The sequence below is a fragment of the Pseudomonas sp. KnCO4 genome, from assembly GCF_045344305.1.
GTDB classification, from domain to species: domain Bacteria; phylum Pseudomonadota; class Gammaproteobacteria; order Pseudomonadales; family Pseudomonadaceae; genus Aquipseudomonas; species Aquipseudomonas anuradhapurensis.
Genome location: NZ_CP174199.1, coordinates 3,272,867 through 3,727,112, shown reverse-complemented (window position 1 = coordinate 3,727,112; position 454,246 = coordinate 3,272,867). Strand labels below are relative to the sequence as shown.

General features: G+C 63.8%; 395 protein-coding genes, 7 tRNA genes and 8 pseudogenes (2 of these 410 cut by a window edge). 189 read left to right on the top strand and 221 right to left on the bottom strand.

Going from position 1 to position 454,246, the window contains the following annotated elements; genetic code table 11:
- The 14 genes from hemN to ccoN (ACJA3S_RS17300) all read right to left on the bottom strand — a co-directional run.
- Positions 1-257, bottom strand: partial view of an oxygen-independent coproporphyrinogen III oxidase gene (gene hemN, locus ACJA3S_RS17365; protein WP_406819415.1) — the 5' portion only. Its footprint begins 1,126 nt before the window's first position; only the first 257 of its 1,383 coding nucleotides appear in the window; it begins with the start codon at positions 255-257; the stop codon falls past the left edge of the window.
- Positions 258-376: 119 nt separating this feature from the next.
- Positions 377-1,060, bottom strand: coding sequence for a sulfite exporter TauE/SafE family protein (locus ACJA3S_RS17360; protein WP_406819414.1), 684 nt, complete (start codon positions 1,058-1,060; stop codon positions 377-379).
- On the bottom strand, positions 1,053-1,268 hold the full coding sequence (gene ccoS, locus ACJA3S_RS17355) for a cbb3-type cytochrome oxidase assembly protein CcoS (protein WP_170030954.1): 216 nt from the start codon (positions 1,266-1,268) through the stop codon (positions 1,053-1,055). Before ccoS ends, ACJA3S_RS17360 begins: the two co-directional genes overlap by 8 nt.
- Entirely contained in the window at positions 1,247-3,721 is a 2,475-nt protein-coding gene (locus tag ACJA3S_RS17350; RefSeq protein WP_406819413.1) for a heavy metal translocating P-type ATPase, read from the bottom strand. The genes ccoS and ACJA3S_RS17350 overlap by 22 nt, the downstream gene beginning before the upstream one ends.
- Positions 3,722-3,856: 135 nt before the next feature.
- Entirely contained in the window at positions 3,857-4,384 is a 528-nt protein-coding gene (locus ACJA3S_RS17345; protein ID WP_170030950.1) for a FixH family protein, read from the bottom strand.
- 15 nt (positions 4,385-4,399) lie between these two features.
- On the bottom strand, positions 4,400-5,815 hold the full coding sequence (gene ccoG / locus ACJA3S_RS17340) for a cytochrome c oxidase accessory protein CcoG (RefSeq protein ID WP_186688354.1): 1,416 nt from the start codon (positions 5,813-5,815) through the stop codon (positions 4,400-4,402).
- A 320-nt stretch (positions 5,816-6,135) separates the two neighbouring features.
- Entirely contained in the window at positions 6,136-7,113 is a 978-nt protein-coding gene (ccoP, locus tag ACJA3S_RS17335; RefSeq protein WP_406819412.1) for a cytochrome-c oxidase, cbb3-type subunit III, read from the bottom strand.
- A complete protein-coding gene (locus tag ACJA3S_RS17330; RefSeq protein ID WP_170030944.1) occupies positions 7,110-7,301 on the bottom strand; it encodes a cbb3-type cytochrome c oxidase subunit 3 in 192 nt (63 codons plus the stop codon). Before ACJA3S_RS17330 ends, ccoP (ACJA3S_RS17335) begins: the two co-directional genes overlap by 4 nt.
- 5 nt (positions 7,302-7,306) lie before the next feature.
- Positions 7,307-7,915 carry a cytochrome-c oxidase, cbb3-type subunit II gene (gene ccoO / locus ACJA3S_RS17325; protein WP_406819411.1) on the bottom strand — a complete coding sequence of 203 codons (609 nt, stop codon included), beginning with the start codon at positions 7,913-7,915 and terminating at the stop codon, positions 7,307-7,309.
- Positions 7,915-9,357, bottom strand: a complete 1,443-nt coding sequence (gene ccoN / locus ACJA3S_RS17320) for a cytochrome-c oxidase, cbb3-type subunit I (RefSeq protein WP_170030923.1) — start codon at positions 9,355-9,357, stop codon at positions 7,915-7,917. The genes ccoO (ACJA3S_RS17325) and ccoN (ACJA3S_RS17320) overlap by 1 nt, the downstream gene beginning before the upstream one ends.
- A gap of 554 nt (positions 9,358-9,911) precedes the next feature.
- Complete coding sequence (ccoP, locus tag ACJA3S_RS17315; RefSeq protein ID WP_406819410.1) at positions 9,912-10,853, bottom strand: cytochrome-c oxidase, cbb3-type subunit III; 942 nt, start codon at positions 10,851-10,853, stop codon at positions 9,912-9,914.
- The gene (locus tag ACJA3S_RS17310; RefSeq protein ID WP_170034235.1) at positions 10,850-11,041 is read right to left on the bottom strand and encodes a cbb3-type cytochrome c oxidase subunit 3; all 192 of its coding nucleotides are present in this window, start codon (positions 11,039-11,041) and stop codon (positions 10,850-10,852) included. Before ACJA3S_RS17310 ends, ccoP (ACJA3S_RS17315) begins: the two co-directional genes overlap by 4 nt.
- A 5-nt stretch (positions 11,042-11,046) precedes the next feature.
- A complete protein-coding gene (ccoO, locus tag ACJA3S_RS17305; protein WP_186674828.1) occupies positions 11,047-11,655 on the bottom strand; it encodes a cytochrome-c oxidase, cbb3-type subunit II in 609 nt (202 codons plus the stop codon).
- A gap of 13 nt (positions 11,656-11,668) precedes the next feature.
- On the bottom strand, positions 11,669-13,093 hold the full coding sequence (gene ccoN, locus ACJA3S_RS17300; protein WP_170030917.1) for a cytochrome-c oxidase, cbb3-type subunit I: 1,425 nt from the start codon (positions 13,091-13,093) through the stop codon (positions 11,669-11,671).
- A gap of 50 nt (positions 13,094-13,143) precedes the next feature.
- Between ccoN (ACJA3S_RS17300) and ACJA3S_RS17295 the strand changes: the two genes are divergently transcribed.
- Positions 13,144-13,836, top strand: coding sequence for an alpha/beta family hydrolase (locus tag ACJA3S_RS17295; RefSeq protein ID WP_170030915.1), 693 nt, complete (start codon positions 13,144-13,146; stop codon positions 13,834-13,836).
- Positions 13,837-13,949: 113 nt separating this feature from the next.
- On the opposite strand, the gene ACJA3S_RS17290 is transcribed toward ACJA3S_RS17295, so the two are convergent.
- On the bottom strand, positions 13,950-14,234 hold the full coding sequence (locus ACJA3S_RS17290) for a pyrimidine/purine nucleoside phosphorylase (RefSeq protein WP_054884096.1): 285 nt from the start codon (positions 14,232-14,234) through the stop codon (positions 13,950-13,952).
- A 73-nt stretch (positions 14,235-14,307) separates the two neighbouring features.
- Positions 14,308-14,859 carry an exonuclease domain-containing protein gene (locus ACJA3S_RS17285; RefSeq protein WP_406819409.1) on the bottom strand — a complete coding sequence of 184 codons (552 nt, stop codon included), beginning with the start codon at positions 14,857-14,859 and terminating at the stop codon, positions 14,308-14,310.
- Positions 14,860-15,030: 171 nt separating this feature from the next.
- On the opposite strand from ACJA3S_RS17285, the gene ACJA3S_RS17280 reads away from it, so the two are divergent.
- Together ACJA3S_RS17280 and ACJA3S_RS17275 are read left to right on the top strand one after the other, a co-directional pair.
- Complete coding sequence (locus ACJA3S_RS17280) at positions 15,031-15,831, top strand: substrate-binding periplasmic protein (protein ID WP_406822269.1); 801 nt, start codon at positions 15,031-15,033, stop codon at positions 15,829-15,831.
- A gap of 64 nt (positions 15,832-15,895) precedes the next feature.
- Complete coding sequence (locus tag ACJA3S_RS17275) at positions 15,896-16,909, top strand: GNAT family N-acetyltransferase (protein WP_406819408.1); 1,014 nt, start codon at positions 15,896-15,898, stop codon at positions 16,907-16,909.
- Positions 16,910-17,024: 115 nt separating this feature from the next.
- Here the strand turns inward: ACJA3S_RS17275 and ACJA3S_RS17270 are convergent, their stop codons facing one another.
- On the bottom strand, positions 17,025-17,555 hold the full coding sequence (locus tag ACJA3S_RS17270; protein ID WP_225778588.1) for an RNA polymerase factor sigma-70: 531 nt from the start codon (positions 17,553-17,555) through the stop codon (positions 17,025-17,027).
- Positions 17,556-17,901: 346 nt separating this feature from the next.
- Here ACJA3S_RS17270 and ACJA3S_RS17265 point away from each other — a divergent pair, with 346 nt between their 5' ends.
- Positions 17,902-30,852 (top strand): non-ribosomal peptide synthetase, encoded by a 12,951-nt coding sequence (locus ACJA3S_RS17265; RefSeq protein ID WP_406819407.1) that lies wholly within the window; start codon positions 17,902-17,904, stop codon positions 30,850-30,852.
- A 196-nt stretch (positions 30,853-31,048) separates the two neighbouring features.
- Here ACJA3S_RS17265 and dsbG read toward each other — a convergent pair whose 3' ends face one another.
- Genes dsbG through dsbD form a run of 3 tightly spaced genes read right to left on the bottom strand, consistent with a single transcriptional unit; the run spans position 31,049 to position 34,357 of the window.
- Positions 31,049-31,807 (bottom strand): thiol:disulfide interchange protein DsbG, encoded by a 759-nt coding sequence (gene dsbG, locus ACJA3S_RS17260; protein WP_186688318.1) that lies wholly within the window; start codon positions 31,805-31,807, stop codon positions 31,049-31,051.
- Between the two features lies 1 nt (position 31,808).
- The gene (locus ACJA3S_RS17255; protein WP_186688316.1) at positions 31,809-32,645 is read right to left on the bottom strand and encodes a TlpA disulfide reductase family protein; all 837 of its coding nucleotides are present in this window, start codon (positions 32,643-32,645) and stop codon (positions 31,809-31,811) included.
- The gene (gene dsbD, locus ACJA3S_RS17250; RefSeq protein ID WP_406819406.1) at positions 32,645-34,357 is read right to left on the bottom strand and encodes a protein-disulfide reductase DsbD; all 1,713 of its coding nucleotides are present in this window, start codon (positions 34,355-34,357) and stop codon (positions 32,645-32,647) included. The genes ACJA3S_RS17255 and dsbD overlap by 1 nt, the downstream gene beginning before the upstream one ends.
- A 261-nt stretch (positions 34,358-34,618) precedes the next feature.
- Here dsbD and ACJA3S_RS17245 point away from each other — a divergent pair, with 261 nt between their 5' ends.
- The 4 genes from ACJA3S_RS17245 to ACJA3S_RS17230 all read left to right on the top strand — a co-directional run bounded on the left by ACJA3S_RS17245 (position 34,619) and on the right by ACJA3S_RS17230 (position 38,927).
- Positions 34,619-35,182, top strand: a complete 564-nt coding sequence (locus ACJA3S_RS17245) for an NTP transferase domain-containing protein (RefSeq protein ID WP_406819405.1) — start codon at positions 34,619-34,621, stop codon at positions 35,180-35,182.
- A gap of 136 nt (positions 35,183-35,318) precedes the next feature.
- A complete protein-coding gene (locus tag ACJA3S_RS17240; protein ID WP_406819404.1) occupies positions 35,319-36,002 on the top strand; it encodes a response regulator in 684 nt (227 codons plus the stop codon).
- Positions 35,999-37,321 (top strand): ATP-binding protein, encoded by a 1,323-nt coding sequence (locus ACJA3S_RS17235; protein WP_406819403.1) that lies wholly within the window; start codon positions 35,999-36,001, stop codon positions 37,319-37,321. The genes ACJA3S_RS17240 and ACJA3S_RS17235 overlap by 4 nt, the downstream gene beginning before the upstream one ends.
- A gap of 214 nt (positions 37,322-37,535) precedes the next feature.
- Entirely contained in the window at positions 37,536-38,927 is a 1,392-nt protein-coding gene (locus ACJA3S_RS17230; RefSeq protein WP_406819402.1) for an aspartate aminotransferase family protein, read from the top strand.
- Between the two features lie 38 nt (positions 38,928-38,965).
- Here the strand turns inward: ACJA3S_RS17230 and ACJA3S_RS17225 are convergent, their stop codons facing one another.
- Positions 38,966-40,087: a cupin-like domain-containing protein gene (locus ACJA3S_RS17225; protein ID WP_406819401.1), complete on the bottom strand. Its 1,122-nt coding sequence runs from the start codon at positions 40,085-40,087 to the stop codon at positions 38,966-38,968.
- Between the two features lie 139 nt (positions 40,088-40,226).
- Between ACJA3S_RS17225 and ACJA3S_RS17220 the strand changes: the two genes are divergently transcribed.
- On the top strand, positions 40,227-41,195 hold the full coding sequence (locus tag ACJA3S_RS17220) for an alpha/beta hydrolase (RefSeq protein WP_406819400.1): 969 nt from the start codon (positions 40,227-40,229) through the stop codon (positions 41,193-41,195).
- A 104-nt stretch (positions 41,196-41,299) separates the two neighbouring features.
- Here ACJA3S_RS17220 and ACJA3S_RS17215 read toward each other — a convergent pair whose 3' ends face one another.
- Positions 41,300-42,592 (bottom strand): aminotransferase class V-fold PLP-dependent enzyme, encoded by a 1,293-nt coding sequence (locus ACJA3S_RS17215; protein WP_406819399.1) that lies wholly within the window; start codon positions 42,590-42,592, stop codon positions 41,300-41,302.
- A gap of 16 nt (positions 42,593-42,608) precedes the next feature.
- Positions 42,609-43,955 carry a pyoverdine-tailoring dipeptidase-like protein PvdM gene (pvdM, locus tag ACJA3S_RS17210; RefSeq protein ID WP_406819398.1) on the bottom strand — a complete coding sequence of 449 codons (1,347 nt, stop codon included), beginning with the start codon at positions 43,953-43,955 and terminating at the stop codon, positions 42,609-42,611.
- A gap of 187 nt (positions 43,956-44,142) precedes the next feature.
- Between pvdM and ACJA3S_RS17205 the strand changes: the two genes are divergently transcribed.
- Positions 44,143-45,753, top strand: a complete 1,611-nt coding sequence (locus tag ACJA3S_RS17205; RefSeq protein ID WP_406819397.1) for a PvdJ/PvdD/PvdP-like protein — start codon at positions 44,143-44,145, stop codon at positions 45,751-45,753.
- 18 nt (positions 45,754-45,771) lie between these two features.
- Here the strand turns inward: ACJA3S_RS17205 and ACJA3S_RS17200 are convergent, their stop codons facing one another.
- From ACJA3S_RS17200 to ACJA3S_RS17190, 3 genes are read right to left on the bottom strand one after another with little or no spacing between them, the layout of a single operon-like run.
- Entirely contained in the window at positions 45,772-47,175 is a 1,404-nt protein-coding gene (locus ACJA3S_RS17200; protein WP_406819396.1) for an efflux transporter outer membrane subunit, read from the bottom strand.
- A gap of 3 nt (positions 47,176-47,178) precedes the next feature.
- Positions 47,179-49,143, bottom strand: a complete 1,965-nt coding sequence (locus ACJA3S_RS17195) for a MacB family efflux pump subunit (RefSeq protein ID WP_406819395.1) — start codon at positions 49,141-49,143, stop codon at positions 47,179-47,181.
- Positions 49,144-50,316, bottom strand: a complete 1,173-nt coding sequence (locus ACJA3S_RS17190; RefSeq protein WP_406819394.1) for an efflux RND transporter periplasmic adaptor subunit — start codon at positions 50,314-50,316, stop codon at positions 49,144-49,146.
- Positions 50,317-50,594: 278 nt separating this feature from the next.
- On the opposite strand from ACJA3S_RS17190, the gene ACJA3S_RS17185 reads away from it, so the two are divergent.
- The 3 genes from ACJA3S_RS17185 to ACJA3S_RS17175 all read left to right on the top strand — a co-directional run bounded on the left by ACJA3S_RS17185 (position 50,595) and on the right by ACJA3S_RS17175 (position 53,114).
- On the top strand, positions 50,595-51,071 hold the full coding sequence (locus ACJA3S_RS17185) for a sigma-70 family RNA polymerase sigma factor (protein ID WP_406819393.1): 477 nt from the start codon (positions 50,595-50,597) through the stop codon (positions 51,069-51,071).
- Positions 51,072-51,239: 168 nt separating this feature from the next.
- Entirely contained in the window at positions 51,240-51,719 is a 480-nt protein-coding gene (locus ACJA3S_RS17180; RefSeq protein ID WP_406819392.1) for a histidine kinase, read from the top strand.
- 72 nt (positions 51,720-51,791) lie between these two features.
- Entirely contained in the window at positions 51,792-53,114 is a 1,323-nt protein-coding gene (locus tag ACJA3S_RS17175; protein WP_406819391.1) for an MFS transporter, read from the top strand.
- A 195-nt stretch (positions 53,115-53,309) separates the two neighbouring features.
- On the opposite strand, the gene ACJA3S_RS17170 is transcribed toward ACJA3S_RS17175, so the two are convergent.
- Positions 53,310-54,992 carry an electron transfer flavoprotein-ubiquinone oxidoreductase gene (locus ACJA3S_RS17170; RefSeq protein ID WP_406819390.1) on the bottom strand — a complete coding sequence of 561 codons (1,683 nt, stop codon included), beginning with the start codon at positions 54,990-54,992 and terminating at the stop codon, positions 53,310-53,312.
- Positions 54,993-55,531: 539 nt separating this feature from the next.
- Here ACJA3S_RS17170 and ACJA3S_RS17165 point away from each other — a divergent pair.
- The 9 genes from ACJA3S_RS17165 to ACJA3S_RS17125 all read left to right on the top strand — a co-directional run bounded on the left by ACJA3S_RS17165 (position 55,532) and on the right by ACJA3S_RS17125 (position 62,515).
- On the top strand, positions 55,532-56,281 hold the full coding sequence (locus ACJA3S_RS17165) for an electron transfer flavoprotein subunit beta/FixA family protein (protein WP_406819389.1): 750 nt from the start codon (positions 55,532-55,534) through the stop codon (positions 56,279-56,281).
- The gene (locus ACJA3S_RS17160) at positions 56,282-57,211 is read left to right on the top strand and encodes an electron transfer flavoprotein subunit alpha/FixB family protein (protein ID WP_406819388.1); all 930 of its coding nucleotides are present in this window, start codon (positions 56,282-56,284) and stop codon (positions 57,209-57,211) included. It begins immediately after the preceding gene.
- Between the two features lie 75 nt (positions 57,212-57,286).
- Positions 57,287-58,108 carry a substrate-binding periplasmic protein gene (locus ACJA3S_RS17155; protein WP_406819387.1) on the top strand — a complete coding sequence of 274 codons (822 nt, stop codon included), beginning with the start codon at positions 57,287-57,289 and terminating at the stop codon, positions 58,106-58,108.
- A 9-nt stretch (positions 58,109-58,117) separates the two neighbouring features.
- Positions 58,118-58,471, top strand: a complete 354-nt coding sequence (locus ACJA3S_RS17150) for a DUF4398 domain-containing protein (protein WP_406819386.1) — start codon at positions 58,118-58,120, stop codon at positions 58,469-58,471.
- Positions 58,468-59,280 (top strand): OmpA family protein, encoded by an 813-nt coding sequence (locus ACJA3S_RS17145; RefSeq protein ID WP_406819385.1) that lies wholly within the window; start codon positions 58,468-58,470, stop codon positions 59,278-59,280. Before ACJA3S_RS17150 ends, ACJA3S_RS17145 begins: the two co-directional genes overlap by 4 nt.
- Positions 59,281-59,509: 229 nt before the next feature.
- Positions 59,510-60,952, top strand: coding sequence for a PLP-dependent aminotransferase family protein (locus ACJA3S_RS17140; protein WP_025339975.1), 1,443 nt, complete (start codon positions 59,510-59,512; stop codon positions 60,950-60,952).
- A 63-nt stretch (positions 60,953-61,015) separates the two neighbouring features.
- Positions 61,016-61,492 carry a hypothetical protein gene (locus tag ACJA3S_RS17135; RefSeq protein WP_406819384.1) on the top strand — a complete coding sequence of 159 codons (477 nt, stop codon included), beginning with the start codon at positions 61,016-61,018 and terminating at the stop codon, positions 61,490-61,492.
- Between the two features lie 130 nt (positions 61,493-61,622).
- Positions 61,623-61,877 carry a YkgJ family cysteine cluster protein gene (locus ACJA3S_RS17130; RefSeq protein ID WP_186688250.1) on the top strand — a complete coding sequence of 85 codons (255 nt, stop codon included), beginning with the start codon at positions 61,623-61,625 and terminating at the stop codon, positions 61,875-61,877.
- Between the two features lie 32 nt (positions 61,878-61,909).
- Entirely contained in the window at positions 61,910-62,515 is a 606-nt protein-coding gene (locus ACJA3S_RS17125; protein ID WP_406822268.1) for an START domain-containing protein, read from the top strand.
- 357 nt (positions 62,516-62,872) lie between these two features.
- On the opposite strand, the gene gltA is transcribed toward ACJA3S_RS17125, so the two are convergent.
- Complete coding sequence (gene gltA / locus ACJA3S_RS17120) at positions 62,873-64,162, bottom strand: citrate synthase (protein WP_170030856.1); 1,290 nt, start codon at positions 64,160-64,162, stop codon at positions 62,873-62,875.
- A 352-nt stretch (positions 64,163-64,514) separates the two neighbouring features.
- Here gltA and sdhC point away from each other — a divergent pair, with 352 nt between their 5' ends.
- From sdhC to ACJA3S_RS17065, 11 genes are all read left to right on the top strand, one after another.
- Positions 64,515-64,901, top strand: a complete 387-nt coding sequence (gene sdhC, locus ACJA3S_RS17115; protein ID WP_012315350.1) for a succinate dehydrogenase, cytochrome b556 subunit — start codon at positions 64,515-64,517, stop codon at positions 64,899-64,901.
- Positions 64,895-65,263: a succinate dehydrogenase, hydrophobic membrane anchor protein gene (gene sdhD / locus ACJA3S_RS17110; RefSeq protein WP_003254214.1), complete on the top strand. Its 369-nt coding sequence runs from the start codon at positions 64,895-64,897 to the stop codon at positions 65,261-65,263. Before sdhC ends, sdhD begins: the two co-directional genes overlap by 7 nt.
- A gap of 3 nt (positions 65,264-65,266) precedes the next feature.
- Entirely contained in the window at positions 65,267-67,039 is a 1,773-nt protein-coding gene (gene sdhA / locus ACJA3S_RS17105; RefSeq protein WP_186674795.1) for a succinate dehydrogenase flavoprotein subunit, read from the top strand.
- A gap of 11 nt (positions 67,040-67,050) precedes the next feature.
- Complete coding sequence (locus tag ACJA3S_RS17100) at positions 67,051-67,755, top strand: succinate dehydrogenase iron-sulfur subunit (RefSeq protein ID WP_011534752.1); 705 nt, start codon at positions 67,051-67,053, stop codon at positions 67,753-67,755.
- Positions 67,756-68,001: 246 nt separating this feature from the next.
- Entirely contained in the window at positions 68,002-70,833 is a 2,832-nt protein-coding gene (locus ACJA3S_RS17095; RefSeq protein WP_186688246.1) for a 2-oxoglutarate dehydrogenase E1 component, read from the top strand.
- Positions 70,834-70,875: 42 nt separating this feature from the next.
- Complete coding sequence (gene odhB / locus ACJA3S_RS17090) at positions 70,876-72,096, top strand: 2-oxoglutarate dehydrogenase complex dihydrolipoyllysine-residue succinyltransferase (protein WP_289135916.1); 1,221 nt, start codon at positions 70,876-70,878, stop codon at positions 72,094-72,096.
- A 98-nt stretch (positions 72,097-72,194) separates the two neighbouring features.
- Positions 72,195-73,631, top strand: coding sequence for a dihydrolipoyl dehydrogenase (gene lpdA, locus ACJA3S_RS17085; RefSeq protein ID WP_170030850.1), 1,437 nt, complete (start codon positions 72,195-72,197; stop codon positions 73,629-73,631).
- Positions 73,632-73,803: 172 nt separating this feature from the next.
- On the top strand, positions 73,804-74,970 hold the full coding sequence (gene sucC, locus ACJA3S_RS17080) for an ADP-forming succinate--CoA ligase subunit beta (protein ID WP_003254205.1): 1,167 nt from the start codon (positions 73,804-73,806) through the stop codon (positions 74,968-74,970).
- The gene (sucD, locus tag ACJA3S_RS17075; RefSeq protein ID WP_004376004.1) at positions 74,970-75,854 is read left to right on the top strand and encodes a succinate--CoA ligase subunit alpha; all 885 of its coding nucleotides are present in this window, start codon (positions 74,970-74,972) and stop codon (positions 75,852-75,854) included. Before sucC ends, sucD begins: the two co-directional genes overlap by 1 nt.
- 484 nt (positions 75,855-76,338) lie before the next feature.
- Positions 76,339-77,652 carry a branched-chain amino acid transport system II carrier protein gene (gene brnQ / locus ACJA3S_RS17070; protein WP_200627655.1) on the top strand — a complete coding sequence of 438 codons (1,314 nt, stop codon included), beginning with the start codon at positions 76,339-76,341 and terminating at the stop codon, positions 77,650-77,652.
- Positions 77,653-77,961: 309 nt separating this feature from the next.
- A complete protein-coding gene (locus ACJA3S_RS17065; protein ID WP_406819382.1) occupies positions 77,962-78,717 on the top strand; it encodes a DUF599 domain-containing protein in 756 nt (251 codons plus the stop codon).
- A 67-nt stretch (positions 78,718-78,784) separates the two neighbouring features.
- Here the strand turns inward: ACJA3S_RS17065 and ACJA3S_RS17060 are convergent, their stop codons facing one another.
- Positions 78,785-79,069 (bottom strand): hypothetical protein, encoded by a 285-nt coding sequence (locus ACJA3S_RS17060; protein WP_086978461.1) that lies wholly within the window; start codon positions 79,067-79,069, stop codon positions 78,785-78,787.
- A gap of 154 nt (positions 79,070-79,223) precedes the next feature.
- Between ACJA3S_RS17060 and ACJA3S_RS17055 the strand changes: the two genes are divergently transcribed.
- The 4 genes from ACJA3S_RS17055 (at position 79,224) to ACJA3S_RS17040 (ending at position 82,957) form a co-directional block, all read left to right on the top strand.
- Positions 79,224-79,700, top strand: a complete 477-nt coding sequence (locus ACJA3S_RS17055) for a PaaI family thioesterase (protein WP_170030844.1) — start codon at positions 79,224-79,226, stop codon at positions 79,698-79,700.
- Complete coding sequence (locus ACJA3S_RS17050; protein ID WP_170030842.1) at positions 79,697-80,179, top strand: PaaI family thioesterase; 483 nt, start codon at positions 79,697-79,699, stop codon at positions 80,177-80,179. The genes ACJA3S_RS17055 and ACJA3S_RS17050 overlap by 4 nt, the downstream gene beginning before the upstream one ends.
- 69 nt (positions 80,180-80,248) lie before the next feature.
- Entirely contained in the window at positions 80,249-82,153 is a 1,905-nt protein-coding gene (gene htpG, locus ACJA3S_RS17045) for a molecular chaperone HtpG (RefSeq protein WP_170030840.1), read from the top strand.
- 78 nt (positions 82,154-82,231) lie between these two features.
- Complete coding sequence (locus tag ACJA3S_RS17040; RefSeq protein ID WP_406819381.1) at positions 82,232-82,957, top strand: dienelactone hydrolase family protein; 726 nt, start codon at positions 82,232-82,234, stop codon at positions 82,955-82,957.
- Positions 82,958-83,088: 131 nt separating this feature from the next.
- Here the strand turns inward: ACJA3S_RS17040 and ACJA3S_RS17035 are convergent, their stop codons facing one another.
- On the bottom strand, positions 83,089-83,952 hold the full coding sequence (locus ACJA3S_RS17035; RefSeq protein WP_406819380.1) for a pirin family protein: 864 nt from the start codon (positions 83,950-83,952) through the stop codon (positions 83,089-83,091).
- 116 nt (positions 83,953-84,068) lie between these two features.
- Here ACJA3S_RS17035 and ACJA3S_RS17030 point away from each other — a divergent pair, with 116 nt between their 5' ends.
- On the top strand, positions 84,069-85,076 hold the full coding sequence (locus tag ACJA3S_RS17030) for an amidohydrolase family protein (protein ID WP_170030834.1): 1,008 nt from the start codon (positions 84,069-84,071) through the stop codon (positions 85,074-85,076).
- Between the two features lie 168 nt (positions 85,077-85,244).
- On the opposite strand, the gene fabB is transcribed toward ACJA3S_RS17030, so the two are convergent.
- From fabB to ACJA3S_RS17005, 5 genes are all read right to left on the bottom strand, one after another.
- Positions 85,245-86,465: a beta-ketoacyl-ACP synthase I gene (gene fabB, locus ACJA3S_RS17025; protein WP_406819379.1), complete on the bottom strand. Its 1,221-nt coding sequence runs from the start codon at positions 86,463-86,465 to the stop codon at positions 85,245-85,247.
- An 11-nt stretch (positions 86,466-86,476) separates the two neighbouring features.
- On the bottom strand, positions 86,477-86,992 hold the full coding sequence (fabA, locus tag ACJA3S_RS17020; RefSeq protein ID WP_170030830.1) for a 3-hydroxyacyl-[acyl-carrier-protein] dehydratase FabA: 516 nt from the start codon (positions 86,990-86,992) through the stop codon (positions 86,477-86,479).
- A 207-nt stretch (positions 86,993-87,199) separates the two neighbouring features.
- Positions 87,200-89,131 carry an ATP-binding protein gene (locus tag ACJA3S_RS17015; RefSeq protein WP_406819378.1) on the bottom strand — a complete coding sequence of 644 codons (1,932 nt, stop codon included), beginning with the start codon at positions 89,129-89,131 and terminating at the stop codon, positions 87,200-87,202.
- On the bottom strand, positions 89,128-90,018 hold the full coding sequence (locus ACJA3S_RS17010) for an ABC transporter substrate-binding protein (RefSeq protein ID WP_406819377.1): 891 nt from the start codon (positions 90,016-90,018) through the stop codon (positions 89,128-89,130). The genes ACJA3S_RS17015 and ACJA3S_RS17010 overlap by 4 nt, the downstream gene beginning before the upstream one ends.
- On the bottom strand, positions 90,018-92,165 hold the full coding sequence (locus ACJA3S_RS17005; protein ID WP_406819376.1) for a TonB-dependent receptor plug domain-containing protein: 2,148 nt from the start codon (positions 92,163-92,165) through the stop codon (positions 90,018-90,020). The genes ACJA3S_RS17010 and ACJA3S_RS17005 overlap by 1 nt, the downstream gene beginning before the upstream one ends.
- A gap of 246 nt (positions 92,166-92,411) precedes the next feature.
- Here ACJA3S_RS17005 and ACJA3S_RS17000 point away from each other — a divergent pair, with 246 nt between their 5' ends.
- The 13 genes from ACJA3S_RS17000 (at position 92,412) to ACJA3S_RS16940 (ending at position 106,199) form a co-directional block, all read left to right on the top strand.
- Entirely contained in the window at positions 92,412-93,437 is a 1,026-nt protein-coding gene (locus ACJA3S_RS17000) for an NAD(P)H-dependent glycerol-3-phosphate dehydrogenase (RefSeq protein ID WP_406819375.1), read from the top strand.
- A gap of 24 nt (positions 93,438-93,461) precedes the next feature.
- Entirely contained in the window at positions 93,462-93,809 is a 348-nt protein-coding gene (locus tag ACJA3S_RS16995; RefSeq protein ID WP_170030821.1) for a DUF4389 domain-containing protein, read from the top strand.
- The gene (gene sixA, locus ACJA3S_RS16990; protein ID WP_406819374.1) at positions 93,806-94,264 is read left to right on the top strand and encodes a phosphohistidine phosphatase SixA; all 459 of its coding nucleotides are present in this window, start codon (positions 93,806-93,808) and stop codon (positions 94,262-94,264) included. Before ACJA3S_RS16995 ends, sixA begins: the two co-directional genes overlap by 4 nt.
- Positions 94,265-94,456: 192 nt before the next feature.
- Entirely contained in the window at positions 94,457-95,245 is a 789-nt protein-coding gene (locus ACJA3S_RS16985; protein WP_406819373.1) for an alpha/beta fold hydrolase, read from the top strand.
- Positions 95,242-96,096, top strand: coding sequence for an alpha/beta hydrolase (locus tag ACJA3S_RS16980; RefSeq protein ID WP_170030815.1), 855 nt, complete (start codon positions 95,242-95,244; stop codon positions 96,094-96,096). The genes ACJA3S_RS16985 and ACJA3S_RS16980 overlap by 4 nt, the downstream gene beginning before the upstream one ends.
- Before the next feature lie 109 nt (positions 96,097-96,205).
- Positions 96,206-97,000 carry a DUF4892 domain-containing protein gene (locus ACJA3S_RS16975; RefSeq protein WP_406819372.1) on the top strand — a complete coding sequence of 265 codons (795 nt, stop codon included), beginning with the start codon at positions 96,206-96,208 and terminating at the stop codon, positions 96,998-97,000.
- A gap of 11 nt (positions 97,001-97,011) precedes the next feature.
- A complete protein-coding gene (locus ACJA3S_RS16970) occupies positions 97,012-98,058 on the top strand; it encodes an AI-2E family transporter (RefSeq protein WP_406819371.1) in 1,047 nt (348 codons plus the stop codon).
- A gap of 218 nt (positions 98,059-98,276) precedes the next feature.
- Positions 98,277-98,366, top strand: coding sequence for a K(+)-transporting ATPase subunit F (gene kdpF / locus ACJA3S_RS16965; protein WP_170030809.1), 90 nt, complete (start codon positions 98,277-98,279; stop codon positions 98,364-98,366).
- A gap of 9 nt (positions 98,367-98,375) precedes the next feature.
- Positions 98,376-100,070 (top strand): potassium-transporting ATPase subunit KdpA, encoded by a 1,695-nt coding sequence (gene kdpA, locus ACJA3S_RS16960; protein ID WP_170030807.1) that lies wholly within the window; start codon positions 98,376-98,378, stop codon positions 100,068-100,070.
- 9 nt (positions 100,071-100,079) lie between these two features.
- A complete protein-coding gene (gene kdpB / locus ACJA3S_RS16955) occupies positions 100,080-102,134 on the top strand; it encodes a potassium-transporting ATPase subunit KdpB (protein ID WP_406819370.1) in 2,055 nt (684 codons plus the stop codon).
- A 10-nt stretch (positions 102,135-102,144) separates the two neighbouring features.
- Positions 102,145-102,696, top strand: a complete 552-nt coding sequence (kdpC, locus tag ACJA3S_RS16950) for a potassium-transporting ATPase subunit KdpC (protein ID WP_406819369.1) — start codon at positions 102,145-102,147, stop codon at positions 102,694-102,696.
- Positions 102,697-102,852: 156 nt separating this feature from the next.
- Positions 102,853-105,507 (top strand): DUF4118 domain-containing protein, encoded by a 2,655-nt coding sequence (locus ACJA3S_RS16945; protein ID WP_406819368.1) that lies wholly within the window; start codon positions 102,853-102,855, stop codon positions 105,505-105,507.
- A complete protein-coding gene (locus ACJA3S_RS16940; protein WP_186688170.1) occupies positions 105,504-106,199 on the top strand; it encodes a response regulator in 696 nt (231 codons plus the stop codon). The genes ACJA3S_RS16945 and ACJA3S_RS16940 overlap by 4 nt, the downstream gene beginning before the upstream one ends.
- Positions 106,200-106,270: 71 nt before the next feature.
- On the opposite strand, the gene ACJA3S_RS16935 is transcribed toward ACJA3S_RS16940, so the two are convergent.
- The 6 genes from ACJA3S_RS16935 to ACJA3S_RS16910 all read right to left on the bottom strand — a co-directional run bounded on the left by ACJA3S_RS16935 (position 106,271) and on the right by ACJA3S_RS16910 (position 116,043).
- On the bottom strand, positions 106,271-107,041 hold the full coding sequence (locus ACJA3S_RS16935) for a DUF6708 domain-containing protein (RefSeq protein WP_406819367.1): 771 nt from the start codon (positions 107,039-107,041) through the stop codon (positions 106,271-106,273).
- Between the two features lie 26 nt (positions 107,042-107,067).
- Positions 107,068-107,541, bottom strand: coding sequence for a DUF6708 domain-containing protein (locus ACJA3S_RS16930; RefSeq protein ID WP_406819366.1), 474 nt, complete (start codon positions 107,539-107,541; stop codon positions 107,068-107,070).
- A 293-nt stretch (positions 107,542-107,834) separates the two neighbouring features.
- Entirely contained in the window at positions 107,835-111,017 is a 3,183-nt protein-coding gene (locus ACJA3S_RS16925) for a T6SS effector BTH_I2691 family protein (protein WP_406819365.1), read from the bottom strand.
- On the bottom strand, positions 111,014-111,979 hold the full coding sequence (locus tag ACJA3S_RS16920) for a hypothetical protein (protein WP_406819364.1): 966 nt from the start codon (positions 111,977-111,979) through the stop codon (positions 111,014-111,016). The genes ACJA3S_RS16925 and ACJA3S_RS16920 overlap by 4 nt, the downstream gene beginning before the upstream one ends.
- Positions 111,980-112,143: 164 nt before the next feature.
- Positions 112,144-113,049 carry a LysR family transcriptional regulator gene (locus ACJA3S_RS16915; RefSeq protein ID WP_170030794.1) on the bottom strand — a complete coding sequence of 302 codons (906 nt, stop codon included), beginning with the start codon at positions 113,047-113,049 and terminating at the stop codon, positions 112,144-112,146.
- A gap of 63 nt (positions 113,050-113,112) precedes the next feature.
- Positions 113,113-116,043 (bottom strand): aminotransferase, encoded by a 2,931-nt coding sequence (locus ACJA3S_RS16910; RefSeq protein WP_406819363.1) that lies wholly within the window; start codon positions 116,041-116,043, stop codon positions 113,113-113,115.
- A 227-nt stretch (positions 116,044-116,270) separates the two neighbouring features.
- Between ACJA3S_RS16910 and ACJA3S_RS16905 the strand changes: the two genes are divergently transcribed.
- From ACJA3S_RS16905 to ACJA3S_RS16890, 4 genes and pseudogenes are all read left to right on the top strand, one after another.
- Positions 116,271-118,052: an EAL domain-containing protein gene (locus ACJA3S_RS16905; protein ID WP_406819362.1), complete on the top strand. Its 1,782-nt coding sequence runs from the start codon at positions 116,271-116,273 to the stop codon at positions 118,050-118,052.
- Between the two features lie 29 nt (positions 118,053-118,081).
- Positions 118,082-118,609, top strand: a pseudogene (locus ACJA3S_RS16900) (PAS domain-containing protein); the annotation flags it as partial.
- Positions 118,610-118,744: 135 nt separating this feature from the next.
- Positions 118,745-119,194 carry a methyl-accepting chemotaxis protein gene (locus tag ACJA3S_RS16895; protein WP_406822267.1) on the top strand — a complete coding sequence of 150 codons (450 nt, stop codon included), beginning with the start codon at positions 118,745-118,747 and terminating at the stop codon, positions 119,192-119,194.
- A gap of 88 nt (positions 119,195-119,282) precedes the next feature.
- A complete protein-coding gene (locus ACJA3S_RS16890) occupies positions 119,283-121,472 on the top strand; it encodes a TonB-dependent receptor (protein WP_406819361.1) in 2,190 nt (729 codons plus the stop codon).
- Between the two features lie 100 nt (positions 121,473-121,572).
- Here ACJA3S_RS16890 and ACJA3S_RS16885 read toward each other — a convergent pair whose 3' ends face one another.
- The 7 genes from ACJA3S_RS16885 to gloB form a co-directional block, all read right to left on the bottom strand.
- Positions 121,573-123,180: an ABC transporter ATP-binding protein gene (locus ACJA3S_RS16885; protein WP_406819360.1), complete on the bottom strand. Its 1,608-nt coding sequence runs from the start codon at positions 123,178-123,180 to the stop codon at positions 121,573-121,575.
- A gap of 1 nt (position 123,181) precedes the next feature.
- On the bottom strand, positions 123,182-124,201 hold the full coding sequence (locus tag ACJA3S_RS16880) for an ABC transporter permease (RefSeq protein ID WP_170030782.1): 1,020 nt from the start codon (positions 124,199-124,201) through the stop codon (positions 123,182-123,184).
- A 1-nt stretch (position 124,202) separates the two neighbouring features.
- On the bottom strand, positions 124,203-125,276 hold the full coding sequence (locus ACJA3S_RS16875) for a microcin C ABC transporter permease YejB (protein ID WP_225778509.1): 1,074 nt from the start codon (positions 125,274-125,276) through the stop codon (positions 124,203-124,205).
- Position 125,277: 1 nt separating this feature from the next.
- Complete coding sequence (locus tag ACJA3S_RS16870) at positions 125,278-127,113, bottom strand: extracellular solute-binding protein (RefSeq protein ID WP_406819359.1); 1,836 nt, start codon at positions 127,111-127,113, stop codon at positions 125,278-125,280.
- Positions 127,110-128,939, bottom strand: coding sequence for an extracellular solute-binding protein (locus tag ACJA3S_RS16865; protein ID WP_406819358.1), 1,830 nt, complete (start codon positions 128,937-128,939; stop codon positions 127,110-127,112). Before ACJA3S_RS16865 ends, ACJA3S_RS16870 begins: the two co-directional genes overlap by 4 nt.
- A 373-nt stretch (positions 128,940-129,312) precedes the next feature.
- Entirely contained in the window at positions 129,313-130,743 is a 1,431-nt protein-coding gene (locus ACJA3S_RS16860; protein ID WP_186686768.1) for a lytic transglycosylase domain-containing protein, read from the bottom strand.
- 100 nt (positions 130,744-130,843) lie between these two features.
- On the bottom strand, positions 130,844-131,623 hold the full coding sequence (gloB, locus tag ACJA3S_RS16855) for a hydroxyacylglutathione hydrolase (RefSeq protein WP_406819357.1): 780 nt from the start codon (positions 131,621-131,623) through the stop codon (positions 130,844-130,846).
- An 85-nt stretch (positions 131,624-131,708) separates the two neighbouring features.
- On the opposite strand from gloB, the gene ACJA3S_RS16850 reads away from it, so the two are divergent.
- The 4 genes from ACJA3S_RS16850 (at position 131,709) to ACJA3S_RS16835 (ending at position 136,188) form a co-directional block, all read left to right on the top strand.
- Positions 131,709-132,482 carry a class I SAM-dependent methyltransferase gene (locus ACJA3S_RS16850; protein WP_406819356.1) on the top strand — a complete coding sequence of 258 codons (774 nt, stop codon included), beginning with the start codon at positions 131,709-131,711 and terminating at the stop codon, positions 132,480-132,482.
- 13 nt (positions 132,483-132,495) lie between these two features.
- Positions 132,496-132,942, top strand: coding sequence for a ribonuclease HI (rnhA, locus tag ACJA3S_RS16845; RefSeq protein ID WP_289133353.1), 447 nt, complete (start codon positions 132,496-132,498; stop codon positions 132,940-132,942).
- Between the two features lie 51 nt (positions 132,943-132,993).
- On the top strand, positions 132,994-133,752 hold the full coding sequence (dnaQ, locus tag ACJA3S_RS16840) for a DNA polymerase III subunit epsilon (protein ID WP_406819355.1): 759 nt from the start codon (positions 132,994-132,996) through the stop codon (positions 133,750-133,752).
- A gap of 186 nt (positions 133,753-133,938) precedes the next feature.
- Positions 133,939-136,188 carry an Orn/Lys/Arg decarboxylase N-terminal domain-containing protein gene (locus ACJA3S_RS16835; protein WP_406822266.1) on the top strand — a complete coding sequence of 750 codons (2,250 nt, stop codon included), beginning with the start codon at positions 133,939-133,941 and terminating at the stop codon, positions 136,186-136,188.
- Here ACJA3S_RS16835 and ACJA3S_RS16830 read toward each other — a convergent pair.
- The gene (locus tag ACJA3S_RS16830; protein WP_186674756.1) at positions 136,172-136,390 is read right to left on the bottom strand and encodes a hypothetical protein; all 219 of its coding nucleotides are present in this window, start codon (positions 136,388-136,390) and stop codon (positions 136,172-136,174) included. The genes ACJA3S_RS16835 and ACJA3S_RS16830 overlap by 17 nt on opposite strands.
- Positions 136,391-136,547: 157 nt before the next feature.
- On the opposite strand from ACJA3S_RS16830, the gene ACJA3S_RS16825 reads away from it, so the two are divergent.
- Positions 136,548-137,108, top strand: a complete 561-nt coding sequence (locus tag ACJA3S_RS16825; protein WP_406819354.1) for an NADPH-dependent FMN reductase — start codon at positions 136,548-136,550, stop codon at positions 137,106-137,108.
- 161 nt (positions 137,109-137,269) lie between these two features.
- On the opposite strand, the gene ACJA3S_RS16820 is transcribed toward ACJA3S_RS16825, so the two are convergent.
- Complete coding sequence (locus ACJA3S_RS16820; RefSeq protein ID WP_406819353.1) at positions 137,270-139,333, bottom strand: TonB-dependent receptor family protein; 2,064 nt, start codon at positions 139,331-139,333, stop codon at positions 137,270-137,272.
- Positions 139,334-139,552: 219 nt separating this feature from the next.
- Between ACJA3S_RS16820 and ACJA3S_RS16815 the strand changes: the two genes are divergently transcribed.
- Genes ACJA3S_RS16815 through ACJA3S_RS16805 form a run of 3 tightly spaced genes read left to right on the top strand, consistent with a single transcriptional unit; the run spans position 139,553 to position 140,513 of the window.
- On the top strand, positions 139,553-139,801 hold the full coding sequence (locus ACJA3S_RS16815) for a helix-turn-helix transcriptional regulator (RefSeq protein WP_170030758.1): 249 nt from the start codon (positions 139,553-139,555) through the stop codon (positions 139,799-139,801).
- Positions 139,802-139,810: 9 nt separating this feature from the next.
- Complete coding sequence (locus tag ACJA3S_RS16810; RefSeq protein ID WP_406819352.1) at positions 139,811-140,158, top strand: head completion/stabilization protein; 348 nt, start codon at positions 139,811-139,813, stop codon at positions 140,156-140,158.
- Positions 140,151-140,513 (top strand): hypothetical protein, encoded by a 363-nt coding sequence (locus ACJA3S_RS16805; protein WP_170030754.1) that lies wholly within the window; start codon positions 140,151-140,153, stop codon positions 140,511-140,513. The genes ACJA3S_RS16810 and ACJA3S_RS16805 overlap by 8 nt, the downstream gene beginning before the upstream one ends.
- On the opposite strand, the gene ACJA3S_RS16800 is transcribed toward ACJA3S_RS16805, so the two are convergent.
- Positions 140,510-140,890 carry a helix-turn-helix domain-containing protein gene (locus tag ACJA3S_RS16800; protein ID WP_406819351.1) on the bottom strand — a complete coding sequence of 127 codons (381 nt, stop codon included), beginning with the start codon at positions 140,888-140,890 and terminating at the stop codon, positions 140,510-140,512. The two genes, ACJA3S_RS16805 and ACJA3S_RS16800, sit on opposite strands and share 4 nt — an antisense overlap.
- A 200-nt stretch (positions 140,891-141,090) precedes the next feature.
- Here ACJA3S_RS16800 and ACJA3S_RS16795 point away from each other — a divergent pair, with 200 nt between their 5' ends.
- Positions 141,091-141,354, top strand: coding sequence for an ogr/Delta-like zinc finger family protein (locus tag ACJA3S_RS16795; protein ID WP_406819350.1), 264 nt, complete (start codon positions 141,091-141,093; stop codon positions 141,352-141,354).
- Positions 141,355-141,448: 94 nt separating this feature from the next.
- Here ACJA3S_RS16795 and nuoN read toward each other — a convergent pair whose 3' ends face one another.
- The 14 genes from nuoN to ACJA3S_RS16725 all read right to left on the bottom strand — a co-directional run bounded on the left by nuoN (position 141,449) and on the right by ACJA3S_RS16725 (position 157,452).
- On the bottom strand, positions 141,449-142,918 hold the full coding sequence (gene nuoN / locus ACJA3S_RS16790; protein WP_170030748.1) for an NADH-quinone oxidoreductase subunit NuoN: 1,470 nt from the start codon (positions 142,916-142,918) through the stop codon (positions 141,449-141,451).
- 7 nt (positions 142,919-142,925) lie between these two features.
- Positions 142,926-144,458 carry an NADH-quinone oxidoreductase subunit M gene (gene nuoM / locus ACJA3S_RS16785; RefSeq protein WP_170030746.1) on the bottom strand — a complete coding sequence of 511 codons (1,533 nt, stop codon included), beginning with the start codon at positions 144,456-144,458 and terminating at the stop codon, positions 142,926-142,928.
- A 40-nt stretch (positions 144,459-144,498) separates the two neighbouring features.
- The gene (gene nuoL, locus ACJA3S_RS16780; protein ID WP_289133343.1) at positions 144,499-146,352 is read right to left on the bottom strand and encodes an NADH-quinone oxidoreductase subunit L; all 1,854 of its coding nucleotides are present in this window, start codon (positions 146,350-146,352) and stop codon (positions 144,499-144,501) included.
- Positions 146,349-146,657 carry an NADH-quinone oxidoreductase subunit NuoK gene (gene nuoK / locus ACJA3S_RS16775; protein ID WP_008096201.1) on the bottom strand — a complete coding sequence of 103 codons (309 nt, stop codon included), beginning with the start codon at positions 146,655-146,657 and terminating at the stop codon, positions 146,349-146,351. Before nuoK ends, nuoL begins: the two co-directional genes overlap by 4 nt.
- 3 nt (positions 146,658-146,660) lie before the next feature.
- On the bottom strand, positions 146,661-147,161 hold the full coding sequence (gene nuoJ, locus ACJA3S_RS16770) for an NADH-quinone oxidoreductase subunit J (RefSeq protein ID WP_170030742.1): 501 nt from the start codon (positions 147,159-147,161) through the stop codon (positions 146,661-146,663).
- 10 nt (positions 147,162-147,171) lie between these two features.
- Positions 147,172-147,720, bottom strand: a complete 549-nt coding sequence (gene nuoI, locus ACJA3S_RS16765) for an NADH-quinone oxidoreductase subunit NuoI (protein WP_016488223.1) — start codon at positions 147,718-147,720, stop codon at positions 147,172-147,174.
- A gap of 11 nt (positions 147,721-147,731) precedes the next feature.
- A complete protein-coding gene (gene nuoH, locus ACJA3S_RS16760) occupies positions 147,732-148,739 on the bottom strand; it encodes an NADH-quinone oxidoreductase subunit NuoH (protein WP_186674746.1) in 1,008 nt (335 codons plus the stop codon).
- A complete protein-coding gene (nuoG, locus tag ACJA3S_RS16755; protein WP_406819349.1) occupies positions 148,736-151,450 on the bottom strand; it encodes an NADH-quinone oxidoreductase subunit NuoG in 2,715 nt (904 codons plus the stop codon). Before nuoG ends, nuoH begins: the two co-directional genes overlap by 4 nt.
- A 134-nt stretch (positions 151,451-151,584) precedes the next feature.
- Positions 151,585-152,949, bottom strand: coding sequence for an NADH-quinone oxidoreductase subunit NuoF (gene nuoF, locus ACJA3S_RS16750; RefSeq protein WP_406819348.1), 1,365 nt, complete (start codon positions 152,947-152,949; stop codon positions 151,585-151,587).
- Positions 152,946-153,443, bottom strand: a complete 498-nt coding sequence (gene nuoE / locus ACJA3S_RS16745) for an NADH-quinone oxidoreductase subunit NuoE (protein WP_003251433.1) — start codon at positions 153,441-153,443, stop codon at positions 152,946-152,948. The genes nuoF and nuoE overlap by 4 nt, the downstream gene beginning before the upstream one ends.
- Positions 153,444-153,445: 2 nt before the next feature.
- Positions 153,446-155,227 carry an NADH-quinone oxidoreductase subunit C/D gene (gene nuoC / locus ACJA3S_RS16740; protein ID WP_406819347.1) on the bottom strand — a complete coding sequence of 594 codons (1,782 nt, stop codon included), beginning with the start codon at positions 155,225-155,227 and terminating at the stop codon, positions 153,446-153,448.
- A 78-nt stretch (positions 155,228-155,305) separates the two neighbouring features.
- Positions 155,306-155,983, bottom strand: coding sequence for an NADH-quinone oxidoreductase subunit B family protein (locus ACJA3S_RS16735; protein ID WP_003251429.1), 678 nt, complete (start codon positions 155,981-155,983; stop codon positions 155,306-155,308).
- A gap of 9 nt (positions 155,984-155,992) precedes the next feature.
- Positions 155,993-156,406: an NADH-quinone oxidoreductase subunit A gene (locus tag ACJA3S_RS16730; protein WP_003251427.1), complete on the bottom strand. Its 414-nt coding sequence runs from the start codon at positions 156,404-156,406 to the stop codon at positions 155,993-155,995.
- Between the two features lie 383 nt (positions 156,407-156,789).
- Positions 156,790-157,452, bottom strand: a complete 663-nt coding sequence (locus tag ACJA3S_RS16725) for a lysoplasmalogenase (RefSeq protein WP_406819346.1) — start codon at positions 157,450-157,452, stop codon at positions 156,790-156,792.
- Positions 157,453-157,937: 485 nt separating this feature from the next.
- Between ACJA3S_RS16725 and ACJA3S_RS16720 the strand changes: the two genes are divergently transcribed.
- Positions 157,938-158,180, top strand: coding sequence for a hypothetical protein (locus tag ACJA3S_RS16720; protein WP_406819345.1), 243 nt, complete (start codon positions 157,938-157,940; stop codon positions 158,178-158,180).
- A 156-nt stretch (positions 158,181-158,336) separates the two neighbouring features.
- A complete protein-coding gene (locus ACJA3S_RS16715; protein ID WP_406819344.1) occupies positions 158,337-158,600 on the top strand; it encodes a DUF3077 domain-containing protein in 264 nt (87 codons plus the stop codon).
- Positions 158,601-158,819: 219 nt separating this feature from the next.
- On the opposite strand, the gene aceA is transcribed toward ACJA3S_RS16715, so the two are convergent.
- Together aceA and ACJA3S_RS16705 are read right to left on the bottom strand one after the other, a co-directional pair.
- On the bottom strand, positions 158,820-160,145 hold the full coding sequence (gene aceA / locus ACJA3S_RS16710; RefSeq protein ID WP_170030726.1) for an isocitrate lyase: 1,326 nt from the start codon (positions 160,143-160,145) through the stop codon (positions 158,820-158,822).
- 490 nt (positions 160,146-160,635) lie between these two features.
- Positions 160,636-161,370: a secretin N-terminal domain-containing protein gene (locus ACJA3S_RS16705; protein WP_406819343.1), complete on the bottom strand. Its 735-nt coding sequence runs from the start codon at positions 161,368-161,370 to the stop codon at positions 160,636-160,638.
- Between the two features lie 145 nt (positions 161,371-161,515).
- On the opposite strand from ACJA3S_RS16705, the gene ACJA3S_RS16700 reads away from it, so the two are divergent.
- Together ACJA3S_RS16700 and ACJA3S_RS16695 are read left to right on the top strand one after the other, a co-directional pair.
- Positions 161,516-163,225, top strand: coding sequence for a S8/S53 family peptidase (locus tag ACJA3S_RS16700; RefSeq protein WP_406819342.1), 1,710 nt, complete (start codon positions 161,516-161,518; stop codon positions 163,223-163,225).
- 83 nt (positions 163,226-163,308) lie between these two features.
- Positions 163,309-164,751 (top strand): SulP family inorganic anion transporter, encoded by a 1,443-nt coding sequence (locus tag ACJA3S_RS16695; protein ID WP_406819341.1) that lies wholly within the window; start codon positions 163,309-163,311, stop codon positions 164,749-164,751.
- Between the two features lie 169 nt (positions 164,752-164,920).
- Here ACJA3S_RS16695 and fusA read toward each other — a convergent pair whose 3' ends face one another.
- Together fusA and ACJA3S_RS16685 are read right to left on the bottom strand one after the other, a co-directional pair.
- Entirely contained in the window at positions 164,921-167,032 is a 2,112-nt protein-coding gene (gene fusA / locus ACJA3S_RS16690) for an elongation factor G (protein ID WP_406819340.1), read from the bottom strand.
- 73 nt (positions 167,033-167,105) lie between these two features.
- Entirely contained in the window at positions 167,106-167,531 is a 426-nt protein-coding gene (locus tag ACJA3S_RS16685; protein WP_406819339.1) for a hypothetical protein, read from the bottom strand.
- A 229-nt stretch (positions 167,532-167,760) separates the two neighbouring features.
- Between ACJA3S_RS16685 and ACJA3S_RS16680 the strand changes: the two genes are divergently transcribed.
- On the top strand, positions 167,761-168,063 hold the full coding sequence (locus tag ACJA3S_RS16680; RefSeq protein ID WP_406819338.1) for a hypothetical protein: 303 nt from the start codon (positions 167,761-167,763) through the stop codon (positions 168,061-168,063).
- A gap of 3 nt (positions 168,064-168,066) precedes the next feature.
- Here ACJA3S_RS16680 and ACJA3S_RS16675 read toward each other — a convergent pair whose 3' ends face one another.
- Complete coding sequence (locus ACJA3S_RS16675) at positions 168,067-169,317, bottom strand: aspartate aminotransferase family protein (RefSeq protein WP_406819337.1); 1,251 nt, start codon at positions 169,315-169,317, stop codon at positions 168,067-168,069.
- A 235-nt stretch (positions 169,318-169,552) separates the two neighbouring features.
- On the bottom strand, positions 169,553-170,449 hold the full coding sequence (gcvA, locus tag ACJA3S_RS16670; protein WP_406819336.1) for a transcriptional regulator GcvA: 897 nt from the start codon (positions 170,447-170,449) through the stop codon (positions 169,553-169,555).
- A 254-nt stretch (positions 170,450-170,703) separates the two neighbouring features.
- On the opposite strand from gcvA, the gene ACJA3S_RS16665 reads away from it, so the two are divergent.
- From ACJA3S_RS16665 to ACJA3S_RS16645, 5 genes are all read left to right on the top strand, one after another.
- Positions 170,704-172,086 (top strand): amino acid permease, encoded by a 1,383-nt coding sequence (locus ACJA3S_RS16665; protein ID WP_406819335.1) that lies wholly within the window; start codon positions 170,704-170,706, stop codon positions 172,084-172,086.
- 57 nt (positions 172,087-172,143) lie between these two features.
- Positions 172,144-172,641, top strand: coding sequence for a PaaI family thioesterase (locus tag ACJA3S_RS16660; RefSeq protein ID WP_406819334.1), 498 nt, complete (start codon positions 172,144-172,146; stop codon positions 172,639-172,641).
- Positions 172,642-172,920: 279 nt separating this feature from the next.
- The gene (locus tag ACJA3S_RS16655) at positions 172,921-173,301 is read left to right on the top strand and encodes a DUF4398 domain-containing protein (protein ID WP_406819333.1); all 381 of its coding nucleotides are present in this window, start codon (positions 172,921-172,923) and stop codon (positions 173,299-173,301) included.
- Between the two features lie 11 nt (positions 173,302-173,312).
- Entirely contained in the window at positions 173,313-174,086 is a 774-nt protein-coding gene (locus ACJA3S_RS16650; RefSeq protein ID WP_406819332.1) for an OmpA family protein, read from the top strand.
- A gap of 109 nt (positions 174,087-174,195) precedes the next feature.
- Entirely contained in the window at positions 174,196-174,891 is a 696-nt protein-coding gene (locus ACJA3S_RS16645) for a glutathione S-transferase N-terminal domain-containing protein (protein WP_406819331.1), read from the top strand.
- 45 nt (positions 174,892-174,936) lie between these two features.
- Here the strand turns inward: ACJA3S_RS16645 and ACJA3S_RS16640 are convergent, their stop codons facing one another.
- A complete protein-coding gene (locus tag ACJA3S_RS16640; RefSeq protein WP_406819330.1) occupies positions 174,937-176,553 on the bottom strand; it encodes an inorganic phosphate transporter in 1,617 nt (538 codons plus the stop codon).
- Positions 176,554-176,680: 127 nt separating this feature from the next.
- Between ACJA3S_RS16640 and ACJA3S_RS16635 the strand changes: the two genes are divergently transcribed.
- Positions 176,681-177,067 (top strand): DUF488 domain-containing protein, encoded by a 387-nt coding sequence (locus ACJA3S_RS16635; RefSeq protein ID WP_406819329.1) that lies wholly within the window; start codon positions 176,681-176,683, stop codon positions 177,065-177,067.
- Positions 177,068-177,189: 122 nt separating this feature from the next.
- Here the strand turns inward: ACJA3S_RS16635 and ACJA3S_RS16630 are convergent, their stop codons facing one another.
- The gene (locus ACJA3S_RS16630; RefSeq protein WP_406819328.1) at positions 177,190-177,645 is read right to left on the bottom strand and encodes a hypothetical protein; all 456 of its coding nucleotides are present in this window, start codon (positions 177,643-177,645) and stop codon (positions 177,190-177,192) included.
- 131 nt (positions 177,646-177,776) lie between these two features.
- Between ACJA3S_RS16630 and ACJA3S_RS16625 the strand changes: the two genes are divergently transcribed.
- From ACJA3S_RS16625 to ACJA3S_RS16600, 6 genes are all read left to right on the top strand, one after another.
- Complete coding sequence (locus tag ACJA3S_RS16625; protein WP_406819327.1) at positions 177,777-178,208, top strand: GNAT family N-acetyltransferase; 432 nt, start codon at positions 177,777-177,779, stop codon at positions 178,206-178,208.
- A 69-nt stretch (positions 178,209-178,277) separates the two neighbouring features.
- On the top strand, positions 178,278-178,667 hold the full coding sequence (locus tag ACJA3S_RS16620; RefSeq protein WP_406819326.1) for a helix-turn-helix domain-containing protein: 390 nt from the start codon (positions 178,278-178,280) through the stop codon (positions 178,665-178,667).
- Positions 178,668-178,730: 63 nt separating this feature from the next.
- Positions 178,731-179,369 carry a UvrY/SirA/GacA family response regulator transcription factor gene (uvrY, locus tag ACJA3S_RS16615; RefSeq protein WP_003251380.1) on the top strand — a complete coding sequence of 213 codons (639 nt, stop codon included), beginning with the start codon at positions 178,731-178,733 and terminating at the stop codon, positions 179,367-179,369.
- Between the two features lie 6 nt (positions 179,370-179,375).
- The gene (uvrC, locus tag ACJA3S_RS16610) at positions 179,376-181,199 is read left to right on the top strand and encodes an excinuclease ABC subunit UvrC (RefSeq protein ID WP_406819325.1); all 1,824 of its coding nucleotides are present in this window, start codon (positions 179,376-179,378) and stop codon (positions 181,197-181,199) included.
- A 33-nt stretch (positions 181,200-181,232) separates the two neighbouring features.
- Positions 181,233-181,793 carry a CDP-diacylglycerol--glycerol-3-phosphate 3-phosphatidyltransferase gene (gene pgsA / locus ACJA3S_RS16605; protein WP_406819324.1) on the top strand — a complete coding sequence of 187 codons (561 nt, stop codon included), beginning with the start codon at positions 181,233-181,235 and terminating at the stop codon, positions 181,791-181,793.
- Between the two features lie 64 nt (positions 181,794-181,857).
- Positions 181,858-181,933 (top strand) — tRNA-Gly (locus ACJA3S_RS16600).
- Between the two features lie 210 nt (positions 181,934-182,143).
- On the opposite strand, the gene ACJA3S_RS16595 is transcribed toward ACJA3S_RS16600, so the two are convergent.
- The 5 genes from ACJA3S_RS16595 to ACJA3S_RS16575 all read right to left on the bottom strand — a co-directional run bounded on the left by ACJA3S_RS16595 (position 182,144) and on the right by ACJA3S_RS16575 (position 186,067).
- Positions 182,144-182,407 carry a hypothetical protein gene (locus tag ACJA3S_RS16595; protein ID WP_406822314.1) on the bottom strand — a complete coding sequence of 88 codons (264 nt, stop codon included), beginning with the start codon at positions 182,405-182,407 and terminating at the stop codon, positions 182,144-182,146.
- On the bottom strand, positions 182,404-184,650 hold the full coding sequence (locus ACJA3S_RS16590) for a putative bifunctional diguanylate cyclase/phosphodiesterase (protein ID WP_406819323.1): 2,247 nt from the start codon (positions 184,648-184,650) through the stop codon (positions 182,404-182,406). The genes ACJA3S_RS16595 and ACJA3S_RS16590 overlap by 4 nt, the downstream gene beginning before the upstream one ends.
- Positions 184,651-184,820: 170 nt before the next feature.
- Entirely contained in the window at positions 184,821-185,132 is a 312-nt protein-coding gene (locus tag ACJA3S_RS16585; protein ID WP_406819322.1) for a hypothetical protein, read from the bottom strand.
- A gap of 6 nt (positions 185,133-185,138) precedes the next feature.
- Positions 185,139-185,534, bottom strand: coding sequence for a hypothetical protein (locus tag ACJA3S_RS16580; protein ID WP_406819321.1), 396 nt, complete (start codon positions 185,532-185,534; stop codon positions 185,139-185,141).
- Between the two features lie 335 nt (positions 185,535-185,869).
- Positions 185,870-186,067 (bottom strand): hypothetical protein, encoded by a 198-nt coding sequence (locus tag ACJA3S_RS16575; RefSeq protein WP_406819320.1) that lies wholly within the window; start codon positions 186,065-186,067, stop codon positions 185,870-185,872.
- Between the two features lie 548 nt (positions 186,068-186,615).
- Between ACJA3S_RS16575 and ACJA3S_RS16570 the strand changes: the two genes are divergently transcribed.
- The 6 genes from ACJA3S_RS16570 to ACJA3S_RS16545 all read left to right on the top strand — a co-directional run bounded on the left by ACJA3S_RS16570 (position 186,616) and on the right by ACJA3S_RS16545 (position 196,096).
- Complete coding sequence (locus tag ACJA3S_RS16570; RefSeq protein WP_406819319.1) at positions 186,616-189,900, top strand: amino acid adenylation domain-containing protein; 3,285 nt, start codon at positions 186,616-186,618, stop codon at positions 189,898-189,900.
- Between the two features lie 40 nt (positions 189,901-189,940).
- Positions 189,941-191,605: a cyclic peptide export ABC transporter gene (locus ACJA3S_RS16565; protein WP_406819318.1), complete on the top strand. Its 1,665-nt coding sequence runs from the start codon at positions 189,941-189,943 to the stop codon at positions 191,603-191,605.
- 68 nt (positions 191,606-191,673) lie between these two features.
- Entirely contained in the window at positions 191,674-193,893 is a 2,220-nt protein-coding gene (locus ACJA3S_RS16560; RefSeq protein WP_406819317.1) for a TonB-dependent siderophore receptor, read from the top strand.
- Positions 193,894-193,969: 76 nt separating this feature from the next.
- Positions 193,970-194,278, top strand: coding sequence for a hypothetical protein (locus ACJA3S_RS16555; protein WP_406819316.1), 309 nt, complete (start codon positions 193,970-193,972; stop codon positions 194,276-194,278).
- A complete protein-coding gene (locus ACJA3S_RS16550; protein ID WP_406819315.1) occupies positions 194,278-195,825 on the top strand; it encodes a PepSY-associated TM helix domain-containing protein in 1,548 nt (515 codons plus the stop codon). The genes ACJA3S_RS16555 and ACJA3S_RS16550 overlap by 1 nt, the downstream gene beginning before the upstream one ends.
- Positions 195,818-196,096, top strand: a complete 279-nt coding sequence (locus tag ACJA3S_RS16545) for a DUF3325 family protein (RefSeq protein ID WP_406819314.1) — start codon at positions 195,818-195,820, stop codon at positions 196,094-196,096. The genes ACJA3S_RS16550 and ACJA3S_RS16545 overlap by 8 nt, the downstream gene beginning before the upstream one ends.
- Before the next feature lie 323 nt (positions 196,097-196,419).
- Here ACJA3S_RS16545 and ACJA3S_RS16540 read toward each other — a convergent pair whose 3' ends face one another.
- From ACJA3S_RS16540 to ACJA3S_RS16515, 6 genes are read right to left on the bottom strand one after another with little or no spacing between them, the layout of a single operon-like run.
- Positions 196,420-201,039, bottom strand: a complete 4,620-nt coding sequence (locus ACJA3S_RS16540; RefSeq protein ID WP_406819313.1) for an amino acid adenylation domain-containing protein — start codon at positions 201,037-201,039, stop codon at positions 196,420-196,422.
- Positions 201,040-201,090: 51 nt separating this feature from the next.
- Positions 201,091-202,143 (bottom strand): TauD/TfdA family dioxygenase, encoded by a 1,053-nt coding sequence (locus tag ACJA3S_RS16535; protein ID WP_406819312.1) that lies wholly within the window; start codon positions 202,141-202,143, stop codon positions 201,091-201,093.
- Positions 202,144-202,146: 3 nt separating this feature from the next.
- Entirely contained in the window at positions 202,147-206,910 is a 4,764-nt protein-coding gene (locus ACJA3S_RS16530) for an amino acid adenylation domain-containing protein (RefSeq protein WP_406819311.1), read from the bottom strand.
- A 4-nt stretch (positions 206,911-206,914) separates the two neighbouring features.
- Positions 206,915-210,019 carry an amino acid adenylation domain-containing protein gene (locus ACJA3S_RS16525; RefSeq protein ID WP_406819310.1) on the bottom strand — a complete coding sequence of 1,035 codons (3,105 nt, stop codon included), beginning with the start codon at positions 210,017-210,019 and terminating at the stop codon, positions 206,915-206,917.
- An 8-nt stretch (positions 210,020-210,027) separates the two neighbouring features.
- Entirely contained in the window at positions 210,028-218,952 is an 8,925-nt protein-coding gene (locus tag ACJA3S_RS16520) for an amino acid adenylation domain-containing protein (protein ID WP_406819309.1), read from the bottom strand.
- The gene (locus ACJA3S_RS16515; protein WP_406819308.1) at positions 218,949-219,935 is read right to left on the bottom strand and encodes a TauD/TfdA family dioxygenase; all 987 of its coding nucleotides are present in this window, start codon (positions 219,933-219,935) and stop codon (positions 218,949-218,951) included. The genes ACJA3S_RS16520 and ACJA3S_RS16515 overlap by 4 nt, the downstream gene beginning before the upstream one ends.
- Positions 219,936-220,133: 198 nt before the next feature.
- On the opposite strand from ACJA3S_RS16515, the gene ACJA3S_RS16510 reads away from it, so the two are divergent.
- The 3 genes from ACJA3S_RS16510 to ACJA3S_RS16500 all read left to right on the top strand — a co-directional run bounded on the left by ACJA3S_RS16510 (position 220,134) and on the right by ACJA3S_RS16500 (position 223,159).
- Positions 220,134-220,349: an MbtH family protein gene (locus tag ACJA3S_RS16510; protein WP_406819307.1), complete on the top strand. Its 216-nt coding sequence runs from the start codon at positions 220,134-220,136 to the stop codon at positions 220,347-220,349.
- Between the two features lie 25 nt (positions 220,350-220,374).
- The gene (locus ACJA3S_RS16505; protein ID WP_406819306.1) at positions 220,375-221,763 is read left to right on the top strand and encodes a diaminobutyrate--2-oxoglutarate transaminase; all 1,389 of its coding nucleotides are present in this window, start codon (positions 220,375-220,377) and stop codon (positions 221,761-221,763) included.
- 205 nt (positions 221,764-221,968) lie between these two features.
- Entirely contained in the window at positions 221,969-223,159 is a 1,191-nt protein-coding gene (locus ACJA3S_RS16500) for an MFS transporter (RefSeq protein ID WP_406819305.1), read from the top strand.
- A 52-nt stretch (positions 223,160-223,211) separates the two neighbouring features.
- On the opposite strand, the gene ACJA3S_RS16495 is transcribed toward ACJA3S_RS16500, so the two are convergent.
- Together ACJA3S_RS16495 and ACJA3S_RS16490 are read right to left on the bottom strand one after the other, a co-directional pair.
- Positions 223,212-223,727 carry a DUF4880 domain-containing protein gene (locus tag ACJA3S_RS16495; RefSeq protein WP_406819304.1) on the bottom strand — a complete coding sequence of 172 codons (516 nt, stop codon included), beginning with the start codon at positions 223,725-223,727 and terminating at the stop codon, positions 223,212-223,214.
- Between the two features lie 431 nt (positions 223,728-224,158).
- The gene (locus tag ACJA3S_RS16490; protein ID WP_406819303.1) at positions 224,159-224,470 is read right to left on the bottom strand and encodes a DUF6124 family protein; all 312 of its coding nucleotides are present in this window, start codon (positions 224,468-224,470) and stop codon (positions 224,159-224,161) included.
- Between the two features lie 130 nt (positions 224,471-224,600).
- Here ACJA3S_RS16490 and ACJA3S_RS16485 point away from each other — a divergent pair, with 130 nt between their 5' ends.
- Positions 224,601-225,254: a LexA family protein gene (locus tag ACJA3S_RS16485; RefSeq protein ID WP_406819302.1), complete on the top strand. Its 654-nt coding sequence runs from the start codon at positions 224,601-224,603 to the stop codon at positions 225,252-225,254.
- Between the two features lie 125 nt (positions 225,255-225,379).
- Here ACJA3S_RS16485 and ACJA3S_RS16480 read toward each other — a convergent pair whose 3' ends face one another.
- From ACJA3S_RS16480 to ACJA3S_RS16465, 4 genes are read right to left on the bottom strand one after another with little or no spacing between them, the layout of a single operon-like run.
- The gene (locus tag ACJA3S_RS16480; RefSeq protein WP_406819301.1) at positions 225,380-227,332 is read right to left on the bottom strand and encodes an acetyl/propionyl/methylcrotonyl-CoA carboxylase subunit alpha; all 1,953 of its coding nucleotides are present in this window, start codon (positions 227,330-227,332) and stop codon (positions 225,380-225,382) included.
- A complete protein-coding gene (locus ACJA3S_RS16475) occupies positions 227,329-228,144 on the bottom strand; it encodes a gamma-carboxygeranoyl-CoA hydratase (RefSeq protein ID WP_406819300.1) in 816 nt (271 codons plus the stop codon). The genes ACJA3S_RS16480 and ACJA3S_RS16475 overlap by 4 nt, the downstream gene beginning before the upstream one ends.
- A 3-nt stretch (positions 228,145-228,147) precedes the next feature.
- Positions 228,148-229,755, bottom strand: a complete 1,608-nt coding sequence (locus ACJA3S_RS16470) for a carboxyl transferase domain-containing protein (RefSeq protein WP_406819299.1) — start codon at positions 229,753-229,755, stop codon at positions 228,148-228,150.
- A 19-nt stretch (positions 229,756-229,774) separates the two neighbouring features.
- The gene (locus ACJA3S_RS16465) at positions 229,775-230,938 is read right to left on the bottom strand and encodes an isovaleryl-CoA dehydrogenase (protein ID WP_406819298.1); all 1,164 of its coding nucleotides are present in this window, start codon (positions 230,936-230,938) and stop codon (positions 229,775-229,777) included.
- 322 nt (positions 230,939-231,260) lie between these two features.
- On the opposite strand from ACJA3S_RS16465, the gene ACJA3S_RS16460 reads away from it, so the two are divergent.
- Positions 231,261-232,943 (top strand): AMP-binding protein, encoded by a 1,683-nt coding sequence (locus tag ACJA3S_RS16460; protein WP_406819297.1) that lies wholly within the window; start codon positions 231,261-231,263, stop codon positions 232,941-232,943.
- Positions 232,944-233,083: 140 nt separating this feature from the next.
- On the opposite strand, the gene ACJA3S_RS16455 is transcribed toward ACJA3S_RS16460, so the two are convergent.
- Positions 233,084-233,245 (bottom strand): hypothetical protein, encoded by a 162-nt coding sequence (locus ACJA3S_RS16455; RefSeq protein WP_003251307.1) that lies wholly within the window; start codon positions 233,243-233,245, stop codon positions 233,084-233,086.
- 141 nt (positions 233,246-233,386) lie between these two features.
- Here ACJA3S_RS16455 and ACJA3S_RS16450 point away from each other — a divergent pair, with 141 nt between their 5' ends.
- The 3 genes from ACJA3S_RS16450 (at position 233,387) to glgB (ending at position 241,087) form a co-directional block, all read left to right on the top strand.
- Complete coding sequence (locus ACJA3S_RS16450; RefSeq protein ID WP_406819296.1) at positions 233,387-235,405, top strand: alpha-1,4-glucan--maltose-1-phosphate maltosyltransferase; 2,019 nt, start codon at positions 233,387-233,389, stop codon at positions 235,403-235,405.
- A 154-nt stretch (positions 235,406-235,559) separates the two neighbouring features.
- The gene (treS, locus tag ACJA3S_RS16445; protein WP_406819295.1) at positions 235,560-238,880 is read left to right on the top strand and encodes a maltose alpha-D-glucosyltransferase; all 3,321 of its coding nucleotides are present in this window, start codon (positions 235,560-235,562) and stop codon (positions 238,878-238,880) included.
- Positions 238,877-241,087, top strand: coding sequence for a 1,4-alpha-glucan branching protein GlgB (gene glgB / locus ACJA3S_RS16440; RefSeq protein WP_406819294.1), 2,211 nt, complete (start codon positions 238,877-238,879; stop codon positions 241,085-241,087). Before treS ends, glgB begins: the two co-directional genes overlap by 4 nt.
- A 108-nt stretch (positions 241,088-241,195) precedes the next feature.
- Here glgB and ACJA3S_RS16435 read toward each other — a convergent pair whose 3' ends face one another.
- Entirely contained in the window at positions 241,196-242,272 is a 1,077-nt protein-coding gene (locus tag ACJA3S_RS16435) for an autotransporter domain-containing protein (RefSeq protein WP_406819293.1), read from the bottom strand.
- A 444-nt stretch (positions 242,273-242,716) separates the two neighbouring features.
- Here ACJA3S_RS16435 and ACJA3S_RS16430 point away from each other — a divergent pair, with 444 nt between their 5' ends.
- Complete coding sequence (locus ACJA3S_RS16430) at positions 242,717-243,709, top strand: endonuclease/exonuclease/phosphatase family protein (protein WP_406819292.1); 993 nt, start codon at positions 242,717-242,719, stop codon at positions 243,707-243,709.
- Positions 243,710-243,721: 12 nt separating this feature from the next.
- Here the strand turns inward: ACJA3S_RS16430 and ACJA3S_RS16425 are convergent, their stop codons facing one another.
- The 7 genes from ACJA3S_RS16425 to glgA all read right to left on the bottom strand — a co-directional run bounded on the left by ACJA3S_RS16425 (position 243,722) and on the right by glgA (position 255,465).
- A complete protein-coding gene (locus ACJA3S_RS16425; protein WP_406819291.1) occupies positions 243,722-244,516 on the bottom strand; it encodes an endonuclease/exonuclease/phosphatase family protein in 795 nt (264 codons plus the stop codon).
- Between the two features lie 177 nt (positions 244,517-244,693).
- Positions 244,694-246,847: a glycogen debranching protein GlgX gene (glgX, locus tag ACJA3S_RS16420; protein ID WP_406819290.1), complete on the bottom strand. Its 2,154-nt coding sequence runs from the start codon at positions 246,845-246,847 to the stop codon at positions 244,694-244,696.
- Between the two features lie 150 nt (positions 246,848-246,997).
- A complete protein-coding gene (locus ACJA3S_RS16415) occupies positions 246,998-247,294 on the bottom strand; it encodes a DUF2934 domain-containing protein (protein ID WP_170030637.1) in 297 nt (98 codons plus the stop codon).
- A gap of 14 nt (positions 247,295-247,308) precedes the next feature.
- Complete coding sequence (locus tag ACJA3S_RS16410) at positions 247,309-250,083, bottom strand: malto-oligosyltrehalose synthase (RefSeq protein WP_406819289.1); 2,775 nt, start codon at positions 250,081-250,083, stop codon at positions 247,309-247,311.
- Complete coding sequence (gene malQ / locus ACJA3S_RS16405; RefSeq protein ID WP_406819288.1) at positions 250,080-252,149, bottom strand: 4-alpha-glucanotransferase; 2,070 nt, start codon at positions 252,147-252,149, stop codon at positions 250,080-250,082. Before malQ ends, ACJA3S_RS16410 begins: the two co-directional genes overlap by 4 nt.
- Entirely contained in the window at positions 252,146-253,888 is a 1,743-nt protein-coding gene (gene treZ, locus ACJA3S_RS16400; RefSeq protein WP_406819287.1) for a malto-oligosyltrehalose trehalohydrolase, read from the bottom strand. The genes malQ and treZ overlap by 4 nt, the downstream gene beginning before the upstream one ends.
- Positions 253,889-253,902: 14 nt before the next feature.
- A complete protein-coding gene (glgA, locus tag ACJA3S_RS16395) occupies positions 253,903-255,465 on the bottom strand; it encodes a glycogen synthase GlgA (protein WP_170030629.1) in 1,563 nt (520 codons plus the stop codon).
- Positions 255,466-256,337: 872 nt separating this feature from the next.
- Here glgA and ACJA3S_RS16390 point away from each other — a divergent pair.
- From ACJA3S_RS16390 to ACJA3S_RS16365, 6 genes and pseudogenes are all read left to right on the top strand, one after another.
- Positions 256,338-258,281 (top strand): annotated as a pseudogene (locus ACJA3S_RS16390) (type VI secretion system Vgr family protein); the annotation flags it as partial.
- Between the two features lie 368 nt (positions 258,282-258,649).
- A complete protein-coding gene (locus tag ACJA3S_RS16385) occupies positions 258,650-260,053 on the top strand; it encodes a hypothetical protein (protein ID WP_406819286.1) in 1,404 nt (467 codons plus the stop codon).
- Positions 260,054-260,062: 9 nt separating this feature from the next.
- Positions 260,063-261,019 carry a PoNe immunity protein domain-containing protein gene (locus ACJA3S_RS16380; RefSeq protein WP_406819285.1) on the top strand — a complete coding sequence of 319 codons (957 nt, stop codon included), beginning with the start codon at positions 260,063-260,065 and terminating at the stop codon, positions 261,017-261,019.
- A gap of 101 nt (positions 261,020-261,120) precedes the next feature.
- On the top strand, positions 261,121-261,861 hold the full coding sequence (locus ACJA3S_RS16375) for a PoNe immunity protein domain-containing protein (RefSeq protein ID WP_406819284.1): 741 nt from the start codon (positions 261,121-261,123) through the stop codon (positions 261,859-261,861).
- Positions 261,862-261,876: 15 nt separating this feature from the next.
- Positions 261,877-262,839, top strand: coding sequence for a PoNi-like cognate immunity protein (locus ACJA3S_RS16370; protein WP_406819283.1), 963 nt, complete (start codon positions 261,877-261,879; stop codon positions 262,837-262,839).
- Between the two features lie 54 nt (positions 262,840-262,893).
- On the top strand, positions 262,894-263,151 hold the full coding sequence (locus ACJA3S_RS16365; RefSeq protein WP_406819282.1) for a PAAR domain-containing protein: 258 nt from the start codon (positions 262,894-262,896) through the stop codon (positions 263,149-263,151).
- A gap of 42 nt (positions 263,152-263,193) precedes the next feature.
- Here ACJA3S_RS16365 and ACJA3S_RS16360 read toward each other — a convergent pair whose 3' ends face one another.
- A complete protein-coding gene (locus ACJA3S_RS16360; protein WP_186674681.1) occupies positions 263,194-263,361 on the bottom strand; it encodes a DUF6026 family protein in 168 nt (55 codons plus the stop codon).
- A 203-nt stretch (positions 263,362-263,564) separates the two neighbouring features.
- On the opposite strand from ACJA3S_RS16360, the gene gnd reads away from it, so the two are divergent.
- The 3 genes from gnd to ACJA3S_RS16345 all read left to right on the top strand — a co-directional run bounded on the left by gnd (position 263,565) and on the right by ACJA3S_RS16345 (position 267,991).
- Positions 263,565-264,548 carry a phosphogluconate dehydrogenase (NAD(+)-dependent, decarboxylating) gene (gnd, locus tag ACJA3S_RS16355; protein WP_406819281.1) on the top strand — a complete coding sequence of 328 codons (984 nt, stop codon included), beginning with the start codon at positions 263,565-263,567 and terminating at the stop codon, positions 264,546-264,548.
- Positions 264,545-266,050: a glucose-6-phosphate dehydrogenase gene (gene zwf / locus ACJA3S_RS16350; protein WP_406819280.1), complete on the top strand. Its 1,506-nt coding sequence runs from the start codon at positions 264,545-264,547 to the stop codon at positions 266,048-266,050. Before gnd ends, zwf begins: the two co-directional genes overlap by 4 nt.
- 144 nt (positions 266,051-266,194) lie before the next feature.
- The gene (locus tag ACJA3S_RS16345) at positions 266,195-267,991 is read left to right on the top strand and encodes a glycoside hydrolase family 15 protein (protein WP_406819279.1); all 1,797 of its coding nucleotides are present in this window, start codon (positions 266,195-266,197) and stop codon (positions 267,989-267,991) included.
- 36 nt (positions 267,992-268,027) lie between these two features.
- Here the strand turns inward: ACJA3S_RS16345 and ACJA3S_RS16340 are convergent, their stop codons facing one another.
- The 3 genes from ACJA3S_RS16340 to ACJA3S_RS16330 all read right to left on the bottom strand — a co-directional run bounded on the left by ACJA3S_RS16340 (position 268,028) and on the right by ACJA3S_RS16330 (position 270,195).
- Positions 268,028-268,225 (bottom strand): hypothetical protein, encoded by a 198-nt coding sequence (locus ACJA3S_RS16340; protein WP_406819278.1) that lies wholly within the window; start codon positions 268,223-268,225, stop codon positions 268,028-268,030.
- Positions 268,226-268,291: 66 nt separating this feature from the next.
- A complete protein-coding gene (locus tag ACJA3S_RS16335; protein ID WP_406819277.1) occupies positions 268,292-268,870 on the bottom strand; it encodes a hypothetical protein in 579 nt (192 codons plus the stop codon).
- Positions 268,867-270,195 carry an AAA family ATPase gene (locus ACJA3S_RS16330; protein ID WP_406819276.1) on the bottom strand — a complete coding sequence of 443 codons (1,329 nt, stop codon included), beginning with the start codon at positions 270,193-270,195 and terminating at the stop codon, positions 268,867-268,869. The genes ACJA3S_RS16335 and ACJA3S_RS16330 overlap by 4 nt, the downstream gene beginning before the upstream one ends.
- A 204-nt stretch (positions 270,196-270,399) precedes the next feature.
- Here ACJA3S_RS16330 and ACJA3S_RS16325 point away from each other — a divergent pair, with 204 nt between their 5' ends.
- Together ACJA3S_RS16325 and ACJA3S_RS16320 are read left to right on the top strand one after the other, a co-directional pair.
- Positions 270,400-270,756: a VOC family protein gene (locus ACJA3S_RS16325; protein ID WP_406819275.1), complete on the top strand. Its 357-nt coding sequence runs from the start codon at positions 270,400-270,402 to the stop codon at positions 270,754-270,756.
- Positions 270,756-271,376 carry a TetR/AcrR family transcriptional regulator gene (locus tag ACJA3S_RS16320; RefSeq protein ID WP_406822265.1) on the top strand — a complete coding sequence of 207 codons (621 nt, stop codon included), beginning with the start codon at positions 270,756-270,758 and terminating at the stop codon, positions 271,374-271,376. The genes ACJA3S_RS16325 and ACJA3S_RS16320 overlap by 1 nt, the downstream gene beginning before the upstream one ends.
- Before the next feature lie 141 nt (positions 271,377-271,517).
- On the opposite strand, the gene preA is transcribed toward ACJA3S_RS16320, so the two are convergent.
- From preA to hydA, 3 genes are all read right to left on the bottom strand, one after another.
- Entirely contained in the window at positions 271,518-272,792 is a 1,275-nt protein-coding gene (gene preA / locus ACJA3S_RS16315) for an NAD-dependent dihydropyrimidine dehydrogenase subunit PreA (RefSeq protein WP_406819274.1), read from the bottom strand.
- On the bottom strand, positions 272,793-274,160 hold the full coding sequence (locus tag ACJA3S_RS16310) for an NAD(P)-dependent oxidoreductase (RefSeq protein WP_406819273.1): 1,368 nt from the start codon (positions 274,158-274,160) through the stop codon (positions 272,793-272,795). It abuts the gene before it with no gap.
- A gap of 165 nt (positions 274,161-274,325) precedes the next feature.
- Positions 274,326-275,765 (bottom strand): dihydropyrimidinase, encoded by a 1,440-nt coding sequence (hydA, locus tag ACJA3S_RS16305; RefSeq protein ID WP_406819272.1) that lies wholly within the window; start codon positions 275,763-275,765, stop codon positions 274,326-274,328.
- A gap of 338 nt (positions 275,766-276,103) precedes the next feature.
- On the opposite strand from hydA, the gene ACJA3S_RS16300 reads away from it, so the two are divergent.
- Both ACJA3S_RS16300 and ACJA3S_RS16295 read left to right on the top strand, forming a co-directional pair.
- Positions 276,104-277,594, top strand: a complete 1,491-nt coding sequence (locus ACJA3S_RS16300; RefSeq protein ID WP_406819271.1) for an NCS1 family nucleobase:cation symporter-1 — start codon at positions 276,104-276,106, stop codon at positions 277,592-277,594.
- Positions 277,595-277,669: 75 nt separating this feature from the next.
- A complete protein-coding gene (locus tag ACJA3S_RS16295) occupies positions 277,670-278,953 on the top strand; it encodes a Zn-dependent hydrolase (RefSeq protein ID WP_406819270.1) in 1,284 nt (427 codons plus the stop codon).
- A gap of 191 nt (positions 278,954-279,144) precedes the next feature.
- Here ACJA3S_RS16295 and ACJA3S_RS16290 read toward each other — a convergent pair.
- The 5 genes and pseudogenes from ACJA3S_RS16290 to nhaB form a co-directional block, all read right to left on the bottom strand.
- Positions 279,145-279,253: pseudogene (locus ACJA3S_RS16290) on the bottom strand (AAA family ATPase); the annotation flags it as partial.
- 8 nt (positions 279,254-279,261) lie between these two features.
- On the bottom strand, positions 279,262-280,221 hold the full coding sequence (locus ACJA3S_RS16285) for a ribonuclease Z (RefSeq protein WP_406819269.1): 960 nt from the start codon (positions 280,219-280,221) through the stop codon (positions 279,262-279,264).
- 59 nt (positions 280,222-280,280) lie between these two features.
- On the bottom strand, positions 280,281-280,841 hold the full coding sequence (locus tag ACJA3S_RS16280) for a lipocalin family protein (RefSeq protein WP_406819268.1): 561 nt from the start codon (positions 280,839-280,841) through the stop codon (positions 280,281-280,283).
- A gap of 80 nt (positions 280,842-280,921) precedes the next feature.
- Positions 280,922-281,536, bottom strand: coding sequence for a dihydrofolate reductase family protein (locus ACJA3S_RS16275; protein WP_406819267.1), 615 nt, complete (start codon positions 281,534-281,536; stop codon positions 280,922-280,924).
- 186 nt (positions 281,537-281,722) lie between these two features.
- A complete protein-coding gene (gene nhaB / locus ACJA3S_RS16270) occupies positions 281,723-283,225 on the bottom strand; it encodes a sodium/proton antiporter NhaB (protein WP_406819266.1) in 1,503 nt (500 codons plus the stop codon).
- A gap of 150 nt (positions 283,226-283,375) precedes the next feature.
- Here nhaB and ACJA3S_RS16265 point away from each other — a divergent pair, with 150 nt between their 5' ends.
- Together ACJA3S_RS16265 and nudC are read left to right on the top strand one after the other, a co-directional pair.
- A complete protein-coding gene (locus ACJA3S_RS16265; RefSeq protein WP_406819265.1) occupies positions 283,376-284,188 on the top strand; it encodes a crotonase/enoyl-CoA hydratase family protein in 813 nt (270 codons plus the stop codon).
- Between the two features lie 36 nt (positions 284,189-284,224).
- Complete coding sequence (gene nudC / locus ACJA3S_RS16260; RefSeq protein ID WP_406819264.1) at positions 284,225-285,055, top strand: NAD(+) diphosphatase; 831 nt, start codon at positions 284,225-284,227, stop codon at positions 285,053-285,055.
- 36 nt (positions 285,056-285,091) lie between these two features.
- Here the strand turns inward: nudC and ACJA3S_RS16255 are convergent, their stop codons facing one another.
- The 3 genes from ACJA3S_RS16255 to ACJA3S_RS16245 all read right to left on the bottom strand — a co-directional run bounded on the left by ACJA3S_RS16255 (position 285,092) and on the right by ACJA3S_RS16245 (position 288,301).
- Complete coding sequence (locus tag ACJA3S_RS16255) at positions 285,092-285,871, bottom strand: TSUP family transporter (RefSeq protein ID WP_406819263.1); 780 nt, start codon at positions 285,869-285,871, stop codon at positions 285,092-285,094.
- Between the two features lie 140 nt (positions 285,872-286,011).
- Positions 286,012-286,842, bottom strand: coding sequence for an alpha/beta fold hydrolase (locus ACJA3S_RS16250; protein WP_406819262.1), 831 nt, complete (start codon positions 286,840-286,842; stop codon positions 286,012-286,014).
- A gap of 169 nt (positions 286,843-287,011) precedes the next feature.
- Complete coding sequence (locus ACJA3S_RS16245; RefSeq protein WP_406819261.1) at positions 287,012-288,301, bottom strand: NAD(P)/FAD-dependent oxidoreductase; 1,290 nt, start codon at positions 288,299-288,301, stop codon at positions 287,012-287,014.
- On the opposite strand from ACJA3S_RS16245, the gene ACJA3S_RS16240 reads away from it, so the two are divergent.
- Positions 288,300-289,814 (top strand): lytic polysaccharide monooxygenase, encoded by a 1,515-nt coding sequence (locus tag ACJA3S_RS16240; protein WP_406819260.1) that lies wholly within the window; start codon positions 288,300-288,302, stop codon positions 289,812-289,814. The two genes, ACJA3S_RS16245 and ACJA3S_RS16240, sit on opposite strands and share 2 nt — an antisense overlap.
- A 34-nt stretch (positions 289,815-289,848) precedes the next feature.
- Here the strand turns inward: ACJA3S_RS16240 and ACJA3S_RS16235 are convergent, their stop codons facing one another.
- The 8 genes from ACJA3S_RS16235 to ACJA3S_RS16200 form a co-directional block, all read right to left on the bottom strand.
- Positions 289,849-291,819, bottom strand: a complete 1,971-nt coding sequence (locus ACJA3S_RS16235) for a DNA topoisomerase III (protein WP_406819259.1) — start codon at positions 291,817-291,819, stop codon at positions 289,849-289,851.
- A 229-nt stretch (positions 291,820-292,048) separates the two neighbouring features.
- Complete coding sequence (locus tag ACJA3S_RS16230; protein WP_406819258.1) at positions 292,049-292,477, bottom strand: GNAT family N-acetyltransferase; 429 nt, start codon at positions 292,475-292,477, stop codon at positions 292,049-292,051.
- Positions 292,470-293,636, bottom strand: a complete 1,167-nt coding sequence (locus tag ACJA3S_RS16225) for a cupin domain-containing protein (RefSeq protein WP_186686986.1) — start codon at positions 293,634-293,636, stop codon at positions 292,470-292,472. The genes ACJA3S_RS16230 and ACJA3S_RS16225 overlap by 8 nt, the downstream gene beginning before the upstream one ends.
- An 81-nt stretch (positions 293,637-293,717) precedes the next feature.
- Positions 293,718-295,088 (bottom strand): adenylosuccinate lyase, encoded by a 1,371-nt coding sequence (gene purB, locus ACJA3S_RS16220; RefSeq protein ID WP_170030578.1) that lies wholly within the window; start codon positions 295,086-295,088, stop codon positions 293,718-293,720.
- 203 nt (positions 295,089-295,291) lie between these two features.
- Positions 295,292-295,918 carry a high frequency lysogenization protein HflD gene (gene hflD, locus ACJA3S_RS16215; protein WP_406819257.1) on the bottom strand — a complete coding sequence of 209 codons (627 nt, stop codon included), beginning with the start codon at positions 295,916-295,918 and terminating at the stop codon, positions 295,292-295,294.
- Positions 295,915-297,039, bottom strand: coding sequence for a tRNA 2-thiouridine(34) synthase MnmA (mnmA, locus tag ACJA3S_RS16210; RefSeq protein WP_170030574.1), 1,125 nt, complete (start codon positions 297,037-297,039; stop codon positions 295,915-295,917). The genes hflD and mnmA overlap by 4 nt, the downstream gene beginning before the upstream one ends.
- 59 nt (positions 297,040-297,098) lie before the next feature.
- Positions 297,099-297,539, bottom strand: coding sequence for an NUDIX hydrolase (locus ACJA3S_RS16205; RefSeq protein WP_406819256.1), 441 nt, complete (start codon positions 297,537-297,539; stop codon positions 297,099-297,101).
- Between the two features lie 191 nt (positions 297,540-297,730).
- Positions 297,731-299,956 (bottom strand): NADP-dependent isocitrate dehydrogenase, encoded by a 2,226-nt coding sequence (locus ACJA3S_RS16200; RefSeq protein WP_406819255.1) that lies wholly within the window; start codon positions 299,954-299,956, stop codon positions 297,731-297,733.
- Between the two features lie 417 nt (positions 299,957-300,373).
- Between ACJA3S_RS16200 and icd the strand changes: the two genes are divergently transcribed.
- Positions 300,374-301,630 carry an NADP-dependent isocitrate dehydrogenase gene (gene icd / locus ACJA3S_RS16195; RefSeq protein WP_170030568.1) on the top strand — a complete coding sequence of 419 codons (1,257 nt, stop codon included), beginning with the start codon at positions 300,374-300,376 and terminating at the stop codon, positions 301,628-301,630.
- Between the two features lie 70 nt (positions 301,631-301,700).
- Here the strand turns inward: icd and cspD are convergent, their stop codons facing one another.
- The gene (cspD, locus tag ACJA3S_RS16190) at positions 301,701-301,958 is read right to left on the bottom strand and encodes a cold shock domain-containing protein CspD (RefSeq protein WP_406819254.1); all 258 of its coding nucleotides are present in this window, start codon (positions 301,956-301,958) and stop codon (positions 301,701-301,703) included.
- 230 nt (positions 301,959-302,188) lie between these two features.
- Here cspD and clpS point away from each other — a divergent pair, with 230 nt between their 5' ends.
- Complete coding sequence (clpS, locus tag ACJA3S_RS16185) at positions 302,189-302,551, top strand: ATP-dependent Clp protease adapter ClpS (protein WP_013973290.1); 363 nt, start codon at positions 302,189-302,191, stop codon at positions 302,549-302,551.
- A gap of 30 nt (positions 302,552-302,581) precedes the next feature.
- A complete protein-coding gene (gene clpA, locus ACJA3S_RS16180) occupies positions 302,582-304,852 on the top strand; it encodes an ATP-dependent Clp protease ATP-binding subunit ClpA (RefSeq protein ID WP_406819253.1) in 2,271 nt (756 codons plus the stop codon).
- Positions 304,853-305,009: 157 nt separating this feature from the next.
- Here clpA and infA read toward each other — a convergent pair whose 3' ends face one another.
- The 3 genes from infA to aat form a co-directional block, all read right to left on the bottom strand.
- Entirely contained in the window at positions 305,010-305,228 is a 219-nt protein-coding gene (gene infA, locus ACJA3S_RS16175) for a translation initiation factor IF-1 (RefSeq protein ID WP_002553999.1), read from the bottom strand.
- Positions 305,229-305,330: 102 nt separating this feature from the next.
- Positions 305,331-306,038 (bottom strand): arginyltransferase, encoded by a 708-nt coding sequence (locus ACJA3S_RS16170; protein WP_170030562.1) that lies wholly within the window; start codon positions 306,036-306,038, stop codon positions 305,331-305,333.
- Positions 306,039-306,094: 56 nt separating this feature from the next.
- Positions 306,095-306,775: a leucyl/phenylalanyl-tRNA--protein transferase gene (gene aat, locus ACJA3S_RS16165; RefSeq protein WP_406819252.1), complete on the bottom strand. Its 681-nt coding sequence runs from the start codon at positions 306,773-306,775 to the stop codon at positions 306,095-306,097.
- A 444-nt stretch (positions 306,776-307,219) separates the two neighbouring features.
- Between aat and ACJA3S_RS16160 the strand changes: the two genes are divergently transcribed.
- The 6 genes from ACJA3S_RS16160 to cysG all read left to right on the top strand — a co-directional run bounded on the left by ACJA3S_RS16160 (position 307,220) and on the right by cysG (position 314,832).
- On the top strand, positions 307,220-309,733 hold the full coding sequence (locus tag ACJA3S_RS16160) for a DNA translocase FtsK (RefSeq protein ID WP_406819251.1): 2,514 nt from the start codon (positions 307,220-307,222) through the stop codon (positions 309,731-309,733).
- A gap of 63 nt (positions 309,734-309,796) precedes the next feature.
- Positions 309,797-310,420: an outer membrane lipoprotein chaperone LolA gene (gene lolA, locus ACJA3S_RS16155; RefSeq protein ID WP_170030555.1), complete on the top strand. Its 624-nt coding sequence runs from the start codon at positions 309,797-309,799 to the stop codon at positions 310,418-310,420.
- A gap of 12 nt (positions 310,421-310,432) precedes the next feature.
- Positions 310,433-311,758 (top strand): replication-associated recombination protein A, encoded by a 1,326-nt coding sequence (locus tag ACJA3S_RS16150; protein WP_406819250.1) that lies wholly within the window; start codon positions 310,433-310,435, stop codon positions 311,756-311,758.
- Positions 311,755-312,129 (top strand): fluoride efflux transporter CrcB, encoded by a 375-nt coding sequence (crcB, locus tag ACJA3S_RS16145; RefSeq protein ID WP_406819249.1) that lies wholly within the window; start codon positions 311,755-311,757, stop codon positions 312,127-312,129. The genes ACJA3S_RS16150 and crcB overlap by 4 nt, the downstream gene beginning before the upstream one ends.
- Before the next feature lie 30 nt (positions 312,130-312,159).
- Positions 312,160-313,440 (top strand): serine--tRNA ligase, encoded by a 1,281-nt coding sequence (serS, locus tag ACJA3S_RS16140; RefSeq protein ID WP_406819248.1) that lies wholly within the window; start codon positions 312,160-312,162, stop codon positions 313,438-313,440.
- Positions 313,441-314,832 (top strand): siroheme synthase CysG, encoded by a 1,392-nt coding sequence (cysG, locus tag ACJA3S_RS16135; protein ID WP_406819247.1) that lies wholly within the window; start codon positions 313,441-313,443, stop codon positions 314,830-314,832. It begins immediately after the preceding gene.
- 136 nt (positions 314,833-314,968) lie between these two features.
- Here the strand turns inward: cysG and ACJA3S_RS16130 are convergent, their stop codons facing one another.
- The 9 genes from ACJA3S_RS16130 to ACJA3S_RS16090 form a co-directional block, all read right to left on the bottom strand.
- A complete protein-coding gene (locus ACJA3S_RS16130) occupies positions 314,969-315,928 on the bottom strand; it encodes a glutathione S-transferase family protein (RefSeq protein ID WP_406819246.1) in 960 nt (319 codons plus the stop codon).
- A 94-nt stretch (positions 315,929-316,022) separates the two neighbouring features.
- Positions 316,023-317,024, bottom strand: coding sequence for a glycosyl transferase family protein (locus ACJA3S_RS16125; RefSeq protein WP_170030544.1), 1,002 nt, complete (start codon positions 317,022-317,024; stop codon positions 316,023-316,025).
- Positions 317,021-317,356 (bottom strand): TusE/DsrC/DsvC family sulfur relay protein, encoded by a 336-nt coding sequence (locus tag ACJA3S_RS16120; protein WP_170030543.1) that lies wholly within the window; start codon positions 317,354-317,356, stop codon positions 317,021-317,023. The genes ACJA3S_RS16125 and ACJA3S_RS16120 overlap by 4 nt, the downstream gene beginning before the upstream one ends.
- Positions 317,353-317,649 carry a sulfurtransferase complex subunit TusB gene (gene tusB / locus ACJA3S_RS16115; protein WP_406819245.1) on the bottom strand — a complete coding sequence of 99 codons (297 nt, stop codon included), beginning with the start codon at positions 317,647-317,649 and terminating at the stop codon, positions 317,353-317,355. The genes ACJA3S_RS16120 and tusB overlap by 4 nt, the downstream gene beginning before the upstream one ends.
- A complete protein-coding gene (tusC, locus tag ACJA3S_RS16110) occupies positions 317,649-318,008 on the bottom strand; it encodes a sulfurtransferase complex subunit TusC (RefSeq protein WP_406819244.1) in 360 nt (119 codons plus the stop codon). Before tusC ends, tusB begins: the two co-directional genes overlap by 1 nt.
- 1 nt (position 318,009) lies before the next feature.
- A complete protein-coding gene (tusD, locus tag ACJA3S_RS16105) occupies positions 318,010-318,402 on the bottom strand; it encodes a sulfurtransferase complex subunit TusD (RefSeq protein ID WP_170030540.1) in 393 nt (130 codons plus the stop codon).
- Between the two features lie 252 nt (positions 318,403-318,654).
- Entirely contained in the window at positions 318,655-320,034 is a 1,380-nt protein-coding gene (locus ACJA3S_RS16100) for a nucleobase:cation symporter-2 family protein (RefSeq protein WP_406819243.1), read from the bottom strand.
- Positions 320,035-320,208: 174 nt separating this feature from the next.
- Positions 320,209-321,428, bottom strand: a protein-coding gene (locus ACJA3S_RS16095; protein WP_264311055.1) for an IS3 family transposase whose coding sequence is annotated in 2 segments (ribosomal slippage) — positions 320,209-321,080 and positions 321,080-321,428 — 1,221 coding nt in all. Because the reading frame shifts where the segments join, the coding sequence is not laid out codon by codon here.
- Between the two features lie 102 nt (positions 321,429-321,530).
- Positions 321,531-322,202, bottom strand: coding sequence for a Bax inhibitor-1/YccA family protein (locus ACJA3S_RS16090; protein WP_003251184.1), 672 nt, complete (start codon positions 322,200-322,202; stop codon positions 321,531-321,533).
- Between the two features lie 133 nt (positions 322,203-322,335).
- Between ACJA3S_RS16090 and ACJA3S_RS16085 the strand changes: the two genes are divergently transcribed.
- Positions 322,336-322,423: transfer RNA gene (locus ACJA3S_RS16085), tRNA-Ser, on the top strand.
- A 121-nt stretch (positions 322,424-322,544) separates the two neighbouring features.
- On the opposite strand, the gene ACJA3S_RS16080 is transcribed toward ACJA3S_RS16085, so the two are convergent.
- The 12 genes from ACJA3S_RS16080 to ACJA3S_RS16025 form a co-directional block, all read right to left on the bottom strand.
- Positions 322,545-323,714, bottom strand: a complete 1,170-nt coding sequence (locus ACJA3S_RS16080; protein WP_025339762.1) for a site-specific integrase — start codon at positions 323,712-323,714, stop codon at positions 322,545-322,547.
- 116 nt (positions 323,715-323,830) lie between these two features.
- Positions 323,831-325,636 carry a DNA cytosine methyltransferase gene (locus ACJA3S_RS16075; protein ID WP_406819242.1) on the bottom strand — a complete coding sequence of 602 codons (1,806 nt, stop codon included), beginning with the start codon at positions 325,634-325,636 and terminating at the stop codon, positions 323,831-323,833.
- Positions 325,626-325,829, bottom strand: a complete 204-nt coding sequence (locus ACJA3S_RS16070) for a hypothetical protein (protein ID WP_406819241.1) — start codon at positions 325,827-325,829, stop codon at positions 325,626-325,628. The genes ACJA3S_RS16075 and ACJA3S_RS16070 overlap by 11 nt, the downstream gene beginning before the upstream one ends.
- On the bottom strand, positions 325,826-326,095 hold the full coding sequence (locus ACJA3S_RS16065) for a hypothetical protein (RefSeq protein WP_025339759.1): 270 nt from the start codon (positions 326,093-326,095) through the stop codon (positions 325,826-325,828). Before ACJA3S_RS16065 ends, ACJA3S_RS16070 begins: the two co-directional genes overlap by 4 nt.
- Positions 326,096-326,154: 59 nt before the next feature.
- Entirely contained in the window at positions 326,155-326,370 is a 216-nt protein-coding gene (locus tag ACJA3S_RS16060; RefSeq protein WP_406819240.1) for a hypothetical protein, read from the bottom strand.
- Entirely contained in the window at positions 326,367-326,981 is a 615-nt protein-coding gene (locus tag ACJA3S_RS16055) for a hypothetical protein (RefSeq protein ID WP_406819239.1), read from the bottom strand. The genes ACJA3S_RS16060 and ACJA3S_RS16055 overlap by 4 nt, the downstream gene beginning before the upstream one ends.
- Positions 326,982-327,028: 47 nt before the next feature.
- The gene (locus tag ACJA3S_RS16050) at positions 327,029-329,752 is read right to left on the bottom strand and encodes a toprim domain-containing protein (RefSeq protein ID WP_406822264.1); all 2,724 of its coding nucleotides are present in this window, start codon (positions 329,750-329,752) and stop codon (positions 327,029-327,031) included.
- An 11-nt stretch (positions 329,753-329,763) separates the two neighbouring features.
- On the bottom strand, positions 329,764-330,009 hold the full coding sequence (locus ACJA3S_RS16045) for a hypothetical protein (protein WP_406819238.1): 246 nt from the start codon (positions 330,007-330,009) through the stop codon (positions 329,764-329,766).
- Between the two features lie 69 nt (positions 330,010-330,078).
- On the bottom strand, positions 330,079-330,453 hold the full coding sequence (locus tag ACJA3S_RS16040) for a hypothetical protein (protein WP_232859812.1): 375 nt from the start codon (positions 330,451-330,453) through the stop codon (positions 330,079-330,081).
- Positions 330,450-330,749, bottom strand: a complete 300-nt coding sequence (locus ACJA3S_RS16035) for an ogr/Delta-like zinc finger family protein (RefSeq protein ID WP_015270950.1) — start codon at positions 330,747-330,749, stop codon at positions 330,450-330,452. The genes ACJA3S_RS16040 and ACJA3S_RS16035 overlap by 4 nt, the downstream gene beginning before the upstream one ends.
- Positions 330,746-331,219, bottom strand: a complete 474-nt coding sequence (locus ACJA3S_RS16030; protein ID WP_025339750.1) for a YmfL family putative regulatory protein — start codon at positions 331,217-331,219, stop codon at positions 330,746-330,748. The genes ACJA3S_RS16035 and ACJA3S_RS16030 overlap by 4 nt, the downstream gene beginning before the upstream one ends.
- Before the next feature lie 29 nt (positions 331,220-331,248).
- Positions 331,249-331,458 (bottom strand): DNA-binding protein, encoded by a 210-nt coding sequence (locus tag ACJA3S_RS16025; protein WP_061551190.1) that lies wholly within the window; start codon positions 331,456-331,458, stop codon positions 331,249-331,251.
- A gap of 85 nt (positions 331,459-331,543) precedes the next feature.
- On the opposite strand from ACJA3S_RS16025, the gene ACJA3S_RS16020 reads away from it, so the two are divergent.
- From ACJA3S_RS16020 to ACJA3S_RS16010, 3 genes are read left to right on the top strand one after another with little or no spacing between them, the layout of a single operon-like run.
- On the top strand, positions 331,544-331,876 hold the full coding sequence (locus ACJA3S_RS16020) for a helix-turn-helix domain-containing protein (protein WP_406822263.1): 333 nt from the start codon (positions 331,544-331,546) through the stop codon (positions 331,874-331,876).
- A gap of 34 nt (positions 331,877-331,910) precedes the next feature.
- On the top strand, positions 331,911-333,017 hold the full coding sequence (locus tag ACJA3S_RS16015; RefSeq protein ID WP_406819237.1) for a DUF262 domain-containing protein: 1,107 nt from the start codon (positions 331,911-331,913) through the stop codon (positions 333,015-333,017).
- Between the two features lie 9 nt (positions 333,018-333,026).
- Positions 333,027-333,680, top strand: coding sequence for an MAE_28990/MAE_18760 family HEPN-like nuclease (locus ACJA3S_RS16010; RefSeq protein WP_406819236.1), 654 nt, complete (start codon positions 333,027-333,029; stop codon positions 333,678-333,680).
- A 236-nt stretch (positions 333,681-333,916) separates the two neighbouring features.
- Here the strand turns inward: ACJA3S_RS16010 and ACJA3S_RS16005 are convergent, their stop codons facing one another.
- From ACJA3S_RS16005 to ACJA3S_RS15880, 26 genes and pseudogenes are all read right to left on the bottom strand, one after another.
- Positions 333,917-335,194 (bottom strand): phage late control D family protein, encoded by a 1,278-nt coding sequence (locus tag ACJA3S_RS16005; protein ID WP_406819235.1) that lies wholly within the window; start codon positions 335,192-335,194, stop codon positions 333,917-333,919.
- Complete coding sequence (locus tag ACJA3S_RS16000; protein ID WP_025339745.1) at positions 335,191-335,631, bottom strand: phage tail protein; 441 nt, start codon at positions 335,629-335,631, stop codon at positions 335,191-335,193. Before ACJA3S_RS16000 ends, ACJA3S_RS16005 begins: the two co-directional genes overlap by 4 nt.
- A gap of 6 nt (positions 335,632-335,637) precedes the next feature.
- A complete protein-coding gene (locus ACJA3S_RS15995) occupies positions 335,638-339,036 on the bottom strand; it encodes a phage tail tape measure protein (protein WP_406819234.1) in 3,399 nt (1,132 codons plus the stop codon).
- Complete coding sequence (locus ACJA3S_RS15990; RefSeq protein WP_137109047.1) at positions 339,026-339,145, bottom strand: GpE family phage tail protein; 120 nt, start codon at positions 339,143-339,145, stop codon at positions 339,026-339,028. The genes ACJA3S_RS15995 and ACJA3S_RS15990 overlap by 11 nt, the downstream gene beginning before the upstream one ends.
- An 8-nt stretch (positions 339,146-339,153) precedes the next feature.
- Positions 339,154-339,504 (bottom strand): phage tail assembly protein, encoded by a 351-nt coding sequence (locus ACJA3S_RS15985; RefSeq protein WP_406819233.1) that lies wholly within the window; start codon positions 339,502-339,504, stop codon positions 339,154-339,156.
- 30 nt (positions 339,505-339,534) lie between these two features.
- Positions 339,535-340,050, bottom strand: a complete 516-nt coding sequence (locus ACJA3S_RS15980) for a phage major tail tube protein (RefSeq protein WP_406819232.1) — start codon at positions 340,048-340,050, stop codon at positions 339,535-339,537.
- Positions 340,051-340,064: 14 nt separating this feature from the next.
- Positions 340,065-341,237: a phage tail sheath protein gene (locus tag ACJA3S_RS15975; protein ID WP_406819231.1), complete on the bottom strand. Its 1,173-nt coding sequence runs from the start codon at positions 341,235-341,237 to the stop codon at positions 340,065-340,067.
- 87 nt (positions 341,238-341,324) lie between these two features.
- Positions 341,325-341,723 carry a phage tail assembly chaperone gene (locus ACJA3S_RS15970; protein ID WP_406819230.1) on the bottom strand — a complete coding sequence of 133 codons (399 nt, stop codon included), beginning with the start codon at positions 341,721-341,723 and terminating at the stop codon, positions 341,325-341,327.
- Positions 341,724-341,728: 5 nt separating this feature from the next.
- A complete protein-coding gene (locus ACJA3S_RS15965) occupies positions 341,729-342,349 on the bottom strand; it encodes a glycine-rich domain-containing protein (protein ID WP_406822262.1) in 621 nt (206 codons plus the stop codon).
- 801 nt (positions 342,350-343,150) lie between these two features.
- Positions 343,151-344,218: pseudogene (locus tag ACJA3S_RS15960) on the bottom strand (phage tail protein); the annotation flags it as partial.
- Positions 344,211-344,822, bottom strand: a complete 612-nt coding sequence (locus tag ACJA3S_RS15955; RefSeq protein WP_406819229.1) for a phage tail protein I — start codon at positions 344,820-344,822, stop codon at positions 344,211-344,213. The pseudogene ACJA3S_RS15960 and the gene ACJA3S_RS15955, both read right to left, overlap by 8 nt.
- Positions 344,819-345,733 (bottom strand): baseplate assembly protein, encoded by a 915-nt coding sequence (locus ACJA3S_RS15950; protein ID WP_406819228.1) that lies wholly within the window; start codon positions 345,731-345,733, stop codon positions 344,819-344,821. The genes ACJA3S_RS15955 and ACJA3S_RS15950 overlap by 4 nt, the downstream gene beginning before the upstream one ends.
- A complete protein-coding gene (locus tag ACJA3S_RS15945; protein ID WP_137109039.1) occupies positions 345,730-346,074 on the bottom strand; it encodes a GPW/gp25 family protein in 345 nt (114 codons plus the stop codon). The genes ACJA3S_RS15950 and ACJA3S_RS15945 overlap by 4 nt, the downstream gene beginning before the upstream one ends.
- Entirely contained in the window at positions 346,071-346,628 is a 558-nt protein-coding gene (locus ACJA3S_RS15940) for a phage baseplate assembly protein V (protein WP_406822261.1), read from the bottom strand. Before ACJA3S_RS15940 ends, ACJA3S_RS15945 begins: the two co-directional genes overlap by 4 nt.
- Positions 346,629-346,689: 61 nt before the next feature.
- The gene (locus ACJA3S_RS15935) at positions 346,690-347,145 is read right to left on the bottom strand and encodes a phage virion morphogenesis protein (RefSeq protein ID WP_406819227.1); all 456 of its coding nucleotides are present in this window, start codon (positions 347,143-347,145) and stop codon (positions 346,690-346,692) included.
- Entirely contained in the window at positions 347,138-347,671 is a 534-nt protein-coding gene (locus tag ACJA3S_RS15930) for a phage tail protein (protein ID WP_151883677.1), read from the bottom strand. The genes ACJA3S_RS15935 and ACJA3S_RS15930 overlap by 8 nt, the downstream gene beginning before the upstream one ends.
- Positions 347,655-347,915 carry an Rz1-like lysis system protein LysC gene (gene lysC, locus ACJA3S_RS15925; protein WP_406822260.1) on the bottom strand — a complete coding sequence of 87 codons (261 nt, stop codon included), beginning with the start codon at positions 347,913-347,915 and terminating at the stop codon, positions 347,655-347,657. The genes ACJA3S_RS15930 and lysC overlap by 17 nt, the downstream gene beginning before the upstream one ends.
- Positions 347,842-348,165 (bottom strand): annotated as a pseudogene (locus ACJA3S_RS15920) (LysB family phage lysis regulatory protein); the annotation flags it as partial. The gene lysC and the pseudogene ACJA3S_RS15920, both read right to left, overlap by 74 nt.
- A gap of 44 nt (positions 348,166-348,209) precedes the next feature.
- Complete coding sequence (locus ACJA3S_RS15915; RefSeq protein ID WP_406819226.1) at positions 348,210-349,067, bottom strand: N-acetylmuramidase domain-containing protein; 858 nt, start codon at positions 349,065-349,067, stop codon at positions 348,210-348,212.
- Positions 349,064-349,378, bottom strand: coding sequence for a phage holin, lambda family (locus tag ACJA3S_RS15910; RefSeq protein WP_015270927.1), 315 nt, complete (start codon positions 349,376-349,378; stop codon positions 349,064-349,066). Before ACJA3S_RS15910 ends, ACJA3S_RS15915 begins: the two co-directional genes overlap by 4 nt.
- 42 nt (positions 349,379-349,420) lie before the next feature.
- Complete coding sequence (locus tag ACJA3S_RS15905) at positions 349,421-349,633, bottom strand: tail protein X (protein WP_406819225.1); 213 nt, start codon at positions 349,631-349,633, stop codon at positions 349,421-349,423.
- A complete protein-coding gene (locus ACJA3S_RS15900; RefSeq protein ID WP_406819224.1) occupies positions 349,630-349,851 on the bottom strand; it encodes a hypothetical protein in 222 nt (73 codons plus the stop codon). Before ACJA3S_RS15900 ends, ACJA3S_RS15905 begins: the two co-directional genes overlap by 4 nt.
- Positions 349,851-350,327, bottom strand: a complete 477-nt coding sequence (locus ACJA3S_RS15895) for a head completion/stabilization protein (RefSeq protein ID WP_406819223.1) — start codon at positions 350,325-350,327, stop codon at positions 349,851-349,853. Before ACJA3S_RS15895 ends, ACJA3S_RS15900 begins: the two co-directional genes overlap by 1 nt.
- Before the next feature lie 105 nt (positions 350,328-350,432).
- The gene (locus tag ACJA3S_RS15890; RefSeq protein WP_406819222.1) at positions 350,433-351,131 is read right to left on the bottom strand and encodes a terminase endonuclease subunit; all 699 of its coding nucleotides are present in this window, start codon (positions 351,129-351,131) and stop codon (positions 350,433-350,435) included.
- Between the two features lie 11 nt (positions 351,132-351,142).
- Positions 351,143-352,150, bottom strand: coding sequence for a phage major capsid protein, P2 family (locus ACJA3S_RS15885; RefSeq protein ID WP_406819221.1), 1,008 nt, complete (start codon positions 352,148-352,150; stop codon positions 351,143-351,145).
- Between the two features lie 33 nt (positions 352,151-352,183).
- Positions 352,184-353,038 carry a GPO family capsid scaffolding protein gene (locus ACJA3S_RS15880; protein ID WP_406819220.1) on the bottom strand — a complete coding sequence of 285 codons (855 nt, stop codon included), beginning with the start codon at positions 353,036-353,038 and terminating at the stop codon, positions 352,184-352,186.
- A gap of 152 nt (positions 353,039-353,190) precedes the next feature.
- Here ACJA3S_RS15880 and ACJA3S_RS15875 point away from each other — a divergent pair, with 152 nt between their 5' ends.
- Both ACJA3S_RS15875 and ACJA3S_RS15870 read left to right on the top strand, forming a co-directional pair.
- The gene (locus ACJA3S_RS15875; protein ID WP_406819219.1) at positions 353,191-354,948 is read left to right on the top strand and encodes a terminase ATPase subunit family protein; all 1,758 of its coding nucleotides are present in this window, start codon (positions 353,191-353,193) and stop codon (positions 354,946-354,948) included.
- On the top strand, positions 354,945-355,985 hold the full coding sequence (locus ACJA3S_RS15870) for a phage portal protein (RefSeq protein WP_406819218.1): 1,041 nt from the start codon (positions 354,945-354,947) through the stop codon (positions 355,983-355,985). The genes ACJA3S_RS15875 and ACJA3S_RS15870 overlap by 4 nt, the downstream gene beginning before the upstream one ends.
- Before the next feature lie 34 nt (positions 355,986-356,019).
- On the opposite strand, the gene ACJA3S_RS15865 is transcribed toward ACJA3S_RS15870, so the two are convergent.
- The 6 genes from ACJA3S_RS15865 to ACJA3S_RS15840 all read right to left on the bottom strand — a co-directional run bounded on the left by ACJA3S_RS15865 (position 356,020) and on the right by ACJA3S_RS15840 (position 362,607).
- The gene (locus ACJA3S_RS15865) at positions 356,020-356,928 is read right to left on the bottom strand and encodes a DUF6236 family protein (RefSeq protein WP_406819217.1); all 909 of its coding nucleotides are present in this window, start codon (positions 356,926-356,928) and stop codon (positions 356,020-356,022) included.
- A gap of 98 nt (positions 356,929-357,026) precedes the next feature.
- Entirely contained in the window at positions 357,027-357,692 is a 666-nt protein-coding gene (locus ACJA3S_RS15860; RefSeq protein WP_406819216.1) for an SOS response-associated peptidase, read from the bottom strand.
- Between the two features lie 1,221 nt (positions 357,693-358,913).
- Positions 358,914-359,099 (bottom strand): hypothetical protein, encoded by a 186-nt coding sequence (locus ACJA3S_RS15855; protein WP_406819215.1) that lies wholly within the window; start codon positions 359,097-359,099, stop codon positions 358,914-358,916.
- A gap of 294 nt (positions 359,100-359,393) precedes the next feature.
- On the bottom strand, positions 359,394-360,437 hold the full coding sequence (locus tag ACJA3S_RS15850; protein ID WP_406819214.1) for an alpha/beta fold hydrolase: 1,044 nt from the start codon (positions 360,435-360,437) through the stop codon (positions 359,394-359,396).
- Positions 360,438-360,586: 149 nt separating this feature from the next.
- A complete protein-coding gene (locus ACJA3S_RS15845; protein ID WP_406819213.1) occupies positions 360,587-361,165 on the bottom strand; it encodes a cysteine hydrolase family protein in 579 nt (192 codons plus the stop codon).
- A gap of 536 nt (positions 361,166-361,701) precedes the next feature.
- The gene (locus tag ACJA3S_RS15840; protein ID WP_406819212.1) at positions 361,702-362,607 is read right to left on the bottom strand and encodes a LysR substrate-binding domain-containing protein; all 906 of its coding nucleotides are present in this window, start codon (positions 362,605-362,607) and stop codon (positions 361,702-361,704) included.
- 98 nt (positions 362,608-362,705) lie between these two features.
- Between ACJA3S_RS15840 and ACJA3S_RS15835 the strand changes: the two genes are divergently transcribed.
- On the top strand, positions 362,706-363,467 hold the full coding sequence (locus tag ACJA3S_RS15835) for a TSUP family transporter (RefSeq protein WP_186687043.1): 762 nt from the start codon (positions 362,706-362,708) through the stop codon (positions 363,465-363,467).
- Position 363,468: 1 nt separating this feature from the next.
- Here the strand turns inward: ACJA3S_RS15835 and ACJA3S_RS15830 are convergent, their stop codons facing one another.
- The 5 genes from ACJA3S_RS15830 to ACJA3S_RS15810 all read right to left on the bottom strand — a co-directional run bounded on the left by ACJA3S_RS15830 (position 363,469) and on the right by ACJA3S_RS15810 (position 368,079).
- Positions 363,469-364,893, bottom strand: coding sequence for a GGDEF domain-containing protein (locus ACJA3S_RS15830; protein WP_170034208.1), 1,425 nt, complete (start codon positions 364,891-364,893; stop codon positions 363,469-363,471).
- Between the two features lie 139 nt (positions 364,894-365,032).
- Positions 365,033-366,862 (bottom strand): SLC13 family permease, encoded by a 1,830-nt coding sequence (locus ACJA3S_RS15825; RefSeq protein WP_406819211.1) that lies wholly within the window; start codon positions 366,860-366,862, stop codon positions 365,033-365,035.
- A gap of 138 nt (positions 366,863-367,000) precedes the next feature.
- Positions 367,001-367,387 (bottom strand): glycine zipper domain-containing protein, encoded by a 387-nt coding sequence (locus ACJA3S_RS15820; RefSeq protein ID WP_170030461.1) that lies wholly within the window; start codon positions 367,385-367,387, stop codon positions 367,001-367,003.
- A gap of 71 nt (positions 367,388-367,458) precedes the next feature.
- Positions 367,459-367,656, bottom strand: coding sequence for a hypothetical protein (locus tag ACJA3S_RS15815; protein WP_186674852.1), 198 nt, complete (start codon positions 367,654-367,656; stop codon positions 367,459-367,461).
- Between the two features lie 132 nt (positions 367,657-367,788).
- Entirely contained in the window at positions 367,789-368,079 is a 291-nt protein-coding gene (locus tag ACJA3S_RS15810; RefSeq protein ID WP_186687047.1) for an RcnB family protein, read from the bottom strand.
- Positions 368,080-368,193: 114 nt separating this feature from the next.
- Here ACJA3S_RS15810 and ACJA3S_RS15805 point away from each other — a divergent pair, with 114 nt between their 5' ends.
- Positions 368,194-368,544, top strand: coding sequence for a hypothetical protein (locus ACJA3S_RS15805; RefSeq protein ID WP_406819210.1), 351 nt, complete (start codon positions 368,194-368,196; stop codon positions 368,542-368,544).
- Positions 368,545-368,737: 193 nt separating this feature from the next.
- Complete coding sequence (locus ACJA3S_RS15800; RefSeq protein ID WP_406819209.1) at positions 368,738-369,559, top strand: class I SAM-dependent methyltransferase; 822 nt, start codon at positions 368,738-368,740, stop codon at positions 369,557-369,559.
- On the opposite strand, the gene ACJA3S_RS15795 is transcribed toward ACJA3S_RS15800, so the two are convergent.
- From ACJA3S_RS15795 to ACJA3S_RS15780, 4 genes are all read right to left on the bottom strand, one after another.
- A complete protein-coding gene (locus ACJA3S_RS15795; RefSeq protein ID WP_170030457.1) occupies positions 369,560-370,327 on the bottom strand; it encodes an SDR family oxidoreductase in 768 nt (255 codons plus the stop codon).
- Positions 370,328-370,361: 34 nt separating this feature from the next.
- Entirely contained in the window at positions 370,362-371,429 is a 1,068-nt protein-coding gene (locus tag ACJA3S_RS15790) for a phosphotransferase family protein (protein WP_406819208.1), read from the bottom strand.
- 349 nt (positions 371,430-371,778) lie between these two features.
- The gene (locus ACJA3S_RS15785) at positions 371,779-372,096 is read right to left on the bottom strand and encodes an SCP2 sterol-binding domain-containing protein (RefSeq protein ID WP_406819207.1); all 318 of its coding nucleotides are present in this window, start codon (positions 372,094-372,096) and stop codon (positions 371,779-371,781) included.
- A 56-nt stretch (positions 372,097-372,152) separates the two neighbouring features.
- The gene (locus tag ACJA3S_RS15780; RefSeq protein ID WP_406819206.1) at positions 372,153-372,863 is read right to left on the bottom strand and encodes a histidine phosphatase family protein; all 711 of its coding nucleotides are present in this window, start codon (positions 372,861-372,863) and stop codon (positions 372,153-372,155) included.
- Between the two features lie 197 nt (positions 372,864-373,060).
- On the opposite strand from ACJA3S_RS15780, the gene sohB reads away from it, so the two are divergent.
- From sohB to ACJA3S_RS15755, 5 genes are all read left to right on the top strand, one after another.
- Positions 373,061-374,086 carry a protease SohB gene (gene sohB / locus ACJA3S_RS15775; RefSeq protein WP_170030454.1) on the top strand — a complete coding sequence of 342 codons (1,026 nt, stop codon included), beginning with the start codon at positions 373,061-373,063 and terminating at the stop codon, positions 374,084-374,086.
- 154 nt (positions 374,087-374,240) lie between these two features.
- Positions 374,241-374,314, top strand: a tRNA-Cys gene (locus ACJA3S_RS15770).
- A 303-nt stretch (positions 374,315-374,617) separates the two neighbouring features.
- Positions 374,618-374,857, top strand: a complete 240-nt coding sequence (locus ACJA3S_RS15765) for a hypothetical protein (protein ID WP_406819205.1) — start codon at positions 374,618-374,620, stop codon at positions 374,855-374,857.
- A 135-nt stretch (positions 374,858-374,992) separates the two neighbouring features.
- Positions 374,993-375,292: a hypothetical protein gene (locus ACJA3S_RS15760; protein WP_406819204.1), complete on the top strand. Its 300-nt coding sequence runs from the start codon at positions 374,993-374,995 to the stop codon at positions 375,290-375,292.
- A gap of 290 nt (positions 375,293-375,582) precedes the next feature.
- A complete protein-coding gene (locus ACJA3S_RS15755; RefSeq protein WP_406819203.1) occupies positions 375,583-376,047 on the top strand; it encodes a GNAT family N-acetyltransferase in 465 nt (154 codons plus the stop codon).
- A gap of 52 nt (positions 376,048-376,099) precedes the next feature.
- On the opposite strand, the gene ACJA3S_RS15750 is transcribed toward ACJA3S_RS15755, so the two are convergent.
- The 4 genes from ACJA3S_RS15750 to ACJA3S_RS15735 all read right to left on the bottom strand — a co-directional run bounded on the left by ACJA3S_RS15750 (position 376,100) and on the right by ACJA3S_RS15735 (position 378,675).
- Positions 376,100-376,336 (bottom strand): hypothetical protein, encoded by a 237-nt coding sequence (locus tag ACJA3S_RS15750; RefSeq protein ID WP_406819202.1) that lies wholly within the window; start codon positions 376,334-376,336, stop codon positions 376,100-376,102.
- A gap of 51 nt (positions 376,337-376,387) precedes the next feature.
- Positions 376,388-376,609 carry a hypothetical protein gene (locus tag ACJA3S_RS15745; RefSeq protein WP_406819201.1) on the bottom strand — a complete coding sequence of 74 codons (222 nt, stop codon included), beginning with the start codon at positions 376,607-376,609 and terminating at the stop codon, positions 376,388-376,390.
- A gap of 157 nt (positions 376,610-376,766) precedes the next feature.
- Positions 376,767-377,777 (bottom strand): alcohol dehydrogenase AdhP, encoded by a 1,011-nt coding sequence (gene adhP, locus ACJA3S_RS15740; RefSeq protein ID WP_406819199.1) that lies wholly within the window; start codon positions 377,775-377,777, stop codon positions 376,767-376,769.
- 223 nt (positions 377,778-378,000) lie between these two features.
- Positions 378,001-378,675 carry a polysaccharide lyase family 7 protein gene (locus ACJA3S_RS15735; protein ID WP_406819198.1) on the bottom strand — a complete coding sequence of 225 codons (675 nt, stop codon included), beginning with the start codon at positions 378,673-378,675 and terminating at the stop codon, positions 378,001-378,003.
- Positions 378,676-378,935: 260 nt separating this feature from the next.
- Between ACJA3S_RS15735 and ACJA3S_RS15730 the strand changes: the two genes are divergently transcribed.
- Positions 378,936-379,133: a hypothetical protein gene (locus ACJA3S_RS15730; protein ID WP_406819197.1), complete on the top strand. Its 198-nt coding sequence runs from the start codon at positions 378,936-378,938 to the stop codon at positions 379,131-379,133.
- 1 nt (position 379,134) lies between these two features.
- Here ACJA3S_RS15730 and ACJA3S_RS15725 read toward each other — a convergent pair whose 3' ends face one another.
- Both ACJA3S_RS15725 and ACJA3S_RS15720 read right to left on the bottom strand, forming a co-directional pair.
- Positions 379,135-379,548: a DoxX family protein gene (locus tag ACJA3S_RS15725; RefSeq protein WP_406819196.1), complete on the bottom strand. Its 414-nt coding sequence runs from the start codon at positions 379,546-379,548 to the stop codon at positions 379,135-379,137.
- 104 nt (positions 379,549-379,652) lie between these two features.
- Positions 379,653-379,737 (bottom strand) — tRNA-Leu (locus ACJA3S_RS15720).
- A 201-nt stretch (positions 379,738-379,938) separates the two neighbouring features.
- Here ACJA3S_RS15720 and ACJA3S_RS15715 point away from each other — a divergent pair.
- From ACJA3S_RS15715 to ACJA3S_RS15700, 4 genes are all read left to right on the top strand, one after another.
- Entirely contained in the window at positions 379,939-380,214 is a 276-nt protein-coding gene (locus ACJA3S_RS15715) for a hypothetical protein (RefSeq protein WP_406819195.1), read from the top strand.
- A 98-nt stretch (positions 380,215-380,312) separates the two neighbouring features.
- Positions 380,313-381,470 carry a nitrogen regulation protein NR(II) gene (locus tag ACJA3S_RS15710; RefSeq protein ID WP_406819194.1) on the top strand — a complete coding sequence of 386 codons (1,158 nt, stop codon included), beginning with the start codon at positions 380,313-380,315 and terminating at the stop codon, positions 381,468-381,470.
- Positions 381,471-381,475: 5 nt separating this feature from the next.
- Positions 381,476-382,921, top strand: coding sequence for an ATPase domain-containing protein (locus ACJA3S_RS15705; RefSeq protein ID WP_406819193.1), 1,446 nt, complete (start codon positions 381,476-381,478; stop codon positions 382,919-382,921).
- A 12-nt stretch (positions 382,922-382,933) separates the two neighbouring features.
- Positions 382,934-383,293 (top strand): response regulator, encoded by a 360-nt coding sequence (locus ACJA3S_RS15700; RefSeq protein WP_406819192.1) that lies wholly within the window; start codon positions 382,934-382,936, stop codon positions 383,291-383,293.
- A gap of 45 nt (positions 383,294-383,338) precedes the next feature.
- Here the strand turns inward: ACJA3S_RS15700 and csrA are convergent, their stop codons facing one another.
- The 8 genes from csrA to ACJA3S_RS15660 all read right to left on the bottom strand — a co-directional run bounded on the left by csrA (position 383,339) and on the right by ACJA3S_RS15660 (position 389,200).
- The gene (gene csrA / locus ACJA3S_RS15695; RefSeq protein WP_004375914.1) at positions 383,339-383,536 is read right to left on the bottom strand and encodes a carbon storage regulator CsrA; all 198 of its coding nucleotides are present in this window, start codon (positions 383,534-383,536) and stop codon (positions 383,339-383,341) included.
- A 253-nt stretch (positions 383,537-383,789) separates the two neighbouring features.
- Positions 383,790-384,812, bottom strand: a complete 1,023-nt coding sequence (locus ACJA3S_RS15690) for a DNA topoisomerase IB (protein ID WP_406819191.1) — start codon at positions 384,810-384,812, stop codon at positions 383,790-383,792.
- 58 nt (positions 384,813-384,870) lie between these two features.
- A complete protein-coding gene (gene modC / locus ACJA3S_RS15685; RefSeq protein WP_406819190.1) occupies positions 384,871-385,962 on the bottom strand; it encodes a molybdenum ABC transporter ATP-binding protein in 1,092 nt (363 codons plus the stop codon).
- Between the two features lies 1 nt (position 385,963).
- Positions 385,964-386,644 carry a molybdate ABC transporter permease subunit gene (gene modB / locus ACJA3S_RS15680; protein ID WP_406819189.1) on the bottom strand — a complete coding sequence of 227 codons (681 nt, stop codon included), beginning with the start codon at positions 386,642-386,644 and terminating at the stop codon, positions 385,964-385,966.
- A complete protein-coding gene (modA, locus tag ACJA3S_RS15675) occupies positions 386,644-387,402 on the bottom strand; it encodes a molybdate ABC transporter substrate-binding protein (RefSeq protein WP_406819188.1) in 759 nt (252 codons plus the stop codon). Before modA ends, modB begins: the two co-directional genes overlap by 1 nt.
- 185 nt (positions 387,403-387,587) lie before the next feature.
- Complete coding sequence (locus ACJA3S_RS15670) at positions 387,588-388,676, bottom strand: NAD(P)H-dependent flavin oxidoreductase (RefSeq protein ID WP_406819187.1); 1,089 nt, start codon at positions 388,674-388,676, stop codon at positions 387,588-387,590.
- A gap of 43 nt (positions 388,677-388,719) precedes the next feature.
- A complete protein-coding gene (locus ACJA3S_RS15665) occupies positions 388,720-388,890 on the bottom strand; it encodes a hypothetical protein (RefSeq protein ID WP_196187986.1) in 171 nt (56 codons plus the stop codon).
- 7 nt (positions 388,891-388,897) lie between these two features.
- The gene (locus ACJA3S_RS15660; protein WP_004375922.1) at positions 388,898-389,200 is read right to left on the bottom strand and encodes a DUF1883 domain-containing protein; all 303 of its coding nucleotides are present in this window, start codon (positions 389,198-389,200) and stop codon (positions 388,898-388,900) included.
- A 160-nt stretch (positions 389,201-389,360) separates the two neighbouring features.
- Here ACJA3S_RS15660 and ACJA3S_RS15655 point away from each other — a divergent pair, with 160 nt between their 5' ends.
- The 11 genes from ACJA3S_RS15655 to ACJA3S_RS15605 all read left to right on the top strand — a co-directional run bounded on the left by ACJA3S_RS15655 (position 389,361) and on the right by ACJA3S_RS15605 (position 400,707).
- Complete coding sequence (locus ACJA3S_RS15655; RefSeq protein WP_170030434.1) at positions 389,361-389,720, top strand: hypothetical protein; 360 nt, start codon at positions 389,361-389,363, stop codon at positions 389,718-389,720.
- A 77-nt stretch (positions 389,721-389,797) separates the two neighbouring features.
- Positions 389,798-390,448 (top strand): c-type cytochrome, encoded by a 651-nt coding sequence (locus ACJA3S_RS15650; RefSeq protein ID WP_406819186.1) that lies wholly within the window; start codon positions 389,798-389,800, stop codon positions 390,446-390,448.
- Positions 390,445-391,359, top strand: coding sequence for a c-type cytochrome (locus ACJA3S_RS15645; protein ID WP_406819185.1), 915 nt, complete (start codon positions 390,445-390,447; stop codon positions 391,357-391,359). The genes ACJA3S_RS15650 and ACJA3S_RS15645 overlap by 4 nt, the downstream gene beginning before the upstream one ends.
- A gap of 297 nt (positions 391,360-391,656) precedes the next feature.
- A complete protein-coding gene (gene galU, locus ACJA3S_RS15640; protein ID WP_406819184.1) occupies positions 391,657-392,496 on the top strand; it encodes a UTP--glucose-1-phosphate uridylyltransferase GalU in 840 nt (279 codons plus the stop codon).
- 96 nt (positions 392,497-392,592) lie between these two features.
- Positions 392,593-393,948 carry a glutathione-disulfide reductase gene (gorA, locus tag ACJA3S_RS15635; protein WP_170030431.1) on the top strand — a complete coding sequence of 452 codons (1,356 nt, stop codon included), beginning with the start codon at positions 392,593-392,595 and terminating at the stop codon, positions 393,946-393,948.
- 197 nt (positions 393,949-394,145) lie between these two features.
- Positions 394,146-394,670 carry a fimbrial protein gene (locus ACJA3S_RS15630; protein ID WP_406819183.1) on the top strand — a complete coding sequence of 175 codons (525 nt, stop codon included), beginning with the start codon at positions 394,146-394,148 and terminating at the stop codon, positions 394,668-394,670.
- Positions 394,671-394,730: 60 nt separating this feature from the next.
- Positions 394,731-395,468 carry a molecular chaperone gene (locus ACJA3S_RS15625; protein ID WP_406819182.1) on the top strand — a complete coding sequence of 246 codons (738 nt, stop codon included), beginning with the start codon at positions 394,731-394,733 and terminating at the stop codon, positions 395,466-395,468.
- 12 nt (positions 395,469-395,480) lie between these two features.
- Entirely contained in the window at positions 395,481-397,955 is a 2,475-nt protein-coding gene (locus ACJA3S_RS15620) for a fimbria/pilus outer membrane usher protein (RefSeq protein WP_406819181.1), read from the top strand.
- Positions 397,956-398,095: 140 nt separating this feature from the next.
- Positions 398,096-398,659: an alkyl hydroperoxide reductase subunit C gene (gene ahpC / locus ACJA3S_RS15615; protein WP_054884952.1), complete on the top strand. Its 564-nt coding sequence runs from the start codon at positions 398,096-398,098 to the stop codon at positions 398,657-398,659.
- Positions 398,660-398,785: 126 nt separating this feature from the next.
- Entirely contained in the window at positions 398,786-400,348 is a 1,563-nt protein-coding gene (ahpF, locus tag ACJA3S_RS15610; RefSeq protein ID WP_406819180.1) for an alkyl hydroperoxide reductase subunit F, read from the top strand.
- Between the two features lie 170 nt (positions 400,349-400,518).
- Positions 400,519-400,707 (top strand): hypothetical protein, encoded by a 189-nt coding sequence (locus ACJA3S_RS15605; RefSeq protein ID WP_170030426.1) that lies wholly within the window; start codon positions 400,519-400,521, stop codon positions 400,705-400,707.
- Positions 400,708-400,711: 4 nt separating this feature from the next.
- Here the strand turns inward: ACJA3S_RS15605 and ACJA3S_RS15600 are convergent, their stop codons facing one another.
- From ACJA3S_RS15600 to nhaR, 3 genes are all read right to left on the bottom strand, one after another.
- Positions 400,712-401,359: a YceH family protein gene (locus ACJA3S_RS15600; protein ID WP_406819179.1), complete on the bottom strand. Its 648-nt coding sequence runs from the start codon at positions 401,357-401,359 to the stop codon at positions 400,712-400,714.
- Between the two features lie 136 nt (positions 401,360-401,495).
- Positions 401,496-402,707 (bottom strand): serine/threonine transporter SstT, encoded by a 1,212-nt coding sequence (gene sstT, locus ACJA3S_RS15595; protein WP_406819178.1) that lies wholly within the window; start codon positions 402,705-402,707, stop codon positions 401,496-401,498.
- Positions 402,708-402,813: 106 nt separating this feature from the next.
- Positions 402,814-403,707: a transcriptional activator NhaR gene (gene nhaR, locus ACJA3S_RS15590; protein WP_406819177.1), complete on the bottom strand. Its 894-nt coding sequence runs from the start codon at positions 403,705-403,707 to the stop codon at positions 402,814-402,816.
- Positions 403,708-403,838: 131 nt separating this feature from the next.
- Between nhaR and ACJA3S_RS15585 the strand changes: the two genes are divergently transcribed.
- Together ACJA3S_RS15585 and ACJA3S_RS15580 are read left to right on the top strand one after the other, a co-directional pair.
- A complete protein-coding gene (locus ACJA3S_RS15585) occupies positions 403,839-404,078 on the top strand; it encodes a hypothetical protein (RefSeq protein WP_170030422.1) in 240 nt (79 codons plus the stop codon).
- A 28-nt stretch (positions 404,079-404,106) separates the two neighbouring features.
- Positions 404,107-404,859: a TerC family protein gene (locus tag ACJA3S_RS15580; protein WP_186674503.1), complete on the top strand. Its 753-nt coding sequence runs from the start codon at positions 404,107-404,109 to the stop codon at positions 404,857-404,859.
- A gap of 128 nt (positions 404,860-404,987) precedes the next feature.
- On the opposite strand, the gene ACJA3S_RS15575 is transcribed toward ACJA3S_RS15580, so the two are convergent.
- Positions 404,988-405,164 carry a hypothetical protein gene (locus tag ACJA3S_RS15575; protein ID WP_170030420.1) on the bottom strand — a complete coding sequence of 59 codons (177 nt, stop codon included), beginning with the start codon at positions 405,162-405,164 and terminating at the stop codon, positions 404,988-404,990.
- Positions 405,165-405,386: 222 nt separating this feature from the next.
- Between ACJA3S_RS15575 and ACJA3S_RS15570 the strand changes: the two genes are divergently transcribed.
- Positions 405,387-406,073 (top strand): peptidase C39 family protein, encoded by a 687-nt coding sequence (locus tag ACJA3S_RS15570; protein WP_406819176.1) that lies wholly within the window; start codon positions 405,387-405,389, stop codon positions 406,071-406,073.
- Positions 406,074-406,194: 121 nt separating this feature from the next.
- Here the strand turns inward: ACJA3S_RS15570 and ACJA3S_RS15565 are convergent, their stop codons facing one another.
- Positions 406,195-407,478, bottom strand: coding sequence for an FAD-binding oxidoreductase (locus ACJA3S_RS15565; RefSeq protein ID WP_170030418.1), 1,284 nt, complete (start codon positions 407,476-407,478; stop codon positions 406,195-406,197).
- A 203-nt stretch (positions 407,479-407,681) separates the two neighbouring features.
- Between ACJA3S_RS15565 and ACJA3S_RS15560 the strand changes: the two genes are divergently transcribed.
- From ACJA3S_RS15560 to ACJA3S_RS15545, 4 genes are all read left to right on the top strand, one after another.
- Positions 407,682-407,758, top strand: a tRNA-Val gene (locus ACJA3S_RS15560).
- A gap of 189 nt (positions 407,759-407,947) precedes the next feature.
- Positions 407,948-408,024 (top strand) — tRNA-Val (locus tag ACJA3S_RS15555).
- 131 nt (positions 408,025-408,155) lie between these two features.
- Entirely contained in the window at positions 408,156-408,725 is a 570-nt protein-coding gene (locus tag ACJA3S_RS15550; RefSeq protein WP_406819175.1) for an SPOR domain-containing protein, read from the top strand.
- A gap of 198 nt (positions 408,726-408,923) precedes the next feature.
- Complete coding sequence (locus tag ACJA3S_RS15545; RefSeq protein WP_225778332.1) at positions 408,924-409,349, top strand: GTP pyrophosphokinase; 426 nt, start codon at positions 408,924-408,926, stop codon at positions 409,347-409,349.
- A gap of 21 nt (positions 409,350-409,370) precedes the next feature.
- Here the strand turns inward: ACJA3S_RS15545 and ACJA3S_RS15540 are convergent, their stop codons facing one another.
- The gene (locus tag ACJA3S_RS15540; protein ID WP_406819173.1) at positions 409,371-409,613 is read right to left on the bottom strand and encodes a DUF1654 domain-containing protein; all 243 of its coding nucleotides are present in this window, start codon (positions 409,611-409,613) and stop codon (positions 409,371-409,373) included.
- Positions 409,614-409,745: 132 nt separating this feature from the next.
- The gene (locus ACJA3S_RS15535) at positions 409,746-410,834 is read right to left on the bottom strand and encodes an asparaginase (protein ID WP_406819172.1); all 1,089 of its coding nucleotides are present in this window, start codon (positions 410,832-410,834) and stop codon (positions 409,746-409,748) included.
- A gap of 255 nt (positions 410,835-411,089) precedes the next feature.
- On the opposite strand from ACJA3S_RS15535, the gene ACJA3S_RS15530 reads away from it, so the two are divergent.
- From ACJA3S_RS15530 to ACJA3S_RS15500, 7 genes are all read left to right on the top strand, one after another.
- Entirely contained in the window at positions 411,090-412,046 is a 957-nt protein-coding gene (locus ACJA3S_RS15530; protein ID WP_406819171.1) for a sugar ABC transporter substrate-binding protein, read from the top strand.
- Between the two features lie 21 nt (positions 412,047-412,067).
- Complete coding sequence (locus tag ACJA3S_RS15525; RefSeq protein ID WP_406819170.1) at positions 412,068-413,621, top strand: sugar ABC transporter ATP-binding protein; 1,554 nt, start codon at positions 412,068-412,070, stop codon at positions 413,619-413,621.
- On the top strand, positions 413,618-414,613 hold the full coding sequence (locus ACJA3S_RS15520) for an ABC transporter permease (protein WP_170030412.1): 996 nt from the start codon (positions 413,618-413,620) through the stop codon (positions 414,611-414,613). The genes ACJA3S_RS15525 and ACJA3S_RS15520 overlap by 4 nt, the downstream gene beginning before the upstream one ends.
- 4 nt (positions 414,614-414,617) lie before the next feature.
- Entirely contained in the window at positions 414,618-415,640 is a 1,023-nt protein-coding gene (locus ACJA3S_RS15515) for a LacI family DNA-binding transcriptional regulator (RefSeq protein ID WP_406819169.1), read from the top strand.
- 15 nt (positions 415,641-415,655) lie between these two features.
- Positions 415,656-416,564, top strand: a complete 909-nt coding sequence (gene rbsK, locus ACJA3S_RS15510; protein WP_406819168.1) for a ribokinase — start codon at positions 415,656-415,658, stop codon at positions 416,562-416,564.
- Complete coding sequence (gene rbsD / locus ACJA3S_RS15505) at positions 416,561-416,959, top strand: D-ribose pyranase (protein WP_406819167.1); 399 nt, start codon at positions 416,561-416,563, stop codon at positions 416,957-416,959. Before rbsK ends, rbsD begins: the two co-directional genes overlap by 4 nt.
- 167 nt (positions 416,960-417,126) lie before the next feature.
- Complete coding sequence (locus tag ACJA3S_RS15500) at positions 417,127-418,128, top strand: nucleoside hydrolase (protein ID WP_406819166.1); 1,002 nt, start codon at positions 417,127-417,129, stop codon at positions 418,126-418,128.
- Here ACJA3S_RS15500 and ACJA3S_RS15495 read toward each other — a convergent pair.
- Positions 418,100-418,312 carry a hypothetical protein gene (locus ACJA3S_RS15495; protein WP_406819165.1) on the bottom strand — a complete coding sequence of 71 codons (213 nt, stop codon included), beginning with the start codon at positions 418,310-418,312 and terminating at the stop codon, positions 418,100-418,102. The two genes, ACJA3S_RS15500 and ACJA3S_RS15495, sit on opposite strands and share 29 nt — an antisense overlap.
- Positions 418,313-418,584: 272 nt before the next feature.
- On the opposite strand from ACJA3S_RS15495, the gene ACJA3S_RS15490 reads away from it, so the two are divergent.
- Positions 418,585-418,905, top strand: coding sequence for an I78 family peptidase inhibitor (locus ACJA3S_RS15490; protein ID WP_406819164.1), 321 nt, complete (start codon positions 418,585-418,587; stop codon positions 418,903-418,905).
- Positions 418,906-419,118: 213 nt separating this feature from the next.
- Here ACJA3S_RS15490 and ACJA3S_RS15485 read toward each other — a convergent pair whose 3' ends face one another.
- Complete coding sequence (locus ACJA3S_RS15485; RefSeq protein WP_003250656.1) at positions 419,119-419,331, bottom strand: cold-shock protein; 213 nt, start codon at positions 419,329-419,331, stop codon at positions 419,119-419,121.
- Positions 419,332-419,493: 162 nt separating this feature from the next.
- Positions 419,494-419,802, bottom strand: a complete 309-nt coding sequence (locus ACJA3S_RS15480; protein WP_225778323.1) for a hypothetical protein — start codon at positions 419,800-419,802, stop codon at positions 419,494-419,496.
- Positions 419,803-420,140: 338 nt separating this feature from the next.
- On the opposite strand from ACJA3S_RS15480, the gene thrS reads away from it, so the two are divergent.
- The 10 genes and pseudogenes from thrS (at position 420,141) to ACJA3S_RS15430 (ending at position 428,612) form a co-directional block, all read left to right on the top strand.
- A complete protein-coding gene (gene thrS / locus ACJA3S_RS15475; RefSeq protein ID WP_170030404.1) occupies positions 420,141-422,063 on the top strand; it encodes a threonine--tRNA ligase in 1,923 nt (640 codons plus the stop codon).
- Complete coding sequence (infC, locus tag ACJA3S_RS15470; protein WP_013972005.1) at positions 422,063-422,614, top strand: translation initiation factor IF-3; 552 nt, start codon at positions 422,063-422,065, stop codon at positions 422,612-422,614. Before thrS ends, infC begins: the two co-directional genes overlap by 1 nt.
- Positions 422,615-422,675: 61 nt before the next feature.
- The gene (gene rpmI / locus ACJA3S_RS15465; protein ID WP_003250667.1) at positions 422,676-422,870 is read left to right on the top strand and encodes a 50S ribosomal protein L35; all 195 of its coding nucleotides are present in this window, start codon (positions 422,676-422,678) and stop codon (positions 422,868-422,870) included.
- 27 nt (positions 422,871-422,897) lie between these two features.
- Complete coding sequence (gene rplT / locus ACJA3S_RS15460) at positions 422,898-423,254, top strand: 50S ribosomal protein L20 (RefSeq protein WP_003250671.1); 357 nt, start codon at positions 422,898-422,900, stop codon at positions 423,252-423,254.
- 109 nt (positions 423,255-423,363) lie between these two features.
- Entirely contained in the window at positions 423,364-424,380 is a 1,017-nt protein-coding gene (gene pheS / locus ACJA3S_RS15455) for a phenylalanine--tRNA ligase subunit alpha (RefSeq protein ID WP_170030402.1), read from the top strand.
- 33 nt (positions 424,381-424,413) lie between these two features.
- The gene (gene pheT, locus ACJA3S_RS15450) at positions 424,414-426,795 is read left to right on the top strand and encodes a phenylalanine--tRNA ligase subunit beta (RefSeq protein WP_406819163.1); all 2,382 of its coding nucleotides are present in this window, start codon (positions 424,414-424,416) and stop codon (positions 426,793-426,795) included.
- Positions 426,796-426,799: 4 nt separating this feature from the next.
- Positions 426,800-427,102, top strand: a complete 303-nt coding sequence (ihfA, locus tag ACJA3S_RS15445) for an integration host factor subunit alpha (protein WP_003250679.1) — start codon at positions 426,800-426,802, stop codon at positions 427,100-427,102.
- On the top strand, positions 427,083-427,439 hold the full coding sequence (locus ACJA3S_RS15440) for a MerR family transcriptional regulator (protein WP_170030400.1): 357 nt from the start codon (positions 427,083-427,085) through the stop codon (positions 427,437-427,439). Before ihfA ends, ACJA3S_RS15440 begins: the two co-directional genes overlap by 20 nt.
- A 112-nt stretch (positions 427,440-427,551) precedes the next feature.
- Positions 427,552-427,628: transfer RNA gene (locus ACJA3S_RS15435), tRNA-Pro, on the top strand.
- Between the two features lie 361 nt (positions 427,629-427,989).
- Positions 427,990-428,612: pseudogene (locus tag ACJA3S_RS15430) on the top strand (transposase).
- 98 nt (positions 428,613-428,710) lie between these two features.
- Here the strand turns inward: ACJA3S_RS15430 and ACJA3S_RS15425 are convergent.
- From ACJA3S_RS15425 to ACJA3S_RS15415, 3 genes are read right to left on the bottom strand one after another with little or no spacing between them, the layout of a single operon-like run.
- On the bottom strand, positions 428,711-431,845 hold the full coding sequence (locus tag ACJA3S_RS15425) for a type I restriction endonuclease subunit R (protein ID WP_406819162.1): 3,135 nt from the start codon (positions 431,843-431,845) through the stop codon (positions 428,711-428,713).
- Between the two features lie 11 nt (positions 431,846-431,856).
- Positions 431,857-433,107: a restriction endonuclease subunit S gene (locus tag ACJA3S_RS15420; RefSeq protein ID WP_406819161.1), complete on the bottom strand. Its 1,251-nt coding sequence runs from the start codon at positions 433,105-433,107 to the stop codon at positions 431,857-431,859.
- 1 nt (position 433,108) lies between these two features.
- Complete coding sequence (locus tag ACJA3S_RS15415; RefSeq protein WP_406819160.1) at positions 433,109-435,706, bottom strand: type I restriction-modification system subunit M; 2,598 nt, start codon at positions 435,704-435,706, stop codon at positions 433,109-433,111.
- Between the two features lie 132 nt (positions 435,707-435,838).
- Here ACJA3S_RS15415 and tnpC point away from each other — a divergent pair.
- The 5 genes and pseudogenes from tnpC to glsB all read left to right on the top strand — a co-directional run.
- Positions 435,839-436,488, top strand: a pseudogene (gene tnpC / locus ACJA3S_RS15410) (IS66 family transposase); the annotation flags it as partial.
- Positions 436,489-436,817: 329 nt separating this feature from the next.
- Positions 436,818-437,744, top strand: a complete 927-nt coding sequence (locus ACJA3S_RS15405) for a hypothetical protein (protein ID WP_406819159.1) — start codon at positions 436,818-436,820, stop codon at positions 437,742-437,744.
- Positions 437,745-438,233, top strand: coding sequence for a hypothetical protein (locus ACJA3S_RS15400; RefSeq protein WP_406819158.1), 489 nt, complete (start codon positions 437,745-437,747; stop codon positions 438,231-438,233).
- A 453-nt stretch (positions 438,234-438,686) separates the two neighbouring features.
- The gene (locus ACJA3S_RS15395; protein ID WP_406822259.1) at positions 438,687-439,481 is read left to right on the top strand and encodes an NYN domain-containing protein; all 795 of its coding nucleotides are present in this window, start codon (positions 438,687-438,689) and stop codon (positions 439,479-439,481) included.
- Positions 439,482-439,695: 214 nt separating this feature from the next.
- On the top strand, positions 439,696-440,604 hold the full coding sequence (gene glsB / locus ACJA3S_RS15390) for a glutaminase B (protein ID WP_170030396.1): 909 nt from the start codon (positions 439,696-439,698) through the stop codon (positions 440,602-440,604).
- A 97-nt stretch (positions 440,605-440,701) separates the two neighbouring features.
- Here the strand turns inward: glsB and ACJA3S_RS15385 are convergent, their stop codons facing one another.
- Positions 440,702-440,965, bottom strand: a complete 264-nt coding sequence (locus ACJA3S_RS15385; RefSeq protein WP_406819157.1) for a DUF3077 domain-containing protein — start codon at positions 440,963-440,965, stop codon at positions 440,702-440,704.
- A gap of 85 nt (positions 440,966-441,050) precedes the next feature.
- Positions 441,051-441,293 (bottom strand): hypothetical protein, encoded by a 243-nt coding sequence (locus ACJA3S_RS15380; protein ID WP_406819156.1) that lies wholly within the window; start codon positions 441,291-441,293, stop codon positions 441,051-441,053.
- Between the two features lie 359 nt (positions 441,294-441,652).
- Between ACJA3S_RS15380 and ACJA3S_RS15375 the strand changes: the two genes are divergently transcribed.
- Positions 441,653-442,315, top strand: a complete 663-nt coding sequence (locus ACJA3S_RS15375) for an HD domain-containing protein (RefSeq protein ID WP_406819155.1) — start codon at positions 441,653-441,655, stop codon at positions 442,313-442,315.
- Between the two features lie 48 nt (positions 442,316-442,363).
- On the opposite strand, the gene ACJA3S_RS15370 is transcribed toward ACJA3S_RS15375, so the two are convergent.
- Positions 442,364-443,086: a FadR/GntR family transcriptional regulator gene (locus ACJA3S_RS15370; protein WP_170030392.1), complete on the bottom strand. Its 723-nt coding sequence runs from the start codon at positions 443,084-443,086 to the stop codon at positions 442,364-442,366.
- Between the two features lie 697 nt (positions 443,087-443,783).
- A complete protein-coding gene (locus tag ACJA3S_RS15365; RefSeq protein ID WP_406819154.1) occupies positions 443,784-445,517 on the bottom strand; it encodes an IlvD/Edd family dehydratase in 1,734 nt (577 codons plus the stop codon).
- A 181-nt stretch (positions 445,518-445,698) separates the two neighbouring features.
- Here ACJA3S_RS15365 and ACJA3S_RS15360 point away from each other — a divergent pair, with 181 nt between their 5' ends.
- From ACJA3S_RS15360 to ACJA3S_RS15330, 7 genes are all read left to right on the top strand, one after another.
- A complete protein-coding gene (locus ACJA3S_RS15360; protein WP_406819153.1) occupies positions 445,699-447,006 on the top strand; it encodes an MFS transporter in 1,308 nt (435 codons plus the stop codon).
- A gap of 28 nt (positions 447,007-447,034) precedes the next feature.
- Positions 447,035-448,024: an AraD1 family protein gene (gene araD1, locus ACJA3S_RS15355; protein ID WP_406819152.1), complete on the top strand. Its 990-nt coding sequence runs from the start codon at positions 447,035-447,037 to the stop codon at positions 448,022-448,024.
- 204 nt (positions 448,025-448,228) lie between these two features.
- Positions 448,229-449,803, top strand: coding sequence for an aldehyde dehydrogenase (NADP(+)) (locus ACJA3S_RS15350; protein WP_406819151.1), 1,575 nt, complete (start codon positions 448,229-448,231; stop codon positions 449,801-449,803).
- Between the two features lie 97 nt (positions 449,804-449,900).
- Entirely contained in the window at positions 449,901-451,232 is a 1,332-nt protein-coding gene (locus tag ACJA3S_RS15345; protein ID WP_406819150.1) for an MFS transporter, read from the top strand.
- 9 nt (positions 451,233-451,241) lie between these two features.
- Positions 451,242-452,198 carry a 2-hydroxyacid dehydrogenase gene (locus ACJA3S_RS15340; protein ID WP_406819149.1) on the top strand — a complete coding sequence of 319 codons (957 nt, stop codon included), beginning with the start codon at positions 451,242-451,244 and terminating at the stop codon, positions 452,196-452,198.
- A 315-nt stretch (positions 452,199-452,513) separates the two neighbouring features.
- The gene (locus ACJA3S_RS15335; protein ID WP_406819148.1) at positions 452,514-452,816 is read left to right on the top strand and encodes a hypothetical protein; all 303 of its coding nucleotides are present in this window, start codon (positions 452,514-452,516) and stop codon (positions 452,814-452,816) included.
- Between the two features lie 88 nt (positions 452,817-452,904).
- On the top strand, positions 452,905-453,084 hold the full coding sequence (locus ACJA3S_RS15330) for a hypothetical protein (RefSeq protein WP_406819147.1): 180 nt from the start codon (positions 452,905-452,907) through the stop codon (positions 453,082-453,084).
- A 44-nt stretch (positions 453,085-453,128) separates the two neighbouring features.
- Here ACJA3S_RS15330 and ACJA3S_RS15325 read toward each other — a convergent pair whose 3' ends face one another.
- Both ACJA3S_RS15325 and ACJA3S_RS15320 read right to left on the bottom strand, forming a co-directional pair.
- On the bottom strand, positions 453,129-453,944 hold the full coding sequence (locus ACJA3S_RS15325) for a DUF6708 domain-containing protein (protein WP_406819146.1): 816 nt from the start codon (positions 453,942-453,944) through the stop codon (positions 453,129-453,131).
- Positions 453,945-454,185: 241 nt separating this feature from the next.
- Positions 454,186-454,246, bottom strand: a pseudogene (locus tag ACJA3S_RS15320) (PAAR domain-containing protein) (its annotated part continues 83 nt past the right edge of the window); the annotation flags it as partial.

Here is a 454,246-nt window from a genome sequence, read left to right as displayed (position 1 = left end):
TACGGCGCGGCACGGGCGCGGTCCTTGGTGATGACTTTGTTGCAAGCGCAGTAGTAACAAATGTTTGCACAGAACGGCACGTGTACGTACAGCGACAGCGGGCGCACGGCCCGACGGCTCTCGCGCAGGGCGTGGAGCAGGTCGAACGAGCCCACTTCGCTGTGCAGCTGCACGGCGGTCGGGTAAGAGGTGTAGCGTGGTCCGGCCAGGTCGTAGCGGCGGATCAGGTCGGTATCCCAACGTAGGTCGTCGAGCATGAGGGCGGTCCCCGGAAAGAGCAGCAATGCACCGGAGTCTAGGGTTGTCTGTAGGAAACTGTGTTGATTTGTATCAAGGGGAATCGGGAGCGCTGAGCGGCGCGGCAAGGCAGCCCCGTTCAGTGCCCCATCAGCCAGTGCTGGTGCGGCCCCGGCAGGGTCCAGATGCCAAACAACATCACCAGCACTCCGCCAGCCACGCGCACACTGCGTCGTTTCAACAACGTGTTTACCCGTTCTGCGGCCAACCCGGTCGCCAGCAGCACTGGCCAGGTTCCCACGCCGAAGGCCAGCATCAACGCTGCGCTGTAGCCGGCATTGCCTTGGCTGGCCGCCCACAGCAAGGTGCTGTACACCAGCCCGCACGGCAGCCACCCCCATAGTGCCCCGAGCAGCAATGCGCGCGGCAGGCTGGACACCGGTAGCAAGCGCGATGCCACGGGCTGGATATGCCGCCACAGCCCCCGGCCCAGCGCCTCGATGCGGGTCAGCCCGCTCCACCAGCCGGCCAGGTACAGCCCCATGACGATCAACAACAGCGCCGCCACCACCCGCAGCGCCAGGGCCGCGGGGCTGCTGGCCACGGCCCAGCCGGCCAGGCCCAGCAGCAGGCCGGCACAGCCATAACTGAGCACCCGGCCAAGGTTGTAGGCCAGCAGCAGGCGCACGCGCCGGCCGCGTTGTTCTGGGGGAATGGCCAGGGTCAGCGCGCCCATCAGGCCGCCACACATGCCCAGGCAGTGGCCACCGCCCAGCAGGCCAAGGATCAGTGCCGAGCCCAGCAGGGGAAGCAGTTCAGGCACGGGGTGGCGGTTCCTTGGCGGGGGCGGCCTGGCTGTCGTCAGGCGTCACCGCCGCCTGGTGGCGCGGGTCCTGGTCGTCGAACAGGATGCTATGGGCAGGGCTTTCGAGGTCGTCGTACTGGCCGCTGTCCACCGCCCAGAAGAAGATGTACACGGCCACGCCAACCAGCAGCAGTGCCGCGGGGATCATGACATAGAGGGCGGGCATGGCGACTTACTCCCAGGCAAGGACGCTTGATGGGTGGACACTCCCGCTGCCGGCGGCAGGCGGGTCAGGCGCAGGGCATTGAGCACCACCACCAGCGAGCTGAGCGACATGCCAATGGCCGCCCACACCGGGGTGATCCAGCCGAGCGCGGCGAACGGCAACACCAGGCCATTATACAGGGTCGCCCACAACAGGTTCTGCAGGATGTTGCGGTGGGTGCGGCGGGCCAGCTCGAAGGCTTGCACCAGCGCCGCCAGGCGGTTGGACAGCAACACGGCATCGGCGCTGGTCTTGGCCAGGTCGGTGGCGCTGCCCATGGCAATGCTGATGTCGGCGGCGGCCAGCACCGGCACATCGTTGACCCCGTCGCCCAGCATCAGCACCTTGCGCCCGGCGGCCTGCAGCGCTTTCAGCCGGTCCAGTTTGTCGTCCGGACGCAGGCCACCGATGGCCTGGTCGATGCCCAGCTGGGCGGCCACTTCGGCAACCATCGGCGAGCTGTCACCGGAGAGCAGCAGCGTGCGCCAGCCGTGGGCCTTGCAAGCGGCCAGCAGGGCCGGGGCGTCGTCGCGCAGGCGATCGTCCAGGCCGAACCAGGCCAGCGGCCCCTGGCGGTCGCCCAGCAGCAGCCATTGGCCGCGCGGCTCTGGCACGGCAGGGGGCTCTGCGCCGCTCAGGGCGCAGACGAAGGTGGCCTGGCCAATGCGCAGGCGCTGGCCGGCCACTTCGCCTTCCAGGCCCAGGCCTGGCACGCTTTGCACCTCGTCAGCCGGGCTGGCGCTGCGGCCGAAGGCGCGCGCGATGGGGTGTTCGGAGCGGTTTTCCAGGGCTGCGGCCAGGGCCAGGCAGCGGTCGGCCGGCAGGTTGCCGAGCGGGCGGATGCTGCGCAAGGTCAGGCGGCCCTCGGTCAGCGTGCCGGTCTTGTCGAAAACCACCGTGTCGATCTGGTTCAGGCCTTCCAGCACATGGCCGCGGGTAACCAGCAGGCCAAGCTTGTGCAAGGTGCCGGTGGCGGCGGTCAGGGCCGTCGGCGTGGCCAGCGACAGCGCACAAGGGCAGGTCGCTACCAGCATGGCCAGCACGATCCAGAACGCTCGCGCCGGGTCCAGGTGCCACCACCACAGGCCGATGGCCACGGCGGCCAGCAACGAGCACAGCAGGAACCACTGCGAGGCGCGGTCGGCGATTTCGGCCAGGCGCGGTTTTTCCGTCTGCGCGCGCTCCAGCAGGCGAACGATGGCCGATAACCGCGAATCGGCCCCCAGGGCCTCGACTTGCACGCTCAGGGTGCTTTCGACATTCAGCGTGCCGCCGGTGACACGATCGCCAGCCCGGCGAGGTTGCGGCAGGTATTCGCCGGTGAGCAACGACTCATCGACACTGGAGCGGCCATCGACGATGCAGCCGTCGGCGGGGATCACCGCGCCGGGCAGCACCTGTACCCGGTCGCCGCACTGCAGTTCGCTGAGCAGGATGCGCTCGCTGTGGCCGTGGGCATCCAGGCGCAGGCATGAAGCCGGCAGCAGGTTGACCAGCTGCGCAGTGGCCGCTGCGGTGCGTTCGCGGGCACGGCGCTCGAGGTAGCGGCCGGTGAGCAGGAACAGGGCGAACATGCCCACGGTATCGAAGTACAGCTCGCCGCCACCGGTGATGGCGGTCCAGATGCCGGCGCCAAAGGCCAGGCCAATGGCCAGCGACACCGAAACGTCCATGGTCAGGTGGCGGGTGCGCAGGTCGCGCGCGGCACCCTTGAAGAACGGCGCGCAGCTGTAGAAGACGATGGGGATGGTGAGAAACAGTGCCACCCACCTGAGGATGGTGTGCAGCTCGGGCGACAGGTCGATGTTGAATTCCGGCCAGGTGGCCATGGTCGCCATCATCGCCTGGAACCACAGCAGCCCGGCCACGCCCAGGCGGCGCAGGGCACTGCGGTTCTCGCGCGCCAGTTGCTCGGCGGCCTGGTCGGGCTGGTAGGGGTGAGCGGCGTAGCCGATCTGGCGCAGCTCGGCGAGCAGGCGCGACAGCGGCAACTGCTGGTTGTCCCAGTTCAGCAGCAGCCGGTGGTTGGACAGGTTCAGACGTGCTTCGGCGACACCGGGCAGGTTGCGCAGGTGTTTCTCGATCAGCCAGCCGCAGGCCGCGCAGCTGATGCCTTCGACCAGCAGGGTGGCTTCGGCCAGCCCGCCCTGGTGGCGGACGAAGGCTTGCTGCACGTCGTTGCGATCGTACAGGGCCAGTTCGTCCTGCAGTTGCCTGGGCAAGGCCTCGGGGTTGGCGCTGGTATCGCTGCGGTGCTGGTAATAGTGTTCCAGGCCCCCGGCGACAATCGACTCGGCCACCGCCTGGCAGCCGGGGCAACAGAACTGCCGGGGCTCGCCCAGCACCAAGGCGGTGAAGCGGCTGCCGGCGGGGACGGGCAGGGCGCAGTGGTAGCACGGGGTGGGTTGGGTCATAAGGCAAGCACTGCTCAGGTACATGGGAAACCCAGTGGGAGCGGGCATGCCCGCGAAAGCGTCAGGCCTGAAACACCTTTGCCTGAGCGGTCGCATTCGCGGGCATGCCCGCTCCCACAGGGGGTTGTGGTGTCGCTACTGCTGGTGCTCGGCACCTTGCAGAGCTTCATCACCCAGTTGCAAGGTCACACCATGCTCGACCTTCTCTTCCTCGAACAAACGCCACACCTGGCCACCTTCGCTACCCAGCAATTCAACGAAACGACGCCCGTCAACCTTGTCCTCCAGCTGCCCCACATAGCGCCCGGCCTCGACCCGGCTCAGCAGTACCTTGCGGTCTTTCTCCGGCTGGGTGGGTGAAATCAGGTTCAGTTCCAGGCTCTGCGGGTCGCTGTTGCCGGCCAGGCGCACATCGACTTCGCCGGTCAGCTCGTCCAGGTGCACGCCGGCCTTCAGGCCCAGCGTCTGCGCCAGCAGTTCACGGTCCAGCGAGCGGTTGATGCCCTTGCCGGCCTCGTAGTAGTTGTCGTTGACCAGGTTGTCCGGGTTGCGCACGGCGATGCTGACCATGCTCAGGCTCAGGCACACCGAGGTGGCCAGGATGCCGATGATGATCCAGGGCCAGAGGTGCTTGTACCAGGGGCTGGCGGCGGTGGCAGGCATTGTCGGTTATCTCTCTCAGCGGATCTGTGGGCCGATGAAACGGCTCTTGGCTTCAACCTGGGCGTCGCTGTCATCGGCGCTCTTGAGGATGAAGGTGACTTCGTTGGTGGTCGAGGGCAGTTTCTCGGGGGCAATCGACAGTTGCACCGGCAGGCTGACGATATCACCGGCGGCCACGCGGATCTCGCGCTGGCCTTCGAGCCTGAGGTCCGGCAGGCCGGCGGCGTCCAGCACGTAGACGTGGTCGCGCTGGTCCTTGTTCATCACCTTCAGGCTGTACACGTTCTCGATCCGGCCCTGGGCGTTCTCGCGGTACAGCACGCGGTCCTTGCTGACGTCGAAACCGACCAGCGAGCGGGTGGCGAAGGCGGTTGCCAGGCCGACGATCATCACCACCAGTACCAGCGCGTAGCCGATCAGGCGTGGGCGCAGCAGGTGGGTCTTCTGCCCGGACAGGTTGTGTTCGGTGGTGTAGCTGATCAGCCCGCGCGGGTAGTTCATCTTGTCCATGATGTTGTCGCAGGCATCGATGCAGGCGGCGCAGCCGATGCACTCGATCTGCAGGCCGTCACGGATGTCGATGCCGGTGGGGCAGACCTGCACGCACATGGTGCAGTCGATGCAGTCACCCAGGCCATGGGCCTTGTAGTCGAGGTCCTTCTTGCGCGGGCCACGGGTTTCGCCACGGCGCGGGTCGTAGGACACGATCAGCGTGTCCTTGTCGAACATCACGCTCTGGAAGCGTGCATACGGGCACATGTACACGCACACCTGCTCGCGCAGCCAGCCGGCGTTGCCGTAGGTGGCGAGGGTGAAGAAGCCGACCCAGAAGTAGGCCCAGCCGTCGGCCTGGCCAGTGAAGAACTCGATGGCCAGTTCGCGGATCGGCGAGAAGTAACCGACGAAGGTCATGCCGGTGACGAAACCGATCAGCAGCCACAGGCTGTGCTTGGCGAGCTTGCGCAGGAACTTGTTGCCGCTCATCGGCGCCTTGTCCAGCTTCATGCGCTGGTTGCGGTCGCCCTCGGTGACCTTTTCGCACCACATGAAGATCCACGTCCACACGCTTTGCGGGCAGGTGTAGCCGCACCACACGCGGCCGGCGAACACGGTGATGAAGAACAGGCCGAAGGCGGCGACGATGAGGATGCCCGAAAGCAGGATGAAGTCCTGTGGCCAGATGGTGGCGCCGAAGATGTAGAACTTGCGCTCGGGCAGGTTCCACCACACGGCCTGGTGGCCACCCCAGTTCAGCCAGACGGTACCGAAGTACAGCAGGAACAGCACGGCACCGCCGACCATGCGCAGGCGTCGGAACAGGCCGGTGAAGGCACGGGTGTAGATCTTTTCCCGGGAGGCGTAGAGGTCGACGGAGTCCTTGCCCTTGCTGGCAGGCGGGGTGACATCATGTACCGGAATCTGCTTGCTCATCATCAAGTCCCACGGCAGTGGAGAAACGCCGCGGCCAGTGCGTGCCGGCCGCAGTCTGGCGCAATCTGCTAGCGCTCTGCGGCCCATGATACGCCGCTGATGGCAGTCTGGGGTCGCGCTGCGACCTTTAGTCGCGTTGGGTTCGTGGCGTGAATCGTGTTATGGCGGGTGTCAATTGATCCAGGTCATTTCCCTGCGAGAAATGCTCTGCCTTTGCCTGCCTCTTCGCGGGCTTGCCCGCTCCCACAGGTTCCTCACCAGTCTTGAGGTGGGTGTAGTCCCTGTGGGAGCGGGCAAGCCCGCGAAGAGGCCGGGCCTGCTTACTCGGCCTTGGCCGGCTCCGCCTGCTGCGACAGGCTGTACACATACGCAGCCAGCAAGTGCACCTTGTCATTGCCCTGCAGCTGCTGCTGGGCCGGCATCTGCCCCTGGCGGCCATAGCGGATGGTCTGCTGCAACTGAGCGAAGCTCGAGCCGTAGATGAACGCCTGCGGGTGGGTCAGGTTCGGCGCGCCCATGGCTGGGGTACCTTTGCCTTCCGGCCCGTGGCAGGCCACGCAGTTGGCGGCGAAGATCTTCTGCCCATTCTCGACATCGGCCTTCGCGCCTTCCGGCAGGCTGCGGCCATCCAGCTTGCTCACCACGAACGCCGCCACGTCAGCCACGCCCTGGTCGCCGATCACCTCGGCCCAGGCCGGCATCACGCCGTGACGGCCGCCCATGATGGTGGTCTTGATGGTGTCCGGCTCGCCGCCCCAGCGCCAATCATTGTCGGTCAGGTTGGGGAAACCGAAGGCACCCTTGGCGTCGGAGCCGTGGCACACCGAGCAGTTGGAGGCGAACAGCCGCGCGCCCATTTTCAGCGCCTGTGGGTCCTTGGCCACCTCCTCGATGGGCATCGCCGCGAACTTGGCGAAGATCGGCCCGAAGCGGGCGTCGGCCTTGGCCATTTCCTTTTCCCACTCGTGCACGCCCGTCCAGCCCGCCTGGCCGTTGGAAAACTCGGTCTGCTTGTCGTTGTCCAGGTACGAGTAGCCCGGCAGCACGCCTTTCCAGTTGCCCAGGCCGGGGTACAGCACCAGGTAGCCCAGGGCAAAGACGATGGTGCCGACGAACAGCCAGAACCACCATTTCGGCAGCGGGTTGTCGTATTCCTCGATGCCATCGAAGGCATGCCCGACGGTTTCGTCGGTGACCTCTTCGCGCTGGCCCTTGCGGGTCGACAGCAGCAGCCAGGTCAACGAGAAGATGGTGCCCAGGGTCAGGACGGTAACGTACAGACTCCAGAAGGTTGTCATTGTTGTTTGCTCCCAGAAGCTTTTGCTTGCTCGACGTGCCGGCTGGCCTCGGGGTCATCCGCGAAGGGCAGTTGGGTCGCTTCGTCGAAGTCCTTTTTTCGCCGTGGGCTGAACACCCACAGTGCCAGGCCCACGAACGCCACCATCACCACGACGGTGCCCAGGCCGCGAATCATCCCGATATCCATCAGCCTCACCGTTTGCTCTTGATGATGGTGCCAAGACCTTGCAGGTACGCGACGAGGGCGTCCATTTCGGTCTTGCCCTTGACCGCGTCGCGGGCCCCGGCGATGTCGGCGTCGGTGTACGGCACGCCGAGGGTGCGCAGCACTTCCATCTTCTTCGCGGTGTCCTTGCCATCGAGCTTGTGCTCGACCAGCCACGGGTAGGACGGCATCTTCGACTCCGGTACCACGTTGCGCGGGTTGTACAGGTGCGCGCGGTGCCAGTCATCCGAGTAGCGGCCACCGACCCGTGCCAGGTCCGGCCCGGTACGCTTGGAACCCCACAGGAACGGGTGGTCCCAGACGCTCTCGCCGGCCACCGAGTAGTGGCCGTAGCGCTCGGTTTCGGCGCGGAACGGGCGGATCATCTGCGAGTGGCAGCCCACGCAGCCTTCGCGGATATAGATGTCGCGGCCTTCAAGCTCCAGCGCGGTGCGTGGCTTCATGCCTTCCACGGGTTTGTTGGTGACGTCCTGGAAAAACAGCGGGACGATCTGGGTCAGGCCACCGATACTGACGGCGATGACCATGAAGAAGGCCAGCAGGCCTATGTTCTTCTCGAGGGCTTCATGCTTCATCAGTGCGCTCCCACGACGACGATCTTGGCGGCTTCCTCTGCCTGTGCCGGGTTGGCGGCACGGACGGTACGCAGCACGTTGTAGGCCATCAGCAGCATGCCGCTGGCGAAGAACGCACCGCCCAGGGCGCGGACGATATAGCCAGGGTGGCTGGCCTGCAGGGCTTCGACGAAGGAGTAGGTGAGCGTGCCGTCATCGTTGATGGCGCGCCACATCAGGCCCTGGGTGATGCCGTTGACCCACATCGAGGCGATGTACAGCACGGTACCGATGGTGGCCAGCCAGAAGTGCGCATTGATCAGGCCGACGCTGTGCATCTGCTCGCGGCCATACAGGCGCGGGATCATGTGGTACACGGCACCGATCGAGATCATCGCCACCCAGCCGAGGGCGCCGGCGTGCACGTGGCCGATGGTCCAGTCGGTGTAGTGCGACAGCGAGTTCACGGTCTTGATTGCCATCATCGGGCCTTCGAAGGTGGACATGCCGTAGAACGCCAGCGACACCACCAGGAAGCGCAGGATCGGGTCGGTGCGCAGTTTGTGCCAGGCGCCGGACAGGGTCATCATGCCGTTGATCATGCCGCCCCAGCTCGGAGCCAGCAGGATGATCGACATCACCATGCCCAGCGACTGCGCCCAGTCGGGCAGGGCGGTGTAGTGCAGGTGGTGCGGGCCGGCCCAGATGTACAGGGTGATCAGCGCCCAGAAGTGCACGATCGACAGGCGATACGAGTAGATCGGCCGCTCGGCCTGCTTGGGCACGAAGTAGTACATCATGCCGAGGAAGCCGGTGGTGAGGAAGAAGCCCACCGCGTTGTGGCCGTACCACCACTGGATCATCGCATCGGTGGCCCCGGAGTAGGCCGAGTACGACTTGAACAGGCTCACCGGCAGCGAGATGTGGTTGACGATGTGCAGCATCGCGGTGACCACGATGAAGGCGCCGTAGAACCAGTTGCCGACATAGATATGCTTGGTCTTGCGCTTGACGATGGTGCCGAAGAACACCAGCCCGTAGGTGACCCAGACGATGGCCAGGAGGATCGCCAGCGGCCACTCGAGCTCGGCGTATTCCTTGGTGGTGGTGTAGCCCATCGGCAGGGTGATCAGCGCGCCGACGATCACCGCCTGCCAACCCCAGAAGGTGAAGGCGGCCATGCTGTCGGAGATCAGCCGGGTCTGGCAGGTGCGCTGCACCACGTAGTAGCTGGTGCCGAACAGCGCACAGCCGCCGAAGGCGAAGATCACCAGGTTGGTGTGCAGCGGGCGCAGGCGGCCGAAACTGGTCCAGGGCAGGTCCAGGTTCAGTTGCGGCCACACCAGCTGCGAGGCGATGAAGACGCCGAGGCCCATGCCAAGGATCCCCCAGACCACCGTCATGATGGCGAACTGGCGGACGACCTTGTAGTTATAAGCAGTCGGACTGATTGCTGTGCTCATTGCTAAGGTTCCACGGTTTTAATGTTCTTGTTGGTCGAAAATCGGCGCCAGTATTGATAACCACCGGGGTTACCGCAACGCAACTTTGGTACGCCGACCCGTGCCCGAGCCCGTCAACTGATGTCCCGCAGTAATCGGGCCTGATCGATTGTACACAAATAAATATTTGTAATGTGTACCGTTTTTCATATTTTTCTGATCGATCGGTCAGGCTTTTGTCGGGACGGCGACAGGCCATGCGCCGCGTCTGCTTCGCTGCTTTCGCAGCGAAGCCCACTGAGGCAACAAGCTTAGTTCTGTTCGGAGGGGGTGCAAGGGGGAGGGGTAGGGCGGGCAGGGTGCCGGGGAACGCAGCTGGAGGGTTTGATTTTTGCGGGGAGGCAGATATCGAGCGCCGGCCGCGCGGCGCATCGCGGATGAATCCGCTCCTACAGCCATGGCAGGCGACCATGGCACAACAGGTTCGGCACGTTGCAACTGTAGGGCGGATTTATCCGCGATGCGCCGCGCGGGCGGCGCTCGCTCTCACAGGCGCCGAATTTCTTTCGGCAAATTCACTTGGCAGTCACGGTTTCGCCAGCAGCATCCTGCGACAGGCTATACACATAGGCCGCCAGCAGGTGCACCTTGTCGTTGCCCTGGATCTCCGCCTGCGCCGGCATCTGACCCTGGCGACCATAACGAATGGTCTGCTGCAACTGGGCAAAGCTCGAACCATAGATGAACGCCTGCGGGTGGGTCAGGTTTGGCGCGCCCATGGCCGGGGTGCCCTGGCCTTCAGGCCCGTGGCAAGCCACGCAATTGGCAGCGAAGATGGCCTTGCCCTTGGCGGTGTCGGCCTTGGCCCCTTCCGGCAGGCTGCGCTGACCGAGGTCGGCCAGCACGAACGCCGCCACATCCGCCACGCCCTGCTCGCCGATCACTTCGGCCCAGGCCGGCATCACGCCGTGGCGGCCATTCATGATCGTAGCCTTGATGGTTTCCGCGTCGCCGCCCCAGCGCCAGTCGCTGTCGGTGAGGTTGGGGAAGCCGTAGGCACCCTTGGCGTCGGAGCCGTGGCATACCGAGCAGTTGGAGGCGAACAGGCGGCTGCCCATCTTCAGTGCCTGGGGATCCTTGGCGACTTCTTCCACCGGCATGGCCGCGTACTTGGCGAAGATCGGGCCGAACTTGGCGTCGGCCTTGGCCATTTCCTTCTGCCATTCATTGGCCCCGGTCCAGCCATTTTCATAACCCGGCAGGATGCCTTTCCAGTTGCCCAGGCCCGGGTAGAGGATCAGGTAGCCGACCGAGAACACCAGGGTGCCGACGAACAGCCAGAACCACCACTTCGGCAGCGGGTTGTCGTACTCCTCGATGCCGTCGAAGCTGTGGCCCATGGTCTGGTCGGTGGTGTTGTTGCTCTGCCCCTTGCGGGTGCCGAGCAACAGCCAGGTCAGGCCGATCAGGCTGCCGATGGTCAGCACACTGATGTAGGTACTCCAGAAGGTGGTCATTGCCCATTGCTCCTTACAGCAGGTTCCTGCCCGGCGGCGGGCAGGCGGTCGTCGACGAAGGGCAGCAGCCGCGCTTCGGCGAAATCACGGTCGCGGCGGCGGTTGAATACCCACAGGGTGAGGCCGATGAAGGCGATCATCACCACCAGGGTACCGAGGCCGCGGATCATGCCGATGTCCATTACCATCGCACTCACCTCTTGTTCTTGATCGCGGTGCCGAGCACCTGCAGGTAGGCGACCAGGGCATCCATCTCGGTCTTGCCCTTGACCGCGTCGCGGGCCCCGGCGATGTCGTCGTCGCTGTACGGCACGCCAAGGGTGCGCAGGGTGCGCATCTTGGTGTCGGTGTGGCTGTTGTCCACCGGCTGCGCCACCAGCCACGGGTACGATGGCATCTTCGACTCCGGCACCACGTTGCGCGGGTTGTACAGGTGGGCGCGGTGCCAGTCGTCCGAGTAGCGGCCGCCGACCCGCGCCAGGTCCGGCCCGGTACGCTTGGAGCCCCACAGGAACGGGTGGTCCCAGACGCTCTCGCCGGCCACCGAGTAGTGGCCGTAGCGCTCGGTTTCGGCGCGGAACGGGCGGATCATCTGCGAGTGGCAGCCTACGCAGCCTTCGCGGATGTAGATGTCGCGGCCTTCCAGTTGCAGCGCGGTGTAGGGCTTCATGCCTTCCACCGGCTTGTTGGTGACGTCCTGGAAGAACAGCGGGACGATCTGGGTCAGGCCGCCGATACTGACGGCGAAGACCATCAGCAGGGCCAGCAGGCCGACGTTTTTCTCGATGACTTCATGTTTCATCAGGCAGGTCTCCTCAAGCCAGCTGGGCGTTCGCAGGGGCGACATCGAGCGCCGGCGAACGCACGGTGCGCCAGGTGTTCCAGGCCATCAGGAACATGCCGCTGAGGAAGATCGCACCGCCGACGAAGCGCACGATGAAGCCTGGGTGGCTGGCCACCAGGGTTTCCACGAACGAGTAGGTGAGCGTGCCGTCGCTGTTGACCGCGCGCCACATCAGGCCCTGGGCGATACCGTTGACCCACATCGAGGCGATGTACAGCACGGTGCCGATGGTGGCCAGCCAGAAGTGCGCGTTGATCAGGCCGATGCTGTACATGCGCTCCTTGCCGAACACTTTCGGGATGGTGTGGTACAGGGCACCGATCGAGATCATCGCCACCCAGCCGAGGGCGCCGGCGTGTACGTGGCCGATGGTCCAGTCGGTGTAGTGGGACAGGGCGTTGACCGTCTTGATGGCCATCATCGGGCCTTCGAAGGTGGACATGCCGTAGAACGCCAGCGACACCACCAAAAAGCGCAGGATCGGATCGCTGCGCAGTTTGTGCCAGGCGCCGGAGAGGGTCATCATGCCGTTGATCATGCCGCCCCAGCTCGGTGCCAGCAGGATCAGCGACATCACCATGCCCAGCGACTGTGCCCAGTCGGGCAGGGCGGTGTAGTGCAGGTGGTGCGGGCCAGCCCAGATGTACAGGGTGATCAGTGCCCAGAAGTGCACGATCGACAGGCGATAGGAATACACCGGGCGTTCGGCCTGCTTGGGCACGTAGTAGTACATCATCCCCAGGAAGCCTGCAGTGAGGAAGAAGCCCACCGCGTTGTGGCCATACCACCACTGCACCATGGCGTCGGTGGCGCCGGCATAGAGCGAGTACGACTTGGTCAGGCTGACTGGCAGTTCCAGGTTGTTGACCACGTGCAGCATCGCCACGGTCAGGATGAAGCCGCCGAAGAACCAGTTGCCGACGTAGATGTGCTTGGTGTTGCGCTTCATCAGCGTGCCGAAGAACACGATGGCGTAGCTCACCCAGACGATGGTGATCAGGATGTCGATCGGCCATTCCAGTTCGGCGTATTCCTTGGAGCTGGTGTAGCCCAGCGGCAGGCTGATGGCCGCCAGCAGGATCACCAGTTGCCAGCCCCAGAAGGTGAACGCGGCCAGGCCCGGTGCGAACAGGGTGGTCTGGCAGGTGCGTTGCACCGAATAATAGGAGGTGGCGAACAGCGCACAGCCGCCGAAGGCGAAGATCACCGCATTGGTATGCAGGGGACGCAGGCGGCCGAAGCTGGTCCAGGGGAGGTCGAAGTTGAGGAAAGGCCAGGCGAGCTGGGCGGCGATGAAGACGCCGAGCCCCATCCCGACGATTCCCCACACCACCGTCATGATGGCGAATTGGCGGACCACCTTGTAGTTATAGGCGGTACTGCTGGTTGTGTTCATGTATGGGTTCCCATCCACGGTTATTTGGCAGGCTTTACAGCGAGGCAAGCATGATTAATGGGCAAAGTGCCGGTATTGACGGGGATCAATGGGCGAAGGTCGGAAATGTCCCAGGCTTGCGCTGCGATCCACCACAGGTTCACGGCAACGGTGGCTACAAGGGCTGCCTGATCCTGGCCCACGGCGCAGGTGCGCCGATGGATAGCGGGTTCATGGAGGAAATGGCGCAAAGGCTCGCAGCGCTTGGGGTGGCGGTGGTGCGCTTCGAGTTCCCGTACATGGCCGAGCGCAGGGTAGGGGGTGGCAAGCGGCCGCCGAACCCGCAGAAGGTGTTACTCGAATGCTGGCGCGAGGTGTACCGGCAGGTGCGACCTTTGGTCACGGGCCGGTTGGCTGTGGGCGGCAAGTCCATGGGCGGGCGCATGGCCAGCCTGGTGGCCGACGCGTTGGAGGTGGATGCGCTGGTGTGCCTGGGTTACCCGTTCCATGCGGTGGGCAAGCCGGAAAAGCCACGGGTCGAGCACCTGGCCGAACTGCAGACGCCGACGTTGATCGTGCAGGGCGAGCGGGATGCATTGGGCAACCGCGAGACGGTGGCAGGCTATGTGCTGTCGCCGGCCATCGAGGTGAGCTGGCTGGTGGCGGCGGACCATGACCTGAAGCCGCTGAAGGCTTCGGGGTTCAGCCATGAGCAGCACTTGCAGGCGGCGGCTGAGAAGGTTGCGGCATTCCTGAAGGATTAGTGCTGGATTCTTCGCGGGCTTGCCCGCTCCCACAGGTACTGCACAGGCCCGCAAGCTTGTAGTGAACCTGTGGGAGCGGGCAAGCCCGCGAAGAGGCCGGGTCAGGCTACCGCTTAGTCGCGGTACTCGCACAGGTAGGCGGTATCCACCTTCACCTGCAGCTGGAACTTGCTGTCGGCCGGCACGTTGAACTTGTCGCCGGCGTTGAAGGTTTCCCAGTTGTCGCTACCCGGCAGTTTCACGGTCAGCGCACCCGATACCACATGCATGATCTCGCGCTTGGCGGTACCGAACTCGTATTCGCCCGGGGCCATCACGCCGACAGTGGCCGGGCCTTCTTCGCCAGCGAAGGCGATCGACTTGACGGTGCCGTTGAAGTACTCGTTGACCTTGAACATGGGCGACTCCTGAAAAAGGGGATGAAAAAGTGCTGGCCAGTATGCCCAAGCCCACCAGCCCCGTCATCTGCTTTCAGGCGCCATTGGCAGGCAGGCTCAAGGGCAGCAGCCGTGCGGTATTGCGCGCATCCTCCAGGGCCCGGTGCTGCTGCCCGCAAAAGTGCATGCCGGCCAGTTGCAGGGCGCCGTTCAGGCCGGTTGGCCGTTGCAGGTGGCGGGCCTTGGCGAAGCGTTGCTTGAGGTTGATGTGCGGCAGGGTCCGCAGCAGGCTGTCCAGCCCGTGCTGTTGCCATTCCTGGTGCAACTGCTGGCGGTCGTAGTCGCCCCAGCTGACCCAGGCCTGAAGCTGCCCACGGTGGTGCCCGAGCCAGCGCTCGAAACTTGCCCACACCTCGTGAAAGGGCGCGGCACTGTCCACGCTGGCCTGGCTGATGTGGGTCAGTTCGCGGCAGAACGGGGTGAGCTGTGGCCGCCGACGGGGTTTCACGAAGCGCTGGAAGTGGTCGACTTCGCGGCCTTCGCGGGTAACCAGGCTTGCGCCGATTTCAATGACTTCCATCTCTGTGACCGGCCACCCACCCACATCGGTGGTGGCTTCCAGGTCGATCACCAACCACTGGCCCATACCAGGCTCCCTTGCAGATCCTGCTAGAGCGTAGCCAAACTCTGGGCATCCGGCACCCCCTGGCAATTTGCCCCCGGGTTTGGCGCAACGACAGCGCAACCGGCAGTTGTGTCCAAGCGGGAAAACGCCTAGCTTAGGCGTACCCAGGCATGAACCGTATGAGTGTCCGTCTTGATTCCAACGCCCGGCCTCAAGGCCTTTTCCACACTGATACTGCTGGCTGTGTTCTGGCTGGCGGCGCCTGCCCGGGCGGCCGATGCCATCGAGGTCAAGGTCGGCGCGGCACACTTCCCGCCTTACACGGTGCGCCCCGAGCAGGGCGCCGACACGGGTCTGCTGCCTCAGCTGGTCGATGCACTGAACCGCGCGCAGCAGCAATACCGCTTTGTCCTGGTGCCGACGTCGATCCAGCGGCGTTTTGGTGATTTCCAGCAAGGCCGTACCGACATGGCCATTTTCGAGAACCCGCAATGGGGCTGGCAGCAGATTGCCCACCAGACCGTGGACATGGGCCTGGAAGATGCCGAAGTCTTCGTCGCCCGCCAGGCCAATGGCCGTGATCAGCATTACTTCGACGACCTGCGCGGCAAGCGCCTGGCGCTGTTCAACGGTTATCACTATGCGTTCGCCGGCTTCAACCCGGACCCGGACTACCTGCGCAAGACCTACAACGCGACCCTGACCTATTCGCATGACAGCAACCTGTTGATGGTGCAGGCCGGGCGTGCCGACATTGCCCTGGTCACGCGTTCCTACCTCAGCGATTTCCTCGCGCGCAACCCGGCCAGCCGCGAGCAGCTGGTGTCTTCGCAGCGGATTGACCAGGTCTACCACCACTATGCCTTGCTGCGCCCTGGCGCACCGATCGGCGAGCAGTCGTTCGCGACGCTGCTGCGCGGCCTGCGCGACAGCGGCGAACTGGCGCGGATCTTCGAGCCCTACCGCATCACGCTGGTCCCCACGCGCGACTAAATTCCCGCCGGCTGGCAACGTTTTCAGCAGTGAGCCTTTTTCTTCATTGCCGTGAGCCAAGCCCATGCCGTTCGATGCCGCTTCGCAGCCCCATTTCGCGCCGTGCTGGCGCAGCCTCAGTGCCGAGGAGGGGAACAGCTGGCTGAGCCTGTCCCTAGAAGGCCGCCCGTTGCTCCGCGTGCGCCTGGAGGCAGGCGCAACCTTGCAGCTTTACCCCGAACGCATGTGCCCGCAGCGCCCCGAGCAGGCGTTATGGGCGGCCTGCTATTGGTTGTTGTCCCGCGACAGCGCTTGCCAGCGCCTGGCCTGGCACCTGCCGGAGGTGCCCACGCAGGCATTGCTCAGTGGCCTGCTGCTGGCCACCGAGCAACCTGGCCAGTACCTGTGCGAGCGCGCGCTGTTCTGGCAGTTGCCACAGCCCTGGCTGGGCGAGTCGGGCGGTGTGGCGTACCCGCAGCAGATGCAGCTCAGCAACGGCAAGCGCCACCCGCGCCGCGCGCCCAAGCCCCGTGGCGAGGTGTACCGGCGTTTCGATGCGCGCCTGGGCAGTTGGGTGTCGCTGCGCACCCTGGAAATCGAGGCGGACCTGGAGCGCTTCAACCGTTGGCAGAACAACCCGCGCGTGGAGGCGTTCTGGCAGGAGGGTGGCACGCTGGCGCAGCACCGCGAGTACCTCGGCAAACTCCAGGCCGACCCGCATGCCCTGACCTTGATCGGCTGTTTCGACGATGAGCCGTTTGCCTACTTTGAAGCCTACTGGGCCAAGGAGGACCGTATTGCGCCGTTCTACCCGGTCGATGACTACGATCGCGGCATCCACATGCTGGTGGGAGAGGAGCGCCATCGCGGGCCGCACAAGGTGGCCAGCTGGTTATCGGCATTGGTGCACTACCTGTTCCTCGACGACCCGCGTACCCAGCGGGTGGTGGCCGAGCCGCGTGCCGACAACGGCAAGATGATCGGATACCTGCACGACCAGTGCTTCCACTGCGACAAGGAGTTCGACTTCCCGCACAAACGGGCGGCGCTGATGATTCTGGGGCGGGAGCGGTTTTTCGAGCGCTGTGAATTGGTTTGAGGGCCGGGGAGGTGTAGCTGCGCTTTTCCCGCGAAGCGCGTGGCACGGTGCCTGACACCGGCTGCGCCGGTGCCCGCGGGGCCCACTTCCACATACCCTCGGTAGTCTTGAAGGGTCAGGCCTGGCGACCGGCCATTTTGCGGCAGTGCACCAGTGCATCGCGGATCATGAAGTTGACCAGCGTCGGCGACACCCCCAGTTCCTTGGCAATGTCCTTCTGCGGCACCCCGTGCAGGCGGTACATCTCGAAGGCATAGCGGGTGCGCTGCGGCAGCTGGTTCAACGCCTCGGCAATGTCATCCAGCGCGGCCAGGTTGATGTGGGTGGCCTCGGGCGAGGCATTCTGCACCACCACATTCAGGCCTTCTTCCTCGCTGCCGGAGTACTTCAACTCCATCGCCTGCTTGCGGTAGTGGTCGATGGCCAGGTTGCGCACGATCTGGAACAGGTAGCTCAGCTGCGCCTTGAACGACGAGGTGATCTGCGGGGCCGCGCTGAGCCGGAAAAAGGCATCCTGCACCACATCTTCGGCGCGCGAGCGGCAGCCGGTGATGCGTGCGGCAATCTTGACCAGGATGCTGCGATTGTCGACGAAGGCCTGCAGTAATGGTGAATCGCACTTACTTGTGGATAGTTGTTCCGCCATGGAAGTCACCTTGTCACAGAGGGGAAAGGAGGCTTCCAGCTGTGGGAAGCTTCCTATGACGTGCGACAACCTATTAATAGTGATAATGATTGTCAAATGAGAAATGTAATTATTACGACCGAGTTGTGGTTTCGGGAGGCATGCCTTGGGAGGTGTGGCGCCTGGGAGATCGCGCGCCGCCCGCGCGGCGCGCGATCTCCCAGGCGCCACAGCTGGCAAGCCAGGCCCCGCTAATTTCTCCCCCTGCCCATACGTTCCCCTGTGTACATCCGGCCGCCGTACGCTGCTCGCCCAGGTTTGCGCAGCAGCCGGCCCGCCCCCCACCCGACACTGGCAGGAACACCCCATGACGGACGCCTTCGAACTCCCGCTCTCGCTGGTCCAGGCCCTGGCGCAACGCGCCGCACATACCCCGGAGCGGATCGCCTTGCGCTTTCTCGCCGACGCTCCCGGCGAGCAGGCCGTGCTCAGCTACCGTGAACTCGACCAGCGCGCGCGCACCATCGCCGCTGCGTTGCAGGCGCGGGCCGGTTTCGGCGAGCGTGCGGTGCTGCTGTTCCCCAGCGGGCCGGACTACGTGGCGGCGTTCTTCGGCTGCCTGTATGCCGGCGTGATCGCGGTGCCGGCCTACCCGCCAGAGTCGACGCGCCAGCACCATCAGCAACGCCTGCTGTCGATCATCGACGACGCCGAACCGCGCCTGCTGCTGACCGTGGCGGCGCTGGAAGGCAGCCTGCAAGGCCTGCAGGCGCTGAGCAGGGCCAACGCCCCTGCGCTGCTGGCGGTCGACCGCCTGGACCCGGCGCTGGCTGCGCACTGGCGCGAACCGGCCCTGACGGGGGATGACATCGCCTTCCTGCAGTACACCTCCGGCTCCACCGCGCTGCCCAAGGGCGTGCAGGTCAGCCATGGCAACCTGGTGGCCAACGAGCAGTTGATCCGCCGCGGCTTCGGTATCGACCTCAACCCCGACGACGTCATCGTCAGCTGGCTGCCGCTGTACCACGACATGGGCCTGATCGGTGGCCTGCTGCAGCCGATCTTCAGCGGTGTGCCCTGCGTGCTGATGGCGCCGGGCTACTTCCTGGCCCGCCCGCTGCGCTGGTTGCAGGCCATCAGCGAGTACGGCGGCACCATCAGCGGTGGCCCCGACTTTGCCTACCGCCTGTGCAGCGAACGGGTCAGCACGGCCGCCCTGGCCGGGCTCGACCTGAGCCGCTGGCGCGTGGCCTATTCCGGCTCCGAGCCGATCCGCCAGGACAGCCTGGCCACTTTCGCCGACAAGTTCCGCGCCTGCGGCTTCGACCCGCAGAGCTTCTTCGCCAGCTACGGCCTGGCCGAAGCGACCCTGTTCGTCAGCGGTAGCCGCCGTGGCCAGGGCATCGCCGCGCTGGAACTGGACGCCGAGGCTTTCGCCGCCAACCGCGCCGAGCCGGGCCAGGGCAGCGTGCTGATGAGCTGCGGCTACCCGCAGCCGGGGCATGCGGTGCGTATCGTCGAGCCGCAACGCCTGCAGGTGCTGGGCGACAACCAGGTCGGCGAGATCTGGGCCAGCGGCCCGAGCATCGCCCGGGGCTACTGGCGCAACCCGCAAGCCAGCGCCCGCACGTTCGTCGAAATGGACGGCCAGACCTGGCTGCGTACCGGCGACCTGGGCTTCATGCGCGAAGGCGAAGTGTTCGTCAGCGGGCGCTTGAAAGACCTGCTGATCGTACGCGGGCAGAACCTCTACCCACAGGATTTGGAAAAAACCCTGGAACGCGAAGTCGAGGTGCTGCGCAAAGGCCGGGTGGCAGTATTTGCCGTCGAGCAGCAGGGTGAGGAGGGCATCGGCGTGGCAGTCGAAGTCAGCCGCAACGTGCAGAAGGCGCTCAAGCCCGACGACCTGATCAAGACCCTGCGCCAGGTCGTCGCCGATGCCTGCCGCCAGGCCCCGGCGGTGGTCCTGCTGCTGAACCCCGGCGCATTGCCGAAGACCTCCAGCGGCAAGCTGCAACGCTCGGCCTGCCGCGTGCGCATGGCCGATGGCAGCCTGGATTGCTATGCCCGGTTCCCTGACCAGAACCCAGCCGACGCCCGCCCGGCAACCGCTGATGCGCTACAGGCACGCATCGCCAGCGTATGGTGCGACATCCTCAAGGTGCAGGCGGTGGCGGCAGACGACCACTTCCTGCTGCTGGGCGGCAACTCCATTGCCGCCACCCAGGCCACCGCTCGCCTGGCCGACGAGCTGGGCATCTCGCTCAACCTGGCCACCTTGTTCGAGGCGCCCGTGCTGGCCGACTACAGCCAGGCAGTGGCCGCCCTGCTCGCTGCCGACGGCGCCCGAGCCACTGCCATCGCCCCGCTGGCGCGCGCCCGGGCATTGCCCCAGTCACTGGCGCAAAACCGCTTGTGGCTACTGTGGCAGTTGCAGCCGCAGGCGGCGGCCTACAACATTCCGGCTGGCCTGCACTTGCGTGGCGAGCTGGATGAAGCTGCCCTGGAAGCGGCCTTCCAGGCACTGGTGCAGCGCCATGAGTCACTGCGCACCGTGTTCAGCGAAGAGCACGGCCAAGCCCTGCAACACATCCTCCCGTCAGCGCCATTCCAGCTGCGCCGCCTGGACCTCGCAGGCCAGCCACCCGACCGGGTCATCACCGAGCGCGAGGCAGAAGCCTGCCAGCCCTTCGACCTGACCCAGGGCCCGCTGCTGCGGGTGACCCTGGCGCGCCTGGGTGATGAAGACCATCAGCTGTGGATGACCCTGCACCACATTGTTGCTGACGGCTGGTCACTGAATATCCTGCTGGATGAATTCGCCAGGTTATATGCCGCCCACTGCCAGGGCCAGCAGGCCAACCTGGCGCCGCTGCCCCTCGGCTACGCCGATTACGCCAGCTGGCAACGGCAATGGCTGGCCGCCGGCGAGGCCGAGCGTCAGTTGCACTACTGGCAGGCGCGCCTGGGCGAGGAAACGCCGGTGCTCGACTTGTGCACCGACCAGCCGCGCACCAGCCAACGCGACCAGCGGGCCGCCCGGTTGCAGGTGCAGGTGCCAGCCGGCCTCGCCGAGGCGCTCAGGGGCTTGGCGCGCGAGCAGCAAGCCAGCCTGTTCATGGTCTTGCTGGCCGGCTGGCAGGCGCTGCTGCACCGCTACAGCGGCCAGGCCGACATCCGCGTCGGCGTGCCCAACGCCAACCGCCCGCGCCTGGAAACCCAGGGCCTGGTCGGTTTCTTCATCAATACCCAGGTAATGCGTGCGCAACTCGATGGCCGCCTGCCGTTCAGCCAGTTGCTGGCCCAGGTGCGCCAAGCCACACTGGCAGCCCAGGCCCACCAGGACCTGCCGTTCGAGCAACTGGTCGAAGCCATGCCCGGGGCGCGCGAACAAGGCCTGTTCCAGGTCATGTTCAACCACCAGCAACGTGACCTGTCGGCCCTGCGCCGCCTGCCTGGCCTGCTCGTCGAAGAATTGCCGTGGCACAGCCGCGAGGTCAAATTCGACTTGCAGCTGCACAGCGAAGAAGACCACCAGGGCCGCCTGAGCCTGGCTTTCGACTATGCCGCCGGGCTGTTCGAGGCCACTACCATCGAGCGCTTGGCCGAGCACCTGCTGGCCCTGCTGGAGCAAGTCTGCGCTGCGCCGCAACGGGCCTTGGGCGAGGTGCAGCTGCTCGACGAGCCAGGCCGCAGGCAACTGCTGGGTTGGGGCCAGGCACCGGCCGTAGCGCCGCAGTGCCTGCTGGTCGAGCAGCTCAATGAACAGGCGCGCAACACCCCGCAGCGCATCGCGCTGGTCTGGCAGGGGGGCAGCCTGGACTATGCCGAGCTGCACCAGCAAGCCAACCGCCTGGCCCATTACCTCAGGGACAAGGGGGTCGGCCCCGATACCTGTGTGGCCATTGCCATCGAGCGCTCGCCGCAACTGTTGGTCGGCCTGCTGGCGATCCTCAAGGCCGGTGGCGCCTATGTGCCGTTGGATGTCGATTACCCGGCCGAGCGCCTGGCCTACATGCTCGCCGACTGCGGCGCCGGCCTGCTGCTGAGCCATAGCGGCCTGCTGGGCAAGCTGCCGCAGGTCGATGGGGTCAGCGCCATCGCCCTCGACCAGCTGCACCTGGACAGCTGGCCCAGCCATGCACCCGGGCTGCACTTGCACGGCGACAACCTGGCGTATGTCATCTACACCTCCGGCTCCACTGGCCAACCCAAGGGCGTAGGCAACACCCACGCGGCGTTGGCCGAGCGGCTGCAATGGATGCAGGCCACTTATGCCCTGGACGACAGCGACGTGCTGCTGCAGAAGGCGCCGGTCAGCTTCGATGTTTCGGTGTGGGAATGCTTCTGGCCGCTGGCCACAGGCTGCAAGCTGGTGCTCGCTGGCCCCGGCGAGCACCGCGACCCCCAGCGCATCGCCGCGTTGGTGCAGGCCCATGGCGTGACCACGCTGCATTTCGTGCCGCCTCTGCTGCAGGTCTTCATCCAGGAACCGCTGGCGCAGGCCTGCACCAGTCTGCGCCGGGTGTTTTCCGGGGGCGAGGCGCTGCCCGCGGCGTTGCGTGACCGTGTGCTGCAGGTGCTGCCACAGGCGCAGTTGCACAACCGTTACGGCCCGACCGAAACCGCCATCAACGTCACCCACTGGCACTGCCAGGCGGCGGATGGCGAGCGTTCGCCGATCGGCCGCCCGTTGGCCAATGTGCTGTGCCGGGTGCTGGACGACGAACTTGAACTCACTGCCCCCGGTGTGCCGGGCGAGCTGTACCTCGGCGGCGCCGGCCTGGCCCGTGGCTACCTGGGCCGCCCGAGCCTTACCGCCGAGCGCTTCGTGCCCCGGGCCGATGGCCATGGCGAACGCCTGTACCGCAGTGGCGACCGTGCCCGCTGGCAGGTACAGAGCGAGGCCCTGGAATACCTCGGCCGCCTCGACCAGCAGGTCAAGGTGCGTGGTTTCCGCGTCGAGCCCGAGGAAGTCCAGGCCTGCCTGCTGGCGCAAGCGGGCGTCACACAGGCGCTGGTGCTGGTGCACCAGGATGCCATCGGCGCGCAACTGCTCGGCTATTACTGCGGCAGCGCCCAGCCAGCCGAGTTGCTGGCCGTGCTGGCCGACCGGTTGCCGGCCTATATGGTGCCGGCCCAGCTCATCCCGCTGGCGCAGATGCCGCTGGGCCCCAGCGGCAAGGTCGCGCGCAAGGCGCTGCCGGCCCCGGTGTGGCAGCAGCGTGAGCACGTCGCGCCACACAGCCCATTGCAGCAGCAGGTCGCGGCCATCTGGTGCGAGGTGCTGAACCTGCCGCGCGTCGGCCTGCAGGACGACTTCTTCGCCCTCGGCGGCCACTCGCTGCTGGCCACCCAGATCGTGTCGCGTACGCGCCAGGCCTGTGATGTCGAGCTGCCGCTCAAGGCCCTGTTCGATGCCAGCGAGCTGGGCGCCTTCTGTGCCGAGATCGCGCGTATCCGTGCCGCCGGCGAGCGCAACCTGCAAGGCGAGATCGCCCGCGTCGACCGTCGCCAGGCCGTGCCGCTGTCGTACTCGCAGCAGCGCATGTGGTTCCTCTGGCAGATGGCGCCGGACAGCCCGGCGTACAACGTCGGCGGCATGGCGCGCCTGCGCGGTACCCTGCATGTGGAAGCCTTCGAGCGTGCGCTGCAGGCGCTGGTGGTGCGTCATGAAACCTTGCGTACCACCTTCCCCAGCATTGACGGCGTGCCGTACCAGTGCGTGGCACAAGATGGTCGCCTGCAGCTGGACTGGCAGGACTTCAGCGCATTGCCTGCCGAAGCCCGCCAGCAACGCCTGCAGCAACTGGCCGACGACCAGGCGCACCAGCCCTTCGACCTGGAGCGCGGCCCGCTGCTGCGCGCCTGCCTGGTCAAGGCCGCAGAGCGCGAGCATTTCTTCGTGCTGACCCTGCACCACATCGTCACCGAAGGCTGGGCCATGGACATCTTTGCCCGCGAACTGGGCGAGCTATACGAGGCGTTCGTCGATGACCGCGAATCGCCACTGCCGCCGTTGCCGGTGCAGTACCTGGACTACAGCCTGTGGCAAAGGCAATGGCTGGAAAGTGGCGAGGGTGCGCGCCAGCTGGCCTACTGGCAGGCGCGCCTGGGCGATGAGCACCCGGTGCTCGCGCTGCCCGCCGACCGCCCACGCCCGCCGGTGCAGAGCCACCGTGGCGAGCTGTACCGATTCGAACTGGACCCGGCGCTGGTCGCCCGCGTGCACGCCTTCAACCGCCAGCGCGGGTTGACCCTGTTCATGACCGTGACCGCCACCCTGGCCGCCTTGCTGCATCGCTACAGCGGCCAGCGCGACCTGCGCATCGGCGCGCCGGTGGCCAACCGCATGCGCCCGGAAAGCGAAGGCCTGATCGGTGCGTTCCTCAATACCCAAGTGCTGCGCTGCGAGGTTGACGGGCAGATGACTGCCCATGCCTTGCTGGAGCAGGTGCGCCAGGCTGCCATCGAGGGCCAGTCGCACCAGGACCTGCCATTCGAGCAATTGGTGGAAGCCCTGCAACCACCGCGCAGCAGCGCCTACAACCCGCTGTTCCAGGTGATGTGCAACGTCCAGCGCTGGGCTTTCCAGCAAAGCCGTACGCTGGCCGGCATGCAGGTGGATTACCTGGTCAACGATGCCAGCGCCACCAAGTTCGACCTGTACCTGGAGGTGACCGACCTCGATGGCCGCCTCGACTGCTGCCTGACCTACAGCCGCGACCTGTTCGACGAGCCGCGCATCGCTCGCATGGCCGAGCACTGGCAGCAGCTGCTGGGCGGCCTGCTGGACGACCCGCAACAGCGCCTGTGCGAGCTGCCGATGCTGGTCAGCGCCGAGCAGCAGGTGCTGGCGGGCCCGTTGCCCGGCGAGCATGGGAACCTCGACCAGACCTTGCATGGCCTGTTCGCCGCCCAGGCAGCGCGCACCCCGCACGCCGCTGCGCTGACCTTTGCCGGCCAGCACCTCACCTATGCCGAGCTCGACCAGCAAGCCAACCGCCTGGCCCGCGCCTTGCGCGAGCGCGGGGTCGGCCCGCAGGTGCGCGTGGGCCTGGCGCTGGAGCGCTCGCTGCACATGGTGGTCGGCTTGCTGGCCATCCTCAAGGCCGGTGGCGCCTACGTGCCGCTCGACCCGGAGTACCCGCTGGACCGCCTGCGCTTCATGATCGAAGACAGCCGCATCGGCCTGCTGCTGAGCCAGCGCGCGCTGCTGCAAAGCCTTGGCGAGCTGCCCGCAGGGGTGGTGTGCTGGAGCCTGGAAGACGACTCCGCCAGCCTGTCGGCCTACAGCGCCGCGCCGCTGGACAACCGCAACCTGGCGCAGCACCCGGCCTACCTGATCTACACCTCCGGCTCCACCGGCAAGCCCAAGGGGGTAATCGTCAGCCACGGCGAATTCGCCATGCACTGCCAGGCGGTGATCTCGGCATTTGGCATGCGCAGTGACGACTGCGAGCTGCACTTCTACTCGATCAACTTCGATGCTGCCAGCGAGCGCCTGTGGGCGCCGCTGCTGTGCGGCGCTCGTGTGGTGCTGCGCGCCCAGGGGCAGTGGGGCGCAGAAGACATCTGCCAGCTGGTGCGTGAACAACAGGTCAGTATCCTCGGCTTTACCCCCAGCTACGGCAGCCAGTTGGCGCAGTACCTGGCCGGGCAGGACGAGCAGTTGCCGGTACGCCTGGTGATCACCGGTGGCGAAGCGCTGAGCGGCGAACACCTGCAGCGCATCCGCCAGGCGTTTGCGCCGCAGCAGCTGTTCAATGCCTATGGCCCGACCGAAACGGTGGTCATGCCGTTGGCCTGCCTGGCACCGGACACGCTGCCGGCGGAGCTTGGCAGCGTGCCGATCGGCCGTGTCGTCGGTAGCCGCACGGCCTACATCCTTGACGAAAACCTTGCCCTATTGCCGCAAGGCGGCATCGGTGAACTGTATGTCGGCGGTGCCGGCCTGGCCCAGGGTTACCACGACCGCCCGGGCCTCAGTGCCGAGCGCTTCGTCGCCGACCCGTTCAGTGCCGCGGGCGGGCGCCTGTACCGTACCGGTGACCTGGTGCGCCTGGGCAGCGATGGCCTGGTCGAGTACCTTGGCCGTGCCGACCAGCAGGTGAAGCTTCGCGGCTTCCGCATCGAACTCGGGGAAATCGAAACCTGCCTGCAGGCGCATGCCGAGGTCGACCAGGCCGTGGTGCTGGCGCTCGACCTGCCGGGTGGCAAGCAACTGGTGGGTTACCTGGTATGCCGGCAGGCAACGGCCGACAGCGCGGCCCAGGGCCGGCTGCGTGAAGCGGTGAAGACCCATGCCCGGCGGCACTTGCCGGACTACATGGTGCCTGCCCAGCTGGTCCTGCTCGACCGCCTGCCACTGATGGGCAACGGCAAACTCGACCGCCGCGCGCTGCCGCTGCCAGAGCTGGAGCAGGCTTGCCAGCACTACCAGGCCCCTGGCAATGCGCTTGAAGCGCAACTGGCGCAGATCTGGTGCGCCGTGCTGAACCTTGCCCGGGTCGGCGTGCAGGACAACTTCTTCGAACTGGGTGGCGATTCGATCCTGTCGATCCAGGTGGTCAGCCGGGCCCGCCAGGCCGGCTTGCAGTTCACCCCGCGCGACCTGTTCCAGCACCAGACCATCCAGGCCCTGGCGGCCGTCGTTCGCCACAGCGAAGCCACCAGCAGCATCGACCAGGGCCTGCGCCAGGGACCGGTCGGCATGACCCCGATCCAGCACTGGTTCTTCGCCACCGACCTGGCGCAGCCGCAGCATTGGAACCAGGCGGTGTTGCTGCAAGCCCGCCAAGCGCTGGACGAAGCGGCACTGGAGCAGGCCCTGGCCGCCCTGGTGCGGCACCACGACAGCCTGCGCCTGCGTTTCAGCGAGGCCAACGGCCGCTGGCAGGCCGCCTACGCCCAGCCTGGCGCCGGGCAATTGCTGTGGAGCGCGACGGTTGCCGACTTCGCCGATTGCCAGGCGCTGTACACCGACCTGCAGCGCAGTCTCGACCTGCAGCGAGGCCCATTGCTGCGCGCGCTGCTGGTGCGTGACGGGCAGGGCAGCCAGCGCCTGTTGCTGGCGATCCATCACCTGGTGGTGGATGGCGTGTCCTGGCGGGTGCTGCTGGAAGACCTGCAGGCGTCGTACCGTGGCCAGCCGCTGCCGGCCAAGACGCACACCATGGGTGACTGGGCGGCCCGCCTGGCCAGCTATGCCGGCAGCGACTCGCTGCGCGACGAACTGGGCTGGTGGCAAGGCCAGTTGGCGGGCGTGCGTCGCGAACTGCCGTGCGATCACCCGCAGGGTGGCAACCTGCAGCGCCATGCCCGCACCCTGGCCATCGGCCTGGATGCGCAGCAGACCCGGCAGTTGTTGCAGCAGGCCCCGGCGGCGTACCACACCCAGGTCAACGACCTGCTGTTGACTGCGCTGGCGCGCACCGTATGCCGCTGGAGCGGCGATGAGGCAGTGTTGGTGCAACTCGAGGGCCATGGCCGCGACGGGCTGTTCGAAGACATGGACCTGACCCGCAGCGTCGGCTGGTTCACCAATGCCTACCCACTCAGCCTGCGCCCACTGCCGGGCGAGGACGATGCGGCGCGGGCCGCTTCGATCAAGTGCATCAAGGAGCAACTGCGCCAGGTGCCGCACCAAGGCCTGGGCTACGGCGTGCTGCGCTACCTGGCCGATGCGACGGTGCGCGAGCAGATGGCGGCTTTGCCGCAGGCGCGTATCACCTTCAATTACCTGGGCCAGTTCGACCAGCAGTTTGACGGCGCGGCGCTGTTGCAACCGCTGGACGCCCCGGCCGGCCAGGCCCACGCTGCCGATGCGCCGTTGCCTAACTGGCTGAGTGTTGATGGCCAGGTGTATGGCGGTGCCCTGCAATTGCGCTGGACATTCAGCGCCGAGCGCTATGACGAGCGCACCATCGCCAGCCTGGCCGAGGCCTATCGCCAGGAGTTGCTGGCGCTGGTCGAGCATTGCCTGGCCGATGGCAACGGCAGCTTCACGCCGTCCGACTTCCCGCTGGCGCACCTGACCCAGGCGCAGATCGACGCCTTGCCGGTGCCGGCTGCGCAGATCGAGGACGTCTACCCGCTGACGCCGATGCAGGAAGGCATGCTGTTGCACACCCTGCTGGAACCGGGCACCGGCCTCTACTACATGCAGGACCGCTACCGCATCAACAGTGCCCTCGACCCTGAACGCTTCGCCCAGGCCTGGCAAGCGGTGGTGGCACGGCACGAGGCGTTGCGCGCATCGTTCAGCTGGAACAGCGGCGAGGCGATGCTGCAGATCATCCATAAACCCGGCAACACGCCACTGGATTACCAGGACTGGCGCGACCTCAATGAGGACGCCCAGGAGCAGCGCCTGCAGGCCCTGCACAAGCAGGAACGCGAGGTTGGCTTCGCCTTGCTCAGCGAAGCGCCGTTCCACCTGCGCCTGGTGCGCGTGGCCGACGAGCGCTACTGGTTCATGATGAGCAACCACCACATCCTGATCGATGCCTGGTGCCGCTCGCTGTTGATGAACGACTTCTTCGAAATCTACCAGGCCCTCGGCGAGGGCCGGCAGGCGCAACTGCCGGTGCCGCCGCGCTACCGCGACTACATCGGCTGGCTGCAACACCAGGGCCTGGACGATGCCCGCGCCTGGTGGCAGGCCAGCCTGGCCGGCTTCGAGCGCGCCACCGCCATTCCCAGTGACCGCCCGCTCCGCCACGACCACGCCGGCAGCGGCATGGTCGTCGGTGACTGCCATACCCGCCTGGCGGTAGACGACGGCGTGCGCCTGCGCGAACTGGCCCAGGCTCACCAGCTCACCGTCAACACCTTTGCCCAGGCGGCCTGGGCCCTGGTGCTGGCGCGCTACAGCGGTGACCGTGATGTGGTGTTCGGCGTGACCGTGGCCGGGCGGCCGGTGAGCCAGCCGCAGATGCAGCGTACGGTCGGCCTGTTCATCAACAGCGTCGCCCTGCGCGTGCAGTTGCCGGCGGCCGGCCAGCGTTGCAGCGTGCGCCAGTGGCTGCAAGGCCTGCTGGAGCGCAACATGGAGCTGCGCGAGTACGAATACCTGCCGCTGGTGGCGATCCAGGAGTGCAGCGAACTGCCCAAGGGCCAGCCGCTGTTCGACAGCCTGTTCGTGTTCGAGAACGCGCCGGTCGAAACCGCCGTGCTCGACCATGCCCAACAGCTCAACGCCAGTTCCGACTCGGGCCGCACCCACACCAACTTCCCGTTGACGGCGGTGTGCTACCCGGGCGATGAACTGGGCCTGCACCTGTCGTTTGACCAGCGCTATTTCGACTACCCGACCGTCGAGCGCCTGCTGGCCGAGTTCAAGCGCCTGCTGCTGGCGCTGGTGCAAGGCTTTGCCGGGGAGGTGAGTGCGCTGCCGCTGCTGGGCGCCGAGGAACAGCGCTTCCTGCTCGAGGACTGCAACCGCACCAGCCGCGCCTACCCGCTGGAACAGAGCTACATCGCCCAGTTCGAGGCGCAGGTGGCGGCGCACCCGCAACGTACCGTGGCGCGCTGCCTGGAGGCGAGCTATGACTATGCCGGGTTGAACCTGGCGGCCAACCGCCTGGGCCATGCCTTGATTGCGGCGGGTGTGCGAGTTGACCAACCAGTGGCGCTGCTGGCCGAGCGCGGGTTGCCATTGCTGGGCATGATCGTCGGCAGCTTCAAGGCCGGCGCCGGCTACCTGCCGCTGGACCCGGGCCTGCCGTCGGCGCGCCTGCAAAGTATTCTCCAGCTCAGCCGCGCCCCGGTGCTGGTGTGCAGCGCGGCCTGTGCCGGGCAAGCTCGGCAGTTGCTGGAAGCGCTGGAAGCAGCGGCACGCCCGCAATTACTGGTGTGGGAAGATGTCCAGGCGAGCCCGCTGGCCAGCCACAACCCTGGCATCCATAGCGCGCCGGGCAACCTTGCCTATGTGATCTACACCTCGGGCTCCACCGGCCTGCCGAAAGGGGTGATGGTCGAGCAGCGCGGCATGCTCAACAACCAGCTGAGCAAGGTTCCCTACCTGGCGCTTACCGAGCACGACGTGATCGCCCAGACCGCCTCGCAGAGCTTCGACATCTCGGTATGGCAGTTCCTTGCCGCGCCGCTGTTCGGCGCCAGGGTGGAGATCGTGCCGAACGCAATCGCCCATGACCCGCAGGCGCTGCTGGCGCATGTACGGGCCACCGGCATCAGCGTGCTGGAAAGCGTGCCGTCGCTGATCCAGGGCATGCTGGCCAGCGACCACCAGGCCCTCGACGGCCTGCGCTGGATGCTGCCGACCGGCGAAGCCATGCCGCCGGAGCTGGCCGCGCAATGGTTGCAGCGTTACCCGCAGATCGGCCTGGTCAATGCCTACGGCCCGGCGGAGTGTTCCGACGACGTAGCATTCTTCCGCGTCGATGCTGGCTCCACCCACGGCAGCTACCTGCCGATTGGCCGGCCGACCGACAACAACCGCCTTTACCTGTTCGACCAAGAGCTGGCGTTGGTGCCGTTGGGGGCGGTGGGAGAACTTTGCGTGGCCGGCACCGGCGTTGGCCGCGGTTATGTCGGCGACCCGGCGCGCACCGCGCTGGCGTTCATCCCGCATCCGCATGGCGCAGCAGGCGAGCGCTTGTACCGCACCGGTGACCTGGCGCGGCAGCGCCCGGATGGTGTGCTCGAGTACATCGGTCGCATCGACCATCAGGTGAAGATTCGTGGCTACCGCATCGAACTGGGCGAGATCGAGGCGCGCCTACACGAGCAGGTCGAGATCCGCGATGCTGCGGTTGGCGTGCAGGAGGGCGTCAATGGCAAGTACCTGGTCGGTTACCTGGTGGCGCATCAGGGCATCAGCGCCGATGCTGCGTTGCTGGAGCAACTCAAGCAGCGCCTGCGGGCCGAGCTGCCGGAGTACATGGTACCGCTGCACTGGGGCTGGTTCGACAGCCTGCCGCACAACGCCAACGGCAAGCTCGACCGCAACGCCTTGCCGGCCATCGACATCGGCGGCCAGCACAGCCAGGCGTACCAGGCCCCGCGCAATGAGCTGGAGGCGCTGCTGGCGGAAATCTGGGCCGATGTGCTCAAGGTCGAGCGGGTGGGGATGCACGACAACTTCTTCGAGCTGGGCGGGCATTCGCTGCTGGCTACGCGGATCGCCTCGCAGGTGCAGAAGCAGCTGCAGTTGAACGTGCCGCTGCGGGCAATGTTCGAGTGCAGCACGGTGGCGGAGCTGGCCGAACATGTGCAGGGTCTGCAGGGCAGTGCGCTGGATGAGGACAAGGTCGATCGGCTGAGTGACCTGATGGCCGAGCTTGAGGGGTTGTGACCTGAATAGACAAGACCTGCGCTGTCCCTGTGGGAGCGGGTTTACCCGCGAACACCGGCGCAGCCGGTGCCATGCAGCGCGCTGGATTCTTCGCGGGTGAACCCGCTCCCACAGGTATTGCACCGGCCTTGTGAGCGGCGCTGCACCTGGGGCAGCGGGCGTGCCCGCGAATAGGCCGGAACGGGCGGCCAATCGCTCAGCGCTTGCCGAGAATCTTGCCCAGCAGCTCCGGCCGCGGCGCCCCTTGCTGGCTCTGCAGGTTGCCCTGCTCATCCTGATAGAAGATCGCCGGGGTTGCCTGCAGCCCCATTTCTTCCATCAAAGCCATGTTCGCCGCCAGTTTCTGCTGCACCGCCTCCGGCACCTGCGTCAGCGGCTTCAACGTGCTGGCCTTGCCGGCCTTTTCGTGTTCATGCAGGGCCTTGGCCGGGTCTTTCGCCGCCAGCAGCGCGGCCGACTTGCCTGGGCTGTCCTCGCGGATGATGCCGACCATGATATGGCGCAACTGCACCTTGCCCGACTCCACCCACGGCCGCGCCTGTTCCCAGAACATGTTGCAGTACGGGCAGTTGGGGTCGCTGAACAGGTAGACCTTGCGTGGCGCGTCATCCTTGCCATCGGCGATCCACGCGGTGTTCTCCATCTTCGCCCAGAGGGCCTTGCTCATCGGCGCATACACCAGCTGTTTCAGCGGCTCGGCGCTGAGGTCCTTGCCCTGTTCGTCGAACAGGCTGCCCACCAGTACATGCTTGCCATCCGGGGTGAGGTACAGGGCCAGGGCGTTGTTCTGGTATTGGGCGGCGTACCCGCGCAGGCCGTCGGGCGCAGCGAAGCTGCCCTTGATCACGGCACCCTTGGCTTGCAGTTGCTGAATCGCCTTGGGCAACTCTTCGGCCTGCAGGGCCGGGGCAGCCAGCAGGGCCAGGGACAGGGGCAGCAGTGCAGTCAGTCGCATGTCAGTTTCCTTGTGCGGCAGGGGCGGGCGCGGTGGCCCGGTCGAAAGGTTCCAGGGCGTGACGCAGGCTGGCCCGCGACAGCTCGCCGAGGTGGCTGCCGATCAGCCGCCCGTCGGCGTCGTAGAACAGGGTGGTGGGCAGGGCCATGGAACCGACGCGCTGGGCCAGCAGGCCGGTACCGTCGAACAGCACATGGGTCAGGCTCAGGCCGGTGGTGGCGAGGAAGGTGCTGACGTTTTCCGGGGTTTCGCCCTGGTTGACGAACAGGAAGGTCACATGCGGGTAATCGCCCTGTGCCTGCTGCAGCACCGGCATCTCGCGCCGGCAAGGCGGGCACCAGGTGGCCCATAGGTTGATCACCAGCGGTTTGCCGCGGTAGCCGTGCAGCGCCACGGATTGCCCGCTGGCGTTGCGCAGGCTCAGTTCGGGCAGCTCGGTGCCCTTGCTGTACAGGTGCCCGGCGAGGCTGGCCAGGCCCCAGAACAGTGCGCCGCTGAACAGCGCCCAGCCCAGCGGGCGGCGCAGCCCGGGATGACGCCAGCCTTGCCACAGGGCGCCGAGCACGATCCCGGCAAGGCCTGACCAGAACAGGAAGCCACCATCACGGATGTCGATGATCTGCAGCAGGTCGTCCTGGTACATCGGCCAATAGGCCAGCACGAAGCCGGCGCGTGCACACAACAGGCCGATCAGGAACAGGTTGAACAGCGCCGATTCCGGGCTTTCGCCGCCACGCCGGGCGACCCACCAGCCGACCACGCTGGCGATCACCAGCGCGGTGAGCATCAGCAGGTGGTTGAGGGCCATGGTCAGCGGCCCGAGGGTTACGGTCAGCATCAGCCTTGGCTCCTGGTCTGGGTCCAGTGTTGCAGGAACGCGGCTGCATCCACTTCACCGGTGAGGCGCCGTGTGCGGCGTTCGTCGCCTTCCGGGCCGACCCAGATGATGCTGGGTGGGCCGGGTACCTGATAATGCTGCAGCAAAGCCTGGCTGGCCGGGCTGTCGGCGGTCACGTCCAGGCGCAGCAGGTGCACGCCGGCCAGGGCCGCCTGCACGTCGCTGCGGGCGAATACCTGTTTTTCCATGACCTTGCACGACACGCACCAGTCGGCATAGTAGTCGACCATCACCCACTGGCCGCGCCCCTTGGCTGCCGCCAGTTCGCGTTGCAGGTCTTCGCGGCGGCTGACGGTGACGAAGGCGTCTTCCACCTGCTGCCCGCTGGCCGGTGAGGCGCTGCTGGTGAACGGGCGCAGCGGTTGCCAGAGGTCGTCGCCACCGGCCGCCGCACCCACCAGCAGCAGGCCGCCCCACAGGGCGCCCAGCAGCGGGACAGCGCGCAACGCCGGGAGCCGCTGCAGGGCCGGCCAGGCTGCCCAGGCCAGGGTGATCAGCAGCCCGCCGCTGAGGGCCAGCAGCAACGCGCTGGGCAGCAGGCTGCGCACGGTGTACAGCGCCATGCCCAGGAACACGAAGCCGAATACCCCCTTGACCCGATTCATCCAGGCGCCAGGGCGCGGCAGGTAGCGGTTGCCCAAGGTCACCAGCAGCATCAGCGGCACGCCCATGCCCAGGCCCAGGCTGAACAACACCAGCGCCCCCTGCAGTACATCGCCGCTGTGGGCGATGTACAACAACGCCCCCGCCAGCGGCGCGGTCATGCACGGGCCCATCAGCAGCCCGGACAACCCACCGAGCAGCGCCGCGCCATACAGGTGGCCGCCACGCGTGCCGCGCCCGGCGCGGTCCAGGCGGTCACGCAGGGCGGCAGGCAGTTGCAGTTCGAAGACGCCGAACATCGGCAGGGCCAGGACCACGAACAGCCCCGCCAGGCTGCCCAGCAGCCAGGGTTGCTGCAGCCAGGCCTGCAGGCTGGCGCCCAGCAGCGCGGCGACCACGCCCAGGGCGGCATATACCAGGGCCATGCTCAGTACATAGACCCCGGCCAGCAGCCAGCCGCGCCGGGCGCTGGCGCCATTGCCCAGTACCAGCCCGGCGAGGATCGGCAGCATCGGCAGCGAACAGGGGGTGAAGGCCAGCAACAGGCCCAGGCCGAAGAACGCCAGCAGGCTCCAGGCCAGGTGGCTTTGCTGCAGGCCGCTGGCCAGCGCCTGGTCGCTGGCTTGCTCGGCTACCGGCGCTGTGCTGCCGCCGAGGTCGATCAAGGTGGTCTGCGGTGGGTAGCACAGGCCAGCGTCGGCACAGCCTTGCCAGCCCAGGCGCAGTTGGCCCTGGGCGCTGGCGGGCAGCAGCAGTTGCAACTGGTCGCGGTACACCGCGCTGTCGCCGAAGAATTCGTCGTGGTGGTTGAGCGCAGCTGGCAGCTGCGGGTGTTGCTCGACGGGCAGGCCGTCGAACTTCAGGCGTTTCTGATACAGGTAGTAGCCTGGCTTGATCTGGAAATACAGGCGCATCTGGCCATCGGGCTGGCGGTCGTGGGTCAGCACGAAAGCCTGGTCGACCGGCAGGAAGTCAGGTTTGACATCGAACGGGTTGGCCTGCAACGGGCCGGCCAGGAGCAGTGTCAGGAAGAGCAGGAGGACGCGCATGTCTTCGCCTTGGCAGTACGTTGAAAGGTGTCATGCTGGCCTGGGTCGATTAACCCAAGGTTAACCCTTGTGGGTGCAACCGGCGCTGCCTATCCGGGCGCGGTACCATCAGCCGCGCTTGCCATGCCGACCCGGCAGTGGTTGCATTGCCTGATGATCCGGCCATTGCGAGTTGCCCATGCCTGAAACGATAGGTACCAAAGCGTTCGACCGCCCTGCGATGGCCGCCGCAGCTGCCTCGCACAAACGCAAGGTGCGCTCGTGAGCGTGGTCGCGCTGGTGCTGGCGGCAGGCAGCGCCAGGCGTTTTGGCGCCGACAAGCGCCGGGTGGCCCTGGCGGATGGTCGCAGCCTGCTGGCGCATAGCGTGGAGCGGGCTCGGGCAGCCTTCGCTGACGTTCGCGTGGTGTTACGCGCAGGCGAGCGGGGCGAGGATTTCGGCCTGCCTGGCGATTGCCGCATCGTCGCCAGCCCAGAGGCTGCCGCCGGCATGGGGCACAGCCTGGCTGCCGGTGCCGGCTCGTTGCGCGACAGCCAGGCGCAGGCGGTGGCCATTCTGCTGGGCGATATGCCGTGGATCGAACCGGCCACCTTGTGTCGCCTGGCCGAAGCGGCCAGCCCTTCGACCATCGTGTTGCCGCGCCATGCCGGGCAGCACGGGCACCCGGTGATCTTCGGGCGCGATTTCTGGCCGGCGTTGGGGCGGCTGGGCGGGGATGAAGGGGCGCGGGCGCTGGTGCGCGGGCATCAGGCTTGCCGCGTGGTGGTTGAGGTAGAGGATGCCGGGGTGTTGCTGGATGTGGATACGCCGGAAGGGGTGATGTAGGGCCGAAGCGTTCACCGCTGGTTCAGCGCCCCCAGCACATCCAAGACGAACCCCAACCCCCTGCGGAAAAGGTCCATAATCCCCTCTTAATCCGCCCAAGGTGCAATGTCAGCCACACCACTCCGGGAGCCCCACCATGCACGTTCTGCTCTGCGAGGACGACGACCTGATCGCCGCCGGCATCTGCGCCGGCCTCACCGCCCAGGGCCTGACCGTGGACCGGGTGGGCAATGTCGCCGATGCGCGGGCGATGCTGCAGGCCGCGCAGTTCGACGTGATGATTCTCGACCTCGGCCTGCCCGACGAAGACGGCCTCAAGCTGCTGCGCCGCCTGCGCCAGCAGGGCGAAACGCTGCCGGTGCTGGTGCTCACCGCGCGGGATGCGGTCACCGACCGGGTCGATGGCCTGCAGGCCGGGGCCGACGATTACCTGCTCAAGCCGTTCGACCTGCGTGAGCTGGCCGCACGCCTGCACACCCTGTTGCGGCGGGTGGCCGGGCGCGCGGTGAATGTGATCGAGCACGGCCCGCTGTGCTACGACCCGAGTACCTGCGCGGCCACCCTGGCCGGGCGGCCGGTCGACCTCTCGCGCCGTGAGCAGGCCCTGCTCCAGGCGCTGCTGCAGAACCCTGGGCGAGTGCTGTCCAGCGAACAGCTCAAGGACTGCGTGTACGGCTTCAGCGACGAGGTGGAGAGCAATGCCTTGAACGTGCATATCCACCACCTGCGGCGCAAGTTGGGCAACGGCATCGTCGAGACCGTGCGCGGCCTGGGCTACCGCCTGGGCCCGGCGCAGGCGCCGGAAGAGGCCGCATCATGAGCCTGCGGGTACGCCTGAGCCTGATCCTGGGCAGCGCCTTCGTGGTCATCTGGGTGCTGGCGGCCGCGTGGATGCTGCGCGACCTGCGCCAGCAGATGATGTTCTCCCTCGACCAGCGCCTGGTGGCCTCGGCACGCATGGTCGCCGGGCTCATCGACCAGCTGCCGCAACCGTTGACCGCCAAGGGCGAGGAGGCGCATTTTTCTGCCGACCAGTTCAGCGTGCCGGACGGCATGGCCTGCCAGGTCAGCTCGTTGCGTGGCGAGATCCTCGCCAGCAACCACAAGCACGATGGCGCCATGGACGACGAGCGCAGTGGCTTCCGTGACCAGACCATCGACGATGCACTGTGGCGCACCTTCACCTACAACCACGGCGATGTGCGTATCACCACCGCCGACCGGCACATGGAGCGCGAGGCGCTGAACCAGTCGATCCTGCTGGCCGCCTCGGCGCCGGTGCTGATGGCCTTGCTCGGCAGCCTGGGGCTGTTGTGGATCGGCCTGGGCAAGGGCCTGGAACCGCTCAACCGCATGCGCGATGCCTTGCGCCGCCGGCGCGCGGACAGCGTCGAGCCGCTGCAGGTGGCGGGCCTGCCCAGCGAACTGCAGCCGTTGCTGGAAACCCAGAACCAGCTATTCCTGCGCATTGCCCAGACGATCGAGCGTGAGCGGCGCCTGACCGACGATGCCGCGCATGAGCTACGCAGCCCGCTGACGGCGATCAAGACCCACCTGCAGGTGGCGCGCATGACCGACGGGGCAGTGCGCGAGCAGGCACTGGCACATGCCGAGCAGGGCGCCGACCGCATGCACCGTACGCTGGAGCAGTTGCTGATGCTGGCGCGGGTGGAGGGCAGCCTGTCGTTCGAGGATGGCGTGCAGTGCAGCGCCGAGCAGGTGGCCCGGCAGGCGGTGCAGGACGCCGGTGGTGGTGACAACCGGCGTATCGTCTTGCGTTTGCCGGAAGAAGCCACCCAGGTCTACCTGGGCATGCCGGCACCGCTGGCGGTGGCGGCGTTGCGCAACCTGCTGGACAACGCCTTGCGCCACGGTGGCGATGAGGCGGTGGAGCTGGAGGTGCAGATGAGCGACGGGCAGGTAGGCTTCATGGTGCGTGACCATGGGCCGGGAATTGCCGAGGCCGACCTGGAGCACTTGACCGAGCGTTTCTGGCGTAATGGGCAAAGTGGTGGTTGCGGGTTGGGCCTGGCGATCGTGCAGGCGATCGTGCAGCGTTGTGCCGGCAGCCTGAAGTTCGACAGCCGCAGTGATGGGTTGCGGGTCCTGTTGCAGGTACCGGCGCGCTCGGGGCGTTGATCCTTGCCGACTGTTGTGGGCTCTTCGCGGGTAAACCCGCTGCCACAGGTACAGCACAGGTTTCAGCTACGGTGTGCTCCCGGTGGGAGCGGGTTTACCCGCGAAGAGGCCACAACAGGCTGACGAAAATCCTCCACCAACCGCTAAATCCTCCTCGCATTCAAGCGTTTCCCAAGCGACACCCGCTCATTCGCTTGCTTGCGAGGAACCACCCATGCCCACCGCTTCCAGCCTTGCCCAGGTTCTACCGGCCAGTGCGCCGCGCCCGTTGTACGCGTTCACCGATTCGCCTTTGCTGCAGCGCCAGCAGCAACAGGAGTCCAACGCCCGCAGCTACCCGCGGCGCATCCCGTTGGCGCTCAAGCGCGCCAGTGGCATTCATGTCGAGGATGTCGAAGGCCGCCAGTTCATCGATTGCCTGGCCGGTGCCGGCACCCTGGCGCTGGGCCATAACCACCCGGTGGTGGTCGAGGCGATCCAGCGGGTCCTGGCCGATGAGCTGCCCCTGCATACCCTGGACCTGACCACGCCGGTCAAGGACCGCTTTGTCCAGGACCTGTTCGGCGTCCTGCCCGAGGCACTGCGCCGTGAGGCCAAGGTGCAGTTCTGCGGCCCGACCGGCACCGATGCGGTAGAGGCGGCGCTGAAACTGGTACGGAGTGCCACCGGCCGCAGCACCGTGCTGGCTTTCCAGGGCGCCTACCACGGCATGAGCCAGGGCGCGCTGAGCCTGATGGGCAGCCATGGGCCGAAGCAGCCACTGGGCGCCTTGCTCGGCAACGGCGTGCAGTTCATGCCATACCCCTACGACTACCGCTGCCCGTTCGGCCTGGGCGGTGCAGCCGGGGTCAGGGCCAACCTGCATTACCTGGAAAACCTGTTGCTCGACCCGGAAAGCGGCGTGCCTTTGCCCGCTGCAGTGATCCTCGAGGTGGTACAGGGCGAGGGCGGGGTCATCCCGGCCGATATCGAGTGGCTCAAGGGCGTGCGCCGGATCACCGAGCAAGCCGGCGTGGCGCTGATCGTCGACGAAATCCAGAGCGGCTTTGCCCGCACCGGGCGCATGTTTGCCTTCGAGCACGCCGGCATCGTGCCGGATGTGGTTACCCTGTCCAAAGCCATCGGTGGCAGCCTGCCACTGGCGGTGGTGGTGTACCGCGACTGGCTGGACAGCTGGAAGCCGGGTGCCCATGCCGGTACCTTCCGTGGCAACCAGATGGCCATGGCGGCGGGTTCGGCGGTGATCGCTTACCTGGTCGAACAGCGCCTGGCCGAGCATGCCGAGGCCATGGGCCAGCGCCTGCGCCAGCATCTGCAGCAGTTGCAGCGGGATTATCCGCAGCTGGGCGATATCCGTGGCCGTGGGTTGATGATCGGGGTGGAGTTGGTCGGCGGCCAAGGGCAGCGAGATGCGCTTGGCCAGCCACAGGCCAACCGTGAGCTGGCGGCCACGGTGCAGCGTGAATGCCTCAAGCGCGGGTTGATCCTGGAGCTGGGCGGGCGGCATGGCGCGGTGGTGCGTTTCCTGCCGCCGTTGATCATCACCGGTGAGCAGATCGATGAAGTGGCACAGCGCTTTGCCGAGGCGCTGCTCGCTTCTGTCTGAATCGTGCCGGGGGCGCAGGACGCCCCCGGTAATTCCGGCTACCAGCCGCGCCCGGAATCTACCCAGAAGTTCACCGACAACGAGGTAGACACCGACTCCACCTGATGGAACCAGCCCTCGGGTAGGAACAGCAGGTCACCGGCTTGTAGCACCACACGCAGGAATGGCACCTCGCGTGCCGTCGGGAAGCGTTGGTAGTCCGGGGTGTCGGGGTTGAAATCGCAGCCGTCCAGGCCGCCCTTGGGGCTGGTCGACCAGGTGCCCAGCGCCGGACGATGGTGTGGCGCGGCAAGGATGAACGACTTCTGCCCCCAGACCTGGGCAAACAGGTTGTCGGTATCGTCGCGGTGCAGCGGCGTCAGGGTGCCCTTGGGGCCGATCCAGATGCGCGGCGCGATGAACTTGTCGCGGGCGAAATACGGCGGGTAGCGGATCAGTGACAGCAGCTTTTCCGGCACGATGTTATTGCCCATGTAGGCCGGGGTTTCACCAGGCTTGGCCGGGGTGTCCAGCGAGGCGATGAACTCAGCTATGGATGTGGAGCGGAAGTCGCGGTCGGTGGAGAACGTCTTCTTCACGTAGTCGCCGTGGCGGGTAATGCCCTGCAGTTCGGCGAAATGCACCAGCGAGGCCTCACGGCCCATGGTGAACAGCGGCCAGTCCTGCAGCGCATCGCTGATCACCAGCGGAATGCCATGCACCAGGTAGTCGTCATGAAAGCGCGCCACGGGCAGGTCGGCGCGGGCGATGCGGGCCACTTCGCGCTGCACGGGTTGGCCCGCCGATACCCGTTCGCTGAAGCGTGCCGGCGTCGGGTAGCGCTGGTTCATCGCCACCCTGGTCGTCGTCACCCCGCGGCGGGCGTTGCTGATGATCTGCGGCAGCAGCGTGGCCAGGCCCATGTTGCCGGTGATCTTCAGCCGCGCGCTGGCGAACAGCTCCTCGACGTTGGTCGTGCCGCCCATGATGCCGAGGAAGTCCTGCTCGGCCACTTCAATGGTGACGTCCGGCGCGCTGTGCCGGCCGGCGCTGGTGCGGCTGCTGTCGCGGACCTCCGACCAGAACACCTGGTCCTGGCCGAAGACGAACTGGAACACGCCCTCGATGCCGACAGCATGGGCGTTGGCGAACAGTTTGCTGAGGATGCTCTGAAGGTCCACGGTATGCCTCTGCGGTTTTTCGTTGTGCAAGGATGACGAGCGCCTGGGGCACTGATTTAGCGGTAGGGGCGGGTAATTTTTCGGTGTGCGGCTACGTCCGTAGGGGAGCCCGAGTCACTTTGTCCACCAAGGAACCCACATGGCATTGCACCCTGATCTGGCGGCTTTTCTGGAACTGGTCGAATTTGGCCGGCTGACGGGCAGGAGCCTGCCCATGCACGCGATGGACGTGGCCCAGGCCCGCGCCGAGTTCGCAAGCAGCTCGCAGCTGCTCGACCCGAGCCCGCCGGGCCACGTCATGGTCAGCGAACTGCAGGTCGGCGCGCGCGACGGTTCCCGCCTGGCTGCCCGTTTGTACCGTCAGGGCCAGGCCGCTGCCGCCTTGCAGCCGGTGATCCTGTACCTGCACGGTGGCGGCTACGTGGTTGGCAGCCTCGACTCGCATGATTCGGTGTGCCGCCGCCTGGCTGCCCTGGGCGAGTTCGCGGTACTGGCCGCGGACTACCGATTGGCACCGCAGCAGCAGTTTCCGGTGGCGCTGCACGATGTGCTGGACACTGCCAACTGGCTGGCTGAACAGGCGACGGCGCTGGGGCTGGACAAGCACCGGATAGTGCTGGCGGGGGACAGTGTGGGGGCCAGCCTGGCAGCGGTCATGGCGATCATGGCAGTCGAGCAGCCCGGGGCACTGGCATTCAAGCCGCTGGCGCAGCTGCTGTTCTATCCGGTAACCGATATGGCCTGCCAGCGTGATTCGCATCGCCAGCATGCCGAGGGTTACCTGCTGGAGACGGCCACGCTGGAGTGGTTCTACCGGCACTATGTACCGCAGCCTGAGCAGCGCCTGGACTGGCGGGTGTCGCCGTTGCGCTCGTCCCTGCGGGAAGCGTTGGCGCCGGCGTATCTGTTCGTCGCCGAGTACGACCCGTTGCACGATGAAGGTATCGCTTATCGCGACTGGCTGCTGGCGGGTGGCACGCCAGTGCGCTTCGCGCGGGTGGAGGGGCTGACCCATGACTTTCTGCGCATGTCGGGGATCGTGGGCCAGGTGGCGGACATCTATCGGGATGTCGGGGCGTGGTTGCAGGTGATCAGCGAGCAGGGCTGACTCGAGATTGCCGGGGCGCGTGTTGCATAAGCATCAGGCCAGATTGACGCGATGTTGCAGGAGCGGCCTTGCGTCGCGATGGGCCGCCACGCAGCCCCAAGGCGTCAACCGTGAACGGCTCGCCCCAACACTGTTACCAACCGCTCGATCTCGGCCTCGGTATTCAACAACCCTGGCGCCGTCCGCACCACCGGCCCCACATCCCGCGACACGGCATCGATCACGATGCGCTGGTTATTGAGATGGCGGGCCACCTCGTCGGCGTCCTGGCCGTTGACCCTGAAGAAAGTGAACCCCGCCGAATAGCGTGCGCTGCGCGGTGTCACCAGTTCGACCCCCGGCAATGCCTCAAGCTGCTGCCTGAGCCGCTCGTTGAGCCCATGGATCCGCGCCTGCACTGCCGCCTTGCCCAGTTGCAGGTGCAATTCGAACGCCTTGCCCAGCGCCCAGCGGTGCTCGAACGCGTGGTAGCCACCCGGCGTCATCACGGTGGCAAAGTCTTCGTTCTCGGAAAAGCTGGCAATGGTCGGGGCCAGTTGCTCCAGCCCGGTGGACGCCGCGCAGATGATCCCGGTACCGCGTGGTCCGAACAGCCACTTGTGGGTACCGGCAATGAAATAATCGCAGTTGAGGTCGGCAAAGCGCATGTCTTCGACGCCAAGGCCGTGTACGCCGTCGATCACGTAGATGATCCGGTCGTGCTCGTCTCGCTGGCGGTTGGCCTCGCGGACCAGCGCGCCGATCTCGCCCACCGGCAGTTTCACGCCACTGCCCGAGTGCACCCAGGTCATGCCCAGCACCCGGGTCTGTGGCCCGATGGCGGCAGCGATGGTGGTCAGAACCTGGTCGCTGCTGACCTTGGCAGGGTCGTCGAACAGGCGCAACCGGCGCACTCGGGTGCCGTCGCGGGTGGTGCGAAAACCCATGGTGTGGCGGGCGGCTGAATGCTCATGCACGGTAGTGAGTATTTCCTGCCCCGGCGCGATCTTCAGCCCGCCATAGATCAGCCCGAGGCCTTCGGTGGTGCTGCCGGTCAGGGCGATCTGGCGCGGCGTCACTTCGAGGTAGCGCGCCGCCCACTCGCGCACCGCGGCTTCGTGCTTCCACTCCGACTGGCTGTCCCAGTCGACCAGGCGGGCCGGGTGATGGTCGAAGCGGGCGCGCAGTGCCTCGATGGCTTCGCGTACCGGGCGTGGGTGCGAGGTGATCAAGAAGTTGGCGAAGTGGGCATACCCAGGGTCCAGCTCGAACAGGCCGCGAAATGCCGCCCAGTCGGTGCCATTGGCCGCTGGGTCAGGCGCTGCGTGGGCAGTTGCCAGCAGCGGGCCGGGGCCTGTCAGTGGCAAGGCGGCGGCCAGCAGGCCGGCCTGTTTGAGGAAGGTGCGACGGTCGTTCATCACGTGGCTCGCAAGTTCAGGGGGATAAAGAGGCGACAGGTTGTGCGGCGCGTTGCACCTGCTCCCACACGCGCAGGAAATTGCCGCCCCAGAGCTTGGCAATATCCGCTTCGGAGTAGCCGCGGCTGATCAGTTCGGCAGTGACGTTGCGCGCCTCGCTGGCGTTCTGCCAGCCGTCGATGCCGCCGCCTTCGTTGAAGTCCGAGCTGATGCCGACATGGTCGATGCCGACCTTGCGCACCGTGTAGTCGATGGCATCGCCGTAGTCCTTGAGGGTGGCCGGGGGTTCTTCTTCGAGAATGCCGTACAGCTCGTTGGCATACTGGCCGACCTTCTGCTCGGGCCAGCCGGCGATCACCGGGTCACCCGGCATCAGTGCGTAGTTGAGGTCGGCCAGTGGCGGCAGGGCGTAGCGTGCGCGCAATGCGTTGAGTTTGCCCTGGGTCTTGCTGCTCAGCGGCTTGAGGTAGGTAGAGAAGGCCACCAACTGGACTACACCGCCGCTGTCCTTGATCAGTTGCAATTCCTTGTCGGAAAGGTTGCGCCTGATGTCGACCATGGCCCGTGGCGCCGAATGCGACGCCACCACCGGGGCGCGGCTGAGAGCGACGGCCTGGGCCAGCGCCTTGCTGGACATCTGCGACACATCGATGATCACACCCAGGTCATTCAGCCGTTGTACGGCGCGCTTGCCGAGCGGTGACAGGCCGCCCAGGGCATCGGCAGTGTCATTGAAGAACGGCAGCGGGCGCGAGGAATCGGCCCAGCTGTTGTTGCCCACGTAACTGAAGCCGAACATGCGCACCCCGCGTGCGGCCCAGCGGTCGAGCTGGTCGATGTCGTCGCCCAGGGCGTAGGCGTTGAGCATGCTGAGCAGCACCGCGAACTTGCCCTCGCCGTGCAGGCGCCGAAAGTCTTGCGCGGTGTAGGCGATGCCGACCTGTTGCGGGAAGTCGCGGACCATCGCGCTGATGGCGTTGTAGCGCACCTCCTGGGTATGCCGGGCGGCTTCGACGAAGCCCGGGGTAGGGCGGTGCGGGCCTGTGTTGCCCGTCCACGATTCGGGCCAGGCGAATATCGTCAGGGCGGCGCCGGACAGGCGCCCGCGTGCAGCCTTGGCCAAGTCGAAGCGGCCAGCGCCGTCCTTGTCCGCTTCACTGCCTTCGGTGCCGAAGGTCAGCGGCAGGGTGACATGGCTGTCGAACGAGAGGATGCGTTCCTGCAGGTCGTTGGCCTGGCGCATCACCGCTCTGGAGTAGCCGGCAGGCGTGGCGAAATAGTGCCAGGCAGCAAACCCGGCGCCAGCGGTAAGCGCAGTGGCCAGGCTGATAAACAGGGCTTTGTTCCAGCGTGAAGTCGTCATCTTGGTCTCAGTAGGTTCACCGTCGAGGGATGGGCACAGAGGCCGCCGCTACCTGCAGTGAACGAGCTCGCAGCGCCGAAATTTAGCGGCGGCCTCTGGCCCTGCCCGGTTAAATTTCGCCGCCCATGCAACGTTCTAGCGTTGGACGGGCCGTGCTCCATGGCCGCAATGAATGCACAGGTATGCAATGACGATTTCGCGACGTGGTTTCATCGCCGGTGTGGCATTGACGGGCGTGGTGGTGCCCGCTGCGGTGGGTGCGCTGTATCAGCAGCGACAGGGCGCCGCCGAGGAATTTCCGCAGACGCCTGGCGAGGCCGTCGTCGAGTTGGCCGACACCGGCCTGCAACAGTTGGGCGACACCCTGCGCGGTATCTGGCGCTTGACCCTGCTGGGCGCGGAGGCAGGCCTGCTGGGCTTGCCGGCGGGTGACCTGGAGCTGTTGCTTGACGTTGCAGGCAATGGCCGCGCCCTGCGCGGCTATCTGGATACTCCCGAGCGCCTGCGTGCGGCGGCGGAACCGCGCTACCGCGTGGTCGGCGACTTGCTGGCAGACAAGCCGGGCAGCTTGCGCTGGCGGCTGTTGTCGTCCCAGGCGCGCTATGAATGCCATGTCGTGCTCGACGAGGTGTGGGGGCGTTTCGGCAACGCCGGGCCGGCGACGCTCAATGGGCGCATCGCGCGGCTGGACCGGGCGTTGTCGTTGCCGCTGCAGGACAACCACTTCCTGGCATTGAAACGCAGCTTCCCGGAAGCCCGGGAGCGGACCCCGCTGAACCCGCAATTGCTGGCCTGGCTGACCTCTGCGGAGCATCGCCTGTTCCACCAGCTGTGGCACGCCTCGCGGGACAAATGGCACAAGCTGGCCAAGGACAAGCAGGGCGCCCTGCGTGGCCTGGGCTGGCAACCGGGGCCGCGTGACCGTGAGCGTGATGCGCGTGGCCGGCACAAGGACCGCAATGGCTCGGGCGAGGACTTCCTGTTCATGCACCGGCATATGCTTGGCAGCGCACGTGCGTTGCAAGACCTGCCTTCCTGGCCGCGCTTCCCGCTGCCGCAGCCAGAACTGGAGCGCGACCGCGTCGGGTTCGCCCGTTATTTCGACAACCATGACGGCAATGCCCTGCCGCCGACCTGGCAGGCCAGCGGTGACGCGGAGTACAGCCAGTGGGTGCGCGACATCAAGGCTGCGGATACCTTCCATGGCAACTTCCAGGTCTGGGAGTCGCGCTATACCGACCCCGAGTACCTGAGCTCGCTGACCCTGGCGCAATTTGGCTCGGAACTGGAACTGGGCCTGCACGACTGGTTGCACATGCGCTGGGCATCGGTGCCGCGCGACCCCGCCAATGGCATGCCGGTGCCGACGGCGCGTACGCCGGATGATTTTGCCGGGCGTTGGTTCGCCGCGCAGAACGATTTCCTTGGCGACCCGTTTTCCTCCCATGTGAACCCGGTGTTCTGGCGCTTTCATGGCTGGATCGATGACCGCATCGAGGATTGGTTCGAGGCCCATGAACGCTTGCACCCCGGCGAGGTCAGGCGCCTGCAGGTCAATGGTGTGCCGTGGTTCGCCCCCGGGCGCTGGGTGGCCGTGGCGGACCCGTGGTTGGGGCCGGATACCCATGGCTGCTCGACGGTGCCGGGGTTGCGGCCTGGGCGCAGTGTGGAAATGGACCCGGAAACGATGAAGCTGGCATTGCGCATCATCTACAGTGATGACGGCCTGTTCGACAAGTTGCAGCCCAGGGTGCCGCAGCGACCGTGGTATGCGCGCAACCTGAAGGTGCGGAGCTAGCCGCTGCCTGTGCCAGCCCTACGGGTTGGCTCCCCACCCCCCACCCAAGGCCTTGTACAACGCCACGCTGCCCTGCAACCGCGCCAGGCGCAGTTGCGCCTGCTGGTCCTGCGCCACATACCAGGTGCGCTGGGTTTCCAGCACGCTCAACAAGGTCTCGGCGCCTGCGCCATAGCGCCGTTGCGCCAACTCGAATGCCAGCCGGGCCTGCTGCACCTCCTGATCCTGCCACTGGCGCTGGCGATCGACGCCATCGATCGCATTGAGCGCCTTCTCGACATCGGCAAAAGCGGCCAGGATGCTGCTGCGGTAGGTCTCCAGCAATTCCGCCTGTTCGGCTTCGGCCAGCTCACGTGCGGCGCGCAGCCGGCCATGGTTGAACACCGGCGCGACCAGGCCGCTGCTGAGGGTGTAGTAGGCGCTGTCGAACAGGTGGGCGAAGGTGTCGGCACCCGCCCCCAGGTTGGCGCCGAGGGTGAGCTTGGGCAGCATGGCCGCGCGGGCGACGTGCACATTGGCGCTGGCAGCGGCCAGACGCGCTTCGGCAGCGGCAATGTCCGGTCGGCGAGTGAGCAGTTCGCTGGGCACGCCGCTGCCGATGGCCGGCCACTGCAGGCTGGTGATCGCTTCCTGGCTGCTGGGCAACGACTGCACCGGGTCGCCGAGCAGGGTCGCCAGGGTGACCCGGCTGTCCTGCCACTTCTGTTCCAGCAGCGGCAACTGGCGTTGCTGCGCGGCCACCAGGCTGCGCTGCTGGGCCAGCTCCAGGCGCGTGGCAGAACCGCTGCGCTGGCGCGCTTCGACCAGGCCCAGCAGGTCCTGGGCATTGCGCAGGTTCAGGCGGGCGATGCGCAGCTGTTCTGCCAGCGCCAGCCCCTGCAGGTAACTGTCGGCCACGGCACTGACCAGGGTCAGCTCAACGGTCTGGCGGTCGAAACGGCTGGCATCCAGGCTGCGCAAGGCCTGCGCGCGGGACGCCCGCAGGCCGCCCCAGAAGTCGATCTCGTAGCTGGCGCTGAGCTGCACGTCGAATGAGGTGCTGGTCGGTTCGTTGCGGCTGACATCAAGCTGGTCGTAGCCATCGCCGTGCAGCAGGCGTTGGCGGCTGCCGTCCAGGCCCAGCTTCAGCTCCGGCAGCAACGGCGCACCGGCAATCACCGCGCGGGCCTGGGCCTGGCGCACCCGCGCGGTGGCGGCGGCCAGGTCGTGGGCATTGTGCAGGGCACGCTGCACCAGGCGGTCCAGCTCGCGGCTGGCGAACGCGTGCCACCACTGGGGCGTCGGCAGCGGTGCCGAGGGTGATGCACCTGCGCCTTGCCAGGCTAGCGGGGCGGGCAGGTCGCTGGCAGGTGGGGTTGGCATGCTGCAGGCGGCGAGGCATACGCACAGGGGCAACAGGCTGATGCGGCTAGGCAGAGTCATGGATTATTCGCTGGTAAGGGCTTTGACCGGGTCGAGGCGGGCGGCCTTGCGCGCGGGCATGAAGCCGAACACGATGCCGGTGACCACGGCGCAGGCAAAGGCGCCGAGCATGGCAGGCAGGGCAAAGGCCACCGCCACATCTGCCAGCATCAGGCCAGCGCCGATGGCCAGGGCCAGGACGATGCCGGCCAGGCCGCCGACCATCGACAGCAGCACCGCCTCGCTGAGAAATTGCCGCAGGATGTCGCGCTGGCGTGCGCCGGTAGCCATGCGGATACCGATTTCGCGGGTGCGCTCGCGCACCGTCATCAGCATGATGTTCATCACCCCGATGCCGCCCACCAGCAGCGAGATCGCGGCAATCGCCCCCAGCATCAGCGACAGGCTGTTCTGCGTGCGCGCTTCGGCCTGGATCAGTGCCGCGTCGTTGCTCAGCTCGAAGTCCCGGCGCCCGTTGTGGCGCTGGCGCAGCAGCTGGTCGATGGCCGCTTCGGTTGCGCCGACCTGCGTGGAGTCGAGGGCGGCGACGGCGATGTAGTCCGGATCGCGCTGGCCGAACAGGCGAATGGCGGCTGCCGAGTAGGGCACCACGATGCGCCCGTCGCTGTCCTGGTCGCCAGAGCTGGCCCCCTTGCCAGCCAGGACGCCGACCACCTGGAACGGTACATTGCCGATCAGCAGGTACTGCCCCAGCGGGTCGCGCCCTGGGTCGAGCATCTTTTCCCGCACTTTCTGGCCGATCACCGCCACCGCTGCGGCGTTGGCTTCATCGCTATCGGTGTAGAAGGCGCCGTGCACCGCCGGCCAGTTGAAAATCTCGGGGAAGCGGGTGTTGTTGCCGCCCACATAGAACCGCTGGCTGTGGTTGCCGTGGCGCACCATCATCTTTTCTCCGAGCACCGGCATCACGTGCCGGACCTGCGGCAACTGGCCGATGGCGGCAACATCGTCGAGGGTGATGGTGCCGGCCTGTTCGCCCAGGCTCGCCGGCTTGCCATTGAGGTAGAGGATGTTCGAGCCGAAGGCAGCCATTTGCGCCATGACCTGGCGTTTGCTGCCTTCGCCCACGGCCAGCATCACTACTACCGAGGCAACCCCGATGACGATACCCAGCAGGGTCAGTGCGGTGCGCAAGCGGTTGACCCACATCACCCGCCAGGCGGCCTGCAGGGCTTCGCGCAATTCGCCCCGCCAGGCCCCGCGCAGGGTCGCGCCGTGATCCAGGCGTTGACGCAACTGCGCGGCCTGCAGCCCTCGGCCGTTGTGAGGCGGGGGCAGGGCGCTGGCCGAATCGCTGACGACCAGGCCGTCGCGGATTTCGATCACTCGCTGCGCCCGCGCCGCCACATGGCGGTCGTGGGTGATCAGGATGATCACGTGGCCCTGGCTGGCCAGCTCGTCGAGCAACGCCATCACTTCGCTGCCGCTGTGGCTGTCGAGCGCGCCGGTGGGTTCGTCGGCGAGGATGATATGGCCGCCGTTCATCAATGCCCGGGCGATCGATACCCGCTGCTGCTGGCCGCCAGACAACTGCTGCGGGCGGTTGCCGGTGCGGCTGGCCAGGCCCAGGCGGGCGAGCAGGGCGCTGGCGCGGGCGTGGCGTTGGGGGGCGGCGATGCCAGCATAGATGGCCGGCATTTCGACGTTTTCCCGGGCCGAGCCGGAGGGGATCAGGTGGTAGCCCTGGAAGACGAAGCCGAACGCCTCGCGGCGCAACCAGGCCAGTTCGTCGCTGCCCAGTTCGGCCACGTCCTTGCCGGCGAAGCGATAGCGGCCGGACGTGGGCCGGTCGAGGCAACCGAGGATATTCATCAGCGTCGATTTGCCAGAGCCGGAAGCGCCGACGATGGCGACAAATTCGCCGGGGTGGATGCGCAGGTTGATGCCATGCAGGATATCGACCTTGGGCGTGTCGACGCCGCCGTAGGATTTACGAATGTCGACCAGTTCGATCAGGGGTGTACTCATTCAGCCTCCGCGCACGCCAGGGGCGCCGATCACCAGGCGTTCGCCTTCATTCAGGCCGTCCAGTACCTGCACCCGCAGGCGGTCACTGAGGCCGGTGCGCACCTGGCGCTGTTCCACCTTGCCGTCACGGGTCAGCACATGCGCCAGGCGCAGGCCATCGGCGTCGTCCAGCGCTGCCCATGGCACGGTCAGCACCTGGCTGGCCTTGCCGGCGACGAAGAATACCTGGGCAGTCATTTCGGCCATCAGCGCACCGTCCGGGTTGTCGACATCCAGCAGCACGCTGTACTGCACCACCTGGTTGCCGGCGTTGCCATTGCTGACGCTGGCCGGGCTACCGCCGCCCTGGCTGGCCTGGTCCAGCGGCTTGGGCGGCACCGGCAGCACCTGGCGCACGGTGCTGGTCCAACGGCGCTTGCCGCCGGCCAGGGTGGTGAAGTACGCGATCATGCCCGGCTTGACCTGGCCGATGTCGGCCTCCGATACCTGGGCCCATACCGTCATTGGCGAGAGCCTGGCGATGCGCAGGATCAACGGGGTTTGCTGTTGGGCGTTGAGGGTTTGCCCCTCGCGCGCGTCCACCGCCACCACGGTACCGTCCATGGGCGCGTAGATGCGGGTGTAGCCCAGCTCGGCCTCGTCGCTGCGCAGGCTGGCCTGGGCCTGGCGGATCTGCGCCTGGAACATGTCGATGCGCGCCTGGGTGACTTTGAGCTGGGCAGCGGCGGCCTGCACGTCCTCGTCGCGGGTGGCGTCGGCAGCGGCCAGGTCACGCTGGCGCTTGAGTTGCTGCCGTGCCAGCTGGAACTGCGCGCGTTGTTCGGCCAACTGGGCCTTGAGGTTGTCGATCGAGTAGCGGCCGGCATCCAGCCGCGCCTGCTGGGTCGAAGGGTCGATCTCGACCAGCAGCTGGCCTTTGCGCACCGTATCGCCAACCTCGACGTGCAGGGTGTGGATCTGCCCCGAGGCCTGCGCCCCGACATCCACGTAGCGTCGTGGTTGCAGGGTGCCCAGTGCGGTTACGCTGCTTTCGATGTCGGCACGGGTCACCGCGACCGTGCTGAGTGGCTGTGCAGCGGAGGGCAGTGCCGTCCAGGCCAGCAGGCTGCCCAGGCCAAGCAGGCCCAGGCCCGTGAGCAGGACCCGGCGACGGGTGGTGGTTAAAGGTCTCATACAGACGTCCAGCCGAGGGGGTGCCAGATAGACGAAAGCGGCGGGAGGGGATTTAGCGGATATCGTGCGGGGTGGTACGGCGACAGAGATGTGGCGCCTGTGAGAGCGATGCGCCGCGCGGGCGGCGCTCGATCCAACAGGCGCTGAAACCCTACAGCCAAAACCCGTGTTGCTGAGAATAATTATAATTTGTAAGATCGCAGGTTGATATCACTCGGTCCTGCAGCTGCCTGAAAGGCCTTTTCGACCAAGCTGGCAGAACCATCTCAGGTAACGTCGTGGAACATTACTATCGCGAACTGGTGGGCTTCCTTTCCGCGCGCCTGGGCAGTCGCCAGGCCGCTGAGGACGTGGCGCACGATGCTTACCTGCGCGTGCTGGAACGCACCGACGGCGAGCGCATCGAGCATCCGCGTGCCTTCCTCTACCGCACCGCGCTCAACCTGCTGGTCGACCGCCACCGGCGGCACCTGGTACGCCAGGCCGAGCCGCTGGAGGTGCTGGACAGCGATGAACGCTGGCACACCCCGGCGCCGGCGCATGACCTGCAGCGCGACCAACGCCTGGCGCTGATGCAGCGTGCCCTGGATGAACTGGGCAAGGTCTGCCGTGACTGCTTCTTGCTGCGCAAGCTCGATGGCCTGTCGCACCAGCAGATTGCCGAGCGCCTAGGCATTTCCCGCAGCCTGGTGGAAAAGCACATCGTCAACGCCATGAAGCACTGCCGGGTGCGCATGCGCGAGTGGGAATGCTGATTGCCGGGTGGCCGGCGAATGAAAAAATCCATCGGCCCGTCACTTGATTTCTGCATCTTTCCCGGCTTCTATCAAAGAAGACCCCTGCCAGGCTCGGACCTGGCAGTAGCCGCCACTGGCGCAGTATGGTCATGGAGCCTACCCATTACCCACTGCCCAGGCCCGACCATGGCAAACAAGACCCTGCGCATCCTCATCGCCGACGCAAACCCGTGCCAGCGCCTGCAACTGGAGCGGCTGCTCAATGGCCTGGGCTATTACCGGATCGCTCCCGTGGACAGCTTCGAGGAGCTGCAGCGCCTGGTGCTGTGTGCCCTGCAGCCTTTCCACCTGCTGCTGGGCAATATCGAGCTGGCCAGCCATGCCGGGGTCGACCTGGAGCGCTTCTGCCGCGTCAGCCCGCAGATCCAGCATGCCCTGCTGTATCACGCCAACCAGCTGGCAGTACCATCGGTGCCTGCCAGCGAGCGCCAGGCGGTCAGCCTGAGCCTGCCGCAGGTGCCCGATAACGATGCGCTGGAGGCGTTCATGGCGATCATCGATACGCCGCTGCAGGTGGGCAAGCTGCCGCTGCCGGGCACCCTGTCAGCGACACCGGGGCGATCCCTGGGGCGCGTCAACTTCTCCTACACGGTGTTCAGCCGCTAGCGCTGCCGTGGGCGGGGCAAGCGGACAGCGATTTGCTATCCTCTCGCCCTTTGCCGATGGGCGGACCCTGCCATGACTGCCAACGATACCGCTTACCCGCCCCGGTTCAGCCGCGGCGATCACCGGACCCTGGGCCTGGCGGCGTTGGGCGGCGCGCTGGAAATCTACGATTTCATCATTTTCGTGTTCTTTGCGCTCACCCTCAGCCAGCTGTTCTTCCCGCCTGAAATGCCCGAATGGCTGCGCCTGCTGCAAAGCTTCGGGATTTTCGTCACTGGCTACCTGGCGCGGCCGCTGGGTGGCATCCTGATGGCGCACTTCGCCGACCATCTTGGGCGCAAGCGGGTTTTCAGCCTGAGTATCCTGATGATGGCCCTGCCTTGCCTGCTGATCGGGGTGATGCCGACCTACGCCGACATCGGCTATGCGGCGCCGTTGATCCTGCTGGCCCTGCGTATTCTGCAGGGCGCGGCGGTGGGCGGCGAAGTGCCGAGTGCCTGGACCTTCGTCGCCGAGCACGCGCCCGCCGGGCGGCGTGGCTATGCCCTGGGCTTCCTGCAGGCCGGGCTGACCTTCGGTTACCTGCTGGGGGCGTTGACTGCGACCCTGCTGGCACAGCTGTTCACCGCGCAGGAAATTCTCGATTACGCCTGGCGCTACCCGTTCCTGCTGGGTGGGGTGTTTGGTGTGATCGGCGTGTGGCTGCGCCGCTGGCTCAGCGAAACCCCGGTGTTCCTTGCCTTGCGTGCGCGCCAGCAACAGCCGGTGAGCTTCCCGCTGCGGCGGGTGTTGGGCGAACACCGGCGGGCGTTGATCCCGGCGGCGCTGCTGACCTGTGTGCTGACCTCCGCCGTGGTGGTGCTGGTGGTGATTACACCGACGGTGATGCAGCAACGCTTTGGCATGACGGCCGGGCACACCTTCGCCCTGAGCAGCGTGGGTATCGTCTTCCTCAATATCGGTTGCGTGCTGGCCGGCCTGCTGGTCGATCGCGTCGGCGCCTGGCGCGCGCTGATGCTCTACAGCCTGCTGCTGCCGTTGGGTATCGGCGTGTTGTATGCCAGCCTGGTAGGGCAATGGGGCATGACCTGGCTGGCCTATGCGCTGGCCGGCCTGTGCTGTGGCGTGGTGGGGGTGGTGCCGTCGGTGATGGTCGGGTTGTTCCCGGCCGAGATCCGCGTGTCGGGTATTTCCTTCACCTACAACGTGGCCTATGCGCTATGGGCCAGCAGCACGCCGCTGGCGCTGATTGCCTTGATGCCATGGAGCCCGTGGGTGTGTGCCGGGTTTTGCCTGATCATGGGCGCGGTGGGGTTGCTGACGGCGCTCTATTTCGGGCGTCGTGAGCCGTTGCTGTTGAGTGAGCCCGACTTCCTGCCGACGCGGTGCCTGTAGGAGCGGCCTTGTGTCGCGATGGGGCGCGCAGCGGCCCCGGCAGTCCGTGCCGCTGCGCAGACCTTGGGGCCGCTGCGCGCCCCATCGCGACACAAGGCCGCTCCTACACGGGCCAGCAGCGCCAGGGGACAGGTAGAACAGAAAGCCCCCGGCTCGTGAGAACCGGGGGCTTTTCGTTACCGCAAGGGCAGGGGCTTACATGTTCGGGTAGTTCGGCCCGCCAGCGCCTTCAGGGGTGACCCAGGTGATGTTCTGGGCCGGGTCCTTGATGTCACAGGTCTTGCAGTGTACGCAGTTCTGCGCGTTGATCTGGAAGCGCTTGCTGCCGTCTTCCTGGCTGACCACTTCATACACACCTGCCGGGCAATAGCGCTGCGCCGGCTCGTCGTACAGCGGCAGGTTGCTGGCGATCGGGATGTTCGGGTCGGTCAGCTTCAGGTGGCAAGGTTGTTCCTCTTCGTGGTTGGTGCTGGAGAGGAATACCGAGCTGAGCTTGTCGAAGCTGAGCTTGCCGTCCGGTTTCGGGTAGTCGATCTTCTGCGAGTCGGCCGCCAGCTTCAGGCAGGCGTAGTCCGGCTTGGTGTCGTGCAGGGTGAACGGCAGCTTGCCACCGAACCAGTTCTGCTCGACATAGTTGAACGCACCACCGAGGATCGGACCGAACTTGTGGATGGCTGCGCCAAAGTTGCGGCTGGCGAACAGTTCTTCGTACAACCAGCTGGCCTTGAAGGCGCTGACGTAGCCGTTCAGCTTGTCGCCGCCTTCGCTGCCGGCGGCCAGCGCATCGGCGACCGCTTCGGCCGCCAGCATGCCGGACTTCATCGCGGTATGGCTGCCCTTGATCTTGGAGAAGTTCAAGGTGCCCAGGTCACAACCAATCAGCGCGCCGCCATCGAATACCATCTTCGGCAGCGAGTTCAGGCCACCTTTGGCAATTGCGCGGGCGCCGTAGCTGATCCGCTTGCCGCCTTCGAGGTACTGGCTGATCACCGGGTGGTGCTTCAACCGCTGGAATTCATCGAACGGCGACAGGTACGGGTTGGCGTAGGACAGGTCGACGATCAGGCCGACCACCACCTGGTTGTTTTCCAGGTGATAAAGGAACGAACCACCGGTGTTGTCCTTGGCCATCACATCCAGCGGCCAGCCGGCGGTGTGCACCACCAGCCCCTGTTCGTGCCTGGCCGGGTCGATTTCCCAGATTTCCTTCAAACCGATGCCGTAGTGCTGGACGTCGGCTTCGCTGTCGAGATTGAAGCGCTTGATCAGCTGCTTGCCGATGTGGCCGCGGCAGCCTTCGGCGAACAGGGTGTACTTGGCGCGCAGTTCCATGCCCGGGGTGTACAGGCCATCCTTGGGCTTGCCTTCGCGGTCGACGCCAAGGTCACCGGTGACGATGCCGCGGACTACGCCGTTGTCATCGAACAGCGCTTCCTGGGCGGCGAAGCCCGGGTAGATTTCCACGCCCAGGTTCTCCGCCTGCTGGGCCAGCCAGCGGCACAGGTTGCCCAGGGAGATGATGTAGTTACCCTGGTTGTGCATGGTCTTGGGCACGAACAGGTCAGGCACCTTGGTCGAGCTGCCAGCATCCTTGAGCACGTAGATGTCGTCGCGCTTCACTTCGGTATTCAGTGGCGCGCCGAGGGCTTTCCAGTCGGGGAACAGCTCGTTCAGGGCACGGGGCTCGAACACCGCGCCAGAGAGGATGTGGGCGCCGACTTCAGAGCCTTTTTCCACCACGCAGACGCTGATTTCGCTACCGGCTTCGGCGGCCTTCTGCTTCAGGCGGCAGGCGGCGGACAGGCCTGCCGGGCCGGCGCCGACGATGACCACGTCGAATTCCATGTACTCGCGTTCCACTGGTTCTCTCCTACTCATCAAGGCTCGTGCTGTTGCTGGGTCTTATGGGTGCGTGGGGGCATTCGCAGCGGTTCTACGCAACGGCGGAACTGTAGCTGGGCAAATGACGGACTACACCGTTTTGTCTTGGCCGCGCATTATATCTACACCACTTGGCGGGTCCAATACAAACGTTTGTTTGAATTTGCCGCAGGCCAGTAAAATCGCAGGAACGCGGCTGGAGGATGACCCATTTGCCGTATTGACCGGATTGGGTGTTACGGTCAAGATACGAGCGGTTTTACGTTCGCCGTAGGCTTGCAGCCGGGCGCAGGTACACCTCTAAAGACCAGCTGTGGAGCAGGGTTCTGCGGTCTCCGGCCGGTTTGTAGTGGAGTTTACACGCCACGACAGAAAATGACCCGTGAGTATTTGACGCAAGCGTCCGGACACGACTGTTCGGTCACTCTCAAGTTACTGCCTCCCGGTACGTTTTTAGAGGTGCCCTTGTACCCACGCGCATCGCCGGGCAATGACCCCAGGCGACTATCTATTCACCGGAGAGTAACGAGGAATCCATGAAGGTTCTTGTAGCTGTCAAACGAGTGGTCGACTACAACGTCAAGGTTCGCGTCAAGGCGGACAACTCCGGCGTCGACCTTGCTAACGTCAAGATGTCCATGAACCCCTTCTGCGAAATCGCCGTGGAAGAAGCCGTGCGCCTGAAGGAAAAGGGCGTTGCCAGCGAGATCGTCGTGGTCTCCGTTGGCCCGGCCACCGCCCAGGAGCAGCTGCGTACCGCCCTGGCCCTGGGGGCCGACCGTGCCATCCTGGTCGAAGCCGCCGACGAACTGAACTCCCTGGCCGTGGCCAAGGCACTGAAAGCCGTTGTCGACAAGGAGCAGCCGCAACTGGTCATCCTTGGCAAGCAGGCCATCGACAGTGACAACAACCAGACCGGCCAGATGCTGGCGGCGTTGACCGGCTTTGCCCAGGGCACCTTCGCCTCCAAGGTGGAAGTGGCTGGCGACAAGCTGAACGTCACCCGTGAAATCGACGGCGGCCTGCAGAGCGTGGCCCTGAACCTGCCGGCCATCGTCACGACCGACCTGCGCCTGAACGAGCCACGTTACGCGTCGCTGCCGAACATCATGAAGGCCAAGAAAAAGCCGCTGGAAACCGTTACTCCAGATGCGCTGGGCGTTTCCCTCGCCTCCACCAACAAGACCCTGAAGGTTGAAGCCCCGGCTGCCCGCAGCGCTGGTATCAAGGTCAAATCGGTGGCCGAACTGGTCGAGAAGCTGAAGAACGAAGCGAAGGTAATCTAAATGACTATCCTGGTTGTCGCTGAATACGAGAACGGTGCCGTAGCCCCGGCCACCCTGAACACTGTTGCTGCTGCCGCCAAGATCGGTGGTGATGTGCATGTGCTGGTCGCTGGCCACAACGTCGGTGGCGTTGCCGAGTCTGCTGCGAAGATCGCTGGCGTGGCCAAGGTGCTGGTTGCCGACAATGCAGCCTATGCACACGCCCTGCCGGAAAACGTCGCGCCGCTGATCGTCGAACTGGCCAAAGGCTACAGCCACGTGCTGGCCCCGGCCACCACCAACGGCAAGAACATTCTGCCGCGCGTTGCCGCGCTGCTGGACGTGGACCAGATCTCCGAGATCATCTCGGTCGAGTCCGCCGACACCTTCAAGCGCCCGATCTATGCCGGTAACGCCATTGCCACCGTGCAGTCGAGCGCCGCCATCAAGGTCATCACCGTGCGTACCACCGGCTTCGACGCCGTGGCGGGCGAGGGTGGTTCGGCTGCCGTCGAAGCGGTTGGCGCCGTGCACAACGCCGGCATCTCGGCCTTCGTCGGCGAAGAGCTGGCCAAGTCCGACCGCCCGGAACTGACCGCTGCCAAGATCGTCGTTTCCGGTGGTCGTGGCATGGGCAACGGTGACAACTTCAAGCACCTGTACAGCCTGGCCGACAAGCTCGGCGCTGCCGTCGGTGCTTCGCGCGCCGCGGTCGACGCGGGCTTCGTGCCCAACGACATGCAGGTCGGCCAGACCGGCAAGATCGTTGCGCCGCAGCTGTACATCGCCGTCGGTATCTCCGGCGCGATCCAGCACCTGGCCGGCATGAAAGACTCCAAGGTGATCGTGGCGATCAACAAGGACGAAGAGGCACCGATCTTCCAGGTTGCCGACTACGGCCTGGTCGCCGACCTGTTCGAAGCGGTTCCGGAGCTGGAAAAGCTGGTCTGATCCGCCTGCTTCACTTATAAAGAACCCGGCCCTCGTTTCGAGGGTCGGGTTTTTTTATGGGTTGAGGAGTGAGGGATGACGTTGCGCGGAACGGGCAGGGTGCTGGCATGCATGGCAGCGTTGCTGGCGCCGCTGGCCATGGCGGCCGGCAAGTGTGAACGCCTGGTGGCCACTGGCAGCCCCGATGCGCCGCCCTATTCATGGCAAGACCCGAACGACCCGAAACACCTGGTCGGCGCCAACGTCGACCTGCTGCGCCAGGTGGCCGAGGAGCTGGGGCTGAAGCTGGAGGTGCTCAACGCCGGCCGTCGTGACCAGGCGCTGGAAGAGGTGCGCAGCGGGCGCATGGACCTGTTGCTCGACGCCCCGATGCAGGTGGAGCAATTGACCGCGCTCGACTACCTCCACCCACCCCTGCAGCTCAACGAATACCTGGTGTGGACCCGTCACGATGCCGAACTGGTGTTCGATGGCCCGGCGGACCTGGTCAGGTACCAGGGCAGTGTGTCCGAGCATGCACGGCTGACGCCGGCCTTCAGCGCTTTCGTCAAGGCGCAGCTGAAGCTGGTGCCGGCGCAGAACCTGACCCAGGCATTCCAGAAGCTGGTGCTTGGCCAGGTCGACTATGTGCTCGCGGGCCGCTATGCGGGCATGGCGATGGTGCAGAGCCTGGGCATGAGCAACCAGCTGATTGCCCGCGGCCTGCCGGTGGACCGGCCAGGGCTGTACCTGGCCGTGTCGCATAATTCCGCCTGCAATGACAGCTGGTTGCGTGGGCAATTGGCAAAAAAACTGACAGAATTGCCGATCTCCGGTGCGTCCGAGACCGTGCTGCAGCGTAATGTCGAGCGCTGGAAAGCACAGCTGCAGGTGCCCTCGGACGCCCCCAAACACTAGGAAGATTGCGTGAGAACCCAACCACTAATCCTTGCCCTGGCCGTGCTCGGCCTGGCTGGCTGCGCCAACGATCCGGCTCCTGTCGAGCAGATGCGTATTTCCGAGCAGGCGCTGGAGCAGGCCAAGGCCGTCGGTGCCACCGAGCAGGTCGAAGCGCTCAAGCTGGCCGAAGACAAGCTGGCCCGGGCCAAGATCAACATGCTCACCGAAGACTACCGCGATGCGCGCATGCGCGCCGAGCAGGCCGAGCTGGATGCGCGCCTGGCCGAAGCCCAGGTGCTGAACCAGAAGAGTGAAGAGCAGCTGCAGCTGCTGCAGTCGCGGGTCAAGCGCCTGCGCAAGCAGCTGGAGGTGCAGCCATGATCCGCCGTGCCCCATTGGCCGCGCTGGCAGTGCTGGCGCTGGCGGCAGGTTTGCAAGGTTGCGCCAGCCAGCGCAGCAGTGCCGCACTGGATGATGCCAGCGCTGCCTTCCAGCAGGTCAAGGACAACTCCGATGTGCTGCGCAGCGCCCCGCGTGACGTGATCCGCGCAGGCGAGTCGCTGGCCCGCGCCGAGCGCCTGTCCAGCTACATCGGCACCGGTGCCGATGTGCGCCATTACGCCTACCTCAGCCAGCGCTACAGCGAGATTGCCAGCGAGCATGCCAAGCTGGCGCTGAACCAGGAGCGCCAGGCCAAGCTCGACCTGGAACGCCAGCGCCTGCAGCTGGCCTTGCGCGAGGCCAAGCTGGCCAGTGTGCAGCAGCAGGGCAAGTGGATCGAATCGCAGATTGCCGCGCTGGCCTCGGAGCAGACCGATCGCGGCCTGGTGATGACCTTGGGTGACGTGCTGTTCGACACCGGCCGTGCCGACCTGAAGAACTCGGCCAGCCGCACCGTGCTCAAGCTGGTGCAGTTCCTGCAACTCAACCCGCGCCGGGTGGTACGGATCGAAGGCTATACCGACAGCACCGGCACGGCCGAGGACAACCTGAAGCTGTCGCGTGACCGGGCGCAGGCCGTGGCTGACATGCTGGTCGACCTGGGCATTGACGAGAAGCGCCTGCAGGTCGAGGGCTATGGTGACCAGTACCCGATCGAGGCCAATGCCTCGGAGCGGGGCAGGGCGCAGAACCGCCGGGTGGAGATCGTGTTCTCCGATGACAAAGGCAGGCTCGCACCGGCGCGCTGAGCCCGGTCAACGCGACCGCTTTGCAGCCACGCTGGCTTGCTGGCGATGGCTGCAAGGCAGCCCGGCATTTCGTCGATGCCCCCGGATTTCAATGTTTATCACTGTCACGCAACTGTATTGTTGACTATCTTGCGATCTGTCCCCGTACACTTTGCAACTGTTACGGTATTCTCTACCCTCAGTGAGTGACACAAGAACAACGAGTCCGTCCGCGCGTCGAGAGCCAGCCATGACCAACCTGCTGCTGTACCAGCGTATCGCCCAGCAACTGGCCGATGACATCCGTCGCGGTGTCTACCAGCCAGGCGAGCGCGTACCTTCCGTGCGCAAGATGAGCGCCCAGCTCAACGTCAGCCATGCCACGGTGCTGCAGGCCTATGCCAACCTCGAAGACCAGGGCTTGATCCGTGCGCGGCCGCAGTCCGGTTACTACGTGCACCAGACTCCGGCGCTGACCGCGCAGACGCCGGACATCGCCCGCGTGGAGCGGCCCGGCCTGGTGACCCGCGCCAGCATCATCCAGCAAGTGCTGACCGAGGCGCGCCGCGACGGGGTGTTCCCGTTCGGTGCCGCCGTGCCGCATGTCGATTACCTGCCGGTCCGTGCCTTGCACCAGCAAATTGCCAAGGTGACGCGCTTTCACAGCCCGCGTGCCTTCAGCTACATGTTCAGCCCTGGTTTCGAACCGCTGCGCCGGCAGATCGCCATCCGCATGCGCGATGCCGGCGTGCTGGTCGACCCACGTGAAGTGATCGTGACCCATGGTTGCGTCGATGCGTTGCAGATGTCGTTGCGTGTGCTGACCCGCCCTGGCGACCTGATCGCCGCCGAGTCGCCCACCTATTACGGCCTGCTGCAACTGGCTGACCTGTTGGGCCTGAAGGTGATCGAGATTCCCAGTGACCCGTCCACCGGCATCAGTCTCGAGGCGTTGCAGCTGGCGGCCAACCAGTGGTCGATCAAGGCGCTGGTGCTGACGGCGCGGTTGAGCAACCCACTGGGCGGCACCGTGCCGGAAGAGCGGCAGAAGCAGTTGCTGCGCCTGGCATCGGATTTCGATATCCAGATCGTCGAGGACGACATTTACGGCGAATTGATGTTCGAGCAGGGCAAGACCAAGGCGTTGAAGGCGTTCGACCGGCTGGACCGGGTGATCTACTGTTCGAGCTTTTCCAAGACTCTGTCCCCGGGGGTGCGCGTTGGCTGGATGATAGCCGGGCGCTACCAGGATGAAATCCAGCGCCTGCAAACCTTTACCACCCACTCGGCCTGCAGCGTGACGCAGATGGGGGTGGCGGCCTACCTGGAGAATGGCGGTTACGACCGGCACCTGCGTTACATTCGCCAGGAGTACCGCAAGAACCTCAGTGCCTACCAGCTGGCGGTGCAGCAACATTTCCCCGAGGGCACCCAGATGACTCGGCCGACGGGCGGGTTTATCCTGTGGGTGAGCTTGCCGGGGCGGGTCAACACCCAGGAACTGCATGTGCGCGCGCTGGAGCAGGGTATCAGCATTGCGCCGGGGCTGATCTTCAGTAACACCGAACAGTTCAACCACTGTATCCGCCTTAATTGCGGCATCCCGTGGAACAAGGAAGCCGAGCGCGCGGTGATTACCCTTGGGCTGTTGGCCCAGCAGTTGTGCCGTGAGCCGGCGGCTGCGCTTTTGTAGGCTTGCCAGGCGCCTGCGGAACAGAGAGCATACGCACTTTTCCTGCCAGTCTGTCCATTTGCCATGAATGCTTTGCGCCGTTTTGCCTTGATCTTGTGCCTTGCTCCGCTTTGCTACCTTGGCACAGGCCAGGCTGCCCAGCCGGCAAGCCAGGCGCAGGCGGCCCAAGGCAAACCGGCGCCCAAGGCACAGGCCAGGCCCGTGCACAAAGCAGCGGCAAAGAAGGCTGCCAACAGCAAGGCCAGGCCAGCCCGCAAGCCGGTGAGCCAGGCCGTTGCCAAGCCACTGCCCAAGGCCAGGCTCGACCTCAGCCTGCCGGCCGATATGGTCGACAAGCTGCAGCCGGAAGTTGGTAGCCCTTCACCGATCCAGCGGCGCCAGCCCTTGCTGCCGCCACTGTTCACGGAAAAGCCAGAGGCCGACGACAGCCCGTTCCAGCTCAATGGCCGGCTGATCAACAACGAGATGCAGCTGCAGCTGCGCAATGACAGCCGTCGCGACGTGGAAGGGGCTGCCATTGATTTCGAGTACCGTCAGTAGCGGCCAAACTGACTGCTGGGTCATGACAGATTTCATCATGCCAGCAATTTCAAACGCCTGTTTGAGCGGTTACTATCCAGGGACGTTCGTCCCGTTTTGTTCCAGGGAGTCCTGATTTTGGTGAACAGCCATGAAATGCCGTGAGGGTTGTGGTGCCTGCTGCATTGCCCCGTCCATCAGCTCTGCGATGCCGCGCATGCCGAATGGCAAGGCGGCCGGCGAGCGCTGCCTGCACCTGACCGTCGACAACCTCTGTGACCTGTTCGGCAAGCCCGAGCGGCCCGCAGTGTGTGGCGGTTTCCAGGCGGATGTCGAGGTGTGCGGCAGTGACCGTGACGAGGCGATCAGGATTCTTGGCTGGTGGGAGCAGATGACGGCGGCGTGAAGGCTGGATCTTCGACAACAAGGATAAACATGATGAGATCGTTCAAGCGTATTGCACTGCTGTGTGGCCTGGGTGTTGTGCTGTCCCCTGCGGCCTGGGCCGAGAACTGGCAGGTGGCCAAGGACGAGGAGGGAATCAAGGTATCGCTCAGTGAAGTGGCCGGTTCCAAGTACAAGGCGTACCAGGGCGTTACCCTGATCAAGGCGCCGCTGGCGAAGGTGCAGGCGCTGCAGGAGGATGTGGTCGGCGCCTGCGCGTGGATCCATGAATGCAAGACGCAGAAGGTGCTCAAGCAGGAGGGTGGCCAGGTCTGGACCTATACCCAGTTCAATACGCCATGGCCGGTAACGCCGCGCGATTCGGTGCTGCAGGTGACCACGGTCAAGGAGGCTGACGGCAGCCTGACCCGCAAGCTGGTCGGGGTACCGGACTATGTCAAGGAAGAGAAGGGCTTCGTGCGGGTGGCCAAGGTCGAAGGGTTCTGGAAGCTGGTGCCCAAGGGCGACAGCACGGAAGTGACTTATCAGGTGCACACCGAGCCGGGTGGTAGCGTGCCGGCGATGGTGGCCAACAAGTTCGTGGTCGATGCACCGTTCAATACCCTGAAAGGGTTGCGCGAGCGGGCCGAAAAAAACTGAGGGGCTGCCCTGGGAGGGCTGCTTCTTGTAGGAGCGGCCTTGTGTCGCGAAAGGGGCGCGGAGCGGCCCTGGGATCTTAGGCTCTGTACCAAAAAGCCTTGATACTTGTTCATGCTGCGTTGAAAACAGCCTCGGAATGCTCATGTACTCCAGTACACTCCGCTTCCTCGGCTGTTTTCGCCTTGCCTGACCTGCGTCTCAAGACTTTTCATACAGAGCCTAGGCTTACCGCAATATTGCCGGGGCTGCTTCGCAGCCCTTTCGCGACACAAGGCCGCTTCTACAAAGCCGCGTCGCGTCGAGCGGAAATAAAAAAGGCTGCCCGAGGGCAGCCTTCTTGCGTTCGGCTGGCGAAGCTTACTTGCGGTCCTGCAGCGCAACGATGTCGCGCTTCTGCTCGCCGGTGTACAGCTGGCGCGGGCGGCCGATCTTGTACGGGCTGGAGAGCATTTCTTTCCAGTGCGAGATCCAGCCCACGGTACGTGCCAGGGCGAAGATCACGGTAAACATGCTGGTCGGAATGCCGATCGCCTTGAGGATGATCCCCGAGTAGAAGTCGACGTTCGGGTACAGCGAGCGCTCGATGAAGTACGGATCGGTCAGGGCGATCTCTTCCAGGCGCATGGCCAGTTCCAGCTGCGGGTCGTTGTTGATGCCCAGCTCGCGCAGGACTTCGTCGCAGGTCTGTTTCATCACGGTGGCGCGCGGGTCGCGGTTCTTGTACACGCGGTGACCGAAGCCCATGAGCTTGAACGGGTCGTTCTTGTCCTTGGCCTTGGCGATGAACTTGTCGATGTTCGAGACATCGCCGATTTCATCGAGCATGGTCAGTACCGCTTCGTTGGCACCGCCGTGCGCCGGGCCCCACAGTGCGGCGATGCCGGCGGCGATACAGGCGAACGGGTTGGCACCCGACGAACCGGCCAGGCGCACGGTGGAGGTGGAGGCGTTCTGCTCGTGGTCGGCGTGGAGGATGAAGATCCGGTCCATCGCCTTGGCCAGCACCGGGCTGATCGGTTTGATCTCGCACGGGGTGTTGAACATCATGTGCAGGAAGTTTTCCGCGTACGACAGGTCGTTGCGCGGGTACATCATCGGCTGGCCCATGGAGTACTTGTAAACCATCGCGGCCAGGGTCGGCATCTTGGCGACCAGGCGTACCGCGGAAATCTCGCGGTGCTGCGGGTTATTGATGTCCAGGGAGTCGTGATAGAACGCCGACAGGGCACCGACCACGCCGCACATTACCGCCATCGGGTGGGCGTCGCGGCGGAAGCCGTTGAAGAACGACTTCAACTGCTCGTGAACCATGGTGTGGTTCTTCACGGTGCTGACGAACTGGGCCTTCTGCTCGGCATTCGGCAGTTCGCCGTTGAGCAGCAGGTAGCAGGTTTCGAGGTAGTCGGATTTTTCGGCAAGCTGCTCGATCGGGTAGCCGCGGTGCAGCAGGATGCCTTTGTCGCCGTCAATGTAGGTGATCTTCGACTCGCACGAGGCAGTCGCCATGAAACCAGGGTCGAAGGTGAAGTGACCAGTGGCCCCCAACCCGCGGACGTCGATTACATCAGGACCAACGGTGCCGGTTAAAATGGGCAGCTCGACGGGGGCAGCGCCCTCGATGACCAACTGCGCTTTTTTGTCAGCCATGTGGCCTCCTATTAATGCTTGAAATCATCAGACAGACCCCCCACGCAGGGCCCGCACCACTATAGAGGGATAAATTCATATGTCAATTTGCCTAAAGGCTTGTTGAAACAGGCATTGAGGCCTGGTTTTTCACGAAATTCTCGCCCATTTACGCCTTTTGTCCGTTAAAGGCAATGCGCTATTTGGGCTACCCCGTCACGTTGTCATAAGCAGCCTAACTGTCTATACTCGCAACCCGACCGCCAGGGGCTTGCAAGCCCGAACTGCTGGGGGTCGCCGTTCCCTGGGTGGTGGGTACCTGACCAGTACACTTACCAACAACTTTGCCCTGATTCGCTAGGGGCTCTTCAGTGTGAAAAAAGCCGTGAAAAGCCAACGACCTGTAAACCTAGACCTAAGGACCATCAAGCTCCCCGTCACTGCGTACACGTCCATCCTGCACCGTATCTCCGGCGTCATCCTGTTCCTCGGCCTTGCCATCATGCTTTATGCACTGGGCAAGTCGCTGGGTTCCGAGGAAGGCTTCGGTGAGGTGAAGGCGTGTCTGACCAGCCCGCTGGCCAAGTTCGTGACCTGGGGCCTGCTGTCCGCCCTGCTTTATCACCTCGTGGCAGGTGTACGTCACCTGATCATGGACATGGGTATCGGTGAGACGCTGGAAGGCGGCAAGCTGGGCTCGAAAATCGTGATCGTCATCTCCGTGGTGCTGATCGTTCTGGTGGGAGTTTGGGTATGGTAACCAATGTCACGAACCTGTCGCGTTCGGGTCTCTATGACTGGATGGCGCAGCGCGTCTCTGCGGTCGTTCTCGCGGCTTACTTCCTGTTCCTGATCGGCTACGTGGTTGCCCACCCAGGCATCGACTACACCCAGTGGCATGGTCTGTTCTCCAACAACGCGATGCGGATCTTCAGTCTGCTGGCCCTCGTTGCCCTGGGCGCTCACGCCTGGGTCGGCATGTGGACCATCGCCACCGACTACCTGACGCCAATGTCGTTCGGCAAGTCGGCAACTGCGATTCGTTTCCTGTTCCAGGCGGTATGCGGCGTTGCGATGTTCGCTTACTTCGTCTGGGGTGTGCAGATTCTCTGGGGTATCTGATCCATGGCTAGCATTCCAACCATTTCTTTCGACGCCATCATCATCGGTGGCGGCGGCGCCGGCATGCGCGCTGCGCTGCAGCTGGCTCAAGGCGGCCACAAGACTGCCGTGGTCACCAAGGTCTTCCCGACCCGTTCGCACACTGTATCCGCCCAGGGTGGCATCACCTGCGCCATCGCTTCGGCCGACCCGAACGACGACTGGCGCTGGCACATGTACGATACCGTCAAGGGTTCCGACTACATCGGTGACCAGGACGCTATCGAATACATGTGTCAGGAAGGCCCGGCTGCGGTCTTCGAGCTGGACCACATGGGTCTGCCGTTCTCGCGTACCGAAACCGGCCGTATCTACCAGCGTCCGTTCGGTGGCCAGTCCAAGGACTTCGGTAAAGGTGGCCAGGCCGCCCGTACCTGTGCCGCTTCCGACCGTACCGGTCACGCGCTGCTGCACACCCTGTACCAGGGCAACCTGAAAGCCGGCACCACCTTCCTCAATGAGTACTACGCCGTAGACCTGGTGAAGAACCAGGACGGCGCGTTCGTGGGTGTGATCGCGATCTGCATCGAAACCGGCGAAACCCTGTACATCAAGTCCAAGGCCACCGTACTGGCCACTGGCGGTGCCGGCCGTATCTACGCCTCCACCACCAACGCCCTGATCAACACCGGTGACGGCGTGGGCATGGCCCTGCGTGCTGGTGTGCCGGTGCAGGACATCGAAATGTGGCAGTTCCACCCGACCGGCATCGCCGGCGCCGGTGTACTGGTCACCGAAGGTTGCCGCGGTGAGGGTGGCTACCTGATCAACGCCCACGGCGAGCGCTTCATGGAGCGTTACGCGCCGAACGCCAAAGACCTGGCCGGCCGCGACGTGGTCGCCCGTTCGATGGTCAAGGAAATCATCGCCGGCAATGGCGTGGGCCCGAACAAGGACCACGTGCTGCTGAAGCTGGACCACCTGGGCGAGGAAGTGCTGCACAGCCGCCTGCCAGGCATCTGCGAACTGTCCAAGACCTTCGCCCACGTCGACCCGGTGGTCGCGCCAGTACCGGTCATCCCGACCTGCCACTACATGATGGGCGGCGTTGCCACCAACATCCACGGCCAGGCCATCACCATGGACGCCGAAGGCAACGACCAGATCATCCCTGGCCTGTTCGCCGTAGGTGAAGTGGCGTGCGTATCGGTGCACGGTGCCAACCGCCTGGGCGGCAACTCGCTGCTCGACCTGGTGGTGTTCGGCCGTGCTGCCGGCCTGCACCTGGAGAAGGCGCTGACCGAAGGCGTGGAATACCGCGACGCCAGCGACACCGACGTCGATGTTGCCCTGAACCGCCTGAACAAGCTGAACGAGCGCACCACCGGTGAAGACGTTGCCAGCCTGAAGCGCGAGCTGCAGAGCTGCATGCAGAACTACTTCGGTGTATTCCGTACCGGCGAATACATGCAGAAGGGTATCGAGCAGCTGGCCGGTCTGCGTGACCGTATCGCCAACGTCAAGATCAACGACAAGTCCAAGGCCTTCAACACCGCGCGTATCGAGGCACTGGAACTGCAGAACCTGCTGGAAGTCGCCGAAGCTACCGCCATCGCGGCCGAAGCCCGTAAAGAGTCCCGCGGCGCTCACGCCCGTGAAGACTACGAAGACCGTGACGACGAAAACTGGCTGTGCCACACCCTGTACTACCCGGGTGAGAAGCGCGTCGCCAAGCGTGGCGTCAACTTTGCGCCGAAGACTGTTCCAGCCTTCGAACCAAAAGTCCGGACTTACTAAGGGTGGCCGCTATGTTGCAAGTCGAAGTTTATCGTTACAACCCGGACACCGATTCCGCGCCGAAAATGCAGACCTTCCAGGTCGACACCGGCGGCAAGGACCTGATGGTGCTGGACGTACTGGCACTGATCAAGGAGCAGGACGAAGGGTTCTCCTACCGTCGCTCGTGCCGTGAAGGCGTTTGCGGTTCCGATGGCATGAACATCAACGGCAAGAACGGCCTGGCCTGCATCACCCCGCTGTCGGCGGTAGTGAAGGGCAACAAGCTGATCCTGCGCCCGCTGCCGGGCCTGCCGGTCATTCGTGACCTGGTCGTCGACATGAGCATCTTCTACAAGCAGTACGAGAAGGTGAAGCCGTTCCTGCAGAACGACACGCCGGCGCCGGCTATCGAGCGCCTGCAGTCGCCGGAAGACCGCGACAAGCTGGACGGCCTGTACGAGTGCATCCTGTGCGCGTGCTGCTCGACTTCCTGCCCGTCGTTCTGGTGGAACCCGGACAAGTTCCTGGGCCCCGCTGCACTGCTGCAGGCCTATCGCTTCCTGGCCGACAGCCGCGACACCAAGACCCAGGAGCGCCTGGCGTCCCTGGATGACCCGTTCAGCGTATTCCGCTGCCGCGGGATCATGAACTGCGTCAACGTTTGCCCGAAAGGTCTGAACCCGACCAAGGCAATCGGTCACGTACGTAACATGCTGCTGCAAAGCGGCACCTGATACAAAGCGTTGTACCTGCAGTAAGCCGAGGTGCGGGTGGTGAGCCCGCACCGAGGTAAAACCCGAACAAGGGCCCACAAAGCCTGCGTTCATTACCTATGAAGATATGAGACCAGCAGGGGCTTTCCGGGCTGGTACCCGGAAAATCAGCAGGATCCTAGTGGCGTGGTTCAGTCGCTGTATTCGGACTTTTCCAGGTTTGCTGTGGCTCTCGCCGATCAGTCCCCTAACCGAGGGTGACCAAGCATGCAAGAAAGCGTGATGCAGCGCATGTGGGAAAGCGCCCACCTTTCAGGTGGTAACGCTGCATATGTGGAAGAGCTCTATGAGCTCTACCTGCACGACCCTAACGCTGTGCCAGAAGAGTGGCGCACCTACTTCCAGAAGTTGCCCGCCGACGGCAGCACCGCTACCGATGTATCGCACTCGACAATCCGCGACCATTTCGTACTGCTGGCAAAGAACCAGCGCCGCGCCCAGCCGGTATCTGCCGGGAGCGTGAGCAGTGAACACGAGAAGAAGCAGGTTGAAGTTCTGCGACTGATCCAGGCCTATCGTATGCGCGGCCATCAGGCTGCCAAGCTCGACCCGTTGGGGTTGTGGCAGCGTCCTGCGCCTGTAGACCTGTCGATCAATCACTACGGCTTGACCAATGCCGATCTTGATACGACCTTCCGTGCCGGCGACCTGTTCATCGGCAAAGAGGAGGCGAGCCTACGCGAGATCTTCGAGGCGCTCCAGAAGACATATTGTCGCACCATTGGCGCCGAGTTCACCCACATCGTCGACTCCGAACAGCGCAGCTGGTTCCAGCAGCGCCTGGAAAGCGTGCGCGGCCGTCCGGAGTTTTCCGCCGACGTGCAGGCCCACCTGCTGGAGCGTGTGACCGCTGGTGAAGGCCTTGAGAAATACCTGGGCACCAAGTACCCGGGCACCAAGCGTTTCGGCCTCGAAGGCGGCGAAAGCCTGATCCCGATGCTGGACGAGATGATCCAGCGTTCCGGCTCCTACGGCACCAAGGAAGTCGTGATCGGCATGGCCCACCGTGGCCGCCTGAACGTCCTGGTGAACACCTTCGGCAAGAACCCGCGCGAGCTGTTCGACGAGTTCGAAGGCAAGAAGATGAACGAGCTGGGCTCCGGTGACGTGAAGTATCACCAGGGCTTCTCCTCGAACGTGATGACCCCGGGTGGCGAAGTGCACCTGGCCATGGCGTTCAACCCGTCCCACCTGGAAATCGTCTCGCCCGTGGTCGAGGGTTCGGTGCGCGCCCGTCAGGACCGCCGCAACGACACCGTTGGCGACAAGGTACTGCCGATCTCGATCCACGGCGATGCCGCATTCGCTGGCCAGGGCGTGGTCATGGAAACCTTCCAGATGTCGCAGACCCGCGGTTTCAAGACCGGCGGCACCGTGCACATCGTGATCAACAACCAGGTCGGTTTCACCATCAGCAACCCGCTGGACGCGCGCTCCACCGAGTACGCCACCGACGTGGCCAAGATGATCCAGGCGCCGATCCTGCACGTCAACGGCGACGACCCGGAAGCCGTGCTGTTCGTGACCCAGCTGGCCATCGACTACCGCATGCAGTTCAAGCGTGACGTGGTCATCGACCTGGTCTGCTACCGCCGTCGCGGCCACAACGAGGCCGACGAGCCGAACGGCACCCAGCCGCTGATGTACCAGCAGATCAGCAAGCAGCGCACCACCCGTGAGCTGTACGCCGACGCACTGATTCAGGCTGGCCGCATCGATGCCGAACGTGCCCAGGCCAAGGTCGACGAGTACCGCAGCGCACTGGACAACGGCCTGCACGTGGTCAAGAGCCTGGTCAAGGAGCCGAACCGCGAGCTGTTCGTCGACTGGCGTCCGTACCTGGGCCATGCCTGGACCGCGCGTCACGACACCCGCTTCGACCTCAAGACCCTGCAGGAACTGTCGGCCAAGCTGCTGGAGATCCCGGAAGGCTTCGTCGTTCAGCGCCAGGTTGCCAAGATCTACGAAGACCGCCAGAAGATGCAGGCCGGTGGCTTGCCGATCAACTGGGGTTATGCAGAGACCATGGCTTACGCCACCCTGCAGTTCGAAGGTCACCCGATCCGCATGACCGGCCAGGACATCGGCCGTGGCACCTTCTCGCACCGTCACGCGGTGCTGCACAACCAGAAGGACGCCAGCACCTACGTACCGCTGAAGAACCTGTTCCCGGGCCAGCCGAAGTTCGAGCTGTACGACTCCTTCCTCTCGGAAGAAGCGGTACTGGCCTTCGAATACGGCTACTCGACCACCACGCCGAACGCGCTGGTGATCTGGGAAGCCCAGTTCGGCGACTTCGCCAACGGTGCGCAAGTGGTGATCGACCAGTTCATCACCAGCGGCGAGCACAAGTGGGGCCGTCTGTGCGGTCTGACCATGCTGCTGCCACACGGTTATGAAGGGCAGGGCCCGGAGCACTCCTCCGCGCGCCTGGAGCGTTACCTGCAGCTGTGCGCCGAGCACAACATCCAGGTCTGCGTACCGACCACCCCGGCGCAGATCTACCACCTGCTGCGTCGCCAGGTCATCCGTCCGCTGCGCAAGCCGCTGATCGTCCTGACGCCGAAGTCGCTGCTGCGCCACAAGCTGGCCGTGTCGACCCTCGAGGACCTGGCAGAAGGTTCGTTCCAGACCGTGATCCCGGAAATCGACAGCCTCGATCCGGCCAAGGTCGAACGCCTGATCCTGTGCGGCGGCAAGGTTTACTACGACCTGCTGGAAAAACGCCGTGCCGAAGGCCGCGAAGACATCGCCATCGTGCGTATCGAGCAGCTGTACCCGTTCCCGGAGGACGACCTGGTCGAAATCCTGGCGCCTTACACCAACCTCAAGCATGCGGTCTGGTGTCAGGAAGAGCCGATGAACCAGGGCGCCTGGTACAGCAGCCAGCACCACATGCGCCGTATCCTGGGCCGCCACAACAAGGCACTGGTCCTGGAATACGCCGGCCGCGACGCTTCTGCCGCGCCAGCCTGTGGTTACGCTTCGAAGCACGCCGAACAGCAGGAAAAACTGCTGCAAGACGCCTTCACTGTCTAACGCCTTCGCGCACCTGAAACCGAATTTAAGGAAACACTGATAATGGCTATCGAGATCAAAGCCCCAACCTTCCCGGAATCGGTTGCCGATGGCACCGTTGCCACCTGGCACAAGCAGCCGGGCGATGCCGTCAAGCGTGACGAGCTGATCGTCGACATCGAGACCGACAAGGTCGTCCTGGAAGTACTGGCTACCGCCGACGGCGTACTGGGCGCCATCGTCAAGGGCGAGGGCGACACCGTCCTGTCCGACGAAGTGCTGGGTTCGATCGTTGAGGGCGGTGCTGCCGCCGCTGCTCCAGCTGCCGCCCCGGCCGCTGCTGCTCCGGCTGCCGCTGCTGCCGACGCTGGCGAGGAAGACCCGGTTGCCGCCCCGGCCGCGCGCAAGCTGGCTGAAGAAAACGGCATCGACCTGGCCAGCGTCGCTGGCACTGGCAAAGGTGGTCGCATCACCAAGGAAGACGTCGTCGCTGCCGTCGCCAACAAGAAGTCGGCCCCGGCTCCGGCGGCCAAGCCGGCTGCCGCTGCCGCTGCTGCCCCGGTTGTGGTTGCCGCTGGCGACCGCACCGAGAAGCGCGTGCCGATGACCCGCCTGCGTGCCAAGATCGCCGAGCGTCTGGTCGAAGCCCAGTCGAGCATGGCCATGCTGACCACCTTCAACGAAGTCGACATGACCGAAGTCATGGCCCTGCGTTCGAAGTACAAGGACCTGTTCGAGAAGACCCACAACGGCGTGCGCCTGGGCTTCATGTCGTTCTTCGTCAAGGCCGCCACCGAAGCCCTGAAGCGCTTCCCGGCGGTCAACGCCTCGATCGATGGCAACGACATCGTCTACCATGGCTACGCCGACGTCGGTGTTGCCGTGTCCAGCGACCGTGGCCTGGTGGTACCGGTACTGCGTAACGCCGAGTCGATGAGCCTGGCGGAAATCGAGAACGGCATCGCCACCTTCGGCAAGAAGGCCCGTGACGGCAAGCTGGCCATCGAAGAGATGACCGGCGGCACCTTCACCATCACCAACGGTGGTACCTTCGGTTCGATGATGTCGACCCCGATCGTCAACCCGCCGCAGGCTGCCATCCTCGGCATGCACAACATCATCCAGCGCCCGATGGCCATCAACGGCCAGGTCGTGATTCGCCCGATGATGTACCTGGCGCTGTCGTACGATCACCGCCTGATCGACGGCAAGGAAGCGGTAACCTTCCTGGTCACCATCAAGAACCTGCTGGAAGACCCGTCTCGCCTGCTGCTGGACATCTAATCGCGCAGCTGCAAGCGGCAAGCGGCATGCTTCGCTTCGAAGCCTGCCGGCCTTGCGGCTTGCAGCTTGTCGCTTGAAGCTGAAAAAAGGAATCTTTTATGACCCAGAAATTCGACGTAGTGGTGATTGGTGCAGGTCCTGGCGGCTATGTGGCTGCCATCAAGGCCGCACAACTTGGTCTGAAGACTGCCTGTATCGAAAAATACACCGACGCCGAGGGCAAGCTGGCCTTGGGCGGCACCTGCCTGAACGTGGGTTGCATTCCTTCCAAGGCGCTGCTGGACAGCTCCTGGAAGTACAAGGAAGCCAAAGAGAGCTTCAACGTCCACGGTATCTCCACTGGCGAAGTGAAGATGGACGTCGCCGCGATGGTTGGCCGCAAGGCTGGCATCGTCAAGAACCTGACCGGTGGCGTTGCCACCCTGTTCAAGGCCAACGGCGTGACCTCGATCCAGGGCCACGGCAAGCTGCTGGCTGGCAAGAAGGTCGAAGTCACCAAGGCTGACGGCACCACCGAAATCATCGAAGCCGAGAACGTGATCCTGGCTTCCGGCTCGCGCCCGATCGACATTCCGCCGGCTCCGGTCGACCAGAACGTCATCGTCGACTCCACCGGCGCCCTGGAATTCCAGGCCGTGCCGAAGCGCCTGGGCGTTATCGGTGCTGGCGTGATCGGCCTCGAGCTGGGCTCGGTATGGGCTCGCCTGGGTGCTGAAGTCACCGTGCTGGAAGCGCTGGACACCTTCCTGATGGCTGCCGACACCGCCGTGTCGAAGGAAGCCCAGAAGACCCTGACCAAGCAAGGCCTGGACATCAAGCTGGGCGCGCGCGTCACCGGCTCGAAAGTCAACGGCAACGAAGTCGAAGTGACCTACACCGACGCCAACGGCGAGCAGAAGATCACCTTCGACAAGCTGATCGTCGCGGTCGGCCGTCGCCCGGTGACCACTGACCTGCTGGCTGCCGACAGCGGCGTGACCATCGACGAGCGTGGCTACATCTTCGTCGACGACTACTGCGCCACCAGCGTGCCGGGCGTCTACGCCATCGGCGACGTGGTGCGCGGCATGATGCTGGCCCACAAGGCCTCGGAAGAGGGCATCATGGTGGTCGAGCGCATCAAGGGCCACAAGGCCCAGATGAACTACGACCTGATCCCGTCGGTCATCTACACCCACCCGGAAATCGCGTGGGTCGGCAAGACCGAACAGGCCTTGAAGGCCGAGGGCGTTGAGGTTAACGTGGGCACCTTCCCGTTCGCGGCCAGCGGCCGTGCGATGGCTGCCAACGACACCGGTGGTTTCGTCAAGGTCATCGCCGATGCCAAGACCGACCGCGTCCTGGGTGTACACGTGATTGGCCCATCGGCTGCCGAACTGGTGCAGCAGGGCGCAATCGCAATGGAATTCGGCACCAGTGCCGAGGACCTGGGCATGATGGTCTTCAGCCATCCGACCCTGTCCGAAGCGTTGCATGAAGCAGCGCTGGCTGTGAATGGCGGCGCCATTCACGTGGCCAACCGTAAGAAGCGTTAATTATAAGAAACCACGGCGGGCTGCCCGTCGTGAGTCTTGCGTGCATGACTCACCGCGGAAAGTCCGCCGGACCGGATCACACGGGAAAACCCGGGGTCAACGGTCACAGGTGGTGCGGCGCCAGTAATGGCGCAGCGCCGAAGCGCAGTACCTAACGAAGACGGTAAAAAGCATGAATCTTCACGAGTATCAGGGTAAGCAGCTGTTCGCTGAATACGGCCTGCCAGTTTCCAAGGGTTTCGCTGTCGATACCCCTGAGCAAGCTGCAGAAGCCTGCGACAAGATCGGCGGGAACGAGTGGGTGGTAAAAGCCCAGGTTCACGCAGGTGGTCGCGGCAAGGCGGGCGGCGTCAAGCTGGTTCGCAGCAAAGAAGACGCCAAGGCGTTCGCTGCACAGTGGTTGGGCAAGAATCTGGTTACCTACCAGACCGATGCCAACGGTCAACCCGTCTCCAAGATTCTGGTCGAATCCTGCACTGACATCGCCAAAGAGCTGTACCTGGGCGCTGTAGTCGATCGTTCGAGCCGCCGTATCGTGTTCATGGCTTCCACCGAAGGTGGCGTGGACATCGAGAAAGTCGCTCACGAAACCCCTGAAAAGATCCTCAAGGCCACTATCGATCCGCTGGTCGGCGCACAGCCGTTCCAAGGCCGTGAACTGGCGTTCCAGCTGGGTCTGGAAGGCAAGCAAGTTCAACAGTTCGCCAAGATCTTCGTAGGCCTGGCCAAGCTGTTCAAGGATCACGACCTGGCGCTGCTGGAAGTGAACCCGCTGGTGATCAAGGCCGACGGCGACCTGCACTGCCTCGATGCCAAGATCAACATCGACGCCAACGCCATGTACCGTCAGCCGAAGCTGAAAACCTTCCACGACCCGTCGCAGGACGACGCCCGTGAAGCCCACGCTGCCAAGTTCGAACTGAACTACGTTGCCCTCGAAGGCAACATCGGCTGCATGGTCAACGGTGCCGGCCTGGCCATGGGTACCATGGACATCGTCAACCTGCACGGCGGCAAGCCGGCCAACTTCCTCGACGTTGGCGGTGGTGCTACCAAGGAGCGCGTTACCGAAGCGTTCAAGATCATTCTGTCCGACAGCAATGTCGCGGCCGTTCTGGTCAACATCTTCGGCGGCATCGTTCGCTGCGACATGATTGCCGAAGGCATCATCGGTGCAGTGAAAGAAGTCGGCGTCAAGGTTCCGGTTGTCGTTCGCCTCGAAGGCAACAACGCCGAACTGGGCGCTAAAGTACTGGCAGAAAGCGGTTTGAACATCATTGCGGCAACCAGCCTGACCGACGCTGCTCAACAAGTTGTCAAAGCTGCGGAGGGCAAGTAATGAGCGTCCTGATCAATAAAGACACCAAGGTTATCTGCCAGGGCTTCACCGGCTCGCAGGGTACTTTCCACTCCGAACAGGCCATCGCCTACGGCACCAAGATGGTCGGCGGCGTAACCCCAGGCAAGGGTGGCACCACCCACCTGGGCCTGCCGGTGTTCAACACCGTGAAGGAAGCCGTGGAAGCCACCGGCGCTGACGCTTCGGTCATCTACGTTCCGGCTCCTTTCTGCAAGGACTCGATCCTGGAAGCGGCCTTTGGCGGCATCAAGCTGATCGTCTGCATCACCGAAGGCATTCCTACCCTGGACATGCTGGATGCCAAGGTCAAGTGCGACGAGCTGGGCGTGACCCTGATCGGCCCTAACTGCCCAGGTGTCATCACCCCGGGCGAGTGCAAGATCGGCATCATGCCAGGCCACATCCACCTGCCAGGCAAGGTCGGTATCGTTTCGCGTTCCGGCACCCTGACCTACGAAGCGGTCAAGCAGACCACCGACGCCGGCTTCGGCCAGTCGACCTGCGTCGGTATCGGTGGCGACCCGATCCCGGGCTCCAACTTCATCGACATCCTGAAGCTGTTCCAGGAAGACCCGAAGACCGAAGCGATCGTCATGATCGGCGAGATCGGCGGTTCGGCTGAAGAAGAAGCTGCGGCCTACATCAAGGCCAACGTCACCAAGCCTGTGGTTTCCTACATCGCTGGTGTTACCGCTCCGGCGGGCAAGCGCATGGGCCACGCTGGCGCCATCATCTCCGGTGGCAAGGGCACTGCGGACGAGAAGTTCGCCGCCCTGCAGGACGCTGGTGTGAAGACCGTGCGTTCCCTGGCTGACATCGGCAAGGCCCTGGCCGAGCTGACTGGCTGGGAAGTCAAGAAGTAATACCGCTACACCCCCCACGCGCACAGAGGCCACCTTCGGGTGGCCTTTGTCGTTTCCGGGGGTTGGGTATTCCTGTACCCGCCTCTTCGCGGGCTTGCCCGCTCCCACAGGCGATCACCACAGGCTCGGAATGTGGAGATCGCCTGTGGGAGCGGGCAAGCCCGCGAAGAGGCCGACACAGGCAATATTGATTTTTCGATGGGTTTGATAGGAATTTTCAGGCAGACGAATTTCCCGATATCGGGATAATCCTGACCGTCCGCGGTTGCACAGACGACAAACACATACGCACATCGGACAAGCAGCACTGTGCCAGTGCGTTTAAGTGACAAAACAGTTACCCTACGCGCTCACTCTGTGCCCGTCCCCCAAAAGGGAACGACACGCTAAACGGGTCTGGCTTATCAAGCCGGGCAGCATTTCCCCCAACCCATGGGGAAATCCCTTCTCGAATCCCGATTTCAGCAGTGTGGTACTACCTTAAATGAAAGTTTTAAAAGGCCAGGACATCCTGGCGCTTGGCTTTATGACGTTTGCGCTTTTCGTGGGCGCGGGCAATATCATCTTCCCGCCTATCGTCGGCCTGCAGTCTGGCCCGCACGTGTGGATGGCCGCCCTGGGCTTCCTGGTGACCGCCGTGGGCCTGCCGGTCATCACCGTGGTCGCCCTGGCCAAGGTCGGTGGCGGCATGGATGCCTTGAGCAGCCCGATCGGCAAGTTCTTCGGTGGCCTGCTGGCAGCCGTGTGCTACCTGTCGGTCGGCCCGCTGTTCGCTACCCCGCGCACCGCGACCGTGTCGTTCGAAGTGGGGGTGGCACCGCTGACCGGCGAAAGCCCGCTGGCACTGTTCATCTACAGCCTGGTGTACTTCCTCGTGGTGCTGGCGGTGTCCATGTACCCGGGCAGGTTGCTCGACACCGTCGGCCGCTTCCTCGCGCCGCTGAAGATCATCGCCCTGGCGGTGCTCGGCATCGCCGCCTTCGCGCTGCCTGCGGGCACCATGGGTGAAGCGCAGCCAGCCTATGCCGCCGCGGCCTTCTCCAAGGGCTTCTCCGATGGTTACCTGACCATGGACACCCTGGGTGCCCTGGTATTCGGTATCGTCATCGTCAACGCCATCCGCTCGCGCGGTGTCGAGTCGCCGAAGCTGATCACCCGTTATGCCATCATCGCTGGCCTGATCGCCGGTGTCGGCCTGGCCCTGGTCTATGTCAGCCTGTTCCGCCTGGGTGCCGGCAGCCACGAAATCGCGGCGGGCGCCACCAACGGCGCGGCGGTGCTGCATGCCTATGTGCAGCACACCTTCGGCTCGCTGGGCAGCGGCTTCCTCGCCGTGCTGATCGCGCTGGCCTGCCTGGTGACTGCGGTTGGCCTGACCTGCGCCTGTGCCGAGTACTTCAGCCAGATCCTGCCGCTGTCGTACCGCGCCCTGGTGGTGATCCTGGCGGGCTTCTCGCTGCTGATTTCCAACCTCGGCCTGACCAAGCTGATCATGTTCTCGATCCCGGTGCTCACCGCCATCTACCCGCCGTGCATCGTGGTGGTCGGCTTGAGCTTCGTGAAGGACCTGTGGAACTCGCCAACCCGCATCCTGGCACCGGTGATGCTGGTGTCGCTGCTGTTCGGCATGGTCGATGCGATCAAGGGCAGCAGCATTGCCCACGTACTGCCGGACTTCATGGCCCATCTGCCGCTGAGCGACCAGGGCCTGGCCTGGCTGGTGCCTTCGGTGGTGACGCTGGTTGGCGCCGTAGCCTGCGACCGCATGCTCGGCAAGCCGCGCGAAGCGCTGGCCTGATAGTCGAAGCCTGAGAGCGGCACCGGCCACAAGCCGAAGGGTGCTTGCCAAGGGTGGAAACTCAAGAGCCCCGTATCCGAGAGGATGCGGGGCTTTTGTTTGCCTGTACTGGCCTCTTCGCGGGCGCGCCCGCTCCCACAGGAAAGCGCAAGCCTCAGAATTGGCGGTGTACCTGTGGGAGCGGGCGTGCCCGCGAAGAGGCCGGGATGAGCGGTGCAAATATCAGGATGGATGTGTGCCTTTTGCCGCTTGCCAGCGTCGAAATCCGGTCCCTATCCTTCAGGTATCTGGCCCTCCCGGGAACTCTGCATGAACTTCATCCAAAGCAATCTCAACAACCTGCTGGCCATCGCCTGGTTCGCCCTGTGCTGGGGCGGCTACACCCGCTATGCCATCTGGAAGGGCCGCGACACCGCGTGCCTGGCCAGCGTGTTGCACCTGTACCGTGAAGACTGGATGCGCCGCATGCTGCTGCGTGACAACCGCATCGCCGATGCCAGCGTGATCGGCAATCTTGAGCGCAACGCCTCGTTCTTCGCCTCCAGCACCTTGATCATCCTTGCCGGTATCCTCACCGTGCTCGGCGCTTCCGACCGGGCGCTGTCGCTGCTGGCCGATCTGCCACTGGTGCAGCAGACCTCCCAGGGCATGTCGGAGATCAAGCTGCTGTGCCTGGCCATGGTGTTCGTCTATGCCTTCTTCACCTTCAGCTGGTGCATGCGTCAATACAACTTTGCCGCAGTACTGGTAGGTTCGGCGCCGATGATAGGCGAACGCCTGGTCAATGAACTGGAACGCAAGGCATTTGCCCTGCGGGCGGCGCGAGTGCTGTCATTGGCTGCCAACCAGTTCAACTTCGGCCTGCGTTCCTATTACTTCGGCATGGCCATGTTGAGCTGGTTCATCAGCCCTTGGCTATTCATGGCCATGAGCGTCGGCGTAGTGCTGATTCTGTACCGCCGCGAGTTTCATTCGGATGTACTGGAAGTGATGGTATTCACGCCTACTGAAAGTCTGCCCGCCGAGCCGGCCAAGGAACAACATTCGCTGCCGAGCAGCAACTGAAACGGTTTACCTGCTGATTTCAGGCACAAAAAAACCCGACCAGGTCGGGTTTTTTCGTTCCAGCCGATTACTGCTTGGCAGGTTCGGCCGGGGTGGCTGGCGCGGCTTCCGGAGCCGGAGTAGCCGGAGCGGCTTCTTCGGCGGCCTTCTGCTCGGCTTCGGCCTGATCTTTGGCGGCTTCGGCGTTTTCCTTGGCAGCCTCGTTCATTTTATCCTGAGCTTCGCCCGCTTTTTCCTGGGCTTGCTCGGCGTGTTGCTGTGCGTCCTGGGCTTTGTCTTCGCTCGCTTTATCGCAAGCAGCCAGGCCCATGGCAGCGGCCAGCATCAGAGCAAAAGCAAAAGGTTTACGCATGGGGGTGTTTCTCCTTGGTGGAATAAGTGACTTGTTCCTTCGAGTCCAACTACGCGGAATAAGTTCCGCGAAGATTACACATATATAACGCGCTCTTCTATATAGACTTTTTAATGAATTTATGCCGCTGCGGCAGTGCGCGGGGTAACAGCCAATGAGCGATGCAACCTTGAAGGCCATGGCCGAGCGTTTTCTCTCGGCTTTGAAACATTGTCAGTTATTGCAGATGCGTGTGGCCCAGGCCGATGCCGATGGCATGACCCTGGTCCTGCCCTGGTCGCCGGCCATCGTCGGCAACCCGCAAACCGGCGCCGTGCATGGTGGCGCCTTGACCACACTGATGGACACCACCTGTGGCATGGCCACGCTTTGTGTGCTGCCGCGTTTCGAGGTGTGCCCGACCCTGGACCTGCGCATCGACTACATGCACCCCGCCGAGGCCGGCAAGGCCATCTACGGCCACGCCCAGTGCTACCGGGTGACCCGTGACGTGATCTTCACCCGGGGCACGGCCTACCAGGATGACCCGGCACAACCGATTTGCCAGGTCGTGGGCACGTTCATGCGCCTGGGCCAGCAGATCAAGGGCGGCATTCGCTTTGGCAACAGCCTGAAGGAGGGCGGTGCATGATCCCGCACGCGGTGCGCCAGCAACTCAACGCCGCCCACGCGGTTGGCGACTATCGGCCGTTACTGGCCCTGATTCCCTATGCCAGCCTGATTGGCATCGAATGCACGCGCGACGGCGATGACCTGTTGTTCCGCCTGCCGGCCAGCCCGGACAACATCGGCAACCCGCTGCTGCCTGCCATCCACGGTGGCGTGATCGCAGGCTTCATGGAGTTGTCGGCAGCGCTGTACCTGCTGATCTACAGCGACAGCGCGAGCATCCCCAAGATCATCGATTTTTCCATCGACTACCTGCGGGCGGGGCATTTTCGCGATACCTACGCCCAGTGCCAGCTGTGGCGCCAGGGCCGGCGCGTGACCAATGTGGCCATTACCGCCTGGCAGGGCGACCGGCAGTCGCCGATTGCCACCGCCCGCGCGCATTTCAAGATCGAACCGGAAAAGCCCTTGAAATCATCCGCGCAGCCCCCATCTGCATGACATCCGCCGCTAACGCAGGCCGCACCGGCCGCCGGCGTCAACTGCCATCAGATCGGAGTTTTGAAGACCATGAGTGTGGAGACTCAAAAAGAAACGCTGGGCTTCCAGACCGAGGTGAAGCAGCTGCTGCACCTCATGATCCATTCCCTGTATTCGAACAAGGAGATCTTCCTGCGTGAACTGATCTCCAACGCCTCCGATGCCGCCGACAAGCTGCGTTTCGAGGCCCTGGCCAAGCCAGAGCTGTTCGAAGACGACGCCGACCTGAAGATTCGCCTGAGCTTCGACAAGGACGCCGGTACCGTGACCCTCGAGGACAACGGCATCGGCATGAGCCGTGAAGACGTCATCGCCCACCTGGGTACCATTGCCAAGTCCGGCACTGCCGATTTCATGAAGAACCTCACCGGTGACCAGAAGAAGGATTCGCACCTGATCGGTCAGTTCGGCGTGGGCTTCTACTCCGCATTCATCGTTGCCGACAAGGTCGACGTGTATAGCCGCCGCGCCGGCCTGCCGGCCGCCGAAGGCGTGCACTGGTCGTCGAAGGGCGAGGGCGAGTTCGAAGTCGCCACCGTCGACAAGCCGCAGCGCGGTACCCGTATCGTCCTGCACCTGAAAAAGGGCGAGCAGGAATTTGCCGATGGCTGGCGCCTGCGCAACGTGGTCAAGAAATACTCCGACCACATTGCCCTGCCGATCCAGCTGCCGAAGGAGCAGGTCGCCGCCGAAGGCGAGGAACAGCCGGCCCAGGAATGGGAAACCGTCAACCGTGCCAGCGCCCTGTGGACCCGTCCGCGTACCGAGATCAAGGACGAGGAATACCAGGAGTTCTACAAGCACATCGGCCACGACTTCGAGAACCCGCTGGCCTGGAGCCACAACAAGGTCGAAGGCAAGCTGGAATACAACTCGCTGCTGTACGTGCCGGCGCGCGCGCCGTTCGACCTGTACCAGCGCGAAGCACCACGCGGCCTGAAGCTGTACGTGCAGCGCGTGTTCATCATGGACCAGGCCGAGTCGTTCCTGCCGCTGTACCTGCGCTTCATCAAAGGCGTGGTCGACTCCAACGACCTGTCGCTGAACGTGTCGCGTGAAATCCTGCAGAAAGACCCGATCATCGACTCGATGAAGACCGCGCTGACCAAGCGCGTGCTGGACATGCTGGAGAAGCTGGCGAAGAACGAACCCGAGCAGTACAAGGGCTTCTGGAAAAACTTCGGCCAGGTGCTCAAGGAAGGCCCGGCCGAGGACTTCGCCAACAAGGAGAAGATCGCCGGCCTGCTGCGCTTCGCCTCCACCCAGGACGACAGCGGCGAGCAGAGCGTTGCCCTGGCCGACTACCTGGCCCGTGCCAAGGAAGGCCAGGACAAGATCTACTACCTGACCGGCGAGTCGTACGCGCAGGTGAAGAACAGCCCGCACCTGGAAGTGTTCCGCAAGAAAGGCATCGAAGTACTGCTGCTGACCGACCGTATCGACGAGTGGCTGATGAGCTACCTCAACGAGTTCGACGGCAAGGCCTTCGTCGACGTCGCCCGTGGCGACCTGGACCTGGGCAAGCTGGATTCGGAAGAAGACAAGAAGGCCCAGGAAGAAGTCGCCAAGGAAAAGGAAGGCCTGGTCGAGCGCCTCAAGGGTGCCCTGGGTGACAGCGTGGCCGAAGTGCGCGTGTCGCACCGCCTGACCGATTCGCCGGCGATCCTCGCCATCGGTGAACAGGACCTGGGCCTGCAGATGCGCCAGATCCTCGAGGCCAGCGGGCAGAAGGTGCCGGAGTCGAAGCCGATCTTCGAATTCAACCCGACCCACCCGCTGATCGAGAAGCTGGACCACGAGCAGAGCGAAGACCGCTTCGCCGAGCTGTCGCATATCCTGTTCGACCAGGCGGCGCTGGCGGCCGGTGACAGCCTGAAGGACCCGGCGGCTTACGTTCGTCGCCTGAACAAGCTGCTGGTCGAGCTGTCTGCTTGAGTTGATGGATGAAAAGCCCGCTTCGGCGGGCTTTTTTCATGGCGGGCATCATGATCATGAGTGGCAAAGGAGTGTTTGATGAGCAAAGTAATCGTCGAATCGCTGGTCTATCACCTGTCCGGCAAGACCTATGAAAGCCGCCTGGTGTATGAGCCGGGAGCGTGGGGCCGCCCGGGCTTGGTGATGGCGCCGAACTGGATGGGCATTGGCGAAGGGGCCGAGCGCATTGCCAAGGAAGTGGCCGAGAAGGGCTATGTGGTGCTGATTGCCGACCTGTACGGGCAATCGCTGCGCCCGTCCAATGCCGACGAGGCTGGCGCGGCCATGATGCCGCTGAAGAACGACCGTGGTGAACTGCGCAAGCGCATGCAGGAAGCCCTGGCCCAGTTGCTGGGGCAGTCGAAGGCGTTGCTGGAGCCCGGCAAGGTAGCCACGTTCGGCTTCTGCTTCGGTGGCTGCTGTGCCCTGGAGCTGGCTCGTTCGGGCGCCGACCTGCGTGCGGCGGTGTCGTTCCATGGCACCCTGGACACGCCGAACGCGGCCGATGCCAAGCGTATCAAGGGCTCGGTGCTGGTGCTGCACGGCGCCTCGGACCCGCTGGTGCCGAAAGAGCAGTTGCCGGCATTCGAGGACGAGATGAACGCGGCCAAGGTCGATTGGCAGTTGCTCAGCTATGGCGGCGCGGTGCACTCGTTTACCGACCCGAATGCCAATGTGCCGGGCAAGATGCAGTATGACCGGCGCACCTCGGAGCGGGCGTTCCGCGCGATGCATAACCTGCTGACTGAAGTGTTCCAGCGCTGACCTGGCATGGGGGCCGCTCCGCGGCCCATCGCGACGCAAGGCCGCTCCTACAGGGATAGCGTGGCTCGCAGCATACGCGGTCTCTGTAGGGGCGGCCTTGCGTCGCGATGGGCTGCAGAGCAGCCCCAAAATCAGCGCGGCAGCTCGATCCTCGAAGTTTCCCCAGGCACCACCGGCCAATCCCCCGCAGCCCACCTGGCCCGGGCCTGTTCGATCAATTCCCCATCACTGGCGACAAAATTCCAGTTCATCCGCCGCGGCCCATCCAGTGGCGCACCGCCAATCAGCACCAGCTGGCACTCACCCTGCGCATACAGCGTCAGCTCTTCGCCCTCCGGCAGGACCACCAGGCTGCACGGCTCCACGTCCTCATCGTTGATCATCAGCTCACCATCGAGCAGGTACAACGCCCGCTGCGCATGCTCGGTCGGTACCCGCAAAGTGGTCGCCGGCTGCATTTGCACATGCGCGTAAAGGGTAGGGGAGAGTACCGGCACCGGTGATTGCAGGCAGAAGCCGCTGCCGGCGATCATGCAGATGCGCACTCCCAGGCTGTCGCTGACGGGCAGGCTGGCAGCCGGGTAATGGTTGTAGCTGGCCGGGTCCTGTTCATGCTCGCGTGGTGATGCCAACCATACCTGCAAACCATGCAGGCGCGAGCCATGGGCCCAGGCATCTTCGGGTGTGCGCTCGACATGGGCGACGCCGCTGCCTGCGGTCATCCAGCTGACCTCTCCCGGCAGCACCCGCTGCGCCGAGCCGAGGCTGTCCTTGTGCAGTATTGCCCCTTCGAACAGGTAGGTCAGGGTCGACAGGCCGATGTGCGGGTGCTGGCGGATGTCCATGCCATGCCCCGGGGCATAGTCGGTTTCCAACATATGGTCAAAAAACACGAACGGGCCGACACTGCGGCACTGGGCCGACGGCAGCGGGCGCAGGATCGGCTGGCCCTCGACCGATTCGGCGCGCGGGTGGATGACCAGGGGGCTGCTCATGGGAAGGGCTCCAGGCACGGGGAAATGCCCCAAGCATAGCGGTTTGTCTGCCCGGGCTGAACCGTCTCGCTGGCCGGCCGGTCTACAGGGTCGGTATTCGCAAAAGGACGCTGCCCATGATAGCCCGAGCGCTGGCCTGCGCGCTGTTGTCCACCTGGTTGTGCCAGGCGGTACAGGCGCGTGACTACCGCTACAGTGATGCGCATCTGCACTACGTCGATTTCTTTCAGGAAAGCGAAGGCATGCCGGCATTGATCAAGGCCATGGATGCCGCGGGCATCGAGCAATCGATGATATCCGGCATCCCGGTGGCCAAGAAATGGCATGAAGACGAGCCCAAGCGCCCACGCTACTACGCCGGTGACGATGCCGATGCCTACTGGTACAGCGCCACCGACACCTATGTGGCGGCAGCGCTGCAGCAGTTGCCGGAGGCGCAGCGCCAACGCTTTCACCCGTTCCTGAGTGGCTTCAACCCGGTGGACAAGAATGCCGTCAGCCATATCGAGCGCATGCTCGACCTGTATCCGGGGCTGTGGCAGGGCATTGGCGAGGTATTCACCCGTCATGATGACCTGACGGCGCTGACCAGCGGCGACACCCCGCGCGCCAATAACGAAGCCATGACGCGTATCTATCACCTGGCCGCCGAACGTGACCTGCCGGTGCTGCTGCATTCCAATATCACCTCCAAGCGCGAGCGCAACCCGCTGTACCTGGCGGAGATCGAAGAGCCGCTGCGCAATCACCCGCACACGCGATTCATCTGGGCGCATGCTGGCAGCAGCATGGAGATACACCGACACCAGACGCAAATGGACTTTCTGCTGCCGGTGCTGACGCGGTTGCTGGAGGATTATCCGAACCTCTATGTCGACCTGTCGTGGAGCGTGCTGGAGCCCTATTTGCTGGACAGCAAGGGTGTGCCGCGCAAGGCTTGGCTGGCCTTGGTCGAGAAGTACCCGGAGCGCTTCATGCTGGGCTCGGATGTGGTAGGGCGGTTTGGCAGCCTTGGGGAGCAGATGCACGGGTTCAGGCCGTTTCTGGATGCATTGCCGGAACAGGTGGCCAACAAGGTGGCCCGGGAGAATTTTCTGGCGGTGTTGCCCAAGGTTCGCCAGTGACCTGTGCCGGCCTCTTCGCAGGCATGCCCGCTCCCACAGGATCAGCACAAGCCTGAATGCCATGGGGCCCCCGTGGGAGCGGGCGTGCCCGCGAAGAGGCCGGCACAGGCGATACAAATGAAAACGCCCCGAACCAGTCGGGGCGTCTTCGTTTACCGCAGCAGCGTCTTACTTGCCTTCCCAGCGCTTGAGCACCAGGGTGGCGTTGGTGCCGCCGAAGCCGAAGCTGTTGCTCATGACCGTGTCGATCTTGGCGTTCTCTTCGGTCTTGCGCAGGATCGGCAGGTCGGCGACCTCTGGGTCCAGCTCGTCGATGTTGGCGGAGCCGGCGATGAAGTTGTTTTCCATCATCAGCAGGCAGTAGATCGCCTCGTGTACGCCAGCGGCGCCCAGCGAGTGGCCCGACAGGCTCTTGGTCGAGCTGATCTTCGGTGCCTTGTCGCCGAATACCGAGCGAACACCCTTGATCTCGGCAACGTCACCGACCGGGGTCGAGGTGCCGTGGGTGTTCAGGTAGTCGATCGGGGTGTCGACAGTGGACAGTGCCTGCTGCATGCAGCGGATGGCGCCTTCGCCGCTCGGCGCAACCATGTCGTAGCCGTCGGAGGTCGCGCCGTAGCCAACGATTTCGGCGTAGATCTTGGCGCCGCGGGCCAGGGCGTGTTCCAGCTCCTCGACCACCACCATGCCGCCACCGCCGGCGATGACAAAGCCATCACGGTCGGCGTCGTAAGCGCGCGAGGCCAGCTCTGGGGTCTCGTTGCGCTTGGTCGACAGGGCACCCATGGCGTCGAACAGGAACGACTGGCTCCAGTGCTCTTCTTCACCGCCACCGGCGAAGACGATGTCCTGCTTGCCCCACTGGATCTGCTCCAGCGCGGTGCCGATGCAGTGTGCAGAGGTGGCGCAGGCCGACGAGATCGAGTAGTTGATGCCCTTGATCTTGAACGGGGTGGCCAGGCACGCCGAAACGGTGCTGCCCATGGTGCGGGTGACGCGGTACGGGCCGACACGCTTGACGCCTTTCTCGCGCAGGGTGTCCAGCGCTTCCATCTGGTTCAGGGTCGAGGCGCCGCCGGAGCCAGCCACCAGGCCGGTACGCGGGTTGGACACCTGTTCTTCGGTCAGGCCAGCATCCTTGATCGCGTCCTGCATCGCCAGGTAGGCGTAGGCAGCGGCGTGGCCGACGAAGCGGTAGACCTTGCGGTCCATCAGTTCTTCGAGGTTGAGGTCGATGGACCCGGAAACCTGGCTACGCAGCCCCATTTCCTTGTATTCCGGGTTGTAACGGATACCCGGACGGCTGTTGCGCAGGTTTTCGGTAACGGTAGCTTTGTCATTGCCCAGGCACGATACGATGCCCAGACCAGTGATAACGACGCGGCGCATGCGAATAACCCTTAGAAATTGTCAGTGGAGGTGAACACGCCGACCCGCAGGCCTTCGGCAGTGTAGATCTCGCGGCCGTCGACGCTGACCGAGCCATCGGCGATGGCCATGTTCAGCTTGCCCTTCAGGACGCGCTTGATGTGGATGTTGTAAGTGACCTTCTTGGCCTGCGGCAGTACCTGGCCAAAGAACTTCACCTCGCCCGAACCCAGGGCGCGGCCGCGGCCCGGCAAGCCCTGCCAGCCGAGGAAGAAACCGACCAGCTGCCACATGGCGTCCAGGCCCAGGCAGCCCGGCATTACCGGGTCGCCTTCGAAGTGGCAGGCGAAGAACCACAGGTCCGGGGTGATATCCAGCTCGGCGACCAATTCACCTTTGCCGTACTTGCCGCCTTCTTCGCTGATATGGGTGATGCGATCGACCATCAGCATGTTCGGCGCGGGCAGTTGCGCATTACCTGGGCCGAACAGCTCACCGCGACTGCAGCGCAGCAGGTCTTCCCGAGTAAAGGCGTGTTGTTTGGTCATGCGAGCTCCTCAATAACCCCCTGTGGCAGGGGATGAATCTTCCCGGCCGGCCCGAATACCAAAAGCTTCGGGGCGGCAGCCTACAGGTAGACTATTGCGTTGTGGTGAAAGTCACAGCGCACCTGGCGAAAGAAGTACAGGTGTGCACTGAAACGTCTATTTTCAGGTCCGTTGAAGGTCCTGTCCAGTGTTTAAGACTGCCGCACTTTAGCATTTATCGCCAGTCGCGGTTGTCCGGCCGGGCAGCCAGCGCTGCAGCACCTGCTGCAGGTCGGTGCGGCGCAAGGGTTTGCTCAGGTAATCGTCCATGCCGGCGGCCATGCAACGCTCGCGGTCGCCCTGCAGCGCATTGGCAGTCAGGGCGATGATCGGTAGCCCGGCGCCGTTAGGCAGCTGGCGGATGCGCCGGGTAGCCTCATAGCCGTCCAGGTGTGGCAGGCGGCAATCCATCAGCACGGCGGCAAAGCGCTGCCGGCTGACCCGTTCGACCGCCTCCAGGCCGTCCCCGGCGGTGCAGACCGCCAGCCCCAGGCTGCGCAGCATGGCGGCGATGACGCTCTGGTTGACTTGATTGTCCTCTACCAGCAACACCTGGCCCTCATCGCCCACCGCAGGTTGTGCCTTGCTTGCCTGCGCCAGCGCGGCCGGGGCAGGGCTGGCCAGGGCCAACGGCATTTCCAGAGTAAAGGTCGAACCCAGGCCTTCACGGCTTTCGCCGCGCAGCTTGCCACCCATGCGTTCGGCCAGGGTACGGGCGATCGACAGCCCCAGCCCGGTGCCACCATAGCGGCGGGAAATCGAGCTGTCGGCCTGCTGGAAGGCGACGAACATCATTTCCAGGCGTTCGCTGTCGATGCCGATACCGGTGTCCCGCACGCTGCAGGTCAGCCAGATCAGTTGCCGGTCGAGTACCTGCCAGTGGGCCTCGACCTGCACCTGCCCGCGTTCGGTGAACTTCAAGGCATTGCCCACCAGGTTCAGCAGGATCTGGCGGATACGCGTGGGGTCGCCGTTGACCTGCAGTTGCTCGATGCCGACCGGCAGTTGCAGGTGCAGGCCCAGGCCGCGCTGCTGGGCGCTGTGCTGGAACGACTGGACACTGCTGGTGATCAGCTCGCCGAGGTTGAAGTCGATGTGTTCCAGCTGCAGCGCGGCACGCTCGATGCGCGAGAAGTCGAGAATGTCGTTGATGACCTTGAGCAGGTGCCCGGTGGACTCGCTGGCCACCGCCGTGTACTCCGCCTGTTCGTTGCTCAGCGGCGTGGTTTCCAGCAACTGCAGCATGCCCAGCACGCCATTCATCGGTGTACGCAACTCGTGGCTCATCATGGCCAGGAAGTCCGACTTGGCGCGGTTGGCCTGCTCGGCCTCTTCGCGGGCCTGGATCAGCTCGGCAATGGCCTGTTTCTGCTCATCGCTGGCCTGCTCGAGGGCGTGCGCCAGGTTGTTGATGTGGCGCGCCAGGTGGCCGAGCTCGCTGTCATCGACCACCGGCAGCAGGGTGTCGTATTCGCCCTGCTGGATGGCCTTGACCGCATGGCCCATGTCGCTGATCGGCTTGGCCAGGCTCAGGGCCAGGCGGCGCGCCAGGAGGAAGGTGAACAGCAGGGCGAACAGCGCGAGGATCCCGGCCTTGATCACGATCTCCTGCTGGCGCTGGCTGAAGGCGTCATCGGACATGCCGACGATCACCCGGCCCAGGTAGTCGTCACCGATGGCCGGGGTGGCTGCCTTGCCCTGTTGCAGGAAGTCGTTGTCCAGGCGGATCTGCTGCAGGCGGATGGGCGCCTGGAACACTTCGACGCGTTGCGCGCGCCTGGTGCTTTCATCGGATTGCTCGACGTACACCAGGATATGGTTGCGGCTGTCCTGCACCTCGAGAAAGCGCACGTGGGGGATGCTGAGGGTGGCGCGCATCAGGCCTTCGAGCACCTCGTTGTTGCCCGATATCACCCCATACTCCGAGGCCGGCGCCAGCTGGTTGGCGATCAGTTGCCCGGTGTGGTTAAGTTCCTGGCGCAGGTCCTGGATGCGCACGAAGGTAAAGAAACTGATCAGCAGCAGGGTCAGCAACAGGGCAGGGCCGAGGCTGATGATCTGGGTACGGGTGTGGATGTCCCAGCTCAGGCGTTTGCTCATGGGGTGGGTTCTCCTTCAGCCAGGGCCTGGGCGGCGGCGTTCGGATCGATCGGTTCAAGGCCCAGGGCGCGCGCCACCTGCTGGTTGCCGCTGACGCCGTAGCGTGCCGGATACAAGCTGCGTGGCCAGCGTGCCGGCGGCTGGTCGAGCAACTGGTCGAGTACCGCCAGCCAGTCGTCCTGGTCGCTGAAGGTGCTGGCCAGGGCGCCGGCGCGGACGAACCCGGCGTTCGGGCCGATCAGCGCCATCTGTCGGCCATAACTGCTCAACAGCAGGTTCTTGGCGGTCTTGGAGTTGTACAGGTCGGGGTCGTCCAGGCCCAGCAGCACATCGCTGTTGGCCAGCAGGTGCTGCAGGGGCCGGCTGTCACGCGGGTCGGGCCAGTTCTGGGCAATGATTTCCAGGCCCAGCGGGCGGGCGGCAAGGCGCAGCTCTTCGAGCAGGAAACCGCTGTGCTCGCCGTACAGCACGCCAATGCGCTGGGCCTGTGGCAGCAGGTAGCGCGCCAGGCGCAGTTGCCGGCCCAGCGGCGGGTCGCTCCACAACAATGTGAGGAACGCTGGTAGCGACTTTCCCAGGCGCTGTGCAGCCTGTACCCGGCTGACCCGCATGGCCAGGGCTGGTGGGCCGGTGTTTTCAGCCAGGCGCCACTCCAGCGCGGCGTTGTCCAGCAGGATCAGGCGCAGGTCGCTCTTGAGCAGGCCGGGGCGTGGCAGGTCGGCGGTGGTCTGGAAGTGCACATGATCGTGTGGGCGGCGGCTTTCCAGGGCCGCGACGAAGCTGCGGATGCCGGGCTGGTCCTCTGCGCCGACCAGCACGATTTCGCTGGCGGACAGCGGCCCCAACGGCCACAGGCAGAGCAGCAACAGGCGCAGCAACAGGGCCATCAGAACTCCAGCTCCGCGCTGACGCTCAGGCGATGGCGGCTGTCGTAGCGGTTCTGGATCGCCGTGGTCGGTTCATCGTCCAGGCGTTGTTGCCATAGCGCCGCCAGCTCGAGGTTGCTGCCATGCACCCGGAAGCGTTTGGCCAGGCGCAGGTCGAGGCGCTCGTAACGGTACTGGTTGAGGGCATCGTCGCCATAGTAGAACAGCGCGCTCGACCAGCCGTCGCCCCATTCGCGCATCCACCCGGCCGAACCGCTGTTGCGGGCGCTGAGGCGGCGGTCGTCGGGGTTGCTGGCCCAGGCATCGACATAGGCATAGGTCAGGCGCAGGCGGTCGCGCAGGGTCGGGCGCCAGTCCAGTTGTGCCTCGCTACCGCTGAAGCGGGCCTTGTTGGCGTTGCTGGCGATGAACTGGTTGTTCTTCAGGGGCTCGCTGATCATGCCGGTGATCTCGTCGTAGAACAGCTTCACATCCATGCTCAGGTCGATGTCGCTGAAGTAACCGTTGTAGCCCACCTCGCGCGAGCGCATGCGCTCCTGTTCGAGGTCGCCCGGGCCACGGGTCTTGACGAAGTACTCGCCGTTTTGCAGGCCGAACGCATTGGGGCTGAGGTTCTTGACCGTGTAGCTCCAGTTGACGTTGTTCTCGAACATGTCGGGCGAGCGCACGGCCTCGGAATACACCGCGCGCAAGCCATGGCGCGGGGTGATCAGGTAGTTGACCGCCACGCGCGGGGTCAACGAGCTGCCAGACAGGCGCGAGTCCTCGAACATGGTGCCGCCCTGCAGGATCCAGTGCTCGTCGGCGCGCCACTCCAGCTGGCCGAACAGGCGCCAGGTCTGGTCGTCGATGCTGCCGTTGAAGTAGGTCTGCGAGTCGGCACGATCGTAGCGGTAATTCATGCCGCTGAGCAGGCGCAGGCTGTCGGTGAGGCTCAGGGTGTCCTGGATTTCCAGGTCGTAGCGGGTTTCGCGCGTGCTCTGGTCGACATCGCCGCAGACCTGCTGGTTGCCACCGTTCGCCCATTGCTGCTGAACCTTCTCCAGCAGCCCTTTCATGACCGGGTCATTGGTCGAGAGTGGCGCACCGGTAGCAATGCCGCGCGCCACTTTCTCGGCGAAGTCGGGGTTGATCTGCCAGAGCTTGGTCAATTCCGGGCTGAACGACTGCAAGGCATCGCAGGCACGCCAGACCTGCTGACGGTCGAAATGCTGCGCCGAACCCTGGATATAAAGGCTGTGCTCGGCACTGAAGTCCTTGGTCCAGCGCAGTGAACCTGCGTAGTCCTTGGCATTCACGTCAGCGTCGTGGCCTTCCTCGTATCTCTTGAATACCGGCTTGTAGGTGTAGGGCCGCTGGTTGCTGCCTTCTTTCGCCGCCAGCTGCCATTCCAGGGTCTGGTCGTGGGCCAGGCTGTGGCTGGCATTGAGGTTGAAGCGGGTCAGCCGGCGGCTGTCGCGGTAGTCCTGGCCGAACTGGTTTTCATCGAAACCATCATCCTCCTGGCCTGACAGCGACAGGCGCATGTCGCCGCCGTCCCAGCCAAAGCCGTGGCTGGCGTAGAAGTCGTTGATGCCGTCCTGGCCGCGGGTGGTCTTCAGCCGCGTGCCATGGCTGTCGGCGGGGTTGCGGGTCAGGATGTTGACCACCGCCATCAGTGCGTTGGCGCCGTAGCTGACCGTGTTCGGGCCGCGAAACACCTCGATGCGCTCGATGTCTTCCATGGCCAGCGGGATATCGCTCCAGTCCACCGTGGCCAGGCCGGCACGGTACACCGAGCGGCCATCGATCAGCACCTGCATGCGTCGGGCGTCGTTGACGTTGCTGCCGTGGTAGTTGACGGTTGGCTGGTTGCCGGCGCCATAGCCGATCATCATGCCCGGCACCAGGCGCAGCAACTCGGGGATGTCGCGGGCGCCGCTGGCGCGGATCAGTTCGCTGTCGAGCACGGTCATGCTGCCCGGCACTGCCGCCGGGGATTGTTTCAGGCGAGTGGCGGTCAGAACCTGCGGCAGGTCGGTATTGTCGATGAACAAGTCATCGGCCACGGCAGGGCCACCGAGCAGGGCAGTCAGCAGGAGCAGGCGCGGGTACGGGGGCGTGCCAGGGAACACAAAGCTGCCTTGTTTCAGGAGTGAGACAGGCATGGTAACTGACCGGGCGGGTTTTGCCAGTGGGCCGTGGGGGAGGCGGGCTTGGGATGGTGGTTGGGGCGGGGGCATGTCTTCAGGGGTTCAGCGCCTGTGTAATCGAACGCCGCCCGCGCGGCGCTCGATCGCACAGGCGCCAAAAAACCCAAGGCGAACCCGAAAACCCCCACCACTGGTTCTGTAGCAGACGACCCGTATAATGTTCAGGTCGCCACTTAACTTAATGGCTCTAACGGATTGAATATGACTGAACAGCAACCTGTTGCAGTTCTGGGAGGCGGCAGCTTCGGCACCGCCGTGGCGAACCTGCTGGCAGAAAACGGTGTGCCGGTGCGCCAATGGATGCGTGACCCGGCGCAGGCCGAGGCGATGCGTGTCAACCGCGAAAACCCACGCTACCTCAAGGGCATCCGCCTGCAGGATGGCGTCGAACCGGTCAACGACCTGCTGGCGACCTTGCAGGCCAGCGACCTGATCTTCGTCGCCCTGCCGTCGAGTGCCCTGCGCAGCGTGCTCGCGCCCCACGCCGAATTGCTGCGCGGCAAGGGCCTGGTCAGCCTGACCAAGGGCATCGAAGCACAGAGCTTCAAGCTGATGAGCCAGATCCTCGAAGAAATCGCCCCCGAAGCCCGCATCGGGGTGCTGTCGGGCCCCAACCTGGCCCGTGAGATCGCCGAGCACGCGCTGACCGCCACGGTGGTCGCCAGCGAGGACGAAAAGCTCTGCCAGCAGGTGCAGGCCGTGCTGCATGGGCGTACCTTCCGTGTCTACGCCAGTAGCGACCGTTTTGGCGTCGAGCTGGGTGGGGCGTTGAAGAACGTCTACGCCATCATCGCCGGCATGGCGGTGGCGCTGGGCATGGGCGAGAACACCAAGAGCATGCTGATTACCCGTGCCCTGGCCGAGATGACCCGCTTTGCCGTCAGCCAGGGTGCCAACCCCATGACCTTCCTCGGCCTGGCCGGGGTGGGTGACCTGATCGTCACCTGTTCCTCGCCCAAGAGCCGCAACTACCAGGTGGGCTATGCGCTGGGCCAGGGCCTGAGCCTGGAGCAGGCCGTCAACCGCCTGGGCGAAGTGGCCGAAGGGGTCAATACGCTCAAGGTGCTCAAGGCCAAGGCCCAGGAAGTGCAGGTGTACATGCCGCTGGTGGCGGGCCTGCATGCGATCCTGTTCGAAGGCCGCACGCTGAACCAGGTGATCGAGCACCTGATGCGCGCCGAGCCGAAGACCGACGTCGACTTTATTTCCATCAGCGGTTTCAACTGAGCCGCACGAAGCAAGGAGCGAAACATGAACGATACCCCGGAGCGCGCCCAGCGCGAGTCGATCATCCTGCGGGTGCTGTGGATGCTGGTTTTCCTGGTGGTCTGGCAACTGGCCGAGATCCTCCTTGGCGGCCTGGTGCTGGTGCAGTTGATCTATCGCCTGGTGTACGGCGCGCCAAGCGCCAGCCTGATGAATTTCGGCGACAGCCTGAGCCAGTACCTGGCGCAGATCGGCCGATTCGGCAGCTTCCACAGCGACCAGAAACCCTGGCCGTTCGCCGACTGGCCGACGCCGCGCGCGCCTGAAGGCGAGGCGCCGCATGCCGTCGCCCCTGCGCCGCACCCGGTGCGTGACGAGGAGCCCAAGCTGTGAAGCTGTGGGTATTGCGCCACGGCGAAGCGGAGCCGCGGGCCAACAGCGATGCCGAACGCCGGCTGACCGCCCATGGCCGCGAGCAGGTGCTGCACAGCGCTGCGCGCCTGCTGGGCCAGCCATTGCAGGCGATCCTCGCCAGCCCCTATGTGCGCGCCCAGCAGACGGCGGCCCTGGTGCATGACACCCTGGGCTTCGCCGAGCCGGTGCGCACTGTGCCGTGGCTGACGCCTGACAGTGACGTGCAGCAGGTGATCGGCGAAATCGAGCGTCTGGGCCTGGAGCATGTGTTGCTGGTCAGCCATCAGCCGCTGGTGGGGACATTGGTCGGCGCGCTGGAGCATGGCCATCAACAGCGGCCGGCGGGCATGAGCACTGCCAGCTTGGCCGAGCTGGAAGGGGACTGGCCGCTGGCTGGCCTGATGACCCTGCGGGCAATCAACTCCCCGGCTTGAGCCGCCGGGGCCGCTTTGCGCCCTTGGCGACACAAGGCCGCTCCCACACGTATCGTGCTGTGTTCCAGGCCAGCGCTGTACCGGTGGATGCGGGCATGACCTGATAGCCCTCGCCGATGACCTTTCCGGACGTTGCCGAACCGCCCGGCGATACCGACAATGGGCCATCATTTGCCATCCGGATGTGGCGCCATGTCGCAGCAGATCTTCTTCGCCCATGCCAACGGTTTCCCCTCGGCCACCTACGGCAAGCTGTTCGCGGCGCTGGCACCGGACTACCAGGTGCAGCACCTGGCCCAGCACGGGCACGATCCACGCTTTCCGGTGGACGACAACTGGCAGAGCCTGGTCGATGAGTTGCTGCACCATCTGGCCCGGCAGGACCAGCCGGTATGGGGTGTCGGCCATTCATTGGGCGGTGTGCTGCACCTGCATGCGGCCCTGCGCCGCCCGGAGTACTACCGCGGGGTGGTGATGCTCGACTCGCCAGTGCTCACCCGCGCCGACCAGTGGCTGCTGCGCACTGCCAAGCGCTTCGGCTTCATCGACCGTATCACCCCGGCCGGTCGCACCTTGGGACGCCGCGAAACCTTCGGCGACCGTAACAGCGCCCGCGCTTATTTTGCCGGCAAGTCGCTGTTTCGCCATTTCGATCCCGATTGCCTGGATGCGTATGTCGAGCATGGCCTGCAGGCGATGCCGCAAGGGCTGCAACTGCGCTTCGACGTCGCAACCGAAATCAGCATCTACCGTAGCATTCCGCATACCAGCCCTGCGCCTGCGCGGCACTTGCAGGTGCCACTGGCCATGGTTCGCGGCGAGCGCAGCAAGGTCATCCGCCGCCACCATGCGCTGGCCGTGCGCGGCATGCCCAAGGGCGAATACCACAGCGTGCCGGGCGGGCACATGTTCCCGCTGGAGCGGCCGACCGACACCGCCAGCCTGATCAAGGGCCTGTTCGACCGCTGGAGCCAGGCATGAGCACGCAGGTAGAGGAAGTACGCCTGAGCCTGGGCCATATCGAACTGGCGGCGCACCTGTTCGGTCCTGCCGACGGGCTACCGGTGATCGCCCTGCATGGCTGGCTGGACAATGCCAACAGCTTCGCCCGCCTGGCACCGCGCCTGAAAGGCCTGCGCATCGTTGCCCTGGACCTGGCCGGGCACGGCTACTCCGAGCACCGGCCGCCCGGCGCCGGCTATGCCCTGGCCGATTACGCCCATGACGTGCTGCGGGTGGCCGGGCAACTGGGCTGGCAACGTTTCGCCCTGCTGGGCCATTCGCTGGGGGCAATCATTTCGGTACAACTGGCTGGCGCGTTGCCGGAACGGGTGAGCCACCTGGCTTTGATCGATGGCGTGATCCCCCCGACCGGTGCCGAGCAGGACGCCGCCGAGCGCCTGGGCATGGCCCTGCAGGCCCAACTGCGCCTGGACGACAAGCGCAAGTCGGTGTACACGACGCTCGAGCAGGGGGTAGAGGCGCGCATGAAGGGCATGGTCGCGGTCAGCCGCGAGGCTGCCGAGCTGCTGGCCCAGCGCGGCCTGATGCCGGTACCGGGCGGCTACAGCTGGCGCAGCGACAGCCGCCTGACCCTGCCATCACCGCTGCGCCTGAGTGAAACCCAGGCCATGGCCCATGTGCGCCGGGTGAGTTGTCCGGCGTGCCTGGTCGTGGCGGCCGACGGCATGCTGGCACGCCACACCGCGTTGCTGCAGCAGCTACCCTTTGAACAGGTGAAGCTGCCCGGTGGCCATCACCTGCACCTGAACGATGAGCAAGGCGCAGCGCTTGTCGCAGACTGTTTCAATCGCTTCTTTGGCTTTGCTTGACTTGCAACGGACAACTGTCGAGGCTTGGCGGGTTGAACAGGGAGACAACCATGCAATTGCCAGACATCCTGGAGCTTCACCTCGGCGCTGAGCGCCGCCTGGGTCGCCGATGAGCGCGCCTGCTGCCATTCGTTTTGCCTTTGCGGCCTGCCTGGTGATCGCCAGCCCCGTATCATGGGGCGGCAGCCTGCCAGTACCGGTGGACGCCAAGGTGGTCGAGCAGCGCCCGGCCGTGGAGCAGGAACGCGTCTACCCGCTGGGCCCACTACGCAAGATCAGCGGCCGCCTGCGGGTCGAGAACAAGGTCGAAAGCCGCGGCCAGGTCAGCTCGGTCACCTATGAGCTGCCAGTCGAGCGCACCGCCCGCGAAGCGTTCACCAGCGCGCGCGAAACGCTGCAGCGCGAGGGTGGCTACCCGCTGTTCTGGTGCCAGGGCCGCGATTGCGGCGAAGCCAGCCTGTGGGCCAACGATGTATTCGGCAATGCCCGCCTCAACGGCGGCGACGAGCAACAGGCGTTCATCCTGTTGCGCCGCTCGGCGCAGCAGGCCGACACCCTGGTCGCGCTGTACAGCGTTACCCGTGGCAACCGCCGCGCCTACCTGCATGTGGAAGAGTTCGTCGCCGGCAGCCCGCTGGGCGTACTGCTGCCGACTGCCGCCACGGTGCTGCGGGAAATGCGCGACACCGGCAAGCTCGACTACCCGGACCTCGCGGCGCCGCAAGACACCTGGGCAGACCTGCTGGCGCGCAGCCTCAACCTCGACAGCACACTGCGTGCCAGCCTCAGTGGCCCACAGGCCGAAGCCTGGCGCGAGGCGCTGGTCAAGGCGGGGGTGCGCAATAGCCGCCTCGAGGTCGGTAGCGCGCCTGGCGAAGGCCTGCACCTTGAACTGATCCGTTGAACGAGCCCGCCATGGTTAACAATGACCGCCTGTTGATCCAGATCCTGCTGCTGGCACTGCTGGGTGCCGGCCTTTGGGTGATGGCACCGTTCATTTCGGCGCTGTTGTGGGGGGCCATCCTGGCCTTTGCCAGCTGGCCGCTGATGCGCTTTCTCACGCGCGTGCTGGGTGGGCGGGAAACCCTGGCCGCCAGCCTGCTCACCAGCGCCTGGATCCTGATCGTGGCCCTGCCGCTGGTGTGGCTGGGGTTCAACCTGGCCGACCATATTCGCGATGCCACGGCGTTTGTCCGTGACGTGCAGGTCGATGGCCTGCCCGATGCCCCGGCCTGGCTGGGGGGCATCCCGTTGGTGGGCCAACGCCTGGTCAGCTGGTGGCAGTCGCTGGACCAGCAGGGCGCGGCCTTGCTGGCTTCGATCAAGCCGCACCTGGGGCAGGTGGGTAACTGGCTGCTGGCGCGCAGTGCGCAGATCGGCAGCGGCGTGCTGGAGCTGACCCTGAGCCTGGTCTTCGTGTTCTTCTTCTATCGCGACGGCCCGCGGTTGTCGGCGTTCGTCCTGCGCTTGCTGCACCGCCTGGTGGGCGAGCGCGGCGAGTACTACCTGGAGCTGGTCGCCGGCACGGTGCAGCGGGTGGTCAACGGTGTGATCGGCACGGCTGCGGCGCAGGCCGTGCTGGCCTTGATCGGCTTCCTGATTGCCGGTGTCCCCGGCGCCATCGTGCTGGGCCTGGTGACCTTCATGCTCAGCCTGATCCCGATGGGGCCGCCCTTGGCCTGGATCCCGGCCACGGCCTGGCTGGTGTGGAAAGGCGAGTATGGCATGGCGGTGTTCCTGGGCATCTGGGGCACCTTCGTCATCAGTGGCGTGGACAACGTGCTCAAGCCGTACCTGATCAGCCGTGGCGGCAACCTGCCGCTGGTGATCGTGCTGCTGGGGGTGTTTGGCGGCTTGCTCGCCTTTGGCTTCATCGGGTTGTTCATCGGGCCTACCTTGCTGGCCGTGGGGTATAGCCTGTTGCTGGACTGGAGCCGGAATTCGGGGCAGGTGCAGTCCTAGTTCGCCTTGAGATGTTTGTCGCCCGTGGGATCGAGCGCCGCCGTGCGGCGCATCGCGGATAAATCCGCTCCTACAAACGAGGTCGGTGCAGGCAACACGTGACTTGATCTTTACGCATTCTTTATCTTGATCGCGGCCCCTCGATCTCGCCCCTTTACGCCTCTCCCTCGGACAATTCCCCCAAAGCGGCCCAAGCCGCACCACGGGGAGAACCACACATGAACGTGCTCGACGGGCTGTCACTGCTGCTGGCAGTGGCATTGGCGTTTTATCTGCTGGTGGCGCTGCTGCGCGCCGATCGCAGCTAGGGAGCGGCCATGCACAGTTACGATTTCGCCTTGCTCCTGGCTTTTTTCGCCATCGTGCTGCTACCGGCACCCTGGCTCGGGCGGTTCTATTACAAGGTCATGGAGGGCCAGCGGACCTGGCTGTCCCCGGTGCTCGGCCCGGTCGAGCAGGCCTGCTACCGGCTGGCGGGAGTGCGCAGCAGCCAGGAACAGACCTGGCGGCAGTACAGCCTGGCCCTGCTGGCCTTCAACCTGGCCGGGTTCCTGCTGCTGTTCACTGTGTTGCTGCTGCAGGGCTACCTGCCACTCAATCCGCAGCACCTGCCCGGCCAGGAATGGTCGCTGGCGTTCAACACCGCCGTCAGCTTCGTCACCAACACCAACTGGCAGGCCTACAGCGGTGAAGCGTCGGTCAGTTACCTGAGCCAGATGCTCGGCCTGACCGTACAGAACTTCGTCAGCGCCGCCACCGGCCTGGCCGTGCTGGTTGCCCTGTGCCGTGGCATCGCCCGGCGCAGCGCGACGACGCTGGGCAACTTCTGGGTCGACATGACCCGTGCCACCCTCTATGGCCTGCTGCCGCTGTGCCTGCTGCTGGCATTGCTGCTGGTGTGGCAGGGTGTGCCGCAGACCCTGGCCGATTACGCCCACGCCGTCACCCTGCAGGGCAGCGAACAGACCATCCCGCTGGGCCCGGCCGCCAGCCAGATCGCCATCAAGCAACTGGGTACCAACGGCGGTGGCTTCTTCGGCGTCAACTCGGCGCACCCGTTCGAGAACCCCACGGCCTGGAGCAACCTGTTCGAGGTGGCGTCGATCATCCTCATTCCGGCGGCGCTGGTGTTCACCTTTGGCCACTACGTGAAGGATCTGCGTCAGAGCCGCGCCATCCTCGCCTGCATGCTGGCCCTGTTCCTGATCGGCGGCAGCACGGCGTTGTGGTCCGAGTATCAGCCCAACCCGGCCCTGGACAGTGCGCAGGTCCAGCACAGCGCGCCGCTGGAGGGCAAGGAAAGCCGCTTCGGCACCACCGGTTCGGTGCTGTGGACGGTGACCACCACCGCCGCCTCCAACGGTTCGGTCAACGCCATGCACGACAGCCTCAACCCCCTTACCGGGATGGTGGCGATGGTCAACATGATGGTCGGCGAGGTGATCTTCGGCGGCGTTGGTGCAGGGCTGTACGGCATGCTGCTGTTCGTGTTGATCGCGGTGTTCCTGGCGGGGCTGATGATTGGCCGTACCCCGGAATACCTGGGCAAGAAGCTGCAGGCCCGCGAGGTGCAACTGCTGGTGGCGACCCTGCTGGTGATGCCGGTCGGCGTGCTGGTGCTCGGGGCCATCGCTGCCAGCCTGCCTGGCCCGGCGGCTGCGGTGAGCAACCCCGGTGCGCATGGTTTCAGCCAGTTGCTGTACGCCTACACCTCGGGTGCCGCCAACAACGGCTCGGCCTTTGCCGGCTTCGGTGCCGGCACAGTGTTCCACAACCTGATGATCGGCCTGGCCATGCTCATCGGCCGCTTTGGCTACATTCTGCCGGTGCTGGCCCTGGCCGGCAGCCTGGCGGCGAAGAAAAGCGCGCCCCTGGGGCTGAACAGCTTCCCCACCCATGGCCCGCTGTTCACCGGCCTGCTGCTGGTGACCATCCTGCTGGTCGGCGGCTTGACCTTCCTGCCGGCCCTGGCCCTTGGGCCAATCGCCGAACACCTGAGCCTGGGTTTTTGAGGATCGACCATGAACATGCCCATTTCTGAAGTACAAACCCGCCACAGTGCCAAGGACCAGACCCGCTTCGCCGCGCTGTGGCGCCCGGCGCTGGTGCAGGCATTCGTCAAGCTCGACCCGCGTCAGCTCAAGCGCTCGCCGGTGATGCTGGTGGTCGCCCTGACGGCGTTGCTGACCACCGTCCTGTGCGCCGTGCCTGGCAGCGGCGTCAGCACCGGTGTGGCCGTGCAGATCGCCCTGTGGCTGTGGTTCACGGTGTTGTTCGCCAACTTCGCCGAAGCCCTGGCCGAAGGCCGTGGCAAGGCCCGCGCCGATAGCCTCAAGGCTGGTAGCCAGGGCCTGACCGCCCAACGGCGCAAGCGCGACGGCAGCTACGAAACCGTCGCGGCCAGCGCGCTGCGCAAGGACGATGTGGTGCGGGTGGTAGCTGGCGAGATGATCCCCGGTGATGGCGAGGTGCTCGAAGGTATCGCAGCGGTCAACGAGGCCGCCATTACCGGCGAGTCGGCGCCAGTGATCCGCGAGTCCGGTGGCGACCGCTCGGCAGTGACCGGCAATACCCGGCTGGTCTCCGACTGGCTGTTGATCCGGATCACCAGCAACCCGGGCGAATCGACCCTCGACCGCATGATTGCCCTGGTCGAAGGCGCCAAGCGGCAGAAGACCCCGAACGAGATCGCCCTCGACATCCTGCTGATCGGCCTGACCCTGATCTTCCTGATCGTGGTGGTGACCCTGCAGCCATTCGCCCACTTCGCCGGAGGCAGCCTGCCGCTGATCTTCCTCGCCGCGCTGCTGGTGACGCTGATCCCCACCACCATCGGCGGCCTGTTGTCGGCCATCGGCATTGCCGGCATGGACCGGCTGGTGCGGCTGAACGTGATTGCCCGCTCCGGGCGTGCTGTGGAAGCGGCCGGTGACGTGCACACGCTGATGCTCGACAAGACCGGCACCATCACCTTCGGCAACCGCCGCTGCAGCGCGCTGCATGCCGCCCCGGGCGTCACCGCCCGTGAGCTGGGGGAGGGCGCCTTGCTGGCGTCGCTGGCCGACGACACCGCCGAGGGCAAGTCGATCGTCGAGTACCTGCGCCAACTGCATGACTTCATCGAACCGGCTGCTGGGCAATTCGAGGCCGTGGCGTTCAGCGCCGAGACGCGCCTGTCGGGCATCGACTTCCAGCAGCACCGCTACCGCAAGGGCGCTGTCGATGCCGTGCTGGCCTTCGTCGGCATGCAACGCCTGGAAATGCCGCCCGCGCTGGCCCGGGAAGTGGAGCGCATCGCCCAGAGCGGTGGCACGCCGTTACTGGTGTGCCTGGACAAGCGCCTGCTCGGTGTGATCCACCTCAAGGACGTGGTCAAGCCCGGTATTCGCGAGCGCTTCGCCGAGCTGCGCAAGCTTGGCATCCGCACGGTGATGGTCACCGGCGACAACCCGCTGACCGCTGCCGCCATTGCCGCCGAGGCCGGCGTGGATGACGTGCTGGCCGAGGCCACGCCGGAGAAGAAGCTGGCCCGCATTCGCCAGGAGCAGAACGACGGCCGCCTGGTGGCCATGTGCGGCGACGGCGCCAACGACGCCCCGGCACTGGCCCAGGCTGACGTGGGCATGGCCATGAACGACGGCACCCAGGCCGCGCGCGAGGCGGCCAACATGGTCGACCTGGACAGCGACCCGACCAAGCTGCTGGACGTGGTCCAGGTCGGCAAGGAGCTGCTGGTCACCCGCGGTGCGTTGACCACCTTTTCCATCGCCAACGACGTGGCCAAGTACTTCGCCATCCTGCCGGCGCTGTTCGCTGCCATCTACCCGCAGCTGGGCGTGCTCAACCTGATGCACCTGGCCAGCCCGCAGAGCGCGATCCTCTCGGCCATCGTGTTCAACGCGCTGATCATCATCGTGCTGATCCCGCTGGCGCTGCGCGGGATACGGGTGCAGGCCGCGAGTGCCGCGCACCTGCTGCGGCGCAACCTGCTGATCTACGGCCTGGGCGGCATTGTCGTGCCGTTTGCCGGGATCAAGCTGATCGACCTGCTGCTCAATGCCCTGCACCTGGTCTGAGGAGGCCGCCATGAATGCTTATGTCCGCCCGGCGTTGAGCCTGGCCTTGTTGATGACCGTGCTGACGGGCGCGCTGTATCCGCTGGCGGTGACCGGCATTGCCCAGCTGGCATTCCCCAGCCAGGCCAACGGCAGCCTGGTACGCGATGACCAGGGCCAGGTGCGCGGTTCGGCGTTGATCGCCCAGGATTTCCAGGGTGATGGCTGGTTCCATTCGCGCCCTTCGGCGGGTGCCTTCGCCACCGTGGCCAGCAGTGCAAGCAACCTGTCGCCGAGCAACCCGGCGCTGGCGGAGCGGGTCAAGGGTGATGCGGCAGCGCAGTATCAGGCGCAGCAGGGGGCGGTGCCTCTGGCGCTGCTGACCACTTCGGGCAGTGGCCTCGACCCGCACCTGCCACCGGAAGCCGTGGCCTACCAGATTCCACGGGTGGCGGCGGCGCGGCAACTGCCGGTAGAGCGCTTGCAAGGCTTGCTCGAAGAAGCCACCCTGCAGCCATTGGTTGGCCCGCCGGTGGTCAATGTGCTGGCGTTGAACCAGGCCTTGGAAAACCTCAGCCATTGATAGATGACTTGAGGGGCTAGCAGGGACCCTGTGGGAGCGGGTTCACCCGCGAATGCGATAGTGGCGCCACCATCGTATTCGCGGGTGAACCCGCTCCCACAGGTACGGTGTTTGTCCCTGAATTTGCTGCTTGCTGGAAATAGCAAAGGATGAAAGATGAGTGACTCCACCCGCGCAGACGCGCTGTTGGCTACCCTCGCGCAAACCGGCCGCGGCCGGTTGAAGGTGTTCCTCGGCGCCGCCCCCGGCGTCGGCAAGACCTTCGCCATGCTCCAGGCCGCCCACGCCCAGCAACGCCAGGGCGTGCAGGTAGTGGCCGGGGTGGTCGAAACCCACGGCCGCGCCGAAACCGAGGCGCTGCTCGGTGGCCTGCAGCAGCAGCCGCTGCTGCGTAGCCAGTATCGCGGCGTCACCCTCGAGGAAATGGACCTGGATGGCTTGCTGAAGGCCGCGCCAGCCCTGGTGCTGGTCGACGAACTGGCGCACACCAACGCGCCCGGCAGTCGCCACGCCAAGCGCTGGCAGGACGTTCAGGAACTGCTGGCCGCCGGCATCGACGTGTACACCACGGTCAACGTCCAGCACCTGGAAAGCCTCAACGACAAGGTCCGCGACATCACCGGCGTGCAGGTGCGCGAAACCCTGCCGGACTGGGTGCTGCAGGAAGCTTTCGAACTGGTGCTGATCGACCTGCCACCGCGTGAACTGCTCGAGCGCCTGCGCGAAGGCAAGGTGTACGTGCCCGAGCAGGCGCGCGCCGCCATCGACGCGTTCTTCTCGCAAACCAACCTCACCGCCCTGCGTGAGCTGGCCATGCAAACTGCCGCTGCGCAGGTGGATGCCGACCTGGCGCATGGCTATCGGCAACGCGGGCAGGAGGCGCCGGCGCTGCGCGGGCGCCTGCTGGTGGGGGTGGATGGCGACGACCAGGCCGAACGCCTGGTGCGCCATGCCAGCCGGGTGGCGCAGCGCCGCCACCTGCCGTGGAGCCTGGTGCACGTGGACAACGGCCGTCTGCGCGATGAAACCGCGCGGCAGCGCCTGCTGGCGGCCCAGCAACTGGCCGAGCGCCTGGGTGGAGAAGTGGTGCTGTTGCGCGCCGGCGAAGTGGCGGGCACATTGATCCAGCATGCCGCCGAGCGGCGCGCCAGCCTGGTGCTGGTCGGACAGTCGCGCAACCGCCTGCGCCGGCGCCTGTTCGGTGCCGGCGTGGCCGCGCGCCTGCTGCGTGAAAGCCACGGCCTGGAAATCAACGTGCTCGACCGTGACGTGCAGCCGCAGGCGCCGCGTCTGGCGGTGCGGCAGGTGTGGGTCTGGCGCCATTACCTGCTGGCATTGCTGGCGACCATCCTGGCGGCGGGCCTGGCCTGGGCGGTGTCGAGCGTGCTGGCGCTGCCCAATATCTCGCTGGTATTCCTCGCCGCCGTGTTGCTGGTGGCGGTGCGCAGCAGCCTCGGGCCCGCCCTGGCCTGTGCCGCGCTGTCGTTCCTGACCTACGACTTCCTGTTCATCCCGCCCAACTTCTCGTTCACCATCCAGCGCGAAGAAGACGTGCTGACCTTGCTGTTCTTCCTGCTGATGGCCGCGCTCACCGGCAACCTGGCCGCGCGCCAGCGCCGCCAGTTGCAGGCGCTGCGCGAGACCCAGGCGCAGACCAGCCAGCTGCTCGACCTGTCGCGCCGGCTGACGGTGGCCACCGACCGCCAGGCGGTGCTCAACGCTGCCGCGCAGTACCTGGACGGCTGGCAGGATGCGCAGGTATGCCTGCTGGAGCGCAATGCCGAAGGCCAGCTGCAGGTGGCCACTGGCATCGCCCAGGCCTTCAGCGACACCGAACGTGCTGCGGCCGAATGGGCCTGGCAGCATGGCCAGGCCGCCGGCCATGGCAGCGATACCCTGCCCAATGGCCGCTGGTGGTGGTGGCCGCTGGCGGTGGATGAACAGCCCCTGGCCTTGCTCGGCGTGCGTTCACGTTCCGGCCAGCCGCTCAGCGATCCGCGCCGGCGCTTGTTGACTGCCCTGGGCCAGCCGCTGGCCCAGGCCCTGGCCCGCGCGCGCCTGGCCGAACAGCTGGAGGCCGCACGCCTGCATGGCGAAACCGAGCAACTGCGCAGCGCCTTGCTCGCCTCGGTGTCGCACGACCTGCGTACCCCGTTGACGGCCATGCGCGGCAGCATCGACAGCCTGCTGGCGCTGGGCGAGGCGATTCCGCTCGCAGACCGTCGCGAACTGCTGGAGGGTACCCGCAATGAGGCGGAGCGCCTCGACCGCTATATCCAGAACCTGCTGGACATGACCCGCCTGGGCCATGGTGGCCTCAAGCTGGCCCGTGACTGGGTGGCCCCGGCCGACATCGTCGGCAGCGCGCTCAACCGCCTGCGCGTGGTGCTGGCACCGCTGCGCGTGCACACCGATGTGCCGGCCGAGCTGCCGTTGCTGTTCGTGCATGCGGCGCTGATCGAACAGGCGTTGGTCAATGTGCTGGAAAATGCCGCGCGCTTCTCGCCCGCCAATGGTCGGCTGGAACTGCAGGTGGCGGTGCGCGAGGCCCAGTTATGCTTCGCCGTCAGCGACCAGGGGCCGGGCATTCCGGTAGCCGAGCGCGACAAGATCTTCGACATGTTCTATACCGCAGCCCGCGGTGACCGTGGCGGGCAGGGCACCGGCCTGGGCTTGGCCATCTGCCAGGGCATGATCGGCGCGCACGGTGGGCAGATCCAGGTTGGCGAAGGCATCGATGGCCAGGGCACCTGCATCACTTTATGCTTGCCGCTGCCCCCTCAACCTGAAGCCGAAAGCGAAACCCCATGAGCCAGTCCGCTACTCTTCTGGTCATCGACGATGAACCGCAGATCCGCAAGTTCCTGCGCATCAGCCTGGCTTCGCAAGGCTACAAAGTGCTCGAGGCCGCCACCGGCAGCGAAGGGCTGGCCCAGGCGGCGCTGGGCAAACCCGACCTGGTGGTGCTCGACCTCGGCCTGCCGGACATGGACGGCCAGCAGGTGCTGCGTGAACTGCGGGAGTGGAGTGCGGTGCCGGTGCTGGTGTTGTCGGTGCGTGCCAGTGAGGTGCAGAAGGTCGATGCGCTGGATGGCGGTGCCAATGACTATGTGACCAAGCCGTTTGGTATCCAGGAATTCCTCGCCCGGGTGCGTGCCTTGCTGCGCCAGGTGCCGCAGGCCGGCGGCTCGGAGATCGCCGCCAGCTTCGGGCCGCTGACCGTGGACTTCGCCTTTCGCCGGGTGACCCTGGACGGGGTAGAGGTGGCATTGACGCGCAAGGAATATGCACTGCTGGCGCAACTGGCCGGGCACCCGGGGCGGGTGATTACCCAGCAGCAGCTGCTCAAGGACATCTGGGGGCCGACCCACGTGGATGACACCCATTACCTGCGGATCGTGGTGGGCCACTTGCGGCAGAAGCTGGGCGATGATCCCACCGCGCCACGGTTCATCATCACCGAGGCGGGGGTCGGGTACAGGTTGGTAGCGCCAACTGCCTGAGCGTGGGAGCAGCGGGTGATAGTGGCTTGTGCTGGCTGTCGCGCCCATCCGGCAGGCTGGAACCCCTTGGTTCAGGGCGCTGTTCTCGACTCCAGATCCATTTCTGCTGGCCACACGACCCTAGGCGCCAGGCGCAGGGCGAATTCACACCAGAGCACATCGTTATGGTCCTTCGGCTCGCCGGGGGGCGGGAGGGCTGAAGGGCCTTGTTGCATGTAAGTGCAGATATAGGCCCAGGCATGTTGGTCAGCTCCCATTGTACTCAGGCGAAACCGGTCGATGACGTTGTTCGTACCTGGCGCGACGATGGACAGCATGACACCCGATTTGTAAATAACTCCGCCGCTTGGCAGGACGCCGATTTGTGACCAGCGTTCGGCGCGGACTTGGGACCAGTCGTAGCAAACAGTTTCGACTTTCCAGGACCCCAATGGCTTCCACCAACAATACTTGAAGTTATAGGCATAGATCTTTCTTCGTGCTCGGTTAAAACGAAGTGGTTCATCTCGTGGAGGAGATATGCTAATCCGCAGGAAAAAGATGGATGCCCATATTTCGCATGCGAACAACAGGAGGTCAATGAGCAGGAGTGAAAAATCTTGTTGTGTAAAACTGGATATAACTAGGCTGAGTTGAAGTGCGGAGAGTGCGATAATTGGGAGTGTAAGAATAATCAATATTTCTCTAGCTGCACCCAGTGTCCGTGGGATCTCAAGGTAAGTTGGGTCTTGGTGGTTTGCACTTTGGCTACCCAAGCTGGCTTCGATAGTAGGAGGGATGGTCGGGTGGGGGAGATCTTCCTTCCAGCCTGTGCATGGCGGATTAAGGAGCGGACGCTTCATTGGAAATAGACTCTTGAGGGGCTGCTTCAGGGAGCGGTTCGCGATTCAAGGTCCATGTCGACCGGCCAGTTCACCTTGGGAGCCAGACGCAGGGCGAATTCACACCAGAGCACGTCGTCATGGTCCTTCGGTTCGCCGGGGGGCGGCAGGGCTGATGGGCCTTTTTGCATATAGGTGCAGATATATGCCCAAGTATGCTCGTCTGCCATGATGCCCAAAGGGAAACGGTCGATGACGTTGTTCGTGCCTGGTGCGACGATTGATAACATGACCCCCCACTTGATAACGAACCCTCCGTTCGGCAGGGCGCCATTTTGTGACCAGCGTTCTGCGCGAACTTGGGACCAGTCGTAAGACACTGTTTCGACTTTCCAGGTCGCGAATGGGTTCCACCAACAGTATTTAAAATTATATGCATACATCTTTCCGCGTTGGCGATTGAAGCGAATGGGTTCGTCTCGAGGAGGGGATAAACTTACTCGGAGGCCAATGATAAACATCCATATTCCGCATGCGGAAGCTAGTATGTTCAGGAATGTATTTTCAAAATCTCGGTATTCTAAGCTTGAAGGTATAAGGCTGAGTGGGAATAAGCTAATTGCGACAGTGGGAAATGCTAGAAAAGCCGTTATTTCCCTTGCCCAACCTAACGTTCTGGGTAGCTCGAGGTAGACCAGGTCTTGGTGGTTTGGGTTCTGACTGCCCAAGCTGGTTTCAATTGTAGGGGGGATGTCAGGGTAGGGGAGATCTTCTATCCAGCCTTTGCAGGGTGGATTAAGGAGTGGGCGGGGCATTAGAATAGACTCCTCAGCGAGGATAGATTATTTTCTTTTGCTGTAACCTTTGCGTAAAGCGACTGGTCGTTTTTGTTGGGCCAGTAGGTGAGTGTTAATTCAATCGATTTTGCATTATGATTTTCAAGTAAAGGGATTGAGTTGCTAATGTGGAGGGTTTTGTGGGTGGTTTTCAGTTGTAATTGGTCGTTGATGACTTTAGGATTGGCAAAGGTGTTTGTTGTTTCTTCGGGGGTGTATTCAATTATTTTAGGGCGTGAACTGTTGCTATAAAGGTGAAATGGCTGCCGGGCAAGGCCTGCCGGGTATACAGTCAGTTGCCATTTGAAATGTGCATCTTCTGGATTGAAATTAGGCAAGCTGATGTGCAAGTCAAGTACGAAGCCTGCCGCGACAGCAGAGCCATCGCCGATTAAAGTTCCAGTTTGCTCTTGTATATGAGCGTTTTGAGATATTTGAAATCTGGTTTCGATAGAGGTTTTGGCCATAATTCCCAGAGCTGCCGCATGCAGTGCGCCAATCGAGGTGTCGAGGTCTCTTGAATCTACCCATCGTCGATGGGTTTCTGGTATTCCCCATCTACTATGTCGAGACCAAAGTTCTAACAATGAGGACTCTTGACTTTTGGCATCCATCGCCAGCGCATAGGCGGCCAAGCCAAAGATAATTGCAACGCCCAAGGGGCCGAGTAGCGAGCTTGCGAATAGTGCGGAGTAAATCCCGGAAAAGGCGGAGACAGCGGCAAACGCTGCCGCCTGTGCGTACTTGTGACCGGAAGAACTGTCCCCTTGGCGATCAGCCCGAACGTGCGCATTCACATACTGCGCTGCATCCATGACACCCGCGAGCGCGGTAATGGCACCGCCATACCTGGCCAGGTTCTTTCCCAGTGTTGCCTCAGTTACCGTCCCAGGCCACGGTATTTTCGGGCGTACTACCGCGACGACACCCCCAGCCACTTCAACCCCAACCCCCAACACCCCAAGCGACGAAGACCAGATCGCCGCCAGCGCTTCCGGGTTGTTCTGATGCGTTTCCTGCAACGCCCGATAGTTCCTGCCCAGGCTGTCCTGGTGAAACCACAGGCTGCCCAGGGCAAACAGCAAGCCGACGCTGCCGCCACTGGCGGCGGCATCGCGCAGGCTGCGCATGGCGTCGCTGGCCACGCTTTGCGCGGCCAGCGAGCTGATCTTCAACCCCTCCGTGACCTGTGTACGCAGCGTACCCGCACCTATCGCGATATTCCGTACCAGCGCCCCGACACCACCGGCTGCCCCTTCGCGCAACTGCGCCAGCCGCGCCTGCAGCGTCTCGGCGCTTTCGAACGTCCACAGCACCACCTCGATCATCTGGTTGCGATTGCCCGGCGCGGTGATATTGATCGCCCCGCTCAGCACCATGGCCCGCACCTTGCGCCCCAGGGGATCGCGGAACTGCTGGTCGACCTGCTGCAAGAACGCCTCGGTGCGTGCCTGCACGGCCTCGTCGAGCAGGCTCATGTATTCACCCAGGGTCAGCGAGAGCCGGAACGGGGTCACCTGCTGCCCGGCGAACAGTGCCAACGCCGAGCGGTGCACGTGGCCGATCAGCCTCTTGGCCCGCTCACTGAGGTGCTGGCTGAGTGCGTTCCCCGCACTGTTGGTCGCGCCCAGCAACTGGCCGACGGCATCCTGGATCGGCTTGATCATCAACAGCTGGCCGTCGCCAGTCCCGGCGATGCCCTTGATGATGTCGTGCACCTTGCCGAAGTCGTCGCCGGACAGCGCAGCGACCACCTGCTGCATCAGGCCCTGGTGCTTGGCCAGCAGCGCCTGGTACAGCAGGCTCTGGTCATCTTCCAGCAGCTGCTGCCAGACATGCTGGGTCAGCCCGAGCGGCTGGCCTTGCTCGGGCAGGGCTTCAGTAGGGCCACCGGCCAGGCAGGCCGCCATCATCTGGATGAAATACTCGACCGAGACAGGATCTGTCGCGTCATAGTCGAAGTAACCGATCTGCTGAAACGCGCTCGCAGCGTAGTGCCGTGCATACAGCTCGCCGACCTGGTCGATCATCGACTGCCAGCGCTTCAGTTCACGGTCGTAATCGGCCTGGAACGCGGCGCGGGCGCTTTCGTCGTAACGCTCTTCCAGGCGTTCGCGGGCTTCCTGCTGTTTGCGCGCGATGTTGCGTTCGCTCCTTGTCTCGATGTCCACCGCCGGCAGAGGCGCCTTGCCGGCCAGCGGGCTGTGGTTCCATTGCTCGACCTCGCGCGCCTCGCGCCGTGCGTCCTCGGCACCCTGCGCGGCGGCGCTGGCGGCGTGCAGCTCGCGGATGCCCAGCAGCGCCTGCGAGGTGAAGTATTCGAAGTGCCGCTGCGGCTGCGCGCGCCATTCCTGCATGGCCTGGACCCAGCCCGTGCGTTGTGCATTCAGCTCCATCACCAGGCCGACCGGGTCGGGCACTGTCAGCGCCAGGATGCCGTTGGGCAGTTGCTCGCGCTGGATGGCGTTGCGCACCTGGACGCGGGTTTCGTGCCAGCGCCCCAGGCGGCTGTAGAAGCCATGCACGCTGGCATACCTGGCGGAGGAAAACGTCGAGAACTCCAGCACATCCTCCAGGCCGAAGCGGAAGCTGTCGGTCATGGCGATGCCGAGGCTGGCAGGGTCGTTGCGCGCGGTGTCCAGGTCCACCTCGACAAAGCGGGCGAGGGTGCCCGGGTCTGCGCTGGCGATGCCTTGCCGGTAGCGGTCGAGGACCGCCCGCGGCCAGGGGTCGTTGGCGAAGGCGATCCAGGCTTTGCGGTAGCGCAGGGTATCGATGTTGATGAACGGGGCGATGATGTCATGGCCCTCGGTGGCGCACCACTTGGGCAATGGCCTGGGTGGCGCCAGGGGCATCTGCGACACCGGGAAGCGCTGCAGGGTCCCGGCTGCCGCGACCTCGTAGGCTTGCCAGATTTCCTGGTCGAGCAGCACGTAGACGTAACCCTGGCGCAGCAGGCGCAACTGGTCGGTGTGCATCGGGTGGAAGGTGATCTCGCTGTCTTCCGCCAGGCGATAGGGACGCTCGCTATCCGGGCGCGGGGCGTAGGCTTGGCGCAGCAGCAGGATCGGCAGGCCGAGCCGTCCGCAGGCATTGCAGTGGCCGTAGGTGTTGGGGATCTCTTCCTGCATGGCGATGTGGATGGCCTTGCTGATGCTCATGAGTAACTCCTTGCCTGCGGCAAAGCCGCGACGATGTGCGACCAGGTGCGGTCGTCGTAGCTGGCGAAGCGGGCTGCCAGGCATCGCTCGCCGGCAGCCGCCTGTGCCACATCGCGCTGGATGGTCGGGTGCTGCAGGAGCAGTGGGTGAATCATGAGCAGGTGCAGGCACATGCACTGGAGATCGGCGCGGTCGCGCAGGCCTTGTCTGAAGGCTTTGAGGATCAGGTTCATGGCATGGGCGGGCGCGTGGTCCGGCAAACCCGCTACGCCTGAGAAGCGCCAGGGCGCGTAGGTGTGCTGCACGGCATTCAGGCGACGCCAGGCAGCGAGCAGCTGAATGATCTGCGGTGCGACGTGCTGGGTCGCCCTCACGGCTTCGGGGACGACCAACTCGCCAGCCAATGGCTGCCGTTCAAACACCGCGCAACTGCCACAGCCATCCGGGTGTAGCCAGCTACGAATGGGCCCGAGCACCTCGGCTGCGTTTCGCATGATCACGCGCAGCAAGGCCAGGCGCACAGGCTGGAACCAGGCCGTGATGCCATGCGGTGGCGGTTGATGCAGCACCTGGCATTGCTGGCTGATGTGCCGGCCGATGAGGGCGGCGGGTTGCTCGCTGAGCAGCCAGCCACACACATGGTGCCAGGTGGCCGTTGCCTCCCGTGCGGCGCAGGTCGCGCTGAGGGCGGCCAGGGCTGGGGGCACTGAGCCAGGTTTGGCGAGCCGGACCAGGGCTGGCCAGTATTGCCGGTCCTGGACCAGCCCGGAGCAGTCGATATGGGTTATGGCTTCACTGCCTAGCGCGTCGATGAGGGCCGGAATGCTCAAGGGGTGCTCGGGCGGACACCCGGCAAACGGGTCGAGCAGAAGATAGAGGGCTTCTTCTGGACTGCGCTGCCGGGTGGCGAAGTCATGGAGGCGCTGTGGGTAGCGAGTGGCCGTTTCTGCCTGGCTCTGCATGTGAAATTCCTTTTCGGCTAGTGCACCTTGAATGGCGTCCGCTGGGAGGGCAGAACACTAGCGAGGAATCAATTCGCAGGGGAGGTTAGGGCGTCCCAAAAGCTTGTAGGAAGTTTCGCTTCTTGCATTTTCAGTGGTTTTGGAGGCTGCCGACCCAGCCACAGTCAGGCCCGCGGCGGCTCCTTCTCGAACAGCTGGCGCATGACCTCCAGGTAGCGCCTTGCACCCAGCCCCAGCGGGCGCGGCTTGACCCAGATGATGTCGACCCACAACCGTAGGCGGCTGGCCATGTTGTCGAAGCGCACTTCCGCCAACGCACCCGACGCAATCAGCGGTTCCACCAGCGGCTGCGGCAGGTAGGCCCAGCCCAGGCCGGACTGCACCAGGTCCAGCGTGGCCAGGTAGCTGTCGGTCAGCCAGATGCGCCGCGACAGCACCATGCGCGGGTCCGAGCCGGTAGCCTTTCCCGAGGCCACGATGATCTGCCGTTGTTCGGCGAACACCTCTTCAGGCAGCGGTGTGGCGCTGTTCTGCCCGGCCGGATGGCGCGGTGAAGCGACGGCCACCAGCAGTTGGCTGCCAGCCTCCAAAAACGACTCGCGCTCGTCGATGCCGGGCCGCTCGAACACCAGCGCCAGTTGCACGCTGCCGTCATGCAGCAGGCGAATGGCCTCGGTCTGGGTGGCCGAGCGCACCTCGATCTCCAGGCTGGGGAATTCCTCGGCGAGGATTTCCAGTGGCTGGCTCCAGCGGCCGGTCTGCAGCTCGGGCGCCATGGCAATGGTCAGGCGTTTCTCCAGGCCCTTGTGCAGCTGCAGGGCCTGCGCGTCGAGCAGGTTGAGCTGGCACATCACCTGCCTGGCCTGGGGCTCCAAGGCCAGGGCGGCACTGGTCGGCAAGGCCTTGCGCGTGGCCCGGTCGAACAGCACCAGATCGAGCTCCGCTTCCAGCTGGGCGATCGCCATGCTCACGGCGGAAGGCACGCGCCCCAGCTTGCGCGCGGCGGCGGAGAACGAACCCGCCTCCAGCACGGCGAGGAAGATAGCCAAGGAGTCGCTGCTGAAAGCCATGTCGGCAAACCTGATGAACGGGCCGGAAATTATGACCACTCGCCGGCCCGCTTGACAGCCCCCTTACAGGCCTTCGCCCAGCACCCGGTCGATGCTGTCGACAAAGTAGTCGACGCTTGCCCGGGTAGTGCACATCGGTGGCTTGATCTTGAGGATGTTCAGGTAATCGCCGGTCGGCTGCATGAAAATGCCCAGGTCACGCAGGCGGTCGCACAGCGCCATGGTTTCCTCGGTGGCCGGCTCCAGCGTTTCGCGGTCGCGCACCAGTTCCAGCCCCAGGTAGAAGCCCGAGCCATGCGCGGCGCCGGCCAGCGGGTGCTTGTCCACCAGCGCTTGCAGACGTGCCTTGAAGTAGCGCCCGGTGTCGCGGGCGTTGTCCCACAGGCCTTCTTCCTGCATCACGTCCAGCACCGCCATGCCGATGCGGCAGCTGACCGGGCTGCCGCCGGCCGAGGAGAAGAAGTAGCCCTCGGCTTCCAGGGCCTCGGCAATTTCGCGGCGGGTGATGACCACGCCAAGCGGCTGGCCGTTGCCCATGCCCTTGGCCATGGTGATGATATCGGGCACCACGCCCTGTTCCTCGAAGCCCCAGAAGTACTCGCCCAGGCGGCCATAACCGACCTGTACTTCGTCGGCAATGCATACCCCGCCGCGGGCGCGGACTTTGGCATAGGCCTCGCGCAGGTAACCGGCCGGCAACGCGATGCCCCCGGCGTTGCCATATACCGGCTCGCAGATGATGCCTGCCAGTTGGCGGCCACGGGCGTCGAGGTCGGCCAGCTTGGCGTCGACATCGCGCAGGTACTGCGCGGCACTGTCGGCACCGCGGAAGCGGCCGCGGAAGGTGTTCGGCGCTTCCACCGGGTGCACCCAGTCCGGGCGGGTTTCCAGAGCCTGCGGGTTGTCGGCGATCGAAGTGGAGATGGCATCGGTGGCCACCGACCAGCCATGGTAGGCCTCCAGCACGCTGAGGATGTCGCGCCCGCCGCTGTAGGCCCAGGCCAGGCGAATGGCCAGGTCGTTGGCTTCGGTGCCGCTGTTGACCATGAACACCCGGTCGAAGCCTGCGGGTGCCAGCGCCAGCAGGCGTTCGGAGAACTCGCTGATGGCCGCATAGTGGAAGCGCGAGTTGGTGTTCAGCAGCGACCACTGCCGCGCCGATTCGGCGACCATGCGCGGGTGGCCGTGGCCCAGCACGGCGACGTTGTTGAGCATGTCCAGGTAGGAGCGGCCTTGCATGTCGATCAGGTAGTTGCGCCAGCCGCGCTCGATGTGCGGCGGTTGCGCGTAGTAGTGCTTCTGCGAGCGGGCGAAGCTGGCGTCGCGGCGGGCCAGCAGGGCCTGCGGGTCCGGCAGCGGTTCGGCATCGCAGTCGAAGCCCAGCAGCGCCGCTGGCGACGGGCACAGGGCCAGCCAGGCCGGGGCATGCGACGGGGTGGCGAAGAACGGCGGCTGGATGCTGCTGTCCAGGCACAGCTGCACGCTGAGGAAGCCACAGCTGCTACCCAGCGACTGGCCTTTGTCCACGACCTGGCCATCGGCGGGGGCGCCTTCCAGGCCTTGCAGCCACAAGCTCCAATGCGTGCTGCGCAGGCAGCCACGGCTGTCACCATGGCGCTGCCAGGTGCCGGCTTCCGGTGCCTGCACCAGGCTGCCATTGGGCACATGCAATTCGACGCCGAGGGCGCAGGTGGCGGGCTGTTCGGGGCGATCGACATGGGTTTGCGACAGGCGATACTGGCCGTGCAGGCTGCAGGCCGGGGCTGGCTGCGCGCTCAGCAGGTGCTGGTCGAAGCCCGGTTGCTCCCAGTTGCCCGCCTGGTAATGCACGCTGAGCACGCCGAGGTCTACGCGCGTGACGGGCTGTTCATTCAGCTCCGGAAGCAGGGGCGCGCAGGCGCTCAGGTCCGGCGTGGCAGGTTGCAGCCCCGCTGCTTGCAGGATGGCCATTTCCATCAGCGCGAAAGGCACGGCGGTGGCGGTGTCGAAGATCTCCCATTCATGGGCGATGTTGGCGCGGATGTACTGATTGTCCGGGTCGACATTGAGTTGCTGTTCGCTGCTCAGTACCAGCACGGCGGCGCGGTTGACCACCAGTGGCCACAGGGCGCGTAGCTCGGCTTCACCCAGTGGGTTGAGCGCGTGATAGGCGCGCACGGCCGGCAGGATGCGCAGCGGGTCGCCCTCGGCGTGGTGCAGCAGCGCGGCGCAGGTTACCGACAGGTCGGCGATACGCCAGGTGCGCAGCAGGTCGCCGAAATCGATCACGCCCTGCAGCTGCCATTGGCGCGCGGCGTCGCGGGCCCAGACCGAGTTGTCGTCGGTGATGTCCAGGTGCACGGCCTGGGTCGGCAGTTGCGCGGCGAGCGGGGCCAGATGCGCGGCTGCCACGCTGGTGGCCTGTTCGACACGCGCGCGTCGTGCCGGGTCGGACAGTACCGGCAACAGGTGGTGGATCAGCGCCTGGGCGTGTTGCGGGTCCCATTGCAGGGTGCGCGACAGGCCTGGGTGGTCGAAGCCGGCGAGGGCTTTGTCCAGCCTGGCGCAGAGGCCGCCCAGCTCGGCCATCAGGTACGCTGGCATGTGCCCGAGGCGGGTCAGCGGCTGGCCTTCGATGTAGTCGAGCAGGCGAATGCGCAGCGCCTGGCCGTTCACGTCCACTTCCAGCAACGCCTGGCCATCATTGGCCGCGCGCACGGCCGGCACCGGCAGGCCCTGTTCGCGCAGGTAAGCCAGTGCTGCATGCTGGGCTTCAAGCTCGCCCCGCGCATAGCTGCCGTGGCACGCCTTGAGCACGTAACTGCCCTGGGCTGTGTCGACCCGCAGGTTCAGGTCCTGCTGGCTGCCCATGGCCGACAGTTCGCCGGCAATCCCGTAATGGGCCAGCAACAGATCGCTGGCCTGGCATGGGTCGAGCGCCGGGTTTGGCAGGCTGGAACGCTGGGCCAGGGTGTCAATGACGGAGGAAGCGGGCGTTACTGGCTGGGTGGGCATGGCTCTACCGTGTTCGCTGAAAGAGGGCGGTAGAAAATTTATGCGGGTTTTGATTGATGATGAAAGACGATAATCGTCAATTTTTCTGATGATTGCACAATGACCCCAATGGCCGGCGGTCGTTAAATCTATACAAAACCTGTACAAACATTTTGTCGTGTACAAATATTGGTGTAGCGTAGTGCTATTACTTTCTTGGCTCCCCCCTGCGGGACAGGTGAAACGACATGAAGGTTGCGCCCGTTCCGAGCAACGAGCACGAGCGCCTGGCCACAGTTGCCGAATGGTGCGTGCAGCATCAGGAGCAAAGCAGTGAGTTGCATGCGCTGGTAGAGCTGGCCCGGCATTACTTTTCCGCACCCATCTGCCTGGTTTCGATTGTTGGTGAATGTCAGCAATGGTTCACCGCCCGTGCTGGCCTGGAGACACCGGGCACGGCCAGGGACGTATCGTTCTGTGCCCACACCATCTTGCAGGTGCAGCCGCTGGAGATCCTCGACGCTGCTGCCGACCCGCGCTTCGCGGACAACCCGCTGGTGACCGGTGAACCGGGCATTCGCTACTACTGCGGTGCGCCGCTACGGGTCGAGCAGCGGGTGGCGATTGGCAGTTTCTGCATCATTGACACCACCCCGCGCGCAGCGCTGGACGACGCTCAGCGCGGGATGCTGCTGGCCTTCGCCGACATGGCCATGCAGATCATCGCCGGCATGCGCCGCAACAACTTTCACGACCAGGCCACAGGGCTGTTCAACCGCCTGAAGCTCGAATGTGACGTCGGCGCGGGGCTGGATCGCGGCCAGTCGATGACACTGCTGGCCGTCGACATCATGTCGGCAGAGGCGCTGAGCGAGCTGATTCGCGGGCTGGGGTACAACTTTGCCCATGACTTGACCTTGCAAGCCAAGTCGCGCATCGCCAGCCAGCTGGAAAGCGGCTTGTCGTTGTACAAGATCAGCCCCACCCGGTTCGCCGTGCTGCTCGAGGATGCCGCTGCCGTCCTGCCGCTTTGCCAGCGCATCCTCCAGGCGCTCCAGGCGCCAGCCCAGTGTCACCAGATACCCGTGCTGCTCGACGCAGGCATCGGCATCGCGCCCATCACCCCGCTGGAGGATGAGCGCAACAGCCTGGAGTGGCTGCGCCGCGCCGTGGCCGCTGCCGATACGGCACGGCGCAGTTCGGGGCGGCATGCCTGGTACCAGACCGAGGTGGACGCGGCCCAACGTCGTGCGTTCATGTTGCTCACATCGCTGGCGCAGGCGTTGCACAGCGAGGATGAACTGAGCCTGCACCTGCAGCCGCGGGTCGAGCTGCCCAGCGGCGAGTGTCGCTCTGCCGAGGCCTTGTTGCGCTGGCGCCACCCACTGCTGGGGGACGTTTCGCCCGGCGAGTTCATCCCGCTGGCAGAACAAACCGCGCTGATGGCCAACCTCAGCCTCTGGGTAATGCGTGCCGTGCTGCGCATTCTGCAGTGCACCCGCGGCCTGGATTTCAGCGTCAGCTTCAACGTCACCGCGCGGGACCTGGAAAGCGCGACGTTCATGGACACCTTGCTGGCCGAACTGCAGCGCCAGGCGGTCGCGCCGGGCCGCGTACAGCTGGAATTCACCGAGAGTGTGCTGATGGAGCAGCCCGAAGAGGTGTACCAGCAATTGCAACGCGCCGGCCAGGCCGGCATTGCTGTCGCCATCGACGATTTCGGCACTGGCTACAGCAACTGGGCCTACCTCACTCGCCTTCCGGCCTCGCTGGTCAAACTGGACAGAAGCCTTGTGCAGCGGTCCACGCGTGGTGGCAAGGAGGCCTTGCTGGTGCAGTCGGTCGTCGGCTTGGCCAGCAGCCTGGGTTATCAGGTGGCTGCCGAGGGTATCGAGACGGCCGAGCAGCTTGCCCAGGCCAAGGATTGGGGCTGTGCCGAGGCGCAGGGCTACCACATCGCCCGGCCAATGCCGGTCGAGGTGTTCCGGCAGTGGTACTGCCGCACCCGGTTGGCAGGCCCGTTGGCCTGATCACATCTTGTCATTACGCAGGTACTTCCATGTTCAATCGGCACCTCAAAGCCGCGCTCGCCGAGCGCGATGCGCAAATACTGAGCCTTCGCCAGCGCCTGGCCCAGATCGAACAGGGACCTTTCATGAGGCTGGATGCCCACGGCCGCGTGCTGGAACTCAACCCGGCGTGCGCTGCCGCCCTGGGCGCAGAGCCCGACAGTGCCGTTGGCCAGCCGCTGGCGCAGTGGCTGCCGAGCCCGGCCCAGCAAGGCCAGGCACTGCTTGACGCGTTGCTGCGTTCGACGGCGGTGATCCAGTTCGGGCTCGATGGCACTGTGCTGGATGCCAACCCGATGTTTCTCGAGGCCATGGGCTATCGGCTCGAGCAGGTGGTGGGCAGGCATCACCGGATGTTCTGCAGCACCGCGCAGGCCAGCAGCCCTGACTACGCCGTGTTCTGGCAGACGCTCAATACCGGGCGTTATGTGGCGGGTCGCTTCTGCCGCCTGGACCGGCAAGGCCGTGAGGTCTGGCTGGAAGCCAGCTACAACCCGGTCAGCGACGCCCGGGGGCGCCTGGTGAAGGTGGTCAAGTTCGCCTCGGTGGTAACTGACCAGGTGCGACGGGAGGCGGAGGTCAAGCGTGCCGCGCAGGTGGCGCTGGACGTTTCCCGCAGCACCGACGCCGGTGCCAGCGAAGGCGTGGCGGTGATGCACGCCATGGAGCAGACCATGCAGGACGTGGCTCGCCAGATGCAGGCTGCGGGGGTCACCATCAGTGCGCTGGGCGAGCAATCGACCAGCATCAGCGCCATTGTGCAGACCATTGGCGGGATTGCCGCGCAGACCAACCTGCTGGCGCTCAACGCGGCCATCGAGGCGGCACGTGCCGGTGAGCAGGGCCGAGGCTTTGCCGTGGTGGCCGATGAGGTCCGCAAGCTGGCGGCGCGCACCAGCACGGCCACCGCCGAGATCGATGCCGTGGTCGCACGTAACCAGGTCCTGGCCAGCCAGGCAGTCAGCGAGGTCGAGCGCAGCCGGATGGAGGCGGCCAGCGCATTGCAGTTGGCGCTCCAGGCCGCTACTGCCATCAGCGCCATCCAGGCCGGGGCGCGCAAGGTGGTGGATGCGGTGGAGCGGGTAAGCGAAGACCTGGGCTAGACAGAGCGGCAGGGCGGTCGCATTTGCCATATGTGTTTGCGAAGCATTAGCATTAGCAAGCTCATTAATCTTGCTCCGGATATCCGTCATGCCTGCGCCGCCACTGTCACGCCCAGCTTTGCTGGCGTTCTGCTGTTTCGTCCCGCTGCTGGTCCACGCTGGCGAACCGATCCAGCTGGAGGCGACCGACATCAATGCCGATGCCCTCAAGGCGCAGCCAGGCGCAATACCCGAGGCGTTCGCCGGTGGCCAGGTTGCCCGTGGCGGGCAGATGGGGGTGCTGGGCGACCAGGACTACATGGATGTGCCCTTCACCATGACCAGCTACACCGCCAAGGTCATCGAGGACCAGCAGGCCGAAGACATCGGCGACGTGCTGGCCAACGACCCTTCGGTGCGCGAGTCGTACGGCTTTGGCAACCAGTCCAAGGTGTTCGTGATCAGGGGGTTGCCGCTGGCCGGCGATGACATTTCCTTCAACGGCCTGTACGGCATCCTGCCGCGCCAGGTGATGTCCACCGATGGCGTGGAACGGGTCGAAGTGTTCAAGGGGCCGAACGCTTTCCTCAATGGTGTCAGCCCCACCGGCACCGGCCTGGGCGGCAACGTCAACCTGCGGCCCAAGCGCGCCGAAGACCTGCCGACACGCCGCTACACCCAGGACATCAGCGCCGATGGCCGCATTGGCGAGCACCTGGATATCGGCCAGCGCTTTGGTGAAGACAACCGCTTTGGTGCGCGGCTGAACCTCAGCCAGCGTGAAGGCGAAACGGCGGTCGACGACCAGGACCAGCGCAGCAAGTTGTTTACCGCAGGCCTGGACTACCGCGGTGACGCCTTCCGCCTGTCGACCGACATCGGTTACCAGAAGCAGCGTATCAACCACCTGCGCAATTCGGTGCGCCTGGGTGGCACCACCACCCGCCTGCCGACCGCGCCGGATGCCAGCCACAACTATGGCCAGGCCTGGAGCTACAGCGAGTCGGAAGACACCTTTGGCATGGCGCGCGGCGAATGGGACCTGAACGACAGCTGGACAGCCTACCTGGCCGGCGGTGCACGGCATACCCGCGAACACGGCACCTATGGTACCCCGGTGCTGGTCGGCAACAGCGGCGCGGCGACGATTTCCCCTTCCGACATTGTCCATGGTGAAGACAACAGCAGCTTCAGTGCCGGCCTCAATGGCCGCTTGCAGACCGGAGCGATCAGCCACCAGATCGCCGTGGGTGCGAACACCCTGTGGACCCAGGCGGAAAACGCCTACACCTTCTATGCGCCGATCAGCAGCAACATCTACGACACCGTGCAGCAAGCCAAGCCTGCGAAGGTCACCCGCTGGGGCGGTGACATGGGCGACCCGGGGGTAACCGCCAAGACCCGCACCCGCAGCCTGGCGATTTCCGACACGGTTGGCCTGTTCGACGAGCGCCTGTTGCTGACCTACGGTGTGCGCCGCCAGCAGTTGCGTATGCAAAGCTATTCCTACGACGGCAGCGGTCCTGTCACGCCTGGCCGGCCAAGTACGGACGGCAGCCGCAGTGGCGACCCCTACGACAAGTCGATCACCACGCCGGTGTACGGCGTCGTGTTCAAAGCCAGTGACAGCGTCTCGCTGTACGCCAACCGTATCGAAGGCCTCGCCCAGGGGCCAACGGCGCCGGCCAACGTCGCCAACGCCAGCGAGAGGTTCCCGCCCGGGCGGACCAAGCAGCTTGAAGCCGGTATCAAGCTTGACCGGCAGACCTTTGGCGCGAACCTGGCCGTGTTCCGCATCGAGAAGCCGTCGGACGGCTACACCTTGAACAATGTGTTCATCCGCGACGGCGAACAGGTCAACAAAGGCCTGGAATTGAGCCTGTTCGGCGAGCCCGTCGAAGGCCTGCGCCTGATGGCCGGTGGTACCCGCATGAGCTCGGAGCAGAAGAACACCGCCAACGGCAGCAATGACGGCAACCACGCCATCGGTGTGCCGACCTTCCAGCTCAATGCCAGTGTCGACTGGGACGTACCGGGTGTGCCGGGGCTGGCGCTGAATGCGCGGATGCTACGTACCGGTGGGCAGTTCGTCGATGCGGCGAACAACGTCAGCCTGCCGACCTGGAACCGCTTCGACATCGGTGGTCGCTACACGCTGAGAGTGGCGGAGAAAGACCTGACCTTGCGGGTCAACGTGGAAAACCTGACCGACAAGAACTACTGGGCTTCGGCCAATGGCGGCTACCTGACCCAGGGCGATCCGCGGCTGGTGAAGTTCTCGGGCACTATCGATTTCTGAGTAGCCGACCGGGGCGCTCGCTCCACAGAAGTTCGTGGCGTGCCAGTGCCGGCCCCTTCGCCGGTCTAGCCGCAAAGGGGGCCGCCGTGGCGGTGGCTGGCTACGACGCCTCTACTTCCAGAAACGCCGCCTCCAGCAACTGCCGGGTATACGGATGCTGCGGCGCGTGGAAGATCGCCTGCGCGTCCCCTTGCTCCACCACCTGGCCATGCTTGATCACCATCAACTGATGGCTCAGCGCCTTGACCACCGCCAGGTCATGGCTGATGAACAGGTAGGTCAGGTTGTACTTCTGCTGCAGGTTGCGCAGCAGCTCCACCACCTGCCGCTGCACCGTACGGTCCAGCGCCGATGTCGGTTCATCCAGCAGGATCAGCGCCGGCTTCAACACCAGGGCCCGGGCAATGGCAATGCGCTGGCGCTGGCCACCGGAAAACTCATGCGGGTAGCGATGCCGGGTGCGCGGGTCCAGTCCGACTTCCTCCAGCGCCGCGATGATCGCCGCTTCCTGCTCCTGCGGCGTGCCGATCTTGTGGATGCGCAGCCCTTCACCAACGATATCCGCCACGCACATGCGCGGGCTCAGGCTGCCGAACGGGTCCTGGAACACCACCTGCATTTCCCGCCGTAATGGCCGTACTGCCTTCTGGTTGAGGCATTCGAGCTGCTGCCCGTGGAAGCGAATCCCGCCCTGGCTGGCAATCAGCCGCAGGATCGCCAGGCCCAGCGTCGACTTGCCCGAGCCGGACTCGCCGACAATCCCCAGCGTCTGCCCCTGCGGCAGGCTGAAGTTGACACCGTCCACGGCCTTCACATGGTCGACCGTACGCCGCAGCAAGCCTTTCTTGATCGGGAACCACACCCTGAGGTCATCCACCTCCAGCAAGGGCGCGCCCACCGGGTTGTGGGCCGGTAGCCCGCTGGGCTCGGCGTTGATCAGCATCTGCGTGTAGTGGTGCTGCGGGGCGCTGAACAAGCGGCTGCATTCGGCCTGCTCGACGATCTGCCCGCGTTGCATCACGCACACCCGATGGGCGATGCGCCGCACCAGGTTGAGGTCGTGGCTGATCAGCAGCAAGGCCATGCCCAGGCGCGCCTGCAGTTCCTTGAGCAGGTCGAGGATCTTCAACTGCACGGTTACATCCAGCGCCGTGGTCGGTTCGTCGGCAATCAGCAGGTCGGGTTCGTTGGCCAGCGCCATAGCGATCATCACCCGCTGGCGCTGCCCGCCCGATAGCTCGTGGGGCAAAGCCTTCAAGCGCTTGCGTGGCTCGGGGATGCCGACCATGTCCAGCAGCTCCAGCGTACGTGCCGTCGCTTCCTTGCCGCTCAGGCCCTTGTGCAGCAGCAGAATCTCGTTGATCTGCTTCTCGATGCAGTGCAACGGGTTCAGCGAGGTCATCGGCTCCTGGAAGATCATCGCAATGCGGTTGCCGCGGATGCGTTGCAGGCTCTTCTCGTTCTGCTGCAGGAGGTCCTTGCCCTCGAAGCGGATGCTGCCGCTGGGGTGCCGGGCGAGGGGGTAGGGCAGCAGGCGCAGGATCGAGTGCGCGGTCACCGACTTGCCCGAGCCGCTCTCGCCGACCAGGGCCAGCGTCTCACCCTTGCGGATGTCGAAGCTGATGCCATCCACCACGCGGTTGACCTGCTCCCCGGTGACGAACTCCACCGCCAGGTCGCGCACTTCGATCAGGTTCTGTTCACTCATGTCACTTCCTCGGGTCGAAGGCATCGCGGGCGGATTCGCCGATGAACACCAGCAGGCTCAGCATCAGCGCCAGCACGGCGAAGGCGCTGATGCCCAGCCATGGCGCCTGCAGGTTGGACTTGCCCTGGGCAACCAGCTCGCCCAGCGACGGCGCGCCTGGCGGCAGGCCGAAACCGAGGAAGTCCAGCGCGGTGAGGGTGCCGATGGCGCCGGTGAGGATGAACGGCATGAAGGTCATGGTCGAGATCATCGCGTTGGGCAGGATGTGCCGGTACATGATCGCGCCATTGCGCATGCCCAGGGCACGGGCAGCACGCACGTATTCCAGGTTGCGCCCGCGGAGGAACTCGGCGCGTACCACGTCCACCAGGCTCATCCACGAAAACAGCAGCATGATGCCCAGCAGCCACCAGAAGTTCGGCTGCACGAAACTGGCCAGGATGATCAGCAGGTACAGCACCGGCAGGCCGGACCAGACTTCCAAAAAGCGCTGCCCGGCCAAGTCGACCCAGCCACCATAGAAGCCCTGCAGGGCCCCGGCGATCACGCCGACGATGGAACTGAGCAGGGTCAGGGTCAGGGCGAACAGCACCGAAATACGGAAGCCGTAGATCACCCGTGCCAGCACGTCGCGGCCCTGGTCATCGGTGCCCAGCCAGTTGTCCGCCGACGGTGGTGCCGGGGCCGGCACGCGCAGGTCGTAATTGATGCTCTGGTAGCTGAACGGGATCGGTGCCCACAGCACGAAGCTGTCCTTCTTCGCCAATAGTTCGCGGATGTACGGGCTCTTGTAGTTGGCTTCCAGCGGGAATTCGCCGCCGAAGGTGGTTTCCGGATAGCGCTTGAACGCCGGGAAGTACCAGGCGCCGTCGTAGCGCACGGCAATCGGCTTGTCGTTGGCAATCAGCTCGGCGCCCAGGCTCAGGCCGAACAGGATCAGGAACAGCCACAGCGACCACCAGCCACGGCGGTTGGCCTTGAAGCGCTCGAAGCGCCGACGGTTGAGGGGGGACAAGGCCATGTCAGTGCTCCCGGCTGGCGAAGTCGATGCGTGGATCGACCAGGGTATAGGTCAGGTCGCCGATCAGTTTCACCACCAACCCCAGCAGGGTGAAGATGAACAGGGTGCCGAAGACCACCGGGTAGTCGCGGTTGATGGCCGCCTCGAAACTCATCAGGCCCAGGCCGTCGAGGCTGAAGATCACCTCGATCAACAACGAGCCGGTGAAGAAGATACCGATGAATGCCGAGGGGAACCCGGCGATCACCAGCAGCATGGCATTGCGGAACACGTGGCCGTACAGCACGCGCGGTCGGCTCAGGCCCTTGGCCTTGGCGGTGACCACGTACTGCTTGTTGATCTCGTCGAGGAAGCTGTTCTTGGTCAGCAAGGTCATGGTGGCGAAGTTGCCGATGACCAGCGCGGTGATCGGCAGGACCAGGTGCCAGAAGTAGTCCAGCACCTTGCCCGTGGTGCTCAGCTCGTCGAAGTTGTTGGAGGTGAGGCCGCGCAACGGGAACCAGTCGAAGTAGCTGCCGCCGGCGAACAGCACGATCAGCAGAATGGCAAACAGGAACGCCGGGATGGCATAGCCGACGATGATCGCCGAACTGGTCCACACGTCGAAGTGGCTACCGTGGCGCACTGCCTTGGCGATACCCAGCGGGATCGACACCAGGTACATGATCAGCGTGCTCCACAGCCCCAGCGATATCGACACCGGCATTTTCTCGATGATCAGGTCGATGACCTTGGCATCGCGGAAGAAGCTGTCGCCGAAGTCCAGCCGGGCGTAGTTCTTGATCATGATCCACAGGCGTTCGGGCGCCGACTTGTCGAAGCCGTACATGCGCTCGATCTCGGCGATCAACGCCGGGTCCAGGCCTTGGGCGCCGCGGTAGTTGGAACCGGCCACCGACACTTCGGCGCCGCCACCGGCAATCCGGCTGGTGGCGCCTTCGAAGCCTTCGAGCTTGGCGATCATCTGTTCGACCGGGCCGCCGGGGGCGGCCTGGACGATGATGAAGTTGATGATCAGGATGCCGAACAAGGTCGGGATGATCAGCAGCAGGCGGCGCAGGATATAGGCCAGCATCTCAGTTGGCCTCGTCCGCAGGGGTTGCGCCGACCGCTGGCGTCACGCCGGGCTTGATCCACCAGGTGTCGATGCCGATGTCGTACTTGGGCGATACCTTGGGGTGGCCGATGTGGTTCCAGTAGGCCACGCGCCAAGTCTTGATGTGCCAGTTGGGGATCACGTAGTAGCCCCACAGCAACACGCGATCGAGGGCGCGGCAGTGGTCGATCAGGCTCTGGCGCGAATCGGCGTTGATCAACTGGTCCACCAACTGGTCGATGGCCGGGTCGCGCAGGCCGATGAAGTTGCGGCTGCCGGGGTTGTCGGCGGCGGCGCTGGACCAGAACTCGCGCTGCTCGTTGCCCGGCGAGTTGGACTGCGGGTAGCCGCCGACGATCATGTCGTAGTCGCGTGAACGCAGGCGGGTGATGTACTGCGACACATCGACCCGGCGGATATTCAGCTCGATACCGAGGTCGGCGAGGTTGCGCTTGAACGGCAGCAGGATGCGCTCGAACTCGGTCTGTGCCAGCAGGAACTCGATGCTCACCGGCTTGCCCTGGGCGTCGACCATCTTGTCGTCGACGATTTTCCAGCCCGCTTCCTGCAGCAGTTTGTAGGCCTGGCGCTGCTGTTCGCGGATCATCCCGCTACCGTCGCTGACCGGGTTGTGGAAGGCTTCGCTGAACACTTGTTCAGGCACTTTGCCGCGCAGCGGTTCGAGGATTTTCAACTCGCTGGGGCTGGGCAGGCCGCGGGCAGCCATTTCCGAGTTTTCGAAGTAGCTGCCGGTGCGGGTGTAGGCGCCATTGAACAGCTGCTTGTTGGTCCACTCGTAATCCAGCAGCAGGCTCAGCGCCTGGCGCACGCGGATGTCCTGGAACACCGGGCGGCGGATGTTGAAGATGAAGCCCTGCATGCCGGTGGGGTTGCCGTTGGGCAGTTCTTCCTTGATCAGCCGACCCTCGCGCACGGCCGGTACGTTGTAGGCGGTGGCCCAGTTTTTTGCGCTGACTTCCAGCGCATAGTCGAACGCCCCTGCCTTCAATGCTTCGAGGGCGACTGTGGTGTCGCGGTAGGAATCGAAGGTCATCACATCGAAGTTGTAGAAGCCGCGGTTGATCGGCAGGTCCTTGGCCCAGTAATCCTTGACCCGCTCGTAGCGTATCGAGCGCCCGGCTTTCACTTCGGCAACCTTGTACGGGCCGCTGCCCAGCGGGATTTCCAGGTTGCCGCGGTTGAATTCGCGGTTTTCGTACCAGTGCTTGGGCAGTACCGGCAGCTGGCCGAGGATAAGCGGCAGCTCGCGGTTGTTCCGGTGCTTGAAGCGGAACAGCACCTTCAGCGGGTCTTCGGCGACCACTTCGGCAACGTCGGAGTAATACTGGCGGTACAGCGGCGCACCGTCCTTGATCAGGGCGTTGAAGGTGAAGACCACGTCGTCGGCGCGCATCGGGTGGCCGTCGTGGAAGCGTGCTTCCGGGCGCAGGTAGAAGCGCACCCAGCTGTTGTCCGGGGCCTTCTCGATCTTGCCGGCCACCAGGCCGTATTCGGTGAACGGCTCATCCTGGCTCTGGCGCATCAGGGTGTCGTAGATGATGCTGATGTTCTCGGCCGACACGCCCTTGTTGATGAACGGGTTGAGGCTGTCGAAGCCGCCGAAGCTGGACTGGCGGAAGGTGCCGCCCTTGGGCGCGTCGGGGTTGACGTAGTCGAAGTGCTTGAAGTCGGCCGGGTACTTGGCCGGCTCGTCGTACAGGGTGAGTGCGTGTTGCGGTGCGGCCAGGGCGGGAAGGCTCAGGCAGGCAAGCAACAGGCTGCCGGCCAGCCGGCGCAGGCGGTGCGTTGGCATCATTGGGCTTTCTCCGAAGTCTTGATCCACCAGCTGTTCAGCCCGAGGGTGTAGGGCGGCGTGGTGACGAAGGCAAACCGGTTGCGGTAGGCCAGGCGATGATTGTCGAGGTACCAGTTGGGGATCATGTAGTACTGCCATGAGAGCACGCGGTCCAGGGCGCGGGCGGCAGCCACCTGGTCATCGCGGGTGCGGGCGGCAAGCAAGGTGTCGAGCAGGTGGTCGACCACCGGGTCGCGGACCCCAGCATAGTTCTTGCTGCCCTTGGTCGTGGCCTGGCTGGAGTGGAAGTACAGCCACTGTTCAAGGCCTGGGCTCAGGGTCTGGTTCAGGGTCATCAGGATCATGTCGAAATCGAACTGGTCCAGGCGCTGTTTGTACTGGGCGCGGTCGACCGTGCGCAAATGTGCGTCGATGCCGATGCTGGCCAGGTTTTCCACATAAGGCTGCAGGATGCGTTCAAGGTTGGGGTTGACCAGCAGCAGCTCCATGCGCAGTTGCTGGCCCTTGCTGTCGACCAGGCGCTGGCCATCGAGTTTCCAGCCGGCCTCGGCGAGCAGGCCGAGGGCCTGGCGCAGGGTCTGGCGGCCGATGCCGCGGCCATCAGTCTGGCTGACCTTGTACGGTTCGCTGAACAGCCTGGCCGGCAACTGGTCGCGGAACGGTGCCAGCAGCAGCCATTCCTTGCCGGTGGGCAGGCCGCTGGCGGTGAAATCGCTGTTGGGGTAGTAACTGGTCGAGCGGCGGTAGGCGCCGCTGAACAGCGCGCGGTTGGTCCACTCGAAGTCGAGCATCAGCCCCAATGCCTGGCGCACCCGTGGGTCGCTGAAGGTCGCCCGCCGGCTGTTCATGAACAAGCCTTGGGTCTGGGTCGGGATGCGGTGCGGGATCTGCGCCTTGATCACCTCGCCACGGCGCACGGCGGGGAAGTTGTACCCGTTGGCCCAGTTCTTCGCCTGGTGCTCGATATAGATGTCGAACTCGCCGGCCTTGAACGCTTCGAAGGCCACCGTGGCATCGCGATAGAACTCATATTCGACGCGGTTGAAGTTGTACTTGCCACGGTTCACCGCCAGGTCCTTGCCCCAGTAGTTCTTCACCCGCTCGAACACCAGCCGGCGCCCGGGCTGGACCTCGGTGATGCGGTAGGGGCCGCTGCCCAGTGGCGGCTCGAAGGTGGTGGCCTTGAAGTCGCGCGTTTGCCAATAGTGCTTGGGCAGTACCGGCATCTCGCCCAGGCGCAGGATCAGCAGCGGGTTGCCGGCGCGCTTGAAGACGAAGCGGATGCGCAGCGGGCCAAGGATATCCACCCGCTGCACTTCCTGCAGGTTGGTGCGGTAGATCGGGTGGCCGTCCTTGAGCAGCGTGCGGTAGCTGAAGGCCACGTCTGCCGAGGTGATCGGCTTGCCGTCGTGCCAGCGCGCTTCCGGGCGCAGGTTGAACACCACCCAGCTGCGGTCCTCGCTGTACTCCACCGAACGCGCGATCAGGCCGTAGCTGGAGGTCGGCTCATCGCCGGACGGGTCGTACTGGCCGGTGCCGACCATCAGCGGCTCGTTCAGCTCGCTGATGCCGTATTGCTGGAAGTTGGGCGTGGTAATCGGGCTCGACCCCTTGAAGGTATAGGGGTTGAGGGTGTCGAAGGTACCGAAGGCCATGGCCCGCAAGGTGCCGCCCTTGGGCGCATGCGGGTTGACCCAGTCGAAATGGGTGAATGTGGCTGGGTACTTGAGCGTGCCGAACTGCGCGTATCCGTGGCTTTCGCTCACCATCGCGGCTGCGGGAAAGCTCAAGGCCAGGCTGAGTGACAGCAGGAGGGGACGTATCAAGTCGGCATCCGATCCAGAGGCGTTGGGCTTTGATCGGGGTACAGTAACAGCTTGGTGGGGTTGGAAAAAGAGAGGTTTTGAAGGTGGGGTGGGCGAGCGTGCCTGCTTCTGCCTAACGGCATGACGCGGTAGCTGTAGGAGCGGCCTTGTGTCGCGACAGGGCTGCGCAGCAGCCCCAGATTATTAAAGGTGATGTCGATATCGCTGGGGCTGCTGCGCAGCCCTGTCGCGACACAAGGCCGCTCTTACAGGGATAGCGCCAACTGTAGGAGTGGATTTATCCGCGAAGCAGGCGACGCGGAGGCTGGCACCGGCTGTGCCGGTGATCGCGGCTGAAGCCGCTCCTACAAGGACTGCGCCGTTTCCATCGAGGTCAATGCGAGAGGTAGACGGTCAGGGTCTGGCCTGGCTTCAGGGCGTGACCGCTACGCGGGTTCCAGCGCTTGAGGTGCTGCATTTCGACGTTGAAGCGCTTGGCCACCAGGTACAGCGAGTCGCCCTTGCGCACCTTGTACTGGGTGGAACGCTTGCCGGATGCTGCTACCCGGTTGGCAGCCGCGCTTGGCGCATTGCCCCCGCGCAGGGCCAGCACCTGGCCAGCGCGTACGCTGTTGCCAGAGAGCCGGTTCCAGCGCTTGATGTCCTTGACCGAAACGCGGTTGGCCTTGGCAATGCTGCCCAGGTTGTCGCCGCGCTTGACCCGGTAGCTGCGCGCCGCCACCGGTGCCTGGGCCTCGGCCACGGCACGGGCGAACACGGCCTGGTTCGGCTGCAGGCTGACCAGTTGCTCGGGCTTGAGGTTGGACAGGCTGTCGCTCAGCAGCTGCGCTTTTGCCGTCGGCACCAGCAGTTGCTGCGGGCCGTCCACGGTCATGCGTTTCTTGTACGCCGGGTTGAGCTGGATCAGCTCGTCCTCGTCGATGTTGGCGAAGGCGGCCACACGCGACAGGTCGAGGCGGTCGTTGATGGCCACCGCCTCGAAGTAGGGTTCGTTGGCGATCGGGTTGAGGTTCACGCCATAGGCTTCCGGCGTCAGCACCACCTGCGACAAGGCCAGCAGCTTGGGCACGTAGTCGCGGGTTTCCTGGGGCAGCGGCAGGTTCCAGTAGTCGGTCGGCAGGCCGAGCCGTTCGTTGCGTTCGATGGCGCGGCTGACCGTGCCTTCGCCGGCGTTGTAGGCAGCCAGGGCCAGCAGCCAGTCACCGTTGAACATGTCGTGCAGGCGGCTGAGGTAGTCCAGCGCGGCGTTGGTCGAGGCGGTCACGTCGCGACGGCCATCGTAGAAGTTGGTCTGGCGCAGGTTGAAGTGACGACCGGTGGACGGGATGAACTGCCACATGCCCGCAGCGTGGGCGCGCGAGTAGGCCATCGGGTTGTAGGCGCTTTCGATGGCTGGCAGCAGGGCCAGTTCCAGCGGCATGTCGCGCTCTTCAAGGCGCTCGACAATGTAGTGCAGGTAGAGGCTGCCGCGCTCGCCGGCGGTTTCGATGAAGCTCGGGTTGCTGGCGAACCACAGGCGCTGCTGTTCGATGCGCGGGTTGACGTCGATGTTGTCCTGCAGGGCAAAACCCTGGCGCATGCGTTCCCACACGTCCTGTGGCGGCTGCTCGGCCGGCTTGACCTGCAACGGGGACGGCTTGTGCTTGATCCGTGCCTGGTAGTTGTGCGCGCGAACGCTATCGGATTCGTCGAGCTGACGGGTGCTCTGGCAGCCCACCAGGGTGGCGGCCAGGGCCAGCGCACTGATTTGGGCCAGGCGCGTCAGGGCGACGGAATGAGAGGTTCTGCGGCTACGTGAAGACATCGGCTGACACAGGTTTCCGGGCGAAAAATTTCGGCGATTCTAGAAACCGCTCCGGGCCGGGTCAACCGTTGAGCCTCGCTTGCGATATATCTTGGGGTTATCAGAAGGCGTCCTTCCAAGACCTCAAGGCAGCAAAAACAGCGACATGCGAGGGGTTTGAATGTCCCTTCCATTCGTCTGCTTTTTGTTTAACTAATGTTTCAGAGGTGCGCAGGAAGGGGTTGGTCAGGCGTTCCAGGCCGATCGTTGATGGCAAGCTGATGCGATTGTCGGCACGCAAGCGGGTAACGTCAGCGATCCGCTGTAGAACATGCGGGTTGCTGGGTTCCACCGCCTTGGCGAAGCGCAGGTTGCTCAAGGTGTATTCATGGGCGCAGTACACCTCGGTGTGCTCAGGCAGCGCCGCCAGACGGGCCAGGGCCGGCTGCATCTGCTCGGGGGTGCCTTCGAACATGCGTCCGCAACCGGCGGCGAACAGGGTGTCGCCACTGAACAGCACGGGGGTTGCCGGCTGGTCGCTGAAGAAGGCGATATGGCCGAGGGTGTGGCCGGGCACGGCCAGCACCTGGAAGGTCACGTCCAGCACGGTCAGCTGGTCGCCGTCGTCTAGCGCCAGGTCACGGCAGGGAATGCGTTCCCGGGCCGGGCCGCACACCCGCGCCCCGGTCAGTTGCTTGAGCCGTTCCACGCCGCCGACGTGGTCATGGTGATGGTGGGTGACGAGGATGTCGCTCAGCACCCAGCCCGGGTGCGCCGACAACCAGCCTTCCACTGGGCCGGCATCTCCCGGATCGACCACCGCGCAGCGGCGTTTGGCAGTATCCTGTAACAACCAGATGTAGTTGTCGGAGAAAGCGGGGAGAGCATCGATCTGTATCATGGTGCGGATCCGATTCGCCTAGCGTGGCACATGAGGGCATCTTAGCCGCGATGGCGCGGTGCGAGAACCTTCGAGGGAGAGCGCAATGACCGACCAAGCCTTTGCCCAGGCCGACCCGGACTGGGTCAAGCTGATCAGCCTGGCCCGTGAGTGGTTCAACGGCCCACTCGGCCAACTGATGCTCAAGGAAGAGGAAAAACTGCTGGAAGAAGAGCTCGGGCGCTTCTTCGGTGGTTATCTTGTGCATTACGGGCCGTGCGCCGAGCCGCCACCCAGCGCCCCGCAGGTGCAGCGCAACGTGCGCCTGGGGGCGCCGCTGCCAGGGGTGGAAATCGTCTGTGAAGAACAGGCCTGGCCGCTGAGCGAGCACGCCGCCGACGTGGTGGTGCTGCAGCATGGCCTGGATTTCAGCCTGTCGCCCCACGGCCTGCTGCGCGAGGCCGCCAGCGCGGTGCGCCCTGGCGGGCACTTGCTGATCGTCGGCATCAACCCATGGAGCAGCTGGGGCGTGCGCCATCTGTTCAGCCATGGCGCCTTGCGCAAGGCCCGCTGCATCTCGCCTTCACGGGTGGGTGACTGGCTCAACCTGCTGGGCTTCGCGCTGGAGAAACGCCGCTTCGGGTGCTATCGTCCGCCGCTTGCCGCCACGGCCTGGCAGCAGCGCCTGGCCGGCTGGGAACGCCTGGCCGGGGGCTGGCAGGGTTCCGGTGGCGGCGTCTACCTGCTGGTGGCGCGCAAGATGGTGGTAGGCCTGCGGCCGCTGCGCCCGGAGCGTCGCGAACCGATGGGCAAGCTGCTGCCGCTGCCGCTGGCCAAGGTCAACCGCACGGCGGTCAATCCGGACACTGAAAAGCACTGAACATGAGTGGTACATGAGCGAAAGCGTCGAGATGTTTACCGATGGTGCCTGCAAGGGCAACCCTGGCCCGGGCGGTTGGGGGGTCCTGATGATCTACAAGGGCGTCGAGAAGGAACTGTGGGGCGGCGAACGCGAAACCACCAACAACCGCATGGAACTGATGGCGGCGATCCAGGGGCTGATGGCGCTCAAGCGCGAATGCGAGGTGGTGCTGACCACCGACTCGCAGTACGTGATGAAAGGCATCAACGAATGGATGGTCAACTGGAAGAAGCGCGGCTGGAAGACCGCCAGCAAGGAACCGGTTAAGAACGCCGACCTGTGGCAGTTGCTGGATGAACAGGTCAACCGCCACAAGGTGACCTGGAAATGGGTGCGTGGGCATATCGGCCACCCCGGCAACGAACGCGCCGACCAGCTGGCCAACCGCGGGGTCGATGAGGTGCGCGCGCAGCGCTGAGCTGGGGTACAATCGTCGCCTTTGTAACTGATGCAAGTTGGAGCGCCCTGCGTGGAGCAGCAGCAAGATAAGCGGTTTGTCATTCTCGATACCGAAACCACGGGTATGCCGGTCAGCGAAGGCCACCGGATCATCGAGATCGGCTGTGTCGAGGTGATCGGTCGGCGCCTGACCGGGCGGCACTTCCACGTCTACCTGCAGCCGGACCGCGAGAGCGACGAGGGCGCCATCAACGTCCACGGCATCACCGATGCCTTCCTGGTCGGCAAGCCACGCTTTGCCGATGTCGCCGAGGAATTTTTCGAATTCATCCAGGGCGCCACGCTGGTCATCCACAACGCGGCGTTCGACGTTGGCTTCATCAACAACGAGTTCGCCCTGCTCGGCCAGCACGACCGCGCAGACATTTCCCAGCACTGCACCGTGCTGGACACCCTGCTGCTGGCGCGCGCGCGCCACCCGGGGCAGCGCAACAGCCTCGATGCCCTGTGCAAACGCTACGACATCGACAACTCGGGCCGTGAGCTGCACGGCGCACTGCTCGACTCGGAACTGCTGGCTGACGTCTACCTGGCAATGACCGGTGGCCAGACCAGCCTGTCGCTGGCGGGCCACGGCGCTGACGCCGAGGGTGACGGGCAGGCCGCGGGCGGCAGCGAGATCCGCCGGATTGTCGGGCGTGCGCCGGGGCGGGTGATCCTGGCCACTGCCGAGGAACTGGAAGCGCATGCCGAGCGCCTGGCGGCGATTGCCAAGTCGGCCGGTGGGCCCTCGATGTGGCAGGTTCTAACCGAGACGCCAGCCGGTTGATAGCCTGCTGGTGGGCGATGCGGTCGCTGTAGGAGCGGCCTTGTGTCGCGAAGGGGCGCAACGCGGCCCCACCAGTTTTTGCATTCAAACCGAAGCCCGGGGCCGCTTTGCGGCCCTTTCGCGACACAAGGCCGCTCCGACAGCTAACCTCATTGGGACGCCATGTCCTTCGGAGGTAGCCACCTGATGTACAAGGACCTCAAGTTCCCCATCCTCATCGTCCATCGTGCCATCAAGGCCGACAGCGTCGCCGGCGAGCGTGTGCGCGGTATCGCCGAGGAGCTGAGCCAGGACCGCTTCACCATCATCAAGGCGGCCGACCACGCCGAAGCGCGCCTGGTGGCCACCACCCACCACGGCCTGGCCTGCATGCTGATCGCCGCCGAAGGCGTCGCCGAGAATACCCACCTGCTGCAGAACATGGCCGAGCTGATCCGCCTGGCTCGCCTGCGGGCACCCAACCTGCCGATCTTCGCCCTCGGCGAGCAGGTCACCCTGGAAAATGCTCCCGCCGAAGCCATGAGCGAGCTCAACCAGCTGCGTGGCATCCTCTACCTGTTCGAAGACACCGTGCCGTTTCTTGCGCGCCAGGTCGCCCGTGCGGCGCACACTTACCTCGATGGCCTGCTGCCGCCGTTCTTCAAGGCCCTGGTGCAGCACACCGCGCAATCCAACTATTCCTGGCACACGCCGGGCCACGGTGGCGGTGTGGCCTACCGTAAAAGCCCGGTAGGCCAGGCCTTCCACCAGTTCTTCGGGGAAAACACCCTGCGCTCGGACCTGTCGGTTTCGGTGCCCGAACTGGGCTCGCTGCTCGACCACACCGGCCCCCTGGCCGCAGCCGAGGCGAGGGCGGCGCGCAACTTCGGCGCCGACCACACCTTCTTCGTGATCAATGGCACCTCCACCGCCAACAAGATCGTCTGGCACGCCATGGTTGGCCGTGACGACCTGGTGCTGGTGGATCGCAACTGCCACAAGTCGGTGGTGCATGCGATCATCATGACTGGCGCGATCCCGCTGTACCTGTGCCCCGAGCGTAACGAACTGGGGATCATCGGGCCGATCCCGCTCAGTGAGTTCAGCCCCGCGTCGATCCAGGCGAAGATACAGGCCAACCCGCTCGCGCGCGACCGCGGGCAGCGCATCAAGCTGGCGGTGGTGACCAACTCCACCTACGACGGCCTGTGCTATCACGCCGGGCTGATCAAGCAGACCTTGGGTGCCAGTGTCGAGGTGTTGCACTTCGACGAGGCCTGGTTCGCCTACGCGGCGTTCCACGGCTTCTTCACCGGGCGCTATGCCATGGGCACGGCCTGCGGCGCAGACAGCCCGCTGGTGTTCAGCACCCATTCCACCCACAAGCTGCTGGCCGCGTTCAGCCAGGCCTCGATGATTCACGTGCAGGACGGCGCCAGGCGCCAGCTGGACCGTGACCGCTTCAACGAAGCGTTCATGATGCATATTTCCACCTCGCCGCAGTACAGCATCCTTGCCTCGCTGGATGTCGCCTCGAGCATGATGGAGGGCCCGGCCGGGCATTCGCTGTTGCAGGAGATGTTCGACGAGGCCCTAAGCTTTCGCCGCGCCCTGGCCAATTTGCGCGAGCACATTGCCGCAGACGACTGGTGGTTCAGCATCTGGCAGCCGCCAGGCGCCGAAGGCATCCACCACCTGGCCGCGCAGGACTGGCTACTGCAGCCGGGCGCGGAGTGGCATGGGTTTGCCGAAGTGACCGATGACTATGTGCTGCTCGACCCGCTGAAAGTGACGCTGGTGATGCCTGGCCTGAGTGCGGGCGGTGCGTTGGGCGAACATGGCATCCCGGCGGCAGTGGTCAGCAAGTTTCTCTGGGAACGCGGGCTGGTGGTGGAGAAGACCGGCTTGTACAGCTTCCTGGTGCTGTTTTCCATGGGCATCACCAAAGGCAAGTGGAGCACCTTGCTTACCGAATTGCTGGAGTTCAAGCGCCACTATGATGGCAATACGCTGCTTGGCAGCTGCCTGCCCAGCGTGGTGGCGGCCGATGCGTCGCGCTACCAGGGCATGGGGTTGCGCGAGCTATGCGACCAGTTGCATGGCTGCTACCGCACCAATGCCACGGCCAAGCAACTGAAGCGGTTGTTCACCCGCTTGCCGGAGGTGGCCGTGAGCCCGGCCCGGGCCTATGACCTGATGGTGCGTGGCGAAGTGGAGGCGGTGCCGATCGAGGCGCTGTCGGGGCGGGTGGCGGCGGTGATGCTGGTGCCGTACCCGCCGGGCATTCCTTTGATCATGCCAGGGGAACGGTTCACTGAAGCGACCCGCTCGATACTCGACTACCTGGCCTTTGCCCGGGCGTTCAACCAGGGCTTCCCTGGCTTTGTCGCCGACGTGCACGGCCTGCAGAACGAAGGTGGCCGCTACACGGTGGACTGCATCAAGGAATGCGAATGATCTCGACGCCGCTGCGGGCCAGTTCGAAGCGGTTTTCACCCAGGTGGTTGACCTTGTCGCCGATGGCCAGGCGGTAGGTGGTGATGGGCGCGCCCAGCGTGCTGCCGTCCACTTGCAGGGTCGACTCCTGGAACTCGTGCACGGGGTAGATGCGGCCTTCGGCGTCACGGGCGTGGAATTGGCCGACCATTACTGCTGCCATTTGGGTGAAAACCTCTGAATTGCGTAGGGAATGTCTGAACGGATAGACCGTGGAACCGCGCTGGAAGTTTTCGTCCTGGGCAAAAAAAACCAAAGTGGCGAACAACGGTCATCTATAACTACAACGTCCTCTTTCCCAGCAAAGGTTGGAAATTGCCATGACCCAGGTGTATTCGGTAGCAGTCGTCGTCGGTAGCTTGCGCAAGGACTCCTACAACCGCAAGGTTGCCCGCGCACTCTCGGAGCTGGCGCCGTCCAGCCTGGCGCTGAAGATCGTCGAGATCGGTGACTTGCCGTTGTACAACGAGGATGTCGAGACCGATGCGCCGCCGCCATCGTGGAAGCGTTTTCGCGATGAGATCCGCCGCAGCGATGCGGTGCTGTTCGTCACCCCGGAATACAACCGTTCGGTGCCGGGGTGCCTGAAGAACGCCATCGATGTCGGTTCGCGGCCCTACGGGCAAAGTGCCTGGAGTGGCAAACCGACGGCGGTGGTCAGTGTGTCGCCGGGGGCCATTGGCGGCTTTGGCGCGAACCATGCCGTGCGCCAGTCGCTGGTTTTCCTGGACATGCCTTGCATGCAGATGCCCGAAGCCTACATTGGCGGGGCGGCGAGCCTGTTCGACGATGCCGGCAAGCTCAACGACAAGACTCGGCCGTTCCTGCAGGGTTTCATCGACAAGTTTGCTTCGTGGGTGAAGTTGAACAGGGCGGTTTGACCTGCCTTCAGCCATCAGCGCTGAGCGCATGATCGTTGTAGGAGCGGCCTTGCGTCGCGAACGGGCTGCGCAGCAGCCCCAGACTTTCAGCAGCGCAACGTGAATTGGCGGGGCTGCTGCGCAGCCCTTTCGCGACGCAAGGCCGCTCCTACAACGGCGCTTCAGCGGAAGCTGTAGGAAACCCCGGCATACACTGCAAACCCTTCGCCCGGTGTCGAGCGGGCAGCATCCTTGCCTGCATCGTTGTAGCCGGGAGTCACCGTTGCCGCATAGCGTTGGTTGGTCAGGTTGCGCAGGTCTAGCCAGGTCTGCCAGTCCTGTTTCGGTGAATTCCAGCCAAGGCGCGTGCCGAGCAACGCATAGGCGTCGGCGTGGAAGCTGTTGGCGTAGTCCACCTGCACCTTCGACGCCATTTGCGTATTCACCCCCGCGTAGAAGCCACTTGGCCAGTCATAGCGCAGCTCGGCCTGATAGTAGTGCATCGGGATGCCGGGCAGGCGGTTGTCGCCGAACTGGTCGTCGTCGCGGTAGTGGAAGTCACTGAACGTGTAGGCCTGGCGCAAGCTGAGCCTGCCAGTCCCGGCGCGTTCCCACAGCGTGCTGTCGAGGCCGGCTTCCAGCCCCTGGTGCACGGTGGCACTGGCGTTGAACTCCTTGGCCGGGGCGCCTTGCATGATTTCCACGGCGAGCAGTTCATGGCGGACCTGCGCGTAGTACCAGGCCAGGTCCCAATGGCCTATTGCCGCATCGCCGCGCGCACCCAGTTCCAGGGTGGTGGCGGTCTGGTTCTGCATTTCGATCGGCTGGTTGGCTGTCGGCGCGCTCCAGATCAGGGCCCAGGGATGCGGCGGTTCGACCGAGCGGCTCAGGTTGCCGTACACCTGCAGGTCCGGGCGGATGTCGTAGCGCAGCCCCAGGCGTGGGGCGTAGTCCCAGTCATGCTGGCTCACTTTGCCACCCCCGGCAGGGTGGTAGGTGACATCACTTTCGCGACGGGTATAGATCATCGCCAGGCCGCTGGTCAACCACAGGTCCGGGACCAGCTCCAGGTCGTTGCCGAAATGCACCACGGTGTCCGAACCCTGGTAGGTGAAGTCTCGGCTGCGTGCACCGAACACATCGCCAGTGCGCGCGAACTGCGAGGCGCCGCTGTTGGGCAGGTGCTTGGTGGTGCGCCAGCCAACGGTAGTCTTGCTGTCATGGCCGAACAGTGTGTCGCGGCGGAAGTAATTCAGGGTGCCGCTGACATCGGTGTAGGCCACCTTCAGGCGCATCGGGCCTTCGCGCAGGTCCATCGGGTAGTCGTGGTAGACCAGGCCGGCTTCCAGGCGTGCATCGTCGTCGAGGTAGAAGGTGGTCTTGTTGCCCAGCCAGGTGCTGCCCGGTTGGGGGCGGCTGTCATCGCGGGCCAGGTAGTTCGGGTTTGCAGCGCGCGGGTGGTGCTTGATCTGCTCCTTGGTCAGGCGCCCGGGCAGTTGGTTCTCGGTTTCCCGGTAGCGCAGGTAGAAGCGGGTTTCCAGGTCAGGGTTGAAACGGTAGCCAACGTTGGCGGTAACGCCCTTCGCACTGCCGCTGCTGTGCGCCTGGTAGCCGTCATATTCGGAATCGGTCAGGGCCAGGTAATAGTCGAGATTGCCCAGTACCTGGCCCGAACTGACCTGGCGGTGCTGGTAGCCACGGCTGCCGACTTCGTAGCGCACCTGCAGTGGCGCGGCGTCGTAGCCGGTGTGGGTGATGTAGTTGAGCGCTCCGCCCAGGGCCAGCGCGCCGTGGTCGAAGCCATTGGCGCCGCGCAGCACTTCGGCACGGCTCAGCCACAGCGGCTCGAACAGTTCGTAGGGGGTACCGCCCGGGCCGGTCAGGGGCAGGCCGTCGAACATCGTGTACACCCCGGAGCCATGGGCCCCTGGGGCGCGGTTGATGCCCGAGCCGCGGATCGACAACTTGATGCCATCGTTGCCCGCCGATTGGGCGAATACCCCCGGCTGGTAGGCCAGCACGTCCTGGTTGCTGGCGAGCCGGCCCTGTCCGGCCCGCTGCATGTCCACCAGGTTACTGGCCCCTGGCACCTCGCGCAGGCGTTCGCTGGCTGCGCTCAGGTCATTCTGCTCCTCGTCAGTGATCAGCACCTGGTCCAGTTCGACCGAGGAGGCTGCCGCAGGCTGGTTGGCAGCCAAGGCAGCCAGCAGGCCGAGGCAGGACGATAGGGGCAAAACGCAACGCATGGTACGACTCCAGGTGACAGGGCAAATGACAACGGCGTTGAGACGAGCGAAATCACCCTTGGAGCACTAAGAAACGCGGCAAATTTGCCACAGGTTTCGTCAGGTGGTTTGTACGAAAGTTCGCTACAAGCCGCAGTGGTGGAGCCGTACGGCAGGCGCTTCGTAAGGTGGCCGCAGACCGGCAACGATGCCTCTCTCAATCACCTGCGGAGTTCAACCATGAATGACCACGCACGACATTCGCAGCACCCCCTGGCGGACGCCCCGGTTCGCCTGACGCCACGTGAACAGCAAGTCCTGTTGTGGTGCGCCTACGGCAAGAGTTCCTGGGAAATCGGCCAGATCCTGGCGTGCAAGGAATCGACGGTGAACTTCCACGTGTCGAACATCCTGCGCAAGTTCGATGTGCCCACGCGGGTGGCAGCAGTGATCAAGGCCATTCGCTACGGCATGTTGGCCGGGCAGTGAGGGGCGACCATGGGCAGCGATTCTCTGTTTCCACGTTTTGCCGACAGCCATGACCCGTTCTGGCCCCGCATAGACCTCGGCAGGCTGCGCGAGCGGCTGCTGCTGCAGGCGTCGGTCAGCGAAACCGCGCTGGAAGTGGCCGCCCGCTGTGCGGTCATCGACGCGGCACGCGAGTTCGCCCATTGGCGAGCGGTGCTGCGCAGGCGAGGTTACAAGCGCCTCGAGGACGTCGCCAGGCATGACCAGGGGCGCGCATTGCGGGTGTGCTACTTGCGCTTTATCGAGGCTGCGGTCCGCTACAACCTGGGATCGACGGCGTGCTTGCCCACTGTATGTCGAGGGCGCAACCATGCCTGAAGCCGAGTTGTTCGACACGCCGTGCGCCGCGCTTGTGGCATTGCTGGAAATGGATGGCGATGTGCTGTTCGCAGCACTGCTCGGCGCACTGCTGGTGAGCGCGGCGCGTGACCGCTTGATCACCAATACCGCCAGGCGCCTGAAACTGGGGCAGAAGCTGCTGCTGGTGTTCGTCACCGTCGGGGTGGGCCATTTGTTCGAGCCGCTGGTGTCGTCATTGACGCCCTTGTTGACACGTGGCATGGCGGCATTCGTGGCTGCGGTGGTGGTGATCCCGATCAGCCTCAAGGTCATGGTCTGGCTGGATACACTAGACCCGCGCGAGCTCATCCAGCGCTGGCGGAACCGGGGCTAGCCGGTGGCGGATCCGGCCAGCGCATTCAATTGCTGTTCCAGTTGCTGGATGCGTTGCTTGTCCTTGATCAGCAGCAGGATGGCCTGGCGATCAGCTGGCGCTAGCGTGCGCAGCCGCGTGAGCATGTCGTGCTCCCAGTCGGCGTCATCCAAGGCTGAGGTGATGGGGGCGGCTTCGCCCAGCAGCAGCCAGTCCAGCGAGCAACCATGTTGCCGGGCCAGGTCTACGCACAGCGAATAGGGAATGCTGTCGCGCACCTTCCAGCTGCTCAGGGTTTGCGGGCTGATCGACAGCTTGCGCGACAGCTCGGCATCGGTCTTGGCGCCGGTCAGAAGCTTGAGGCGGGTGAGCACTGCAGCAAGTACATGAGTACTCATAACAGATATCCATGACTGGTTTAATGATATTCCATGGGCTTAAACTACTCGTTATGAATACAGCCCTGCGTTTTAAGGAGCATTTCTGCAATGAGAAACATCGAACTGAAGAATAATTTCAAGTTTGCAGCCAATACTGACACAGCTGAACGATTATTCTTAGAGAGCCTGGCGTCGAAACATGCTTGCAGGTACTTGCCGTGAGTACTTACAAGCTGGTTTGCCCGCATTGCCACAGCCGGATGCGCATACGCACCAGCGAAGGGCGCCATATTTTCCTGCGCATTGCCTATTTGCAATGCACAACCGAGGCGTGCGGCTGGTCAGTGCGTGCCGAATTCGAAATGACCCATGAGCTCTCACCCAGCGGGATGCCCAACCCGGAAGTTTACCTGCCTTCGGCCAACGGTGAGTTGCGCAGGGCGGCATTGCCGACGGCAACCCAGGGAGGCGCTGATGAATGAGCTGCCACTGGACGCGATGAAACCACCTGCAGCGAAAACAAGGCAGATAAAAAAACACCCCGCATAAGCGGGGTGTCTTGTTTTACCGGGGCGATCAGCCGATCAGTTGCAGGCCCGCCTGCTGGACCATTTCCAGCAGCGGTTGCGGGTACACGCCAAGCACGAAGGCGAGAATGGCGATGGCCAGCAGCATCACGCCACCAGTGCGCTGTTCCCACTTCAGCGGGGCGTCGTGGCGACGCAGGTTCGGCTCGACCAGGTACAGGGTGACCATGACGCGCAGGTAGTAGTAGACGCCGATGGCGCTACCGATCACCAACGCACCGACCAGCCACCACAGGTGCGACTCGACGCCGGTGGCGATGATGTAGAACTTGCCGATGAAGCCTGCGGTCAGCGGGATACCGGCCAGCGACAGCATCATCACGGTGAGCACCGCCGTCAGGTACGGGCGGCGCCAGAACAGGCCGCGGTACTCGTACAGCGCATCGGCGTCACGGCCGCCGTAGGGCGACGACATCAGGGTGATGACACCGAATGCGCCGAGGCTGGTGATCACGTAGGTGACCAGGTACACGCCCATGGCTTCCAGGGCCAGGCCCTTGCTGGCAACCAGGGCGATGACCAGGTAGCCGAAGTGGGCGATGGACGAGTAACCGAGCAGGCGCTTGAGGTTGCTCTGGGTCAGTGCCAGCAGGTTACCGATCAGGATCGAAGCCACGGCAATCACCGCCAGCACGGTGCTCAGCACGCCGCTGCTGGCAGCAGGGGAGAGCATGAACAGGCGTACCACCACGGCGAACACCGCTACCTTGCTGGCGGTGGCCAGGAACGCGGCGACTGGCGCCGGGGCGCCTTCGTAGACGTCCGGGGTCCACAGGTGGAACGGTACCAGCGACAGCTTGAAGGCCAGGCCGACCAGCATCATGGCCAGGCCCAGCTGGGCCAGCAGGCTTGGCATGCTGGTGGCAGCCAGGGCCTTGCCGATCTGGTCGAAGCTCAGGCTGCCGGCGTCGGCGTACAGCAGGGCCATGCCGAACAGCAGGAACGCCGAGCCGGCAGCCGACAGCACCATGTACTTGATGCCGGCCTCGAGCGAGCGCTTGTTGAAGAAGGCATACGCCACCAGGCCGTAGACCGGTACCGACAGCAGCTCCAGGCCGATGAACAGCCCGGCCAGGTGGTTGGCGCTGACCAGCACCAGGCCGCCGAGGGCCGACATCAGCAGCAGCAGGTAGAGTTCTTCACGGTTGCCCGGGAAGCCCTTGGAGCCTTCGCCGAGGTAGGCGTGGGCGAGGGTGACGCAAGCCAGCGTCGCCACCAGCATGATCGCCATGTACAGGCAGGCGAACTTGTCGATGGTCACCAGCGAGGTGACCGCCAGCGGCGCGACCTTCAGCGCCGGCAGGATCGACAGCAGGGCCAGGTTGAGGCCCACGGTGGACAGCAGGAAGGTCTGCGAGTGGTTGCGCTTCCAGGCGATCGCCAGCATCACCACCACCGTGGTGATGGTGGTGATCAGCATCGGCGCCAATGCGATGAAGTGTTGAGTGGTGAATTCCATAGCGCTCTTACCGGGCCGAAGCGAGTTGAGTGAAAGCGGAACCGAGCCACTGCTGCACACCACTCATGGTGGCGGCAGAGGTGTCGAGGAACGGCTGCGGATACACGCCCAGCAGGATCAGCAGTACAGCCAGACCCAGGACCATGATCAGCTCGCGACCGTCCATGCCGGCCAGCACGCTGTCGGCCTTGGCCGGGCCGAAGTAGGCGCGGTGGATCATGATCAGCGAGTACACCGAACCGAACACCAGGCCAGTGGTGGCGATCACGGTGATCCACGGCACGCTGGCGAAGCTGCCGATCAGGATCAGGAACTCGCCGACGAAGTTGCCGGTGCCGGGCAGGCCCAGGGAGGCGGCGGCGAAGAACAGGCTGATGGCCGGCAGGTAGGCGATGCGGTGCCACAGGCCGCCCATTTCGCGCATGTCACGGGTGTGCAGGCGCTCGTACAGCTGGCCGGCCAGGATGAACAGCGCGGCAGCCGACAGGCCGTGGGCCAGCATCTGGATTACCGCGCCTTGCAGGGCCTGCTGGCTGCCGGAGTAGATACCGATCAGCACGAAGCCCATGTGCGAGACGCTGGAGAAGGCCACCAGGCGCTTGATGTCGGTTTGCGCGAAGGCCAGGAAGGCACCGTAGAAGATACCGATCAGGCCCAGGGTCATGGCGATTGGCGCGAACTCGGCCGAGGCATTCGGGAACAGCGGCAGGGCGAAGCGCAGCAGGCCGTAGGCCGCGGTCTTCAGCAAGATACCGGCGAGGTCCACCGAACCTGCGGTCGGCGCCTGGGCGTGGGCGTCAGGCAGCCAGGAGTGGAACGGCACCACCGGCAGTTTCACCGCGAAGGCGATGAAGAAGCCCAGCATCAGCAGGTACTCGGTACCGGCTGGCAGTTCGGCTTTCAGCAGGTCGCTGTAGTTGAAGGTGATCACCCCGGTGTTGGTGTAGTTGACCAGCACCAGGCCAAGGATCGCCACCAGCATGATCAGGCCGCTGGCCTGGGTGAAGATGAAGAACTTGGTCGCCGCGTAGATCCGGGTCTTCTTGCCGTCTGCCGAGCTGTGACCCCAGAGCGCGATGAGGAAGTACATCGGCACCAGCATCATTTCCCAGAAGAAGAAGAACAGGAACAGGTCCAGGGCCAGGAACACACCGACCACGCCGCCGAGGATCCACATCAGGTTGAGGTGGAAGAAGCCGACGTGGCGCTGGATTTCTTTCCAGGAGCACAGTACCGACAGCACACCGAGCAGGCCGGTGAGCAGGATCATCAGCAGCGACAGGCCGTCGAGGGCCAGGTGGATGCTGATGCCGAAGCGCTGGATCCACTGGACTTTGTATTCCAGGGCCCAGGCCGGCTCGGCGCCCGGAGCAGGGGCGAGGGTGTAGTCGCCGTTGGCCCACAGCCACAGGCCGATGCCGAGCAGCAGGGACATGGTCAGCAGCGCGATCCAGCGTGGCAGGGTGGCGCCGAAGCGCTCACCCAGCCAGCACAGGAAGCCGCCGATGAAGGGGATCAGGATCAGCCAAGGCAAAATCATGACGGGTTGGTTTCCTTTGGCAAAGTCGCAAGATTCATAGTCATACCGCAGCCACTACCACGGCACCGAGCACCAGCACGGCACCCACGGCGATAGAGGCGGTGTACCAGCGCAGCTGGCCAGTCTCGGTCTTGCTCATGGCAACGTGGCCGCCACGCGCCATCCGAGGAATCAGGCCGATGGTGCGGTCAACCGGGTCCTTGCGCAGGATATGGCTGATCAGCAGGTACGGTTTGACGAAGAGCTTGTCGTAGATCCAGTCGAAGCCCCAGGCAGCGAACCACCAGGCCGACAGGACACGGCCGATGCCACTGTTGGCCACGGCGCTGACGAAGCGGCGCTTGCCCAGGAACAGCAGGGCCGACAGCAGGATACCGGCGATGGCGATGGCACCCGAGGTGATCTCCAGCGCGTGCTTGGCTTCGCCACCGGCGTGGCCGGCGCTTTCCGGCAGCACGCCTGCCAGCGGCGGGGTGATCCAGGCGCCGACGAAGGTCGACAGCACGATCAGCACGCCCAGCGGCAGCCAGTGGCTGATGCCGTGGCCCGCGTGGGCTTCGGTCTTGGCTTCGCCGTGGAAGGCGATGAAGATCAGGCGGAAGGTGTACAGCGAGGTCATGAACGCGCCGACCAGGCCGGCATACAGCAGGCCGGTATTGCCACTGGCGAAGGCTTCCCAGAGGATCTCGTCCTTGGAGTAGAAGCCCACGGTGACGATCGGCAGGGCGGCCAGGGCAGCGCCACCGACCACGAAGCTGGCGTAGGCCAGCGGCAGTTTCTTCCACAGGCCGCCCATCTTGAAGATATCCTGCTCGTGGTGGCAGGCAACGATCACCGCACCGGAAGCCAGGAACAGCAGGGCCTTGAAGAACGCGTGGGTCATCAGGTGGAAGATCGCCGCGTCCCAGGCACCCACGCCCAGGGCGAGGAACATGTAGCCGATCTGGCTCATGGTCGAGTAGGCGAGGATACGCTTGATGTCGGTCTGCACCAGCGCGGCGAAGCCGGCCAGTACCAGGGTCACGCCACCGACCACGCCGACCAGGTGCAGGATGTCCGGGGCCAGCAGGAACAGGCCGTTGGTACGGGCGATCAGGTACACGCCCGCGGTCACCATGGTTGCCGCGTGGATCAGTGCCGAGACCGGAGTCGGGCCGGCCATCGCGTCGGCCAGCCAGGTCTGCAGGGGCAGCTGCGCCGATTTACCGACCGCACCACCCAGCAGCATCAGCGTGGCCAGGACCATCCAGGTGTCGCCAGCCTGGAACTTCTGCGGTGCCAGCACCAGCAGCTGCTGCACGTTCAGGGTACCCAGCTGGGCGAACAGGATGAACAGGCCGATGGCCATGAACACGTCGCCGATGCGGGTGACGATGAACGCCTTGAGTGCCGCGTTACCGTTGTTGCGGTTGCTGTAGTAGAAACCGATCAACAGGTACGAGCACAGGCCCACGCCTTCCCAGCCGAAGTAGATGAACAGCAGGTTATCGCCCAGCACCAGGAACAGCATGCTGGCGATGAACAGGTTGGTGTACGAGAAGAAGCGCGAGTAACCGGCTTCGCCACGCATGTACCAGGACGCGAACAGGTGGATCAGGAAGCCGACACCGGTGACCACGCCGAGCATGGTCACCGACAGGCCGTCCAGGTACAGGGTGAAGCTCGGCGCGAAGCCGTCCACCGACATCCACTGCCACAGCAGCTGGCTGTACGCGCCGCCTTCCGGCGGGGCGACGTTGAATTGCCAGATGACGTAGGCAGCCACGGCGGCCGACAGGCCCACCGAGCCGACGCCGATCAGGGCCGACAGGTTCTCCGAGAAGCGCCCGCGCGAGAACGACAGCAGCAGGAAGCCGAGGAGGGGGAAGACGAAAGTCAGGAAGAGAAGGTTCATCCGCGCATCTCACTGGCAGCATCGATGTCGAGAGTGTGGAAGCGGCGATACAGCTGCAGCAGGATGGCCAGGCCAATACTGGCCTCGGCGGCTGCCAGGCTGATCACCAGAATGAACATCACCTGGCCGTCGGGCTGGACCCAACGGGCACCGGCGACGATGAACGCCAGCGCAGAGGCGTTCATCATGACTTCCAGGCTCATGAGCACGAAGAGGATGTTGCGGCGGACCATCAGGCCAACCAGACCTAAGCAGAACAGGATGCCGGCGACCGCCAGACCATGCTCGAGAGGGATAGCACCCATGATTTACTCCTTCGCCTCGTTGCGGCCCAGGTGGAAGGCGGTGACGGCTGCCGCCAGCAGCAGCATCGACGCCAGTTCGACCACCAGCAGGTACGGGCCGAACAGGCTGATGCCCACGGCTTTCGGGCCCACGGTGGTACCGCTGATGGCGGCGCCGCTCGGGGCGACGAACAGCACGTACAGCAGCTCCAGCAGCAGCAGGGCGGCGAGGATCACCGGCCCGGCCCAGATGCCGGGCTTGAGCCAGCCGCGTTCCTGGGCGACCGAAGCCGGCCCGAGGTTGAGCATCATCACCACGAACACGAACAGCACCATGATGGCGCCGGCGTAGGCGATCACTTCCAGGGCGCCGGCGAACGGCGCACCCAGGGCGAAGAAGATCATGGCCACGGAAATCAGCGAAATGATCAGGTAAAGCAAGGCGTGCACGGGGTTGGTACCGGTCACCACCCGAAGGGTGGAGAGCACGGCGATCCCGGATGCGAAGTAGAAAGCGAATTCCATCTTTCTGTCCTTATGGGAGCAAGCTCTTCACGTTGATCGGCTCGGCTTCGTTCTGCGCAGCGCCTTTCGGCTTGCCAGCGATCGCCATACCCGCAACACGGTAGAAGTTGTAGTCAGGGTTCTTGCCGGGGCCGGAGATCAGCAGATCTTCTTTCTCGTACACCAGGTCCTGACGCTTGAACTCGGCCATTTCGAAATCCGGAGTCAGCTGGATCGCGGTGGTCGGGCACGCTTCTTCACACAGGCCGCAGAAGATGCAGCGCGAGAAGTTGATGCGGAAGAACTCCGGGTACCAGCGGCCGTCCTCGGTCTCGGCCTTCTGCAGCGAGATGCAGCCGACCGGGCAGGCCACCGCGCAGAGGTTGCACGCCACGCAGCGCTCCTCGCCATCGGGGTCGCGGGTGAGGACGATGCGGCCGCGGTAGCGCGGCGGCAGGTACACGGGTTCTTCGGGGTACTGCAGGGTATCGCGCTTGCGGAACCCGTGGGAGAACACCATGGCCAGGCTGCGCAGCTGGGTGCCGGTGCCCTTAACGATGTCGCCGATATACTTGAACATGGGTCAAATCCTCACTGGGCCGCGACGGCTGGCGCGTTGTAGAGCACGAGCGCAGCGGTCACCAGCAAATTGATCAGGGTCAGCGGCAGGCAGAACTTCCAGCTGAAGTCCATCACCTGGTCATAGCGTGGGCGCGGGATCGAGGCGCGCAGCAGGATGAACAGCATGATGAAGAACGCGGTCTTCAGCGCGAACCACAGGAACGACAGCTGCGGCAGGATGCCGAACGGGCCGTGCCAGCCGCCGAAGAACAGGGTCACCAGCAGCGCCGAGATGAGGATGATGCCGATGTACTCACCGACGAAGAACATGCCCCATTTCATGCCGGCATACTCGATGTGGTAGCCGTCGGCCAGTTCCTGTTCCGCTTCCGGCTGGTCGAACGGGTGACGGTGAGTCACGGCGACGCCAGCGATGAAGAAGGTGCAGAAGCCGAAGAACTGCGGAATGATGAACCACAGGTTCTGTGCCTGGTAGTCGACGATGTCGCGCATGTTGAACGAGCCCACCTGCACCACCACGCCCATCAGCGCCAGGCCCAGGAACACTTCGTACGACACGGTCTGGGCCGAGGCGCGCAAGCTGCCCAGCAGGGCGTACTTGTTGTTCGACGACCAGCCGGCGAACAGCACCGCGTACACCGACAGGCCGGCCATGGCGAAGAAGAACAGCAGGCCGATGTTCAGGTCGGCGACGCCCCAGGTCGGGGTGATCGGGATGACCACGAAGGCGATCAGCAGGGCGCTCATGGCCACCACCGGTGCCAGGGTGAAGATCACGCGGTCGACGAAGGGTGGGTTCCAGTCTTCCTTGAAGAACATCTTCAGCATGTCGGCAGCGATCTGGAACATGCCGAACGGGCCGACGCGGTTCGGACCATAACGGTCCTGCCACCAGCCCAGCAGGCGACGCTCGACGAAGCTGAGCAGCGCACCGCAGACCACCACCGCCAGCAGGACCACGATGGCCCGCAGCACGGAGAGGATCACATCGATCACTTCGGGGGTGAACCAGCTCATTGTGCTGCCTCCTGCAGACCTTCGACGGATGCACCGAAGATGGCCGGCGGAATGCCGGCCAGGCCTTTCGGCAATGCGACCAGGCCAGCGCCCAGCTGTTCATTGATGCGCAGCGGCAGGCGCAGCGCCACACCGCCGACCGTCAGGCTCAGCAGGGCGCCGTCGTTGACACCCAGGCGGTCGGCTTCGGACTTGGCCAGGGCCACGTAGGCAGCCGGGATGCGCTCTTGCACCGGGGCGGCGCGCGAGGAGCTTTCTTCGCTGCCGAACAGGTGGAAGAACGGCACGGCGGTCCAGGTGCCACGGGCCGGGTTGAAGGCCCCCGGAATGCGGGTGAACCAGTTCAGGCGGTCGCCTTGCGATTCGATCAGGCGCACGCCCGGGTCACCGGCGCGCAGGTGGCCACCGACCTCGTCCTGGAACTTGTTCCAGGCCTGCGGCGAGTTCCAGCCCGGCGACCAGGCGAACGGCACCTGCTGGCGCGGTTCGGCGGAGCCCGAGTAGCCTTCCATGGAGAAGGCGAACGCGGTGTCCTTGTCCTGCGGGGTACGTGGCTCGTGCACGCTGATGTTGGCGCGCATGGCGGTACGGCCGGAATAGCGCAGCGGTTCGCGCGCCAGCTTCAGGCCCTTGATGCGGAACGCGGCAGACGGCGCGGCGTTGACGATGCCGGCCAGTTGCGGGGCGGCTTCGGCGCAGGCGCTGGTGACGTGGTCGAGCTGGGTCCAGTCGACCGGCTTGTTCAGCAGGGTGGCGCGCAGGGCGTGCATCCAGCGCCAGCCTTCGTGAACCAGGATGCTGCTGTCCAGGTACTGCGGGTCGAACACCTGGAAGAAGCGCTGGGCACGGCCTTCCTGGCTGACCAGGGTACCGTCGCCTTCGGCGAACGAGGCAGCCGGCAGCACCAGGTGCGCGCGGTCGACAGTTGCGGTTTTCGAGTGGTCGGCAACGATCACCACCTTGGCCGCGGCCAGGGCTGCGTCGACCTTGGCGGCCGGCACGCGGGCGTACAGGTCGTTTTCCAGCACCACGATGGCGTCGGCCTTGCCGCTGATGACGGCATCCAGCGCAGCGTCGACGGACTCGCCACCGAGCATGGCCATGCCCAGGCTGTTGGCTTCAGGCACCACCAGGCTCAGCGAACCGTTCTTCTCACGCAGCTTCAGGGCCTTGGCGATGTTGGCGGCGGCTTCGATCAGCGCCGGGTCGGCCAGCGAGGTACCGGCGACTACCAGTGGGCGCTGGGCAGCGACCAGGGCGTCGGCGATGCGCTGGGCCAGTGCTTGCGCTTCGGCGTCCAGGCCGGCAACGGCAGGCGCGCTCGGGTCGATGGCGTGGGCCACGGCGAAACCGATGCGGGCCAGGTCGGCCGGGGCGGCGTGCACGCATTCTTCGGCGACGTCGTCCAGCTTGGTTTCCGCCAGCGAAGCGATGAACAGCGGGTACAGCGCGTGCTGGCCGATGTTCTTCACCGCCGCGTCGAGCCACGGCTGCACCTTCATCGCTTCGGCCATGGCCTCGGCCTTGCCCTTGGTGGCCTGGCGCACGGCCAGGGCGACGCGGGCAGCGGTCTGGGTCAGGTCTTCGCCGAGCACGAACACGGCGTCGTGGTCTTCGATGTCGCGCAGGGTAGGCACCGGCAGCGGGCTGTTGTTCAGCACGTCGAGGGCCAGGCGGACGCGGGCCAGCTCGCCGGCTTCCATACCCGAGTAGAAGTACTCGGCGCCAACCAGCTCACGCAGGCCGTAGTTGCTTTCCAGGCTGGCGCGCGGCGAGCCGATACCGACGATGGTACGCCCGCGCAGCAGGTCGGCGGCCTTGTCCAGGGCAGCGTCCAGGCTCAGCTTGGTGCCGTCGGCCAGTTGCGGCTGGCGTGGGCGATCCTTGCGGTTGACGTAGCCGTAGCCGAAGCGGCCACGGTCGCACAGGAAGTACTGGTTGACCGAACCGTTGAAGCGGTTTTCCACCCGGCGCAGTTCGCCGTAGCGCTCGCCCGGGCTGATGTTGCAGCCGCTGGAGCAGCCGTGGCAGATGCTCGGGGCGAACTGCATGTCCCACTTGCGGTTGTAGCGCTCGGAGTGGGTCTTGTCGGTGAACACGCCGGTCGGGCAGACCTCGGTCAGGTTGCCGGAGAATTCGCTTTCCAGCACGCCGTCTTCGACGCGGCCGAAGTACACGTTGTCGTGGGCGCCGTATACGCCCAGGTCGGTACCACCGGCATAGTCCTTGTAGTAGCGCACGCAGCGGTAGCAGGCGATGCAGCGGTTCATCTCATGGGCGATGAACGGGCCGAGGTCCTGGTTCTGGTGGGTACGCTTGGTGAAACGGTAGCGGCGCTCGTTGTGGCCGGTCATTACCGTCATGTCCTGCAGGTGGCAGTGACCGCCTTCCTCGCACACCGGGCAGTCGTGCGGGTGGTTGGTCATCAGCCACTCGACGACGCTGGCGCGGAACGCCTTGGACTCTTCATCGTCGATGGAGATCCAGGTGCCGTCGGAGGCAGGGGTCATGCAGGACATGACGATACGACCACGGGTGTCGTTCTCGTCGGTGTACTGCTTGACCGCGCATTGCCGGCAGGCGCCAACGCTACCGAGCGCCGGGTGCCAGCAGAAATAAGGGATGTCGAGGCCGAGCGACAGACAGGCCTGTAACAGGTTGTCTGCACCGTTGACTTCGAGCGCTTTGCCGTCTACGTGGATAGTGGCCATTGTTCAAAGTTCTTCGTTGGCCCGCGTGAGCGGGCGTGGCTAATGGAAATCGGTGAGCTTGCGACACGCCACGAATGAATCGGGCCTGTCGGCAAGCTGGCGGGTGGCACGGACCACCCGCCGCAATCATCTTGTTATGCGCCGACCACGATCGGCTTCGCCAAATTGGGGCGCAGGGTGTCACCAGCAGATGCTGGCGCGACCCCGGCCTCGAACTCGGAGCGGAAGTATTTGATGGCACTGCCCAACGGCTCGACGGCACCCGGTGCGTGAGCACAGAAGGTGCGGCCTGGGCCGAGGAAGTTGACCAGGCCCAGCAGCGTCTCGATGTCTTCGGCGCGGCCCTGGCCTTTTTCCAGCGCGCGCAGCATCTTCACGCTCCACGGCAGGCCGTCACGGCAGGGCGTGCACCAGCCGCACGACTCGCGGGCGAAGAACTCTTCCATGTTGCGCAGCAGCGAAACCATGTTGATGCTGTCGTCCACCGCCATTGCCAGGCCGGTACCCATGCGGGTGCCGACCTTGGCGATGCCACCGGCGTACATCTGCGCGTCGAGGTGCTCGGGCAGCAGGAAGCCGGTACCGGCACCGCCTGGCTGCCAGCACTTGAGCTTGAAACCGTCGCGCATGCCGCCGGCGTAGTCTTCGAACAGCTCGCGGGCGGTGACGCCGAACGGCAGTTCCCACAGGCCCGGGTTCTTCACCTTGCCGGAGAAGCCCATCAGCTTGGTGCCGTGGTCTTCGCTGCCTTCGCGGGCCAGCGACTTGTACCAGTCGTTGCCGTTGGCGACGATGGCCGGCACGTTGCACAGGGTTTCGACGTTGTTGACGCAGGTCGGCTTGCCCCACACGCCCACGGCGGCAGGGAAGGGCGGCTTCGAGCGCGGGTTGGCGCGGCGGCCTTCCAGCGAGTTGATCAGCGCGGTTTCTTCACCGCAGATGTAGCGGCCGGCACCGGTGTGCACGAACAGCTCGAAATCGAAGCCGCTGCCGAGGATGTTCTTGCCCAGCAGGCCGGCGGCCTTGGCTTCCTCGATGGCGCGGTTGAGGTGCTTGGCGGCGGTGGTGTATTCGCCGCGCAGGAAGATGTAGCCACGGTAAGCCTTCAGGGCGCGGGCGCTGATCAGCATGCCCTCGACCAGCAGATGGGGCTGTTGCTCCATCAGCATGCGGTCCTTCCAGGTGTTCGGCTCCATTTCGTCCGCGTTGCACAGCAGGTAGCGGATGTTCATGGATTCGTCTTTGGGCATCAGGCCCCACTTCACCCCAGTGGGGAAGCCTGCACCACCACGGCCCTTGAGGCCGGAGTCCTTGACGCTCTGCACGATGTCGTCGGCCGACATCTGCGCCAGCGCCTTGCGCGCCGCGGCGTAGCCGTTCTTCGACTCGTACTCGGCCAGCCAGACCGGCTCGCCGTCGTCACGCAGGCGCCAGGTCAGTGGGTGGGTTTCGGCCGTGCGCGCGATGCGGTTGGCCGGGCCGAAGGAAGTAATGGTCATACGTAACCCTCCAGCAGTTTGGAAACGCCAGCCGGCTGCACGTCACCGAAGGTGTCGTCGTCGATCATCAGCGCCGGGGCCTTGTCGCAGTTGCCCAGGCAGCACACCGGCAGCAGGGTGAAGCGACCGTCGGCGGTGGTTTGGCCGAGGCCGATGCCCAGCTCGCTCTGGATCTGGCTGACCACCGACTCATGGCCGCCGATGTAGCAGACCATGCTGTCGCACACGCGGATGATGTGGCGGCCGACCGGCTGACGGAAGATCTGGCTGTAGAAGGTGGCCACACCCTCGACGTCGCTGGCCGGGATGCCCAGTACTTCGCCGATGGCGTGGATGGCACCGTCCGGTACCCAGCCACGCTCCTTCTGGACGATCTTCAGGGCTTCGATGGACGCCGCGCGCGGGTCCTCGTAGTGATGCATTTCGTGCTCGATGGCCGAGCGCTCGGTTTCGCTCAGGGCGAAACGGTCTGTCTGGATAAGCGTGCTGTTCATGCTTAGCGGTCCACGTCAGCCATAACGAAGTCGATACTGCCCAGGTACGCAATGAGGTCGGCGACCATGCTGCCTTTGATCACCGAAGGGATCTGCTGCAGGTGCGGGTAGCTCGGGGTACGGATCCGGGTGCGGTAGCTCATGGTGCCGCCATCGCTCGTCAGGTAGTAACTGTTGATGCCCTTGGTCGCCTCGATCATCTGGAACGACTCGTTGGCCGGCATGACCGGGCCCCACGAGACTTGCAGGAAGTGCGTGATGAGGGTCTCGATGTGCTGCAGGGTGCGCTCTTTCGGCGGCGGCGTGGTCAGCGGGTGGTCCGCCTTGTACGGGCCTTCCGGCATGTTGCGCAGGCACTGGTCGATGATGCGGATACTCTGGCGCATCTCCTCGACGCGGACCATGCAGCGATCGTAGGCATCGCCGTTGTGGGCCAGCGGTACTTCGAACTCGAAGTTCTCGTAGCCGGAGTAGGGGCGGGCTTTACGCAGGTCGAAGTTGCAGCCGGTGGCACGCAGGCCGGCACCGGTAGTACCCCAGGCCAGGGCTTCCTTGGTGTTGTACGCGGCAACGCCGATGGTACGGCCCTTGAGGATGCTGTTCTGCAGGGCAGCCTTTTCGTACTCGTCGAGGCGTTTCGGCAGCCATTCGACGAAGTCCTTGACCAGCTTGTCCCAGCCGCGCGGCAGGTCGTGGGCGACGCCACCGATGCGGTACCAGGCCGGGTGCAGGCGGAAACCGGTGATCGCCTCGATCACGGTGTAGGCGCGCTGGCGGTCGGTGAAGGTGAAGAACACCGGGGTCATGGCGCCGACGTCCTGGATATAGGTACCCAGGAACAGCAGGTGGCTGGTGATACGGAAGAACTCGGCCAGCATCACGCGGATGGTGTCGACCTTCTGTGGCACCTTGATGCCGGCCAGCTTCTCGACCGCGAGCACGTACGGCAGGTTGTTCATCACCCCGCCGAGGTAGTCGATACGGTCGGTGTAGGGGATGAAGCTGTGCCAGGACTGGCGCTCGGCCATTTTCTCGGCGCCACGGTGGTGGTAGCCGATGTCCGGTACGCAGTCGACGATTTCTTCACCGTCCAGCTGCAGGACGATACGGAAGGCACCGTGCGCCGAAGGGTGGTTGGGGCCGAGGTTGAGGAACATGTAGTCCTCGTTGGCGCCCTGGCGCTTCATGCCCCAGGCTTCCGGGTTGAAGCGTGCCGATTCCTCTTCAAGCTGCTGCTTGGCCAGGGTCAGGCTGTAGGGATCGAACTCGGTGGCGCGGGCCGGGTAGTCCTTGCGCAGCGGGTGGCCTTCCCAGGTGGGCGGCATCATGATGCGGCTGAGGTGCGGGTGGCCGGCAAAGTCGATGCCGAACATGTCCCAGACTTCGCGCTCGTACCAGTTGGCGTTCGGCCAGATACCGGTCACGGTCGGCAGGTTCAGGTCGCCTTCGCTGAGCGCCACCTTGATCATCACATCGCTGTTACGCTCGATCGACAACAGGTGGTAGAACACGCTGAAGTCGGCGGCTGGCAGGCCGCGGCGCTGGGTACGCAGGCGTTCGTCGACGCCATGCAGGTCGTACAGCATGCTGTACGGCTTGGCCACGCCGCGCAGGAAGCTGAGCACTTCCTTGAGCTGCTCGCGCTTGACCCACAGCACGGGCATGCCGGTGCGGGTTTCCTGGGCGACGAATGCTTCGGCGCCAAAACGGTTGTGCAGTTCGACGACCACATCCTGGTCGTCTGCCTTGTAGGGCGGAATGAAAATAGCGTTGTCCGCTGTCATGGTCTCGGTCGCTTTGGGTCAACGTTAAGAATGAAGCCAGGCCGCCGGCTCCAGGGGAGCGGGCGGCAGGTCGCTGGATCAGACTTCGTCGGGGCTGCGCAGGTTGGTTACGGCGATGCGCTGCTCACGACGCAGGTCCTTCTGGGCTGGCATCTCGGCACGGTAGATGCCTTGATCACCAACAACCCAGGAAAGCGGGCGTCGTTCTTGGCCGATCGACTCCTGCAGCAGCATCAAGCCTTGCAGGAAAGCCTCAGGGCGCGGCGGGCAGCCGGGCACATAGACGTCCACGGGGAGGAACTTGTCGACCCCCTGAACGACCGAGTAGATGTCGTACATGCCACCGGAGTTGGCACACGAACCCATGGAAATGACCCATTTCGGCTCGAGCATCTGCTCGTACAGGCGCTGGATGATCGGCGCCATTTTGACGAAACAGGTACCGGCGATGACCATGAAGTCGGCCTGACGCGGCGAGGCCCGGATGACTTCGGCGCCGAAGCGGGCGATGTCGTGGGGAGCCGTGAAGGCCGTGGTCATTTCCACGTAGCAGCAGGACAGGCCGAAGTTGTACGGCCAGAGGGAGTTCTTGCGACCCCAGTTGACCGCGCCACGCAGTACATCTTCGAGCTTGCCCATGAAGATGTTCTTGTGGACCTGGTCCTCCAGCAGTTGATCGGTGACGGTTTCCCGTTCACCGACCGGGTACTGCTCGTTGGGCGCATCCGGATCGATTCTGGTGAGATTGTATTGCATGCCAAAGCCTCATTGTTTCAGCTTCGCTTGCCGCTTGCGGCGACCTTCGGGAGCCCAATCAAGTGCCCCGACGCGCCAAAGGTAGACAAGACCTGCCAACAGAATTGCTATGAAAACGAGTGCTTCGACGAATCCGGTCCAGCCGCTTTCGCGGACGGACACAGACCATGCAAAGAGAAAGAGGGCTTCGATATCGAAGATCACGAACAGCATCGCGACCAGATAGAATTTGGCGGACAGGCGCAGGCGGGCGCTGCCGACGGGCAGCATGCCGGATTCGAAGGGTTCGTTCTTGGCGCGGCCCCAGGCCTTGCTACCGAGCAGGCTGGACAGGCCGAGCATGAAGGCGCACAGGCCGACGACACCCAGGAGGAAGATGGCAAAGCCCCAGTTGTGGGCGATGAGTCCTGCCGAATCGGACATGCTAGAAATCCTTATACAGAGACCCAGCTCTGCAGTCTGAAATAAGTGTAGAGCGGCGACCTGGTGTCGCACGTGCAGTGACCAAATGTCGCAGCTGAATCAATCGGGCTGATTTTATGGGTAAACCCGGTGCAAGTAAAATTTCTGTCGCAAATTTATTCGTAGGATTAAGTACAAAACCCGCGCGTAACCGGCTGAAAGCCTTGAGGTTAGGGCATTGCATGCGGTTTTGTTAATTATGTTTCTTGCCGCTGGTAACGAAGGACAAACTTCGTAATGATAATTGATATCATTTGAACTGATCCCTGGTAATTCGGCTGTTCTGGACCTTGAAAAGTTCATCTGGCGGTTGCCCCTACTTGCAAACGCGAAAAACGCCTGTTCTAGCAACTTCCGACACCGCTCGCACCGCTCTGGGTCAATACTTTACCGATTGGCCGATGACTGGCCGATGAAGCGATTGCCCACTGGCCGAGCCAGTAGGTGAGGATGATCAGGTACGGTGCGGCAGCGAACGGGCTGACGAAGCGGTCGATGCCGATCAGGCTGTCGGAGCAGACGAACAGGCCGGCGCCTAGTGCGGCGAGTCCACCGCCGGCCAGAGCGCGCCAGAGCATGGCGCTGATGGCCAGGGCGTAGGCCGACACCGGAAGCAGCAGCGGCCCAAGGCCCTGCCTGGCAAGCACGGCGAACAAGGTGAGGCCGGTGATTGTACTCAGCAGCAGTGCGGGCCAGGCTGGGCGCAAGGTTCTGCTGCAGTAGGCGCGCAGATAGGCCAGGTGGGCACAGAGGAAGGCGGCCAGGCCGAACACGAACAGGTCGCTGGGTATCGCCAGCAGGATGTCGCCGAGCACCGACAGCGCCAGGCCGAGGGTGATCCAGTGGCGATAAGGTGTGGCCGGTGCGCTGCGCAGCCAGGCGATCAGCACCAATACCGGAACGGGCTTGGCCAGCAGGGCGAGCAGGGTGTTGTCGCTGGCCAGTGCATATATATAGAGGGCAGCGGTGGTCAGGGCGAGCAGGGTCAGGGAGCTTTGGCGGGGCATGGGCGGTCCTTGCTGCGATGCTGCCTCAAGCATAGACCTGATCCTGGGTTTTGCTTTGGCCTGTACCGGCCCTTTCGCGGGCATGCCCGCTCCCACAGGATCACCTCAGTCTTCAACAATTGCGCAGTACTTGTGGGAGCGGGCGCGCCCGCGAAGAGGCCGGCGCAGGCGCTGCCGAATTTCCGCATAAAGCAGATTTGTCCCCTTCCATGTAGGCCATTTCCCAAACATACTCCTGCCGCGCATTTTCCGTTGCCGCCGCTCTGGCAGCGCTCTAGTCTCGGCATGTCGTTGCTCATCAACGATACAGCTTTGACAGGCTGTGACGGTAAATAGTGTGCGGCTCGCCTTTATGGCGGCTGTACGTGCGGGCACGCTTGCGTGCGCCGGAACTTAGCTATTTCCGCCGGTCTGTCAACCCACGTACAGCTGCCACCCTTCTGTTTGACAGCAGGCAGGTGCCCGGCCATAGAAGGTAAATAGCTATGCTGAAAGTTGTCCCCGATCCACCCCATAACCCCCATTCCCTCGAAGACACCCTGATCCAGGCCACCGACTATGCACTGTGCGCGGCGACCGTGGTGCATCAGGCCTTGTTGCTGCAGCCCAAATCCCCGGCGTCCATCCTGATGATGACCTCGATGCATGAGCTGGAGGCGCTGCGGGCTTTGCTTGAGTCGGCATTGGTTCAGGCGCAGATGCACACAGAGCCTCGGACTTTGCACTAAGGCTCGTTTGATGTGTTGTCTGGGCGGGCCTCTTCGCGGGTAAACCCGCTCCCACAGGTTCATCACAAGCGCCAAGATTTGCACAGCACCTGTGGGAGCGGGTTTACCCGCGAAAGGGCCGGCCCAGGCAGTAGAGAATTTTCAGGGAATTGAACAATGACCACAGAAGACACCCAATTCACCGTCGGCAAAACCACCTTCTACCAAGGCGAAAACGGCACCCACCCGCTGTTCCGCATCGAGCCAGGCATTCCCTGCCGTGACGCCCGCGAGCAATCTTCGGAACTGATGGGCTATGTGCGCGAACTGACCATCACTGGCCTGATGGAAGAAAAGCCGATGATGATCTGGGCTGCCTACTACCTCAGTGCGATGGCCAAGGCGCTGATGGATGATGCCGAGCTGGGCATGAAGCACTGAGGTACCGCAGGACTGCACGATCACCCCTGTAGGCGGCCTTGTGTCGCGATAGGGCTGCGCAGCAGCCCCGGGATTTTGGCGCGGATGCACAAATTGCTGGGGCTGCTGCGCAGCCCTATCGCGACACAAGGCCGCTCAGGTTCCGTGTACTGCTGATGGGAAAAAGAAAGGCCCGAGGCTTTCACAAGCCCCGGGCCTTCCTTCAACCGCAACCCACTATCAGTGGAACTGCTCTTCCTCGGTCGAACCGGTCAGTGCAGTCACCGACGATGCCCCACCCTGGATAACGGTGGTCATGTCGTCGAAGTAGCCGGTGCCCACTTCCTGCTGGTGCGCCACGAAGGTGTAGCCTTTGCTGGCATCGGCGAATTCCTGCTCCTGCAGCTTCACGTAGGCGGTCATGTCGTTGCGGGCGTAGTCGTGCGCCAGGTTGAACATGCCGTGCCACATGTTGTGGATGCCGGCCAGGGTGATGAACTGGTGCTTGTAGCCCATTGCCGACAGCTCGCGCTGGAACTTGGCGATGGTCGCGTCGTCCAGGTTCTTCTTCCAGTTGAACGAAGGCGAGCAGTTGTACGACAGGATCTGGTCCGGGTATTCCTTCTTGATCGCTTCGGCGAAGCGGCGGGCTTCGTCCAGGTCCGGCTTGGCCGTTTCACACCAGATCAGGTCGGCGTACGGGGCGTAGGCCAGGCCGCGGGCGATGGCCTGGTCGAGGCCGGCGCGTACCTTGTAGAAGCCTTCGCGGGTGCGCTCGCCAACCACGAATGGCTGGTCGTACGGGTCGCAGTCGCTGGTCAGCAGGTCGGCGGCGTTGGCGTCGGTGCGGGCCAGGATGATCGTCGGTACACCCGACACGTCAGCGGCCAGGCGCGCGGCCACCAGCTTCTGCACGGCTTCCTGGGTTGGTACCAGTACCTTGCCACCCATGTGGCCGCATTTCTTCACCGAAGCCAGCTGGTCTTCGAAGTGCACGCCGGCAGCGCCTGCCTCGATCATGTTCTTCATCAGCTCGTAGGCGTTCAGCACGCCGCCGAAACCGGCTTCGGCGTCCGCCACGATTGGTGCGAAGTAATCGATGTAGCCGTCGTCGCCCGGGTTCTTGCCGGCTTTCCACTGGATCTGGTCGGCACGGCGGAAGGCGTTGTTGATGCGCTTGACCACGGTCGGCACCGAGTCGACCGGGTACAGCGACTGGTCAGGGTACATCGACTCGGCCGAGTTGTTGTCGGCGGCAACCTGCCAGCCCGACAGGTAGATGGCCTGGATACCAGCCTTGACCTGCTGCACTGCCTGGCCGCCGGTCAGGGCGCCCATGCAGTTGACGAAATCTTTTTCTGGGCGGAAGGACGGGTGGGCACCTTCGGTGACCAGCTTCCACAGTTTTTCTGCACCCAGGCGGGCCAGGGTGTGCTCCGGCTGCAGGGAGCCACGCAGGCGAACGACATCAGCGGCGGTGTAGGTACGGGTCACGCCTTTCCAGCGCGGGTTCTCGGCCCAGTCTTTCTCGAGGGCTGCAATTTGCTGTTCGCGTGTCAGTGCCATGGAAATAAACCTCGTCGCATCGATCTTGGGGTAATTGTGCTGATGCTCGGGGCCGATCAGGGAAGCTGGCGGCTGTCCTGTTCGTGGAAGTGCGGCGGCGAACGTGAAGGCTCGAAGGGGAAGGGGATGCAGGCCAGGCGCAAGGAACTCCGGCAGGTCGGCTCGTGGTTGCCTTGCTGCGGTGCTACGCGATTGCCAGTACTGCGGTGATGCGCTTCCGTCCCTCGGGACAACTTCTTCGTTGCAGTCGCAATCCCGTCGAACCGCCTTGTGGGCCGTATAGACACGAGGCGCCCCCAGGGGTGGGAGGAGCGCGCCTCGAAGGCCCTTGCCAGGGCCCCTGATTAGCGGGAGCGAGGCCATCATGCCCTTGGCAAAAAGACCCTGTCAAATGTTTTGTAGTGCTTTTTTGTGCTTACTACATCTTTGGTCTAATACGACTCGGCAGTCAGTTTCAAGGCCTTTGGTCGAGGCCTTGAATTGCCTGGGATCAGTCGACCAGGTCGACTTTTACCCGCAAAGTCATGTTTTCACCGCGCTGGGTGCTGTAACTGTGGCTGGAGGCACTGCGCTCGGCTTGGCTCTGCTGGTTGAACCCGGCCAGGGTGATCCACTCACCCAGCTTGCCGGTGACCGTCGTGTCGGTGCTCTGTACTTTCACTACATCGGCACGTTCCTGGCTGATGCGGTCATTATTGGTGCTTATTTGCAGACGAACCGTATCGCCGCTCAGGCTTGGCGTAACGTAGAAACCCTGGGTCACGTTGCGGTATTCGGTGTTGCTCTGGAAGCGCCCGTAGCTGTCGGTGCTGGTGCTGGTAACCGGGATGCTCTGGCCAACCTGGATCAGTGCCGGCTGGCCTTCGCTGGCCTGCACCTGTTGCATGCCACCGTCGCGGTTGCTGGTGCCGTAGTAGATGACGCGCGCGTTGCCGCGGTTGTCCTGGAAGTTGCTGTCATTGTTGTCGACGCTGATCAGCAGGCGCTTGGGCGCAGTGTCCAGTTGTTGCAGCAGGGCGCGCAGGTCGTCGATGCGCTCGGCGCTGGCGTTGACGATCAGCTTGTTCTCGAAGGCAGTGACGCTGCCGTCCTTGCCGAGGAACGCCTGCGCTGCCGGCAGCAGTTCGGCGCTGCTGCGGTGCTGCAGCGGCACGACCTCGGTGGCGGCGTGGACGGTAAGGCTGGTGGCCAGCAGCAGCGAGGCGAAAAGGGGGCGTAGCGGCATGTGGATGATCTCCGCGGTTGGAATCAACATGATGGCAAATTTGTAGCGCTTGTGCCGGGCCCAGGTCACAAGTTGCTGTTCATGCAGCTGAACCTTGGCGCTGGTTGGGCAGTCGCAATGTCAGGAAAGGCGGGGGGCTGATTGCATGAAGCGCCATGTCATCATGCTGATGATGATCTTCAGTTGTGCCGTGTCGGCGCAAGCGGACACGCTGCGCATCACGCAACTGCAGCGTTGCGGCGACCTGTTGGGCGAAGCTGAACAGCAATGGTGCGTGCGAGCCGAGGGCCTGGGGGCCAGTGTGCCGATTGTCCGCCTCGGCGAGACGCAACTCGAGCAGGCTGGCATCGAGCGGCTTGGCGACACGCTGAGGCTGACCCTGGCCAAGGACGAGCAACGCAGCGCGCCGCTGTGGCTGCAAGACGGCGAGCGGACCAGCAACGCCGTCTGGTTGACTCGACAGCGCAGCCACGTGGTTGCCGCAGGGCCTGGCGAAGTGGCGAAGAACATGGATGGCCTGACCACCTACCTCGACCTGGTCAGCCTGTTGATCGAGGAAAAACACGATGGCGCCGCTGAAGCCCGGCGCATTGCCGACAAGTACGGTGCCCAGGTGGTCGGTGCCATCCCGCCGCTCAATGTCTACCAGCTGCGCTTGCCGGCGCGCGACCTGGTGCAGCGCGATGCGCTGGTCCTGCGCCTCGGCACCGAGGTCAGCGTGGATGCGGTGATCGTCGAGGAGTCCGCACCCGAACGCGGCGAGGAGGGCGAAGGCAGCGGCCAGCCGACCATCGACCAGGCAGACGAATGGGCTGCCAACCGTTTCATGGATGCGTTGTACTTCTACCAGCGCCGCATCCCTGCTTCCGGGGTGCCGGTGCAGCCCGTACGGGTGGGCGTGATCGAGCGCGAGGTGGACTTCGACGCGCCGCCCTTCAGCGCCTACCGGGGTGCTTGCAACAAGGGGCAGACCTGCCTGTATGGCCCCGACGGCGATCGCCCGGGCAGCCATGGCAGCCATGTGGCCGGCATCCTGGCGGCCCGGGGGCAAGGCTTCCTGCCCGGGCTGGGCCAGCACAGTCCGGGTTTCGAGGTAATTGTCGGGCGCAACTCGGATGCCGGGATCACCGCCAATATCGCTGCCTCGGTAAACCTGGTCGAAGACGGCGTGCGGGTGTTGAACTGGAGCTGGGGCATCCACCGGGTCGGGGCGAAGAACGTGCAGGGGGATGAGGTCGAGTCACTGGTGCGCTCCGGGCTGGCGATGAGTGGCTATGAAGAGTTGCTCGAAGAATTCTTCCTCTGGCTGCGGGCCAAGCATCCCGATGTGCTGGTGGTGAACTCGGCCGGCAATGGTGCGTCCTGGTCGGGCACCGATGAATATCGGCTGCCTTCCTCGTTCGTCACCGAGCAGTTGCTGGTGGTGGGCGGGCATCAGCGCAGTGACCAGGCGGTGCCGGTCGAAGACCCTCGGCATGTCCGCAAGCGCCACAGCTCGAACATCGACATGCGCGTGGATATCAGTGCTGCCGCGTGCATTCGCCCGGTCGCCGCCGATCGGCCGCACTGCGGCACGTCATACGCCACGCCGTTGGTCACGGCCACCGTGGCGACCATGCTGGCGATCAACCCGGCCCTGACCCCGCAGCAGGTGCGCATGCTGTTGCGGCGCAGCGCCCTGACCCTGGGCAGCGAACAGGACTTCGAGGCCATGGATGCCGAAGACCTGACCGCGCCGATACTGCCGTCGGAACGCGGCGGGCGGCTGGACCACCCCGACCTGGGGCGCTCGGCGCGCCTGGACATGCAGCGGGCACTGGACCTGGCCATACAAAGCCGGGACCGGGTGCGCTGAACGGTGGCTGCTGGCAGACAAATTCCGTAACATCGCGCCCCTCGTTTTTCCCCGTCCGCCCCGGACTGCACCACAGGATCCCCATGAAACCCGCCCGACTCCGCGCCGACCTGCTCGCCGGCCTGACCACTTCGTTCGCCTTGGTGCCCGAATGCATCGCGTTCGCCCTGGTGGCCCATCTCAACCCGCTGATGGGCCTGTACGGGGCGTTCATCATCTGCACCCTGACGGCGCTGTTCGGCGGCCGCCCGGGGATGATTTCCGGCGCGGCCGGCTCGATGGCGGTGGTGATCGTCGCCCTGGTGGTGCAACACGGTGTGCAGTACCTGCTGGCGACGGTACTGCTGGGTGGCGCGGTGATGATCCTGTTCGGCTTGCTGCGCCTGGGCAAGCTGGTGCGCCTGGTGCCGTACCCGGTGATGCTCGGTTTCGTCAACGGCCTGGCGATTGTCATCGCCCTGGCCCAACTGGAACACTTCAAGCAAGGTGGCCAGTGGCTCACTGGTACCCCGCTGTACCTGATGGTCGGGCTGGTGGCGTTGACCATGCTGGTGGTCTACCTGCTGCCGAAGCTGACCCGTGCGGTGCCGCCGGCGCTGGTGGCGATCCTTGGTGTCGGCTTGCTGGTGTACCTGCTCGGCCTGCCTACCCGCACCCTGGGCGACATGGCGCAGATTGCCGGCGGCCTGCCGCAGCTGGCCCTGCCGGACGTGCCGTGGAACCTAGAAACGCTGAAGATCGTCGCGCCGTATGCGCTGCTGATGGCCATGGTCGGCCTGCTGGAAACCCTGCTTACCCTCAACCTCACCGATGAAATCACCGAAAGCCGCGGCTTCCCGGACCGCGAATGCGTGGCCCTTGGCGCGGCCAACATGGTGTCCGGCCTGTGCGGCGGCATGGGCGGTTGCGCGATGATCGGGCAGACGGTGATCAACCTCAGCTCCAATGGCCGTGGGCGGCTATCGGGCGTGGTGGCCGGGGTGATGGTGCTGCTGTTCGTGTTGTTCCTGGCCCCGCTGATCGAGCGCATTCCGCTGGCGGCGCTGGTCGGGGTGATGTTCGTGGTGGCGCAGCAGACCTTTGCCTGGGCGTCGCTGCGGGTGTTGCACAAGGTGCCGCTGAACGATGTGCTGGCGATCATTGCGGTAACCGTGGTCACGGTGTTCACCGACCTGGCCGTGGCGGTGCTGTTCGGCATCATCATCGCCGCGCTGAACTTTGCCTGGCAGCATGCGCGGGAGTTGTATGCCGACAGCCACGAAGACGGCGAGGGGGGCAAGCATTACCGGCTGCATGGCACGCTGTTCTTTGCCTCGACCACCGCCTTCCTCGAACAGTTCGACAGCGCCAACGACCCGGTCCAGGTCACGCTGGACTGCCAGCATCTGAGCTTTGTCGATTACTCGGCGATTGCGGCTTTGCAGACCTTGCGCGAGCGCTATGCCAAGGCGGGCAAGCATCTGCGTGTGGTGCATTTGTCGGAGCGCTGCAAGAAGCTGTTGAAGCGGGCCGGGGAGCAGCACTGAGAAGGGCTGTTGCCTGGGCTGGCCTGTTCGCGGGCGCGCCCGCTCCCACAGCGATTGCATGACCCTTGCACTGCGCCCCTGAGGTTGGCTTTTTTGTCCAACATCAGGGGTGCACCTCACCCTTGTGGGAGCGGGCGTGCCCGCGAACAGGCCGGTGCAAGAGAAGGACTTATTCCCCGCGGTTTTTCTTCACGATGGCATCGGCAATGCTCGCCGGCGCCTCGGCATAGCGGGTGAACTCCATCGAGAAGCTCGCCCGGCCCTGGGTCATCGAGCGCATCGAGGTGGCGTAGCCGAACATCTCGCCCAGCGGCACCTCGGCACGGATCACCTTGCCAGCCGGCGTTTCGTCACCGTCCTGGATCATCCCGCGGCGCCGGCTGAGGTCGCCGAGGATGTCACCCTGGTACTCCTCCGGCGTGACCACCTCGACTTTCATCACCGGCTCCAGCAACACCGCGCCGCCTTTCTGCGACAACTGCTTGGTGGCCATCGAGGCAGCGATCTTGTAGGCCATTTCGTTGGAGTCGACATCGTGGTACGAGCCGTCGTACACCGCCGCCTTCAGGTTGATCAGCGGGTAGCCGGCGAGCACGCCGTTCTTCATCTGCTCTTCGATTCCCTTCTGGATCGCCGGGATGTACTCGCGCGGAACCACGCCACCGACGATCTCGTTGATGAACTCCAGGCCTTCCTTGCCCTCGTCGCCGGGGGCGAAGCGGATCCAGCAGTGGCCGTACTGGCCACGGCCGCCGGACTGGCGGACGAAGCGGCCCTCGATCTCGCAGGTGTTGCGGATCTTCTCGCGGTAGGCCACCTGCGGCTTGCCGATATTGGCCTCGACGTTGAACTCGCGGCGCATGCGGTCGACGATGATATCCAGGTGCAGCTCACCCATGCCCGAGATGATGGTCTGGCCGGTCTCTTCGTCGGTGCGCACGCGGAATGACGGGTCTTCCTGGGCCAGCTTGCCCAGGGCGATGCCCATTTTCTCCTGGTCGGCCTTGGTCTTCGGTTCCACGGCCACGGAAATCACCGGGTCGGGGAAGTCCATGCGCTCGAGGATGATCGGCTTGTCCATGTCGCACAGGGTATCGCCGGTGGTCACGTCCTTCATGCCGATCAGTGCGGCGATATCGCCGGCGCACACGTCCTTGATTTCCGCCCGCTGGTTGGCGTGCATCTGCACCATGCGGCCGATGCGTTCCTTCTTGCCCTTGACCGAATTGAGTACCGCGTTGCCGGAGCTGAGCACGCCGGAATAGACCCGGGCGAAGGTCAGGGTGCCGACGAACGGGTCGGTGGCGATCTTGAACGCCAGGGCCGAGAATGGCTCGCTGTCGTCGGCGTGGCGCTCCAGGTGTTTCTCTTCGTCGTCCGGGTCGGTGCCCTTGATGGCGGGGATTTCCGACGGCGCCGGCAGGTAGTCGATGACGGCGTCGAGCATCAGTGGCACGCCCTTGTTCTTGAATGACGAGCCGAGGATGGTCGGTACGATTTCGTTGTTCAGGGTGCGCTTGCGCAAGCCGGCCTTGATCTCCTCGGTGCTCAGCTCTTCGCCTTCGAGAAACTTGCCGAGCAGTTCGTCATCGGCCTCGGCCGCCGCCTCGACCATGTGCGCCCGCCATTCATCGGCCAGCGCCTGCAGTTCGGTGGGGATGGCTTCTTCGCGATAACTGGTGCCCTGGTCGGCGTCGTTCCAGTAGATGGCTTTCATCTTCACCAGATCGATCTGGCCCTGGAAGTTTTCCTCGCTGCCGATGGCCAGCTGGATCGGCACCGGGTGATGGCCCAGGCGCTGGTCGATCTGTTTGACCACGCGCAGGAAGTCGGCGCCCTGGCGGTCCATCTTGTTGATGTAGGCCAGGCGCGGCACATGGTATTTGTTGGCCTGGCGCCACACCGTCTCGGACTGCGGCTCGACGCCGTCGGCGCCGCTGAATACCACCACTGCGCCATCCAGTACGCGCAGCGAGCGCTCCACCTCGATGGTGAAGTCGACGTGGCCGGGGGTGTCGATGATGTTGAAGCGGTACTTGTGGGCGAACTGCTTGGTCGAGCCCTGCCAGAACGCAGTGGTCGCCGCCGACGTGATGGTGATGCCGCGTTCCTGCTCCTGGGCCATCCAGTCCATGGTCGCGGCGCCGTCGTGCACCTCGCCCATCTTGTGGTTGACCCCGGTGTAGAACAGGATCCGCTCGGTGGTGGTGGTCTTGCCGGCATCCACGTGAGCGACGATGCCGATATTGCGGTACAGCTCGATAGGCGTTGTGCGGGCCATGGCGGACTACCTGCGAATGGTCGGATTCCACCACGTTAGCAGACCGGCAGAATCCTGCCGTGCCGCCCGGCTGTCAGTCAGCCTGGGCCAGCAGCAGCCATTGGCCATCTTCTTCGCGGGCCAGGCCGCTGGCCGGCAGCAGGGCCAGCAGGCGAGTGTGCAGGGCGGCTTCGGTGAAGGTCTTGAGGGTGGCCAGGTCCAGGTTGCCGACCAGGTTGAGGTCGGCCTTGGTGTACGACAGCCAGGCCTTTTTCAGTGCCTGGGCGACGTCGCTGGCGGCGGTGCTGGCGAAGCGGCGGTGCCACGGGCGGCCGTCGAAGGTGAAGGTGTGGGTATGGCTGTAGCTGCTCTGCTCGCCACCTTCGGCGCAGCGATGGCAGCGGCACGGGCCTTCGCCGAAGGCATTGCGCAGGTAGCTGTTGAAGTCCACCACAGGCTTGAGGGACAGGCGTTTGTCGACTTCGAACAGGTCGGCGATCAGGGGTTCTTCGGCGCTCACTCGGGGATCCTCGTGTAGGTGGCGTGCATCGGCGGGCACCCTAACAGATCGGGCCCTATAGATCACCTTTTGCAGGTCTGACCTCTTCGCGGGCGCGCCCGCTCCCACAGGTACCATGCACCTTCCTGTGGGAGCGGGCGTGCCCGCGAAGAGGCCAGTAGAGACAATAGAGACCACCTGCCGTACTCTACGCGCCCATACGCCTACACACCCACAGAGGTAACCCCGTTTGAGCACCCAGTACCCGTACATCGCAACCATCACCGTCAGCGCCGAAGACCGTGGCGGCGACGCCGAAGCCTCGGAGAACCCGGGCATGCGCGTTGGCCTGGAGGCCGTCACCGAAACGCTGAAGAAGGTGCATTTCGTCGGTACGCTCGCAGCCCCGGAAAAGAACGCCACGCACATCTGCGTGACCCTGGAAAACGGCCTGACCTATTACGGCCCGATCGTCAACGGCCACGCCGAACTCGAAGGCGGCTGGATTGCCTTCGAGTCCGACATGCTCACGCCGCAGGAGCTCGGCCTGTAACCTTCAGCCCAGCTCCGCCAGGCACTGCTCGAGAATGTCCAGGCCTTCCTCGAGCACTGCGGCTTCGATGGTCAGCGGCGCCAGCAGGCGGATGATGTGCCGCGCCTTGCCGCTGGGCATCAGCAACAGCCCTTTGGCACGTGCCGCTTCCATCACCTTGGCCAGTTGCGCTGGCGCCGGGCTGCCGTCGGCATTCACCAGCTCGATGCCGCGCATCGCGCCGACACCGGTCAGGCGCCCGATGAACTGGCTCAGGCCCGTGGCCTTCCAACGCTCGAAACGTCGCACGATCGCCTGCTCCTGGCGCTCACCCCAGGTGGCGATGTTTTCGTCGCTCATCTGCGCCAGGCTGGCCAGGGCCGCCGCGCAGGCGATCGGGTTGCCCGAATAGGTGCCACCCAGGCCGCCCTTGGGCAGTGCCGCGAGCAATTCCTTGCGCCCGACCACCGCGCCCAGCGGCATGCCACCGGCAATGCTCTTGGCCAACAACAGCAGGTCTGGCTCGATGCCCAGGCGGGGGAAGGCGAAGCGCTGGCCGGTGCGGCCGAAGCCCGACTGGATCTCGTCGATGATGACCAGGATGCCGTGTTCGTCGCAGAAGCGGCGCAGGGCCTGGGCGAAAGCAGGATCAAGGGCGAGGAAGCCACCTTCGCCCTGGACTGGCTCGAGGATGAACGCAGCCACGTCCTCCACCGCCAGTTCGACGCTGAACAGGCGCTCCATGGCCTTGAGCGCCTGTTCGCAGGTAACCCCGGTGTCGGCGCTGGGGTAGGGCAGGTGGTAGACCGGCCCGGGCAGTTCACCGACCCGTTGCTTGTAAGGGGCAACCTTGCCGTTGAGGTTCAGGGTGGCCAGGGTGCGGCCGTGGAAGGCGCCATCGAAGGCGATGATGGCGCGCTTGCCGGTGGCACCGCGAGCCACTTTCAGGGCGTTCTCCGCCGCTTCCGCGCCGCTGTTGGTGAGCATGCCGGCCAGTGCGTAGCTGACCGGCACGAACTCGCTCAGTTGCTCCATCAACGCCAGGTACGGGCCGTGTGGGGCGGCGTTGAAGGCGGAGTGGGTCAGGCGGCTGGCCTGGGCCTGGATCGCCTCGACCACCGCCGGGTTGCAGTGGCCCAGGTTGAGCACACCGATACCGCCGACGAAGTCGATGTAGCGGTTGCCGTCGGTGTCCCAGACTTCGGCATTACGGCCATGGGAAAGTGTGATCGGATGAACGATGGCAATGGACTGGCTGATACTTTCCTGGTTCATGGGCACGCGGGACCTTGTTCGAGTTTCTTACTATCCAAGCGTGTCGGCAGGTTATTCCGCAAACGAATTATTTGATTGGGATCATTCCATGGATTCCTGATCTGGGCGTTGAGTTGTGTTGGCTGTGCCGGCCTCTTCGCGGGCGTGCCCGCTCCCCCAGGATCACCACTGGTTCGGATACTGTGCAGTACCTGTGGGAGCGGGCACGCCCGCGAAGAGGCCGGTACAGGCCAAATCAATCCCCTTCAGCCACCCGCTCCCGGATCCACTGCACAAAGGCCCGGATCTTGGGCACTTCGGCGGCATGCTCGGCATGCGCGATGAAGTGCCGGCCATTGCTCGCCACCGGGTGATCCCAGGCCACCACCAGCTTGCCCTCGCTCAGCTCTTCGGCCACCAGGTAGCGCGGGATCAAGGCGATGCCGCAGCCGGCGATGGCCGCGCGAATGCACAGGTAGAACGTGTCGAAACGCGGCCCGTGGTAGCTGTTCTGGCTGTGCAGGCCCAGCCCCAGGAACCATTCGTGCCAGGCCTCCGGGCGCGACACGCATTGCAGCAGGCGGTGTTCGGTCAGTGCCTGGGCACTGTCGAACCGGTGGCTGGCCAGCAGCTGCGGGCTGCACACCGGTACCACCTCTTCGCTGAACAGCTCGATGCAGGTTGCCCCGGGCCAGGTGCCCTGGCCGAAGAAGAAGGCGATGTCGGCCTTGGCCTGGACCAGGTCGAATGGCTCCAGCTCGTTGCGGATGTCCAGGTGAATGCGCGGGTGGCGGTCACCAAACCCCTTCAGCCGCGGCACCAGCCAGCGCGCACCGAAGGTGGGCTGGGTGGCGATGCGCAGCACTTCGGTCTCGTCGCCGTAGCTGAGGATGTAGCGGCTGGACATGTCGATCTGGGTGAGGATCTTGTTCACTTCGGTGAGGTACAGCGCACCGGCAGGGGTCAGGTGCAGGCGGCGGCGAATGCGCTGGAACAGCGAGTGCGCCAGCATGTCCTCGAGCTGTGCCACCTGCTTGCTGACCGCGCTTTGGGTCAGGTGCAGTTCCTGCGCCGCGCGGGTGAAGCTGAGGTGGCGCGCGGCCGCTTCGAAGCACTGGAGGGCGGTGGTCGAAGGCATCAGGCGTTTGGACATGAGGGGCAGATACCGAGCAAAAAAGGAAGGAGTTCATTCCGTAATGGAATCATGTGTTTCGAAAAGGTCGTTTGTTGACCCCGCCCTATAGATTAATACTGACCTCGATCAACGATGACAACCGGTTGTGCGAAGAGGAGGTCAGTGGTTTTTCCAGCATCTGCAAAACAACAATAACCAACATCAGAAATTGACAAGAATTCTGCTTCAATCTTCCGCCGCTTTGCCGCGGCCGAGCCATTCGAGGGTTGTTCATGGCTTCGCTACACAACAACAAACAGCGCTCCTTGCAGCACGGCCTGACTTCCCGTCAGGTTTCCATGATTTCCATCGCCGGCATCATTGGCGCCGGCCTGTTCATCGGCTCTTCCAACGCCATCGCCACCGCTGGCCCGGCCATCCTCATTTCCTACGCCATGACCGGCCTGCTGGTGCTGCTGGTCATGCGCATGCTCGGCGAAATGGCCATCGCCAACCCCAATAGCGGCTCGTTCTCCACCTATGCCTCCGAAGCCATCGGCCCCTGGGCCGGCTTCACCATCGGCTGGCTGTACTGGTGGTTCTGGGTGCTGATCATCCCGGTCGAGGCGATTGCCGGCGCCGATATCCTGCATGCCTACTTCCCCGCGGTGCCGTCCTGGCTGTTCGCCTTCCTGATCATGCTGGTGCTGTCGGCTACCAACCTGATCAGCGTGAAGAACTTCGGTGCCTTCGAGTACTGGTTCGCCCTGGTCAAAGTGGTGGCGATCATCGCCTTCATCGTGGTCTGCAGCCTGGCGGTGTTCGGCGCCTGGCCGCTGGCCGAGGTGTCCGGGGTCAGCCGGCTGTGGGACCACGGCGGCTTCATGCCCAACGGCTTCGGCACGGTGCTGGGCGGTGTGTTGATCACCATCTTCTCGTTCTTCGGCGCCGAGATCGTGACCATCGCCGCCGATGAAACCGCCAACCCGAAAGACAAGATTCGCCGCGCCACCAACCTGGTGGTGTACCGCATCGCCATCTTCTACCTGGCGTCGATCTTCCTGGTGGTGTCGCTGGTGGCCTGGAACGACCCGGGGCTGAAAGCGGTAGGGTCGTTCCAGCGCGTGCTGGAAGTGCTGAATGTGCCCGGTGCTAAGCTGCTGGTCGACCTGGTGGTGCTGGTGGCCGTGACCAGTTGCATGAACTCGGGCCTGTACACCGCGTCGCGCATGCTCTACTCGCTGGGTGCCCGTGACCAGGCGCTGAGCGTGACCAAGCGCATCTCGGGCGCCGGGGTACCGACCGTGGCGGTGCTGTTGTCGACCTTGGCCGGTTTTGCCGGTTGCCTGGTCAACTATGTGTTCCCCGGCAAGGTGTTCGGCTTCCTGCTGTCCACCACCGGTGCCATCGCCTTGCTGGTGTACCTGGTGATTGCCGTGTCGCAGCTGCGCATGCGTGCCCGTGCCGAGCGTGAAGGGCGCCAGCTGGAGCTGAAGATGTGGCTGTTCCCGTGGCTGACCTGGCTGGTGATCGGCACCATCGTCATGGTCCTGGGCTACATGCTGTTCAGCGATGCCTACCGCTACGAGACGCTGATGACCGCCGGGGTCACACTGTTCATCCTGCTGGTGTCATTGACCCAGAAGCGCGGCAAGGCAGTTACCCAGCCAGCCTGATGTTTCTGCTTAAATGGGGGCGTTATCCGCCCCCATTCCAACAAGCACAGGAAGCGTATGAACGACCAGCCCCTTTCCCTCCAGGCCTTGGCTGCCCCCGACGGCACCTGCTACGGCTGCGGTTGCTCCCATCCCAGCGGCCTGCACTTGCAAAGCCACTGGGACGCCGACGGCGTCCATCTGTTATGCCGGCATGCGCCAGACAGCACCTTCATCGGTTGGCCCGGCCTGGTCTACGGCGGTTTGCTGGCAATGCTGGTGGACTGCCACTCCAACTGGACGGCGATGGCCTACCACTACCGCGCCGAGGGCCGCGAAGCGGGCAGCCTGCCGCGTATCGATTGCGTCACTGGCACACTCAACCTGAGCTACCTGAAACCGACACCGATGGGCGTCGAGTTGCTGCTCAAGGCCCGCGTGGAAGGTGAGGTCGGGCGCAAGACGCGGGTGCTCTGCGAGGTCTGGGCCGGCGATGTGCTGACGGTCAGCGCCGACTCGGTGTTCGTGCGCGTGGACACGGAAAAGCTCAAGCTCAAGGCGCATGGCCAAGCCTGAGGCCGGCGCCACGCTGCCTGCCTGTTGAAAAATCGCACGTCTTTCAGGGATAGGTCCGATTTGGGCTTCCCGCTTTTCGCACTACTCTGGCCGCGTCTTCACCACAAGAAGCCCAGGATGACCCGCACGTATTTCACGCTGCCCCCTTGCCCGGCCCGCTGACGCGGGCGGGCTTCTCACCGCCATCCTGGTTCATGCCCAACCTTCTGCATCGACACTCCGGCAACGGCGGCAACGCCGTGCCCGAAACCTGTGCAGACGCATTCAAGGAGACCCTTCATGCGTGCCAGATCCACAGTCAAAAGCGTGCTCGTCGGCGCGCTGATGTTGCTCGGCGGCTGCGCCAGCGCCCTCATGCCTAGCGAGCAGATCGAACTGACGCGAAGCGCGGTCAATCGCGCGGTGTCTGCCGATGCCACGCAATACGCCCCGGTCGAGATGCGCGCAGCCCAGGACAAGCTCAGCGCCATGGAGCGCGCCCTCGGCCAGCACGACCTCGAACTGGTCCGCCGGCTGGCCGAGCAGGCCGAGGCCGATGCCCGCCTGGCCGAACGCAAGGCCATGGCCAGCAAACGCCAGGAGCAACTGGACACTGCCCGCAAAGGCATCGAGGTGCTCAGGCAGGAAATGCTCGAAGCGCCGCAGAACGTCATCCACTGAAGGACACCAACATGTCGAAACGCCCACTGTTTACCATGGCTTCGCTACTCGGCCTGCTGCTGGCCGGCTGCGCGGCCACGCCAGAAAACGCCCGCCTGCTGGAGGCCCGCGAGGCTTACTCGGTATTGCAGGGCAAGCCTGAATCCAGCCGTATTGCCGCGCTGGAAACCCAGGAAGCCTACATCGCCCTGGGCAAGGCCGAAGGGGCTTCGCTGAAGAACCGGAAATCGCCCGACGTCGAGCAGCTGGCCTACCTGGCCCAGCGCAAGATCGACAGCGCCGAGCAGACCATCCTGCTGCGCCAGGCGGAAGCCGGCCTGCAAGGTATCGAGGCGCAACGTACCCAGGCGCGCCTGGACGTGCGCACTGCCCAACTGAAGGCGCTGCAGGCGCTCAAGGCCAAACAGACCGAGCGCGGTACCGTGGTGACCTTCGGTGATGTGTTGTTCGATACCGGCCGTGCGGAGCTGCGAGGCAGCAGCCAGCGAAACATCCGGCAACTGGCCGAGTACCTGCTGGCCAACCCGGAGCGCAAGGTGCTGGTTGAAGGGTTTACCGACGCCACCGGTAGCGATGCCTTCAACCAGCAGTTGTCCGAACGCCGCGCCGGGGCGGTGGCCAATGCCCTGCGGCGCCAGGGGGTGGCGGCCGCGCGTATCACCAGCGTCGGCTATGGCAAGGAGTACCCGGTGGCGACCAATGCCGACGCGCAATCGCGCCAGCTCAACCGCCGCGTCGAGGTCATCATCTCGCAGGGGGCCGAGGCTGTAGCGCCGCGTTACTGATCGCCACGCGGGCGCGGCAGGGAGCCGCGCCTTCGCTCAGCTGCCTGGCGATGGTCAAACCGCGACGTTGTCCCTAAAGTGGTAGCTTTCATCTCTGCAGGGGCCAAGCATGACCGATCTGAGCGCATTCCCCATCACCCGTAAATGGCCGGCGCGCCACCCCGAGCGCTTGCAGCTGTATTCGCTGCCCACGCCCAATGGCGTGAAGGTGTCGATCATGCTGGAGGAAATCGGCCTGGCCTACGAGCCGCACAAGATCAGCTTCGACAACGATGACCAGCTGAGCCCCGAGTTCATCTCGCTCAGTGCCAACAATAAGATCCCCGCCATCCTCGACCCCGACGGGCCGGGCGGCCAGCCGCTGGCGTTGTTCGAATCGGGCGCGATCCTGCAGTACCTGGCGGAGAAGAGCGGGCAGTTGCTGAGCCGCGAACCGGCCCAGCGCTATCAGACGATGCAATGGCTGATGTTCCAGATGGGCGGCATCGGGCCGATGTTCGGCCAGGTCGGCTTTTTCCACTTCTTTGCGGGCAAGGAATACGAAGACAAGCGTCCGCGTGATCGCTATGTCAACGAATCCCGGCGCCTGCTCGGCGTGCTCGACCGGCATCTGCAGGGGCGGGACTGGATGGTCGATGACTACAGCATTGCCGACATCGCCATCTTCCCTTGGGTGCGCAACCTGGTGGAGCGCTACAACGCCCGCGAGCTGGTCGGTTTCGATCAGTTCAAGCACGTGCAGCGGGTGCTGGCGGTGTTCCTGCAACGGCCAGCGGTGCAGCGTGGCCTGAAGATCCCTGGCTGACTACCGCGATGCACCGGCCGCTCCTGCAAGGGCATGTCCAGCCTGTCAGAACAGGTGACGCAGGAGCCAGTACAGGCTCCCGGCCAACAGCATCGCCGCCGGCAAGGTCAGCACCCAGGCCATCAGCATGTTGATCAGCGTGCGCTGCTGAATCCCCGAGCCGTTGGCCACCATGGTCCCGGCCACCCCTGAACTCAGCACATGGGTGGTCGACACCGGTAGCCCGAACATGTCCGCCGCGCCGATGGTGCACATCGCCACCAGTTCGGCCGAAGCGCCCTGGGCATAGCTGAGATGGCTCTTGCCGATCTTTTCGCCCACCGTCACCACGATGCGCCGCCAACCGACCATGGTCCCCAGCCCCAGCGCGATGGCCACGGCCACCTTCACCCACAGTGGGATGTAGCGGGTAGCGTCGTCCAGTTGGGTCTTGAACAGCTGCACATGGCTGAGGGTGTCGGCATCGAAGGCCACCAGCTGGTTTTTCTCGATCAGGCGGATGGCTTCGCTGGTCAGGTACATGTCGTTGCGCACGTTGGCCATGGCTTCGGCCGGTACGCGCTTGAGCGAGCCGTAGCCCTTGACCTGCTGGCCGATCATGCCGGTCAGTGCCGCCAGCGCCGGCACCAGTTGCGGGCTGGCCGCGGGCTGGGAAATGAAGGCGGTCAGCACCTGGCGCGGGTCGGCCGGGGGCGCCTGCGGGGCACTGCGTACCAGTGCCTGGCGGGTGACTTCGGCAATGGCAGAAAACTGCAGCGCCTGCTCATTGGGCATGGTCTTGTTCAGCGCGTAGGCCATGGGCAGGGTGCCCACCAGAATCAGCATGATCAGGCCCATGCCTTTCTGCCCATCGTTGGAGCCATGGGCGAAGGACACCCCGGTACAGGTCAGGATCAGCACGCCGCGGATCCACCACGGCGGTGCTGTCTGCCCTTGTGGCGCCTGGTACAGCGCCTTGCGTTTGACCAGCGCGCGCAATGCCACCAGCAACAGCGCGGCGCAGGTAAAACCGATCAGCGGTGACAACAACAGGGCATAGCCGACCTTGCTGGCCTGGGCCCAGTCCACCCCGCTGGTACCGTCACGCCCGTGCATCAGCGCATTGGCCACGCCGACGCCGATGATCGAACCGATCAGGGTGTGTGAGGACGAGGCCGGCAGGCCGAGCCACCAGGTGCCGAGGTTCCAGATGATGGCCGCCAGCAGCAGGGCGAAGACCATGGCGAAGCCGGCAGACGAGCCGACCTGCAAGATCAGCTCCACCGGCAGCAGGGCGATGATGCCGAACGCGACCGCGCCGCTGGAAAGCAGTACGCCAAGGAAGTTGCACAACCCCGACCAGACCACGGCAACCGGGGCTGGCAGGGAGTGGGTGTAGATCACCGTGGCCACCGCGTTGGCGGTGTCATGAAAGCCATTGACGAACTCGAAGCCCAGGGCGATCAGCAGCGCCAGGCCGAGCAACAGGAATGGCGTGACCGTGGTGATCACCGTGCCGCTGGCACTGACATCCTGTTTCAGGCTCCAGGTGCTGTAGGCGAGCCCGGCCAGCAGCAGGCCGAAGAACAACACCAGGGTGGTGCGGCCTGGCTTGTGTGCCAGCTGCGGACGGGCGTCGTGTTGGGCCAGTTGCGGCTGGCTGGCCAGTGACGGGGTAGCCATGGGGGCTCCGGTTGGCGTTGGCGAAAGTGCCGAAGCCCTTGAGCATAGAAACAATCCGCCGTCTGGCCGTGACCTCGATCAATGAATTATCTAGGCTCAAGACAGACGGTAACGGCGGGGAACACCGATGATTCGCTGCAAGCGTGTCTACGATGCGGTTGAGGACGATGACGGCCAGCGTGTGCTGGTCGACCGCCTGTGGCCGCGTAACAAGCGCAAGCAAGACCTGCAGGGGCAGTGGTTGCGTGAGGTGGCGCCATCCAACGATTTGCGCAAGGCGTTTCACCAGGGCGAGGTGGATTACCCCGAGTTCGTCCGCCTGTATCGGCAGGAATTGGCGGCGCATCCTGAGTACTGGTACCCGCTGTTGGACGTTGCGGCCAAGGGCAACCTGACGCTGCTGTACGCGGCCAGGGACCATAGCCATAACAATGCACAGGTATTGGCAGACTGGCTGGAGGAAGAAGGGGACCGGCGGCAAGCGGTAAGTTCACCGGTGTGTTATCTGCGGTGAAGGGGCCGTGAAGAAAGCAATACACCAATCACCGTGGCCGCAAGCGAATGAATAATGGCCACGGTGAAGGCACCTACGCTGCAACGTGAAGTTAAATAAAGTGCATGGCTAACAGCCCCGTGTCAGCCTTTGGCTTCGATGTTGGCGACGTGGAACTCGATGGCCGGATAGCCCTTGCTTTCTTGGAATGTACAGTTCGCCACTGCCCCGACGGTATGGTCAGTACGGTAACGACAATTGAGGTTGCCCTTGATGGCAACCTGGTAAGGATCGCCATCGTTGGCGTCGAATATTTCGGATTCAATATGATATGGCCCCTTCGGAAAAGGGTGGGATTTGTCTACGGGGATAGATCGAGGTATTTTAAAGGTTAGGGATATTCGGAGGTCTTGGCCATCATGCTGTATGTTAAAGGAAGTGCCGAAATACAACTGTTGACTTTCTTTTAGAAAAAATAAACCCCCGTGCTCGGCAGTAAACTTCCTGGCTTGGCCAGCAATTGTATAAGTGCCTTCAGCGAGGGCTCCGGTTGTGTCGGATTTTTTTTTATCAAAGCGGTAGTGAGCGGCGGCCTTCATGCTGTTGCTCCAGGTTGTTGGTGGGCTGGTGCGGTTATTGTTAGTGGGCGCCAGACTTTTTTAAACTGGTAAAAATGATAGTTTTGCCTCAGCAAATGCTTGACCCTGCGAGCCTCGGCGGAGGGCTGACGATGCGCCTAGAACTGACCCCGGCAAAGGCCACCCACCTGGCATTCGCTCGCGATCTCACCCGTTGCGCCATGCTGCCCTATTACAGTCAATACAGCCTGCTGTGGCTTGAGGAAGCCTTCAATGAAGCCTGGCATTGGCGCGAGCAGTGGTTGATCAACGGGGACGCAGCGCTGCTGGGCTACTGCAGCCTCAGCCAGGACCGCCAGGCCCTGTTCATCCGCGAACTGCACCTGCTTCCCGAGTATCGTCGGCAGGGTGTCGGCAGCTGGGTGCTGGAAGAGCTGGCGCTATGGGCCAGGCAGCGCCGCCTGCCGCTGCTGCGCCTGATGGTGTTTCGCAGCAACCCGGCTCGCCAGCTGTACCGCCGGCATGGCTTTGTGGAGATGGGTGAGGATGAATGTTTCGTGCGCATGCAGCGTACGATCGATTGATAGCTTGATGATGGCTTGTCGTCGCCGGAGCGCATCGGCATAGTGGCTTCCGGTAACAGGAGAACCACCATGAATGGAATCGGGCCGCGGTTGCGGGAAGAGCGGGAACGACTGGGCATGACCCAGCGTGTGTTTGGCGATATCGGCGGGGTCGAACCCAATGCCCAGGGCAAGTACGAGAGTGGCGGGCGCACACCGCGGCTCGATTACCTGGCGGCATTGGCCGCCAAGGGCGTGGATGCATTGTATGTACTCAGCGGCACGCGCACCCCGGCACCGCTGGCCGGGCTGAGTGCGGATGAGGCGGGTTTGTTGGCGGCTTTCCGGCAGTTGTCATGCGACGATCAGGCGGTACTTTGGCACCTGATGACACGGTTGACCGACAACGCCCGGCCACTCCAGGCAGCGCGACCGCCCAGCGTTGAACATCAGGCGTTTCTGACAGAAGGAATGCGTTAGGCCCACCATGCAAAATTTTGTTAAGGTGGCGGGATCCAATCGCCCTGCTGACGAGGTGTGTGCTTGATTAGGGTCCTAGTGGTTGACGATCACGATCTGGTACGAACCGGTATTACCCGCATGCTGGCCGACATCGACGGCCTGCAGGTGGTGGGTGAGGGGGACTCGGGCGAGTCGGCGCTCAAGCTGGCCCGCGAGCTGAAGCCGGATGTGGTGCTGATGGACGTGAAGATGCCCGGCATCGGCGGCCTGGAGGCCACCCGCAAGTTGCTGCGCAGCCACCCGGATATCAAGGTCGTGGCCGTGACCGTCTGCGAGGAAGACCCGTTCCCCACGCGCCTGTTGCAGGCCGGTGCCGCCGGCTACCTGACCAAGGGCGCTGGCCTTGACGAAATGGTCCAGGCCATTCGCCTGGCCTTCGCCGGCCAGCGCTACATCAGCCCGCAGATCGCCCAGCAACTGGCGCTGAAACCCTTCCAGCCACAGGGCTCGCCGTTCGATGCCCTGTCGGAACGGGAAATCCAGATTGCCTTGATGATCGTCGGCTGCCAGAAAGTGCAGATCATCTCCGACAAGTTGTGCCTGTCGCCCAAGACCGTCAATACTTACCGGTATCGGATCTTTGAAAAACTCTCGGTCACCAGTGACGTCGAACTGACCTTGCTGGCCGTTCGCCACGGTATGGTCGACGCAAGCCTGTAGAACCTCATGTCCCAAGTTTTCGATGCCAGCGCTTTCCTGGCGACCTGCAGCGGTCGCCCGGGCGTCTACCGGATGTTCGATGGCGAAGCCCGCCTGCTTTACGTGGGCAAGGCCAAGAACCTCAAGAAGCGCCTGGCCAGCTACTTCCGCAAGACCGGCCTGGCGCCCAAGACCGCCGCGCTGGTGGCGCGCATCGCCCAGGTCGAAACCACCATCACCGCCAACGAAACCGAGGCGTTGCTGCTGGAGCAGAACCTGATCAAGGAATGGCGGCCGCCGTACAACATCCTGTTGCGCGACGACAAGTCCTACCCCTACGTGTTTCTTTCCGACGGTGAATTCCCGCGCCTGGGCATTCACCGTGGGGCGAAGAAGGCCAAGGGCCGTTACTTTGGCCCGTACCCCAGTGCCGGCGCCATACGCGAGAGCCTCAGCCTGCTGCAAAAGGCCTTTTCCGTGCGCCAGTGCGAAGACAGCTACTACGCCAACCGCACCCGGCCGTGCCTGCAGTACCAGATCAAGCGCTGCAAAGGGCCGTGCACCGGGCTGGTGGGCGCCGAGGAATACGCCGAAGACGTGCGCCACTCGGTGATGTTCCTCGAAGGCCGCAGCCAGCAGCTGGGCAACGAGTTGAACGCCGAGATGGAAACAGCCGCCATGGCCCTCGACTTCGAGAAGGCCGCCGAGCTACGTGACCAGATCGCCCTGTTGCGCCGGGTCCAGGACCAGCAGTACATCGAAGGTGGCAGCGGCGACGTCGACGTCATCGCCGCCTTCGTCAACCCTGGTGGCGCCTGCGTGCACCTGATCAGCGTGCGTGGCGGGCGGGTGCTGGGCAGCAAGAACTTCTTCCCGCAGGTAGGTATCGAGGAAGAAGTGGCCGAAGTGATGGCCGCATTCCTCGCCCAGTACTACCTGGGCAACGCCGAGCGCGAACTGCCCGGCGAGCTGATCGTCAACGTGGTGCATGAAGATTTCCAGGCCATCAGCGAAGCCTTGCAGAGCCTGCGTGGCCGCGAGCTGGCCATCAGCCACCGCGTGCGTGGCACTCGCGCCCGCTGGCAGCAGCTGGCGGTGACCAATGCCGAGCAGGCCCTCAATGCGCGCCTGGCCAACCGCCAGCACATGGCCGCGCGCTTCGAAGCGCTGGCCGAAGTGCTGGGCCTGGACGAAGTGCCGCAGCGCCTGGAGTGCTATGACATCAGCCATTCCAGCGGCGAGGCCACGGTGGCCAGCTGCGTGGTGTTCGGCCCGGAAGGCCCGCTGAAGTCCGACTACCGCCGTTTCAATATCGAAGGAGTCACCGCCGGCGACGACTACGCCGCCATGCACCAGGCGCTGACCCGCCGCTACGGGCGCATCCGCGACGGTGAGGGCAAGCTGCCCGACGTGCTGCTGGTGGACGGTGGCAAAGGCCAGCTGAACATGGCTCGCGACGTGATGCAGGAGCTGGGCTTTACCGACCTGACCCTGCTCGGCGTGGCCAAAGGCGTGACGCGCAAGGCTGGCTTCGAAACCCTGTACCTGAACGACGTGCACCACGAGTTCACCCTCAAGGGCGATTCGCCGGCATTGCACCTGATCCAGCAGATCCGCGACGAAGCGCACCGTTTTGCCATTACCGGCCACCGCGCCCGCCGTGGCAAGGCGCGGCGGGTGTCGAGCCTGGAAGATGTGGCCGGGGTAGGGCCCAAGCGCCGCCGCGACCTGCTGAAACATTTCGGCGGCTTGCAGGAACTCAACCGCGCCAGTGTCGACGAAATTGCCAAAGCCCCCGGCATCAGTAAAAAGCTTGCCGAGTCGATTTATGCCAGCCTGCATAGCGAGTAGAATGCGGGGTTCAACTTGCGGCCAGTCGTACCGATGAATATTCCAAACCTGCTCACCGTCCTGCGCGTCCTGCTCATCCCGATTTTCATCCTGCTGTTCTACATGCCGTACCATTGGAGCTACCTGGCCGCCAGCAGCGTGTTCGCCGTCGCCGCCGCTACCGACTGGCTGGATGGCTACCTGGCGCGTCGCCTGCAGCAGAGCACGCCGTTCGGCGCCTTCCTCGACCCGGTGGCCGACAAGCTGATGGTGGCAGTGGCGCTGGTGTTGCTGGTGCAGACCCACGCCAACTTCTGGCTGACCCTGCCAGCGGCGGTCATCATCGGCCGCGAGATCGTGGTTTCGGCACTGCGCGAGTGGATGGCCGAGCTGGGAGCGCGGGCGCAGGTGGCGGTGTCCAACCTGGGCAAGTGGAAGACTGCCGCGCAAATGCTGGCGCTGGTAATCCTGCTGGCCAACCCACCGGCAGTGACCTTCTGGGTCATCCTCGGCTATGCACTGCTGCTGGTGGCGGCGGGGCTGACGCTGTGGTCGATGGTGCACTACCTGCTGGCGGCCTGGCCGCACCTGCGCGAAGGCTCGGAGCAGAAATAAAAGTTTTTTTGAATCAAGGGGTTGACGCCGTTTTGGAAATCGCTAGAATGGCACCCATCACGACGCGGGAATAGCTCAGTTGGTAGAGCACGACCTTGCCAAGGTCGGGGTCGCGAGTTCGAGTCTCGTTTCCCGCTCCAAATTGGCCTTAACGAATTATTTCGGTAAGGCAAGAAAGAAGGCCCTTCGGGGCCTTTTTTCGTTCCTGTCATGTGCTCTTTTCCCTCCGCCGCCACGCCTGTCTGCTTGATCGACGCCATGCTGATATCTGGGTCTGTTGCACCTCGCTGACGAGACTATCGAGGTGCTGGCGAGTTTGCTCGACCCGTTGCTGACCACGGTCCGATTCCTCATTGGCCAGGTTCGCGGCGCTTGCGGTGAGCTGGGCGTTGCGCGCCACTTCCTGCACACTGCTGGCCATCTGGGTTATTGCGCTGGCCACCTGGGCGGTTTCCCCCTGCTGCCGCAGGGTCGCGCAATTGTTGTTGTCCACTGATGTTGACGAAGTCGGGGTTGACGTAACTAATGGCGCCTTTGGGGGTGGTTGTGGAAAGGATGTTCGCGTTTGCGCTGAATTCGACGGCACGACCACTGACCGGAAGATTGGTTTTCATTGTTTTTCTCCTGAACTGACGGTTACGCGCCGGGTAACTGCGCTTTCCTCGAAACGGTCTTCTGTGCTGAGCAAATGTTGTATCTGGGCGGCAGGTTGTGGCCGACTGAACCAGTAGCCTTGGGCGTAGTGGCAGCCTTCACCGACCACGAATTCGAGCTGCGCCGAACTCTCGATACCTTCGGCCACCACTTCCAGACCAAGGCTACGACCGAGGCCGATGATCGCTTGGCTGATCGCACTCTGTTTGCTCTCGCAAGGCACGCCGTTGATGAAGCTCTTGTCCAGTTTGAGGATGTGCAGCGGAAAGCGGGTGAGGTAGCCCAGCGAGGAATAGCCGGTGCCAAAATCGTCCAGTGCCAGCAGTACGCCGAGGCTGGTCAATTCGTGCAGACAGGCCAATGTGCCCATGTCGTCATGCATCAGTTGGCTTTCGGTAATTTCCAGGATCAGGCTGGCGGGCGGCAGGCCGCTTTCCTGCAGGATGTCGATAAGCCGAAGGGTGAAGTCGACTTGTTGCAGCTGGGTGCTGGAGATGTTCACCGAGCAGCGTAAACGGCCATGTCCGGCCAGTTGCCAGAGCCGGGTCTGTTGGCAGGCCTGGCGCAGTACCCATTCGCCGACGCGGATGATCTCTCCCGATTCTTCCAGCGCAGGAATGAACTCAAGTGGCGAGATCAGGCGTTCACCATGGCGCCAACGCAGCAGTGCCTCGACCCCGGTCACCTGCGGCGCCCCTGTGTCCAGACGATAGATCGGTTGGTAATACAGTTCGAACTCATTGCGTTGCAGTGCCTGGCCTAGCGCGGACTCCAGTTCCAGATGCTGCTGCGCGGTGTCCTGCAGTGCTTCCTCGTAGTGAGCGAAGCGCGCCTTGCCGGCAGACTTGGCCCGGTAGAGGGCAAGGTCGGCGGCCTGCAGAACGTCCAGGGCTTTGCCATGGCCATGCAAGGGGGCGATGCCGATGCTGGCACTGACCACCAAGGTACGACCGTCCATGTGCAATGGCTGATGCAGGTGGTCGAGGATGCGCTGGGATATCTGTTCGGCGTCGCGGTCGCAGGTAAGGTCATGAAGCAGGACGATGAACTCGTCTCCGCCGAAGCGGAACAGCTGGTCGCTGGGGCGCAGGGACTCCCTCAGGCGCGACGCCACCTCTACCAGCACGCGATCCCCGACGTTGTGACCGAGGCTATCGTTGATCAGCTTGAAGCGGTCGAGATCGATAAACAGCAGCGCCTCGTAGTCACCGCCCTTGCGCGGCTTCAGGAAGGTTTTCTGCATCTGCTCGTCAAGCCGGATGCGGTTGGCCAGGCCGGTCAACGGGTCGTGCTGGGCGGTGTGTTGGAGACGCTGCTCGGCATCCTTGCGTGCACTGATATCAGACTGCGAGCCAGCCATGCGTAGCTCGCCAGGGTTGGTCATTTCGGCGACCCCTCGCACGAGGACCCAGATGTAGTCGCCGTTGTGCTTGCGGATGCGGTACTCGTGGTGAACGGATGATGTCTGCCCTTGAAGATGGGCATTGATCGCATGGCGAAAATCCGGAAGGTCGTCCGGGTGCACGCGACCGAACCAACTGGAACTGCTCTCGCCAATGCTGTCGCGGCTGAGGCCGAGCATGCTGGCCCAGCGTTCAGAAACGTAAAGCCGGTCCTGATCCACATTCCAGTCCCACAGCCCGTCGTTGGCACCGCGCAGCGCGCGGGCGAAGCGAGCCTCACTGTCTTCCAGCGCCTTGTGCTGGGCGGCACTGTAGGTATCGATGGCCAGTGTCATGTCGAAGAACACCGCCTTCAATAGGCTTGAATAGAGTGTCACATCCGGGCTGTCGCCGAACACGCTTTCAAGCATGTCGTCGAGGTAAAGCCGATAGCTGCCGAGGTACCACTTCAGTTCCAGGCCGATCTGCTGATGGATCACCCCGATGCGCAGGCGGCCGTTGACGTAGGTTTCATCGTAGGGGCCGCTCCACAAGCGCTGGTAATAGTCAGCCTGGCTCTGCTTCAAACGGGCGGTGACCTCCGGCGTGCGAAGCAAAGCGGACGGCGTGGAGAATTCCGCCAGGTGACGGTACAGATGGTCGACGAAAGCCTGCTGGGACGGGGCCATGTGCTGAGCTGCTGCGCCTAGTCGTCTGGCATCTTCGGCGCTCCAGTCGAGAAAGCGAAAGCGTTCGACAATCTCCGCGTGGTCGAGACGGATACGCTTGAGCAGTTCCTCGAGGTCTTTTGTCACCTTCATTCATATCCCCCGGTATTGGAGAAGATTCCTTTTTGCTGAACAAAAAAAAGCGCCGTGGCAACAAGTTCTGCTCGAGAACTTGTTGCCACGGCGCTTCGTCTTTCAGGCCTATTATCCTGCTCGGCAAAGCCGGTTCCCGCAGGGCGGAACCTGGTGATGGCATATTTACATCATTGGGAATCTTCCGACAATTTATCCAGCAATGCAACCAAGCGTCGCCGCAGCAAACCCAGTTCGCGGGATTTGAAGGCGTGTCGGGTCTGTTCGAGAACCTCGGTGGCATCCAGCAAGGCAGCTTGTACCTGCCCAGCCGAGCCCAACCGGGCTTCACCGAGCCAGCGGCAAAGCGGTGCGGCGCTGCAATTGGCAGGCGTACTCAGCACCTCGCAATCGGGTGCGACAGGTGCCAACAACTGGCGCAATTGATCGGCCAGTTCAAGATTGTTGCATATAATTCTGGTTGCCGGGTTGGACTCGCTCATCAAACTTCATTCCCCTATGTTCGGTGTGCTGTTTACAACACCGCCCATGTCGTTTGATTGATTCAGGTCAATGCTGAAACCTTTCCATTTAACCCTGTAAAGCCCTTCGGCGCGAACAGCGCTCGGTTTCGAATGGGTAACGGACGTCCTGTCAAACGTGCGGCCGCCTGTTCGGTACCTGACCTCGACCCCCACGGACGCGCCAATCCCGTCCCCTGGCCAGAACGACGCGGTATCCTGCCCGCGCGCGTTGTACAGCGGCGTCACCGCCGTCACGTACGCCTTGTTCGCCAGGTTCTTCAGATCCAGCGACACTTTCCAGTTGCCCTTCGGCGCTTCATATCCCAGGTTCGCCCGCCAGATGGTGTAGAACGGCGCATACGGGGTATTGGCATAGTCCACGGCCGTACGCGAGGCTGATGTATGTTGACGCCTGTGTACCAGCCGCTGTGGTCTTGGTATTGCAGCTCACCCTGGTAGATGTGCTTGGGCACGCCTGGCAACTGGTTGTCGCGAAGGTGTCGTCATGCCGGTAGTACAAATCGTTGTAGGTGTACACCTGGCGCCAGCGAACCAGGTCGCCCTGAGGGTTTTTCTCTTTTTTCGTTTCAGACAAAGCCATCCATTCCGTGGGCATTCGGGCTTTTCAGTGCAGAAATTAGCCCGTGAAATCCGGGCCTGATCATGCGCCATGAGGTTCAGCAGCTCCTGCCGCAATCGGTCCAGCGCTCCCGGTTTCAGAGGCGGGGATGATGCTTGGAGGTTTCCCGTATTGCAGTGCACATATAGCGCACTGCAATACGGTCCTTTTCGGACAGGCTGCGGAAGTGTTCCAGCAGGCTGGCCTCTTCCTGGCTCAGTGGTCGAGGAAAGAGCTTTTGCTTGATTGCTATCAGGGCGTAGAAGACCCGCACCAGGTCGAGTTGAAGTGTCATGCCAACCACCTGCACATTGTATGATCCAAGGGTTACTGCTCTTTGTCCGTGCACAGGCGCAAGGCCCTGGCCAGCAAGCGGCATTGATCGCAGTTTAAAGAGCGGATGGCCAACTGCCAGAGGGGCGGCAGAAAAAAATTTTATACTGCTCGTTTCTGCTTGGCAGCCAGGCGCCAAAACGAAAAACCGGCCGCTGCGGCCAAAGTGCTGCTGTAGCGCCGTGTACGTCCTGCTCCGTCTGTGACCTGAACGGGTAAGGCTCGCCAGCAGTTCCCCAGCGCGTCGACATGCTTGTAAATGTCGTACAACGGGCCCCAGAGATAGCGGTCTGTGCGTCCCTGTCCGTCTGTTACGAGGGGGTCGCCTTCTTCGAGGTTGTACTCGAACTTGTACTCGTCCCCGTCGCTACCCCGGTGACGAACCACCCGCCATTCGTGGTTCCGGCAGCGCGGAAGAGAATTGTATTCCATCTTAATTGACATCAATTATCATTCACGAATAAGATCCCGCGCACCCAATTTCCAGTCGGTTCATACAAGGGAATTCGCATGCCGATGGACAATATCGACGAGTTGCTTGCCCTGTTGCAAAGCGATGCCCAGGCCCAGCCAGACCCGCTTCGCAGGCGCGCCCATGAGGGGCCGCAACCGCTCTCGTTCGCCCAGCAGCGCCTGTGGTTCCTGCAGCGCCTGGCACCGCTTTCCACCGCCTACAACCTCACCCGCGCCTTTCTGTTCAACGGCGAGCTGAATGTGCAAGCCCTGCGCCAGGCATTCTGCGCATTGCTCGAACGGCACGGAGTGCTGCGTACGCGCTTCATCGAAATTGACGGCGAGCCGCGCCAGGAGATGCTGGCCGAGGCCGCATTCGTCCTGCACCAGCGGTCGTTCCCGGGCGTGGCCGAGGCCGCGCGACACGACCATCTGCAGGGGTTATTGAGCATCGAAGACGGCACCGCCTTCGACCTGTCTCAAGCCCCCTTGCTCAAGGTCGAGCTGGTCCGCTACGACGCAACCTGCCACGGGCTGTTGCTGAAGATGCACCACATCGTCAGCGATGCCTGGTCCAACCCGATCCTGGTGGCCGACCTGGCCAGCGCCTATGCCCAGGCGCTGCGCGGCGATACCCCACAGTTGCCAGCGCTGCCAGTGCAGTACATCGACTATGCGCTGTGGCAGCGTGAACGCCTGGATGGCGCGCAATACCAAGCCGACCTCGACTACTGGAAGCACTACCTGGGCACCCAGGTGCCGGTGCTGGAATTGCCCACCGATTATCCTCGCCCAGCGCAGCCAGGGCTGCGCGGGCAACGCCTGCGTTGGCAACTGCCCACCGCGCAGGCCGAGCAGGTCCAGGCCTTCTGCCGTGCCAACGGCAGCAGCGCCCTGGTGATCCTGCTGGCCGCCTGGCAGCTGCTGCTGGCGCGCTACAGCGGCCAGCCCAGTTTCGCCGTCGGCGTGCCCCACGGCGGGCGCAACCACGAAGCCCTCGATGGCTTGCTGGGCTTTTTCGTCAATACCCTGGTCTACCGCGTCGATCTCGACCCGCACCTGAGCGGCCGCGCGCTGTGCGAGCGGTTGCGCCAAGAGTCGCTCGATGCCTTGCAACATGCCGAACCGCCATTCGAACTGTTGCTCGAACACCTTGAGGTGCAGCGCGATGTCAGCCGCACCCCGGTGTTCCAGGCCATGTTCAACCTCAGCAGCGGGGCGGCGGTCAATTTCAGCCTGCCCGGCTTGCACATCGAGCGCGTCCTGCCTGCGCAGGACAGCGCCAAGTTCGACCTCACGCTGGATGTCGCGGTGCGCCCTGACGGCATCTTCTGCGAAATGGAATACAGCCTGGAGCTGTTCGCCCCGGCCACCATCGAGCGCTTCGCCAGCAGTTACGGCCTGCTGCTCGATGGCTTGATGGGCCAGCCCGACACGCCAGTGTGGCAACTGCCGCTGCTGGCACCGGCGCAGCGCCAGCACCAGTTGCAACACTGGAACGCCAGCGAACTGGCCTTGCAGCCAGGGCTGGACATGCTCGCGCTGTTCGAGCGCCAGGTGCTGGCCGCGCCGCAGCGCTGCGCCCTGATCTGTGGCGGGCAGGCCCTGAGCTACGCTGAGCTCGACGCCCGTGCCAACCGCCTGGCCCATTGGCTGCGGGCCAATGGCGTGGCTTGCGACGAGCGGGTAGGCATCTGCCTGGAGCGCGAAGCCGAGCTGCTGGTAGCGCTGCTGGCCGTGCACAAGGCCGGTGGCGCCTACCTGGCGATCGACCCCGGGCAACCGGCTGCGCGCAACAGCGATATCCTCGGCCAGGCCCGGCCACGGCTGGTGCTGACCCGCGCCAACCTGCAGCAGGTGCTCGGCAATGCCGGCCGGGTGGTGCTGCTGGAAACCCTGGACGACGCCCTGAGCCAATTGCCGCAGAGCCCCCTCGGCCTGCCCGTGCACCCGCGCCAGCTGGCCTACACCTTGTATACCTCGGGCTCCACCGGGCGCCCCAAGGGCGTCGACATCGAGCGCGAGGCGTTCGTCAATTTCCTCCATGGCATCCAGGCCCATGTGCAGCTGAGCGCCGCCGACCGGCTGCTGGCGGTGACCACCCTGGGCTTCGATATCGCCGGCCTGGAGCTGTTCCTGCCACTGGTCCACGGCGCCACCGTGGTGCTGGCAAGCCGCGCCGACAGCCAGGACCCGGCGGCATTGCTGGGGTTGATGGCGCGCCATGGCATCAGCGTGATGCAGGCCACGCCCGCCACCTGGCAGATGCTAGTCGAACACGACTCGCCGGCCTGGGCCGGCCTGCGCCTGCTGTGCGGTGGCGAAGCGCTCAAGGCCGAGCTGGCCGAGCGCCTGCTGGCGCGCAAGGTGCAACTGCTGAACGTCTACGGCCCGACCGAAACCACCGTGTGGTCGGCGGCGCACGCGGTCGAGCAGGTGACCAGCGCGGTGTTGCCGATTGGCCGGCCACTGGCCAACAACCGCCTGTATGTGCTCGATGACTACCTCGAACCGCTGCCGGTGGGCGTGGCGGGCGACCTGTACATCGGTGGCGCTGGCGTGGCCCGTGGTTATGCCGATCGCCCGGAACTGACCGCTGCCGCCTTCGTGCCCAACCCGTTTGCCCAGGCCTCGGCGCCAGGGGCGCAGGCCGGCAGCCGGCTGTACCGCACCGGTGACCGCGCACGCTACCGCGCCGATGGCAGCCTGGAGTTTCTCGGGCGCAGCGACTTCCAGGTCAAGCTGCGCGGTTTCCGTATCGAGCTGGGCGAGATCGAAAGCGCGCTGGCAGCCTTGCCTGGGGTCACCCAGGCTGTGGTCGCGCTGCGTCAGGCGGCGGCCGGCCAGGACTTGCTGGTGGCCTACCTGTGCCTCGCTGCCGGCACCTTCGACAGCCTCGCGGCACAGCAGCGCCTGCGCCTGCAACTGCCGGCCTACATGGTGCCGAGCGCGTTCGTGGTGCTGCAGCACCTGCCGCTGAACGCCAACGGCAAGGTCGACCGCAAGGCGCTGCCCGAGCCGCAGTGGGACGCTGCTGCTGCCGGCGACGATGCGCCGCTGGCCGGGCCATGGCAGGAGGGGCTGGCGCAGATCTGGCGCGAGGTGCTGGGCGTCTGGCCGATCGCCCCGCGTGCCGAGCTGTTCCGCCTGGGCGCGCAGTCGCTGCAACTGGTGCGGATCCAGGCGCGGATCCGCCAGCAGTTCGCCTGCGAAATCGCCCTGGCGCAGTTGTTCGCCAACCCGGTGCTGGCCGACATGGCAGGGTTGATCGAGCAGGCCTGCAGCACGCCGGTCGTCGATGAGCTGGCCGAGATCGAAAAACTGTTGCTCGCCTTCGAGTAAGCCATTTGCGCCGCTTAACAGGCCACCCCGAGGATTCCGCATGCCTTTGTTTCTATCCCTGCTCAAGCGTCACCGTGGCCTGCTCGGCCTGGGCCTGCTGGCCAGCCTGGTCAGCGCGGCCGCCGGCATCGGCCTGATCAACGAGATCAACCGCTTGATCGCCGGCAGCGTCAGCATGAACCCGGCCCTGGGGGCGCTGTTCGTCGGCCTGCTGCTCGTGCTGTTCGGCTTCGGTTTCGGCGCCCAGGCGTTGCTGACGGCACTGGGCCACCGGGTGGTCTACGAACTGCGCCTGCAGATGGTCAAGCGCCTGCTCGACACCTCCATCGAACAACTGGAAAAGATCGGTGAAGCCAGCCTCTATGCGACTTTGAGCAAGGACATCGTCAGCATCGGCCAGGCCTTCAACCGCATGCCGTTCGTGTTCTACAACCTGCTGCTGATGCTCGGTGGCTGCCTGTACATGGCCTGGCTGTCCTGGCAGTTGCTGCTGATCTGCGTGGTCGGCCTGGGCCTGGGCACCTGGCTGGCGCACGGCTGGTTCGCCCGCATGCGCCAGTTGATGCTGCGCGTGCGGGACACCGACGATCGCCTGTATGCCGCCTACCAGGGCGCCATCGAAGGGCGTTTCGAACTGGCCCTCAATGCCCGGCGCAAGGAGCGCTTCTACGCCCTCGACCTGCAGCCGGCTGCCGAATATGCGCGGCGCAACGAGGTTCACGCCGACCGCTACTGGACCTTGAGCCTGAACTGGACCGTGGCGCTGATCCTCGCCCTGGCCGGCGGGCTGTTCGCCGCTGGCGCCTGGCTGGGGGTGGGCAATGGCGTGATCGCCGCCTTCGTGCTGGTGCTGATGTTCCTGCGCATGCCGCTCAACGACCTGATCGGCAGCCTGCCGACGCTGGTGGCGGGCAACGTGTCGCTGGCCAAGATCCAGACCCTGGCCTTCGCTGATGAGCGTAGCGGGTTGATGGCCGACAGCGGCCAGCCCGACCCCAGCCAACCGCTGCTCGAACTGCAGGCGCTGAGCTATGATTACCCGCCGCAGGGCGATGACTACGGCTTCCGCCTGGGGCCGGTGAACCTCAGCGTCGCCAAGGGCGAGATCCTGTTCATCGTCGGCGGCAACGGCAGCGGCAAGTCGACCCTGGCCAAGCTGCTCACCGGCCTCTACGAACCCAGTGCCGGCGCGCTCAAGCTGCACGGCGTCGCCATCACCCCGGCACTGCGCGACTGGTACCGGACGCATTTCTCCACGGTGTTCTCCAGCTTCTATCTGTTCGAGCGCCTGGTCGGCCCGCAAGGCGACTTCGACTCGCAGCTGGCCCAGGCCTGGCTGGAGCGCCTGCGCATGCAGCGCAAGGTCACCATCGATGCGCAGGGCGGGTTGTCTACCACCCGCTTGTCGCAAGGCCAGCGCAAGCGCCTGGCGCTGCTGGTGGCACTGGTCGAGGAGCGGCCGATCCTGTTGCTCGACGAGTGGGCCGCCGACCAGGACCCGGGCTTCCGCGCGTTCTTCTACCGCGAGCTGCTGCCCGAGCTCAAGGCCCAGGGCAAGACCATCATCGCCATCAGCCACGACGACCACTATTTCTCGGTTGCCGACCGGGTGCTCAAGTGCGACGGCGGCCAGCTCTATCCCTACGAGCATGGTGCGATCAGCCCGGCGCCAAGCGCTTGTTCCGTTCTGCCCGCGTCGGTGTAGCCGACGCAAAACACCTCACACCACATAAAAACAATGGCCCCAAAAGGCCACGCATAGGAGTTCGCGGTATGTGTCAAGTTGAAAAGGGCCGGCAGCCGGGCAAGGCGGGGAGCTGGCTGCTGGCCCCGCTGGTGAGCAGCAGTGTGCTGCTTGCGCCGATGGCCTGGGCCGAGGAAAGCACCGAGGAGCAGGTGCCACCGTCTTCGATCACCTTGCCGGAGCAGACCATCGTCGGCATGCAGACCGAAGCACCGACGGTGTCGGTGGGCACCAAGGTACCGCTGCGCCTGAAGGAAGTGCCGCAAACCATCAACGTGATCGGCCAGGAACGCATCCAGAAGCAGAACCTCTATACCCTCGAAGATGCCCTGGGCAAAGTCGGTGGCGTGACCGTGCAGCGCATCGACGCCAGCCGCCTGAGCTTCTTCGCCCGTGGCTTCGAGATCACCTCGCTGCAACTGGACGGCACCCCGACCACCATGGACAACCGGATCTTCCTGTCCCCGGACCTGACCATGTACGACCGCGTCGAAGTGCTCAAGGGGCCGGCCGGCAGCCTGACCGGCGCGGGTGGCCCTGGCGGCAGCATCAACCTGGTGCGCAAGCGGCCGATGGCCGACCCGGCAGTATCGGCCGAAATCAGCGCCGGCTCCTGGGATGCCTACCGCGGCATGATCGATGTCACCGGGCCGCTGACCGAAACCGGCAACATTCGTGGGCGCCTGGTGCTCAGCGAGAACAAGACGGCATTCCCCTACGACGGCAGCGGCAAGCGCGAGACCAACCAGGCCTACGGCATCGTCGATATCGACCTGACCCCGGACACGGTCTGGACGATCGGCGCCAGCAACCAAAACACCGACATCCGTGGCGCCCAACGCTCGTTGCCGGCGTTCCGCTACACCAACAGCGCCGGCGAAGCGGCCATGTCGCTGCCGGATGTGTCGCGCAAGAACTTCTACGGGGCCAACTGGAACCGCGACTATTTCTGGAGCGCCTCGGTGTTCACCGAACTCGAGCACCAGCTTGGTGGCGGCTGGAAGACCAAGCTGTCGGTGCGCCATGCCGACAACAACTACGACCTGACCCAGGCCTACGCGCGCAACGGCGGGGGTATCGACCCGGCCGACAACCTGGTGTCGATGAACTCGATCATGTTCGACTACCGCGAGAAACAGGACGAAGTGGACCTGTACGCCGACGGCCCGTTCAGCCTGTTCGGCCGCGAGCACAAGCTGCTGCTGGGGACCAACTATTCGCGTTCGGAGTTCTCCTCCAACGGCGGTTACTATTCCAGCTATCTCGGCGATGTCGACTTGTACGACCCGCAGGCGAACTTCCCTTACCCAGCGTTCCCCGACTCCGATCGCCTGCCCACCAACGTCGCCAACAGCCGCACCAAGGCGGTCTACGGTAACCTGCGCCTGAGCCTGGCCGAGCCGTTGACCCTGGTCCTGGGCGGGCGCGTCACCTGGCTCGACATGCACCGCAGCCAGCACCAGCCCGAGGCCGGTTCGCCATCGGAGAAAAGCAGCCAGAGTGAGTCGCAGAAGTTCACCCCGTTCTACGGGCTGATCTACCAGCTGAACGACACCTACTCGCTGTATGCCAACTACGCCGAGGTGTTCAACCCGCAGCCGGTCAGCAACCTGGACATCAACAACAACATCCTCGAGCCGATCGAAGGCAAGCAGCACGAGCTGGGGATCAAGGGTGAGTTCCTCGACGGTGCGGTGAACGCCTCGCTGGCGGCGTTCCAGATCGAGGAAGAGAACCGTGCCATTCCCGACATGAACGACCCGTCGTCGCGGGCCGTGGTGGCCGGTGGCAAGGCCCGCACCCGCGGCTACGAGCTGGAAGTCAGCGGCCAGATGACCCCGGACTGGTTCCTCACCGCCAACTTCACCCACACCTACAAGCGCTACGACAGCCCCAACGAGCAGCTGCAGACCTACCTGCCGAAGAACATGCTGCGCGTCTGGACCCTCTACAAGCTGCCGGGCGAGTTCGAGAAGTGGAGCGTGCAGGGTGGGGTGAGCGTGGTCAGCGAAACCTACAACAAGCTCAACGTGCCGAGCATCGACATGCACGGCACCAAGCTGCAGCAGAGTGGCTACGCCCTGTACGATGCCGGTATCGGTTACCAGATCAACGAGAACCTGTCGGCCGACCTGCTCGGCACCAACCTGGCCAACAAGAAGTACTACCAGCGCATCAACACCTTCCAGGATGGCAACATCTTCGGCGACCCGCGCGCAGTATCGTTCACCCTGCGTGCCAAGTTCTGAGGCGTGACAGCGGCGTGACCTGGCGGCATGCTGCGCCCTGGTCGCGCTGCACCTGATGCCGAACAAGGAGGCCCGGTTGAAACGACCCGTATCCAACACGGCCGCCAGGCGCGGCCGACAGCGTGCGTTATGGCTGCTGCTGGCCATGCTGCTGGGCTACTTGGTCACCTGGGCGCTCAGCGTCCAGCTCGCGTTGGCGCTGGCCTGGCTGGGGCAGGCGCGCAGCGAGGCGGTGCTGAGCAGTTCGCTCGCGGCCTTCGTGTCGTACCCGGCGCTGGTGCTGTGGCTGCTGTGCGCGCGCCGTGCCCGGCGTAATGCGCTGTGGCTGGCCACCATCGCCTTGGCCCTGCTGGCCGTGCAGCACCTGCTGCTGGAGGCGGGCTGATGTTCGACAATGTTCGCCAGGCCATGCTGTGGGCACACCGGGTGCTCGGCGTGGGTTTTTCCGGGCTGCTGCTGATCGCCTTCTTCATGGGCAGCCTGGCGTTGTATGACCGTGAACTGGACAGCTGGATGCTGCCAGCGCTGCGCGTGGCGCCGGCCACCACACCGTTGTCGCTGGACCGCCAGGTGCTGCCCCAGATGGCCAGCCTGAGCGACGGCAAGGCGCTGTTGCAGTGGTATGTCGAATTGCCCGATGCCCGCCGCCCGCTGGTGCGCTTCCAGGCCTGGAGTGTCGACCGCGAGGGCTTCAGCCGCTTTCTGCTGCCAGACGGGCAGGGCGCGCTGGAGGTGGCCGGTAGCCGTGGCGGCGACTTCTTCTATCGTTTGCACTACACCCTTAACCTCCAGGCCTGGAACCTCGGTACCCGGCTGCTGGGGCTGGCCGCCATGGTCGGGCTGATCGCCCTGATCGCCGGGCTGTGCATCCATGCGCGGCTGTTCCAGGACCTGTTCACCCTGCGCGCCGACAAGGCCCCCCGGCGCCTGCTCGACCTGCACAACCTCACCGGTGTGCTGGCCTTGCCGTTTCATGCGCTGATCCTGCTGAGCGGCCTGCTGATTATGTTTCCGCTGTACCTGCCGGCTGCCATCGAGGCGCTTTACCCCGGCCAGGCCGGGCAGTTCGCGGTACAAGCCGACGCTGCCTACAGCCGCCCGGCGACTGGCACCCCGGGGCCGCTTGCCTCGCTCGATGGCATGCTGACCCAGGCCCGCCAGTACTGGGGCGGGGGCACACCGGCATTTGTCAGGGTGTGGCATCCCGGCGATGCCAACGCCTATGTCGAAATCAGCCGCAGCGTGGCCGACCGTCTGAGCGTGGACGGGCAGACCTTGTACTTCGACGGCGCCAGCGCACGCTTGCTGCATGCCTCAAGGTTGCCCGCAGCGGCGGCGACCCTGGATGTACTGGCTGGCCTGCATGTGGCGCATTTCCATCAACCGGCGCTGCGCGCGTTGTACTTTTTCGCCGGCCTCAGCGGTTGCGTGATGCTTGCCAGCGGTTTGCTGTACTGGTTGGCCAAGCGCCGCCTGCAGCAGCCTGGCCGGGCATGGGGCACGCTGGCGATGAGCCTGCTGTGCAGCGTGCTGATCACCGGCATGCCGCTGGCCACGCTGGGCATGCTGCTGGCCAACCGTTGCTTGCCCTCCGGTCTGGCTGGGCGCGCCGACTGGGAAGTGCAGATATTCTTCGGCGTCTGGCTGCTGGCTGGGGTGCATGCCTTGTGGGTGATCGCCCGCTGCGCGCATGCCCGTGCCCCGTGGGCCAGCCAGTGCCTGGCGATCGCCGCCCTGGCGTTGCTGGCGGTGCTGGCCAATGCCTGGAGCACTGGTGATCATCCGCTGCGCGCGTTTGGCCAGGGCCTGTGGGCGGTAGCCGGGGTCGACCTGGTATTGCTGGCCTGCGCGGTGCTGGCTGGCAGCCTGGGCTGGCGCTTGCGCCGACGTGCCGCGATGACGCATCGGTTAGCGGAGGCCGAGGATGCTTGAAGGGTTGCTCAGCCTAGCAGTGCTGGGTTTGCAACTGCTGGGGCTGTCGGCCCTGGCCCTGAGCCAGGCGCAGCATTGGCAGCGGGTGATGCAGCCACGGCGGTTTCCCGGCACGCGAGGCTTGCGGCTGGCGGCGCTGCTGCTATCGGCGCTGGCCCTGTTGGTGAGCATGGGGGACCTGGGGTTGGCCATGGGGGCGCTGTTCTGGGTGCTTGCGTTGCTGCCGTGTGGCCTGGCTGTGGCCCTGCTGCTGTACTGGCTGCGCGCCTGAAATTGGGTTTTTTGCCCACCGTCAGGAGGAACGGCTTCAGCCGCGATCACCGGCAAGGCCGGTGCCATCCACCGCGTTGCCTGCATCGCGGATAAATCCGCTCCTACACGCGTGTGAACAGCGCCGGCCTCGGGTTTACGCGGTATCTGTAGGAGCGGCTTCAGCCGCGATCACCGGCAAGGCCGGTGCCATCCACGCGTCGCCTGCATCGCGGATAAATCCGCTCCTACACATGTGAACCGCGCCGGCTTCAGCCGACGCCGGACCTGTAGGAGCGGATTTATCCGCGATCACCTACGGGGACAGTGCCCCGCAGCTGCTCGTCAGGCGTGGCTGTAGCGGCTCAGCACGTTCAGCAGGTCACCCAGTTGCGGGTTGAGAAACACCAGGCTGGCGGGTACCTGGGTACCCCACATCTGCTGTACCCGCGCGCACAGAAGCACGGCCTTGAGCGAACTGCCGCCCACCTCGAAGAACTGCGCCTGTTCATCCAGCGCCGCGAGCTCCAGCACCTCGCACAACAACTCCGCCAGCTGTTCGCGGGCTGCCGGCCGCTGCGCGGTCTGGGCCGGCGGCTGTGGCTGCAGGCGCTGCACCAGCGCCTCGAACGAAGCCGCCGGCTGGCCGGGCAGGGCTTCGAGCAGGGCCCGCAGGTCTTCGCCCAACGCCTCGATACTGGCCGGCAGGAACAGGTCGGTGGCGTAGGTGAAGGTCGCGATCAGCCCCTCTTCGCGTTCGCTGACATCCAGCATCAGGTCGAACAAGGTGCTGCACTTGCCGTGCGCTTGCTGCAAGGGTTCGATGCTCAGGTTGCCGAACGCCGTAGAGCGCAGGTTGCGCTCCTGGTGCAGGTCGAACATCACCTGGATCAGCGGCACGGCGTGTTGCTGGGCGCCTGGCAGGGCCTGCAGCAATTGCTCGAACGGCAGGTCCTGGTTGGCATGGGCATGCAGCAGGTTGTCGCGCACCTGGTGCAGCACGCTGTCGAAATGCGGGTTGCCCGACAGGTCGGTGCGCAGCGCCAGGGTGTTGACGAAGAAGCCCACCAGCCCCTCCAGCGCCTGGTGGTGGCGGTTGGCGATGGGGATGCCGATGCGAATTGCCGACTGCCGGCTGTGGCCAGCCAGCAACACGTTGAACGCCGCCAACAAGGTCATGAACAGCGTGCAGCCCTGTTCCCGGCTGTAGGCGTGCAGGGCCTGGGTCAGCTGCGGGCCGAGCACCAGGCTGTGCTCGGCGCCGCGATGGCTGGGCAGGGCCGGGCGCGGCAGCATGCACGGCAACTGCAGCAGGCTGCGGTCCTGGCCCAGGTGGCGTAGCCAGAAGTCCAGCTGCGGCTTGAGTACCGTCGGGGTCAGCTCGCGGCGCTGCCATTGGGCGAAGTCGGCGTACTGCAGCTGCGGCTCGGCCAGCGGCGAGGGCTGGCCGTTGCAGAAGGCGCTGTACAGCGCGACCAGCTCACGGGTGAACACGCGCATCGACCAGCCATCGAACACGATATGGTGCAGGGTCAGCCACAGCACATGCTCATCGGCGGCCAGGCGTATCAGGCCGGCGCACAGCAGCGGCCCCTGCTCCAGATCGAAGCGCTGCGCGGCCTTGGCCTTGAGTTCCTGGTGCAGGCGCAGGTCGCGCTGCGGGGCCGGCAAACGGCTCAGGTCGACCAGGCCCAGGGTGAAGGCTTCGGCGGGTTGCACCTGCTGCACCGGCACGGCACCGTCCAGAACGAAGGTGGTGCGCAGGCTCTCGTGGCGCTGCAGCAGCACGCTGAAGCTGCGCTCCAGCGCCGGCAGGTCGAGCGCGCCGCGCAGGCGTACCGCCTCGGGAACGTTGTAGGTGGTGCTGCCAGGATGCAGGCGGTCGAACAGCCACAGGCGCTCCTGGGCAAAGGACAGGCGCAAAGGCGCCTGGCGCGGCTGTGCACTGATCGCCGGCAGCGTCGATGCTTCGGCCTTGGGCAAGGCCTGCTCGGCGAACGCGCCCAGGGTGGAATGCTGGAACAGCGCCCGCACCGGCACCTCGATGCCCAGGCTGCTGCGCAGGCGCGAGACCAGCCGGGTGGCGGTCAGCGAGTGGCCACCGAGTTCGAAGAAGTTGTCGTCCAGGCCCACCTGCGCGACCCCCAGTACCTCGGCCCACAGCGCCGCCAGCGAGGCTTCGTGCTCGTTGCGCGGTGCGCGGTAGCTGGCCCGGCGCTCACGCACCGGTGCCGGCAGGGCCTTGCGGTCGAGCTTGCCGTTCGGGGTCAGCGGCAAGGCGCCGAGCATCACGTAGGTGTTCGGCACCATGTGCTCGGGCATGTGCAGGCCCAGGTGCGCCTGCAGGGCGATGGCGCCGGGGCAGGCATCGCGGGCGACCACATAGGCGACCAGCTCCGTGTCGCCGGCATCGTTGGCGCGGGCGACTACCGCCGCCTCGCGCACCCCGGGGTGGCTGAGCAGGCGTGCTTCGATCTCGCCGAGCTCGATACGGAAACCGCGAATCTTGACCTGGTCGTCGAGGCGGCCGAGGAACTCGATGTCGCCCTGGGCGTTGACCCGGCCGAGGTCGCCGCTGCGGTACAGCAGGCCAGCGCCAGGGTTCAGCGGGTTGTGCAGGAAGCGCTCGGCAGTGAGGTCCGGACGGCCCAGGTAACCCTGGGTGATGCCGGCGCCGCTGAGGTAGATCTCGCCAATCACCCCGGCAGCCACCGGGCGCAGGTGGCTGTCGAGCACCTGCACCTGCATGTTGGCGATCGCCTTGCCGATCGGCAGCACGCCGTGCTCGTCGCCACGGGCGCGGTAATAGCTGCACCACACGGTGCCCTCGGTCGGGCCGTACTCGTTGTACAGCTGCGCCTGCGCGCACTGCTGCTTATGCCGGCGGGCCAGGCTGGCCGGGCAGGCTTCGCCGGCGACGATGGCGCAGCGCAGGCTGCCCAGGTGCTCGGCGCCCTGTTCCAGCACCTGCGCGTACAGCGAAGGCAGCATCAGCGTGTGGCTGATCTGCCGGGCGGCGATCAGCCGGCCAAGGGCCAGGGCGTCCTGCACCTGGTCATCCTGCGGCAGGCACAGCTGCCCACCCTGGGCCAGGGTCCAGAACAGCCCGGCCACCGAACTGTCGAACGCCAGCCCCGAGACCAGCAGGAAGGCCTGCAGTGGCTCCGGGTAGGCGAGCAGGCGCGCCGCAGTGGAATGCACGGCGTTGCGGTGCGACACCATCACGCCCTTGGGGCGGCCGGTAGAGCCGGAGGTGAAGATCAGGTAGGCCAGGCTGTCGCCGTCGGTCAGTGGTGCCGGGCGCTGTGTGGGCAACTCGTGCTCGGCCAGGCGGTCGAGCCACAGGGTGCGGTAGTCGCCCTGGGGCAGGCGGCTCTGCAGGCTGCTCAGGCTCAGCAGCAGCGTGGCGCGGGTCTGCTCGAGCATGTCGCTGAGGCGCTCGGCCGGGTAGCTCGGGTCCAGCGGCAGGTAGGCGCCACCGGCCTTGAGGATGCCGAGGATGCCGACGATCGCCTCCAGGCTGCGGCCGATGAACAGGCCGACGGCCTGGCCGGGTACCAGGCCTGCCTGGCGCAGCTGGTGCGCCAGCTGGTTGGCCCGGGCCTCCAGCGCCTGGTAGGTAAGTTGTGCCTCGCCGTGGCTGACCGCGATGGCGTCTGGCCGGGCCGCGACCTGTTGCTCGAACAGCTGGTGCAACAGGGTCGGCGCTGGCTGCTGCACCTCGGTGTGGTTCAGTGCCGCCAGCCAGGCCTGGTGAGCGTCGCTGATGCCCGAAGCCTCGCCCAGCGCTTGCTGGCTGGCAGCGCTGGCCTGCCGGCACAGGGTGAGGAACTGGTCGAGCAACAGCCCGGCCGCGTCGGCGTCCAGGCGGGCGGCATCGTAGTGCAGCTGGAAGCTGAAGCCCTCGGGCTGCTCGAGCACTTCCAGCAGCAGGCTGTGGGCGCAGGCTTCACCGTGCAGCGCCAGTACCGGCCAGGCCGAGGCCAGTGGCCGGCGCAGGCGGAAGCCGAAGGGCGTGTCCTGGGCCTGGGCCGGCCACTCTTCCTGCCAGGTGCGAGCCTGTTCCAGCAATTGCGTGAAGGCCGGCAGGGCGGTGTCCAGGGTGGCCTGGTCGTCCGGCTCCAGGCGCAGCGGCAGGCGCTTGGCATAGGGCCCGAAGGCGCCCGCCGTGGCGCTGTTGCGGCCATCGTCGGCCCAGCCCAGCAACACCTGCGGCTGGCCCAGGTGGCGCTTGAGCAGCAGCGCCCAGCAGTAGCCGAACAACGCCTCAGGCGTGGCAGCGAGCCCGGCCAGGGCGCTGCCGATCAGGTCCTGGAAGGCGGCGTCCGGTGTGTGTGCAAGGCTGGCTGGCTGCGCCGACGCGCTGGCCTCGGCGCGTTGGAATGGGTGCAGGGTCAGGTACTGGTCGGCGGCTTGCTGGCGCTGCCAGAAGGCGCGCCCGGCATCGCTGTCGCTGCTGCCCAGGTGCTCGAACTGCCACTCGGCGAAGTCGGCGAACTGCACCGCTTCCGCGTCTGCGGGCTGCCCCTGGTATGCCGCCTGCCAGGCGTCGAGCAGCAGTTGCAAGGTGGTGTAGTCGGCGTTGGCGGCTGGCACGGCCAGGCAGGCACGCAGCGGTGTGGTACGGATTACCGCCACTGCCAGGCTGGCCTGGCCCAGGGCCTCTTTCAACAAACCGTGCAGCGCCGCCTGCGACGGCTGCTCGGCGATTTCGCGCCAGTCGATGTGCAGCTGTTCGGCGATGACCTGTACCGGCTGTTCCATACCGGGGCTGGCCAGCAGCCGCGTGCGCAGGATCTCGTGCTGCTCCAGCACCTGCGCCAGGCTGCTGCGCAAGCGCGCCAGGTCAGTGCCGTCAGGGACGGCGAAGGTCAGGTAAAGGGCGTCGTCGCGGCCGTTGGCACGGGACCAGTGGGCATTTTGTTGCAGGGCAGGGCGGAAGCCCTCGATGGCGATGCTGGACATGTGTGAAAACCTTGAATAGTGGGCAGGGAAACCGTGAACCAGGCGGGCGCGTCAGGGCTTGAGCGCCACCTCCGTGCTGTTCAGGGCCTCGGCCATCGACACCAGGATGCGTCGCGGGCTGTCGTATTCGTTGCGGGCATGCACCGAGAGCATGTTGTCCAGCAGCAGCACGTCGCCGTGGCGCCAGGGGAACTCGGTCATGTGCTGCAGGTAGATGCTGCGCAGGTGTTCCAGCACCTGCGGCTCGATCGGGCTGCCGTCGCCGTAGAAGGTGTTCTGCGGCAGGTCGTCATCGGCGAAGTCGGCCTCCAGGGCGTCGCGCACGCTGGGCGGCAGGGTGCTGACGTGGAAGAACGTGGCGTGGTTGAACCACAGCGTCTCGCCGCTGCGCGGGTGGCGTACCAGCGCCGGGCCGACCTGGCGGGTGCGCAGGCGGCCGTCGGCCTTCCATTCGGTGTGGATGCCGACGCTGGCGCAGTAGGCATCGACCTGGGCACGGTCGTCGGTCTGGAACACGGTTTGCCAGGGCAGGCCAAAACCATCGCCATAGTTGCGCACGTACATGATGCCCAGGCGGGCGAAGCGTTCGCGCACCTCGGGGTCGATGGCGCGGGTGATTGCCCGGGTGTCGCCGATCGGCGTTTCGCCGCGCGCCAGCGGGGCGACGTCGCACCAGAGGAAGATCTTCAGCGGGAACACCGGCGAATAGGAATGCTCGTTGTGCGGGAAGATCCGCTGGTCCTTGGGGTAGTCGGTGGAGGTGTAGATGTTCAGGCGCGGGTCCACCTGGGTGCGCGGCGAGGCGCGGAACTTGTACTCCAGCGCGCCGCCGGACAATGCGCTGATGCAGTCGTCGAACGCCTGCGCGCTGGCCACCGGGAAGCCGCGGAACAGCAGCGCGCCGTGCTCGAGCAACTTGCGCTCGATCAGCTCGCGGTTGGCCTCGGCCCAGGCGACCAGGCTGACGCCGGGGCTGGCCGGTTCGCACACGGCAGTGTAGGCGCTGCCCGGGTTGAGCGGCGTGAAGCGGACCAGGGAATCCTCGTCCACACGGATTGGTTTGCGGCGCATGCCGCCCAGCTTGGCAATCGCGGGGCCGTTCATGTGTTATCCCTCCATAGAATCGATGGTGATGCGGCTGCGGCGACGGCTGCTACCCAGGCGGGCCAGGCTCTGTTCGCTACGCGCGCTGAGGTGCTGCATGCGTTGTTCCTGCAGCTGCGTGCGCAGCGGCTGGAGCAGCGCTTCCACCGGCAGCTCGGGGGCCTTCACCAGCTGTTCGAGCAGGCGCGTGAAGGCGCTGGCGAAGGCCTCGGCCGCGTGCTGATCGAGCAGGTCGGTGTTGTATTTCAGGGTGCAGGCCAGGCCAGCCGGGTGCTCTTCCACGCTCAGGTGCAGGTCCAGCTGCGACTGGCCATGCTCGATGCGTTCGGGCAGCACCTTCAGGCCCGGCAATTGCAGGGCGCTGTCGGGTTGGTTCTGCAGCACCAGCTTGGCCTGGAACAACGGGTTGTAGGCCAGGCTGCGGGCGGGGTTGAGTGCTTCGACCAGGCTGCTGAAAGGCAACGCCTGGTGGCTGAAGGCTTCCAGCACTTGTGGCCGCAAGCGTTGCAGCAGGGCGTTGAAGCAGGGGTTGCCGCCGACGTCGCCGCGCAGCGCCAGCTGGTTGATGAAGAAGCCCACCAGGCCCTCGGTCTCGCTGCGTTCGCGGTTGGCCACGTCGGTACCGATTACCGCCTGGGTTCGCCCGCTGTGCAGGTACAGGTTCAGTTGCAGCACACCCAGCAACCCCATGAACAAGGTGGCGCCATGGCTCAGGCACAGCTGCCTGAGGGCCTGGGCCGGGGCCGCATCGACCTGGAACGTTAACCGTGCGCCCTGGCCGCCGAGCACCTCGGGGCGTGGCCGGTAGCTGAACAGTTCGAGCGGCGCCAGCGGCTCGCCCAGGGCCTGGCGCCAGTAGTCCAGGTGGCGCTGGCAGGTCGCGACGTCGAGCTGCTGGCGTTGCCAGGCGGCATAGTCGCTGTACTGCACCGGCAGTACGGGCAGCGCCGCGCTGGCGCCGTGCAGCGCGGCGCGGTAGAGCTGGCCGAGTTCGCGCACCAGCACACCCATCGACCAGCCATCGGAGACGATGTGGTGCATCACCAGCAACAGCAGGTGCTGCTCGTCGTCCAGGCGCACCAGGTGCAGGCGCAGCAGCGGGGCCTGGCGCAGGTCGATCGGGCGGGTCGCCAGCTCCACCAGCAGGCGCCTGGCGCTGGCCTCGCGCTCGGTTGCCGGCAGCAGGCCGAGGTCGTGCCAGTCCAGCGGCAGTTCGAGGCTGTCCTGCACCTTTACATACAGCGTGCCGTCGTCTTCGTGGAAGCTGCTGCGCAGCGCCTCGTGGCGTTGGCTGAGCGCCTGGAATGCCTGGCGCAAGGCGGCCAGGTCGAGGCGCCCGAGCAGGCGCGCGGCGCTGGGGATGTGGTAGGCCGCGCTGCCCGGTTGCAACGCTTGCACCAGCCACATGCCCTGCTGGGCATGGGACAGCACGCGGCGGCCATCGCTCGGCAGCGCGGCGACGCCGATGGCTGCCTGGCGGTCGGCACTGGCGTTGTCCAGCAGGATCGCCAGTTGGGCGATGGTCGGCGCCTCGAACAGGCTGCGCAGGGGCAGTTCCAGTTTCAGCGCCTGGCGGATGCGGGCCACCAGCTGCGCGGCCAGCAGCGAGTGGCCGCCGATGGCGAAGAAGTTGTCATCCATGGCGATCGCCTGCTCGCCCAGCACTTCCTGCCACAGGGCCAGCAGCTGCTGCTCGCGCTCGCTCTGCGCGGCGCGCTGGTTGCTGCCCTGGGCGCTGTAGTCCGGCACCGGCAGGGCGGCGCGGTCGAGCTTGCCGCCGGGGGTCATGGGCATCTGTGCCAGGTTCACGAACGCTGCGGGGATCATGTAGTCCGGCAGTTGCGCGGCCAGGTGCTGGCGCAGTTCGCTGGCATCCACGGGGTGATCGTGGAACACCAGATACGCCACCAGGCGGCGATCGCCTGGGCGGTCCTCGCGCACCAGCGCCAGGGCCTGGCGGACCTGCGGGTGGCTGCGCAGGTGCGATTCGATTTCGCTGAGTTCGATGCGGAAACCGCGCAGCTTGACCTGCTGGTCGATCCGGCCCAGGTACTCATAGCTGCCGTCGGGCAAGCGCCGGGCCAGGTCGCCGGTGCGGTACAGTCGGCTGCCGGGCGGGCCGTAGGGGTCGGGGCAGAAGCGCTCGGCGGTCAGGCCGGGCACGTCGTGATAGCCGCGGGCCAGCAGCTCGCCGCCGATGCACAGCTCGCCAGGGGCGCCAGGTGCTGCCAGGTTGTCGTCACGGTCGAGCAGGTAATAGGCGCGCCCACGCAGCGGCGCACCGATTGGCAATTGCAGCGGCAGCGGCTCGCGGACCAGCAGCGCGGTGCAGTCCTGGATACTGGAGACCACGGTGATTTCCGTCGGGCCATAGATGTTGAGCAGGCGCACGGCGCCCAGGCCGGCCTGGCGCCAGGCCTCGAGGCCGGCGCTGGGCATCGCTTCGCCACCCACGCTGACCAGGCGCAACGCGCCATAGGCAGCGTGCGGCTGGCGGGCGAAATCCTGTACCAGCTGGAACCAGTAGGCGGTGGTCAGGCAGGCGGCGACGGTGATGCGGTGCCGGTACAGGCGGGCATGGAACTCGTGGCTGTCCCACAGCTCGGGGCCGCGCACCACCAGCGCCGCGCCGCACACCAGCGGGGGGAACAGCTGGTCGACAAAGCCATCGAAGTTGAACGTCGAGAACTGCAATACGCGGTCGTCGGCGTCGATGCCGTAATAGGCGCGCGCCACTTCCGTGTAGCCGGCCAGCGAGCGGTGGGTGACCGCCACGCCCTTGGGCTTGCCGGTGGAGCCGGAGGTATAGATGACATAGGCCAGTTGTTCGCGCTGTACCGGGCGTGTGCTCGGCACCCCGGCCAGCGCCGGCGCGTCGGCGTCCAGGCTGGTGACGTCCAGGCACGGGCGCTGGTACGCCGCCATGCAGGGTGCGGTGTCCGGGGCCACCAGCACCAGGCAGATGTCGGCATCGTCGATCATGTGCGCCAGGCGTTCGCTGGGGAACTGCGGGTCGAGGGGCACGAAGGCAAGCCCGGCACCCAGCGTGCCGAACACGGCGGCGATGATGTCCAGGCCACGCGGCAGGCACAGGCCGATGCGCGCTTCGGCGGGCAGGCCCAGGGCCAGCAGGTGGCGGCTGATCAGCGCGGCACGCTGCTGCAGGGTGGCGTAGCTCCAGGTGCGGTCGTCGTGGATCAGGGCGATGCGTTGCGGCTGTTCGGCCGCTTGCGCGGCCAGCCGCAGGTGCACCAGCTCCGGCAGCGGGCCGAGGTCCAGCGCAGCCTGGCAGTCGGCGAGCAGGCGCTGTTGTTGCACGTCGCTGTACAGCGGCAGTTGTGCGATGCGCGTGGTGGGCGCCTGCGCCAGGCTGTGCAGCAGCGTGGCATAGCTGCGGCCGTGGTCGGCCAGGGTGGTGGGCTCGAACAGGTCGGCATTGCCGGTCAGGGTCAGTTCCAGTGCGTCGCTGCGCTCGACCACGGTGAGCACCAGGTCGAACTGCGCACTGGTCTGTTCGCGCTCGATCTCCTCGACTGTCAGGCCGGGCAGTTGCAGGCGACGCGGGGTGGTGCCGTCAAGCAGGTTGAACATCACCTGGAACAGCGGCGAATGCTGCAACTGGCGTTCGGGCTCCAGGGCCTGGACCAGGCGCTCGAACGGCAGCTGCTGGTGGGCCAGGGCCTGGCGGCGGGTGTGCTCGAGGGTGTCGAGCAAGCTGTCGAAGCGCAGCTGGCCGTCGAGCTGGCAACGCAGCACCAGGGTGTTGATGAAGCAACCGATCAGCCCTTCGGTCTCGACCCGGTTGCGGTTGGCCACCGGCACGCCGACCCGCAGGTCGGTCTGCCCGCTGAGGCGATAAAGCAGCACGTTGAACGCCGCCAGCAGCACGCTGAACAGCGTTGTGCCACGGGCCAGCTCACGCAGGGCCTGGCACAGCGGCGCCTCGATGCGCAACGTGTGGCGGCTGCCACGCCCGCTCGGCTGGCGCGGGCGTGGGTGATCGGTGGGCAGTTGCAAGGTCGGCTGCTCGGCGCCCAACTGCTCGCGCCAGTACGCCAGCTCGCTGGCCAGGGCGCTGTCGCCGAGGCCGGTCTGCTGCCAGGCGGCGTAGTCGTGATACTGGATCGGCAGGGCCGGCAGGTCGCTGTCGCGGCCTTGCACGGCGGCGCTGTACAGGGCGGAGAGCTCCTTGACCAGGATGCCCAGCGACCAACCGTCGGCAACGATGTGCTGGGCGCTGAGCACCAGCACATGCTCATCGGCAGCGAGCCGCGCCAGCAGGCCGCGCAAGGGCGCCTGGCCGAGGTCGAAGGGGCGGTTGCTCTCGCTGTCGATCAGCTGTTGCAGGCGCGCGCTGCGCTGTTCCTCGGGCAGCGAGGCCAAGTCCAGCTGGGCCAGCACCATTGGCAGTTGCTCATGCACGGTCTGGCGTGCCTGGCCGTTGGCCTCGTCGAAGGTGCTGCGCAGGATCGCATGGCGGGCGATCAGCTGGTCGAAACTGCGTTGCAGCGCCGCGCTGTCGAGGCTGCCGCGCAGGCGCAGGGCTGCGGGCATGTTGTAGGCGCTGCTGGCCGGGTCCAGGCGGTGCAGGAACCACAGGCGCTGCTGGGCCCACGACAGCGGGTACGGGCCCGGCTCGCCAGCGGCGACGATGGGCAGGCGGCTGAGGGCGAAGCCTTGCGCGGCCAGGGCGCTGGCGAAGGCCTGGCGTTTTTCCGGGGCGAGCCTGGCGATACGCTCGGCCAGTTGCTGGGGATCGAGTTGCATGGCTTCAGCTCCGTGGCACAGTGGCGGACTGGGCGCGGGCCTGCAGGGCGGCACGCTCCTCGGGTGACAGCGCCGCGAGCTGGCGGCGCAGCTCGGCGATCTTCAGCAATTGGCCGGGCCGGCTTTCGCCGGCGCGCAGCGCTGCGCCCAGCGCCGCCACGCTCGGGTGGTCGAACACCAGCGCCGGCGCCACCTCCAGTTGCAGCAGGTTGCGCAGGCGGGTGCACAGCTTGATGACGATCAGCGAATGGCCACCCAGGTCGAACAGGCTGTCGTTGATGCTCACCTGCGGGCGTTCGAGCAGTTCCTGGTACAGGTCGACCAGCAGCGCTTCGAGGGCATCGCGCGGCGCCACCTCGAGCTGTTCGCTGGCCTGGCTGTCGCTACTTGGCAGTGCGGCGAAATCGACCTTGCCGTTGGCCAGGCGCGGTAGTTCGGCCAGGCACAGCAGTTGCGCCGGTATCAGGTAGTCCGGCAAGCGACCGCGCAGCTCAGCCAGCAGCGCGGCGCTGTCACGCTGGCTGACGGCATGCGCCAGCAACTTGCCGTCGCGGTACTGCACCACGGCCTGGCTGACCCCCTCCAGGGCCAGCAGCGCAGCTTCCAGCTCACCGGGCTCGACGCGGAAGCCGCGAATCTTGATCTGCTGGTCGACGCGCCCGGCCAGGTGCAACTGGCCGTTGGCCGCAAGGCGCGCCAGGTCGCCGCTGCGGTACAGGCGCTGGCCGGGTTGCAGCGGGTCGTCGATGAAGGCGTCGGAGGCCCGGTTCAGGTAGCCGCGGCAGACCTGCGCCCCGCCGATGTACAGCTCGCCCAGGGCGCCAATCGGCGCCGGTTGCAGGCCGGTCGGGGAAGCTTGCAGCAGGCGCACCCAGGTGTTGGCCAAGGCCTGTTCCAGCGGCAGCGGGCTGCGTGGGTCAGGCGTCTGGTCGAAGCTGTAGAGCACGCCGACCGTGGTCTCGGTGGGGCCGTAATGGTTGTGCACGCGGCTGGCCGGGGCCAGTTGGCCGATGCGCTGACGCAAGGCCGCAGGGCAGGCCTCGCCGCCGAGCACCAGCACCTGGGGCAGGGCGATGGCGGGCTGGCCGTCGAGCAGCGCTGCCAGGTGCGACGGCACGATTTTCAGGCAGTCGATCTGCCCGTCTTCGACGAAGCGGGCGAAGGCGTTGGCATCCCGGCTGGCGTGGTCGTCCGCCAGCACCAGGCAAGCGCCGGCCCACAGCGCGGCATACAGGGTGGTATTGCCCAGGTCGGCGGCCACCGAGGAGATCAAGGCGAAGCGCTTGCATTGCCCCAGGCTCAGCGCCTCGCTGACCGCGGCGGTGTAGTTGAGCAGTTGGCCATGTTCGATCACTACGCCCTTGGGCTCGCCGCTGGTGCCCGAGGTGTACAGCAGGTAGGCGGCATCATCCAGGGCGATGTCGCCGCTGGCTAGCGCACCAGCAGGCGCTTCGAGCAATTCGCCGAGGGCGATGCCCTGCGCGCCGCCAATCACCAGCTGCGGCTGCGCGTCGGCCAGGATCCGCTGCTGGCGTGCCGCTGGCCAAGTCGGATCCAGCGGCACATAGGCGGCGCCCGCACGCATGACCGCAAGCAGCGCCAGCAGCAGTTGTGCCGAGCGCGGCAGCAGCAGGGCGACGGCCGCACCGCGACCGATGCCGCGCGCCTGCAGCACGGCCGCCAGGTGTTCGACCTGGCCATGCAGCTGGCCGTAGGTCAGGCTGAGCGCGCCGTCCTGCAACGCCGCTGCATCCGGGGTGTGCTGTGCCCAATGGGCCAGGCGCCCGATCAGCGGGCGGCTACCGAAGTCGCGCTGCGGGCCGCGCAGGCGTTGCTGCAAGGCCTGGTGCGCCGGCGGGCTCAGCGGCAGCTCGATAAGGGCACGCTGGGATGGTTGTTCGACCAGTGCCTGCAGCAGGTGCAGGTATTGCTCCAGCAGGCAGCGCAAATCGGCCTCGGCATAGTGCGCGGTAGGCGACTGTACGCTCAGGGCCAGCACCCGCTGTTGTGCGTCGAGGGTGGCTTGCAGGGCCAGGGCGAAGCCCACATCGGCGCCGGGCAGGGCATCGACCGACCAGTGCAGGCCGCCGCTGGTGAAGGGCGCGGTGTCGCGCACCAGGGTGAAGCCGACGGTGCGCTGCAGGGTGTGCGCAGGGTCGTTGACGTTCCAGTACTCCTGCTGCTGGGCGTGGCCGTCGAGCTGTTCGGCCAGTTGCTGCAGCCAGGTGCCGAAGGGCTGGTCGAGCTGCGGTGCCAAGGCCAGCGGCAGGATTTTTTCGTAGGCGCCGATGCCGTTGGCCAGGGCTTCGTACTCGAAGCGGCAATCCTGTTGCCAGCCGCCGATGAACCTGGCGTCACCGCCGAGGCGCGCCAGCAACGCCCACCAGGCCGCCTGCAGCACGCTGCCCACGCTTTGCTCGCTGCGTTGCGCCAGGTGTTCCAGCTGCGCTTGCAGGGCCTCGGACAGGGCCTGCTGAACGGCGTTGCCTGGCGCCTGCGCAGCGGGCTGGTGCAGGCCGCCCAGGCGCACCGGCGCCAGCGCCTCCAGGCCCAGGCCGGCCCAGTAGGCGCGTCCGGCAGGCGCTTCTTCGTCGGCGTCGAGGTCGTTGCGCCATTCCACGTACTGGCTGTACTGGAACGGCTCCTCCAGGGCCGCGTCGGGCTGGGCGTACAGCGCCGCCAGTTCGCCCAGCAGGTTCTGCAGGCTCAGCCGATCGGCGGCACAGGCGGCGACATACAGGTCAAGGCGCCACTGGTCGGCACCCTGCGGACGCAGGATGGCGCGCACCAGGCAGCCTTGCTCGACGGCCTGTGGCCGGGCGGCCAGGGCCTGGGCGGCGGCGTGCTGGTCAGTACCCAGCAGGTGCCAGTCGAGGCTCGCTGGGACCGTACTCTGGCGCAGGCTGCGGTACAGCGTCGAAGGGCGCAAGGCCACGCGCAGGCTGGTGTGGCGCTGGATCACCTGCAGCAAGGCTTCGTGCAGGCGGCTTGCCTGCAGCGGCCCGGCAAGGTTCAGCCCCAGGTGCAGGGGCGCGCGGCCGAGTTGTACGGCCAGGGCCTGTTCGGCGCTCAGTGGCAGGTCGTGGTTCAATTCCATGGCGTCGTTCATCGTGTGCTTCAGTCCTGCAGTTCCGTTGCGTTGTGGCGGGCGGCCAGCCGGGCCGGTTCATGCATGTCGCCCATGGCGACGGCGATCTTGCGTGGGCCTTCGTACGGGTCGCGGGCGTGGGCGGCAATCAGGTTGTCGAGCATCACCACGTCGCCGCGCTGCCAGTCGAAGCGCACCGCGCAGGCTTCGTAGAGGCGGCCGATCAGGGCCATGCTGGCGTCGTCGATCGGGCTGCCGTCGCCGAAGTACACCTGGCGCGGCATGCGGTCGGCGCCGACCATCTTCAGCAGGTCTTCGCGCACCTGGGCGTCCAGGCAGAAGCTGTGGTGCAGCTGCAGCTGGTTGAAGAAGCTGCGTTCGCCGCTCAGCGGGTGACGGATCACCGCCGGGCAGCGGGTGCGGGTTTGCAGCTCGTCATTGGCCAGCCAGCGGAATTCGGTATGGCTGGCCCGGCACAGGGCCTCGACCTCGGCGCGGCTGTCGGTCTTGAAGAATGCCCGCCAGTTGACGTCCAGCCGGTCGGTGAAGGTGCGCACATACAGCAGCCCCTTGCGTTCGAAGGCCGCGGCCAGCTCGGCCGGCAGTTGCCGGTACAGCTCGCGGCAGTCGACGATTGGCGTGGCACCGCCGACCGGCGACGGTTGTTCGCAGTAGAACCACTGCTTGCGCGGCGCGCGCGGCAGGTGCGAGCTCTCGTTGTGGAACAGGATCATTTCCCGTTCCGGGTAGGGCGTGGAGCGGTAGATGTTGCGCCCGCCTTCCTTTTTCGGCAGGTCGCCGTAACCGCCGAACAAGCCGGGGTGAATGGCTTCGGCAAAGGCTTCGAAGGCTTTTGCGTCGTCCACGGCGAAGCCGCGGAACAACAGGCCACCGTGCTGGCACAGCAGGGTGTCGATCAGGTCCCGCGAGCTTTGCGCCCAGCCCACCGGGTCGAGGTCGGCGGCCAACGGTTCGATCACCAGCGGGAAGGTGCGGCCCGCTTGCAGCGCTGAGGTACGAATCAATGGCCGCGGCGCAGTGGCCCGGGCCGGGAGTTTTTTCAGCTTGTCGAGCTTGCTCGACGAGGGGGCGGGTTTTGCCAAGGCCGGTGTCTCCACGAGGGGCAGTGTGACGGTGAAATGGGCAAGGGCGGCGTGCGGCTGCTCCACCACTTGCTGCAGCAGGTGCAGCCAGGCGCCGATCAGCGCGTCGATGCGCTCGCCTTTGAACAGGGCGCGGGCGTATACCCAGTCGCCGCGCATGACGTCGCCGTGGCGTTCGAGGAACAGCGCCATGTCGAACTTGCTGGTGCGCTCGGCCGCAGGCTGCATGCGCACCTCCAGGCCCGGGATGGAGAAATCGCCCGACGGCGTGTTCTGCAGCACGAACAGCGCCTGCACCAGCGGGTTGCGACTTCGTTCGCGCGGCACTTGCAACGCTTCGACGATGCGGTCGAACGGCAGCGCCTGGTGTTCCAGGGCTTGCAGGCAGGTGTCGCGGGTGCGGCCGAGGAACTCGCGCAACGTCTCGCCAGCCAGACGCCGCGAGCGCAGCGGCAGGACGTTGACGAAGAAGCCGATCAGGCCATCGAGGTGGGCGTGCTCGCGACCAGCCACGTCGGTGCCCAGCAACAGGTCGTCGGCGCCGGTGATGCTGTGCAGCAGCAGCTCGAAGCTGGCCAGCAGCAGCATGTACAGGCTCACGCCCTCGGCCAGGGCGAGGGCTTCGAGGCGGGCCAGCAGCGGCGCGGGGATCTCCAGCGCCCTGGCGGCGCCGCGGGCGTCGGCCTGGGCCGGGCGTGGCCAGTCGCAGGGCAGGGCCAGCACCTGGGGCGCACCTTGCAGCTGCTGCTGCCAGAAGCTGACCTCGCGCTGCAGGACTGCGCCCTGCAGGTATTGGTGCTGCCAGGCCGCGTAGTCGGCATATTGTACGGGCAGTGCGGGCAGCGCCGCCGGTTGCCCTGCGCGCAGGCTCGCGTAGAGCTGGCTGAACTCGTTGACCAGCACGCCCACCGACCAGCCGTCGGCGACCATATGGTGCAGTGCCAGCAACAGCAGGTGCTGGTGCTCGCCAAGCTTGAGCAGCCGCGCCCGGATCAGCGGCGCCTGGCGCAGGTCGAACGGCAGGCGCAGGTTGTCCAGGCTTTCCTGTTCGGCCACTTGCTGACGCTGGGCGTCATCCATCGCGCTGAGGTCGCGCAGGTTGACCTCCAGCTCAAGCTGCTCGGCGATGCGCATGACCGGTTCGCCGTCGACGTCGTGGTAGGCGCTGCGCAGCACTTCATGGCGGGCGAGCAGGGCATTGAAGGTGGCACGCAGCGCCGCCAGGTCCAGCTGCCCGTCGAGGCTCAGGCTGGCGGCCATGTTGTAGGACGCCGAGGGGCCGTGCAGGCGGTCGACCAGCCATAGCCGCTGCTGGCTCAGCGACACCGGCATGTGCGCCTGGCGCGGCACCGGCAGCAACGCCGGGCGCGTCGTGTCCGCAGCAGGCGCGGCGGCCAGGGCGTCGAGGCGCTCGGCCAGTTGCCACAGCAGCGGCGCCTCGAACACGCTGCGCAGCGGCAGTTCCACGGCGCAGCGCTGGCGCAGGCGGGCGATCAGGCGGGTGGCCAGCAGCGAATGCCCGCCGGCTTCGAAGAAGTGGCTGTTGCGCCCCAGCGGTTGCGCGGGCAGCAGCGCGGCCCACAGTTCGCCGAGCAACTGCTCGCTGGCGCTGACCAGGGGCTCGACCTCGGCGTGCTGCAAGGTTGGCAGCGGCAGGGCCTTGCGGTCGACCTTGCCGTTGGCGTTGGTCGGCCAGCTGTCCATCGCCACCCACAGCGACGGCACCATGTACGCCGGCAGGCTGTCGCGCACATGCTGGGCCAGCTGGGCGTCGTTCAGCCGATGGCCGCTGCGGCCCTGCCAGTAGCCCACCAGCAGGTCGCTGCCGCCGAGTGTTTGCAGGCAGACCATGGCCCGCAGGACGTCGGGGTGGCGCTCCAGGTGCGCCTCGATTTCGCCAGGCTCGATGCGGAACCCGCGCAACTTGAGCTGGAAGTCCTTGCGCCCGAGGTACTGCAGCACGCCGTCGGCATCCCAACGGGCCAGGTCGCCACTGAGGTACAGGCGGCTGCCCGGGCTGCCGAACGGGTTGGGGATGAAGCTGGCGGCGGTGCGCGCCGGGTCGGCCAGATAACCGCGGCTGACCCCGATGCCGCCAATCGCCAGCTCACCGACCACCCCGGCGGCGACCGGTTGCAGGTCGTGGCCCAGCACATACAGCTCGGCATTGGCGGTGGGCCGCCCGATGGCCACGCTGGCATCCGGCCCCGGGGCCTGGTACAGCGGCTGGAAGGCCACGTCATCGGAGCATTCGGCCGGGCCGTAGGCATTCATCAGCGGGATGTGCGGGTAGTGGCGGAACCACAATTGCGCGGTGGCGACCGGCAGTGCTTCGCCGGTCGGTATGACCCAGCGCAGATGCGGCAGCGCCGCTGGCTGGCCGTCGAGGCTTTCGAGCATCGCCTGGAGCAGTGCCGGTACCGGTTCGAACAGGCTCACGCGGCGCTCGCGCAGCAGCGCCAGCAGGGCTTGCGGATCGCGCACCAGCGCATCGCCGATGATCTCGACACAGGCGCCGAACAGCGGCGCGGTGAGGGTTTGCCAGACCGAGATGTCGAAGCACGCCGGCGCGGTCTGGGCGATCACGTCGTCGGCGTTCAAGCCCAACGGCTGCACCTTGGCCAGCATATTGTTGAGCATGCCGGCGCGCGGCACCATCACCCCTTTGGGCTGGCCGGTGGAGCCGGAGGTGAACAGCACGTAGGCCAGCTGTTGCGGGCGTGCCGGCTGCTGCGGCAGCCTGCCGCTGGTGCTCAGCTGCAGCAGCTCCGACGGCAACGCACGGCGGCCCTGGTAGACGCTGGCCAAAGGCTCGGCACAGGCCTGGCTGCAAACCACCAGCGGCTGCTCCAGGCGCGCCAGCACCTGCTGCCAGCGCGCCGGCGGCTGCGAGGGCTCCAGCGGCAACCAGCCACAACCGGCACGCAGGGTCGCGACCATCAGGCAGAACCATTCGATGCCGCGCTCGGCCAACAAGGCCACCGGCTGGTCGGGCTGGGCGCCCAGGGCCTGCAGGCCACGTGCCAGGCGTTCGGACTGCTGCCATAGCTCGGCATAGGTGAGCGTTTGCTCGGCGCAGCGCGCGACGATGCGTTCGGGGTGCGCGGCGACCTGGGCTGCCACCCGTGCTTCCCAGCTTTGCTCAAGGTCGTAGTCCGCCGGCTGGCGGCCCCAGTCGAGCAGGCGCCGATACTGGGCCGGGCTGAGTGTGGTGAGTTGTTCCAGGCGGGTGTCCGGTGGGCTGTCCAGCATCTGCAGCAGGTTCAGCAAGTCGTCGCTCAGGCGCGCCAGCGCGGCAGCGGGAAGGCGCTGGGCATCGGCGCTGAACAGCACTTCCAGGCAGCGCCCGGGCAGCACTTCGACGGTCAGGCCGTAACTGGTCTGTTCGAGGTTGTCGAGGACCTTGAAGGTCAGCTCGCCAGCCTGCAACTGACGCTCGCTGAGCGCGGGCAGGTTCTGGAACACCAGCAGGGTGTCGAACAGCCCGGCACCGCGCGGGTGCTGCTGGAGGATCTGCGCCAGCGGTGTCTGCTCGTGTTCGCGCATGGCCACGCTGGTGGCTTGCACCTGCTGCAGGTAGTCGCCGAGGGCCATGCCGGGGTCGATGCGCAGGCGCAGCGGCAGGGTATTGATGAACACACCGAGCATCTGCCCGGCATCGGCCAAGGCGTCCGGGCGGCCACTGCTGGTGACCCCGAACATCACCTCGGTGTGGTTGTTGGCGCGGGCCAGCAACAGGCCCCAGGCAGCCTGCATGAGGGTGTTGAGGGTAACTCGGCAGGCTTTGCCGAGGGCGTTCAGGCGGCTGCTGTGGGCTTCGCTCAGGCGCAGGCTGTGGCTGTGGTAGCGCGGCTTGTGCTCGGGGTCGGCCGGGTTCAGTGCCGGCAGCGTGCCGACGCCTTCGAACTGCGCCAGGTGTTGCTGCCAGTACTGCAGGCTGTGCTGGTGCGGTTGCGCGGCGAGCCAGGCGATGTAGTCGCGGTAAGGTGGGCGCGACGGTACAGCAAGGCCGTTGTAGCGGGCGAGAATCTCTTCCATCAGCAGCACCGAGCTCCAGCCGTCGGCAATCAGGTGATGACGGCTCCAGATCAGCCAGCTGTGCTGCGCGTCGAGGTGGATCAGGGCCAACCGTTGCAGCGGTGGGCGCTGGGGGTCGAAGCCTTGGGCTCGGTCGGCCTGGCAGTAGGCGTCCAGGGCCTGCTGGCGTTGGCTCGGGTCCAGCGCGCTCCAGTCCAGGCGCTGCACCGGCAGGGTGAGGCCACTGCACACGCCTTGCACCGGCTCGTCCAGGCCTTGCCAGAGGATTGCCGTGCGCATCAGCGGATGAGCGGCGAAGGTGGCATGCCAGGCAGCGAGGTAGCGCTCGGCGTCCAACGGGCCTTGCAGCTCGGCCTGCAGCTGGTTGACGTAGACCCCGCTGGCACCTTCCAGCAGGGTGTGGAACAGCAGGCCTTTTTGCAGCGGCGACAGCGGGTAGGCGTCCTCCAGCGGGGTACCGAGCAGCGCTTGCAACGGTTGCCGCTGTCCGGCGCTCAGCGATACCGAGGGCATGGCTGGTGGTACTGCGGGCGTTGCCACAGGTGTGGGTTGGGCCGCTTGGCGCTGGGCGAGGAGCAGGGCCAGGGCGTCGACCCGCGGCTGGGCGAACAGCTCTTTGGGGCTGAACTTCAAGCCCAGCTTGCGCGCCTTGGCGATCACCTGCAGGGCGATGATCGAGTCGCCGCCGGCGCTGAAGAAATCGTCCTGGCGAGTGAGCTCGGGGCGCTCCAGCACTTCTCGCCATATACCCAGCAATTGGGCTTCCAGGGCTTTGAGTGGCGAGTCCAGGGTGGCTGCGAGGCGGGCAATGGTGGGGTGGGCAAAGAAATGCCGGGGGCTGAACTTGAGCTGTTGCTTGCGCGCCTTGGCGATCACTTGCAGGGCCATGATCGAGTCGCCGCCCAGGGCGAAGAAGTCGTCATGGATCGACAGCGCCGGTTTGCCCAGCACCTCGCACCAGAGTGTCAGCAGCAGCGCCTCGACCGGGTCGCGCGGGGTACTGTGCGCCTGCGCAGGGGCTGGCTCGGGCGCCGGCAGCGGCAGGTTGTGCCGGTCGACCTTGCCGTTGCCCAGGCGCGGCAGCTGCTCGAGTTCGACATAAACGCTCGGTAGCAGTGGCTCGGGCAGGCGCTCGGCCAGTTGCTGGCGCAACTGCGCCCGGTCCAGCGCGGGTTCGGCCACCAGGTAGGCAACCAGCCGTGGCGCTTCGCCTTCAGCCAGGGCGCGCGCCAGCACGGCTGCTTCGCGCACACCGCGGCAGGCGCGCAGGCAGGCTTCGACCTCGCCCGGCTCGACCCGGAAGCCGCGAATCTTGACCTGGTCGTCGATCCGCCCCAGGAACTCGATGGCGCCGCTGGCCAACATGCGCACGCGGTCGCCGCTGCGGTACAGGCGCTGGCCATTGCCGGCGAACGGGTCGGGCACGAACTGCTGGGCGGTCAGGCCGGGTTGGCCGAGGTAGCCGTCGGCGACCCCGGCGCCACCGATGTACAGCTCACCGATGCTGCCCAGCGGCAGTGGCGTGAGGTGCGCATCGAGCACCTGCACCTGCACGTTGTCCAGCGGCAGGCCGACCGGGGCGAAACCGGAAAGGCTCGGGGCTTCGTCCTGCACGGCGTGGGTCAGGCAGCCAACGGTGGTTTCGGTGGGGCCGTAGTGGTTGACGATGCGGCAGCTCGGGGCAAGCTGCTGCAGGCGCTGGACCAGCGCCAGGTCGAGGCCTTCGCCACCGAGCACCAGGCACTGGCGCGGCAGCAGGCGTTGTGGCTCGGCCACGGCGAGCAAGGCGGCCAGGTGCGAGGGCACGATCTTCAGGCAGTCGACCGGGTTGGCTGCCAGGTACTGGGCGAGCTCTTCCGGGGCGCTGGCCAGTTCGTCGCTGATCAGTTGCAGGGTGCGGCCGCTGAGCAGCGCGCCGAACCAGGCGGTGTAGCCCAGGTCCGCGGCGACGCTGGCCAGTGCCGTCAGGCTGGCTTGCGGGCTCAGGGCCAGCGGCTTGAGTACGGCTTGGGCATAGTGCGCCAGGTTACCCTGGGTCACCCGCACGGCCTTGGGCGTACCGGTAGAGCCGGAGGTGTAGATCAGGTAGGCCAGCTGCTGCGGGTGGCCGGCGGTGTGCGCCTGGCCTACCGCCGGGGCCAGGCCATGCAGGGTATGCATGGGGTCGATCAGTACGCTGGCGCCGCTGTTGTCGAGCAGCTGGCGCTGGCGCTGCGCGGGCAGGCCCGGGTCCAGGCACAGGTAGGCGGCGCCGAGCTTCCAGCTGGCCAGCATCGCCGTGATCAGCGCGCGGCTGCGCGGCAGGGCGATGGCGACGATGTGCCCGGCCGCGGCACCGGCCTCGCCCAGGCGGGCGGCCAGGGCGCTGGCGGCCTGGTCCAGTTCGCTGTAGCTCAGGCTGCCGTCGGCATCGCGCAGGGCAATGCGCTGGCCATGCGTCTGTACCTGGTGCTCGAAGGCGGCCAGGGCCGTGGCGAACACGGGCGGCTGGTCGGCCCCGGCGCGGCGTGCGCCGTTGGCCGGCGGCGTGGCCGGCAGCTGGTGGACGGGCGTGTCGACCTGCGCCAGGGCGATGCCGGTGAACCAGGCGAAATCCTCGGCCAGGCGGGCGATACGTGCGGCGTCGAACAGGTCGCTGCGATAGCGCCATTGCGCCAGCAGTTGCACGCCGTCGTCCTGCCAGCGCAGGTTGAGTTCGTTGGCGGCGCCGCGCTGGGTGAACAGGTGCTCGCGCAGCGTGTACTCGGCGAAGGCGGCGTCACGCTGGCTGGGCATGTAGGTCATCATGCACTGGAACAGCGGGCCGTCGACTTCCTGCTGCAGGCGCGCCGCCGGGTAGCGGCGATGGCGCAGGCCCTCGCGCATTTGCTGGGCGGTGTCGCGCAGGCATTCGGCCAGGCTCGGGGCATGCGCGAAGCGGGCGCGCAGCGGCAGGCTGTTGAGGGTGAACCCGATCAGCTGCTTGTAGCGCGCCCTGTGCCGGTCCATGGTCGGCGTGCCGATGAGGAAGTCATCCTGGCCGGTGTAACGGTGCATGAACATCTGGAACAGCGTCGCCAGCACGACGTACAGGCTGACGCCCTGGGCCTCGGCGAGCTGGCGCAGCTGGCTGCTGAGGGCCGAGTCGAGCAGGTAGTCGATTTCTTCACCGGCGAAGCCGGGCGTGCGCGGGCGTGGTCGGTCGGCGGGCAGCGCAAGTGCCGTCGGGCTGCCGCTGAGCTGGTTGCGCCAGTAGCGGGCTGCCGCCTCGAGCTTGTCCTCTGCCAACAATGTGCGCTGTTCGTCCAGCCAGTCGAAATACAGGCCGGCCGGCGGCAGGACCAGAGCCTCGCCGCTGAGCGCTGCATGGTAGGCGGCGAAGGTCAGCTTGAGCATCCATTCGACGCTGAGGAAATCCCCGCTGATATGGTGGGCCGCCATGCACAGGTACAGCCGGCCCTGGCTTTGCAACAGGTCAAGCCGGCAGATGTTTGCCGCAGCCAGGTCGAACGGCTGGTCGGCGTGCTGCGCGATCCAGGCGGCGACGCCGGCGCTGTCCAGGTCGTCGATACGCTCGATGCGGGTGTTTACCTGGATGTGCTCCGGGCGGTACATCCACAACTTGCCATCCTGCTCGCGATAGCCGCAGTGCAGGGTCTCGCAGTGCCTGACCACCTGGGCGAAGGCCTGGCACAGGGTGGCCGGGTCGAGGTCGGCGCGCAGCTCGCGTGCGGCGACCATGTTGTAGGCCGGGCTGGCCGGGTTGAGCTGATGGTACTGCCACAGCGCCTGCTGGCCGGCGCTGGCCTCACGCAACGGCTTGGAAGTGGTCATGGGCGGCACTCCTGGGCGGGTTCGGCCATGGCCACGATCACTTGCCGTGGCCCTTTGAAACTGGCGCGGCCATGGGCCACCAGCATGTTGTCGAGCATCAGCACGTCGCCCTGCTGCCAGGGGAAGCGCACGGTGCACTGCTCGAGCACGCCGCGGATCTCCGCCAGCGCGCTTTCTTCCAGTTCGCTGCCGTCGCCGTAATAGACGTTGCGCGGCAGGTCGAGCGGGTCGTCGACCACCGCCAGCAGGCTTTCCCGCACGGTAGCTGGCAGGTTGGACACGTGGAACAGGTGCGCCTGGTTGAACCAGACCCAGTCCTGCGTGACCGGGTGGCGAGCGCTGGCCTGGCAGACCTGGCGGGTGCGCAGTTCACCGTCGTCCTTCCACTCGAAGGCAATCTGGTTGGCCCGGCAGTAGGCCTCGGCCACGGCGCGGTCTGCGCTGTTGAAGGCCTGTTCCCAGGGCAGGTCGAGACCGTTGCCGTAGTTGCGTACGTACATCAGGCGTTTGCTTTCGAAGCGCTGGCGCAGGGCCGGGTCGAGCTGCTGGAAGATGCGCCGGCTGTCGGCGATCGGGGTTTCGCCACCTTCAGCGCTGGGCTGTATGCAGTGGAACCAGATCTTCATCGGCCACTGCAGGGTGTAGGACTGCTCGTTGTGCAGCGGGATGACCTGGTGCGCGGGGTATTCGGTGGAGGTGTACACCCCCTGTTCGATCGCCTTGCGCGGGGTGGAGCCGAATTCGTAATTGAGCAGCGGCTGACCGAAGCTGCGCACCAGCGCCTGGAACGCCTGTTCGCCCAGCACTCCGAACCCGCGCAGTAGCAGGGCGCCGCTTTCGTGCAGGCAGTCGTTGGCCAGCGCATGCAGCGCCGCGAAGTTACCCGCGCCGGGTTGTGCCGGCTCGACCAACAGCGGCAGGGCGCTGTCTGGCAAAAGTGCTTGCACCGACAGGCCATTGCCCGGCCCGACACCTCGTCCCATGAGTTGCTCCTTTTTATCGTGGTAGTCACAGCAAAAGGCCATCCTTGGTCTCCCATGGGGCCCCGGCGGAATATATACGAAAGAGATGGTAAGTGTTAATGCAATTTATTAGCATTCACACTGTTTGTGAGCGCCTCGACTGCAGCCTTCCTGCGGGCAGCCGGGATTCTGTGAAATCGTTTGTCCAAGGAGTCGACAATGAGTTGGGAAAAGGCCGAGTGCGGGTTCGTGGTGGTGGTCAATCATGAAGAGCAGTATTCCATCTGGCCGGATTACAAGGCCCTGCCCGAGGGCTGGCGCGCGGTCGGTCAGCAGGGTGACAAGGCGCAGTGCCTGGCCTGGATCGAACAGCACTGGACGGACATGCGCCCGCTGAGCCTGCGCCAGGCCCTTGAAACCGCCGAGCAACGCTGAGCGCCAGCCGCAGAGGGAGCGATCCATGGAAGACATTCAGCTTGCACCGTACAACCTGGCGCATTTTCGCCGCCAACCGCCGCGCCAGTTCGAGGCTGACCCGCTGCTGCAGCGCCAGGCGGCGCGCGAGTCGAACGCGCGCTCCTACCCGCGGCGTATCCCACTTGCGCTGAAGGCAGCGCAGGGGCTGTACGTACAGGACACCCGTGAGCAGCTGTTCATGGACTGCCTGGCGGGGGCAGGCACGTTGGCGCTTGGCCACAACCATCCGTGCACCCTGGCGGCGATGCGCGCGACCCTGGACAGCGGCGTGCCCTTGCATACCCTCGACCTGACCACGCCGGTCAAGGACCTGTTCGTCGAGACCTTGTTCGCAGCCTTGCCGCCAGCCTTTGCTGCCGAGGCGCGTATCCAGTTCTGCGGGCCGACCGGGGCCGACGGGATCGAGGCGGCGATCAAGCTGGCGAAGATCGCCACGGGGCGCAAAGGCGTGTTGTGCTTCTCCGGCGGCTACCACGGCATGACCCACGGCGCGCTCAGCCTCATGGGCAACCTGGGGCCCAAGCAGCTGCCGGGCTCACTGATGCCCGATGTGCAGGTGCTGCCGTACCCCTATGACTACCGTTGCCCGTTTGCCCTGGGTGGCGAGGCCGGTATCGACGCAGGGCTGAGCTATATCGGCCAGCTGTTGAGTGACCCGGAGTCCGGGGTGCCGCTGCCGGCGGCGGTGGTGGTGGAAGTGGTGCAGGGCGAGGGCGGTGTCATTCCGGCGCCGGTGCGCTGGCTGCAGGGCCTGCGCAAGCTGACCCGCGACCATGGCGTGGTGCTGATCATCGACGAGGTGCAGAGCGGCATCGGCCGCACCGGGCGCATGTTCGCCTTCGAGCACGCCGCTATCGAACCGGACGTACTGGTGCTGTCCAAGGCCATCGGCGGCGGCCTGCCGTTGGCAGTGATGGTCTACCGGGAGGCGCTCGATGTGTGGACGCCGGGTGCGCATGCGGGCACGTTCCGCGGCAATCAGCTGGCCATGGCGGCCGGCACCGCGACCCTGCGGTATATCCGCGACGAGGGTGTGGTGGCCAACGCCGAGCGCATGGGCGACTACCTGATGAGCCGGCTGCGCCAGTTGCAGCGCGACTACCCGTGCATCGGTGATGTGCGTGGGCGTGGGTTGATGGTCGGGGTGGAGATCGTCTCTACCGACGCGGGTCAAGGCCGGGTGCCGGCCGGGGATGGCGTGCTGGCCAAGGCCGTGCAGCAGGGTTGCCTGCGTGAAGGGGTGATCCTCGAATTGGGCGGGCGGCATGGCGCGGTGCTGCGCTTCCTGCCGCCGTTGACCATCGGTAGTGAGGAGATCGATACACTGGTCGAGAAGCTGGAGATCGCCTTGGCTGCCAGCCAGCGGCGATAAGTTCAGGGTGGCGTGGCTCCACAGGGTGTACGCAAGCCTTGCGCATATCCTGTGGAGGGCAAAATCCCACAGCTTTATCGGAAGTGTCGCCGCCTGGGTCGGTTTGTACATCTGCGAGCCGTCGCTATCATCGGGCGACGACGTGGCGGACTTCCGGAGACTCAGGTGATGCTCTTTTGCAACGTGAAGCGGCGGGGTTGACAGCGTGCCCTGGCCCTTCGAACCGTTCAGCAATCCTTTGTATTCGGCCCTGTTGATCCTGCTGTGCCTACTAGGCGTGTTCCCCCTCGATGTGATCCTCCCGTCATTCCCTGCGCTTGCAGATGCATTTCATGTCGGGTCGCAGCAAATAGCCTACTCGGTGAGTTTCTTCGCTTTTGGCGTGGCCCTGGCGCAACTGGTGATCGGGCCACTGTCCGATGCCATAGGACGCAAGCGGCTGTTGCTCGCTGGGCTGGGCCTTTCCATTACCGGGGCAGTGGGTTGCGCATTCTCGGCCCGCTACGAGACGTTCATGGCGTTTCGTTTGCTGCAGGCCTTGGGTTGCGGGAGTTTTGTCCTCGGCCAGGCGCTGGTCCAGGACCTGTATAGCGGCCAACAGCGCAATGCCATGCGTATCCTGCTAACCAGCGCGAGTGGGCTGTTCATCTCGTTGTCAACGGTTGCGGGGGCGTTTCTGCAACAGACCTTTGGCTGGAAGGGCAGCTTTACCGTATTCGCCTTCATTGCCCTGATCGTTGCGTGCTTGTCGTTTGCGTTGCTGCAGGACACGCCTGCATCGCGCGGGCGAGTTTCAGGCATGGGCGGCTATCGGAGCATGCTGCGTGACACGACCTATCTTGCGTACTCCCTGTTGTCCAGCCTCGCTTTTGCCTGCCATTTTTCCTTCATCGTGGTCGCGCCACTGGCGTTCATGGATGGCCTCGGGCTGACTCCGTATCAATTCTCGCTGGTGTTTATTGCCTATGGGCTGGCGTATATCGCTGGCGGGGCAGCCGCGACCTATGCGAACAATCGCATAAGCCCGCAGGCGCAGATTAAAACCGGGTTCCTGCTAATCGCCTTCGGGGGCGTCACGCTGCTGGTCTGGGAGTTGGTTGCAGGGTTGACGGTGGCGGGGCTTCTACTCCCGATGATCGTGTGCACCACCGGGACAACGCTGGTGCGGCCTGCGGCAACGACTCAAGCTTTGGCGCGTTACCCGCAGCAGGCCGGTGCGGCAGCGTCGCTCAATACAACCTTGCTGTTTGCCGGCGGTGGTTTGGCTGGCAGTCTGGTTGCCAGCGTCGAAAGTGTGCTGCCGATGGGCCTGGGGCTTCTGTTCGTGGGCGTGAGTTTGTGCGGGTGGCTGTTGCTTGCCTGCTTGCCGGAAACGCTGACCAGCACGCGAACCTGATAGCCAGCAGGCCAATCCCGGCGTAAACGCCGACGGCGGGTTGAGGCGTTGATCAGGCGCAGAAACCGAGCACTACCAGCGCCGCCACGCCCAGGCCTAGCGCGACCGAGCAACCGCCCAGCGACAGCGCGGCTCGTCCTTGCCGGTACCAGCCGTCATGCCCCAGCTGCCGTGCCGCTGCCAGCAGGCTGCGCCAGTGCAGTTCAGTGTCATGAAACGCTTGCAGGTGCGCCGGGTCTGCGTCCAGCCAGCGACGGAAGTCGATGCGCTCGCAGGCAGTCACCTCGGGGTTCTGCAAGCGTACGTACCATTGCCGGGCGATGCTCGCCAGCGCATCGCGGCGTGAGTGGCCAGCCTGCAGGGCCTGGCCCATATGCCGTTCGATGCTCGCCAGGGGCAGGTCGAGGCGGGCGGCGATGGCGGCGAAGCCCAGCTGGTCCAGGCGGCTGAGCAGGAAGACTTGCTGTACGCGCCGTGGCAGATGCCTCAAGGCGTGCAGTAGAGACGCTTCGGTATCGTGCCCCGCAGCCGGGGTTGGGTGCTCGAGCGGTACTAGCAGGCGGCTCATGGTCAGCTCCTTGCTGGATGGGAGAGGGGGCATCTTCCGTGACGCATTGTCAGCCTAAGCCAAACGATATTGATTCTCAAGTGCTGATTTTGCAATGTTCTGCAATGAGCGTTCACGCCCTGATACACATTTGCTAGCATGCGCGCCATCACGATCTTCATTAGCCTGAAGAGCCAAAAAAAAGACCCGGCAAAAAGCCGGGTCCAAAACCGTGATTAGCCTGATGAGGAGATAATCCGAGAGCGACCTAAGCTCCGGGTTATCCAGCTGATCTCGCGATCAGTTGAGTGCAATAATAATCGTTATCATTTACTAGTCAAATGAATTTTTCGCTTATCCGGTAAAAAAGTTTTACCGGTGCGCTTCCTTGTCCCGGCAATCGGGGCCTTTGCCGTTACCCGGCCAATCACGTTCTCTCCCTTCTTTGTTGCCTAGATGCCTGGTTCCATAGCGCGTTTGTGCTCCAGCAGCGCGCGGGCCATGTCCATCATGTGCATCAGGGCGAAGGTCAGTTCGCGCTGGCTGCCGTGCTGGTGGGTGGCGGTTTCCTGGGCAGTGGCGGCGGCGCAGCGCAGCAGGGCGATGGCATGCTCCCGGGCCTGTTCGCTGGTGACGCCCTCGTGCAACGTCCAGATCCTGTTGTCGAGGGTGGGGCGCTGCGGGTTGGGGTTGAGGTAGTAGTCGAGGGCGCGGCGGGCGGCTTCGCTGTCGAGATCTGTTTCGTCGTTTTTCGGTGGTTTCATCGCGATACCTTCTGATTTCCCTTCAAACACACAGGAATCACAGCATAGGTCAATCTGTACTATTCATGGCCAAAGAAATAATTCAGATTGTGTATTGCTGCCGATAATACAGTCCGTATTGTTGCCGCTCATGGAAAACTGGAACGCTTTTCTCAAGCGCTACAAGCGCGAACACAATCTCAGCCAGCTCAAGCTGGCCGAACGCCTGGGCATGACTCAGGGCGGCGTAGGCCATTGGCTGCGTGGCACGCGGCAGCCGACGTTGGAAACCATCAACGAAAAGCTTGAAAAACTTGGGCTGGTGTTTCTCGAAGCCCAAGTCATGGTGGTGGAGCGCGATATGGTGCGCGAATCACCTGGTCGCTATGCGGCCGACCAAGCGGACTCAGGCAAAGCGCTGCTCTATGCAAGCTTTCGCTTCCCGGTCCTGAGTTGGGCGGACTTGCAGGGGCCCTTGCCAGAAACAGGCAAAAGCCACGAACAGAGCGACTACATGCCTGCGGGTAATGCGTTCTGGCTGGTGGTAGAGAACGATTCGATGAATGCCGCCAGTGGCAAGAGCGTGCCTGAGGGTATGCGAGTGCTGGTGGATACCGGCCTGCCGGCAGAGCCAGGCAGGCTGGTCATTGCCCGGCAGCCGGGGCGGCCGGCGGTGTTGCGGCAGTTGATCGAGGAGGGCGGAGACAAGATGCTCAGGCCGCTGAATACGCGCTATCCGACTGTTCTCTGTGAAGCGGGGTGCGAGTTTCTGGGGGTGGTCGTGCGGGTGCACGGGGTTTTTTAGGGTTTGAGATTCGGGTGGGGCTGGCGGGTGCCAGGTGTGGTTGTTGTGGTGCGTTGCAGATCGAGCGCCGCCCGCGCGGCGCTCGATCTCACAGGCCCCACAAAACTCAAGCCAAACAGCTCCGGTCACTCCGCCAATTCGACCAGCACCGTTCCTTCGCTGACCATGTCGCCTTCCTGGCAGAACAACGCCTGCACCGTGCCGCCATGCGGCGCGCGGATGCTGTGCTCCATCTTCATCGCCTCCAGCACCACCAGCGCCGTCCCCGCTTCCACCAGCTGCCCTGGCTCGACCAGCACCCGCACGATGCTGCCATTCATCGGCGCACCCAAACCACCCTGATGGCTGTGGCTGGCCTCGGCCTCGGCGATCGGGTCGAAGGCTTCCACCGCATGCATCTCGCCGTCCCACTGCAGGTACAACGTGCCACCACGGCGGAGCGCCAGATGCTGGCGGCGTACACCTGCATGGTCATGCACCAGGTGCTCGCCCAGCAGTTGCCAGGCGGACGCGGCGCTGCGTTCCAGGGCAACCGCCTGATCCTGCCCGTTACTGGCCAGATGCAGGCTGCTGCGTGCCGGCAGGCCCAGGCGCAGGCCAGTGCGCTCGGCCCACGGCGAACCGCGGTCGTCATCCCGCTGCTGCCCGGCCTGGCCTTGCAACCAAGCCTCGGCCGCAGCTTCCCAGAAACCGGCTGGCAACGCCTGGGGCGCGGGCAGCAGCATGGCCTGGTGACGCGGAATGAAGCCGGTGTCCAGCTCGGCCGCGGCAAATGCCGGGTGGGCGAGAATGCGCCGCAGGAAGGCAATGTTGGTCTTCAGCCCGCCAATGGCAAATTCATCGAGCATGGCCAGCAAGCGCAGGCGTGCCTGCTCGCGGTCTTCGCCCCAGGCGATCAGCTTGCCCAGCATCGGGTCGTAGAATGGCGATACCGCATCGCCCTCGCTGACGCCACTGTCCACCCGCCGGCCTTCGCCAGGCGCCGACTCACGGTACAGCGCCAGCGTGCCAGTGGCGGGCAGGAATTCGTTGGCCGGGTCCTCGGCATACAGGCGCACTTCGATGGCATGGCCGATCAGCGGCACCTGTTCCTGGGTGATTGGCAGGGGCTCGCCGCAGGCCACGCGGATCTGCCAGGCCACCAGGTCGAGGCCGGTGATGGCCTCGGTAACCGGGTGCTCCACCTGCAGGCGGGTGTTCATCTCCATGAAGAAGAACTCGCCACGGGCGTCGAGCAGGAACTCGACGGTGCCAGCACCGACATAGCCGATCGCCTGGGCGGCGCGGACCGCCGCCTCGCCCATGGCCCGGCGCAGTTCAGGCGACAGGCCAGGCGCAGGGGCTTCTTCAACCACCTTCTGGTGGCGGCGCTGGATCGAGCAGTCCCGCTCATTCAGGTACAGGCAGTTGCCGTGCTGGTCGGCGAACACCTGGATTTCCACGTGGCGCGGCTTGAGCACGTACTTTTCCACCAGCATGCGCGCGTCGCCGAACGATGATTGCGCCTCGCGCTGGGCCGAGGCCAGGGCGTCGGCCAGCTGGCTTTCCTCCTCGACCACTTTCATGCCCTTGCCACCACCGCCGGCACTGGCCTTGAGCAGCACCGGGTAGCCGATGCGTTCGGCGGCGGCGCGGAAGGTGTCGAGGTCCTGGGCTTCGCCGTGGTAACCCGGCACCAGCGGCACGCCAGCGGCTTCCATCAGTGCCTTGGCCGCCGACTTGCTGCCCATCGCATCGATGGCGCTGGCCGGTGGGCCGAGGAAGATCAGCCCGGCCTGTTCGATGGCACGGGCAAAGCCGGCGTTCTCCGACAGGAAGCCATAGCCGGGGTGGATGGCCTGGGCGCCGCTGGCCTTGGCGGCGGCGAGAATCTTGTCGACCACCAGGTAGCTGTCGGCCGCCTTGCTGCCGCCGAGGTCGACGCGGATATCGGCTTCGCGGCTGTGCCGGGCATCACGGTCGGTGGCGCTGTGCACGGCGACGGTGGTCAGGCCCATGGCCTTGGCGGTGCGCATCACCCGGCAGGCGATTTCGCCACGGTTGGCGACCAGCAGGGTGGTCAAAGCGGGGCGGCTCATGGGCGCGGCTCCTTGGTGTCATCGGTTTGCCAGGCGGGGCGGCGTTTTTCCAGGAAGGCGCGCAGGCCCTCCTGGCCTTCGGCGCTGACGCGGATGCGGGCAATAGTGTTTTCGCAGTAGCGGCGCAGGGCCGGGCTGAGTTCACCGGCGTCCACTTCGCGCAGCAGGTCCTTGGTGGCGCGCAGCGCCTGCGGGCTGTTCTGCAGCAGGTTGGCGACCCAGGCTTCGACCTGGGCGTCCAGCTCGCTGGCCGGGTACACCTCGGCCAGCAGGCCCAGTTCGCGGGCTCGCACACCACTGAAGCGTTCGGCGGTGAGGGCGTAGCGGCGGGCGGCGCGCTCACCGATGGCCTTGACCACGAACGGGCTGATCACTGCCGGGGCCAGGCCGATACGCACTTCCGACAGGCACAGCTGGGCGTCCTCGGCACCGATGGCCATGTCGCAGCAGCTGATCAGGCCCAGTGCGCCGCCAAAGGCGGCGCCTTGGACCACCGCCAGGGTCGGCGTCTTCAGGCGGTGCAGGGCGTACATCAGCTCGCCCAGCTCGCGGGCATCGTCCAGGTTGGTGTTGAAGTCCAGTTGCGCCGATTGCTGCATCCAGGCCAGGTCGGCGCCGGCGCTGAAGTGCCGGCCACGGCCGCGCAGCAGCACAAAGCGCAGGCTGGCGTCCTCGGCCAGCTGGTCGAGGGCGACGATCAGCTCGCGGATCATCAAGGCGTTGAAGGCGTTGTTCTTGTCCTCGCGGCTCAGCCACAGGGTGGCGAAACCGCGCGGGTCGCGGATCACTTCGAGGGTGCTGAAATCGCTCATGGGTCACATCCGGAAAATGCCGAAGCGGCTCGGTTCGATCGCTGCGTTCAGCGCGGCCGACAAGGCCAGGCCGAGCACGTCGCGGGTCTGGGCCGGGTCGATGACGCCGTCGTCCCACAGCCGGGCGCTGGAGTAGTAGGGGTGGCCCTGGTGCTCGTACTGGTCGAGGATCGGTTGCTTGAGCCGGGCTTCGTCTTCGGCGCTGAACGGCTGGCCACTGCGCTCGCTCTGCTCGCGCTTGACCTGGGCCAGCACGCCGGCGGCCTGCTCGGCGCCCATCACGCCAATCCGCGCGTTGGGCCACATCCACAGGAAGCGCGGGTCGTAGGCGCGGCCGCACATGCCGTAGTTGCCGGCACCGAAGCTGCCGCCAATGATCACCGTGAACTTCGGCACCTGGGCGCAGGCTACAGCGGTGACCAGCTTGGCGCCGTGCTTGGCGATGCCGCCTTCTTCGTACTTCTTGCCGACCATGAAGCCGGTGATGTTCTGCAGGAACAGCAGCGGGATGCCGCGCTGGCAGGCCAGTTCGATGAAGTGCGCGCCTTTCTGCGCGGCTTCGGCGAAAAGGATGCCGTTGTTGGCCAGGATCGCCACCGGGTAGCCGTGCAAGTGGGCGAAGCCGCACACCAGGGTGGTGCCGAACAGCGCCTTGAATTCATCGAACTGCGAGCCGTCGACCAGCCGGGCGATCACCTCCCGCACGTCGAACGGCTGCTTGGCATCGGCCGGCACCACGCCATACAGCTCCTCGGCGGCATACAGCGGTGCCACTGGGGCCTGGTGCTGCAACTGGCCCAGCTTGCGCCAGTTGAGGTTGGCCACGCTGCGCCGGGCCAGGGCCAGGGCGTGCTCGTCGTTGTCGGCATAGTGGTCGGCCACGCCGCTGGTGCGGCAGTGCACATCGGCGCCGCCGAGGTCTTCGGCGCTCACCACTTCACCGGTGGCGGCCTTCACCAGGGGCGGGCCGGCAAGGAAGATGGTGGCCTGCTGGCGCACCATGATCGCTTCGTCGGCCATGGCTGGCACGTAGGCACCGCCGGCCGTGCACGAGCCCATGACCACGGCGATCTGCGGGATGCCCAGGGCACTCATGTTGGCCTGGTTGAAGAAAATCCGCCCGAAATGCTCACGGTCGGGGAACACTTCGTCCTGGCGTGGCAGGTTGGCGCCGCCGGAGTCCACCAGGTAGATGCACGGCAGGCGGTTCTGCAGGGCGATGGTCTGCGCGCGCAGGTGTTTCTTTACCGTCAGTGGGTAGTAGGAACCGCCTTTGACCGTGGCGTCGTTGGCCACGATCATGCATTCCACGCCCTCGACGCGGCCGATGCCGGCGATCACGCCGGCAGCCGGTACGTCTTCGCCATACACCTCATGGGCGGCCAGCTGGCCGATCTCGAGGAACGGCGAGCCGGGGTCCAGCAGGCGGTCGATGCGCTCGCGCGGCAGCAGCTTGCCGCGGGAGGTGTGGCGTTCCTGGGCCTTGGGCCCGCCGCCCTGGGCCACCTGGGCGAGCAGGCCACGCAGGGCCTGGACCTGTTCGAGCATGGCCGCGCGGTTGCCGGCGAACTCCGCCGAGCGCGGGTTGATCTGGGTGTGCAAGGTAGCCATGTGCGCCCGTCCCTTGTGCTCAGCGGGTTTCGTTGAACAGTTCGCGGCCGATCAGCATCCGGCGGATTTCGCTGGTGCCGGCACCGATCTCGTACAGCTTGGCGTCGCGCAGCAGGCGGCCTGCCGGGAATTCGTTGATGTAGCCGTTGCCGCCCAGAATCTGGATCGCCTCCAGGGCCATCTGCGTGGCGCGCTCGGCGGTGTAGAGGATGACCCCGGCCGCGTCCTTGCGGGTGGTCTCGCCACGGTCGCAGGCCTGGGCCACGGCGTACAGGTAGGCGCGGCTGGCGTTGAGCTGGGTATACATGTCGGCAATCTTGCCCTGGATCAGCTGGAACTCGCCGATGCTCTGGCCGAACTGCTTGCGGTCATGGATGTACGGCACCACCAGGTCCATGCAGCTTTGCATGATCCCGGTCGGCCCGCCCGACAGCACCACGCGCTCGTAGTCCAGGCCGCTCATCAGCACGCGCACGCCGCCGTTGAGCTGGCCGAGGATGTTTTCTTCCGGCACTTCGACGCCGTCGAAGAACAGCTCGCAGGTGTTGGAGCCGCGCATGCCCAGCTTGTCGAACTTGTTGCTGCGGCTGAAGCCTTTCCAGTCACGCTCGACGATGAATGCGGTGATGCCGTGTGCGCCCTTGTCCAGGTCGGTCTTGGCGTAGATCACATAGGTGTTGGCGTCGGGGCCGTTGGTGATCCAGGTCTTGCTGCCGTTGAGCACGTAGTGGTCGCCGCGCTTTTCCGCGCGCAGCTTCATCGACACCACGTCGGAGCCGGCGTTGGGCTCGCTCATGGCCAGGGCGCCGATGTGCTCGCCGCTGATCAGCTTGGGCAGGTACTTAAGCTTCTGTTCGTGGCTGCCATTGCGGTTGATCTGGTTGACGCAGAGGTTGGAGTGGGCGCCGTAGGACAGTGCCACCGAGGCCGAGCCACGGCTGATTTCTTCCATCGACACCACGTGGGCCAGGTAGCCCAGGCCGGCACCGCCGTATTCTTCCGGCACGGTGATGCCCAGCAGGCCCATGTCACCGAACTTGCGCCACATGTCGGCGGGGAACAGGTTGTCGTGGTCGATTTGCGCGGCGCGTGGCGCCAGTTCGGCGGCGACGAAGGTGCGGACCTGGTCGCGGAGCATGTCGATGGTTTCGCCCAGGGCGAAGTTCAGGGAGGGGTAATGCATGCTGGGGCACCTTGTTGTTCTTGAAATATGGGTAACACCGTAGCTCAAGGATCTGGCGTCGAACCCTGTGGGAGCGGGCGTGCCCGCGAATGCGTCAGCAGGACCACCGTCATTGCCTGAGTGATCGCATTCGCGGGCACGCCCGCTCCCACAGGGCTCGACGTCAAGCCTGGGGCCGGTGTTGTTCATCACCTTTACGTTAACGTAAACCTGCGCAGGGTGACTGTCAATCGACTCGTCACCTTTACGTAAACGTAAATCTGCGCCAGAGTATTCCCGCTTGCTTCAGCCGTGCCCAGAACAACCACAAGAAGGGACACCCATGAGTCAACCAAGCTATACCCGCGGTCGCCAGGACCAACCGTTGCTGACCCTGACCATCGGCCAGGCGTTCGATGCCACCGTAGCCCGCTGTGCCGATGGCGAAGCCCTGGTCTCGCGCCACCAGGGCCTGCGCTACAGCTGGCGGCAGCTGGCCGAACAGGTCGAAGTGCATGCCCGTGCACTGATGGCGCTGGGGGTAGATACCGGCGACCGCGTCGGCATCTGGTCGCCCAACTGTGCCCAGTGGTGCATCCTGCAACTGGCCAGTGCCAAGGTCGGCGCGATTCTGGTCAACATCAACCCGGCCTACCGCGTGGGCGAGCTTGAATATGTACTGCGCCAGTCCGGCTGCCGCTGGCTGGTGTGTGCCGATGCCTTCAAGACTTCCGATTACCACGCCATGGTCCAGCAACTGGTGCCCGAGTTGGCGGGCGCCATACCGGGTCAACTGGCCAGTGCACGGCTGCCGGATTTGCGTGGTGTGATCAGCCTCGCGGGCAACCCACCGTCAGGCTTCCTGCCCTGGCATGCGCTGGCAGAGCGGGCAGGGCAGACCTCTCGCGAAGCTTGCGTTGCACGCCAGCAAAGCCTGCAGTTCGACCAGCCGGTGAACATCCAGTACACCTCCGGCACCACCGGCGCACCCAAGGGTGCCACGCTCAGCCACTACAACATCCTCAACAACGGTTTCATGGTCGGCGCAAGCCTGGGCCTGAGCGAACGCGACCGCATGGTGATCCCGGTGCCGCTTTACCACTGCTTCGGCATGGTCATGGCCAACCTCGGCTGCATCACCCACGGCAGCACCATGGTCTACCCCAACGACGCCTTCGACGCCGAGCTCACCCTGCGCGCCGTGGCCGAGGAGCGTGCCAGCATCCTCTATGGCGTGCCGACCATGTTCATCGCCATGCTCGACCACCCGTTGCGGGCACACGTGGACCTGTCCACCTTGCGCAGCGGCATCATGGCCGGCGCCACCTGCCCGATCGAGGTGATGCGCCGGGTCATCGACCAACTGCACATGGCCGAAGTGCAGATTGCCTACGGCATGACCGAGACCAGCCCGGTATCGCTGCAAACCGGCCCGGACGACGACCTGGAGCTGCGTGTGACCAGCGTTGGCCGTACCCAGCCGCAACTGGAGAACAAGGTCGTGGACGCCGACGGCTGCATCGTCCCGCGCGGGCAGATCGGCGAGCTGTGCACCCGGGGCTACAGCGTGATGCTCGGCTACTGGGACAACCCGCAGGCCACGGCGGAGGCCATCGACCCGGCCGGCTGGATGCATTCGGGCGACCTGGCGGTGATGGACGAGCAGGGCTATGTGCGCATCGTCGGGCGCAACAAGGACATGATCATTCGCGGTGGCGAGAACATCTACCCGCGTGAGCTGGAGGAGTTCTTCTACACCCACCCGGCGGTGGCCGATGCGCAGGTGATCGGCATCCCATGCAGCCGCTACGGCGAGGAGATTGTCGCCTGGATCAAGCTGCATCCGGGGCACAGCGCCACGGTCGAGGAGTTGCAGGCGTGGTGCAAGGCGCGCATCGCGCATTTCAAGGTGCCGCGGCATATCCGTTTCGTCGACGAGTTCCCGATGACGGTGACCGGCAAGGTGCAGAAGTTCCGCATGCGCGAGATCAGTGTGGCGGAGATTTCGGCGGTTACTGCTGGTTGATGGGTTGGCTGTTCCGGCCTCTTCGCGGGCACGCCCGCTCCCACAGGTATTTCACAGAGCCCCAGGGCAGTGAAATACCTGTGGGAGCGGGCGTGCCCGCGAAGAGGCCGGCCCTGTCAGCACAAAATCCTGGTCTACCCTTAAGCCTTCACCGGTGGCTCCTGGCTCGGTGGGTCACCCACCGTCGGCGGCACGGTCGGCTTGATCGGCAGCTCGTCCGGGTCCTCTTCCGGCACGGGCGGCGGCAGGCTCGGGTCGTCGATGTTGGGGTCGGGTGTTTCCGGTGGGATGGGAATGTTCATGGCCTGACCTCGCGTGGGTAATTGAAGAGGTGCTGCAGGCTTCGACCCCTGGCAGCTGCCGTTCGCTCAATTTTTTTGAACCCCCGCGCCTGCGCATGGCTCTGAACCCTTACTGCCACCAGCCCAAGGGAGCAAGGCCTGATGTCTCTGAAAGAGCCCTTCGAAAGCGTGCCCATGGCCAATGACCATCCGGACCAGGTCATCAGCCTGTCCCAGGCCCTGCTGGCGCCGCGCATTGTCATCGAGGACACCCAGCCGGTGCTCGAAGGCGGCGCATTCGCAGCCAAGGCCATCAGCAACCAGCCGGTTGCGGTCAGCAGCAAGGTATTCAGCGACGGCCACGACCGCATGGCGGTGATGCTGAACTGGCGCCAGGCCGGCAGCCGGCGCATTCATTGCGTGCCGATGACCGCGGCGGGCAACGACCTGTGGCTGGCCGAGTTCATCCCCACCGAAATCGGCCCGCACCTGTTCAGTATCGAGGCCTGGATCGACCCCTTTGCCACCTACTGCCACGACCTGGAAAAAAAATACCAGGCCGGCGTCGACATCAGCCTCGAACTCGAAGAAGGGCGCCTGCTGCTGGGCAAGGGCATCGAGCTGAGCGGCGGTGCCTTGCGCGACCAACTGCAGGCACTTGCCGAGCGCCTGCCCACCCTCGATGAAGACGAGCAGGTGGCCGTGTTCCTCGGCGCCGAGGCCAGCCGGCTGATGGCCGAGGCCGAGCACCGCAGCTACCTGACCCGCAGCATCGAGTACCCGTTGGATGTGGACCGCCCGGCCGCGCAGTTCGCCAGTTGGTATGAGCTGTTCCCGCGTTCCTGCACTGACAGCCCCGAGCGCCACGGCACCTTCAACGACGTGCATCAGCGCTTGCCGATGATCCGCGACATGGGCTTCGATGTGCTGTATTTCCCGCCCATCCACCCGATCGGCAGCAAGCACCGCAAGGGCCGCAACAATTCCCTGCAGGCCCAGCCCGGCGACCCCGGCAGCCCGTATGCCATCGGCAGTCCGGAGGGCGGCCACGACGCCATTCACCCGCAGCTGGGCAGCCGTGAGGACTTTCGCCGGCTGGTCTCGGCAGCCGCCCAGCACGGCCTGGAAATCGCCCTGGACTTCGCCATCCAGTGTTCCCAGGACCACCCGTGGCTGCAGCAACACCCTGGCTGGTTCAGCTGGCGCCCGGATGGCAGCATCCGCTACGCCGAGAACCCGCCGAAGAAGTACCAGGACATCGTCAACGTCGACTTCTATGCTCCTGACGCGGTGCCAGGCCTGTGGCTGGCCTTGCGCGACGTGATCATCGGCTGGGTCGAGGAGGGGGTGAAGACCTTCCGCGTCGATAACCCGCACACCAAGCCACTGCCGTTCTGGCAATGGCTGATCGCCAATGTGCGCAGCCACTACCCGGACGTGATCTTCCTCGCCGAGGCGTTCACCAAGCCGGCGATGATGGCGCGCCTGGGCAAGGTCGGCTACGCGCAGAGCTACACCTATTTCACCTGGCGCAATACCAAGCAAGAGCTGCGCGAGTACTTCGAACAGCTCAACCAGCCGCCCTGGAGCCAGTGCTACCGGCCGAACTTCTTCGTCAACACGCCGGACATCAACCCGTTCTTCCTGCAGCATTCCGGGCGCGCCGGCTTCCTCATCCGGGCCGCCCTGGCGACCATGGGCTCGGGCTTGTGGGGCATGTATTCGGGCTTCGAGCTGTGCGAGGCGGCCGCCTTGCCAGGCAAGGAGGAGTACCTGGACTCGGAGAAGTACGAGATTCGCCCGCGCGATTACACCCAGCCGGGCAACATCATCGCCGAGATCGCCCAGCTCAACCGCATTCGCCGGCAGAACCCGGCGCTGCAAACCCACCTGGGCGTGGCGTTCTTCAACTGCTGGAACGACAACATCCTGTACTTCGCCAAGCGCACGCGCGAGCGCGACAACTACATCCTGATCGCCATCAGCCTCGATCCGCACAATGCGCAGGAGGCGCACTTCGAATTGCCGCTGTGGGAGCTGGGGCTGGATGACAACGCCGAGACCCATGGCGAGGACCTGATGAACGGCCACCGCTGGTCCTGGTATGGCAAGACCCAGTTCATGCGTATCGAGCCCTGGCACCTGCCATTCGGGATCTGGCGTATCGAAAAGCTGCGGTAAACCTGTGGGAGCGGGCGCGCCCGCGAACACCGGCAAAGCCGGTGCCATGCACTGCGGCGCCTGATTCGCCGGCCCGCCCGCTCTCACCGGGACTGTGTAAAGTCAGTTGCTTGTGCATGGGGCCAGAGCAACCTGTAATTGAAAGGAGTCGCACATGGCCAAGCGTTCCCGCCCGGCAGCCTTCATCGACGACCCGCTGTGGTACAAGGACGCCGTCATCTACCAGTTGCACGTCAAGTCGTTCTTCGATTCGAACAACGACGGCATCGGCGACTTCGCCGGCCTGATCAGCAAGCTCGACTACATCGCCGAGCTGGGCGTCAACACCTTGTGGCTGCTGCCGTTCTACCCCTCGCCACGCCGTGACGATGGCTACGACATCGCCGAATACAAGGCCGTGCATGCCGACTACGGCAACCTTGCCGACGCCCGCCGCTTCATCGCCGAGGCGCACAAGCGCGGCCTGCGGGTGATCACCGAGCTGGTCATCAACCACACCAGCGACCAGCACCCCTGGTTCCAGCGCGCCCGCCACGCCAAGCGCGGCAGCAAGGCGCGGGACTTCTACGTGTGGTCGGACGACGACCAGAAATACGACGGCACGCGCATCATCTTCCTCGACACCGAGAAGTCCAACTGGACCTGGGACCCGGTCGCCGGCCAGTATTTCTGGCACCGCTTCTATTCGCACCAGCCAGACCTCAACTTCGACAACCCGCAGGTGCTCAAGGCGGTGATCGGCGTCATGCGCTTCTGGCTCGACCTGGGTGTCGATGGCCTGCGCCTGGACGCCATCCCCTACCTGATCGAGCGCGACGGCACCAACAACGAGAACCTCGCCGAAACCCACACCGTGCTCAAGGCGATCCGCGCCGAGATCGATGCCAACTACCCGGACCGCATGCTGCTGGCCGAAGCCAACCAGTGGCCGGAAGACACCCGCCCGTACTTCGGTGAAGGCGAGGGCGACGAATGCCACATGGCCTTCCACTTCCCGCTGATGCCGCGCATGTACATGGCGCTGGCCATGGAAGACCGCTTCCCGATCACCGACATCCTGCGCCAGACCCCGGAGATCCCGGCCAATTGCCAGTGGGCGATCTTTTTGCGCAACCACGATGAGCTGACCCTGGAAATGGTCACCGACCGCGAGCGCGACTACCTGTGGAACTACTACGCCGAAGACCGCCGCGCGCGCATCAACCTGGGCATCCGCCGGCGCCTGGCGCCGTTGTTGCAGCGTGACCGCCGGCGTATCGAGCTGCTGACCAGCCTGCTGCTGTCGATGCCCGGCACGCCCACGCTGTACTACGGCGACGAGCTGGGCATGGGCGACAACATCTACCTCGGCGACCGCGATGGCGTGCGTACCCCCATGCAATGGTCGCCGGACCGCAATGGCGGCTTCTCCCGCGCCGACCCGCAGCGGCTGGTGCTGCCGCCGATCATGGACCCGCTGTACGGCTACCAGACGGTCAACGTCGAGGCCCAGGCCAACGACCCGCACTCGCTGCTCAACTGGACCCGGCGCATGCTGGCGGTGCGCAAGCAGCAGAAGGCCTTTGGCCGTGGCAGCCTGCGCACGCTGACGCCGAACAACCGGCGCATCCTCGCCTATATCCGCGAATACACCGATGCCGACGGCAATACCGAGGTCATCCTGTGCGTGGCCAACGTCTCGCGTGCCGCGCAGGCGGCCGAACTGGAATTGTCACAGTACGCCGGCAAGGTACCGGTGGAGATGCTCGGCGGCAGTGCCTTCCCGCCGATCGGGCAATTGCCGTTCCTGCTGACCTTGCCACCCTATGCCTTCTACTGGTTCCTGCTGGCCGAACACGATCGCATGCCCAGCTGGCACATCCAGCCCACCGAGGGGTTACCCGAATTGACTACGTTGGTATTGCGCAAGCGCATGGAAGAACTGCTCGAAGCCCCCTCCAGCGACACCCTGCAAGGCGCCATCCTGCCGCACTATCTACCCAAGCGCCGCTGGTTCGCCGGCAAGGAAGGCCCGATCGACCAGGTGCGCCTGTGCTACGGCGTGCGCTTCGGCACTACCACCACGCCGGTGCTGCTCAGCGAGATCGAAGTGCTCAGTGGCGGCGTGGCCACGCGCTACCAGCTGCCGTTCGGCCTGCTGCCGGAAGAGCAGATCAGCACTGCGTTGCCGCAGCAGTTGGCCCTGTCGCGGGTGCGCCGGGCCCATCAAGTTGGCCTGATCACCGACGCCTTTGTCCTCGAACCGTTCATCCGCGCTGTACTGCGTGCCTGTCACGACGGCCTGCGCCTGCCTTGCGGCCGCGGCGAGGGCGAACTGCAGTTCGCCAGCACCGACCAGCTGGCCGGCCTTGAGCTCAACGATGACAGCAGCGTGCGCTACCTCAGTGCCGAGCAATCCAACAGTTCGGTGGTAATCGGCGACAAGGTGGTGCTCAAGCTGATCCGCCGGGTCAACCCGGGTGTGCACCCGGAGCTGGAAATGAGTGCCTACCTGACCGCTGCCGGCTTTGCCAATATCTCGCCGTTGCTGGCCTGGGTCAGCCGCGTGGACGAGCAGGGCGCGCCACACCTGCTGATGATCGCCCAGGGTTACCTGAGCAACCAGGGCGATGCCTGGGCCTGGACCCAGAACACCCTGGAACGGGCCATCCGCGACCAGATGGAACCAGCCAGCCTCGACACCGAGGTGCACACCGACGCGCTCGCCGAGCTGACCGGCTTTGCCGCCTTGCTTGGCCAGCGCCTGGGCGAGATGCACCTGCTGCTGGCTGCGCCGAGCAACGACGAGGCGTTCCAGCCGCGGCCGAGCGATGCTGCCGACAGCGAGCGCTGGAGTGCGCAGATCAGTGCCGAACTGAGCCGCGCCCTCGACCTGCTGGTGCAGCACCGTGAGCACCTCGACAGCGACAGCCAGGCATTGGTCGACGACTTGCAGCAACAGCGCGACGGCCTGGCCCAGCACATCGCCGAACTCACCCGCCAGGCCCAGGGCGGCCTGCTGATGCGCGTGCACGGCGACCTGCACCTGGGCCAGGTGCTGGTGGTGCAGGGCGATGCCTACCTGATCGATTTCGAAGGCGAGCCGGCCCGGCCGCTAGAGGAACGGCGGGCGAAACACAGCCCGTACAAGGACGTCAGCGGCGTGCTGCGATCGTTCGACTATGCTGCTGCGATGATCCTGCGCAGCGCCTCTGCCGTGGACCTTTCCGACCCGGCGCGGCAGGCCCGGCAGCGGGTTGCCAGGCAGTACCTGCACCAGTCGCGGCATGCCTTTGTCGAAGCCTACGGCCTCGCCACCGCAGCCATGCCCCATGCCTGGCAGCAGGCCGAAGGCGAACGTGCCGCACTGGAGCTGTTCTGCCTGGAAAAAGCTGCCTACGAAATCACATACGAAGCCGAAAACCGTCCAAGTTGGCTGGCCGTGCCTTTGCATGGCCTGCATGGACTGATCAGTACCTGGGGAGAGTCAGCATGAACCTAACAACGCGTGAAAACGGCGGCCTTCGGCAACGGGACCTCGACGCCCTGGCCCGCGCCGAGCACGCCGACCCATTTGCAGTACTCGGCCCCCATGGCGACGGCAGTGGTGGGCAGGTGGTCCGCGCCTTCCTGCCCAATGCCCTGAAAGTGCGCATCCTGGCCCGGCATGACGGGCGCATCCTGGCCGAAATGGAGCAGGGCAGCTTGCCAGGCTTGTTCACCGCGCACCTCGACCAGGCGCACCCGTACTTGCTGCAGATCGCCTGGGCCGGCGGCGAGCAGATCACCGAAGACCCCTACAGCTTCGGCCCGCAACTGGGCGACATGGACCTGTACCTGTTCGCCGAGGGCAACCACCGCGACCTGTCCGGGCGTTTCGGCGCGCAGCCGACGCAGGTCGACGGTGTCGACGGTGTGTGCTTCTCGGTGTGGGCGCCGAATGCGCGGCGGGTCTCGGTGGTGGGCGACTTCAACAACTGGGACGGCCGTCGCCACCCGATGCGCCTGCGCCACAGCGCCGGGGTGTGGGAGCTGTTCGTGCCGCGCCTGGGCGTGGGCGAAACCTACAAGTACGAGGTGCTGGGCAAGGACGGCATCCTGCCGCTGAAGGCCGACCCGCTGGCGCGTGCCACCGAGCTGCCACCGAGTACCGCCTCCAAGGTGGCGGGGCCGCTCGCTCACGCCTGGCAGGATCACGACTGGATGGCGCAACGCGCCCAGCGCCATGCCTACAGTGCACCGCTGTCGATCTACGAACTGCACCCGGGGTCGTGGCGCTGCGAACTGGACGAGGCGGGTGACATCGGGCGCTTCTACAACTGGCGCGAACTGGCCGAGCGCCTGGTGCCCTATGTGCAGGAGCTGGGCTTCACCCACATCGAGTTGCTGCCGATCATGGAGCACCCGTTCGGTGGGTCTTGGGGCTACCAGCCGCTGTCGCTGTTCGCGCCTACCTCGCGCTACGGCAGCGCCGAGGACTTCGCCGCCTTTGTCGATGCCTGCCACCAGGGTGGCATCGGCGTCCTGCTCGACTGGGTGCCGGCGCATTTCCCCACCGACGAACACGGCCTGGCACGTTTCGACGGCACCGCCCTGTACGAATACGACAACCCGCTGGAAGGCTACCACCAGGACTGGAACACGCTGATCTACAACCTCGGCCGCAACGAAGTGCGCGGTTTCATGATGGCCTCGGCGCTGCACTGGCTGAAGCACTTCCACATCGACGGCCTGCGGGTCGATGCGGTGGCCTCGATGCTGTATCGCGACTATTCGCGCAAGGCTGGCGAGTGGGTCCCCAACCGCCATGGCGGGCGCGAGAACCTGGAAGCCATCGACTTCATCCGCCACCTCAACGGTGTGGCAGCCCACGAGGCACCGGGGGCGCTGATCATCGCCGAGGAGTCCACCGCCTGGCCCGGTGTCAGCCAGCCAACCCAGCAGGGTGGCCTGGGCTTTGCCTACAAGTGGAACATGGGCTGGATGCACGACACCCTGCATTACATCCAGAACGACCCGGTGCACCGCACCTACCACCACAACGAGATGAGCTTCGGGCTGATCTATGCCTATTCCGAGCACTTCATCCTGCCCATCTCCCACGACGAAGTGGTCCACGGCAAGCACTCGCTGATCGACAAGATGCCCGGCGACCGCTGGCAGAAGTTCGCCAACCTGCGTGCCTACCTCACCTTCATGTGGGCGCACCCGGGCAAGAAGCTGCTGTTCATGGGCTGCGAGTTCGGCCAATGGCGCGAGTGGGACCACGACAGCGAACTGGACTGGTACCTGCTGCAATACCCTGAGCACCAGGGGGTGCAGCGCCTGGTCAGCGACCTCAACCGGCTGTACCGGGATATTCCGGCGTTGCATGAGCAGGATTGTCAGCCACAGGGCTTCCAGTGGCTGATCGGTGACGATGCGCAGAACAGCGTGTACGCCTGGCTGCGCTGGAGCAGCAGCGGCGAGCCGGTGCTGGTGGTGGCCAACTTCACTCCGGTGCCGCGTGAGGGCTACCGCATCGGCGTGCCGTTTGGCGAGCGCTGGCAGGAACTGCTGAACAGTGATGCCGAACTGTATGCCGGGTCGAATGTCGGCAACCTCGGTGCGGTGGCAAGCGAAGCGCTGCCGAGCCATGGGCAACCGCTGTCGCTGGCCCTGAACCTGCCGCCGCTTGGGGTATTGATGATGAAACCGGCCTGATCTTCTGCCTCTTCGCGGGCATGCCCGCTCCCACAGGTACGGCGCCAGCCTCTGGCCCGGGTGCTATCCCTGTGGGAGCGGGCGTGCCCGCGAAAGGGCCGAACCTGCCTACCACCGCATCCGCACCCCAAGGCTGCCAATCAATCCGTTCAGGTCATTGTCATCCACGTCACTGCTGTAGTCGGCACTGACAAACAACGCCACCGCCGGCGTCACCCGCGCCACTAGCCCCAGGCCCAGTTCCACCGTGGTGGAGTAGCGCGAACTGGAGATCTTGTCGACCTGGTCCAGCTTCAGCTCATCGGCATTGCTGAAGTCATACCACACGTTGGTACGCACGTAGGGCTCGATCGGCATGCCGCGCACATCGTAGCGCCCGGACAAGCGGGCACCGACCCGGCCACTCCAGCTCGGCTGGCTGTCGAAGGCCTGCAAGGTCTCTTCCTGGGCCTGGTTGCCGGGGAAGAACTGCTGGTTGATCAACTGCGCCTGCGGCTCGATCACCCAGCCCCCACCCAGGCCGATGGGGATGCCGCCCTCCAGCGAGAGGGTCATGGCGTGGCCGCTGTCGTCCAGGCGCTGGCCATTCTCGCCGCGGCCGTTGATGTCTATGCGCGAGCCCATGGCCACGGCATCCAGGTGCCAGCCCTGTTCATGGGTCATGCTCCAGTAAACGCCCAGGCTCTCGCCGCTCAGGTTTACCGCGTTGCGTTGGTTGTCGCCCAGCCGCCGGCGCATGCCGTTGAAGTGGGTCTGCAGGCTGTTCTGGCCGACGAAGATGCCCGCACGGTGGACGTTGCCGGCTGCCGTTTCACGCACGAACAGGTCCGGGCCGATGGTCAGCTGCTGGCTGGGCGCCTCCAGCGGGTCCGGTGGCTGCGCGCCGCTGCGCGCGGGGCTGGGGAAGAACTGCGCCCACTGGCTGGCGTCCAGATCCGGTGCGGGTTGCCCGTGGCGCGCGCTCATGGCTTGTGAAAACGCATTCACGGTACCGATGCTCAAGCCGCTGGCGCTGACCGGGTCGAGCGATGGCTGCGGCGGCGCGAGTTGCTGCAGGAAGCCGGGCGCAGTGGGGTCATCCTGCAGTTCGTACGCGATCGTTTCCACCGGGGTTGCCAGAAGCAGCGACGTGGAAACCGCATAGAAAATGCTGTCGAAACGCGAGGGGTTCGAGGTGCTTTTCATGGCGCGGATCTCCTTGGTTTGTGGGTACAGCCTGGGACCTGGCCTGAGGTCACGAGCTGTACCGCAAAAACAGTGGGCGACCCAAACCAGCACGCCAGCTTTTGCGGACGCGCACGAAGGCGCGCACCACGGGGCAGGCGCGAAATGAGGACTACTGGTCAGGTTCAGCTAAGGAGAGTTCGCCGTTTGCGTCAAGAAAGTGTTAATTGTTTGTTCGTGTTTTGTTGGTGATCCTTACTAATTGTTTTTAAAGGTTTATTAATTCATATAGCCCTGTTGGCTATTACCTGGAAGCGCTCTATGACTAATCAGTGGAAAGCCGTCGGGCGGTAGCCTGCCTTCCCGACAAGGACCCCTTTCCTGCTGCTGGTCCGACAGGCACTCGCCGAATATCCGAGACCGACCGAATCACGGTCAGCCTCCGGTTTGCTAAAGGTGAATGTCATGAAATACAACGCTTTTTTGGCCGCTTCGGTGTTCAGCCTGGTTGCGTATCACAGCACCTCGCTTGCCCAACAACAGGATGAGCTCGCCATCGGAGCATGGAATATCGAGTGGCTGGGAAACGTGAAACCAGCCGCTCGGCCTGCGCAGGCGCCAGACGACATTGCCGCCTATATTGCGCATGCCAAGGTTGATGTGCTTGCCTTGTCAGAGATCTCGATTACCCGAAGCGAAGACGGCGCACCCGTCAATCGCCAGCTGGACGAAGCCTTTGCATTGCTGAACAGCCGCGGGGCGAGCTGGGAATACAAGCTCTTCGAGAAGCATCCCAAGGCATCCTCGCCCAAGGATCAGTGGACGGGGTTGGCCTGGAACAAGCAGCGCGTACAGCTCAGCGGTGGGCCATGGAGCGTTGCCGGCATGGACGAGCAACGACGTGTCGAACTGCTGGGCGAACGGTCAAGGGCAGTCCCGCTCAACCGCACGCCTTATGCCGTGAAGCTGTCGGCAGGAGCCGGCAAGAGCGACTTCCTGTTGGTGCCACTGCACTTGAAAGCCAACACCGGGAAAAACAGCGAAGCCCAGCGCGTCCTCGAGCTGCACCTGATACTCAAAGGCCTCGACGACGTACGCGCTGAGCATGCTGATGATGACCTGATACTGTTGGGTGACACCAACATGCTCAGCACTACCGAACCGGGGGCACAGTTATTACGTGACTACGGCATGCGGGATTGCAACAGTGCCGATCTCAACACCTGGCTGACGACCGATCCCGCTTACCTCGACGCCCCCTTCGACCGGATATTTGTCATGCGCGGCCAGCCGGAAACCGCACAGACCTGCGTGGTGCCCGATGCAGGTGGGCTCCCCTTCGAAATAGTCACACCTGACAGCTGGGTCGCTGGCATGACACCTCAGGCGTTCCGCCAGCGGCTGTCGGACCATCAGATGGTCAAAACCACCGTGCGAATCGGTGTTGACGATGACTGAGCGTACGCGCAATCAAAGTCGGACTTCCACGCTCAACGGCAAGTGGTCGGACAGGTGTGACCAAGGTTTGTGCCCCAGAATACGCGGGCCATGGCTTTGCGCATTGCGCAGGTAGATCCGGTCCAGGCGCAGCAGTGGCAAGCGGGCAGGGTAGGTGCGGGCGAGGTGGCCGTGATGGCGCTCGAAGGCTTCGTGCAGGTCGCGCTCCAGGCCCAGGGTACGGTTGCCGTGGGATTTCCAGTCGTTGAAGTCACCGGCGATGATCACCGGGGCGTCGCCGGGTAACGACTCGAGCAGCCTGCGCAGCAGTTGCAGTTGTTTCTGGCGATGGTTTTCCAGCAACGACAGGTGCACGCAGATGGCATGCACGTTGTGCTGCCCGGGGACGTCGAGAATGCAGTGCAGCAGGCCACGGCGTTCGGGGCCGGTGATCGATACGTCGAGGTTGCGGTGTTCGATGATCGGGTATTTGGAGAGCAGCGCATTGCCATGGTGGCCGTCGGGGTAGACCGCGTTGCGGCCGTAGGCAAAGTCGCTCCACATGCTGTCGGCAAGGAACTCGTACTGCGACGTCTGTGGCCAGCCGGGGTAGCGTGCCGCGTGGCGATCGTGGCTGCCGAGCACTTCCTGGAGGAACACGATATCGGCCTGGGTGCTGCGCACCGCCTCGCGCAGCTCCGGCAGGATGAAGCGCCGGTTGAAGGCGGTGAAGCCCTTGTGGGTATTCACCGTCAGTACCCGCAGGCGCTTCACGGCCGGGGCCTGGTTGACGCTGGCGAAACCTTTACCGCCGGCTTCGGGGTTCACGGTGGCTCCTCAGATAACGGTTTACACACTTCAGTGTAGGGGCGGCCTTGCGTCGCGAAAGGGCCGCCCGGCAGCCCCCGTTTCCAGCCGCATGCCAAGCCGGGCCGGGGCTGCCCTGCGGCCTTTTCGCGACACCAGGCCGCTCCTACACAAAGGACCCATGCCGGTGGTACAGGTTCATTCCTCGTCGCGCTGCAGTACCATCAGCAACAACGACCGCCCCTTGACCTCGAAGCTGCTGTCGAACTGCAGGTGCTGGCCCTTGCGCAGCTCCGGCCGGTCGGTATCGACCAGGCAGCTCCAGTAATCGCCTTCAGGCACGCTCGGCAGTTTGAACGGCACGATGTCATGGTGCGCGTTGACGATCAGCAGCATGGTGGCTTCGGCGCCTGGCCGGGCAATGCCACTGACCTGGGCACGGCCATCGATCAGCATGCCCAGGCAGCGCCCGTGCGGGTCTTCCCACTGCTCCACGCTCATCTCGCTGCCGTCCGGTGCCAGCCAGGTCACGTCCTTGACCCCGATGGCTTCATTGTAGTCACCCACCAGGAAGCGCGAACGGCGCAGTACCGGGTAACTGAGGCGCAGCCGGGTCAAGCGCTTGACGAACTTCAGCAACTCCTGGCCTTCTTCGTCCAGCTCCCAGTTCACCCAGCCGATTTCGCTGTCCTGGCAGTAGGCATTGTTGTTGCCGTGCTGGGTACGGCTGAACTCGTCGCCGGCGACGATCATCGGCGTGCCCTGGGCGAACAGCAAGGTGGCGAAGTAATTGCGCATCTGCCGCATGCGCAGGGCATTGATCGCCGGGTCCTGGGTAGGCCCCTCGACACCGCAGTTCCACGACAGGTTGTTGTCAGTGCCGTCCTGGTTGTTCTCGTCGTTGTCCTCGTTGTGCTTCTCGTTGTACGACACCAGGTCGCGCAAGGTGAAGCCGTCGTGGGCGGTGATGAAGTTGACCGACGCGTACGGCCGTCGGCCGCGGTTGTTGAACATGTCGCCGGAGGCGGTCATGCGCGCGGCGAAGTCGGCCAGCTGGCCCTCGTCACCTTTCCAGAACGCCCGCATGGTGTCGCGGAAGCGGTCGTTCCACTCTGCCCAGCCCGGGGCGAAATTGCCCACCTGGTAGCCACCCGGGCCGCAGTCCCAGGGCTCGGCGATCAGCTTGACCTGGCGCAGCAGCGGGTCCTGGCGGCAGGCGACGAGGAAGCTGTGGCGCTCGCTGTAGCCATCATGGTAGCGGCCGAGGATGGTCGCCAGGTCGAAGCGGAAGCCGTCGACATGCATCTCGCCGGCCCAGTAGCGCAGTGAATCGGTGACCAGTTGCAGCACGCACGGATGGCTGAGGTCCAGCGTGTTGCCGGTGCCGGAATCGTTGATGTAATAGCGCTTCTGGTCAGGCATCAGCCGGTAGTACGAGGCATTGTCGATACCGCGCATCGACAGCGTGGGCCCCAGCTCGTTGCCCTCGGCGGTGTGGTTGTAGACCACGTCGAGAATCAGCTCCAGCCCGGCGTCGTGCAGGTGCGCGACCATTTCCTTGAACTCGGCGATCTTGCCACTGGCCAGGTAGGCCGGGTGGGGGGCGAAGAAGGCGATGGTATTGTAGCCCCAGTAGTTGTTCAGGCCTTTCTGCAGCAGGTGCTGGTCGTTGACGAAGGCATGGATCGGCAGCAGCTCGATGCTTGATACCCCCAGCTCCTTGATGTGCCCGAGCAGCTCGTCGTTGGCCAGGCCGCCGAAGGTGCCGCGCAGGTGTTCCGGCACGGCGGGGTGGCGCATGCTGATGCCCTTGGTGTGGGCTTCGTAGATGATGGTGCGCTCCCAGGGGATCTGCACGCGCTCATCGCGGCCCCAGGTGAACGCCGGGTCGATGACCTTGCACTTGGGCACGAACGGCGCACTGTCGCGCTCATCGAACGACAGGTCGCCGTCGGGGTGGCCGATGGTATAGCCGAACAGCGCTTCGGACCATTTCAGCGCGCCGACCAGTTGTTTGGCGTAAGGGTCGATCAGCAGCTTGTTGGGGTTGAAGCGATGGCCGTTCTCCGGCTCGTACGGGCCATGCACGCGATAGCCGTAGATCAGGCCAGGGTGCGCGTCGGGCAGGTAACCGTGATAGATCTCGTCGGTGTATTCCGGTAGTTCGATGCGTTCGACTTCCTTTTCCCCGGTCGGGTCGAACAGGCACAGCTCGACCTTGGTGGCGTTGGCCGAAAACAGGGCGAAGTTGACGCCCAGCCCGTCCCAGGTGGCGCCGAGGGGGAAGGGCAGGCCTTCGCGGATGCGCGAGGGGGCAACGGAGCGGGTTTTCTTGGGCGTGCGCGGGCTCATGACGGTCCTCGAATGGCCGGGTGGTGGAAACGGAACGATGGATGGCTGGGCCGGCCTTTCGCGGGTACGCCCGCTCCCACAGGGGTTTCCCCAGCCACTAGCCAGCACAGGCTTGTGGCTGCGGGCTTGGCGCGAAGGGCCGCTAGCGGCTCAGCCGGCGGTGGGTTTCTTCACCGCACGTGGTTTCTTCGCTGCAGCCGGCTTGACGCCCGGCAACGCCGCTACCTTGGGCTCGGCGGGCGCCTTGGGCGCTGCCGCTGCTTTCGGCTTGGCCGCTACCTTGGCTTTGCCGGCGGCCTTGGGCTTGGCCTCGGGGGCCAACGCCTCGGCTTCGGCAAGCTTGCGTGCCATGTCCCAATGGCGGCTTTCCTGGCCCTCCGGTTTGCCCTCCGATTCCCAGATCTGGTAGGCGAATTCGCGTACTCGTTTTTCATCGACACTCATCACGACGCTCCTGAATGCTAGGCATGTTCGATCAACAGGTTGACTGGGAACTCCGACAGCACGGCGCTCAACATCAACTCTCTAACAGGGCTGACAACGGCACCGCCAAAAAGTCCAGTCGAATTGGCAGGCGACAAGGCAAACGGCAAAGTTACCCGGGTGTCGTCCCAGTTCTGCGCCGGGATCAGGGGTATGGGGGCTGCGCCCAGCAGGCTACTGGCCAGGCGTGGCGCGATGATGACGGCGCGCTGGCCTTCGCCCAGGCGGGCGAACGCCAGTACCTTGTCGGCGTGGCGGCCCTGCACGGTCAGCGGCAGGTAGGCGCCACGGCGGAACAGCTCGGCGTTGGCCTGGCGGCAGTCGAGCACGCGGGCAATCAAGGCCTGCTTGATACGGCCGTCCTGCCAGTGCGCCAGCAACTCGGCCAGCGGCGTGGCGTCGTCCAGGCTGTTGCGCCGGGCGGCGTAATCCACGGGCCGGCGGTTGTCCGGGTCGACCAGGCTGAAGTCCCAGTATTCGTTGCCCTGGTACAGGTCCGGCACACCGGGCGTGGTCATGCGCAGCAGGGCCTGCACCAGGCCGTTGAGTGCGCCGGGGCAGGCCAGCAGCTGCGCGGCTTCGGCCAGCGAGTTGCGCAACTGCTGGTTCTCGCTGTCCAGCAGCAGGCCGTCGACATAACCCGCGCAGGCAGCCTCATAAGCCTCGTTCGGTGCGCTCCAGCTGCTGCGCAGCTTGGCTTCACGCACGGCCTTCTGCTGCCATTGGCGAATGCGCTCGGCGTACTGGCGCAAGCCATGGTCATCATGCGGGTCGAGCTCCAGCGGCCAGCTGCCGAGCAAGGTCTGCAACAGCATCAGCTCGTCGCCGGGGCTGGGCGCCGGGCCGTCGTCCAGCGGCACGCGCAACGGGCTGGCCAGCTCGCGCCAGTGCTCCACCCGGCTGGCCAGCCACGGGCCGCGCTCGCTCAGCACCGCCAGGCGCGCGCGGGTGTCTTCGCCGCGTTTGTGGTCATGCGTGGCGGTGGCCAGCAAGTTGTCGGGGAAGTCGCGCAGGCGCCGCTGCGCCTCGTTGTGGAAGTGCTCGGGCGGGGCGCTGAAACGCTCGGCCTCGAAACCGACGTCGTTGCGCGACAGCAGCCGGGCGCTGCGGTAGAAGGCCGTGTCTTCCACGGCCTTGGCGGCGCTGGGGGCGGTCAATTGCTGGAAGCGCACGCAGGCGTGGCGTAGTTGCTTGCGCGCATGGCCCGCTGGCAGCGTGCGCCAGGCCTGCCCGCCCAGCCACTGCTCGAGTTGCTCCAGGAGCGGCCAGTCGGCCTCGCTGAGGTCTTGCCGGGCGTTGGCCAGCGCCTGCTGGAAGAACGCTTCGTCTTGCGCCGGGCGGCCGCAGGCGTTGAAGTAGGTGCGGTACACCGGGTAATGCGCCACCAGCGCCTGCAAGGCACGGCGGATCGCGCCCAAGGTCAGGTCGCGGGTCATCAGGTCGTTGCGCGCCACCTGCAACAGCGCCTGGGCCACCGACTCGCAGTCCCCGGCCAGGCTGGCATTGAGCACCAGGTGGCGCGCCTGGCGCACTTCTTCGCTGAAGGCAGGGCGCTCGGTCACGTTGGCCCACAGCTCGGTCAGCGTGGTCTCGCCAGCGGGGTCATGCTGCAGCAGCGATACCTGGTTCATGAACTCGTAGCCGGTGGTGCCGTCGGTCAGCCAGTCGCGGTGCAGGTGCTCGTCGGCGCCGAGGATCTTTTCCACGTAGATCGGGAAATGCTCCAGCGCCGCGTGCAGCGGGCGTCGCGCCAGCAAGCCAGCGACCCGCCGGCGCAATTTGCGGCAGTAGCCACGCGGGTCGGCCAGGCCGTCGATATGGTCGATGCGCAGGCCATCCACCAAGCCGCGCTCGATCAGCTCGAAGAGCTTGGCATGGGTGGCCTCGAACACCACTGCGCGTTCGACGCGCAGGCCGCCGAGTTCGTTGATGTCGAAAAAGCGCCGCCAGTTGATGTCGTCGGCAGCGGTGCGCCAGCTGGCCAGGCGGTAGGTCTGGCGCTCCAGCAGCAGGTGCAGGCGCCGCAAGCCAGCCTCGCTGCGGCTGTCGAAGGCCAGCAGGGCCGCTTGCAGGTCGGCGCCTTCGCCCACCAGGCGGGCCAGCTCGGCATGCAAGGGCAGGGCGTCGGCCAGCGGGTCGGGTGATGCGTTGAGGGCGGTGAAATGTTCGGCCAGGGCCTTCAGCGCCGGTTCCGGGCTCAAGGCCAGAATCCAGCCGTAATCGGCCGGGCAGATCGGGAACCGGTGCTGGTAATGGGCGATGTGCAGCACACCTTGCTGCGCGTCGAATTGCAGCGGAATTTCACCCTGCTTCAAGGCCACGCCGTAGTCGCTGCCAAGGAATGGCAGCAGCAACTGCCCGGCCAGCAACGGGTCGCTGGAGTGCCACTGGATGTCGAAGAACTGCGCATACGGGCTGCGCCGGCCCCAGGCCAGCAGGCTTTGCCACCACGGGTTGTCGGCACCGCCGACGGCCATGTGGTTGGACACCGTGTCGAGGATCAGCCCCATGCCGTGCTGGCGCAGGGCTGCGACCAGCCGCACCAGGGCTGCTTCGCCGCCCAGTTCCGGGTTGACCTGGGTCGGGTCGACCACGTCGTAGCCATGGCGCGAACCGGCGCGGGCCTTGAGGATGGGTGAGGCATACAGGTGGCTGATGCCCAGCTGGGCGAAGTACGGCACCAGCGGCACGGCGTGGTCGAGGGTGAAGTCACTGTGAAACTGCAGGCGCAGGGTCGCGCTCAGGGCTTTCATCGGTCACGCTCCCAGGCTTGCTCGCGGGCCTGGGCCAGCAGCTCGATACGCCGGGCGGCATCGGCATCATCGAGCAGCTCACGCACTGGCCGGGCAAAGCGCCGGCGCCAGTTGGGGTGGCCTTCGGTGGTACCGGGCAGGTTGGGTTGCTCGTCGCAGCCCAGCAGGTCTTCGAGGGGGACCAGCACCAGCGGGGCGCGGGTGTGGCCAACATAGCGAATGGCGGCGTCGATCACGGCGTCGTTGTCCTCAAGCAGGCCATAGTTGGATTCCAGTGTGCGCCGCAGGCCAGCGTGTTCTTTCTGCCGGTCATGGCGCCAATGCAGTTCGGTAGCGGCATCGATCAGTTGCAGGCGGTGGCTCCAGTCGATATCGCGGTTTTCCAGCCAGCCGGCCAGCGGCGCCAGGTCGTGGGTGCCGGTGGTGGCCAGGGCGTTGTCCGGCCAGTCCAGAATCGGCGTGAAGTTGCCGGGCGAGGCTTGCTCGAACGGCAGCACCCGCATGCCCAGTACGTTGCGCCTGGCCAAGGCTTCGCGTAGCCCTTCGGGTACGGTGCCGAGGTCTTCGCCAAGGATCACCGCGCCGTGGCGCATCGACTCCAGCGCCAGCAGGCGCAGCAGGTCGTCCAGCGGGTATTCGAGGTAGGCCCCTTCGCTGGGCTTGGCCCCACGCGGGATCACCCACAACCGGCGCAGGCCCATCACATGGTCGATCCGCAGCCCGCCGGCATGCGCCAGGTTGGCCCGCAGCATCTCGATGAAGGCGCGGTAGCCGTTGCGTTTCAGGCCTTCCGGGGAGAAGCCGCAGATACCCCAGTCCTGGCCCGATCGGTTGAGGATGTCCGGTGGTGCTCCCACGGTGAGGTTGGCCAGCAGCTCGTCCTGGCGGCTCCAGGCCTGGCTGCCGGCGCCGTCGGCACCCACCGCCAGGTCGGCGATCAGGCCGACCGCCATGCCATTGCCGCGCGCGGCTTCCTGGGCGCGTTGCAGGCTGCGTTCGCTCAGCCACTGGCAGAACGCATGGAACTCGATGCGCGCCGGGTAACTGGCGGCAAAACTCTGCACTTCGGCGTGGTAGGGGTCGCGCCAGGCCTCTGGCCAGTTGCGCCAGTCGGCGCCGAGGCCCTGGTCGACCGCCTCGGCCTGCAGCACTTCGAAGCGGCAATGGTGTTCCAGCGCTTCGCCGGCGGCCTCGCGGAAACTGTCGAAGTCGCTTCGCTGCGGGTGGTCGCCTTGGCTGAAGTCCTGGTACAGCGCCTGCAACAGCCGGCGACGGGCTTCGGCTGCACGCGGCCAGTCCACCAGCGGCTCCTGCTCCAGCGCTTCCAGCGCCTGTTCCAGGCCGCATGCTTCCACGGCCTGGCGCACGGCGCGCTCGCCGAGGATGGCCGCCGGGCTGGCGTACAGGCTGTTGAGCAGCAGCCGGCTGGAGGGGGAGTAGGGGCTGTAGTGGTGCTGGTCGAATGCCGAAAGCGCGTGGATCGGGCTGATAGCCAGGGCGTCGGCGCCGCGTTCGGCGGCGCTGCGGGCCAGTTGTTCAAGGGCCATGCAGTCGCCATAGCCACCATCGCCTGGGCGACGCAGGCTATATAGCTGCACCGAGATGCCCCAGCAGCGCGCAGGCGCTTGGCTGACCCGCTCATGCAGTGCCACGCAACCGGCCGGTGCCACGGCCAGGGTGAAGGCATGGCCTTCGATCTGTAGTTGGTGGTAACCCGGTGGCAGCTGGCCAGGCAGCCGGCCCTGGGCATCCAGCTGCAATTGCAACGGCGCCCCGTCCTCCAGGTTGCAGTGCACCGGGCTGCCGCCGGCGAAGTAGCGGTCGAGCGCCAGCGCCTGGCCGACATCTGCGGTGAGCAGGGGTGGCACATGCTCGGCATCATCGCTGTGCGCGAGGCTGGCCAGGCTGTCACGTACCTGGGCATCGTCTGCGCAGCCATGGCCAAGGGCTTCCAGTACCCGGCGCAATACATCGTCACTGACTTGCTGGGGGCGGTTGTTGGCGTCGACCCAGTCGCGGGCCAGCCCGGCCTGGCGTGCCAGCTGGTGTAGCAAAGGTTCGCTCATGGCGTCTCCGGGCTGGGCGGCAGCAGGCTGACCACGCAGCTGTAGGGCGAAAGGGTGGCGTCCGAGTGGGCGTTGGCGCTGCTGTCGAACAACCGTAGCCCGGCCTGCGGCAGGGCCACGGGCTGGGGTTGGTCTGCCAGGTTCAGGTCGATGTGCAGGGTGCTGCCATCACCCAGGCGCCAGCTGGCGCTCAGCGCCTTGGTACCGAGCACCTTGGCACCCAGCGCACGCGTGCCGGGCAGGCGTGGCAGCAACTGCTGGCGGCGGATTGTCAGCAACTGCTGATAGAGCCCATGCCAGCCGGCGAGCACGTCGTGCCTGTCTGGCCGTGAGCGTTCAAAGGTCTGCAAGGCGTTCGGGTCGGGAATGCGGGCGCGCTGTTCGGGGTCGGCAAAGGCCGGGAAATGGGCGAATTCGCCGCGCCGGCCTTCACGTACGGCGTCGGCCAGTTCGTCGTGAAAATCGGTGAAGAACAGGAAGGGCGCGCGGCTGCCATCATCGTCGCCCATGAACAGCAGCGGGATCATCGGGCTCAGCAACAGCAAGGCGGTCGCCGCGCGCAACGCCGCAGGCGGGCACAGCACGCTCAGGCGCTCGCCCAAAGCCCGGTTGCCGATCTGGTCGTGGTTCTGCAAGAACAACACGAAAGCGCTGGGGGCGAGGTGGCCACTCGGCTCGCCCCTGGGCTGGCCGTGGCGATTGGCTTCGCCCTGGAACACGAAACCTTCGCCCAGGCAGCGGGCCAGCTTGTCGATCGGCTGGTGCTTGTAGTCTTCGTAGTAGCCTTCGGTTTCGCCGGTCAGCAGCACGTGCAGGGCGTTGTGGCCGTCGTCGTTCCACTGCGCGTCGAAGCCTTGTTCCAGCAGAAAGGCCTGGTTGTGTTCGTTTTCCAGTACCAGCCATACCTGGCGGCCGGGTTCGACCGCGGCGCGCACCCGTTGCGCCAGCTCGACGAGGAAATCCGGCTGGTCGATGGCATGCACCGCATCCAGGCGCAGGCCGTCGAAGCGGTACTCGCACAGCCACATCAGGGCGTTCTGGATGAAGTATTCGCGCACCTGCGGGCGCCGGAAGTCGATGGCCGCGCCCCAGGGCGTCTGGCGGTCTTCGCGAAAGAACGGGCTGGCGTACTGGTGCAGGTAATTGCCGTCCGGGCCGAAGTGGTTGTACACCACGTCGAGCATCACCATCAGGCCATGGCCGTGTGCCTGGTCGATCAGCTGGCACAGTTGCTGCGGGGTGCCATAGGAATGCTGGGCGGCGAAAGGCAACACACCGTCATAGCCCCAGTTGCGTGCCCCGGGGAACTGGCCTATCGGCATCAGTTCGATGGCGGTGATGCCGGTGGCGGCCAGGCGTGGCAGCACGCTGGCCACGCCTTGGTAGCCACCCAGCACACCCACGTGCAGTTCCTGGATCACGGCTTCGTGCCAGGGCCGGCCTTGCCAAGGGTGCTGCCATGGATAGGCGGCGATATCCACCAGCTGGCTTGGGCCATGGACACCGTCGGGCTGGTAGCGCGACGCAGGGTCGGCCACCTGCAGCTGCCCGTCGATCCGGTAGTGATAGTTGTCGCCTGCCCGGGCCGGGGCGACTCCGCTGTACCAGCCATCCTCAGCGGGCAACAACTCTATCGCCGGCTGCTGCTCGAGTTCCACGCTCACGCTGCGCGCATCGGGTGCCCAGAGGGCGAAGCGCGCCGACGTGGCGTCCAGCAAGTGTGCGCCATGCCTGTGCATCTTCGATCCCTCTCTCAGTAGTAGGCCAGGTGGGCCTGGCGGACCAGATCCTCATACAGGCGGGCATAGGGTTCCACGGCCTGGCACCAGTTGAACGGCTGGGTCATCGACAGGCAGCGCATGGCGTTGAGCAGGTCTTTCTTCTGGTACACATAGAAGGCGCGGGCAAGCGCTTCGCGGTAGCTTTCCACGGTCGATTCATCGAACAGGAAGCCGGTGACCCCGTTCTCGATGGTGTCGGCCAGCCCGCCGGTGTTGCGCGCCACCGGCAGCGAGCCGAAGCGCTGCGCATACATCTGGCTGAGGCCGCAGGGCTCGTAGCGCGACGGCATCAGCAGGAAGTCGCTGCCGGCGAACATGCGCCGCGCATCGGTTTCGTTGAAGCCGATGCGCACGCCGATGCGCCCCGGGTGGCGCAGCGCCAGTTCGCGCATGGCCTGTTCTTCTTCCGGTTCGCCGCGGCCGATGATCGCGATCTGGCCACCTTGTTCGACGATGTAGTCGGCCACGCCCAGGGTCAGGTCCAGGCCTTTCTGGTAGACCAGGCGCGACACCACGGCGAACAGCGGCCCCTCGGACGGCTGCAGCTGGAACAGCTCGCGTACCTCGCGGGTATTGCGCGCCTTGCCTTCCCAGTCATTGATGCTGAAGTTGTGCTGCAGGTGCTTGTCGGTGGCCGAGTCCCAGCTTTCGTCGATGCCGTTGGGGATGCCACCCAGCAGGCCTTGCTGGGCTTTGCTGGCGAGGAAGCCATCCAGGCCGCAGCCGAATTCCGGGGTGGTGATTTCCTGGGCGTAGGTGGCGCTGACCGTGGTGATGTGGCTGGAGTAGGCCAGGCCGGCCTTGAGGAACGACAGCTTGCCGTAGAACTCCATGCCTTCCTGCTGCATGGCGTGGTCGGGGATCGCCAGTTCCGGGCTGCAGCCGCGGCTGTATACGCCCTGGTAGGCCAGGTTGTGGATGGTGAACAGGGTTGGGGTGTTCAGGCCGCGCCAGTGCATGTAGGCAGGCGCCAGCCCGGCAGGCCAGTCATGGGCGTGCACCAGTTCGGGCTTCCAGTGGATCATGCCTTCGCCCGCGGCGATCTCGGCGGCGGCCAGGCCCAGGCGGGCGAAGCGGATGTGGTTGTCCGGCCAGTCGCGGCCGTTGTCGGCAGCATAGGGGGTGCCAGCGCGCTGGTACAACTCGGGGCAGATCAGCACATAGATGACCAGCCCGTCGGGCAGGTCCATGCGGCCGATCTTGCACGGCGGCAAGGCGGCATGGCCGCTCAGTTCGCCGACGATGTGGATGGGGTTGTCGCTCTCCACCACTTGCGGGTAGCCCGGGATCAGCACCCGTACGTCATGCAGATGCCCCAGGGCCCGCGGCAGGGCAGCAGAAACGTCGCCCAGGCCGCCGGTCTTCACCAGGTCGGCGATCTCCGAGGTGACGAACAGGATCTTGCGCTTGTTGGGGTTGTGCTGGCGGCGCTGGGCGCCGGGTGCCTTGCCTGTCGTGGCGAAATCCGGGGTGACCGATTCGCGATTGTCCGAGGTAAAGGTGTCTACGTGAGGCTCGACAGCGGCACTGATCATACTTCTCTCCGTCCCTATGCTTTGGTCGGGTGCTGGCACCCGTGGCGATATCTCGTGTTGGTTCTCTCTGATGCTGAATGCTGCGTAGTGCTTCCATGCCCCTGAGTCGTGCGCGCAGGCACAGCGCGATCGGCATTCCCGCCAAAAGCGATTGGACTGGTTGGGATGGGTGGGCCGAGCCAGGGAATGCCCCTTGCGTTTGGCCTACTTAGTTCCTGACCTGCCGGCTTTCCTGAAAGTTCGACTTTTTTTCGTCACTCTTCCGATGAGCAAATGGCGGGCCGAAACCCGAGTGTAGGAGAGAAAAAGGGGGAAAGGTGACCCACTGGTCACTAAGGTGACGCCGCACGCTAGACGCAAACGTTGGCGTATGTGAGCGGATGTGTATGCCTGCGGGCGTGCAGGGCCCGGTGCGCAAGGCATGCCCCAATCAGGCAACGCTTGCACCGGTATGGTGCATTTTGTCGCTTCGCCCTGGGCTCGCTGCTGCCGGGCGATTGTGCACCGTCCTGTAGCGGGGCGATGCCCTGCACCATGACGAGTCGCCGGACACTTTGAGAAGTTGACGAGTTATATATTTAGGTAAATAACGCGCTGATAAAAAGTTTGTAGGTGAGTACTTTAGGAAATTGCCTACGACACGCCCCTGTTTATTAAACCCATCGTTCCTTTTATATCGGGCCAGAACCGTTTAAGTTGTTCTTCAGTCACTGCCCCATCCTAGAAGTTGTCATGGGTTGAAACCCGAAACGCCACGTTCTACGCGGTTTGTAGCCTGACGGCTGGCCAATTTGATTCGACGTTCTCATCTTGCAGAAGGCCAGGGTGTGGTTGTTTTTCGCCGATAAACAGCATGGCGGGTAGAGCAACTCATGAAACAGTCTGACCTACGCTTCGGTTTTCAGGCGCTCGCCGCGCACAGCGAATTCGAAGTGGTTTCATTCAAGCTGGAGGAGAGCCTCAACCAGCCATTTGTGTTGAACCTGGAACTTGTCAGCTACGAAAGTGATATCGACTTCGGCCACCTGCTCGACAAGCCGGCGCTGTTCACCCTTTATTGCGCCGACCGGCCCGTGCGCCACGTGCATGGCTTGGTCAGCGCCTTCAGCCAGGGCGAAACCCGCTTTTCTCGCACGCGCTACCACGCCGTGGTCGAACCGCAGCTGGCCCGCGCCCGGTTGCGTTCGAACTGGCGCATCTTCCAGCAGAAAACCGTGCCGCAGATTCTTGAACTGATGTTCAAGCGCCAAGGTATCAACCGCTTCGAACTGAACAGCTGCGCCGAGCACCAGGTACGGGAGTTCTGTGTCCAGGCGGGTGAAACCGACCTCGACTTCATTCATCGCCTGGCCGCTGAAGAAGGGTTTGTCTACCGCTTCGCCCACTGTGCCAAGCAGCACACGCTGATCGTCACCGACCGCCTGCTTTCGTTCGGGCTGCTTAGCCGGGGCGCGCTCAAGCGCGAAGATGACGGGGGACTTTGCCAGGATGAGGTCGATGTCGGCCCCGATCAGGTGCTGTACCACGCCGACAGTGGCGGCGACCAGGCCCGCGCCTGCCTGCGGCGCTTGCGCTACTGCGAGCAGGTGCGTACGGCGCGGCAGGTGCAGCGCGACTACACCTTCACCCACCCCGCCTATCGCCAGGAGCACAGGGCGCAGGCCAGTAACGTCACGCACCAGTCCCTGGACTACGAACGCTTCGATTACCCGGGGCGCTACAAGCGCGATGCAGTGGGCAAGCCCTTCACCGAAACACGGCTGACGGGCTTGCGCCACGATGCCTGCCTGGCCGAAGTGCAGGGCGATGACGTGCGTCTGCAACCGGGCCTGAGCTTCACCCTGGTCGGCCACCCACGGCAAGACCTCAATGTGCACTGGCGCGTGGTCAGCCTGTGTCATCAGGGGTCCCAGCTCACCAGCCTGCAGGAACAGGCCGCCGGCGCCGAACAAGGCACCCACTATGTGAACGATGCGCTGCTGGTGCAGGGCATGGCCGAGTGGCGCCCGGCACCCGTGGCCAAGCCGCGCATCGATGGCCCGCACATGGCCACCGTGGTCGGCCCGCCGGGCGAGGAGATCTACTGCGACGAATGGGGCCGGGTCAAGGTCAGCTTCCCCTGGGACCGGGAGAGCGAAGGCAACGAGTTCAGCTCCTGCTGGGTGCGGGTGTCGCAAGGCTGGGCCGGTGGCAGCTGGGGCTCGATGGCCATCCCGCGTATTGGCCAGGATGTGATTGTCCAATACGTCAATGGCGACCCCGACCAACCGATCGTCACCGGGCGCACCTACTGCGGTGACCAGCTACCGCCGTACGACCTGCCGCAACACAAGACCCGCATGACCATCAAGAGCCAGACCCATAAGGGCACTGGCTTCAACGAGCTGCGCTTCGAAGACGAACTGGGGCGGCAGGAAGTATTCATTCATGCCGAGCGTGACCAGAACAACGTCGTCAAGCACAACGAAACCACGCTGATCGGCAATGACCGTAGCGAGCGCGTCGAGCATGACGAAGTGGTGCACATAGGCGGCAACCGCAGCGTCAAGGTGGGCGCCAGCAAAAGCGAGACGGTCGCCCTTGGCAAGATCGAAAGCGTTGGCCTGGGCAAGGTGCTGGCGGTTGGTGGCGCGCTGAGCGTGAGCGTCGGCCTCGAGGCCAGCGAGCAGGTGGCACTGGACAAGCGCGTGCAGGTTGGCGGGCAATTGCGGGTCGACAGCCAGGACGACGTGTCGATCACCAGCCATCGCGGCCACGTGCATATCGACAGCCGCACGTCGCTGACCCTGAGCTGTGGCGGGGCCTTTATCAAGCTGGCCGATGGCCGCATCGAAATCGGCTGCCCCGAGCCACTGCTGCTCCATGCCATCGCCAAGGTCAAGGCGCCGGCACGCTACGGTGAGCCGCCTGCCCCGGTACAGGACGATATCGAGTTTCGCCTGGTGCACGCCGACGGTACGCCGATCGCCGGCACGGCCTACGTGGCGAGCTTGTCCGATGGTACCCAGCGCCAGGGCGTGGTCGACCAGAACGGCTATGCCCGCCTGGCTGGGGTCACTCCCGGCTGCAGCGCCCAGGTGCGGTATGAGGTAGGCCCAGGCCCGCTGCAACTGACCACCGCGACCGAGCTGGATGCTGCCTTGCAGGCTCTGCTTGCCGGCTGCACCTCGGCAGGTGGCCAGGCATGAGTTCGACAGCGGACTGGCTGGATGAAGCGGTCGACAAAGTGGCCGGCGGCTTTGCCTGGCTGCGCGACCTGGTGCTTGGCGAGTTTGCCGAGGAGCGGCCACTGAGCGTGGTCATTGCCGACATGCTGCTGTCGCTGGTGCCGGGGGTGGTGATCGTGCTCAGTGCCCGTGACCTGGCCGCGGTGTGCCTGCGTCTGGGCAGGCGCTACACGGCGGATGGCAGCCAAGTAGCGGCGCAGCCGCCGGAATGGCAGGAGTGGGTATTGCTGGTGGCCTGCCTGATCACCTTGATCGCCCCGATCATTGGCGCCGTGGTCGGGGCGGCGGGCACCGCGGTGGGCTCGGTGGCAGGGGCACTGGTTGGGCAGGAAGCGGCGGCGTTTCTGCGTGGGTTGTGCCTGCTGTTGATTCGTGAAAGCCAGGTCATCTTGCAGGCCGTGGTTGCGTTTCTCGGCAAGTTCACCCGCGGCAGCGTGGAGTTCTGGCTGCGCCAGGTCCGGTTCGCCAGCTATGAAAAGGACCTGCTGGCCTACCTGGACCAGTTTCTGGCCAAGGTCATTGCGGCGACGGTAAAGCTGCGCAGTTACCTCGGCAACTGGCCGTTCAACCAGGCGGCCTCGCGCCTGTTGGTGCGGCTGCAGGCCATGGAAGCGCAGTTCTACGCGGTGCAGGTGCATGCCGTGCGGGAAATCCCGCATGCGCTGATGCAGCTCGATGCCAGGCTGGCCAAGGTACTGGAACAGGCCAGCGACCTGCCTGCGCAGGTGGCGCATGCCGGGGTGCATGCAGCAAAGCCGGTGCCCATGGCCATGAGTGGTGGGCGGGTGACGTCTGGCATTGGCATGCGCCCGCGTTACCTGGAGCGCCCCGAAGGTGTGCTCGGCCCGCCGGTGCCCACGTCACCGCCAGTGGCTGCGCATGGCGCCAATGTGCACACCTTCGATCACGCGACGGCGACCCGGACGCAGAAGGGTATTTACGGGGAAGTGGTCAGTGATCAGTACATGCTCGGCAAGGGCCACGAAAACCTGTTGTCGGCGGCGCGGGGGCCGCGCAGCCTGGAAATGAAACCCACTGGGCGCGGGCTGGATGGTGTCTATCGTAATGCCCATCCGCCACCGCCGTTCATTATTACCGAGACCAAGTATCGAACGGGGGGCGTGTTTTCGCCGGGGAGTTTGCCGGTTACGAAGGGGAGTAAGGGATATCCGAGTGCCAGGCAGATGAGTGATGCGTGGATACTCCCAAGGCTTGCGGATGAAGTTGGGGAAAGAAGAGCGGCAGTAATGTATCAGGAAGGCTATGAACGTTGGTTAATGATAGTTGATGAGCGTGGTGCGGTAACTCAAATATCTAAACTTGATAAAAATGCGCGAGTGGTCGGCGAAGTGGCAATTTAGGGGGCGGCAATGAAAAAATTTGATGAAATTAAGCGTGAGCCTTTACTTCAAGAGGCAGCTTTTAAGGATAGTCTATCCTTTTGGAAGGAATTTTATTTTGAGCGGCAGGCAGAATCTTTTCTTTCTATTGAAAGGCCGGATTATGTGAACGTTGAGGGGTTGAGTTGGAGTTGGTGCTTCGGTTCCTTGCAGTTGTTGGTGGGCCTCTATTCGGGAGGAGAAGCCATTGATTCGCTACGCCCCTATGCTGAGCATATGTTTTCCCAGTTTCAGCGTCATAAGCAGGCCTATCCGGATTTCTCGCTGAAGCTATGGGAGTCAGATGCCTACCAGTTTGCTCTTTGGCTTTTGTCTTTGGCGGTGCTGTTGAATATGCCGGGGCGGATAGAGCAGGTCGCAGGTTATATAAGTGATAATGCCGAGGACGGCCAGGATTTGCTTTTGAGGCAACTTTTTGCCAGGGTTGGCATTGCTTTGGCTGGGAATGATCTGATAAACAAACGGCCCTATGCAGAGTTGCTTAATGCCATAAATGCTCAAGGTGATGAGCAGCAACAAGCTTTACGCAGCTATCTAAAACAATGGTATCGCGGCATGCGTAACTGCTATTGGCATGACCGTCATAGACGACGGAGCGATGCCGGCTTCTTTGGCTACTGGGCATTCGAGGCTGGGATGGTTACGGTGTTGTGGGACGTCGACGACGCGCCCTACAGAAATTTACCTTATTACCCTAAAGATTTGGTTGACTATGCGCGTGAGCGTCAGGTCATTCAAACCTTTCCCCGGAGTCTTCAAACTGCGACTTATTCGGATGCGATTGCCAAATCAGGAGAGCTTTGTCCTCGGACTGGGGTGTGGGTCTGCGACGATTGGGTCGTGGGGCCTCAAACATTTATGCAAGGCGTTGAAATGCCCGCTGACGAGGGACGTATCTTGACTTGGCGCTTGGTAAAGGGCCTATAAGGGCTGATCTGACCGGGTCGCCTATTTTGCAGGTGAGCGTGGCCGTCTGAATCCATTGGGTGTGAATGATGTGTCGATTCGATCAGTGTAAGCGTGAACCATTGCTGCAAGAAGCAGCTTATCTCGATAGTGTTTCTTTTTGGAAGGAAAAATATGTCGAACGACAGGCTGATACTTTTCTTAAAATTAAGCGTCCCGAATATGTAAACGTTAAGATGTTGAGCTGGAGGTGGTGCTGGCAAACTGTGCATTTGCTTGTGGCTCTTTATTCAGGTGGTGAGCCCATCAAGTCGCTTGAATTCTACGCGGAGCACATGTTCAACCAGTTCCAGCGTCACAAACGCTCTTATCCCGATTTTTCTTTGAAGCTATGGGAGCCCGACGCCTACCAGTTCGCACTTTGGCTGCTGTCCCTCGCTGTGCTGTTGGATATGCCTGAGCGCATCGAACAGATCGCCGGTTACATCAGTGACGACCCGGATCACGGTCAAGACTTGCTGATTCACCAGCTGTTTACCCGAGTCGGCATCAACCTGCCCGGTCAGGCAATGGTTCACCCGCGCCCCTACGCAGACTTGCTGCAAGCCTTGAGCGGCGAACAGGCCGAACAGCAACAGGCCATGCGCAGCTATCTGAAGAAATGGTACCGAGGCATGCGCAATTGCTATTGGCATGATCGCCACAAAGCCCGAAGCGATGCCGGCTTTTTCGGCTACTGGGCCTTCGAGGCCGGTTTGGTCACATTGTTGTGGGGTATCGACGATACGCCTTACCGCGACTTGCCCTATTACCCCAAAGACCTGGTCGATCACGCCCGACAGCGCCCGGCTTGCCTGGGTTAGCGTGGAGGAGGGCCAATGGGCCACTTTGACAGCATCAAGCGCGACCCGTGGATGGTCGAGCAGCACTATCGGGCCTCGACCCATGAAAAGGAACAGGAATTCGCCGACCCGGACACCCAGGCCTTGCTGGCCGGCCCCGCCGAGCACAGGCACCACTACCGGGGGCTTAGCCGCGACTGGGCGCACATGGCTTTGGAGCTAGCCATCCAGCGCTACTCCGGTGGCGAGCCGATGGAACTGGTGGAGGCCTATGTCGATTACGCGTTCGCCCAGTTCGCCCGGCATTTTTCCGCGTACCCGGCAGCCAGCGAGCAATTGCGCCCGTGGGTGGCGGACGACTACCGGCTTGCCCTGTGGCTGCTGTCGCTGGCGGTGCTGTGCGGTTACCCCGAGCGGGTCGGCCAACTGCTGGGCTGGCTGAACCAGGCCGACGAGCGCAGCCCCGACCTGCTGCTGCATCGGCTGTTCCAGCGCCTGGGCAAGGCGTATCCAGGCACTTCGTTGCTTCACCCCGAGCCCTACGCCACGTTGCTGGACAGCCTCGATCTACGTGGCCCCGCGCAACAGGACGCAATCACGCGCTACCTCGGCCAGTGGTACGCCGAGGCGCACGGCTGTTACTGGCACGAGCGCCATGCGCGGGCACGCGGTGACCACCTGGGCTATTGGGCATTCGAAGCGGCGCTGGTGGCGTTTCTATGGTCGGTGCAAGGTGATGCCCTGCAAAACGCGCCGCAGTTCTACCCAAAGGCACTTGTCGACCGGGCCCATTACCGGCGGCTGGGCAAGCAGTTCCGCGACCCGGAAACCGCCAGGCGCGAGGATGCCCCCGGCTGGCCATCCGGCACCCCCTGCCCATGGCCCGGCCACTACACCTGCGTCGAGCGCGCGCTGGGTGAGCAGGTGTTCATGCACCAGGTACCTTTCCCCGAAGTCGATGGCCAGGTCGTGCACTGGCGGTTGTCGAGAACGTTCTGATTGAGGCCGCCGGCACCGGTGCCCGGCGCGTCATATGAGCAAGGAGTCGCAACAATGCCTGCCATCGTTCTGCTGGGCCACGCTCACCATTGCCCGCTGTGCGGCCCGACCAGTGTCAGCAGCGGTTCCAGCCTGTTCTTCGTCAACGGCAGGGCCGCAGCCAGGGTTGGCGACCGGCTCGGGTGTGGGGCGCTGATCACCAGCGGCTCGGCACTGATGATGGAGGACGGGCAGCCGTTTGCCAGGGTCGGCGATACCACCAGCCATGGCGGCGTACTGGAAAATGGCGATAACAGCTGGCTGCTTGATTAAGCGATGTGGGAGCGGTTCAGCTCCCACCGGGAAGGGGGAGGGTCAGAGGCTGACGGCGTCGCCGTCGGTGCGTGCCTGTGCCAGCAGCAGGTTCAGTTGAGCGACCTGCTGACGCAGCTGGTCACGTTCTTCCTTCAGTTTACGCAGCTCATCACGGCGCACGGAGACATAGAGGGTCTGGGTTGGAGTAGCAGGCATCAAGGTACCCATGAGCACACCTCGCGGTTTTGGCTGGTGACAAGTTAAAGCGTAGACGCTTCACGCGGGGCGCATTCTGAATTCTTTTGCAGGTCTTGGGAACTTTTTTGTTTATCGTGGTCGCGCCGTTCGTCGCTGAACCCACGAGCGGTTCGCTGGACTAACCTGAAGGCTGCACTGTGTTGTCATTCAATTCGCAAGGGGAGCATCGGCTCATGCAACTGGGAATCATCGGGCTGGGCCGCATGGGCGGCAATATCGCAAGGCGCCTGATGCGCGCCGGCCACCGTACCGTGGTGCACGACCGCAGCCGTGAAGCCATCAGCACTCTGGAGGGGGAGGGTGCCCAAGGGGCGCACGACCTCGGGGCGCTGGTGCAGAAGCTCAAGGCACCGCGTGCGGTGTGGGTGATGCTGCCGGCCGGCGAGCCCACCGAGCAGACCATCGCCCAGCTGGCTGAGCTGCTGGAGCCGGGCGATGCGATCATCGACGGCGGCAACACCTTCTACAAGGACGATATGCGCCGGGCCGGCGAGTTGGCCAAGCGCGGGCTGCATTACCTGGACGTGGGCACCTCCGGCGGTGTGTGGGGCCTGGAGCGTGGCTACTGCATGATGATCGGTGGCGAAAAGGCCGTGTTCGAGCGCCTGGAACCGCTGTTCAAGGCGTTGGCGCCGGGCGTGGGTGACATCCCGCGTACCCATGGCCGCAGCGGCGAGTACCAGCGCGCCGAGCATGGCTACATCCATGCCGGCCCGCCGGGTGCCGGGCACTACGTGAAAATGGTGCACAACGGCATCGAGTACGGCCTGATGCAGGCCTATGCCGAAGGCTTCGACCTGCTGCGCAGCAAGGGCGGCAACGAACTGCCCGAGGACCAGCGCTTTGACCTGGACGTGGCCGAAATCGCCGAAGTGTGGCGGCGTGGCAGCGTGGTCACCTCGTGGTTGCTCGACCTGACCGCCGATGCCCTGGTGGCCGACCCTCAGCTGACGCAGTTCAGCGGCTCGGTGTCAGACAGCGGTGAAGGCCGCTGGACCATCGATGCCGCCGTCGAGCAGGCCGTGCCGGTGCCGGTGTTGTCCAGCGCCCTGTTCGCCCGCTTCCGCTCGCGCCAGCAGCAGGGCACCTACGGTGACAAGATCCTCTCGGCCATGCGCCTGGGCTTCGGTGGCCACATCGAGAAGAAAGGCGAATGACCAGACAGCACATTCCTGCCGCGCCACCCTGCACCCTGTTCCTGTTCGGCGCCAATGGCGACCTGGTCAAGCGCCTGCTGATGCCGGCGCTGTACAACCTCAGCCGCGACGGCCTGCTGGACCGCAACCTGCGCATTGTCGGCGTCGATCACAACCCGGCCACTGCCGAGCAATTTGCCGAGCGCCTGCATGCGTTCATGGTCGAGCGTGATAAAGGCGGTGAGGGCAGCAGCAAAGGCCTGGACGAGAAACTGTGGGCGCGCTTGGCCAAACGCCTGGACTACCAGACCGGTGACTTCCTCGACCCGGCCACCTACCAGGCCCTCGCCAGGCGCATCGACAAGACCAGCCATGGCAACGCCATCTTCTACCTGGCGACTTCGCCGCGGTTCTTCCCGGAGGTCGCCCTGCGCCTGGGGCAGGCCGGCTTGCTCGACGAATCCGCCGGGGGCTTTCGCCGCGTGGTGGTGGAAAAACCCTTCGGTACCGACCTGGCCAGCGCCGAAGCGCTCAATGCCTGCCTGCTGAAAGTGATGGGCGAGCGGCAGATCTACCGCATCGACCATTACCTGGGCAAGGAGACGGTGCAGAACATTCTGGTCAGCCGTTTCTCCAACGGCCTGTTCGAGTCGTTCTGGAACAACCACTACATCGACCATGTGCAGATCACCGCCGCGGAAACCGTCGGTGTCGAGACCCGCGGTGCTTTTTATGACAGCACCGGGGCGCTGCGCGACATGGTGCCCAACCACCTGTTCCAGTTGCTGGCGATGGTGGCCATGGAGCCCCCGGCGGCGTTCGCCGCCGATGCCGTGCGCAGCGAGAAGGCCAAGGTGATCGGTGCCATTCGCCCATGGTCGACGAAGATGGCCCTGAAGCATTCCGTGCGCGGCCAGTACCGCGCCGGCAAGCACGGGCGCATGCAGTTGCCCGGTTACCGCCAGGAGGCCAACGTCGCCCCCGACAGCCAGACCGAGACCTACGTGGCGCTCAAGGTGATGATCGACAACTGGCGTTGGGCCGGCGTGCCGTTCTACCTGCGCACCGGCAAGCGCATGAGCGTGCGCGACACCGAAATCGCCATCTGCTTCAAGCCCGCGCCGTATGCGCAGTTCCGCGAGTCGGAACTGGAGCGGCCCAAGCCCAATTACCTGAAGATCCAGATCCAGCCCAACGAAGGCATGTGGTTCGACCTGCAGGCCAAGCGGCCCGGGCCGGAGCTGGTGATGGAGAACGTGGAACTGGGCTTTGCCTACAAGGACTTCTTCAAGATGACCCCGGCGACCGGCTACGAGACGTTGATCTATGACTGCCTCACCGGGGACCAGACGCTGTTCCAGCGCGCCGACAATATCGAGAACGGCTGGCGGGCGGTGCAGCCATTCCTGGATGCCTGGGCCCAGGGCGGCGAGGTGCATGAATACCCGGCCGGTGAAGACGGGCCCGAGGCCGGCAATGAACTGCTGGCGCGGGACAAACGCGAGTGGCATCGCCTGGGGTGAGGTTTTTGTAAAGCCTGTGCCGGCGCTTTCGCGGGCACGCCCGCTCCCACAGGGATATCGATGGTTTCAAGGCCAGAGATGTATCTGTGGGAGCGGGCGAGCCCGCGAAGAGGCCGTCACAGGCAGCCACACAAAGGAGCCGCAATGCCTGCCCACATCGAAGACTACGCCCTGCTGGGCAACTGCCGCAGCGCCGCCCTGGTCAGCCGCGATGGTTCGCTTGACTGGCTGTGCCTGCCACGCTTCGACGCCCCGGCAGTCTTCGCCGCGCTGCTGGGCAACGAAGAAAACGGCCGTTGGCGCCTGGCCCCCAGCGACCCGGTGGAGCACAGCGAGCGTCGCTACCTGGACGACACCCTGGTGCTGGAGACCACCTGGGTCACTGCCACCGGCCGCGCCCGCGTGCTCGACTTCATGCCATTGGGCGAGGTCAACTCGGTGGTGCGCATCGTCGAGGGCCTGGCGGGTGAAACCAACTTCGAGATGGACCTGGTGATGCGTTTCGACTATGGCCGCAGCGTACCCTGGGTGGAGCGGGTGGCACCGCTCACGCTCAGCGCCGTGGCCGGGCCTGATCGCCTGGTCCTGGCGGCGACGGTGGCGCCGCAAGCGCGTGACCACCACACCGTGGCCCGCTTCCGGGTCGCTGCGGGCCAGCGGCAGGTGTTCAGCCTGCGTCACCAGCCATCGCACTTGCCGGTGCAAGCGGACTGCGACATCGACGAGGCCCTGAAAGACACCATCGACCAGTGGCAGACCTTCGCGGCCCGCTGTCCCGAGGTCGGCCCCTACAGCGCCCTGGTGCGCCGTTCGCTGCTGACCCTCAAGGCCATGACCTACGCCCCCACCGGCGGCATCGTCGCGGCGGTCACCACCTCGCTGCCCGAACGCATCGGCCACGAACGCAACTGGGACTACCGCTTCTGCTGGCTGCGCGACGCCACCATGACCCTGCTGGCGTTCATGAACCTGGGCTACTTCGACGAGGCCCAGGCCTGGCGTGAATGGCTGCTGCGCTCGGTGGCCGGCAACCCCGAACAGATGCAGATCATGTATGGCCTGGCCGGTGAGCGCGACCTGCAGGAATACACCCTGCCGTGGCTGGCCGGCTACGCGCATTCGCAACCCGTGCGCGTGGGCAATGCGGCCTCGACGCAGACCCAGCTCGACATCTACGGTGAGCTGGCCGATGCCATGGCCCAGGCAATCAACGGCGGCTTGCCGCGCCACCCGCGCAGCGCCGCCATCGCCCGGCTGATCCTGCCTTACCTCGAGCGCATCTGGCGCGAGCCGGACGAAGGCATCTGGGAAGTGCGCGGTGGCCGCCAGCAGTTCGTGCATTCCAAAGTCATGGCCTGGGTGGCCTTCGACCGTGCCGCGGGGCTGGCCGACACCACCGAGGAAGGCCGCGAGCGTGGCCAGCATTATCGCCAGGTGGCTGAGCAGATTCGCCGCGAAGTGTGCGAGCAGGGCCTGGACGCCAGCGGCCAGTTTTTCGTCCAGGCCTATGGCTCGAGCGAAATGGACGCCAGCTTGTTGCAGATCGCCCTGACCGGCTTCCTGCCGGTGGATGACCCGCGCTTTTTGCGCACCCTGGAGCAGATTGAACAGCGCCTGCTGAAGCATGGCTTGCTGCTGCGCTACGACAGCGACAGTTGCAGCGATGGCCTGACCCCGGGCGAGGGCACCTTCCTGGTGTGTTCGTTCTGGCTGGCCGACGTGTATGTGCTGCTAGGCCGCCAGGCCGAGGCCCAGGCCCTGTACCAACGCCTGACCGGCCTGTGCAACGACCTCGGCCTGCTGGCCGAGCAGTACGACCCGGTCGGCCAGCGCATGCTCGGCAACTTCCCGCAGGCATTCAGCCATATCGGCATCATCAACACCGCGCTCAACCTGCACCGGGCCCAGTGCCCGGTACGGGACCGGGCGACCCGGCGTTGATATAGCTGCGATGGCTGAATGCAGCTGCCGGGGCGGCTAGAGCAGACCCCAACTTTTCAGAAAGAACCGTGTCATACCGGCAAATGGGCGGTCTGCATCGGCCTGGGTTCGGATGCGCAGCAAGAACTCACGCTGGCGCTCGGCAGTAAAGTTGCCTTCCTGAAAAAGCAATACCAGCGTCTCCAGCGTTTCGTAGGCATTCCAGCGCAGGCGCAGCAATTCCTGGCGGTTCAACCCGAGCACGTCCTCTGCAGCCTTAACAGCCCTGCTGGATTGACTGGATCCGGTTATGCCAACCAATCAGACTTCGCGTGTTTCCGGGATGGCTTTCCAGGCAAAGAACTGTTCAGGGTCGGCGACGTAGGGGTTGATGAGCTCCGCATCTTCCTTGGCGTAGAGCTGGGCCACTGCAGCATCCGTGGTGGTGACTGGGTCGGGGCAAATAGTCTGCAACAAGGATTTCAGCTCTGCGCCGTCGCTGGGTAGGGTTAACGGCACTGTAGGCGGCGCGAGCCTTGGGCCCTGCACCGGAAAGGTATCGCCTTTATAGGTCTGGTTGCAGATCTGGCAGCTGAACGTGTAGTTGTCGTAGCAGTACGCCAGCCACCAGTACTGGCTTTTGGGTCGAAAGTGTTCGACGTCGCCATGCGCTACCACGCCAGTGTCCGCTTCACAGTAGATGCACTTGTTGTAGGACTCGACCTTGAGTTGCGGCTTGGCCCGGCCCCAGACCTGACGGTTCTTCGGTCTGAAATTGACCGTTCCCGTATGGCCGTCGTCCTGATAAAACTGCAGCAGGTTGTTGAGTTTGGTTTCCAGCTGAGTCCCGGTAAAGCCCTTCAGTTTTGCGGCAGAGCGAGTGCGCGAAACCTTGATCATGGCTCGCTCTCTAGGTTTTTGGTGATGGCGGTGAGTTTGTCTGGCGATATCCTGGTTTTGCGCTTGTTCTTGAGCAATGAAGATTTGAGGTTGCGGATCAACTCGGCTTGCTCTTTTGCATAGTGCGGCATGACGTCCCATTCGGGGGCGTCGTTCAAGATTGCCTGCAGCGCTTTCATTTGCGCTGCTTCTTGCTTGCTGAGCGACTCTTTAAGGCAGAGTTCTCTGACTGCGTTGCGAGCCTTCTCGATTTCGACGGACTCCAGCGAGTCCAAGCCGAACATAGGGCTCATCAGCAGTTGATGAAGCATCATCTTGCGCGGTTCGCCGATGAACGGAACCAGGGTCGGCGTTGACTCCGAACCCTCCCTTCGGATGACGTAGAGCTCACCTTCACCGCTCTGCTGTGCCGTGAGTGCCGAGTGGGTGGTGGCGATGAACTGGAAGTTCGGCAGGGTGCTGGAGAGAAACTCAACCAGGTGACGCCGCCACACCGGATGCAGGTGCAGATCGATTTCGTCGATAAGCAGCACCCCGCGCGTGCTGAGCGGGTTCTTGCGGTCGGGAAAGGTTTCGGTGATCCGGTACAGCAGGTCGCCGCACCAGGCGGCCATGTTCTGATAGCCGTCGGAAAGTTGGTTGAGTGGTATTTCGCCATCTACCGTGTTGAAAATGATCTGCCGCGTGGCTCGATCGATTCGCGAGAACTGCATGCCGGGTAGAAGCTTGTCCAGCGCTTCGCTGACCGCGCCCATCATCGACGACAGGCCTTTGCGGTAATCCAGGTCCATCACCCACTGCTCAAGTGATACCAGGCTGGCGTCTGGCGAAAACATTGTCGCCATACCTTGAGCCCGAGGTACCCTTGAGCGTTCATCGGGGAAGGTGGAGCGCATGTTGAGCACCGGTGGCCGACGGGAAACACCGTAGGCCAGGACAAAGTAGTTGCGATCAGCTTTGGCAATCGCGGCATCCAGCGCTTCCAGCGAGTCATGGTTGTGCGCGAAAATCTTGCGGATCCCGTCACCACGGTTGATTTCCAGCGCAATCTCTCGGGTTTCGCCCTTGGCGGTAACCAGCGTTCCTTCAATACGGCATTTCTTTGCGCCGTTCCTGATCCAGGCATCAGGGTCGCCGAGCAGTTCAGGAAGGGCATCGCTGCCTGCCAGCAGCAATGCAATGGCTCGCAGCACCGAGCTTTTGCCGCAGCCGTTTTCTCCGAGTAGCAAGGTCCAGCGACGCGTTCCGCCGGCACTGGCATGGAAGTCCAGGTCCAAGGACTTGATCGATCGGACATCGCGCAACGCGATTCGCACCAGATACATCGTGAGGTCCTTCCAGTTCTGTAGGCGTATCAGTCATCCTGAAAGGCGACTGTCTGTTGGCGAGGGGGCTTGGGCGATGATCAACGTCATGCCTGCCAGCAACAAGGTGGCGCACATTTTAGCAGTTGCGAGAAGCTACCCGAACCGAGTATCAAGGCTTTTCACACAGAGCCTAGCGCAAACACCATTCGGCACGGAGCACCCATGGGTATTCGCGGTACAGATCGGCAGATCGACAACATCGAGTTCAATGTCAGCGACATCGCAAGGAGCAAGGCATTCTATGGCAGCGCGTTCGGCTGGGCGTTCACCGACTACGGGCCAGGCTACACCGAGTTCAGCGATGGCCGCTTGACGGGCGGCTTTACCACCGGCGAGCCGGTGCGCCCGGGTGGGCCGCTGGTGATCCTGTATGCCGACGACCTCGAAGCCACGCAACAACGAGTCGAGGCGGCCGGTGCACGCATCAGCCGGGCGACCTTCGCCTTCCCCGGCGGGCGGCGTTTCCACTTCATCGACCCGGACGGCTATGAACTGGCGGTGTGGACGGCCCAAGCCTGATGGCCAACCACAAGATCGAGATCCGCCGGCGCAATATCGGCAAGATCCTGCAGGCGGCGGAAAAGGTATTTGCCGAGAAGGGCTACGGCGCTACCTCCATGGGCGATATCGCCGAGCAGGCCGAGTTGCCGCGTTCCAACCTGCATTATTACTTCAGCACCAAGGACGAGCTGTTCCGCGCGGTGTTGCAGGATCTGCTGGAAGTGTGGAAACAGGACGCGCTGTGCTTCGAGAACTTCGACGACCCGCGCGTGGTGCTGACCAGTTATATCCGCGCCAAGATGGGCCATTCGCGCTCACGGCCGCTGGGTTCGAAAATCTGGGCCGAGGAGATGCTGCACGGGGCGCCGGTGCTGGCGGCGGACCTGGCGGAAAGCCTGGTGCCCTGGGCCAAGCTCAAGGAAGCCAAGATCCGTCGCTGGGTAGAAGAGGGGCGTATCCTGGCGGTGGAGCCTTCGGCGCTGCTGTACATGATCTGGGCCTCGACCCAGCACTATGCCGACTTTGGCTACCAGGTCGAGCTGCTCAATGGTGGCGAGGCGTTGTCGGACAGGGCGTTCGAGAATGCGGTGCAGACAGTGACTTGCGTGATTCTGCGAGGGATCGGGCTGGAGCCTTGAGGGGGCAAAGCCTGGTTTGCGCGGGGCGATGTAGGAGCGGATTTATCCGCGATGCAGGCGACGCGTTGGCTGGCACCGGCTATGCCGGTGATCGCGGCTGAAGCCGCTCCCACACTGATTACGTCAGTCGGTAGTGCTGCTTCAACTGGCCTCGCGGTAGGGGTTGCGTGGGTCCTGCGTCCAGTTCAGGTACGGCTTGCCGGTATCCTGCGCGACCATGTCAATGCAGCCTTCCACCGGGCAGGTGATCTGGCACAGGTTACAGCCGACGCATTCCTCTTCCACCACGCTGTAGGCATGCGTGCCATCTGCCTTCAGCGTGCTGGCAATGGCCTGGTGCGAAGTGTCCTCGCAGGCGATGTGGCAGCGCCCGCAACCAATGCATGCCTGCTGGTCGATGTGCGCCACCGACTTGTAGTTCATGTCCAGGTACTTCCAGTCGGTGGTATGCGCCACCGCCTGGCCACGGAACGCCTCGAGGTTGCCATGCCCATGCTGGTCCATCCAGCGTGCCAGGCCGTCCTTCATGTCCTCGACGATGCGGAAGCCATGCAGCATCGCCGCCGTGCACACCTGCACCGCGCCACTGCCCAGGGCGATGAATTCGGCGGCATCGCGCCAGTTGCCGATGCCGCCGATGCCGCAGATCGGCAAGCCACGGGTTTGCGCGTCGCGGGCGATTTCCGCCACCATGTTCAGGGCGATCGGCTTGACTGCCGAACCGCAGTAGCCGCCATGGGTGCTCTGGTCGCCGACGATGGGGTGGGCGACCATGCGCTCCAGGTCGACACTGGTAATCGAGTTGATGGTGTTGATCAACGACACCGCATCGGCCCCGCCACGGTGCGCGGCGCGGGCCGACTGGCGGATGTCGGTGATGTTTGGCGTGAGCTTGACGATCACCGGCAGCGAGCAATACGTCTTGCACCAGCGGGTGACCATCTCCACGTACTCCGGCACCTGGCCCACCGCCGCGCCCATGCCACGCTCCGGCATGCCGTGCGGGCAGCCGAAATTGAGCTCGATGCCGTCGGCACCGGTGGCTTCCACCAGCGGCAGGATGAACTTCCATGAGTCTTCCACGCACGGCACCATCAGCGACACGATCAGTGCGCGGTCGGGCCAGTCCTTTTTCACCTGGGTGATTTCGCGCAGGTTGATCTCCAGCGAACGGTCAGTGATCAGCTCGATGTTGTTGATGCCTTGCACCTGGCGGTTGGCGCCGTAGTGCGCCGAGTAGCGCGACGACACGTTGACCGCCGCCGGGTCCTCGCCGAGGGTCTTCCACACCACGCCGCCCCAGCCGGCCTCGAAGGCACGTACCACGTTGTAGGCCTTGTCGGTTGGCGGTGCGGAGGCCAGCCAGAATGGGTTGGGTGCCTTGATACCGGCAAATTCGATCGACAGGTCGGCCATTTACGCTGCCTCCACATTGAGCATGAGTTGGGCATGGATGGCTTCGGCGGCCAGCTTGCCGTGTTGTACGGCCTGGACGGTCAGGTCCTGGCCGAGGGCGGTGCAGTCGCCACCGGCGTAAATGCCCGGCAGGCTGGTCTGCATGTTTGCATCGACCCGAATGCGCTCGCCGTCGCGGGCCAGTTGCGCCGCCAGCGGGTCGCCGAGGCTGCTGTCGTCGAAACGCTGGCCGATGGCCTTGAAGATGGCATCGGCGGCCAGCTCGAAGGTTTCGCCGCTGTCGCGCAGGCGGCCGTCAGCCAGCTCGGTGCGGGCAAAGCGCATGCCGCGCACCTTGCCGCTGTCGTCCAGCAGCACGGCATCGGGGCGCGCCCAGGTGTGCAGGCGGACCTGGTTGGCCTTGGCGATGTCCTGCTCGTGCTCGGTGGCGCCCATGTCGGCGTGGCCGCGGCGATACACCAGGTTGACATCGCGGGCGCCCAGGCGGCTCATCTGCACCGCCATGTCGATTGCAGTGTTGCCGGCACCGATCACCAGGCAGCGGTCGGCCAGTGGCAGTTGGCTCAGGTCATCGGCCTGGCGCAGTTCGCGGATGTATTCAGTGGCGGCGAGCAGGCCGGGGGCTTCTTCAGCGGCCAGGCCCAGCTGGCGCACGGCATTCAGGCCGAGGCCGAGGAACACCGCGTCATACTGGTCGCGCAGCTCGCCCAGGCTGAGGTTGCCACCCAGGCGCTGGCCATGCCGAATCTCGATGCCACCGATGCCCAGCAAAAACTCCACTTCACGCTGGGCGAAGTCATCTACCAGCTTGTAGCGGGCAATACCGTATTCGTTCAGGCCGCCGGCCTTGTCGCAAGCTTCGAACACCACCACGTCATGCCCGTGCATGGCCAGGCGATGGGCGCAGGCCAGCCCGGCCGGGCCGGCGCCGACCACGGCGATGCGCTTGCCGGTGGCTGGCGAACGCTGGAACGGGTGCGCGGTGAAATGCGCATTGTCCAGGGCATAGCGTTGCAGCTGGCCGATCAGCACCGGTGCGCATTCCTGCGCATTGTTGCGCACGCAGGCCTGCTGGCAGAGGATTTCGGTGGGGCAGACGCGGGCGCAGCTGCCGCCGAGGATGTTGGCCGAAAGGATGCGTTCGGCGGCGCCTTGCAGGTTGTCGTCACTGATGCGGTGGATGAACGACGGGATGTCGATTTCGCTGGGGCAGGCGTTGACGCAGGGCGCGTCGTAACAGTACAGGCAGCGCGCGCTTTCGACGGCGGCCTGGCGCGGGGTGAGGGGTGGGGCCAGGTCGCTGAAGCGCTCGGCCAGCTGGTCGGCACCGGCCCGGGGGCGCGGCAAGTGGTTCAGGGCGTCGATCACGGTTGTAGCCTCTCTATTTTTTTTGGATGCAGGCAACAAGGATTGCGGTGGTTTCCTGGGCCGCTGCGCGTTCCATCACGACACAACGCCGCTCCTGCGAGGAACCGCGTACGCCTGTAGGAGCGGCCTTGTGTCGCGATGGGCTGCGCAGCAGCCGCAATGGCTTCAGCGCTGCACGGGCGTCGGCCGCTGCACTTCGGCCCTGCGCCCGAGCACCTCATACACCGACGGATACGCCGGCCGTTCCACATAGCGCCCCGCGCCCGCTTCTGCGCGCAGGTCGCCATCAGCCCAGCGCAGCTTGCCCTGGCTGATGGTGTGGCTGGGAATGCCGCGCACAGTGCGGCCTTCGAAGATGTTGAAGTCCACCTGCTGATGGTGGGTCTTGGCCGAGATGGTGCGGGTACCTTGTGGGTCCCACAGCACCAGGTCGGCGTCGGCGCCAACGCGAATGGCACCTTTGCGCGGGAACAGGTTGAAGATCTTTGCCGTATTGGTGGAGGTCAGCGCGACGAACTCATGCATCGACAGGCGCCCATTGTTGACTCCAGCATCCCACAGCACTGCCATGCGGTCCTCGATGCCGGCAGTGCCATTGGGAATCCGGCTGAAATCATCCCGGCCCATGGCTTTCTGCTCGGCGCAGAAACAGCAGTGGTCGGTGGCGGTGGTGTGCAGGTTGCCCGACTGCAGGCCGCGCCACAGCGCTTCCTGATGTTCACGCGGGCGGAACGGCGGGCTCATCACATAGCCTGCGGCGGTGGCCCAGTCCGGGTCGCGGTAGACGCTGTCATCCAGCAGCAGGTGGCCGGGGAGTACTTCGCCGTACACCGGCTGGCCCTTGCCGCGGGCATAGGCAATTTCATCCAGCGCTTCGCGGCTGGAAACGTGCACCAGGTACAGCGGCGTACCGAGGGTTTCGGCAATGCGGATGGCGCGGCTGGCGGCCTCGCCCTCGACTTGCGAGGGGCGTGACAACGGGTGCGCTTCCGGCCCGGTCAGGCCCTGGGCCAGCAGTTTTTTCTGCAGGTGGTACACCAGCTCGCCGTTCTCGGCATGCACGGTGGGCACCGCACCCAGTTGCAGGCAGCGTTCGAAGCTGGCCACCAGGGTGTCGTCGGCGGCCATGATGGCGTTCTTGTAGGCCATGAAGTGCTTGAAGCTGTTCACCCCATGCTTGGCCACCAGTTCGCCCATCTCTTCGGCCACCTGCTCGCTCCACCAGGTGATGGCCACGTGGAAGCCATAGTCGCTGGCGCTTTTCTGCGCCCAGCCACGCCAGGTGTGGTAAGCCTCCAGCAACGATTGCTGCGGGTTGGGGATGACGAAGTCGATGATCGAGGTGGTGCCCCCGGCCAGGCCGGCGGCGGTGCCGCTGAAGAAGTCCTCGCTGGCCACGGTGCCCATGAACGGCAACTGCATGTGCGTGTGCGGGTCGATACCGCCGGGCATCAGGTAACGGCCGCTGCCGTCGAGGATCTCGCAGCCGGTGGGCGGCTCGAGGTTCTGACCGATGGCGCGGATCAGGCCATCGGCACACAGGACATCGGCGGGGTAACTTTCTTCGTGGGTGACCACGGTGGCGCCACGGATCAACAGGGACATGCCGTCTTCCTCGCAGGCTGACCGGTCTGGGCCGGTTCTTGGAATTGTCAGGGGCAGGCGGGCAGGGCGGTTAATCCTGTCATGCCTGACAAGATTCGAGGCTAGATGCAGATCCTGGATTCAGCAAGAAAATTTTCCCATTGAATTTGTGGTTTTTAACTTGCTGAAAATAAACGATAAATTCCTGTGGTTGCGCTGATCATGGGGCTTTTAACCACTTTGACTGCCTTGACAAGATGGAAATCTGGTCGAGATTTTCAAGCACATAACGCGTGTACTCCGGCCATCGCTTCAAGCCGATGAGCAAAAGAACTAAAAGAACATCTGGAGAAAGCCCCATGCAGCAGAGCAGATCGGAAGTGGTCGAGCAGGATGGCCTGTTCGAGCTGGCCGAGGGCCGCGATGTCCTCGACAGCCCACGCTACAACCACGATATCGCCCCGACCAAGGTGCACCAGCGCACCTGGAACAAATGGCACATCACCGCCCTGTGGGTGGGCATGTCCATCTGCGTGCCCACCTACACCCTCGGCGGCGTGCTCACCGCCTACTTCGGCCTCAGCGTGGGCGAGGCCTTGCTGGCGATCCTGCTGGCCAACCTGATCGTGTTGATCCCGCTCACCCTCAACGCCTTTCCCGGCACCAAGTACGGCATCCCGTTCCCGGTGCTGCTGCGCTCATCGTTCGGCATCCTCGGCTCCAACGTACCGTGCCTGATCCGCGCGGTGGTCGCCTGTGGCTGGTTCGGCATCCAGACCCTGTTCGGTGGCCTGGCCATCCACCTGTTCCTTGGCTCGGTGTTCGACGGCTGGAAGGCCTTGGGCGGTACCGGCGAGGTGATCGGCTTCATGCTCTTCTGGTGCCTGAACCTGTGGGTAGTGCTGCGCGGCGCCGAGTCGATCAAATGGCTGGAAACGCTGTCGGCACCGCTGCTGGTGGCGGTGGGCGTCGGCCTGTTGTTCTGGGCCCTGCCGCACATGTCGATGACCGAGTTGCTGGCCCAGCCGGCCAAGCGCCCGGCCGACGCGAGCGTGCTCGGTTACTTCTGCGCCGGGCTCACCGCGATGGTCGGCTTCTGGGCCACGCTGTCGCTGAACATCCCCGACTTCAGCCGCTACGCCCGCAGCCAGAAGGACCAGATTCTCGGGCAGATCTTCGGCCTGCCGCTGACCATGTTCCTGTTCGCCGCCCTGGGCGTGGTGCTGACCGCCGCCTCGGCGTCGCTGGTAGGCGAGACCGTGGCCGACCCGGTCAGCCTGATCGGCAAGATCCACAGCCCGTTCTGGGTAGCCCTGGCCATGGCCTTGATCGTGATCGCCACGCTGTCGACCAACACCGCAGCGAACATCGTGTCGCCGACCAACGACTTCCAGAACATCGCCCCGCGCCTGATCGGGCGCAGCCGCGCGGTGTGGCTGACCGGTTTCATCGGCCTGGCGCTGATGGGCCATGAGTTACTCAAGAAGCTGGGCTGGATCGTCTCCGACCTGAGCCTGGAGAGCGTGTACTCCAACTGGTTGCTGGGCTATTCCAGCCTGCTGGGGCCGATCGCCGGGATCATGGTGGTGGACTACTTCCTGGTCCGCCGGCAGCAGCTGGACCTGGCCGGGTTGTACCGCGACGACGTGTACCCGGCCTGGAACTGGGCTGGTTTTGCCGCCTTTGCGTTGCCGGTCGCGTTGACCCTGATGGCCATTGGCAACAGCAGCTTCAGCTGGTTCTACGACTATGGCTGGTTCACCGGCTCGCTGCTGGGAGGGGGGCTGTACTACCTGTTCGCCGGGGTGCTGGCGCGCAACCCGGCGCAGGTGGCCAAGCCTTTGCCTTGAGACCGCGTGTGCTGCTTCGCAGGGTGCCCGCGTAGAGGCCGGCACAGACAACAACAAAGCCTGAAGGAGAAACCCGTGACCCCAGTCCAAGAGATCCTCAATACCAGCGCCCGGCACATCGACAGCGCCCGCCTGTGGCAATCGCTGATGGACCTGGCGCGCCTCGGTGCCACTGCCAAGGGCGGTGTCTGCCGCCTGGCCCTGACCGACCTCGACCGCCAGGCTCGCGACCTGTTCGTGCAATGGTGCGAAGCCGCCGGCTGTACGGTGAGCATCGACGCGGTCGGTAATATCTTCGCCCGGCGCCCGGGGCGTAACCCCAAGCTGCCGCCGGTGATGACCGGCAGCCATATCGACACCCAGCCCACCGGTGGCAAGTTCGATGGCTGCTTCGGGGTGATGGCAGGGTTGGAGGTGATTCGCACCCTCAACGACCTGGGTGTGGAAACCGAAGCGCCGCTGGAAGTGGTGGTGTGGACCAACGAGGAGGGCTCGCGCTTTGCTCCGTGCATGATGGGCTCAGGCGTATTCGCCGGCAAGTTCACCCTGGAGGAAACCCTGGCCAAGCGTGATGCCCAGGGCGTCAGTGTCGGCGAGGCGCTGAACGCCATCGGCTACGCCGGCCCACGCGCGGTGCAGGGCCACCCGGTGGGGGCCTATTTCGAAGCGCACATCGAGCAAGGGCCGATCCTCGAAGACCAGGCCAAGACCATCGGCGTGGTACTGGGTGCCCTTGGCCAGAAATGGTTCGACCTGACCCTGCGCGGCGTCGAAGCGCATGCCGGCCCGACCCCCATGCACCTGCGCAAGGACGCCCTGGTCGGTGCTGCCGCCGTGGTCGAAGCGGTCAACCGCGCCGCCCTCGGCCACCAGCCGCACGCCTGTGGCACGGTGGGTTGCCTGCAGGCCTACCCCGGCTCGCGCAACGTGATCCCTGGCGAAGTGCGCATGACCCTGGACTTCCGCCACCTGCAAGGTGAGCAACTGGATGCGATGATCAGTGAAGTGCGTGCGGTGATCGAGGCGACCTGCGCCAAGCACGGCTTGAGCCACACGCTGGTGCCGACGGCGGACTTCCCGGCGTTGTACTTCGACAAGGGCTGTGTCGATGCCGTGCGCGAGTCGGCCAAGGCGCTGGGCTTGCCGCACATGGACATCGTCAGCGGGGCAGGGCACGACGCGATCTTCCTTGCCGAGATGGGGCCGGCGGGGATGATTTTCGTGCCGTGCGAGAACGGCATCAGCCATAACGAAATCGAGAACGCCACCCCCGAGGACTTGGCCGCGGGCTGCGCGGTGTTGCTGCGGGCGATGCTGGCGGCGTCGGAGGCGATTGCCAGCGGACGCCTGGCGGCCTAGAGCCGTCAGTATCAGGAGTACGCGCTTTTTGTAGGAGCGGCCTTGTGTCGCGATCGGGCTGCGCAGCAGCCCCAGGATCCTGAAGTAGAAGCAGGCACCGCCGGGGCCGCTTTGCGGCCCTTTCGCGACACAAGGCCGCTCCTACAGCGGCCGCGCTGCCTGGGCGGGCTGGGTAAGATCAGCCAGAAACGCCGCAAATGCACCACCGGCACCTGCTGCCCCTGCGGCCTGGCGGTTCGCCTCGATCCCCGGCCGATACCCGCGATCGAACGTCCATACGAACTTCAAAAAGCCCAGAAACAATTGAATCATCCGCTTGGTTCGAGGCAGCCCTCTCGCCCGATGTGATAGCGCTGCAGGTCCTGCGCCAGGGTCAGATGGCCACGGTAATGTGCAAGGGCCTCTTCGCGCAGATCGACGATGCTCGGGCTGCGTCGTGGGTCGTGCTGGTAGCGGGCGCTGAAGTGCGTCAGTACCAGGTTGCGCACGCCTGCCGTTTCGGCGAAGCGCGCCACCGCCGCTGCGGTACTGTGACCGAAGGTGACCCCGGTACGCTCGACCACCGCCTGGGTGAACGTGGCTTCGTGCACCAGCACATCCGCACCCCGGGCGGCATCGGCCAACAGCTCGGGGTTGTCGTTGTCGCCGCAGACGATCACCCGCCGTGGCGGGCGCGACGGGCGCAGGTAATCACGGCCGTGCAGCAATCGGCCGGCATGTTCCACCGTCAGGCCCTTGGCCAGCTCGCCCCACAACGGGCCGCGGGGGATGCCTTCGGCTTCCAGGCGCGGGATGTCCAGGCGCGGTTCGGGGTTGAGTTCGGTGAACACGAAGCCGACGCTCGGTACCCGGTGCGACAGCTGCACGCTAGTGACCTGCATCGCCTCACTGCGCCATTCCAGCAGATCCTCCACGGCCAGCAGGCGCAGTTCGAACGGCAGGAAGGTATGGCTGACCGCCAGCCCCTGGCGTAGCCATTCATGCAGGGCACTGGGCAGCACCAGCTCAAGTGGCTGGGTGCGCCCACTCATGCCGGCGCTGGCCAGCAGGCCCGGCAAGCCGAAGCAGTGGTCACCGTGCACATGGGTGATGAAGATCGCCCGCAGGTCGCGCAGCGAAAGCGGCGTGTGCAGCAGCCGATGCTGGGTGCCTTCGCCACAGTCGACCAGGTACCAGTGGCTGCCTGTGGCTTCGATCACGGCCGTGGCGCTGACATTGCGTGCCTTGGTAGGCACCCCGGCGGAGGTGCCGAGGAACAGCAAATCCATTACAACTCCTTGTGATTGGCCAAACCCGGGCGGCTGAGCCGTCCGCGGCGCCCGTGGTTTCAGTTGGTCGCCTCGGCATCCGCCTGGCGCCAGATCAGCTTGCTGGTGTCGTAGCCCTGCTCCCGAGCGATATCCAGCAACTGGTCCCGCGTCTGGTCCGGGATGGCCGGTGTGCGGGACAGCAGCCACAGGTAGTCGCGGTTGGGGTGGCCAACCAGCGCCACGCGGTAGTCCTTGTCGTGGTACAGCACCCAGTACTCGCCCTTGGTCAGGCCGGGTGCCAGGCGGCTGAACCAGTTGTCGAAGCGCACCCAGAGTTTGTCGGTACTACCCGGTTGCTGGGCTTCGGCGATGCCCTTGGCTTCATTCCACTGGCCGTCCTTCTCCCGGCAGCGGTTGGTCACGTCGATGCGGCCGTCCGCACGCAGGCCATAGTGTGCCTCGGACTGCACGCAGTTGCGTTGGAAGAACATCGGCAACCGCGCCAGTTCGTACCAGGTACCTTGGTAGCGTTGCAGGTCGACTTGCTGGGTATGCGGTGGCGCCGGGTGGTCGTTGCCGGCGCAGCCAAGCAGGGCCAGGGTCAGGCAGGAAAGCAGCAGCGGGGTGCGTAGCGCCATGGTCGAGCTCCTTGCGGTGGAGAGGGCTTACCTGTGTTTCGATGCGGGCGCGCGGCAAAAGTTGTACGCAATCGCGCCTTTCAGAACGAGCCGGTCTGCACGTCGCCAGCGCGTACGTAGCGGGCGATGATTACACCCTTTGGCGAAACCTGCGAGTGCTGCAGGGTGAAGGCCGCCGCTGCGGCAGCGTCGCCGAACAGGCGTTTGCCATGGCCAAGCAACAAGGGGTGGATCAGCAACTGCAATTCATCGACCAGGCCCGCTGCCAGCAGCTGCTGCACCAGCTCACTGCTGCCTTGGGTCAGCAGGTTGGCACCAGCCTGGTGTTTCAGCGCCCGCACCGCTGCGCTGGTGTCCGCACCCAGGGCATGGCTGTTGTGCCAGGCGAGGGTAGCCGGGGCGTGGGTGGCCACATGCTTGGGCACGCTGTTGAACAGGTTGGCGATGGAGAAGTCTTGCGAACTGCCATCCACCTTTGGCCAGTAAGCGGCGAAGATGTCATAGGTACGCCGGCCCAGCAGCAGTTCGAAGGGCTGGCTGAACAAGGCCTGCATGGCCTGGCCGAAAACTTCCTCGGCGTAGGGCACCAGCCAGCCGCCGTAGCTGAAGCCGCCGCTGGTGTCTTCCTGCGGGCCACCGGGGGCCTGCATGACCCCGTCGAGGCTGATGAACGCGGCGACGATGAGTTTGCGCATGGGGACTCTCCTGTTGGCAGCCGGGGTGGCTGCTGGCATGGGATAGTCGAATGGCAGGCAGCAGAATCGACAGCAGCTTGTGCTTTCTCTGCAGCGGGCCTGTCGCCGGCCAGCCAGCCCCCACAGGCGTGCAGTGCAAAACCCGTGGGCGCTGGCTGGCCGGCGACAGGCCCGCTGCAGGCTACCTCACAGCCAGTAGGTCACCGCCCACCAACCCAGCCCACCCATCACCACGGTATAAGGCAAGGCCATCCACACCATGCGGCCGTACGACAGCCGCACCAGCGGCGCGATGGCCGAGGTCAGCAGGAACAGGAACGCGGCCTGCCCGTTCGGGGTGGCCACGCTGGGCAGGTTGGTGCCGGTGTTGATCGCCACCGCCAGGGTTTCGAAATGCTCGCGGCTCATGCTGCCATTGACAAACGCCTGCTTCACCTCGGTGATGTAGATGGTGGCGACGAACACGTTGTCGCTGATCGCCGAAAGCAAGCCATTGGCCAGGTACAGCATGCCTGGCTGCTGTTCGGCCGGCAGTGCCAGCACCCAGGCGATCAGCGGGCTGAACAGCTGCTGCTGGTGGATCACTGCGACAACGGCGAAGAACACCACCAGCAATGCGGTGAACGGCATGGCGTCCTGGAAGGCACGGCCCAGGCGGTGTTCGTCGGTGATGCCGGTGAATGCCGTGATCAGCACGATTACCATCAGGCCGATCAGGCCGACTTCGGCAACGTGCAGCCCCAGGCAGACGATCAGGATCAGCGCGGCAAGCCCTTGCACCCACAGCGCGATGCGCTGGGCCTGGGTGCGCGCGGCGTCGTCCTCGGCGGCGTAGGCGGCCAGTACCTGGCGCACCGGCTCGGGCATCAGCGTGCCGTAACCGAACAGGCGCAGTTTCTCCAGCAGTACACAGGTCAGCAGGCCGGCAGCCAGCACCGGCAACGACACCGGCGCCACCTTGAGAAAGAAATCGGCAAAGTGCCAGCCCATCTCATGGCCGATCAGCAGGTTCTGCGGCTCGCCCACCAAGGTGCACACCCCGCCCAGGGCGGTACCTACCGCACCATGCATCAACAGGCTGCGCAGGAAGGCGCGGAACTGGTCGAGGTCGTTGCGGTGCAGCGCTGCGACCTGCTGGTCGCTGTCGAGTGCAGCGTCCTCGCGCGGGTTGGCCCCGGAGGCTACCCGGTGGTAGACCGCATAGAAGCCGACCGCGGCGCTGATGATCACGGCGGTCACCGTCAGCGCATCGAGAAACGCCGAGAGGAATGCCGACAGCACGCAGAACAGCAATGCCAGAATGGCCTTCGAGCGTACCCCGAGCAGGATCCGCGAGAACAGGAACAGCAGCAGTTCCTTCATGAAGTGGATGCCAGCGACCATGAACATCAGCAGCAGGATGACCGGGAAGTTGTGCTGCAACTCTTCGTACAAGGCTTGCGGGGTGGTCATCTGCAACAGCAGGGCTTCGACCAGCAGCAGCCCGCCGGGCATCAGCGGGTAGCATTTCAGGGCCATGCCCAGGGTGAAGATGAACTCGAGCACCAGTGCCCAGCCGGCTGCAACCGGGCCAAGGCTGACCAGCAGCAGCGGGTTGAGGACCAGGAACAGGCAGATGACCGCCTTGTACCACAGCGGCGACTGGCCCAGGAAGCCGTGGGCGAGGGCGCCAGTCAGGGAGCGCGACATGAATGTGTTTCCTTATGATTCGGCGATGGCGAACGGTGCCGCATCAGCGCGCCTTAGGCAAGGCATACAGTCCCGTTTTTGGCACAAGCGCGGCCATCGGGCTGGGTTACCATCCGTGGCATGAACCTTTTACTCCCAGGAGTGCCGCCCGTGACCGAGTACAGCGCATTCAAGGTCGAACTGACCGACAACATTGCCCACGTGCAAATCAACCGCCCGGAGAAGGTCAACGCGATGAACGCCGCCTTCTGGGCAGAGATCATCGACATCTTCCAGTGGGTCGAGGATACCGACGCGGTGCGGGTAGTGGTGCTCAGCGGCGCCGGCAAGCATTTTTCCGCCGGCATCGACCTGATGATGCTGGCCTCGCTGGCGGGCCAGATGGGCAAGGATGTGGGGCGCAACGCGCGCTTCCTGCGCAGCACCATCCTGCGCCTGCAGGCCTCGTTCAATGCCGTGGACAAGTGCCGCAAGCCGGTGCTGGCCGCCGTGCAGGGCTACTGCATCGGCGGTGCCATCGACCTCATCGCGGCCTGCGACATGCGTTACTGCAGCAACGACGCGCAATTCTCGATCAAGGAGATCGACATGGGCATGGCCGCCGATGTCGGCACACTGCAACGTTTGCCTCGTATCATCGGTGACGGCATGATGCGTGAGCTGGCCTTCACCGGGCGCAATGTCGAGGCCGCAGAGGCGCTGCGCATCGGCCTGGTCAACCGGGTCTATGATGATCAGGCTGCGCTGCTGGACGGGGTCTTTGCCATTGCCCGCGAGATTGCCGCAAAATCACCGATTGCCGTGGCCGGCACCAAGGAAATGCTCAGCTACATGCGTGACCATCGCATTGACGATGGCCTGGAATACATCGCCACCTGGAACGCCGCGATGCTGCAGTCCGAAGACCTGCGCGTGGCCGTGGCGGCGCACATGAGCAAACAGAAACCGACGTTCGCCGACTGATCAGGCCGGGGGACGCGCAGTAAAGGATCCCCCGACATGTCAGCACGCTGGACTACCGCAGTACTCGACCCGCAGATCACCGGGGGCCTGGCCGTGGCCCGCAGCCCGGAAGGGTTCCTGGTGGACACCAACGGCGCGCTGTTCTCCCGCGACTGGCTCAAGCGCCAGGACCTGGATGTGCTGTGCGAGCATGGCATCGGCCACTTCGATGGCCAGCCGGTGTTCCTGCTGGAGCTGCGCCGCGCCACCGAGGTGCCCGGCTGTGACTGGCGTGGCCTGCGTGCGTTCATGCTCGAAGGCGACTTCGACACCTACAAGGTGCTGGGCTACGCCGCCCAGATCGGCACCTGGGCGCGTGAGCACCGCTTCTGCGGCAGCTGCGGCCAGGCGATGACGCAGATCCGCTGGGAGCGGGCGATGTACTGCCAGCCCTGCGACCTGCGCAGCTACCCGCGCATTTCGCCGAGCATGATCGTGCTGGTGACCCGTGGTGACGAGATCCTGCTGGCGCGCTCGCCGCGCTTTGTCAGCGGGGTGTACAGCACCCTGGCAGGGTTCGCCGAACCGGGCGAGTCGGCGGAGGATTGCCTGGTGCGCGAAGTGCGTGAGGAAGTGGCGGTGGAGGTGCAGAACATCCAGTACATCGGCAGCCAGTGCTGGCCGTTCCCGCATTCGATGATGCTGGGCTTCCATGCCGAATACGCCGGGGGCGATATCGTCATGCAGCCGGACGAAATCGAGGATGCCAAGTGGTTCAGCGTCCACGACCTGCCGCCGCTGCCGGCCGGGCGCTCCATCGCCCGCTACCTCATCGACCTCTACGTTGCACGGCGGCTGGGCCGTGATATCCCTGCTTTCCCGTCCTAGCTGCAGTAGGCGGGCAAGCAGGGGTATCACAGCCCATCAGGCCTGGCCGAACCAGTGCTGCCACGCTAGGCGCACGGTCAAGGCCAGCACCACGGTGATGAACACCGGGCGGATGAACTTGCTGCCGCCACTGATCGCCGTGCGTGCACCGAAGAAGGCGCCGACCATCACCGACAGGCCCATGCACAAGCCGACGATATAGTCCACCTGCCCGGAAATGATGAACACCGTCAGCGCCGCGATGTTGCTGACGAAGTTCATGCTGCGCGCCACACCACTGGCGCGCACCAGGTCGATGGGGTACAGCAGCAGGGTACTGACGGTCCAGAACGCCCCGGTGCCCGGGCCGGCCACGCCGTCGTAGAAGCCCAGGGTGAAGCCTTGGGGCAGCTGCCATTTCTTCCTGATCGGGGCGTCGGCATCGAGTGGAGCCTTGGGCGTGCCGCCGAACAGCAGGTAAATGCCACAGGCGAAGACGATCACCGGCAGCATCTTGTTCAGCCATTCGGCCGGCATGTAGTGGGCGATCACTGCGCCGAGCAGGGCCCCGGTCAGGGTGGCGAACAATGCCGGGCGCCATTGCGCCGGGTGGAACAGCTTGCGCTTGTAGTAGGTGAAACCCGCCGTCGCCGAGCCGAATGTGGAACTGAGCTTGTTGGTGCCCAGCACCAGGTGCGGTGGCATGCCGGCGGTGAGCAATGCGGGGGTGGTGAGCAGCCCGCCGCCGCCGGCGATGGCATCGATGAAACCGGCGATGAGGGCGACCAGCGCCAGGATCAGCAGGGTGAGGGGTTCTACGGTAAGTTCGAAGGGCATTGAGGTTGGCAGGCAAGGAGGCAAAGGGGGCGGCAAAGGGCCGCGCCAGAAGGGCGACATGGTAATCCTGGGGAAGGTGTGTTGCCAGTGCCGACCCTTTCGCGGGCATGCCCACGAAAAGGCCGCTACTGGCCGACACATCAGCTACGGATAAACGCCAGCAGATCGGCATTGATCACATCGGCATGGGTGGTCGGCATGCCATGCGGGTAGCCTTTGTAGGTCTTCAGCGTGCCGTTGGGCAGCAGCTTGGCCGACAGCACCCCGGCGTTTTCATACGGCACGATCTGGTCATCGTCGCCATGCATCACCAGCACCGGCTGGCTGATGCCCTTCAGGTCCTCGGTGAAGTCGGTCTGGGAAAACGCCACGATGCCATCGTAATGGGCCTTGGCGCTGCCGATCATGCCCTGGCGCCACCAGTTGCCGATGATGCCTTCGCTGGCTTCGACACCGGGGCGGTTGTAGCCATAGAACGGCCCAGCCGGCACATCCCGGTAGAACTGTGCACGGTTGCTGGCGACCTGGGCCTGGAAGCCGTCGAACACCGACTTGGGCAGGCCGCCCGGGTTGGCCGCTGTCTGCACCATCAGTGGCGGTACGGCGGCGATCAGCACGGCCTTGGCCACCTGGTCGCCGGGGTGGCGGGCCATGTAGCGCACCACTTCGCCGCCACCGGTCGAATGGCCGACATGCACGGCGCCCTGGATACCCAGGTGGGCAGCCACTGCCGCCACATCGTCGGCATAGTGGTCCATGTCGTGGCCGTCCCAGACCTGGCTGGAGCGGCCGTGGCCACGGCGGTCGTGGGCGACCACGCGGTAACCATGGGCGAGGAAGAACAGCATCTGCGCGTCCCAGTCATCGGCGCTCAACGGCCAGCCGTGATGGAAGTGGATGACCGGCGCATCGCGCGGGCCCCAGTCCTTGTAGAAGATCTGTACGCCGTCCTTCGTGGTTACATAGCTCATCGTCGCGTCTCCTGTTGTGCAGGCACCGAAGGGAGCTATTGAGCATAGGAGGGATTTTGGCAGCTATCGGTAATTTGTGTCGCCTGTGCAGGCCTCTTCGCGGGTGAACCCGCGCCCACAGAGCCTGGACAGAGACCAAGCCCTGACCGCACAGGCGACAGCAAAAGCCTCAGACGCGGTCACGCATGCGGTACCAGGCCTTGGCGGCGGCTTCCAGCGGGGCAGCTAGCAGGTCACCGCCTGGGAAGCGGCCGTTGTCGATGCCCTGGTACAGTGCCAGCAGGTCGTCGTCACCGAGGATGGCGTCACTCACTGCTCGCGCGGCGGCCAGGGTAGGCAGCACGCCATGCCCGGAAAAACCTTGCAACCAGTAACGTTGGCCCTCACGGCCGACGTCCGGGGTGCGCCGCATGCTGCAGTCGATATGCCCGCCCCAGGCGTAATCGATGGCCACCCCGACCAGTTGCGGGAACACCCGCTCCAGGTAGGGGCGGGTGGCGCTGGCGACGTCCCTGGGAATACCGCCCAGGTAGGTGCAGCCGCCGCCGAACAGCAGGCGGTGGTCCGGGGTGAGGCGGAAGTAGTCGGGCACGAACTGGTTGTCGATCACGCAGCTGTTGCGTGGTAGCAGCGACCGGGCGAAGTCGGCATCCAAAGGCGCGGTGGCGACCTGGTAGGAGCCGACCGGCAACAAGCGCCGCGACAGGTTACGGTCGAGCTGGTCGATGTAGGCATTGCAGGCCAGCACCAGCACGTCGCAACGTACCTCGCCGCCGCCGGTGCGTGCCACGTAGCCGTTGCCACTCGGCGCGTAGCTCAGCACCTGGCTTTGCTCGAAGATGCACCCACCCGCAGCCTCGATGGCGTCGGCCAGGCCCAGGGCCAGCTTCAGTGGGTTGAGGTGGGCACCTTTGGCGTCATGCAACGCAGCCTGATAACGCGGGCTGTCGATCCATTGCGGCAGCTCGTCGCGGCCGATCAGGCGCAGGGCGTCGTAGCCCCATTTGTGTTCAGCCTCGTGCAAGGCCTGTTCAAGCATTTTCACCCGGCGTGGCATCACGGCGGCCCACAGGCTGCCTGGCCGGTAGTCGATGTCGAAGCCATGGCGCTGCGGTAGTTCGCGTATTTCTTCGGCGGCCCAGCACATGCTGGCCCACAGGCGTTGGCTGCGTTCGAGGCCCAGGGCCTTTTCCAACGGGGGCATGTCGCACGACCAACCGAGCAAGGCCTGGCCACCGTTACGCCCAGACGCGGCCCAGGCCACGCGGCTGGCTTCCAGCAGGGCTACGCGTTTGCCAGCCAAGGCCAGGCGCAGGGCGGTGTGGAGGCCGCTGAAGCCGGCGCCGATTATGAGCACCTCGGTGTCGTGGCGGCCTTGCAGGCTAGGGTGCAGTGGAATGCTGGCGGGGTAGGTCTGGGCGTAGTACGTGGCGATGTGCTGGGCGGACTGCTTGAACATGCCGGAGCCTAATGAAAATTATTGTGATGTTTTTCATGAAAATATATCAGGAATTTTTCATGCTATCAGGGAAACGCTGCCCGCCTGTCAGATCTACGCGTATCGCCGGGCATCGGCAATCCTTACAAATGGCCTTGGCCAATACGGCCAACCATTCAAGGAATCAACGATGAACCAAGCTCAACAACATTCGCCTCGCGGGCCTGTCACGCCACGACATGGTCATGTGTTTTCCCCCGCATCGCGGGCCTACTTTGCCTGGCAGGCAGGCATGCTGGATGACGGTGCGCTGAATCAGCGCGAAGCAGGCAAGTTCTTTCCGCAGACACAAGCTGGCCTGACGGATCCATTTGCCAAGGACGACCCAAAAAACCTGCTGCCGCCACCGGACGGCAAAATTGCCAGTGCCAACCAGGCGACCGGGAAGATACTTGATCAGCCCGGCGACCACTGGAGCAAACACGAAGTCCGTAGCGGGGATACCCTGGACATCTCCTGGTATTTTGCCGCCAATCATAGAACGCGTCGCTGGAACTATTTCATCACCAAACCCGATTGGGACAGTGCCAGGGTGCTGGCGCGCGATCAGTTCGAGGCGGAGCCTTTCCATACGGAACTGATCGAATTGCAGCCGTACTGGGCGTATGACGAAGAGATGAAACCCAGCAATCCGACCACCCACGCATTGCCGCTTCCCGCTCGCGAGGGTTATCACGTATTGCTCGCGGTGTGGGAAGTGGCCGACACCGGCAACGCCTTCTATCACGTGGTCGATCTGGACTTTCTGCCGGGCGACGGTGATGACCGGCCGAGCGTGCCGATGGGCCTCAAAGCCGCTGAGGTAACCGACAAGAAGGTTGCTTTGAGCTGGCAGCCATCGACGGGTGCGCACCCCATCGAGTGCTACCAGCTGAGCCGTAATGGCACCGACACGTTCGTCGTGCCTGCCGCCACTACGCACTGGGATGACGACCAGGTGACGGCGGATACGACCTACCACTATTCCATCGTCGCAGTTGACAGCGAGGGTGCGCGCTCCAGGCCTTCAGCCCCCGTCGTCGTGCGCACACTGGGTGAAGGTGGCGTGCCCAGCACGCCGCAAAATCTGCACTCGATGGGGCAGGCTGTCGACAGCATCCGCCTGATGTGGGGGGCCTCAAGCGGTGCGAGCCCGATCGATCGCTACGAGCTCTACCGTGACGGTCAGCAGGTGGCCACCATCGCCGGTGACAGGACTGAACATACCGATGGTGGCCTGCTGCCGGACACCCTGTATGTTTACCAGGTCGTAGCAGTTGATGGGGAGGGCAAGGTTTCCGCTCCGAGTAACGACCTTGCGGTCAGGACTGCCGAAAAAAGTAATTACCCTGCCTGGCGACTGCACCAGGATTACGCCAGTGGCGACCTTGTCAGCCATGTCGGCGCTGACTGGCGCTGCAGGCAAGCGCACCAGTCGCTCTCCGGGGACTGGGCGCCAGGGGCGGCCGCTGCGCTTTGGCAGCAACATGAATAACTGAGCGCGGGGTTGCAACCGGCAAGGCGGCGGCTCATTTCGCCGCCGTCTTGCGCCGGCCCTGCCTTGGTTTGCCTTCGCTGGCCTTGGCCGGGCCAGCTGCGCTTTTGCCTTTGCCGCCACCGCTGCGGCGTTTCTTCTTCCACGGCGCCGCCTTGCCCACTGGCGGCCCGCTGATGCTGATGCGCATGCCACTGCAGCGCTCCACCAGCTTGCCCATCCACGCCGACTGGCGGGCGACGAACTCTTCCAGGGGCATTTCGCCGCTCTGCACCATGTCCAGCGCCTGCTCCCAGATTGCCGTGGTGCCAGGGTCGGCTATCGCGCGGGGCACGGCGTCGATCAGGCTGAAGGCTGCCGGCGTGGCGGCCAGGGCCTTGCCGTTTTTTACCAGGTAGCCACGCTCGAGCAGGCCCTGGATGATGCTGGCGCGGGTCGCCTCGGTGCCGATGCCGGTGGTTTCCTTGAGCTTCTGTTTCAGCCGCGGGTCATCCACCAGCTTGGCCACGTTCTTCATCGCCTTGATCAGGTCGCCTTCGGTGAACGGCTTGGGCGGCTGGGTCCACAGGTCTTTCAGGTGCAGGCCTCGTACCGCACAGTCCTGGCCCTCGCGCAGCGCTGGCAGTACCTGGGCCGGCGGCGCCTCGCGGCCTTTGGCCGGGGCCAGTGCCTCGGGCAGGGCGCGGCGCCAGCCGGGTTCGACGATCTGCTTGCCTACCGCGCGCAGGGCATGGCCGGCGCAGTCGAAGTCGGCCTGGGTACGGTCGTATTCGTGATTGGGCAGGAACTGCGCCAGGTAGCGAGCGCGGATCAGCGTGTACACCGCCTTGTGCTTGGCCGGCAGGCGCGATGGGTCGCTGGCGGCGGCGGTCGGGATGATGCCGTGGTGGGCGCTGACCTTGGCATCGTTCCAGGCCCGCGAGCGGCGCTGCGGCTGCAGGTGGGGCTGCAGCGCTGCCAGGCTGGCATCGGTCCGTTGCAGGGCGGCAAGGATGGCTGGCGCCTCGCCGTGCTGGCTTTGCGGCAGGTAGCCGCAGTCGCTGCGCGGGTAGGTGATCAGCTTGTGGGTTTCGTACAGGGCCTGGGCAATGTCGAGGGTTTCCTGGGCGCCGAGGCCGAACTTTTTCGAGCACAGTTCCTGCAGGGTGCCCAGGTCGAAGGGCAGCGGCGCGGCTTCGCGCACGCGCTCGGTGATCACTTTTACGGCCCGGGCGCTACCGGCCTGGTTGATGTCGGCAGCGGCCTGCCGTGCCAGGTCCTGTTTCAGGCAGCGGCCCTGGTCGTCACAGGCGTCTTCGGGCGCGCGCCACTGGGCGTTGAAGCCTTGGCCAGCCTGTTCCAGTTGCACGTCGATAGCCCAGAACGGCACCGGTACGAAGTCGGCGATGCTGCGGTCGCGGTCGACCACCAGGCGCAAGGTGGGTGTTTGCACCCGGCCCACCGGTAGCACGCCCTGGTAGCCGGCTTGGCGGCCCAGCAAGGTGAACAGCCGGCTCATGTTCATGCCGATCAGCCAGTCGGCGCGGGAGCGCCCCAGCGCCGAGTGGTACAGGTTGAAGGTTTCGTGGCCCGGCAGCAGACGCGCCAGGGCCTTGCGGATGGAGGCGTCGTCCAGTGCCGACAACCACAGGCGCTGCACCGGGCCGCGGTAGCGGCAATGCTCGACCAGTTCGCGGGCAATCATCTCGCCCTCGCGGTCGGCGTCGGTGGCGATCACCAGTTCCCGCGCTTCGCCAAGCAGGCGCTTGACCGCCTTGAACTGGCTGGCGGTCTTGGGCTTGACCAGCATCTTCCATTGTTCCGGAATGATCGGCAGGTCGGCCAGGTTCCAGCGCTTGTAGCGTTCGTCGTAGCTGTCGGGCGGGGCAGTTTCCAGCAGGTGGCCGATGCACCAGGTCACGCAGACGTCGGTACCTTGCCAGCAGCCGTCGCCCTTGCGGTTGGCGCCGAGCACTTTGGCGATGTCTTTGGCCTGGGAGGGTTTTTCGCAGAGGAACAGGCGCATGGCCGGGAACGCTTCATCGGGAGTGATGGGCGATAGGATGCGCAAGCGGGGGCGCGGAGGCAAGTTTTATCTGGATGGATGTACAGGTTTTTGTCAGGGGAGATGTGTTTTGCTGTGCCGGCCTCTTCGCGGGCTTGCCCGCTCCCACAGGTACTGCGCAGATACTCAATATCTGTGGGGTCCTTGTGGGAGCGGGCAAGCCCGCGAAGAGGCCGGTGCAGGTCAAGCATCAGGCGCGCGAATCGCGCACCATGTCCACGTGCGGGATGCCGGCTTCGAGGAATTCCTCGCTGACCACGCGAAAGCCCAGCCGCTCGTAGAACGGCGTGGCATGTACCTGGGCGCTGAGCATCTGCTGCTTCAGGTCGCGGTTCTGCGCTTCGGCGATGACTGCGTTCATCAGCGCGTCACCCACCTTCAGCCCGCGCCAGTCCTTCAGTACCGAGACCCGGCCAATGGTGCCGTCTGGCAGCAGGCGGGCAGTGCCGATCGGGTAGTCGCCTTCCAGCGCCAGGAAGTGCACGGCGGTCGGGTCGTCCGAGTCCCACTCGAGCTCCGGCGGTACGTGCTGTTCGGCAATGAACACCGCTTCGCGGATACGGCGGATGTCGGCGTTGTCCTTGTGCCAGTCGGCGAGGCGCACATGAACCTTATTCATTGGCGAATCCCAGGCTTCCTTGTTTGACCAGCTGCTGTACCAGCATCAGGCCGTCTTCATCCTGCAGCCACTCGGCCAGGTTGTCGATGTGCAGCGCATCGGCGGCGCAGACCAGCTTCAGCAGCTCGCGCAGCTTGCCCGGCAGCGGGCAGCTGCGGCCGCTGGCGAACAGCAGCAGGTCGTCTTCGAACTCGGACCAGGCCAGGCGGGCGCTCGGGTTGCGGATCAGGATGGCGCCTTGCTCAAGGGCGTCGATCAGTTCCTCTTCGCTGAGGTCTTCGCCGACGATCTGTTCCGGGTAGCGCGGCTCGGTCATGAACTGGCCGAACCAGGTCAGCAGCAGGTCCTTGTCGCTCATGTGCTTGTCGAGCAGGGCCTTGAGGCGGTCGAGCGCGTCGTGCTGGATCTGGTGCGGGTCGCTGACCGGCTGGGCGTCGGCATCGCTGTAACGCTCTTCATCCGGCAGGAACTGGCCGAGGAAGTCGGTGAAGTGGGTCAGCACCTCGGCGGCGCTGGGGGCACGGAAGCCGACCGAATAGGTCAGGCAGTCGTCCACCGCCACACCGTAGTGGGCCAGCCGCGGTGGCAGGTAGAGCATGTCGCCCGGCTCCAGGGTCCACTCTTCGCTCTGCTCGAAGGCAGCGAGGATGCGCAGGTCGGCGTGCTCCAGCAGCGGGCTGTCGCTGCTGCACATCTGGCCGATCTTCCAGTTGCGCTGGCCATGCCCCTGCAGCAGGAACACGTCGTAGTTGTCGAAATGCGGGCCGACACTGCCACCGGGGGCAGCGAAGCTGATCATCACGTCATCGATGCGCCAGCTCGGCAGGAAACGGAAGTTTTCCAGCAGTTCGGCAACTTCCGGGACGAACTGGTCCACGGCCTGCACCAGCAGGGTCCAGTCCTTTTCCGGCAGCTCGGCAAAGGTGTCTTCGTTGAACGGGCCGCGGCGCAGCTCCCACGGGTGCGCCCCGTGTTCCAGCACGATACGCGACTCGACTTCCTCTTCCAGGGCCAGGCCGGCCAGCTCGTCGGGGTCGATCGGGCTGATGAAGTCCGGGAAGGCCTGGCGCACCAGCAGCGGCTTCTTCTGCCAGTAGTCGCGCATGAATTCGCGGGCCGAGATGCCGCCGAGCAGCTGCAGTGGAGTATCAGGATTCATGTTCAACCTATTGAAAAAATGTCGTTTTCGTCCGCGAATAAAAACGCCCGGCCAGGCCGGGCGTTGATCGCGACGGTCAGCTTAGATGCGTTTGGCCTGCGCTGCCGCGTTGCCGATGTAGGTAGCCGGGGTCAGCTGCTTGAGCTCGGCCTTGGCTTCGGCGGGCATGTCCAGGCCGTCGATGAAGGTCAGCAGCGCTTCCGGGGTAATGCCCTTGCCACGGGTCAGCTCCTTGAGCTTCTCGTAGGGGTTTTCGATGTTGAAACGGCGCATTACGGTCTGGATCGGCTCGGCCAGCACTTCCCAGCAGGCGTCCAGGTCGGCGGCGATGCGGGCTTCGTTGACTTCCAGCTTGCCGATGCCTTTCAGGCTGGCTTCGTAGGCGATGACGCTGTGGGCAAAGCCCACGCCCAGGTTGCGCAGCACGGTGGAGTCGGTCAGGTCACGCTGCCAGCGCGAGATCGGCAGCTTGCTGGCCAGGTGCTGGAACAGCGCGTTGGCGATGCCCAGGTTGCCTTCGGAGTTTTCGAAGTCGATCGGGTTGACCTTGTGCGGCATGGTCGACGAGCCGATTTCGCCGGCGACGGTCTTCTGCTTGAAGTAGCCCAGCGAGATATAGCCCCACACGTCACGGTCGAAGTCGATCAGGATGGTGTTGAAGCGGGCGATGGCGTCGAACAGCTCGGCGATGTAGTCGTGTGGCTCGATCTGGGTGGTGTACGGGTTGAACTGCAGGCCCAGTTCGTCTTCGATGAAGGCGCGGGCGTTCTGCTCCCAGTCGATCTGCGAGTAGGCCGACAGGTGGGCGTTGTAGTTGCCCACGGCACCGTTGATCTTGCCCAGCAGCGGCACGGCGGCAACCTGGGCGATCTGGCGCTCCAGGCGGTACACCACGTTGGCCAGCTCTTTGCCCAGGGTGGTCGGCGATGCCGGCTGGCCGTGGGTACGCGACAGCATCGGCACGTCGGCATGGGCGTGGGCGAGGGCGCGGATGGCGTCGGCGATCTGGCGCATCAGCGGCAGCAGCACGTCGTCGCGGCCGGCACGCAGCATCAGGGCGTGGGACAGGTTGTTGATGTCCTCGCTGGTGCAGGCGAAGTGAATGAACTCGCTTACCTTGGCCAACTCAGGCAGCTTGGCGGCCTGCTCCTTGAGGAGATATTCGATCGCCTTGACGTCGTGGTTGGTGGTGCGCTCGATTTCCTTGACGCGTTCGGCGTGCTCAAGCTTGAAATCGGTGGCCAGGCTGTCCAGCAGGGCGTTGGCTTCGGCGGAGAACGCCGGCACTTCGCCGATCTGCGGGTGGGCGGCCAGGCGCTGCAGCCAGCGCACTTCGACCAGGGCGCGGAAACGGATCAGGCCGAATTCGCTGAAAATGGGGCGCAAGGCCTGGGTTTTGCCGGCATAACGGCCGTCTACAGGGGAAACCGCAGTGAGCGAAGAGAGCTGCATGGGGTGTTCTCGGACAGTCAGGCTTTTGGAAGGGCGCATATCATACATGAAAAATGCGCCCGAGTCGGGTGGCTGACCAAAGGTCGGCCGTACAAAAGTGCTTGATGCGATCCCTGTGGGAGCGGGTTTACCCGCGAATGCGGCAGTGAGGCCAACATCGCATTCGCGGGTGAACCCGCTCCCACAGGGTTTGGTGTCGCCTGTCAGGAGGGCGAACGCATCATGTCGTACAGTTCGTTGAGCAACTTGCGCCGGCTGAACACCAGTTGCCAGCGGTGGCCGCCCAGCTGGCGCCACAGGCGGGCGGCGCGGATACCGGCGAGCAGCAGGGCGCGGATCTTCGAGGCGTTGCTGGCCTGCTGCAGGAAGCGCATGTCGCCATGCACCTGGATACGCTGGCGCAAGGTGCTCAGGGTGTCCTGGTACAAGGCTCCGCTGGAAGCGATGACGTTTTCGTGAACCAGGCCGAAGTGCTCGGCCTGGGCTTGGATTTGCGGCAGGCGGTTGCCGATGGTGTCGAGCAGGTCGGCGCGTTTGTTCAACTGGCGCTCCAGGCCGAGTATCGACAGGGCATAGCGCAGCGGCTCGCGCTGCAGGCTGCTGGGGTCGCGTTCCAGGGCGCCAACCAGCGCACGGTAGCCGTCGCGCAGGTTGAGGTCGTCGCCGCCGAACACCTCCAGGGTGTCCTTGGGGTCACGTACCAGCAGGCTGCCCAGCATGCAACCGATGTTGGCCTCGCTGGCCTGGCCGGTGCGGGCGATGCGGTCCACCAGCACCGCGGCCTGGAACACGCCACCCAGCGCGATCAGCTGCTCCTGCAGGTTGCTCATGCGCGCGGGCTCCACGGCTCGGCGGTCTCGATCACGCCACCACCCAGGCACACCTCGCCATCGTAGAACACCACCGACTGGCCGGGCGTGACGGCGCGCTGCGGTTCGTCGAACACGGCGCGGTAACCGCTTGCGCTGCGCTCCAGGGTGCAGCGCTGGTCGCCCTGGCGGTAGCGAACCTTGGCGGTGAGCTGGCGTGGGCTGGCGAGGTCGATGGGGTTGACCCAGAAGATCTCCGAGGCCAGCAGGGCCCGCGAGAACAGCCAGGGGTGGTCGTTGCCCTGGCCAACCACCAGCACGTTGCGCGCCAGGTCCTTGTGCAGCACGTACCACGGCTCGTCGCCAGCATCCTTCAGGCCGCCGATACCCAGGCCCTGGCGCTGGCCGATGGTGTGGTACATCAGGCCGTGGTGGCGGCCGATCACCTCGCCATCAGTGGTTTCGATGTTGCCCGGCTGGGCTGGCAGGTACTGCTTGAGGAAGTCGCTGAAACGGCGCTCGCCGATGAAGCAGATGCCGGTGGAATCTTTTTTCTTGGCGGTGGCCAGGCCGTGCTTTTCGGCGATGGCGCGCACTTCGGGTTTTTCCAGTTCGCCGACCGGGAACAGGGTACGGGCGATTTCCTTGCCGCCGACGGCGTGCAGGAAGTAGCTCTGGTCCTTGTTCGGGTCCAGGCCCTTGAGCAGTTCGGTGCGTTCGCCGGTGTCGCGGCGGCGCACATAGTGGCCGGTGGCGATCAGGTCGGCACCCAGCGACAGGGCGTAGTCGAGGAACGCCTTGAACTTGATTTCGCGGTTGCAGAGGATGTCCGGGTTGGGCGTGCGGCCAGCCTTGTATTCCTCGAGGAAGTGCTCGAACACGTTGTCCCAGTATTCGGCGGCGAAGTTGGCAGTGTGCAGCTTGATGCCAATACGGTCGCACACGGCCTGGGCGTCGGCCAGGTCTTCACGGGCAGTGCAGTATTCGGTGCCGTCGTCTTCTTCCCAGTTCTTCATGAACAGCCCTTCCACCTGGTAGCCCTGCTCCATGAGCAGAAGGGCGGAGACGGAAGAGTCCACGCCGCCGGACATGCCGACGATGACGCGGGTCTTGGCGGGGTCTTTGAGTGCTGGGCTGGTCATGGTTACCGGTGTGTATCAGGGGGGAAAAGCGCCGATTCTATCAAACCTGCGGCGCCACGTCAGTCGCGCAGCAGGTCAAGGCTGTGCAGTGGGCCCTTGAGGTAGTCGTCGAGGCAGCGTGGTACCAGTTCGCTGCGCCAGCGGGCCGGGTCGGCCAGCAGTTGCTCGCGGGTCAGCCATACGGCGCGGACGATGTCGCTGTCCAGGGCCAGGTCGGCGTGGTGGCGCACGGGGCGGGCGGCGAAGCAGATGCGCTGGTAGGTCACGCCGTTGCTGGGCGCGGTGTACAGGTAGATGCCGACCACCCCGGTCAGCTCGACTTCCCAGGCGGTTTCTTCCAGGGTTTCGCGCAGGGCGGCCTGGGGCAAGGTTTCGTTGGCTTCGAGGTGGCCGGCGGGTTGGTTGAAGACGTGCTGGTTGGCTTTGAACTCTTCGACGAAGAGGAACTTGCCTTCGTGTTCGACGATGGTGGCGACGGTGATGTGGGGTTGCCAGGTCATGAACAGCTCCTTAGAGGCCTGCACAGCCCTTGTGGGAGCGGGTTTACCCGCGAATGCGTCAGTGGATTCGCCATCGCATTCGCGGGTAAACCCGCTCCCACAGGGTCCGCGCTGGCGGCCAGAAATCGTTTATCCAGAAAGCACAAACCCCGGTGCGTGGCCGGGGTTTGTGCGGTTACTTCAAGCGAACCTTACAGGGCGGCAATGGCGTTGTTCAGGGTCTGGCTTGGGCGCATCACCTTGGCGGTCAGCTCGGCATCCGGGGCGTAGTAGCCACCGATGTCGGCCGGCTTGCCCTGAACGGCGTTGAGCTCGGCGACGATGGTCTCCTCGTTCTCGGTCAGGGTCTTGGCCAGTGGTGCGAAGCGCGCCTGCAGGGCAGCGTCGTCGGTCTGCGCAGCCAGGGCCTGGGCCCAGTACAGGGTCAGGTAGAAGTGGCTGCCACGGTTGTCGATACCACCGACCTTGCGCGAAGGCGACTTGTTGGTGTCGAGGAACTTGCCGGTAGCCTGGTCCAGGGTGTTGGCCAGCACTTTGGCGCGCGGGTTGTCGTAGGTGTTGCCCAGGTGCTCCAGGGAAGCGGCCAGGGCCAGGAATTCACCCAGCGAGTCCCAACGCAGGAAGTTCTCTTCCACCAGCTGCTGCACGTGCTTCGGAGCCGAACCGCCGGCGCCGGTTTCGAACAGGCCACCGCCGTTCATCAGCGGCACGATCGACAGCATCTTGGCGCTGGTGCCCAGTTCCATGATCGGGAACAGGTCGGTCAGGTAGTCACGCAGCACGTTGCCGGTCACCGAGATGGTGTCCTTGCCTTCGCGGATGCGGGCCAGGGAGAACTTGATGGCGTCGACCGGGGCCAGGATGCGGATGTCCAGGCCGGAGGTGTCGTGGTCCTTCAGGTACTTCTGCACCTTCTCGATCATCACGCCGTCGTGGGCGCGGGCCGGGTCCAGCCAGAACACTGCCGGGGTGTTGCTCAGGCGGGCGCGGTTGACGGCCAGCTTGACCCAGTCCTGGATCGGGGCGTCCTTGACCTGGCACATGCGGAAGATGTCACCGGCTTCGACGTTCTGCTCGAGGACCACCTTGCCTTTGCTGTCGACCACGCGGACAACACCGTCGGCCTTGATCTGGAAGGTCTTGTCGTGGGAGCCGTACTCTTCGGCCTTCTGTGCCATCAGGCCAACGTTCGGCACGCTGCCCATGGTGGTCGGGTCGAAGGCACCGTTGGCCTTGCAGTCTTCGATGGTGGCCTGGTAGATACCGGCGTAGCAGCGGTCCGGGATGATTGCCTTGGCGTCCTGCAGTTCGCCGGCGGCGTTCCACATCTTGCCCGAGTCACGGATCATGGCCGGCATCGAGGCGTCGACGATGACGTCGCTCGGCACGTGCAGGTTGGTGATGCCCTTGTCGGAGTTGACCATGGCCAGGGCCGGACGCTGGGCGTACAGGGCCTGGATGTCGGCTTCGATCTCGGCCTGCTTCTCGACTGGCAGGTCCTTGATGCGGGCGTACAGGTCGCCGATGCCGTTGTTGGCGTTGAAGCCTACTTCGGCAAGGGCAGCGGCGTGCTTGGCCAGCACGTCGCCGTAGAACTCTTCGACGATGACGCCGAACATGATCGGGTCGGAGACCTTCATCATGGTGGCTTTCAGGTGCACCGACAGCAGTACGCCAGAGGCCTTGGCATCGGCGATCTGCTCGGCGATGAAGGCTTTCAGGGCCTTGCGGCTCATGGTGGCGCAGTCGATGACTTCAGCTGCCTTGACGGCGGTCTTTTCCTTCAGCACGGTGGTGCTGCCGTCTTTACCGACCAGCTCGATGCGCAGGGTGTCGTCGGCCTCGATCAGCGCGGCTTTTTCGCTGCCGTAGAAGTCGCCTTGGGTCATGTGGGCGACGTGCGACTTGGAGTCGGCAGCCCAGGCGCCCATCTTGTGCGGGTGCTTGCGTGCGTAGTTCTTCACCGACAGCGGTGCGCGGCGGTCGGAGTTGCCTTCGCGCAGGACCGGGTTCACGGCGGAGCCCTTGATGCGGTCGTAGCGGGCGCGGGATTCTTTCTCTTCCGCGGTGGCCGGCTCGTCGGCATAGTCAGGGATGTTGTAGCCCTTGGCTTGCAGTTCCTTGATCGCGGCTTTCAGCTGCGGTACCGAGGCGCTGATGTTCGGCAGCTTGATGATGTTGGCTTCGGGGGTGGTAGCCAGCTGGCCCAGTTCCGCCAGGTGATCGCCTACTTGCTTCTCTGCGCCCAGTTGCTCCGGGAAGGCGGCGAGGATACGGCCAGCCAGGGAGATGTCGCGGGTTTCGACGGCGATGTCAGCCGAAGCGGTGAAGGCTTCGATGATCGGCAGCAGCGAGTAGGTGGCGAGGGCGGGGGCTTCGTCGGTGAAGGTATAGATGATCTTGGAACGGGTGGGCATGCGGGTTAACTCTCTGTGTGCTGAGCGTGCTCGAGTCTCGTGGTGCGCAGGGTAGGCGCATCGCCCTGGCAGCGCCATGAGCGGAAAGTCGAGAGGCTGCGAGCGGTGATGGTGGATGCATCAGTCGAGCGTCAAGTGCTGAACTGCGGTAACAGCCCAGGCTTAGTGGCCGTTCATGGCCGAGGGCGGTCCGCATTTTTCCAAGGGATCGCCCCGATGACCCTTCGGTCGCGGCGCAGTATACCAAACCATTCGGGCTAATCAGCAAGGCCAAGTGATATCGGCCCATTTATAAGACCAAAGACGTACCCGCAATGTGGTCGGTTGTCGCATGCCTTGCACCTCGGCAGATGTGGTTTAGTCTCATTGGATCGCAGATGACCAAACACACATACCCGACAGCGGAGTAGTGCAAGCATGGGATACCAGAAAATCAAGGTTCCGACCGACGGCGCCAAAATCACCGTCAATGCCGACCATTCGCTCAACGTGCCTGACAACCCGATCATTCCCTATATCGAAGGCGATGGCATCGGCGTGGATGTCTCGCCGGTCATGATCAAGGTGGTCGACGCCGCCGTGCAGAAGGCCTACGGCGGCAAGCGCAAGATCGCCTGGATGGAGGTGTACGCTGGCGAGAAGGCCACCCAGGTGTACGACCAGGACACCTGGTTGCCGCAGGAAACCCTCGATGCCGTGCGTGATTACGTGGTGTCGATCAAGGGGCCGCTGACCACGCCGGTGGGTGGCGGTATCCGTTCGCTCAACGTAGCCTTGCGCCAGCAGCTCGACCTGTACGTGTGCCTGCGCCCGGTGCTGTGGTTCCAGGGCGTGCCAAGCCCGGTGAAGAAGCCTGGCGACGTCGATATGGTGATCTTCCGCGAGAACTCCGAGGACATCTATGCCGGCATCGAGTGGAAGGCCGGTTCGCCCGAGGCGAACAAGGTGATCAAGTTCCTCAAGGAGGAAATGGGCGTCACCAAGATCCGCTTCGACCAGGACTGCGGTATCGGCGTCAAGCCGGTGTCCCGCGAGGGGACCAGGCGCCTGGTGCGCAAGGCCTTGCAATACGTGGTGGACAATGACCGCGAATCGCTGACCCTGGTGCACAAGGGCAACATCATGAAGTTCACCGAAGGCGCCTTCAAGGATTGGGGCTACGAGGTGGCGCGTGACGAGTTCGGTGCCGAATTGCTCGATGGTGGCCCGTGGATGAAGTTCCGCAACCCCAAGAGCGGCCGCGAGGTCATCGTCAAGGACGCCATCGCCGACGCCATGCTGCAGCAGATCCTGTTGCGCCCGGCCGAGTACGACGTGATTGCCACCCTCAACCTCAACGGTGACTACCTGTCCGACGCCCTGGCGGCAGAGGTGGGCGGCATCGGTATCGCGCCGGGGGCCAACCTGTCCGACACGGTGGCCATGTTCGAGGCTACCCATGGCACCGCGCCCAAGTATGCCGGGCAGGACAAGGTCAACCCAGGGTCGGTGATCCTCTCGGCAGAAATGATGCTGCGGCACATGGGCTGGACCGAAGCGGCCGACCTGATCATCAAGGGCACCAACGGCGCGATTGCCGCCAAGACGGTGACCTACGACTTCGAGCGGTTGATGGAGGGCGCCACCCTGGTCAGCAGTTCAGGCTTTGGCGATGAAATGATCAAGCATATGTGAGGCAACGCAAAACCGGCCGCTTCCGTAAGGAGGCGGCCGGTTTTTTGCCTGCCGACAGGCGCCGCGGCACTCAGGCGCCGGCAGGGCTGCCGGCGGAATGGGCGCTGGCGGCGGAGGGGCTGGGGGCTTTGCTGCTGATGTTCACTGCGTGCAGGCCTTTGGGGCCCTGGACGATCTCGAAACTTACCGCCTGGCCGGCCTTCAGGGTCTTGTAACCGTCCATCTGGATGGCCGAAAAATGAGCGAACAAGTCTTCGCTCTTGCCCTCTTCATTGATGAACCCATAGCCCTTGGCATTGTTGAACCACTTGACTTTACCGCTTGCCATCCCTATGTCCCTCTGCAAAGGACTCCATCACTGGAGTATCATCCACTTCATCCGCATACGAACCTTGCGAAAAATCTGGTTGACTGCGCGGATCTTTATCGACCACGGTGGGTTCTTATTGTTTGTAACACCGTTTTGCCGTTAGTCAAGGTCACGCGGCGCGTGCTCCGGTGGCGGCTTTTGCAGTCAATCCACAACCTTAACCTGTCGCTCATGATGAAATTCTTTCCATGCATGCACCTAGTGAGATTCGACTAACATTCAATCAGGATCGCCCGCAATCGAATGAGGACGACGGCTCAGGTCTTGCGGTTCAGGAAGCCAAGCCGATCCTGCAGGCGCCACCGATGTACAAGGTGGTTTTGTTCAACGATGACTACACGCCGATGGATTTCGTCGTCGAAGTGCTCGAGACGTTCTTCAATCTGAACCGCGAGCTGGCGACCAAGATCATGCTGACCGTCCATACCGAAGGGCGGGCAGTGTGCGGATTGTTTACCCGTGACATCGCCGAAACAAAGGCTATGCAGGTCAACCAATACGCCAGGGAAAGCCAGCATCCGCTACTCTGTGAAATCGAGAAGGACGGTTAAAAGCCGACCACTTGGGTATGAGGTGAAGCTATGTTAAACCGCGAGCTCGAAGTCACCCTCAATCTTGCCTTCAAGGAGGCCCGTTCGAAGCGTCATGAGTTCATGACCGTCGAGCATCTGCTGCTGGCACTCCTTGACAATGAGGCTGCCGCGACCGTTCTGCGCGCCTGTGGCGCCAATCTCGACAAGCTCAAGCACGACCTGCAAGAGTTCATCGATTCCACCACCCCACTGATTCCGGTCAACGACGAAGACCGCGAAACCCAGCCGACCCTGGGCTTCCAGCGCGTGCTGCAGCGTGCCGTGTTCCATGTGCAAAGCTCTGGCAAGCGTGAAGTCACCGGCGCCAACGTGCTGGTAGCGATCTTCAGCGAACAGGAAAGCCAGGCTGTGTTCCTGCTCAAGCAGCAGAGCGTGGCCCGCATCGATGTGGTCAACTACATCGCCCACGGCATCTCCAAGGTGCCGGGCCATGGTTCGCATGCCGAAAACGACCAGGAAATGCAGGACGATGAAGGCGGCGATAGCGCTTCTTCGAGCAACCCGCTGGATGCCTATGCCAGCAACCTGAACGAGCTGGCCCGTGCCGGCCGTATCGACCCGCTGGTCGGTCGCGAGCAGGAAGTGGAGCGCGTGGCGCAGATCCTGGCGCGCCGGCGCAAGAACAACCCGCTGCTGGTGGGTGAAGCCGGCGTGGGCAAGACTGCCATCGCCGAAGGCCTGGCCAAGCGTATCGTCGATGGCCAGGTGCCCGACCTGCTAGCGCAGAGCGTGGTGTACTCCCTCGACCTGGGTGCGCTGCTGGCCGGTACCAAGTACCGTGGCGACTTCGAGAAGCGCTTCAAGGCGCTGCTCGGCGAGCTGCGCAAGCGCCCACAGGCGATCCTGTTCATCGACGAGATCCACACCATCATCGGTGCCGGTGCGGCATCGGGCGGGGTGATGGATGCGTCCAACCTGCTCAAGCCGCTGCTGTCGTCGGGCGAAATCCGCTGCATCGGCTCGACCACGTTCCAGGAATTCCGCGGCATCTTCGAGAAGGACCGCGCCCTGGCACGGCGCTTCCAGAAGGTCGATGTCAGCGAGCCGTCGGTGGAAGACACCGTGGGCATCCTGCGCGGCCTGAAAGGGCGCTTCGAAAGCCACCACAACATCGAGTACAGCGACGAAGCCCTGCGCGCCGCCGCCGAACTGGCGTCGCGCTATATCAATGACCGGCACATGCCGGACAAGGCCATCGACGTCATCGACGAAGCCGGTGCCTACCAGCGCCTGCAACCGGAAGCCAACCGGGTCAAGCGTATCGACGTGCCGCAGGTCGAGGACATCGTCGCCAAGATCGCGCGGATTCCGCCAAAACACGTCACCAGTTCCGACAAGGAGCTGCTGCGCAACCTCGAGCGCGACCTGAAACTGACCGTGTTCGGCCAGGATGCGGCCATCGATTCGCTGGCCACCGCCATCAAGCTGTCGCGTGCCGGCCTCAAGTCGCCAGACAAGCCGGTCGGTTCGTTCCTGTTCGCCGGCCCGACCGGCGTCGGCAAGACCGAAGCGGCGCGGCAACTGGCCAAGGCGCTGGGCGTGGAGCTGGTGCGCTTCGACATGTCCGAATACATGGAGCGCCACACCGTGTCGCGCCTGATCGGTGCACCACCCGGTTATGTTGGCTTCGACCAGGGTGGTTTGCTGACCGAGGCGATCACCAAGCAACCGCACTGCGTATTGCTGCTCGACGAAATCGAGAAGGCCCACCCGGAAGTCTTCAACCTGCTGCTGCAGGTGATGGACCACGGTACCCTGACCGACAACAACGGGCGCAAGGCCGACTTCCGTAACGTGATCCTGATCATGACCACCAACGCCGGTGCCGAAACGGCCGCGCGGGCCTCGATCGGCTTCACTCACCAGGACCACGCGTCCGATGCCATGGAGGTCATCCGCAAGAGCTTCACGCCGGAGTTCCGCAACCGCCTGGACACCATCATCCAGTTCGGCCGCCTGAGCCACGAGACGATCAAGAGCATCGTCGACAAGTTCCTTATCGAACTGCAGGCACAGCTGGAAGACAAGCGAGTACTGCTGGAAGTCAGCGATGCCGCGCGCGGCTGGCTGGCGGCCTCGGGCTACGATGTGCAGATGGGCGCGCGGCCGATGGCGCGGCTGATCCAGGACAAGATCAAGCGGCCACTGGCCGAGGAGATCCTGTTTGGCGAGCTGGCCGAGCATGGCGGCGTGGTGCACGTCGACCTGCGCGATGGCGAACTGGTGTTCGACTTCGAGACCACGGCTGAGGTGGCTTGAACCGCTGGGGCCGCTTTGCGGCCTATCGCGGCTGAAGCCGCTCCTACGGGAGGTTGCGATTCGCCTGTAGGAGCGGCTTCAGCCGCGATGGCCGCGACGCGGTTTCGATAGGCACAAAAAAGCCCGGCACATGGCCGGGCTTTTTCATGGCTTGAGCTTAGCGCGCACGGTAGGTGATGCGGCCCTTGCTCAGGTCGTACGGCGTCAGTTCGACGCGGACCTTGTCGCCAGTCAGAATACGGATGTAGTTCTTGCGCATCTTTCCGGAGATGTGCGCGGTTACGACGTGCCCGTTTTCCAACTCCACGCGGAACATGGTGTTGGGCAGGGTGTCGACGACAGTACCTTCCATTTCGAAGCTGTCTTCTTTCGACATGCAGTAGAGCCCTCGGATCCAGTGTTGGCCCGACGCATAACCGCACCGGGCAAAAAAGTGGCGTGGATTATGCCCGAAAATTGTGTGTCAAGCCAATGCCTTTCAGTTGAGGGTGACCCAGCGTTGGTTGATCAGCAGTTCGATGGGCCGATATTGCGTCTTGTAGTTCATTTTCTTGCAGTTCTTGATCCAGTAGCCCAGGTACACCGCCTCCAGGTCCTGGCGCAGGGCTTCGGTGATCTGCCAGAGGATGGCGAAGCGGCCCAGGCTGCGGCGTTCTTCTTCCGGCTCGTAGAAGGTGTACACCGCCGACAGGCCGTTGGGCAGCAGGTCGCACACGGCCACTGCCATCAGGCGGCCTTCCAGGCGGAATTCGTAGAACCAGCAGAACGGCAGGTCGCGTACCAGAAACGTGGAAAACTGGTCGCGGCTGGGCGGGTACATGTCCCCGTCGGCATGGCGCGTTTCGATATAGCGCCGGTACAGGTCGAAGTACTCTTCCTTGAACGCCGGGCGTGCCGCGGTCACGGTCAGGTCGGCGTTGCGCTTGAGGATGCGGCGTTGCTGGCGGTTGGGAATGAAGCGCGCCGCGGGAATGCGTGCCGGTACGCAGGCATTGCAGTTCTGGCAATGCGGGCGGTACAGGTGGTCGCCACTGCGACGAAAGCCCATCTCCGACAAATCGGCGTACACGTGCACGTCCATCGGCTGGCTGGGGTCGAGGAACAGCGTGGTGGCCTGTTCGTCGGGCAGGTAGCTGCAGGAGTGGGGTTGAGTGGCATAGAACTTCAACCGCGCCAACTCTGTCATGATCAACCCCCTCGGTGAGACTTTGTTTTAAGTGTATGCCAGCTATGGGAACTCGCCTAGGGAACCCAGGTGGCGCTGTTGGGCTGGTCGAGGTGGCGTGCCAGGTAGCCGGCGAACTCGGCGCGGCTGATGGCCTGGGCGCCCAGGCTGTGCAGGTGGTTGGTCGGCATCTGGCAATCGATGAGGACGAAGCCGGCCTGGCGCAGGTGGTTGACCAAGGTCGCGAAGCCGACCTTGGAGGCATTGTCGGCACGGCTGAACATTGATTCGCCGAAGAACAACTGGCCCATGGCCAGGCCGTACAGGCCGCCGACCAGTTCACCGTCCTGGCGCACTTCCACCGAATGGGCGATGCCGCGCCGGTGCAGTTCACAGTAGGCAGCGCGCATGGTGTCGGTGATCCAGGTGCCATCGGCGTAGTCGCGGGGGGCGGCGCAGGCGGCGATCACGGCGGCGAAGTCGGTGTCGAAGCTGACCTGGTAGCGGCCCTGGCGCAGCAGCTTGGCCAGCGACCGTGATACGTGCAGCTGGTCCGGGAACAGCACCGTGCGCGGGTCGGGCGACCACCAGAGGATCGGCTGGCCGTCCTGGTACCACGGGAAGCAGCCATGGCGATAAGCCTGCACCAGGCGCTCGGGGCTCAGGTCGCCGCCGGCGGCCAGCAGGCCGTTGGGCTCGTGCAGGGCTTTTTCCAGAGGTGGGAAGGTCAGCGAGTCGCGGGTCAGCCAGGTGAGCATGGTCTATCGTGCGGTGGGGGAGGGGAGCAGGCAGCATGGCTTGGGTGGCAGGCAGGGTCAATCTCTTTGGCTTCTTCGCGGGCGCGCCCGCTCCCACAGGAACCCAGCAGCCATCACGGTTTGCACCCGGCTCGTGGTAAGGGGCATGGCCACGAAATGGCCGGCACAGGCGATGAAAAAGGCAATTTCCTACACATTCATCCAAGCACAGGCACCATCCGCTACATTTGCTGTCACACCTGTGCAAAAACACAGCATAAGCCTTTGTCACAGAAGACAATGCGTGGTCAAATTGCAGCTATGTGAAAGTCGTCCCCGGCCAAGCCCCCATACGGCGCCCCGCCATGGCGGCCGGCGGGCAGTAATGTTAAAAGTAGTGGTTCATTGGCCGCACCGCCGGCCGATCACTATTGGACGCGCAGCACGCGCAGGAATAGACGCGTTTTGAAGAAATCCACCGCAACCCCAGCTCCCTTGCCCGTGCCCCTGTGGCGGCAGCAGCTGCATTATCGCCTCAAGGAAGGTGCGCTGATCGCTGTCGGCGCCCTGTGCCTGTACCTGTGGATGGCGCTGCTCACCTACGACACGTCGGACCCGGGCTTCAGCCACACCAGCAACGTCGATCAGGTGCAGAACGCCGCCGGGCGTGCCGGTGCCTACTTCGCCGACATCCTGTTCATGGTGCTGGGCTACTTCGCCTATATCTTCCCGTTGCTGCTGGCGATCAAGACCTGGCAGATCTTCCGCGAACGCCACCAGCCCTGGGACTGGAGCGGCTGGCTGTTCTCCTGGCGGCTGATCGGCCTGGTGTTCCTGGTGCTGTCCGGTGCGGCGCTGGCGCATATCCATTTCCACCCGCCGGCGAGCATGCCGTTCTCGGCCGGTGGTGCGCTGGGCGAAAGCCTCGGGGACCTGGCGCGCAACCTGCTGAACGTGCAAGGCAGCACGCTGATGTTCATTGCCCTGTTCCTGTTCGGCCTGACCGTGTTCACCGACCTGTCCTGGTTCAAGGTGATGGACCTGACCGGCAAGATCACCCTCGACCTGTTCGAGCTGATGCAAGGCGCCGCCACCCGTTGGTGGGAAGCCCGCAACGAGCGCAAGCGCCTGGAGGCGCAACTGCGCGAGGACGAACCGGTATTCAAGGCTGCACCGGTACCGGCTGCCGACAAGCATGAGCAGCCGGCACGGCCGGCGCTGCGCGAGCGCCTGTTCAAGCGTGAGGAAGCCCCCGCGCAACCGGTAGAGCCACGCGAGCCTACCCTGTCGCGCGAGCCGGTGGTGGCGCGCGAGGCCATTGCAGCACGCGAGCCGGTAGTGCCACGTGAGCCAGTGGTGCAGCGTGAACAACCCGCGGCCCCGCCGATCGTGCCGCCTTCTGCCGCCAGGGCAGCGGAACCGAGCAAGCGGGTGATGAAGGAGAAGCAGGCGCCGCTGTTCATCGACAGCGCCGTGGAAGGCACCTTGCCGTCCATTTCCATCCTCGACCCGGCCGAGCAGAAGAAGATCGAGTATTCGCCAGAATCGCTCGCCGGCGTCGGCCAGTTGCTGGAAATCAAGCTCAAGGAATTCGGTGTGGAAGTGGCGGTGGACTCGATCCACCCGGGCCCGGTGATCACCCGTTACGAAATCCAGCCGGCTGCGGGCGTGAAGGTCAGCCGCATCGCCAACCTGGCCAAGGACCTGGCGCGTTCGCTGGCGGTGACCAGCGTGCGAGTGGTCGAGGTCATCCCCGGCAAGACCACCGTGGGTATCGAGATCCCCAACGAGAACCGGCAGATGGTGCGCTTCTCCGAAGTGCTGGCCACGCCGCAGTACGACGAGCAGAAGTCGCCGGTCACCCTGGCCCTGGGCCACGACATCGGTGGCAAGCCGGTGATTACCGACCTGGCCAAGATGCCGCACCTGCTGGTGGCCGGTACCACTGGTTCCGGTAAGTCGGTGGGGGTGAACGCGATGATCCTGTCGATCCTGTTCAAGTCCAGCCCGGAAGACGCGCGGCTGATCATGATCGACCCGAAGATGCTCGAACTGTCGATCTACGAAGGCATCCCGCACCTGCTGTGCCCGGTGGTCACCGACATGAAGGACGCCGCCAACGCCCTGCGCTGGAGCGTGGCCGAGATGGAGCGGCGCTACAAGCTGATGGCGGCCATGGGCGTGCGTAACCTGGCCGGCTTCAACCGCAAGATCAAGGACGCCCAGGAAGCCGGCGAAATCATCCATGACCCGCTGTACCGCCGCGAGAGCATGGACGACGAGCCGCCGGCGCTGAAGACCCTGCCGACCATCGTGGTGATCGTCGACGAGTTCGCCGACATGATGATGATCGTCGGCAAGAAGGTCGAAGAGCTGATCGCCCGTATCGCGCAGAAGGCGCGCGCGGCCGGTATCCACCTGATCCTCGCCACCCAGCGCCCCTCGGTGGACGTGATCACCGGCCTGATCAAGGCCAACATCCCGACCCGCATGGCGTTCCAGGTGTCGAGCAAGATCGACTCGCGGACCATCATCGACCAGGGTGGCGCCGAACAGCTGCTGGGCCATGGTGACATGCTGTACATGCCGCCGGGCACCAGCCTGCCGATCCGGGTGCACGGCGCGTTCGTCTCCGACGACGAGGTGCACCGTGTGGTGGAGGCGTGGAAGCTGCGCGGCGCCCCGGACTACAACGACGACATCCTCAACGGCGTCGAGGAGGCCGGCAGTGGCTTCGATGGCAGCAGCGGCGGTGGTGGCGATGGCGATGATTCGGAAAGCGACGCCCTGTATGATGAGGCCGTGCAGTTCGTGCTGGAAAGCCGCCGTGCCTCCATTTCGGCCGTGCAACGCAAACTCAAGATTGGCTACAACCGCGCGGCGCGCATGATCGAAGCCATGGAAATGGCCGGCGTGGTCACCCCCATGAACAGCAACGGCTCGCGGGAAGTGATAGCCCCGGGCGGCCCGCGCGACTGATGAACACCTTGCCGGGCGCCAACGGTGGTGCCCGGCCTCTTTCAATGCTCGATGAGGATTCCCATGCGCGCGATTCGCATGCTGCTGGTTTCTGCCCTGACCCTGGGCACGGTTACGGCCTATGCCGGTGAGCAAGATGTACAACGCCTGACCCAACTGCTGGAAAAGTCGCAGACCATCGAAGCCAACTTTTCCCAGCTGACCCTGGACGCCGGTGGCACCAGCCTGCAGGAAACTTCCGGCAAGATGACGGTCAAGCGCCCGGGCCTGTTCTACTGGCACACCGATGCCCCGCAGGAGCAGGTGGTAGTCTCCGACGGCAAGAACGTCACCCTGTGGGACCCGGACCTGGAGCAGGCCACCATCAAGAAGCTCGACGTGCGCCTGAACCAGACCCCGGCACTGCTGCTGTCCGGTGACGTGTCGAAGATCAGCCAGAGCTTCGATATCACCTCGAAGGAGCAGGGCGAAGTGATGGACTTCACCCTCAAGCCAAAGACCAAGGACACCCTGTTCGACTCGCTGCGCGTGTCGTTCCGCAAAGGCCTGATCAACGACATGCAACTGATCGACAGCGTCGGCCAGCGTACCAATATCCTGTTCAATGGCGTCAAGGCCAACCAGGCGGTGCCGGACAGCAAGTTCAAGTTCGACATCCCGCAAGGCGCGGATGTCATCAAGGAGTAACCAGAGCCCGCCATGGACCTGTTTCGAAGCGAACCCGTCGCCCAGCCCCTGGCCGCCCGCCTGCGCCCGTCCAACCTGGACGAGTACGTCGGCCAGGAGCACCTGCTGGCGCGCGGCAAACCGCTGCGCGAAGCGCTGGAGCAGGGTGCGCTGCATTCGATGATCTTCTGGGGGCCGCCAGGGGTGGGCAAGACCACCCTGGCGCGGTTGCTGGCGCAGTTCTGCGATGCGCACTTCGAAACGGTGTCGGCGGTGCTGGCCGGGGTCAAGGAGATTCGCCAGGCGGTCGAGGTGGCCAAGCAGCAGGCAGGCCAGTATGGCCGGCGGACCATCCTGTTCGTCGACGAAGTGCACCGCTTCAACAAGTCGCAGCAGGACGCCTTCCTGCCGTACGTGGAAGACGGCACCCTGCTGTTCATTGGCGCCACTACCGAAAACCCGTCGTTCGAGCTGAACAACGCGCTGTTGTCACGGGCGCGGGTGTACGTGCTCAAGAGCCTGGACGAGGCGGCGCTGCGCAAGCTGGTCAACCGCGCCCTGAGTGAAGAGCGCGGCCTGGGCAAGCGCAACCTGCGGGTTGGCGAGGACGCCTTCAAGATGTTGATGGCCGCTGCCGATGGCGATGGCCGGCGCATGCTCAACTTCCTGGAGAACGCCTCGGACCTGGCCGAGGATGGCGGCGAAATCGGCGTCGAGCTGCTGCAAAGCCTGCTCGGCGACAGCCGCCGGCGCTTCGACAAGGGCGGCGAAGCGTTCTACGACCAGATTTCCGCTTTGCACAAGTCGGTGCGCGGTTCCAACCCGGACGCCGCGCTGTACTGGTTCGCGCGCATGCTCGACGGTGGCTGCGACCCGCTGTACATCGCCCGCCGGGTGGTGCGCATGGCTAGCGAGGACATCGGCAACGCCGACCCGCGCGCGCTCAGCCTGTGCCTGGCGGCGTGGGACGTGCAGGAGCGCCTGGGCAGCCCCGAGGGCGAGCTGGCGGTGGCCCAGGCCATCACCTATATCGCCTGCGCGCCAAAGAGCAACGCGGTGTACGTGGGCTTCAAGGCCGCCCTGCGCGAGGCCGCCGAGCATGGTTCGCTGGAAGTGCCGCTGCACCTGCGCAACGCCCCGACCAAACTGATGAAGCAACTGGGCTACGGCGACGAATACCGCTATGCCCATGACGAGCCCGACGCCTACGCCGCCGGCGAGGATTACTTCCCCGAAGCGCTCGAACCGCGCCAGTACTACCAGCCGGTGCCGCGTGGCCTGGAACTGAAGATTGGCGAGAAGCTGCGGCACCTGGCCGACCTCGACCGCAGCAGCCCCAGACAGCGGAGAAAACCGTGATTGCATTGATCGCTGCCGTCAGCGCGGGCGGTATTGCCGGTACCTTGTTGCGCTTTGCCGCCTCCAACTGGGTGGTTGCCCACTGGCCACGGCACTTCTATCTCGGTACGCTGGCGGTCAACCTGGTTGGCTGCCTGCTGATCGGCCTGCTGTATGGCCTGTTCCTGCACAAGCCGATGGTGCCGATCGAGCTGCGCGCTGGGTTGATCGTCGGCTTTCTGGGCGGCCTGACGACGTTTTCCTCCTTGTCGCTGGATACCGTACGCCTGCTGGAAAGCGGGCAAGTACCGCTGGCGCTGGGCTATACCGCTATCAGCGTGGTAGGCGGGCTGCTCGCGACCTGGGCCGGCCTGTCCCTGACCCGATTCTGAACCAACACCTACACATAACGAGAGAACGATATGCTCGATTCCAAACTGTTACGCGGCCAACTTCAGGAAGTGGCGGATCGCCTGGCCTCCCGTGGCTTCAGCCTGGATGTCGCGCGCATCGAATCACTGGAAGAGCGCCGCAAGGCGGTGCAGACCCGCACCGAGCAGCTGCAGGCCGAGCGTAATGCCCGTTCCAAGTCCATCGGCCAGGCCAAGGCCAAGGGCGAAGACATTGCGCCACTGATGGCCGACGTCGAGCGCATGGCCAACGAGCTGGCGGCCGGCAAGGCCGAGCTGGATGGCATCCAGGCCGAACTGGACGGCATCCTGCTGACCATCCCCAACCTGCCGGACGCCAGCGTACCGGTCGGTGCCAGCGAAGACGACAACGTCGAAGTGCGCCGCTGGGGCACGCCGAGGACTTTCGATTTCGACATCAAGGACCACGTCGCCCTCGGCGAAATCAGCGGTGGCCTGGACTTCGAAGCCGCCGCCAAATTGTCCGGCGCCCGTTTTGCCGTGCTGCGTGGGCCGATCGCCCGCCTGCACCGCGCGCTGGCGCAGTTCATGATCAACCTGCATACCGCCGAGCACGGCTACGAGGAGCACTACACCCCGTACCTGGTGCAGGCCCCAGCCCTGCAGGGCACCGGCCAGCTGCCGAAGTTCGAGGAAGACCTGTTCAAGATCAGCCGCGAAGGCGAGGCGGACTTCTACTTGATCCCGACCGCCGAAGTGTCGCTGACCAACCTGGTGGCGGGTGAGATCCTCGATGCCAAGCAGCTGCCACTGAAGCTGGTGGCCCACACCCCGTGCTTCCGCAGTGAAGCCGGTGCTTCCGGCCGTGACACCCGCGGCATGATCCGCCAGCACCAGTTCGACAAGGTCGAGATGGTGCAGGTCGTCGAACCGTCCAAGTCGATGGAAGCCCTGGAAGGCCTGACCGCCAACGCCGAGCGCGTACTGCAGCTGCTGGAGCTGCCGTACCGTGTGCTGGCGCTGTGCACCGGCGACATGGGCTTTGGCGCGGTGAAGACCTACGACCTGGAAGTGTGGGTACCAAGCCAGGACAAGTACCGTGAAATCAGCTCGTGCTCCAACTGCGGCGATTTCCAGGCGCGCCGCATGCAGGCCCGCTGGCGCAACCCGGAAACCGGCAAGCCAGAGCTGGTGCACACCCTCAACGGCTCCGGCCTGGCGGTGGGGCGGACCTTGGTCGCGGTGCTGGAAAACTACCAGCAGGCGGACGGTTCGATCCGTGTACCGGAGGTGCTGAAACCGTACATGGGCGGCGTCGAGGTCATCCGCTAAATGGATTACCTGCCGCTGTTCCACAAGCTGCAGGGCGGCCGCGTGCTGGTCGTCGGCGGCGGTGAGATCGCCCTGCGCAAGGCGCGCCTGCTGGCCGATGCCGGTGCCGCGCTGCGCGTGGTGGCGCCGGAGGTCGACGGCCAACTGGCCGCGCTGGCCCGGGAAGGTGGCGGTGAGGTGCTGGTGCGTGGCTATCAGGCAGCCGACCTGGTCGGTTGCCGGCTGGTGATCGCGGCCACCGACGACACCGGGCTCAACGCCCAGGTGTCGGCCGATGCGCAGGCCCTCAGCCTGCCGGTCAATGTGGTCGATGCGCCGGCCTTGTGCACGGTGATCTTCCCGGCGATCGTCGACCGCTCGCCCTTGGTGATTGCAGTTTCCAGCGGCGGTGACGCGCCGGTGCTGGCGCGCTTGATTCGGGCCAAGCTCGAGGCCTGGATTCCATCGGCCTACGGCGAGCTGGCCGGGCTGGCAGCGCGGTTCCGGCACAAGGTCAAAGCCTTGTACCCGGACGTCAACCAGCGCCGCGGCTTCTGGGAAACCGTGTTCCAGGGCCCGATTGCCGAACGCCAGCTGGCCGGGCAGGGCGCCGAGGCCGAGCGCCTGCTGCAGGCGATGGTGGACGGCGCGCCGGTGCAGCAGGGCGGTGAGGTGTATCTGGTGGGTGCCGGCCCGGGCGATCCGGACCTGCTGACCTTCCGCGCCTTGCGCCTGATGCAACAGGCCGACGTGGTGCTGTACGACCGCCTGGTGGCACCGGCGATCATCGACATGTGCCGGCGCGATGCCGAGCGTATCTATGTGGGCAAGCGCCGTGCCGAGCATGCCGTGCCGCAGGACCAGATCAACCGCCTGCTGGTCGACCTGGCCCGGCAGGGCAAGCGGGTATTGCGCCTGAAGGGCGGCGACCCGTTCATTTTCGGGCGCGGTGGCGAAGAGATCGAAGAGCTGGCCGAGCAGGGCATCCCGTTCCAGGTGGTGCCGGGCATTACCGCGGCCAGTGGCTGCTCCGCCTATGGCGGGATTCCGCTGACTCACCGTGATTATGCGCAGTCGGTGCGCTTCGTGACCGGGCACCTGAAGGATGGCACCAGTAACCTGCCGTGGGACGACCTGGTGGCGCCGGCGCAGACCTTGGTGTTCTACATGGGCCTGGTCGGTTTGCCGACCATCTGTGCCGAGCTGATTCGCCATGGCCGCGCGGCCAGTACCCCGGCAGCGCTGGTGCAGCAAGGGACCACGCGTAATCAGCGGGTGTTCACCGGCACCCTGGCAGACCTACCGGACTTGGTGGCGCGGCATGAAGTGCATGCGCCGACCTTGGTGATTGTCGGGGAAGTGGTGCAGTTGCGTGACAAGCTGGCCTGGTTCGAAGGTTCACAGAACAGCTGAAATCGCTGGGGCCGCCTTGCGGCCCATCGCGACACAAGGCCGCTCCTACACGGATACCGCGCCGCTCCCGAGCTGTGCGGTGCCCCTGTAGGAGCGGCCTTGTGTCGCGATGGGCTGCAAAGCAGCCCCGAATACCTTAAACCTGCCAGATCCCTTCGCCCGGCAACCGCTCGCGGTCATGCGGCAGGCTGAAGTCCTGCAGCGGCCCCTTGGGCACGATCCCGTTCGGGTTGATGGTCTTGTGGCTCATGTAATAGTGCTTCTGGATATGCTCCATGTTCACCGTGCCCGCCACCCCCGGCCACTGGTACAGCTCGCGCAGCCAGTTTGACAGGTTGTGGTAATCGCTCAGGCGCCGCAGGTTGCATTTGAAGTGGCCGTGGTACACCGCATCGAAGCGCACCAGGGTGGTAAACAGGCGCACATCGGCTTCGGTCAGGTACTCGCCTGCCAGGTAGCGGTTGCGGCTGAGCAGGTCTTCCAGGTAGTCCAGTTCGTTGAATACCTCGTCGAACGCCGTTTCGTAGGCCTCTTGCGTGGTGGCGAAGCCTGCGCGGTATACGCCGTTGTTCACCGCCGGGTAGATACGCTCGTTCAGTGCCTCGATGGCCGGGCGCAGCGGCGCGGGGTAGAGGTCCAGCGTATTGCCGGTCAGCTCGTTGAACGCGCTGTTGAAGATGCGGATGATCTCCGACGATTCGTTGTTGACGATGCGCTTGGCTTGCTTGTCCCACAGCACTGGTACTGTCACGCGGCCGGTGTAGTGCGGGTCATCCTGGGTATAGCGCTGGTGCAGGTACTGCAAGGCGTCGAGGTGGTCACCGGAGGAGCCTTGCTGCTGATCGAAGGTCCAGCCATGGTCCTGCATCAGCCAGCTGACCACCGATACATCGATCAGTGGTTCCAGGCCCTTGAGGGCGCGGACGATCAAGGTGCGGTGTGCCCAGGGGCAAGCCAGCGAGACATACAGGTGGTAACGGCCGGCTTCGGGGGCGGGCAGCGGGTTGCGGCGCTGGGCATTTTCACGCTTGAACGTACCGTCCTTGCCGTTTTCATACCACTGGTCATGCCAGCGGCCATCGATCAAAAGGCCCATGGTGAGCTCCTGGAACAAAGTGATTTGTCGTTGGAGCACAGTCTAGGCCAAATCGTTCGAAAAAATAGCGCAAAGATCCGGGGGTTATAATCGATTAGATCGATTGATTTCGCGCTTGCCAATAGCCTTGGGCTGTTGCGAACGCCTCTTCGCGGCCCTGGCCCAAGCCGCGAAGGGCCAGGGCCATGGTGGCGATGACGGCCTTCTCGCCATAGCTGTCTTCGACCTCGCCACGCCAGAAGGCCAACAAATGCTCGGCTTGCAGGCTGGGCGGCTTGACGTGACGGCGCTCGCTCAGCGCTGGCCATTCTTCATCCCAGGCCTCGCCTGCCGTGGTGCCGTAAAGGTGACTGATGACATCCGGGTTGACCTCGATCTCGCCACCATCGCCCTTGATCACCAGGGCATGGTCACCCAGCAGGCGGCTGGCCTCGCGGTGGACCGCCTGGTAACCGGGGTGGAAGATGCTCTGCAGGCCACAGCGCGCGCCCAGCGGGTTGAGGACCCGGGCCAGCGAGTGGATCGGTGAGCGCAGGCCCAGGGTATTGCGCAGGTCGATCATACGCTGCAGCTGCGGTGCCCAATCCTGCAACGGGAAGAACGCCAGCTGATGCTGGTCGAGTGCCTCGGCAACGGCTGCCCAATTGCGGCACAGCGGGATCTGCAACAGATCGAGCAGTTGCTCGGTATACATGCGCCCGGCGGTATGTGCGCCGCCGCCATGCATCAAGATGCGCACACCCTTGCTGGCCAGGCACTTGGCGGCCAGCAGGTACCATGGCAGATGGCGCTTCTTGCCGGCATAGGTGGGCCAGTCCAGGTCCACGGCGATGCGCGGGGCCTGCAGGTGTGCGCGCAGCGCCTCGGTGAAGCCGGCCAGTTCCTCTGCGCTTTCCTCCTTGTGCCGCAGCAGCATGAGGAAGGCACCGAGCTGGGCGTCTTCGACCTTGTCTTCCAGCAGCAGGGTCATGGCCGCGCGAGCCTCTTCGCGGGTCAGGCCACGCGCGCCGCGCTTGCCTTTGCCAAGAATACGCACGAATTCGGCGAACGGGTGTTCAGCCGGGGTTTCCAAGGTGAGTGGGCGTGGCTGGGTCATATACAGTTGGTCGGTTTGGGCAGGCCCGCCAGCTTGGCGGCGAGTTTGGCGGGAGTGCCATTGAACAGGCGGTTCAGGTGCGGGCTGTTGCCCTTGTCCGGGCCCAGCTTGAGCGCCGTGTACTTGATCAGCGGGCGGGTAGCCGGAGACAGCTGGTATTCCTGGTAGAACTGGCGCAGCAGTTCGAGGATCTCCCAGTGATCCGCAGTCAGCGGGATGCCTTCGCGCGCCGCCAAGGCCTCGGCCGCGGCATGTGACCAGTCCTGCAGGTCGACCAGGAAGCCGTCCTTGTCCAGAGCGATCGTCTGATCGCCAACGGTAAGCGTATTCATAGCCAGCTGTTGACCTTGTCGTAATGCAGCGACAGTTCGACGAAGCCAGCGTAGTCCACGGCCTTGGCCAGTTCGCTGACGATTGCACGGGCCAGTACGTCCTCTTCCAGGGCGAACAGGCGCTGAGCCAGGCTGGCGGCTTGCAACTGGCGGTACGGCTCGCTACCGCTGCGCAAGGCATACACCGCGTCACCGCACAGCAGCAGGGCATCGTCGGCACCGAGCAGGCGCAGGCAACTGGCCAGGCGCTCGTCGCCGAAGGGGGAGTGGGCAATTACATGCAAGGTCGTCATCAGAGCGTTACCACCTGGTCAAAACGGGCGATCAGCGCGGCCAGGGCGGCGTTGTCGAGCACTTGCACCGGCAGCGCGAGGCGGTCGGGGGCCAGGCCACGCCGGGCGAGGCTGTGGCTGCAGGCAAACAGTTCCTCGACACCGAACATTGGCAGTGCTTGCAGGTTGGCAGCGAGGTTCTTCTGCTGCACGGCCGCGGGCTGCTGATCCGCTGCAAGCTGGAATACCCCGTCGTCGAGGAACAGCATGCCCAGGGGCAGGTCGAACGCACCGCCGGCCAGGGCGATGTCCAGCGCCTCACGCGCCGATGGGCCGTTCCAGGGCGCCTGGCGGCTGATGATCAATAACGATTTGGCCATTTCAGTCGCCCCCGAAGCAGACAAGGCGATCGGCCACCTGGGCTGCCTCGTGCAGTTGGCCGAGCCCGGACAGTTCCCAGGGCTTGGGCAGGTTCACGGCCGGGCGCTGATAGCGGTTGGCCTCGGCCTCGTCGAGCACACCACGGCGCAGGGCGGCGGCGATGCACACCACGGCGTCCAGCTGCTTGGTCTCGATAAAGGCACGCCACTGGCCCGCCACATCCACTTCGTCCTGGGGTGCGACCACGTTGGCCGAGGCGCTGTGCACCCCGTCCTGGTAGAAGAACAGCCGGGCAATCTCATGCCCGCCAGCCAGCACCGCCTCGGCGAAGCGCAGGGCGCGTCGCGAGGAGGGCGCATGGGCCGGGGAGAACACCGCGATAGCGAATTTCATGGGTAACTCATGCAAAAGGAATGGTGCCATGATAAAGCAAAAAAGCCCGCGCCCGCTTGTGCATGCGGGCCGGGCTTTGTGTTGCGCATCAATCTCCAGGCCCATGCGGGCCCTTGTGGAGCGGCCTTGCGTCGCGATGGGCTGCAAAGCAGCCCCAGCGATTTTTGCATTACGCCGAAATACTGGGGCTGCTCTGCAGCCCATCGCGACGCAAGGCCGCTCCTACAAAAACCTTGCAAGGGCTGAGTGAACTCAAGCCTGCTCCTTGCCCTCCGGCAGGAACCAGTTCAGCACCAGCGCGCAAATCCCCCCAGTCGCCACACCCGACTCCAGCACATTGCGAATCGCTGCCGGCATGTGCGCCAGGAACTCCGGCACCTGTGCCACGCCCAGGCCCAGGGCCAGCGATACCGCGATGATCAGCAGGGCACGACGATCCAGCCGAGTGCTGGCCAGGATATTGATACCCGACGCCGCAACTGCACCGAACATGACCATGGCCGCACCACCCAGCACTGGCTCCGGCACTGCCTGGATCACCCCGGCAACGCTCGGGAACAGGCCCAGCAGCACCAGCATCAGGGCGATCCAGATACCGATATGGCGGCTGGCAATACCCGTCAGCTGAATCACGCCATTGTTCTGCGCAAAGATCGAGCTCGGGAAGGTGTTGAACAAGCCAGCCAGCAGCGAGTTGGCCCCGTTGACCAGCACGCCGCCCTTGATCCGCTGCATCCACAACGGCCCTTCGACCGGCTGGCGCGATACCTTGCTGGTGGCGGTAACGTCGCCGATGGCTTCCAGCGAGGTCACCAGGTAGATCACCAGCATCGGAATGAACAGCGCCCAGGAGAAGCCCAGGCCAAAGTGCAGCGGCATCGGTACCTGGAACAGCGCGGCCTCATGCATGCCGGTGAAGTCGAGGCGGCCCAGGTAGCCCGCCAGCGCATAGCCGACCGCCAGGGCGATGACGATGGCACAGCTGCGCATCCACACCACCGGGATGCGGTTGAGGACGACGATGATCGCCAGCACCACGCCCGACAGCAGCAGGTTCTCGCCGTTGGCGAACGTACCGTTGGCCATGGCGCCAAAACCACCTCCCATGCTGATCAGGCCGACCTTGATCAGGGTCAGGCCGATCATCAGCACGACGATACCGGTCACCAGCGGAGTGATCAGGCGTTTGACGAAGGGCAGGATGCGCGACACCCCCATTTCGACGAACGAGCCGGCGATGACTACGCCAAAGATGGCGGCCATTACGCCTTCGACCGGTGTGCCTTGCTTGACCATCAGCGCACCGCCGGCAATCAGCGGGCCGACGAAGTTGAAGCTGGTGCCCTGGACGATCAGCAGCCCGGCACCGAACGGCCCGAAGCGCTTGCACTGAACAAAGGTGGCGATGCCGGAGATGACCAGCGACATCGACACGATCAGGTTGGTATCCCGCGCAGAAACGCCCAGTGCCTGGCAAATCAGCAGGCCCGGGGTGACGATCGGCACGATGATCGCCAGCAGGTGCTGCAGGGCTGCCAGCAGGCCGATCAACAGCCGTGGCCGGTCCTCCAGACCAAGCACCAGTTCATTGACAGGCGCCGCTGCGCCTGGGCTGTGTTCGTGTGAGCTCATGGCTGAAAGCTGCCCCGGTGAAAAAAGGAGCGCATTCTACGGGGTGCCGGTGGATTGGGGTAGAGAAAAGCATGATGAGGGCGTCTTTGCCGGTGTTCGCGGCTCATTGCCGCGATCAGGCTGTATGTCTAGTCCTGAAATAGGTTTACACCTGCTCAGGTAGGCCGACAGGCCTCAAAACGCTCGATGCACCGCATCGGGCGTTTTGTTTTTCAGGGCCATATGGGGCCGTTCTGTGTTGTAGATCTGCACTGCCTCGTCAACCATCTGCCTCGCTTGCTCAAGATCTTCAGGGCTGCTCAACAGCAGTTCCATCTTGAGAATTCCGTTGATTCGCTCGGCCAGCGCGTTCTGGTAGCAGTCATACCCATCAGTCATGGAGCACTGAACATCGTGCCGTTGGTGCAGTGACTGGTATAGCGCCGAGCAATATTGGATGCCTCGATCCGAATGGTGGACTAATGGCTGGCGACGACGTCGCTTTCGTAGTGCCTGCTTGAAAGCTTGCGCCACTGACTCGGCATGCAGGCTTTCATGAACGTGGTGGCCAACAATTTTCCTGGAGTACGCATCCGTTACCAGGCTCAGGTACAGCGGGCCGTTACGTGCGGGCAGGTAAGTAATGTCGGCAACCCAGACGTGCTCCGGCCTTGTCGGAACGACTTGGCTTGGGCCGGGCTTGAGTAAGTTGGGGTGGCGGTAGAAGCGATGAAAGCTCTGTGTTGTCTTGTGGTATGCCCGCTTGGGCAGCACCAGCAAACGGCGCTCTCCCAAGACCTGGAACAGCCTATCTCGGCCGACCTGGAATCGTTTGTCAGGCTGGCAATGCAGCAGATAGTGCAGCTTGCGTGTACCCAGACGAGGCTGGCGCATCCGGACTTGCTGAACAAACTCAACCACCCGATCTGCCTGGCGCTCTTTGCCATCAGCAGCTCGGTTGCGCTTGTAGTAAGCCTGTCGACTGATGCCTAGAAACTGACAAGCCCTGGCAATGCTCAGTCCTGCGACTTGACCTTGCGAGAGGACTTGCCGGATCGCTTTTTTACGACCGAGACACCATAGTCATTTTTCAGAACATCAACGACCGTTTCAAAGAACTGGGCCTTCTGGCTCATCAGCTCAAGCTGCTGCTCAAGCTCTTTGATCCGCTGCTCTGGAGTAAGCGTTTTGGGGTCAGACATCGCGCAGCTCCTCTCGTCGCGGATCGAGGCCCCCTGGCTCCAATCCTGCCGACCGTGCTTACGCAACCATACCAGAACCGTCGACCGACCCTGGATGCCATACCGCACCTGGGCCTGCTTATAGGTCAATTCGCCTTTTTCAATCTGATCAACCACCGCCAATTTAAAAGACAGTGAGTAATCACGCTGTGTGCGCTTTACACCTTGCTCCATCTGACTCTCCGGAAATTCGGGATGGGAGGTGTAAACCTTATTCAGGACGGGACAGTAGGCACAAAAAAAGCCCGCCGAAGCGGGCTTTTCCGGGGCACTCAATCAGTCGTCACGACCCATGATGCCAAACAGTTGCAGCAGGCTGACGAACAGGTTGTAGATCGATACATACAGGCTGATGGTCGCCATGATGTAGTTACGTTCGCCGCCGTGGATGATCGCGCTGGTCTGGAACAGGATGCACACCGACGAGAACAGCACGAAGCCGGCGCTGATCGCCAGTTGCAGGCCGCTGATCTGGAAGAAGAAGCTGGCCACGACAGCCCCCAGCAGAACGAAGAAGCCTGCGGTGATGAAACCGCTGAGGAAGCTCATGTCCTTGCGGGTGATCAGCACATAGGCCGAGAGGCCACCGAACACCAGCGCGGTCATGGCGAATGCCGAGCTGACCACTTCGGCGCCACCGGCCATGCCCAGGTAACGGTTGAGGATAGGGCCGAGGATGAAGCCCATGAAACCGGTGAGGGCGAAGGTGGACACCAGGCCCCAGGCCGAATCACGCAGTTTGTTGGTGAGGAAGAACAACCCGTAGAAGCCGATCAGCACCACGAACACGTTCGGGTAGCCGACGCGCATCTGCTGGGCCACGAAGGCCATGACACCGCTGAAGGCGAGGGTAAGCGCCAGCAGGCTGTACGTGTTGCGCAGGACCTTGCTGATCTCCTGCTGCTCGACCTGCTGGCCGTGGTGTACGGCGTAATCCTGTTCGCGCATGGCGACACTCCTTGATGAACCTGTGGTTTCGAACGTTCAGATGTCTGGAGTCTACCAGAGCTCCCGCAACCCGCGACACAGAGAGTTTGACAGCTTGTTTCATTACGGTATGATGGCGGCCGCAAAACGAGCTGGAAGCGTGGCCGAGTGGTTTAAGGCAACGGTCTTGAAAACCGTCGATGGGCAACTATCCTAGAGTTCGAATCTCTACGCTTCCGCCATACAAGTGCTTGATTTCATTGATGTTCGCCACCGCTTGACCCTCACATGGGAGCGTTTTGGGAACACTTTGGGAATGACAGGCAGAAGAAAGGGGCCCTTGCGGCCCCTTTTTTTGTGCGTTCAGGTCAACCTGAGCGCCTGATTCAACAACCCCACCACATCAGGGCCGTCCTCGCTGATCCACTTCGCGTAGTGCTTGAAGATCATCGCCGTCGAGGTGTGCCCCATCTGATCCGCGATCCACTCCGGCGTGGCGATACCACTGCTAAGCATCTGACTGGCGAAGGTGTGCCGGCAGGTGTTCGGCCCACGCTGGCGTACGCCAGCTTTTTCCAGGTGGGTGATCCACCAGCCATGCCGCAGAACATCAGAAGAGCGGTACGGCTCACCAGTGGCACTGTTGTGGAATACAAAGCGCACGCGCTGTTCCCGCACCGTCCGATTGTCGCGGTCGACGACCTCGATCAGTTCCGGAGCAATGTGCTGGGTGAACTTGGCTTGCGCCTGCAGGGCGCGCAGGGCTGGAGCGAGCAGTTTGACCTTTCGTGTAGAGCGCCGGGTTTTGGTCACTTTGTACTGACCGGCCACCCGCGCGCGGCGAATCTCCACGGTACCCGCCACCAGGTCGACGTCTTCCCAGGCCAAGGCAATCGCTTCGCTGACGCGTGGGCCAGTCCAGATCATGAATTCCGTCAGGTTGATTTCTTGTTGCCGTTCAGTCTGCTGCTCCAGGATCGCGTTGATTTCTTCCCGGGTGAATGGGTCTGGGTCGTCAGCGTCTGGCAGCGAGATAGTGATCCCATCGGTCGGGTCGAACGCGAAGCGGTTCCGGGTACGGTACAGCTGGAAGATCTGGCGCAGGTGGCTGACGATCTCGCGTACGGTCTTGTTGTGCAGCTTGGGCATCAGCACGCTTTGCACCCAGTGTTGAATGTCCAGATGATCAATGCGATCTGCCTGCTGATCGCCCCAGCGTGGGCGAATGTGCTTCTCGGTGCGGCTGCGGTACATGGCGAAGCCGCTGGCTGCCATCTGGTTGCCTTTTATCTCTAGCCACAGGTCGATGTAGTGGCCGAGGGTGTTGGTCTTGACTCGCGGCGAGTCGGGAAAGTGCCGGGCATAGTTGAACGTGCCGGCCTCAATCTCGTAGTTGATAATCCCGACCAGACGCTCGGCATTGGCCAGGTTTGCGGGCGAGGCGTCCCCGGGAATGGTCTCCCGGCAAAGCTCGCCCTGGTAACGGAAATACACGCGGACATGGTTGCCGCGTACTTCGACTCCAGCTGCCATTATTTTTCACTCGAAAACGAAGATACGGCCCAGTGTATGGGCCGTGATGACATCAAGGCCTGTTTCCAGGCCTAGAAGTTCGGGGCGTCAGTTCTTGGTATGCAAGTTCATCGCACTCACCCGGCGATTTCTCTATGCGCAACGCTCAGGCCAACTGCCACAGGGCGTACCCATATCGGCATGCTGCTGAGCATGAAGGTTTCGCCCTGGGCGGCCAGGAGCAGGGTGGTGCCCATTACATGGGCGATTGCTTCCGCCGCTGCCGGCGGTACCGCATTGCCGATACGCTCTCGCCAGGCCTGATCGCTCAAGCCATCCAGCTCCAGCTGCTCCTCGGGCTCGACCAGGCTTTGCAGCGCGGCCAACTCCAGGGTGGTGAAGGGGCGGTGCCAGGTTCCGTCGAGTGATTCGATGACGCAGGTGAGTCGGTCGTTGGCCTCGGGCAGGCGCGGATCTGCAATGCTCCACCGTCCGTTGTCGTGCATTGCGCTGGCAGAAACGGCGCCGGCCTGGCCATTCCATGGGACCACACCGTAGTGGCCGCCAGTAAGGTAGGCATCGCCCTTGCTGCGGCGCATGCCCGGGCGCGGGTCAGCGATCGACAGTGCACCACTGGCCACCTGCTGCGAGCCGGTCACGGTGCCAGCGGTCTGGTTCATGGCTACCACATTTAGCTTGCGGCTTGACGCGCCTGGGTGCCAATTGTGATAACGCGGATCCTGCACGGCAAAGGCGCCTTGGCCCGTGGTGCTGCCGGCAATCACCGTGTTGGCGGTACCAGCGAACGGCGTCACCTGGTATTTGCCGAAGCCTTCTCCACCTCGGCGCGGGTCTGCAACGCTGAATGTGCCTTGCCCTGGGCTCTTCACCCCGATGACCGCGCCGCTTGTGTCCTGCCAGCGTCGCACGCCGTACTGCTGGTACTGCAGTGCACCAGCTTTGGCACGCGGGTCGGCGACGGAGAACTTGCCATTGGTCGGCCCGCTGCGGGCCGCCACGGTACCGGCAGACTCGGCCCAATCGTTCACGCCGAGGAAGCCGTCACGGAACTGGGGAACGATGATCAGGTCGCGCAGGTAGCCATCCTCGATCGCCAGATCGTTCAAGCTGCGCCAGTCCTTTCCTGCCTCGACCAGGGCCAGACGAACCCAGGTCTTCCACTGCAGGGCTGGCACCCGGTGCATGGGGCCGGCCAGCTCAATATCCCCAGCCAGCGGCATGCGGCCGAGGATGTCTCCCACGGCCCGCAGGCTCTTCTTCTCCGGCTCATACAGGAACGGCGGCACCTTCTCGACATGGCGGGCCACCAGCAGGAAGCGCTTGCGGCTCTGTGCCAGGCCTCCGATCACGCCGCAGTCGTGGGTGGTTTCGGCAACTGCATAGCCGAAGTGGCTGAGCAGCGCTCCGATCTGGTCCAGCAGGTGCCGGCCACGGCTGGCCAGTCGCGGCACGTTCTCGAACACCAGCAACGGTACCGGGTCATCCCGCCAGGCCTCGCCGAAAAGCCAGATGCACCGCAGTGTCAGTTCGTTAAGGGCCTGGTACTTCGGGGTCATGCTCATGGTTTCGGACAGCAGGCCGCTGGCACCTTTGCATGGGGAGCTGATGAACACCGCGTCGGGGCGTCGGCCGCCGGCGGCACGCCGGATATCTTCCGGCGTTGCTTCGCGCCAACCTGGTGGTGGCTCTTTGCCGTGGAAGCGGATGTACTGGTCGCGGGTAAACAGATCAATCAGCGTACCTTTCACGCCGCTCAGTCGTTCGAAATCGGCCAGGCCGGCTGGGTCAACGTCCACACCGCCGATGCATTCCCACTCGGCCTGCATGTTGCCGACAATGGGCTTGGCCCTGTTGAAGCCCTTCGCTCCGCCACCCAGGCCGCAGCAGAAGTGGAAGTGATACAGCTTTCGCTTAGCGAGCATAGCAGCGCCCCTTTTGTGCCTTCTTGGCCTCGACATTGGCCATATAGGCCTCCCACTCCACCGACATACGTTGCTGGCGGATCTTGCTGCAGCGCTGATGCTTCCTGATCGAGCGAGCTTTGTTGCAGATATCGCAGTGGTTGGGCAGGTCCAGCGAGTGGCTGGCCAGGCGAGGACGGATTTGTTGGATCATGCCGAGGCCTCCCCAAGCAAGGCGCGGGTCAGCGCGTTGCGCTGTCCTGCCGGGGTCAGCTCCGATACCTGGATGGCTACGTTGTGGCCGTTGCGGTACTTGACGATGGCTGTGGTGCCGAGGATGCGTACGATGGTGGCCTCCTTGGAGGTCATACGGATTGTCTTTGCACCACGCCGGATCTCAGTGAAAGTTACCTTGTCGCCTGGTTTGAAAGCGGGTGTGGTAGCCTGCTCAGCGCCAACTTCCGGGGTTTCTACTTGCATGTCGTTTCTCCTTGGGGTTGGTCGGCGCCGGGGAGTTGCAGCTCCTCGGCGCCACCTGGTTATTCGCTGGCCGCGCTGGCCTGCATGTCTGTCGTGATGACCTGGACAACCTCTTCACGGCTGTCGGCATAGGCGAATGGCAGGGAGGAGCCTGGACGGGTCACCGGGTACCGCGAGTGCGGAAGCCGGCACTCGGCCACGGTGTAGCCGCTGTCGGTTACCCAGCAACGCGGGATGACCTGGCCGTCCTGGTTGCGCTTCGCCTGCCACTTCATCCCCAGTACTCGCGCAGTTGGTTGAAGATCATCCGGCCCTTCGGTAGGTACTCGTGGACTTCAAGCTCGGGGACGTTGTCGAGGCGCAGTACGGCGATACAGTCGTCGAACAGGCCTGCATCCAGGCTGCGCAGGTCGGTGAGGGTGAACGGGAACTCATGCCCGTTGTACAACCCGAGCAGGAAGCGGCCTACCGTGCGGCTCTGGCCCGTGTCACGCAGTGCCACCGGAACAAGGCGGGCAAGCGCTTGAGTGCCCGCTTCGCGAATGCCGGGCCGCTCGTCCTGGTAGGCGAAAAACTCATCGAAAACGATTCGGCTGCTTGGGGCCGGTGGAGTCGGTTCGACGACTGCGTGCAGGGTGATGTGCATAGAGCCCGGCAGATCCATCACGATCTCAACGATTTCGTCCAGTAAGCTTTTCGGGCACTCATCGATGAACAGGTCTTTTGCCCCGCGCCACACCAGCCGGCGCACAGCTCGCTTGAGCGCCTCCGCGCTCATCTGCGAAGCCACGAGAATGTGATTTTCGAGCCGCTTTTCCTCCGCCAGCTTCCGCAGTTTCGTGGTTTTGCCAGAGCCAGCTGGCCCTTCGATTTTGCTTAGGTACATGTCGTTTCTCCTTGGGTTTTTGCTCGGCGTTGCAGCGCCAGAGCTGTTCAGCCGGCCTTGAAAGTCCAGCACTTGACGGTGGTCGGTCGTGTGTTCGCGCTGGTGGTGCGGCTGTTGAACGCCGCACGCACAGCGCTATCGACTGCTCGGTTGGCGTCGATAAAGGGGCGTGACTTGCTGTTGCGCAGCAGATTGCGCAGGGTGGTTGCGTCGGCGAGCTTCTGTTTGTGCTCTGCGGCCCGCTCGCAGAACTCGTTGAGGTGAATTGCGATCAGTTCCGCGTTCTTGCTGTGGTCGACCACTGGCTCGTCGCTGAGCGACTCCAGGTAGTCGAACACTTCCCAGAATTCGGCCACTTCCTTCGGGTCAGAGTTGACGGCCAGCTGGCGGCCAACAGCCATGGCGCGCAGCTCGCGAAGGGTGCCTTCGTGCTGGTTGTCAGTCATCGGCACGACCAGTCGCAGCGCGTCTACCAGGGCCATCATCTGGGCGTGGTTCTTGATGATCCGCTCGATGCGGATCTCGCGCATTTCGCGCAGCGACTGCTCATGCACCTTTACCTGGGCACGGAAGATTTCCATCACCTTCTGCTCAGCCTTGGCTGCCATCAGCAGGAAGTGGCTCACTTCGCTGGCCTGCAGGTGGTTCAGGTTGTCAGCGGCCGCACGGCTGTCGCTGGTGACCTCCGGGCGCACGAAGTGCAGCTTGACGATACGAGTAAGGATGGCCTCGGACGCAACGACCGAGGCGTTCTGGCTGAATACCAGCGTTGCGCGGAAGGGCGGGGCGTTGGTGTCGTTGCCACCGTTCTTCACCCCGGTCAGGCCCAGGCCGCGGCCGTTGAACAACGGCTTGAACTGGTCAAAGTCGAAGGACTTGGCCGCGCCTGTCTCGGCGTCACTACGGTCGGCCTCCAGCATTACCACAGGCATGCCCGAGGTTTGGCTCAGCCAACGACGCAGGCCCGCCTTGGTCATCTTGATAGGGTCGTCGCCTTCCTCATCTTGACGCCCCATGAGCTTCCACAGGAACATCAGCAGGGTGGACTTACCGGCGCCGGCCTCGCCGGTCACCTCCAGAAACGGGAACGACTGGAACTCGGCGCGGATCTGCTCGGCGAACAACGAGCCGAACCAGAAGGCGAGGGCAATAACGCCTTGGGTGTTGAAACAGGTCCACAACCACTTGAACCACTCGGGGCGGTAGGCCGAGGCGTCCCGGTTTATCTCAAGCTTGATCGACTTCTGCAGCGACTTGAGGCGTAGGCCTTTGAACTCGAAGTAGTCCTCGGCATTGGCCTGTTCGAGCACACCACCGCGCACGGCCAAGTCGCCGAACACATAACAACCGTACTCTTTGCTGTAGCCGACGTAGTCGATGGTCTTGACGGTCTTCAGGGCAAACAGCTGCTGTTGCATGATCCGATCGAGCTGGGAGGCGCTGCCGGTGAAGTAGGCGCCGGCTGCCATGCCGACCAGGCGTTTCTTGAATTCGCTGGGAGTGGTGACCTGCCCACCGGTGAAGGTGTTCAGCACGCTCGGCTCGTCGTGCGGGAAATCGACGCGGAAGTAGTACCAGGACTCGTCCGTCACCTCGTTGCGCTGGAAGTACAACGCTTGCGGGTAGCAGTTGGCGATCTCGATCACCGCGCCGCACTGGCGAAGCGCCTTGTCGCGGCGCTGGCGATCAGTCAGGACCAAGTCTTCCTGCCGCTCGGACTCGTCCAGCTGCTGGAGCGCCTTGTTGAACTTCTCCACATCCATCTTGAACCAGTAGAGGCGGTTCTCATAGGAGAAGTGAAATTCCTGGCGCTCGCGCCAGTCGTACATCAGCACGCCTTTCTCGGCCGCGCTGTCGGCCAGCAGCAGGCTGCCGTGATAACGGGCCTCGCGCAGGTCTCGATCGATCCGCTCTTGGCGTTTGTCAGCGTCGATGAAGTTCCAGCGCTGGTGCAGGTCGTTCCAGTCCACCTTTCGGCCATTCTGTGGAATCTGGGCTGCCTCGCAGGTGAATCCCAGTTCGCGGGCCAGTGCTGCATGCTTGCGTGTGAAGCGATGGGCGCCTGGTTCATTGTCCAAGGCCCATACTAGGCGCGGGAGCTTCTTGCCATGGCCGCGACGCAGCTCGGCCAGCGCCTTGAGCGATTCGAACGGGAATGCGCTCGAACTCATGGCCGATACGGCGTCCATGTCGTGATGCAGCAGACCGATGGCATCGAAAATACCCTCGACGATCCACAACTCGTCCACTTCCAGCAGATCAACCGTTGGCGGGCACCACCAGTAGCCTTTGGGTGATTGGCCGGGCGCAAAACGTGCTTTTTTCTTGCCAAACCGGTGCGGCTGGTCGATCAGGCGCTCCCAATAGCCGCCGTGCTCCAGGTTGAAACGAACTGTGGCGCTGCCAATCCCGAGATTGCGATCCCAGTAGTTTTCCTGGGTGTACCAGCCTTTGACGAGGTCCAGGTCAAAGCCGCGGGCATTCTGCAAATAGGCGTTTGCCGATGCTCGAGGAGATTCCTGGGTGGCCGGGTAGCGCTTGCTGTAGTCATCAAACAGGTCGTCGAACAACTCTTTGATGTGCCATTGCTCACCACATTTGCTCTCTCGACCGCACTTGATGAACCAGGGCTCGTCCTGGCGCGAGTACAGCTCTTTTTTGCCGCAGTTGGGGCAAGTCCCCTTGCGAAGGTACTGAGTACCGGCCATAGGCTTGAGGCCGTACTGATCCTGCAGGCGCCGAAGTACTTCGGCACGCAGACTGTGTTCCATGGGCTTGCGATTCACTGCGCACGCTCCGGGCTAGTAGCTGCGAGCTGTTGCTCAAGCGCTTTGCGGGTGCGGCAGATGCCGGAGAGGTGGGGCACATCCGCCAGAACCTGCGGGCCACGCTTACCGACCGGTACATTGCGGTAGCGGTCGGAATACCAGACGTCGGCCATGGTCAGGTTGAACTGACTGGTGAGCCATTGCAGGTAGTGCTTGGCCTGCTGCTCGTCCAGCTCAATTTGGAGGTTGATCTTGCTCATATGCCACCAATGGAATGCAGTTTCCCCTTACCCACGCAGAACGGGGCATCGGGAAGGGGGTTGTTCGGGTTACTTCGAGGTGTTGCAGGTCTGCCGCATACGTCGGGGCAGATAGCGCGCCGGCACCAGGTGCCGTTGCTGTGTCGTGGTATCCAGCAAGATCAACTGCGCGCGGAAGATCCCGCTGGTCGGGCATACGCCCAGGAGTTTCAAGCGCCCCGTGGTCTTGCTCTCGAACTCAGCGACGGCCAGTTCAGCGATGCGCTGCACCAGGTGTGCTGGCACTTCCAGCGACTGCGCCAAGTAGCGGCTGCAGTTCTCCAGCACCTGATGGTCGCCAGCAAGGTGAAGGCCCTCCCGGCGGAACAGGAAGGCCACGGCGGCCTGCTGCATGGCAGCGCGGTAATCGGTTTCGGGGTTGGTGGTCAGGGCGATGGCGTTCATGCGGTGGCTTCCTCCATGTCCAGCTGGTCCAGCAGGTCGGGTTGATCGTCAGCAGCAGCGGTTTGCATTGCTTGGCGGCGCATGGCCACCGGGGCGACAGGCAGTCGAACCGTGGGGTTTGGCATGCCGCTCGGGCTCATTTCGTGGGTCATTTCGAACTGCGCCCGTACGGACCAGCCGCAACCCTCGTTCGCGCATTGCAGGTAAGCGATCCGTAGGAAGATGTGTTTGCCTTCGCTTGTGCGGATGCGCATGCGGCTGGAGCAGTGGGGGCAAACGAGCTTGTAGGTGCTCAATTCGAATCCCCTTTCGTGTGCAGCTGGATGGTCGCTGTCACTTCGGCCGTGCGAGCGGAGAGGTACTGGTGGTGCGCATCCATGATGAATTTGGCTTCGTCTTCCTCGATGACGCCGTCTTCCAGGGACTTGGCGATGATCTGGTCGACTACCCCACGCTTGGCAGCAGCCCGCACTGAGCGCTGGTAGAGCTCGACGTTGTCCAGGTCTTCGGGCTGGATAAGCGGCACGAACATGCCCCCGTACATCTTGGCGATGAACTCGGGCAGGTGCGTGGTACCGGCGTCGGTTTCCAGAAGGTGGATCTGGTCGTAAGTCAGTGGGCGGCTACCGGCGTTCTCATAGACGCGGTTGTCGAACTGCTTGAGTTCGTAACCGAGACGGGGTGCCGCGCATTCACGACCGCCGGGGTAGGCGCATACCACTGCGCTCACTACCTGGCGAAGGGTTTCTAGAACTGGTCGCTTCATGTTCTGGTTTCCTCCTTGAGCCAGGGGGCTTAATTTTCAGGACCGGGTTTTATGCCGAGCAGTACTGCTGCACGGTGCGCTTCACCCCGGAGGCACTTTTTCTGGCCGTTCAGGACCGCGTACACGGTGGAGGGGTTGAGGTCATGCTTCTCAGCCCACTCTTTCGCTGAAATTCCTTGTTGCGCGAGGCGAGCGCGCGCTTCCCGGCATGCTTGCTCGGTGGGGTAGGTGTTCGGCATAGTCTCGTTTCGTGTGATTTCGTGTGATTGCAGGCTCAGATTATTCAACATTTGTTGAATGGTCAAGGATTGGAGTTCCGTTTTGTTGAATATCGGCGAAAGGCTGAGAGAGGAGCGTGTCCGCCTTGGCTACAACCAGGCGGAGCTCGCTGCCATTGCTGGCGTGGCAAAAACGTCACAGTTCAATTACGAGAAGGGTGAGAGAAGCCCTGACGCCGCCTACCTCGCTGCAGTTGCTGAGAAAGGTGTGGATGTGCTCTACGTCGTTACCGGGGTCCGACAGCCTGTGAATGCTGATGAACTTAGCCCGGAAGCGGTCGAACTGTTGCGTCTCGCACAGAAAATCGATGGCTCAGATTTAGCCATCCTCGTGCGAACGGCATCGGCGTTTTTGAATTCAAGCCCTAAACATAATTAGTACTGCCATCACAATTAAAAGGAAGGGAGTTGTCATGTCGCTAATGGATGAAATTAAGTCGGCCAGAAAAAAGGTTGTTACGGACGGCTATGAAATGTCGGTCGGGGAGATAATCAATCTCTATCGGGATGGGGAACTGGTCATTGATCCAGTTTTTCAGCGGCTTTTTCGATGGGATGATGAGCGGAAAACTCGATTCATCGAGTCGGTGATTTTAGGTATTCCAATTCCGCCAATTTTTGTTTACCAAGATCAGAACGGAGTCTGGGAGCTCATCGATGGATTGCAGCGTTTATCTACGATTCTCCAATTCACCGGAGATTTAAAGGGCGCTAAAGCTGATGAGCTCGGGCCTCTGGTTCTCAATGGAACACGTTTTTTGCCTAGCCTTAACGGCATGCGATGGAAGGAATCAGCTGAAGGTGCTGAGGATGGCTTCAGTCAGTCCCAGCAGATCGAAATAAAACGAGCGCGGCTACGAGTCGAAATTCTCAAGTCTGATAGCGATGAGAGTGCAAAATTTGAACTGTTCCAGCGGCTAAATACAGGCGGCGTAAGTTTAACGGAGCAGGAAGTCAGAAATAGCATGGCTATCTCTATAGATAAGGAGTTTTATGATTGGCTTATTAGGTGCTCCCAGCGTGAAAGCTTTGTCACCTGTACGGATCTGACTGATTATGCGATCGAGTCGCAACTGGGTGTGGAGTTGGCACTTAGATTTTTCGCATTCAGGTCGATACCGTATGAATCAGGCATGGACGTACACGAATATTTAGATGATGCGCTAATTCGTCTGGCATCTAATAGAGAATTTGATAGGGTAGGGGAGGAACAGGTCTTTTCTCAAACCTTCGACTTCCTTGAGTCTGCGTTAGGGGCGTCGTCTTTCAAACGTTGGAACGGAAGGGCTTTCACGGGCAAGTTCCTAATGTCCGTTTTTGAACTTCTTTCTACCAGTGTTTCGCATCACGTAAACACCATGGGACAAATGGGCGACCAAGAGCGTGATCAGCTAATACGGGAAACTGCTCAGGAAATTTGGAGTAACCCGATTTTCCTGCAGTACTCGGGTGCTGGAATTCGAGGCACTACTCGGCTCACAAAACTGCTTCCACTAGCGCCTAATCTTATTGAGAATTGAGGGTCCGCTATGAAAGATATGCGGACGCTTGGGCACTTGCAAGATGGTTTAGATGCCGAGATGGGTTGGCGTGTCAAAGAGATTAGCGCATTCATTATGGCTGCTAAAGCCGACGGGGCGGAGAAGAAATTCTATATTAGAGCGGGTATTGCGTTAGTCTATGCGCATTGGGAAGGCTTCATAAAAAATGCGTCGGAGCTGTACCTGAATTTTGTGCATCATCGCGGTTTGACGTATCGAGAGTTGAAGACTTGCTTTGCGGTATTTGGTTTAAAAGGGAAGCTTGAGGCGTTGTCCGCGTCTCGTAAGTCCGGGCCAAATATTGCTGCTCTGGATTTTATAATTTCAGGGTTGGGTGAGCGTGCGCAAATGAAAATGTCCTCGGCTATAAATACTGAGTCAAACCTCACTTCAAGGGTATTTACGAATATTGCCGCCTCGCTTGATATAGACGCTGAGCGTTATTCGACGCGTTTCAACTTAATCGATGAAAGCTTGGTGGCTAAGCGTAACCAGGTGGCGCATGGGGAGCATGTGGATCTGCGTGCGAAAGATTTCGTCGATCTGGCGAATGATGTTCTGCAGTTGATGCGTGAGTATAAAATAGATTTGCTGAATGCGGCTTCAACGGAAGCCTATCTTCGAGGAAGGGAAGTTGCGTAACGTACTTCTGTCGCAGGGCAGCCTGCAGTAGCACTATGCCGGTTGCTCATAAAGGACATATGGAGTACCTGCAATGCAAGACCTTACCGAACTGGAGCGAATTTTCCTAACTCTGCTGCGTGAAATTAGTGAGCAGCAGCGAATGGATGTTATGAGGATCATGGAGGCGCTTCGGCAGTCGACCGAGTAAGGCAATAACACAAGGAACCCGGTTGTTACCGGGTTTTTTGTGGCTGTCACGCGTTGTCTTGCTGCATACGCTTCCATTCGCGATCTGCTGCTGTCCGAGCATTTTTTTCGTTTACATAGACATGTCGCAACCGTCTCGGCCTGGTTTGATCGCCGGTCGTGACCGACTTCTGTTGCCCTGTGGCTGTGTCTCGGTAGAACGCGATGATGCCGGTGTATTCGATTTTGCCTTTCACCCCGTCCTCAAGGAGGCCGTCAACGCTGTCCTCCGGCAACTTGCTTTCTAGCTCCAGGCTGACTGTGTAACCGGAACTGTCCGTCAGGCTGTGTTGCACGTTGCCGCCGTACCAGATGATTTCGTCGATTTCGGCCTTTACCCCCTGGAGCGTGTACGTCAGTTCGGGGATCAGGTCTGGCAGGCCTTTGGCCAGCGTATAGCTGAGCGTTGCGCTACCCCGCTGCAGGCGGTTCAGCTCTGCCCTGGCGGCCCGCAACGCGGACTGACGGTCGCTATAAGTGTGCCGCAGGTCCTTGAGGTTTTCACCGCCCCCGGCGATCGCTTCCTGCTTTTTCGTGCTGTTGACGTCGTAGAAGTAGGCGCGCACACCGTCGTAGCTGTTGCGATCTGCCTGGAGGAAGCGGTGCTGGTCGCCGTCACGGCGGGTGAGGGTGATGTGTGGCAAGCTCAGGCCGCTGACGGTCTTGCCTCCACCTGCCGGCAGGCACACCAGGCAACCCGCTTTCACGGTGGCCACCGCATCGAAGTCCTCGCCGAGACGGGTCAGCAGGTTGGCGTCGGACTCGTTGGCTTGGTCCAGCTGATGGATCGTTTGGTCGGCCAGTGTGCCGGCTATCTTGGCGGCGAGTCCGTTACCCAGGGCAACGTCACGTAGGACCTGGCCGAGCGTTGTGGTGCTCCAGCTGCGCTCGCGCTTGCTCTTGAGGCCCTTGCGCAGATCCGCCGATCGGGCGCGGATGCTCAGAACGTCCGGCGCGCCACTGTGTTCTGTTTCATCGACGATGTAGCTGCCCTTGTCGACAAGGCCTGTGTCGCTCCAGCCGAGCCAGAGGCGTATCACGGCCCCACGGGGCGGGATCGTCAGCAGGCCGTCGTGGTCGCTGAGCGTAATGCTCAGCTGATCCGCTTCAAGCCCCCGGTTGTCGGTCAATTGCAGGCTCATTAGGCGTGGCGCGATTCGCATGGCGATATCGTTCCCGTCCACGGTGATGCGAAACGCCGGTACCGGATAGGCAGCGTCTCGCTGCAATCCATCAATGGCATCGCGTAGGTAGCCGGTGACCTTCGAAATAGCCGCGTCAATCACATCAGGCCTCGCAGAATGTTCAGGCCACCGCTCAATCCGGAACCGAGCAGGTCGATGCGACCGTCATCGATGCGCTTGAGGCTGATGGTGAAGTCGATGCGCCGTGCAGCGCCATCTCGGAAGAAGATGGTTCGGTTATCGCTCAGGCTTTCGATCACCCAGAGACCAAGCAATCGGCCCGTTCCTTCAACCAGCGGCCAGGCCTTGCCCGTGTCGGCCATCTGGCGCAAGGCATCAAGGCTGACGGTGGTGCCCGCCAGTTCGGGCAGCAGCAGTCCTGGAAGCGTAATGGCATCTTCGCCGCGGCCGAGGAACTGCCGTGCCGGCTGCGCTCCGACACGGTTGTTCGCAGCATGCCGCCAATCGGTTTGTCGCTGCATTTCCTGGTAGGCCAGGGTGTGCAGGCTGAATACGAACATGCCCAGGGCGAGCATCATGGTGGGTTACTCCTGGTCAGAAAGGCGGCTGCGCTGACGGGCAGATTTCTCGCTGTTGCGGCGATCCAGTTCTGCGCTGACAGCACGGGCAATGGCTTGTGGGTCCATACCAGGTGCCGGGTGAATGTTGATGTTGATGACGTCGTGGCTGTCGCTGATGCTCGGCGCTGCGCCCGCAATAGGTGGCCGGCTGTCCAGAGTGATACCAGGTGCAGCGTTCGCCGCTAGGGATTGGCCGGTACCGAGCTGTGGAGCAACAGCCTGCAGATCCCGTTGGCCCATGTTGGTCAACTGCTTGCTCAGGCTGATGACCTCAGCAGTCGGCCTGCCAGCGTCGACTTGAGGAGCCGATGCCAGGACTTCTTGCGGTGCGACCTTGGCCAATTGTTGGCTCAGGCTGAGCACTTCGGCACGGCGCTGCAGGCCCGATTCGGCCGGTGGCACTGCACCTTGGATGTCCAGGCGACCGACCTTGGCCAACTGGCTATTCAGCTCGGCAATGTTCGCTGGAATCGCCTGATCAACGCCTGCCGTCGCGAAGTTCTTGTCCAGCGTCCCGGCTTGGGTCAACTGCGCGCCTAAACTGCTTGCGCTTGTAACCAGGCCCTTACTGGTCGCAACTTCTGGAGCGTTGGCCTGCAGGTCGAACTGACCGGCCTTGGTCAGGTCTTGCCCCATGCGGGCGACGGCATCGAGCGGAGCTTTCACGCCGGCATTGACACCGACGGCGAGGCCCTCGGTCGTAAAACCACCCAGCTCGGCAAATACCCGCGATGGGCTGTGAATGCCGAGCTTTTCCTTGAACCAGCCGATTGCTGAATCGCCGAGATTGCCAATGGCACTCTTGATTTGCCCCAGTCCTGCCAGCAGGCCATTGACCAAGCCGTTGACGATCATGCTGCCGAACTCGGTGAACCGGGTCGGTAGCTCGATGCCCAGATAATTCAGCACCCCCGCGAAGGCCTGATAAATCAATCCGATCGGGCTGAAGTTGGCCAAGACGGTGAGAATCCCGCCGATTCCAGCACCGAAGCCAGCGCGAATCTCGGCCCAGGAGTTAGCGAAATACGCTTTGACCTGGTCCCAGTTTTGATAGAGCAGGTACGCCCCGCCGGCCAGAACGGCGACGACAGCAGCAATGGCCAGCGCTACAGGGTTCGTGGCCAAGCCCCACAAGGCGATGCTGACAGCGCGAATTGCAGTCAGCAGCCCTCCGCTGAGCACGCTGGCCAGCTTCCCGACGACCGGCAGCACGCCGGCGCCCTTCACGCTGAACAGCGTCATGCCATAACGCACCATGGCGAACGGGCCGAGCAGACTGGCCATGGTGATTGCCAGGGCCCCGAAACCAGCGGCGAGCACTGCGACGGCCGCAACAACCTTCACCAGTCCGCCCGCCAGCCCAGGGTTCTCCCGGGCCCAAGCGCCGACGCTGGCTGCCATTTCGCCCAGCGTAGAAATCAGACCCTTGAGTTCCGGGGCGACTGCCGCACCAAAATCGGCCATGGCATTGGTGAAGCTGCCCTCGGCCGCCTCCATGACGTTGCTCAGCGTGCCCAATTGTTCGTTGACGCGAGTACGCAAGTCGGCCTGGTCCTGGAGTTTTTGCTGCACCTCCTGATACCCGGCCAGGCCCTTGTTCATCATGGTGTTGAGGACGGCCATAGTCTCGGCGTCATCGCCGAACAGCGACTTGATCGTCGCTGTACGGTCTTCGTCGTTCAGAACCTTGAGTTTCTCGATCTGCTTGTAGAGGTTCTCCAGACCCGCGAAGTTGCCATCGTCGTTTGTGAAGTTGAGTTTGATTCCTCGGCTTTTCAACGCGGTCGAGTCGTTGACATCCTCGACCCCACCCTTGTCTAGGCCTGCCTGGAAGATCTTGCGGTAGGCGTTACCGGCAGCGCCGCCCTCCATGCCGGCCTGGTCCATCATGATCAGCAAAGGCCCAAGCTCTTTGGCCGCTTCGATGCCGGTTTTCTTGATGACGTCCATCACCGGCGCGATTTTGCTGAATCCCTGCAGCATGTTCCCTGGGTCAACGCCGGCATAGAACCCGCGCTGAATGGTGTCCATCAGCGCCATCATGTCTTTTTCGGATGTGCGCGTAGCGTCCTGCATCTTTGCCGCGAATTCAGCCGATTCCTCTACCGGCATCTTCAATTGCACGCCCAGGTAGGCTGCCGCTTCGCCGGTACCGCCCAGGATGCTTTGCGCGCTCAGGCCCTGCCGGCGCAGCATGGTCATCATGTTCTGGAAGTCGGCAGTGGTACCGGGCAGACGATCGCCCAAGCGCGTGGCCAGGTCGGTGATCTTCTGGAAGTCTTCAGCCACTTGGCCGTTGCTGCCCATCATCGAGACTTTCAGCTGTGTGGCCGAATCCTCGTTGGGAGCAAAGGCTTGAATCGCAGCCTTCACCGGCTGTGCTGCGGCGTAACCGGTGGCCAGGCCGGCCGCGCCGGTACCGGCCATACTCGCTCCCAGGCGTTGTGCTTTTTCCAGCTCGCTACGGGCCTTGGCCAGCTTCGCCTGCTTGGCCGCCAGCTGGTCCATGCGCTTGGTCTGGGCACTGATGGCTTCGTTGGTGGCGGTGATCTGATCGCGCAGCTTGCGCTCATGACTCGCCAGGTCGCGGGTGCTGATCCCTGCGGCCGCCAGCTTGGCGCGCAGAGCCTGGAGGCCCTGCTCTTGTGAGGCATGTTGGGATTTCAGGGCCCGCGCCTCGCGCAGGGCGCTGCGGAACTCCTGGTTGAGCCCCTGCATCGGTGCACGGGCTTCCTGCAGTTGGTTGCCAAGCGCCGACAGGCGCTCACGATGCTCACGGGCCTCGGTCGCGCTGGCGCGGTGCTGCTGCTGCAGTTCCTTCTGGCTCCCACTGAGCTGACGCACCAGCGCCAATTGAGCCTGCTGCTGGGTAACAAGGGCTGCATATTCGTTGCGCAGCTGCTCTGTGGGCTGGTTGGTCCTGCCAATCTGCTCGCCCAGGTCCCTGATGCGCTTGCGGTTTTCTTGCCATACCTGGTTGGCCGCTCGCGCCTGCTCGCGGGTTTGCTTCAGCTGCGTGGTAAGAGATTTGTGGTGATCGTTCAGGGCAGAGGTTTCGCCCTGGAGCTTGTCATAGCTGGCCTGAAGCGGCTGGACTGCACGCTCCTGGTCGCGCAGCGCGCCGGCCAGCTCCTGGACGCGGCTCTTGGTCGCGTTCAGGGCTTCGGCGGTCTTGCGGGCTTCGGCCATCTGGGAACGCCAAGCACTCACATCCTTCTGCTGGGCGTTCAGTTCCTTGAGGCTGTCCCGGGCAGCCTTGAGGGCTTTCGCGGCCTCTTGGCTGCCCTGGCTGATCTGGCGCAGCGGCGCGGTGGCTTTGTTAATCGCGCTCAGCACCACTTCTAGGCGCAGGTCATTGGCCATTGTTGCTACTCCTTAACCGCGCCCGCTCGCGCCAGTCCATCAGGTCCTTCACGCCGAGCCCGTCCATGTCGCTCGGCGTCCAGTGGAACACCACGGCCACATCGGCCATGGCGTCTTCTACGCAGCGAGGGACGCGTCCGTCTTCATCCGCTTCTGCAGCAAAAAACCGGACACTTTCACGCCCACGGCGACCAGGTCGGCTGGGTCCAGACGGCTGGCCTCGTACTCATTGAGCTCGCTGATACGCGGGATCAGCTTGATCAGGCTCGCCACATCCATCTGCAGCAGCTCGGACAGGTGGATACCGCGCAGCTCGCCGGCGGTGGGCTTGCGCAGCGTGATGACGGCAATTTCGGTTTTGCCGCGCTGGATGGGGGTATCCAGCTCGACCTGGTTGTCGTTCAGCTTTTGGGCTTCGGCAAGAGCCTCGGCGGTGGTGACTGCGGTGTTGGTTTCGGTAGTGCTCATGGTGGCTCCGGTTGTTCAGTGGGGGCGCGATCAGATGCCCAGGTTTTTGCGTTGTTCGGCGAGCATGTCGACGCCGTCAATGACTTCGATGAAGTTGAGTAGGTCGACCTCAACCAGGACTTCGCCGTCGACCGTCAGCTTGTAGTAGCTGCAGGTGGTGGTGACGCTTTTCTCGGTGTCTTCACCGGCCTGGGCTTCGCCTGCCTCGATGGTTTCGTGACGGCCGCGGACAACGATCTCGACGGCGGTGTGCACGCCGGTATCGTCCTGCTGGTAGGTGCCGGTGTAGCGCAGCAGCACGCCATCGGCTTTGATGGCGCCGAACTGGCGAATGACCTGGTCGTCAAAGCCGCCGAGCTTCCATTCCAGCTGGATGCCGTCATCGCTCCAGCCCAGGTCTGCCTTGACCGGGCCGTTCATGCCGCCGCCGCGATAGCCTTCCATCTTGCGGCTGAGCGGGGGCAGGGTGACGGTCTTACAGACGCCGAGATAGCTGCCGCCATCGTTGAACAGGTTGAGGTTCTTGAGCTTGCGTGGCATGGCCATGGGTATGGTCTCCGTCAGCTGTTGATGCGGCTGGCGAAGTCAGCCAGGTAGCGGTCGGTGATGCGCTGGCGCAGCGAGAGGTCCTCCAGCGGCGGCACAGGCGTGTAGTCGTAGTCGATGAAGAGCTTGCCGGCCTTGAGGGTTGCCTCGGTGTTGGCCTGCTCGTCGTACCAGGCACTGCCGCCGATCAGGTAGCCACCGGCGATCAGCTCGCGGAACTTGGCGTTGATGCCTTCCAGCATGTCCCGGATCAGGGAAGGGTGCATCGGCTTGTCGATCGCCCACATGTGCGCCTCGGCCATGGTGTCGGCCAGGACCTGGGCAGTTCGGGTGTAGTTCTCGAACGCGAACAGGGGATCTTCGGTGCAGGTGCGCGAGCCCCAGAAGCGGAAGCCGTCGGCATTGATGAGGGTTGTTACCTCGTTGCTGTTGAGGTAGTTCGCGTCGGTTGCCGGGTTCTGCAGGTCCCAGAACACATCGGCGGTGATGCCGGTTACGCCGTTGACCGGAATGTTGGAGATGGTTTTGTGCCAGCCGATCTCCTGGTCGATCTTGGCGCGCAGGCCCAGGGCCCGGGCCACAGCCGGCGCTGGGACGGTGCCATTGCTGACGGTGCTCCACTGCTCAAAGTCAGGCCAGATGACCATGACCTCACGGGCGCCGAAGTTCTCGCGGTAGGCAACGGCTTCTTCCTTGGTCTTGCAGCCCGAGCCTGAGACGTAGACGAAAGCGCGCAGCTGCTGGCCGATCGAGACAAGGGCGGTGGCCACCGGCAGGGAGTCGAGGCCTGGCACGCCCAGAATGCGTGGGGTGACCTTGAGCCGGGTCTTGGCCGCCAGCAGCGCCTTCATGCCGGTGTATTTGCCGGTTTCGGTGGTGGTTCCGATCAGGTTGCTGGTGGTTTCCTCGGGGGTCGCACCGGTTGCTACCCGCACCACGACGGTCACAGGCTTGGTCTGGTCGGCGATCGCCTGCAGGCTGGCGGCCAGGGTGCCGGTGGTGCCGGCTTTGCCGATGGCAGCCTGTACGTTGGTCAGCAGGACAGGGGTATCGAGCGGGAAAGCCGTGGCGTCGGCGTCGTCTGCAGTGCAGACCATGCCGACGACGGCAGTGGAAACGGTTCGGATTGGGCGGGTGCCCTCGCTGATTTCGAGGACCCGGACGCCGTGGTGGTATTCGTCGGCCATGGTGTGTGCCTGTGCAGGTGGATGACACTGCACAGGCTGCCGCGCGCGCGGGGGATCCGCGAGCAAAAGGGGTTGTAACGGCCGTTGCTACAGGTGCTGTTCGGCGATCCAGGCCGGTGCTATTGGGCGATATGTGGCATCCGGGAATGCCTCTGCCTGGGGCCAGTCGCGCAGCGCCTGGAAGTAGGCCAGCAGCTCGGCGAACTGCTCATTGCTGAGCGTAGTGGGCCGTCCCAGGTCCAGTTCGTCGCGGTGCCGGTCGCGGATCCATTGCTGGGCTGCCAGCTCGACGTCGCGCCATTGCCGTTCGGCCGCACGACGCTCCTCCGCGCTTTCGACTTTTTCGGCAAACACGCCATTGGCGAACAGCCAGCCAGGCTGCACCTGCGCGGCACAGGTGCGCCATTTCAGATCGGGGTGGTAACGCCCCTCCGGGTCAATATCCGTCGTCTCTTCGACGACACCATCTTGTATACGTGCCCACATAGTCATCACCATTGAATAATTACGCAGCCATCGGCGCCATTGCCGCCCGCATTGCCGACGTATGCGCCCGAACCACCACCGCCCGCGTCGATCGCGTTGTTACCAGCCACACTACTTTGCGTAGAACGAGGACCTGGCCCACCTCCCGCGCCACCGAAGACTCCATAGTTTGGCGAGCCGACACCAAGAGAGGTGTTGTGATCGCCGCCACTGCCTCGCCCACCACTACCCGGGGCGTTGCCGTTGCTGTTGTTACCACCGCCACCCAATCCGCCGGTTGCGGAGAGATACGCCCCAAAGGACGAAGTGCCCCCTGTGCTACCGGTGTTGCCAGCCACCGGGGCACCTGCCCCGCCAGCTCCCACCGTCACCGACACACTCGTTACGCCGGTCAAGTCAACAAGGCGCTGTGACAGTCCGCCACCGCCACCACCAGCCGAGCCGAGGCCGCTGGCAGCCGCCGAGAAGCCTCCGCCACCACCGGCGCCAATCACGGTCACCCAGGCCTTTTTTACAAAGGGCGGCACCTGCCAGGCAGTGACCCCTGGGGTCTTGATGACCACCGTCCCGCGAAACGGCAATGTGTTGCTGGCAGATAAGACATACCACTCGGACCACGAGTCCATGTTCTGCATCACGCGCACAGCAACCACTGGGATTGATTCCTGCGGAAGGCCGTCAGTAATGCGCTGGACCAGGTAGTTGTTTGCGTCGTAGCCCTCGACAACCAAACTGTAGCGACGGCTTGGAGACCACCCCGGCGGAATGTTTGTCATCCCTGCCAAAGGCGTCAGATAGTTTCCCGGCACCTTGTAGTTGTTCAGGTCGGTTTCAGTGCTCAGAACACCTAAGCCAGCACCAAAAGATCCCACCGTCAGCATGGCACCAGCAGTTTTATCCGTAGGGGTCGTTTGCTTTGGCGTATTACCGCTATGCCAAAACTCGATCCATGCAGTCCAGTTCTGTGCCGAGTTGAGCACTCGAAGCGCCATTTTTGGCTCAGTCGTGGCCAGGCCGGAAACCATGGTCTGCACCAGGTGCCCTGTTGACCCAAGACCCGACACCACGATGCTATGCCGCTGTGTGGCATTCCACCCCGGCGGAATGTTAGTCAGCCCCGTGTTATGCGTCAGGTAGTTGCCCGGCACCAGGAAGTTGTTCATGTTGGTTTCGGTGCTTACCACTGCACCACCGATGCCGAACAACGCCATGGCTGCATAGACAAATGCAGTATTGGCAGCAGTCGTGTCCTTATCGGTTGCCGGCGCCGTTGGCACTCGGGGATCGCCGGTAAAGACCGGACTGGCCAGAGGCGCCTTCAGCGCCAAGGCGTTGGTCATGGTCGTGGCGAAGTTCGGGTCGTTGCCCAGCGCCGTCGCCAGCTCGTTGAGCGTGTCCAGGGCGGCCGGTGACGAAGCCACAAGCTGTGCGATAGCCGTCATCACAAAAGCAGTGCTGGCCGACTGCCGCGTGTTGGTACCCGCTGGTGCCGTTGGTACCAATGGAGTACCACTAAAATCCGGGCTTGCCAGCGACGCCTTGAGCGCTAGGGCCTGGTCGATCTGCGTCTTGGTGTACACATCGGTCAGGCCGTAGCCCGCTACCGTGGTCGGGTTGGTCGCCGCGACGACTCGGCCGTACTTGTCCACGGTCACACTGCGGAATGTGCCCTCGGCGACTCCCGTGCGCCCAAACGCCATGTCGAATGTCAGCGCAGTCACACCCAAGACGATCGGCGCATTGGTCAACAGCTGCCAGGCACTGTCGCCATTGACGGTACCGCGCTCCACCAATACCAGCAGACCTGGAGTCACCTCGGCGCTGACGTCAGCATCGCTACAACGTACCCAGGCGCCTGCTGCGACGGTGTATAGACCGTTGTCCTTACCGGCGGCCTGGTTCTTCACCAACACGCGATCCCCGGCGGCAAGTACTACCTCGTCGATTGTCTGCAGTCCTGCCAATACGATGTTGGCCGTAGTAGCCACGAGTACAGAATGTTTGAAGTCCTGCTTGGCCAGCTCGCTGGTTACCCATTCGCGGGTTGCCAGCACCACGCTGGGGTCGATCTTGAGCTCAACGTTGCTGGAGCTGCTGACCACCAGGTTCATGCGCACCACCTGGGTACGGCCGGATCCCTGGTTGAGCAGCGGTTTATAGGTCGGCGGGCAGTTGGCCACTGCCACCAGGTCGCCATCGGCGTCGTACAGGCCGATCTCTCGGATCCAGCGACCGCCCACTTCGGCCGGGATGACTTGCTCAGCCACGATGATTGAGCTGTCCTTGTCATCGATCTTGAGCTGGTTGAGCGGGGCCCGGCGCCACTCGTTGATCAAGCTGATCTGGCTGGCGTTGGGCGTAGGCTCGGTGTTGTTGGCGTCACCAACGCCCATCTGGGTGATTTTCCACGCGATGCCCAGGGCATCCGCGTTGGCCTGTTTCGCGGCCCCCACGTTCGTGAGGATCGCGTAGAACTGCGAGTTCTGGTCAACCATGTGCAATTTCCAATGTGTCGATGGTGTGTTCGCGACCGCCGCGGCCGATCGAGCCGGTCACCTCGAGGTCGCGCATGGCAGGTGGGTAAACGTCCAACTCGTCGCCGTCGTACAGGCCGCCGGCGATGTAGAAGGCCCCGATCGTTTCCAGGCTGATGGCCAGGCCAGTCAGGTGGCGGCTTACTGGGCGGGCGTCATCGATGAGCCAGGTCAGCTCTTGATAGGTCTCTTCGCTGATCCCCTCGTCGGATACGCCCACCTTGATCGCGAAGGTTCCAGGCACGCCCTTGGGCTCTGTCTGCCACCACTCGATGACCTCGATCAGGTAGCCCAGCGGCTCCACGACCCGCCGCAGCGCGCCGATAGTGCCCTTGCGCGAATGGATGAAGAACGACGAGCGAATCGCGCCGCGCTTGGCCGCCTCAGGCCAGCGGCTGTCCCAGCGGTCCACCGAGAATGCCCAGGCCAGGAAGGGGAGCAGAGCCACCGGGCATCGATCCGGGTTGATGAGGTCGCGGATTGGCACGGGTACCCGCTCGATCTGCGCGAGCGCCTCGGCAGCCTGGCGCTCCAGGTCCGTGGCATTACCAGGTAGCAGGTTCATGGCTCAGTGCCCTGGGTCAGGGTGATGCTGGTGCAGTAGGGCGCCTGGCTGAGCGTGGCGTTGATATCGGCCCAGCCTTGGAGCTCTACCTTACGCACGCCCTCAACGTGCAGGGCAGCATGGATGGCGGACTCCGACACCTGCATGCCCAGCCGGCGGCGCTGCGCCACGAAGGCCTGCAACTGCTGCTCGGCCGCCGCAAGGATGGGTTCAGCTTCGGGGCCCAGCGTCTTGAGGTACAGGCGGGCATTCACCTGGTAGGGCAGAACCTGTGCGCCCTGGACCGTCAGGCGGTCGGCGACAGGCCGGCGGTCTTCATCACTGAGGTAGGCGCGGACTATGTCGAGCAGCTCAGCGCTGGCCGTGCCGTCGTCTAAGGCGGACTGGATCGTGACCACCACCTCGGCCGGGTACGGGCTCTCCACGGTGGCGTCAGCGACCTGGCCGTTGGCTGCTCGGGCGTGGAAGACATACGAGTTGCGTGGGCCGGCGGTGCTCAGCCCCTCGAAGGCCATCTGGGCCCGCTCGCGCAGGGCATCGTCGCCTTCCAGGACTTCCGGCACAGGTGGGATAGCCTGTGGCTGGGCCACCTGGATGACCAGACGTTTGACGTTGAAGTTGGCCGCGATCTGGTCCAGGTCGTTACCGCCGGCGGAGCTGAGCATTACGGCGAGAGAAGCCTCGTTCACCCGCTGTCGCCAGACCATTTCGCGATAGGCATTCTCCTGCAGCAGCTTGGTGATGGGCTCGGACTCAAGCTCAAGCCGACCAGCGATTTCAGCCTGCTGGTCTGCGGGCCACAGGGAAACGGCATAGGCCTTGCGTTCGGCGAGGATCTGCTCGTAGTCGATCTGTTCAACCACTTGCGGTGCTGGAAGCTGACTGAGGTCGATCGGGAGGAACGTATTCATGCGGCCCCCCCGAATTGCAGCGGCATGCGCATGCTGAACGGTTCGTTGTTGTCGACCAGGGCCCCGGTGAGTTCCAGCTCAGCTCGGCCACTCAGGCCAACGGTGGCCATTTGCACCTGGGATAGCCGGATGCGGGGTTCCCAGCGCATCAGGGCCATGGCGGTGGCCGCGTAAAGGCGCAGGCGCGTTGCGTCGTTTTGGGGGTGGTCGATCAGCTCAGGCAGGAGGCTGCCATACTCCCGGCGCGCAATCCGCGTGCCCAGGCGGGTGGTTAGGATGTCTTCGATCGACTGCTTGATGTGCTCCATCGCAGTGATGGTCGACCCGTTCAGGCGGTTCATTTCACGGGTACTCCGGTGGTGCCCGGCCCCGACATGACGCCGCCGTGCTTGTGGGTCACCAGGCTAATGCCGGCCGCGACGACGTCAATGGAGACGGTCATCTTGCCGGTCTGGTTGTAGTCGCCGATGTGAGTGATGGGGCCCTCGATCCGGATCCCGCCCTTGCTGATCAGGTTGGTGGTGCCCCCGGCAGGAAGCATGGCGTTCAGGTGGTGAGCCTTGCTGTCGTACTCGATGACGGCGCCGTCGGCATAGGTGCGACGGTGCAGGCCGGGGCGGTCGCCATTGGCTGGAATGAGGTCGCTGAAAAGTCCGGTGATTGCCACGCCATTGGCAAGCTGGCCACTTGGCGAAAGCAGGATGACCTGCTCGTCGACAGTGGGTGGGTCCCACTCTCGATCGGCGCCGGCGCGGATAGCGAGCCACGGTAACCAGGTGGTCAGCAACTCGCCAGTGCGTACCCGCACGCGAGGCGGCTTGTGCTGCACCTCGGCAATGGTGCCAAAGCGGACGAGGTTTTCGATGAGTCGGGCAAGTTCGGCGAGGCTGTTCATGCCGGCGATGGTCGCGCCGCCTACGCACGCGCGCATCACCGGGGCCTTGTATGGCGGGGCGCTACAGGGTCAGGTGGGCGAGTAAGGTGTCACGGACCTGATCGAGTTCGGCATCCGTGAGGCCGAGCAGCTCGCGCTGGTCGTACTGGACGGTCGGCGCGTTGCGGGCCGCTCGATCCCGCAGGCCTTCCTGGTGTACCCGTGCAATCCTGGCGATCCGGCCGGTGAAACCCACGGTGGCCGCCGAGGCGTCGCCACGGGCCTTCATGAAGGTCGCGGTTCGCAGCTTCTGGAACATCTTGACCTTGGCCCGGATCCGGCCTTGTTTCCCGCGCAGTTGTCGCGGTTTGCGGGGCGCATACGCCGAGCCTTCCGGGTTCTGTTGCGCTGCAATGCGCTGGTTCTGGCTGCGCCTGAGTTGTTGGGCGATCGAGCGGGCCAGCTTGGAGCGTTCAGCTGGCTCGATGCGCTGTAGGAGCGGACTTACCCAGCCCTCCAGGGCTTCGAGATCAGCCATGGTCTGGCCGCCTTGGGTGCGGTACCGACAATGCCATGCCCTCCGGTGCCGGCGGCGGCTGCCAAGAGGCCAGCGGCTGGCCATCCGCGAAGATGGTCACCTCGCCGTAATCCTGGTACGGCTCGTACTGCGGTTCGCCCGGGTGGGTGACGTCATAGGAGCCGTCATCCATGCGTTTCACAACGACACGTTCGGTCAGCGGCAGGGTAATGCTCATGTCTACCTTGCTCCGGTCAATGAGGTCGACCTCGAACTTGACGCTGTTGGCGGCCTTTTCCAGGTTCACCAACAGTTCCGACTGGTTGACCCGTAGCCAGCCCAGAATCGGAAGCATCACGCTGTCGGGGTGGCCCGCGAAGTCGGTCAGGATGATCTGCAGCGTGTAGCTGTATTCGAACGACAGGGTCGGGGCCGCAGTGCAGCGCACCTTGCCGGCGTCGATAAACATCAGCAGCGCGTCTGGGTTCGGCTTGAGACCTGGGACGGCCGCGAGCAGGTGGTCGCGGAGGCTATTGGGCTTGTTCATGGTTCACCTGGTGCTGAAAAACACGGTCAACTTGGGCGGCACACTCGGCCCAGGCTTGTTCAACAACATCCTGGTCACTGAGAAGGTCCCCGTTGGCTGTCGGCGCCGTCGCCGGCAGGACGCACGGGACCACCACCGGACAGCCATTGACGGTAAGCGTCGGCGCCGGTGAGGGCGGGACGCTCCCGCAGCCGGCGAGCAGCAGCAGGCAGAAGCTGGCGAGCCCAGTCCCGGAGTTGGTCATTTTCATGCTTGAGTGCCTCGATTGTGCGTTGGCGGGTGGCCAAGCCCTGGCGCAGCTCGCCCTGGATCTTCAGGAGTTGGGCTTGGCCGTCGCGCTCGCGCTCCAGGGTGGATTTCAGTGCGGTGGCGGAGGCCAGGTTGCGGCGGGCATCGTCCTGGGCGGTTGTGAGCTGGCCTTCCAGAACCGTGGTCTTGGCCTTTTCAGTCCCGAGCAGGAGCTGTTGACCCCAACCCCACAGCCCGGCCGACATTGCGGCGAACAGAGCACCGGCCAGCAACCCGTCTCGCAGGTCCATCAGGCTGCCTCCTGCCCACAGCCGCAGTCCTGGTACCGCTCAAAGGCTCGCTGCAGCTTCACGTCGTACAGGTTCCGCTTGTAGTCCGGGCCGTTGTACAGCTCGGCCACCTTGGCCCACTTGAGCGACTTAAGGACCTTGAGCAAGGTAGGGTCGGCCTCGATGTAGCGGACGAAGGCCTCAAGTTGGTCCGATTCGCTGCGACACATGGCCTCGACGAAGGCCTGGACGCTGGGATAGCCCAAGCGCTCCCAGTGCAAGCCCATCACCTGGAAGGCGCCCCAACTGCAGGATTCCAGGGCGGCCTGCTCGTCGATCATCCGGGCCTGGGCCAGACGCTGGTGTTCTGCGGTACCGCCGACATAGCCGCCGAACTTCGGATTGACCAGGGCCGGGAACTGCTTGGCCAACTCGTCGGCACGCTGGCGAAGTTGATCGGTCAGCTGCTCCAGCTCGTCCTGGTCGTCACTGGGCCGGCGGATCTTCTGCAGGCGGGCGTACATGATGTGTCGCTCGTACAGGATCACCGGCTTGCCGTTATCCAAGAAGCCACGCCCTTTGGACTCGACCTCGTTGAGCGCGTACACGGCCGCCAGGGGCACGCCCAGGCGGTCGGCGGCCCGGACCATGTCGACATTTTTCAGCAGATGGGCGCAATCAGCGCCCTGCAGGCTGGCCAAGGTTTTCGGGCCTGCGATACCGTCCGCGACCAGGCCTGCCCGATGCTGGTAGGTGCGGACAGCGGCCTCGGTGGCGTCACCGTACACGCCGTCGGCGCCGATCTTGGCGCCGCGGTCAATGAGTTTGCGCTGCAGGTCGCGCACCGCCTGGGAGCGGTCGCCGTGGCGAAGGGTCATAGGGTTCCCTCCTTACGAGTGAAGGTTTTCTTCGCTGCCGCCCGGACAAACTCAATGCCCAGCAGGCCGATCAGGCCGCCGAAGAAGGGCGCGGTGGTGAGCGGGATGCCAATCAGCGACAGTCCGTGGCTGGCCGAGAGGGCAACGAACCCGCACAGCGGCGCTTCGATGACCAATTGACGGAGCTTCCCGCCGCCGTAGACAACCCGCAGCGCGGCAATGAGGGCGGCCAGTAGGCCGGCGTACAGCCCGGGCCAGTTGTTTTCGAGCCAGGTGGCCAGGAAGGCCCAGGTTTCAGGACGGTCAGGCATGGGAGTCCTTCCATGGTTTCGGGTGGTTTTGGTCATGGGTAATCACTCCCACAGGTTCACCATCTGGCGCTCAGGCGCAGAGGTTTGGATTTCGGGCAGGTTGACCAGCACGCCGCCCTGCAACACCGCGCCGCGATCGGCCAGACCAGGGTTGGCATCAAGGACGGCCTCGACGACCCCCGCGGTGCGGCCGTAGTGCCGCCAGCACAGGGCGTCGACGGTGTCGTTCTGTTGGGTGCGGAGCTGGACTGTCATCGCTTTTCGCCCTTCGATAAGTCGTTTCCGTGTGGCGCTTGGCCTGCGTCTTCGGCGTATGCGAAGGGCCCGTCATCGCTCACGACTGCGCCAGGCGACAGCCCTGTTTCTGGATTGCGGCATACCGCTAGGCCCATCGGATGCAGGATCTCGCGATTGATTCGAACCAGGAGCCCACGGCGGGACAGCTCGTTCCAGTCGATGATCATGCTGGCCATCACAACAGCTCCACGTTAGTGCGAGAGGTGCCCAGAATGTCCCGGACGGCCCAGCGCTGGTCGCGGCGGTAGTCATCGATCGTGGGTTCAGTCTCGTCGGCCTTTTTATTGCCGCTGGCAGTGGTGTCATAGCCTCGGTACCGCTCACAGACCTCGGCGCCGGCCGCGCACTCGACGGCGCGCTTGTAGAGGTAAACCAGCTGGGACTGGTCTTGGATCTTCTCGCTTGGGACAGCCTCAAGGGCGATGTGGCCTGCTGCCTGTTGGGCTTCACGCCATACGGCCAGGTCGCGATTGACGCTGATGATGGCGGCAATGACGGCAGTTTCGAGCCGAGCGGAGGTGACGCTGGAGTCGATTCGCAGGGTCTCGCGCAGCTTGTCCAGGTCGATCGAGGGCCAGAAGGCCTCGCTGTTGATGTGCACGCCGGGTACGGGGGTACTGGTCGCTAGACCGCCAGGAATGAATCCACTCATGATCGCGGTGCTCTGAATAGGTCGGCGGTGGTCGGGGCTTCACAGCTGGGCCAAGGAGAAAGCCGCTGATCCACCCCGAGCCGCCGGGTTGCGTGGGACGCTCGGTTAGCCGGCAGAGCCGGCGATTTTTTTGAGGAGGCGCTCGGCGCGCTCCAGGTCTTTCTTGCCGCCGCAGTTGTCATGCAACTCGATGGCGCGGCGCAGTAGGTCGACTCCCGCTTGAATCTGGCCTGGCTGGCCGGGGTTGGCGTCGTCCAGGCTGGTGAGGGTGGCTTTGCCGAGGGCCAACATCAGCTTGGCGCGCGCCTCGTCAGGCATGTCTTCTTCGGCGGTCAGCTCGGCGGTGCGGGTCAGGATATCGAGAGGGAAGTTTTCACCGGTCTTTTGCGCCTTGAGCGCGGCTTCGGCGATCTCTTCGGCCACGATGCAGCCGGTGGAGCGCTCGAAGCGATCTGGCATCTTCAGCCCATGCTGCAGCACGTAGGCCGCAACATCGAGGCCACCGGCCCATTCGCCCGCGTCGAAGCGCCAGACCATCACAGTGGTCAGAACCTCGTCCTGGGCGCCACAGCCGGCCTCAATCACGCCCGCCACATAGGGCTCATAGGCGGGCAGCAGTTCGACCTTGAGCTTGCCTTTGCCTTCCCGCGACTGGATGGCGGAGAGGCGCTGGCGGTCCTGGTGGAGCTGGGCGAGCTGCAGCTCGTACTGAGTGGCCCCCTCCATGGTCTGCTCAGGAGCAGTGGCCGCCGCGGCTTGGGCCGCAGTGACACGCTGGAAGTGCCGCCGGCAGGGATTGGTCATGGCGATATCCCTCACACGATCTCGATGTTTTCGGCGAACGCGGCGCAGCCCAAGTCCTCGATGACGTAGGCTTCGTTGACCGATTCGAAGTTCTCGATACGGTCTCGGGCGGCGTTGTCGACAACGGTCTTTCGGCGGCTGTTTTCCTGCCAGTAGTACGACAGGTTGTCCAGGCGAGTCACGAACAGGCCGTTGGCCGGGAAGTGCGGTACACGCACGGCCGGCAGGTTGCCGATGCGCTTTTGGCTGGTGACGATGTCGGCCGCGAGCATCTCGGTCGGGGCATTGGCCTTGTTGATGATCGGGAAGTACTTGTCGGCCAGGATCTTGCGACCGCAGACCACCACCAGCTCGGTGTCCTCCTGGTACCAAGGCTCAATCAGCTCGTTGACCATGGCGAACACCAGGGCGTCGATGTTCTCGAAGTCCTTGCCGGCGCCGATGGAGATCTTGCCGCTGCCGTCGACTACTTCCTTCATGACGCGCGCCGCGTTCTCCAGGCGCATTTTCTCCAGCCAGCCGACGTTCACATCCTGCAGCAGCGGGTTGGTCGCTGGGTTGGAGGAGGCGGCGCGGCTGGTGCCGTTCCAGCCGATGCAGATGCGGTTGAGCGCCATCAGTTTGACGATGGCATCACGGATACGGGCCTGGAAGTCCGGGAACTTGGCCCAGGCATCGAGCTTCTGGTACTTGAGGTGGGTGTCGTAGTTGGTCTGGGTGCAGACGTAGCCGCGGTTGTCGAGGCCGGTCGGGTCGCGGGTTTCGCGGGCTTTGACGTCGGTGTCGGTGGTGCCGGCGATATTGCCGGTCACGCCCAGGCCGATCTTCTCACCCATCTGCTCGGGGACGCCGTAGATGTTGATCATACTCAGGAACTGGCTGGACTCCTGGATACGGCTTTCCAGTTTTTGCGCCACGGCCGGGCTGGCGGTGAATTTGGTGGTGACGTCAGGCACGCCATGAAGTTTGGCCAACTGGGCCAGGTATTCGTTGAAGAGCAGGCGGGTATCGTTACGCATGGTGGTCTCCGGTGTTCCTTGATCGTTCGTGGATCAGCAGTCGGTTAGTTCGCGACCGTTGCCACCGGGAACCGATGGGCGATCCTTCTGAGTGTGGTCCTGGGTGTTACCCAGGCGCGTGACCAGGGCTTCATGGTCATTGCTGAGCTTGGCGAACTTGGTCTCCAGCTCGGCGAAAGCAGCCAGGCTTTTGGTCATCGCCTCGGCTTGCTCGGCGCCGTGGTTAGCGAGCTGTTCGATCAGCTCGCCCAGGGCGGCGAAGTTGGCGGCGTCCTTGCCTTCCTTTTCCTTGCTCTTTTTGAGGAGGCCACCGACCCTGTCGCGCAGGGCCGCGAACATGCTGGGGCCGTCGGTCACTTCCTCGAATTCGAGTTGCACCTCTTCTGCCGCAGTGAAGAGGTTGTCTTTGTTCTGCTTGCGGCCGGTCAGGGTGCCGTGCTGAGCGCTGAACTGCAGGGCTTCGGTGCCCAGGCTTGCCGGGGTGTCGGTGATCGCCAAGCCAACCAGATAGGCCTGGCCAGTCTTTGCGAACTTGGGATCGATCTCGACCGATGTGTAGATCTTCTGGTTCTTGGCGTTCAGGGCGAGTAGGGCATCGTTGGGCTGCAACTGGGCGAACAGTGCCAGTCGTTTCTCGCCAGCGATCTCGACTTCTTCGGCTTTACAGGCCAGCACGTCGCCGTAGGCACCGAACTCACCGCCAGGCCAGGCCCACTTGATGTGTTCGCAGTTGATGCGAGCGCCGTAGGTGTTCGGACTGTATTGCGCCGCCATCTGCTCGATCCAGGCGCGCTCGATGGTGCGGCCGTCGGTGGTGCCGCCTTCCACGGCAACTCGGAACCACTTGGAGCGGAGTTTTTTTGCAGGGGTGTCGGTCTTGTCGGCCATGCCGGGAATCCTCAGTGCGGTGGCGTTGTTGCCTTGCGATGGGGGCATGGTCCGCAGCGAGCCGCTTGGCGGCAACGCGCTGCAGTTGTAGGGCTGGAGCCTACAGGGGACGTCGATAGGGGAACGCGCGCGCGAGCGGCAGCATCGGCGCCATGAACGCCATAGTCGACCTACCTACAGATCATCGCCGCCACGCCAAGCACCTGTATTGGCAGGGCTATCGCGTGTGCGAGATCGCCGAGCTGATCGGCGAGAAAGAAAAGACCCTGCACAGCTGGAAAGCCCGCGACGAGTGGGATCGGGCCACACCTCTGGAGCGGATTCAGGCGGCGACCGAGGCCCGCCTGGTGCAGTTGATCCTGAAAGACCCTAAGTCAGGCGCGGACTACAAGGAAATAGACCTTCTTCACCGCCAACTGGAGCGCCAAGCGCGCATTGAGCGATACAAGGGGGGCGGTACCGAAACTGACCTCAATCCAGAACTGGCAAAGCGAAACGACGGACCGAAGCGCAAGCCCAAGCGCAACGAGATCGACGAGGAACAAGTCGAGAAACTGCTTGAAGCGTTCCTCGACGGCTGCTTCGACTACCAGAAAGACTGGTACCGAGCGGGCAATCAGCGCACCAGGGCGATCCTCAAGTCACGCCAGATTGGCGCAACGTTCTACTTCGCCCGGGAAGCCTTGATCGATGCGCTCACGACCGGGCGCAACCAGATATTCCTGTCTGCCAGCAAGGCGCAAGCGCACATTTTCAAGGCTTACATCCAGGCCTTTGCCCGAGACACCATCGGTGTTGAGCTGGCCGGCGACCCGATCATCCTGGCCAACGGTGCCGAGCTGCATTTCCTTGGTACCAATGCCCGAACGGCCCAGGGCTACCACGGTAACTTCTACTTCGACGAATTCTTCTGGACGTTCAAGTTCAAGGAACTGAACAAGGTCGCCTCGGGCATGGCGATGCAGAAACAGTACCGTCGGACCTACTTCTCGACGCCCAGCTCCATGGCGCATGAGGCTTATAGCTTCTGGACGGGGGAGCGTTTAAACAAGGGCAAGCCGACCGCCCAGCACATCAAGTTGGACGTCGGGCACAGCGCGCTGCAAATGGGCCGGCAATGTGAAGACCGAATTTGGCGGCAGATCGTCACGATCCTTGACGCCGAAGAGCGGGGCTGCGACCTGTTCGACCTGGATGAACTGCGACTGGAGTATGACGCCGCGGCATTCCAGAACCTGCTCATGTGCGAATTCGTCGACGACGGCGCAAGCATCTTCCCACTGGCTGTATTGCAGCCTTGCATGGTTGACAGCTGGACGGAGTGGACGGACTACAAGCCATTCGCTGCCCGGCCCTTCTCCGATCGGCAGGTCTGGGTCGGCTACGACCCGGCGGAAACAGGCGACACGGCCGGCCTCATTGTCGTCGCGCCGCCGCTGGTACCAGGCGGCAAGTTCCGTGTCTTGGAGCGGCACCAGTTCCGCGGCATGGACTTCAACAGCCAGGCCGAGACGATCCGCAAGGTCACGCAGCGGTACTGGGTGACCTACATCGGTATCGATACCACCGGTATGGGTAGCGCCGTGGCCCAGTTGGTGAGGCAGTTCTTCCCTGGGCTGCGCACCTTCTCCTACAACCCAGAGGTCAAGACACGCCTGGTGATGAAAGCCTGGGATGTCATCAGCAAGGGCCGCCTGGAGTTCGACGCCGGCTGGACAGACCTTGCGCAGTCACTGATGGCGATCCGCAAGACCATCACTCCCGGTGGCCGACAATTTACTTACACCGCCGGCCGCAACGACACAACCGGCCACGCCGACTTGGCGTGGGCGCTCTTTCATGCACTGCACAACGAGCCGCTGGAGGGCCAGACCGTGGCCAACACCGGCATCATGGAGATCTACCAATGAGCAAATCGCGCAAGCGCCGGCAGAGTGGCGGCGACCTGGTGCAGCCGCCCCTGGACGGCGAGCTACTGGCCAAAGGAGAGGGCGGCCAGAGCGTGGCCTTCACCTTCGGCGACCCAGTACCGGTGCTGGACGGGCGCGAGATCCTGGACTACTTGGAATGCTGGTCCAATGGTCGCTGGTACGAGCCGCCCGTCAACCTCGACGGCCTGGCCCGGTCGACCAAGGCAAGCGTCTACCTCCAGTCTGGATTGACCTTCAAGCGCAACATGCTGGTGCGCAGCTTCATCCCGCACAAGTTGCTGAGCCGTCAGGCCTTTGAGCAGATCGTCATGGACTGGGGGTGGTGCGGAAATCTCTACTTGGAGAAGCGCCACAATATGCTGGGTCAGGCCTTGGGCCTGCAGCCGTGCCTGGCCAAGTACATGCGCCGCGGCTCGGACCTGGCCACGTACTACCAAGTCCGCGGGTGGAAGGACGAGCACCAGTTCAGGACCGGCACCATCTGCCACCTGCGCGAGGCCGACATCAACCAGGAGGTGTACGGCCTACCCGAGTGGCTGGCCGCGCTGCAAAGTGCCTTGCTCAACGAGAGCGCCACGCTGTTCCGTCGCAAGTACTACCAGAACGGCAGCCATGCTGGCTTCATCCTGTACATGACCGACGCCGCCCACAACGAGAAATTCGTCGATGACCTGCGCGATGCGATGAAGAACAGTAAGGGCCCTGGCAATTTCCGCAACCTGTTCATGTACGCGCCGGGAGGCAAGAAGGACGGCATTCAACTGCTGCCGATCAGCGAGGTGGCGGCCAGGGACGACTTCGGCGCCATCAAGAACATCAGCCGGGACGATCTGCTAGCCGCCTTGCGCATCCCGCCGCAGTTGATGGGGATTGTGCCTCAGAACGCCGGGGGGTTCGGCTCGATCAAGGAGGCCACGGAGATCTGGACCCAGAATGAACTGGAGCCCGTTCAGACCAGGCTCTCCCAGATCAATGAGTGGCTCGGGGAGGAAGTCGTGCGCTTCCTACACCCGTAGTGGAATGAGCCGGCACTCGGGGCCGGCTTGCAAATCATTGAAGATCACGTCGTACCAAATATGCATATTTGTATGGAGAGCGTGGTCTTGTTATTTTTTGGAATGCTGGTGCCGGTTCTAGTTTTATTTGGCTTGCAATCGCCGCCCCTGCAGCCGCAATAATTGAGCTTGTTTGAGATAGTCCGAAAGATTTCGAGCTTGCGGCATAAGCGCTCCCGGCTGCTTTAAAAGCATTACCTATGTCAAAGTTTAAAAAGGCTTTCGTGTCTGTTAGTTTTACCGGGAATTGCCATTCGCGTGTTACTTTCAAGAGGTTGGCGCAGCTCTCGTCAATTTCTTTCAATGTCTTCGCTAACTCAATTTCCATTGCGTCGGAGGAGCTGATGCTGGAAGACAAGGCATCAAAATGCTGCCGGAAGTGTAGTAATTCGTCCCTTCGTTTGGCCTTAAATTCTAATATTTCAGCCAATGGGACTTCTGGCCCGGGTACAGGTACAGCATTAAGTAGCTGAATCAGCGTTCCATCCTGTTTAGCTTCGAACCCAACCCGCTTGACAGAGTTTATCCCATCATGAATCGACCAAGCGCCCTCGTCCTCCTTCTCATAGAGCGTCAGCGCAAGCTCCTGGGTCTGGTATACAGCGTAAGCTCCGCTTGTCAGACCATTAAAACTGACGCGCGGCCTACGAAGCACGCCACAGTCTTCAAGATATTGAGCTTCAGGAGGAGCGCCAAAGCTGACTACATTGTTGTCTGGCAGAGCAAGCCTATCCCAGTAGGTTAGTGCAAAGCGGAGGTCTTGAGCATCTAATCCTCCATGGGTACTGATGGAATCTCCATTTATTGTCACTGGTGGTGAGAGTATGAGTCCTCGCACGGTGGCAACTTTTTTTGGTTTTCCGTAATCGGGGTCGTGTGCCTTTCTATATTTTGCTTCGCCCATGATTTTGCTCTTGTGCTTTAGTGTTGGTGGTTAAATCTATTAAATTTTATGCTTTAGGTCCTGGGTTTTGCTGGTAAGCATTATGTACTGGGTCGAGTTTATAAGACCGGTAGAATGAGCTCCGGCCCTTGGTTTCGCACGTTGCCCACAGCGGTACTGACTCGATACCATTCAAAAAGCTCGGCGGGCTCCCCCAAGTTTAAAGCCATTTGTTCGGCCTGTTCGATTGCCATATTCAACTGGACCCATTCGCATGCGAGGTTAGGGGATAGCACTACAGGACGACGATCATGCATGTCAATCATGCCTCCGAGGGCGTCAGCTGTGATGATCACAACACCGTCGCTTTCTCTATTACAGAACTGTCCAATCGATGCGCAAAGAGCTGGGTGACCGTCGCGTCGTCGTATATGGTACGGCTGCTTCTTTGGACCGCCTTCGTCGACCCACTCGAACCATCCATCAACAGGAACAATCGCCCTGTTTGGCCAGATTGAGCGGAAAAAGGGGCTGTGGGCAACCTTTTCTATCCGGGCATTAATCGGGGCGGCACGGTCGGTAGCCCAATGCGGTCGCCACCCCCATTTCACCAGATCGGCCCGGGGACCTCCCTCGTCACAGCGCAGCACGGCGACTGATGTGGATGGGGCAACGTTGTAGCGCTGAAGAGGTTGCGTGTCGACGTTGCTGCGCCATACGCCTTCCATATTGAGTGCATCGGCAAACTCATGCAGTCCGCGATACTGGGACAACCGTCCACACATGTTCGAACCCTCTGGCGCAATCCTACAAGAATAGCTGTTGCGTCCCGAGGTGTGCCTTCAAAGCTTCGGGTAGACGGGCGCGACGTCTCGCCAAATCCGAGCGTCAGGCTTGCCACCCCAGGTCGTAACCATCCCTAGGTGTGTGTTTTTCTCAAAGGTCAATTGAGCCTTGAGCTCCCTCACTTCTCGCTGCAGACCCATGACCTGTTGTTCAGGCCTTCGTTGATCATCGTCAGCTTCCGGATATTCCGATTGGCCCTGGCGAGGTGCTGCCACGCCTACTCGGTCTCATGGGTCATCACTACCACCTGGTGCTTGAGCAATCCTCCTGCGTAGGCATGCCCAAGTCGAACTCCTTGTCATCAATCACCATCGCGGGCTCTTCAATAAACACTGTATGAGCATACAGTATCAGCTGGCCGCCAGCTGGCGAGAGTAGTCGGCCGGTGTGACCAGCACCCGGCGCGCGCTCTCGTCCCCACGCCACGCCTGCGGGCTAAACGTGTCGGAATTTCTGCGCACCTGCACGACCGCCAGCTCAGCGCAGTTACTGGGCGGCCGGGTAGGTATAGGGGAGGGCGCGCTTCTGCGAATCCCTGCAGCAAGGCCTATTTTTGCGGGCATAGGGCTCGCTCCCTTCCATTTTTAGGGAGACCCATCAAAAAAAGGTAATTTCGGTTAGGAGGGGGGTGTAACACCCCTGCAAGCCTTATGGGGCAAGGGTTTGAGCGATTACCAAAAAAGGTAATTAAAGGTAAGGAGAAAGGTAATTCTTCCGTAAGTTATTGATTTTAAAGGGTATGGTTTTTCCCTCACACAACCAGTCATGGAGGTAATCCAATTACCTTTCAATTACCAAAAAATTACCTTTTTTAAAATCCCTGTAGCCCTTGATTTACGTGGCCTCCAGAGCATTTTCAGATCTCAATTACCAAAATTACCTTTTTTTGAGGGGTCAACCTTAAACGGCGGCTCCCTATGGGAAACACCCTGGCAGGGTGACGTGCACACCCACCTTGGGAACACTCTGGGAACAAAAACGCTCACAAACGCTCTCTCTTGGCCACAGAAATCAAGGCCTCCAGCCTATCTGCCGCAATCTCGTTGAGTTCGAATCTCTACGCTTCCGCCATTTCTCTTCAACAAAAGCCCCGATCATTCGGGGCTTTTGTTTTTCTGCAACTGGGAAACCAGCCCCCCGCACGGATGCCTTCCACCGCCCTATTGCAAGGTCATCGGCTTCATGCCGTCGGGTAGTTTGCGCATCGTCTCTTCTATACGGGCAATCGTTTCCGCGAGTTCGTCCGCTTCCTTGTCCTTGCCCTCCCTCCTCAGGCGATCACGCTCCAGGCGCAGGTTGAGTAGATTTTTCTGCAGTTTCAGGGCCGAGGCATTGAATGGATCCATGCTGTTCTCATGCTGTAGGCCTCCTTGCCGTTGTAGGAAAACTGGACCGTAGCAGCTCGAATTTGCTGGAGAAACTGATGTTTCATACAGGCAATGCTTATTGATGGGAAACGTCCTACGCCGACTGGGAAAGTATCCTACAACCCTCGTTTCAACCCGTGTCTGACCAACCTGTCTCCATCCCCCGTACTAGCTGGCCGCCATCGGTTGCGAGCAGGGCAGGCCATCCACTCGGCTCAATCCTCGGCCTGCCGTGCTTTCTGAAACGTTCTGTAGCAATTGCTGGCCGTGACGTTAAAGGTGATCCGCATCCACTACCGCCTGGGTGAACGCCTGCGGTGCTTCCTGGGGCAGGTTGTGGCCAATGCCGCCGCTGATCAGTCGGTACTGGTACTTGCCGGTAAAGCGCTGTGCATACGCTTCGGCTGGTGGATGCGGGGCGCCGTTGGCGTCGCCCTCCAGGGTAATGGTCGGCACGCCAATGCTGGGCAAGCGGGCCAGCCTGGCTTCAAGCGGATCGTAGCGTGTTTCGCCTTGGGCCAGCCCCAACCGCCAGCGGTAGTTGTGCACGGTGATCGCCACCTGGTCGGGGTTGTCCAGGGCCTTGGCACTGCGCTCGAAGGTGGCATCGTCGAAGGCCCACTTGGGTGAGGCGGTTTGCCAGATCAGTTTGGCGAAGGCATGGCGGTTCTGCTCATAGCCGGCCTGGCCGCGCGCGGTGGCGAAGTAATACTGGTACCACCATTGCAGTTCGGCGCTGGGGGGCAGGGGGGCCTTGGCGGCTTCCTGGCTGCTGATCAGGTAACCGCTGACCGACACCAGCGCCTTGACCCGCTCGGGCCACAGTGCCGAGACGATGTCGGCCGTGCGTGCGCCCCAGTCGAAGCCGGCGAGCACGGCACGCTGGATGTGCAGCGCGTCCATCAACGCGATGACATCGCTGGCCAGCGCCGCGGGCTGGGCGTTGCGTGGGGTGGCGGCAGACAGGAAACGGGTCTGGCCATAGCCGCGAACGTAGGGCACCAACACCCGGTAGCCTTTGCCGGCGAGGGCAGGTGCGACATGTTCGAAGCTGTGGATGTCGTAGGGCCAGCCATGCAACAGGATCACCACCGGGCCGTCGGCCGGGCCTTGCTCGACATAGGCTACGTCGAGCACGCCGGCGTTGATGTGTTTCAGCGGGCCGAAGTCATCCGTCACGCTGGCGGCTGGCTGGGCCTTCTGTGGCGCAGCCGTGGCGATATTCGCCGCCATCAGGCCAAGCGGCAGCAGGGCACAGGCAAGCAGCGTACGGCTGAAACGGCGTGGCAGGGCAGTGCTCGAGTGGCGGGCAGGCATTGGGCATCTCCTTGGCGAAGCCATCGGTGCGGGTTGATGGTTGCCAGTAAAGATGAAGGCTGTATCAGGGATATGTCCGCTCGGCCTGCAGGCGCATGGTTGTGTATCAGCGTTCAGTCTGTACACATGAAGATACAAACGCTGGAGGGTCAGCGGCCGCCCGCAAGCCTGCTGCCAGCCAGTACCTGTTCCGTGCGCAAGATGCGCGCATAATCCAGGGCCAGGTTGGCCAGCGAAAGCGCATGTACGTCCTCCGCAGGCCACAGCCGGCCTTGCAGGTCGCGCTGGTCGAAGGTGAAGCAGGCATCTTCGACCACCACCACGTCGAAACCGAGGTTGCCCGCCGAGCGGGCGGTGGACTCCACGGAGTTGTTGGTTATCACCCCGGCGATCACCAGCTGGTTGATGCCGCGGGTGTGCAGCCAGCGCTCCAGCCCGGAGTTGGCGAAGGCGTCGGGCACATGCTTGTCGAACACCGTTTCGCTCGCCAGTGGCGTGAACGCAGGCTGGAATTCGCAACCGGACTGGCCTGGCCAGAACACCGAATCCACCGCGCGTGACAGGTGGCGCACATGAACCACCGGTCGCGCCAAGTGACGCCAAGCAGCCAGCAGCTCGCCCATGCGCAGTTCGGCTTCCGGGTTGTTGCGCCGGCCCAGACGTGGGTGGTGAATGCCCGCCTGAAGGTCGATCAGCAGCAGGGCTGTGTTGTCGGCGAAAGCGATCATGGGGGGTGGCACTCCTTGGCGGGTTCGAGCGGTTGACCCTAGCACAGGGTGAATGCCTGGGCAGCCTTCCGAACCTACGGATCCGGGCGCTGCTGCGCATTCAGCAACACAAGCAGGGCGTGGCATCTGATCCGCTTTTTTTCCACAAACCTGAATCTGTAACCGTATCAGCCCAAGCCGGACAATAGGCCCATTCCCGCATCCACACTGTTGAGGTTCCGATGGGCAAGCTCGCGCTGTTCCTGGGTGGTTTTCTGCTGTTGACCCTGCTGATAGGTATTCTTGGCACCATCCCGCCAAGCTGAACTCGATTCCTGCACACCCCACCTCTGCGCGGCCCGCCCGGCTTTCGGGCGGGCCTGCCGCTGTTGTCGTTTGGCCGATTCACCCTACCGATTTGTACGATAAGTCGTTCTTTACGCTGGGAAATCTGTCCACAAAAAACGTGGGTAGGTCTGTGGATAAAGTGCTGCAAGCCAAGCGTACGGCGGGCTCTGTTAAATTGAGCAGAATTTGAACAGCCGTTTCCAGGTGTTTCAATAGGCCATGCCGGCGCGGCGCAGCGCCGCGAGCAAGTCTCGTACCCGCGCCGGTAGTTCTCCGGCAGGGTAGACGGCATGCATCTGTGGGTCCTGGCCGCTGCTGGAGGTCAGGCGGTAATGCGGGCATACCCGCACCAGGCGCCCAGCCCTGACCTGCGCTTCGCCGACCCAGGCAGCCAGGCGGGCGATACCGGCACCGGCCAGCGTGCAGTGATACACCGCGTCGCCTGAATCCAGGCGCAACCTCGGCCTGGGGCGCAGGCTGGTGATCTGGCCGTCACGGCAGAAGTGCCAGGCTTTGAGGATGCGTGGGGCGGTGTGCAGGATCAATGCATGCCCTTGCAGGTCCTCGGGGTGCTGTGGCGTGCCTGCTGCTGCCAGGTATGCCGGGCTTGCATACAGGTGGCGCTGGTAATCCCACAGCGGGTAACCGATCAATTCGCTCGATTGCGGAAAGGCGCCGCGCACCACGAAGTCGAATTTGCCCTGCAGAGGATCGAGCGCCCCGTCGCTGTACTGCACGTCCAGTGTCACCTGGGGGTGGCGGCGGGAAAACTCGGCCAGTACCTGGGGCAGCACATGTTCACCCAGCAGCTGGGGCACGGCGAAGCGGATCCAGCCCTGTGCACTGCCGCTGAGCGCGGCCAGTTCATCAGCGGCATCACGTTGCACATCCAGCAAGCGCTCGGCGTGGGGCAACAGGCGCTCGCCGGCTTCGGTCAGGGTCACGGCGCTGGCGTTGCGGTTCAGCAGCTTGCTACCGGCATTGTCTTCGAGGGCCTGTACTGCGCGTGTCACCGCGCTTGGCGAGCGGCCCAGCGCGCGGGCGGCAGCAACGAAGCTGCGCTTGTGCGCCACGCTGACGAACGCCTGGATTTCCCGCAGCATGTCCAATGCCATTGGCTGTTCCTTGTTGCAGTTTTCGCAATGCGGCATTTCAACACAAGCGCAGCACTTTGATTAGCCTTGCGGGCGTCTTCACTGCCTGGAATCGCATCATGATGGATATCGCTGTGCTCTCCGTGTTCGCCTTTGCCGCCGGGCTGATCGACGCTGCCGTCGGCGGCGGCGGGCTGATCCAGATTCCGGCCTTGTTCAACGTGTTGCCCACGGCGCAACCGGCGGCACTGCTCGGCAGCAACAAGCTGGCGTCGGTCTGTGGCACGGCCTTCGCGGCCCGTTCGTTCATCCGCAAGGTGACCCTGGACTGGGGCCTGATCGTGCCGGCGGCGCTCAGTGCCTTTGTCATGTCGTTTGCCGGCGCTGCCACGGTGTCGCTGGTGCCACCCAGCGTGATGCGCCCGGCGGTGCTGGTGCTGATCGTGCTGATGGCCATCTACACCTTCTGCAAGAAGGATTTCGGCACCTTGCACACACCGGCGAAGATCGGCCGCAAGGAACAGTGCCTGGCAATACTGATCGGCGGTGCGATCGGCTTCTACGATGGCCTGTTCGGGCCGGGCACCGGCAGCTTCCTGATCTTCCTGTTCATTCGCTTCTTCGCCTTGGACTTCCTGCACGCCTCGGCGTCGGCCAAGGTGGTCAACATCGCCACCAACCTGGCGGCGCTGGTGTTCTTCGTGCCCTCGGGGAATGTGCTGTACGCCATCGCCCTGCCCATGGCCGCGTGCAACGTCCTTGGCGCGTTGACCGGTACCTGGCTGGCGGTGCGCAAGGGGGCGGGTTTTGTACGCGGGCTGTTCCTGGTGCTGTTGTGCGTGCTGATCGCCAAGCTGTCATGGGACTTGCTGGCCGGCTAGCTCAGATCACCTGACGCTGGGCCTCGGCTTGCTCCACGCGGTTGCGGCCATGCGCCTTGGCCCGGTACAGCGCCTGGTCGGCGCGCGCCAGCAATTCGTCCAGGGTGGGTGCTGGTGTGTCGGCGGCACAACCGGCCAGGCCAATACTCACGGTAATCTGCAGGCGCTGGTCGGCCTGCAGCACATGCAGGTCCTGCACCGCGCGGCGCAGGCGTTCGGCAGTGAACTTGGCGCGGTCGGGCGCCAGGCCCGGAATGATCACCACGAACTCCTCGCCGCCCAGGCGGGCGAACAGTTCGCTATCGTGCAGCTGGTCTTGCAAGGCAGCGGCGAACTGGCGCAGCACCTGGTCACCCACCGCATGGCCATGGGCATCGTTGATCGCCTTGAAGTGGTCGATGTCCAGCATCATCAGGGTCAGTGGCAGCGCCTGGGCGTGTTGCTGACGGCTGTCCAGCAGGGCATTGGCGCGGCGGGTGAAGGCACTGCGGGTGAGCACGCCGGTGAGGTGGTCGATGCTGGCCTGATGCGCCAGGCGCGCCATGAGGCTGCGGTTGGCCTGGCTGACGCAGGCGACCACCAGCGGCCCGAGCACCAGCATGGCGATGCCCAGGCGCGCAGACATCAGGGTGGTCACGCCCGGCTCGCTCTGCGGCACGATGAAATGCATGAGGTTTTGCGCCACCGCGACGATCAGCGTGCTGCCCACGGTAAGCGTCAGCAGGGCAACCAGAAACGGTGAGTACGTCCAGGCGCACCACAACAGCGCGGCAATCGGGAACGCAATGGCCCCGGGGCCGCCGAAAGCAATGCCGAGCGCCAGCGAGGCGAGCAGTACCAGCAACGGCGCCAGGCGGATCGCCTGGGCGCCGCCACGCACCAGGGCACGCGCCGAGGGGGCCGTGAGCAGCACCGGCAGCACCAGCACGCTGGTAGAGAACTGTTCGCTGAACCAGGCCAGCCAGGTAGCACGCAAGGACTGTTCGAACCAGGGGGCAGCCATCACGGTTGCCATGCTGGCCGCTACCATGGCGCCGGCGGCACAAGCGGCGAACACGCTGACCACGCCGTGGGGGGTACGCATGCGCTGGTGCAGGCGTGGCAAACGCGAGAGCAACAGCCACAGCGTGACCACCATGCCCAGGTTGCACAGGTTGAACCACAGGGCCGGTACCCAGGCGCTGCCGCACAGCAGGTCGGCGCCAACCATGGCCAGCCAGACCAGGGCGAAGCCCGCCAGCGTGGCCTGCCGGGGGAAGCGCAGCAGCACCCCGGCCAGTACCGCATTGACCGGCCAGAACAGCGACAGCGATTCGATCGGGCGGGCCAGGATACCGCCCAGGGTGAGGGCGAAGGTCAGGGCAAGCAAGATGACGACGTGCAACAGGCGCGATTGGGCTGGAAAAACCATGGGCTCGACCGGCAGAGCGGAAACGAAATCCAGGACAACGGCTTGAAGCACCTGGGGCAATGACGTATCAGTGTGTTTCGTCAGGGTAGTTGATGTCAATCTGCCGCGATCGGCCGGGATAATGTCAAACTGCCTGCATTGCTTGCCAGTTGCCTCACAGCCCGAAGAACCACGGCACCATCGATACGGTCACCAGCATCACCAGTAGCGTGAATGGCACGCCGACCTTGACGAAGTCGGCAAAGCGGTATTGCCCGGGGCCCAGCACCAGTGTGTTGACCGGCGACGAAACCGGGGTCATGAACGCGGCCGAGGCAGCCAGCGCCACGGTCATGGCGAACGGGTAGGGTGACATGCCCAGCTGTGCGGCGGTGCTGACGGCTACCGGGGCCATCAGTACCGCAGTAGCGGTGTTGGAAATGAACAGGCCGATCAGCGCAGTGACCGCGAACAGGCAGGCCAGGATGGCGCCTGGGCCGGCACCGCCGAGCAGGCTGACCAGCCCGCTTACGGCCAGGTCGATGCCGCCGGTTTTCTGCAGCGCCTGGGCAAAGGGCAGCATGCCGACAATCAGTACCAGGCTTTGCCAATGGATGGCCCGGTAGGCGCTGTTCATGTCGATGCAGCGGCCTGCGCCCATCAGCAGGCAGCCGATCAGTGCGGCGATGACGTTGGGTACCGCGCCGCTGACCATCAGGCCAACCATCACCGCCAGGCTCAGTAGCGCCTGCGGTGCGCGCCTGCGCGCGGGCGCGACCAGGTCGATTTCCGCAGGCAGGCTCAGGACCAGGAAGTCCTTGGGCCGGCTTTGCAGCTGGCGCACCGCCTTCCATGGGCCGACCACCAGCAGGGTGTCACCCAGGCGCAGCTTCTCTTCCACCAGTTGCGCGTCGATCGCCGCCTGTTCGCGGCGCAGGCCAACCACGTTGAGGTCGAAACGGGTGCGAAAGGCCAGTTCGAGGATGCTCTTGCCAATCAGTTGTGAGCCGGGTGGTAGCGACACCTCGGCCATGCCCAGCTCCTGGGACTGGTCGATGAAGTACGCTGCCTTGAAGTGCAAGGGCTCCAGCTGCATGGACTGGCACAGGTTGCGCAGGTCGTCATGCTTGGCAAACAGGTCCAGCAGCAACACGTCGCCCTGCTGCAGCACGGTAGCCGAATCGGCTGCGATCACCCGCGTGGTGAACTTGTGCTGGCGCTCGATACCGATCACGTTGGCGCCATGCCGGGTACGCAGTTCCAGTTCGCCCAGGGTATGGCCGATCAGCGGCGAATGCGGGCGGATGCGCAGGCGCCGTTCGCGGCCATTGAGCTTGTAGTCCAGCACCAGGTCGAGCAAGGTGCGACGGCTTTCCACCCGGCCATCCTTGCGCACCTCGCCATTCAGCCAATGCCGGGTCAGCAGCATGTAGCCGATGCCCAGCACCAGCACCACCAGGCCGAACGGGGTGAAGCTGAAAAAGCTGAAGCCCGCTTCGCCATGGCGCACCAGCTCGCTGTGCACCACCACGTTGGGCGGCGTGGCCACCAGGCTGAGCATGCCGCTGATCAGGCCGGCGAAGGCCAGCGGCATCATCAGCCGGCTGGGCGAAAGCTGCAGGCGCGCGGCGATGCTCAGCACCACCGGAATGAAGATCGCCACCACGCCAGTGGAACTCATGATCGACCCCAGCCCCGCCACGGCCACCATCAGCAGCACCAGCAGGCGGGCTTCGCTGTTGCCGGCGCGCTCGCTCATCCACTCGCCGATGCGGTAGGCGATGCCGGTGCGCACCAGGCCTTCACCGATCACGAACAGGGCGGCGATCAGCACCACGTTGGGGTCGCTGAAACCGGCCAGCGCCTGCTCCACGGTGAGGATGCCCGACAGCGGCAGGGCGAGGATCACCAATAGCGCGACCACGTCCATGCGCGGGCGGTTGATGACGAACAGGACGATGACGATGGCCAGCAGGCCGAGGACCCAGAGCAGCTCTTGGTTCATGGGGAGGGGGTGTTCCTTCACACGGGGGCACGTTAGACAGTAGCAGGCAGTGTGCCGGATTGTGCTGAAGGGGGTATTGATGTACTGCAGGGTTTGCCAAACAGAAGGGGCCGCATTGCGGCCCCTTGGTCACCGGGATCAGTGGCGGTGACGGCGGTGGTGCCTGCCGCCATTGTCGCCCAGGTGGTTGCCGATGGCGCCACCGGCCGCGCCGCCCAGGCCGGCGCCCACGGTGGAGCCGGTCTTGCCGCCCACCGCGCCGCCCAGCAGCGAACCGCCAGCCGAGCCCAGGCCACCGCCGATGGCAGCTTCGGTACGGTTGCCTTTGCTTGCGCCTACCGCACTGCCGGCTGCGCCGCCGAGGCCGGCGCCAATGGCCGCCCCGGTGCGGCCACCGATCTGTTGGCCAACAACGTTACCCAGAACACCACCCAGGCCACCGCCAATGGCGGCAGTACCGTCACCGGCGAAAGCGCCCTGGCACAACAGCAGGCCAAGGGCAAGGGAAGGCAGAGTCACACGCATGATACGAACCTCGAAGGAATCATCAGGTAAAGGTGCCGCGCACGGGCGGCGGATCTGGGGGAGAAGACGCTTCAGCGGTAGTAGCGGTCACCGCGGTAATCACGATCGTCATCATCATCATCGTCGTCATGGCGATCATGCCGATGGTGGTGACGGTGCTCATGGTCGCGGTCCCGCCAGCCATCGTCGTCGTCATGGTAGCGATGGCTATGGCAGCCTGCGGTGAGCAGGACAACGGCGATCAGCGAAAGGCTTGCAAGACGGGGTATCACGATATAGGTCCTTGATCCGCAACGGTTTGCGGCACACCTCCTGAGACTGGAAACGCTCCATTTGGTTTCGCTGGCAGGCAAAAATATTTGCCATGCCAGCGCTGAGCGGAAGGCCTGATGCGGGCAGGTTCAGCGCGCTGGCTGGATCGCCAGCACGACACCGTTGGTAATCTGCACCAGCACGTAGTGATCGCCCATGCGCACCCAGTGGCTTTCCTTCTCCGGTGCCGGCAGGCCTTTGCCTTTCCAGTCCTTCAAGGCCTGGTCATCGCGCTTGTACTGGTCAGGCGCCTTGTCGCCGACCTTGAGTTCGCGGTTGTGGGTTTCCGGGGCGGTGATGCTTTCTTCGCTGGATGGCGCAGCACCGACGGCCAGGGGCAGGCAGGGCAGTGCGGCAAGTAGCAGGTAGTGCAGTTTCATGACGATTCCTTGTGGCGACGTGTCTTAGCTGCGACAGCGGTTTGCGCCAGGCAATTCACTCGCGATGCCTGCCAGTGCTAGAGTCGCCTTCTTTTTTTACCCTGAGGATGGAACATGCGTGCGATTCTGCCGATGGCCGCGGCACTGATGCTGGTGGGTTGTGCTTCTGCAACCATGGAAACGGCCCGCGGCGGCAAGCCGACCGCGCAGCTCGACTCGCACAAGGCGCCGGAGCTGGTGGCCCAGTGCATCCAGTTCAGCTGGCAGGAGGAGCAGGTGTTCGGCGACGACGCCAGCGGCTATCTGGAACCGCGCGAGCAGGGCGGGTTCACGGTTTATACCCGTGAAGCCGAAGCGTTCGTGGATGTGTATCCGCAAGCCGGTGGGGCACGGGTGGATTTCTACGCGCAGAAAAACGATGGCGTGGCGCTACAGCGCCGGGCCGCGGCGGCGACTTGCCTGTAACCAGCGGACAGCACAATCGCAGCCTCTGTGGGAGCGGGTATACCCGTGCCTGCGCCAGTACCGGCAACGCCGCCTTCGCGGCTGCACAAGCTGCCACAAGGCCGCGTTGGCTTTACAATTTTTCGCAAGGCGGTCCTGTCGCCGTGAGCCTGGTGGAGGCTAGCATGAGCGCCTGCCACTCAGGGAAAACAGCATGGACCGCTCACTGCAACTCAACCGCGCCAGCTGGGACGAACGCGCGCCGCTGCACGCCGCCTCGAAGGACTACCAAGTCGAACGGTTTGTCCAGCATCACGACCACCTGTCCGATACCGTGCGCTTTGACCTGCCATTGCTCGGCAACATCAACGGGCTTGATACCGTCCACCTGCAGTGCCACATTGGCACCGATACCCTCTCGCTGGCGCGCCTCGGCGCCAAGGTCTGTGGCCTGGACTATTCGGCGGCATCGCTGGCCGAGGCGCGGGCTTTGGCCGAGCGCTGTGCTGCACCAATCAGGTATGTCGAGGCCGAGGTCTACGCCGCCAGCGAGGTGTTGCCGGCCGGCACCTTCGATCTGGTCTACACCGGCATAGGTGCGCTCTGCTGGCTGCCGCGCATCGAGCCTTGGGCGCGTACCGTCGCTGCGTTGCTGAAACCGGGTGGGCGCCTGTTCCTGCGTGACGGTCACCCGATGCTGATGGCGGTCAATGAAGACCATCAGGACCGCCTGCAGCTGGAATACCCCTACTTCGAGCAGCAAGCGCCGACGGTCTGGCACAGCGACCAGACCTACGTCGACACCGAGCAGCGCCTTACCCACTGCGAAACCCACGAATGGAACCACGGCCTGGGCGAAGTCATCAGCGCCTTGCTCGGCCAGGGCATGCAACTGACTGCTCTGGTCGAGCACCAGAGCATTCCGTGGGAGGCGTTGCCGGGGCAGATGGCCAAGGGTAACGATGGCGAGTGGCGCTTGCGTGACCGGCCTGCGCGCCTGCCACTGAGCTATACGCTGACGGCAACCAAAGCCTGATCAGGACAGATACCCGCCATCGACATTGAGCGCCGTGCCGGTGGTATAGCTGGAGGCATCGCTGGCCAGGTACAACACGGCGCCGGCCATTTCCTTGGGGTCGGCTACGCGCTTGAGCGGGATCTGCTGCAGTGCAGCATTGCGGATAGCGTCGTTCTTCACCAGTGCCGAGGCGAACTTGGTGTCGGTCAGGCCCGGCAACAGCGCGTTGCAGCGGATGCCGAACGGCGCGCATTCCTTGGCGAAGACCTTGGTCATGTTGATGACCGCCGCCTTGGTCACCGAATAGATGCCCTGGAACAGGCCAGGTGAAACCCCGTTGATCGACGCGACGTTGATGATGCTGCCGCCACCCTGCTCGCGCATCAGCTTGCCGGCCTCCACCGACATGAAGAAGTAGCCACGGATGTTGACGTCCACGGTCTTCTGGAATGCGCCCGGGTCGGTGTCCAGTACATTGCAGAATTGCGGGTTGGTGGCGGCGTTGTTGACCAGGATGTCCAGCCGACCGAATTGTTCGCGGATCCCGGCGAACACCTGCTGGATCTGCTCCAGTTCGCCAATGTGACAAGCCATCGCCGTGGCCTTGCCTCCCGCGGCGATGATGGCCTCGGCAACCTGCTGGCAGCCGTCGAGCTTGCGGCTGGACACGATCACATGGGCACCTTGCTGCGCCAGCAAATGGGCAATCGCCTCGCCAATGCCGCGGCTGGCGCCGGAAACGAAGGCGATCTTGCCATCGAGGTCGAACAGGTGGGTCTTGGACATGCTGTTTTCCTTGTTATCCGTGGTCGGGTCGGGCTCAGAGGCTGGACTTGGCAATGACCTGCAGGGTCATGTGCTCCAGCAGTCGGTTCATGTGGATGAACTGGGCGAAACGCTTGTCCTGGGTCTGGCCGTGGTAATAGCGGTAGTAGATCTGCTGGACGATGCCAGCCAGGCGGAACAGCCCATAGCAATAGTAGAAGTCAAAGTTGTCCAGGCGGATGCCGGCGCGCTCGGCGTAGTAGTCGACGAACTCGCGGCGGCTGAGCATGCCCGGCGCATTACTGGGCTGGCGGCGCATCAGTTGCACTGGCGCCGGGTCATCGGCCTCGATCCAGTAGGCCAGGCTGTTGCCCAGGTCCATCAGCGGGTCGCCAAGGGTGGCCATTTCCCAGTCCAGCACACCGATGATGCGCATGGGGTTGGCGGCATCGAGGATCACGTTGTCGAAACGGTAGTCGTTGTGCACGATGGCCGCGCGCGGGTGGTCGGCAGGCATCTTTTCGCGCAGCCAGGCGGTTACCTGTTCCCAGCGCGGGGCGTCCGGGGTCAGGGCCTTTTCATAGCGGCTGGTCCAGCCTTCGATCTGGCGCTGCACGTAGCCTTGTGGCTTGCCGAGGTCGGCCAGGCCACAGGCGTTGTAGTCCACTTGGTGCAGCTCTACCAGGCGGTCGATGAAGCTTTTGCACAGGGCCTCGGTGCGCGGGGCGTCGAGGTCCAGTTCGGCCGGGATGTCCGAGCGCAGGATGATGCCGTTGACCCGCTCCATGACGTAGAACTCGCCGCCGATCAGGCTGCTGTCGGTGCAGTGCACGTAGGCCTTGGGGCAATACGGGAAGCCGCTGTTCAGCTGGTTGAGGATACGAAATTCGCGGCCCATGTCGTGGGCCGACTTGGCCTTCTGGCCGAACGGCGGGCGGCGCAGCACGAAGTCACGGTCAGGGTAGCTGACCAGGTAGGTCAGGTTGGAGGCGCCACCGGGGAACTGGGTGATGCGCGGCAGGCCGTCCAGGCCGGCAATATTGGCCTTGAGGTAAGGATCGATGACGGCTGCATCGAGTTCTTCGCCGGGGCGTACCTGGGTGGACTGGTCGGTGAGCGTCATGCGTTTTCCTTATTCTCGATCGCAAGGACTATTGGCTAATCTAATGCGCTGGTGAGGTTGGAACAAGCGTGCCAGATACTAAATAGGTAAGGGTGTTGCAGCTTGATCAACTGCCTTGATGAAAGCTGCATTGTTTGCCTGGCACGCAACCGTGTAGGCGCGGCCTTGTGTCGCGATGGGGCGCGAAGCGGCCCCAGGATTGCTGCGCTGATACAAGATCGCCGGGGCCGCGATGCGGCCCATCGCGACACAAGGCCGCTTCTACAAAAAGCCAGCGCAGCCTGCCAAGGGCAAAAAAAAACCGAAGCCATTCAGGCTTCGGTTTCTGATCAGCCGGTATCGCCAGCCCTCAGGACGGGAACAGCTCGCTCAGCTTCATCGACAGCATCATGTCGCCTTCAACGCGCAGGTTGCCGCTCATGAACGCCTGCATGCCGTCGGTTTCGCCGCTGACGATACCCTTGAGGGTTTCGCTGTCCATCACCAGCGTGCAGTTGGCATCCGGGTTTTCGCCTTCCTGCAGGTCGCAAGTGCCGTCCTTGACGATCAGCGCATAGTGCTTGTCTTCGTCGGTGATGTTGAAGCCGAACACCAGGTCCAGGCCGGCGGCAGCGGATGGGTTGAACTTCTCTTGCATCTTTTTGACGGCATCAGCTACGGAGGTCATGGCGCATTCCTTATAGAGTGATTTACACGTCCCCGCAGGGACACAACAAGCCGGGCTCATCGATAGGTGACAAGCTCCGGCGCCTTCAACAGCTGCACATGGGCCTGGCTGTTGAAGGAAGCCAGTGCCACGTCGCGGCCGCGGAACTTCAGCTGGCTGAGCGACGTGTTGATGATCTGCCAGTTCAGCGCGAACGCCTGGCCGGGGGTAATACGGGTCACCAGGTGGAGCAGGGCGGCAATGGTGCCGCCCGAGGTGAAGATGGCGATGTTCTCGCTGCCGGCGGCGCCATCGAGTACGCGGTGCAGGCCATCGCGCACCCGAGTGGTGAAAGCCTGCCAGGTTTCCAGGCCATCGTCGGCATGCTCGCCCTCGTACCAGCGCTGTACCATCAGTGCGAACAGGCGCTGGAACTCGCTGCGATGCTGTGCACCATTACGCAGGATGTGCAGGGCATCAGGCTCGTCCGGCAGCAGCCCGGGTAGCAAGGCGCGGATCACGCCGTCGGCGTCGAACTCATTGAACGCGGCATCGGTCTCAACAACCGGCACCGTGCAGCCACTGGCGTGCAGGGCCTCCAGCGCCAGGCGCGCGGTATCCTGCTGGCGGCGCAGGTTGCCTGCCACGCAGCGGTCCAGGCGCACGCCAAGCTGGGCCAGGTGCTCGCCCAGGGCCTGGCTTTGGCGCACGCCCACTGGCGAGAGGACGTCGTAGTCCTCGGCGCCGAAGGAGGCTTGGCCATGTCGGATCAGGTAGAGGTTGCCCACGGAAGGTTCCGGCCTGTTGGAGGTTGCTGCGAGGTTAGGATGCGGCACACGGGCTGTCAACGAAAAAACATACAAGCGTTTGAAAAGCTTGTTTGAAAGATGTTGCCAGCGTTTGCACCGGCTGGCAGCACCTCAGGCGCAACGGTATGCTTGCTACAGTTACGCGCCGTTGTGGCGCAGGTATTTAAGGAGTCAATGTGGAGTTTCTTGCCGAATACGCAAGCTTTCTCGCCAAAACCGCCACCCTGGTCATCGCCATCCTGGTGGTGCTGTCGGCCATCGCCGGGTTGCGTGGCAAAGGGCGGCGTAAACCGGGCGGGCAATTGCAGGTCACCCGTCTGAACGAATTCTACAAGGACCTGCGTGAGCGCCTGGAGTCCGGCCTGCTCGACAAGGCCGAACTCAAGGCGTTGCGCAAGCAGCAGGCCAAGGCGGAAAAACAGCAGCAGAAGAAGAAAGGCAAGGCCGAGGAAAAGGGCCGGGTCTTCGTCCTGGACTTTGACGGTGACATCAAGGCCTCCGCCACCGAAAGCCTGCGCAACGAAATCACTGCGCTGCTGACCCTGGCCACCCCGCATGACGAAGTGGTATTGCGCCTGGAAAGCGGGGGAGGCCTGGTACACAGCTACGGCCTGGCCGCCTCGCAACTGGCGCGCATCCGCCAGGCCGGCATCCCCTTGACCGTGTGCATCGACAAGGTGGCTGCCAGCGGCGGCTACATGATGGCCTGCATCGGCGAAAAGATTGTCAGCGCACCGTTCGCCGTGCTGGGCTCCATTGGCGTGGTGGCGCAATTGCCCAACGTCAACCGCCTGCTGAAAAAGCACGACATCGATTTCGAAGTGCTCACGGCCGGTGAGTACAAGCGCACCCTGACCGTGTTCGGCGAGAATACCGAGAAGGGGCGGGAGAAGTTCCAGGAAGACCTGGACATCACCCATCAGCTGTTCAAGGATTTCGTCGCCCGGTATCGCCCGCAGCTGCACATCGACGAAGTGGCCACCGGCGAAGTCTGGCTGGGCGTCGCGGCACTCAACCGCAAGTTGGTGGACGAATTGCAGACCAGCGACGAATACCTCAGCGAACGTGCGCGCACGGCCAACCTGTTCCACTTGCACTATGCCGAACGCAAGAGCCTGCAGGAGCGCATCGGCATGGCTGCCAGCGGCACGGTGGAGAACACCGTGGTGGGGTTATGGAGTAAACTCGGCCGCCTGCGCTAACACCTTGAACCCGTTGAAATTTTTTTTCGTTCAGGGGGTTGCAAGGTTAAACGAATGCAGACATAATGGCGCCCATCGAAACGCAGCAAACTTTGAAAAAGGTTCAGCGTTTCAAGGAGATAGCGAAGCGCAAGCAGCTAGATCCGAACTTTGAGGCCGAGTAGCAAAGTGGTTATGCTCCGGATTGCAAATCCGTCTACGCCGGTTCGATTCCGACCTCGGCCTCCACTATTCGAAAGCCCCGCAGCCATTGAGGTTGCGGGGCTTTTTTCATTCCTGCGGATTTTGCTGGCCCCGGCTATTTGGGACAACCCTGGGGCACTCGACGAAATTTCCAGAGCCTGGCGATAGCGTCGAGGCGGCGTGGCCTTGAGCACATGCTGTAAGATCCGTGTTGTGCAGGAGCTCGCCAGCTTCAGGCGCCTGGTTGACCTTGCAGCCGACGGCTGACAAGGAGCAAAAACAGAACAGAGCTGTCCCAAACCTCAGCGATGCTGCGAGTTTGAGTTCTACTGCCTTGCGAGATGACACATGCCACTAGATAAAAGGTTTGCTGCATATCAGCTCCTGAGAGAGCTGGATGCCATAACCTCGTCGATCATGAACCAAGTCGCGTACGGACGTATTGGCGATCCTTCATGGAAAGAGGCGCAGGCCCACCATCGGGAGGTCTTCGAGAAGTGGATGAGCTTTGCTGCGACGCTCAACCCTCCCGAGCTGTGTGGCCTCGGCAATGAGGACAATGATCCGGCCGAGTTGCGATCAGGCTGATCGTTCCGTTTCACTCAATACGTACTTGGCCTTTCCCGGTCGTCCGGTAGCCATTTATTTGGCGTCAAAAATGTTGAGTCGGTGTGCTCGTTGCTGTAAGAAGCATCTTTCTCGATAACTCAGGACATTGGGACGATGGCGAGGGAGCGTGGCGAGTGCTTCTGGCAGTGGGGCGACCCGGTATTACACACCAGAACTCATAACGAAACGTTGAGTGACGGAACACAAATCGATGTGCAGGTTCGGCTGTCCCGAACCGGCGCTACCCAGATGTTCATCGGTGTCTATGCTCCTGGTGGAGCGATGATCCACGAAGAGAGCTTTGATTCTCGCCCAGGCGAGACGATGACGCGGGCAATGGCTTGGGGCGTAGGGCGTGCTCGCTGTCTGGCTGGCGGAGTGCGATCGCCCAGCCGAAAGGTAACCACGGGGTAGTCTTGCGCGACGTCCAGGCCATTGCTGAGTTCTGCCCACAACAACCAGACGCGCAAATTTCAGGCGGGTGCAGGGCATCGGCCAGTCACGCGCTGCAGTGCCTGGTCGGTCGCTTGAATATTTGCCGCGCACGCCCCTAGAATCACGCCTCGGTCGGCCGGATCAGCCGACCGTCTTTCCCTTCCGCGAACAAGGAGGTGCCCCCATGACCCAGTTTCCCATGATGTGTCCGTCAACGAACCGTCAACGAAATTCTGGAGGGGCCGTCGTTGCCCCGCGGAGAACCAAACATGTCCACGCTATACCCATCAGTGCTTCTGGTGGCCCTCGGCTCGGCTGAGGAGCAAGCCCAATGCCGTACCCTGCGGGTACGCGACGAGCAATCGGACTTCATCGCCACTAACGCCGAATCGCTGGAACAGGCCGCCGATAGCCCCTGGTGTGAACCCTTGGGTGTGCGCGCTGTGCACACCGGTGAAATGGTCGGCTTCCTGATGCATGCCCTCGATCCGGACGAGAACAGCCGCTGGATTTATCGCCTGATGATTGACCACCGCTACCAGGGCCGTGGATACGGGCGCGCTGCCTTGCGGGCGCTGCTGGAGCATCTGCAAAAGATGCCCGGTGGCCCTGGCGTCGCCCTTGGCGTCGCCCCGGAGAACACCGGGGCACGACGTCTCTATGCCTGCGAAGGCTTTGTCGAGACGGGTGAACTGATCGATGGCGAGTTGATCATGCGACGTCTGTTGGCATGATCGAAAGTGGGGGGGCCCAAGCGCCCCCGCTGCCTCGCCTCATGCGCAGGCGCTAGCCTTCAGGCGGGTTTACCCCACAGATGAATTCATCCGCCCCCAAGCGGTGCGAACCGAACTCCACGACGTAGCCATGACCACGGCGCTGTGCCTCGGCCCTGGCCGTCTTCTGGTCGGCATAAACATCGACGAAATGCCAGGGATGGCGGTCTCTCAGCACCCCCCAACCGAGCACCCAGCCTTCATTGCCTGGGTCGGGTGGCAGGTTCTTCGCCAAGCTGCGGATGCTCATGTCTATACCTCGATTAACTGACCAGTCGCCTGTTCGCGAAGGCGCTCCGACTCACGGCTTGGGCATTACCGTGAAGGAAGCATCGCATTTCGGCTGCAGTAACACTGGCCTATCGAACAGCACACCGCCACTGGTGATGAGGCCGCTGGTCTGTGCCAGATAAGCCCATAAGCCCAGATCGTGGATGACGATTTGTGTCGCAGTGTGCGGCTGACCAAGTTTGAGCTCGTATTCGATCCGCTCGAGCACGTCTTTTGCTTCTTCGTCCGTCATGCTGTCCACCCCTTCAAACCACCTTTCATCCCAGGCCCGGCAGGTTGCCAGGCAGAAATTCCTGCGCCTACCAGCAACTAGAGCCCAGGCGACACCGGTTGGTTCGCTTTTATCAAGGGGTAGCGTGCGCTGCAGCCACAGCCAGCGCACGTGTACGTCAACCTTCGAACTGAATCACCATCCGCCCTTTGATCTTGCCCTCCAGCATTTCCTCGAAGATGCGGTTGATATCTTCGATAGGGCGCAGCGTGACCTTCGGCACCACTTTCCCTTCTGCGGCAAACTGGAAGGCTTCCTGCAGGTCCTGGCGGGTGCCGACCAGCGAACCGACCACTTCGATACCGTCCAGCACCAGGCGGGGGATATTCAGGTCCATGGCTTCCGATGGCAGCCCGACTGCCACCAGTCGGCCGCCGGCGCGCAGGGCGTCGACCGCCGAGTTGAAGGCAGCCTTGGCCACTGCGGTAACCACCGCCGCATGGGCGCCGCCGGTCTTAGCCTGGATGACCTTGGCAGCATCTTCGGTACGCGGATTGATCACCAGGTCGGCGCCCATCTCGCTGGCGAAGCGCAGCTGCTCGTCATTGACATCGACGGCGATCACTTTGGCGTTGAACACGTTTTTGGCATATTGCAGTGCCAGGTTGCCAAGGCCACCGAGGCCGTAGATGGCGATCCACTGGCCGGGGCGGATGTTGGAGACTTTCACCGCCTTGTAGGTGGTCACGCCGGCGCAGGTAATGCTGCTGGCAGCCGCGGAGTCGAGCCCGTCGGGCACTTTGACCGAGTAGTCGGCCTTGACGATGCAGGCTTCGGCCATGCCGCCGTCTACCGTGTAGCCGGCGTTCTTCACTTCGCGGCAGAGGGTTTCATTGCCGCTGTTGCAATACTCGCAATGCCCGCAGCCCTGGTAGAACCAGGCCACGCTGGCGCGGTCGCCTGGCTTGAGCGAGGTGACGCCCGGCCCGACCTCCTGGACCACGCCAATACCTTCGTGGCCCAGCACCACACCGGTCTTGTCACCGAAGTCGCCGTTCTTCACATGCAGGTCGGTGTGGCACACACCACAGCATTGCATCTTCAGCAGCGCCTCGCCGTGTTCGAGTGGGCGCAAGGTCTTCTCCACCACTTCTACGCGACGGCCTGGGGCAACAACAGCAGCTTTCATATGAGCCTCCGTATCCTGTTCCGAATGGGCTTGCTTATCGCCGGCTAAGCATAGCCCCGGGCCGCTACGGTAAAACTGCTTCAGGTCATGCTCAGAGGCGCTGCGTATGCCGCAAAAAGAAAAGCCCGCGGCAAGGATGCGGCGGGCTGTAAGAACATTAGGGAGCAGGGCCAGTGTGCCCAGCCGGATGTCGGCATTTTGTGAAGCTCAGGTGATGGGGGTGTCACGCATGGCTCAGGTCAAGCTGGCTGATCACGCACACCGAGCCGTCCTCGGGCGGCGTGGAATCGGTGTAGTCCACCTGGTTGTACACCCCGCCATGGAAGTTCAGCGTGCGCGTGGCCCAACTGCCGCTGAGCTGAAGTCCCGACGTCGTGCCGGTGCGGCCATTGCAGCTGGCGCTGACCGTGCAGGCACCGGCCGCTGTTACTTCGATGGTGATGTCGAAACGAGCCCCTAGCGGGACGTCGGTCAGTACCGTGCTGCTGCTGGTAGTGAGCTGGTTGAACTCGGTACGGAAACCGACGGTTATTCTGGCCTTGTTCCAGAACACCTTGATAGGTGGGCTGTCATCGTCTTTGACATGCAACTGGGAAATCACCACTTTCTGCGCCAGGTTGACCTTCTCCAGGACCATGGTCTGGTGGTTGCGGTGCCGGGCAGCGCTGTTCAGTGCCCAGTAGACGGGTTCCTTCCACTCGCAGCGGGTGCGGTGGGTGCTTTTGCTGGAGGCGCCCTTGGTCGGGGCGGTCAGGCGCACCGAGCCATCACTCAGGCGGGCAACCACCTCGGGCAGCGTGGCCAGCGCCTGGGCGCCGGTCAATTCCAGGGCGACCGGGTCGGTGGCGGATTTGGCTACAGGGGTGGTTATGATCAGGGTGTCGATGTTTACAGTCATGGATGTTCTCCTTGAAAAAACAAAGGTCCTGCATCATTTGCGAGCGTGGCCAGCATGGGCCGGGTTCCCTGTGATTTTCCCTGCATTGGACGAGGGGAGAATGGCAGCCAAAAAAAGCCCGCCGGGAAAGGCGGGCAAGCAACGTTCGAAGGGAGAGCCTGCAGGTTGGACTCGGCCGGTTAACCCAGCATTAAACGGTAATGCATTGACCTGTGCGGTTGATCAGCCTATACAGGCCTGCCACGAGCCCAGGAGCCAGCATGCACGACGAAGATGACCTGCACGAACCCGAGCATGATCACCTGCTTGATCACGAATTCCTGTACGACGACGGTGAAGCAGAAGCCGATGCCCGAGGCATCGAGGATGACATCGAGGAAGACGAAGAAACGCTGGATGACCTCGATGACGAAGAGCGCGATCACCCAGCGTGGTTCGACGACTGTGAAGAGGAGTGATTCAGCGACCGTCTACTGAAAAACGCCCGGGGCCGCTGACGGCCAGCGCCAGCAGGCCGCCCATGATGCTGAGGTTTTTCAGGAACTGGGTCAGGTTGGCACTGCGCTCCGGGTCGGCCATGTTCCAGAACGGGTGGCCCAGCAGCGCGGTGCCCAGTACGAACAGGGCGAACAGGAACGCCAGTGGCCGGGTGTAGAAGCCGAGGATCAGCAGAATGCCGACAACGAATTCCATGAGCACGGCAATTGCCGCTGCCAGCATCGGGGCAGGGGCACCCAGCGAGGTCATGTAGCCGACCGTGCCGTCGAAACCGGTCAGCTTGCCCCAGCCAGACAAGAGGAACAGGATCATCAGGGTCACTCGGGCGACCAGCAGGAGCATGTCGCGTTGACCATCGAACAGTGAGTAGCGCATGGCAGCGTTCCAGTGGACCAGTACATGCTCCACTCTAGCAGCTGCGGCGAGGCTTGCTGGCGCGCAACAAAAAGGCGCCTTAAAGGCGCCTTTTCAAAGGAATTTGGTGCGAGTGGCGGGACTCGAACCCGCAAGGCTCACGCCGACAGATTTTAAGTCTGCTGTGTATACCAATTCCACCACACTCGCACGCTTGAAGGGGTCGTGAGGACCGGCTCGCTTCTAAGCAGAAGGGCTTTGCATTCAAGCGCGCTTTATAACCCATCGTTATAGTTGCGTCAACCGCAGCACCTATGATCAACAGAGAAGGGGTCGATCGAAGGGGTAGTTGACACCTTGCCGTCAACGCGCCAGTTTCCCCCTTTCATTGGATCCAATGAGTGTGCGGCGATGACTCAATCCGAAGCTTCGCAGCGTATCCTGTACCAACGGCTTTTGTGGTGGCTGCTGTTCGCGCACGTGCTGGTGTTGGGCGCCTTTCTTTACGTTTGCCTGATCAGCCTCGGCGTGTACCTGGTGATGCTGGGGTTCGATGCCGGACACGCGCAGTCGCAGCAGCTGATGGCTTTGGCCGGCGGGGGCTTTATACTGCTGGTCAGCCTGTGGCTGCTCAAAGTGACGATGCCGTGGTGCATCGGCTCGGTATCGGTTGACGCCGAGCACTGAGCTTCGCTTACCCTGCGGGCCCAGCCACGCGCGAGCAGGCTGGTGGGTGAGTTCGGCCACGTGTATTTTTCCTTTCCTGCCGTACCGGTGGAGTTTGCATGGTTTCAGCCGACTGTCTCGACCCCGTCATGCCTGACCACCGCTATGAGCAATTGGTCCAGTCGGTGGTGGACTACGCCATCTATATGCTCGACCCGGCCGGCCATGTGGTGTCATGGAATGCCGGTGCGCAACGCATCAAGGGCTACCGCGCCGATGAAGTGATCGGCCAGCATTTCTCATTGTTCTTTACCCCGCAGGATTGCGCCGAGGGCCTCCCGGAGCGCTTGCTGCGCCAGGCGCTGGAGCAGGGCGGGGCGCAGGACGAAGGCTGGCAGGTGCGCAAGGACGGCACGCAGTTCTGGGCCTTGGCCGCGCTGCATGTGATCCGCGATGACCAAGGCCAGGTCGTTGGCCTGGCCAAGGTCATCCGCGATATCACCGACCGCCGCGAGGCGGCGCTGCAACTGGACGCGGTGCGTGCCCAGCTGTTCCAGGCCCAGAAGCTGGAAGCACTGGGCCAACTGACCGGCGGCCTGGCCCACGATTTCAACAACCTGTTGACCATCATCATCAGCTCGGCGCACCTGGCGCTGTCCACCAAGGACCCGGCACGCGCCCAGCGCATGCTGCAGCACATTCTCGACGCCGGGCAGCGGGGTACCGAACTGACCCAGCAGTTGCTCAGCTTTGCCCGCCATCGCACGTTCGATGTAACCCGCGTCGACCCGGCCAGCCTGGTCGCCGCCACACGCGGCCTTCTGGAGCATGCGCTGCCGGGTTCGATCGAGCTGAAGGTGCTGTTGCAACCGGACCTGCCGCTGATCGAGGTGGATGCCGGGCAGTTGCAGATGGTGCTGCTCAACCTGCTGTTCAATGCCCGCGATGCCATCGCCGGGCAGGGCCGGATCGGCTTGACCGTCGATGTGGTCGAGCTGGCTGGCGAGGTGGAAGGACTGCACGGCGGTTTTGTGCGTTTCGAGGTGGAAGACAGCGGCGAAGGGATTGCGCCAGCAGTACTGCCGCGCATCTTCGAGCCGTTTTTCACCACCAAGCCCTTTGGCAAGGGGACCGGCCTGGGCCTTTGCCAGGTGTACGGCTTCGCCAGGCAGAGCGGTGGCGCAATCCGTGTCGAGAGTGAACCCGGCCAGGGAACTTGCATGCAGCTTTACTTGCCAATCTATCAGGACCAGACACACAGCCAACTCGACAGGTAGATACCATGGCTCAGGCACTCAGGCGGCTGGTGACGGGCATCGAAGGGCTCGATGCGTTGTTGAAGGGTGGCCTGGTGGCCGGTGCGTCCTACATCGTGCAGGGCCCGCCGGGGGCCGGCAAGACCATTCTTGCCAACCAGCTGGCCTGCGGGCATGTGCGCGGCGGTGGCCGGGTACTGGTGGCGACCTTGCTCAGCGAGTCGCACGAGCGGCTGTTTCAGTACCTGGCGACCCTGGAATTCTTCGACCCGTCGCTGGTCGGCGACCCGATCCAGTTCGTCAGCGCCTTCGATACCCTGGAGCAGGAGGGCCTGGACGCGGTGGTGCGGCTGCTGCGCCAGGAAATCGCCCGGCAACAGGCCAGCCTGTTGATCGTCGATGGCGTGCTCAATGCCCGCGTGCGGGCAGAAACCACGCTGGATACCAAGAAGTTCGTCTCCGAATTGCAAGGCCATGCGGCGTTTGCCGGCTGCACCGTACTGCTGTTGACCAGTGCGCGCCTGGAAGAGGGCAGCCCGGAGCACACCATGGTCGACGGCGTGATCGAGCTGGGCGAGCAACTGTTCGGCAGCCGTGCCGTGCGCCATATCCAGCTGCGCAAGACGCGCGGCAGTGCGGCGCTGTCGGGGCGCCACGAATGCCTCATCGATGAAGCCGGCCTGCACGTCTACCCGCGCCTGGAGTCGCTGTTCGGCCACCCCAGCTCTGCGGGCACGGCCACCCGTGAGCGGGTCAGCTGCGGCGTGGCAACCCTGGATGAAATGCTTGGCGGTGGCCTGGCCACGGGCTCGGTCAGCCTGCTGATCGGGCCCTCCGGTATCGGCAAGACCTCATTGGGCCTGGCCTTCCTCGGTGCCAGCAGCCCGCAGGCGCCGGGGCTGCATTTCGGCTTCTACGAAACGCCGGAACGCTTGCGTATCAAGGCCGCGTCGTTGGGGCACGATTTTGTCGCGATGGAGCAGCGCGGCAGCCTGCAGCTGTGCTGGCAGCCAACCACAGAAGGCCTGCTCGATCAGGTCGGGGCGCGCCTGCTGGAGCGGGTCGAGGCACAAGGCAGTAAGCGCGTGCTGATCGACAGCCTGGGGGCGTTCAGCCGCCTGGCCATCGACCCGGCGCGGCTCAATGCATTTTTCCGCGCCTTGACTGGCGAGCTGCGCGCGCGTGACGTCAGCGTGATGCTCACCTGGGAGATGCGCGATATCTTTGGCGCGGAAATCAGCGCCCCGGCGCCAGACCTGTCGAGCATCGTCGACAACCTGATGCTGATGCGTTTCGTCGAGCTGGATTCGCAGCTGCGGCGCATGCTGTCGATCCTCAAGGTGCGTGACAGCCATCACGACCCGGCCTTGCACGAGCTGCAGATCGGGCCACAAGGCCTTACCTTGCGCAAGGCGTTCGAAGGCGCCTGTGGTGTGCTTTCAGGAACGCCGGTGCCACAGGGAAGTGGCTGACGGGGCGGGCCAATGAACACCATCCTGATCGTCGATGACGAATACCTGATTGCCGATATCCTCGGTTTTGCCCTGGAGGACGAAGGCTTTCTGGTAGTAAAGGCCAGCAATGGCTTGAAGGCCCTGGAAGCGCTGAAGGAGAAGGAAAAGCGCGTTCAACTGGTAATTACCGATTTCATGATGCCGCTGCTCGACGGTAAGGAACTGGTGCGTTCGATGCGCGAGGACCCGGACCTGAGCAACCTGCCGGTCATCCTCATGAGTGGGGCGCAAGCCAACCAGGGGGACCCGGAACTGTTCGCCGCGGTGTTCGACAAGCCGTTCGACATGGACGGTATGATCGCCAAGGTGCGCGAACTGCTCGGCACCTGAGGCGCGGGGCGGTCAAGCGCGTCCGTGCGGCTTGAGGCAGGTCGCTCAGTGCGAGTCGTCGTGCTTTTCCGGGGCCGGGCTGCCGGCCTGGATACGCTTGAAGATCTCTTCACGATGGACCTGGACATCTTTCGGTGCATCGATACCGATCCTCACCTGCATCCCCTTGACGCCCAGAATGGTGACTTTGATGTCATCATTGATGACGATGCTTTCGCCAACCTTACGGGTGAGTATCAGCATGTAGTTCTCCTTGGTGATGTAAAAGTCCGTCGGGCTAGTTGCCACGGCGGCGGGAGCTTGTCCCTCTTCCTTCTCATTAAAGACGCTTTCGGCGGATAGTAATTCCCCGACAGACAAATTCTGTTGCGTGTCTTCAGTCGCAGGTGCCGAAGCAAACCGCCAGGGGTTTGTCGGCCAAGGTGCTCGGTGGCAAGAATAGGGGGCTTGGCGCCCAATGGGAAATTTCTTCGCATCATGGGCTGAATAGACCAGGTTAATGGTCCGGCTGTTCCTCAAGTGCCTGAAGAAATAGCAACAACGCCACTTCTTCACGGTCCAGGCCCTTGCGCACGCGGCTTTTTGGCAAGTTGGCCAGGCGCCCTGCGGCAAAGTGTTGCAGTACTGCCGGGTGGATATAACAGCGCCTGCATACCGCCGGTGTGTTGCCCAGGCGCGTGGCCACCTGGCGGACGATGGCGCTGACCTGGCGCCTGGCTTCGCTCTCGGGCTCCCAGGCCAGCGGCCGCAGCAAGGCCAGGGCCAGGCGGCTGCCGGCCCAGGTGCGGTAGTCCTTGGCGGTGAAGTCGGCACCGGTCAACTGTTGCAGAAACTGGTTCACCTCGCTGGAGCCGACGCTATGGCGTTGGCCGTCTTCATCCAGGTACTGGAACAGCGCCTGGCCGGGCAGCTCCATGCAGCGCTTGAGCAGGCTGGCCAGGCGCCGGTCGTTGAGGGTGACGTTGTGTTCGACGCCACGCTTGCCACGGAACTGGAAGCGAATGGTGCTGCCTTTGACTTGCACGTGGCGGTTGCGCAGGGTGGTCAGCCCGTAGGACTGGTTGTCACGCAGGTAGCGTTGGTTACCGATGCGGATCAGCGTGTGGTCGAGCAGGCTGACCACCAGGGCCATGACCTTTTCCCGATCCAGGCCCGGGCGGGCCAGGTGCGCCTCCAGTTGTTTGCGCAGCTTCGGCAACGCTTGGGCAAAGGCCAGCATGCGCCCGTACTTGTGCTGGTCGCGCAGCTCTCGCCATTGGGCGTGGTAACGGTATTGCTTGCGGCCACGGGCGTCGCGCCCGGTCGCTTGCAGGTGGCCCTGCGGGTCGGCGCATATCCACACGTCGGTGTAGGCCGGGGGGATCACCAGTGCGGCGATACGTGCCAGGGTGTCCGGGTCACGTACCCGCTGGCCTTCGGCGTCCAGGTAGATGAAGCGGTCCCGCCAGCGTCGGCGGCTCAGGCCAGGCTGGCTGTCATCGACGTAATGCAGCGTTGCGGGGAGCGGGCAGTCGGGCATCGGCAGCAGGCCTCGATCAGGTTGACTGATCAATGGACAGCGGCCACGCGGTGGATGCTCAGCCCAGCAAGGCCACCGACTTGATCTGGGCGAACAGCAGCTGGCCCGGGTGCAGGCCGAGTTGGTCTGCCGAGAAGCGGGTGATACGCGCCAGCAGGGCATTGCCGTTGGCATCCAGGCTGACCAGCACATGGGCCGGGTTGGCCGCCGGCTGGCTTTGGCGCACGCGCACCGGCAGGCGGTTGAGGATGCTCGAGGTGCCATCGGCAGTCAGCGCAAGGCTGATGTCACGCGCCTGCACCTTGACCCGCAAGGTGCTGCCCATCACCTGGGCCGGGTGGGCGATGCGCAGCAGCGGCCCATTGTTGCCAGGCAGGCGCAGGGTGAGCAGGTCGTAGTGTGGGTCGTGGCCCACCACTAGGCCGTCGAACACCACGCCGGCGTCCTCGCCCTGGGCCAGCGACAGGTCGAGGCGGGCCAGGGTTTCGCCGACCGGGCCGCTGGCCACCGCCTGGCCTTGCTCCAGCAATACCAGGTGGTCGGCCAGCCGCGCCACTTCGTCCTGGGCGTGGCTGACGTACACCAGGGGGATGTCCAGCTCGTCGTGCAGGCGTTCCAGGTAGGGCAGGATCTCGCGCTTGCGTGGCCCGTCGAGGGCCGCCAGCGGCTCGTCCATCAGCAGCAGGCGCGGGCTGCTGAGCAGGGCGCGGGCGATGCCCACCCGCTGCGCCTCGCCACCGGACAAGGTCGCCGGCCGGCGTGCCAGCAAATGGCCGATGCCGAGCAATTGGCAAGCCTGGTCGAGGCTGACCTTGCGCTCGGCAGGGGCCACCCGGCGCCAGCCGAATTCCAGGTTGCCGCGCACCGTCAGGTGGGTAAACAGGCTGGCCTCCTGAAATACATAGCCGACCGGGCGCAGGTGCGGGGGGCGGAAGTAGCCGCGCGCGCTGTCTTCCCAGACGTCGCCGTTGACCTCGATATAGCCACTGGCGGCCCGTTCCAGGCCAGCCAGGCAACGCAGGCAGCTGGTCTTGCCAGAGCCCGAGTGGCCGAACAGTGCGCTGATGCCACGCCCGGGCAGGTGCAGGTCGACCGCCAGGGTAAAGTCGTCGCGGGCCAGTTTCAGGCGCGCCACAATCGATCCGCTCATGTCAGCTCCAGCCAGCTTTGCCGCGCCGTCCGGCGTACAGCATCAGCAGCACCAGGAAAGAGAACAGCAGCATGGCGCCAGCCAGCCAGTGCGCTTGCGAATAGGCCATGGCCTCGACATGGTCGAAGATCTGCACCGAGACCACCCGGGTCTTGTCCGGGATATTGCCGCCAATCATCAACACCACGCCGAACTCACCCACGGTATGGGCGAAGCCGAGGATGCTGGCAGTGATGAAGCCTGGGCGGGCCAGTGGCAGCACCACGTGGACGAAGCTGTCCCAGGGGCTGGCGCGCAGCGTGGCGGCCACTTCCAGCGGGCGCTGGCCGATGGCGGCGAACGCATTCTGCAACGGCTGGACCACGAACGGCATGGAGTAGATCACCGAGCCGATCACCAGGCCGCTGAAGCTGAACACCACGTTGCCCAGGCCCAGCGCCTGCGTCGCCTGGCCCAGCCAACCCTGCGGGCCGAGGGCGATCAGCAGGTAGAAACCGATCACCGTGGGCGGCAGCACCAGCGGCAAGGCCACCAGTGCGCCCACAGGGCCGCGCAGCCACGAGCCCGTGCGCGCCAGCCACCATGCGATCGGCGTGCCGACGATCAGCAGGATCAGGGTGGTCAGGCTGGCCAGTTTCACGGTCAGCCAGATGGCCCCCAGGTCAGTGGCGTCCAGCGGCATCAGAGTTCATAACCGTAGGCTTTGATGATTGCCGCGGCCTTCGGGCCTTTCAGGTACTCGACCAGGGCCTTGGCGGCGGGGTTGTCCCGGCCTTTTTCCAGGACTACCGCGTCCTGGCGAATGGGCGCGTGCAGGGACGATGGCACGATCCACGCCGAACCGCTTGCAAGCTTGCCATCCTGGTAGATTTGCGACAGGGCGACGAAGCCCAGCTCGGCGTTGCCGGTGGAGACGAACTGGAACGCCTGGGTGATGTTCTGCCCCTCGACCAGCTTGGGCCGGGTGGCCTCGGTGAGTTTCAGCTTGTCCAGCACCTGGACGGCGGCCAGGCCGTAAGGCGCGGTTTTCGGGTTGGCGATGGCCAGGTGCTGGTAGGCGTTGTGCTGCAGCACCTGGCCTTGGTTGTCGACATAACCAGGCTTGGCCGACCACAGGGCCAGGGTGCCGATGGCGTAGGTGAAGCGCGAACCTGGAACGGCGGCCTGTTCCTGCTCGAGCCTGGCCGGTGTGCTGTCGTCGGCGGCGAGGAAAACCTCGAACGGGGCGCCATTGCTGATCTGGGCGTAGAACTGCCCAGTGGCGCCATAGGCGGCGATCAGCCTGTGGCCGGTGTCGTGCTGAAAGTCCCGGGCGATAGCCTGCATGGGGGCGGTGAAGTTCGCTGCGACCGCCACCTGGACTTCGGCGGCCCAGGCTGTGTTGAGGGTGAGCAAGCTGGCCAGGGCGGTGGCAGCCAAGTGGAGAAGGCGGGTACGCATGAACGCAGCTCCTTGGGCTTATCGTTATATCCTCAACTATATAGCGATAGACCGGGGGCGTGGAAGGGGGCATCGGCAGGCCCGGCCAGTTCGCCGGTAAACCCGTCCCTACAAGTACTGCACAGCGTCCGAATGGTGTGATGACCCTGTAGGCGCGGGTTCAGCCGCAATGAGGCCGAGCCTGCCTACGAGAAGGCTGGCCGCCCGACCACGGCCAGCGCTTTCTCGGCAATTTCGCGGGTCAACTGGCCCGCCGGGCGGTGCCGGCCCAGGCGCAACGCCTGCCCCGACCACAGGTTGCTGAAATCGCTGTTGCCCTGTGGCTCGGTGATCGCCCGTAACGGCATCAGTGCACCACCGGCCAGCGGGAAGCGCGGTGCCAGTTCGCTCATCGGCCCCAGCTCGCGCATGAGGCGGTTGTTGATGCCGCGCGCCGGGCGGCCGGTGAACAGGTTGGTCAGCGCTGTGTCGCTGGCGGGCGCGCTGTCCAGTGCCTGGCGATGCGCCGGCGAGACCTTGGCCTCGGGGCAGAACAGGTAAGCCGTGCCGATCTGCACCGCCGAGGCCCCCAGGGCCAGCGCTGCGACCAGGCCGCGGTGGTCGGCGATGCCGCCAGCGGCAATCACCGGTACGCTGACCGCATCGGCCACCTGTGGCACCAGGGCAAAGGTGCCGATCTGGCTGGTGATGTCGTCGCTGAGGAACATGCCGCGATGGCCGCCCGCTTCATAGCCCATGGCGATGATCGCATCACAGCCATGGCCTTCCAGCCATACCGCTTCTTCCACGGTGGTGGCGCTGGACAGCACCTTGGCACCGCTGGCCTTTACCCGTTGCAGCAGCTCGCGCTGGGGCAGGCCGAAGTGGAAGCTCACCACCTCCGGGCGCAATTGTTCGACCAGTTGGCAGCTCTGCTCATCGAAAGGCGCGCGGTTGGATACGGGGGTGGGGGCTGCGAAATCCGCACCCACTTCCTGGTAATACGGCTCGAGTGCCTGCTTCCAGCGTGCATCGCGTTCGGCATCGGGCGCTGGCGGCTGGTGGCAGAAGAAGTTCAGGTTCAGCGGCCGGCCCGGGCACCCGGCACGGAAGGCGGCGATTTCGGCGCGCACCTGGTCAACCGTGAGCATGGCGCAGGGCAGGGCCCCCAGCCCACCGGCAAGGCCCACGGCAATGGCCATGGGCGCACCGCTGGCGCCCGCCATCGGCGCCTGGAGAATGGGCAGTTCAATGCCCAGCAGGTCGAGGATACGGCGGTCGGGCCAGTGGCTCATGCGGTTCTCCTTGCGCGGGCGAGCGGGGCGGCGGGGGCGGGGGTTACAAGGCTTTGCTGACCTGGATGTCGCTGATCTTCTCGGCGTCTTCGCCGTGGATCTTGCGCAGGGCTTCCAGGGCTTGCTCGAGGGAGGCGTCGGGCATCTGCGCGAAGTCCCAGCGGCGCTGGCCGTCGAGTTTGTATTTGATGACGTACTTGGTGGTCTGGGTCATGGTGGCCTTACCTGAGTTTCGACGACGAACGACGGACGATCTTGATCTTGTGGGTCAAGGTTGGCTTGCGGGTCACCGAGATCGGGCGCGTGGTCACGGTATCGATGGTGATGTTCCAGAAGCCGGTACTGGGCACGGTGATCTTCGCCGGGAACTTGTCGAAATGGCCGCCGTGGTAGGTGTGACGGCCGCCGTTCTTGAAGCTGCGGAAGTTGGCGTCGTTCATCAGGCGGATGTTGCAGCGCTGGGAGCACTCGATGACGACGATGTCGTCCTCGTTCAGGTGCTCGCGCTGGTGTACGAATTTCATGTGATGCTCCGCAAGGATTGGTTCTGCAAAGGCAAACGATACCACGATGTCGGGTTACACTGCCGCGCTGTTCGGCCAGGCGCAGATAAATCTGCCAAAGCAGGGAGCAAAACCGCCTGGTCGTGGTCGAAGCGGATTCTTGATGGCAGAGGTGCTGCAAATGAAGTGGATGGTGGCGGCGTTGTCGCTGACGCTGGGTGGCTGCGTGAGTGTCGCGGAGCTGGAACAATCGCATGAAACGCTGGATGTTATTTCTGGCAAGTCTCCGCGCGCCTATGCCGATTGCGTCAAGCACAAGCTGGCCGATACGCGTGACCCGCTGCAGGAAGAGCAGCGTGGCGATGGCCTGCGCCTGATCGTGCCGCAGAAGCTCAGCGCGGGCGCGGGCCCGGCGGCGCTGGTGGACATCGACAAGCGTGGCAGCGGCAGCAGCATCAAGCTGCACGAACGGCTGAACAACTTCCCGCTGCGCCTGGGCGACGTGCGCACCGCGGCCACCCAATGCATCTCCGGGAGTTGATCCAGGGCAACTGATCGTGCTCCTTTTGCTTATATGTTTTAGGCCTAAGCATATAACAATAGAAAAGGAGATTCGTGATGACACCCTTGAGACGTGTCGTGGTCGGCAGCTTGCTGATCCTGGCCTGGCCTGCGGCGCATGCCGCCGATGGCCAGAAGGTGTTCACCCAGGGCGGGGCCAACCCCGCCGCCATGGCTTGCCTGGGTTGCCATGGCCCGGACGGCAAGGGCATTGCCGCTGCCGGCTTTCCGCGCCTGGCCGGGCTGCCGGCCGGCTACTTGCGCAAGCAGCTGCATGACTGGCGCAGCGGCAGCCGCAAGCAACCGGTGATGGAGCCGTTGGCCAAGGCGTTGAGCGAGGACGAGATCGACGCGGTCAGCAACTACCTGGCCAGCCTGCCGGCCAGCCCCGCCGGCGAACTGCGCCGTCAGCAGATCGCCAATGACCCCACCACCCGCATGGCCCTGTACGGCGACTGGAGCCGGCAGATACCCGGCTGCGTGCAATGCCACGGCCCGGGCGGCAGCGGCGTTGGCGAGCACTTCCCGCCCTTGGCTGGCCAGCCCGCCAGTTACCTGATGGCGCAGCTCAATGCCTGGCGCGATGGCAGCCGCAGCAATGACCCCAACCAGTTGATGGTCGGTGTGGCCAAGGCCATGACCGATGCCGAGGTCAAGGCCATTGCCGAGTTCTTCGCCCGCCCCGCCAGCCAGGAGGTCACGCCATGAAACCGCTGTTTCCAACCCTGCTGCTACTGGCCATGGGCAGCGCCCAGGCCGCGCAGATTGCCATGGAAGACCAGTCGCAGTTGAAAGTGCCAGGCGTGCAGGCCGCGCCGCAGTTCGTGCCGCCAGCCGAAAGCGACTTGCCCGACAATGCCTTCGGCAAGATGGTGCGTGAGGGGCATGCATTGTTCGTCGATACCCGCCAGCTGATGCCTGAGGCCGTGGGCAACGGCATGAACTGCAGCAATTGCCACCTCGACCAGGGCCGGCTGGCGCATTCCGCGCCGATGTGGGGGGCGTACCCGATGTACCCCGCATACCGCAAGAAAAACGACAAGGTCAACACCTACGCCGAACGTATCCAAGGGTGTTTCCAGTTCAGCATGAACGGCAAGCCGCCGGCCGCCGACAGCCCGCAGATGACGGCGTTGGCAGTGTATTCGTACTGGTTGTCGACCAAGGCGCCGACGGGCGTGGAGATAGCCGGGCGCGGTTACCCGGAGGTGGCGCAGCCCAAGGGCGGCTACGACTTCAAGCGTGGCCAGCAGGTGTACCGCGAACAGTGCGCGATCTGCCATGGCGACAATGGCGAAGGGCAGAAGGTGGCCGGCGAATACGTGATGCCGCCGCTATGGGGCAAGGACTCCTACAACTGGGGGGCCGGGATGCACCGCATCAACACGGCGGCGTCGTTCATCAAGTACAACATGCCGCTGGGCAAGCCGGGCAGCCTCAGCGACCAGCAGGCCTGGGACGTGGCGGCCTGGATCAACCGCCATGAACGGCCGCAGGACCCGCGCTTGGTAGAGGGTTCCATCGAGAAGACACGGCTGAAGTTCCACGCCAATGACGGGGTGAACCTGTATGGGCAGAAGCTGGACGGGGTGCTGATCGGCCAGGGCAGCGGTAGCTGATGGCCGGTACCGGGCTCGTCGCGGGTGGGCCTGCTGCGCCCAGGGGCTGTACAGTTTCGCATGCTGTTGCAGTACCCTGTGGAAGCGGGTTCAACCGCGAGGAGGCCGGTACGCTCGAACGCCACTGCTGCCCTCCAAGGTTATCTATGACAGCAATATTTACGTTCCCTTGGAACTATCTACACTGGGTTATCTCTATCTTCCCAACGGTCGGCCAGCGGTAGGGCATTGTAAGGTGACTGCCGCCTGATTAGACTGCGCCGAATTCCACAGGCCTAGCCTTTTGTAAGGACGTATATGATCAAAAAATGCTTGTTCCCGGCAGCCGGTTACGGCACCCGCTTCCTGCCCGCTACCAAAGCCATGCCCAAGGAAATGCTGCCGGTGGTCAACAAGCCACTGATCCAGTATGGCGTTGAAGAGGCACTGGATGCCGGTCTGAACGAGATCTCCATCGTTACCGGGCGCGGCAAGCGTGCCCTGGAAGACCACTTCGACATCAGCTACGAGCTGGAAAACCAGATCAAGGGCACCGACAAGGAAAAATACCTGGTCGGTATCCGTCGCCTGCTCGACGAGTGCTCGTTCTCCTACACCCGCCAGACCGAAATGAAAGGCCTGGGCCACGCCATCCTCACCGGCCGCCCGCTGATCGGCGACGAGCCGTTCGCCGTGGTGCTGGCGGACGACCTGTGCGTCAACCCGGAAGGTGACGGCGTGCTGACCCAGATGGTCAAGCTGTACAACCAGTTCCGCTGCTCGATCGTCGCCATCCAGGAAGTCGACCCGCAGGAAACCAACAAGTACGGCGTGATCGCCGGCGACATGATCCGTGACGACATTTTCCGGGTCACCAACATGGTCGAGAAGCCGAAGCCGGAAGACGCCCCGTCCAACCTGGCGATCATCGGCCGCTACATCCTCACCCCGGATATCTTCGATATCATCGCCAACACCCAGCCGGGCAAAGGTGGCGAGATCCAGATCACCGACGCGCTGATGCAGCAGGCACAGAACGGCTGCGTGATTGCCTACAAGTTCAAGGGCAAGCGTTTCGACTGTGGTGGTGCCGAAGGCTACATCGACGCCACCAACTTCTGCTTCGAGAACTACTACAAGACTGGCAAGGCTTACTGATAAGCCTGCTGGCCGCAGAGCCACCCTTCGGGGTGGCTTTTTTGTTTGCGGCCGCCAACGGCGTTATGCTGGGCGCCTGCCTAGGAGACTGAATACATGGCCTACGATTTTGATCTGTTCGTGATTGGCGCCGGGTCCGGCGGTGTGCGCGCGGCGCGCTTTGCCGCCGGCTTCGGGGCGAAAGTGGCAGTGGCCGAGAGCCGCTACCTGGGCGGTACCTGCGTGAACGTCGGCTGCGTGCCGAAAAAACTGCTGGTGTACGGCGCCCACGTTGCCGACGAACTGGAGCAGGCAGCAGGTTTCGGCTGGACCCTGGAGGAAGGGCACTTCGACTGGGGAACGCTGATTGCCAACAAGAACCGCGAAATCGAACGCCTCAATGGCATCTACCGCAACCTGCTGCTCAACAGCGGGGTCACCCTGTTGCAGGGCCATGCGCGGCTGACCGGGGCCAATGAGGTGGAAGTGGAAGGCCAGCGCTACAGCGCCAAGCACATTCTCATTGCCACCGGTGGCTGGCCACAGGTGCCGGACATCCCCGGCAAGGAACTGGCCATCACCTCCAACGAAGCGTTCTACCTCAAGGACCTGCCACGCCGGGTGCTGGTGGTCGGCGGCGGTTACATCGCGGTCGAGTTCGCCGGCATTTTCCACGGCCTGGGCGCCACCACCAGCTTGCTGTATCGCGGCGATCTGTTCCTGCGTGGCTTTGACGGCTCGGTGCGCACCCACCTCAAGGAAGAGCTGGAAAAGCGCGGCCTGGACCTGCAGTTCAACGCCGACATCCAGCGCATCGACAAGCTCGAAGATGGCAGCCTCAAGGCCACCCTCAACGACGGCCGCGAGTTGCTCGCCGATTGCGTGTTCTACGCCACCGGCCGCCGGCCGATGCTCGACAACCTGGGCCTGGAGAACACCGGCGTGGAACTGGACGCGCGCGGCTTCATCCGGGTCGACGATCAGTACCAGACCACCGCAGCGTCGATCCTGGCCATCGGTGACGTGATCGGCCGCGTGCAGCTTACCCCGGTCGCCCTGGCCGAAGGCATGGCCGTGGCGCGGCGCCTGTTCAAGCCCGAGCAGTACCGCCCGGTGGATTACCGCAACATCCCCACGGCAGTGTTCAGCCAGCCACCGATCGGTACCGTGGGCCTGAGCGAAGAGCAGGCCCTGGAAGCCGGGCACAAGGTGCAGATCTTCGAAAGCCGCTTCCGCGCCATGAAGCTGACCCTTACCGACATTCAGGAGAAGACCCTGATGAAACTGGTGGTCGATGCCGAGACCGACAAGGTGCTGGGCTGCCACATGGTCGGCCCGGACGCCGGCGAGATCATCCAGGGGCTGGGCATTGCCCTCAAGGCCGGTGCCACCAAACAGCAGTTCGACGAGACCATCGGCGTTCATCCGACTGCCGCCGAAGAGTTCGTTACCCTGCGCACCATCACCCGCTGATGGCACCCGGCGGGAAGCATGGTCTCGTCTGCACGTGGTCATGCTTCCTACCTCGGGGGGGTAATTTTCAACTCCCCGACTGCTGAGTCAGCCTACATTTTTCCCGCCTCACCTTACTGATACTGCACCGCGCCGCATCCAGCGGCAGGGGCCCGGCAGCCAATGCCTGGCTATTTTCACGAGTAAAGAAGGTGACTATGAACTCGAAGTCGTTGCTTGCAGGCTGCTGCATGCTGTTGTTCTGGGCGCAGGCGGCACACGCTGATACTGGCGTAATCAGTTTCGATGGCCGCGTAGACGCGCCAACCTGTCAGGTCAATGGTGGTAATGGCGACCTGGCGGTTTCGTTGCCTCCGGTGAACGCGACACGGCTTGCCAAACCCGGCCAAACATACGGAGACACGCTCTTCCAGCTGAATCTCAGCAACTGCTCCCCAGGCGTTACCAGCGTGTCGACCTATTTCGAGTCTGGCTCGACCATCAGCCCGGAAGGGCGCCTCATCGTGGATGCGGGCGGTAGCGAGAATGTCCAGGTGGAACTGCTCAACGATCAGCAGGCACCGATGGACCTGGCGGCGCCGAAGGGCGCGCAGAATTCGCAGTGGGTGTCGATCGTCAGCGGCAATGCCACATTGCGTTACACCGCGCGTTACTACTCCACCGGTGGCACTACGCCTGGCTTGGTGGCTACCCGCGTGGCGTACTCGCTGGACTACAAGTGACATTTCTCTGAAGGCAGCCCGCTCCAGGGCTGCCTCTTTTTCGTTCCAGAGCACCTACTCATGCGATTTTTCTTCACCGCCTTGCGGCGCGGCTTGCTGCTGGCCGTCTGCCTGGCATCGCCGCCGCTTGTCGCCGATGTGGTCATCGCCAACACGCGGGTGGTCTTCCCTGCCGATCAGTCGGAAGTCACGGTCAAATTGAGCAATGTCGGCAGCAAGCCCTCGCTCGTGCAAGCCTGGGTCGACGATGGCCGGCCACAGGCCCAGGTGCTGGATCTGCAAGTGCCGTTCAACGTGATGCCCGCCATGTTCCGCCTGGATGGCGACAAGGGCCAGAGCCTGAGGCTTTTTCATGACGGTGATGCCATGCCGGCGGACCGCGAAAGCCTGTACTGGCTCAATGTCCTTGAAGTGCCGACCAAGCAGTCGGGTAATGCCATGCAGGTGGCTATACGTTCGCGCATCAAATTGCTGTATCGGCCGGTGGGGCTGCGGGGGAAAGCCGTCGAGGCCCATCAACGGGTCACCTGGCATTTGCGCCCTGATGGCAAGCAATGGGTACTGATGGCCGAGAATGCCAGCCCTTATGTCGTCAACCTGGCCAGCGTGAGCCTGCAGCAGGACGGCAAAGCCCCGCTGGAGCTGGAACCTCACCATCTGCTGCCATTCGCCAGCACCCGCTTTGACGTCGAGCGCCTGGCTGGCCAGGCAACCGTTCGCCTGCGCTATGCGTTCATCGATGACTACGGCGCGGTGCGTGATGCGTCGCAAGCGGTGACCGTGCGCCAGGGAAACTGAGGTTGGTGTACGATGCGTCAGCAATTGCGATCCAATGGTCATTACCCTGTGGCCGTAGCTGTGTTGAGTGGCCTGCTCGCCACCCCGGCAAGCGCCGTCGAGTTCGATGCCGGGCTGCTGCGCCAGGGAACCTCAGCCGACCTGAGCCGTTACGAACACGATGCAATAGTGCCAGAGGGCACCTACTCGCTCGATGTGACGCTGAACCAGCAGTGGCTGGGCCGCCACCTGGTGCCCTTGCGGGTGCAGGGGCAAAGCGATCAGGCGACACCTTGCTACAGCGAAGCCTTGCTGCAAAAGCTCGGCGTCGACCTGCGCCGCCTCGGCCGGCAGAGTGCCGATCGGCTCGTGCAGGACGGGGCCTGCGCAGGCCTTGGCAGTATCGTTGCAGATGCCACGGAAGCGCTGGACTTCGCCGACCTGAAGCTGAACCTGAGCATCCCGCAGCAAGCCCTGCGGCGCCTGCCCAGCGGTTACCTGCCAGCAGAGAACTGGGACAGCGGGGTTACTGCCGGCTTCTTCGACTACCGCCTGAACCTGTATGAGCAGCATGATCTCGAGCAAGGCGATGCCACCCGCCAGGCCTATCTGGGCGTGCGCTCCGGCTTCAATATGGGTGCTTGGTACTGGCGGCACGAAGGCAGTTGGCAGGCGTCCTCCGGCAGCCCTTCGCGTTATCAGGCCAGTGCAACCTCGTTGCAGCGGGATATTCCCGCCTGGGCTGCGCAATTGACCATCGGCGACAGCTATAGCCGCTCGGACGTATTCGAGAGCAGCGCCATGCGCGGCCTACTGCTGGGCAGTGACCAGCGCATGTTGCCGGAGCAGCAACGCGGCTTTGCCCCGGTGGTGAGAGGGGTCGCGAACAGCGTCGCGTTGATCAGCATTCGCCAGCGCGGCGTGCTGATCCATGAGTCCACCGTTGCGCCGGGCCCGTTCGAGATCGACGACCTGTACGCCAACGACTTGCAGGATGACCTTGAGGTGACGCTGCGCGAGGCCGATGGCAGCGTTCGCACCTTCATCCAGCCCTACGCTGCCGCGCCGCTGGCATTGCGCCCTGGCGCGAGGCGTTTTGAACTGGCCAGCGGCGTCTGGCGTCAAGCGTTTGGGCGCTCGGGCCCAGGCTTTGTGCAAGGCAGCTGGCAGCAAGGCCTGGACAATCACTTGAGCGTACACGGCGGTACCTGGTTGGCCGAGGATTACCTGGCCAGTGCCATGGGGGTCGCGATGAACACCGGGCTGGGTGCCCTGGGCCTGACCGGGTATCACGCCAGCGCCGAGCCTGCCCGCCATCGCCAGGTGCGTGGCCAGGCTTGGCGCTTGAGCTGGCGCCAGCGCCTGGGCACTGCCGGTACCGACCTGAGCGCGACGTTGACCCGCAGCGAGGGGCCAGGCTACTACAGCTTCAACGACTATGCCCGCGCCGTGGCGGGTGCGCGCATCGACCCGCTGCGTTGGCAGGCCGGCCTGGGGGTGGATCAGCCCGTGGGCGAGCGGGGCGGTCGCTTCACGTTGCGCGCCAGCCTGCGACAGCGTTGGGCCGGCAGTGGCCGTAGCGAGAGCTACAGCGTTGGCTACAACAACCACATCGGGTCGCTCAGCTATGGCATCAACCTGAGCCGCGAGCAGGCCGTGACAGGCCATGCCGTCGACGCCGTCATGTTCAATGCCAGCCTGCCGCTTGGCGAGCGCCGTCGGTCTTCGCTCAGTACGGCGCTGCACAGCGACTCTCGCGGGCAGGGCAGCGCCAGCGTTCGTTGGCGAGGCGTGTCCGGTGAGCATGGCCAATGGGGCCATGGGCTGGCGCTGGTGCGCCAGGAAGGCGAGCGGGCCGACAGTGGCTTCGACGCCAACCTGCAGCACCGCGGGGCGAGTGGCGATATCCAGGGGTCGTTGTCGAGCCGGCGTGGCTATCGCCAGGCGACGCTGGGCGCGCAGGGTGCCGTGGTCGCCCATGCCGGTGGCTTGATCAGCGCACCGCCGCTGGGCGAGAGCTTTGCCATCGTGCATGCACCCGGCGCCGATGCTGCGCGCCTGCGCCAGCACCCGCAGGTCAGCCTCGACCGGCGCGGCTACGCGGTCATGCCGGCGCTGGTGCCCTACCAGGTCAATACGGTTGAACTCGACCCCAAGGGCATGTCCCGCGATACCGAGTTGCAACTGACCGCCCAATCGGTGGTGCCACGCGCTGGTGCTGCCTCGTTGCTGCGTTACCCGACGCGCAGCGGTCGCCAGTTCACCCTGCGGGCGCGTTTCGAAGATGGCAGCGCGCTGCCGTTCGGCGCGCTGGTGTTTGCCGGGCAGGCCATCGGGCAGGATGAGTTGGGCATGGTCGGGCAGGGGAGCCGCCTGCATGTGCGCACCGACAGGGATGCCGGCACACTGCTGGTCAAGTGGGGGGATGCGCCTGATGAGCAATGTACATTGGCCTACCAGCTCGACAGCCAGCAGCAGGTGCACACCTGCAGGCGCGGGGAGGCTTAGAAGGCAAAGCCTCTATCAAGACAGACGCTTTATAGCCAAAACCAATGATGCGCATGAGGTTTGCCAATGAGCCTAATCAGCGACCAGCGGTTAGGATTCTCTCCGTCAACTGATTCCAACCCCATGAAGGAGCGTCTCTCATGCCTATCATCAACAGCCAGGTCAAACCGTTCAACGCCACCGCCTACCACAAGGGCGAGTTCGTCCAGGTCAGCGAAGCCGACCTGAAAGGCAAGTGGTCTGTCGTGTTCTTCTACCCGGCCGACTTCACCTTCGTCTGCCCGACCGAACTGGGTGACCTTGCTGACAACTACGCCGAGTTCCAGAAGCTGGGCGTGGAAATCTACGGTGTGTCCACCGACACCCACTTCACCCACAAAGCCTGGCACGACACTTCGGAAACCATCGGCAAGATCCAGTACCCGCTGATCGGTGACCCGACCCACGTCATTTCGCGCAACTTCGACGTGCTGATCGAAGAAGCCGGCCTGGCTGATCGCGGTACCTTCGTGATCAACCCGGAAGGCCAGATCAAGATCGTCGAACTGAACGACGGTGGTGTAGGCCGCGATGCTGCCGAACTGCTGCGCAAGGTGAAGGCTGCCCAGTACGTTGCCGCCCACCCGGGCGAAGTGTGCCCAGCCAAGTGGAAAGAAGGCGAAGCCACCCTGGCGCCGTCGCTGGACCTGGTCGGCAAGATCTAAGTCCGTGAGCAAGCCGTGGGCGGCGAGCAGCCGCCAAAGCTGAATGCTCTACCGCCCCGTATAAACGCCCGGGCGCTATCGCCTGGGCGTTTTTGTATCCGAGTTATGAAAAAGGAATCGCCCCGTATGTTGGACGCCACGCTTAAATCGCAACTGAAAACCTACCTGGAGCGGGTCACCCAGCCGATCGAGATCGTTGCTTCCCTCGACGACGGCGCGAAGTCCCGCGAATTGCACGACCTGCTGGTGGAGATCGCCGGCCTGTCGAGCCTGATTACCCTGCGCGTGGATGGTGATGACGCCCGTCGTCCATCGTTCTCGCTCAACCGCCCGAATGGCCAGATCAGCCTGCGCTTTGCCGGCATCCCCATGGGCCACGAATTCACCTCGCTGGTGCTGGCCCTGCTGCAAGTCGGCGGCCACCCGTCCAAGGCCAGTGCCGAAGTGATCGAGCAGATCCAGGCATTGGAAGGCGAATTCACCTTCGAAACCTACTTCTCGCTGTCGTGCCAGAACTGCCCGGACGTGGTCCAGGCGCTGAACCTGATGGCCGTGCTCAACCCCAACGTGCGCCACGTGGCGATCGACGGTGCGCTGTTCCAGGCCGAAGTGGAATCGCGCAAGATCATGGCGGTGCCGAGCATCTACCTGAACGGTGAAGTGTTTGGCCAGGGCCGCATGGGCCTGGAAGAAATCCTCGGCAAGATCGACACCAACGCCGGCGCTCGCCAGGCCGAGAAGATCAACGCCAAGGACGCCTTCGACGTGCTGGTGGTCGGCGGTGGCCCCGCCGGCGCCTCGGCGGCCATCTATGCCGCACGCAAGGGCATCCGCACCGGTATTGCCGCCGAGCGGTTCGGTGGCCAGGTGCTCGATACCCTGGCCATCGAGAACTTCATCTCGGTGCAGGAAACCGAAGGGCCGAAACTGGCCACGGCCCTGGAAGAACACGTCAAGCAGTACGACGTCGACATCATGAACCTGCAGCGCGGTGAAGCGCTGATCCCGGCCACCGATGGCGGCTTGCATGAAGTCCGCCTGGCCGGCGGTGCCTCGCTCAAGGCCAAGACCGTGATCCTGGCCACCGGTGCGCGCTGGCGCGAAATGAACGTGCCCGGCGAGCAGGAATACCGCGCCCGTGGCGTGGCCTACTGCCCGCATTGCGATGGCCCGCTGTTCAAGGGCAAGCGCGTGGCGGTGATCGGTGGTGGCAACTCGGGGGTGGAAGCGGCCATTGACCTGGCCGGTATCGTCGCCCAGGTGACCTTGATCGAATTCGATAGCCAGCTGCGCGCCGATGCGGTATTGCAACGCAAGCTGCACAGCCTGCCGAACGTCAAGGTGATCACCAGCGCGCTGACCACCGAAGTGTTGGGCAATGGCGAGAAAGTCACCGGCCTGCGCTACCAGGACCGTACCACGGAGCAGCAGCACGAGGTGGCGCTGGAGGGCATCTTCGTGCAGATCGGCCTGCTGCCGAACACCGACTGGCTGAAAGGCACCGTCGAGCTGTCGCCGCGTGGCGAGATCATCGTCGACGCCAAGGGCCAGACCAGCATCCCGGGGGTGTTCGCTGCCGGTGACGTGACCACGGTGCCGTACAAGCAGATCGTGATTGCCGTGGGCGAGGGCGCCAAGGCTTCACTGGCGGCCTTCGATCACCTGATCCGCACTTCGGCACCAGCGTAAGCCTGGGCCGGCCTCTTCGCGGGCAAGCCCGCTCCCACAGGTACTCCACACTTTTTCAATGCCAGTGGAGAACCTGGTGGGAGCGGGCTCGCCCGCGAATGCGTCAGAACTGGCAAAGCTCATCTTGAGGGTGTCTATGATTACTGCAGACACCTTCAGGAACCCGACCCATGACCCTGATCAGCCGCGAACCCTGGTGGCTAGTCCCGCCCAAGCCCGGGCAACAAGAGCAAGACCTGCACTGGGGCTACCTGGAAATCTACGCCGACGGCCGCACCGTGTTCGTCGACCAGCGCCCCACCGACCGGGAGCTGGCCGAGCGCAAGAGCTGCCGTAACTTCCCCGACCCGGAGCCGTGACGGCTCAGCCTTCCAGCGCGGCCAGGCGGGCCTCCAGCGCGGCAATGCGGGCTTCGAGGGCTTCGATACGTTCTTCCGACACATTCCCGGCACTGCTGCGCGGGCTGCCTTCCTGCTGCCGCGCGGCGAGGATCGCCTCGATTTCCGCCGGGTCGCCCAGCGCGTGGGTATAACGGTCTTCGCGCTGCCCGGCCTGGCGTGGCAGGTGCAAGGCCAGGCCACGGGCGATCAGGCGCTCCAGCTGGTGCTGGACCTGTTCGATGTCGTCGAAGTCATGCAGCCGGTTGCTGCGGGTCAGCAGTTCGTTGAGGGTTTGCGGGCCGCGCAGGAACATCAGGCCCATCAGCACCAGCTGCGCCGGCACCAGCTCCAGCGCCTTGTCCACCCTATGTTCCCAGCGGTCGGCGCGGCTGCCCATTTGCAGCCGCGCCATGTCTTGCCCTTCGAGGGCGCGCAGGGCCTGGCCGACCTGGCCTTGGGTAAGGTTCATGACCGGCTCGCGGCTGGTCTTCTGGTTGCACGCCAGCACCAGGGCGTTGAGGGTCAGCGGGTAGCTTTCCGGGCTGGTGGCCTGCTTTTCGATCAGCGCGCCGAGAATGCGGATCTCGATGCTGTTGAAACGGCCTTCGCCTGCGGTCTGGTGTTCTGACATGGCCCTGCCTCGTTGCTGGGGAAAGGCCACTAGGGTAGGTAATGCCACCGCACAAGGCAATTGGGGCCGCAGTGCGGTCCTTTGCGTGCAGGCGCGGCCTTGTGTCGCGAAGGGCCGCAACGCGGCCCCGGCCAGCTCAAGCGTTGCGCCGCGCTTCGGCCTGGCACGCCGCCGCGGTGAACAGCACATCGGTCGAGGAATTCAGCGCCGTCTCGGCCGAATCCTGCAGCACGCCGATGATGAAGCCTACCGCCACCACCTGCATGGCAATCTCGCTGGGGATGCCAAACAGGCTGGCCGCCAGCGGAATCAGCAGCAGCGAGCCGCCAGCCACCCCCGAGGCACCGCAGGCACAGACTGCCGCCACCACGCTGAGCAGCACGGCGGTCGGCAGGTCGACCACGATCCCCAGGGTGTGCACCGCCGCCAGGGTCAGCACGGTAATGGTGATGGCCGCACCGGCCATGTTGATGGTCGCACCCAGCGGGATCGACACCGAATAGGTGTCTTCATGCAGGCCAAGGCGTTCCGACAGGGCCAGGTTGACCGGGATGTTGGCCGCCGAGCTGCGGGTGAAGAACGCGGTGATGCCGCTTTCGCGCAGGCACAACAGAGTCAGCGGGAAGGGGTTGCGGCGAATCTTCCAGAACACGATCAGCGGGTTCATTACCAGCGCCACGAACAGCATGCAGCCGATCAGCACCGCCAGCAGGTGCAGGTAGCCGAGCAGGGCGTCCAGGCCCGACTGGGCGAGAGTGGCGCTGACCAGGCCAAAGATACCCAGCGGGGCGAAGCGGATGACCACGCGGACGATCAAGGTGACGCCGGTGGACAGGTCTTCTACCACCTTGCGGGTGGTTTCGCCGGCATGGCGCAGGGCCACGCCCAGGCCGATGGCCCAGGTCAGCACGCCGATGAAGTTGGCGTTGAGCAGGGCGTTGATCGGGTTGTCGACCGCACTCAGCAGCAGGTTCTGCAGCACTTCGCCGATACCGCCCGGGGCGCTCAGCGTAGCCTCGCTGGCGTTCAACGCCAGGGTCGAGGGGAACAGCATGCTGGCGACCACCGCGACTACTGCGGCGCCGAAGGTACCCAGCAGGTACAGCCAGAGAATCGGCCGAATATGGGTTTCCTGGCCGTGGCGGTGGTTGGCGATCGAGGCCATGACCAGGATGAACACCAGTACCGGTGCCACTGCCTTGAGGGCGCTGACGAATACCTTGCCGAGGAACGCCATGTCACGGGCGATGGCAGGCGCGAGCAAGGCCAGGGCGATACCGGCGATCAGGCCGATGACGATCTGGGTCACCAGGCTGGTGCGGTTGATGAAACGGAGGACAGGAGTCATGTGCAGCGGTATCCCGGCATGTTCGAAAAAGGCGCGACTTTACCATAGACCTTGGTCGAGCAGGGGCAGCCCTTTCGCAGGCTTGCCCGCGAAAGGGCTCTCATGGCTACCAATGAAACAACTCCCGCCGCGCCCCCTCGGTAATCGCCACGATCCCCGGGTGCTTGACCTTGCGCTCCACGGAAATGGCATAGAACGATTCGTGTACCGCCTCGGTCTGCCCGACCAGTTGCACACCGTACTGGCGGCACACTTCCTCGGCGATCACGCTGGGGGCGACGAAGATGCCGCTGCCCGATTGCCCGAACGCCTGCATCAGCGCGCTGTCATCGAACTCACCGACGATCCGTGGCTGCACCTGCTGCTCGCCCAGCCAGCGCAGCAAGCGGCTGCGTACCACCGTCTCCTGGCCGGGGATCAGCAAGGGCGCATCCTGCAGGCAGCCGGGGAAGGCGCCAGCATGGCGGCGGGCCAAGGCCGGGGTGGCGAAAAAGCTCAGCCCGCACTCACCCAGTTTCTGGCTGTAGCCCTTGATGTCCAGGTGGCTGGGCATCGGGCTGTCGGAGATGACCAGGTCCAGGCGCTGGATTGCCAGGTCGGCCAGCAACCGTTCCAGCTTGTCTTCACGGCAATTGATGCGCAGCACATCGTCCAGCTCCATGGTCGGTGCCAGCAGGCGATAGACGATCGACTTGGGCACCACGTCCGCCACGCCGACGCGGAACAAGATCTGCTCCTGCGGGCCGGCCCGCAGCATGGCTTCGAGCTCGCCGCCCAGCTGGAACATCTGCTCGGCATAGACCAACGCCTGGCGCCCGGTTTCGGTCAGCTCCAGCTGGCGCCCGACGCGCTGGAACAGTTCCAGGCCGTAGGTCTGTTCGAACAGGCTGATCTGCCCGCTGATGGTTTGCGGGGTCAGGTTCAACTGTTCGCTGGCGCGGGCGATGCTGCCGGTCTTGGCCACGGCCCAGAAGTAGTGCAATTGCCGGTAGTTGAGCATCGGTGCGTTCCGGATTCGTAAAAACCGAAGTATAGCTGCTGAAAATACGAATTTTCCTGATGTATTGCGCGCCCTAGAATGCGCTCCATCAGGCGCCCTGTGCGCCACCGGAACACACAAGCGAGGAACCCATGCTGCAATTCAAATCCATCGGCACGCCGCTGGTGCTAGCCTTGGCCCTGTTCGCCCTGGCCGGTTGCGAGCAGGCCGAGAAGTCTGCCCAGCAGATGCTCGACCAGGCCGCGCAGTCGGCCAAGCAGGCGATCGACGACACCAACAAGGCCGCCCAGCAGGCGTTGAGCGAGGCCATCGGCAGGGAAGGGCATGCGCCCGAGGACGCCGACAAGCACAAAGACACCCAGGAAATCTGACCCCAACCGCTGCTGCAGGATGTGAACAATGGAATACTTGCTGGAACTCGTCGCTAGCCCTACTGCCTGGGTTGCCTTGGCTACGCTGGTGGCCATGGAAGTTGTACTGGGCATCGACAACCTGATCTTCATCTCCATCCTGACCAACAAGCTGCCGGTGGAATATCGCTCCAAGGCGCGCCGTATCGGTATCAGCATGGCCCTGGTCATGCGCCTGGCCTTGCTCAGCACGGTGGCCTGGATCGTCCAGCTGACCGACCCGGTGTTCGAAGTGTTCGGCAACGCCTTCTCCTGGAAGGACGTGATCCTGATTGCCGGTGGCCTGTTCCTGCTGTGGAAGGCGACCAAGGAAATCCACGAAAACGTCGACCCGCACGGTGCCAAGGAAGAAGCCAAGGTTTCCTCGACGGTCACCCTGGGCTTTGCCGCGGCGATCTTCCAGATCCTGTTGCTGGACATCGTCTTCTCGGTCGACAGCATCATCACCGCCGTGGGCATGACCGAGCACTTGCCGATCATGATCATTGCCGTGATCACCGCAGTAATCGTCATGATGGTGGCCGCCGACCCGCTGGCCAACTTCATCAACGACAACCCGACCGTGGTAATGCTGGCCCTGGGCTTCCTGATCATGATCGGCATGACGCTGATTGCCGAAGGTTTCGGCGCCCATGTACCGAAGGGCTATGTGTATGCGGCCATGGCGTTCTCGACGGCGATCGAGATCCTCAACATCCTGGCCCGTCGGGCGCGGTTGAAGCGCGAAGCGGCGCAAGGGTGAGGTAGCGGGGGCGCGTTGCGCCCCATTCGCGGGCAAGCCCGCTCCCACAGGGACAGCACAGGCATTGAAAACTGTGCAGCATCTGTGGGAGCGGGCTTGCCCGCGAATGGGGATAAGGAAATTGCTGCTCAGTGCACCCCGGCATGCCGCCGGGCCCGGTGTGCAGGCTGCGCTCTGGCAGGGGCCTGCGGCGGCAGGTGATGGTGGGAATGGCGCCGCACGATACGCATCACACCCCACAGCATGGCGGCTGCGACGCTCAGCCACATGCCCACCAGCATGAGAATTGCCACGGTCAGGCTCATCTGTGCCTCCAACTCTACGGGCTGCGCTCGGCCAGCCCGCGCTTGCCCTACAGACACTGGTTTAGTCTAGCCGTTCGCCTGTGACGTTCCATTGACCGAAGGTCTACTGCTTGGTCCGTTTTGCTCCTAGCCGGTGCCGGGCTATACCCGCGCCGCGGTCCGTCCTATGATCGCTGGCAGAGCCGGGCGCTGCCTGCCTGGCGTTGGAACAAGCGAGTGTCCATGGAGCAAGATCCCTTCAAGTCGGCAATCACCCCCCCACGCCGGTTGCTGCTGGCCTGCCTGCTGGCCGCCAGCCTGGCCGGCTGTGCCGGTACGCCGCCCGCCAGCCTCAACAGCCTGCCGCAGCGGGTGGAAATCAGCAGCGTGCCGTTCTACCGGGGCAACGCCAACCACAGTGGCGCCATGGCCTTGGCGGCGGTCCTGTCGCAACAGGGCGCGCCCATCACCCCGGGGCTGCTGGACCAGCCGTTGAACCTGCCCCAGGGCGCCGACGCGCTGGACAGCACCATCCCGCGGGTGGCGCGGGACTACGGCAGGGTGGTGTATCCCCTGGACAAGCAACTGGACGCGCTGTTGATCCAGGTGGCGGCGGGCAACCCGGTACTGCTGCGTTATGAGGACGGTGCGGCCTGGTGGGGTGAGCCACGCTATGCCGTACTGATTGGCTATGACCGCTACAAGCAACGGGTGCTGTTGCGCTCGGGCATGCACCGGCGGCAACTGATGGCGTTCGATGACTTTGCCTCGGCATGGGCCAGGCAGGGGAGTTGGGCGGTGCTGGTGCAGCCACCGCGGCAGCTGCCGGCCCAGGTCGACCGCCAGCGCTGGTTGCAGGCTGCCGATGAACTGGCCCGGGCGGGGCAGGAGATTGCGGCGAAGCAGGCTGTGAGCAGCCTGAACAAATAGCGTTTATCTGTACCGGCCCTTTCGCGAGTGAACCCGCTCCCACAGGAAACCCGCTGCCCTCAGGTCCAGTGATGTCCCTGTGGGAGCGGGTTTACCCGCGAAGAGGCCAGGCCTGGCTACATCAGAAGCCCAGGCGATCGCGCAGGCTGTAGTACCAGGCACCCAGGGCGCTGAACGGCACCCGCAGCATCTGCCCGCCCGGGAACGGGTAGTGCGGCAGGCCGGCGAAGGCATCGAAGCGCTCGGCCTGGCCACGCATGGCCTCGGCCAGCACCTTGCCGGCCAGGTGGGTGTAGGTCACGCCGTGGCCCGAACAGCCCTGCGAGTAATAGATATTGTCGCCGATACGGCCAACCTGTGGCAGGCGCGACAGGGTCAGCAGGAAGTTGCCGGTCCAGGCGTAGTCGATCTTCACGTTCTTCAGCTGCGGGAAGGCCTTGAGCATCTTCGGCCGGATGATCGCCTCGATGTTGGCCGGGTCACGCGCGCCATACACCACGCCACCACCGAAGATCAGGCGCTTGTCACTGGTCAGGCGGTAGTAGTCGAGCAGGTAATTGCAATCCTCGACGCAGTAATCCTGCGGCAGCAGGGTGCGTGCCAGTTCCTCGCCCAGCGGCTCGGTGGTGATCACCTGGGTACCGCACGGCATGGACTTGCTGGCCAGCTCCGGCACCAGGTTGCCCAGGTAGGCGTTGCCGGCGACGATGATGAACTTGGCGCGGACCTTGCCCTGCGGGGTGTGCACCACCGGGTTGGCGCCACGCTCGATGCGTACGGCCGGGGTTTGCTCATAGATGATGCCGCCCAGCGACTCGACCGCCGCCGCCTCGCCCAGGGCCAGGTTCAGCGGGTGAATGTGGCCGCCGCTCATGTCCAGCATGCCGCCCACGTAGTTGTCGCAGGCAACCACTTCGCGGATACGCTTCTGGTCCATCAGCTCCAGCTGGTTGTGGCCAAAGCGTTCCCACAGGCGTTTTTGCGACTCCAGGTGGCCCATCTGCTTGCTGGTGAGGGCCGCGAACACGCCGCCGTCCTTCAGGTCGCACTGGATGTTGTACTTGGCCACGCGCTCACGAATGATGCGCCCGCCTTCGAAGGCCATGTGGCCCAGCAGTTGCGCCTGCTTGGGGCCGACCGTGCGCTCGATCACATCGATGTCGCGGCTGTAGCTGTTGACGATCTGGCCGCCGTTACGGCCCGACGCGCCGAAGCCGACCTTGGCCGCTTCGACGATGCTCACCTTGAAGCCGTTCTCCAGCAGGAACAGGGCGCTGGACAGGCCGGTGTAACCGGCGCCGATGATGCACACATCGGTTTCCACCTCACCCTGCAGCGCCGGACGTGGCGGCACCGGGTTGGCCGAGGCGGCGTAGTAGGACTGGGGGTAGGGGGTGTTAGCCATGCTGCAGGAACCTCGTGTTTTATATTTTTAACGAATGTACCGATGCTATCAATAATAATAAACACCCGCTAGTCGTCCGTTGAAAATCCTTTACCCGGCCCTTGCCCGTGCACCTTTCTATAAAGAGTTTATGATTCAGTAGCTTAGCGCGAAAAAAAGTGTTGACAGGGTTTTTGGAATGAGTAGAATGCGCACCACACGACAGGCACATAGCTCAGTTGGTTAGAGCACCACCTTGACATGGTGGGGGTCGTTGGTTCGAGTCCAATTGTGCCTACCAAATCGAAGAAGGGGTGATCCGTAAGGGTCACCCCTTTTTTCATTGCGATTCTATCTGGCGCCGGGCGGATGTGCTGGCGGTTGCGACGCGAGGCTGCCTCGCCCTGGGCGGTTGTCGAAAGTTTTTGATTTTTCTGAAAAAAACGCTTTACAGGTGTGTGTTTGATCTCTAATATGCGCACCACACGACAGGCACATAGCTCAGTTGGTTAGAGCACCACCTTGACATGGTGGGGGTCGTTGGTTCGAGTCCAATTGTGCCTACCAAATCCGAAAAGGGCGATCAGCAATGATCGCCCTTTTTGCTGTGCGCGCGAAGCAGGCTGTAACGTTTGGTCGCGCTTCGGGACATTGCCCGGCGTGCTAGAATCCGCCCCTTCGAATCTGGAGGTACACGCGTGCGCAAACTGGCTGTGGTAATGGCAGTGCTCGCCCTGGCGGGCTGTGAGAACGAGGTCGAAGGCGTGCACAAGCAGGTGGCCGAACACCTGCACAACCCCAGCACGGCCAAGTTCGGCAATGTGCGGATCGACACCCAGGGCACCATCTGCGGCCAGGTACGCGGCAAGGATGATGCCGGGCAGTACGAGCCCTACCGCAGCTATGTGGCGATCAAGCGTGATGGCCAGTACGAAATCATTGTCGATGACAGCGGCAACAACCTGCGCATCCGCGAGATGTGCGGCGGCGCCGACCTGCAGCGCCGCGCCGAGGCCCTGGCTGGCCAGCCGGCCCCGCAAGGCTGGGATGTGGAAGTGATCCAGGGTGCCAACATGGGTGCGCTCAGCGACATGACTGCGCGCCTGATCGAAAAGGGCATTCCGTCCTCGGTGGAGTACCGCGACGGCAAGCCAGTGGTGCTGATGGGGCCGTTCCCGACCCGTGAGGAAGCCGAAGCCCGCCAGGCCGAGGTGATGGCCAAGCTGGGCACCGATTCGGTGGTTATCCAGCACGGCGCAGCCCGCTGACTGCACAGCCTTGCACGGCCTCTGTAGGAGCGGCCTTGTGTCGCGATGGGCTGCGTAGCAGCCCCACAGAGTCTGCCGTGACGCCGAACCCCTGGGGCTGCTACGCAGCCCATCGCGACGCAAGGCCGCTCCTACACGGACCGCGGTGGCCCAAGTTTGGCTATGCTTGGCAGGAAGAAGCCGAACGGGGAGGGCCTCATGTCTACACTGGAGCGGGCCATTGCCGTGGCCGCCAGGGCGCATGAAGGGCAATACGACAAGGGTGGGGCAGCGTATATTCTCCACCCGCTACGCGTGATGATGCGGGTTTCCACACCTGAACAACGGATTGTCGCGGTGCTTCACGATGTGATCGAAGATACCCCGCTGACCCTTTCCGACCTGGCGCGCGAAGGTTTCGCGCTGAAAATCCTTGCCGCCTTGCTGGCGCTCAGCCGCCGCAAGGGCGAGGCTTACCAGGACTTCGTGGTGCGCCTGGGCGATGACCCGCTGGCGCGCACCGTCAAACTGGCCGACCTGGCCGACAACAGCGACCTATCGCGCATTCCTTGCCCGGGCCCTGCCGACCTGGCGCGGTTGGCCCGTTACCGCGAGGCCAGTGCCTATCTGCAGGGGCTGGCCTGAGGGAGGCGGGCGCCTGCGCGGTCAATCTTCCTTGGGCACGGTCCAGAAAATCTGCACGCCGCCATCGTCGCGATGGGCGAGGGTGACGTTGTCGTTTTCGGCGATTTCCTCAAGCAAGGTTTCCCAGTCTTCGGGGGTTTCGTGTTCCAGGCGGAAGATCAGCGCCGCCCGGCTGCGCTGGGCGGTGGGGCTGTTGATGATCTTCTGGATGCGCATACCCAGTTGCTGGTAGCTGTCGGGGGTGGCGGAGGCAGTGTTGGACACAAGCGTTTCCTTGTTTTTGCTGTATTAACATACAGTATTTCACTGTAAGTTATTTCGCAACAGCTTGGTCGGAAACCCCTGCGGCCAAGGAGGCTGGTGCGGATTTGCGCTCCAGCCTCCTTTGGGCGGCAATCAATATTCCCAGAAGATCCGCTGCAGCTCCTTGCTGTCCTGGGTCCTGGTGAGCGCTACCATTGTCAGGATCCGCGCTTTTTGCGGGTTCAGGTCATGGGCCACCACCCAGTCGTTCTGGTCATCCGGCTGCTCGGCGTTGCGCAGCACGAAACCGCCCTGGTTGACGTGCGACGAGCGGATGATCTGCACGCCGTTCTTGCGCAGCTGCTGCAGGGTCGGGACTACCCGCGCTGACACCGAGCCGTTGCCGGTCCCGGCATGGATCAGCGCCTTGGCGCCGTTCTGTGCCAGCGCCCTGTAGGCAGTGTCGGTGACATTGCCGTAGCCATAGGCAATGTCCACCTGCGGCAGGCTGCTGATCTGCTTGATGTCGAACTCGGAATCGACTGTGTGGCGCTTGGCGGGCAGGCGGAACCAGTAGGATTTGCCTTCCACCACCATGCCCATCGGGCCCCAGGCGCTCTTGAAGGCTTCGGTCTTTAGGTTGATCACCTTGCTCACATCGCGGCCAGACTGGATCTCGTCATCCAGGGTCACCAGCACACCTTTGCCGCGTGACTGCTTGTCGCTGGCCACGGCCACGGCGTTGTACAGGTTGAGCATGCCGTCGGCGGACATGGCGGTGCCCGGGCGCATCGAGCCGATCACCACGATCGGCTTGTCGGTCTTCTCCACCAGGTTGAGGAAGTAGGCGGTTTCTTCCAGGGTGTCGGTGCCGTGGGTGATGACGATACCGTCGACGTCCTTGCTGTCGGCAAGCTCGGCAACGCGTTTGCCGAGCTTGAGCAAGTCGTCGTTGGTGATGCTTTCCGAGGCTATCTGCAGCACCTGCTCGCCCCGTACATTGGCCAGCTCGGCCAGTTCCGGCACGCCGGCGATCAGCTTGTCCACACCCAGCTTGGCGGCCTGGTAGGTGGCGCTGTTGGCAGCACTGGCACCCGCGCCGGCGATGGTGCCGCCAGTGGCCAGGATAACCACATTGGCCCGTTGCTGCCGGGGCTCGGCTGCGGTGGCCGAGGCCATGGCTGGCAGCGCCAGCAGCAAGGCGAGTGCGCTGGGGGCGAAGGTCCTGAATGCGACGTTCATCGTTATTGTTCTCTCTGCCTGATGAGATAAATGGAGGTGTATTGACGCAGTGAGCGGCAAGTATCCAGTCCGCAACTTCGCGCAAAAAAGAGGAAAACGCGTTCGATTTTGTGAGAGTTTTCTGGATAATCTGGCCGGCAGCCCTATGACCTCCGACAGCCAAACGGATTTGACAAACCTCGGTAGTATTTCCATAGTGAGGTATCGCAAACGTTTGCTATCCGACAAAAACCACAAGATTCGGAGTCATCGTCCATGAAACTGCCGTTCCCCGGCCGTCTGTTGGCCCTCGCTGTCGTTACCTCGCTGTCCTTCGCCACGCCATTCTCCGCAGCCCACGCCGAAGACAAGCCCAAGGTTGCCTTGGTGATGAAATCCCTGGCGAACGAGTTCTTCCGCACCATGGAAGACGGCGCCAAGGACTACCAGAAAGCCCACCCTGACGACTTCGAGCTGATCGCCAACGGCATCAAGAACGAGACCGACACCGGCGAACAGATCCGCATCGTCGAACAGATGGTCAATGCCGGTGCCAAGGCACTGGTGATCGCCCCGGCCGATTCCAAGGCGCTGGTGTCCGCAGTGAAAAAAGCCATGGACAAGGGCGTGGTGGTGATCAACATCGACAACCGCCTGGACCCGGAACTGCTCAAGAGCAAGGGCATCAGCGTGCCGTTCGTTGGCCCCGACAACCGCAAGGGCGCGCGCCTGGTCGGCGACTACCTGGCCAAGGAGAAGCTCAAGGCCGGCGACCAGGTCGGCATCATCGAAGGCGTGCCGACCACCACCAACGCCCAGCAGCGCACCGCCGGCTTCAAGGACGCGATGGACGCCGCGCAGATCAAGATCGTCTCGGTGCAGAGCGGCAATTGGGAAATCGACAAGGGCAACGCCGTCGCCGCCTCCATGCTCAACGAATACCCGGACCTGAAAGCCCTGCTGGCCGGCAACGACAGCATGGCCCTGGGCGCCGTGTCGGCCGTGCGCGCCGCTGGCAAGACCGGCCAGGTGCAGGTGGTGGGCTACGACAACATCAATGCCATCAAGCCCATGCTCAAGGATGGCCGGGTGCTCGCCACCCTCGACCAGGCGGCCAGCCAGCAGGCGGTGTTCGGCATCCAGGCGGCGTTGAAGATGGTCAAGGGCGAGAAACCCGAGGTGGATGCCGACAACGTCATCCAGACCCCGGTCCAACTCATCACCCAACCCTGATTGCTGGCAGGAGAAACGGCCATGCCTGCATCGGCCAACGAAGTGGTGCTCGCCGCCAGCGGGCTGGGCAAGACCTACGCCCAACCAGTGCTGGCCGAGGTCAGCCTGAGCCTGCGCGCCGGCGAAGTACTGGCCCTGACCGGCGAGAACGGCGCGGGCAAGAGCACGCTGTCCAAGCTCATCAGTGGCCTGGAAACCCCCACCAGCGGGCATATGAACTACCGCGGCCAGGCCTATGCGCCCGGCAGCCGCAGCGAGGCCGAGCGCCTCGGCGTGCGCATGGTCATGCAGGAGCTGAACCTGCTGCCCACCCTGACCGTGGCGGAAAACCTGTTCCTCGACAACCTGCCCAGCCGCTTTGGCTGGATCAGCCACAAGCGCCTGCGCCAGCTGGCCACGGCCGCCATGGCCCAGGTCGGCCTCGACGCCATCGACCCGGATACCCCGGTTGGCGAACTGGGCATCGGCCACCAACAGATGGTCGAGATCGCCCGCAACCTGATCGGCGACTGCCATGTGCTGATCTTCGATGAACCCACCGCCATGCTCACCGCGCGCGAAGTGGAGCTGCTGTTCACCCAGATCGAACGCCTGCGCCGGCGTGGTGTGGCCATCGTCTACATTTCCCACCGCCTTGAAGAGCTGCAGCGCGTGGCCCAGCGCATCGTCGTGCTGCGCGACGGCAGGCTGGTGTGTGACGAGCCGATCCAGCGCTACAGCAGCGCCGAACTGGTCAACCTGATGGTCGGCCGCGAACTGGGCGAGCACATCGACCTGGGCCGTCGGCAGATCGGTGCGCCGCTGCTCAGGGTCGACAAGCTCAGCCGCGCTGACAAGGTGCGTGAGGTGTCGTTTGAGGTCAGGGCAGGGGAGATCTTCGGCATCTCCGGCCTGATCGGCGCCGGCCGTACCGAGCTGTTGCGCCTGATCTACGGCGCCGACCGGGCCGACAGCGGCAGCATCGCGCTCGGCCAGCCACCGCAGGCGGTCACCATCGACTCGCCCAAGGCCGCCGTGCAGGCCGGTATCGCCCTGATCACCGAAGACCGTAAAGGCGAAGGCCTGCTGCTGACCCAGTCGATCAGCGCCAATATCGCCCTGGGCAACCTGGGTGCGGTGTCGCGCGCCGGTGTGCTCGATAGCCAGGCCGAGCAGGCCCTGGCCGCCCGGCAGATCCAGGCCATGCGCATCCGCACTGCCGGCCCGCAGCAGGTGGTCGGCGAACTGTCCGGTGGCAACCAGCAGAAGGTGGTGATCGGCCGCTGGCTGGAGCGTGACTGCCAGGTGCTGCTGTTCGATGAGCCTACCCGTGGCATCGACGTCGGTGCCAAGTTCGACATCTATGGCCTGCTGGCCGAACTGGCGCGCCAGGGCAAGGCCCTGGTGGTGGTGTCCAGCGACCTGCGCGAGCTGATGCTGATCTGCGACCGCATTGCCGTGCTCTCGGCCGGGCGCCTGATCGACACCTTCGAGCGCGGCCATTGGAGCCAGGACCAGCTGCTGGCTGCCGCCTTTGCCGGTTATCAGAAACGTGACGCACTGCTGCACGATGCAGCCCCCAGGATGGACGCATGAAAACCACCCCGCTCGACAGCCAGGGCGCCGCACCGCTGCGCCGCAGTGGCACCTACTTTGGCCTGGGTACCTACCTGGGCCTGGCCGGCGCGTTGCTGGCCATGATCGTGCTGTTCTCGTTCCTCAGCAGCCACTTCTGGTCGTACAACACCTTCAGCACCCTGGCCAACCAGATCCCCGACCTGATGGTGCTGGCGGTGGGCATGACCTTCGTGCTGATCATCGGCGGTATCGACCTGTCGGTGGGCTCGGTGCTGGCGCTGGCCGCCTCGACCGTCAGCGTGGCGATCCTCGGCTGGGGCTGGGGCATGCTGCCTGCGGCCCTGCTGGGCATGGCCGTGGCGGCGTTGGCCGGCAGCATCACCGGCGGCGTTACCGTGGCCTGGCGCATCCCGTCGTTCATCGTCTCGCTTGGCGTGCTGGAAATGGCCCGTGGCCTGGCCTACCAGTTCACCGACTCGCGCACTGCCTATATCGGCGATGCCTATGCCTGGTTCTCCAACCCTATCGCATTCGGCATCTCGCCAGCGTTCATCATCGCCTTGCTGGTGATCGTGCTGGCCCAGCTGGTGCTGACGCGTACGGTGTTTGGCCGCTACCTGATCGGCATCGGCACCAACGAAGAGGCGGTGCGCCTGGCCGGTATCGATCCGCGCCCGTACAAGGTGCTGGTGTTCGCCCTGATGGGCCTGCTCGCCGGGCTGGCCGCGCTGTTCCAGATCTCGCGCCTGGAGGCGGCCGACCCCAACGCCGGCGCCGGCCTCGAGCTGCAGGTGATCGCCGCCGTGGTGATTGGCGGCACCAGCCTGATGGGTGGGCGCGGCTCGGTGATCAGCACCTTTTTCGGCGTGCTGATCATTTCCGTACTGGCTGCCGGCTTGGCGCAGATCGGCGCCAGCGAACCGACCAAACGCATCATCACCGGGGCGGTGATCGTCATCGCCGTGGTGCTCGACACTTACCGTAGCCGGCGCGCGGCCCGGCGGAACTGACAACATGGCAACCATCAAAGACGTCGCGGCACTGGCGGGCATTTCCTACACCACCGTGTCCCATGTGCTGAACAAGACCCGCCCGGTCAGCGAGCAGGTGCGGCTGAAGGTCGAAGCCGCCATCGTTGAACTCGACTACGTGCCCAGCGCCGTGGCGCGTTCGTTGAAGGCGCGCAGCACCGCCACCATCGGCCTGCTGGTGCCCAACAGCGTCAACCCGTACTTCGCCGAGCTGGCGCGGGGTATCGAGGATGCCTGTGAGCGCAACGGCTACTGCGTGATCCTGTGCAACTCCGATGACAACCCGCAAAAGCAGCGCAGTTACCTGCGCGTGCTGCTGGAAAAGCGCATCGACGGCCTGGTGGTGGCCTCGGTGGGCCAGGACAGCGACCTGCTGCAAAGCCTGGCCGGGGTGCGCACGCCGATGGTCATCGTCGACCGCGAACTGGAAGGCGTGGACGCCGACCTGGTGCGCATCGATCACGAACTGGGCGCCTACCTGGCCACCCGTCACCTGCTGGAGCTTGGCCACCGCGACATCGCCTACATCGGCGGCCCCGCCGAAACTGGGGTGTCCCAGCTGCGCCTGGGCGGCTTTCGGCGCGCCATGGCCGAGGCCGGCGCAACGGTCGCGGGCAACCGCGTGCTGCACTGCGACTTCACCAGCCTGGGCGGTTACGCAGCGGCGGCGCAGGTGCTGCAGGGCCAGCGGCCGACGGCGATTTTTGCCGGCAACGACATGATCGGTGTCGGCGTGCTGCGCGCCGCCGCCGAACGCCAGATCAACGTGCCCGCCGAGCTGTCGGTGATCGGCTTCGACGACATCGAGCTCAGCCGTTATGTGTATCCGCCGCTGACCACCGTCGGCCAGTCGATCCGCGAGCTGGGCGAAAGCGCCGCCTCGCTGTTGCTGGCGCGCATCGGTAGCCCTCGGCAGGGCGCGCCGGAGCAGCGCATCGTCACCCCGCGCCTGGTGCTGCGCGAGTCCACCGGGCCACGCCCGGACCTGTTCAATGATTACCGCTAACGCTAAGGAAATGTCATGAGTGCCAAGGTCGTGGTGGTCGGGAGCCTCAACATGGACCTGGTGGCCCGCGCCCAGCGCCTGCCCCGGGCCGGCGAAACGCTCCCCGGCGACAGTTTTTTCACCGTGCCCGGCGGCAAGGGCGCCAACCAGGCCGTGGCCGTGGCGCGCCTGGGCGGCAGCGTGGCGATGATCGGCAACGTGGGTGACGATGCCTACGGCCAGCAACTGCGCCAGGCCTTGTATGTCGAGGGCGTCGACTGCCGGGCGATCGAAACCTGCCCGGGCGTGTCCAGCGGTGTGGCGCTGATCACCGTGGATGCGGCCAGCCAGAACTGCATCGTCATCATCCCGGGGGGCAATGGCCTGCTGACAGCGCAGTCGGTGCAACGCTTCGATGCGCTGTTGCAGGCGGCCGAGATCATCATCTGCCAGCTGGAAGTGCCGGCCGAGACCGTCGCCTGGACCTTGGCCAGGGGGCACGAGCTGGGCAAGCAGGTGATCCTCAACCCGGCGCCCGCCACCGGCCCGCTGCCCACGGCCTGGTTCGCGCATATCGACTACCTCACCCCCAACGAAAGCGAGGCCGAAGCCCTGAGTGGCGTGGCGGTGACCGACCTGGACAGTGCCCGGCGCGCTGGCGAGCGCTTGCTGCAGCTGGGCGCGGGCAAGGTGATCATTACCCTGGGCGCGCAAGGTGCGCTGCTGGTCACCGCCCAGGGCCACCGGCACTTCCCTGCGCCGGTGGTGCAGCCGCTGGATACCACCGCTGCTGGCGACACCTTCATTGGTGGCTTTGCCGCCGGCCTGGTGCGCGGCCTGGAGGAGGGCGAAGCCATTGCCTTTGGCCAGCGCGCCGCAGCGTTGTCGGTTACCCGTGCCGGGGCCCAGCCGTCGATTCCCTACCTGGCGGAGCTTGCACCATGAAGAAAACCCCGCTGCTGAACGTCGCCCTGTCACGCACCATTGCCGGCATGGGGCATGGCGACATCCTGGTGATTGGCGATGCCGGCTTGCCGGTACCGCCGGGTGTCGAACTGATCGACCTGGCCGTAACGCCCGGCCTGCCGGATTTCGCCAGTGTGCTGCGCGTGGTGCTGAGCGAGCTGCAGGTAGAGCGCCACGTGCTGGCCGAAGAGATGCAGAAAGTGGTGCCGCCGGCGCTGGTCGAGATCGAGCGGCTGAAAGGCAAGCTGGGCAAGCGGGAATGGCTGAGCCATGAGGAGTTCAAGGTGCTGTCGCGCAGCGCCCGTGCGCTGGTGCGCACCGGCGAGTGCCAGCCCTACAGCAACATCGCGCTGATTTCCGGCGTCACGTTCTAACCGTCAGGACACGCTGTTTTTTGTGGGGGCGGCCTTGTGTCGCGATGGGGCGCGAAGCGGCCCCGGCAATGTTGGCTGCGGAGCTGAAAAACTGGGGCCGCTTTGCGGCCCATCGCGACGCAAGGCCGCTCCTACAGACGTTCGCTTTGGCAACAGGAGTGCCTACCATGCTCAAACCCCTGCTACAAGGAATCGCCTTCATGGTCACCGCTGCCACCGTTCAGGCCGCCCCGATTGACCTGATCATCGACACCGATCCCGGCGCCGACGACGTGGTCGCGCTGTTCCTGGCCATGGCCTCGCCCGATGAACTGAAAATTCGCGCCATCACCACCGTGGCAGGCAACGTGCGCCTGGAAAAAACCTCGCGCAACGCCCGCCTGGCCCGCGAATGGGCTGGCCGCGAAGATATCCCGGTGTACGCCGGTGCCGGGCGCCCGCTGCTGCGCAAGCCGATCTACGCCGCCGAGGTGCATGGCGAGGAAGGCCTCACCGGCGTCGAAGTCAAGGAACCGAAAGCGCCCCTGGCCCAGGGCAATGCCGTGCAATACCTGGTCGACACCCTCAGCGCCGCCAAGCCGCACAGCATTACCATCGCCATGCTCGGCCCGCAGACCAACCTGGCCCTGGCGCTGGTCCAGCGCCCGGAGATCGTCAAGGGCATCAAGCAGGTGGTAGTCATGGGTGGTGCCCACTTCAACGGCGGCAACATAACCCCGGCGGCGGAATTCAACCTGTATGCCGACCCGCATGCTGCCGAAGTGGTGCTGGCCAGCGGCATGCAACTGACCTACCTGCCGCTGGATGTCACCCACAAACTGCTGACCAGTGACGCTCGCCTCAAGCAATTGGCAGCGGTGAACAACCAGGCCAGCAAGCGCGTGGTGGACATCCTCAACGCCTACATCACCCACGACATGGACCTGTACGGCATGCCCGGTGGTCCGGTGCACGACGCCAGCGTCATCGCCTACCTGCTCAAGCCCGAGCTGTTCAGCGGCCGGCGCATCCACATGAGCATCGACAGCCGCGAAGGCCCCACCTTCGGCCAGACCATTGCCGACTGGTACGGTGTGCTCAAGCAGCCTGCCAATGTGCTATGGGTGGAGCAGGGCGATGCCCAGGGCCTGTTCGACCTGCTCAGCGCGCGTTTGGCTCGATTGGAATAGCCGCATGCGGCGCGTAGCGTTCGAACACCTGGTCGATGAAGCTGCGCGCCGCCTCGCCGCCGCGGTCGCGCACCAGCAGGTCGATGGCAATCAGTAACAACTCTTCCGGTGTGCCGGGGCTGTACGCGCTCTGGCCTTCGGCCCATTTGACCTTGATATCGGCAACAATGCTGTGGCTGCTCATTAACGCTCTCGTTGGGGGCCCGGACGAAGGACGAACACTGACCCTGGTGTTCGATGGAGGCGGGGTGCGCTCCACTTCCTGCACTAAATCATGACTTTGCGTCATTGACCTTGCGACTTAAGCATATGGCAAATGCGGCGGCTTGTGCAAAATCCGGTCACGATTGCGTTTTCGCCTGTGGCGCTTGGTTGAGGCAAACTTGACCGGTTTTGCAACAAAAGAACAGTGGAACTGTCGGATCAGGCAGTTCCCGGACCGATTTAGGAGGCTTCATGTTCCGTACCCGTGCTTACCTGGCAACCCTGGCGGTGGCTGTTGTCCTGGCTGGTTGCAGCACTGGTGGCAATGCTGGCGCTGGCGCTACCCCGGCCGCGCCAGCTGGCAACGATGGCCGCTGCGAAGCCAGCGGCGCCGATTTCACCATTGGCAAAGTGGCCAGCGCCGAACTGCTGGAGCAGGCGCGCAAGGCCAGTGGCTCGCAGATGGCGCGTATTCTCAAGCCGCACGATGTGGTCACCCTGGAGTACCGCTCCGAGCGCCTGAACCTGAATGTGGACGAGCAGGGCAAGGTGACCCGCGTCAACTGCGGCTGACCTGCTCGCCGCGGTCCGTTGTAGGAGCGGCCTTGTGTCGCGATGGGCCGCGCAGCGGCCCCGGCAATCCATGCTGCAAGGCTGAAAAACTGGGGCCGCTGCGCGCCCCATCGCGACGCAAGGCCGCTCCTACACCAAAAGCCAACGGGGCTAGCCGGCAAGCGGCCATAAAAAAACCCGCCACGAGGGCGGGTTTTTTTACAGCTATCCGAATTACTCCGGACGAACCTGTGCAGCCTGCATGCCCTTCTGGCCGCGCTCGGCGACGAAGGAAACAGTCTGGCCTTCTTTCAGGCTCTTGAAGCCGTCGGATTCGATGGCCTTGAAGTGAACGAACAGGTCGTCGCCGCCGCCTGCTGGGGTGATGAAGCCGTAGCCTTTCTCATCATTGAACCATTTGACGGTGCCTTGTTGGCGATTGGACATGGGTGAATCTCCAGAACATTTAGTTTTTTCAGTGGTGCAATGCGGCCGAGGCTACGGAGCACGGGACACATCATAGTCTAATTCTGCGCATCTAGCGCCTTTTACCTTCGCAGGATATTGATCCAGGGCAAAGATTGGCTCATCCGCTCTGGCTGCAAGGTTTCAGCTCTTCGGTGCGCAGGCTTGTTTCACCACGGTCTGCGCCTTCTGCATCAGCTTGGCATCAACACCATCCTTGCTGTCCAGGTCGGCGATTTCCGCGTCGGTGAAATTCTTTTTGATGGCTTGGGCACCGCAATCGCAGTGCTTTTTCGCGGTTGCGGCGTCAACGCCCTGGCCGCTGGCCACCTGGATACACTGGGTCATGTAGGCGGCCTCCTTCCCGGCTGGGAAGTTGCCGGCGGCGTTTGCAGCCACGGGCAGCAGCAGGGCGCCAGCGGCCGCCAGGGCCAGAAGAGACGGAACTCGCATAACCAGTTACTCCTTGGGTTAAGGTCTCATCAAGAGTAGGTTGCTTCCCAAGGTCTGATAGGAATTTTTCCGTGTAAGTTCACCCAAACACTGTAATTTCCAAATATTTCTGCGTGGCCTACAAGCCGCGTGCTAGCATGCTCGGCTTGTGGTCACGCCGTTGCGCGCCCGCAGCTATCTTTTTTCTTTCCAGTCACTCTGGTTCGTCCCCCGCAAGCCGAAAGGCTTCTGCCACTGTGAGGCAGGCTTCCTGTACAGGAAGGCAGGTCGGATCTTGTACTGGCTCATCCCAACCCACGTGACCTTTGGTAGGGGTCACCACTAGGAGAGGAGGCGCCATGCCCGTTATTACTCTTCCCGATGGCAGTCAACGTTCGTTCGATCATGCCGTATCCGTAGCCGAAGTCGCCGCTTCCATCGGCGCCGGCCTGGCCAAGGCCACCGTTGCCGGCAAGGTCGACGGCAAGCTGGTCGATGCCTGCGACCTGATCCACAACGACGCCACCCTGCAGATCATCACCCCTAAAGATGAAGAGGGACTGGAGATCATTCGCCACTCGTGCGCCCACCTGGTCGGCCACGCGGTGAAGCAGCTGTACCCGAGCGCCAAGATGGTCATCGGCCCGGTCATCGACGAAGGCTTCTACTACGACATCGCCTACGAGCGCCCCTTCACCCCTGAAGACATGGCCGCCATCGAAAAGCGCATGATGGAGCTGATCGACAAGGACTACGACGTAGTCAAGAAGATGACCCCGCGTGCCGAGGTCATCGACGTGTTCAAGGCCCGTGGCGAAGACTACAAGCTGCGCCTGGTCGAAGACATGCCGGACGAGCAGGCCATGGGCCTGTACTACCACGAAGAATACGTCGACATGTGCCGCGGCCCGCACGTGCCGAACACCCGCTTCCTCAAGGCATTCAAGCTGACCAAGCTGTCCGGCGCCTACTGGCGCGGCGATGCCAAGAACGAGCAGCTGCAACGCGTGTACGGCACCGCCTGGGCCGACAAGAAGCAGCTGGCCGCGTACATCCAGCGCATCGAAGAAGCCGAAAAACGCGACCACCGCAAGATCGGCAAGCAGCTCGACCTGTTCCACCTGCAGGAAGAAGCCCCAGGCATGGTGTTCTGGCACGCCAACGGCTGGACCGTGTACCAGGTGCTCGAGCAGTACATGCGCCAGGTGCAGCGCGCCAACGGCTACCAGGAAATCAAGACCCCACAGGTGGTCGACCGCATTCTCTGGGAGCGTTCCGGCCACTGGTCCAACTACGCCGAGAACATGTTCACTACTTCGTCGGAAAGCCGTGACTACGCGGTAAAACCGATGAACTGCCCGTGCCACGTGCAGGTGTTCAACCAAGGCCTGAAGAGCTACCGCGACCTGCCGCTGCGCCTTGCCGAGTTCGGTGCCTGCCACCGTAACGAGCCGTCCGGCGCCTTGCACGGCATCATGCGCGTGCGTGGCTTCGTGCAGGACGACGCGCACATCTTCTGCACCGAAGAACAGGTAAAGAAAGAAGCCGCCGACTTCATCAAGCTGACCCTGGACGTGTACAAGGACTTCGGCTTCACCGACATCGCCATGAAGCTGTCGACCCGCCCCGCCAAGCGCGTCGGTTCCGAAGAGCTGTGGGACCGTGCCGAAGGTGCACTGGCCGACGCCCTGAACGAATCGGGCCTGGAGTGGGAATACCAGCCGGGCGAGGGCGCCTTCTACGGGCCGAAGATCGAGTTCACCCTGCGCGACTGCCTCGGCCGTAACTGGCAGTGCGGTACCCTGCAGTACGACCCGAACCTGCCCGAGCGCCTGGATGCCAGCTACATCGCCGAAGACAACAGCCGGGTGCGCCCGGTCATGCTGCACCGCGCCATCCTCGGTTCGTTCGAGCGCTTCATCGGCATGCTGATCGAGCACTACGCCGGTGTGTTCCCGGCCTGGCTGGCGCCAACCCAGGCGGTGATCATGAACATCACCGACAAACAGGCCGATTTCGCCCTCGAGGTGGAAAATACCCTGAACGGTAGCGGTTTCCGTGCCAAGTCGGACTTGAGAAATGAGAAGATCGGCTTTAAAATCCGCGAGCATACTTTGCTCAAGGTCCCGTACCTTTTGGTTATAGGGGATCGCGAAGTCGAAACGCAGACCGTCGCCGTACGCACCCGTGAAGGCAAAGACCTCGGCTCCATGCCGGTGGCTGAATTCACGCAGCTGCTCAACAGCGCTGTTGCCCAGCGCGGTCGCCTAGAATCGGAGTAATGACTATTAAGCGTGAAATGAGAAACGATAAACGAACTGCACCGAAAGCCCCGATCAACGAGAATATCTCGGCACGCGAGGTTCGGTTAATTGGCGCTGACGGCGAGCAGATTGGCATCGTCTCGATTGATGAAGCGCTTCGTATCGCTGATGAAGCGAAGCTGGATCTGGTAGAAATTTCTGCCGACGCGCAGCCGCCCGTCTGCAAGGTGATGGACTACGGCAAGCACCTCTTCGAGAAGAAGAAGCAGGCCAACGAAGCCAAGAAGAACCAGAAGCAGATCCAGATTAAAGAAATCAAGTTTCGTCCAGGGACGGAAGAAGGGGATTACCAGGTAAAACTACGCAACCTGGTACGTTTCCTTACCGATGGGGACAAGGCCAAGATCTCTCTGAGATTCCGCGGCCGTGAGATGGCCCACCAGGAGCTGGGCATGGAGCTGTTGAAGCGGGTCGAAGCCGACCTCGCCGAATACGGCTCCGTTGAGCAGCATCCGAAGATGGAAGGACGCCAGCTTATGATGGTCATCGCCCCCAAAAAGAAGAAGTAATCTCCCGGGCACGGCAGGCCTGATGATTATTGTGTAATTTTATCGAATGCGGAGTTCCAACATGCCAAAAATGAAAACCAAGAGCGGTGCTGCGAAGCGCTTCCTGAAGACCGCTTCCGGCTTCAAGCACAAGCACGCTTTCAAGAGCCACATCCTGACCAAAATGTCGACCAAGCGTAAGCGTCAACTGCGCGGTGCCAGCCTGCTGCACCCGTCTGACGTGGCAAAAGTCGAGCGCATGCTGCGCGTACGTTAATTCTGGTTTAGATAGAGGAAGTTACTCATGGCTCGTGTTAAGCGTGGCGTCATCGCTCGTAAGCGTCACAAGAAAATTCTGAAACTGGCTAAAGGCTACTACGGTGCGCGCTCGCGCGTATTCCGGGTTGCCAAGCAGGCGGTCATCAAGGCTGGTCAATATGCCTACCGTGACCGTCGTCAGAAGAAGCGTCAGTTCCGCGCACTGTGGATCGCTCGTATCAACGCCGGTGCCCGCACCAACGGTCTGTCCTACAGCCGTCTGATTGCTGGCCTGAAAAAGGCTTCGATCGAAATCGACCGTAAGGTTCTGGCCGATCTGGCAGTGAACGAAAAAGCGGCGTTTGCTGCGATTGTCGAGAAAGCTAAAGCCGTTCTGGCTTAAGTACCCGCGACAATCACCCGGCGGCGCTAGCGCCGTCGGGCATTGAACGTCATCGATAGGGGAAGAGCCTTCAAAGCTCTTCCCCTATTTTCGTATCTGGAGTCTGTACATGGAAAACCTGGATGCGCTGGTCTCCCAAGCCCTGGAAGCTGTGGAGCGCGCTGAAGACATCAATGCCCTGGAACAGATCCGGGTTAATTATCTCGGCAAGAAGGGCGAACTGACCCAGGTGATGAAGACCCTGGGCAACCTGCCAGCCGAAGAGCGGCCGAAAGTCGGCGCGCTGATCAACGACGCCAAAGAGCGCGTTACCGTGGTGCTCAATGCCCGCAAGGCGGCCTTCGAAGAAGCCGAGCTCAGCGCTCGCCTGGCGGCCGAATGCATTGACGTCACCCTGCCAGGCCGCGGCCAGGCCACCGGTGGCCTGCACCCGATCACCCGTACACTCGAGCGCATCGAGCAGTTCTTCACCCACATCGGCTACGGCATCGCCGAAGGCCCCGAGGTGGAAGACGACTACCACAACTTCGAAGCGCTCAACATCCCCGGCCACCACCCGGCGCGGGCGATGCACGACACCTTCTACTTCAATGCCAACATGCTGCTGCGCACCCACACCTCGCCGGTGCAGGTGCGCACCATGGAGTCCAGCCAGCCGCCGATCCGCATTGTCTGCCCGGGCCGCGTGTACCGTTGCGACTCGGATATCACCCACTCGCCGATGTTCCACCAGGTCGAAGGCCTGCTGATCGATCGCGACATCAACTTCGCCGACCTCAAGGGCACCATCGAAGAGTTCCTGCGGGTGTTCTTCGAGAAAGAACTGGCGGTACGTTTCCGCCCATCGTTCTTCCCGTTCACCGAGCCGTCCGCCGAAGTCGACATCCAGTGCGTGATGTGTTCCGGCAAAGGCTGCCGCGTGTGCAAGCAAACTGGCTGGCTGGAAGTAATGGGTTGCGGCATGGTCCACCCGAACGTACTGCGCATGTCCGGCATCGACCCAGAAGAATTCCAGGGCTTCGCCTTCGGCATGGGCGCCGAGCGCCTGGCCATGCTGCGCTATGGCGTCAACGATTTGCGTCTGTTCTTCGACAACGACCTGCGCTTCCTCGCGCAATTCCGCTAGGTCAATGCCCGACGCAACTTTCAGGAGAACAGCATGAAATTCAGTGAACAGTGGCTGCGCGGTTGGGTAAACCCGCAAGTCTCCCGTGATGAACTGGTCGCCCGCCTGTCCATGGCCGGCCTCGAAGTCGACAGCGTCACCCCCGCTGCCGGCCAGTTCAGCGGCATCGTCGTGGGCGAGATCCTCGCCACCGAGCAACACCCGGATGCCGACAAGCTGCGCGTGTGCCAGGTCAGCAACGGCCAGGAAACTTTTCAGGTGGTATGCGGCGCCCCTAACGCCCGCCCCGGCATCAAGATCCCGTTTGCCATGATCGGCGCCGAACTGCCCGGCGACTTCAAGATCAAGAAGGCCAAGCTGCGCGGCGTCGAATCGTTCGGCATGCTGTGCTCGGCTGCCGAGCTGCAGATCAGCGAAGAGAACGACGGCCTGCTGGAACTGGCCGCCGACGCCCCGGTGGGTGAAGACATTCGCCAGTACCTGAGCCTGGACGACGCCAGCATCGAGATCGGCCTGACCCCGAACCGCGGCGACTGCCTGTCCATCGCCGGCCTGGCCCGCGACGTCAGCGCCCTGTACGACACCCCGGTCACCCGCCCGGTGGTGCCAGCCGTAGTGGCTGCCCACGACGAAGTGCGCCCGGTCGAAGTCAGTGCCCCGGCCGCCTGCCCACGCTACCTGGGCCGCGTCATCCGCAACGTCGACCTGAGCAAGCCGACCCCGCTGTGGATGGTCGAGCGCCTGCGCCGCAGCGACGTGCGCAGCATCGACGCTGCCGTCGACATCACCAACTACGTGATGCTCGAACTCGGCCAGCCGATGCACGCCTTCGACCTGGCGGAAATCAACGGCGGCATCCGCGTACGCATGGCCGAAGAAGGCGAGAAGCTGGTCCTGCTCGACGGCCAGGAAGTGGCCCTGCGCGCCGACACCCTGGTCATCGCCGACCACACCCGCGCCCTGGCCATCGCCGGCGTCATGGGTGGCGAGCACAGCGGTGTGAACACCGAAAAAACCCGCGACCTGTTCCTGGAAAGCGCCTTCTTCGAGCCGATTTCCGTCGCCGGTAAAGCCCGTTCCTACGGCCTGCACACCGATGCCTCGCACCGCTACGAGCGCGGCGTCGACTCGCAGCTGGCCCGCGAAGCCATGGAGCGCGCTACCCAGCTGCTGCTCGACATCGTCGGCGGCGAAGCCGGCCCGGTGGTCGAAGCCGTCAGCGAACAGCACCTGCCGCAAGTCGCCCCGGTGACCCTGCGCGCCGAACGCATCACCCAGATGCTCGGCATGGAAATGGACCCCGCCCAGGTCGAGCAACTGCTCAACGCCCTGGAACTGACCACGACTCGTAACGGGGAAGGGCAGTGGACCGTCAACGTCCCAAGCCACCGCTTCGACATCAGCCTGGAAGTGGACCTGATCGAAGAGCTGGCCCGCCTGTACGGCTACAACAACCTGCCGGTGCGCTACCCGCAAGCCCGCCTGGCGCCGCAAGGCAAGCCGGAAACCCGCGGTGACCTGCCGACCCTGCGTCGCCTGCTGGTTGCCCGCGGCTACCAGGAAGCCATCACCTACAGCTTCATCGACCCGAAACTGTTCGAGCTGTTCAGCCCGGGCGTAGAGCCGCTGCTGCTGGCCAACCCGATCTCCAGCGACATGGCCGCCATGCGCGCCTCGTTGTGGCCGGGCCTGGTCAAGGCCCTGCAGCACAACCTGAACCGCCAGCAAGACCGCGTGCGCCTGTTCGAAAGCGGCCTGCGCTTCGTCGGCCAGCTCGGCGACCTGCAGCAGCAACCGATGATCGCCGGCGTGGTCACCGGCAGCCGCCTGCCGGAAGGCTGGGCCAACGGCCGCGACGGCGTCGACTTCTTCGATGTGAAGGCCGACGTGGAAGCCCTGCTGGGCTACTCCGGCGCGCTGGGCGACTTCACCTTCAGCGCCGGCAAGCACCCAGCCCTGCACCCGGGCCAAACCGCCGCCATCGAGCGTGACGGCAAGCTGGTCGGCTACCTCGGCGCCATCCACCCAGAGCTGGCCAAGGCCCTGGACCTGGACCGCCCGGTGTTCCTCTTCGAGCTGGTGCTGGGTGACGTGGTCGAAGGCCGCCTGCCGAAGTTCAGCGAGCTGTCCAAGTTCCCGGAAACCCGTCGTGACCTGGCTTTGATCGCAGGACGTGATGTAGCTTCTAGCGCGGTGCTTGAAGTAATTCGTGACAATGCAGGCGAATGGCTCACAGACCTCAGGCTGTTTGATGTCTACCAGGGTAAAGGTATTGATCCTGATAGAAAAAGCCTGGCCGTCGGCTTGACCTGGCAGCATCCATCGCGCACTCTTAACGACGATGAGGTGAACGCCGCACTGCAAAACATCCTCACCTCGCTCGAACAAAGGTTGAACACCACGTTAAGGAAATAACGGCATGGGTGCTCTGACGAAAGCTGAGATGGCCGAAAGGCTGTACGAGGAGCTAGGGCTTAACAAGCGTGAGGCCAAGGAGCTGGTCGAGCTGTTTTTCGAAGAAATTCGGCACGCACTTGAAGAGAACGAGCAGGTCAAGCTGTCCGGTTTCGGCAACTTCGACCTTCGCGACAAACGCCAGCGGCCGGGCCGCAACCCCAAGACTGGGGAAGAAATCCCGATCACCGCACGGCGCGTCGTCACCTTTCGTCCAGGGCAGAAGTTGAAGGCCCGGGTTGAGGCCTATGCTGGAACCAAGCCATAACGACGAACTGCCCCCCATACCGGGCAAAAGGTACTTCACCATCGGTGAGGTGAGTGAGCTTTGTGCGGTAAAACCGCACGTGCTGCGGTATTGGGAGCAGGAGTTCGACCAGCTCAATCCCGTGAAGCGGCGGGGGAACCGGCGGTATTATCAGCGCCAGGACGTGCTGATGATTCGCCAGATTCGTGCGCTGCTTTATGACCAGGGCTTCACCATTGGTGGGGCGCGGTTAAGGCTCTCCAGTGAGGAGGCCAAGGATGAGTCGAGCCAGTACAAGCAGCTGATTCGGCAGATGATTGTTGAATTGGAGGATGTGTTGGTGGTGTTGAAGAAGTGACCTGGTTGGTGATGAGTGAAAATTTTTTGAGAAAAAGCTTTCATTTATCAGGAGGTTAGGGTACATTCTTCAACGTTCTCGGTAGCATTGAGAACATGCTTCAAAGCCCAGTCGGGGCGTAGCGCAGCCCGGTAGCGCACTTGCATGGGGTGCAAGGGGTCGAGTGTTCGAATCACTCCGTCCCGACCATTATTTAAACGACTAAGCCACCTTCGGGTGGTTTTGTTGTTTCTGGTGTTATTGATTTTTTAGAGGCTTTGCTTGTTTCATTAATTAATCTTGTGATTCGGTTAGGCAAGATAGCTGAGCTCATCGTTTCGCTAACCACGTAGCTGAGCAGGCGTTTCATAAAAGGAGCGGGCTATCCTGGTTCAATTTCGGTCGGGGCTTTTAGTCGCGGTTCAGGTGCTGATGCTTCCTGCGCGATTGTGTCCCGAAAAGTAGTGTAACTGAATCAGCCGAAGGCGCTTGCAGGCGAAAGAGGATGGTCATCGTGGTTCTTGGTTAACGTTGAGTTTGCGAAGATCAAACACTCACCAGAGAAACCACGATTACCAAACCCTGTACCGCATTGACCGGGTTGGTTGAGAAAGGGGCAGATGCTGATCTACTCAAGCAAATGATCCAGTTTTTTGCCAAGTGCATGATGGAGTTCGATGTCGAGGGCCTGTGCCGCGCCGGCTTCGATGTCAAAAGCCCAGACCGGACAAACAGCCGCAACGGCTACCGTGATCGACTCTGGCAAACCCGTGTGGGTGACGTTGATCTGAAGATCCCCAAGCTGCGCCAGGCAGCTACTCTCCAGGTTTCCTTGAGCCACGACGCGCTGCCGAGAAAGCGATGGGGTCGGTAATCCTGCGCGAAAAATATCCCAAGATCGCGGCGCTCATTGATGGCTCCGAGGACGAAGTGCTGGTGCACATGGCATTTCCCAAGGCGCACCGTCAGCAATTGCACAGCACCAATCATCTGAAGCGACTCAACGCCTAGGTCAAGCACCGCATCAATGTCGTGGGCATTTTCCCCAACGACCCAGCTATCACGCGGGTGGTAGGTGCGATGCTGCTGGAGCAGAACGACGAGTGGTGTCTGTATCGACGTTACATGCAGTTGGAGGCCTTTGAGGCTGTCAGCTTTAATCCAGAGGCTAAGCTGACAGCCGTGATCAATTAAACGGCAAGCTCAAAGGCCAAAGCCATGATGAGTTACACCACTTTCTGAGACACGATCCTTAGCCCCTGTCTCTTTGTTCGGTTTTTGCTCTGAACCCACTAACTATCTTCAAGACCACCCCGTAGGAGAAAGTCGCTCAGAAGCTTGGTCGCCTTGATTTTGACTTTGAAAATTGGGAGTGAAACACCCTCAAGACCGTCAAAATATGCCTTTGCTTTATATTGATCTACTGTGCCCCTAAGGTCATCAAACCGACCGTATTCATTGAGATTAGCCTCCGTGAGATGAGTGCTCATCAAATCAATCAGCTTCGCTGCATCCACCCCCAAAGCTGCAACGATAGCCGTGACTTCTCTATCTTTTACGGCCGCCTTGTAATTAGTCAAATAGTCGCGGAACGTCCAGTTAGGGTCAATCTTCACATCGCCGCGCTGAATGTCATGCAAGAAGATCTCGGCGAACTTCTGGTCCTCCTGCGAGAGCGATGTGAACGACCTATGCAGTTCGGCCAATGTTGCTTCCTTAGATGCCCCGTCGCAGCTCTGCAACTCCTTAAGGTACTTGGCAAAGCGCGAGTTCATGTAGTCCGCGTCGATCTTTCCGGTGTCGATCTCGGTGATGTGACTGTCGATGTCGAAGGGGATGCTCTCGCCAGCACCGCCACCGCCTGCCCCAAGCTCCTTGTAGCGCTGCAGCAGCGTCAGGTACTGCAGCTTCCTGATGGCCAGAGCAATCGACTGCTTGGGCTCGGTGTCGAACTCGTAGACCGACTTGTCCCAAGTGAAGCCCTGAATCTTGGCAGCCTCCAAGATGGCGCTGAACCGATTGAACTGCTTGGCGAAAGCCGCGCGCTCCGCCAAGTCGTCGGGCAGCTTGGCAAAGTCGGCGATGCTTGCCGCACTGAAGATGGCGCGGATCTCGGTGAAGCAGTCGTTCAAGCGCTCCAGGTTCCGGGGTAGTTGATCGACAAAGAGGCCAATGGGCTTGTCACCTGAGTACAGCTTCACAGCCGCATCCACGTTGCGCTTCATAGTGTGTGGCTTGCGGTAGTAGCGAATCGTGCCGAACGGTTTGTCTGGCCCAAACAGCCGGTTGGTGCGTGAGAACGCCTGGATGATGTTTTCGTACTCCAGCAGCTTGTCGCAGTACAGCGTGTTGACCCACTTCGAGTCGAAGCCGGTCAGCATCTGGTTCACCACGATCAGCAGATCCAGCCGCTTCTCCGGCTCGGCCTCAACTCGGGTGTAGGGCACCTTGTGGGACAGACGTGCGGCCAGGTCCTTCTTGAAGTTCGCATGGGTTCCCATGTCGAATCTCTGCCCATAGGCGGCGTTGTAGTCTTTGATGATCTCTTCCAGTCCCGCTGCCTTGAAGGCAGGATCGGTACCGCCAGTGTCGTCATCGGTGATGTGCGGATCGAACAGCGCGGTGATCTTCAGTGTGGGGCATTGCGTCTTCATGAGGCGGAAGTAGGTGATCGCCTCGGTGATGCTGCTGGTGGCGAAGATGGCGTGGAACTTCCCTGCCTGGCTCAGTACCTCCCAGTTGCCGGCGATGTCCTTCAGCACGGCGTGGCGGTGCTCGTCGCGCTCGTACTGGGCGTTCGGCAAGTAGTCTTCAATGCCGCGCTGGTACTCGCCAGCCGCATCGCGGTGGCCTGCCATCGGCACGTCGTTCATGTACCGATTGAAGACTTTCTTCTTCGCTGCGTCCGCCAGCGCCTCGGTCACGGTCGCCGCCTTGGCCCTCTCCAGCGCTACAGCTTGCCGCAGGTCGCGGTCGCGGTAGGTCAGAACTTGGTAGGGGTCGAAGCCCAGCACGTTCTTGTCGCGGATTCCATCGGCGATGCTGTAGCGGTGAAGTTCGCCCCCAAAGACATCCGTCGTGGTGTTGTCCTTGCGAATGTTCTCCTTGTGGATGGGCGTGCCGCTGAAGCCGAAGAACACCGCACCTGAGAAGCTCGCCTTGATGTCGGCCAGCATGTCGCCGAAGGTGGAGCGGTGGCACTCGTCGACGATGAACACGATGCGCTTACCGCGCATGATCTCTAGGTCGTTCCCCTTTAGGCCATCGGCGTCGTCCGTGATCCGGCTCATCTTCTGGATGGACGTAACTATCAGGGTGTCCGCGGGCGCGGTGCTCTTCAGCGTCTTGACTAGCACCCCGGTGTTTTCGGTGGCCTGCACCTGGTTGCTGTCACCGGCAAAGTCCCGGTAGGCCTTCAGCGTCTGCGTTCCCAGTTCCACCCGGTCCAACAGGAACACCACTTTGTCGGCGTCCTTAGAGTTGGCGATGAGCTGGGCCGACTTGAAGCTTGTCATGGTCTTGCCCGAGCCGGTGGTGTGCCAGATGTAGCCGCCTAGGCGGTTCGGGCTTTTCCAATCGGTCTTGGCCACCTTGTCGGAAATGGCGTGCGCGGCGTAGTACTGGTAGCTGCGCATCACCTTTAGCACGCCGTCGGCCTCGTCGGCTACGGTGTAGAAACCGATCAGCTGGTGCGCCATCGGTATGGACAGCAGGCTGGAGGTGAAGCTCTTCCAGTTGTTGATGGGCTCGTTGTTGAAGTCAGCCCAGTGGAAGGCGTAGTCCTTGTTGAACTTGCCGTCCGGACCGGGGTTAGCGAAATACAGCGCCTCCCTAGGCTCCATGGCCACGAAGATCTGAACCAGAGAGAATAGCCGGGTGAAGATGCCCTCGCGTGCGTACTTCTGGATCTGGTTGTAGGCCTGGCTGATAGGTACACCGCTCTTCTTCAGCTCGATGTGGATTACCGGCATACCGTTGATGAGCAACAGCAAATCACCCCGCCGGTCATGCTGCAGCTCAGAGGCGCGGGCGTAGCACGGCTGCTGGGCGATCTGGTAGCGGCTTTGCCCGGCGGCAATCTCGTGCCGGTCGTAGACCTTCAAGCTCACCTCTTTGCCAAAGTGCAGCGTGTCAGCCGGGTTGTCCCGCGTGATGGCAACCGTCTTGCCGTTGATGAAGCCGTTCAGCTTTAGCGGCGTGCGCAGGGCGACGATCTGCTCCATGACCTGCTGCATTTCGCTGTCGGTCAGCGGCACCTCGTTCAGCCGATCCTTGCCGCGGTTGTTTTCGAAGAGGATCTGCTTCCAGTTCGCCAGCAGGTCTGCCTCGTTGGGGCATTTGATGACGTCCAGTTCCCCCCAGCCGCGCTGGCGCAGCTCGTGGATGACAGCGACTTCGAAGTCGGATTCCTTGGCAAAGGTGGTCATGGGCGTTGCTCTCAGGGGAACATCTCTTCTAGAAAAGCCAATTTGATTTGCCGGAGCTTCTCAAACTGAGTGGCGTGTTTCTCGACCAGCTCATCCATTTTTCGGAAGATGGCGCCAATCTTATTTTGCTCTTCGAAGTAAGGTGGAATTAGAACCTCTGTCTCTCCAAGTATTTTCGTATTTATGGACGGCATTGTTTGGCCAACAGACCTTGCGACCACATCTCTTCTCGTTCGATCAGTAGAGAGTTCGTAGTGCATGTATTCACTATCTATGGCCGATTGAAGTCGAACTCGAAGCACTCGACCAGAAAATAGCCAGCCTGCTTGCGTAGCCAGAACGCGAGCATTTATATCAACCGAGCCTACGCGCGAGAATACGAGGTCTCCGCTTCTGAGCGAATAGCTGCTCAATCTTTTATAGTCACTCTCCGATACCTGTGGGATTCCTCTTTTGTCTTTCGGCAGACTCCAGTTCTTGAAGTGCTCGGTAGTAATTATTGGACTTCCATCGGGCACATAGTCGCTCGCGTGAAGCGCACTTCCGAATGGGCCTGTCTTAATTTCCGAGATGTCCGCAAGCTTGCATTTAGTCCAGGCCCCGGAAAAACCACTTAACCTAACATCAGGAGCTACCGCGCCAGGTTTAGGAAACATCCTCTGAAGCATTGCCGCTTTCAGCGCCAATAGCCTCCCGTGCTTGCGATGATGAAGCGCAATTAGCTGATCCAGCTTTTGGAAAAACTGACCGATACGACTCTGCTCCTGAACATCGGGGAGTATCACACTCCGTTTCTTCCAGTCATCCGCATCGAAGAACAGCTTTTCGATGTCCACGCCGTAGGAGCTCAGAAAGAACTTCCTGCGCATTGCGGGTAAGCTCGCCACGATCGCGAGAAACTCCGAGAGGAGCTTCTCATTGTCTACGGCGGCCAGATACTCATTCGACACGATGGCACCATCCAAGGCCGGCGGCACGATGCCGGTTGCCCCATGGACCACCTGACGCTTGGAAATGACGAAGTCGCCCGCCTTGAGCTGGGCGTAGTTCTTCACGAGGATGTTGCGTCCTAACAGGTGGCCGCGAGAAACGACGCCTTCGTTGCGACGCTTGACCGTGATGAGCTCGTAACGCTGAACGTCCTCCAGCACGATAGGGCGACGCTTCTCGGCGAGGACGTCGCCAATTTTCTCTTCCGCCCACGGTTCGCTGTACGCCTTGAACCGAATACGCGGCACCATTCCTGCAATCTGATCCGCCATTTCAGTTCCCTGCCAACAAGGTCTTCAGCTCCTCAATGCCCTTGAGGTCAAACTCGCCGCCATCCAGTTCTCCCAGCATGCTCACCAGGGCATTCTCTGCTTGCTTAATGTCGTGGGCATTGTCGGCATAGGTGATCCGGTACTTCTCTACCAAGGCTTCCAGCCTGGCGATGAGGCTGGATGTCACCTTGCCAGGCAAGCGATGCAGCTCGTCCACCAGTGGCGTGAGCCAGCTGCTTTCGAGCAGGGCGTACACCTGCTCGTCGCTGAGCGCCTCAATCGTGGCTTTGGTCTTCAGGTGCAGCGCTGCGGAATCCTTCTTGATGGCCGCTTTTAGCGACTTTTCTTCGGCCAGCACTTTGGCTGCTTGGATGATCTTGGCCTCGTAGGACTCGGAGCCGAAAGCCGCGGAGGCCTGATTCTCGGCCGTCAACTCCTTGGCCTCCTTGGTTACGGCGGCCGCGACAAACTTGTCGCCGGCTTCATTAAAGGTGTCCTTGGCCTTCTCTTCGTCGCTGAAGCTTTCAAGTAGTTCTTCCAGCTGAGCGACCACCTCGGTCAGTTCGGACTCCTTCTTGCGGAGTGCGTCCAGCTCCTTCTTGTGGTGTGCCAACTGCACGAGGTTAAAGGGCAAGATGCGGCCTTTCCAGCCGTCCTGCACCTCCACGTCCTTCCCGTCCTTCTTCTTGAAAACATAATTCGGGTCGACCACCCGCGTAGCACCAAAGCCCTCGGTCTGCAGGATTTCAAGATCCACAGCAATAGTCTGCCAGTGGTCATCGAGGACCTGGTAGGCCTGGTACTTGTCGATGAGCGGCACTGTGGCGACCTTGGCCAAGCGAGCGAACAGCTCTTCACAGATCAGCGCTTCTTGGCGTGGGACCTGTAGCTTGAGCATCTTGCCGATCAGCTCGCTGTGCAGCCAGGCCTTGAAGCCGTCGAACGCGTGAGTGAAAGCCTGGTTGAACTTCGTTACTTCAGGATGCTGTCGCACGGCCCCAGCCAGGTCATCGGTCTTCGGCTGGGCGTACGGTGTGCCATTCAAAGTGAACAAGGCCGCGCGCAAATTGGGGAAGGCCTTCCAGAAGTCGGCGAGCGCATGCAGTTCACTCAGCGGGATGCCGCCGAACATCGAAGCATACAAATCCCAGCTCTCGGGCGGCCCGGACGAGTCCACGTACCGCGGAATGTTGAGGTTGTAGTCGTTGGCCTCGCTTTGCAGCTCGGTCTTGGGCACCAAACGGCTGAAGCCGGGCACGGTGGCGCGGGCGATCACTACATCGGTGATCTTCTTGATGTCGCAAGCGCGCAGCTTGTTGTTCTTGCCCTCTTTGGCGAAGCCCTTGGAGGCGTCCACAAACAGCACATCGCTGCTTTCCCGCTTTTGCCTGAGCACGAGGATGACGGTTGGGATACCGGTGCCGAAGAAGATGTTGGACGGCAAGCCGATGATAGTTTCGAGGTGATCGTTCTCGATCAACTGCTTGCGGATGACGCCTTCCTCACCGCCCCGGAACAACACACCGTGCGGCAGGACGATGGCCATGATGCCGTTTGGCTTCAGGTGATACAGGTCGTGCAACAAGAAGGCGTAGTCGGCCTTGGACTTGGGTGCCACGCCGAAGCGGGCGTACCGTGGGTCAGCGTCCTTGTGCTGCGGGTCCCACTTCTGTGAGTAAGGCGGGTTCGAGACCACGGCATCCAAGTACAGCGGATTGTAGCTGTTGACCGGGTCTTGCTCGTCGAAATACGGCCAGTCGTCTTCCAGCGTGTCGGCATTACGCGTGACGATGTTGCCCGGGAGGATGCCGCGCATGACCAAGTTCATACGCGTGAGGTTATAGGTATTCTCCTTCAGTTCTTGGGCATAGTACTTGATGCTGTCTTTGTCGCCCATGTGCTTTGCGATGGCCTGGCCGATGTTGAGCAGCAGCGAGCCCGAGCCACTGGTGGAGTCGTAGATCTGAATGGTCTCGCGGTCTTTCAGGTGGTGTGCGATGACCTCGGACATCAGCACAGACACCTCGTGCGGCGTGTAAAACTCGCCTGCTTTCTTGCCCGCGTTGGCTGCAAACATGCCAATGAGATACTCGTAGATGAAACCGAGCACGTCGTAGCCCTGCTTGCCATCCATGGGAATGTCTTTGATTAGCTCAAGGAGTGCGCTGATCGCCTTGGTCTGCTTCGCAGCGGTGTCGCCCAGCTTGCTCAGTCCGGTTTCTAGCGTCTTGAAGATGCCCTCGAACAGGCGCTTGTGGTTCGGGTGGATCAGGCGACCAAAGGCCGACAGGGCTTCGCGAACCTCAGCAACATCGAAGTCGCTGGCTTGTTCGAGCCACGTCGAAAACAGGTGCTTGTGGGCGATGAAGTAGCCCAGGCTGGACTTGAAGTGGTCAACGGTTTCCGTGTCCTCTTCAGTTACCGCACTGAGGTCTTCGTCTGTGAAACCCTCGGCGGAGGCGAAGGCCACCAGCTTGTCGGAGAGGTACTTATAGAAGATGAAGCCAAGGATGTAGTCCTTATATTCGTTTGCTTCGATCTTGGATCGCATCTGGTTGGCAGATTCCCAGATCTTGGCTGCGAGCTGTTGCTTGTTCACGGCGAGTACTTTTAGGTAGTGGATCAGGCAAATTGAAAGAAATTTTCTGCCTTAAGCAGGGGTGAGCCAGCAAAAGGATGGGATTTCAATAATGCGCCGAAGTATCGCACCCACAGGGTATCCCCGAAAAGCCCAGCTGCACCACTAGCCGAAGCCCGGCAATCCCCGAGACGTGCGCCATTGCCGGCGCAGTTTCCACGCCCCGTGATTCGACACGAACCAGAAAACACCCCAGTACGCCTGTGACTGCCAACTTCAGCTCATCGGCGAAGACGTCAGCGAGAAGCTGGAGTACACGCCAGGCCTGTTCACTGTGGAGCAACATGTGCGTGGGAAATGGGCCTGCAGTCAGTGCGAAATACTGATACAGACGCCGGTGCCGGCGCAGGTTATCGAAGGTATCCCGACCGCAGGCTTGCTCGCCCACGTCATGGTGGCCAAGTTTGCCGATCACTTACCGCTGTACCGGCAGGAGAAATCTTTGGCCGCGCCGGGCTGTCAATCGCTCGCTCGACCTTGGCCCAGTGGGTCGGACAACCGGTGTGCGGCTCCAGCCGCTGGTCGATGCACTGCGTGAAGCCGTGCTGAACCAAGGCATGATTCACGCTGATGAAATACCGGTGCAAATGCTCGCGCCGGGCGAGAAGAAAACCCACCGGGCCTATGTCTGGGCTTACAGCACGACGCCGTTTTCGGCGCTCAAAGCCGTAGTGTACGACTTCAGCCCAAGCCGTGCCGGCGAACATGCGCGCAACTTCCTGGGTAACTGGAGCGGCAAGGTAGGCTCTGTACGAAATCCCAAGAAACCCTGCAAGCACATCCGCACCTAGCCAACCACCTCAATAACGTGATGCTGAGGCACCGGTGCGGCCACCTTTGATGTCGTCCTGATTATTTATTTTGTCGAAGACTTCAGCCCTTACGCTTGTACTCCTCAGCTTGTCCATTCAAGACATCGGCGTGCCGGTTCGAACTTCCTTTGCATGCATGCTAGCATTGGGCTACTATCTGGCCGTTGGTGTCTGTGGCAAGGCTTAGTCCATGCTGTTAGCCCATTACTGTCAATTTCATAAAAAAGAGCGGTCAAGTTCATGCCGCAAGCAAGGGTATCATGGCGAAGCTTAATAAACGGATTTACTATTTCCGATCTTTGGCCGAGTCTAGGGAATTGCTGGATTTCAGTGAGGCCCTGGCTGAAATTTCCGATTTGAAAACAATCGGAGAGAGTGAGGTTTCAATACTGGATGAGATTGTCCGTATCCAGCGCTTCAAGGACTTGCCCGAAGGGCGGCTCTATCATTTCGCCATGTATTCTCCAGGGTTAAAAACTGCGACTCTGACACCCAAAGCCGCTTCAAAAAAAGACGAGGAGGTGGGTGCAATTCCCCCCGCTGGGCGAGAGTTTAAGTCAGGGGAATGTTACCTATTTGTGTCCGGAACTAATGTGCTTTTTTGCGCTCATGGGCTGACTCCCTCTCGGGCAGGGCAGTATATCTTCATGCTACTGAAAAAGAATGGCTATGAATTAGATAGCTTTAAGTTATCGCCGATTGCTAATGTTGATAAACTTAAATTGCTGAGTGAGCAAGGGGTGAAATCAGTTCGGTTGAATGTAGGCGCCTATAAGCTCAGTTTGCCCAAGAAAAAAGAAGGCTGGCTTGGTCAGACATTGGCGCCCGTTGGAAAAGAGCTACTTGCGCTCGTTGCCAAGGATGCGACACGTTCGGAGGAAAAGGCTCTAGAGGATCTCATAGTGTCGATTGAAATCGGCCTAGAAGGAAACTCGCGCGCTACGGACGAGTCGAAGGAAACAGTCGTCGATCTAGCTTCAGAAATCATCGAGAACGATGACGGCTATGATTTGGATAGCTTTACTATCATGACCCGGGAAAATACGCCTATTACCGGGGGCGATGTAAAACTTCACACTACAGTACGTCCGGAAAAGGACGGTAGCTCTCTCAATTATGTTAATATTTGGGATGCAATGGCAGTTTATTATGCGCAGCTGAAGAAGCAAAAGCTTCTGGAGCAATAAATGAAAATCAACATCGACTACCGCAGAGTTGCTTTTTTTATTGGCGCCATGATTGTAAGTCTATGGTGCGGATGGAAGGGGCAGCCGCTGGTTCATCTGAGCAGCGATGCGAGGTCGATGATTACTGATGTGTTTGCGATTCTTGCCGGCTTCCTAATGACGGTACTTACGTTGGTCATGGAGCCGAAAGCTGACGCACGGGTCTGGCGTGAAACTGCTGCGAAACGAACTAATTTTGTCAGTCGCATAACTCGCTATAAATGGCTGTTCATGTTATATCTGATTGTTTTGGGATTTGTTTTTGCAGGAAATCTTTTGGGTAATAGCAAGGACGATAGCCTGAGTGACGCGCTGATCTGGGTGGAGCGGACCTATCTAACGCTGGCGACTCTGGCATTCATCATATCGTTGACGCTTCCCAATCGATTAATGCAGCTTCAAGTTGATCGGTATGATGAGGTAATTCGCGATCAGAAAAAACCGGACTAAATGGCATCTCCGATGGACGTGAGGAAGACCCCCGCCTCAGGGCCCTGTTCGCCCATCGCAAAGCGTGTGCACGTGGCAGCTAGCCTACGTTCGGAGAAACTCACAGTAGCTTGAGATAAATCGCATAATCGCTTTGCTAGCTATATGATTGCACCGTGATGTTATGATTTACCTGTACAGGAACACCGGCTTGCTAGAAAGCGAGAGGCGAGTAGCCCCTGCAAGTCCGCTCCCTGTCTGACGAGAGGAAATCAATTAGAGGTGCAATCGTGTTGGTCTGTAGCTGTTTTTCCGCCGTTTTTTCCTCAGTGTTCAGTTGCCGGATGGAGTACCGGTGACCGATCCAGGTAATACAGGCTCAGAAGGCCCCGCAAGCTGATCCGATTGAATATTGAAAAGGAGGAGATTTCTGGAACCGTTGACGATATGGTTGATTTTTTTCAAGGACGGATCATGGCCACTCACAGCGCGCACCACTCACAGAAACACCTCGCTGTACTGATCGACGCCGACAACGCCCCAGCCGCCATCGTTGAAGGTTTGTTCGAGGAAATTGCCAAATACGGCGTGGCCAGCGTCAAGCGTATCTATGGAGACTGGACCGGCCCTCAACTAGGTGGCTGGAAAAAGGTCCTCCTCGACTACTCCATCCAACCCATCCAGCAATTCGCCTACACAAAAGGCAAGAACGCAACCGACAGCTCATTGATCATCGATGCGATGGACCTGCTCTACACCCGACGTTTCGATGGCTTCTGCCTGGTTTCGAGCGACAGCGATTTCACCCGCCTAGCTTCGCGCCTGCGTGAGGAAGGCCTGACCGTTTACGGGTTTGGTGAAGAGAAGACGCCGAAGCCATTCGTGGCCGCCTGCGACAAGTTTGTCTACACCGAGCTGTTGCGCGAGGAGGTGTTGCCGCCTGTTTGCGAGCAAGTGGCAGGTGACGCTGATGCCGCTTCCGGCGCCGGCAAGTCGAACAAAGACGTAGTTGCTCGCAAAAAGCCGAAAGTCCCGGTTGGCTTCATCAACAAGATTCTGGACGACCTTGCTGACGAGGAGGGCTGGGCGAGCTTGGGGATGCTGGGCGCAAACATAACAAAGCTCCGACCGGAGTTCGATCCGCGCACCCATGGTTTCAAGAAGCTGAGCGATTTGATCAAGGGGCATCCACATGCGTTCGAGCTGCAGGCACGGCACCTTTCAGGTGGTGCGAGTGCGCTTTACGTTCGCCACAAAACCGCCCGCTAGGTGCGACCTGCATCGAGCCGTTTGCGTTGTATCCGCCGATGACTTGCCCAGTACCATGTGTAGGCACAGGCCAGGCTGATCCTGCTGGCCCCGTGGCCGCAGCCCACCATGGTAGTCTCGGCCATTTCTTGTCGAATGTGTGATTTCTCCCGCTTAACCTTCGTCAAGAACACTACCCCTAAGCCGTCGTCTGGGGATTGATACAGGGCCCTCCATGCAAACGCTGTTGAACGAGATTCTCGAAGAAGTACGTCCCTTGATCGGCAAGGGCAAAGTGGCTGACTACATCCCTGCGCTGGCCGACGTGCCGGCGAACCAGTTGGGCATCGCCGTCTACGGCAACGATGGCAGTTATCACTGCGCAGGCGACGCCCTAGTGCCGTTTTCGGTGCAGAGTATTTCCAAGGTGTTCAGCCTGGTTCAGGCCATTGGCCACTCGGGCGAGGCCATTTGGGAGCGGCTTGGCCATGAGCCCTCCGGCCAGCCGTTCAACTCGCTGGTGCAGCTGGAGTTCGAACGCGGGCGCCCGCGCAATCCGTTCATCAACGCGGGTGCGTTGGTGATCTGCGATATCAACCAGTCGCGCTTTGCTGCACCTACGTTGTCGATGCGCGATTTCGTGCGGCGGCTGTCGGGCAACCCGCATATCACGATCGATGCGCGTGTCGCCGATTCGGAGTACCAATTCCGCGCGCGTAACGCGGCCATGGCGTACCTGATGCAGTCGTTCGGCAACTTCCATAACGAGGTCGAAACGGTGCTGCGCAGCTATTTCAGCTACTGCGCCCTGCAGATGAACTGCCTCGACCTGGCCCGGGCGTTCTGTTTCTTGGCAAACGATGGTTTCTGCAAGCACAGCGGCTCGCAGATTCTCACCCCGCGCCAAACCCAGCAGGTGAACTCGATCATGGCCACCAGCGGGCTGTATGACGAGGCGGGCAATTTCGCCTACCGTGTGGGGTTGCCGGGCAAGAGTGGAGTGGGCGGTGGCATCGTGGCGATCGTGCCGGGGCAATTCACTGTGTGCGTGTGGTCACCAGAGCTGAACGCTGCGGGCAACTCTCTGGCCGGGATGGCGGCGCTTGAGCTGTTGAGTTCGCGGATCGGATGGTCGGTGTTCTGATCAGCAGCATTGCTGACTAGCCATGTGGCAGGGCTTACGAATTGCCTTCAAGTGTGTGTTTCGCTCCAGATCTTGAAGGCAATTCGGTGAGTGATGTTCAGCGCATCATGCCCAGCTCGGCATCATCCATCAGCGCCTTGGCTAACGCGCACAGGTAGTGCGAAGCCCATATCAGCTGTGGCTTGTCTTCCATCAAGCCGTCCAGCGTCAGGTCCCGTGCGTAGCCCATCAATTCCGAGGCCTGTTCGCGGGCGCTCTGGCAGGGGATGCCGGCTTCGATGCGGAAGAGGGGATGGGTCTGGTTTGCACCTTGGTAGAAGGTGGTCTTGCCGACGGTGCATTTGGTTTCTTCAGTGGGCACTGTTCAATCTCCCTGAAAATCTCTAGTGCCTGCGCTGGCCCTATCGCCGGCAATAAGGCAGCCCAGGCGACACATCGTTTAAGCCTTAGTGCAAGGTTCGTGGCTCAGAGGGCATCTGCACCTGAATCAGCGCTTGCTCAAGCAGAGCGCGCAGCGTCTCCAGCTCATGCATCGAGGTCATCATGAGAATTAATGCCGGTGACTTGGGATGCATTAGCATTGCCTGGTGTACGACGGTCGACGCGCACAATGCGTAATCCGTTGCCTGGATCAGAGTGTCTTCAAGGGATTGGAGGTTATGAGGCGGATCTGGAACGATTTTTAGCATCTCACTGTGTTCTCGGTGGGGCCACCGCCAGCCCGCTGTCAAACGGAAAGGTGGCAGCTGTGCATGGGTTGACAGACCGGCGAACACAGAAACCGGCGCACGCGAGCGTGCCCCATGCACAACCGCCATGAACGGGTATGCACTGTGTATCGTCGCGGCCTGTCAAAGCCGGTCGTTGATATGCAACGACGGACCGAGACTAGAACGCTGTAAAAATGACCGCAACGAAAAACAGGCGCAGGGAGTATCTTTGGGAAACGGCCTACAGGGAAGTGCCTATTTCTGATTTTTCGCACGTTATCCTTCACAGCTTGTAGCGCTTGCTGCAGCGCATTCAACCGAAATGGAACGCACCAGCGATGACCAGCGAAGCTTTCGCCCCTTTCCAACACCTCGCCGCTCAACTGCTGCAACATCTCCCACCAGACCACCACGATGGCTCCCACGACCTGGCCCACATCCACCGTGTATGGGTAAACGCGCAGCGAATCCAGCGGGCAGAGGGCGGCGACCTGGAAGTACTGCTGGCCGCGACGGTACTGCATGACTGTGTGCCGGTCGAAAAGAACTCACCTTTGCGTAAACAGGCGTCGAGCTTGTCGGCCGAAAAGGCCACCGCCATCCTCACCGCGCTTGGCTGGCCGTTGTCGCGTGTCGAGCAGGTGGGCCATGCGATCAAAACGCACAGCTATTCCGCAGGTTTCGAGCCAGCGAGCCTCGAAGCCCAAATTCTGCAGGACAGTGATCGCCTGGACGCCATCGGTGCGGTGGGTATTGCCCGCTGTTTCTATGTTTCCGGGCGGATGGGTTCGGCGCTGTACGATTTCGAGAATCCCGCTGCGCAGGGGCGGGGGTATCAGGATACGGCCTACGCCATCGAGCACTTTCATACCAAGCTGCTCAAGCTGGCATCGGGCTTCAAGACGGCCGAAGGGGTGCGCCTGGCTGCCGAACGCCATGCGCGGCTGGTGGCCTATCTTGCGGATTTCATGGAGGAGGTCGAGGCTAACGGCGTTCGCTGACCCAAGTGGAACCTGGCTAAACGTATACGCCCCCGTTCAAGCGCCGCCTCAGCTAGCCGGGTCCTGGCCCAGCACCTTGGCCAGGGCTACGCGGGCATCCTCCAGTTGCACCAGTGAAGCATGCCGCGCGCCCAGCGCGTCGCCGTTCTGGATGGCGGTGAGGATTGCCTTGTGCCGGGGCAGGGCGAGTTCGTCGAAATTTGCCCGCTGGTTGGAATAGCGCACCGACTCGCGCAGCGCCATCGACAGCATGTTGCACAGGTAGGCCAGCAGGTCGTTGTGGGTGGCGTCGGCGATGCGGGCGTGGAAGTCCAGGTCGGGTTGCAGGCGCTCTTCATGGTTGCGTGCGGCTTCCATGCGCTGGTAGGCCTCGGCGATCGAAGCGACGTCCTCGGCGCTGGCGTTGGTGGCGGCCAGCGCGGCGGCGGCGGGCTCGATGACCCAGCGCACGCTGGACAGCATGTTGAAGAATTCCTGCTGCGGCGTGGCCTGCATCAGCCAGTGCAGCACATCCGGGTCGAGCATGTGCCAGTCGTGCCGGGGGCGGACCAGGGTGCCGGTACGCGGGCGGGCTTCGATCAGGCCCTTGGCGGTGAGGGCGCGCATGGCCTCGCGGAATACCGGCCGGCTGATCGCGTAGGTTTCGCACAGGCTGGCCTCGGAGGGCAGCTTCTGCCCGGGTGCGAGTTGGCCGGATACGATCTGTACGCCAAGGTCCTGGACCAGGGTGGCGTGCATGCTCTTGCGCGTGGTGGGCTGGCGGTAGTTCATGTGCGGCGGAGGCGATCCTTCGGGCGGGGGCAGCATCATAGCATTAGCGCGTCAACGCGGTGCATGGCACCGGCTGCGCCGGTGTTCGCGGGTGAAGCTGCTCCCACAGGTGTAGCGTTAACGTTAAGCCAGCGCAGTACCTGTGGGAGCGGGCATGCCCGCGAAGCAGGCGGCGCGGAGGATGGCACCGGCTTTGCCGGTGTTCGCGGCCACGGCCGCTCCCACAGGTGTAGCGTCAACTCGAAGCCAGCGCAGTACCTGTGGGAGCGGGCATGCCCGCGAAGCAGGCGGCGCGGAGGATGGCACCGGCTTTGCCGGTGTTCGCGGCTGAAGCCGCTCCCACAGGTGTAGCGTCAACTCGAAGCCAGCGCAGTACCTGTGGGAGCGGGCATGCCCGCGAAGCAGGCGGCGCGGAGGATGGCACCGGCTTTGCCGGTGTTCGCGGCCACGGCCGCTCCCACAGGTGTAGCGTTAACTCGAAGCCAGCGCAGTGCCTATGGGAGCGGGCATGCCCGCGAAGCAGGCGGCGCGGAGGATGGCACCGGCTGCGCCGGTGTTCGCGGCTGAAGCCGCTCCCGCAGGTTTAGCGTCACCTCGAAGCTGGCGCGGTACCTGTGGGAGCGGGTTTACCCGCGAAGAATCCGGCGCGATGGGCTGCGCAGCAGCCCCGATGACGCTAACCGGCAGGCTTCAGGCATTAGTGCGAGTGCTTGGGCACCGCCGCGCCGCGGCAACCGATCAGGAAGTCGAAGTCGCAACCTTCATCAGCCTGCATCACGTGGTCCAGATACAGCCTGGCGTAGCCACCGCTGATCAGCTGCGGCGGGGCTTGCAGGTCGGCCAGGCGGCCGGCCAGTTCCTGGTCGGAAATATCCAGGTGCAGGCGGCCCTCCTTGCAATCCAGTTCGATCCAGTCACCTTCACGCACCGCAGCCAGTGGCCCGCCCGCCGCAGCCTCCGGCGCCACGTGCAGCACCACGGTGCCATACGCCGTGCCGCTCATGCGCGCGTCGGAAATGCGCACTATGTCGGTCACGCCCTGGGCCAGCAGCTTGGCCGGCAGGCCCATGTTGCCGACCTCGGCCATGCCGGGGTAGCCCTTCGGCCCGCAGTGCTTCATCACCAGCACCGAATTGGCGTCCACCTCCAGCGCGGGGTCGTTGATGCGCGCCTTGTAGTCCTCGAAGTTCTCGAACACCACCGCCCGGCCGCGGTGCTGCATCAGCGCCGGGGTGGCCGCCGACGGCTTGAGCACGGCACCCTTGGGCGCTAGGTTGCCGCGCAGGATGCAGATGCCGCCGTCGGCCACCAGCGGCTTGTCGATCGGGCGGATAACCTCTTCATCATACAGCGGCGCAGCCTGGCAGTTGTCCCACAGGCTCTTGCCGTTGGCGGTCAGCGCGCCGGGGTTGGGCAGCAGGCCGTGTTCGCCCAGGCGGCGGATGACCGCGGGCAGGCCGCCGGCATAGTAGAACTCTTCCATCAGGAAACGCCCCGAAGGCTGCAGGTCGACCAGGGTCGGCGTGCCGCGGCCGATGCGGGTCCAGTCTTCCAGTTGCAGGTCCACGCCGATGCGCCCGGCGATGGCCTTGAGGTGGATCACTGCGTTGGTCGAGCCACCGATGGCGGCGTTGACGCGGATGGCGTTTTCGAAGGCTTCGCGGGTGAGCAGCTTCGACAGGCGCAGGTCTTCGCGCACCATGTCGACAATGCGCATGCCCGACAGGTGGGCGAGCACGTAGCGGCGTGCATCCACCGCCGGGATGGCGGCGTTGTGCGGCAGCGAGGTGCCCAGCGCCTCGGCCATGCAGGCCATGGTCGAGGCGGTGCCCATGGTGTTGCAGGTACCCGCCGAGCGCGACATGCCGGCCTCGGCCGAGAGGAATTCGTTGAGGTCGATCTGCCCGGCCTTGTAGGCCTCGTGCATCTGCCAGACGATGGTGCCGGCGCCAATGTCTTTGCCTTTGTGCTTGCCGTTGAGCATCGGCCCGCCGGTGACCACGATCGCCGGCACGTCGCAGCTCGCCGCCCCCATCAGCAGCGCCGGGGTGGTCTTGTCACAGCCGGTCAGCAACACCACGGCATCCACCGGGTTGCCGCGGATCGCTTCTTCCACATCCATGCTGGCCAGGTTGCGGGTGAGCATGGCGGTGGGGCGCAGGTTGGATTCGCCGCTGGAAAACACCGGGAACTCCACCGGGAAGCCGCCCGCTTCCAGCACGCCTTTCTTGACGTGCTCGGCAATCTTGCGGAAGTGCGCGTTGCACGGGGTCAGCTCCGACCAGGTGTTGCAGATGCCGATGATCGGCTTGCCCTGGAATTCGTGGTCCGGGATGCCCTGGTTCTTCATCCAGCTGCGGTACATGAAACCGTTCTTGTCAGCGGTACCGAACCATTGGGCGGAGCGCAGCGGGCGTTTGTGATCAGACATGGGGACACCTAATTAGTATTACTATTTGTCGTTGTGCGACTGACTGTATCGACAAAAATGCGCTATGTGAAGGCTTGTTGTTTTAAATAGTAATACTATAAGATCGATTTTCCGGTCGATGGCCTGCCAAAAAGCCCGACCAGGTGCTCTGCCCATTACAAGAACAATCGGAGACATCGCCATGATTCAGGAGCAGCGGCTCGTCCGCCTGATCACACTGAAACTCATCCCTTTTCTGGTCCTGCTGTACCTGGTGGCCTATGTCGACCGTTCTGCGGTGGGCTTTGCCAAGCTGCACATGGGCGCCGACATCGGCCTGGGTGACGCGGCCTATGGCCTGGGCGCCGGGCTGTTCTTCATCGGTTATTTCTTGTTCGAGGTGCCCAGCAACCTGTTGCTCGACCGCTTCGGCGCGCGCCGCTGGTTCGCCCGCATCCTGGTCACCTGGGGCGCGATCACCGTCGGCATGGCGTTCGTCAGCGGGCCCAACGGCTTCTACCTGATGCGCTTTCTGCTGGGGGCGGCCGAGGCGGGCTTCTTCCCGGGGGTGCTGTACTACATCACCCAGTGGTACCCGGTGCGCCATCGCGGCAAGATCCTCGGCTTCTTCATCCTTTCCCAGCCGCTGGCGATGCTGATTACCGGGCCGCTTTCCGGTGCGCTGCTGGGGCTCGATGGCAACTTCGGCCTGCATGGCTGGCAATGGCTGTTCATCTGCATCGGCACCCCGGCGGTGCTGCTGGCCTGGCCAACCCTGCGCCTGCTGCCGGACGGCCCGGCCAAGGTGCGCTGGCTCAGCGACGAGCAACGCAGCTGGCTGCAGGAACAGCTGGCCAACGACCTGCGCGAGTTCGGCCAGACCCGCCACGGCAACCCCCTGCATGCGTTGAAGGACGGGCGGGGGCTGTTGCTGGCGCTGTTCTACCTGCCGGTCACCCTGAGCATCTACGGCCTGGGCCTGTGGCTGCCGACGCTGATCCACCAGTTTGGCGGCAGCGACTTGGTCACCGGTTTCGTTTCGGCGGTGCCGTACCTGTTCGGCATCATCGGCCTGCTGATCGTGCCGCGCAGTTCCGACCGGTTGAACGACCGCTACGGCCACCTTGGCATGTTGTACGCCCTGGGGGCGCTCGGCCTGTTCCTCAGTGCCTGGCTGAGCGTGCCCGGCCTGCAGCTGGCGGCGCTGTGCCTGGTGGCGTTTGCGCTGTTCTCCTGCACGGCCATCTTCTGGACCTTGCCGGGGCGGTTCTTCTCCGGTGCCAGTGCCGCTGCCGGCATCGCGCTGATCAACTCCATCGGCAACCTCGGCGGCTACCTCGGCCCGTTCGGCATCGGCGCGCTCAAGGAGCACACCGGGCAGCTGTCGTCGGGCCTGTATTTCCTCGCCGTGGTGATGCTGTTCGGCTTGCTGCTGACCGGGGTGGTGTACAACCGGCTCGAGCGCCGCCAGCGCCTGGCTTCCACGCGGGTAGCCCCGGCCCCCCGCTAACTTTCGCAACCGAAGAGCGAGCACAAGCATGCGATTGATTCAATTCGAAACCGCCACCGGCGCACGTCGGGTGGGCGTGGTGGAAGGCGAGTACGCCCTGGAAGTACGTGGCGCCGGCAGCACCCGTGAGCTGGCCTTGCAAGCCATTGCCGCCGGCCGTGACCTGGCTGCCGAAGTGCAGGCCGCCGGCCTCGGCGAGCGCCACGACTACCTGGCCCTGCTGGCCGAAGGCCGGGTATTGCCACCGCTGGACCATCCCGACCCGGCGCACTGCCTGGTCACCGGCACCGGCCTGACTCACCTGGGCAGCGCCGCCACCCGCGACAAGATGCACCAGCAGCAGGCCGAAGGCACCGTGACCGACAGCATGCGCATGTTCCAGTGGGGCCTGGACGGCGGTCGACCGCCGGCAGGCGAGGAGGGCGCGCAGCCGGAGTGGTTCTACAAGGGTGACGGCGGCATCGTCGTGCGCCCGGGCGCCGACCTGCCGCTGCCGGCGTTCGCCGAGGATGCCGGCGAGGAGCCGGAGCTGGTCGGGCTGTACCTGATCGCAGCCGATGGCACCCCGTATCGTCTCGGTTATGCGCTGGGCAACGAGTTTTCCGACCATGTGATGGAGCGGCGCAACTACCTGTACCTGGCCCATTCCAAGCTGCGCGCCTGCAGCTTCGGCCCCGAGCTGCGCCTGGGCGCGCTGCCGGCCCACCTGGAAGGCACCAGCCGCATCCTGCGCGACGGCCAGGAGCTGTGGCGCAAGCCGTTCCTGTCGGGCGAGCAGAACATGTGCCACAGCTTCGAGAACCTTGAATTCCACCATTTCAAGTACCCGCAGTTTTTGCGTGCTGGCGATATCCACGTGCATTACTTCGGCACCGCCACGCTGTCGTTCGCCGACGGCATCCAGGCGCGCCCGGGCGATACCTTCGAGGTCAGCCTCGATGCCTTTGGCCAGCCGCTGCGCAACGGTATTGCAGCAGCGCCCGCGCAGGTCCGCCCCGGGGTGGTGAAAAGCCTTTGAGCTCGCTGCCAGCCGGCTGATGAATCGGGGCCGCTTTGCGGCCCTTCGCGGGCTCGCCCGCTCCCACAAATACGGCGCAAGCTGCCAGAACTGCGCGGTTCCTGTGGGAGCGGGCGAGCCCGCGAAGGGCTGCGCAGCAGCCCCCTTTCCGCTAACTACCTGACACGAGCATCTGAACCTTCTTTCTCATTACAGGAGTCAACCATGACCGGAAGCAATTTCATTGGCGGCCAGCGCAGCGCCGCCGGCAGCGTGCGCCTGCACAGCCTCGATGCGCGTACCGGCGAAGCCTTGCCGCTGGCCTTTGCCCAGGCCACCCCGGAAGAAGTGGACGCTGCCGCGCAGGCAGCCGAAGCGGCGTTTGCCGAATTCAACGGCATGGCGCCGCAGCGCCGTGCGCAGTTCCTCGATGCCATTGCCGACCAGCTGGATGCGCTGGACGACACCTTCATCGCCACCGTGTGCCGCGAAACCGCGCTGTCGGCCGGGCGCATCCAGGGTGAACGGGCGCGCACCAGCAACCAGATGCGCCTGTTCGCCAACGTGCTGCGCCGCGGCGACTTCCTCGGCGCGCGCATCGACCGCGCCCAGCCACAGCGCCAACCGCTGCCACGCCCGGACCTGCGCCAGTACCGTACCGGCGTCGGCCCGGTGGCGGTGTTCGGCGCCAGTAACTTCCCGCTGGCCTTCTCTACCGCTGGCGGTGACACCGCTGCAGCGCTGGCCGCCGGTTGCCCGGTAGTGGTCAAGGCGCACAGCGGCCACATGGCCACCGCCGAGCAAGTGGCCGAGGCAATCGAGCGCGCCGTGCTCGCCACCGGCATGCCCGCCGGCGTGTTCAACATGATCTACGGTGCCGGTGTCGGCGAAGCGCTGGTGCGCCACCCAGCTATCCAGGCGGTGGGCTTCACCGGCTCGCTCAAAGGCGGCCGCGCCCTGTGCGAGCTGGCGGCAGCACGCCCGCAGCCGATCCCGGTGTTCGCCGAAATGAGCAGCATCAACCCGGTGCTGGTATTGCCGGCGGCCTTGCAGGCCCGGGGCGAGCAGGTGGCCAAGGAACTGGCCGGCTCGGTGGTGTTGGGCTGCGGGCAGTTCTGCACCAACCCCGGACTGGTCCTGGGTATCGCTGGCGAAGCGTTCAGCCGCTTCCTCACCGCGCTTGGCGCGCAACTGGCCGACCAGCCCGGGCAGACCATGCTCAATGCCGGCACCCTGTGCAGCTATACCCAAGGTGTACAACGCTTGCACCAGCACCCGGGCGTGCGCCATCTGGCCGGCGCCGAACAGGCGGGTGGCCAGGCCCAGGCACAGCTGTTCCAGGCCGACGTGAACCTGCTGCTGAACGGTGACGCCTTGCTCCAGGAAGAGGTGTTCGGGCCGGCCACGGTGGCCGTCGCCGTGGCCGATGAAGCCGAACTGCGCCGTGCCGTGCAAGCCCTGCATGGGCAACTGACCGCCACCCTGATTGCCGAGCCGCAAGACTTGCAGCGCTTCGCCGCGCTGGTGCCGGTGCTGCAGCGCAAGGCCGGGCGCCTGCTGGTCAACGGCTACCCGACCGGCGTGGAAGTGTGCGATGCGATGGTGCATGGCGGGCCGTACCCGGCCACGTCCGATGCGCGTGGCACCTCGGTCGGCACCTTGGCCATCGACCGCTTCCTGCGCCCGGTGTGCTACCAGGACTACCCCGATGCGCTGCTGCCCGACGCCCTGAAAAACGCCAATCCGCTGGGCCTGCAGCGCCTGGTCGATGGCCAGCACAGCCGCGAGGCGCTGGCTTGACTCGTTGAGCTCCGACGTTGCCTCGCTGCCCCGCCCGGCCAAGGCCCGGGCGGGCATTCGACCCATATCCCAAGAACAACAACAAGAGGTTGCAGCCATGCCCAGTCGCTCCTTACCCGCCGACCTGGTCGCGCGGGAATCGCTGGATAACCACCTGTTCCGCAAGATCAACTGGCGCATCGTGCCGCTGTTCATCGTGTGTTTCCTGTTCGCCTACCTGGACCGCGTCAACATCAGTTTTGCCAAGCTGCAGATGCAGAGCGCGCTGGGCTTCAGCGATGCGGTCTACGGGTTGGGCGCGAGCCTGTTCTTCGTCGGCTACTTCCTGTTCGAAGTGCCGAGCAACGTGTTGCTGCACCGCATCGGCGCGCGCATCTGGATCGCCCGCATCATGATCAGCTGGGGCCTGACCTCGGCGGCGATGATGTTCGTCACCAGCGAAACCTGGTTCTACGTGCTGCGTTTCCTCATCGGTGTGATGGAGGCCGGTTTCGTGCCCGGGGTGCTGTACTTCTTCACCCAGTGGTACCCCAGCGACCGCCGTGCGCGCATCAATGCCTATTTCAAGAGTTCGATCTGCCTGTGCGGCATCGTCGGTGGCCCGTTGGCGGGGTTCATTCTCAGCCACTTCGACGGGGTCAACGGGCTGGCCGGCTGGCAGTGGCTGTTCCTGCTCGAAGGGCTGCCGTCGGTACTGCTGGGCCTGCTGGTGCTGTGGCTGGTCAGTGACCGCATCGAGGATGCCCGCTGGCTCGACGCGGAAGAAAAGCGCTACCTGCGCGAGCGTCTCGATGCCGAGCCCAGGCCCGAAGGAGGCAGCTCGCTTCGCGCCATCCTGCGCGAGCCGGCCTCGGTGGCGTTGTCGGCGATCTACCTGTGCCTGGTGATGGCACTGACCGGGTTGCTGTTCTGGATGCCGCAGTTGATTCGCAATGCTGGCGTGGCCGACGCCATGGACATCGGCTTGCTGAGCATGATCCCGTACCTGCTGGCAGTGGTGGGCAACCTGCTGATCGGCCGCAGCTCCGACCTGCGTGGCGAGCGTCGCTGGCACATGGCGAGCTGTGCGGCCATGACCACCGCAGGCTATGCGCTGTGCGCGGGTTTCAGCGGCCAGCTGTGGCTGCTGATGCTCGGCATGAGCCTGGTCATGACCGGGATCATCGCCTGGATGCCGATCTTCTGGACCCTGCCGCCGAAGTACCTGGCCGGCCTGGCGGCGGCGGCGGGTATCGCGCTGATCAACTCCATCGGCCAGCTCGGCGGCATTGTCGGCCCGTATCTGGTCGGCAGGGTACGCGACGTCAGCGGGTCGCCGACCCCGGCACTGTGGCTGCTGGCGGCCGTCAGCCTGCTGGCGGTGGTATTGATCATCTGGGGCGTCCCGCGCCGACTGTACGCGGCTCAACCCGAAACGCGCATCAACTGAGGAGGTTCCATGCAACGTGTCGTTTCCTTCGGCCCCATTTCCAGCGCCGAGGTGCTGGCCGACCTGGGCCGGCGTTACCACTTTCAGCGTTTCGACCAGCCGCTGGCCGACCGCGAACGCTTTCTTGCGGCGCTGGCCACTGCCGACGGGCTGATCGGCAGTACCTTGCCGCTGGGGGCACAGCTGCTTGACCAGGCCCCGGCATTGAAGGCCATTGCCAGCGTGTCGGCGGGTTTCGACAACTATGACCTGGCGTACTTGCGCAAGCGTGGCATCCGCTTGACCAACACCCCGGATGCGGTGACCGAAGCCACCGCCGATACCGGGTTCATGTTGCTGATGATGGCTGCCCGACGCGCTGGCGAGCTGGCGCGGATGGTGCATGATGGCGAGTGGACGCAGGCTATCGACGCCACACGCTTCGGCCGCGATGTGCACGGCAAGACCTTGGGTATCGTCGGGCTTGGCCGCATCGGTGCGGCGCTGGCCAGACGCGGGCATTTCGGTTTTGGCATGCAGGTGCTGTACAGCGGCAATAGTGCCAAGCCCGAGTATGAAGCGCAGTTCGCCGCAAGGCGGGTGCCGCTGCAACAACTGTTGGGCGAGGCGCACTTCGTCTGCGTCTGTGTGCCGCTGAGTCCGGCCACGCATCACTTGTTCGGCCGCGAGCAGTTCGCAGCCATGCAGGCCGATGCAGTGTTCGTCAATATCGCCCGTGGTGCTGTGGTCGATGAGGCCGCGCTGGTGCAGGCGCTGGTCGAGGGGCAGCTCGGCGCGGCCGGGTTGGACGTGTTCGAGCAAGAGCCGCTGCCGGCCGCCTCGCCGTTGCTGGCGTTGCCCCAGGTGGTGGCGCTGCCGCACATCGGCTCGGCCACCGTCGAGGCGCGGGCATTGATGGCGCGCACTGCGGCGGCCGAGTTGGCAGCGGTGCTCGAGGGCAGGGCACCTAACCATCCTGTTCTCTAGGTGCGCACCGCCAGCAAGCGCCGGTATGGACCTGGCTTACAAGGTGGTCGAGCGCCCCGACCGGTCAGCCTCGAACACCTTCGTTTGCCTTGTTGTATGTGGTGATACAGGAACAGGCGCTCGATGACTTGCCGATCCTCGTGTTGAACAGGGCCTTGACGGCCCCCGAACCCTAACGGGAATCGCTATCCAGAGCGGCGGGCCATGGTCGGTACCCCGGCCTTTTGCGCCACCTGTCGTACCCAAGGCACTGCTGCTGGCCGTTTCCCGTCCGATGGGTATGCGCGATCAACGCGCAAACCGAGGAGAACTTCCATGGCAAACGACCAGAAAGGCCCCGGCCTCGAGAAAACCCAGCCCGAGCCAAGGCAAGGCGTCGGCGAGGCGTGGTCCGAAAAGCGTCCCGTCGATTGGGACCCACCGCCTGGCAACCCTGGTTCGGATCAGGATGGGCAGCTGGATCGGGACAATGGCAGCGCAAGGACCAACGACGAGCAAGCCGGCAGCGGTGCAGGGGAAGTCCCGTTACCTGCGGACGACGAGGGCCCTGTCGAGGAAGAAATGCAGGATGTGGAAGCCAACAATTCGGTTTCTGCCGAGCATCCGCAACCGCGTTGATGGGTGGCCCGAAAATCGTTAACAGTTTTGTGAGAGGTATGCAGCGATGAGCCCCGATCCGAGTGCACAAGGCGGTACGAACCCTGACTTGCCCACTTCACCCGACCCGGCAGTCGACCCCGATCGGCCGACCATCCCCGACCCTGATGACGACCCGCTGATGAACGAAGAAGAGGGCGGCGATGGCCAAGCGGATGACGGCCTGGCTGATGATGGCAGGCAGAGCGTCGAACAGCCTGCCGTAGGACTGGACCAACGCAGGGAATGATCGGCTGGGCAGGCGTACAGTAAGGCTGCCCAACCGCGGCACGATCATCGAACCTCTACCTCAGACGGGGCAGTACGGGATTCGCGGTCTATGTCTTCCGGCCAGTGAACTTTTGGTGCCAGGCAATGCATGTGGCTCAGGCCATCGTCGTCATTCCAGTCGCGGGGTGGGTGGACGAACTTCGGCAGCGCTTCAGGCCCCTGCTGCATGAACAGCCGGGCGATGGCCCAGTAGGTTTCGCCGCGGTAGAGGTCGTGAGTGAAGAATACGCGGTCGATGACTTCATCGGTCTCTGGGTTGCGGATCGACAGCATGACGTTTTCGATCAGGCCACCGTGGCCGGGGGCGTAGACTCGGTAGACTTCGGCGGTTACGTCGTCCCAGTTGTAAGCGACCGGTTTGACGCCCCAGTGTTTGCGGCTAAAGACGAAAAAGCGGTGAAATCGGTACTGATAAATATAGATTTTCCGACGCAGCCGATTGAAACGAATCGGTTCATCTCTGGGAAGCACCAGATCCAGCTTTATGTAAGGCAATAGCGCCCATACAGCTGCTGGCGGACAGAGCGAGAGAGAAATCGTCATTACCCATCCCCCTCCCCAGTCATTAAAAATAATTAGCCAGTAAAAAAACAGCGCCATCCCACTACCTATTACCAGACCACCGCCGCCCAGCAAAGCGCCCAAGCCTCGCAGGCTGATAGTAGCACGTGATAACTCTAGATATATTTCGTCGTAATAATTTGGAGGCGGCGAAACCCATTCTGCGCCAAGCAGATAAATTGGCTCCGCCTCTACATGGGGTAGATCGTGGCTCCAACCCAGTGCTCTCTCGCATAATACCCTATGCTGATCTTTCACTCGTTCACCTCCCGCACAAGCGTCTCAAGTCGTGCGCCTGAAATGTTTCTGTCTGGCCAATATGCAATCAGCAATGTTGCCGACCTTATCGTATGTCTTCCAGAAACAGGAAAAAGCTCTACCGCACCCGATATACTCAATTGCGATCCACTTATAGCGGTGTCGGAATAGGTTTGCTTGGTCTTGCTTAGATTAAAATCAGGTTTGTAATTGGAAACCTCGGCGGCGTAAAACTCAATACTATTACAGCGCCACACGTGGTGCGGTTTCCCACTCTGGCAACCGGCTTGCCATTGAAGGTG

Excerpts from the sequence above, each read along its gene's own strand:
- ACJA3S_RS16460 (WP_406819297.1), top strand. The coding sequence starts at position 231,261 with ATGAGTCAACCAAGCTATACCCGCGGTCGCCAGGACCAACCGTTGCTG.
- ACJA3S_RS15955 (WP_406819229.1), bottom strand. The coding sequence starts at position 344,822 with ATGAACCTGCTACCTGGTAATGCCACGGACCTGGAGCGCCAGGCTGCC.
- ACJA3S_RS15755 (WP_406819203.1), top strand. The coding sequence starts at position 375,583 with ATGTCCACGCTATACCCATCAGTGCTTCTGGTGGCCCTCGGCTCGGCT.
- ACJA3S_RS16650 (WP_406819332.1), top strand. The coding sequence starts at position 173,313 with ATGTCGAAACGCCCACTGTTTACCATGGCTTCGCTACTCGGCCTGCTG.
- ACJA3S_RS15580 (WP_186674503.1), top strand. The coding sequence starts at position 404,107 with ATGGAATACTTGCTGGAACTCGTCGCTAGCCCTACTGCCTGGGTTGCC.
- ACJA3S_RS16360 (WP_186674681.1), bottom strand. The coding sequence starts at position 263,361 with ATGGGTACCTTGATGCCTGCTACTCCAACCCAGACCCTCTATGTCTCC.
- nuoE (WP_003251433.1), bottom strand. The coding sequence starts at position 153,443 with ATGAACAGCACGCTTATCCAGACAGACCGTTTCGCCCTGAGCGAAACC.
- ACJA3S_RS16205 (WP_406819256.1), bottom strand. The coding sequence starts at position 297,539 with ATGACCTGGCAACCCCACATCACCGTCGCCACCATCGTCGAACACGAA.
- ACJA3S_RS16010 (WP_406819236.1), top strand. The coding sequence starts at position 333,027 with ATGAAAGATATGCGGACGCTTGGGCACTTGCAAGATGGTTTAGATGCC.
- ACJA3S_RS15485 (WP_003250656.1), bottom strand. The coding sequence starts at position 419,331 with ATGTCCAATCGCCAACAAGGCACCGTCAAATGGTTCAATGATGAGAAA.
- ACJA3S_RS16435 (WP_406819293.1), bottom strand. The coding sequence starts at position 242,272 with ATGAAAAGCACCTCGAACCCCTCGCGTTTCGACAGCATTTTCTATGCG.
- nuoK (WP_008096201.1), bottom strand. The coding sequence starts at position 146,657 with ATGGGTGCTATCCCTCTCGAGCATGGTCTGGCGGTCGCCGGCATCCTG.
- zwf (WP_406819280.1), top strand. The coding sequence starts at position 264,545 with ATGACCAGACAGCACATTCCTGCCGCGCCACCCTGCACCCTGTTCCTG.
- ACJA3S_RS16000 (WP_025339745.1), bottom strand. The coding sequence starts at position 335,631 with ATGATGCTCGCCCTGGGCATGTTCGTATTCAGCCTGCACACCCTGGCC.
- araD1 (WP_406819152.1), top strand. The coding sequence starts at position 447,035 with ATGCGATTGATTCAATTCGAAACCGCCACCGGCGCACGTCGGGTGGGC.
- nuoM (WP_170030746.1), bottom strand. The coding sequence starts at position 144,458 with ATGATTTTGCCTTGGCTGATCCTGATCCCCTTCATCGGCGGCTTCCTG.
- ACJA3S_RS15530 (WP_406819171.1), top strand. The coding sequence starts at position 411,090 with ATGAAACTGCCGTTCCCCGGCCGTCTGTTGGCCCTCGCTGTCGTTACC.
- ACJA3S_RS15500 (WP_406819166.1), top strand. The coding sequence starts at position 417,127 with ATGCTCAAACCCCTGCTACAAGGAATCGCCTTCATGGTCACCGCTGCC.
- clpS (WP_013973290.1), top strand. The coding sequence starts at position 302,189 with ATGCATGCACCTAGTGAGATTCGACTAACATTCAATCAGGATCGCCCG.
- cspD (WP_406819254.1), bottom strand. The coding sequence starts at position 301,958 with ATGGCAAGCGGTAAAGTCAAGTGGTTCAACAATGCCAAGGGCTATGGG.
- ACJA3S_RS16525 (WP_406819310.1), bottom strand. The coding sequence starts at position 210,019 with ATGAACGACGCCATGGAATTGAACCACGACCTGCCACTGAGCGCCGAA.
- ACJA3S_RS17035 (WP_406819380.1), bottom strand. The coding sequence starts at position 83,952 with ATGAGCAGCCCCCTGGTCATCCACCCGCGCGCCGAATCGGTCGAGGGC.
- ACJA3S_RS16575 (WP_406819320.1), bottom strand. The coding sequence starts at position 186,067 with ATGACACTTCAACTCGACCTGGTGCGGGTCTTCTACGCCCTGATAGCA.
- odhB (WP_289135916.1), top strand. The coding sequence starts at position 70,876 with ATGGCTATCGAGATCAAAGCCCCAACCTTCCCGGAATCGGTTGCCGAT.
- ACJA3S_RS16515 (WP_406819308.1), bottom strand. The coding sequence starts at position 219,935 with ATGGGACGAGGTGTCGGGCCGGGCAATGGCCTGTCGGTGCAAGCACTT.
- cysG (WP_406819247.1), top strand. The coding sequence starts at position 313,441 with ATGGATTACCTGCCGCTGTTCCACAAGCTGCAGGGCGGCCGCGTGCTG.
- ACJA3S_RS15990 (WP_137109047.1), bottom strand. The coding sequence starts at position 339,145 with ATGGCCGATGTGGCCGTGGTGTTCCACTGGACGCCGAGCGACATGGAC.
- ACJA3S_RS16825 (WP_406819354.1), top strand. The coding sequence starts at position 136,548 with ATGACCCAGGTGTATTCGGTAGCAGTCGTCGTCGGTAGCTTGCGCAAG.
- ACJA3S_RS16820 (WP_406819353.1), bottom strand. The coding sequence starts at position 139,333 with ATGCGTTGCGTTTTGCCCCTATCGTCCTGCCTCGGCCTGCTGGCTGCC.
- ACJA3S_RS17310 (WP_170034235.1), bottom strand. The coding sequence starts at position 11,041 with ATGGTAATGGACATCGGCATGATCCGCGGCCTCGGTACCCTGGTGGTG.
- ACJA3S_RS15945 (WP_137109039.1), bottom strand. The coding sequence starts at position 346,074 with ATGAACCGCCTGAACGGGTCGACCATCACTGCGATGGAGCACATCAAG.
- ACJA3S_RS16070 (WP_406819241.1), bottom strand. The coding sequence starts at position 325,829 with ATGATCCAACAAATCCGTCCTCGCCTGGCCAGCCACTCGCTGGACCTG.
- ACJA3S_RS15350 (WP_406819151.1), top strand. The coding sequence starts at position 448,229 with ATGACCGGAAGCAATTTCATTGGCGGCCAGCGCAGCGCCGCCGGCAGC.
- htpG (WP_170030840.1), top strand. The coding sequence starts at position 80,249 with ATGAGTGTGGAGACTCAAAAAGAAACGCTGGGCTTCCAGACCGAGGTG.
- ACJA3S_RS16830 (WP_186674756.1), bottom strand. The coding sequence starts at position 136,390 with ATGGCAGCAGTAATGGTCGGCCAATTCCACGCCCGTGACGCCGAAGGC.
- ACJA3S_RS17290 (WP_054884096.1), bottom strand. The coding sequence starts at position 14,234 with ATGTTCAAGGTCAACGAGTACTTCAACGGCACCGTCAAGTCGATCGCC.
- ACJA3S_RS16590 (WP_406819323.1), bottom strand. The coding sequence starts at position 184,650 with ATGAAGGTGACAAAAGACCTCGAGGAACTGCTCAAGCGTATCCGTCTC.
- ACJA3S_RS16495 (WP_406819304.1), bottom strand. The coding sequence starts at position 223,727 with ATGAGCCGCCTGCTAGTACCGCTCGAGCACCCAACCCCGGCTGCGGGG.
- ACJA3S_RS16380 (WP_406819285.1), top strand. The coding sequence starts at position 260,063 with ATGAAAAAATTTGATGAAATTAAGCGTGAGCCTTTACTTCAAGAGGCA.
- ACJA3S_RS16735 (WP_003251429.1), bottom strand. The coding sequence starts at position 155,983 with ATGCAATACAATCTCACCAGAATCGATCCGGATGCGCCCAACGAGCAG.
- ACJA3S_RS16585 (WP_406819322.1), bottom strand. The coding sequence starts at position 185,132 with ATGAGCGAGTCCAACCCGGCAACCAGAATTATATGCAACAATCTTGAA.
- pheT (WP_406819163.1), top strand. The coding sequence starts at position 424,414 with ATGAAATTCAGTGAACAGTGGCTGCGCGGTTGGGTAAACCCGCAAGTC.
- ACJA3S_RS17175 (WP_406819391.1), top strand. The coding sequence starts at position 51,792 with ATGACTGCCAACGATACCGCTTACCCGCCCCGGTTCAGCCGCGGCGAT.
- ACJA3S_RS15795 (WP_170030457.1), bottom strand. The coding sequence starts at position 370,327 with ATGTCCAAGACCCACCTGTTCGACCTCGATGGCAAGATCGCCTTCGTT.
- glsB (WP_170030396.1), top strand. The coding sequence starts at position 439,696 with ATGCAAACGCTGTTGAACGAGATTCTCGAAGAAGTACGTCCCTTGATC.
- nhaR (WP_406819177.1), bottom strand. The coding sequence starts at position 403,707 with ATGCTCAACTACCGGCAATTGCACTACTTCTGGGCCGTGGCCAAGACC.
- ACJA3S_RS16935 (WP_406819367.1), bottom strand. The coding sequence starts at position 107,041 with ATGAAGCGTCCGCTCCTTAATCCGCCATGCACAGGCTGGAAGGAAGAT.
- ACJA3S_RS16905 (WP_406819362.1), top strand. The coding sequence starts at position 116,271 with ATGAAGGTTGCGCCCGTTCCGAGCAACGAGCACGAGCGCCTGGCCACA.
- ACJA3S_RS16890 (WP_406819361.1), top strand. The coding sequence starts at position 119,283 with ATGCCTGCGCCGCCACTGTCACGCCCAGCTTTGCTGGCGTTCTGCTGT.
- ihfA (WP_003250679.1), top strand. The coding sequence starts at position 426,800 with ATGGGTGCTCTGACGAAAGCTGAGATGGCCGAAAGGCTGTACGAGGAG.
- ACJA3S_RS15690 (WP_406819191.1), bottom strand. The coding sequence starts at position 384,812 with ATGCCCGACTGCCCGCTCCCCGCAACGCTGCATTACGTCGATGACAGC.
- ACJA3S_RS15625 (WP_406819182.1), top strand. The coding sequence starts at position 394,731 with ATGCGATTTTTCTTCACCGCCTTGCGGCGCGGCTTGCTGCTGGCCGTC.
- ACJA3S_RS16485 (WP_406819302.1), top strand. The coding sequence starts at position 224,601 with ATGGAAAACTGGAACGCTTTTCTCAAGCGCTACAAGCGCGAACACAAT.
- ACJA3S_RS15915 (WP_406819226.1), bottom strand. The coding sequence starts at position 349,067 with ATGACCCTTCGCCACGGCGACCGCTCCCAGGCGGTGCGCGACCTGCAG.
- sstT (WP_406819178.1), bottom strand. The coding sequence starts at position 402,707 with ATGACTCCTGTCCTCCGTTTCATCAACCGCACCAGCCTGGTGACCCAG.
- nuoH (WP_186674746.1), bottom strand. The coding sequence starts at position 148,739 with ATGAGCTGGTTCACCCCCGAAGTGATCGATGTGATCCTCTCCGTGCTG.
- mnmA (WP_170030574.1), bottom strand. The coding sequence starts at position 297,039 with ATGACCAGCCCAGCACTCAAAGACCCCGCCAAGACCCGCGTCATCGTC.
- ACJA3S_RS16275 (WP_406819267.1), bottom strand. The coding sequence starts at position 281,536 with ATGCGCAAACTCATCGTCGCCGCGTTCATCAGCCTCGACGGGGTCATG.
- ACJA3S_RS15600 (WP_406819179.1), bottom strand. The coding sequence starts at position 401,359 with ATGTCAGAACACCAGACCGCAGGCGAAGGCCGTTTCAACAGCATCGAG.
- ACJA3S_RS16345 (WP_406819279.1), top strand. The coding sequence starts at position 266,195 with ATGCCTGCCCACATCGAAGACTACGCCCTGCTGGGCAACTGCCGCAGC.
- ACJA3S_RS15865 (WP_406819217.1), bottom strand. The coding sequence starts at position 356,928 with ATGGGCGAAGCAAAATATAGAAAGGCACACGACCCCGATTACGGAAAA.
- ahpC (WP_054884952.1), top strand. The coding sequence starts at position 398,096 with ATGCCTATCATCAACAGCCAGGTCAAACCGTTCAACGCCACCGCCTAC.
- ACJA3S_RS15735 (WP_406819198.1), bottom strand. The coding sequence starts at position 378,675 with ATGACTGTAAACATCGACACCCTGATCATAACCACCCCTGTAGCCAAA.
- ACJA3S_RS15400 (WP_406819158.1), top strand. The coding sequence starts at position 437,745 with ATGAAAATCAACATCGACTACCGCAGAGTTGCTTTTTTTATTGGCGCC.
- ACJA3S_RS17350 (WP_406819413.1), bottom strand. The coding sequence starts at position 3,721 with ATGACCCAACCCACCCCGTGCTACCACTGCGCCCTGCCCGTCCCCGCC.
- ACJA3S_RS16720 (WP_406819345.1), top strand. The coding sequence starts at position 157,938 with ATGCTGAAAGTTGTCCCCGATCCACCCCATAACCCCCATTCCCTCGAA.
- ACJA3S_RS15650 (WP_406819186.1), top strand. The coding sequence starts at position 389,798 with ATGACACCCTTGAGACGTGTCGTGGTCGGCAGCTTGCTGATCCTGGCC.
- ACJA3S_RS15520 (WP_170030412.1), top strand. The coding sequence starts at position 413,618 with ATGAAAACCACCCCGCTCGACAGCCAGGGCGCCGCACCGCTGCGCCGC.
- ACJA3S_RS17285 (WP_406819409.1), bottom strand. The coding sequence starts at position 14,859 with ATGGGCCAGTGGTTGGTGATCGACCTGGAAGCCACCACCGATGTGGGT.
- ACJA3S_RS16565 (WP_406819318.1), top strand. The coding sequence starts at position 189,941 with ATGCCTTTGTTTCTATCCCTGCTCAAGCGTCACCGTGGCCTGCTCGGC.
- ACJA3S_RS16550 (WP_406819315.1), top strand. The coding sequence starts at position 194,278 with ATGTTCGACAATGTTCGCCAGGCCATGCTGTGGGCACACCGGGTGCTC.
- ACJA3S_RS17265 (WP_406819407.1), top strand. The coding sequence starts at position 17,902 with ATGACGGACGCCTTCGAACTCCCGCTCTCGCTGGTCCAGGCCCTGGCG.
- ACJA3S_RS15570 (WP_406819176.1), top strand. The coding sequence starts at position 405,387 with ATGGAGCAAGATCCCTTCAAGTCGGCAATCACCCCCCCACGCCGGTTG.
- gorA (WP_170030431.1), top strand. The coding sequence starts at position 392,593 with ATGGCCTACGATTTTGATCTGTTCGTGATTGGCGCCGGGTCCGGCGGT.
- ACJA3S_RS16455 (WP_003251307.1), bottom strand. The coding sequence starts at position 233,245 with ATGAACATTCCCATCCCACCGGAAACACCCGACCCCAACATCGACGAC.
- ACJA3S_RS15440 (WP_170030400.1), top strand. The coding sequence starts at position 427,083 with ATGCTGGAACCAAGCCATAACGACGAACTGCCCCCCATACCGGGCAAA.
- ACJA3S_RS16330 (WP_406819276.1), bottom strand. The coding sequence starts at position 270,195 with ATGTATCTGGTGCGAATCGCGTTGCGCGATGTCCGATCGATCAAGTCC.
- glgB (WP_406819294.1), top strand. The coding sequence starts at position 238,877 with ATGAACCTAACAACGCGTGAAAACGGCGGCCTTCGGCAACGGGACCTC.
- rbsK (WP_406819168.1), top strand. The coding sequence starts at position 415,656 with ATGAGTGCCAAGGTCGTGGTGGTCGGGAGCCTCAACATGGACCTGGTG.
- ACJA3S_RS15380 (WP_406819156.1), bottom strand. The coding sequence starts at position 441,293 with ATGCTAAAAATCGTTCCAGATCCGCCTCATAACCTCCAATCCCTTGAA.
- nuoL (WP_289133343.1), bottom strand. The coding sequence starts at position 146,352 with ATGAACCTTCTCTTCCTGACTTTCGTCTTCCCCCTCCTCGGCTTCCTG.
- ACJA3S_RS17195 (WP_406819395.1), bottom strand. The coding sequence starts at position 49,143 with ATGAGTACACCCCTGATCGAACTGGTCGACATTCGTAAATCCTACGGC.
- ACJA3S_RS15870 (WP_406819218.1), top strand. The coding sequence starts at position 354,945 with ATGAGCAAATCGCGCAAGCGCCGGCAGAGTGGCGGCGACCTGGTGCAG.
- ACJA3S_RS16570 (WP_406819319.1), top strand. The coding sequence starts at position 186,616 with ATGCCGATGGACAATATCGACGAGTTGCTTGCCCTGTTGCAAAGCGAT.
- ACJA3S_RS15490 (WP_406819164.1), top strand. The coding sequence starts at position 418,585 with ATGTTCCGTACCCGTGCTTACCTGGCAACCCTGGCGGTGGCTGTTGTC.
- ACJA3S_RS17005 (WP_406819376.1), bottom strand. The coding sequence starts at position 92,165 with ATGCCTGTCTCACTCCTGAAACAAGGCAGCTTTGTGTTCCCTGGCACG.
- lpdA (WP_170030850.1), top strand. The coding sequence starts at position 72,195 with ATGACCCAGAAATTCGACGTAGTGGTGATTGGTGCAGGTCCTGGCGGC.
- nhaB (WP_406819266.1), bottom strand. The coding sequence starts at position 283,225 with ATGTCGCGCTCCCTGACTGGCGCCCTCGCCCACGGCTTCCTGGGCCAG.
- ACJA3S_RS15950 (WP_406819228.1), bottom strand. The coding sequence starts at position 345,733 with ATGAATACGTTCCTCCCGATCGACCTCAGTCAGCTTCCAGCACCGCAA.
- ACJA3S_RS15425 (WP_406819162.1), bottom strand. The coding sequence starts at position 431,845 with ATGACCACCTTTGCCAAGGAATCCGACTTCGAAGTCGCTGTCATCCAC.
- ACJA3S_RS15535 (WP_406819172.1), bottom strand. The coding sequence starts at position 410,834 with ATGAACGTCGCATTCAGGACCTTCGCCCCCAGCGCACTCGCCTTGCTG.
- ACJA3S_RS17130 (WP_186688250.1), top strand. The coding sequence starts at position 61,623 with ATGAAATGCCGTGAGGGTTGTGGTGCCTGCTGCATTGCCCCGTCCATC.
- ACJA3S_RS16545 (WP_406819314.1), top strand. The coding sequence starts at position 195,818 with ATGCTTGAAGGGTTGCTCAGCCTAGCAGTGCTGGGTTTGCAACTGCTG.
- ACJA3S_RS17145 (WP_406819385.1), top strand. The coding sequence starts at position 58,468 with ATGATCCGCCGTGCCCCATTGGCCGCGCTGGCAGTGCTGGCGCTGGCG.
- ccoO (WP_406819411.1), bottom strand. The coding sequence starts at position 7,915 with ATGAAGCATGAAGCCCTCGAGAAGAACATAGGCCTGCTGGCCTTCTTC.
- ACJA3S_RS15975 (WP_406819231.1), bottom strand. The coding sequence starts at position 341,237 with ATGGCCGACGAATACCACCACGGCGTCCGGGTCCTCGAAATCAGCGAG.
- nuoN (WP_170030748.1), bottom strand. The coding sequence starts at position 142,918 with ATGGAATTCACCACTCAACACTTCATCGCATTGGCGCCGATGCTGATC.
- gnd (WP_406819281.1), top strand. The coding sequence starts at position 263,565 with ATGCAACTGGGAATCATCGGGCTGGGCCGCATGGGCGGCAATATCGCA.
- ACJA3S_RS17230 (WP_406819402.1), top strand. The coding sequence starts at position 37,536 with ATGCCCACCGCTTCCAGCCTTGCCCAGGTTCTACCGGCCAGTGCGCCG.
- ACJA3S_RS16370 (WP_406819283.1), top strand. The coding sequence starts at position 261,877 with ATGGGCCACTTTGACAGCATCAAGCGCGACCCGTGGATGGTCGAGCAG.
- ACJA3S_RS15750 (WP_406819202.1), bottom strand. The coding sequence starts at position 376,336 with ATGAGCATCCGCAGCTTGGCGAAGAACCTGCCACCCGACCCAGGCAAT.
- ACJA3S_RS16025 (WP_061551190.1), bottom strand. The coding sequence starts at position 331,458 with ATGCCGAACACCTACCCCACCGAGCAAGCATGCCGGGAAGCGCGCGCT.
- ACJA3S_RS16065 (WP_025339759.1), bottom strand. The coding sequence starts at position 326,095 with ATGCAAGTAGAAACCCCGGAAGTTGGCGCTGAGCAGGCTACCACACCC.
- ACJA3S_RS17165 (WP_406819389.1), top strand. The coding sequence starts at position 55,532 with ATGAAGGTTCTTGTAGCTGTCAAACGAGTGGTCGACTACAACGTCAAG.
- ACJA3S_RS15995 (WP_406819234.1), bottom strand. The coding sequence starts at position 339,036 with ATGGCCAATGACCTGCGCCTAGAAGTGGTGCTGAGCGCGATTAACAAA.
- ACJA3S_RS15660 (WP_004375922.1), bottom strand. The coding sequence starts at position 389,200 with ATGAAATTCGTACACCAGCGCGAGCACCTGAACGAGGACGACATCGTC.
- ACJA3S_RS16695 (WP_406819341.1), top strand. The coding sequence starts at position 163,309 with ATGAAACCCGCCCGACTCCGCGCCGACCTGCTCGCCGGCCTGACCACT.
- ACJA3S_RS16150 (WP_406819250.1), top strand. The coding sequence starts at position 310,433 with ATGGACCTGTTTCGAAGCGAACCCGTCGCCCAGCCCCTGGCCGCCCGC.
- ACJA3S_RS15810 (WP_186687047.1), bottom strand. The coding sequence starts at position 368,079 with ATGAAACTGCACTACCTGCTACTTGCCGCACTGCCCTGCCTGCCCCTG.
- ACJA3S_RS16130 (WP_406819246.1), bottom strand. The coding sequence starts at position 315,928 with ATGGGCCTTTTGATCGATGGCCGCTGGCATGACCAGTGGTATGAAAAC.
- ACJA3S_RS17040 (WP_406819381.1), top strand. The coding sequence starts at position 82,232 with ATGAGCAAAGTAATCGTCGAATCGCTGGTCTATCACCTGTCCGGCAAG.
- ACJA3S_RS15420 (WP_406819161.1), bottom strand. The coding sequence starts at position 433,107 with ATGGCGGATCAGATTGCAGGAATGGTGCCGCGTATTCGGTTCAAGGCG.
- tusB (WP_406819245.1), bottom strand. The coding sequence starts at position 317,649 with ATGACGACCTTGCATGTAATTGCCCACTCCCCCTTCGGCGACGAGCGC.
- ACJA3S_RS17240 (WP_406819404.1), top strand. The coding sequence starts at position 35,319 with ATGCACGTTCTGCTCTGCGAGGACGACGACCTGATCGCCGCCGGCATC.
- ACJA3S_RS15365 (WP_406819154.1), bottom strand. The coding sequence starts at position 445,517 with ATGTCTGATCACAAACGCCCGCTGCGCTCCGCCCAATGGTTCGGTACC.
- ACJA3S_RS15565 (WP_170030418.1), bottom strand. The coding sequence starts at position 407,478 with ATGGCTAACACCCCCTACCCCCAGTCCTACTACGCCGCCTCGGCCAAC.
- pvdM (WP_406819398.1), bottom strand. The coding sequence starts at position 43,955 with ATGACGACTTCACGCTGGAACAAAGCCCTGTTTATCAGCCTGGCCACT.
- ACJA3S_RS16235 (WP_406819259.1), bottom strand. The coding sequence starts at position 291,819 with ATGCGCCTGTTCCTCTGCGAAAAACCCTCCCAGGCCAAAGACATCGCC.
- ccoP (WP_406819410.1), bottom strand. The coding sequence starts at position 10,853 with ATGACCACCTTCTGGAGTACCTACATCAGTGTGCTGACCATCGGCAGC.
- ACJA3S_RS16885 (WP_406819360.1), bottom strand. The coding sequence starts at position 123,180 with ATGAGTGAACAGAACCTGATCGAAGTGCGCGACCTGGCGGTGGAGTTC.
- ACJA3S_RS16910 (WP_406819363.1), bottom strand. The coding sequence starts at position 116,043 with ATGCCCACCCAGCCAGTAACGCCCGCTTCCTCCGTCATTGACACCCTG.
- ACJA3S_RS16520 (WP_406819309.1), bottom strand. The coding sequence starts at position 218,952 with ATGACCACTTCCAAGCCGTTGCGTGAGGCCAGCGCCGGCCAGCAGGCG.
- ACJA3S_RS17220 (WP_406819400.1), top strand. The coding sequence starts at position 40,227 with ATGGCATTGCACCCTGATCTGGCGGCTTTTCTGGAACTGGTCGAATTT.
- ACJA3S_RS15345 (WP_406819150.1), top strand. The coding sequence starts at position 449,901 with ATGCCCAGTCGCTCCTTACCCGCCGACCTGGTCGCGCGGGAATCGCTG.
- ACJA3S_RS15575 (WP_170030420.1), bottom strand. The coding sequence starts at position 405,164 with ATGAGCCTGACCGTGGCAATTCTCATGCTGGTGGGCATGTGGCTGAGC.
- ACJA3S_RS15545 (WP_225778332.1), top strand. The coding sequence starts at position 408,924 with ATGTCTACACTGGAGCGGGCCATTGCCGTGGCCGCCAGGGCGCATGAA.
- ACJA3S_RS15930 (WP_151883677.1), bottom strand. The coding sequence starts at position 347,671 with ATGAACAAGCCCAATAGCCTCCGCGACCACCTGCTCGCGGCCGTCCCA.
- ACJA3S_RS15395 (WP_406822259.1), top strand. The coding sequence starts at position 438,687 with ATGGCCACTCACAGCGCGCACCACTCACAGAAACACCTCGCTGTACTG.
- ACJA3S_RS17275 (WP_406819408.1), top strand. The coding sequence starts at position 15,896 with ATGCCGTTCGATGCCGCTTCGCAGCCCCATTTCGCGCCGTGCTGGCGC.
- ACJA3S_RS16635 (WP_406819329.1), top strand. The coding sequence starts at position 176,681 with ATGATTCGCTGCAAGCGTGTCTACGATGCGGTTGAGGACGATGACGGC.
- ACJA3S_RS17160 (WP_406819388.1), top strand. The coding sequence starts at position 56,282 with ATGACTATCCTGGTTGTCGCTGAATACGAGAACGGTGCCGTAGCCCCG.
- ACJA3S_RS16880 (WP_170030782.1), bottom strand. The coding sequence starts at position 124,201 with ATGGCCTTGTCCCCCCTCAACCGTCGGCGCTTCGAGCGCTTCAAGGCC.
- ACJA3S_RS16285 (WP_406819269.1), bottom strand. The coding sequence starts at position 280,221 with ATGGATTTGCTGTTCCTCGGCACCTCCGCCGGGGTGCCTACCAAGGCA.
- ccoS (WP_170030954.1), bottom strand. The coding sequence starts at position 1,268 with ATGCCCGCCCTCTATGTCATGATCCCCGCGGCACTGCTGCTGGTTGGC.
- ACJA3S_RS15855 (WP_406819215.1), bottom strand. The coding sequence starts at position 359,099 with ATGGATCCATTCAATGCCTCGGCCCTGAAACTGCAGAAAAATCTACTC.
- ACJA3S_RS15585 (WP_170030422.1), top strand. The coding sequence starts at position 403,839 with ATGCTGCAATTCAAATCCATCGGCACGCCGCTGGTGCTAGCCTTGGCC.
- ACJA3S_RS16280 (WP_406819268.1), bottom strand. The coding sequence starts at position 280,841 with ATGGCGCTACGCACCCCGCTGCTGCTTTCCTGCCTGACCCTGGCCCTG.
- ACJA3S_RS15965 (WP_406822262.1), bottom strand. The coding sequence starts at position 342,349 with ATGGACTCGTGGTCCGAGTGGTATGTCTTATCTGCCAGCAACACATTG.
- ACJA3S_RS15525 (WP_406819170.1), top strand. The coding sequence starts at position 412,068 with ATGCCTGCATCGGCCAACGAAGTGGTGCTCGCCGCCAGCGGGCTGGGC.
- ACJA3S_RS16535 (WP_406819312.1), bottom strand. The coding sequence starts at position 202,143 with ATGAACGGCCCCGCGATTGCCAAGCTGGGCGGCATGCGCCGCAAACCA.
- ACJA3S_RS16170 (WP_170030562.1), bottom strand. The coding sequence starts at position 306,038 with ATGACAGAGTTGGCGCGGTTGAAGTTCTATGCCACTCAACCCCACTCC.
- ACJA3S_RS15760 (WP_406819204.1), top strand. The coding sequence starts at position 374,993 with ATGGCGAGGGAGCGTGGCGAGTGCTTCTGGCAGTGGGGCGACCCGGTA.
- ACJA3S_RS16230 (WP_406819258.1), bottom strand. The coding sequence starts at position 292,477 with ATGAATAAGGTTCATGTGCGCCTCGCCGACTGGCACAAGGACAACGCC.
- glgA (WP_170030629.1), bottom strand. The coding sequence starts at position 255,465 with ATGATCAGTGCCGCTGTCGAGCCTCACGTAGACACCTTTACCTCGGAC.
- rpmI (WP_003250667.1), top strand. The coding sequence starts at position 422,676 with ATGCCAAAAATGAAAACCAAGAGCGGTGCTGCGAAGCGCTTCCTGAAG.
- ACJA3S_RS16970 (WP_406819371.1), top strand. The coding sequence starts at position 97,012 with ATGGTTAACAATGACCGCCTGTTGATCCAGATCCTGCTGCTGGCACTG.
- tusD (WP_170030540.1), bottom strand. The coding sequence starts at position 318,402 with ATGAAATTCGCTATCGCGGTGTTCTCCCCGGCCCATGCGCCCTCCTCG.
- ACJA3S_RS17095 (WP_186688246.1), top strand. The coding sequence starts at position 68,002 with ATGCAAGAAAGCGTGATGCAGCGCATGTGGGAAAGCGCCCACCTTTCA.
- ACJA3S_RS16240 (WP_406819260.1), top strand. The coding sequence starts at position 288,300 with ATGCCGGAGCCTAATGAAAATTATTGTGATGTTTTTCATGAAAATATA.
- ACJA3S_RS16730 (WP_003251427.1), bottom strand. The coding sequence starts at position 156,406 with ATGTCCGATTCGGCAGGACTCATCGCCCACAACTGGGGCTTTGCCATC.
- ACJA3S_RS15340 (WP_406819149.1), top strand. The coding sequence starts at position 451,242 with ATGCAACGTGTCGTTTCCTTCGGCCCCATTTCCAGCGCCGAGGTGCTG.
- ACJA3S_RS16655 (WP_406819333.1), top strand. The coding sequence starts at position 172,921 with ATGCGTGCCAGATCCACAGTCAAAAGCGTGCTCGTCGGCGCGCTGATG.
- ACJA3S_RS16895 (WP_406822267.1), top strand. The coding sequence starts at position 118,745 with ATGCACGCCATGGAGCAGACCATGCAGGACGTGGCTCGCCAGATGCAG.
- ACJA3S_RS16075 (WP_406819242.1), bottom strand. The coding sequence starts at position 325,636 with ATGCTCGCTAAGCGAAAGCTGTATCACTTCCACTTCTGCTGCGGCCTG.
- ACJA3S_RS15515 (WP_406819169.1), top strand. The coding sequence starts at position 414,618 with ATGGCAACCATCAAAGACGTCGCGGCACTGGCGGGCATTTCCTACACC.
- ACJA3S_RS16725 (WP_406819346.1), bottom strand. The coding sequence starts at position 157,452 with ATGCCCCGCCAAAGCTCCCTGACCCTGCTCGCCCTGACCACCGCTGCC.
- ACJA3S_RS17100 (WP_011534752.1), top strand. The coding sequence starts at position 67,051 with ATGTTGCAAGTCGAAGTTTATCGTTACAACCCGGACACCGATTCCGCG.
- kdpF (WP_170030809.1), top strand. The coding sequence starts at position 98,277 with ATGAACGTGCTCGACGGGCTGTCACTGCTGCTGGCAGTGGCATTGGCG.
- ACJA3S_RS16875 (WP_225778509.1), bottom strand. The coding sequence starts at position 125,276 with ATGCTGGCCTATATCCTGCGCCGCCTGCTGCTGATCATCCCGACCTTG.
- ACJA3S_RS16835 (WP_406822266.1), top strand. The coding sequence starts at position 133,939 with ATGTACAAGGACCTCAAGTTCCCCATCCTCATCGTCCATCGTGCCATC.
- ACJA3S_RS16625 (WP_406819327.1), top strand. The coding sequence starts at position 177,777 with ATGCGCCTAGAACTGACCCCGGCAAAGGCCACCCACCTGGCATTCGCT.
- lolA (WP_170030555.1), top strand. The coding sequence starts at position 309,797 with ATGCGCGCGATTCGCATGCTGCTGGTTTCTGCCCTGACCCTGGGCACG.
- ACJA3S_RS16540 (WP_406819313.1), bottom strand. The coding sequence starts at position 201,039 with ATGTCCAGCATCGCCATCGAGGGCTTCCGCCCTGCCCTGCAACAAAAT.
- treZ (WP_406819287.1), bottom strand. The coding sequence starts at position 253,888 with ATGCACAGGCATGGCGCACACTTGCTGGACGCCACGTCGGCGCGCTTC.
- ACJA3S_RS16325 (WP_406819275.1), top strand. The coding sequence starts at position 270,400 with ATGGGTATTCGCGGTACAGATCGGCAGATCGACAACATCGAGTTCAAT.
- ACJA3S_RS17330 (WP_170030944.1), bottom strand. The coding sequence starts at position 7,301 with ATGGATATCGGGATGATTCGCGGCCTGGGCACCGTCGTGGTGATGGTG.
- ACJA3S_RS16015 (WP_406819237.1), top strand. The coding sequence starts at position 331,911 with ATGTCGCTAATGGATGAAATTAAGTCGGCCAGAAAAAAGGTTGTTACG.
- gloB (WP_406819357.1), bottom strand. The coding sequence starts at position 131,623 with ATGATACAGATCGATGCTCTCCCCGCTTTCTCCGACAACTACATCTGG.
- ACJA3S_RS16850 (WP_406819356.1), top strand. The coding sequence starts at position 131,709 with ATGACCGACCAAGCCTTTGCCCAGGCCGACCCGGACTGGGTCAAGCTG.
- kdpB (WP_406819370.1), top strand. The coding sequence starts at position 100,080 with ATGAACATGCCCATTTCTGAAGTACAAACCCGCCACAGTGCCAAGGAC.
- rnhA (WP_289133353.1), top strand. The coding sequence starts at position 132,496 with ATGAGCGAAAGCGTCGAGATGTTTACCGATGGTGCCTGCAAGGGCAAC.
- tusC (WP_406819244.1), bottom strand. The coding sequence starts at position 318,008 with ATGGCCAAATCGTTATTGATCATCAGCCGCCAGGCGCCCTGGAACGGC.
- kdpA (WP_170030807.1), top strand. The coding sequence starts at position 98,376 with ATGCACAGTTACGATTTCGCCTTGCTCCTGGCTTTTTTCGCCATCGTG.
- modB (WP_406819189.1), bottom strand. The coding sequence starts at position 386,644 with ATGCCGCTGGACGCCACTGACCTGGGGGCCATCTGGCTGACCGTGAAA.
- ACJA3S_RS15850 (WP_406819214.1), bottom strand. The coding sequence starts at position 360,437 with ATGCCTGCCCGCCACTCGAGCACTGCCCTGCCACGCCGTTTCAGCCGT.
- ACJA3S_RS16620 (WP_406819326.1), top strand. The coding sequence starts at position 178,278 with ATGAATGGAATCGGGCCGCGGTTGCGGGAAGAGCGGGAACGACTGGGC.
- ACJA3S_RS15790 (WP_406819208.1), bottom strand. The coding sequence starts at position 371,429 with ATGACGCTCACCGACCAGTCCACCCAGGTACGCCCCGGCGAAGAACTC.
- ACJA3S_RS16995 (WP_170030821.1), top strand. The coding sequence starts at position 93,462 with ATGAACGATACCCCGGAGCGCGCCCAGCGCGAGTCGATCATCCTGCGG.
- aat (WP_406819252.1), bottom strand. The coding sequence starts at position 306,775 with ATGCTCACCTGGCTGACCCGCGACTCGCTGACCTTCCCACCTCTGGAA.
- ACJA3S_RS16930 (WP_406819366.1), bottom strand. The coding sequence starts at position 107,541 with ATGTTTATCATTGGCCTCCGAGTAAGTTTATCCCCTCCTCGAGACGAA.
- ACJA3S_RS16320 (WP_406822265.1), top strand. The coding sequence starts at position 270,756 with ATGGCCAACCACAAGATCGAGATCCGCCGGCGCAATATCGGCAAGATC.
- ACJA3S_RS16385 (WP_406819286.1), top strand. The coding sequence starts at position 258,650 with ATGAGTTCGACAGCGGACTGGCTGGATGAAGCGGTCGACAAAGTGGCC.
- hydA (WP_406819272.1), bottom strand. The coding sequence starts at position 275,765 with ATGTCCCTGTTGATCCGTGGCGCCACCGTGGTCACCCACGAAGAAAGT.
- ACJA3S_RS16945 (WP_406819368.1), top strand. The coding sequence starts at position 102,853 with ATGAGTGACTCCACCCGCGCAGACGCGCTGTTGGCTACCCTCGCGCAA.
- aceA (WP_170030726.1), bottom strand. The coding sequence starts at position 160,145 with ATGGCACTGACACGCGAACAGCAAATTGCAGCCCTCGAGAAAGACTGG.
- ACJA3S_RS15880 (WP_406819220.1), bottom strand. The coding sequence starts at position 353,038 with ATGGCCGACAAGACCGACACCCCTGCAAAAAAACTCCGCTCCAAGTGG.
- ACJA3S_RS15725 (WP_406819196.1), bottom strand. The coding sequence starts at position 379,548 with ATGCGCTACTCACTGTTCGATGGTCAACGCGACATGCTCCTGCTGGTC.
- fabA (WP_170030830.1), bottom strand. The coding sequence starts at position 86,992 with ATGACCAAACAACACGCCTTTACTCGGGAAGACCTGCTGCGCTGCAGT.
- ccoG (WP_186688354.1), bottom strand. The coding sequence starts at position 5,815 with ATGAGCAAGCAGATTCCGGTACATGATGTCACCCCGCCTGCCAGCAAG.
- nuoG (WP_406819349.1), bottom strand. The coding sequence starts at position 151,450 with ATGGCCACTATCCACGTAGACGGCAAAGCGCTCGAAGTCAACGGTGCA.
- dsbD (WP_406819406.1), bottom strand. The coding sequence starts at position 34,357 with ATGCGCGTCCTCCTGCTCTTCCTGACACTGCTCCTGGCCGGCCCGTTG.
- ACJA3S_RS17060 (WP_086978461.1), bottom strand. The coding sequence starts at position 79,069 with ATGCGTAAACCTTTTGCTTTTGCTCTGATGCTGGCCGCTGCCATGGGC.
- infA (WP_002553999.1), bottom strand. The coding sequence starts at position 305,228 with ATGTCGAAAGAAGACAGCTTCGAAATGGAAGGTACTGTCGTCGACACC.
- ACJA3S_RS17205 (WP_406819397.1), top strand. The coding sequence starts at position 44,143 with ATGACGATTTCGCGACGTGGTTTCATCGCCGGTGTGGCATTGACGGGC.
- ACJA3S_RS16080 (WP_025339762.1), bottom strand. The coding sequence starts at position 323,714 with ATGGCAGCTGGAGTCGAAGTACGCGGCAACCATGTCCGCGTGTATTTC.
- ACJA3S_RS16505 (WP_406819306.1), top strand. The coding sequence starts at position 220,375 with ATGGAAGACATTCAGCTTGCACCGTACAACCTGGCGCATTTTCGCCGC.
- ACJA3S_RS16045 (WP_406819238.1), bottom strand. The coding sequence starts at position 330,009 with ATGAGCAAGATCAACCTCCAAATTGAGCTGGACGAGCAGCAGGCCAAG.
- ACJA3S_RS16805 (WP_170030754.1), top strand. The coding sequence starts at position 140,151 with ATGCCTGAAGCCGAGTTGTTCGACACGCCGTGCGCCGCGCTTGTGGCA.
- ACJA3S_RS15890 (WP_406819222.1), bottom strand. The coding sequence starts at position 351,131 with ATGACCAATCCCTGCCGGCGGCACTTCCAGCGTGTCACTGCGGCCCAA.
- ACJA3S_RS16200 (WP_406819255.1), bottom strand. The coding sequence starts at position 299,956 with ATGCCCACCCGTTCCAAGATCATCTATACCTTCACCGACGAAGCCCCC.
- ACJA3S_RS16490 (WP_406819303.1), bottom strand. The coding sequence starts at position 224,470 with ATGAAACCACCGAAAAACGACGAAACAGATCTCGACAGCGAAGCCGCC.
- ACJA3S_RS17345 (WP_170030950.1), bottom strand. The coding sequence starts at position 4,384 with ATGCCTGCCACCGCCGCCAGCCCCTGGTACAAGCACCTCTGGCCCTGG.
- ACJA3S_RS15900 (WP_406819224.1), bottom strand. The coding sequence starts at position 349,851 with ATGGCCAGCATGATCATCGACTGGAACGAGCTGTCCCGCCGTGGGCTC.
- ACJA3S_RS17015 (WP_406819378.1), bottom strand. The coding sequence starts at position 89,131 with ATGAGCAAACGCCTGAGCTGGGACATCCACACCCGTACCCAGATCATC.
- ACJA3S_RS16055 (WP_406819239.1), bottom strand. The coding sequence starts at position 326,981 with ATGTACCTAAGCAAAATCGAAGGGCCAGCTGGCTCTGGCAAAACCACG.
- ACJA3S_RS16640 (WP_406819330.1), bottom strand. The coding sequence starts at position 176,553 with ATGGCTACCCCGTCACTGGCCAGCCAGCCGCAACTGGCCCAACACGAC.
- ACJA3S_RS15645 (WP_406819185.1), top strand. The coding sequence starts at position 390,445 with ATGAAACCGCTGTTTCCAACCCTGCTGCTACTGGCCATGGGCAGCGCC.
- serS (WP_406819248.1), top strand. The coding sequence starts at position 312,160 with ATGCTCGATTCCAAACTGTTACGCGGCCAACTTCAGGAAGTGGCGGAT.
- ACJA3S_RS15785 (WP_406819207.1), bottom strand. The coding sequence starts at position 372,096 with ATGACCTCCGTAGCTGATGCCGTCAAAAAGATGCAAGAGAAGTTCAAC.
- ACJA3S_RS15875 (WP_406819219.1), top strand. The coding sequence starts at position 353,191 with ATGAACGCCATAGTCGACCTACCTACAGATCATCGCCGCCACGCCAAG.
- ACJA3S_RS15885 (WP_406819221.1), bottom strand. The coding sequence starts at position 352,150 with ATGCGTAACGATACCCGCCTGCTCTTCAACGAATACCTGGCCCAGTTG.
- fusA (WP_406819340.1), bottom strand. The coding sequence starts at position 167,032 with ATGGCCCGCACAACGCCTATCGAGCTGTACCGCAATATCGGCATCGTC.
- ACJA3S_RS16100 (WP_406819243.1), bottom strand. The coding sequence starts at position 320,034 with ATGAGCTCACACGAACACAGCCCAGGCGCAGCGGCGCCTGTCAATGAA.
- ACJA3S_RS15335 (WP_406819148.1), top strand. The coding sequence starts at position 452,514 with ATGGCAAACGACCAGAAAGGCCCCGGCCTCGAGAAAACCCAGCCCGAG.
- ACJA3S_RS16475 (WP_406819300.1), bottom strand. The coding sequence starts at position 228,144 with ATGAGCGATTTCAGCACCCTCGAAGTGATCCGCGACCCGCGCGGTTTC.
- ACJA3S_RS15825 (WP_406819211.1), bottom strand. The coding sequence starts at position 366,862 with ATGAACCAAGAGCTGCTCTGGGTCCTCGGCCTGCTGGCCATCGTCATC.
- ACJA3S_RS16410 (WP_406819289.1), bottom strand. The coding sequence starts at position 250,083 with ATGAAAGCCCTGAGCGCGACCCTGCGCCTGCAGTTTCACAGTGACTTC.
- ACJA3S_RS17055 (WP_170030844.1), top strand. The coding sequence starts at position 79,224 with ATGAGCGATGCAACCTTGAAGGCCATGGCCGAGCGTTTTCTCTCGGCT.
- nuoI (WP_016488223.1), bottom strand. The coding sequence starts at position 147,720 with ATGTTCAAGTATATCGGCGACATCGTTAAGGGCACCGGCACCCAGCTG.
- ACJA3S_RS15980 (WP_406819232.1), bottom strand. The coding sequence starts at position 340,050 with ATGGCCATGCCACGCAAGCTCAAGAACCTCAACCTGTTCAACGATGGC.
- ACJA3S_RS17295 (WP_170030915.1), top strand. The coding sequence starts at position 13,144 with ATGATTAATGGGCAAAGTGCCGGTATTGACGGGGATCAATGGGCGAAG.
- ACJA3S_RS16255 (WP_406819263.1), bottom strand. The coding sequence starts at position 285,871 with ATGCCCTTCGAACTTACCGTAGAACCCCTCACCCTGCTGATCCTGGCG.
- sdhA (WP_186674795.1), top strand. The coding sequence starts at position 65,267 with ATGGCTAGCATTCCAACCATTTCTTTCGACGCCATCATCATCGGTGGC.
- nudC (WP_406819264.1), top strand. The coding sequence starts at position 284,225 with ATGTCAGCACGCTGGACTACCGCAGTACTCGACCCGCAGATCACCGGG.
- ACJA3S_RS16245 (WP_406819261.1), bottom strand. The coding sequence starts at position 288,301 with ATGTTCAAGCAGTCCGCCCAGCACATCGCCACGTACTACGCCCAGACC.
- gltA (WP_170030856.1), bottom strand. The coding sequence starts at position 64,162 with ATGGCTGACAAAAAAGCGCAGTTGGTCATCGAGGGCGCTGCCCCCGTC.
- nuoF (WP_406819348.1), bottom strand. The coding sequence starts at position 152,949 with ATGACCATTACTTCCTTCGGCCCGGCCAACCGCATCGCGCGCACGGCC.
- ACJA3S_RS15405 (WP_406819159.1), top strand. The coding sequence starts at position 436,818 with ATGGCGAAGCTTAATAAACGGATTTACTATTTCCGATCTTTGGCCGAG.
- ACJA3S_RS15935 (WP_406819227.1), bottom strand. The coding sequence starts at position 347,145 with ATGGCTGATCTCGAAGCCCTGGAGGGCTGGGTAAGTCCGCTCCTACAG.
- ACJA3S_RS16975 (WP_406819372.1), top strand. The coding sequence starts at position 96,206 with ATGAGCGCGCCTGCTGCCATTCGTTTTGCCTTTGCGGCCTGCCTGGTG.
- ACJA3S_RS16925 (WP_406819365.1), bottom strand. The coding sequence starts at position 111,017 with ATGAGCATCAGCAAGGCCATCCACATCGCCATGCAGGAAGAGATCCCC.
- ACJA3S_RS16365 (WP_406819282.1), top strand. The coding sequence starts at position 262,894 with ATGCCTGCCATCGTTCTGCTGGGCCACGCTCACCATTGCCCGCTGTGC.
- ACJA3S_RS15620 (WP_406819181.1), top strand. The coding sequence starts at position 395,481 with ATGCGTCAGCAATTGCGATCCAATGGTCATTACCCTGTGGCCGTAGCT.
- sucC (WP_003254205.1), top strand. The coding sequence starts at position 73,804 with ATGAATCTTCACGAGTATCAGGGTAAGCAGCTGTTCGCTGAATACGGC.
- ACJA3S_RS16040 (WP_232859812.1), bottom strand. The coding sequence starts at position 330,453 with ATGAACGCCATCGCCCTGACCACCAACCCCGAAACCGATTACCGCGCT.
- ACJA3S_RS17010 (WP_406819377.1), bottom strand. The coding sequence starts at position 90,018 with ATGGCCCTGTTGCTGCGCCTGTTGCTGCTCTGCCTGTGGCCGTTGGGG.
- gcvA (WP_406819336.1), bottom strand. The coding sequence starts at position 170,449 with ATGTCCAAACGCCTGATGCCTTCGACCACCGCCCTCCAGTGCTTCGAA.
- ACJA3S_RS17255 (WP_186688316.1), bottom strand. The coding sequence starts at position 32,645 with ATGCTGACCGTAACCCTCGGGCCGCTGACCATGGCCCTCAACCACCTG.
- ACJA3S_RS16705 (WP_406819343.1), bottom strand. The coding sequence starts at position 161,370 with ATGCCGCTACGCCCCCTTTTCGCCTCGCTGCTGCTGGCCACCAGCCTT.
- ACJA3S_RS17135 (WP_406819384.1), top strand. The coding sequence starts at position 61,016 with ATGAATGCTTTGCGCCGTTTTGCCTTGATCTTGTGCCTTGCTCCGCTT.
- ACJA3S_RS15765 (WP_406819205.1), top strand. The coding sequence starts at position 374,618 with ATGCCACTAGATAAAAGGTTTGCTGCATATCAGCTCCTGAGAGAGCTG.
- ACJA3S_RS17050 (WP_170030842.1), top strand. The coding sequence starts at position 79,697 with ATGATCCCGCACGCGGTGCGCCAGCAACTCAACGCCGCCCACGCGGTT.
- ACJA3S_RS17000 (WP_406819375.1), top strand. The coding sequence starts at position 92,412 with ATGACTGAACAGCAACCTGTTGCAGTTCTGGGAGGCGGCAGCTTCGGC.
- sdhD (WP_003254214.1), top strand. The coding sequence starts at position 64,895 with ATGGTAACCAATGTCACGAACCTGTCGCGTTCGGGTCTCTATGACTGG.
- kdpC (WP_406819369.1), top strand. The coding sequence starts at position 102,145 with ATGAATGCTTATGTCCGCCCGGCGTTGAGCCTGGCCTTGTTGATGACC.
- ACJA3S_RS16335 (WP_406819277.1), bottom strand. The coding sequence starts at position 268,870 with ATGATCAAGGTTTCGCGCACTCGCTCTGCCGCAAAACTGAAGGGCTTT.
- ACJA3S_RS16630 (WP_406819328.1), bottom strand. The coding sequence starts at position 177,645 with ATGAAGGCCGCCGCTCACTACCGCTTTGATAAAAAAAAATCCGACACA.
- ACJA3S_RS16800 (WP_406819351.1), bottom strand. The coding sequence starts at position 140,890 with ATGAGTACTCATGTACTTGCTGCAGTGCTCACCCGCCTCAAGCTTCTG.
- ACJA3S_RS16715 (WP_406819344.1), top strand. The coding sequence starts at position 158,337 with ATGACCACAGAAGACACCCAATTCACCGTCGGCAAAACCACCTTCTAC.
- ACJA3S_RS15700 (WP_406819192.1), top strand. The coding sequence starts at position 382,934 with ATGAACACCATCCTGATCGTCGATGACGAATACCTGATTGCCGATATC.
- ACJA3S_RS16860 (WP_186686768.1), bottom strand. The coding sequence starts at position 130,743 with ATGTCTTCACGTAGCCGCAGAACCTCTCATTCCGTCGCCCTGACGCGC.
- ACJA3S_RS15670 (WP_406819187.1), bottom strand. The coding sequence starts at position 388,676 with ATGAGCCACTGGCCCGACCGCCGTATCCTCGACCTGCTGGGCATTGAA.
- ACJA3S_RS17270 (WP_225778588.1), bottom strand. The coding sequence starts at position 17,555 with ATGGCGGAACAACTATCCACAAGTAAGTGCGATTCACCATTACTGCAG.
- ACJA3S_RS16985 (WP_406819373.1), top strand. The coding sequence starts at position 94,457 with ATGTCGCAGCAGATCTTCTTCGCCCATGCCAACGGTTTCCCCTCGGCC.
- ACJA3S_RS16915 (WP_170030794.1), bottom strand. The coding sequence starts at position 113,049 with ATGGCTTTCAGCAGCGACTCCTTGGCTATCTTCCTCGCCGTGCTGGAG.
- ACJA3S_RS16465 (WP_406819298.1), bottom strand. The coding sequence starts at position 230,938 with ATGCATTACCCCTCCCTGAACTTCGCCCTGGGCGAAACCATCGACATG.
- ACJA3S_RS16810 (WP_406819352.1), top strand. The coding sequence starts at position 139,811 with ATGGGCAGCGATTCTCTGTTTCCACGTTTTGCCGACAGCCATGACCCG.
- glgX (WP_406819290.1), bottom strand. The coding sequence starts at position 246,847 with ATGAGCCCGCGCACGCCCAAGAAAACCCGCTCCGTTGCCCCCTCGCGC.
- ACJA3S_RS17180 (WP_406819392.1), top strand. The coding sequence starts at position 51,240 with ATGGCAAACAAGACCCTGCGCATCCTCATCGCCGACGCAAACCCGTGC.
- ACJA3S_RS15605 (WP_170030426.1), top strand. The coding sequence starts at position 400,519 with ATGACCCTGATCAGCCGCGAACCCTGGTGGCTAGTCCCGCCCAAGCCC.
- ACJA3S_RS15710 (WP_406819194.1), top strand. The coding sequence starts at position 380,313 with ATGGTTTCAGCCGACTGTCTCGACCCCGTCATGCCTGACCACCGCTAT.
- lysC (WP_406822260.1), bottom strand. The coding sequence starts at position 347,915 with ATGACCAACTCCGGGACTGGGCTCGCCAGCTTCTGCCTGCTGCTGCTC.
- ACJA3S_RS17125 (WP_406822268.1), top strand. The coding sequence starts at position 61,910 with ATGAGATCGTTCAAGCGTATTGCACTGCTGTGTGGCCTGGGTGTTGTG.
- clpA (WP_406819253.1), top strand. The coding sequence starts at position 302,582 with ATGTTAAACCGCGAGCTCGAAGTCACCCTCAATCTTGCCTTCAAGGAG.
- ACJA3S_RS16980 (WP_170030815.1), top strand. The coding sequence starts at position 95,242 with ATGAGCACGCAGGTAGAGGAAGTACGCCTGAGCCTGGGCCATATCGAA.
- ACJA3S_RS15370 (WP_170030392.1), bottom strand. The coding sequence starts at position 443,086 with ATGAACTACCGCCAGCCCACCACGCGCAAGAGCATGCACGCCACCCTG.
- ACJA3S_RS16250 (WP_406819262.1), bottom strand. The coding sequence starts at position 286,842 with ATGAGCTATGTAACCACGAAGGACGGCGTACAGATCTTCTACAAGGAC.
- ACJA3S_RS17065 (WP_406819382.1), top strand. The coding sequence starts at position 77,962 with ATGAACTTCATCCAAAGCAATCTCAACAACCTGCTGGCCATCGCCTGG.
- purB (WP_170030578.1), bottom strand. The coding sequence starts at position 295,088 with ATGCAGCTCTCTTCGCTCACTGCGGTTTCCCCTGTAGACGGCCGTTAT.
- ACJA3S_RS15360 (WP_406819153.1), top strand. The coding sequence starts at position 445,699 with ATGATTCAGGAGCAGCGGCTCGTCCGCCTGATCACACTGAAACTCATC.
- ACJA3S_RS15805 (WP_406819210.1), top strand. The coding sequence starts at position 368,194 with ATGCGTGCGATTCTGCCGATGGCCGCGGCACTGATGCTGGTGGGTTGT.
- ACJA3S_RS15970 (WP_406819230.1), bottom strand. The coding sequence starts at position 341,723 with ATGTGGGCACGTATACAAGATGGTGTCGTCGAAGAGACGACGGATATT.
- ACJA3S_RS16030 (WP_025339750.1), bottom strand. The coding sequence starts at position 331,219 with ATGAAGCGACCAGTTCTAGAAACCCTTCGCCAGGTAGTGAGCGCAGTG.
- ACJA3S_RS15745 (WP_406819201.1), bottom strand. The coding sequence starts at position 376,609 with ATGACGGACGAAGAAGCAAAAGACGTGCTCGAGCGGATCGAATACGAG.
- preA (WP_406819274.1), bottom strand. The coding sequence starts at position 272,792 with ATGGCCGACCTGTCGATCGAATTTGCCGGTATCAAGGCACCCAACCCA.
- ACJA3S_RS15905 (WP_406819225.1), bottom strand. The coding sequence starts at position 349,633 with ATGACAGTCCAGCTCCGCACCCAACAGAACGACACCGTCGACGCCCTG.
- galU (WP_406819184.1), top strand. The coding sequence starts at position 391,657 with ATGATCAAAAAATGCTTGTTCCCGGCAGCCGGTTACGGCACCCGCTTC.
- ccoO (WP_186674828.1), bottom strand. The coding sequence starts at position 11,655 with ATGAAACATGAAGTCATCGAGAAAAACGTCGGCCTGCTGGCCCTGCTG.
- ACJA3S_RS15985 (WP_406819233.1), bottom strand. The coding sequence starts at position 339,504 with ATGAGCACTACCGAAACCAACACCGCAGTCACCACCGCCGAGGCTCTT.
- ACJA3S_RS17170 (WP_406819390.1), bottom strand. The coding sequence starts at position 54,992 with ATGAGTAGGAGAGAACCAGTGGAACGCGAGTACATGGAATTCGACGTG.
- ACJA3S_RS16920 (WP_406819364.1), bottom strand. The coding sequence starts at position 111,979 with ATGCAGAGCCAGGCAGAAACGGCCACTCGCTACCCACAGCGCCTCCAT.
- ACJA3S_RS16940 (WP_186688170.1), top strand. The coding sequence starts at position 105,504 with ATGAGCCAGTCCGCTACTCTTCTGGTCATCGACGATGAACCGCAGATC.
- nuoC (WP_406819347.1), bottom strand. The coding sequence starts at position 155,227 with ATGACAGCGGACAACGCTATTTTCATTCCGCCCTACAAGGCAGACGAC.
- ACJA3S_RS16560 (WP_406819317.1), top strand. The coding sequence starts at position 191,674 with ATGTGTCAAGTTGAAAAGGGCCGGCAGCCGGGCAAGGCGGGGAGCTGG.
- ACJA3S_RS15840 (WP_406819212.1), bottom strand. The coding sequence starts at position 362,607 with ATGGCATTGGACATGCTGCGGGAAATCCAGGCGTTCGTCAGCGTGGCG.
- ACJA3S_RS16050 (WP_406822264.1), bottom strand. The coding sequence starts at position 329,752 with ATGGAACACAGTCTGCGTGCCGAAGTACTTCGGCGCCTGCAGGATCAG.
- ACJA3S_RS15375 (WP_406819155.1), top strand. The coding sequence starts at position 441,653 with ATGACCAGCGAAGCTTTCGCCCCTTTCCAACACCTCGCCGCTCAACTG.
- ACJA3S_RS16700 (WP_406819342.1), top strand. The coding sequence starts at position 161,516 with ATGAAGCGCCATGTCATCATGCTGATGATGATCTTCAGTTGTGCCGTG.
- ACJA3S_RS15630 (WP_406819183.1), top strand. The coding sequence starts at position 394,146 with ATGAACTCGAAGTCGTTGCTTGCAGGCTGCTGCATGCTGTTGTTCTGG.
- fabB (WP_406819379.1), bottom strand. The coding sequence starts at position 86,465 with ATGCGCCGCGTCGTTATCACTGGTCTGGGCATCGTATCGTGCCTGGGC.
- ACJA3S_RS15800 (WP_406819209.1), top strand. The coding sequence starts at position 368,738 with ATGGACCGCTCACTGCAACTCAACCGCGCCAGCTGGGACGAACGCGCG.
- ACJA3S_RS17140 (WP_025339975.1), top strand. The coding sequence starts at position 59,510 with ATGACCAACCTGCTGCTGTACCAGCGTATCGCCCAGCAACTGGCCGAT.
- ACJA3S_RS16470 (WP_406819299.1), bottom strand. The coding sequence starts at position 229,755 with ATGGCTACCTTGCACACCCAGATCAACCCGCGCTCGGCGGAGTTCGCC.
- ACJA3S_RS16815 (WP_170030758.1), top strand. The coding sequence starts at position 139,553 with ATGAATGACCACGCACGACATTCGCAGCACCCCCTGGCGGACGCCCCG.
- uvrC (WP_406819325.1), top strand. The coding sequence starts at position 179,376 with ATGTCCCAAGTTTTCGATGCCAGCGCTTTCCTGGCGACCTGCAGCGGT.
- ACJA3S_RS15860 (WP_406819216.1), bottom strand. The coding sequence starts at position 357,692 with ATGTGTGGACGGTTGTCCCAGTATCGCGGACTGCATGAGTTTGCCGAT.
- brnQ (WP_200627655.1), top strand. The coding sequence starts at position 76,339 with ATGAAAGTTTTAAAAGGCCAGGACATCCTGGCGCTTGGCTTTATGACG.
- ACJA3S_RS15715 (WP_406819195.1), top strand. The coding sequence starts at position 379,939 with ATGACTCAATCCGAAGCTTCGCAGCGTATCCTGTACCAACGGCTTTTG.
- ACJA3S_RS15730 (WP_406819197.1), top strand. The coding sequence starts at position 378,936 with ATGCACGACGAAGATGACCTGCACGAACCCGAGCATGATCACCTGCTT.
- pgsA (WP_406819324.1), top strand. The coding sequence starts at position 181,233 with ATGAATATTCCAAACCTGCTCACCGTCCTGCGCGTCCTGCTCATCCCG.
- ACJA3S_RS15705 (WP_406819193.1), top strand. The coding sequence starts at position 381,476 with ATGGCTCAGGCACTCAGGCGGCTGGTGACGGGCATCGAAGGGCTCGAT.
- ACJA3S_RS17215 (WP_406819399.1), bottom strand. The coding sequence starts at position 42,592 with ATGAACGACCGTCGCACCTTCCTCAAACAGGCCGGCCTGCTGGCCGCC.
- thrS (WP_170030404.1), top strand. The coding sequence starts at position 420,141 with ATGCCCGTTATTACTCTTCCCGATGGCAGTCAACGTTCGTTCGATCAT.
- csrA (WP_004375914.1), bottom strand. The coding sequence starts at position 383,536 with ATGCTGATACTCACCCGTAAGGTTGGCGAAAGCATCGTCATCAATGAT.
- ACJA3S_RS15820 (WP_170030461.1), bottom strand. The coding sequence starts at position 367,387 with ATGCGTGTGACTCTGCCTTCCCTTGCCCTTGGCCTGCTGTTGTGCCAG.
- modA (WP_406819188.1), bottom strand. The coding sequence starts at position 387,402 with ATGCGTACCCGCCTTCTCCACTTGGCTGCCACCGCCCTGGCCAGCTTG.
- rbsD (WP_406819167.1), top strand. The coding sequence starts at position 416,561 with ATGAAGAAAACCCCGCTGCTGAACGTCGCCCTGTCACGCACCATTGCC.
- ACJA3S_RS15495 (WP_406819165.1), bottom strand. The coding sequence starts at position 418,312 with ATGAGCAGCCACAGCATTGTTGCCGATATCAAGGTCAAATGGGCCGAA.
- ACJA3S_RS16675 (WP_406819337.1), bottom strand. The coding sequence starts at position 169,317 with ATGAACCAGGAAAGTATCAGCCAGTCCATTGCCATCGTTCATCCGATC.
- ACJA3S_RS16225 (WP_186686986.1), bottom strand. The coding sequence starts at position 293,636 with ATGAATCCTGATACTCCACTGCAGCTGCTCGGCGGCATCTCGGCCCGC.
- hflD (WP_406819257.1), bottom strand. The coding sequence starts at position 295,918 with ATGAGCAACCTGCAGGAGCAGCTGATCGCGCTGGGTGGCGTGTTCCAG.
- ACJA3S_RS16430 (WP_406819292.1), top strand. The coding sequence starts at position 242,717 with ATGAAATACAACGCTTTTTTGGCCGCTTCGGTGTTCAGCCTGGTTGCG.
- ahpF (WP_406819180.1), top strand. The coding sequence starts at position 398,786 with ATGTTGGACGCCACGCTTAAATCGCAACTGAAAACCTACCTGGAGCGG.
- ACJA3S_RS16450 (WP_406819296.1), top strand. The coding sequence starts at position 233,387 with ATGTCTCTGAAAGAGCCCTTCGAAAGCGTGCCCATGGCCAATGACCAT.
- ACJA3S_RS16480 (WP_406819301.1), bottom strand. The coding sequence starts at position 227,332 with ATGAGCCGCCCCGCTTTGACCACCCTGCTGGTCGCCAACCGTGGCGAA.
- ACJA3S_RS16125 (WP_170030544.1), bottom strand. The coding sequence starts at position 317,024 with ATGACCCAGCCACGCCCACTCACCTTGGAAACCCCGGCTGAACACCCG.
- malQ (WP_406819288.1), bottom strand. The coding sequence starts at position 252,149 with ATGAGCGAACCTTTGCTACACCAGCTGGCACGCCAGGCCGGGCTGGCC.
- ACJA3S_RS16660 (WP_406819334.1), top strand. The coding sequence starts at position 172,144 with ATGAACGACCAGCCCCTTTCCCTCCAGGCCTTGGCTGCCCCCGACGGC.
- ACJA3S_RS15895 (WP_406819223.1), bottom strand. The coding sequence starts at position 350,327 with ATGAGTGGATTCATTCCTGGCGGTCTAGCGACCAGTACCCCCGTACCC.
- ACJA3S_RS16870 (WP_406819359.1), bottom strand. The coding sequence starts at position 127,113 with ATGATGCCAACGCACCGCCTGCGCCGGCTGGCCGGCAGCCTGTTGCTT.
- pheS (WP_170030402.1), top strand. The coding sequence starts at position 423,364 with ATGGAAAACCTGGATGCGCTGGTCTCCCAAGCCCTGGAAGCTGTGGAG.
- ACJA3S_RS16645 (WP_406819331.1), top strand. The coding sequence starts at position 174,196 with ATGACCGATCTGAGCGCATTCCCCATCACCCGTAAATGGCCGGCGCGC.
- adhP (WP_406819199.1), bottom strand. The coding sequence starts at position 377,777 with ATGAAAGCTGCTGTTGTTGCCCCAGGCCGTCGCGTAGAAGTGGTGGAG.
- ACJA3S_RS17235 (WP_406819403.1), top strand. The coding sequence starts at position 35,999 with ATGAGCCTGCGGGTACGCCTGAGCCTGATCCTGGGCAGCGCCTTCGTG.
- ACJA3S_RS16510 (WP_406819307.1), top strand. The coding sequence starts at position 220,134 with ATGAGTTGGGAAAAGGCCGAGTGCGGGTTCGTGGTGGTGGTCAATCAT.
- ACJA3S_RS15910 (WP_015270927.1), bottom strand. The coding sequence starts at position 349,378 with ATGCCTGACCGTCCTGAAACCTGGGCCTTCCTGGCCACCTGGCTCGAA.
- ACJA3S_RS15665 (WP_196187986.1), bottom strand. The coding sequence starts at position 388,890 with ATGACCCAGACCACCAAGTACGTCATCAAATACAAACTCGACGGCCAG.
- ACJA3S_RS17155 (WP_406819387.1), top strand. The coding sequence starts at position 57,287 with ATGACGTTGCGCGGAACGGGCAGGGTGCTGGCATGCATGGCAGCGTTG.
- ACJA3S_RS16120 (WP_170030543.1), bottom strand. The coding sequence starts at position 317,356 with ATGAATACGCTTACCGTTGGCGATCAGACGATCGCTCTGGACAAGGAC.
- icd (WP_170030568.1), top strand. The coding sequence starts at position 300,374 with ATGGGATACCAGAAAATCAAGGTTCCGACCGACGGCGCCAAAATCACC.
- ACJA3S_RS16665 (WP_406819335.1), top strand. The coding sequence starts at position 170,704 with ATGGCTTCGCTACACAACAACAAACAGCGCTCCTTGCAGCACGGCCTG.
- ACJA3S_RS16595 (WP_406822314.1), bottom strand. The coding sequence starts at position 182,407 with ATGAAAACCAATCTTCCGGTCAGTGGTCGTGCCGTCGAATTCAGCGCA.
- ACJA3S_RS17030 (WP_170030834.1), top strand. The coding sequence starts at position 84,069 with ATGATAGCCCGAGCGCTGGCCTGCGCGCTGTTGTCCACCTGGTTGTGC.
- ACJA3S_RS15845 (WP_406819213.1), bottom strand. The coding sequence starts at position 361,165 with ATGATCGCTTTCGCCGACAACACAGCCCTGCTGCTGATCGACCTTCAG.
- rplT (WP_003250671.1), top strand. The coding sequence starts at position 422,898 with ATGGCTCGTGTTAAGCGTGGCGTCATCGCTCGTAAGCGTCACAAGAAA.
- ACJA3S_RS16060 (WP_406819240.1), bottom strand. The coding sequence starts at position 326,370 with ATGAAGTGGCAGGCGAAGCGCAACCAGGACGGCCAGGTCATCCCGCGT.
- ACJA3S_RS15480 (WP_225778323.1), bottom strand. The coding sequence starts at position 419,802 with ATGCGAGTTCCGTCTCTTCTGGCCCTGGCGGCCGCTGGCGCCCTGCTG.
- ACJA3S_RS16090 (WP_003251184.1), bottom strand. The coding sequence starts at position 322,202 with ATGCGCGAACAGGATTACGCCGTACACCACGGCCAGCAGGTCGAGCAG.
- ACJA3S_RS17200 (WP_406819396.1), bottom strand. The coding sequence starts at position 47,175 with ATGACTCTGCCTAGCCGCATCAGCCTGTTGCCCCTGTGCGTATGCCTC.
- ccoN (WP_170030923.1), bottom strand. The coding sequence starts at position 9,357 with ATGAGCACAGCAATCAGTCCGACTGCTTATAACTACAAGGTCGTCCGC.
- ACJA3S_RS16530 (WP_406819311.1), bottom strand. The coding sequence starts at position 206,910 with ATGCAACTCGATCCCCAGCAACTGGCCGAGCGTATCGCCAGGCTCGCC.
- treS (WP_406819295.1), top strand. The coding sequence starts at position 235,560 with ATGGCCAAGCGTTCCCGCCCGGCAGCCTTCATCGACGACCCGCTGTGG.
- infC (WP_013972005.1), top strand. The coding sequence starts at position 422,063 with ATGACTATTAAGCGTGAAATGAGAAACGATAAACGAACTGCACCGAAA.
- ACJA3S_RS15940 (WP_406822261.1), bottom strand. The coding sequence starts at position 346,628 with ATGAACAGCCTCGCCGAACTTGCCCGACTCATCGAAAACCTCGTCCGC.
- ACJA3S_RS16300 (WP_406819271.1), top strand. The coding sequence starts at position 276,104 with ATGCAGCAGAGCAGATCGGAAGTGGTCGAGCAGGATGGCCTGTTCGAG.
- dsbG (WP_186688318.1), bottom strand. The coding sequence starts at position 31,807 with ATGCGACTGACTGCACTGCTGCCCCTGTCCCTGGCCCTGCTGGCTGCC.
- ACJA3S_RS17190 (WP_406819394.1), bottom strand. The coding sequence starts at position 50,316 with ATGAGACCTTTAACCACCACCCGTCGCCGGGTCCTGCTCACGGGCCTG.
- modC (WP_406819190.1), bottom strand. The coding sequence starts at position 385,962 with ATGAGCGGATCGATTGTGGCGCGCCTGAAACTGGCCCGCGACGACTTT.
- sucD (WP_004376004.1), top strand. The coding sequence starts at position 74,970 with ATGAGCGTCCTGATCAATAAAGACACCAAGGTTATCTGCCAGGGCTTC.
- ccoP (WP_406819412.1), bottom strand. The coding sequence starts at position 7,113 with ATGACAACCTTCTGGAGTCTGTACGTTACCGTCCTGACCCTGGGCACC.
- nuoJ (WP_170030742.1), bottom strand. The coding sequence starts at position 147,161 with ATGGAATTCGCTTTCTACTTCGCATCCGGGATCGCCGTGCTCTCCACC.
- ACJA3S_RS15655 (WP_170030434.1), top strand. The coding sequence starts at position 389,361 with ATGAAGTGGATGGTGGCGGCGTTGTCGCTGACGCTGGGTGGCTGCGTG.
- ACJA3S_RS15835 (WP_186687043.1), top strand. The coding sequence starts at position 362,706 with ATGATGGATATCGCTGTGCTCTCCGTGTTCGCCTTTGCCGCCGGGCTG.
- ccoN (WP_170030917.1), bottom strand. The coding sequence starts at position 13,093 with ATGAACACAACCAGCAGTACCGCCTATAACTACAAGGTGGTCCGCCAA.